The sequence below is a fragment of the Amycolatopsis sp. NPDC051106 genome, from assembly GCF_040682775.1.
GTDB lineage: Bacteria > Actinomycetota > Actinomycetes > Mycobacteriales > Pseudonocardiaceae > Amycolatopsis.
The window spans coordinates 1-340,972 of record NZ_JBFBBQ010000001.1 but is presented as its reverse complement, the minus strand read 5'-3'; the positions used below and the strand labels follow the sequence as shown (position 1 = coordinate 340,972).

General features: G+C 70.7%; 324 protein-coding genes, 1 tRNA gene and 2 pseudogenes. 158 read left to right on the top strand and 169 right to left on the bottom strand.

Annotation, left to right across the window (positions count from 1 at the left end; all coding sequences use genetic code 11):
• From AB0M83_RS01635 to AB0M83_RS01620, 4 genes are all read left to right on the top strand, one after another.
• Positions 1–206: hypothetical protein (locus AB0M83_RS01635; RefSeq protein ID WP_364510788.1), on the top strand; the 206-nt coding region annotated here is incomplete at its 5' end.
• 135 nt (positions 207–341) lie between these two features.
• Complete coding sequence (locus AB0M83_RS01630) at positions 342–1,976, top strand: ABC transporter ATP-binding protein (RefSeq protein WP_364510786.1); 1,635 nt, start codon at positions 342–344, stop codon at positions 1,974–1,976.
• Complete coding sequence (locus tag AB0M83_RS01625; protein WP_364510783.1) at positions 1,973–3,718, top strand: ABC transporter ATP-binding protein; 1,746 nt, start codon at positions 1,973–1,975, stop codon at positions 3,716–3,718. The genes AB0M83_RS01630 and AB0M83_RS01625 overlap by 4 nt, the downstream gene beginning before the upstream one ends.
• Positions 3,719–3,784: 66 nt before the next feature.
• Positions 3,785–4,213, top strand: a complete 429-nt coding sequence (locus tag AB0M83_RS01620; protein ID WP_364510781.1) for a pyridoxamine 5'-phosphate oxidase family protein — start codon at positions 3,785–3,787, stop codon at positions 4,211–4,213.
• Between the two features lie 94 nt (positions 4,214–4,307).
• On the opposite strand, the gene AB0M83_RS01615 is transcribed toward AB0M83_RS01620, so the two are convergent.
• Positions 4,308–5,879, bottom strand: coding sequence for a GMC family oxidoreductase N-terminal domain-containing protein (locus tag AB0M83_RS01615; protein ID WP_364510779.1), 1,572 nt, complete (start codon positions 5,877–5,879; stop codon positions 4,308–4,310).
• A 160-nt stretch (positions 5,880–6,039) separates the two neighbouring features.
• Between AB0M83_RS01615 and purS the strand changes: the two genes are divergently transcribed.
• Positions 6,040–6,279, top strand: coding sequence for a phosphoribosylformylglycinamidine synthase subunit PurS (gene purS, locus AB0M83_RS01610; RefSeq protein WP_086675945.1), 240 nt, complete (start codon positions 6,040–6,042; stop codon positions 6,277–6,279).
• Positions 6,276–6,953, top strand: coding sequence for a phosphoribosylformylglycinamidine synthase subunit PurQ (purQ, locus tag AB0M83_RS01605; RefSeq protein WP_364510777.1), 678 nt, complete (start codon positions 6,276–6,278; stop codon positions 6,951–6,953). Before purS ends, purQ begins: the two co-directional genes overlap by 4 nt.
• A gap of 86 nt (positions 6,954–7,039) precedes the next feature.
• Here the strand turns inward: purQ and AB0M83_RS01600 are convergent, their stop codons facing one another.
• Positions 7,040–8,536 (bottom strand): aldehyde dehydrogenase family protein, encoded by a 1,497-nt coding sequence (locus tag AB0M83_RS01600; protein WP_364510774.1) that lies wholly within the window; start codon positions 8,534–8,536, stop codon positions 7,040–7,042.
• Positions 8,537–8,570: 34 nt separating this feature from the next.
• The gene (locus AB0M83_RS01595; RefSeq protein ID WP_364510771.1) at positions 8,571–9,716 is read right to left on the bottom strand and encodes an MFS transporter; all 1,146 of its coding nucleotides are present in this window, start codon (positions 9,714–9,716) and stop codon (positions 8,571–8,573) included.
• A 61-nt stretch (positions 9,717–9,777) separates the two neighbouring features.
• Between AB0M83_RS01595 and AB0M83_RS01590 the strand changes: the two genes are divergently transcribed.
• The 3 genes from AB0M83_RS01590 to AB0M83_RS01580 are packed head-to-tail and all read left to right on the top strand — an operon-like array spanning position 9,778 to position 12,153.
• Positions 9,778–10,710, top strand: coding sequence for a DUF5937 family protein (locus AB0M83_RS01590; RefSeq protein WP_364510768.1), 933 nt, complete (start codon positions 9,778–9,780; stop codon positions 10,708–10,710).
• A 3-nt stretch (positions 10,711–10,713) separates the two neighbouring features.
• Positions 10,714–11,484 (top strand): tyrosine-protein phosphatase, encoded by a 771-nt coding sequence (locus AB0M83_RS01585; RefSeq protein WP_364510765.1) that lies wholly within the window; start codon positions 10,714–10,716, stop codon positions 11,482–11,484.
• 33 nt (positions 11,485–11,517) lie between these two features.
• Positions 11,518–12,153, top strand: coding sequence for an MBL fold metallo-hydrolase (locus AB0M83_RS01580; protein WP_364510762.1), 636 nt, complete (start codon positions 11,518–11,520; stop codon positions 12,151–12,153).
• Between the two features lie 17 nt (positions 12,154–12,170).
• Here AB0M83_RS01580 and AB0M83_RS01575 read toward each other — a convergent pair whose 3' ends face one another.
• Positions 12,171–13,115 carry an SDR family NAD(P)-dependent oxidoreductase gene (locus tag AB0M83_RS01575; protein WP_364510760.1) on the bottom strand — a complete coding sequence of 315 codons (945 nt, stop codon included), beginning with the start codon at positions 13,113–13,115 and terminating at the stop codon, positions 12,171–12,173.
• Positions 13,116–13,206: 91 nt separating this feature from the next.
• On the opposite strand from AB0M83_RS01575, the gene AB0M83_RS01570 reads away from it, so the two are divergent.
• Positions 13,207–13,812 (top strand): TetR family transcriptional regulator, encoded by a 606-nt coding sequence (locus tag AB0M83_RS01570; protein ID WP_364510757.1) that lies wholly within the window; start codon positions 13,207–13,209, stop codon positions 13,810–13,812.
• Positions 13,813–14,129: 317 nt separating this feature from the next.
• On the opposite strand, the gene AB0M83_RS01565 is transcribed toward AB0M83_RS01570, so the two are convergent.
• The 3 genes from AB0M83_RS01565 to AB0M83_RS01555 all read right to left on the bottom strand — a co-directional run bounded on the left by AB0M83_RS01565 (position 14,130) and on the right by AB0M83_RS01555 (position 16,286).
• Positions 14,130–14,825 (bottom strand): DUF2334 domain-containing protein, encoded by a 696-nt coding sequence (locus AB0M83_RS01565; protein WP_364510755.1) that lies wholly within the window; start codon positions 14,823–14,825, stop codon positions 14,130–14,132.
• A 74-nt stretch (positions 14,826–14,899) separates the two neighbouring features.
• Positions 14,900–15,364: an NADPH-dependent FMN reductase gene (locus AB0M83_RS01560; RefSeq protein WP_364510753.1), complete on the bottom strand. Its 465-nt coding sequence runs from the start codon at positions 15,362–15,364 to the stop codon at positions 14,900–14,902.
• The gene (locus AB0M83_RS01555) at positions 15,285–16,286 is read right to left on the bottom strand and encodes a phosphoribosylaminoimidazolesuccinocarboxamide synthase (RefSeq protein ID WP_364510750.1); all 1,002 of its coding nucleotides are present in this window, start codon (positions 16,284–16,286) and stop codon (positions 15,285–15,287) included. The genes AB0M83_RS01560 and AB0M83_RS01555 overlap by 80 nt, the downstream gene beginning before the upstream one ends.
• Positions 16,287–16,333: 47 nt before the next feature.
• On the opposite strand from AB0M83_RS01555, the gene AB0M83_RS01550 reads away from it, so the two are divergent.
• Positions 16,334–17,140, top strand: a complete 807-nt coding sequence (locus AB0M83_RS01550; protein WP_364510747.1) for an SAM-dependent chlorinase/fluorinase — start codon at positions 16,334–16,336, stop codon at positions 17,138–17,140.
• On the opposite strand, the gene AB0M83_RS01545 is transcribed toward AB0M83_RS01550, so the two are convergent.
• The 11 genes from AB0M83_RS01545 to AB0M83_RS01495 form a co-directional block, all read right to left on the bottom strand.
• Positions 17,023–17,904, bottom strand: coding sequence for an MOSC N-terminal beta barrel domain-containing protein (locus tag AB0M83_RS01545; RefSeq protein WP_364510744.1), 882 nt, complete (start codon positions 17,902–17,904; stop codon positions 17,023–17,025). The genes AB0M83_RS01550 and AB0M83_RS01545 overlap by 118 nt on opposite strands.
• A gap of 41 nt (positions 17,905–17,945) precedes the next feature.
• Positions 17,946–18,686 carry an amino acid ABC transporter ATP-binding protein gene (locus tag AB0M83_RS01540; RefSeq protein WP_364510842.1) on the bottom strand — a complete coding sequence of 247 codons (741 nt, stop codon included), beginning with the start codon at positions 18,684–18,686 and terminating at the stop codon, positions 17,946–17,948.
• Positions 18,683–19,450, bottom strand: a complete 768-nt coding sequence (locus AB0M83_RS01535) for an amino acid ABC transporter permease (RefSeq protein ID WP_364510741.1) — start codon at positions 19,448–19,450, stop codon at positions 18,683–18,685. Before AB0M83_RS01535 ends, AB0M83_RS01540 begins: the two co-directional genes overlap by 4 nt.
• Positions 19,451–19,456: 6 nt before the next feature.
• Positions 19,457–20,236 carry an ABC transporter substrate-binding protein gene (locus tag AB0M83_RS01530; protein ID WP_364510738.1) on the bottom strand — a complete coding sequence of 260 codons (780 nt, stop codon included), beginning with the start codon at positions 20,234–20,236 and terminating at the stop codon, positions 19,457–19,459.
• A 7-nt stretch (positions 20,237–20,243) separates the two neighbouring features.
• Positions 20,244–21,008, bottom strand: a complete 765-nt coding sequence (locus tag AB0M83_RS01525; RefSeq protein WP_364510735.1) for an ABC transporter substrate-binding protein — start codon at positions 21,006–21,008, stop codon at positions 20,244–20,246.
• 1 nt (position 21,009) lies between these two features.
• Positions 21,010–21,831 carry an ABC transporter substrate-binding protein gene (locus AB0M83_RS01520; protein WP_364510732.1) on the bottom strand — a complete coding sequence of 274 codons (822 nt, stop codon included), beginning with the start codon at positions 21,829–21,831 and terminating at the stop codon, positions 21,010–21,012.
• Between the two features lie 149 nt (positions 21,832–21,980).
• Entirely contained in the window at positions 21,981–23,408 is a 1,428-nt protein-coding gene (purB, locus tag AB0M83_RS01515) for an adenylosuccinate lyase (RefSeq protein ID WP_364510730.1), read from the bottom strand.
• A 22-nt stretch (positions 23,409–23,430) separates the two neighbouring features.
• Entirely contained in the window at positions 23,431–24,282 is an 852-nt protein-coding gene (locus AB0M83_RS01510) for a DUF4380 domain-containing protein (protein ID WP_364510728.1), read from the bottom strand.
• Positions 24,276–25,421, bottom strand: coding sequence for a galactonate dehydratase (gene dgoD / locus AB0M83_RS01505; protein ID WP_364510726.1), 1,146 nt, complete (start codon positions 25,419–25,421; stop codon positions 24,276–24,278). Before dgoD ends, AB0M83_RS01510 begins: the two co-directional genes overlap by 7 nt.
• A gap of 13 nt (positions 25,422–25,434) precedes the next feature.
• Complete coding sequence (locus AB0M83_RS01500) at positions 25,435–26,118, bottom strand: SDR family oxidoreductase (RefSeq protein ID WP_364510723.1); 684 nt, start codon at positions 26,116–26,118, stop codon at positions 25,435–25,437.
• 15 nt (positions 26,119–26,133) lie between these two features.
• A complete protein-coding gene (locus tag AB0M83_RS01495; RefSeq protein ID WP_364510720.1) occupies positions 26,134–28,095 on the bottom strand; it encodes a hypothetical protein in 1,962 nt (653 codons plus the stop codon).
• Between the two features lie 272 nt (positions 28,096–28,367).
• Between AB0M83_RS01495 and AB0M83_RS01490 the strand changes: the two genes are divergently transcribed.
• From AB0M83_RS01490 to AB0M83_RS01480, 3 genes are read left to right on the top strand one after another with little or no spacing between them, the layout of a single operon-like run.
• Positions 28,368–29,282 carry a sugar kinase gene (locus AB0M83_RS01490; protein WP_364510717.1) on the top strand — a complete coding sequence of 305 codons (915 nt, stop codon included), beginning with the start codon at positions 28,368–28,370 and terminating at the stop codon, positions 29,280–29,282.
• On the top strand, positions 29,279–29,896 hold the full coding sequence (locus tag AB0M83_RS01485; protein ID WP_364510714.1) for a bifunctional 4-hydroxy-2-oxoglutarate aldolase/2-dehydro-3-deoxy-phosphogluconate aldolase: 618 nt from the start codon (positions 29,279–29,281) through the stop codon (positions 29,894–29,896). Before AB0M83_RS01490 ends, AB0M83_RS01485 begins: the two co-directional genes overlap by 4 nt.
• Positions 29,889–30,887, top strand: a complete 999-nt coding sequence (locus AB0M83_RS01480) for a beta-propeller fold lactonase family protein (RefSeq protein ID WP_364510712.1) — start codon at positions 29,889–29,891, stop codon at positions 30,885–30,887. Before AB0M83_RS01485 ends, AB0M83_RS01480 begins: the two co-directional genes overlap by 8 nt.
• On the opposite strand, the gene AB0M83_RS01475 is transcribed toward AB0M83_RS01480, so the two are convergent.
• From AB0M83_RS01475 to AB0M83_RS01460, 4 genes are read right to left on the bottom strand one after another with little or no spacing between them, the layout of a single operon-like run.
• Positions 30,839–32,887: an alpha-galactosidase gene (locus tag AB0M83_RS01475; protein ID WP_364510710.1), complete on the bottom strand. Its 2,049-nt coding sequence runs from the start codon at positions 32,885–32,887 to the stop codon at positions 30,839–30,841. The two genes, AB0M83_RS01480 and AB0M83_RS01475, sit on opposite strands and share 49 nt — an antisense overlap.
• Before the next feature lie 14 nt (positions 32,888–32,901).
• Entirely contained in the window at positions 32,902–33,723 is an 822-nt protein-coding gene (locus AB0M83_RS01470) for a carbohydrate ABC transporter permease (RefSeq protein ID WP_364510707.1), read from the bottom strand.
• Positions 33,720–34,640: a sugar ABC transporter permease gene (locus AB0M83_RS01465; RefSeq protein ID WP_364510704.1), complete on the bottom strand. Its 921-nt coding sequence runs from the start codon at positions 34,638–34,640 to the stop codon at positions 33,720–33,722. The genes AB0M83_RS01470 and AB0M83_RS01465 overlap by 4 nt, the downstream gene beginning before the upstream one ends.
• 1 nt (position 34,641) lies before the next feature.
• Positions 34,642–35,940 (bottom strand): extracellular solute-binding protein, encoded by a 1,299-nt coding sequence (locus tag AB0M83_RS01460; RefSeq protein ID WP_364510701.1) that lies wholly within the window; start codon positions 35,938–35,940, stop codon positions 34,642–34,644.
• A gap of 159 nt (positions 35,941–36,099) precedes the next feature.
• On the opposite strand from AB0M83_RS01460, the gene AB0M83_RS01455 reads away from it, so the two are divergent.
• Genes AB0M83_RS01455 through AB0M83_RS01445 form a run of 3 tightly spaced genes read left to right on the top strand, consistent with a single transcriptional unit; the run spans position 36,100 to position 38,256 of the window.
• A complete protein-coding gene (locus tag AB0M83_RS01455) occupies positions 36,100–36,816 on the top strand; it encodes an FCD domain-containing protein (protein ID WP_364510698.1) in 717 nt (238 codons plus the stop codon).
• A gap of 58 nt (positions 36,817–36,874) precedes the next feature.
• On the top strand, positions 36,875–37,651 hold the full coding sequence (locus tag AB0M83_RS01450) for an inositol monophosphatase family protein (protein ID WP_364510696.1): 777 nt from the start codon (positions 36,875–36,877) through the stop codon (positions 37,649–37,651).
• The gene (locus AB0M83_RS01445; protein WP_364510693.1) at positions 37,648–38,256 is read left to right on the top strand and encodes an NAD(P)H-binding protein; all 609 of its coding nucleotides are present in this window, start codon (positions 37,648–37,650) and stop codon (positions 38,254–38,256) included. Before AB0M83_RS01450 ends, AB0M83_RS01445 begins: the two co-directional genes overlap by 4 nt.
• 58 nt (positions 38,257–38,314) lie before the next feature.
• Here AB0M83_RS01445 and AB0M83_RS01440 read toward each other — a convergent pair whose 3' ends face one another.
• From AB0M83_RS01440 to AB0M83_RS01425, 4 genes are read right to left on the bottom strand one after another with little or no spacing between them, the layout of a single operon-like run.
• Entirely contained in the window at positions 38,315–39,223 is a 909-nt protein-coding gene (locus AB0M83_RS01440) for a LysR family transcriptional regulator (protein WP_364510691.1), read from the bottom strand.
• Between the two features lie 18 nt (positions 39,224–39,241).
• Entirely contained in the window at positions 39,242–39,838 is a 597-nt protein-coding gene (locus AB0M83_RS01435; RefSeq protein ID WP_364510688.1) for a TetR family transcriptional regulator, read from the bottom strand.
• A 34-nt stretch (positions 39,839–39,872) separates the two neighbouring features.
• Positions 39,873–40,589, bottom strand: coding sequence for a hypothetical protein (locus tag AB0M83_RS01430; RefSeq protein WP_364510686.1), 717 nt, complete (start codon positions 40,587–40,589; stop codon positions 39,873–39,875).
• Entirely contained in the window at positions 40,582–41,091 is a 510-nt protein-coding gene (locus AB0M83_RS01425) for a SigE family RNA polymerase sigma factor (RefSeq protein WP_364510683.1), read from the bottom strand. Before AB0M83_RS01425 ends, AB0M83_RS01430 begins: the two co-directional genes overlap by 8 nt.
• A gap of 135 nt (positions 41,092–41,226) precedes the next feature.
• On the opposite strand from AB0M83_RS01425, the gene AB0M83_RS01420 reads away from it, so the two are divergent.
• Positions 41,227–42,252: a GntG family PLP-dependent aldolase gene (locus AB0M83_RS01420; protein WP_364510680.1), complete on the top strand. Its 1,026-nt coding sequence runs from the start codon at positions 41,227–41,229 to the stop codon at positions 42,250–42,252.
• Between the two features lie 14 nt (positions 42,253–42,266).
• Positions 42,267–42,845, top strand: coding sequence for an HAD family phosphatase (locus AB0M83_RS01415; protein WP_364510839.1), 579 nt, complete (start codon positions 42,267–42,269; stop codon positions 42,843–42,845).
• Positions 42,846–42,869: 24 nt separating this feature from the next.
• Here the strand turns inward: AB0M83_RS01415 and AB0M83_RS01410 are convergent, their stop codons facing one another.
• From AB0M83_RS01410 to purD, 9 genes are all read right to left on the bottom strand, one after another.
• Positions 42,870–43,061 (bottom strand): hypothetical protein, encoded by a 192-nt coding sequence (locus AB0M83_RS01410; protein ID WP_364510677.1) that lies wholly within the window; start codon positions 43,059–43,061, stop codon positions 42,870–42,872.
• 101 nt (positions 43,062–43,162) lie between these two features.
• Positions 43,163–44,341, bottom strand: a complete 1,179-nt coding sequence (locus AB0M83_RS01405) for a pyridoxal phosphate-dependent aminotransferase (RefSeq protein WP_364510674.1) — start codon at positions 44,339–44,341, stop codon at positions 43,163–43,165.
• Positions 44,342–44,402: 61 nt separating this feature from the next.
• A complete protein-coding gene (locus tag AB0M83_RS01400) occupies positions 44,403–45,482 on the bottom strand; it encodes a transglycosylase SLT domain-containing protein (RefSeq protein ID WP_364510672.1) in 1,080 nt (359 codons plus the stop codon).
• A gap of 71 nt (positions 45,483–45,553) precedes the next feature.
• A complete protein-coding gene (locus tag AB0M83_RS01395) occupies positions 45,554–45,865 on the bottom strand; it encodes a hypothetical protein (protein WP_364510669.1) in 312 nt (103 codons plus the stop codon).
• A gap of 132 nt (positions 45,866–45,997) precedes the next feature.
• Positions 45,998–46,756, bottom strand: a complete 759-nt coding sequence (locus AB0M83_RS01390; RefSeq protein WP_364510667.1) for an ESX secretion-associated protein EspG — start codon at positions 46,754–46,756, stop codon at positions 45,998–46,000.
• 2 nt (positions 46,757–46,758) lie between these two features.
• The gene (locus AB0M83_RS01385; protein ID WP_364510664.1) at positions 46,759–48,354 is read right to left on the bottom strand and encodes a hypothetical protein; all 1,596 of its coding nucleotides are present in this window, start codon (positions 48,352–48,354) and stop codon (positions 46,759–46,761) included.
• A gap of 9 nt (positions 48,355–48,363) precedes the next feature.
• A complete protein-coding gene (locus tag AB0M83_RS01380) occupies positions 48,364–48,930 on the bottom strand; it encodes a DUF3558 domain-containing protein (protein ID WP_364510837.1) in 567 nt (188 codons plus the stop codon).
• A gap of 28 nt (positions 48,931–48,958) precedes the next feature.
• Positions 48,959–49,339, bottom strand: coding sequence for a hypothetical protein (locus tag AB0M83_RS01375; protein ID WP_364510661.1), 381 nt, complete (start codon positions 49,337–49,339; stop codon positions 48,959–48,961).
• Between the two features lie 123 nt (positions 49,340–49,462).
• The gene (purD, locus tag AB0M83_RS01370) at positions 49,463–50,737 is read right to left on the bottom strand and encodes a phosphoribosylamine--glycine ligase (protein ID WP_364510659.1); all 1,275 of its coding nucleotides are present in this window, start codon (positions 50,735–50,737) and stop codon (positions 49,463–49,465) included.
• Positions 50,738–51,047: 310 nt separating this feature from the next.
• On the opposite strand from purD, the gene AB0M83_RS01365 reads away from it, so the two are divergent.
• The 3 genes from AB0M83_RS01365 to AB0M83_RS01355 all read left to right on the top strand — a co-directional run bounded on the left by AB0M83_RS01365 (position 51,048) and on the right by AB0M83_RS01355 (position 54,790).
• On the top strand, positions 51,048–52,199 hold the full coding sequence (locus tag AB0M83_RS01365; protein ID WP_364510656.1) for a glycerophosphodiester phosphodiesterase: 1,152 nt from the start codon (positions 51,048–51,050) through the stop codon (positions 52,197–52,199).
• A 40-nt stretch (positions 52,200–52,239) separates the two neighbouring features.
• Positions 52,240–53,178: a serine hydrolase domain-containing protein gene (locus tag AB0M83_RS01360; RefSeq protein ID WP_364510653.1), complete on the top strand. Its 939-nt coding sequence runs from the start codon at positions 52,240–52,242 to the stop codon at positions 53,176–53,178.
• 70 nt (positions 53,179–53,248) lie between these two features.
• The gene (locus AB0M83_RS01355) at positions 53,249–54,790 is read left to right on the top strand and encodes an amino acid permease (protein WP_364510651.1); all 1,542 of its coding nucleotides are present in this window, start codon (positions 53,249–53,251) and stop codon (positions 54,788–54,790) included.
• Between the two features lie 86 nt (positions 54,791–54,876).
• On the opposite strand, the gene AB0M83_RS01350 is transcribed toward AB0M83_RS01355, so the two are convergent.
• Positions 54,877–56,115 carry an aromatic acid/H+ symport family MFS transporter gene (locus AB0M83_RS01350; RefSeq protein ID WP_364510649.1) on the bottom strand — a complete coding sequence of 413 codons (1,239 nt, stop codon included), beginning with the start codon at positions 56,113–56,115 and terminating at the stop codon, positions 54,877–54,879.
• Between the two features lie 148 nt (positions 56,116–56,263).
• On the opposite strand from AB0M83_RS01350, the gene AB0M83_RS01345 reads away from it, so the two are divergent.
• Positions 56,264–57,898 (top strand): Na+/H+ antiporter, encoded by a 1,635-nt coding sequence (locus AB0M83_RS01345; RefSeq protein ID WP_364510646.1) that lies wholly within the window; start codon positions 56,264–56,266, stop codon positions 57,896–57,898.
• Here the strand turns inward: AB0M83_RS01345 and AB0M83_RS01340 are convergent.
• Positions 57,879–58,778 (bottom strand): TIGR03564 family F420-dependent LLM class oxidoreductase, encoded by a 900-nt coding sequence (locus AB0M83_RS01340; protein WP_364510643.1) that lies wholly within the window; start codon positions 58,776–58,778, stop codon positions 57,879–57,881. The genes AB0M83_RS01345 and AB0M83_RS01340 overlap by 20 nt on opposite strands.
• A gap of 208 nt (positions 58,779–58,986) precedes the next feature.
• On the opposite strand from AB0M83_RS01340, the gene AB0M83_RS01335 reads away from it, so the two are divergent.
• Both AB0M83_RS01335 and AB0M83_RS01330 read left to right on the top strand, forming a co-directional pair.
• Complete coding sequence (locus AB0M83_RS01335; RefSeq protein ID WP_364510640.1) at positions 58,987–61,935, top strand: BTAD domain-containing putative transcriptional regulator; 2,949 nt, start codon at positions 58,987–58,989, stop codon at positions 61,933–61,935.
• A 135-nt stretch (positions 61,936–62,070) separates the two neighbouring features.
• The gene (locus tag AB0M83_RS01330) at positions 62,071–62,568 is read left to right on the top strand and encodes an OsmC family protein (RefSeq protein WP_364510637.1); all 498 of its coding nucleotides are present in this window, start codon (positions 62,071–62,073) and stop codon (positions 62,566–62,568) included.
• Here the strand turns inward: AB0M83_RS01330 and AB0M83_RS01325 are convergent.
• Entirely contained in the window at positions 62,565–63,851 is a 1,287-nt protein-coding gene (locus tag AB0M83_RS01325) for an adenylosuccinate synthase (RefSeq protein ID WP_364510634.1), read from the bottom strand. The genes AB0M83_RS01330 and AB0M83_RS01325 overlap by 4 nt on opposite strands.
• Positions 63,852–63,965: 114 nt before the next feature.
• On the opposite strand from AB0M83_RS01325, the gene AB0M83_RS01320 reads away from it, so the two are divergent.
• The 6 genes from AB0M83_RS01320 (at position 63,966) to AB0M83_RS01295 (ending at position 70,460) form a co-directional block, all read left to right on the top strand.
• Entirely contained in the window at positions 63,966–64,610 is a 645-nt protein-coding gene (locus AB0M83_RS01320) for a hypothetical protein (protein ID WP_364510835.1), read from the top strand.
• A 141-nt stretch (positions 64,611–64,751) separates the two neighbouring features.
• Positions 64,752–65,390 carry an HNH endonuclease family protein gene (locus tag AB0M83_RS01315; protein WP_364510631.1) on the top strand — a complete coding sequence of 213 codons (639 nt, stop codon included), beginning with the start codon at positions 64,752–64,754 and terminating at the stop codon, positions 65,388–65,390.
• A 127-nt stretch (positions 65,391–65,517) separates the two neighbouring features.
• Complete coding sequence (locus AB0M83_RS01310) at positions 65,518–67,128, top strand: ABC transporter substrate-binding protein (RefSeq protein ID WP_364510628.1); 1,611 nt, start codon at positions 65,518–65,520, stop codon at positions 67,126–67,128.
• Positions 67,125–68,078, top strand: a complete 954-nt coding sequence (locus tag AB0M83_RS01305; protein WP_364510832.1) for an ABC transporter permease — start codon at positions 67,125–67,127, stop codon at positions 68,076–68,078. Before AB0M83_RS01310 ends, AB0M83_RS01305 begins: the two co-directional genes overlap by 4 nt.
• A gap of 34 nt (positions 68,079–68,112) precedes the next feature.
• Positions 68,113–68,901 (top strand): ABC transporter permease, encoded by a 789-nt coding sequence (locus AB0M83_RS01300; protein WP_364510829.1) that lies wholly within the window; start codon positions 68,113–68,115, stop codon positions 68,899–68,901.
• Entirely contained in the window at positions 68,898–70,460 is a 1,563-nt protein-coding gene (locus AB0M83_RS01295) for an ABC transporter ATP-binding protein (RefSeq protein ID WP_364510625.1), read from the top strand. The genes AB0M83_RS01300 and AB0M83_RS01295 overlap by 4 nt, the downstream gene beginning before the upstream one ends.
• A gap of 3 nt (positions 70,461–70,463) precedes the next feature.
• Here the strand turns inward: AB0M83_RS01295 and AB0M83_RS01290 are convergent, their stop codons facing one another.
• A complete protein-coding gene (locus AB0M83_RS01290; RefSeq protein ID WP_364510623.1) occupies positions 70,464–71,087 on the bottom strand; it encodes a hypothetical protein in 624 nt (207 codons plus the stop codon).
• 328 nt (positions 71,088–71,415) lie between these two features.
• Here AB0M83_RS01290 and AB0M83_RS01285 point away from each other — a divergent pair, with 328 nt between their 5' ends.
• Positions 71,416–72,309, top strand: a complete 894-nt coding sequence (locus AB0M83_RS01285) for a glycosyl hydrolase family 18 protein (RefSeq protein ID WP_364510621.1) — start codon at positions 71,416–71,418, stop codon at positions 72,307–72,309.
• 17 nt (positions 72,310–72,326) lie between these two features.
• Complete coding sequence (locus tag AB0M83_RS01280) at positions 72,327–73,433, top strand: glycosyltransferase (protein WP_364510618.1); 1,107 nt, start codon at positions 72,327–72,329, stop codon at positions 73,431–73,433.
• Here the strand turns inward: AB0M83_RS01280 and AB0M83_RS01275 are convergent.
• Entirely contained in the window at positions 73,417–75,294 is a 1,878-nt protein-coding gene (locus AB0M83_RS01275; RefSeq protein ID WP_364510615.1) for an FAD/NAD(P)-binding protein, read from the bottom strand. The genes AB0M83_RS01280 and AB0M83_RS01275 overlap by 17 nt on opposite strands.
• A gap of 185 nt (positions 75,295–75,479) precedes the next feature.
• Here AB0M83_RS01275 and AB0M83_RS01270 point away from each other — a divergent pair, with 185 nt between their 5' ends.
• The 4 genes from AB0M83_RS01270 to AB0M83_RS01255 all read left to right on the top strand — a co-directional run bounded on the left by AB0M83_RS01270 (position 75,480) and on the right by AB0M83_RS01255 (position 80,057).
• Positions 75,480–75,770: a hypothetical protein gene (locus AB0M83_RS01270; protein WP_364510612.1), complete on the top strand. Its 291-nt coding sequence runs from the start codon at positions 75,480–75,482 to the stop codon at positions 75,768–75,770.
• Positions 75,771–75,849: 79 nt separating this feature from the next.
• Complete coding sequence (locus AB0M83_RS01265; RefSeq protein WP_364510609.1) at positions 75,850–76,995, top strand: LLM class flavin-dependent oxidoreductase; 1,146 nt, start codon at positions 75,850–75,852, stop codon at positions 76,993–76,995.
• 317 nt (positions 76,996–77,312) lie between these two features.
• Positions 77,313–78,572, top strand: coding sequence for an MFS transporter (locus tag AB0M83_RS01260; protein WP_364510606.1), 1,260 nt, complete (start codon positions 77,313–77,315; stop codon positions 78,570–78,572).
• A 318-nt stretch (positions 78,573–78,890) separates the two neighbouring features.
• Positions 78,891–80,057: a GGDEF domain-containing protein gene (locus AB0M83_RS01255; RefSeq protein ID WP_364510603.1), complete on the top strand. Its 1,167-nt coding sequence runs from the start codon at positions 78,891–78,893 to the stop codon at positions 80,055–80,057.
• Between the two features lie 5 nt (positions 80,058–80,062).
• Here AB0M83_RS01255 and AB0M83_RS01250 read toward each other — a convergent pair whose 3' ends face one another.
• A complete protein-coding gene (locus AB0M83_RS01250) occupies positions 80,063–80,707 on the bottom strand; it encodes a TetR/AcrR family transcriptional regulator (protein ID WP_364510601.1) in 645 nt (214 codons plus the stop codon).
• Between the two features lie 89 nt (positions 80,708–80,796).
• On the opposite strand from AB0M83_RS01250, the gene AB0M83_RS01245 reads away from it, so the two are divergent.
• The gene (locus tag AB0M83_RS01245; protein WP_364510600.1) at positions 80,797–82,020 is read left to right on the top strand and encodes an alpha/beta fold hydrolase; all 1,224 of its coding nucleotides are present in this window, start codon (positions 80,797–80,799) and stop codon (positions 82,018–82,020) included.
• 71 nt (positions 82,021–82,091) lie between these two features.
• Here AB0M83_RS01245 and AB0M83_RS01240 read toward each other — a convergent pair whose 3' ends face one another.
• Positions 82,092–82,502, bottom strand: coding sequence for a DUF3151 domain-containing protein (locus AB0M83_RS01240; RefSeq protein WP_364510597.1), 411 nt, complete (start codon positions 82,500–82,502; stop codon positions 82,092–82,094).
• A gap of 286 nt (positions 82,503–82,788) precedes the next feature.
• Here AB0M83_RS01240 and AB0M83_RS01235 point away from each other — a divergent pair, with 286 nt between their 5' ends.
• The gene (locus tag AB0M83_RS01235; protein WP_364510594.1) at positions 82,789–83,976 is read left to right on the top strand and encodes a hypothetical protein; all 1,188 of its coding nucleotides are present in this window, start codon (positions 82,789–82,791) and stop codon (positions 83,974–83,976) included.
• A 75-nt stretch (positions 83,977–84,051) separates the two neighbouring features.
• Here AB0M83_RS01235 and fbaA read toward each other — a convergent pair whose 3' ends face one another.
• Entirely contained in the window at positions 84,052–85,083 is a 1,032-nt protein-coding gene (fbaA, locus tag AB0M83_RS01230) for a class II fructose-bisphosphate aldolase (protein ID WP_364510592.1), read from the bottom strand.
• 154 nt (positions 85,084–85,237) lie between these two features.
• Entirely contained in the window at positions 85,238–86,062 is an 825-nt protein-coding gene (locus AB0M83_RS01225; protein WP_364510589.1) for an LLM class F420-dependent oxidoreductase, read from the bottom strand.
• 63 nt (positions 86,063–86,125) lie between these two features.
• On the opposite strand from AB0M83_RS01225, the gene AB0M83_RS01220 reads away from it, so the two are divergent.
• From AB0M83_RS01220 to AB0M83_RS01195, 6 genes and pseudogenes are all read left to right on the top strand, one after another.
• On the top strand, positions 86,126–87,031 hold the full coding sequence (locus tag AB0M83_RS01220) for an aldo/keto reductase (RefSeq protein WP_364510587.1): 906 nt from the start codon (positions 86,126–86,128) through the stop codon (positions 87,029–87,031).
• A gap of 131 nt (positions 87,032–87,162) precedes the next feature.
• The gene (locus tag AB0M83_RS01215; protein WP_364510584.1) at positions 87,163–88,074 is read left to right on the top strand and encodes an SDR family oxidoreductase; all 912 of its coding nucleotides are present in this window, start codon (positions 87,163–87,165) and stop codon (positions 88,072–88,074) included.
• A 2-nt stretch (positions 88,075–88,076) separates the two neighbouring features.
• Positions 88,077–88,550, top strand: a complete 474-nt coding sequence (locus AB0M83_RS01210) for a pyridoxamine 5'-phosphate oxidase family protein (protein ID WP_364510581.1) — start codon at positions 88,077–88,079, stop codon at positions 88,548–88,550.
• 81 nt (positions 88,551–88,631) lie between these two features.
• The gene (locus tag AB0M83_RS01205) at positions 88,632–90,104 is read left to right on the top strand and encodes an NAD(P)/FAD-dependent oxidoreductase (RefSeq protein WP_364510579.1); all 1,473 of its coding nucleotides are present in this window, start codon (positions 88,632–88,634) and stop codon (positions 90,102–90,104) included.
• A pseudogene (locus AB0M83_RS01200) lies at positions 90,101–90,957 on the top strand (metal-dependent hydrolase). The gene AB0M83_RS01205 and the pseudogene AB0M83_RS01200 overlap by 4 nt, the downstream one beginning before the upstream one ends.
• 88 nt (positions 90,958–91,045) lie before the next feature.
• Positions 91,046–91,768 carry a ferredoxin reductase gene (locus AB0M83_RS01195; RefSeq protein WP_364510576.1) on the top strand — a complete coding sequence of 241 codons (723 nt, stop codon included), beginning with the start codon at positions 91,046–91,048 and terminating at the stop codon, positions 91,766–91,768.
• Here the strand turns inward: AB0M83_RS01195 and AB0M83_RS01190 are convergent.
• Entirely contained in the window at positions 91,737–92,021 is a 285-nt protein-coding gene (locus AB0M83_RS01190; protein WP_364510826.1) for a YciI family protein, read from the bottom strand. The two genes, AB0M83_RS01195 and AB0M83_RS01190, sit on opposite strands and share 32 nt — an antisense overlap.
• Positions 92,022–92,230: 209 nt before the next feature.
• Here AB0M83_RS01190 and AB0M83_RS01185 point away from each other — a divergent pair, with 209 nt between their 5' ends.
• From AB0M83_RS01185 to AB0M83_RS01170, 4 genes are all read left to right on the top strand, one after another.
• Complete coding sequence (locus AB0M83_RS01185) at positions 92,231–92,806, top strand: SigE family RNA polymerase sigma factor (RefSeq protein ID WP_364510823.1); 576 nt, start codon at positions 92,231–92,233, stop codon at positions 92,804–92,806.
• Between the two features lie 91 nt (positions 92,807–92,897).
• Positions 92,898–94,049 carry an N-acetylglucosamine-6-phosphate deacetylase gene (gene nagA, locus AB0M83_RS01180; RefSeq protein WP_364510821.1) on the top strand — a complete coding sequence of 384 codons (1,152 nt, stop codon included), beginning with the start codon at positions 92,898–92,900 and terminating at the stop codon, positions 94,047–94,049.
• 25 nt (positions 94,050–94,074) lie between these two features.
• Positions 94,075–94,473, top strand: a complete 399-nt coding sequence (locus AB0M83_RS01175) for a hypothetical protein (RefSeq protein WP_364510573.1) — start codon at positions 94,075–94,077, stop codon at positions 94,471–94,473.
• Positions 94,474–94,518: 45 nt separating this feature from the next.
• Positions 94,519–95,226, top strand: coding sequence for a VTT domain-containing protein (locus AB0M83_RS01170; protein WP_364510570.1), 708 nt, complete (start codon positions 94,519–94,521; stop codon positions 95,224–95,226).
• A gap of 264 nt (positions 95,227–95,490) precedes the next feature.
• On the opposite strand, the gene AB0M83_RS01165 is transcribed toward AB0M83_RS01170, so the two are convergent.
• Together AB0M83_RS01165 and AB0M83_RS01160 are read right to left on the bottom strand one after the other, a co-directional pair.
• On the bottom strand, positions 95,491–96,882 hold the full coding sequence (locus AB0M83_RS01165; RefSeq protein WP_364510567.1) for an FAD-linked oxidase C-terminal domain-containing protein: 1,392 nt from the start codon (positions 96,880–96,882) through the stop codon (positions 95,491–95,493).
• Between the two features lie 88 nt (positions 96,883–96,970).
• A complete protein-coding gene (locus AB0M83_RS01160; RefSeq protein WP_364510564.1) occupies positions 96,971–97,396 on the bottom strand; it encodes a PPOX class F420-dependent oxidoreductase in 426 nt (141 codons plus the stop codon).
• Between the two features lie 188 nt (positions 97,397–97,584).
• Between AB0M83_RS01160 and AB0M83_RS01155 the strand changes: the two genes are divergently transcribed.
• From AB0M83_RS01155 to AB0M83_RS01140, 4 genes are all read left to right on the top strand, one after another.
• Positions 97,585–98,115, top strand: coding sequence for a MarR family transcriptional regulator (locus tag AB0M83_RS01155; protein ID WP_364510561.1), 531 nt, complete (start codon positions 97,585–97,587; stop codon positions 98,113–98,115).
• The gene (locus tag AB0M83_RS01150; RefSeq protein ID WP_364510558.1) at positions 98,112–100,724 is read left to right on the top strand and encodes an MFS transporter; all 2,613 of its coding nucleotides are present in this window, start codon (positions 98,112–98,114) and stop codon (positions 100,722–100,724) included. The genes AB0M83_RS01155 and AB0M83_RS01150 overlap by 4 nt, the downstream gene beginning before the upstream one ends.
• Positions 100,721–101,542 carry a YceI family protein gene (locus AB0M83_RS01145; protein WP_284749868.1) on the top strand — a complete coding sequence of 274 codons (822 nt, stop codon included), beginning with the start codon at positions 100,721–100,723 and terminating at the stop codon, positions 101,540–101,542. Before AB0M83_RS01150 ends, AB0M83_RS01145 begins: the two co-directional genes overlap by 4 nt.
• Before the next feature lie 171 nt (positions 101,543–101,713).
• Positions 101,714–102,382, top strand: coding sequence for a DedA family protein (locus tag AB0M83_RS01140; protein ID WP_364510554.1), 669 nt, complete (start codon positions 101,714–101,716; stop codon positions 102,380–102,382).
• Position 102,383: 1 nt separating this feature from the next.
• On the opposite strand, the gene AB0M83_RS01135 is transcribed toward AB0M83_RS01140, so the two are convergent.
• From AB0M83_RS01135 to AB0M83_RS01105, 7 genes are all read right to left on the bottom strand, one after another.
• Complete coding sequence (locus AB0M83_RS01135; RefSeq protein ID WP_364510551.1) at positions 102,384–102,797, bottom strand: VOC family protein; 414 nt, start codon at positions 102,795–102,797, stop codon at positions 102,384–102,386.
• Between the two features lie 176 nt (positions 102,798–102,973).
• The gene (locus AB0M83_RS01130) at positions 102,974–103,714 is read right to left on the bottom strand and encodes an SDR family oxidoreductase (RefSeq protein WP_364510548.1); all 741 of its coding nucleotides are present in this window, start codon (positions 103,712–103,714) and stop codon (positions 102,974–102,976) included.
• Between the two features lie 2 nt (positions 103,715–103,716).
• Positions 103,717–104,352, bottom strand: coding sequence for a nucleoside/nucleotide kinase family protein (locus tag AB0M83_RS01125; RefSeq protein ID WP_086671773.1), 636 nt, complete (start codon positions 104,350–104,352; stop codon positions 103,717–103,719).
• Positions 104,349–105,209, bottom strand: a complete 861-nt coding sequence (locus tag AB0M83_RS01120; RefSeq protein WP_364510545.1) for a PfkB family carbohydrate kinase — start codon at positions 105,207–105,209, stop codon at positions 104,349–104,351. Before AB0M83_RS01120 ends, AB0M83_RS01125 begins: the two co-directional genes overlap by 4 nt.
• Entirely contained in the window at positions 105,209–106,015 is an 807-nt protein-coding gene (locus AB0M83_RS01115; protein WP_364510542.1) for an ATP-binding cassette domain-containing protein, read from the bottom strand. Before AB0M83_RS01115 ends, AB0M83_RS01120 begins: the two co-directional genes overlap by 1 nt.
• Positions 106,012–107,013, bottom strand: a complete 1,002-nt coding sequence (locus AB0M83_RS01110) for an ABC transporter permease (RefSeq protein WP_364510539.1) — start codon at positions 107,011–107,013, stop codon at positions 106,012–106,014. The genes AB0M83_RS01115 and AB0M83_RS01110 overlap by 4 nt, the downstream gene beginning before the upstream one ends.
• Positions 107,010–108,026 carry a substrate-binding domain-containing protein gene (locus AB0M83_RS01105; RefSeq protein WP_364510537.1) on the bottom strand — a complete coding sequence of 339 codons (1,017 nt, stop codon included), beginning with the start codon at positions 108,024–108,026 and terminating at the stop codon, positions 107,010–107,012. Before AB0M83_RS01105 ends, AB0M83_RS01110 begins: the two co-directional genes overlap by 4 nt.
• A 120-nt stretch (positions 108,027–108,146) precedes the next feature.
• Here AB0M83_RS01105 and AB0M83_RS01100 point away from each other — a divergent pair, with 120 nt between their 5' ends.
• The 3 genes from AB0M83_RS01100 (at position 108,147) to AB0M83_RS01090 (ending at position 110,675) form a co-directional block, all read left to right on the top strand.
• Positions 108,147–109,184, top strand: coding sequence for a LacI family DNA-binding transcriptional regulator (locus tag AB0M83_RS01100; protein ID WP_364510534.1), 1,038 nt, complete (start codon positions 108,147–108,149; stop codon positions 109,182–109,184).
• Positions 109,185–109,253: 69 nt separating this feature from the next.
• Positions 109,254–110,120: a substrate-binding domain-containing protein gene (locus AB0M83_RS01095; protein WP_364510532.1), complete on the top strand. Its 867-nt coding sequence runs from the start codon at positions 109,254–109,256 to the stop codon at positions 110,118–110,120.
• A 33-nt stretch (positions 110,121–110,153) separates the two neighbouring features.
• On the top strand, positions 110,154–110,675 hold the full coding sequence (locus tag AB0M83_RS01090; protein WP_364510529.1) for a GNAT family N-acetyltransferase: 522 nt from the start codon (positions 110,154–110,156) through the stop codon (positions 110,673–110,675).
• Here AB0M83_RS01090 and AB0M83_RS01085 read toward each other — a convergent pair.
• Positions 110,640–111,668 carry a glycoside hydrolase family 76 protein gene (locus tag AB0M83_RS01085; protein WP_364510526.1) on the bottom strand — a complete coding sequence of 343 codons (1,029 nt, stop codon included), beginning with the start codon at positions 111,666–111,668 and terminating at the stop codon, positions 110,640–110,642. The two genes, AB0M83_RS01090 and AB0M83_RS01085, sit on opposite strands and share 36 nt — an antisense overlap.
• Before the next feature lie 71 nt (positions 111,669–111,739).
• Here AB0M83_RS01085 and AB0M83_RS01080 point away from each other — a divergent pair, with 71 nt between their 5' ends.
• Both AB0M83_RS01080 and AB0M83_RS01075 read left to right on the top strand, forming a co-directional pair.
• On the top strand, positions 111,740–113,875 hold the full coding sequence (locus AB0M83_RS01080; protein WP_364510523.1) for a molybdopterin-dependent oxidoreductase: 2,136 nt from the start codon (positions 111,740–111,742) through the stop codon (positions 113,873–113,875).
• Positions 113,876–113,957: 82 nt separating this feature from the next.
• Complete coding sequence (locus AB0M83_RS01075) at positions 113,958–114,938, top strand: cellulase family glycosylhydrolase (protein WP_364510520.1); 981 nt, start codon at positions 113,958–113,960, stop codon at positions 114,936–114,938.
• Here the strand turns inward: AB0M83_RS01075 and AB0M83_RS01070 are convergent, their stop codons facing one another.
• From AB0M83_RS01070 to AB0M83_RS01015, 12 genes are all read right to left on the bottom strand, one after another.
• On the bottom strand, positions 114,939–115,595 hold the full coding sequence (locus AB0M83_RS01070; RefSeq protein ID WP_364510517.1) for an RNA methyltransferase: 657 nt from the start codon (positions 115,593–115,595) through the stop codon (positions 114,939–114,941).
• A gap of 14 nt (positions 115,596–115,609) precedes the next feature.
• Positions 115,610–116,002, bottom strand: coding sequence for a DUF2784 domain-containing protein (locus AB0M83_RS01065; protein WP_364510515.1), 393 nt, complete (start codon positions 116,000–116,002; stop codon positions 115,610–115,612).
• A gap of 111 nt (positions 116,003–116,113) precedes the next feature.
• Positions 116,114–116,278 carry a hypothetical protein gene (locus tag AB0M83_RS01060; protein WP_364510512.1) on the bottom strand — a complete coding sequence of 55 codons (165 nt, stop codon included), beginning with the start codon at positions 116,276–116,278 and terminating at the stop codon, positions 116,114–116,116.
• 25 nt (positions 116,279–116,303) lie between these two features.
• Positions 116,304–116,741, bottom strand: coding sequence for an Asp23/Gls24 family envelope stress response protein (locus tag AB0M83_RS01055; RefSeq protein ID WP_364510510.1), 438 nt, complete (start codon positions 116,739–116,741; stop codon positions 116,304–116,306).
• A gap of 69 nt (positions 116,742–116,810) precedes the next feature.
• On the bottom strand, positions 116,811–117,122 hold the full coding sequence (locus tag AB0M83_RS01050; RefSeq protein WP_364510507.1) for a hypothetical protein: 312 nt from the start codon (positions 117,120–117,122) through the stop codon (positions 116,811–116,813).
• Positions 117,119–117,475 (bottom strand): Asp23/Gls24 family envelope stress response protein, encoded by a 357-nt coding sequence (locus AB0M83_RS01045; RefSeq protein ID WP_364510504.1) that lies wholly within the window; start codon positions 117,473–117,475, stop codon positions 117,119–117,121. The genes AB0M83_RS01050 and AB0M83_RS01045 overlap by 4 nt, the downstream gene beginning before the upstream one ends.
• Positions 117,472–118,041 (bottom strand): Asp23/Gls24 family envelope stress response protein, encoded by a 570-nt coding sequence (locus AB0M83_RS01040; protein ID WP_364510501.1) that lies wholly within the window; start codon positions 118,039–118,041, stop codon positions 117,472–117,474. The genes AB0M83_RS01045 and AB0M83_RS01040 overlap by 4 nt, the downstream gene beginning before the upstream one ends.
• Positions 118,032–118,595 carry a sigma-70 family RNA polymerase sigma factor gene (locus AB0M83_RS01035; protein WP_364510499.1) on the bottom strand — a complete coding sequence of 188 codons (564 nt, stop codon included), beginning with the start codon at positions 118,593–118,595 and terminating at the stop codon, positions 118,032–118,034. The genes AB0M83_RS01040 and AB0M83_RS01035 overlap by 10 nt, the downstream gene beginning before the upstream one ends.
• A gap of 112 nt (positions 118,596–118,707) precedes the next feature.
• Positions 118,708–119,271 carry an orotate phosphoribosyltransferase gene (pyrE, locus tag AB0M83_RS01030; protein ID WP_086671745.1) on the bottom strand — a complete coding sequence of 188 codons (564 nt, stop codon included), beginning with the start codon at positions 119,269–119,271 and terminating at the stop codon, positions 118,708–118,710.
• A gap of 27 nt (positions 119,272–119,298) precedes the next feature.
• Positions 119,299–121,746 carry an ABC transporter permease gene (locus tag AB0M83_RS01025; protein ID WP_364510496.1) on the bottom strand — a complete coding sequence of 816 codons (2,448 nt, stop codon included), beginning with the start codon at positions 121,744–121,746 and terminating at the stop codon, positions 119,299–119,301.
• A complete protein-coding gene (locus AB0M83_RS01020; RefSeq protein ID WP_364510494.1) occupies positions 121,746–122,507 on the bottom strand; it encodes an ABC transporter ATP-binding protein in 762 nt (253 codons plus the stop codon). Before AB0M83_RS01020 ends, AB0M83_RS01025 begins: the two co-directional genes overlap by 1 nt.
• A 127-nt stretch (positions 122,508–122,634) precedes the next feature.
• Entirely contained in the window at positions 122,635–123,402 is a 768-nt protein-coding gene (locus AB0M83_RS01015; RefSeq protein ID WP_364510493.1) for an SDR family oxidoreductase, read from the bottom strand.
• Positions 123,403–123,473: 71 nt separating this feature from the next.
• On the opposite strand from AB0M83_RS01015, the gene AB0M83_RS01010 reads away from it, so the two are divergent.
• Positions 123,474–124,160 (top strand): hypothetical protein, encoded by a 687-nt coding sequence (locus AB0M83_RS01010; RefSeq protein WP_364510490.1) that lies wholly within the window; start codon positions 123,474–123,476, stop codon positions 124,158–124,160.
• Here the strand turns inward: AB0M83_RS01010 and AB0M83_RS01005 are convergent.
• From AB0M83_RS01005 to AB0M83_RS00990, 4 genes are all read right to left on the bottom strand, one after another.
• Positions 124,157–124,918, bottom strand: a complete 762-nt coding sequence (locus AB0M83_RS01005; RefSeq protein ID WP_364510487.1) for a hypothetical protein — start codon at positions 124,916–124,918, stop codon at positions 124,157–124,159. The two genes, AB0M83_RS01010 and AB0M83_RS01005, sit on opposite strands and share 4 nt — an antisense overlap.
• Before the next feature lie 195 nt (positions 124,919–125,113).
• Positions 125,114–127,708: an ATP-dependent chaperone ClpB gene (gene clpB, locus AB0M83_RS01000; RefSeq protein ID WP_364510484.1), complete on the bottom strand. Its 2,595-nt coding sequence runs from the start codon at positions 127,706–127,708 to the stop codon at positions 125,114–125,116.
• Positions 127,709–127,801: 93 nt separating this feature from the next.
• Positions 127,802–128,989, bottom strand: coding sequence for an MFS transporter (locus AB0M83_RS00995; protein ID WP_364510481.1), 1,188 nt, complete (start codon positions 128,987–128,989; stop codon positions 127,802–127,804).
• A 101-nt stretch (positions 128,990–129,090) separates the two neighbouring features.
• A complete protein-coding gene (locus AB0M83_RS00990) occupies positions 129,091–129,576 on the bottom strand; it encodes a MarR family winged helix-turn-helix transcriptional regulator (RefSeq protein ID WP_364510479.1) in 486 nt (161 codons plus the stop codon).
• A gap of 358 nt (positions 129,577–129,934) precedes the next feature.
• On the opposite strand from AB0M83_RS00990, the gene AB0M83_RS00985 reads away from it, so the two are divergent.
• The 6 genes from AB0M83_RS00985 (at position 129,935) to AB0M83_RS00960 (ending at position 136,607) form a co-directional block, all read left to right on the top strand.
• Positions 129,935–131,110: a globin domain-containing protein gene (locus tag AB0M83_RS00985; protein WP_364510477.1), complete on the top strand. Its 1,176-nt coding sequence runs from the start codon at positions 129,935–129,937 to the stop codon at positions 131,108–131,110.
• Between the two features lie 275 nt (positions 131,111–131,385).
• Entirely contained in the window at positions 131,386–132,561 is a 1,176-nt protein-coding gene (locus AB0M83_RS00980; protein WP_364510474.1) for a globin domain-containing protein, read from the top strand.
• A 44-nt stretch (positions 132,562–132,605) separates the two neighbouring features.
• Positions 132,606–133,322 carry a dienelactone hydrolase family protein gene (locus AB0M83_RS00975; protein ID WP_364510471.1) on the top strand — a complete coding sequence of 239 codons (717 nt, stop codon included), beginning with the start codon at positions 132,606–132,608 and terminating at the stop codon, positions 133,320–133,322.
• Positions 133,323–133,467: 145 nt separating this feature from the next.
• Positions 133,468–134,214, top strand: coding sequence for a lytic polysaccharide monooxygenase (locus AB0M83_RS00970; RefSeq protein ID WP_364510468.1), 747 nt, complete (start codon positions 133,468–133,470; stop codon positions 134,212–134,214).
• Positions 134,211–134,744, top strand: a complete 534-nt coding sequence (locus tag AB0M83_RS00965; protein ID WP_364510466.1) for a DUF305 domain-containing protein — start codon at positions 134,211–134,213, stop codon at positions 134,742–134,744. The genes AB0M83_RS00970 and AB0M83_RS00965 overlap by 4 nt, the downstream gene beginning before the upstream one ends.
• 312 nt (positions 134,745–135,056) lie before the next feature.
• Positions 135,057–136,607 (top strand): ABC-F family ATP-binding cassette domain-containing protein, encoded by a 1,551-nt coding sequence (locus AB0M83_RS00960; protein WP_364510463.1) that lies wholly within the window; start codon positions 135,057–135,059, stop codon positions 136,605–136,607.
• 51 nt (positions 136,608–136,658) lie between these two features.
• Here the strand turns inward: AB0M83_RS00960 and AB0M83_RS00955 are convergent, their stop codons facing one another.
• The 7 genes from AB0M83_RS00955 to AB0M83_RS00925 all read right to left on the bottom strand — a co-directional run bounded on the left by AB0M83_RS00955 (position 136,659) and on the right by AB0M83_RS00925 (position 143,601).
• On the bottom strand, positions 136,659–137,084 hold the full coding sequence (locus AB0M83_RS00955; protein WP_364510460.1) for a helix-turn-helix transcriptional regulator: 426 nt from the start codon (positions 137,082–137,084) through the stop codon (positions 136,659–136,661).
• 5 nt (positions 137,085–137,089) lie between these two features.
• Positions 137,090–138,259 carry a molecular chaperone DnaJ gene (gene dnaJ, locus AB0M83_RS00950; protein ID WP_364510458.1) on the bottom strand — a complete coding sequence of 390 codons (1,170 nt, stop codon included), beginning with the start codon at positions 138,257–138,259 and terminating at the stop codon, positions 137,090–137,092.
• A gap of 36 nt (positions 138,260–138,295) precedes the next feature.
• A complete protein-coding gene (gene grpE / locus AB0M83_RS00945; RefSeq protein ID WP_364510455.1) occupies positions 138,296–139,003 on the bottom strand; it encodes a nucleotide exchange factor GrpE in 708 nt (235 codons plus the stop codon).
• Entirely contained in the window at positions 139,000–140,877 is a 1,878-nt protein-coding gene (dnaK, locus tag AB0M83_RS00940; protein ID WP_364510452.1) for a molecular chaperone DnaK, read from the bottom strand. Before dnaK ends, grpE (AB0M83_RS00945) begins: the two co-directional genes overlap by 4 nt.
• A 180-nt stretch (positions 140,878–141,057) precedes the next feature.
• Positions 141,058–142,500, bottom strand: a complete 1,443-nt coding sequence (locus AB0M83_RS00935; protein ID WP_364510450.1) for an alpha/beta hydrolase — start codon at positions 142,498–142,500, stop codon at positions 141,058–141,060.
• Between the two features lie 67 nt (positions 142,501–142,567).
• Positions 142,568–142,801 carry a hypothetical protein gene (locus tag AB0M83_RS00930; RefSeq protein WP_364510448.1) on the bottom strand — a complete coding sequence of 78 codons (234 nt, stop codon included), beginning with the start codon at positions 142,799–142,801 and terminating at the stop codon, positions 142,568–142,570.
• 29 nt (positions 142,802–142,830) lie between these two features.
• Positions 142,831–143,601, bottom strand: coding sequence for a DUF4097 family beta strand repeat-containing protein (locus AB0M83_RS00925; protein ID WP_364510445.1), 771 nt, complete (start codon positions 143,599–143,601; stop codon positions 142,831–142,833).
• 173 nt (positions 143,602–143,774) lie between these two features.
• Between AB0M83_RS00925 and AB0M83_RS00920 the strand changes: the two genes are divergently transcribed.
• The 3 genes from AB0M83_RS00920 to AB0M83_RS00910 all read left to right on the top strand — a co-directional run bounded on the left by AB0M83_RS00920 (position 143,775) and on the right by AB0M83_RS00910 (position 145,412).
• Positions 143,775–144,308 (top strand): YbhB/YbcL family Raf kinase inhibitor-like protein, encoded by a 534-nt coding sequence (locus AB0M83_RS00920; protein WP_364510442.1) that lies wholly within the window; start codon positions 143,775–143,777, stop codon positions 144,306–144,308.
• An 83-nt stretch (positions 144,309–144,391) separates the two neighbouring features.
• Positions 144,392–145,228, top strand: a complete 837-nt coding sequence (locus AB0M83_RS00915) for a helix-turn-helix transcriptional regulator (protein ID WP_364510439.1) — start codon at positions 144,392–144,394, stop codon at positions 145,226–145,228.
• A gap of 1 nt (position 145,229) precedes the next feature.
• The gene (locus AB0M83_RS00910; protein ID WP_364510436.1) at positions 145,230–145,412 is read left to right on the top strand and encodes a DUF397 domain-containing protein; all 183 of its coding nucleotides are present in this window, start codon (positions 145,230–145,232) and stop codon (positions 145,410–145,412) included.
• On the opposite strand, the gene AB0M83_RS00905 is transcribed toward AB0M83_RS00910, so the two are convergent.
• From AB0M83_RS00905 to AB0M83_RS00895, 3 genes are read right to left on the bottom strand one after another with little or no spacing between them, the layout of a single operon-like run.
• Entirely contained in the window at positions 145,370–145,804 is a 435-nt protein-coding gene (locus tag AB0M83_RS00905; RefSeq protein ID WP_364510433.1) for a GNAT family N-acetyltransferase, read from the bottom strand. The genes AB0M83_RS00910 and AB0M83_RS00905 overlap by 43 nt on opposite strands.
• 21 nt (positions 145,805–145,825) lie before the next feature.
• Positions 145,826–146,386: a TetR family transcriptional regulator gene (locus tag AB0M83_RS00900; protein ID WP_364510431.1), complete on the bottom strand. Its 561-nt coding sequence runs from the start codon at positions 146,384–146,386 to the stop codon at positions 145,826–145,828.
• Positions 146,383–146,712: an SMR family transporter gene (locus tag AB0M83_RS00895; protein WP_364510428.1), complete on the bottom strand. Its 330-nt coding sequence runs from the start codon at positions 146,710–146,712 to the stop codon at positions 146,383–146,385. The genes AB0M83_RS00900 and AB0M83_RS00895 overlap by 4 nt, the downstream gene beginning before the upstream one ends.
• Before the next feature lie 153 nt (positions 146,713–146,865).
• On the opposite strand from AB0M83_RS00895, the gene AB0M83_RS00890 reads away from it, so the two are divergent.
• The 3 genes from AB0M83_RS00890 (at position 146,866) to AB0M83_RS00880 (ending at position 150,797) form a co-directional block, all read left to right on the top strand.
• Positions 146,866–149,079 (top strand): (Fe-S)-binding protein, encoded by a 2,214-nt coding sequence (locus tag AB0M83_RS00890; protein WP_364510425.1) that lies wholly within the window; start codon positions 146,866–146,868, stop codon positions 149,077–149,079.
• Positions 149,080–149,316: 237 nt separating this feature from the next.
• A complete protein-coding gene (locus AB0M83_RS00885; protein WP_364510422.1) occupies positions 149,317–149,775 on the top strand; it encodes a DUF742 domain-containing protein in 459 nt (152 codons plus the stop codon).
• 17 nt (positions 149,776–149,792) lie between these two features.
• Complete coding sequence (locus AB0M83_RS00880; protein WP_364510419.1) at positions 149,793–150,797, top strand: cation diffusion facilitator family transporter; 1,005 nt, start codon at positions 149,793–149,795, stop codon at positions 150,795–150,797.
• A gap of 7 nt (positions 150,798–150,804) precedes the next feature.
• On the opposite strand, the gene AB0M83_RS00875 is transcribed toward AB0M83_RS00880, so the two are convergent.
• The 3 genes from AB0M83_RS00875 to AB0M83_RS00865 form a co-directional block, all read right to left on the bottom strand.
• The gene (locus tag AB0M83_RS00875) at positions 150,805–151,494 is read right to left on the bottom strand and encodes a CAP domain-containing protein (RefSeq protein WP_364510417.1); all 690 of its coding nucleotides are present in this window, start codon (positions 151,492–151,494) and stop codon (positions 150,805–150,807) included.
• A 155-nt stretch (positions 151,495–151,649) separates the two neighbouring features.
• A complete protein-coding gene (locus AB0M83_RS00870) occupies positions 151,650–156,320 on the bottom strand; it encodes a hypothetical protein (RefSeq protein WP_364510414.1) in 4,671 nt (1,556 codons plus the stop codon).
• Between the two features lie 112 nt (positions 156,321–156,432).
• Positions 156,433–156,903, bottom strand: a complete 471-nt coding sequence (locus AB0M83_RS00865) for a MarR family transcriptional regulator (RefSeq protein WP_364510411.1) — start codon at positions 156,901–156,903, stop codon at positions 156,433–156,435.
• Positions 156,904–156,976: 73 nt separating this feature from the next.
• On the opposite strand from AB0M83_RS00865, the gene AB0M83_RS00860 reads away from it, so the two are divergent.
• Positions 156,977–158,173, top strand: a complete 1,197-nt coding sequence (locus tag AB0M83_RS00860; protein ID WP_364510409.1) for an NAD(P)/FAD-dependent oxidoreductase — start codon at positions 156,977–156,979, stop codon at positions 158,171–158,173.
• Here the strand turns inward: AB0M83_RS00860 and dcd are convergent.
• Together dcd and AB0M83_RS00850 are read right to left on the bottom strand one after the other, a co-directional pair.
• Positions 158,170–158,751, bottom strand: coding sequence for a dCTP deaminase (gene dcd / locus AB0M83_RS00855; RefSeq protein WP_286000938.1), 582 nt, complete (start codon positions 158,749–158,751; stop codon positions 158,170–158,172). The two genes, AB0M83_RS00860 and dcd, sit on opposite strands and share 4 nt — an antisense overlap.
• A gap of 85 nt (positions 158,752–158,836) precedes the next feature.
• Entirely contained in the window at positions 158,837–160,030 is a 1,194-nt protein-coding gene (locus AB0M83_RS00850) for an oxygenase MpaB family protein (RefSeq protein ID WP_364510406.1), read from the bottom strand.
• A gap of 110 nt (positions 160,031–160,140) precedes the next feature.
• Here AB0M83_RS00850 and AB0M83_RS00845 point away from each other — a divergent pair.
• A tRNA-Gly gene (locus AB0M83_RS00845) sits at positions 160,141–160,211 on the top strand.
• A gap of 20 nt (positions 160,212–160,231) precedes the next feature.
• Here AB0M83_RS00845 and AB0M83_RS00840 read toward each other — a convergent pair.
• From AB0M83_RS00840 to AB0M83_RS00830, 3 genes are all read right to left on the bottom strand, one after another.
• On the bottom strand, positions 160,232–161,428 hold the full coding sequence (locus AB0M83_RS00840; RefSeq protein ID WP_364510403.1) for a sigma-70 family RNA polymerase sigma factor: 1,197 nt from the start codon (positions 161,426–161,428) through the stop codon (positions 160,232–160,234).
• Positions 161,425–161,775 (bottom strand): YciI family protein, encoded by a 351-nt coding sequence (locus tag AB0M83_RS00835; RefSeq protein ID WP_364510400.1) that lies wholly within the window; start codon positions 161,773–161,775, stop codon positions 161,425–161,427. Before AB0M83_RS00835 ends, AB0M83_RS00840 begins: the two co-directional genes overlap by 4 nt.
• A 100-nt stretch (positions 161,776–161,875) precedes the next feature.
• Positions 161,876–162,526, bottom strand: coding sequence for a hypothetical protein (locus AB0M83_RS00830; RefSeq protein WP_364510398.1), 651 nt, complete (start codon positions 162,524–162,526; stop codon positions 161,876–161,878).
• A gap of 88 nt (positions 162,527–162,614) precedes the next feature.
• On the opposite strand from AB0M83_RS00830, the gene AB0M83_RS00825 reads away from it, so the two are divergent.
• Positions 162,615–162,992: a nitroreductase family deazaflavin-dependent oxidoreductase gene (locus AB0M83_RS00825; protein WP_364510396.1), complete on the top strand. Its 378-nt coding sequence runs from the start codon at positions 162,615–162,617 to the stop codon at positions 162,990–162,992.
• Positions 162,993–163,000: 8 nt separating this feature from the next.
• Complete coding sequence (locus AB0M83_RS00820) at positions 163,001–163,528, top strand: GNAT family protein (protein ID WP_364510393.1); 528 nt, start codon at positions 163,001–163,003, stop codon at positions 163,526–163,528.
• On the opposite strand, the gene AB0M83_RS00815 is transcribed toward AB0M83_RS00820, so the two are convergent.
• The 5 genes from AB0M83_RS00815 to AB0M83_RS00795 form a co-directional block, all read right to left on the bottom strand.
• Positions 163,518–163,844: an MmcQ/YjbR family DNA-binding protein gene (locus AB0M83_RS00815; protein ID WP_364510390.1), complete on the bottom strand. Its 327-nt coding sequence runs from the start codon at positions 163,842–163,844 to the stop codon at positions 163,518–163,520. The two genes, AB0M83_RS00820 and AB0M83_RS00815, sit on opposite strands and share 11 nt — an antisense overlap.
• A gap of 37 nt (positions 163,845–163,881) precedes the next feature.
• Positions 163,882–165,573 (bottom strand): bifunctional metallophosphatase/5'-nucleotidase, encoded by a 1,692-nt coding sequence (locus tag AB0M83_RS00810; RefSeq protein WP_364510387.1) that lies wholly within the window; start codon positions 165,571–165,573, stop codon positions 163,882–163,884.
• Positions 165,574–165,686: 113 nt separating this feature from the next.
• Positions 165,687–166,466 carry an alpha/beta fold hydrolase gene (locus tag AB0M83_RS00805; RefSeq protein WP_364510384.1) on the bottom strand — a complete coding sequence of 260 codons (780 nt, stop codon included), beginning with the start codon at positions 166,464–166,466 and terminating at the stop codon, positions 165,687–165,689.
• Between the two features lie 51 nt (positions 166,467–166,517).
• Complete coding sequence (locus AB0M83_RS00800) at positions 166,518–167,597, bottom strand: Gfo/Idh/MocA family oxidoreductase (RefSeq protein WP_364510381.1); 1,080 nt, start codon at positions 167,595–167,597, stop codon at positions 166,518–166,520.
• A 52-nt stretch (positions 167,598–167,649) separates the two neighbouring features.
• Complete coding sequence (locus AB0M83_RS00795; protein ID WP_364510379.1) at positions 167,650–168,123, bottom strand: GNAT family N-acetyltransferase; 474 nt, start codon at positions 168,121–168,123, stop codon at positions 167,650–167,652.
• Between the two features lie 290 nt (positions 168,124–168,413).
• On the opposite strand from AB0M83_RS00795, the gene AB0M83_RS00790 reads away from it, so the two are divergent.
• Positions 168,414–169,049: a VanZ family protein gene (locus AB0M83_RS00790; protein ID WP_364510376.1), complete on the top strand. Its 636-nt coding sequence runs from the start codon at positions 168,414–168,416 to the stop codon at positions 169,047–169,049.
• On the opposite strand, the gene AB0M83_RS00785 is transcribed toward AB0M83_RS00790, so the two are convergent.
• Entirely contained in the window at positions 168,990–169,166 is a 177-nt protein-coding gene (locus AB0M83_RS00785; protein ID WP_196425799.1) for a hypothetical protein, read from the bottom strand. The two genes, AB0M83_RS00790 and AB0M83_RS00785, sit on opposite strands and share 60 nt — an antisense overlap.
• A 117-nt stretch (positions 169,167–169,283) precedes the next feature.
• Between AB0M83_RS00785 and mug the strand changes: the two genes are divergently transcribed.
• The 5 genes from mug to AB0M83_RS00760 all read left to right on the top strand — a co-directional run bounded on the left by mug (position 169,284) and on the right by AB0M83_RS00760 (position 173,743).
• Positions 169,284–169,844, top strand: coding sequence for a G/U mismatch-specific DNA glycosylase (mug, locus tag AB0M83_RS00780; protein ID WP_364510373.1), 561 nt, complete (start codon positions 169,284–169,286; stop codon positions 169,842–169,844).
• 286 nt (positions 169,845–170,130) lie between these two features.
• A complete protein-coding gene (locus AB0M83_RS00775) occupies positions 170,131–170,916 on the top strand; it encodes a response regulator transcription factor (protein ID WP_364510370.1) in 786 nt (261 codons plus the stop codon).
• A gap of 139 nt (positions 170,917–171,055) precedes the next feature.
• On the top strand, positions 171,056–172,891 hold the full coding sequence (locus AB0M83_RS00770) for an acyl-CoA dehydrogenase (protein WP_364510367.1): 1,836 nt from the start codon (positions 171,056–171,058) through the stop codon (positions 172,889–172,891).
• 134 nt (positions 172,892–173,025) lie between these two features.
• Positions 173,026–173,301 carry a GlsB/YeaQ/YmgE family stress response membrane protein gene (locus AB0M83_RS00765; protein WP_364510364.1) on the top strand — a complete coding sequence of 92 codons (276 nt, stop codon included), beginning with the start codon at positions 173,026–173,028 and terminating at the stop codon, positions 173,299–173,301.
• 148 nt (positions 173,302–173,449) lie between these two features.
• Positions 173,450–173,743 carry a GlsB/YeaQ/YmgE family stress response membrane protein gene (locus AB0M83_RS00760; protein ID WP_364510361.1) on the top strand — a complete coding sequence of 98 codons (294 nt, stop codon included), beginning with the start codon at positions 173,450–173,452 and terminating at the stop codon, positions 173,741–173,743.
• On the opposite strand, the gene AB0M83_RS00755 is transcribed toward AB0M83_RS00760, so the two are convergent.
• Positions 173,733–175,112, bottom strand: a complete 1,380-nt coding sequence (locus AB0M83_RS00755; protein ID WP_364510358.1) for an MFS transporter — start codon at positions 175,110–175,112, stop codon at positions 173,733–173,735. The two genes, AB0M83_RS00760 and AB0M83_RS00755, sit on opposite strands and share 11 nt — an antisense overlap.
• Before the next feature lie 122 nt (positions 175,113–175,234).
• Here AB0M83_RS00755 and AB0M83_RS00750 point away from each other — a divergent pair, with 122 nt between their 5' ends.
• Positions 175,235–176,074: a helix-turn-helix transcriptional regulator gene (locus AB0M83_RS00750; protein WP_364510355.1), complete on the top strand. Its 840-nt coding sequence runs from the start codon at positions 175,235–175,237 to the stop codon at positions 176,072–176,074.
• Positions 176,071–176,778 carry a leucine-rich repeat domain-containing protein gene (locus tag AB0M83_RS00745; protein ID WP_364510352.1) on the top strand — a complete coding sequence of 236 codons (708 nt, stop codon included), beginning with the start codon at positions 176,071–176,073 and terminating at the stop codon, positions 176,776–176,778. Before AB0M83_RS00750 ends, AB0M83_RS00745 begins: the two co-directional genes overlap by 4 nt.
• A 4-nt stretch (positions 176,779–176,782) precedes the next feature.
• Here AB0M83_RS00745 and AB0M83_RS00740 read toward each other — a convergent pair whose 3' ends face one another.
• The 3 genes from AB0M83_RS00740 to AB0M83_RS00730 form a co-directional block, all read right to left on the bottom strand.
• Positions 176,783–178,747 (bottom strand): VanW family protein, encoded by a 1,965-nt coding sequence (locus AB0M83_RS00740; protein ID WP_364510818.1) that lies wholly within the window; start codon positions 178,745–178,747, stop codon positions 176,783–176,785.
• Between the two features lie 465 nt (positions 178,748–179,212).
• Positions 179,213–179,545 (bottom strand): co-chaperone GroES, encoded by a 333-nt coding sequence (locus tag AB0M83_RS00735; RefSeq protein ID WP_364510349.1) that lies wholly within the window; start codon positions 179,543–179,545, stop codon positions 179,213–179,215.
• Position 179,546: 1 nt separating this feature from the next.
• The gene (locus AB0M83_RS00730; RefSeq protein ID WP_364510346.1) at positions 179,547–181,385 is read right to left on the bottom strand and encodes an NHL domain-containing thioredoxin family protein; all 1,839 of its coding nucleotides are present in this window, start codon (positions 181,383–181,385) and stop codon (positions 179,547–179,549) included.
• Positions 181,386–181,523: 138 nt separating this feature from the next.
• On the opposite strand from AB0M83_RS00730, the gene AB0M83_RS00725 reads away from it, so the two are divergent.
• Positions 181,524–182,099, top strand: coding sequence for a hypothetical protein (locus AB0M83_RS00725; RefSeq protein ID WP_364510344.1), 576 nt, complete (start codon positions 181,524–181,526; stop codon positions 182,097–182,099).
• 55 nt (positions 182,100–182,154) lie between these two features.
• Here AB0M83_RS00725 and AB0M83_RS00720 read toward each other — a convergent pair whose 3' ends face one another.
• The 4 genes from AB0M83_RS00720 to AB0M83_RS00705 all read right to left on the bottom strand — a co-directional run bounded on the left by AB0M83_RS00720 (position 182,155) and on the right by AB0M83_RS00705 (position 187,199).
• Positions 182,155–184,467 (bottom strand): oxidoreductase, encoded by a 2,313-nt coding sequence (locus AB0M83_RS00720; RefSeq protein ID WP_364510341.1) that lies wholly within the window; start codon positions 184,465–184,467, stop codon positions 182,155–182,157.
• Positions 184,468–184,553: 86 nt separating this feature from the next.
• Positions 184,554–185,327, bottom strand: a complete 774-nt coding sequence (locus tag AB0M83_RS00715) for an amino acid ABC transporter ATP-binding protein (RefSeq protein WP_364510338.1) — start codon at positions 185,325–185,327, stop codon at positions 184,554–184,556.
• A complete protein-coding gene (locus AB0M83_RS00710; RefSeq protein ID WP_364510335.1) occupies positions 185,327–186,280 on the bottom strand; it encodes an amino acid ABC transporter permease in 954 nt (317 codons plus the stop codon). Before AB0M83_RS00710 ends, AB0M83_RS00715 begins: the two co-directional genes overlap by 1 nt.
• Positions 186,281–186,296: 16 nt before the next feature.
• Complete coding sequence (locus AB0M83_RS00705) at positions 186,297–187,199, bottom strand: ABC transporter substrate-binding protein (protein WP_364510815.1); 903 nt, start codon at positions 187,197–187,199, stop codon at positions 186,297–186,299.
• A gap of 181 nt (positions 187,200–187,380) precedes the next feature.
• Here AB0M83_RS00705 and AB0M83_RS00700 point away from each other — a divergent pair, with 181 nt between their 5' ends.
• Genes AB0M83_RS00700 through AB0M83_RS00690 form a run of 3 tightly spaced genes read left to right on the top strand, consistent with a single transcriptional unit; the run spans position 187,381 to position 190,832 of the window.
• Entirely contained in the window at positions 187,381–189,036 is a 1,656-nt protein-coding gene (locus AB0M83_RS00700; protein ID WP_364510332.1) for a circularly permuted type 2 ATP-grasp protein, read from the top strand.
• Positions 189,037–189,045: 9 nt separating this feature from the next.
• Positions 189,046–189,993, top strand: coding sequence for an alpha-E domain-containing protein (locus tag AB0M83_RS00695; RefSeq protein ID WP_364510330.1), 948 nt, complete (start codon positions 189,046–189,048; stop codon positions 189,991–189,993).
• A complete protein-coding gene (locus tag AB0M83_RS00690) occupies positions 189,990–190,832 on the top strand; it encodes a transglutaminase family protein (protein WP_364510327.1) in 843 nt (280 codons plus the stop codon). The genes AB0M83_RS00695 and AB0M83_RS00690 overlap by 4 nt, the downstream gene beginning before the upstream one ends.
• Positions 190,833–190,835: 3 nt before the next feature.
• Here AB0M83_RS00690 and AB0M83_RS00685 read toward each other — a convergent pair whose 3' ends face one another.
• Positions 190,836–191,873 carry a hypothetical protein gene (locus AB0M83_RS00685; protein WP_364510325.1) on the bottom strand — a complete coding sequence of 346 codons (1,038 nt, stop codon included), beginning with the start codon at positions 191,871–191,873 and terminating at the stop codon, positions 190,836–190,838.
• An 84-nt stretch (positions 191,874–191,957) separates the two neighbouring features.
• On the opposite strand from AB0M83_RS00685, the gene AB0M83_RS00680 reads away from it, so the two are divergent.
• The gene (locus tag AB0M83_RS00680; protein ID WP_364510322.1) at positions 191,958–192,518 is read left to right on the top strand and encodes a helix-turn-helix domain-containing protein; all 561 of its coding nucleotides are present in this window, start codon (positions 191,958–191,960) and stop codon (positions 192,516–192,518) included.
• Between the two features lie 73 nt (positions 192,519–192,591).
• On the opposite strand, the gene AB0M83_RS00675 is transcribed toward AB0M83_RS00680, so the two are convergent.
• A complete protein-coding gene (locus AB0M83_RS00675) occupies positions 192,592–194,013 on the bottom strand; it encodes a M20/M25/M40 family metallo-hydrolase (protein WP_364510320.1) in 1,422 nt (473 codons plus the stop codon).
• Positions 194,014–194,385: 372 nt separating this feature from the next.
• Between AB0M83_RS00675 and pdhA the strand changes: the two genes are divergently transcribed.
• The 3 genes from pdhA to AB0M83_RS00660 are packed head-to-tail and all read left to right on the top strand — an operon-like array spanning position 194,386 to position 197,910.
• Positions 194,386–195,591 (top strand): pyruvate dehydrogenase (acetyl-transferring) E1 component subunit alpha, encoded by a 1,206-nt coding sequence (gene pdhA / locus AB0M83_RS00670; protein ID WP_364510317.1) that lies wholly within the window; start codon positions 194,386–194,388, stop codon positions 195,589–195,591.
• On the top strand, positions 195,591–196,583 hold the full coding sequence (locus tag AB0M83_RS00665; RefSeq protein ID WP_364510314.1) for an alpha-ketoacid dehydrogenase subunit beta: 993 nt from the start codon (positions 195,591–195,593) through the stop codon (positions 196,581–196,583). The genes pdhA and AB0M83_RS00665 overlap by 1 nt, the downstream gene beginning before the upstream one ends.
• 16 nt (positions 196,584–196,599) lie before the next feature.
• Positions 196,600–197,910, top strand: a complete 1,311-nt coding sequence (locus tag AB0M83_RS00660) for a dihydrolipoamide acetyltransferase family protein (RefSeq protein WP_364510311.1) — start codon at positions 196,600–196,602, stop codon at positions 197,908–197,910.
• Positions 197,911–197,944: 34 nt separating this feature from the next.
• Here the strand turns inward: AB0M83_RS00660 and AB0M83_RS00655 are convergent, their stop codons facing one another.
• On the bottom strand, positions 197,945–198,238 hold the full coding sequence (locus AB0M83_RS00655) for a DUF6191 domain-containing protein (protein ID WP_364510308.1): 294 nt from the start codon (positions 198,236–198,238) through the stop codon (positions 197,945–197,947).
• 94 nt (positions 198,239–198,332) lie between these two features.
• On the opposite strand from AB0M83_RS00655, the gene AB0M83_RS00650 reads away from it, so the two are divergent.
• Together AB0M83_RS00650 and AB0M83_RS00645 are read left to right on the top strand one after the other, a co-directional pair.
• Positions 198,333–198,923, top strand: a complete 591-nt coding sequence (locus AB0M83_RS00650; protein ID WP_364510812.1) for a TetR family transcriptional regulator — start codon at positions 198,333–198,335, stop codon at positions 198,921–198,923.
• A gap of 20 nt (positions 198,924–198,943) precedes the next feature.
• Positions 198,944–200,890 (top strand): ABC transporter ATP-binding protein, encoded by a 1,947-nt coding sequence (locus AB0M83_RS00645; RefSeq protein ID WP_364510810.1) that lies wholly within the window; start codon positions 198,944–198,946, stop codon positions 200,888–200,890.
• On the opposite strand, the gene AB0M83_RS00640 is transcribed toward AB0M83_RS00645, so the two are convergent.
• Positions 200,887–201,804, bottom strand: a complete 918-nt coding sequence (locus AB0M83_RS00640) for a zinc-binding dehydrogenase (protein WP_364510305.1) — start codon at positions 201,802–201,804, stop codon at positions 200,887–200,889. The genes AB0M83_RS00645 and AB0M83_RS00640 overlap by 4 nt on opposite strands.
• An 80-nt stretch (positions 201,805–201,884) precedes the next feature.
• Here AB0M83_RS00640 and AB0M83_RS00635 point away from each other — a divergent pair, with 80 nt between their 5' ends.
• A complete protein-coding gene (locus tag AB0M83_RS00635) occupies positions 201,885–202,436 on the top strand; it encodes a helix-turn-helix domain-containing protein (protein WP_364510302.1) in 552 nt (183 codons plus the stop codon).
• Between the two features lie 69 nt (positions 202,437–202,505).
• A complete protein-coding gene (locus tag AB0M83_RS00630; protein ID WP_364510299.1) occupies positions 202,506–202,973 on the top strand; it encodes an FxsA family protein in 468 nt (155 codons plus the stop codon).
• Here the strand turns inward: AB0M83_RS00630 and AB0M83_RS00625 are convergent, their stop codons facing one another.
• The 3 genes from AB0M83_RS00625 to AB0M83_RS00615 are packed head-to-tail and all read right to left on the bottom strand — an operon-like array spanning position 202,974 to position 205,240.
• Positions 202,974–203,903 carry a YDG/SRA domain-containing protein gene (locus tag AB0M83_RS00625; RefSeq protein ID WP_364510297.1) on the bottom strand — a complete coding sequence of 310 codons (930 nt, stop codon included), beginning with the start codon at positions 203,901–203,903 and terminating at the stop codon, positions 202,974–202,976.
• Between the two features lie 53 nt (positions 203,904–203,956).
• Complete coding sequence (locus tag AB0M83_RS00620) at positions 203,957–204,526, bottom strand: SCP2 sterol-binding domain-containing protein (RefSeq protein WP_364510807.1); 570 nt, start codon at positions 204,524–204,526, stop codon at positions 203,957–203,959.
• Between the two features lie 51 nt (positions 204,527–204,577).
• Positions 204,578–205,240 (bottom strand): SCP2 sterol-binding domain-containing protein, encoded by a 663-nt coding sequence (locus AB0M83_RS00615; protein WP_364510294.1) that lies wholly within the window; start codon positions 205,238–205,240, stop codon positions 204,578–204,580.
• A 126-nt stretch (positions 205,241–205,366) separates the two neighbouring features.
• Here AB0M83_RS00615 and AB0M83_RS00610 point away from each other — a divergent pair, with 126 nt between their 5' ends.
• Positions 205,367–206,023: a TetR/AcrR family transcriptional regulator gene (locus AB0M83_RS00610; protein ID WP_364510291.1), complete on the top strand. Its 657-nt coding sequence runs from the start codon at positions 205,367–205,369 to the stop codon at positions 206,021–206,023.
• On the opposite strand, the gene AB0M83_RS00605 is transcribed toward AB0M83_RS00610, so the two are convergent.
• Together AB0M83_RS00605 and AB0M83_RS00600 are read right to left on the bottom strand one after the other, a co-directional pair.
• On the bottom strand, positions 206,015–206,857 hold the full coding sequence (locus tag AB0M83_RS00605) for a MaoC/PaaZ C-terminal domain-containing protein (RefSeq protein ID WP_364510288.1): 843 nt from the start codon (positions 206,855–206,857) through the stop codon (positions 206,015–206,017). The genes AB0M83_RS00610 and AB0M83_RS00605 overlap by 9 nt on opposite strands.
• A 1-nt stretch (position 206,858) precedes the next feature.
• The gene (locus tag AB0M83_RS00600) at positions 206,859–208,193 is read right to left on the bottom strand and encodes a 3-oxoacyl-ACP reductase (protein WP_364510286.1); all 1,335 of its coding nucleotides are present in this window, start codon (positions 208,191–208,193) and stop codon (positions 206,859–206,861) included.
• Between the two features lie 93 nt (positions 208,194–208,286).
• On the opposite strand from AB0M83_RS00600, the gene AB0M83_RS00595 reads away from it, so the two are divergent.
• A complete protein-coding gene (locus tag AB0M83_RS00595) occupies positions 208,287–209,576 on the top strand; it encodes an acetyl-CoA C-acetyltransferase (RefSeq protein ID WP_364510283.1) in 1,290 nt (429 codons plus the stop codon).
• A gap of 51 nt (positions 209,577–209,627) precedes the next feature.
• On the opposite strand, the gene AB0M83_RS00590 is transcribed toward AB0M83_RS00595, so the two are convergent.
• Positions 209,628–210,167, bottom strand: coding sequence for a DoxX family membrane protein (locus tag AB0M83_RS00590; RefSeq protein ID WP_364510280.1), 540 nt, complete (start codon positions 210,165–210,167; stop codon positions 209,628–209,630).
• Positions 210,168–210,345: 178 nt separating this feature from the next.
• Here AB0M83_RS00590 and AB0M83_RS00585 point away from each other — a divergent pair, with 178 nt between their 5' ends.
• The 4 genes from AB0M83_RS00585 (at position 210,346) to AB0M83_RS00570 (ending at position 213,979) form a co-directional block, all read left to right on the top strand.
• Complete coding sequence (locus AB0M83_RS00585; RefSeq protein WP_364510278.1) at positions 210,346–211,080, top strand: MerR family transcriptional regulator; 735 nt, start codon at positions 210,346–210,348, stop codon at positions 211,078–211,080.
• A 153-nt stretch (positions 211,081–211,233) separates the two neighbouring features.
• A complete protein-coding gene (locus AB0M83_RS00580; protein ID WP_285477582.1) occupies positions 211,234–212,424 on the top strand; it encodes an ATP-binding protein in 1,191 nt (396 codons plus the stop codon).
• Between the two features lie 260 nt (positions 212,425–212,684).
• Positions 212,685–212,834, top strand: a complete 150-nt coding sequence (locus AB0M83_RS00575; RefSeq protein ID WP_284750174.1) for a hypothetical protein — start codon at positions 212,685–212,687, stop codon at positions 212,832–212,834.
• Positions 212,835–213,064: 230 nt separating this feature from the next.
• The gene (locus AB0M83_RS00570; RefSeq protein WP_364510273.1) at positions 213,065–213,979 is read left to right on the top strand and encodes a bifunctional helix-turn-helix transcriptional regulator/GNAT family N-acetyltransferase; all 915 of its coding nucleotides are present in this window, start codon (positions 213,065–213,067) and stop codon (positions 213,977–213,979) included.
• On the opposite strand, the gene AB0M83_RS00565 is transcribed toward AB0M83_RS00570, so the two are convergent.
• Positions 213,976–214,551, bottom strand: coding sequence for a peroxidase-related enzyme (locus tag AB0M83_RS00565; RefSeq protein ID WP_364510270.1), 576 nt, complete (start codon positions 214,549–214,551; stop codon positions 213,976–213,978). The genes AB0M83_RS00570 and AB0M83_RS00565 overlap by 4 nt on opposite strands.
• A 20-nt stretch (positions 214,552–214,571) precedes the next feature.
• Here AB0M83_RS00565 and AB0M83_RS00560 point away from each other — a divergent pair, with 20 nt between their 5' ends.
• Positions 214,572–215,177: a hypothetical protein gene (locus tag AB0M83_RS00560; RefSeq protein WP_364510268.1), complete on the top strand. Its 606-nt coding sequence runs from the start codon at positions 214,572–214,574 to the stop codon at positions 215,175–215,177.
• Here AB0M83_RS00560 and mctP read toward each other — a convergent pair.
• Both mctP and AB0M83_RS00550 read right to left on the bottom strand, forming a co-directional pair.
• The gene (gene mctP / locus AB0M83_RS00555; RefSeq protein ID WP_364510266.1) at positions 215,174–216,829 is read right to left on the bottom strand and encodes a monocarboxylate uptake permease MctP; all 1,656 of its coding nucleotides are present in this window, start codon (positions 216,827–216,829) and stop codon (positions 215,174–215,176) included. The two genes, AB0M83_RS00560 and mctP, sit on opposite strands and share 4 nt — an antisense overlap.
• On the bottom strand, positions 216,826–217,104 hold the full coding sequence (locus AB0M83_RS00550; protein ID WP_364510263.1) for a DUF3311 domain-containing protein: 279 nt from the start codon (positions 217,102–217,104) through the stop codon (positions 216,826–216,828). Before AB0M83_RS00550 ends, mctP begins: the two co-directional genes overlap by 4 nt.
• A 188-nt stretch (positions 217,105–217,292) precedes the next feature.
• Between AB0M83_RS00550 and AB0M83_RS00545 the strand changes: the two genes are divergently transcribed.
• Complete coding sequence (locus AB0M83_RS00545; protein ID WP_364510261.1) at positions 217,293–218,912, top strand: alpha/beta hydrolase; 1,620 nt, start codon at positions 217,293–217,295, stop codon at positions 218,910–218,912.
• A gap of 116 nt (positions 218,913–219,028) precedes the next feature.
• Positions 219,029–219,301, top strand: coding sequence for a helix-turn-helix transcriptional regulator (locus tag AB0M83_RS00540; protein ID WP_364510258.1), 273 nt, complete (start codon positions 219,029–219,031; stop codon positions 219,299–219,301).
• On the opposite strand, the gene AB0M83_RS00535 is transcribed toward AB0M83_RS00540, so the two are convergent.
• The 13 genes from AB0M83_RS00535 to AB0M83_RS00475 all read right to left on the bottom strand — a co-directional run bounded on the left by AB0M83_RS00535 (position 219,298) and on the right by AB0M83_RS00475 (position 232,102).
• Positions 219,298–219,876 carry a hypothetical protein gene (locus AB0M83_RS00535; protein ID WP_364510255.1) on the bottom strand — a complete coding sequence of 193 codons (579 nt, stop codon included), beginning with the start codon at positions 219,874–219,876 and terminating at the stop codon, positions 219,298–219,300. The two genes, AB0M83_RS00540 and AB0M83_RS00535, sit on opposite strands and share 4 nt — an antisense overlap.
• 30 nt (positions 219,877–219,906) lie before the next feature.
• Positions 219,907–221,184 carry a hypothetical protein gene (locus tag AB0M83_RS00530; RefSeq protein ID WP_364510252.1) on the bottom strand — a complete coding sequence of 426 codons (1,278 nt, stop codon included), beginning with the start codon at positions 221,182–221,184 and terminating at the stop codon, positions 219,907–219,909.
• The gene (locus AB0M83_RS00525; RefSeq protein WP_364510249.1) at positions 221,178–221,783 is read right to left on the bottom strand and encodes an ABC transporter ATP-binding protein; all 606 of its coding nucleotides are present in this window, start codon (positions 221,781–221,783) and stop codon (positions 221,178–221,180) included. Before AB0M83_RS00525 ends, AB0M83_RS00530 begins: the two co-directional genes overlap by 7 nt.
• Complete coding sequence (locus AB0M83_RS00520; RefSeq protein WP_364510246.1) at positions 221,780–222,655, bottom strand: LLM class F420-dependent oxidoreductase; 876 nt, start codon at positions 222,653–222,655, stop codon at positions 221,780–221,782. Before AB0M83_RS00520 ends, AB0M83_RS00525 begins: the two co-directional genes overlap by 4 nt.
• A gap of 13 nt (positions 222,656–222,668) precedes the next feature.
• Positions 222,669–223,517, bottom strand: a complete 849-nt coding sequence (locus AB0M83_RS00515) for a TIGR03621 family F420-dependent LLM class oxidoreductase (RefSeq protein WP_364510244.1) — start codon at positions 223,515–223,517, stop codon at positions 222,669–222,671.
• Between the two features lie 61 nt (positions 223,518–223,578).
• Positions 223,579–225,399 carry a phosphoenolpyruvate carboxykinase (GTP) gene (locus AB0M83_RS00510; protein ID WP_364510241.1) on the bottom strand — a complete coding sequence of 607 codons (1,821 nt, stop codon included), beginning with the start codon at positions 225,397–225,399 and terminating at the stop codon, positions 223,579–223,581.
• Positions 225,400–225,692: 293 nt separating this feature from the next.
• A complete protein-coding gene (locus AB0M83_RS00505; RefSeq protein WP_364510238.1) occupies positions 225,693–226,403 on the bottom strand; it encodes a hypothetical protein in 711 nt (236 codons plus the stop codon).
• A gap of 104 nt (positions 226,404–226,507) precedes the next feature.
• Positions 226,508–228,346 carry a dynamin family protein gene (locus AB0M83_RS00500; protein WP_364510235.1) on the bottom strand — a complete coding sequence of 613 codons (1,839 nt, stop codon included), beginning with the start codon at positions 228,344–228,346 and terminating at the stop codon, positions 226,508–226,510.
• Positions 228,343–228,732 (bottom strand): nucleotide exchange factor GrpE, encoded by a 390-nt coding sequence (gene grpE / locus AB0M83_RS00495; protein WP_364510232.1) that lies wholly within the window; start codon positions 228,730–228,732, stop codon positions 228,343–228,345. Before grpE (AB0M83_RS00495) ends, AB0M83_RS00500 begins: the two co-directional genes overlap by 4 nt.
• An 18-nt stretch (positions 228,733–228,750) precedes the next feature.
• The gene (locus AB0M83_RS00490; RefSeq protein ID WP_364510229.1) at positions 228,751–229,365 is read right to left on the bottom strand and encodes a TetR/AcrR family transcriptional regulator; all 615 of its coding nucleotides are present in this window, start codon (positions 229,363–229,365) and stop codon (positions 228,751–228,753) included.
• Positions 229,362–229,841, bottom strand: coding sequence for a hypothetical protein (locus AB0M83_RS00485; protein WP_364510227.1), 480 nt, complete (start codon positions 229,839–229,841; stop codon positions 229,362–229,364). Before AB0M83_RS00485 ends, AB0M83_RS00490 begins: the two co-directional genes overlap by 4 nt.
• Positions 229,842–229,886: 45 nt before the next feature.
• Positions 229,887–230,534: a hypothetical protein gene (locus AB0M83_RS00480; protein ID WP_364510225.1), complete on the bottom strand. Its 648-nt coding sequence runs from the start codon at positions 230,532–230,534 to the stop codon at positions 229,887–229,889.
• Between the two features lie 59 nt (positions 230,535–230,593).
• Positions 230,594–232,102 carry a dynamin family protein gene (locus AB0M83_RS00475; protein WP_364510804.1) on the bottom strand — a complete coding sequence of 503 codons (1,509 nt, stop codon included), beginning with the start codon at positions 232,100–232,102 and terminating at the stop codon, positions 230,594–230,596.
• Positions 232,103–232,306: 204 nt separating this feature from the next.
• Between AB0M83_RS00475 and AB0M83_RS00470 the strand changes: the two genes are divergently transcribed.
• Together AB0M83_RS00470 and AB0M83_RS00465 are read left to right on the top strand one after the other, a co-directional pair.
• Positions 232,307–233,458, top strand: coding sequence for a sensor histidine kinase (locus AB0M83_RS00470; protein WP_364510801.1), 1,152 nt, complete (start codon positions 232,307–232,309; stop codon positions 233,456–233,458).
• Positions 233,455–234,111, top strand: a complete 657-nt coding sequence (locus AB0M83_RS00465) for a response regulator transcription factor (RefSeq protein ID WP_364510222.1) — start codon at positions 233,455–233,457, stop codon at positions 234,109–234,111. Before AB0M83_RS00470 ends, AB0M83_RS00465 begins: the two co-directional genes overlap by 4 nt.
• 35 nt (positions 234,112–234,146) lie before the next feature.
• Here AB0M83_RS00465 and AB0M83_RS00460 read toward each other — a convergent pair whose 3' ends face one another.
• The 3 genes from AB0M83_RS00460 to AB0M83_RS00450 form a co-directional block, all read right to left on the bottom strand.
• The gene (locus tag AB0M83_RS00460) at positions 234,147–234,995 is read right to left on the bottom strand and encodes a hypothetical protein (protein ID WP_364510220.1); all 849 of its coding nucleotides are present in this window, start codon (positions 234,993–234,995) and stop codon (positions 234,147–234,149) included.
• 230 nt (positions 234,996–235,225) lie between these two features.
• Entirely contained in the window at positions 235,226–236,137 is a 912-nt protein-coding gene (locus AB0M83_RS00455) for an SDR family NAD(P)-dependent oxidoreductase (protein WP_364510217.1), read from the bottom strand.
• Complete coding sequence (locus AB0M83_RS00450; protein ID WP_364510214.1) at positions 236,134–236,721, bottom strand: TetR/AcrR family transcriptional regulator; 588 nt, start codon at positions 236,719–236,721, stop codon at positions 236,134–236,136. The genes AB0M83_RS00455 and AB0M83_RS00450 overlap by 4 nt, the downstream gene beginning before the upstream one ends.
• 197 nt (positions 236,722–236,918) lie before the next feature.
• On the opposite strand from AB0M83_RS00450, the gene AB0M83_RS00445 reads away from it, so the two are divergent.
• From AB0M83_RS00445 to trmB, 6 genes are all read left to right on the top strand, one after another.
• Positions 236,919–237,857 carry an ABC transporter ATP-binding protein gene (locus tag AB0M83_RS00445; protein WP_364510211.1) on the top strand — a complete coding sequence of 313 codons (939 nt, stop codon included), beginning with the start codon at positions 236,919–236,921 and terminating at the stop codon, positions 237,855–237,857.
• A 17-nt stretch (positions 237,858–237,874) separates the two neighbouring features.
• The gene (locus tag AB0M83_RS00440; RefSeq protein WP_364510209.1) at positions 237,875–238,624 is read left to right on the top strand and encodes an ABC transporter permease; all 750 of its coding nucleotides are present in this window, start codon (positions 237,875–237,877) and stop codon (positions 238,622–238,624) included.
• 83 nt (positions 238,625–238,707) lie between these two features.
• Complete coding sequence (locus AB0M83_RS00435; RefSeq protein ID WP_364510206.1) at positions 238,708–239,625, top strand: ATP-binding cassette domain-containing protein; 918 nt, start codon at positions 238,708–238,710, stop codon at positions 239,623–239,625.
• Positions 239,622–240,377, top strand: a complete 756-nt coding sequence (locus tag AB0M83_RS00430) for a hypothetical protein (protein WP_364510203.1) — start codon at positions 239,622–239,624, stop codon at positions 240,375–240,377. Before AB0M83_RS00435 ends, AB0M83_RS00430 begins: the two co-directional genes overlap by 4 nt.
• A 178-nt stretch (positions 240,378–240,555) precedes the next feature.
• A complete protein-coding gene (locus AB0M83_RS00425) occupies positions 240,556–241,107 on the top strand; it encodes a hypothetical protein (RefSeq protein ID WP_364510799.1) in 552 nt (183 codons plus the stop codon).
• Between the two features lie 10 nt (positions 241,108–241,117).
• Positions 241,118–241,813, top strand: coding sequence for a tRNA (guanosine(46)-N7)-methyltransferase TrmB (trmB, locus tag AB0M83_RS00420; RefSeq protein ID WP_364510200.1), 696 nt, complete (start codon positions 241,118–241,120; stop codon positions 241,811–241,813).
• 99 nt (positions 241,814–241,912) lie between these two features.
• On the opposite strand, the gene AB0M83_RS00415 is transcribed toward trmB, so the two are convergent.
• A complete protein-coding gene (locus tag AB0M83_RS00415) occupies positions 241,913–244,156 on the bottom strand; it encodes an FtsX-like permease family protein (RefSeq protein ID WP_364510197.1) in 2,244 nt (747 codons plus the stop codon).
• Positions 244,153–244,854 carry an ABC transporter ATP-binding protein gene (locus AB0M83_RS00410; RefSeq protein ID WP_155548218.1) on the bottom strand — a complete coding sequence of 234 codons (702 nt, stop codon included), beginning with the start codon at positions 244,852–244,854 and terminating at the stop codon, positions 244,153–244,155. The genes AB0M83_RS00415 and AB0M83_RS00410 overlap by 4 nt, the downstream gene beginning before the upstream one ends.
• Before the next feature lie 172 nt (positions 244,855–245,026).
• Here AB0M83_RS00410 and AB0M83_RS00405 point away from each other — a divergent pair, with 172 nt between their 5' ends.
• Genes AB0M83_RS00405 through AB0M83_RS00395 form a run of 3 tightly spaced genes read left to right on the top strand, consistent with a single transcriptional unit; the run spans position 245,027 to position 248,792 of the window.
• Positions 245,027–246,814: a histidine kinase gene (locus AB0M83_RS00405; protein ID WP_364510194.1), complete on the top strand. Its 1,788-nt coding sequence runs from the start codon at positions 245,027–245,029 to the stop codon at positions 246,812–246,814.
• Complete coding sequence (locus tag AB0M83_RS00400; protein WP_364510191.1) at positions 246,811–247,461, top strand: response regulator transcription factor; 651 nt, start codon at positions 246,811–246,813, stop codon at positions 247,459–247,461. The genes AB0M83_RS00405 and AB0M83_RS00400 overlap by 4 nt, the downstream gene beginning before the upstream one ends.
• 23 nt (positions 247,462–247,484) lie before the next feature.
• Positions 247,485–248,792 (top strand): amidohydrolase, encoded by a 1,308-nt coding sequence (locus tag AB0M83_RS00395; RefSeq protein WP_364510188.1) that lies wholly within the window; start codon positions 247,485–247,487, stop codon positions 248,790–248,792.
• On the opposite strand, the gene AB0M83_RS00390 is transcribed toward AB0M83_RS00395, so the two are convergent.
• The 5 genes from AB0M83_RS00390 to AB0M83_RS00370 all read right to left on the bottom strand — a co-directional run bounded on the left by AB0M83_RS00390 (position 248,789) and on the right by AB0M83_RS00370 (position 255,055).
• Complete coding sequence (locus AB0M83_RS00390) at positions 248,789–249,466, bottom strand: SDR family oxidoreductase (protein WP_364510185.1); 678 nt, start codon at positions 249,464–249,466, stop codon at positions 248,789–248,791. The two genes, AB0M83_RS00395 and AB0M83_RS00390, sit on opposite strands and share 4 nt — an antisense overlap.
• A 56-nt stretch (positions 249,467–249,522) precedes the next feature.
• Positions 249,523–251,124, bottom strand: coding sequence for an SdrD B-like domain-containing protein (locus AB0M83_RS00385; protein ID WP_364510182.1), 1,602 nt, complete (start codon positions 251,122–251,124; stop codon positions 249,523–249,525).
• A gap of 87 nt (positions 251,125–251,211) precedes the next feature.
• The gene (locus AB0M83_RS00380; RefSeq protein ID WP_364510179.1) at positions 251,212–253,281 is read right to left on the bottom strand and encodes a PhoX family phosphatase; all 2,070 of its coding nucleotides are present in this window, start codon (positions 253,279–253,281) and stop codon (positions 251,212–251,214) included.
• Positions 253,282–253,389: 108 nt separating this feature from the next.
• Positions 253,390–254,607, bottom strand: a complete 1,218-nt coding sequence (locus tag AB0M83_RS00375) for an MFS transporter (protein ID WP_364510177.1) — start codon at positions 254,605–254,607, stop codon at positions 253,390–253,392.
• Positions 254,597–255,055 (bottom strand): MarR family transcriptional regulator, encoded by a 459-nt coding sequence (locus tag AB0M83_RS00370; protein ID WP_364510174.1) that lies wholly within the window; start codon positions 255,053–255,055, stop codon positions 254,597–254,599. Before AB0M83_RS00370 ends, AB0M83_RS00375 begins: the two co-directional genes overlap by 11 nt.
• A 65-nt stretch (positions 255,056–255,120) precedes the next feature.
• On the opposite strand from AB0M83_RS00370, the gene AB0M83_RS00365 reads away from it, so the two are divergent.
• Positions 255,121–255,762, top strand: a complete 642-nt coding sequence (locus AB0M83_RS00365; protein WP_364510172.1) for an HAD family phosphatase — start codon at positions 255,121–255,123, stop codon at positions 255,760–255,762.
• On the opposite strand, the gene AB0M83_RS00360 is transcribed toward AB0M83_RS00365, so the two are convergent.
• From AB0M83_RS00360 to AB0M83_RS00345, 4 genes are all read right to left on the bottom strand, one after another.
• The gene (locus AB0M83_RS00360) at positions 255,725–256,447 is read right to left on the bottom strand and encodes a hypothetical protein (protein ID WP_364510169.1); all 723 of its coding nucleotides are present in this window, start codon (positions 256,445–256,447) and stop codon (positions 255,725–255,727) included. The genes AB0M83_RS00365 and AB0M83_RS00360 overlap by 38 nt on opposite strands.
• Positions 256,444–256,974 (bottom strand): SigE family RNA polymerase sigma factor, encoded by a 531-nt coding sequence (locus tag AB0M83_RS00355; protein WP_364510166.1) that lies wholly within the window; start codon positions 256,972–256,974, stop codon positions 256,444–256,446. The genes AB0M83_RS00360 and AB0M83_RS00355 overlap by 4 nt, the downstream gene beginning before the upstream one ends.
• 100 nt (positions 256,975–257,074) lie before the next feature.
• Positions 257,075–258,163 (bottom strand): inositol-3-phosphate synthase, encoded by a 1,089-nt coding sequence (locus AB0M83_RS00350; RefSeq protein ID WP_364510164.1) that lies wholly within the window; start codon positions 258,161–258,163, stop codon positions 257,075–257,077.
• Positions 258,164–258,235: 72 nt separating this feature from the next.
• Positions 258,236–258,781 (bottom strand): PadR family transcriptional regulator, encoded by a 546-nt coding sequence (locus tag AB0M83_RS00345; RefSeq protein ID WP_364510161.1) that lies wholly within the window; start codon positions 258,779–258,781, stop codon positions 258,236–258,238.
• Between the two features lie 245 nt (positions 258,782–259,026).
• Here AB0M83_RS00345 and AB0M83_RS00340 point away from each other — a divergent pair, with 245 nt between their 5' ends.
• The 4 genes from AB0M83_RS00340 to AB0M83_RS00325 all read left to right on the top strand — a co-directional run bounded on the left by AB0M83_RS00340 (position 259,027) and on the right by AB0M83_RS00325 (position 267,346).
• On the top strand, positions 259,027–259,425 hold the full coding sequence (locus tag AB0M83_RS00340; protein ID WP_364510158.1) for a DUF5318 domain-containing protein: 399 nt from the start codon (positions 259,027–259,029) through the stop codon (positions 259,423–259,425).
• 67 nt (positions 259,426–259,492) lie between these two features.
• On the top strand, positions 259,493–262,219 hold the full coding sequence (locus AB0M83_RS00335) for a transglycosylase domain-containing protein (RefSeq protein ID WP_364510156.1): 2,727 nt from the start codon (positions 259,493–259,495) through the stop codon (positions 262,217–262,219).
• A 320-nt stretch (positions 262,220–262,539) separates the two neighbouring features.
• Complete coding sequence (locus tag AB0M83_RS00330; RefSeq protein WP_364510796.1) at positions 262,540–264,807, top strand: transglycosylase domain-containing protein; 2,268 nt, start codon at positions 262,540–262,542, stop codon at positions 264,805–264,807.
• Positions 264,808–264,985: 178 nt separating this feature from the next.
• A complete protein-coding gene (locus tag AB0M83_RS00325) occupies positions 264,986–267,346 on the top strand; it encodes a transglycosylase domain-containing protein (RefSeq protein WP_364510153.1) in 2,361 nt (786 codons plus the stop codon).
• Positions 267,347–267,388: 42 nt separating this feature from the next.
• Here AB0M83_RS00325 and AB0M83_RS00320 read toward each other — a convergent pair whose 3' ends face one another.
• A complete protein-coding gene (locus AB0M83_RS00320; protein WP_364510150.1) occupies positions 267,389–268,432 on the bottom strand; it encodes a Gfo/Idh/MocA family oxidoreductase in 1,044 nt (347 codons plus the stop codon).
• Between the two features lie 56 nt (positions 268,433–268,488).
• On the opposite strand from AB0M83_RS00320, the gene AB0M83_RS00315 reads away from it, so the two are divergent.
• Both AB0M83_RS00315 and AB0M83_RS00310 read left to right on the top strand, forming a co-directional pair.
• The gene (locus AB0M83_RS00315) at positions 268,489–269,547 is read left to right on the top strand and encodes an ROK family transcriptional regulator (protein WP_364510147.1); all 1,059 of its coding nucleotides are present in this window, start codon (positions 268,489–268,491) and stop codon (positions 269,545–269,547) included.
• A 49-nt stretch (positions 269,548–269,596) separates the two neighbouring features.
• Positions 269,597–271,147, top strand: a complete 1,551-nt coding sequence (locus tag AB0M83_RS00310) for a glycosyltransferase 87 family protein (protein WP_364510145.1) — start codon at positions 269,597–269,599, stop codon at positions 271,145–271,147.
• Here the strand turns inward: AB0M83_RS00310 and AB0M83_RS00305 are convergent.
• Complete coding sequence (locus tag AB0M83_RS00305) at positions 271,144–271,917, bottom strand: deoxyribonuclease IV (protein ID WP_364510142.1); 774 nt, start codon at positions 271,915–271,917, stop codon at positions 271,144–271,146. The two genes, AB0M83_RS00310 and AB0M83_RS00305, sit on opposite strands and share 4 nt — an antisense overlap.
• A gap of 113 nt (positions 271,918–272,030) precedes the next feature.
• Here AB0M83_RS00305 and AB0M83_RS00300 point away from each other — a divergent pair, with 113 nt between their 5' ends.
• The 12 genes from AB0M83_RS00300 (at position 272,031) to dnaB (ending at position 281,849) form a co-directional block, all read left to right on the top strand.
• Positions 272,031–272,840 carry a hypothetical protein gene (locus tag AB0M83_RS00300; protein WP_364510140.1) on the top strand — a complete coding sequence of 270 codons (810 nt, stop codon included), beginning with the start codon at positions 272,031–272,033 and terminating at the stop codon, positions 272,838–272,840.
• A gap of 121 nt (positions 272,841–272,961) precedes the next feature.
• A complete protein-coding gene (locus AB0M83_RS00295) occupies positions 272,962–273,867 on the top strand; it encodes a hypothetical protein (protein ID WP_364510138.1) in 906 nt (301 codons plus the stop codon).
• Between the two features lie 109 nt (positions 273,868–273,976).
• Positions 273,977–274,831, top strand: a complete 855-nt coding sequence (locus tag AB0M83_RS00290) for a hypothetical protein (protein WP_364510135.1) — start codon at positions 273,977–273,979, stop codon at positions 274,829–274,831.
• A 101-nt stretch (positions 274,832–274,932) separates the two neighbouring features.
• Entirely contained in the window at positions 274,933–275,259 is a 327-nt protein-coding gene (rpsF, locus tag AB0M83_RS00285; RefSeq protein ID WP_176742059.1) for a 30S ribosomal protein S6, read from the top strand.
• Between the two features lie 17 nt (positions 275,260–275,276).
• Entirely contained in the window at positions 275,277–275,795 is a 519-nt protein-coding gene (locus tag AB0M83_RS00280; protein WP_364510132.1) for a single-stranded DNA-binding protein, read from the top strand.
• 43 nt (positions 275,796–275,838) lie between these two features.
• Complete coding sequence (gene rpsR, locus AB0M83_RS00275; RefSeq protein WP_003098744.1) at positions 275,839–276,087, top strand: 30S ribosomal protein S18; 249 nt, start codon at positions 275,839–275,841, stop codon at positions 276,085–276,087.
• A 14-nt stretch (positions 276,088–276,101) separates the two neighbouring features.
• Complete coding sequence (gene rplI / locus AB0M83_RS00270; protein WP_364510130.1) at positions 276,102–276,563, top strand: 50S ribosomal protein L9; 462 nt, start codon at positions 276,102–276,104, stop codon at positions 276,561–276,563.
• Positions 276,564–276,698: 135 nt separating this feature from the next.
• Positions 276,699–277,049 (top strand): hypothetical protein, encoded by a 351-nt coding sequence (locus AB0M83_RS00265; protein ID WP_364510127.1) that lies wholly within the window; start codon positions 276,699–276,701, stop codon positions 277,047–277,049.
• The gene (locus AB0M83_RS00260) at positions 277,046–277,681 is read left to right on the top strand and encodes a DUF3558 domain-containing protein (protein ID WP_364510124.1); all 636 of its coding nucleotides are present in this window, start codon (positions 277,046–277,048) and stop codon (positions 277,679–277,681) included. The genes AB0M83_RS00265 and AB0M83_RS00260 overlap by 4 nt, the downstream gene beginning before the upstream one ends.
• A 1-nt stretch (position 277,682) precedes the next feature.
• Positions 277,683–279,056 carry a hypothetical protein gene (locus tag AB0M83_RS00255; protein WP_364510122.1) on the top strand — a complete coding sequence of 458 codons (1,374 nt, stop codon included), beginning with the start codon at positions 277,683–277,685 and terminating at the stop codon, positions 279,054–279,056.
• Between the two features lie 96 nt (positions 279,057–279,152).
• Positions 279,153–279,941 carry an ESX secretion-associated protein EspG gene (locus tag AB0M83_RS00250; RefSeq protein WP_364510120.1) on the top strand — a complete coding sequence of 263 codons (789 nt, stop codon included), beginning with the start codon at positions 279,153–279,155 and terminating at the stop codon, positions 279,939–279,941.
• 501 nt (positions 279,942–280,442) lie between these two features.
• Positions 280,443–281,849, top strand: coding sequence for a replicative DNA helicase (gene dnaB / locus AB0M83_RS00245; RefSeq protein ID WP_364510793.1), 1,407 nt, complete (start codon positions 280,443–280,445; stop codon positions 281,847–281,849).
• On the opposite strand, the gene AB0M83_RS00240 is transcribed toward dnaB, so the two are convergent.
• Entirely contained in the window at positions 281,846–282,298 is a 453-nt protein-coding gene (locus AB0M83_RS00240) for a MarR family winged helix-turn-helix transcriptional regulator (RefSeq protein WP_364510117.1), read from the bottom strand. The two genes, dnaB and AB0M83_RS00240, sit on opposite strands and share 4 nt — an antisense overlap.
• A gap of 68 nt (positions 282,299–282,366) precedes the next feature.
• On the opposite strand from AB0M83_RS00240, the gene AB0M83_RS00235 reads away from it, so the two are divergent.
• On the top strand, positions 282,367–282,765 hold the full coding sequence (locus AB0M83_RS00235) for a MarR family transcriptional regulator (protein WP_364510114.1): 399 nt from the start codon (positions 282,367–282,369) through the stop codon (positions 282,763–282,765).
• A 68-nt stretch (positions 282,766–282,833) separates the two neighbouring features.
• Positions 282,834–283,604: a class III extradiol ring-cleavage dioxygenase gene (locus tag AB0M83_RS00230; RefSeq protein ID WP_364510111.1), complete on the top strand. Its 771-nt coding sequence runs from the start codon at positions 282,834–282,836 to the stop codon at positions 283,602–283,604.
• A 183-nt stretch (positions 283,605–283,787) separates the two neighbouring features.
• Here AB0M83_RS00230 and AB0M83_RS00225 read toward each other — a convergent pair whose 3' ends face one another.
• Together AB0M83_RS00225 and AB0M83_RS00220 are read right to left on the bottom strand one after the other, a co-directional pair.
• Positions 283,788–287,099: a PE-PGRS family protein gene (locus AB0M83_RS00225; RefSeq protein ID WP_364510108.1), complete on the bottom strand. Its 3,312-nt coding sequence runs from the start codon at positions 287,097–287,099 to the stop codon at positions 283,788–283,790.
• 207 nt (positions 287,100–287,306) lie between these two features.
• A complete protein-coding gene (locus AB0M83_RS00220) occupies positions 287,307–288,221 on the bottom strand; it encodes a hypothetical protein (protein WP_364510105.1) in 915 nt (304 codons plus the stop codon).
• 234 nt (positions 288,222–288,455) lie between these two features.
• Between AB0M83_RS00220 and AB0M83_RS00215 the strand changes: the two genes are divergently transcribed.
• The 3 genes from AB0M83_RS00215 to AB0M83_RS00205 are packed head-to-tail and all read left to right on the top strand — an operon-like array spanning position 288,456 to position 291,483.
• Complete coding sequence (locus tag AB0M83_RS00215; protein WP_364510103.1) at positions 288,456–289,697, top strand: AI-2E family transporter; 1,242 nt, start codon at positions 288,456–288,458, stop codon at positions 289,695–289,697.
• Positions 289,694–290,830 (top strand): DUF5931 domain-containing protein, encoded by a 1,137-nt coding sequence (locus AB0M83_RS00210; RefSeq protein WP_364510100.1) that lies wholly within the window; start codon positions 289,694–289,696, stop codon positions 290,828–290,830. The genes AB0M83_RS00215 and AB0M83_RS00210 overlap by 4 nt, the downstream gene beginning before the upstream one ends.
• Before the next feature lie 20 nt (positions 290,831–290,850).
• Positions 290,851–291,483: a response regulator transcription factor gene (locus AB0M83_RS00205; protein WP_364510791.1), complete on the top strand. Its 633-nt coding sequence runs from the start codon at positions 290,851–290,853 to the stop codon at positions 291,481–291,483.
• A 3-nt stretch (positions 291,484–291,486) separates the two neighbouring features.
• On the opposite strand, the gene AB0M83_RS00200 is transcribed toward AB0M83_RS00205, so the two are convergent.
• Positions 291,487–292,437, bottom strand: a complete 951-nt coding sequence (locus tag AB0M83_RS00200) for a hypothetical protein (RefSeq protein ID WP_364510097.1) — start codon at positions 292,435–292,437, stop codon at positions 291,487–291,489.
• A gap of 171 nt (positions 292,438–292,608) precedes the next feature.
• Between AB0M83_RS00200 and AB0M83_RS00195 the strand changes: the two genes are divergently transcribed.
• The gene (locus tag AB0M83_RS00195; protein ID WP_364510094.1) at positions 292,609–293,271 is read left to right on the top strand and encodes a DUF1707 domain-containing protein; all 663 of its coding nucleotides are present in this window, start codon (positions 292,609–292,611) and stop codon (positions 293,269–293,271) included.
• A gap of 73 nt (positions 293,272–293,344) precedes the next feature.
• Here the strand turns inward: AB0M83_RS00195 and AB0M83_RS00190 are convergent, their stop codons facing one another.
• From AB0M83_RS00190 to AB0M83_RS00145, 10 genes are all read right to left on the bottom strand, one after another.
• Positions 293,345–294,745: an MFS transporter gene (locus tag AB0M83_RS00190; RefSeq protein WP_364510092.1), complete on the bottom strand. Its 1,401-nt coding sequence runs from the start codon at positions 294,743–294,745 to the stop codon at positions 293,345–293,347.
• A 430-nt stretch (positions 294,746–295,175) separates the two neighbouring features.
• Positions 295,176–296,804, bottom strand: a complete 1,629-nt coding sequence (gene ptsP, locus AB0M83_RS00185; protein ID WP_364510089.1) for a phosphoenolpyruvate--protein phosphotransferase — start codon at positions 296,802–296,804, stop codon at positions 295,176–295,178.
• Positions 296,797–297,534: a hypothetical protein gene (locus AB0M83_RS00180; protein ID WP_364510086.1), complete on the bottom strand. Its 738-nt coding sequence runs from the start codon at positions 297,532–297,534 to the stop codon at positions 296,797–296,799. Before AB0M83_RS00180 ends, ptsP begins: the two co-directional genes overlap by 8 nt.
• 28 nt (positions 297,535–297,562) lie before the next feature.
• On the bottom strand, positions 297,563–298,432 hold the full coding sequence (locus tag AB0M83_RS00175) for a ribokinase (RefSeq protein WP_364510083.1): 870 nt from the start codon (positions 298,430–298,432) through the stop codon (positions 297,563–297,565).
• 258 nt (positions 298,433–298,690) lie between these two features.
• On the bottom strand, positions 298,691–299,848 hold the full coding sequence (locus AB0M83_RS00170; RefSeq protein ID WP_364510080.1) for a DUF6346 domain-containing protein: 1,158 nt from the start codon (positions 299,846–299,848) through the stop codon (positions 298,691–298,693).
• Positions 299,845–300,915 carry a hypothetical protein gene (locus AB0M83_RS00165; protein WP_364510077.1) on the bottom strand — a complete coding sequence of 357 codons (1,071 nt, stop codon included), beginning with the start codon at positions 300,913–300,915 and terminating at the stop codon, positions 299,845–299,847. Before AB0M83_RS00165 ends, AB0M83_RS00170 begins: the two co-directional genes overlap by 4 nt.
• A complete protein-coding gene (locus AB0M83_RS00160) occupies positions 300,912–301,970 on the bottom strand; it encodes a hypothetical protein (RefSeq protein WP_364510074.1) in 1,059 nt (352 codons plus the stop codon). The genes AB0M83_RS00165 and AB0M83_RS00160 overlap by 4 nt, the downstream gene beginning before the upstream one ends.
• A gap of 5 nt (positions 301,971–301,975) precedes the next feature.
• A complete protein-coding gene (locus AB0M83_RS00155; protein WP_364510071.1) occupies positions 301,976–302,959 on the bottom strand; it encodes a hypothetical protein in 984 nt (327 codons plus the stop codon).
• Positions 302,952–303,275 carry a hypothetical protein gene (locus AB0M83_RS00150; protein WP_284743468.1) on the bottom strand — a complete coding sequence of 108 codons (324 nt, stop codon included), beginning with the start codon at positions 303,273–303,275 and terminating at the stop codon, positions 302,952–302,954. The genes AB0M83_RS00155 and AB0M83_RS00150 overlap by 8 nt, the downstream gene beginning before the upstream one ends.
• Positions 303,276–303,301: 26 nt before the next feature.
• Positions 303,302–303,826, bottom strand: a complete 525-nt coding sequence (locus AB0M83_RS00145) for a YbaB/EbfC family nucleoid-associated protein (RefSeq protein ID WP_364510069.1) — start codon at positions 303,824–303,826, stop codon at positions 303,302–303,304.
• A gap of 169 nt (positions 303,827–303,995) precedes the next feature.
• Between AB0M83_RS00145 and AB0M83_RS00140 the strand changes: the two genes are divergently transcribed.
• From AB0M83_RS00140 to AB0M83_RS00115, 6 genes are all read left to right on the top strand, one after another.
• Positions 303,996–304,364 carry a hypothetical protein gene (locus AB0M83_RS00140; RefSeq protein ID WP_364510066.1) on the top strand — a complete coding sequence of 123 codons (369 nt, stop codon included), beginning with the start codon at positions 303,996–303,998 and terminating at the stop codon, positions 304,362–304,364.
• A 60-nt stretch (positions 304,365–304,424) separates the two neighbouring features.
• A complete protein-coding gene (locus tag AB0M83_RS00135) occupies positions 304,425–305,795 on the top strand; it encodes a hypothetical protein (protein ID WP_364510063.1) in 1,371 nt (456 codons plus the stop codon).
• The gene (locus AB0M83_RS00130; protein ID WP_364510061.1) at positions 305,792–306,529 is read left to right on the top strand and encodes an ESX secretion-associated protein EspG; all 738 of its coding nucleotides are present in this window, start codon (positions 305,792–305,794) and stop codon (positions 306,527–306,529) included. Before AB0M83_RS00135 ends, AB0M83_RS00130 begins: the two co-directional genes overlap by 4 nt.
• An 86-nt stretch (positions 306,530–306,615) precedes the next feature.
• Positions 306,616–306,927: a hypothetical protein gene (locus AB0M83_RS00125; protein ID WP_364510059.1), complete on the top strand. Its 312-nt coding sequence runs from the start codon at positions 306,616–306,618 to the stop codon at positions 306,925–306,927.
• Positions 306,924–307,535 carry a DUF3558 domain-containing protein gene (locus AB0M83_RS00120; RefSeq protein ID WP_364510056.1) on the top strand — a complete coding sequence of 204 codons (612 nt, stop codon included), beginning with the start codon at positions 306,924–306,926 and terminating at the stop codon, positions 307,533–307,535. Before AB0M83_RS00125 ends, AB0M83_RS00120 begins: the two co-directional genes overlap by 4 nt.
• Before the next feature lie 72 nt (positions 307,536–307,607).
• Positions 307,608–308,345 (top strand): TetR/AcrR family transcriptional regulator, encoded by a 738-nt coding sequence (locus tag AB0M83_RS00115; RefSeq protein ID WP_364510053.1) that lies wholly within the window; start codon positions 307,608–307,610, stop codon positions 308,343–308,345.
• Here the strand turns inward: AB0M83_RS00115 and AB0M83_RS00110 are convergent.
• The 3 genes from AB0M83_RS00110 to AB0M83_RS00100 all read right to left on the bottom strand — a co-directional run bounded on the left by AB0M83_RS00110 (position 308,342) and on the right by AB0M83_RS00100 (position 313,325).
• Entirely contained in the window at positions 308,342–309,079 is a 738-nt protein-coding gene (locus AB0M83_RS00110; RefSeq protein WP_364510050.1) for an SDR family oxidoreductase, read from the bottom strand. The two genes, AB0M83_RS00115 and AB0M83_RS00110, sit on opposite strands and share 4 nt — an antisense overlap.
• Positions 309,080–309,169: 90 nt before the next feature.
• On the bottom strand, positions 309,170–312,010 hold the full coding sequence (leuS, locus tag AB0M83_RS00105; protein ID WP_364510048.1) for a leucine--tRNA ligase: 2,841 nt from the start codon (positions 312,008–312,010) through the stop codon (positions 309,170–309,172).
• A 154-nt stretch (positions 312,011–312,164) separates the two neighbouring features.
• A complete protein-coding gene (locus tag AB0M83_RS00100; protein WP_364510045.1) occupies positions 312,165–313,325 on the bottom strand; it encodes an esterase-like activity of phytase family protein in 1,161 nt (386 codons plus the stop codon).
• 66 nt (positions 313,326–313,391) lie between these two features.
• On the opposite strand from AB0M83_RS00100, the gene AB0M83_RS00095 reads away from it, so the two are divergent.
• The gene (locus AB0M83_RS00095) at positions 313,392–313,811 is read left to right on the top strand and encodes an SdpI family protein (RefSeq protein WP_364510042.1); all 420 of its coding nucleotides are present in this window, start codon (positions 313,392–313,394) and stop codon (positions 313,809–313,811) included.
• On the opposite strand, the gene AB0M83_RS00090 is transcribed toward AB0M83_RS00095, so the two are convergent.
• Positions 313,808–314,389 carry a YqgE/AlgH family protein gene (locus AB0M83_RS00090; RefSeq protein WP_167379639.1) on the bottom strand — a complete coding sequence of 194 codons (582 nt, stop codon included), beginning with the start codon at positions 314,387–314,389 and terminating at the stop codon, positions 313,808–313,810. The two genes, AB0M83_RS00095 and AB0M83_RS00090, sit on opposite strands and share 4 nt — an antisense overlap.
• A 202-nt stretch (positions 314,390–314,591) precedes the next feature.
• Between AB0M83_RS00090 and AB0M83_RS00085 the strand changes: the two genes are divergently transcribed.
• The 3 genes from AB0M83_RS00085 (at position 314,592) to AB0M83_RS00075 (ending at position 316,886) form a co-directional block, all read left to right on the top strand.
• A complete protein-coding gene (locus AB0M83_RS00085) occupies positions 314,592–315,884 on the top strand; it encodes an MFS transporter (RefSeq protein WP_364510039.1) in 1,293 nt (430 codons plus the stop codon).
• A 91-nt stretch (positions 315,885–315,975) separates the two neighbouring features.
• Entirely contained in the window at positions 315,976–316,563 is a 588-nt protein-coding gene (locus AB0M83_RS00080) for a YbaB/EbfC family nucleoid-associated protein (RefSeq protein WP_364510036.1), read from the top strand.
• Positions 316,563–316,886 (top strand): WXG100 family type VII secretion target, encoded by a 324-nt coding sequence (locus tag AB0M83_RS00075; RefSeq protein WP_364510034.1) that lies wholly within the window; start codon positions 316,563–316,565, stop codon positions 316,884–316,886. Before AB0M83_RS00080 ends, AB0M83_RS00075 begins: the two co-directional genes overlap by 1 nt.
• A 1,995-nt stretch (positions 316,887–318,881) precedes the next feature.
• Here the strand turns inward: AB0M83_RS00075 and AB0M83_RS00070 are convergent.
• Positions 318,882–319,481, bottom strand: coding sequence for a hypothetical protein (locus AB0M83_RS00070; RefSeq protein ID WP_364510031.1), 600 nt, complete (start codon positions 319,479–319,481; stop codon positions 318,882–318,884).
• Positions 319,482–319,907: 426 nt separating this feature from the next.
• Positions 319,908–321,008, bottom strand: a complete 1,101-nt coding sequence (locus tag AB0M83_RS00065; RefSeq protein WP_364510028.1) for a hypothetical protein — start codon at positions 321,006–321,008, stop codon at positions 319,908–319,910.
• On the opposite strand from AB0M83_RS00065, the gene AB0M83_RS00060 reads away from it, so the two are divergent.
• From AB0M83_RS00060 to AB0M83_RS00035, 6 genes are read left to right on the top strand one after another with little or no spacing between them, the layout of a single operon-like run.
• Positions 320,979–324,770 (top strand): toxin glutamine deamidase domain-containing protein, encoded by a 3,792-nt coding sequence (locus tag AB0M83_RS00060; protein WP_364510026.1) that lies wholly within the window; start codon positions 320,979–320,981, stop codon positions 324,768–324,770. The genes AB0M83_RS00065 and AB0M83_RS00060 overlap by 30 nt on opposite strands.
• Positions 324,771–325,205: a hypothetical protein gene (locus tag AB0M83_RS00055; RefSeq protein ID WP_364510023.1), complete on the top strand. Its 435-nt coding sequence runs from the start codon at positions 324,771–324,773 to the stop codon at positions 325,203–325,205.
• Between the two features lie 5 nt (positions 325,206–325,210).
• Positions 325,211–326,617: a TNT domain-containing protein gene (locus AB0M83_RS00050; RefSeq protein ID WP_364510021.1), complete on the top strand. Its 1,407-nt coding sequence runs from the start codon at positions 325,211–325,213 to the stop codon at positions 326,615–326,617.
• Positions 326,618–328,861: an ADP-ribosylglycohydrolase family protein gene (locus AB0M83_RS00045; protein WP_364510018.1), complete on the top strand. Its 2,244-nt coding sequence runs from the start codon at positions 326,618–326,620 to the stop codon at positions 328,859–328,861.
• Positions 328,862–328,877: 16 nt separating this feature from the next.
• On the top strand, positions 328,878–331,742 hold the full coding sequence (locus AB0M83_RS00040; protein WP_364510016.1) for an ADP-ribosylglycohydrolase family protein: 2,865 nt from the start codon (positions 328,878–328,880) through the stop codon (positions 331,740–331,742).
• 35 nt (positions 331,743–331,777) lie between these two features.
• Positions 331,778–333,685, top strand: coding sequence for a TNT domain-containing protein (locus AB0M83_RS00035; RefSeq protein WP_364510013.1), 1,908 nt, complete (start codon positions 331,778–331,780; stop codon positions 333,683–333,685).
• On the opposite strand, the gene AB0M83_RS00030 is transcribed toward AB0M83_RS00035, so the two are convergent.
• The 3 genes from AB0M83_RS00030 to AB0M83_RS00020 all read right to left on the bottom strand — a co-directional run bounded on the left by AB0M83_RS00030 (position 333,672) and on the right by AB0M83_RS00020 (position 337,418).
• Entirely contained in the window at positions 333,672–334,523 is an 852-nt protein-coding gene (locus AB0M83_RS00030) for a class I SAM-dependent methyltransferase (protein WP_364510011.1), read from the bottom strand. The two genes, AB0M83_RS00035 and AB0M83_RS00030, sit on opposite strands and share 14 nt — an antisense overlap.
• A gap of 12 nt (positions 334,524–334,535) precedes the next feature.
• Positions 334,536–335,873 (bottom strand): ATP-binding protein, encoded by a 1,338-nt coding sequence (locus AB0M83_RS00025; protein ID WP_364510008.1) that lies wholly within the window; start codon positions 335,871–335,873, stop codon positions 334,536–334,538.
• 102 nt (positions 335,874–335,975) lie between these two features.
• Positions 335,976–337,418 (bottom strand): CCA tRNA nucleotidyltransferase, encoded by a 1,443-nt coding sequence (locus AB0M83_RS00020; RefSeq protein WP_364510005.1) that lies wholly within the window; start codon positions 337,416–337,418, stop codon positions 335,976–335,978.
• A gap of 99 nt (positions 337,419–337,517) precedes the next feature.
• Here AB0M83_RS00020 and AB0M83_RS00015 point away from each other — a divergent pair, with 99 nt between their 5' ends.
• Both AB0M83_RS00015 and AB0M83_RS00010 read left to right on the top strand, forming a co-directional pair.
• Complete coding sequence (locus AB0M83_RS00015; RefSeq protein ID WP_364510002.1) at positions 337,518–338,072, top strand: NUDIX hydrolase; 555 nt, start codon at positions 337,518–337,520, stop codon at positions 338,070–338,072.
• On the top strand, positions 338,069–340,225 hold the full coding sequence (locus tag AB0M83_RS00010) for a DUF6049 family protein (RefSeq protein ID WP_364510000.1): 2,157 nt from the start codon (positions 338,069–338,071) through the stop codon (positions 340,223–340,225). Before AB0M83_RS00015 ends, AB0M83_RS00010 begins: the two co-directional genes overlap by 4 nt.
• Positions 340,226–340,349: 124 nt before the next feature.
• Here the strand turns inward: AB0M83_RS00010 and AB0M83_RS00005 are convergent.
• Positions 340,350–340,972 (bottom strand): annotated as a pseudogene (locus tag AB0M83_RS00005) (hypothetical protein); the annotation flags it as partial.

Sequence of the window (340,972 nt, the reverse complement as noted above, 5' to 3'; positions counted from 1 at the left end):
ATCGAGTTCACCCGTACCGTCGCGACCTTCAGGTAACGCGACTGGCAGTTAGCGCACCCAAGGCGGCCTTCGGTGCGCTCAACGCAACCAAGGCCACCTTGGGGCGCTTGGGTGCCGCGGGACAACTCGATTGGGTGAACACGCCTTGTGGACAACTCGGCGGTGGCTCGGGCGCGCGAGCCGGAATTGTCGGCGGCTACGAGTAACGTTGAAACCGGGGGTCCCCCCACGGGCCGCGGTGCCCCGAAGTGCTTCCCGAAAGCGCCCCGGCCGCCGCCGCGCGGGCGGGGCCGTCGTAAATCGGTCGCCTTTGCCCGGGTGTCGGCTTACCGTCGGGAATCGTGCTTTCCGCCACGTATCCCTTTCCGCCGCTGCGGCTGCCCGCGCGGCCGAGCGCGAGCCGCTTCCTGCTCGCCGTGTTCCGGGCCCGGCTCGGCACGGTGCTGGGCGCCGCCGGGCTCGGTGTCGTCTGGGCGCTGCCGGGTGCGCTGGTGCCGCTGGTCATCGGCCAGGGCATCGGCGCCGTCAGCGCGCACGACGGTGCCGCCGTCTGGCGCTGGGCGGTGGCCGCCGCCCTGCTCGGCGTGGTGCAGGCGCTCACCGGGACCTGGCTGCACTTCCTCAACTACGGCCTCTGGCTGCACGGCGCGGGCTCCACGCAGCGCGCTGTGTCGGCGCACACCACGCGTGTCGGCGCCGGCCTGCGCGAGAAGACGACCACCGGCGAGCTCGTCGCGATCTCCACGACCGACATCAACCACATCGGCAACACCGTCGAGATGACCGGCCGGGCGTTCGGCTCGCTGCTCGCGTTCGTCGTGGTCGCCGTGTGGCTGATCTCGACGTCGCCGCTGCTCGGCGTGGTCGCGCTGGTCGGCGTGCCGGTCGCGGTGCTGGGCATCGGGCCGCTGCTGGCGCCGCTGCAGAAGCGCAAGGCCAAGCAGCGCGAGAAGCGCGGCGAGGTCAACGCGCTCGGCGCGGACATCGTGTCGGGCCTGCGAATCCTGCGCGGCATCGGCGGCGAGCGGCGGTTCTTCACCCGCTTCCGCGAGACGAGCCAGCGGGTGCGGCGGGCCGGCATCGAGGTCGGCAGGGCCGAGGCGTGGCTGGCCGGCGCGGAGATCGCGCTGCCCGGCCTGGTCACCGTGGTGATCACCTGGCTGGGCGCGCGGCTGGCCGTGGCCGGGGAGATCGGCGTCGGGCAGCTGGTGGCGTTCTACGGCGTTTCGGCGTTCCTCGTCTGGCCGGTCACCGCGGCGACGGAGGCCGTCGGCTCGATCACATCGGGCCTGGTCGCGTCGCGGAAAGTGGTGACGCTGCTGGCGATCCCCCCGAAGCTGGCGGACCCGGGGACGCCGGTCCGGCTGCCCGCGGGGCCGCTGGAGCTGGTCGACACCGAGTCCGGCGTGCGGGTCGCCGCCGGACGGCTGACGGTCGTCGACTTCGGCGCCGACGGCGAAGCGGTGGCCGACCGGCTGGCGCGCTTCGCCGACCCGGCCGAGGGCGAAGAGGTGCTGGTCGGCGGCGTCCGGGCGGACCACGTCGCGCTCGCGGAGCTGCGGCGGCGGGTCGTCTACGCGCACAACCAGGACATCTGGTTCTCGGGCGTGCTGCGCGAGCAGCTGGCGCCGGCGCGGCCGAGCGGCGTGAGCCTCACCGAAGCGCTGTACGCGGCCGACGCCGACGACATCGTCGCGGCGCTGCCCCAGGGCGTCGACGAGGTCATCGGCGAGCGCGGGCGCGAGGTGTCCGGTGGCCAGCGGCAGCGGTTGAACCTGGCCCGCGCGCTGGCGACCGACGCCGACGTGCTGGTGCTGGACGAGCCGACGTCGGCGGTCGACGCGCACACGGAGGCACGCATCACCGAGCGCGTCGCGGCCCTGCGCCGCGGCAAGACGACGGTGGTGTTCAGCCAGAGTCCCTTGTGGACACATGTGGCCGACGAGGTTTTCACGGCGAAGGTAGTGACGGTATGAAACGGCTCCCCACGGCGTCCCGGCGGGACGTCCGGCGCTGGGCGCTGAAGACGGCGGCGGTGCACAAACGCGAGTTCGGGCTGCTGCTCGGCGCGTTGTGCGTGGCGACGTTGATCGGGCTGGCCGGGCCGCAGCTGCTCGGCTCGCTGGTCGACGACGTCGCGGGTGGCACGACGACGGGTCACGTCGACGTGCTGGCGGTGGCGTTCCTCGCGATCCTGGTGCTGCAGGCGGTGGCGCGGAAGATCGCGCGGATGCGCGGCGCGATCTTCGGCGAGCTGGTGCTGGCCAAGACGCGTGAGGAGTTCGTCGGGACGGCGCTGCAGCTGCCGCTCGGCACGGTCGAAGCGGCCGGCACCGGCGACCTGCTCAGCCGCGCCACGACCGACCTCGGCCGGATCGACCACGCGGCGCGGTTCGCGGCCCCGGAGATCCTGATCGCGGCCGTGACCGTGGTGTTCACGGTCGTCGCGATGGTGCTGACGTCGCCGCTGCTCTCGCTGGGCCTGCTGGTCGCGGTGCCGCTGCTGGTGACCGTCAACGTCTGGTACCAGCGGCGGATCCCGTCGATCATGCAGTGGATGCTCGACCGCTGGGCGGACCTGACGACCAGCGTCCACGAGACGGCGGAGGGCGCGCGCACGGTCGAGGCGCTCGGGCTCACCGAGCGCCGCGTCGACGCGGCGTACGACGCGTTGGACCAGAGCATCCTCGGCGAGCGGCGAATGCGGGCGCTGCAGCTGCGGTGGCTGCCGTCGCTGGAGATCAGCTACGTGCTGCCGCTGGCGGTCATGCTGCCGCTCGGGCTGCTCGCGTACACGCGCGGCTGGGCCGGGCTCGGCGAGATCACGACGATGCTGCTGTACGTCCAGGCGATGTCGTCGCCGCTGAACGAGGCGCTGTTCTGGTTGGAGGACCTGCAGGTCGCGGCGGCCGCGGCGCGCCGGATCCTGGGCATCCACGCGGTGTCCCTCGAGGAGTCGCCGAAGGTGGCGGAGGTCCCGCGCGGGCGCGACATCGACGTGCACGGCGTCCGGTTCGCCTACACCGCCGATCGCGAAGTGCTGCACGGCATCGACCTGCGGGTACCGCGCGGCGAGCGGCTGGCGATCGTCGGCCCGTCCGGCGCGGGCAAGTCGACGCTCGGGCGGCTGCTGGCGGGCATCGCGGCACCGTCGTCGGGTTCGGTCCGGATCGGCGGCCAGGACGTCTCGTCGCTGGCCGACGACGTCCTGCGCGGCGAGGTTCTGCTGCTGACCCAGGAACACCACGTGTTCTCCGGGACGCTCCGGCAGAACCTGGCGCTGCCGGCCCGCCGGGCGGGCGGTGACTGGACGGACGACGAGCTGCTGGCGGCGCTGGCCTCGGCGGGCGCGTCGGACTGGGTCGCGACCCTGCCGTCCGGGCTCGACACGAAGCTGGGCTCGGGCGAGCACCCGGTACCGGCGTCGATCGCGCAGCAGCTGGCGCTGGCCCGGGTCGTGTTGGCGGACCCGCACACGCTGGTGCTCGACGAGGCGACGTCGCTGCTGGACACGGGTTCGGCGCGGGATCTGGAACGGTCGCTGAACAGCGTGCTGGCCGGGCGGACGGTGATCGCGATCGCCCACCGCCTGCACACGGCCGCGGCGGCGGACCGGGTCGCGGTGGTCGAGGGCGGCCGGATCACGGAGCTGGGGCCGCACGCGTCCCTGCTGGCGGCCGGCGGTTCCTACGCGCGGCTGGTGGCGGCGGCTTCGTAGTCCGGAATGTCCGGAGTCGGTGGCGTGTTGCTCCCCGGGTAGGCGATCTTCTACCCGGGGAGTGACATGTCGTCGTTCGTGATGACCGCGGAAGAGCGCGAAGCGTTCTTGAGCGGGGTGCACGTCGGGGTGCTGGCGGTGGAGCGCGCCGGCCGGGCACCGCTGGCGGTCCCGGTTTGGTACGACTACTCGCCGGGTGGCGAGCTGCTGATCTGGATGGAACGCGACACGGTCAAGGACCGCGCGATCACGGCGGCGGGCCGGCTGAGCCTGGCCGTCCAGGACGAGAACCCGCCGTACAAGTACGTGACGGTGGAGGGTCCGGTGGTGGCCAACGACCAGCCGCCGACGCGCGAGCAGGCGCTGCGGATCGCGGGGCGGTATTGGCCCGAGGCCGAGGCGAAGGCGTACGTCGACTCGGCGCTCGGGGAGCGGTCGGTGCTGGTGCGGGTCCGGCCGGAGAAGTGGCTTTCGAACGACCAGGGCAAGAGCTGACCGGACCGGGGTTGTGGACAAGTCGCTTCTACAGCCCCGGAACTGTCGGTAGCCCCCGGTAAACTGGATACCGGGGGCCGCGGCCCCCGGCCCGTCAACGCCCCCGGATCAGATCCGCCGCCTTCTCCGCCACCATGATCGTCGGCGCATTGGTGTTCCCGCGCGGCACCACGGGCATCACCGAGGCATCCACCACCCGCAGTCCCTCGACCCCGCGTACCCGCAGCTGCGGGTCGACCACCGCTTGCTCCCCGGTTCCCATCGAGCACGTCCCGACCGGGTGGTACAGCGTCTGCGTGTTCTCGCGGATGTGCTCGGCCAGCTCGGCGTCGCTGAGATCGTGCCGCGCCGGCAGGAACGGCTTGTCCAAGAACCGCTTCAAGGGGCCGGTGCGGCCGATCTCGATCAGCGCGCGCAGCCCGGCGATCATCGTGTCCAGATCACGCGACTCCGCGTAGTACGCCGGGTCGATTTCGGGCTTCCACGCGGGGTTCGCCGACTTCAGCCGCAGCCGGCCGCGGCTCGCGACGTCCACCAGCGTCGCCGCCGACGTGAAGCCCGGGACCGTGGGCTCGCGCATCCCGTTGTCGTAGAACAGCGTCGGCGCGACGTGGATCTGCATGTCCGGCGCCGGAAGCCCGCCGGTGGTCGGGAAGAACGCGCCCGCCTCGCCGATGTTCGACGTCAGCGGCCCGCGCTTGGTCAGCTGGTAGCGGACGAGCCCGCGCGGCGTGGCCGCGTCGACCAGGTCGGTCGTGCCGCGCGTGGACCAGATGATCCCGCACGCGGGGTGGTCGTGCAGGTTCTCGCCGACGCCGGGCAGCGCCGCGACGACGTCGATGCCGTGCTCGCGCAGGTGTTCGGCCGGGCCGACGCCGGAGACCATCAGCAGCTGCGGTGAGTTCACCGCACCGCCGCTCAGGATCACCTCGGCCGACGCGCGTGCCGTGGTCTCGACTCCGTTGTCCAAATAGGACACGCCGACCGCGCGCGTGCCCTCGAAGACGACGCGACTGGCGGGTGCGCAGGTCTTCACGGTGAGGTTCGGCCGCTCCAAAGCGGGCCGCAGGTACGCGTCGGCGGTGGACCAGCGGCGGCCCTTCTTGCAGGTGACCTGATAGACGCCGGCGCCTTCCTGGCTCTCGCCGTTGAAGTCGTCGGTGCGCTTGAGACCCCACGAGACGGCCGAGTCGACCCACGCGCTCGAAAGTTCGTGGGTGAACCGGCGGTCCTCGACGTTCAGCGGGCCGTCGGTGCCGTGCAGCGGCCCATCGAGCCGCTGGTTGCCCTCGGCGCGCTTGAAGTACGGGAGGACGTCGTCCCAGCCCCAGCCCTCGGCGCCGTGGGAATCGCGCCAGCCGTCGTAGTCGGCGCGGTTGCCGCGGATGTAGATCATCGCGTTGATCGACGAGCAGCCGCCGAGCACCTTGCCGCGCGGCCAGTACGCGGGCTTGCCGGTGTGCTTCTGCTCGACGGTCTCGTAGTTCCAGTCCCACCGGGTCTTGAACAGCGAGGGGAACGCCGCGGGGATGTGGATCTCGTCAGCGGTGTCCTCCGCACCCGCTTCGAGCAGCAAGACCTGGGCCGACGGATCTTCGGTGAGCCGGTTCGCCAGCACGCACCCGGCGCTCCCGGCGCCGACGATCACGTAGTCGTAGGAGTCCACGGTGCCTCCACAGCTGTTGGCGCGATGTCAACGACTCATCATGGCGCAGCGGCGCGCCGTGGGCCAGTCTAGGTTTCCCGGCGGCCCCCGTGGCCTGCGGAACTGGGTGAACTATGCTCGCGGGGTACCCACGACCTGCGTGAATAAGGAGCAGCCTGCCGTGGCCCGAGTCGTCGTCGACGTCATGCCGAAGCCCGAAATCCTCGACCCGCAGGGACAGGCCGCGCTCGGCGCCGCCGGCCGTCTCGGCTTCACCGGGATCAAGGAGATCCGCCAGGGCAAGCACTTCGAGATCGAGGTCGACGACACGGTCGACGACGCGACGCTCGAGAAGATCGCCGAGGGCTTCCTCGCGAACCCGGTCATCGAGCAGTGGACGATCACGCGGGTGGACGCGTGAGCGCGCGCATCGGCGTCATCACCTTCCCGGGCACGCTCGACGACGGTGACGCGGCCCGCGCGGTCCGCTACGCCGACGCGGAAGCGGTGCCGCTGTGGCACGCGGACGAGAACCTCCACGACGTCGACGCGGTGGTCGTCCCCGGCGGCTTCTCGTACGGCGACTACCTGCGCGCGGGCGTGATCGCCCGGTTCGCGCCGGTGATGACGCCGGTGATCGAGGCGGCGCGCGCGGGCATGCCGGTGCTCGGCATCTGCAACGGGTTCCAGATCCTGTGCGAGGCGGGGCTGCTGCCCGGCGCGATGATCCGCAACCAGGGCCTGCACTTCATCTGCCGCGACCAGTGGCTGCGGGTGGAGAACACCGGCACCGCGTGGACGTCGCGGTACGAGCAAGGCGCCGAGATCCTCATCCCGATGAAGAACATCGACGGGTGCTACGTGGCCGAGCAGTCCACTTTGGACGAGCTGGAGGCCGAAGGGCGCGTCGTGTTCCGGTACGTCGGCGGCAATCCCAACGGGTCGCGCAACGACATCGCGGGGATCCGCAGCGAGAACGGCCGGGTCGTGGGGCTGATGCCGCACCCGGAGCACGCGATCGACGCGCTGACCGGGCCGTCGGACGACGGGCTCGGCATGTTCTACAGCGCGGTGGACGCGCTGATCAAGGCTTAGGCCTCCGCCCCCCGGTTTCCAGTTTACCGGGGGTCACCGACAGTTCCGGGGCTGTGGACGCGAGTTGTCCACAGCCCCGGACCGTCTCACCGCTTGCCGTGCAGGATGGTCACCAGCTTGGCCACCAGCGCGTCCGTGGAGTCCTTGCGGCTGAACGACGTCAGCGTCAACGGCGCCGTGAAGCGCTGGCGGGCGATCGCCTTCGTGCGGGCGAACTCGCGCAGGCCTTCCGGCCCGTGGATGCGACCGAAGCCCGAGTCGCCCACGCCGCCGAACGGCAGCGACGCGATGCCCGCGAACGACAGCGGCGCGTTGATCGCCGTCATGCCCGTGCGCAGCTTCTCGGCCAGCTCGACTCCGCGGGACTTCGAGAAGACCGTCGAGCCGAGGCCGTACTTCGTGCTGTTCGCCTTCTCGACCGCTTCGTCCATGGTGCGGACCTTCGCGATCGTCACCGTCGGGCCGAACGTCTCCTCGGTGACCGCCTCCGAGTCCTCCGGGACGTCGATCAGCACCGTCGGCTGCGCGTAGCGGTCGCCGACCGCTTCCTCGCCGCCGAGGACGGCCTTGCCGCCGCGGGCCAGCGCGTCCTGGATGTGCCGCTTGATCACGCCGAGCTGCGAGGGCATCGTCACCGGGCCGTACTGCGCGGCCTCGTCCGAGCCCGCGCGCACGTCCTTCGACTTCTCGACGACCTTCGCGACGAACTCGTCGTGCACCTTCTCGTGGACGTACACCCGCTCGACGCCGATGCAGGTCTGACCCGAGTTGGAGAACGCGCCCCAGACCGTCGCGTCGGCCGCCGCGTCGAGGTCCGCGTCCGCGTCGACCAGCACCGGGTCCTTACCGCCCGCCTCGATGACCACCGGCGTCAGGGTCTCGGCCGCCGCGGCCATGATGCGCTTGCCCGTCGCCGTCGAGCCGGTGAACGCGATCTTGTCGACACCAGCTCGCACCAGCTCCGCGCCCGTCTCGCCGAAGCCCGTGATCAGCTGCAGGACCGGCTGCTCCGGCACGACCTCGGCGAACGCGTCGACCAGCCACTTCCCGACGCCCGGCGTGTACTCGCTCGGCTTGAACACCACGGCGTTGCCCGCCGCGAGCGCATACGCGACGGAGCCGAGCGGCGTGAACACCGGGTAGTTCCACGGGCCGATCACGCCGACCACGCCCAGCGGCTGGTACTCGACGGTCGCCGCCTGGTTCGACATCAGCAGCCCGGCCGAGCGCTTCTGCTTGCCGAGGATCTTCTTCGCGTGCTTGCCGGCCCAGGCGATGTGCTCGATGGCCAGGACGCTCTCGAGCTGCGCGTCCGCGATCGGCTTGCCGGTCTCGTCGCGGACCACCTGGCACAGCTGCGGGAGCCGGCGCGTCAGCACGCCCTTCCAGGCGCGGAGCCGCTCGGCGCGCCCGGCGAAGCCCAGGCCCTCCCACCATTTCGCCGCGACACGCGCCCGCGCGACGGCCGCCTGGACGTCCTCGGCGGAGTGCACGGGGTAGGTTCCGACCACCTCGTCGGTCGCCGGGCTGAGCGAGTCAAAAGTCTCGCCGACCGACGTCGGCTTCGGCTGGACGGCAGTCATCGGCGTCTCCCTGGAGGTAGCGGGTCAGCCCAGGCTACGACGTTACTGACATCGTGCCAATAGCTCTCGCGGGCTTCGCTACCAGCATTGCACCCGCGATCGCCGCGGCAAAGACACCGACCAACGGTGCGAGCCACAACGGCAGCACGCCGACGGCCAGCGAACCGATCCCGAAGCCGGCCGATTGGACCGTGAAGGACAGCGAGAACCCCGCTGACCTGCGGTTCTTCGGCAGCACGCGCTGCAGGTTGACCGAGGTCGCGGCCACCAGCGGCCCGCCGCACGCGCCGATCACGGCCACGGACCCGAGCAAGCCCGCCCAGCCCAGGTCGGCGGCGAGCACGATCCCGCCGACGATGAACCCGCCGAGGAACAGCCGCGGGTCGCCGATCTTGCCCCGCCACACGTAGAGCAAGCTGCCCGCGATGCTCGCCCCGGTCAGTACGGCGATCACCACCGGCGCGGCCGTGTCGGGCGCGCCGAGGCGCTGGACCAGCGGCAACGGCGCGACCTCGATCGTCGACGTCAGCAGCCCGATGGTGAAGGCGCAGCAGAGCCAGGGCAGGTAGGTGACGAGCCGGGCGGGCGCGATGTCGGCGGCGGATTCCACCCGTTCGCGCTCACCCGCGCGCCGGGGGACGAGCGCGGCGGCAACCACGCAGGCGACCGCCATCGCGGCCAGCGGCACGAGCGAACCGGCCATGTCGAGCAGCGCCACCAGCGCCGGACCGCCGACGAGCACGCCGTCGAGGATCATCGCGTCGACGGAGATCGCCCGCGGCAGCAGCTCGTCGTCGATCGTGTCCGCGAGCAGCGTCCGGAACCCACCCGACAACGCCCCGCCCGTGATGCCGGGCAGCAGGACGATCGCCAGCAAGACGGCGCCGGGTGCGGCCGCCGCGGCGGCCAGCGCCAGCACGACGAACCCCGCCGCGGTCAGGAGCAGCAGCGCCGGCAGGCCGCGGGCCGGGCCGACGCGGTCGAGCAGCCGCCCGACCGGCACCGCGCAGACCATTTCGGCGGCGACGTAGACCGACATCAGCACGCCGCCGAGCCGGTAGGAACCGGTCGTCGCGGTGGTCAGCAGGGTGAACGCGAGCGGTGCCATGGTCGCCGGCAACCGGGCGAACTGGACGCCCGCCGACCAGCGCCAGTAGGCGCGATGGGTGAACAACGACATGCTCACACGCTCGTCCGTGCTTCCCGCAAGGCACACTGATTCGGGTGAGGACGAATCACCGATGATCGAGCTGGTGCTGACGGCGGCCGGCGCGCAACGCGTCCGCTTCGCCATCTCGCCGCTGGAGGAGGTGCTGGGTGCCGTCCGGACGCTACTGGGCGTCCGGCGGCACCCGGCGCACCTGCCGTGGCTCACCGACCTTTCCGACGTGCCCGAGCTGACCGCCGTCTTGAGCGCGCGGCACTACATCACCGAGTTCCTGAGCCCGCCGCCCGACGGCCCGGAGACGACGGCCGAGGCGCAGCTGCGCGCGGTCCGGGCGACGCCACCACACCAGGTCGCGTTGGAGCTCGGGATGGTCGACGCCGACCTTTCGCGGCTGCCGGATGACCCGGCGGCCGCGCGCGACCTGCTGGCCGACCAGCTCGAGACCGTGTGGGACGCGCTGCTCGCACCGGAGTGGCCCCGCCTGCGCGAGCTGCTGGCGGCGGACATCGCGCACCGGACGCGGCAGCTGGGTTCCGGCGGGATCGCGTCGATGCTGGCCGGGCTGCACCCGCGCGTGCGGCTGTCGGACACGTCGGTGCTGGTCGACCTCCCGGCACGCGAGCGCCTGGAAATCGATTCGCGCGGACTGCTGCTGATCCCGGCGGTGTTCGCGTGGCCGAACGTCGGCGTCGTGACGGTGCCGCCGTGGCAGATCTCCCTTCTCTATCCCGCTCGCGGGGTCGCCTCGCTGTGGACGTCTGCCGCGGCGCCGCCGGAGCCGCTGGTCGAGGTGCTCGGCCGGACGCGGGCGCTGCTGCTCACGACGCTCGACCGCCCCGCGGCGACGACCGAGCTGGCCCGGCGCCACGACTTGGCGCCCGCGACGGTTTCCGCACACCTCACGGCGTTGCGAGGAGCGGGGCTGCTCACGTCGGAGCGTCGCGGCCACCGGGTGCTGTACCGGCGGACAGAGCTCGGCGACGCGCTGCTCACGGGCAAACTGTGACGCATGAGCAGAGCGGTGACTTGGGAAGGCTTCCACAACACCAGAGATCTCGGCGGTCTGCCGACCGGAGCGGGTCGCACGACTCGCCGCGGTGCCTTCTTCAGAGCGGCGGACCTCCGGTTCGTGACCGAGGCGGGCTGGGCGCAGGCGCGAGAGTCCGGCGTCCGGACCGTCATCGACCTGCGCAACGCCGACGAGATCCGGCCGACGACGGACAGCCCGACGGCGCTGGCGGGTTCGGCGCAGTTCGCCGTCGCGGCCGACGTGACGACGCCGGCGGGTATCGACCGCGTCGAAGTTCCCCTCGACGACATCGGCGACGTCGGGTTCTGGCGCTACGTCAACGGCGAACGGCTGAACGGCACCCCGCTCTACTACCCCGTCTTCCTCGAACGGAAGGCCGAGCGCTGCGCGGCTGTCTTCGAGGCGATCGCGCGATCCGCCCCCGGTGGCGTCGTGTTCCACTGCGGTTCGGGGCGGGACCGGACCGGGCTGGTCGCGCTCCTGCTGCTGGCGCTCGCCGACGTCGAAGCCGACGCGATCGCCGCGGACTACGGATTGTCCGCAGAGGCCCTCAAACCGCTGCTCGCCGAGCTGGGCGCCCAAGACCAAAGGCCGGTCATCGAGGCCCTCCTCGCGGAGCGGGGCACGACGGCCGCGGCCGTCATCCGGGAGATCCTCGAGGGGTTCGACGCCGAGCGGTACCTCCTCGATGCGGGGGTGCACCGCGGCGACCTCGACGACATCCGGCACCGGCTGACGAACCGGGACTAGGCTGGAATCGACCACCTGCGAAGGAGAACATCGATGCGTATCGTCCATTTCGGACACGCCTGCCTGTTGCTGGAAACCGGCTCCGAGCGAATCCTGATCGACCCCGGCGCGTTCTCCACCGGGTTCGAGGGTGAGCGGGAACTGTCCGCTGTGCTGGTCACGCACCAGCACTTCGACCACCTGGACGTCGACCGGCTGCCGAAGATCCTCGAAGCCAACCCGGACGCGAAGCTGATCGTCGACCCCGGTTCGGCACCCGAGGTCGAGAAACTGGGCATCCCGTTCGACATCGCCAACGTGGGTGACGCGTTCGCCGTCGGGGACACCTCGATCAAGGCAGTCGGCGGGGAGCACGCCGTCATCCACTCCGACATCCCGGTGATCCCGAACATCGGCTACGTCTTCGACGACGGCGCGTTCTTCCACCCGGGCGACTCGTTCTTCGTCCCCGAGCAGAAGATCGACATCCTGGGCCTGCCGACGGGCGCGCCGTGGCTCAAGGCCGGCGAGGCGGTCGACTACCTGCGGGCCGTGGCGCCGCGGGTGGCCGTGCCGATCCACGAAGCCGTGCTGGCCAACCCGGCCATGCATTACGGCCTGTTCGGCAACCTCGCGCCGGAGGGGACCGAGGTCAAGGTGCTGGACCGGGCCGAGCCCGCGAAGTTCTAGGCCGCGCGGCGTGCGGGTCACGACGGACCGACCGGCACGCCGCACAACTCGGCCGCACCACGCCACAGCTCCTCCTCCCGCTCCTCGTCGTACGACTCCGCCGACGACGGCACGACCCGGCCGCGGTCGAGGTAAGCCCCGGACTCGGCCGGCCGGGGTGTGGTCATGGCCGCGGCCAGCTTGACCCCGGCGGTCTGCGGGCTCGACGCGATGGGAGTCACCCAGAGCAGCGGAAGCAGCCACCGGAAGCCGAAGCGCTGGATCGCGCCGGCGTCCCGGGCGAGGCCCGTGCCGGGGACCAGTCCGGGGGTGTAGGCGTAGACGTCGACCTCGGGAAGCCGCCTCGCGAGGGCGTGCACCAGGTACTGCACGCCGAGCTTGCTGGTCGAGTAGGCCCGGCGCCCCGCGGCCACGGTTTCGGCCGCCGGACCGGCACCCGGCCGGGCGAGGCTTCGCGGGTCGGCCCACCGGGGCGCCGGGACGAGGCCCAGGTTGTGCCGGAAGTCACCGAAGTGCGACTCGCTTCCGGTCACCACCACGCGCGCGCCCGGCTCGAACCGGTCGGCGAGCAGGTGGAGCAGCAGGTAGTTCGCCAGGACGTTGATCCCGAACGTGGCTTCGACCCCGTCCGCCGTCGTCTTCGTGGCCGACGCCATCTGCACCCCCGCGTTGGCCAGAAGCCCGGTCAACGGCGGGATCTCCCGCTCGTCGAGCATCTTCCGCACGGTTTCCGCCGCCGCGCGCACCTCCGCGAGCGAGCCGAGGTCGCACGACACCGCGCGGACGTTCGGGTTCCCCGTGCGGCCGGCCAGTTCTCGCGTCAGCCGGCGCCCGGCCTCCTCCCCTCTCACGACGACCAGCACCAGCTGGTCCTTTTCGTCCCGGAGCAGCCGTTCCGCCGCGACGCGGCCGATACCCCGGCTCGCCCCGGTCATGAGCAGTGTCTTGGTCGGTTGGGTCATGGCGCTGGTCCCTTCATCCGATCAGGTACTCGATTCGAACTGGTACTCAGTACCGTAGCGGACTCGATACCGGTTCCGCTACTGTGGAGCCATGAAACAACGCCCCTCGCTGCGGGAGCGAAAGCAGAAACAAGCTCGTGAACAGATCGTGGAGGCGGCCTTCGAACTGTTCGCGGAGCGCGGGTTCACCGATGTCACCGTCACGGACATCGCCGAGCGCGCGGAGGTGGGGCGCACGACGTTCTTCCGGTACTTCGGCGACAAGCAGGAGGTGGTGTTTTCGGACGAGCAGCAACTGTTGGACCACTTGGCGGAGCGGCAGCGCGCTACGCCGGGGGAGGCACCCCGGAACCTTCCGGCGGCGCTGGAGCAGGTCCGCGCTCTGGTGCTGGACGTGTGCGCGGAAGCCACGGCGGACGCCGCGCACTACGAAATGCACCAGCGGCTGCTGGAGGAGAACCCGGAGCTCAAGGACCGCAGCGCGCGGAAGCTGCAACGGTTCGCCGAGTTGGGTGAAGCGATCCTGCTGGAACGCGGCACACCCCGGGAGGTCGCGGTGCTGGCGGCGCAGGTCGCGGTCGCCTGTTACCAGGCGGGCAGCCGGCTCGCCGGAGCCGACGCACCCGCGCTCGCCCCGGCGGTCGACATGGCCTTCGGACGGCTCGACGTGCTCCTCGACCCGAACCCGGCGCACTGAGGTGAGGAGCGAGCCCAATCCCCGTCAGGGGCGATCATTGACAACTCCAGAGTGAACCGACGGCGGCTGGCCGCCGGGCTCCGAGCGTGCCTGCACTGGCGCCCTACCGCGTCGCCAGCCCGGTCGGCACGGACGCGCCGGAGCTCACCCGCCGCGCGGTGCGGCTGATCACCGCTCAGGCGACCACCGTCCGGAGTGACCCGAGCGACTGGCCGCCGGGTTCGAGGCGTGCCCGCGCTGCGGCCCCACCGCGTCGTCAGCCCGTTCGGCCCGGACCCGCCAGAACTCGCCTGCCGCACGGTCCAGCTGACCATCGCTCAGGCCGCCACCGTCCGGAGCGAGCCGTAGGTGGCGCCGAACGCGCGGTTCTCCAGGGCGACGTCGACGGCGTCGAGCAGGGCCTGGCGGAGACCGGGGCGGGTGAGGTCCGTGGCGTCGACCCCCAGCCGGACCAGGCCGCCCCGGCGGGCCGCGCGGGCCGCCGCCAGCACCAGCGCGAAACAGCGCACCGTTTCCGTGCGGTGCGACTGGCTCGTGAACTCACTCACGCGCGCCCGGCGCACCTCGCCCGTGACGAGGTCGCGCACCGCGCCGAGATCCGCGCACAGGCGGAAGCCGTGCTCCGCCAGCGCCTGCAGTGTGCCCGTGGAGGCGATCCAGCGCGGCGGTGCGAAGCCGTCGACCGTCAGGCCGGTGTTGTCCAAGGCGGCCTTCGCGGCGATCAGCCGGAGCCGTGCCTCGTGCGCCGGCAGCGTCGCGAACTCCGCCTTCTTGCCCAGGTACACCGTGCGGTGCGTGGGCGTGACGGTGTGGTCGTACCCGTGCAGCAGCACGGAATCGCCGGCTCGGGCGCGCGTGCGCACCCACTCCGTCACCGGGCCGCCGCCGGTGCGGGCGGCGTACAGCACCGAGAGCGGCACCTTGCGGCGGTCGAGCTCGGCCGCGAGGTCGGCGCACCGGTGCAGCGTGCGCGGGGTGATTCCCGACAGCGAAACCAGCAAGCGAGCGTCCACGCCACCATTGGGCCGCACGCGTCTAAAGGGCCCATGAACTGCGCAGAACGGGCGCGCGTCCGTTGCCGGAAGGGTCAGACGCCTTCGCGCAGCCGCTTCACGGCCACCGCGATCCGGCCCCGCAGGTCGGGGTCGGCGACCTGACCGTCGGCGACGTCCGCGCGCGAGACCGGAATCCGTGCGCACGCCTCGTCGACGATCTTCGCGCCGGCGTACGTGAGGACCTTGCGCAGTGAGTCGTGCGCGTCGCGGCCACCCGTCGGGGCCGCCACCGAGGACGCGTTGATCCACGACACCGGCTTGCCGTAGATCTCGCCGCCGCCGACCGTCCAGTCCAGGAGGTTCTTGAACGAGCCCGGCAGGCCGCCCGCGTACTCCGGCGTGCAGATCAAGACGGCGTCCGCTTCCTTGATGGCCGCCCGCAGCGCCGCGACCTCCGGGTGCAGCGGGTCGCGATCGTCATCCGGGTTGAAGTGCGGCAGGTCGCCGAGGCCGGTGTACGTCTTGCTCGCGGTGAGCGTCGCCACGGTCCCCAGCACCGCCGCATTGCCGGAGCCTGCTCGCAGGCTGCCGCAGATCAGCAGGATCACGCAGCCAGTCTGCCAGGGAACGCCCGGTGATGCGGCGGCATGCCTCGAGGTACCGGTCGCGCGTGGCGGTCACCACCTCGGGCGGCAACGGCGGCAGCGCGGACACGCAGTCCCAGCCGGAAACCGGGTCGACCAGCCAGTCGCGCACGTGCTGCTTGTCGAACGACGGCCGCGGGCGGCCGGGACTGTGGCCGTCGGGCAGCCAGTAGCGCGCGGAATCGGGCGTCAGCAGCTCGTCCGCGAGCACCAGGCCGCCGTTCTTGCCGATGCCGAACTCGAACTTCGTGTCGGCCAGCAGCAAGCCCTGCTCGGCGGCCAGCGCGGCGCCCCGGCGGTACAGCTCGAGCGACGCCTCGCGGACCTCTTCGGCGAGCGTGCGGCCGAGGACCGACGTGAAGGTGTCGAAGTCGATGTTCTCGTCGGGTTCGCCGGGTCGCGCCTTGGTGGACGGCGTGAAGATCGGCTCCGGGAGGCGGGCGGACTCGGCCAGCCCCGGCGGCAGCGTGAGGCCGCACACCGCTCCGGACCGGCGGTAGTCCGCGTACCCGCGGCCGGTGAGGTGGCCGCGGACGACCGCCTCCACCGGCAGCATGTCGAGCCGCTCGACCAGCAGGGCCCGGCCGCGGAAGGCGTCCGGGATGCCGGGGCCGTCGGAGGCCACCAGGTGGTTCGGGAGCACGTCGGCCAGCTCGCGGAACCAGAACACGCTCATCGCGGTGAGCACCCGGCCCTTGTCCGGGACGTCGGTGGGGAACACGCGCTCGAAGGCGGAGATGCGGTCGGAAGCGACGATGAGCAGGTGGTCGTCCATGGCGTACAGGTCACGGACCTTGCCGGAGGTGAGTCGCTCGGGGGTGGGGAGGGGTGTCACGCGCTGAACCCTAACGCGCACCCTCCGCCACCATGGATGATGCTGGCATGGCGTACGACTGGATCTCGGTGACCACCGACTACGGCCTGCGCGACGGCTTCGTGGCGGCCTGCCACGGCGTGATCGCGCGGCTGGCGCCCGCCGTGCGGGTGCTCGACGTCACGCACGAGGTGCCGCCCCAGGACGTCCGGCACGGGGCGATGGCGCTGGCCCAGACGGTCCCGTTCCTGCCGGAGGCGGTGCACGTCGCCGTCGTCGACCCGGGCGTCGGCACGGACCGGCTCGGCGTGGTCGTCGTCGCCGGGAGCGGGCTGCTGGTCGGGCCGGACAACGGCCTCCTGCTGCCGGCCGCGCACGCGCTGGGCGGGGTGCGAGCCGCGTACGAGCTGGCCGAGCCGTCACTGCGGCTGCCGGTGACGTCGGCGACGTTCCACGGCCGGGACGTCTTCGCACCCGCGGCGGCGCACCTGGCGCTGGGAGTCGCACCGGCCGACTTCGGCGACCCGGTGTCCGGCCTGGTCGAACTGCCGGAGCCGTTCGTGGCCGCGTTCCCCGGGAAGCTGGTGTCGGAAGTGCTGACGGTCGGCCACTTCGGCAACGTCCAGCTCGCCGCGACCCCGGCGGACCTGGAGCTGTCGGGGCTGTCCGGCGCGGTTTCCGTGCACAGCGAGCGGGTCGCGGTGGTCACCGAGATTGGGCGCACCTTCGCCGACGTGCCCGCCGGAGCGAGCGTGCTCTACACCGACTCCGCGGGACGGCTCGCCGTCGCCGTCAACGGCGGTTCCGCCGCGGCCGTGCTGGGGTTGGGGCCGGCCCAGGAGTGCACGATCACCTCGTCGCCGACCGTCACCTGACCGGGTCGCAGGCCGGCGGCCTTCATCCCGAAGACCACGCCGCCGTCCGGGTGCCGGCGGTAGCTCGCGAGCGTGCGGATCGGCTCCGGGCCGGCTTTCTCACCCGTCTCCTGGTCGACCATGGGCACCGTGCAGCGCACGCATTGCTTGGCGTAGCCGAATTCAGCCGTGCCCGCGGTCATCGCGCGGACTTCGTCCTCGGTGTGCGGCTCGACCCAGCCGGAAATGACGATGTTGGGGCGGAAGCGGTCCATCGGCACGGGTTCGCCGCCTCGGGACGCGATCCGCTCGTTCAGCCCGTCCAAAGAGGACTCGGACGCGACGAGCAGCGCGTGCCCGTCGGCGAACGCGGCGGTGCCGGGCGTCTCGCCACCTGTGACGCGCTCGTGGTCCGGCGCGACGCCGATCAGGACGGACGGCAGGCCGAGCAGCTCCGAGAACCACTGCGCGGCTTCCTCGCCTTGGTGGACGCCGGTGCCGTGCCAGGAGAACGTCGAGCCCGGGTGCCGCGGGCCGTCGCGCCGGACGTCGAGGACGAGGTCTTCGATGCCCGGTGCGGTGAGTTCGAGCCTGTCGCCGTCGACTCGCGGCCGGACGGCGGCCAGCACCGGGTAGCGGCGCTGGCTGCGGAAGTCGCCGTCCGGCGCCACGACCTGGAAGACCCGGTCGTGCGCCAGTCCGGCCGGTCCGACGTCGGCGGCCGGCACCGAAGTGCCGGCACAGCCCTTGACCGGGTAGTACGTCAGCCGCGCGATCCTCGCCATGCCCGCAGGCTACCCGCGGGCACGGCGGCGAAGCGTCCGGTTCAGAGCACCTGAGACAGGAATCGCTGCAGGCGGGGGCTCTGCGGCTCGTCGAAGATCTGCGCCGGCGGTCCTTGCTCCACGATGCGGCCCGCGTCCATGAACGCGACCTCGTCGGCGACGCTGCGCGCGAAGCCCATCTCGTGCGTGACGACGATCAGGGTCAACCCGCGCGAGGCCAGGCCCGCCATGAGGTTGAGCACGCCCTTGACCAGCTCGGGGTCGAGTGCGCTGGTGGCCTCGTCGAAGAGCATCACCTCGGGGTCCATCGCCAGGGCCCGGGCGATCGCGACACGCTGCTGCTGACCGCCCGAGAGCGCGCTCGGCCGGTACGGCGCCTTGTCCGCGAGGCCGACGTCCGCCAGGCGCGCGCGGGCGATCGCCGCCGCTTCCTCCTTGCTCAGCTTCTTCACGCTGCGCAGCGGCAGCACGATGTTGTCCAGCACCGTCCGGTGACCGAACAGGTTGAAGTGCTGGAACACCATGCCGACGCGCTGGCGCAGGGCGTCCGGGTCGGACCTGATCACGGACTCGCCGTCGAGGAGGAGGTCGCCGGAGTCGGGTTCCTGCAGCCGGTTCACGCACCGCAGGAGCGTCGACTTGCCGGAGCCGGACGGCCCGATCACGCAGGTCGTCCGGCCGCTCTCAACCTTGAGGTCGACGCCGCGCAGGACTTCGAGTGTGCCGAAGCTGACGTGGATGTCGCGCAGCTCCACGCTGGACGAGCGCACCGCCGTCGTCACCACGTGCTCACCCTCCCTCCGGGACCGATCTCCACCGGGTCGCTGTCGTCCGGGTCGTCGGCGCGCACTTTGCGGCCGGTCCGGAGCTTCTTGTCTATGTAGTTCACCAGGTGCGTCAGCGGCACCGTGATCACCAGGAAGAACACGCCGGCGGCGACCAGCGGCGACAGGTTGCCGGTGTTGGCCGCGAGGTCCTGGCCGATCCGGAACAGCTCACGCTGCCCGGACAGCAGGCCGAGCACGTAGACGAGGCTGGAGTCCTTCACCAGCGCGATGAACTGGTTCACCAGCGCCGGCAGCACCCGCCGGACGCCCTGCGGGATGATCACCAGCAGCATCGACTTCGTGTAGCTCATGCCGAGCGCGCGGCTGGCCTCCATCTGTCCTTTGTCGACGCTCTGGATGCCGGAGCGGAAGATCTCGCCGATGTAGGCCGCCGCGATCAGGGACAGCGCCAGGATGCCCATCGGGTACGGGTTCGTGCCGACGACGTCCCGCGCGAGCGTGCCGAGCCCCTGGCCGATCAGGAGGATCGTCAGGATGGCCGGCAGCCCGCGGAAGATGTCGGTGTAGACCCGCGCGGGCCAGCGCAGCCACCACTTGGTGGACAGGCCCATCACCGCCAGCAGCATGCCGAGCACGGTGCCGATCAGCGCCGAGGACACCGACAGGATGAGCGTGTTCAGCAGGCCGGTCTTCAGCAGGTCCGGCAGGACCTGGGAGATGTAGTCCCAGTTCAGGAACGTGTTGACGAAATCGTCCATTGTGGACTACTGCCCCGCTTTGAACTCGGCGGGCACGGGCGCGGTCGGCTCGAACTGGTCGTGCACCTTGACCCACGTGCCGTCCGCGATGACCTTCTTCAGGCCGTCGTTGATCTTGTTGATGAGGTCGGTGTTGCCCTTCTTGAACGCGAACCCGTGCGGGATGGTCGTGGTGATCGCCTTGGTCACCTTGAGCTTCGCGTCGGCGTTGTTCTTCGCGTAGTCCTCGGCCGTGGCCTGGTCGAACACCGCGCCGTCGATCGCGCCGGTCTTGAGGGCGTTGAGGGCCGCGGCGTCGTTGGGGAAGCGGACGGCCTGCGCGGTCGGCGCGTTCGTGCCGAGCCAGGTGTCCGAGACCGTGCCCTGGACGACGCCGACCCGCTTGCCCGCCAGGGAGTTCTCGTCGGTGATGCCCGCGGTCTCCTTGGCCTCGATGCCGAGGGCCTGGTAGTTGTACGGCGCGGAGAAGTCGACGGTCTTCTTGCGGGCGTCGGTCTGGGAGATCGCCGAGCTGCCGATGTCGAACGTGCCGTTGGCGACCTGGCCGAGCAGGGCCGAGAACTCCGTCGCGGCGAACTCGAGCTTCAGGCCCTCCTTGGCCGCGATGGCCTTCAGCAGCTCGTTGTCGAAGCCGGTGTAGTTGCCGTTCTCCTGGTAGGCGTTCGGCTTCGAGTCGCTCAGCGTGCCGACGCGCAAGGTCTTGTCGCCGCCGCTGTCCGAGCCGCCGCACGCCGTGAGCGCGGCGAGCAAGGTCGCGGTGAGCGCCGTGACCAGTGTCTTCTTCATGCTTCTCCTAACCCTGGAACCCGGCCGGCACCGGAGCGGTCGGCAGGAACTGCTGGTGCAGCTTAAGCCAGGTCCCGTCGGAGATCACCTGCTTGAGCCCGTCGTTGATCTTGCCCAGCAGCTCGGCGTTGCCCTTCTTCACCGCGAAGCCGTGCGGCACGTCGGTGACGAAGCTCTTCACGACGACGAGCTTGGCGTCCGGGTTGTCGGTGACGTTCTTCTCGGCGATGCTCTGGTCGAGGATGTACGCGTCGACGGCGCCGCTCTTCAACGCGGTCAGCGCGGCGGCGTAGTCCGGGAACCGCACGGCCTGCGCGGCCGGCACGGTGCTGCCCAGCCAGTGGTCGCCGACGGTCGCCTGGATGACGGCGACGCGCTTGCCCGCCAGGCCCTGCTCGTCGGTGACCGGCGTGCCCTGCTTGGCCTGGATGCTCATGGTTTCGAAGTCGTAGGCCGACGAGAAGTCGACCGTCTTCTTGCGCTCGTCGGTCTGCGCGATCGCCGAGCTGGCGATGTCGTAGCGGCCCGACGCGACCTGCCCGAGCAGCGCGGAGAAGTCGGTCGCGGCGAACTCCAGCTTGAGGTCCTGCTTGGCCGCGATGGCCTTGAGCAGCTCGTTGTCGAAGCCGGTGTAGTTGCCGTCCTTCAGGTAGATGTTCGGCGGCGCGTCGCTCAGCGTGCCCACGCGCAGCGTCGAGGACGCGTTGTCCGAACCACCGCACGCGGTGAGCGTCAGAGCGGCGGCCAGTACGGTGACGATCAGCTTCTTCATGTCACGCACCCAGGTTCTTGACGGGCAGGCCGGGGCCGCCCTGCTGAAGTTCCTTCGACAGCGGCGTCGTCTTGTAGAACTGGCCGTAGATGCGGGCGACGGAGCCGTCCGCGATCGCCTTGGCGAGTCCGTCGTTGAGCTTCTTGAGCAGGTCGGGGTTGTTCTTGGCGACGGCGAAGGCCGACGGAGTGTCCTTGTCCTCGACCGTGTAGCCGAGCTCAAGCGGGACCGTGGGGTTCTGGTCCAGGTACTTCTGGCCGATGTCCTGCGGCACGACCCAGCCGTCGAGCGTGCCGTTCTTCAGCTGCGCGAAACCCGCGTTGTAGTCCGGGAAGCGGACGACCTGGGCGCCGGCGGTCTTGCCGGCGAACTCGTCCTGCACCGAACCCTGGACGACGCCGAGCCGCTTGCCCGCGAACGCCGCCGGGTCCTTGAGGTTCGCGCCCTTGGCGGTGACGATCGTGGTGAAGCCGGTGTTGTAGCCGTTGGAGAAGGCGACCGTCTTCTTGCGCGCCTCGGTGCTGGAGATCGTCGAGCTGCCGATGTCGAACTTGCCGGTCGCGACGCCGGCCAGCAGGCTGGAGAACTCGGTGCCGACGAACTCGACCTCGAAGCCCTCGCGCTGGGCGATGTCACGCAGCAGCTCGTTGTCGTAGCCGGTGAACCGGCCGTTCTCCAGGTAGATCGACGGCGGGGCGTCGCTCAGGGTCCCGACGCGCAGGGTCTGGCCCGCGGCGGGGTTGTCCGAGCCGCAGGCGGCCAGGGTCAGCGTCAACGCGCCCGCGGTGACGGCCGCGGCGATTTTCGACAGCGTGGATCTCATCGCTTCTTCCAGAGGTCGGCGCGCTTGGGCGCGAGGAAAGCACGTCAGGTCACGGGGTAGGGGTCCTGACGCTCCGGGTTCAGCGATCGAGATTAGGGATTTCGCCCGTTCGTGTGGATTCGTTCCACTGGGTGGACAGGTGCGTCAGCTCACAGGATCGGTTGCGGCGCATAGCCCGCGGCCGCGGGGAACCGCTCGAGCACCCGCGCCACGCGCTCGGCCACCTGCTCGACCTGACGGCCGGCCGTACCGGTGAACGAGATGCGGTCGGCGAGGAGCTTGTCCAGCTCACCGCGGTCGAGCGGGATGCGCTCGTCGGCGGCGAAGCGGTCGAGGAGGTCGTTCTCGGCGCGGCCTTCCCGCATCTCCAGCGCGACGGCGACGGAGTGCTCCTTGATCGCCTCGTGGGCCGTCTCACGTCCGACGCCCGCGCGGACCGACGCCATGAGCACCTTCGTGGTGGTGAGGAACGGCAGGTAGCGATCAAGCTCACGCTCGATCACCGCCGGGAACGCGCCGAACTCGGAAAGAACCGTGAGGAAGGTCTCGAGCAGGCCGTCGAGGGCGAAGAACGCGTCCGGCAGCGCGACGCGGCGGACGACCGAGTCGGAGACGTCGCCTTCGTTCCACTGGTCGCCGGCCAGCTCGCCGATCATGGAGAGGTAGCCGCGCAGCACGACCGCGAGACCGTTCACGCGCTCGCACGAGCGGGTGTTCATCTTGTGCGGCATGGCGGACGAGCCGACCTGGCCGGGCTTGAAGCCCTCGGTGACCAGCTCGTGCCCGGCCATCAGCCGGATCGTCTTGGCCAGGCTGGACGGCGCCGCGGCGAGCTGGACCACAGTGGACAGCACGTCGAAGTCGAGTGAGCGCGGGTACACCTGGCCGACGCTGACGAACCGCCGGCCGAACCCGAGGTGCTGCATGACGCGGTCTTCGAGCTGATCCAAAGTGGACTCGTCGCCGAGCAGGTCGAGCATGTCCTGCGCGGTGCCGACCGGGCCCTTGATGCCGCGCAGCGGGTAGCGCTCGATGAGGTTGTCGAGCCGTTCGAAGGCGACGAGCAGCTCGTCGGCCGCGGTGGCGAACCGCTTGCCGAGGGTGGTGGCCTGCGCGGCGACGTTGTGCGAGCGGCCGGCCATGACCGTGTCGGCGTGCTCGACGGCGAGGGCCGCCAGCCGCGCCAGCACGGCGGCGACGCGGGTGCGCACGAGCTCCAGCGAGCGGAGCAGCTGCAGCTGCTCGACGTTCTCGGTGAGGTCGCGCGAGGTCATGCCCTTGTGGATGTGCTCCTGGCCGGCGAGGTCGCTGAACTCCTCGATGCGCGCCTTGACGTCGTGGCGGGTGACGCGCTCGCGGGCGGCGATCGACTCGAGGTCGACCTGGTCGATGACGCGCTCGTAGTCCTCGACGACGCCGTCGGGCACCTCGACGCCGAGGTCCTGCTGAGCCTTGAGGACGGCCAGCCAGAGCTGCCGCTCCAGGACGACCTTCTGCTCCGGCGACCAGAGCGAGACCAGCTCCGCCGAGGCGTAGCGGGCGGCGAGCACGTTCGGAATGCGGGGCTTGTCCGTCACGCCCTCACGATACCTGCGCAGGTCAGGCCACCGTGGCGCGGATGGTCAGGCCGGTCGAGGTGCCCGGCGCCAGGGTCGTCAGCGGGCCGAGGACCTCCAGCTCCACGATGCGCGCGGGCGGGTCGAGGTCGCCCAGTGCGGCCAGCGGGGCCGGCTGCGGGTGCTCGAGCCAGATCTCCAGCGGCGAGCCTTCGTCCGGGTACTCGCCGGCGGGGTCGACGTCGAAGGACAGGGTCAGCGGGCCGTAGGAAACCCAGCCCGCGGTGCCCGGTACACCCAGCTTGCCGACGACGTCCTGGGGCGGGACCACCAGCCGGTCACCGTCCACTGTGTACTCCGGGGTGCCGGTCCCGGCGACCAGCGCGACGACGTCGGGCCGGGTGAGCCCGGCCGTCACCGGGCCGCCGCCGGGGAGCTGCGTGACGTTCCACAGGGCCCACCGCACCCGTCGCGAGCTGGTGTTCTTCGCGGTCAGCCGCAGCTCGTAACCGTCGCCGGTGAGGGCCACCGTGCGGCTGAGCTGCAGGCCGGTGCGCGGGTCCGCGCGGCTGACCATGGTGACCAGGTCGTCGCTCACGTAGGCCAGGTACGGGCCCGAATCCAGCACCGGGTCGGGCGGGCCGGGCCACTGGTCCGGACCGTCCCAGCCCTGCGGCGCCGGCCACGTCTTGTCCCCGCCGTAGTTGACCCAGTCGCCCATGCGCCCGGAGTTCGGCCGGAACACACCGCCGTCGCACGGGTTCAGCGAGTCGTCGAGCAGTTCGGCGTTGCGCCACAACAACTCGACGCCGCGGTGCCGCACCGACAGCAGCCGGCCGCCCAGCTCCGGCACCAGGCCGAGCCGCAGGTCGCCGCGTTCGAGCCAGGTCACCATTCGGCGAGACCGCCGTCGTCGTGGCGCCACACCGGCGAACGCCACGTGTGGCCGACCTCGTCGGCGCGGCGGACGGCCGCTTCGTCGACCTCGATGCCGAGCCCGGGCCCGAGCGGGCGGGCCGCGTAGCCGTCCTGGAAGGCGAAGATCGACGGGTCCGCGAGGTACGCGTGCTCGCGGCCCTCGTGGTAGTGCATGCCGATGCTCTGTTCCTGGATCAGGAAGTTCGGCGTCGCGAACGCGACCTGCAGGGACGCGGCCAGGGAGATCGGCCCGAGCGGGCAGTGCGGTGCCAGCGACGCGCCGTAGATCTCGGCGAGCGCGCCGATCCGCCGCAGCTCGGAGATGCCGCCGGCGTGCGACGGGTCGGGCTGCAGCACCGCGACGCCCGCGTCGAGCGCCGGCTTGAACTCCCAGCGCGAGTAGAGCCGCTCGCCGAGCGCGATCGGCACGGTCGAGGCTTCGACGATCGAGCGCAGCGCGTCGCCCTGCGTCTCCGGCAGCACCGGTTCCTCGACGAACATCGGCTGGACGTCTTCGAGCAGCTTGACCAGCCGCCGCGCCATCGCGGGCGAGACGCGGCCGTGGAAGTCGATCGCGAGGTCGCGGTGCGGGCCGAGCACCTCCCGCGCCTCCCACGCGCGCGCCACGGCGGCGTCGGCCTCCGCGGGTGACGCGATGGCGGTCAGCGGGCCGGCGACGTTCATCTTCACCGCCGTGAACCCGGCCTCGACCTGCGCGGACACGGCTTCGCGGATGCCGGACGGCCGGTCGCCGCCGACCCAGCTGTAAACCCGGACGCGGTCGCGGACCGGACCGCCGAGCAGCTCGTGCACCGGGGCGTTGCGGACCTTGCCGGCGATGTCCCACAGCGCGTGGTCGAACCCGGCCAGCGCGCTGGAGAGCACCGGGCCACCGCGGTAGAACCCGCCGCGGCGCAGCACCTGCCAGTGGTCCTCGATGCGCAGCGGGTCCTGGCCGATCAGCAGCTCGGACAGCTCGTGCACGGCCGCGCGCACGGTCTCCGCGCGGCCCTCGACCACGGGCTCGCCCCAGCCGCTGATGCCTTCGTCCGTGCTGACCTTGAGGAACAGCCAGCGCGGCGCGACCAGAAACGTTTCAACCCCGGTGATCTTCACCCGTGTCCCCCATCTACGCGGAATCCTTGGCGGCGGACCAGCCGCCGTCGACGGTCAGCTCGGCCCCGGTGACGAACGACGCCGCGTCCGAGAGCAGGAAAGCGATCACGTTCGCCACCTCCGCCGGGTCACCGAGCCGGCCCGCCGGGGTCGCCTGGGCGCTGCGTCGGCGGTCCTCCGGCGGGATGCGGTCCCAGGCCGGGGTGAGCACCGGCCCCGGCAGGACGGAGTTGACCCGCACGTCCGGGGCGTATTCGACGGCCAGCTGCCGGGCCAGCGCGACCAGCGCGCCCTTGCTCGCGGCGTACGCGGGGTGGCCCGGCAGGCCGAAGTGCGCGTGCACCGACGAGACGAGGACGACCGCGCCGCCCCGCGCCCGCAGCGAGGGCAGGCAGGCTTTCAGGGCGAGGTACGTGCCGGTCAGGTTGACGTCGAGCTGGCGCTGCCACTCCGCGCGGTCGATCTCGTGCAACGGCCCGGTGCTCGGCACGTAGGCGTTGCTGACCAGGGCGTCCACCTCACCGATGGCCGTCCACGTCGCTTCGTCGCTCACCGAGCCCCGGATCGGCGTGACGCCGTCGGGGAGTTCGGCGATGTCCACGCCCAGCACGCGGTAGCCGGCTTCCAGGAGCTTCAGGGCCGTTGCCGCCCCGATCCCGGATGCCGCTCCGGTCACCACCGCGGTACGCGTGGACATCGCCTTCTCCCGTTCCTAGAACTTGGCTACGTGCACATGGTCGTCCGGCCCGCGGGCGGCGAACCACAGCGACGCGCCGTCGGACGCGGCGCCGAGGGTTCCCACGATGCTCCCGCTCGGGTACTCCGGCCGCTTGAACCAGCCCGCCCACGAGCCGGACCAGTCGTTGGCCCACAGCGTGTAGTCACTCGCGGACGCGGTGAGCGCGACCTTCGCGCCGACCGCGACGAGCGTCGGGCTGCTGCTGACCGTGCCGCCGACGGACGTCCAGTCCGACCAGGTGTCCCCGGTCTTCGTGCGGGCCCAGACGCTGTCGTCGGCGGTGCGGACCGCGACGACCGTGCCGCTCGTGGCCGTCGCCGCGCCGGGCCGGCCGTAGATCGGCTTGCCGCCGGGCGCGCCGAGCCCGGACCACTGGCCGGCGCTGGTCCGCTGCCAGACCTGGCCGTCGGCGCCGCGTGCGAAGAGCGTGCCGTCGCCGGTGACGGACGGCGAATCGGTCAGCGTCCCGCCCAGCCGCTTCCAGTCGCCCCAGTGGCCGTACCGGTAAGTGCGCTGGTAGGCGGCGTTGTCGAGCCCTCGGACGTAGACGTCGATGCCGTCCGGGCCGGCCACCGCGGCGGGCTGGCCGAGAAACTTGCCGCCGACCTGACGCGGTCCGTCGAGGCCGTTGACCTGCAGGGAGCCGCTCTGGTCGCGGAAGAACGTCACGGTCTTTCCGCCGGTGCGGACGATCGCCGGGCTCGCGGACGCCGTGCCGCCGAGGTCGTCACCCGGGACGAGGTCGGTGCCGTGCAGGCGCAGGAACGCGGTGCCGTGCGCGGGGACCGTGACCGTGTACGAGCCGGTCGCGCTGCCGCGGTCGGCGCGGGCGCGGAGGTCGCGAACGGACACCCGGCCCTTGAGCCCGGCGTCGGCGAAGTTCAGCGTCATCTGCGTCGGCGTCTCACCGCGGTTGAGCAGCACGACCGCGCGGTCGCCGGCTCGGGAAAGGACCTTGCTGTAGGTGTCGGTGCTGCCGCTGCTCGCGACGCGGACGCCCTGGATGCCGAGGCGGTCCTGGTTGACACCCACGATCTCCGGGTTCTTCAGCGTCGTGAGCATCGACGCGGGGAGCGTGCGCGGGTCCGAGCCGAGGATCAGCGGGGAGGCCATCTCCGCCCACATGACGAACTGGGTGGTCGACTCCTCCTCGTTCAGCTCGTAGGTGCCCTGCTCGGTCTTGCGCATCGGGATGAGGTAGTCGGGGTCGTTGTAATGGCCCGGCCCGTTCGCCTCGGGGTGCGCGGCGTTGGCGTCCATGTTGCGCAGGACGTCTTTCCAGATGCCCTCGTACGGCGTGCCGAACGCGATGTCCGTGCTGGTGCGCCACGAGTCGGCGACGAGCGGGCCGTAGCTGTAGGCGATGCCGGCGACCTGGTCGGGCCCGTGCGGGGTGCCCCACTCGTCGGTGACCGGGTTGCAGACGTTGAGCACCATCGGACGGCCCGCCTTGGCGAGGGCCTGGCTGAACTGCGTGAACGCCTCGGCGGGCTTGAGGTTCTGGGCGATGCCGCAGAGGAAGTCGACCTTGACGGCGTCGAACTTCCAGTTCGCGAAGCGCTGGGTGTCCTGCTCGTAGTGGCCGCCGGAGCCGGCCGCGCAGTTCTTGCCGTCGGAGGCGCCCGCGTCGGTGTAGATGCCGGCCTTGAGCCCACGGGCGTGCAGGTAGTTGACCAAAGTGGACAGTCCACTGGGGAACTTCGCGCTGTCCGCGAGGAGGTTGCCTTGCGCGTCGCGCGGGTCCGGGGCGGTCCAGCCGCCGTCGATCCAGACGTAGCGGTAGCCGGCGTCGCGCAGGCCGCTGGAGACGAGGAAGTCCGCGACGGACTTGACCGACGTCTCGCTGGGCGCGCCGAGGCCGTAGTAGGTGTTCCAGCCCATGTACGGGGTCTTCGCGACCCCGCTGTCGTAGTAGTCGGGAGCGCCTTGGTCCACGGCCGGTGTTGCCTGTGCGGGGATCGCGATGGCGGTGAGCGCGGCGGCTGCCGCTGCTACGACCGCTAAGGATCTCTTCAAAAGCATGTTGCCGGACACCCTTCTCCGATGAACAGGTGTTTTGCGGGGGTTCCGGGTGGCGGAGCCCCCGGCCCGGGGCGGAGCCCCGGAGGGTGGAGCGTCGAGCTAGCCGGTGAGCAGCATGCCGGGGCGTCTCGGCTTCCGTCAAGAATAAATCCTAAATTAAGATTTCACGCGCTATGCTGTCCGCGATGAAGACCGAAGTCGTCACTCTCGGCGAGGCGATGCGGCTGCTGCTCGCCGAGCCCGGCGTCGCCCTGCGGCGCGCCCGCACCTTCACGTCGTCCGTTGCCGGCGCCGAGACCAACGTCGCCGTCGGCCTGGCCCGGCTCGGCCACCGCGTCCGCTGGCTGAGCCGCGTCGGCGACGACCCGTCCGGCGCCCACGTGCTCGCGAGCCTGCGCGCGGACGACGTCGACGTATCGCAGGTCGAGGTCGATCCCGAGGCGTACACCGGGTTCCTGGTCCGGGACACCGAGACGGTCGAGTACCACCGAAGCGGCTCCGCTGCTTCGCGCCTGTCAGCTGCGTACGTGCGCGACGCAGGTCTCGACGGCGCTCGGCTCGTCCACGTCTCCGGGATCACGGCGATGCTGTCGTCCGGCGCCCGCGAAGCCGTCGAGGCCCTCTTCGCGCTGGCCCGCGCTTCGGGCGCTTGGGTGTCCTTCGACCCGAACGTCCGGCTGAAGCTCGCGAAGCCGGACCGCTGGCGCTCGGTCGTCGGACCGCTGCTGACCAGGGCGGATCTCGTCTTCGCCGGAGAAGACGAGCTCGAGCTGCTCGGGCAGACGCCGGACACGCTGCTCGCCGGCCGGGCGCAGACGGTGGTCGTCAAACAGCGGAACAAGATCGCGCGGGCGGTGACCGCGGACGGTTCCTGGTGGCAGCCGAGCCTGGTCACGCGGGTCGTCGACCCGGTCGGGGCGGGTGACGCGCTGACGTCGGGGTACCTCTCGGCCTGGCTGCGGGGTGCGCCGCCGGACGAAGCGCTGCGGGCGGGCGCGGCCTGCGCGGCGCTGGTCGTCGGCACCCGGACCGACCTCGAAGGCCTGCCCGACCGGGGCGAACTCACGAAAGCACTGCTCGGCACGGAGGTGGACCGATGACTTATCGCTGGGAGATCACCGCGAACGCACTGCGCCAAGGCGTCGTCGGGATCGTGCGCACACACGACGCGGAGTCGGCCGTTTCGGCGGCGCGCGCGGCCTTGGAGGCCGGGTTGCGCTCGATCGAGCTGCCGCTGACGAACCCGGGCGCGCTGGACGCGATCTCGGGGCTGTCCGCGGCCTACCCGGACGCGACGATCGGCGCCGGCACGGTGCTCGACGAAGCGTCGGCGGTGCTGGCGATCCGCGCGGGCGCGCGGTTCCTGGTGTCGCCGTCGGTGGACGCGGCGGTGATCCGTACCGCTCACCGGTACGGCGCAGCGGCGTTTCCCGGCGCGGGTTCGGTGACCGAAATCGTGCGGGCGCTGGAAGAAGGCGCCGACGCGGTGAAGGTGTTCCCCGCCTCGGCGCTGAGCCCGTCCTGGGTGAAGGACGTCCGGGCGGCGCTCCCGCAGGCGCCGCTGGTGCCCACCGGCGGCATCGGACCGGCCGACGTGCCAGGCTGGCTGGCGGCGGGCGCGGTGGCGTGCGGGGTCGGCTCGGCGCTGACCCGCGGCACCACCGCGGAGATCTCCGCCCTGGTCGAGACGCTGTTGAGGAGCGCGCATGGCTGAGCTGGTTTTCGTCGGGTGCTACACCGGCGACGCGGGGAACGGCACGGGGATCACGACGTTCTCGCGGTCCGCCACCGGCGACCTGACGGAAGTCGCCTCCCTGCCGATGGAGTCGCCGTCGTGGCTGACGAAGCACCCGTCGTTGCCGGTTCTGTACGCGGCGAACGAGACCGCCACCGGTGGTGTGACGGCGTTGGCGCTTTCGGACTCCGGGTCGTTGTCGGTGCTGGGCACGGCCGAGACGGGCGGCGCGCACCCGTGCCACCTGGCGGTGACCCCGGACGGCCGGTTCCTGCTGTGCGCCAACTACACCGGCGGCAGCCTGGCGGTGTTTTCGCTGTCTTCTTCCGGCGCTTTGGAGTCCCGGACCGCTCTGGTGCAGCACAGCGGGAGCGGGCCGGACGCGGACCGCCAAGAGGCGGCGCACGTCCACATGGCGGTCCCCGGCGACGGCATCGTGAGCGCGGTCGACCTCGGCACGGACGAGATCCGCAGCTACACGCTGTCTTCCGACGGTTCGTTGTCGCCCCTCGCGGTCTCTTCGCTGCCGCCGGGCACCGGGCCTCGCCAGCTGGTCCGGCGGCCGGGTACCGACCTCGCCTACGTGGTGGGCGAACTGGCGGGAACGGTGGTGACGGTCCGCGAGACTTCGCCGGGCGCGTTCTCGGTCGTGTCGGTCACCGCGTCGACGCTGTCATCGGTGAAGCCCAACCTGGTGGCCCACCTGGAGCTGGCGGACGCGCGCATGTACGTGTCGAACCGCGGCCCGGACTGCGTGACGGAGTTCGCCTTGGACGACGCCCTGGCGGTCGCGGACCAGCCGTGCGGCGCGAACCCGCGCCACTTCGCCTTGGTGGACGGTACTTGTTACGTAGCGGCGCAGTCGGAGGACGCGATCACGGCGTTCACGCTGACCGCATCCGGCGAAGCGGAACTGAAGCACTACCCGACGGGCTCACCGACGTTCGTGCTGCCGGTGTCGCTGCCCTGACGCCGGAGGATCACGACGTCCGCGTCGTGGTCCTCGGTCCAGTCGAACGGGAGGCCCGCGTACTTCAGGTGTGCGCCTGCATAGCGGGTTCCCAGCGAATCCACATAGGACGCTTCCGTAGACACCGACAGGCGCACTCGCGACGATCGGCCGGGCACCAGCGGTGCCCCGGTCAGCTGACCGGTGCTCCACGCCAGGACGACGACCGTGTCGCCGTCCTCGGACGTGTACTGCGTGGCAGCCGTCGGAAAGGAGGGGCCGGCCAGCACTCGGGCGGCTCCGTGGTGGATGACCGAGCGGATCGACTTGTAGAGAGAAATCAGCGAGCCCGCCTCGGCGTGCTGAGACGACGTCCACCGTGACAGGTCCGCGCCGATACCCAGCACCCCCGCCATCGCCGTCACGAAACGGAACCGCAGCGACCGGGGCCGCGGGTCGAACACGCCTGGGGAGTCCGTCACCCACGAACTCATCAGGTGCGGCGCGTGCATCAGCAGGAACCCGTCCTGGATCGCCAGCCGATCGAGGGGCCCGGTGTTGTCGCTCGGCCAGACGACGTCGGTGCGCGCGACCGTCGCCAGGTCCGTGCGGCCGCCCCCGCCCGCGCACGCTTCGATCGTCACGTGCGGGTGCGCCGACCGCAGGTGATCCAGCACCGACAGGTAGCCCGCGACGTGCCCGGCGTCCAGGTCCGCGAACGGCGCGCCCGGGCGGCCGCGCTCGGTCGGCGGGCGGTTCATGTCCCACTTCAGGTACGAGATCGGGTAAGCCGACAGCAACGAGTCCAGAGTGGACTTCACGAACGCGACGACCTCAGGCAGCCCCAGGTCCAGCAGGAGCTGGTTGCGGATCAACGTGAGCGGGCGCCCGTCGATCCGGTACACCCAATCCGGATGCGACGCGTACAGCCGCGACTTCGGGCTGACCGCCTCCGGCTCCACCCACAGGCCGAACTCCAGGCCCAGCTCGCGCACCGAGTCGACGAAGGCGCCGAACGACTCCTCCGCCGGGGTCCAGTCACCGAGGCCGCCGGTGTCGTCGTCCCGGCCGGTGAACCAGCCGTCGTCCACCACGAACAGCTCGACGCCGAGGTCGGCCGCGCGCTTCGCCAGCTCCAGCTGATGCGCGCTCCGGACGTCGAACCCCGTGGCCTCCCAGGAGTTGTAGAGCACCGGACGCGGGCGCCGCCGGCGGGTACCGGCCAGCACCCGGTCGTAGTCGTGCCACACGGACGCCAGCCCGGCCAGTCCGTCCACACTGGACGCCAGCGCGACGGCCGGGGTCGCCAGCGCGGCTCCGGGCTCGAGCACCGGTCCCGGCGAAGGCAGCCGTCCGGCCCGGACGCGGGTCAGCCCGGAGGGCTCCACATCGGCGGAAATCTCCCACGATCCCGGCCACTCCAAGGAAACGCCGAAAGCGGGGCCGCCCGATGAGTCCTGCACCGCCAACCACGGCACGTGCGCGTGGCCGGGAACGCCGAAGCGGCTCTCCATCCGGAACCCGCCCGCGGGCAGCGAAACGGACCGGCGCGTGAACTCCTGCGACCACTGCCCGGTCAAGTACGTCAGCTGCGCACCGGACACCGTGGGCACACACACGCCGGCCGAGCCGAGCCGGTCGAACTCCAGCGTCGACGAGCCCGTGTTCGTGAATTCGACCCACCGGGTCAGGACGTCGGTCCCGGGCACCGGCCGGTAGCACAGCACCGCGCGCATCCCGGAAACGTCGTCCGCGAAGGCCAACCGCAGGTCGTCGTCGGAAACCTCGCCGTCGAAGCGCCACCAAGAACCTCCGCGCACCGCGACGTCCGCGCCGGAGAACGGGCGCAGGCCCAGCGGCGCGTATTCCACCGGCGCCGCGTCGGCCTCGGTGATGAAGTGCACCGAGCCCGCGTTCGTGAACACCGACGGCCCGTCCTCGATCCCGTGCGGCCCCCAGGCGACGAGCTCGGCCCAGCGAGCGGAAGGATCCAGCGCCACGGTGTACGAAGTGGATTTCATGGACAGGGTCCACGTCACTTGATCGCCCCGATCGCCAGACCCGAGATGAAGTGCTTCTGGAACCGCAGGAACACCGCGACCGTCGGCACGGCCGCGATCACCGAGCCCGCCGCGATCACGTTCCAGTTGGACACGTACTGCCCCTGCAGGCCGAGCAGCGCCGGCGTCACCGGCATCACCGTCCCGGTGCGCAGCACGGTGATCGACCACAGCAGGTCGTTGAACGTCCAGGTGAACGCCAGCGCGCCGAGCGCGGCCAGCGCCGGGCGGGTCATCGGCAGGATGATCCGCCAGAAGATCTGCGCGACGCCGGCGCCGTCGATCAGCGCCGCCTGCTGGATCTCGTCCGGGATCGACCGCATGAACCCCTGCAGCACGAACGTGTAGAAGCCGAGGCCGAACCCGACCTGCACGACGATCAGCGCCGTCAGCGTGTCGTAGATGCCCAGCAGTTCGGCCAGCTTCGCGACCGGCACGAGCAGGATCTGAGGCGGGAGCAGGTTTCCCGCCAGCATCACCAGGATGATCGTGCGGCGGAAGGGGATCCGGTAGCGGCTCAGCGCGAACGCCGCCGCCGAGCTCAGCACCAGGGCGAGCAGCACCGTCGGGATCGTCACGAGCAGGCTGTTGAGCATCGCGTGCCCGCCGCCGCCCTCGCCCCACGCCTGCCCGAAACCGTCGAGCGAGAACGACGCCGGCAGTGCGCCGAGGCCGTTCGACGCGATGTCCGAGAACGTCCGCACGCTCGTCGTCAGCACCAGCACGATCGGCAGCAGCCACAGCACCGAGAGCCCGCCGGCGAGCAGGTGGAACCCGAAAGTCCGCGTCCTCCTCACGAGTCCTCCCGGAAGGCGCGCACGAGGTAGGTCACGATCACGCCGAACGCCAGCACGAAGATCACCACGGCCAGCGCGGACGCGTAGCCGAGCCGCAGCGACTGGAACGCCGTCGCGTACATGTACGTGCTGAGCACCTCGGACGAGTGGTACGGCCCGCCCTTCGTCATCGACCAGATGACGTCGAACGACCGCAGGGAGTCGATGATGATCACCGACAACACCACGGAGTTGACGCTGCGCAGCTGCGGCCACGTCACGTTGCGGAACTGCTGCCACGCCGTGGCACCGTCCAGTTTGGCCGCTTCGTACAGCGCCGGGTCGATGCCCTTGAGCCCGGCCAGGTACAGCACCATGACGTAGCCGAGCTGCCGCCAGAGAGCCGGGACGAGCACCGCGTACAGCGCCGTCTTCGGGTCGGCGAGCCACGCGTGCTGCCAGCTGCCGAGCCCGATCGCGCCGAGCAGCTTGTTGACGACGCCGTCCGGCTGGTAGATCACCTGCCAGATCAGCGACGTCGCGACCAGCGAAAACACCACCGGCGTGAAGAGCGCAGCCCGGTAGAACCCGACGCCACGGCGTTCCTTCTGCAGCAACGTCGCCAGCGCGAGCCCGCCGACGGCCGAGAGGCCGCCGAAGAGCACGAGCCAGATCACCGTGTCGAGCGCGGCGGTCTTGAAGATGTCGTCGGAGAACATCTCGGCGAAGTTCCCCAGGCCGACGAACGTGGGCGCCGAGACGCCGTCCCAGTTCGTCAGTGCCAGGTAGAACCCCTGCAGCGCCGGCCAGAACACCCAGAACCCCTCGACGACGAGGGGCACCAGCACGAACGCCAGCAGCACGGGCGAGATCCGGCGACGACGGCGTTTCGCGGCCGGGAACGCCGTGTCGGGCCGTTTCGCGGTCAGCACCGCCATCTCAGGACTGCCAGACCTTCTGCGCGGCGGTCTGCCAGTCGCTCAGGATCGAGTCGAGCTCGTTGGGCTTCTGGATGAACCGGATCAGCGCGGCGTCGGCGGTCGGCTGCAGCGCGTCGGAGGAGTCGCGGTTGAAGAACTGCGTGATCTCCTTGGCCTCGGTGAGCAGCTTCCGTCCCTTTTGGACGAGCGGCGTGCCGTTGTCCTTGGCGGACGGGTTGGTCGGCAGGACCGTGCCGGAGGAGTTCTTGATGTAGAGCTCCTGCGCCTCGGCCGTCGCGACGTACTTGAACCACTCCTTGACCTCGGCGACGTGCGGCGTGCGCGCGCTGGCGAAGAAGCCGTCGGTCGGGCCCTCCTCGGCGACCGGCACCGCCGGGTCGAGGATCGGGAACTGGAAGAAGTCGAGGTCGTCGAGCGCGTCCTTGGGGGCGGCGTCGGCGAAGAACGTGCCGGTGAGCACCATGCCGGTGCGGCCCTGCAGCAGCACGGTCGTGGCGTCCTGGAACGCGATCGCGGTGCCGTTCGGGTCGAAGTACGGCAGGGCCTGGCGCCACGGGTCGAAGATCTTCTTGACGCGCGGGTCGTCGAAGCGCTGCTTGCCGGCGAGCAGCTCGCGGTGGAAGGGCGCGCCGTTGATCCGGATGTTCAGGTAGTCGAACCAGGCGGACGCGGTCCACGGCGTGTTGCCGCCCGCGCCGAGGCCGATCGGCGCGATTCCCTTGCTCTTCAGGGTTTCGCACAGCGCGAGGAACTCGCTCCAGTTCGTCGGCGGCCGCACGCCCCACTTCGCGAAGTTGGACTTCCGGTAGAAGAAGCCCCACCAGTAGTAGGAAGTGGGGATGAAGACCTGGTGCCCGGCGCCGTCGCCGGAGAGCGCGCGGAACGCGGCGCTGTAGTCGCCCATCGTCTGCCAGACGTCGCCGACGTCGAGCAGCAGGCCCTTGCGCGCGTAGCCGGACAGCAGCGAACCCGGGTACCACGTGTAGGTGTCCGGCGGCGTGGCCGCGGTGAGGTAGCTGGGCAGCTGGGTGCGGAAGGTTTCCGACGCGACGGTGTTGACCGTCGCCGTCGCGCCGCCCTTCGCGCCGAACGCCTGGGCCAGCGCTTCGATCGCCTTCTTCGCCTCGGGCGAGGACAGGTTCGACTGGACGGTGACCGCGCCGGCGGCCTGCTTGACCGGGCCGGAGTTCGCGGAGGTGGCGCAGGCGGCGAGGAAGCTGCTCGACCCGATGGCGCCCAGCCCGGCCAGGCTCGCGTTGCGCAGGAAACGACGGCGGGACAGGCCTGCACTCGTCATGTCGTGACCCCTTTGTCGGTGGCGCCCTCGCGGGCGTGACTGCTGCCAAAGAGTGCAACCGGGCGACGCCGGTGTCAAGATGTATTCATAATTTATGACGACTTAGTGGGCGGCGTAGGATGGCTCCGATCACGACCTGCCAGCTGAGAGGGCCCTCCATTGACCGAACACCGGCCACGCGGGTTGCACGGCCAGACCGTGGAGGCACTGGCCAGCCGGATCCTCTCCGACGAGTGGGGCGAGGGCACCGTCCTGGACCTGCCGGCCCTGCGCGAAGAGCTCGACATCAGCCTGACCGCGCTGCGCGAGGCACTGAAGGTGCTGGCCGCCAAGGGGATGATCGACGCCCGGCAGAAGCGCGGCACGTTCGTCCAGCCGCGCGAGAAGTGGAACCTGCTCGACGCCGACGTCATGCGCTGGCAGACCGCGGCCGCCGACGACCCGGGCCTGCTCGACGAGCTCACCGAGGTCCGCACGGTCGTCGAGCCCGCGGCAGCGCGGATCGCGGCCGAGCGCGCGTCGGAGGAAGACCTCGAGTCACTGCGGGAGGCGCTGGCCGACATGGCCGCGGCCGACGACGCGGAGGCGAGCGTCCAGGCCGACCTCGCGTTCCACCGGCGGCTGATGACCGCCACGCACAACAACTTCCTGATGCGGATGGAGCGGGTCATCGCGATCGGGCTGGCCGAGCGCGACAAGCTGGTGCACGGGGCGTCGGCAGCGGAGGATCCGGTGCCGAGCCACCGGAAGGTGTTCGACGCGATCGTGGCCGGCGATCCGGTGGCGGCCGAGCAGGCGATGCTGGCCCTGGTCACGAAGTCCCGCGACGACCTGGCCAAGGCGCGGCGCAAGGCCGAGACAAGTGCACGGCGGTAACTCGTCGAGTAAGTAGATTGCACTGGATTCAGGTTGTTGGTCGTGCCGTAATGAACACATGACCAACGACAACGTTCTTGCGGCAATGGTTCAGGCGGCCGACGAGGCCGGATCAGCCTTGCTGGCTTCGTTCGACCCGGCGAGCCGGCCGGCGGACCGGGCGGCGATGTACGAGCTCGGGACCCGTCTCGAGGCGGCCTCGACGGCGATCGTCCGCGAGGCGCTCGACGGCGTCGCGCCCGGGGTTGGCTGGTGGGACGAAGACGAAGCCGGCCGGGTCGTGCCGCCCGGCCGGTGGTGGGTCGTCGACGGCACCGAGGGCGCGGTCAACCACGTGCACGGCCTGCCGGAGTGGGGTGTGACGATCACGCTGGTCACGGACGGGCAGCCGGAGCTCACGGTGTTCCGCCGGCCGATCGGCGACCTGACCTACACGGCGGCGCGCGGGCAGGGCGCCTTCCTCAACGGGCAGCGGCTGCGCGTCTCGGCCAAGACGGACCTCTCGGCCGCGGCGGTCACGGCGAGCCAGGGCGGCAACGACTCCGTTGTCTACGAACGGTTCGCGGGCGCGTTCGCGGCGATGGCTTCGCGGGCGTTGCTGGTGCGCAACACGATCCCGACGGTGTTCCCCTTGCTGGGCCTCGCCGCCGGGCAGTACGACGTGTTCTGGCAGTACGAACCCGACCTGCCGGGCACGGCGTCCGGCGCGCTCCTGGCCGGGGAGGCGGGGGCGTTCGTCACGGACCTCGCGGGTGGCGCCTGGGACGTCAACTCGGCCGACATTCTCGTCGCCGCACCGGGTTTGCACGCCGCGGCGCTGGAGGTGCTGAAGTGAGCCGGGTGGCGGTGCTCGGCGCGTCGGGCGCGGTGGGCAGTGAGCTGGTGCGGCAGGCGCTTTCGCGCGGGCACGACGTGGTGGCCATCAGCCGGCACGCGTCGGCTACCGGTGACCGGCTGGTTTCGGTCGCGGCCGACGTCCACGACGCCGCCGGGATCGCGGATGCGTTGCGGGACAGCGAAATCGTGCTCGACGCCCTGGGTCTGCGGAAGGGCGATCCGCCCGGCGTGCTGACCGCCGGCGCCCGTGCGGTGGTGGCCGCGGGGCCGTCGCGGGCGGTGTCGGTGGGAGCTTTCGGGACCGGGCCGTCGGCCCCGGCGGCCGGGTGGCTGACGCGGACGCTGGTGGAGCGGTTCATGAAGGCCGAACTGCCGGACAAGGTGGGCGCGGACGCGGCGATCCTCGGCATGGGCGGCACGGTGGTCCAGGTGGGCCCGATGAAGAGCGGCCCGCTCAGCCCGACGCGGCGGGTGGTGCGTCTGGACTCCGTGCCACGCCGGTGGTTCCCGGCGATGGTCACCCACGCGACGGTCGCGGCGGCGATGCTCGACGCGGCCGAGAATGGCCCGCGCGGCGAGATTCTGGTGGCTCTGCCGAAGTGACCCGGCCGGCCGAAACGTCCTGAATGAGTCATTCAAGACGCCGGAAGACCTGAATGACTCATTCAAGACCTTCGGGCGCCGGGGTAGCAGGCTCCAGCACGTCGGCCAGTGCCGTGCGGCAGTGGGCGCGCAGCCATTCGTGCGCCGGATCCGTGTCGTAGCGGCTGTGCCAGCTCAGCACCACCGGCGACGAGGGCAGGTCCAGCGGCAGCTCCGTCGCCACCAGACCCAGGTCCGCCCGCGCCGGCGCCGTGGCCCGGACCGGCATCACCCCGACCACGTCGCTGTGCGCGATCGCCTGCAGCGCCAGCGCCGCCGTCGGGAGCGCCGCCACCACCCGGCGGCGCACTCCCAGCTCGGCCAGCGCCTTGTCGACGCGATCGCGCAACCGGCCGCGCCGGGACACGATCACGTGCTCGGCCGCCGCGAACTCGTCGAGGTCCAGCGCGACACCGGCGCGGCTCACCAGCGCCAGGCGGTCCTCGCCGACGACGTCGTGGCTGATCTCCGGCGATCCCGGCACCGTCGCCCCGACCTCCAGGTCGACGTGCCCGCGCGCCAGGTCGGGCGTGTCCACCGAGGCCTCCGCCAGCAACCGCAGCCCCATCGCGGGCGCCTCGGCCGATGCCGTGCGCAGCAACGCCGGGAACAGCGCCGCGAGCAGCGCGTCGTGGCCCTGGATGGTGAACGTGCGCCGCAACGTCGCCGGGTCCACCGTGCGGGCCGGGGCCAGCACCCGGTTCGCCCGGGCCACCAGGGTCCGGACCTCGTCGCGCATCGCCAGCGCGCGGGGCGTCGGAGTCATCGTCCGGCCGGTGCGCACCAGGATGTCGTCGCCGGTCGTCGCCCGGATCCGCGCCAGCGTGCGGCTCATCGCGGGTGGCGTGAGGTGCAGCCGGTCGGCGGCCGCCTGCACGGAGTTCTCCTCCAGCAACGCGTCCAAGGCGGTCAGCAGGTTCAGATCCACCTGCACGACAGTAACGAGTCAGGGGCCGTCGAGTGCGTTCTGGAGCATCCGCGACGCCGCCGCGCGCGGGGCCGGGTCGATCGCGATCAGGGCGTTGACGACGGCGCCGTCGACCAGCGCCACCAGCCGTTCCAGGTCGGCCGCGCTCACCGGGGTGCCCGACCGCGCGAAGATCTCCGTGAGCAGCTCGTCGAGCTGGGCCGACAGCGTCCGCATCAGCGGCCGCAGGTAGGGGCGCCGACCGGTCGCGACCAGGCGTTCGTAGCGCAGGAGCACCGCTTCCGCGTCGGCCTCCGGGTCGTCGGTCTCCGGCCCGAGCAGCATCTCCAGCACCAGGTCGACGGTCGCCTGCACGCCGCGGTTGCGGGTCGCCAGCTCCTCGAGCCGGCGGCGGCCCGCCGCCAGCTCGGCGTTCGAGTGGTGCTCGACGGCCGCCGTGACCAGGTCTTCCAGCGAGTCGAAGTAGTACGTCGTCGACGCGAGCGGCAGCCCCGCCCGCTCGGCCACGGCCCGGTGCCGGACGGCGTCGAACCCGCCCTCGGCGAGCAGCTTCGCGGCGGCCTCGACGAGCGCGGCGCGCCGTCGTTCCCCTTTCGGGGTGGTCGCAGCGGTCATGACCGGTCATTCTGCCAACCGGGCGGCCCCGGGCTCAGAAGCGGGGCGCGAGAGCGTGCGCGAACGCCTGCACCTGGCCCGCGTACGGCGCCGTCGCCCCGGAGGAAGGCACGCTGACCAGTACCAGCCACCCGCCGGACGCGGTGGCCACCTGGGCCGTGACCGTGCCGGCCGGCTGGGACTTGAAGACGACGGGAATGCCCTTCGGGTACACCGCCGCGGACACCTCGCCGCCCGGAACCGGGAACCCGGCGGAGCGCGAGGCCGTCGAACAGGCGCCGCCCGGGACAGCCGGGGTACCGGTGACGTGGCCGGGGAGCTCGCCAGCGAGGGCGATGGCGAGCTCCCCGTCCACCTGTTCGCACCCGGAGGCGCCTTCGGCCAGCTGGCCGGTCTTCCCGCCCTGGTCACCTCCCTGCCGAGGTGGTTCGGACGAGAAGTTCGGTGACTCCCCACCGACTTCAGGACGTGCCGGGCTCAGCCCGGGTTGCCCCGATCCCGGCCCGGATTGCGACGACATGACCCCGTTGTCCGCGGACGTCAGTGCCTCGGGGGTACCCCCGGACAGCACGCCGTATGCGCCGAAGCCGACGACCACGAGCGCCGCGGCGCTCACCCCGGTGGTGATCCGGTTGCGGCGCCGCACGGTCTGGCGGCGGGATTCGCGGACGACGTCGTCCTGGGAGAACGTCGGCGAAGGCGCTTCGCCGGGCGCGGCGGAGAACAACGAGCGCAGCTCCTGCTCATCCATTGGTCTCCACCTCCCGTTCCAGCACCTGCTTGAGGTTCGCCAGCCCGCGTGCGGTCTGGCTCTTCACGTTGCCTTCGCTGCAGCCCAGCGCCGTCGCCGCGCTGGTCACGTCGAGTCCTTCGAAGAACCGCATGACCAGCACCGCCCGCTGCTTGGGCGGCACTTCCTTCAGCGCCGCGAGCAGGTCTTCCCTGGTCGCGACGAGGTCGTCGAGCCCAGGCGAGTCGTCGGCCGGCTCCGGCAGCACCTCGGTCTGCCATTCGCGCCGCCACGGACGCCGCGATTCGTCGATCGACGCCCGGACGAGCGTCTTGCGGACGTACGCGTCGGTCGCCGCGCGATCCCTGATCTTCTTCCACCTCCGGTGCAGCGCGACGAACGCCGTCTGCGCGAGGTCGTCCGCCCGGTGCCAGTCTCCGCAGAGCATGTACGCGGTCCGGCGCACGGCGTCCCGCCTGGCGGCGAAGTACTCCGCGAACTCCTCCTCGTCGCGCTGGTCCACGCGCAGTCGTGCTCCGCTCTGTTGTCGTCGGTGGGTAGGACGGAATCAGGGGCGTCCACGGTTGCACGGACCCCGTGGGTTCGACCACCCGAGGGCTGATTGATCCCGGTCGGGTGCGTGTGATGTGATCACTCTGTGACCTTCACGCTGCCGCCGCTGGACTTCCGTTCCGACACCGTCACCCGGCCGGATGACACGATGCGCGCGGCGATGGCGTCCGCGGAGGTCGGCGACAACGTCCTCGAGCGCGACCCGACGGTCCAGGCGCTGGAGGAGCGCGCCGCGCACGTCCTGGGCATGCCGGCCGCCCTGTGGGTGCCGACCGGCACCATGGCGAACCTCATCGCGCTGAGCCTCCACCTGCAGCGCGGCGACCGGTTCCTCGCCACGCGGGGCGCGCACGTGCTGATCAACGAGCTCGGCTCGGCGGCGTGGCTGGCCGGCGGGATGCCGGACATCCTGGAGCACGACGGCGGCCCGGGCCGCCCATCGCCCGACGCCCTCGCAGCCGCGATCGGACAACCCGGGCCGTACTTCACATTACGGACATCGCTGCTCTGTCTCGAGAACACCCACAACGCGGCCGGCGGCGCAGTGACCCCGCCGGACGAGCACGCCCAGCTGCTGTCCGTCGCGAAGGAAGCCGGCCTGACCGTGCACCTCGACGGCGCCCGGCTGTGGCAGGCCGCGGTCGCGCTGGAGGTGCCGCCCGCCGCGCTGACCGTCGGCGTCGACACCGTGTCGGCCTGCTTCAGCAAGGGCCTCGGCGCGCCGGTCGGCTCGGTCGTCGCGGGCAGCACCGCGTTCGTCGAGCGGGCCCGCCGGATGCGGCAGATGCTCGGCGGCGGCGTCCGGCAGGGCGGCATCCTGGCCGCGGCCTGCCTGGTCGCGCTGGACCGCGTCCCGGACCTGGCGGAGTCGCACGAAAACGCCCGGCGCCTGGCCGAGGGCCTGACCGAGCACGGCTGGGCGACGAACGTGCCGGACACCAACATCGTGCTCGCCCAGGTACCCGACATCCCGACCGCGCTGGCCTGGCTGGACTCGCTCGGGATCCGGGCGGTGCCGATGGCGGGCCGGGTCCGGTTCGTCACGCACCGGGACCTGAGCGCGGCCGACGTCGAAGAAGCCCTGCGCCGGATCAAGACCGGCGCCCGATGAGTACTGGGGACACTGTGAACTGGATCGTGTTCGACTACGGCGACGTGCTGAGCAAGCCGAGCCCGGCCCGCCCGGAGATGGCCGCGCTGATGGGCGCACCGCTGCCGGAATTCGAGAAGGCGTACTGGGACTACCGGATTCCCTACGACGCCGGGAGCACTCCGCTCGAGTACTGGCAGACGATCGGCCAGGCGGTGGGCGTGCCCGTCGACGAAGCGCTGTCGGCCGAGCTGACGCGCGTCGACATCGAGGGCTGGGCGCACCTCGAACCGTCATCGCTGGCGTTGCTCGAGGCGCTTTCCGAAGCCGGCGCGTCGCTGGCGCTGCTGTCGAACGCCCCGGTGGTGTTCGGCGAATGGGTCCGCGCGCAGGACTGGGCGCGCCACTTCCGCGTGACACTGTTCTCGGGTGACGTCCGGTGCGTCAAGCCGGACGCGAAGATCTTCCGCCTCCTGCTCGACGAGCTCGGCGCGGAGCCGGCCGACTGCCTGTTCTTCGACGACCGTCCGTCCAATGTGGAAGGTGCACGGGCGGCCGGGCTCAAGGCCCAGGTGTGGAACGGCGCCGACGCGGCACGGGCGTGGCTCGAGTGAGCCACGCCCGGCCTGCGGGTTCGCTCAGTAGCGGTTGATGCGCCTCGGGTCCTTCTTGCCACCGCTGATGGCGCGGTAGCCGGCAGCGCCGAGGAAGACGATGCCGCCGATGATGGCGATCCACAGGACGGCCTTGAACACGAAGCCGAGCACGGCGCCGAGCACCATGAACGCCACCCAAGCGACGATCAGGCCGCCGACGATCTTCCAGAACATGGCTTCCTCCGATTGCTCCCGTGGCCCCTCCGGCCTGGTGACTCCACTGTGACACCTCGGCCGGGGAAACTCCCCTCGCAGAGCCAACGTTCAGGGATGAATCAGGGTTCCCCCTGGGCGAGCCAGGCCCCCAGCCGGCGGACGCCTTCGTCGATGTCGGCCGCGCTGCCGGCGAAGGAGAACCGGACGTACTTGCCGCCGTCGACCGGATCGAAGTCGACGCCGGGGGTGATGGCGAGGCCCGTGTCGGCGAGCAGCCGCTGGCACCAGCTCAGGCTGTCCTGGGTGTAGGCGCTCACGTCGGCGTACACGTAGAAGGCGCCGTCGGCGGGGGCGAGCCGGTCGAGGCCGATGCCCTTGAGGCCGGTGAACAGGCGATCGCGGTTGGCGCGGTAGTGCTCGACGTGCGCGTCGGCCTCCGCGTACGCCTCGGGCGTGAAGGCGGCCAGCCCCGCGTACTGCGAAACCGCGGGCGGGCAGATGGTGAAGTTGCCGGTCAGAACGTCGACGGCGCGGTGCAGACGCTGCGGCACGAGCATCCAGCCGAGCCGCCAGCCGGTCATCGCGAAGTACTTCGAGAAGCTGCCGAGCACGAGCGGCTCACGGCCGAACTGCCACGCGCAGTCGAGCTCGGCGCCGTAGGAAATGCCGTGGTAGATCTCGTCGCTGATCAACTGCACCCCGTGCGACGCGCACCAGCCGGTGATGGCGGCGAGCTCCCCGGGCGGCAGGACGGTCCCGGTCGGGTTGCTGGGGCTCGCGACGATCAGGCCGTCGATCGGGCCGAGCTCGTCGAGCAGCGCGACGGTGGGCTGGAAGTTCGTCTCGGCGGTGGTGGCGAACTCGACGACTTCGCAGCCGAGGACGGAGAGCAGGTTGCGGTAGGCGGGGTAGCCGGGCCGCGCCATCGCGACCTTGGCACCGGGGTCGAAGGCGCTGAGGAAGGCGAGCAGGAAGCCCCCGGAGGACCCGGTGGTCACGACGACGTCCTGCGCACTGACGTCCAGACGGTATTTCCGCTGGTAGTGCCCGGCAACGGCCTCGCGCAGCTCGGGGATGCCGAGCTGTTCGGTGTAGCCGAGCGGGCCGCTCCGGAGGGCCTTTTCCGCGGCTTCGAGAACGGGCTTCGGCGCGGGCGCGGACGGCTGCCCGGCGGCGAGCGACACGAGATCGCCGTGGCTGCGCTGCCGGGCACCGGCCGCGGAGAGGACGTCCATGACGTGAAAGGGCGGCACGCCGGCCCGCAGTGCGGGCCCGGCGAAGGCTCCGAGGTCGACCATGCGGCCAGGCTAACGCGGGGAGACCGCGCTCACCGAGAAGCCGTCAAGGCCCCGTTTCGGATCAGTAACCCTGGTAGGCACCGCCGTGGGCCATGGCCTTGATGCCCGGCACGTTCCCGAGGCCGCCGTAGCGGTCGTAGGAGTACCGGACACCGGCGATGATGTTGTCGACCGGGTTGTAGATGTTGTCGTGCCCGGGCAGCTTGTGGGCGTTGAACGTCGAGTCGATGCACTGCATGAGCCCCTTGGACGGGTGCCCGGCGGCGGCATTCGAATCCCAGTTGTTGATGGCGTTGGGATTCCCGCCCGACTCGTGCTGGATGATCGCCCAGATGTTGGGGATGTCGGCGTCGGTGACCGGGACGCCGGCGGCCTGGAGCGCCTTGATGGCTTCCTGGATCCACTGCTGGACGTTGCCCGGGGGCGGCGAGGACGGGGGGCCGCCGCTGGGGCCAAGGCCCCCGCCGCCACCACCACCGCCTCCTCCTCCACCGCCACCGCCGTGGGAGGAGCCGTTGCTGTGGATGCCGCCGGTGCTCTTCGGCGCCGCGGGGGTGCTGCTCGGCAGGGGGACCTGGTCGTAGCCGCCCTCGATCTGCTGGGACATCAGCTTCTGGGACGCCTTGATCTGCGTGTCGGCCTCGGCCTGCAAGGCGGCCACGTCGCCATCGAACCCGGCGGTGATGGTTTGTATGTCCTTTTTGGCCTGATCGAAGATCTCCGCGGCGCTCGGACTCGGCGCCGGCGTGCCGTTCTTCTGGGCCTCACTCGCGTTGTGGAGCGCCGTTTGCATGGCCGACTCGGCCGTGGTGTTGCGCTGGTTGACCGCGGTCTCGGCGGAGTTCTGCTTGTCCTGGACCTTGCGCTTGATCTCCGCGAGGTTCGCCTGCAAGGTGTCCAGGTCCTTGGCGACGTCCTCGAGGTGGGTCTGCACCTTGGTGCCGGCGTCGCGGACCTGGCGGACGTACTTGAAGAACTCGTCCGCCGCCGGCCCGGCCCACACGCCGGAATTGAGAGCATCGGTCGAGTTCTTCAACGACGCGGTGTGGTCGCCCGCGTTCTTGCCCGCCTCGCGGAACTGGGCGGCCGCCGCCGAAATCTTGTTCAGGTCGACCTTTTCGACCTGGTTCACCTTCTTCATGAAGGCGTCCCAATTGTCCGGCGTTCCGGCGCCGACCCCGTTCAAGCCCACTTTGGTGCCCCCTGCTCAGTTCACTTGTCGACGTGCAGCTTGAGATCGCTCGCCCCGACCTGGTCGGTTTCGGCGATCAGGCCGGCGGCCTTGCGCATGGCGAACCCCAGCGCCTCCATGTGCTTGCCCGCGGCGTCGAACTGGCTGTGCACGCCGTCCTTGAACTTGCCGACCGCGCTGTGCGCGTCGCCTTTGTCGTCCATCCCGCCGAAGGGGCTTTCGTGCTCGTGGTCCAGGCCGGTGACCTTCTGCTTGGACTTTTCGAACTCGTCCTTCAGCTTCTCCACCTGGCCGGCCGCGATGGCCATCGAGTCGGTGTCGTAGACAGGCACGGTTCGTCATCCCCTTCGCAAACTTGCGTCCGCCCGATCAGACGTCGTCATGACCAGGACGGTTCCCGCGCTTACTTTATGACTTCCGCGCGGTCGCGGGTACGGATCCACGCCAACTTCCCCCGGCGGGGATCAGGCCTCCGCCATCAGTTCGCGGATCCTCGTCGCCAGCAGGGCGTTGTCCGCCGGGGTCACGGTCGCCCACTCGCGGCCGTCGCGGTCCGAGACCACCTGGAACAGGTACCGTCCCGCGTCCGTGTCGAAGAACGCCACCACCCGGCCCGCCCGGTGGACCATCCCGTCGCGGCCGACCCGCTCCGCGCCGAACTGACCCCGGGCCTCCTGGCCCAGCAGCATCCCCGACAGCTCCTGGGCCTGGAACAGTTCCACGCCCCGATCTTCCAACGCCGTGACCAGCGCCTTCGCCTCGCCGCGCGCGGCCGCGTCGGCCTCGCGCAGCACCGAGTACGGGATGCTCACCGTCTGGCCGATGCCCGGCCCCAGATCGCCCGCGACCGAGACCGCCGCCTCGGGGAGGCCGTCCTCCGTGGCCGGGATCAGCCAGACCTCGCCGTGGTCCACCACCGCCAGCACCGCCTGGCCGCGGACGCTCACCGCGCGGCCGCGGATCTCGCGTTCGGCCCACACCCACACGTCGAGGCCGAACTGGGGGCGGGCCAGCAGGTGCAGCTGGTCCGCCACCTCGCCCGACACCCGGCCGTTGCGGGCCAGGCGCCGCTCACTCAGCGACGCCCACGCCGCTTCCACCACTTCCCGCCGCTCGGTGCGGGTGGTTCCTTCGCTCGGCACGTCCAGGGCGACGTGCCGGCGCGGCAGGTCCAACGACTCCCAGAGCACGTCGAACTCACGCGCGGACAGCACCAGCGACACGGTCAGCGCCCGTCCCCGCCGTGGTCGCCGAGCACGTCGGGGGAAACCATCCGCTGGTCGGCGAACAGATCCTGGTCGTCGACGCCGTAGCGGCGGACGTGTTCGGCGTCGTCCTCCTGCGGGGCCGCCTCGGACAGGAACCTCGCTTCGCCGGGCTGCTGCTTCGGCCTGATCTGCTCCGACTTCCGCAGCGCGACGGCCTCTTCCTCGGGCAGCTCGCCGACCGGCAGCGGCCGCACTGGCCCCTTCGCCTCGCCCTTCTCCCGCCGCAGGCGCTCCTTGTCGCCGCTCAGCGCGCCGCCGGCCGCACCCGCGCCGATCGCCGCCGCGCCCGCGCCGATCTCGCCCGGGGTCGCGCCGGGCCTCGCCACGAACCCGCGTTCGGCCGTGAACTGACCGGGCGGGAGCGGGGCCTGCGGCATCGCGCCGACCGTGCGGCCCTTGGCCAGCAGGCCGTCGGGGCCGCGGTTGGTACCGCCGAGCGAACCTTCGACGCCGGTCGAGCCGGCACCGGACGCGCCACCGCCGCCGAGCGACTTGATCGGCGCCGTCGCCGGCGACGAGCCGGGCGGCAGCGAACCGGGTGGCACCGAGCCGGGCGCACCCGGCGGCACGAACTGCTCGCCACCGCCGCCGGTGGCCAGGCCCGGCGAGAAGTGGGCGGGGTCGCCGGAGGACGTGCCGCGGCCCGGCGCGTTGACCCAGCCGGGGCCGGGCGCCGACGTCGGCGGCCTCACCCCCGCCGGGGTCGTCGACGAGCTGGGTGTCGTGTGCTGCGCGGGCGGGGCGCCCGCGCCGGTCTGGCGCGGCGCCTGCGCGGCGGGCCGGGACGGCTGCTGCGCCGCGACACCGTAGACCGGGGTCGGCGTGTCGGCGTGCACCGTGTGCGACACGGGCTGCACCACCGGCGGCTCGACGTGCACCGACCGGACCTTGTCCGAAGCAGGCTTCACGCCGCCGTCCGGCGTCACCGCGACGGCGGCACCCGCGACGTCCAGCACGCCCGGCGTGACGCCCGGGGCGGCCAGCTTCAACGACTCGGGGTCGGACAGCGACTGCGTCGAGAGCAGGTTGGTGCCGCTTTCCTGCGCGTACTCGTTCAGCGCCTGCTTCGCCTGCTCCTTGGCGTCGTTCGCGGCCTCGACCTGCCGGGCGTGGTCGGTCTCGAAGCCGATCAGGCTCAGCAGCAGGCCGTCGGTGAGCGTGTAGCCGCCCGCGCCCTTCCGGACGGTCTCGGCGTCCGGGAGCTTGTACTTGGTGCGGTTGAACGACTCGCCCTGCTCGAACACCATCTCCGCGGCGTGCGCGACCTTCGTCGTCGCGTCCTGGGAGAACCCGGCCTGCTCGGTGAGCACCTGGCTGGCCGCACCACCGGCCTGGCTCTGCCATTCGACGCCGAGCTTGAGCAGCTGCGCGCGCAGCGTCTGGTCGGTGTGGGCGAGGGCGGTCGCGACGGCTTTCAGCGCATCGACGGCCGTGCCGATGCTGCCGGTGCCGTCACCGTTGACCATCCGCGTGATCTGGTCGGCGATCGCGGTGTTGGTCCAGCCGTCGAACCGGTGGTTCTGGATCCCGGCCGCGAGCTCGGAGAATTCCACGCGCCCTCCCTAGTTGCGTGACTTCAAGGACTGCAGCGCGACGTCGGCGGCTTGCACCGACAGGTCGCACAGCTGCGGCTGCGTGAACTTGCCGCGGGTGATGGCGAAGGTCTGGACGGCCAGCGTCTGGCCCCGCGCGACGCCGACGAGCGCCTCGCAGTCGGCCGGGTCGCCGGCCGCGCGGTAGTTCGTCAGCGCCGGGTAGCCGCCGATGGTCTTCGGCTCGGTGGTCATGCTGTTCTTCTTGCGGGCCCCGGTGATCCACTCGTCGAGGTCCGCGGACACCGCGCGCACGTGGTAGGCGTGCACGGGCTCGGCGCCGTCCGCGTCGAACACGCACGTCGGCCCGTCCTCCGGCGGAGCTTCCCGAGGGGTGCTGGTGATCTTCATGGCGTCGAGCTGCACCTGCGGGAACACCTCGCACAGGTTGACGCCCTGCAGGGTCAGCTCGGCCGGCCGCTGCGGCAGCTGGGCCGCCTTGGCGCTCTGCGACGCCGCGGTCGCGGCCGTCTCGACCGGGTAGGGCGTGCCTTCGGTGCCCGCCGAGCAGCCGGCGAGCGCCGCCGTCGCGAGCATGCCCCCGGTGACGATGCGCACCTTCCGGCTACGCACCGTGCTTGGCGCGGTCACCGAACACCGCCGCCTTTTCCTCGTCGCTGACCTTGTAGTCCTTGGCGGCGTCGCGCAGCTGCGAAACCAGGCGCTTCAGGCCGGCGACGTACTCGCGGACCTGGCCCGCGTAGGAACGGTCGCCGTCGGCGATCAGGGTGTTCCAGGCGTCGATCGACTGCGTGCTGATGACGTCGGCCGACGGCGCGTCGATCCGCAGCTGCCCGAGCTTGGTCAGCAGCTGGTCTTCGAGGGCGTTGGCCTGCTCTTCGACGATCCGGGCGACGTCCAGCAGCTTGTCCGGGTGGACCAGGACGTCCGCGGCCGCCGGCGCCACGGGCACGGCCGAACTGAGGTCGTACGAGGGTCCTGACATGCTCTCCCCTGACGTCATACGGACAGTGACCGGCCGACTCCCGTCGAGGCTACCAACCCGGGTGTGACAGCAGGCTGAGTTTGGACGAACATCATCCCCCGCCGGTTCCCGCTCCGTCGGAAATCAGGCGCGCTGCTTGACCGTCGGAGCGCCGACCTCGCCGTTCGCCGCCTTGAGCGCGATGTCCGTGCGGTGGTGCGAGCCCGCGAGGTGGACCTTCTCGACGATCTCGTACGCGTGCTTGCGGGCCGACTTGAGCGTCTTGCCGGTGCCGACCACCGACAGCACGCGGCCGCCGGCGGAGACCACGGCGCCGTCGTCGCGGCGGCGGGTGCCCGCGTGCAGCACGCCTTCCAGCTCGGCACCGGCGATGACGTCGCCGGTGCGCGGCTTGCCGGGGTAGCCGTCGGCGGCGATCACCACGGTGACCGCCGCGCCGCCGGCCCACTCCAGCGGCGGGTGCTCGGCGAGCTTGCCGGTGGCGGTGGCGTGCATCAGCCCGGCGATCGGGGTGCGAAGCAGGGCCAGCACGACCTGCGTCTCGGGGTCGCCGAAGCGGCAGTTGAACTCGATGACCTGCGGGCCTTCCGACGTCAGCGCGAGCCCGGCGTAGAGCAGGCCGGAGAACGGCGCCCCGCGCTTGACGAGCTCGTCGGCGACCGGCTGGACGACTCGCTCGACCAGGTCGTCGACCAGGTTTTCGGGCGCCCACGGCAGCGGGGCGTACGCGCCCATGCCGCCGGTGTTCGGGCCGGCGTCGTCGTCGCCGACGCGCTTGAAGTCCTGTGCGGGCAGCAGCGGCACGACGGTGTGGCCGTCGACGAAGCAGAACAGCGACGCCTCCGGACCGTCCAAAAAGGACTCCAGCAGGACCGGGTGGCCGCCGTCGAGCAGCATGATCGCGTGCTTGCGCGCGACGTCGTAGTCGGTCGTGACGACGACACCCTTGCCGGCGGCGAGGCCGTCGTCCTTGACCACCCAGGTCGGGCCGAAGCGGGCGAGCGCGGCGTCGAGGCGGGCCGGGTTGTCGACCACCTCGCTGCGCGCGGTCGGCACGTTCGCCGCGGCCATGACGTCCTTCGCGAAGGCCTTCGAGCCTTCGATGCGGGCCGCCGCGGCCGAGGGGCCGAAGCAGGCGATGCCCGCCTTGCGGACGGCGTCGGCGACACCGGCGACGAGCGGGACCTCGGGCCCGACCACCACCAGGTCGGCCTGCCAGTTCTTCGCGAGCGTGGCGACCGCTTCCGGGTCGGCCGCCTCGACGCCGAGCTGCTCGGCCATGGCGGCTGTCCCGGCGTTGCCGGGCGCGCAGGCCAGGGCGGTGACCGTGGGGTCGCCGGACGCCGCGAGGACGAGTGCATGCTCACGGGCGCCGGAGCCGATTACCAGTACGCGCACGCCGCACAGCGTATCCGGCGAGGTTGGCGACGGACATTTCGCCGTCCCCGGCCGTCCCCGGGCCCGGCCGGGGTCGGTCGCCGGTGCCGCGCTCGGGCCGCCTCCGGACGCCGTGAATGACTCATTCACCGCGCCGGACGCCAGGAATGAGTCATTCACTGCGTCCGGGCCCGCCGCCGGAGCTCCGGGGAGAAGAGGAGTCCACGCGCCGTTTACCGAGGTGTTCGCCTGGATACGTCCGTCGGATGCTTGCGGCGGTGAGGGTTGCGCGAGTAGTCAGGTCACACCCTGTGTGAGAAGAGGTCACGAGATGAAGCGCAAACGTGTCGGCGTGCTGGCACTCGCCGGACTGGCGTTGCTGAGCGTCACCGGACTGGCCGTCGGGTCGGCGAGCGCGTCCACAGTGCCGTCCGAAAGCGCGGGGTCCGCCGATGCGGCCGCGCACGGCCGGGGCCACGATGACCCCGTGATCATCGGACACCGCGGTGCGCCCGGGTACCGGCCGGAGCACACCCTCGCCTCGTACGAGCTCGCCTACCGGATGGGCGTGAGCTGGGTCGACGTCGACCTCGTGCCGACGAAGGACGGCCAGCTCGTCGCGCGGCACGAGCCGGAGATCGGCGGGGCCACCGACGTCGCGAAGCACCCCGAGTTCGCGGACCGCAAGAAGACCGTCGTGCTCGACGGCGTCAGCACGACCGGCTGGTTCACCCAGGACTTCACGCTGGCCGAGCTGAAGACGCTGCGCGCGGTCGAGCGGATCCCGGCGAACCGGCCGCACAACACGCTGTACAACGGCCGCTACCAGATCGCCACCTTCCAGGAGGTGCTCGACCTGACCAAGCGGCTCGGCAAGGAGCTGCACCGGACGCTCGGCACCTACCCCGAGGTCAAGCACTCGACGTTCTTCTCCTCGATCGGCAACCCGACCGAGCCGAAGCTGGTGTCGATCCTCAAGCGCAACGGCCTCGACCGGCCGGACGCGCCGGCGATCATCCAGTCGTTCGAGGTGTCGAACCTGATCGCGCTGCACAAGCAGGTCCGGACGCCGCTGCTGCAGCTGACGTCGGCGACCGGCGCTCCGGCGGACTTCGTCGCGAACGGCGACAAGCGGACGTACGCGGACATCGTCTCGGCCAAGGGGCTCAAGGACGTCGCGAAGTACGCGAAGTACCTCGGGCCGGACAAGGCGCAGATCATCCCGCTGGACCCGGCCGGAAACCTGACCAAGCCGACCGCGCTCGTCGCCGACGCGCACCAGGCCGGCCTGAAGGTGCAGCCGTACACGTTCCGGAACGAGAACCCGTTCCTGCCGGCGAACCTGCGCTCCTCGGCCGAGCCGGACGCCTACGGTGACGTCTTCACCGAGGAAGCCGCGTTCCTCAAAGCAGGTGTCGACGGCTTCTTCGCCGACCAGCCGGACACCGCCCTCGAGTCGCTGCACGCGTTCCTGGGCCGGTAATCCCTTTGCCGTGAAGGGCACCTTCGCGGACGCTGTGTCCATGAAGGTGCCCTTCACGGCATTCGACGGGTTCTCCGGCGTGGTCCTGGTGACCCGCGGCGAGGAGACGCTCGTCGCCGAGGCGCACGGCTACGCCCACATCGGCTACGACGTCGCGAACACCGTCGACACGCGGTTCGCGATCGCCAGCGGCACCAAGGGCCTGACCGCGCTCGTCATCATCGGCCTGGTCGCCGAGGGGCGCATCGCACTGTCGACGAGAGCGCGTGACGTCCTCGGCGGCGACCTGCCGCTGATCGACGACCGCGTGACCGTCGAGCACCTGCTGACGCACACGTCCGGCATCGGCGACTACTGCGACGACGACAACCCGCCCGAGAACCCGCCGTGGCTCGTCACTTCGGCCGACTACCTCGCCGCGCTCGACGGCTTTCCGCAGCAGTTCCCGCCCGGCGAGCGGTTCCACTACCACAACGGCGCGTTCGCGGTCCTCGGCCTGATTGCCGAACGGATCGCGGGCATACCTTTCGCCGAGCTCGTCCGGACCCGCGTGACGGAGCCCGCGGGCATGACCGACACGGCGTTCCTCCGCTCGGACGCCCTGCCCGCCTGCACCGCCACCGGCTACCTGGAAGACGGCCGCACCAACGTGTTCAGCCTGCCGGTCGTCGGCTTCGGCGACGGCGGGATCTACAGCACCGCACCGGACTTCCGGAAGTTCTGGCCCGCCCTGCTCGACGGCCGGTTGGTGCCGCGCGAGTGGGTGGACCGGATGCTGCGCCCGCACGCGGACGGCTACGGGCTCGGCTTCTGGCTGCCCCGGCCCGGCTTGGTGCGCCTGGTAGGTGGCGACCACGGCGTCACGTTCTGGAGCACGCACGAGCCGTCGACCGGGCTCACCGCGACCCTGATCTCCAACAACCACCGAGGTGGCGGGCCCCTGCTGCGGCAGCTGGACGAGTTCTTGACGAAGGCTTGACACCCCTCGGGACCAGGGCTACCTTCGGCGAATTCAATGGTCTGGCCGCATACCTTTCAAGAGGTGCCCGATGGACGTTTCCGACCAGCAGACCACTCCCGAGCACGCCGACGAAGACAGCGCGCGCCTCCATCAGCTCGGCTACGCGCAGGAACTCAAACGCACGATGTCGGCGTTCTCCAACTTCGCCGTCTCGTTCACGATCATCTCGATCCTCTCCGGCTGCCTGACGCTCTACGGCTTCGGCATGAAGACCGGCGGGCCCGCCGCGATGATCTGGGGCTGGCCGCTCGTCGGGGTGTTCGTCATCCTGGTCGGCCTGGGCATGGCCGAGGTCTGTTCCAGCTACCCGACCGCAGGCGGGCTGTACTACTGGGCGGCGCGGCTGGCGCGGAAGAACGGCCCCGCGTGGTCGTGGTTCACCGGCTGGTTCAACCTCATCGGGCAGATCGCCGTCACCGCGGGCATCGACTTCGGCGCGGCGCTGTTCCTCAACGCGTTCCTCGACCTGCAGTGGGGCTTCACCGCCACACCCGGGCACACGATCCTGCTGCTCGCGATCATCCTCGTGGTGCACGGCCTGCTGAACACCTTCGGCGTCCGGATCGTGGCGATCCTCAACAACGTCAGCGTGTGGTGGCACCTCATCGGCGTGCTCGTGATCGTCGGCGTACTGGTGTTCGCGCCGGCCAAGCACCAGGACGCGTCGTTCGTCTTCGGCGGCTTCGTCAACCAAACGGGCTGGGGATCGGCGTTCTACGTCTTCCTGCTCGGGTTGCTCCTCGCTCAGTACACGCTGACCGGTTACGACGCTTCGGCGCACATGACCGAGGAGACGAAGAGCGCGGCGACGGCGGGTCCGCGCGGCATCGTCATGTCGATCGTCGTCTCGCTCGTCGCGGGCTGGATCCTGCTGATCGGCCTGACGTTCGCGATCCAGGACTACGACGGCGCGGTCGGTTCCACCACCGGCGTCCCGCCCGCGCAGATCTTCATCGACGCCACCGGCGCGGTCACCGGCAAGTTCCTGCTGCTGATCTGCATCGGCGCCCAGCTGTTCTGCGGCATGGCTTCGGTGACGGCGAACTCGCGGATGATCTACGCGTTCGCCCGCGACGGCGCGATCCCGGGGTCGAAGTTCTGGCACAAGATCAACAAGCGGACCCAGACCCCGACCAACGCCGTCTGGCTGGGCGCGGGCGGCGCGTTGATCCTGGCGCTGCCGTACCTGTGGAGCGCGACGGCCTACGCGGCGGTGACGTCGATCGCCGTCGTCGGGCTGTACGTGGCGTACGTGATCCCGGTGTTCCTGCGCGTCCGCCTCGGCGACAAGTTCGAACGCGGGCCGTGGCACCTCGGCCGCTGGGGCAAGCCGGTGGGCATCATCGCGACCGTGTGGGTCGTGCTGATCTTCTTCCTGTTCATGCTGCCGCAGGTTTCGCCGGTGACGGCGGATTCGTTCAACTACACGCCGATCGCGTTCCTGGTCGTGCTCGGCGGCGCGGGGCTGTGGTGGGTGGTCTCGGCCCGGAAGTGGTTCAAGGGCCCGAAGGTCCAGGGTTCGGAGGCGGAGCTCGCCGCGGTGGAAAAGGAACTGAAGGAACTCGGCTGACGCTCGACGCCGTAAGCCTCTGAAGGCCACCATGAGGGAACTAGATGCCCCTCATGGTGGCCTTCAGAGCATTTGGCGGCCACGAGTCAGGCGGTGGCTTCCCGAGCGGGCGCGGTGGCCGGGGTTTCGGCCGGCGGGGAGTCGCGGCCCGGGCGGACGACCGTGACCGCCGCCGCGCCCAAGGCACCGACGCCCGCGAACGCGTAGAAGCCCCACGGGTACGCGATTCCGGCCGTCAGCAGGGCGCCGCCGAGGAGCGGGCCGGAGATCGCGCCGATCCGGCCGATGCCGGCGGACCAGCCGAGGCCGGTCGCGCGGATCGCGCCCGGGTAGATCCGGCCGATGTAGGCGTACACCAGCACCTGCGCGCTGAACACGAAGCAGCCGGTCAGGAACACCGCCGCGTACAGCCCGACGGCGGGCAGCTTCACGCTCAGCAGCGCGAGGAACACCGCGCCCGCGCAGAACCAGGCGATGGCCGACGGGCGGATGCCGACGCGGTCGGCGACCCGCCCCGCGACGAGCAACCCGGCGATGCCGCCGACGTTCAGCGTCAGCAGCAGGCTCAGCGCCGCGCCGAGCGGGTAGCCGGCCTGGCGCATGATCTCCGGCAGCCACGTGTTCAGGCCGTACACCAGCAGCAAGCCCATGAACGACGTCACCCAGAACGCGATCGTCGCGCGCAGCAGCCCGCCGCGGAACAGGCCGGCGACCGCGTGCCCGGCCGAGCGCTCGGTCTCGCGGACCTGCTGGAACGTCTCGGACTCCGGCAGGAACTTCAGCATCAGCGGGATCAGCACGACGGCCGGGACCGCCCCGGCGACGAACATCGCGCGCCAGCCCAGGGGCGAGATCAGCACGATGCCCAGCAGCGCCGTCAGCACCGCGCCGACGTGGTAGCCGGTCATGACGGTCGTGGTCGCGCTGCCCGACTTGCCGTGGCGCGCGTACTCCGTGACCAGCGTGATGGCCGTCGGCAGGCAGCCGCCGAGGCCGAGCCCGGCGACGAACCGCAGCAGGCCGAAGACGAACGTGGACGGCGCGAAGGCGCACAACAGCGTGCACAGCGAGAACAACGTCACGGAGATGATCAGCGACTTCCGGCGGCCGATGACGTCGGTGATGGTGCCGATCGCCAGCCCGCCCAGCATCATCCCGGCCAGGCCCACGGTCGAGACGACCGACGCGGTGCCGGGCGTCAGGCCCCAGACGTGGTCACGCAGCAGCACGGGCAGTACGGAGCCGAGCACGACCAAGTCGAACCCGTCGAGCAGGACGGCGGTCCAGGCCAGGGGCACGACCCAGGAGCGAGCGCCAGGGGACATCGGGAACCTCCGTTGTGCGTCGGTGCACATGATCCGCACAGGTGTGCGTAGTGCGCACACCTAAGCACGACGAACCGGACGTAATCCAGCTCACTTCCATTGAGCGGAAGCCGAGCGTAAGGCCTCTACCTGCGGGAAGATCTCGCTGGTGGAGATCCTGACGCTGATGGGCGTGCTCGCGGGTTCGCTGGCCCTGACCGCGCTCGCCCGGCGCTACAACCTGTCCGCGCCGCTGCTGGTCGTGGTCGTCGCGCTCGGGGTCGCGCTGATCCCCGGCGTGCCGCGGTTCGAACTGGAGCCGGAGCTGGTGCTCACGGTCGTGCTGCCGCCGTTGCTCTACTCGACGTCGCTCGAAAGCTCGTTGACGCACTTCAAGAACAGCCTGCGGCCGATCGTCGCGCTGGGCGTGGTGCTGGTCGCGGTCACGGCCGTGGTCGTCGCGCTGGTGGTGCACCTGCTGCTGCCGGACGTGCCGTTCGCCTCCGCGCTGGTGCTCGGCGCGGTCGTGGCGCCGCCGGACGCCGTCACGGCGGTGGCGATCGGGCGCAAGCTCGGCCTGCCGCGGCGGGTGATGACCGTGCTGACCGGGGAAAGCCTGGTCAACGACGCCGCCGCGCTGACGCTCTACAAGGTCGCGCTCGCCGCCGTCGCGGGCACTGCCGGCTCGGCCGGGCACGGGTTCGCCGTGTTCGGCGTCGCGACGGTGCTGGGCATCGCGGTCGGCCTGGCGATCGGCGCGCTCGTCGTGCTGATCCGGCGCCAGCTCGACGATCCGCTGATGGAGTCGGCGTTCGGGATCATCGTGCCGTTCGCCGCGTACGTCACCGCCGAGCACCTGCACCCCTTCAGCGAGGACTTCAGCGGCTCCGGCGTGCTCGCCGTCGTCGCGGCGGGCCTGCTGCTCGGGCATCGCGCGCTGTACGCGTCCCCCGCGACGCGCATGCAGGACAGATCGGTCTGGGCGTCGATCGACGTCCTGCTTGAAGCGCTGGTGTTCGCGTTGATGGGGCTGCAGCTGCCGTTCGTGCTCGAAGGCGCGCAGCACGCGGCCCGCGACAACGGGACGCTCGCGCTGGTCGCGGTGGCCGTGCTCGCGGTGACGATGTTCGTGCGCGTCCCGGCGGTGTTCCTCTCCGCGTACCTGCCGCAGACGGTGCGGCTGTTCGGCCGCGACCGCGCGACGCCGTCGTGGCGGACGCTGGCGGTGGTGTCGTGGACCGGCATGCGCGGCGTGGTGACGCTCGCCGCCGCGGCCGGCGTCCCGGCGGAAACCCCGGGGCGCGAGGAGATCCAGCTGTTCGCGTTCACCGTGGCGATCGGGACGGTGCTCATCCAGGGGCTGACGCTGCCGCCGCTGATCCGCGCGCTGAAGGTGGAGGACCCGGCGGAGGCGTCGCGGGACGAAGCCGAGGAGCTCGCCGCCCGCGAGGTCGCGAGGAAGGCGGCGCAGGAACGGCTGCGCGAGATCGGCCGCGAGCGGCTGGCTTCGCTGGACCTGCCGCAGGAGAAGGTCGACCGGCTCAAGGAGCGGCTGCAGCGGTTGATCGACACGCGTTACCGCTTCGCCAAGGCCGCGATCACGTTGTCCGGCGAAGACCGGTCCGGCAGCCCGCAAGCCCAGTTCGCGAAGGCCCGGCGCGAACTCCTGATCACCCAGCGCAAGGCGATGATCGAGGAGAACCGCGCGGGCCGGCTCGACGACGAGGTCCTGCGGCGGGTGCTGCGGGAGCTGGACCTGGAGGAGATGTCGGTGACGGCGACCCTCACGAACCGAATGAGCTGACGACCTCCCAGGTCCGCCGCCGTTCTTCGCTCGACCGGATGCCGGTCTGCGAGACGAGGACGTCGGTGGCGCCGGCGTCGTAGTAACGCTGGAGCCCGTCGAGGACGGTCTTCTCGTCGCCGATGATCGCGAGGTCGGCGGCGTGGCCGACGCCCTCCGCGTCGAGGATCCTGCGGTACGACGGAATTTGGCCGTAGAAGGACATCTGCTCGACGGCTTTCTTCCGCACTTCATCGGGCTCGTCGGTGACGACGGCCGGGACGGCGGCGATGATCCGCTTCCCGGCCATGACCGGCACGATCAGCTCGGAAAGCGCTCTCGGCCCGGCGAGGAACGGCAGGGTGCCGTCGGCGAGCTCGGCGGTGACTTTGAGCGCCTGCGGCCCCATGGCGGCGACGATGATCGGCACGTCTCCGCCCACAGTGGACGGACCGGGTGCTTTCGCGGTCACGGTCTCGCCCTCGAAGTCGACGGTTTCGCCTGCGAAAGCGCTTCGGAGGATGGTCAGGTACTCGCGCAGGTGCCGGATCGGCGGCGGGTAGTCGACGCCGTAGACGGGACCGAGGAAGCCCTTGGAGCCCAGCCCGATCCCGAGCGTGAACCGCCCGCCGGTGGCGGCTTGCGCGGTCTGCGCGGCGCTCGCGACGAGCAGCGGATGGCGCGGATAGGTCGGCACGACGGAGGTCCCGACCTCGATTCCCGGCACTTCCCGCCCGGCGAGCGCGGCGACGGTGACGGCGTCCTGACTGAGCGGAAGCTGCGAGAACCAGACGGACTTCAGGCCGGCAGCGGCGGCTTGACGAGTCTGGTCGATCAGCTCGTCGACGAGGTTCGGCGAGGAATCGGTGTCGCCGGCGGGGAGCGTGACTCCGATGGTCATGAACTCAAGCTAGCGAGCGGCGCCACCGATTTCCGGCTTCCCAGGACTTGAGAACGACAACCGAGCCGGTGCGCACGGTGGACCCCCTCGCCCCTCCGTGCGCACCGGCTCGGACCCCCAGTGGGTCCACGGTGGCAAGGTGGCTGTACAGGATCGGCACATCCGGGGAACATCGACTGGTCACCCCACGATCACCGGGAGGGATGCCGTGGAGTTCCTGCTCCTCGGCCCGGTCGAGGTCCGGTCGGGAACCGCGCACCTGCGGTTGTCCTCGCAGCGGCAACGGGCTCTTCTCGCCGCGCTCCTGCTGACGCCCAACGTGGTGGTCTCGCCGGCCCGGCTGGTGGAGGTGATCTGGGGTGAGGCGGCGCCGCCCTCGGCGATGGCGAACCTGCGAACCCACGTCGCCCAGCTGCGCCGGCAGCTTGCCGAGCTGGAGGACGGCGTGGGGCGGATCCATGCCCGGGCCGGGGGCTATCTGATCGAAGTCCGGCCGGACGAGATCGATCTCGAGCGATTCGAACGCCTCGCCGCGGCAGGTCGGCGGGCGCTCCTCGCCGGAGACGGCAAGGTCGCCGCGGAGACGCTGGGCCGCGCCTTGGCGTTGTGGCGAGGACGGCCGCTGGCCAACCTTCCGGCGACCGCGGCGACCGACGGCGAGGCCCATCGGCTGACCGAAGCCCGGCTCACCGTCGTCGAACACCACTGTCGCGCGCGTCTCGACCTGGGTGCGTGCTCGGACGTGGCCTGCGAGCTACACCGGCTGGTCGCCGACTACCCGCTCCGCGAACGGCTGTGGGCACTGCTGATGCTCGCACTGGCCGGCGGGGGACAACAGGCGGCAGCCCTCGGCGCCTACGACACGATCCGCAGCCGGCTGGCCGCCGAGCTGGGTGCCGAACCAGGCTCCGACTTGCGTGCGGCCCAGCTGGCCGTGCTGCGGCAAGCCGTTCCCGTCACCTCGTCCGTGAGTCCCGCGCAGCTTCCCCGCGCCGCGGCCGGGTTCCACGGACGCCACGCCGAACTGCTGGCTCTCGACCGCCTTCTGCCCGCGGGCGATGGTTCCCGGCTCGCCGTCATCGTCGGGACGGCGGGGGTCGGCAAGTCGGATCTGGCGATCCAGTGGGCGCACCGCGTCCGCGACCGTTTTCCCGACGGGCAGCTCTACGCCGACCTCCACCGCTCCGCCCGCCCCAGCCTGGTCCTCGGGCGGTTCCTGCGGGCCCTGGGTGTCCCGGCGCGGGAGATCCCGGACGACCTCGACGAAGCCGCCGCACTGTTCCGGTCCGTGCTGGCGGCCAAGGCCGTGCTCTGCGTTCTCGACGACGCCGTCGATGCCGAGCACGTCCGCCCGTTGCTGCCCGCCGCGCCGCGGTGCATGGTCGTGACGACCAGTCGCAACCGGCTCGACGGGCTGGTCGCCCTCGACGGCGCACACCGCCTCACGCTGGATGTCCTCGGCCCGGGCGACGCGGTGACCGTCCTCGGGGCCGCGATCGGCCCCGAGCGCGCGGCCCGGGAACCGGCCGCCACCGCCGAGCTGGCCGAAACGTGTGCGCGGCTGCCCCTCGCCCTGCGCATCACCGGCGCCCAGATCCGGCACCGGATCGGCCGCGGGGTTCTCGATCACCTCACCGACCTGCGCGACCACGGTGTGCTGGACAGTCTGACGACAGACGGCGAAACCAGCGTTCTCCGCGCCGCTTACGACCTCTCGTATGAAGCGCTCGACGCCGCGACCCGCCGCACCTTCCGGTTGCTCGGCCTGGTGCCCGGCCGCGACACGACCGTACCCGCGGCCGCCGCCCTGATCGACGCCCCGGCTTCGACGGCGGCCCGGCACCTCGAGCGGCTGGCCTTGGCGCACCTCGTCCAGGAGCACGCTCCGGGGCGCTACCGGCTCCACGACCTGCTTCGCCGCTACGCCACCGAACGCGCGCACATCGACTGCCTCGAGGACGAACGCGACACGGCGACACACGCGCTGCTCGACCACTACCTGGCCCGCACCGCCGCGGCCGCCGACATCCTTTACCCCTTCGTCCTGCGCCTGCCGGGGACCGAGCCGCAGCGGAGCGCGTTCGCCAGCGCGGAAGAGGCCCTGGCTTGGCTGACCGACGAAGTCCCCAACCTCGTGGCCGCGATCCGCCACGCTCACGCCTGCCGGCACCACCAGCTGACCTGGCAGCTCGTCGACGCCCTGCGCGGGCACTGCATGACCAACTGGCTCGCGGAGGCACCGGAACTCGCACAGATCGGCCTCGACTCCGCCGAAGCCCTCGCTCTGCCGGACGTGCGGGCGGCCGCGCACAACAACCTCGCGGCCACTCACGCACTCCGCTACGAATTCCCATCCGCCATCGCGCATTTCCAAGCCGCGCTGGCGCTCTACCGCACGGTGCAGGTCCGGCGCGGAGTGACCGGCGTGCTGGGAAACCTGGCCACCGTCCACCTGGACACCGGTGATCTCGACCGGGCCGACGCTCTCTTCGCGGAGGCGGCCGCTCTCGATCCGCTGGGTAGCGGGCTCCGCCGGCAAAGTCTCGGCGTCCTCCACGAATATCGCGGCCGGCTGGCCGAGGCGGCGACTGCCCACGCCGAGCGGGCCGCTGAATCGCACAGTCCGCACGATCTCGTCCTACTCGCCCGCGTTCACGCGAGAGGAGGCGACTACGACGCCGCGCTGCCCGTCGCGGAAGAGGCCGCGAAGCAAGCGCGAAGATCCGGCGATCGGTGCACCGAGGCGTACGCACTCGCGGTGCTCAGCATCATCCACGCGGGTACCGGCGATCCCGCGCGAGCCGTTCGCCTCGCCGGAACAGCGCTCGAGTTCGCGCGCGGCACCGGCGTGCCCGGCGCCGAAATCGCGGGGCACGCCGCACTCGCGGTGAGCCTCCTGGCCGGCGGTCACCACCAGCGCGCGCTGGTCAGCGGTCACCACGCGCTCCACCTCACCCGCCGGACCGGCACCCGGTTCGACGAATGCGAAGCACTGATCAGGGTCGGCCGCATCCACCGCGCCGCCGGATCGCGGACGCAGGGTGACCACTACCTCGATTCAGCCCTGCACCTCGCGAAGACCCACGGTTACCACGGGCTGGCCGAAGCCGCCGCCGAGCCTTTCGCCGAATCGATGAGCGGACCTCGGCGGCCATGATCCCCGGATCGCCCGGTGTCGCAAGCGCTTCCGCATCTCGGGACGCCCCCACTCCCAGGACTTGAGAACCCGAGCGAGCGCTTTCGGAATCGCCCACCCTGGGCGAGATCCCGATCACGATCTCCAGGAGTTCCCATGTCGCTGACCGACGTCATCGAAGGCACCCGCAAGGCCGTCGACGCGGACCCGCACAACGCCGCCGTCTCCTTCAGCGTTGCCCACACTCTCAAGCCCGGCACCAGGACCGAAGTCGAAGTCAAGGTCCGGGACCACAGCTTCACCGTCGACGAACCGCCCGCGCTCGGCGGGACCGACCAGGCTGCCAACCCCGTCGAGTTCGCGCTCGCCGCCCTCGGGTCCTGCCAGGTCATCACCTACCAGTTCTGGGCGGCGAAGCGCGGGATTCCGCTCGACTCCGTCAAGGTCACCGTCGACGGCGACCTCGACCTGCACGGCTTCTTCGGCTTCTCCTTCAACACCCGCCCCGGCTTCGGGGACGTGCGCGTGTCCGTCGAACTGGAAGGGCCGGCGAGCCGGGAGCGCTACGAAGACCTCAAGCGCGAGGTCGACGAACACTGCCCGGTGCTCGACCTCTTCCGCAACGAGACGCCGGTCAGCACCAAGCTGACTTAGACGAACTCGTGGCGGACGATCGTCTGCTCACGGCCCGGGCCAACGCCGATCGCGGAAATCCGGGCACCCGACAGCTCTTCCAGGCGCTCGACGTACGCGCGCGCGTTCGCCGGAAGCTCCTCGAACGTGCGGCACGCCGAGATGTCCTCGAACCAGCCCGGGTGCTCTTCGTAGATCGGGATCGCGTGGTGGACGTCGGTCTGCGTCATCGGCATGTCCTGCGTGCGGAAGCCGTCGACCTCGTAGCCCACGCACACCGGCACCTTCTCCAGCCCGGACAGCACGTCCAGCTTGGTGAGGAAGTAGTCGGTGATGCCGTTGACGCGGACCGCGTAGCGCGCGATCACCGCGTCGAACCAGCCCGTGCGCCGCGATCGGCCCGTCGTCACGCCGAACTCGCCGCCCTGCTTGCGCAGGTACTCGCCGGACTCGTCGTGCAGCTCGGTCGGGAACGGGCCTGAGCCGACGCGGGTCGTGTACGCCTTGAGGATGCCGAGCACCGTGGTGATCCGGCCCGGGCCGATGCCCGAACCCGCGCTCGCGCCGCCGGACGTCGGGTTCGACGACGTCACGAACGGGTAGGTGCCGTGGTCGACGTCGAGCAGCGTGCCCTGCGAGCCCTCGAGCAGCACGATCTCGCCGCGCTCGAGCGCCTGGTTGAGCTGCAGCCGCGTGTCGGCGATGCGGTGCGCGAACTTCTCGCCCGCGGCCAGCACCTCGTCGGCGACCTGGTCCGCGTCGAGGGCCTTGCGGTTGTAGACCTTCACCAGCACCTGGTTCTTGAACTCCAGCGCGGCTTCGACCTTCTGGCGGAAGATCTTCTCGTCGAGCAGGTCCTGCACGCGGACGCCGACGCGGGCGATCTTGTCCTGGTAGCACGGGCCGATGCCGCGGCCGGTGGTGCCGATCTTGCGGCTGCCGAGGTAGCGCTCGGTGACTTTGTCGATCGCCACGTGGTACGGCATGATCAGGTGAGCGTCGGCGGAGATCAGCAGCTTGGACGTGTCGACGTCCCGCGCTTCCAGTCCGGACAGCTCTTCCAGCAGCACACCCGGGTCGACGACCACGCCGTTGCCGATGACGTTCGTCACGCCGGGGGTGAGGATGCCGGACGGGATGAGGTGCAGGGCGAAGTTCTCGCCGTTCGGCAGGACGACCGTGTGACCGGCGTTGTTGCCACCCTGGTAACGGACGACCCACTGGACACGGTCACCCATCAGGTCGGTGGCCTTGCCCTTGCCTTCGTCTCCCCATTGGGCACCGATGAGCACGATGGCCGGCATGTGACACTCCAAGGTGTTCGAGGACGTGAGGTTTAGTGTCCCGGACGGACACCGGTGGCGCTGACGAAATGCCGGTGCATGACTGTAACGGAGGTCCTGCGGGTGCGCGGACTAGTGGTGGCCTGTGGCGACGGCGCGGCGGGCTTCGAAGAGGTCGACGACGTCGAGTCGATCCGCGTGCCCAGCCGTCCCGGCAAGGCGGAAATCGACCCCTTGCTGGGCGAACACGATCACCTGGTGGTGTCGGGCACCGACGCGGACCTGGCGGCTGTGGTCTTGCGGCTGCTCCGCAAGGAGGCGCTCTCCGGCGTGTCGGTCGGGTTCGTGCCGTCTTCGCCGGACTCGTCCGTCGCCGCGCTCTGGAACCTCCCGAAGACACAGCTGCAGGCCCTCGCGCTCGCCCTGCGCGGGGAGGTCGACCCGGTGCCGCTGATCCGCGACGACGTCGGCGGCGTGCTCGTCGGCCGCGGGGTGCTGCGGCTCGTCCGCGGCGTGGCCTACGCCGACGAACAGGTGGCGTTGCGCGGGCCGGCGTCGTCGATCGAGGTGACGCCGGACCCGGGCGGCCCGGGCCTGGCCGTCCGCGTCGTGAAGGGGACGATCTTCAAGCGGCCGACGACGCTCTACGCGCGCGCGTTCCAGATCGGCTGCATCCCGACGCGGCCCGTCAGCGACGACGTCGTCCACGAGCGCGCGGTGAACAAGTGGACCTGGTACCGGCACACCCAGGACCTTCGCCTGGTGCGCAGCCCGGCCTGACCTGCGGCTTTCAACCCTTAAGTGCACGCGCGGCAACGCAGCGTTCACCAACGGGCAGCAACATGTCACCTATACGTGTTGCACTCGTCACGCGGGTGTATCAGGGTTAGCTGTCCCCACACCTGACATGGAGGCAGCAATATGCCAACCAGGCGTGCTGTTCGTCATTCCTTGACTGTCCTCGCCGCCACCGCGGTGCTCTCCGGCACGCTGGTCAGCGTCGCCGACGCCACCCCGCCGGGCATCCCGTCGACCACGACGGCCAAGTCCGAGCTGGCCGCGCTGACCGTCAAGGCCGACGGGTCCCAGACCGGCTACAGCCGCGACAAGTTCCCGCACTGGATCGACCAGGGCAACAGCTGCAACACCCGCGAGCTGGTGCTCAAGCGCGACGGCACGAACGTCGTCACCGGGTCGGACTGCGCGGCGACGTCCGGCAGCTGGAAGAGCCCGTACGACGGCGAGACCTGGACCGCCGCGTCCGATGTGGACATCGACCACGTCGTCCCGCTGGCCGACGCGTGGCGCACCGGCGCTTCGTCGTGGACGACCGCGCAGCGGCAGGCGTACGCGAACGACCTCACCGACCCGCAGCTGATCGCCGTGACGGACAACGTCAACCAGGAGAAGGGCGACAAGTCGCCCGACCAGTGGAAGCCGCCGCTCACCAGCTACTGGTGCACCTACGCGAAGATGTGGGTCGCGGTGAAGTACAAGTTCAAGCTGACGATCAACTCCGCCGAAAAGTCGGCGTTGACGGACATGCTCGGCCGCTGCTGATCCGTGTCAAGGGCGAATCCTTGCGGTGCCAGGGAATGGGACCACGGTTCGCTCTGTGGGACGGCCTTCAGCGCGTGGCTAGCGTCGCTGGTCGAAGACGCAACCGCTCCCCGCTGGAGGCCGTCCGGTGTCCCCACTCTTCCGCGCCCGCAACGCCGCGGCCCTGCTCGCCCTGCCCATCCTGCTGTCCGCCTGCTCCGCCGCCGGCACCGAACCAGCCGCCGACGCGGGCCCGCCGAAGGCCGGCGGCACGCTGCGCCTCGGCATCTCGTCGGCGCCCGACTGCATCGACCCGCAGCAGACCGCGACGAACGCGTCCATCAACGTCGCGCGCCAGCTGGTCGACTCGCTCACCGACCAGGACTCGAAGACCGGCGAGATCAAGCCGTGGCTGGCCGAGAAGTGGGAGGTCAGCGCCGATTCGACGGCGTTCACCTTCCACCTGCGCGCCGGCGCGACGTTCTCCGATGGCAGCCCGGTCGACGCCGCCGCGGTCAAGACGAGCTTCGACGGCATCAAGGCCCTCGGCACGAAAGCCCAGCTCGGTTACGGCTACCTCGCTGCCTACAAGGCGTCGACGGTGGTCGACCCGCGGACCGTGCGGATCGAGTTCTCCGCACCCAGCGCCCAGTTCCTCCAGGCCAGCTCGACGATGTCGCTCGGCGTCCTCGCGCCCGCGGCGTTCAAGAAGACGCCGGAGCAGCGCTGCCAGGGCAACGGCCTGATCGGCTCCGGGCCGTTCGTCTTCGAAAGCCTGAAGCAGAACCAGGAAATCGTCCTGGCCAAGCGCAAGGGCTACGCGTGGGGCTCGTCGCTGTTCAAGCACCCGGGCGAGGCCTACCTCGACAAGATCGACTACAAGATCGTGCCGGAGCCCGGCGTCCGCACCGGCAGCCTCGCCTCCGGCCAGCTCGACGCGGCCACCGACATCCAGCCGGTCGACGAGCCGCAGTTCAAGGGCAACGGCTTCAGCGAGAACATCCGGTCCAACCCCGGCGTCGTGTTCAACCTGCACGCCAACACCACCCGCGGCGTGCTCACCGACGAGAAGGTGCGCCAGGCCGTGCTGAAGGGCGTCGACCGCACCGAGGTCGTGAACACCGTCCTGACGGCGTCCTACAAGCCCGCCACCAGCATCCTCGGCTCGGCGACACCGCTCTACGAAGACCTTTCGCAGCAACTGGCTTACGACCAGAAGGGCGCGGCCGCGCTGCTCGACGGCGCCGGCTGGGTGCCCGGCCCCGACGGAATCCGCGTCAAGGACGGGCAGAAGCTGAGCGCGTCCGTCGTGTTCTCGCCGGTGTTCAACCAGAACCGCAGCGTGCTGGAACTGGTCCAGCAGCAGCTCCGCAAGATCGGCTTCGACCTGCGGATCGAGCAGCACACTACGGCCGAGACCACGCAGATCCAGCTCAGCGGCAACTACGACTTCCTCTGGTACAACGTCACCCGCGCCGACCCGGACATCCTGCGCGGCCAGTTCTCCACCAAGGCCGGCAACCGCAGCAAGCTGACGCCGGGCAACCCCCTCGACGTCGCGCTCGACGCCCAGTCGTCCACTGTGGACAAGGCCAAGCGCAAGCCGTCGGCCGACGAGGTGCAGAAGCTCATCATCGACCACGCCTACGCGATCCCGGTGTTCGAGCTGACCCAGGTCGTCGCGCTGAGCTCGCAGGCACACGCCGTCGACTTCGAAGCGTCGTCACGGCTGCAGCTCTTCGACGCGTGGCTGTCGTGAGGAACTACCTGCTGCGCCGCGCCGGGCAGGCGGTGTTCGTGCTGTGGGCGGCGTTCACGCTGTCGTTCCTGATCCTCTACCTCCTGCCAGGCGACGCCGTCTCGGCGAAGCTCGCCAGCGGGGAGGCCGGTTCGTCGGCGACGCCCGAGCAGCTCGCCGCCGCCCGCGCGGAGTACGGTCTCGACTCAGCCCTGCCGGTCCAGTACCTGAAACGACTGGTCTCGGCCCTGCACGGCGACTTCGGCCGCAGCGTCGCGACCGGCGACGACGCGACGCACATGGTCGTCACGGCGTTGCCGCCGACGCTCGCGGTGACCGGGCTGGCCCTGGTGTTCGCGGTGGTCTTCGGCGGCGGCTCGGCGTTCCTGGGCACGTTCACGCGGTTCCGCTGGCTGCGGCAGGCGCTGCTCTCCCTGCCGTCGCTGGCGATCTCGCTGCCGCCGTTCTGGGTCGGGCTGCTGCTGATCCAGTTCTTCTCGTTCCGGCTGCGGCTGCTGCCGGCGTTGGGCACGCAGGGCTTCGAGACGATCATCCTGCCCGCGATCACCCTCGCGCTGCCGACCGGCGCGATCATCGGGCAGGTGCTGGCCAAGAGCCTGGCGACCCAGCAGGAAGAGCCATACGCCGAGATCGCCGCGGCGAAGGGCGCGAGCCGCTGGCGCGTCCACTTCGGACACCTCCTGCGCAACGCCGCCGTGCCGACGCTCACCGTCGCCGGCGTGGTGGCGGGCAACCTCGTCGCGGGTTCGGTGATCACCGAGACGGTGTTCTCCCGCGACGGCGTCGGCCGGATCACCGCGGCCGCCGTCACCGCGCAGGACGTCCCGGTGGTGCAGGCGGTGATCGTGCTGGCCGCGCTGGTGTTCGTGGTGCTCAACCTGATCGTCGACCTGCTGTACCCGCTGCTCGACCCGCGCATCGCCCGCACGCCGGAGGTGGCCCGTGGTTGACTTGGCTCTTCCGAAGCGGCACTTTCCCGTGAAAGTGCCGCCCGGTCTCTTGCTCGCGGTGGCCGTGCTGGCGTTCGTGCTGCTCGCCGCCTTCGTGCCGGGCCTGCTGACCGGGTACGACCCGATCACCGGCGTCCCCGCCGAGCGGCTGCAGGGGCCGTCGCTGCACCACCTGTTCGGCACCGACGAAACCGGCCGGGACGTCTACGCCCGCGTGATCCACGGCGCGTCGCTCTCGCTGCGGGCGACTGCGATCGCGGTGCTCGTGGCGCTGGTCGCGGGCTCGGCGCTCGGCCTGCTGGCCGGGTTCCGCGGCGGCTGGGCGGACACCGTGATCATGCGGGTCGTCGACGTCTTCCTCGCCATCCCGCCGATCCTGCTGTCGCTGGCCCTGGTCACGGCGCTGGGCTTCGGCACGACGAACGTCGCGATCGCCGTCGGCATCGCGAACCTCGCGTCCTTCGCGCGGGTCATGCGCGCGGAGGTGCTTCGCGTGCGAAACGGCGTGTTCGTCGAAGCGGCGCGCGCGAGCGGAGTGCGCTGGTCCGGCGTGCTGCTGCGGCACGTCCTGCCGAACGCGGCGGGCCCGGTGCTCGCACTGGCGACGCTCACCCTCGGCACGGCCGTGCTCGAGGTGTCGGCACTGAGCTTCCTCGGCTTCGGCGCGACGCCGCCGACGCCGGAGTGGGGTTCGCTCGTCGCGGGCGGGCGCAGCTTCCTGGCCACCGCGTGGTGGATGACGACGTTCCCGGGACTGACGGTCGCGGCGGTGGTCCTCGCCGCGAACCGGCTGTCCCGCGCCCTGGACGGAGGAGACCGATGAGCCTGCTGCGGATCGAGGACCTGGCCGTGTCGTACCGGACGCGGGGCGGCGTGGTGCCCGCCGTGCGCGACGTCGGGTTCGACGTCGGCGCCGGCGAGGTGGTCGCCGTCGTCGGCGAGTCCGGTTCGGGCAAGTCGACGACCGCGCACGCGGCGATCGGGCTGCTGCCGCGCGGCGGCCGGATCGACGGCGGTGCGATCACCTTCGACGGCCGGAACCTCCTTTCCCTGTCGTCCCGGCAGTGGCGCTCGGTGCGGGGCCGCGAGATCGCGCTGGTGCCGCAGGACCCGGCGGTGTCGCTGAACCCGGTGCACCGGATCGGCGAGCAGGTCGCCGAGGTGCTGCGGATCCACGGTCTCGCGGACCGTCGATCGGCTGGAGCCCAAGCGATCGAACTCCTCGAACGCGCGGGCGTCCCCGACCCGGCGCGAAGGGCGCGGCAGTACCCGCACCAGCTGTCGGGCGGGCTCCGGCAGCGCGTGCTGATCGCGGCGGCACTGGCCGGGCGGCCGAAGCTGATCATCGCGGACGAGCCGACGTCGGCGCTGGACGTCACCGTGCAGCGCCGGATCCTCGACCACCTGACGTCGCTGGCCGCGGACTCCGGCACGGCGATCCTGCTGATCACGCACGACCTCGGCGTCGCGGCCGACCGCGCGTCGCGGATCGTGGTGCTCTCGCAGGGCTCGGTGGTCGAAGAGGGTTCGTCGGTCGTCAGCGCGCCGACGCATCCCTACACCCAGCAGCTGCTCGCGGCGGCGCCGAGCATGACGAGCACCGTACGGCCGCCCGCCCCGGCCGCCGAGCCGCTGGTGTCGGTGCGGGACCTCGCGAAGACGTTCGACGGCGGGATCCGCGCGGTCGACGGCGTCTCGTTCGACGTCCCGCGCGGCCAGACCCTGGCGCTGGTCGGCGAGTCCGGCTCCGGCAAGTCGACGACGGCGCGGATGGTGCTGCGGCTGGAGACGCCGTCCGCCGGTTCGGTGGAGTTCGACGGCCAGGACATCACCGCGCTGGGCGGCGATGAACTGCGCCGGCTGCGGCGGCGGATGCAGATCGTCTACCAGAACCCGTACGCGTCGCTGAACCCGAAGTTCTCCATCGAGGACGTCGTCGCGGAGCCGCTGCGGGCGTTCAAGCTGCCCCGCACGCGGGTCCCGGAGCTGCTCGACCAGGTGGCGCTGCCGGCATCGGTGGCGCGCCGGAAGCCGTCGGAGCTGTCGGGCGGCCAGCGGCAGCGGGTGGCGATCGCGCGGGCGCTGGCGTTGCGGCCGGACCTGGTGGTGTGCGACGAACCCGTGTCGGCGCTGGACGTCTCGGTGCAGGCCCAGATCCTGCGGCTGCTGGCGGACCTGCAGTCGGAGCTGGGGCTGTCGTACCTGTTCATCTCCCACGACCTCGCGGTCGTGCGACAGCTGGCGGACCAGGTGGGCGTGCTGCGGGACGGCGCGCTGGTCGAACTGGGCCCCGCCGCTCAGGTGCTGCACGAGCCGCGCTCCGAGTACACGAAGGAGCTCCTCGACGCGATCCCCGGACGTTCGGTGCAGGAAGTCGGCTGAGGCTCAATGAATGCCGCAGCCACCGAGCTGCTGACATTCCTTCAGGTAGCGGTTCGCATTGTGGTAGCCGAGTTGCAGAGACATGGCGTGCGCCTTTCGCGGATCCAACTTCCGCAGCCAATTCGGTTCGATCTCGATCTTCCGGACCGGCTCAGGGTAGTCGCAGATCACCGGCCAGATCTCGGCCGGTCGACAGCTTTTGGACGGCCACCCGTTTTGCCGACGGAACCCGTCGAGGTAGCGCACAGTCACCCACGATGGTTTGGCCTCTTGCACCTCGGCCTTCCGCCACCCGCACTCCCAAGCCCACACGGGATCGCCGGGATCGTACGATGTCGCCGACTGGTACGCCCCGACATGCGAAGCTCCAGGCATTCCGGCCATCTGGAACTGCGGCGCACCACCCATGACCCGATAGTCGTCCGGCACCATGAACGGCTCCACGCTGAACGATTCCCACCGGGAGTCACGCCGAACGAGATGAACTTCAGCGAACCCCACGGAGTAGTAGATCGGCGTGCCCGGCGGGACTAGACGCGCACCCTCCAGGTATCCGCGCGACGACAAACTGGTCGCGACTTTGACCCTGACGCCACGGTGGCCGGGATGGGAATCGAACTCTTCCACTCGAACCACTCGTCCAGGCACCCAGTCACAATGGCCGAGCTGCCGGAGCAGAACTTTATCGCCGAACCGAAAATGAGCAGAACGAGACCTATTCACCGCTGCACCCCCTGAAGTAACGAGGAAGCAACACTAACCCAGCAAAAACGTACCACAAAGTGCGGGTTTCTTGGCCTGACCCTAAAAGTCCTGGTCGCAACACTCCTGGCCCTCCAGCGAAGTGCCATCTGACGCTCACTAGGGACAGATGTCGACAAAGCGAGACAGGAAACCGGACAGGTTCGACGGTGGGTGTTTCCCCAACCACCCACCGCGACGTATGGTCTGGACCATGCGGAGGATCGGCGTGGCCTTCGTGGCCTTGGTGCTGATGATTTCGGGTGCGGTGCCGGCTTCGGCCGCCGCCGGGCGCAGGATCGTCGTCTACTACCAGACCATCTACAACGGCTCCACCTACGTCTCGCCGCTCCCGCTGCGCGACGCCGGGGCCACGGACGTCGTCGTCGGAGCCATCCACCTCGACACCGGCAGCGTCGTGCACCTCAACGACGATCCGCCGAACGCGAGCAAGTTCACGCGGATGTGGCAGGACCTCGCGACCCTGCGCAGCCAGGGCGTGCACCTGCTCGCGTTCGTCGGCGGGGCCGCGGCGGGCAGCTTCCAGCGGCTCGAAACGCAGTTCGACACGTATTACCCGCTGCTGCGGAACCTGATCCGCACGTACTCGCTCTCCGGCATCGACCTCGACATCGAAGAGCACATGTCCAACGGCGCGCTGAACAAGCTCATCGACGCGCTGCGGGCGGACTTCGGCAGCTCGTTCCTCGTGACGCTGGCTCCGGTGGCCACCGAACTCAGTGGCGGCGGCGGACTCTCCGGGCTCAACTACGACACGCTCTACCGCGACCGCGGCAGCCAGATCTCCTGGTTCAACACGCAGTTCTACTGCGGCTGGGGCTCGCTGAGCAGCACGTCCGGCTACGACAACATCATCCGCCGCGGGGTCGTGCCCGCGAGCAAGGTCGTGGCCGGGACCGTGACCAATCCCGCGAACTGCAGCGGATACGTCGCCATGTCGACACTGCAGTCGACCGTGCGGAGCCTCATCGGAAAGTACGCGGACTTCGGCGGGATCGACGGCTGGGAGTACTTCAACTCCCTGCCCGGCGGGACGTCGGCGCCGCAGCAGTGGGCGCAGCAAATCGCCCCGGTCGTGAAGGGCTGACGAGTACGCTCGGGGCGGTGCGGATCCTCTTCACGTGCCGCCCCGCGTACGGCCACCTGTTTCCCTTGCTGCCGCTGGCGAACGCGGCGGCCGAAGCCGGCCACGACGTCGTCTTCGGCACCGGCGAGGCCTTCGTGCCCAAGGTGCGCGACCTCGGCTTCGAGGTCCACCGCGCCGGGATCGGCATCGGTGAGGCGGAGGCCGAAGCGAAGAAGCGGCACGGCGAGGACGCCGGCTTCCTGGACGTCGGCATCACGATGTTCGCCGAGCTGCTGCCGCGGTCCTTGCTCGACGACCTGACGCCGCTGCTCCCCGAACTGCGTCCGGACCTGGTCGTCTACGAGATGAGCGACGTCGGCGCCGGGGTGGCGGCGCGCCGCGCGGGCATCCCGGCCGTGTCGGTCGTCATCGGGCGGTCGATGCCGCCGGAGCTCCTGGCTGTCGCGGCCGAACGGCTGCGTCCGCTGTGGGGCACGCTCCCCTCGGACGCGCTCTTCGGCGACGCCTGCGTCGACGTCTGGCCGGACAGCCTGCGCGACCCGGGCACCGCGTCCGTGCCGACGGTGTTCCGGATGCGCCCGACGCCGTTCGACCCGGACGTCCCGCTGCCGCCCCTGCCCGCCAACGGCTTCGCGTACCTGACGCTGGGCACGGTGGTCTACGGCGCGACGGACGTCCTGCGGGGGGCGATCCGCGCCTTGTCCCGCCTGGACGTGGACGTGCTGGTGGCGCTCGGTCCCGGCGATCCCGCGCTGCTCGGTCCGCTGCCGGCCCGGGTCCGGGCCGCGGGGTTCGTGCCCCAGGCCGAGGTGCTGAAGCACGCGGGCCTGGTGGTGCACCACGGCGGCACGGGCACGGTGCTCGCGTCGCTCGCGGCCGGGCTGCCCCAGCTGATCCTGCCGCAGGGCGCCGACCAGTTCGCGAACGCGGACACGCTCTCGACGCTGGGCGTGGCGAAGTCCCTGGTGGGGGACGCGATCCGGATCCCCGCGATCGAGACGTCGGCGCGCGAGCTGCTCACCGATCCGAAACCCCGCGAGATCGCGCGGGGCATCGCGGCCGAGATCGCGGAGATGCCGCCGCCAGAACAGGTCCTGGCGGAAATCGTCAGCTGGGCGGGCTGACCAGCGCCAGGATCTCGCGGGCGACGGCGTCGTTCTGGCGGAAGCTCGCCGCGTTCGTCCGGGGCCGGGTGAACGCCGCCGCCGAGCGGGCGCTCGTGTGCGGGCCCACGGCGAAGCGGTGCGGGTGCGGGCGGCCGGTGCCGTCGAGCAGGCGGGAGTCCGACACGCGCGTGTGGATCCGGCCCGAGGGCAGCAACGCGCCGGTCACCGGGTCCGCGACCGTCTCCTCGGCCAGCTCGCCCGTGTCGCGCAGCTGCCGGAGCAGGCCGTCCGCCGCCCGCGTGACGCTCGGGCCCGGCAGCCTTGCTTCGACGAGGGTCCGCGCCGAAACCGTTCCCGGGTAGCTGGTGCTGGTCGCGACGAACTCGCCGCGGTCGGCCGTCACCTGCATTTCCGCGCCGGCGAAGGAAACCACGCCGGCTTCGTGCAGGGCCAGCAGTTCCTCCAGCCGGCGCGGCGGCGGTCCGCTGGCGTAGTACGAGAAGAACCCGTGGAACCAGCCGTCCATATCGGACACTTGCGATGATGCGTCCAGCCGTCCTTTTTGGACGAGCACGGGCAGCTGACCGTACACCGAGAGCAGCGCCGTGAACGCGCCGAGGTCGGCGCTGAACTCCTGGTCGGCCCGGCGCGCGAGGTCCGCTTCGATGTACTCCCGCAGTTCCTTGCCGAACTCCTCCGCCGAGCCGAACTCGCGGCCGTGCAGGGGCCGGTCGAGGCGGTCGAGGTCGAGCCGGTCGGCCTCGGCGGGCACCGCTCGCGTGACGAGGTCCCGCATTCCCGGTGAATCCCAGGGCAGGTCGGCGAAAGCGTCGGCGAACACGGCGAAGTCCATGCGCACGCGGTCGGGGTGGCCGGTGAACAGCTCGTGGTAATAGCCCCAGGCCAGTTCCTTGGCGATCAGCGGCCAGACGTCCACGCGGAAGTCGAGTGCTTCCCCGGGAAGGCCGTCCATGGCGTAGGCATCGAAGAACCTGGGCAGCCGCAACGGTTTTCCGCGCGGCCGGTAGCCGATCTTCGCGTGGTAGGGCACTCCGCGCCGTGAGCCGACGTGCAGCACCGGCTCGGCGCCGCTGGGGTGGTAGCGCAGGCCACCGCACGGCAGCTCCTCGAAGCGGCCGCCGCGGCCCTCGGTCAGCAGCAGCATCAGGTCGACGAACGCCAGCCCGAACCCGCGGACCAGCACGGTTTCGCCCGGTGCGATGCCGGAGTAGTCGACGTCGGCGGTGTAGCCGGCCGGGTAGTAGGCGAGACCGTGGCGCGCGGCGAAGGTGACGAGCTCGCGCTCCCGGTCGTCCGGTTCCGCGTCGAGGTGCCCGACGGTGAACACGACGGCGTCCGCGCGCACAGTCGTCCCGTCCGACAGGCTGACGGCAGGCCCGTCGACGCCGACGGCCCGCGCGGCGTGCTCGACGACGTCGATGCCTTCGGGGAGATCGCCGACGATCTTGCGGTAGACCCAGGTCAGGTAGGCGCTCTGCAGCCGCCGGGTCGGGAAGTCGAAGCTGTCGAGCGCGGTCAGCTCGGCGACGACGTCGGCGGGCACTTCGGCGTCGAGCGCGCCGTCACGCACCTTCCGCGCCCACTCCAGCAGCGTCGGCCCCGGCCGCACCGGGCCCGCCATCTTCACCGAGTCGTCGGTGAACATCGTGACGTCCTCGGGCATGGAGTTCATCCGCAGCAGCGGCGACTGGTCGTAGCGCCACACCCGGCCGGGTCCCGGCGGGAACGGGTCGATCAGGTGCACCTCGAGCCGGCGGTCGCGCAGCAGCCCGGAATTCGCGCCGAGCCGTTCGAGGACGCCGACCCCCCGGGGTCCGGCGCCCACGACGGCGAGGGTGAACGGCGCACGATCGGCCACGCACCCGAAGCTACGCCGGGGCTCCCGACCAGGGCGTCCTTCCCATACTCCGGAATTCCGGGAATAAAACCAAACACTCCGGCGACCGGCGCCGAATCCCCGGGGCACACCGGTGAGAGGAGCGGATTTGTCCTTCGTCCACCCAGGCGCCCGGGCCTTCGCGAGCAGACCGCACCTGCGAAGACGTGACTGACGAGATCAGTCCGCCGCACCGCGTCCACACCGCGCAGGACGTGGTCGGCACCCTGCTCAGGGGCAACTGGGCGATCTTCGCGCACGAGTGGGCCGATCCGGAGGGGATCGACCCGAAGCACTGGCGAGACGTCGTCGAGGCCGCTTCGGAGGCGGCCGGGATCGACGTCGAGTTCGTGGTGGTCCCGCGCCGGTCCCTGACCGTCGTGTTCAACCGGGCGGCCCCGCCCACCTTCGAGCAGGTCCGCGCGTCGATCGAGGTGATCGAACGGAACCGGGCCTGAGTTCCACCCTGCGGACTTCGTTGCCGCGCACCGCGCGCCAGGCGTAGCTCTGGCGGTAGCGACGAAAGAAGGTGACGGAATGCCGGTGGAGTTCCTGGGCATCGGAGGCACGCACGACGGGTCGGAGACGCACGCCCGCTCGGGCGGGGTGTTCGACAAGGAGTACACGCTGCGCCTAGCCCGCGCGCACGAGGACTTCGGCTGGGACCGGGTGCTGTTCGCGTACGGGTCCGGCTCGCCGGACCCCGCGCAGGCGGCCGCGTACGTCGCCACGAAGCTCGAGAAGCTGCAGATCCTGCTCGCGCACCGCCCGAACGTCTCGTACCCGACGTTCGCGGCGAAGACGTTCGCGACGCTCGACCAGATCTCCGACGGCCGCCTGACCGTGCACTTCATCACCGGCGGCAACGACCACGAACAGCAGCGCGAAGGCGACTACCTCACGAAGGACCAGCGCTACGGGCGCACGCGCGAAGCGATCCAGATCATCAAGAAGGCCTGGACGTCGGACGAGCCCTTCGACTTCGAGGGCGAGTACTACCGCTTCAAGGACTACGTCAGTGACGTCAAGCCCGTGCAGAAGCCGCGGCCGGGCGTCTCCTTCGGCGGCTCGTCGCCCGCCGCGTACGCCGCCGGAGGGGCCGAAGCGGACATCTACTGCCTCTGGGGCGAGCCGCTGGCCCAGACCGCGGAGCAGATCGAGTCCGTCAAAGCCGCCGCGAAAGCGGCCGGCCGCACGGACGTGCCGCGGATCCAGGTCGCGTTCCGGCCGATCATCGCGCCGACCGAGGAGCTGGCCTGGGAGAAGGCCCACGCGACGGTGGGCGCGATCAAGGACCGCACGAAGGGCGGCCAGCCGCTGACCCGCCGGCACAAGCTCACCGAGCCGGAGAACACGGGCTCCCAGCGGCTGCTGTCGGTCGCGGCGCAGGGCGAACGCTTCGACCGCGCGCTGTGGACCCCGACGGCGGCCGCAACGGGTGGCGCGGGCAACTCGAACGCGCTGGTCGGCACACCGGAGACGGTCGCCCAGGCGCTGCTGGACTACTACGACCTCGGCGTCGAGATCCTGTCGGCGCGGGGCTACGACATGCTCGGCGACACGATCGACTTCGGCCGGTACGTCATCCCGATCGTCCGGGAAGAGGTGGCCAAGCGGGACGCCGAGCGCGCGTCCGGAACGACGCGGACCCCCGCGGAGGACGCCCTGGCCGTCGACGGCTGAGTCTCCTTCCCCCCAAGTAGCCACCTCGCGAACGCGAGGTGGCTACTTTTGCCTCTGGCCCTCCGGCCATCGGGTACGGAATGATCCATTGGTGACTCCTGGGCGACCGGCCAGACACTGCGGGCTATCGTCTGACCCGTTCAGGAAAGCTCCGTGACACCTTGGATACCGGCGAAAGAACCTAGAGATTTACCAACAGTCACGAGACACTGGCTGAGGTAACTCACGTACCGTGACTACCTCATGACCGATAGCCGTCTTCGTCACCAGAGGTCATGCGAAGGGCACGGTCTGCACAAGAGGTCGGGAGAAAGCGCATGGCAGCTCCGCGGGATCGCGTCACGTTCCGCGAGGTGTTCGGAATCGCCGAGTTCCGCGCGCTGTGGTTCGGGGAACTGCTGTCGATCGCCGGCGACCAGCTGGCCAGAGTCGCCCTGTCCATCCTGGTCTTCACCGGGACCAACTCGGCCACGCTGACCGGCCTCACGTACGCGCTGACCTACGCCCCCTCGCTGCTGGGCGGCGTCTTCCTGACCGGCTTCGCCGACCGGTTCCCCCGCCGCACCGTGATGGTGCTCGTCGATCTTCTGCGCGCCGCGCTGATCCTGCTCGTCGCCCTGCCCGGCGTGCCGTTCTGGCTGATGTGCGTGCTGGTCGGCGGGGTGTCCCTGGTCAACCCGCCGTTCAAGGCCTCCCAGCTGGCCCTCCTGCCGCAGGTGCTCGAAGGCGACCGGTTCGTCGTCGGGATGGGTATCCGGAGCATGACCGTGCAGAGTGCGCAGCTGCTCGGGTTCGCCGGCGGCGGCGCGCTGCTGATCGCCCTCGACCCGCACGTGGCCCTGGCCATCGACGCCGCCACCTTCGTGCTCTCGGCCCTGTTCATCCGCCTCGGCGTGCGGGCCCGGCCGGCCGCGGCGAGTGGCGAGGAGCGCAAGTCCTTCTTCGCGACGCTCGGCGGCGGCAGCCGGACGGCGTTCGCGAGCTCGCCGCTGCGCACCCTCGTGCTGTTCACCTGGCTGATGGGACTCCTGCCGGTCTACGAAGGCATCGCCGCGCCGTATGTGTCCGCGGCCGGCGGCGGCCCCGAAGCGATCGGCCTACTGCTCGCGGCCGACCCGATCGGCAGTGTCATCGCGACGTTCGTCTACACGCGCTGGGTGCCCGCCGGGGTGCGGCCGAAGCTGATCGGCCCGCTCTCGGGGTTCTGCGCCGTCCCGCTGGTGTTCTGCTTCCTCAACCCCGGGCCGGTCGCGTCGATCGTGCTGTTCATCGTGTCCGGCGGCCTCGGCACGGTGTGCCTGCTGCAGGCGACCGCGTCACTGACGCTGGCTGTGCCCGACGCGCAGCGCGCGCAGGTGATGGGCCTGTCCAACACCGGGCTGACCACGATGATGGGCATCAGCCCGCTGATCGGGGGCGTGCTCGCGGATCAGCTGAGCCCGCACGGCACCGTCGGGATCTTCGGCATCGCCGGGATCGTGCTCACCCTGCCGCTGGCGGCACTGTGGGCACGATCGTTATCGCTGGAGCCCGGAAGAGGGCACGGCAAAGAAGCCGCACGCGCCGAACATGCTTGACATGCCCCGCGCGTGGGCCTGACCTGCGCGACCTTGCGGTGCGCTGTGCGGTCACTGATCTTTGCCGCGCATCGCTGGCCACCTCTCGTTCCGGTGTCAAAGAAAAAGTACACACCGAAAGCCCTTGTGGACAGCTGGCAAACGGTCTGAAACTGTCCGTGAGTAGATTGTCACTGATCACCTGCGCAAGGGGCTGGGGGAAAAATGGTCACATCGGGGGAACGGTCTGGACAAGCCTCGGGTCGTGGTGTTGCGGCCTGGGCGCTGTGGTCGAGGCCACGCGCCTGGGTCGCGGTCACACTCACCGCGATCGCCGTCATGCTCGCCTGGACCACGGCCGCCACGTTGTCGATTCCGGTCACGCTCGCGCACGTGGGGACGTTCGCGCTGCTCACCGGCCTCGCGGTGGCCCAGACCGAAGTCAGCAGGCGCATCGAGCGCCAGCGCCGGATCCTGAGCAACGGGCCGCACGTCAACATGACGTCGGTCTGGCTGCTGCCCGCCGGGCTGCTCGTGCCGCCCCAGCTGGTCGCCGTGCTCGGCACCGTGCTCTACATCTACCTCGCGTTCCGCAGCTGGTCCGGCTTCCGGCCGGGTGAGTTCCACCGCGTCGCGGCCAACGCGACGACGATGATCCTCTCGGGCTTCGCCGCCGGCCTCGTCGCGGAACTGCTCCACGGGCACGGCATGACCGCCGTGGCGCTCGCGGCCATCGCCTTCTTCACCACGAACACCGCGCTCACCGGGCTCGGCCTGTACCTGGCCGCACCGGAGAAGGCGACCGTCGAGGGTTGCCTGGGGAACATGGACGACAACCTGCTGGAGCTGGCCACCCTGTGCGTCGGCGGCCTGCTCGTGATGGTCCTGACGACCGAGCCGCTGCTGTCCGTGCTGGTCATCCTGCCGCTGTACGTGCTGCAGCGGTCCGTGCTGATCAAGCGGCTCGAGGAGCTCGCCACCACCGACCAGAAGACGCAGCTGCTCAACGCCACCACGTGGCAGGACGGCGCACAGCGGGAGATCTCCCGCGCCGAACGGGACAACGGCAGCTTCGGCGCCATGATGATCGACCTCGACCACTTCAAGCGGATCAACGACACCTACGGGCACCTCGCGGGGGACGACGTGCTCAAGGCGGTGGCCGCCGTGGTCAAGCAGGAAACCCGGGCGCACGACCTGGTCGGCCGGTTCGGCGGCGAGGAGTTCGTCGCGCTGCTGCCCTCGACGTCCAAGGCAGACGCGATCGTCACGGCGGAACGGATCCGGCAACGGGTCAGCGAGCTGATCATCAGCACGAAGACCAACGAAGGCGCCGCCGTCGCCATCGAACGGCAGACGGCGTCCATCGGCGTCGCCGCCTACCCGCTCGACGGGTCGTCGATCGAGGAAGTGATGGCGTGCGCCGACGCGGCCGTTTACGCGGCCAAGCACGGCGGCCGGAACCGGGTGGTGGGGTCGCCCGAAGTGGCCTTGACCGCGGCTTAGCGCCCTTACCGCAGCCGGTCGATGACGTCGCTCGCCTTCGTCTGGAGGCGGGCGACGCCACCCACCGTGAATTCGGTGAGCAGGTCGATCAGGGCCTCCTGGTCCGGCGGCTCGCCGTCCCAGGTCGCCTGCACCAGTGATTCGGTCATCGCGAAGAAGAGCGTGACGAGCGCGCGGTCCGCACGGCCGGAGTCGATGCCGTGCGCGGCCCACCGCTTGCGGCTCGCATCGGCGTAGACGACGGCCAGTCTCTCCCTCAACCGGGTGAGAGCGGGATCGCCCGCGCGCTCGGCCGCGCGGAGCACGCCGTAGGCCTCGGGGCTGTCGGCGACGAAGGTGACCATGTTGGCGTAGTTGGCCCGCGCCCAGGCCCGCAGGCCGGGCTGCGGATCGGTCACCGTCGGGCCCGCGATGGCCGCGAACGCGCGCTCCTCGGTTGCGGCCACGACCTCGGCGAACAGCGTCTCGCGCTGGCCGAACTGCTCGTAGACGGACTGGCGCGAGACGCCGGCCTCGCGCGCGATCTGCTCGATCGTCGCGCCCTGCATCCCGTGCTGCGCCACGACCTTCGCCGTGGCGTTCAGCACGCGGGCGCGCTGCTCCCCGACCGGGAGCTTGCGCGGCCGTCCGCGCGGCGCCGGGCTTGACATGGTGGTCCACCTCACGTGATTCTTTTTCCGACACCTCTGTCTAAAAAGGTGTCTCCCCGCGCACTAGTCCTGCTCAATGAGGAGCAAGCATGCGTATCTTCCCTCGCCGCGCCCTCTCCGCGGTGGTCGCCACGGTTTCCGTCCTGGCGCTGGTGGCGCTCGGCCCGCCGCAGGCCTCCGCCACGTCGTTCTACGACCCGCCTTCGCCGCTGCCGGCCGGCCGCGACGGCGACGTCATCCGGCACGAGGCGTCGACGTTCTACATCGACCCGGTCAAGCTGATCAAGGCCGACGCCGGCGTCCAGCGGATCATGTACCGCAGCACCGACACGCACGGTTCGCCGATCGCGGTCACCGGGACCGTGCTGACGCCCAGGTCGGCCTGGCCCGGATCGGGCGTGCGCCCGATCGTCTCCTACGCCGTCGGCACGCAGGGCGAGGGCGACGACTGCGCGCCGTCGAAAGCGCTTGCCGCCGGCTTCGAGTACGAGGGGCCGTTCATCGCCGGGCTGCTGGCGCGGGGCTACGGCGTCGTCGTGACCGACTACGAGGGACTCGGGACGCCGGGCGACCACACCTACGTCAACCGCGCTTCGGAAGGGCACGCGGTGCTCGACGCGATCCGCGCGGCGCAGCGGCTGCCGGAGGCCGGGCTGCCGGACGACGGCCCGGTCGCGATCGCGGGCTACTCCCAGGGCGGCGGCGCGTCGGCCGCGGCGGCGGAATTGCAGCCGGGCTACGCGCCGGAGCTGAAACTGAAGGGCGCGTACGCGGGCGCGGTGCCGGCGGACCTCGGCGAGGTGGCCAAGAACCTCGACGGCCACTACGCGGTCGGCTTCCTCGGCTTCGCGCTGGTGAGCATGAACTACGCGTACCCGGAGCTGAACATCCCGGCACTGCTCAACGCGCGCGGCAAGCAGCTGTTCGAGCAGGTCCGGACCGAGTGCACGGTGGAGGCGATCGCCGCGCACGCGTTCACGCAGTCGTCGACGCTGACCAACGACGGCCGCTCGCTCACCGCGTACCTCGGCGAGGAGCCGTACGCGTCCAGGGTGGCGGAGCAGAAGATCGGGACGTTGAAACCGACGGCGCCGGTGCTGATCGTCCACAGCGCCCTCGATGACATCGTGCCCTACGCGCAGGACCGTGACCTGGGCCGGACGTGGTGCGGCAAGGGTGTGAAGGTGCGGTTCAGCACGTCGCTGGTGCCGACGCACGTGCTCGGCGCGGTGCGGGCGTACCCGGAGGCGTTCGCGTGGCTCGAGGCTCGCTTCGCCGGCCTCCCGGCGTCCTCCAACTGCGGCCTGTTCTGAGGGTCACCGAAAGCCGTGAAGGCCCCTTACCGGCTTCTTGAGCCGGTAAGGAGGCCTTCACGGACTTGGGGTCACTTCAGGCCGGTGGCCTCGGACGCGGCGGGGTCGGAGTCGGCGAGGAACGTGCGGCAGCGGTCGTACTCCTCGGTCTCGCCGATCTTGCCGGCGGCCTTGCCCAGCACGGCGAGGGCGCGCAGGAACCCCTGGTTGGGGCGGTGGGACCACGGCACCGGGCCGAAGCCCTTCCAGCCCGCGCGGCGCAGCTGGTCGAGGCCCCGGTGGTAGCCGGTGCGGGCGTACGCGTACGCGGCGACGGTCTCGCCCGCCTCGAAGGCCTTCTCGGCCAGCGAAGCCCACGCCTCGCTGTAGTCGGGGTGTTCGGCGGCGACGGCGGCCGGGTCAGTTCCGGCGTCGAGCGCGGCCTGGGCGGCGGTGTGCTCGGGAAGCAGCGTCGGCTCGGGGCCGAGCAGGTTGTGCGTCATGCCGCCCATTCTGCCCACGCCCGCCGGTCAGAAGAACAGGCCCGCGAGAACCCCGCCGCCGGCCAGGATCAGAGCGCCGACCAGGACGGCGGCCACAACTCGTTTCGGCATCATGGCGGCACACCCTGCCAAGCCACGCACACCGAAAGCAAGTCGTCCACCCCTAAGGGTGACGCGCCTCCGTTGCGGGTGGTGGCGGGGAGGAAGGTCGGGGGAATCCCCGATTTTGGCGTCTTTCGCCACGGTCTTGGCCCGCTCGTGACCATGACCGGCCATGATGTCCGACATGGCCAAGGCAGTCGACGTCCCCGTGGACGTGATCCCGCGCAGCCCCGTCGGCAAGACGAAGCTGTTCTTCACGCGGCACTGGCACCGCGGCGCCCCCGGGCAGCCGACGCCGGACTGGGTGCTCCGGTTCTGCTACGGGATGTGGCTGGCGGCGTTCGCGTTCAAGCTGGTCGGCTCGTCGTGGGACATGTCGTGGCACTTCATGTGGCTGCGCGACGACCTGGCGCCGCCGCACCTGATCAACACGGTCGGCACGGTGATCATCGTCGTGCTGGTGGCGATCCACAGCTACACGGGCCTCGGCGCCGACAAGACGTCTCTGCGGTTGATGCAGGTCGGGCTGCTGACGTTCTTGATCGCGGCGCCGCTGGACGTCATCAACCACCGCGTCAACGGCCTCGACCTGACCGCGTGGAGCCCGTCCCACATGATGCTCTACCTGGGCACGGGCATCATGCAGGCGGGCGTGCTCCTGGGCTGGCTGCGGCTCTCGCCGCCGGGCCGGTTCCGGACGGGCGTGCTGCTCGCGCTGTGGGCGTTCTTCCTGGAGAACACGTTCTTCCCGAACGGCCAGCAGGAGTACGGGATCCTGGGGCTGCGCGCGTGGGAGCGCGGCGCGCCGGAGGCCGAGCCGTCGCTGCTGGACTTCGCGGCCAACCAGATCGGGCACCCGGTCGACCGGACCGCGGTCATGCACTTCACGATGCCGATCCCGGAGTGGGTGTACCCGCTGTGGGGCATCGGCGTGATGGCACTGATCCTGGTCCTGGCCCGGCGCACGCTGGGTTTCCGCTGGGCGGCATCGGCGGTGGCGCTCGCGTACATCGCCTACCGCGGCGTGATGTGGCCGCTGCTGGTCGGGATGGGTTTCCCGGCGTCGACGATCCCGTTCTACCTGCTTTTCGTGGGGCTGGCAGTGGACCTGGCGTTCGCGATCGGACGTGATCACGGGCTGTTGACGGCCGGTGCGGGAGCGTTGCTGGTGACGGCGTTCGGGTACGGGGCGCTGTGGGTGCAGTCCCAGTTCCGGCCGTGGGTGCTGGGTGACGCGCACACGGAGTCGGCCCCGCCGGTGGCTTACTGGACGGCGGCGGTGGTGCTGGGCGGGGTCTTCGTCCTCTGGGCCGCGGCGGGCCCGCTGACCCGGCGACTCGCCGCACGCCGAAGCGTCACCCCGGTTTCCTGACCCCAGACGCGCTGAAGGCCACCATGAGGGCATCTAGTTCCCTCATGGTGGCCTTCAGAGGCTTTGGTCCGAGGCTTACTTGACCTTCGTGCCGGCCGAGCCGAGCGCCTGGCAGGCCTCGACCACTCGCTGAGCCATCCCGGCTTCAGCGGCCTTCAGGTACGACCGCGGGTCGTAGACCTTCTTGTTGCCGACCTCGCCGTCGATCTTCAGGACGCCGTCGTAGTTCTTGAAGAAGTGGTCCACGATCGGGCGCGTGAACGCGTACTGCGTGTCCGTGTCGACGTTCATCTTCACCACGCCGTACGACACCGCCTCGCGGATCTCCTCCGGGAGCGAGCCCGAGCCGCCGTGGAAGACCAGCTCGAACGGCTTCGCGCCCGCGTCCAGGCCGAGCTTCTTCGCCGCCGCCTCCTGGCCGCCCTTCAGGACGTCCGGGCGCAGCTTCACGTTGCCCGGCTTGTACACGCCGTGGACGTTGCCGAACGTCGCCGCCAGCAGGTAGCGGCCCTTCTCGCCCGCGCCCAGCGCGTCGATCGTCTTCAGGAAGTCGCCCTCGGCGGTGTACAGCTTCTCGTTGATCTCCGCCTCGACGCCGTCCTCTTCGCCGCCGACGACGCCGATCTCGACCTCGAGGATGATCTTCGCGGCCGCCGTCTTGGCGAGCAGCTCCGCGGCGATCTCGAGGTTCTCGTCGAGGTCGATCGCCGAGCCGTCCCACATGTGGGACTGGAACAGCGGGTTCTGGCCGTTCTTGACGCGCTCCGCCGAGATCTCGATCAGCGGGCGGACGAAGCCGTCCAGCTTGTCCTTCGGGCAGTGGTCGGTGTGCAGCGCGACGTTGACGTCGTACTTCGCCGCCACGACCTGCGCGAACTCCGCGAGCGCGGCCGCGCCGGTCACCATGTCCTTGACCTTCTGGCCCGACGCGAACTCGGCACCGCCGGTGGAGAACTGGATGATCCCGTCGCTCTCCGCCTCGGCGAACCCGCGGATGGCGGCGTTCACGGTCTCGGACGAGGTCACGTTGATGGCCGGGTAGGCGAACTCGTTCGCCTTGGCCCGGTCGAGCATCTCCGCGTAGACCTCGGGGGTGGCGATGGGCATCGGTATTCCTCCTTGGCAGGGATGGGTCCCGACCGCATCGTACGAGGTGTACCGCCGGCGCACACCGGTCCCCGCACAGAAACTTCTCCGCACGTCGAATCGGTTCAGAAGGCGGTACGCCCGGCCGCCGGGCGAACCGGCGGCCGGACGGGGATCACAGCAGTTCGGAAGCCAGCGCGCGGTAGGCCGGCCACGGGTCCTCGTTGAGCACCTGGACGATCACCTGGTCCGCCCCCGCCTCCCAGTGGGCCGACAGCCCGCGCGCCACCGTCGCCGCGTCGCCGTGCAAAGCCAGCTCGTCGATCAGGCGGTCGCTGCCCTCACCTTCCAGATCGGCGTCGATGAAGCCGAGTTTGCGCAGGTTGGCGACGTAGTTCGACAGCCCGAGGTAGTACTTGACCGTGTTACGGCCGATCGCGCGGGCCTCGGCGGGATCGGTCGAGAGGACCACCTTGTGCTCCGGGGCCAGCAGCTTGCCCGCGCCGAGGATCTCGCGCGTGCTGCGGGTGTGCTCCGGCGTCGTCAGGTACGGGTGCGCGCCGGCCGTGCGCTCGCCCGACAACGCCACCACCTTCGGACCCAGCGCCGCCAGTGCGCGCCCGCCGGCCGGGACGCCCGCCGCGTCCAGGCCGTCCAGGTACTCGACCAGCGCCGCGTACGGCTTCTTGTACTCCTTCGTCGCTTCGCGGTGACCCGCGCCGACACCCAGCAGGAAGCGGTCCGGGTACTTCGCCGCGATGCGCTCGTACACCTTCGCGATCGACGCCGGCTCGTCCTGCCAGATGTTCACGATGCCGGTCGCGATGACCAGCGAGTCCGTCGCTTCCAGCATGCCGTCCACCGACGCGAGGTCGTCGCCGCTGGGGGAACCGCCCAGCCAGATCGCCCCGTAGCCGAGCTTCTCCGCTTCAGCCGCGAACTTCGCGTCGACGTTCGCGTGGTACCGCCAGATTCCGAGCTTGCCCAGTTCGATAGCCATGGAACACTCCAACGCGTGGGACGGCGATTTTCCTCCCGGGATCCGCGAACTAACGTCGAAGGTATGACCAAGCTGGGCAACACCGACCTCGACGTGTACGGGCTCAACCTCGGCGGCAACGTCTTCGGCTGGACGGCGGACGAGCCACAGTCCTTCGCCGTGCTGGACGCCTACACCGCGGCCGGGGGCAACTTCGTGGACTCCGCGGACCTCTACGGCGGGGGTGGCGGCTCCGAGGAGATCCTCGGCAACTGGCTCGCCGCGCGTGGCAACCGGGACGACGTCGTCGTCGCGACCAAGGTCGGCATGTGGGACGGCCGGCCCGGGCTCTCGGCGAAGAACATCCAGGCGGCGGCCGAAGACTCGCTGCGCCGTCTCAAGACCGACCACATCGACCTCTACTACGCACACCGGGACGACCCGGACACCCCGCTCGAAGAGACGCTGACGGCCTTCGACGCGCTGGTCCGCGCGGGCAAAGTCCGCCACCTCGGCGCGTCCAACTACAGCGCCGAGCGCCTCGCCGAAGCACTGTCCATTTCGGACAAGAACGGCCTGGCCCGGTACGCCGTGCTGCAGCCGCACTACAACCTGGTCGAGCGGGACTACGAGCGCGACCTCGCCCCGCTCGTCGAGCGCGAAGGCCTCGCCACGCTGCCGTACTTCGCCCTCGCCAAGGGTTTCCTCACCGGCAAGTACCGCACGAAGGACGCCACGGTCGACAGCCCGCGCGCCGCCCGCGCTTCGTCCTATTTGGACGCCGGCGGCGAGCGCGTCCTCGCCGCGCTGGACAAGGTCGCCGAGGCACACGGCGTCTCCGTCGCCACGGTCTCGCTCGCGTGGCTGCGGCAGCAGCCGACGGTCGCCGCGCCGATCGCCAGCGCCCGGACGCCCGAGCAGCTCACCGACCTGATCGCCTCGGTGACCCTCGAGCTGACTCCAGAAGAAGTAGCGTCACTTTCGCTATGAAAGATGCGTCCCGAGGCCCTGACGACGCAACTTTCCCGGCGAAAGTGACGCCTACTCTCGGGTAGCTTACTGCGGGTAAGTTGGGGTACGGTGCCCTCCAGATAGCGACGTGCGACGTCCAGGAGGGCACCGTGGCCAACCCGTTTTCGCTGCTGAGCGGCACCAAGAAGGTCGACGGCAAGGTCGTCCTGATCACCGGCGCCGCCCGCGGCATCGGGGCCGGGCTGACCGAGCGCCTCGCCGCGCGCGGCGCGAAGGTGGCCCTCGTCGGCCTCGAAGCCGAGGAGCAGCAGAAGGTCGCCGACCGGATCGGGCCGAACGCACACGCCTGGGAAGCCGACGTCACCAGCTGGGACGCGCTCGAGCAGGCGACGAAGGGCGTCGTCGAGCACTTCGGCGGCATCGACATCGTCATCGCGAACGCCGGCATCGCGACCGCGGGCTTCGTCCGCTCGGTCGACCGGGCCGCGTTCGAGAAGGTCATCGAGGTCGACCTGCTCGGCGTCTGGCGCACGTTCCGCGTCACGCTCCCGCACGTCATCGAGCGCAAGGGCTACCTGCTGGCCATCTCGAGTCTCGCCGCGATCACGCACGCGCCGGGCATGGCGAACTACTCCGCGGCGAAGGCCGGCGTCGAGGCGTTCTCCAACAGCCTCCGCGCCGAGGTCGCGCACCTGGGCGTCAAGGTCGGTGTCGCGCACCCGACGTGGATCCGCACCGACCTGGTCGAAAGCGCCGACGCGCACCCGGTGTTCGGCAAGCTCCGCGCGTCGATGCCCGGCCTGATCGGCAAGACCTACCCGCTCGACACGGCGCTGGACGACCTCGAAGCGGGCATCCTCAAGCGCGCCCGCACGATCCACGTACCGCGCTGGGTCGGCGGCCTCAAGCTGCTCCGCGCGTTCCTCCCGCCGATCATCGAAATCGGCTCCCGCAGCCGGGTACCTTCGGCGGACAAGGCCGCGCTGGCCGACATCGAGGCCCGCGGCGCGTTCGAGTCGGCGGTCACCGGCCACGGCGGCCGGGCCGCCACCAAGGGGTGACCATGTCGCGTCGGGACCAGATCCGGATGACCGAGGACGAAGTGCGCGCGTACTTCGCCGAGCAGAAGGTCATCAACGTCGCCAGCGTCGGCCCGAACGGCCGCCCGCACCTCGCGCCGCTCTGGTACTACCCGCACGAGGACGGCGTCGCGACCTGGACGTACGGGACCTCGCAGAAGGCGAAGAACCTCCGGCGCCTGCCCGAGGCGACCGTCCTCATCGAGGACGGCGACAGCTACGAGAAGCTGCGCGGCATCTCGCTCGAGGCCGACGTCGAGATCATCGAGGACACCGCCGAAGTCACCCGGATGGGGATCACGCTCATGCAGCGGTACGCCGGCGCCAAGCCGGGCGACCCCGTACCGGACGAACTCAAGGCCTTCATCGCAGGTCAGGCGCCCAAGCGTGTCGGGCTGGTCTTCCGCCCGACGAAGATCGTCAGCTGGGACCACACCAAGCTCGGCGGGACGTACTAACCAGTAGGGAGTACTTCCGAGTAACTGTTACTTGAGGTAACGTCATCTCGGCAGCATCCTCGAAGCAGCGGAGGCCGACAGATGACCGAGCGGTTCAAGGTCGTGATCGTGGGCACCGGGTTCTCCGGGCTCGGCCAGGCGATCCAGCTCGAAAAGGCCGGCATCCGGGACTACGTGATCCTGGAGAAAGCCGACGAGGTGGGTGGCACCTGGCGCGACAACTCCTACCCCGGGTGCGCGTGCGACGTGCAGTCGCACATGTACTCGTTCTCGTACGAGCAGAACCCGGACTGGTCGCGGTCGTTCTCGGCGCAGCCGGAGATCTTCGAGTATCTCAAGGGCGTCGCGGACAAGTACCGGCTGCGCGAGAAGATCCGGTTCGGCGTCGAGCTCACGGGCGCCCACTGGGACGAGCGCGAGCGCCGCTGGACCGCGACGACCGAGGACGGCCGCGAGTTCGTCACGCAGTTCCTCGTCTCCGGCGTCGGCGGCCTGCACATCCCGCAGGTCCCCGAGCTGCCCGGGATCACCGAGTTCATGGGCCAGACCTGGCACTCCGCGCAGTGGAACCACGAATACGACCTGCGCGGCAAGAAGGTCGCCGTCGTCGGCACCGGCGCCAGCGCGGTCCAGTTCGTCCCGAAGATCGCCCCCGACGTCGCCGAGCTGACGCTGTTCCAGCGGACGCCGCCGTGGATCATGCCGAAGCCCGACCACGCGATGCCGTCGTGGGCGCGGACGCTGTTCAAGCGCGTTCCCGGCACCCAGCGCCTCTACCGCAACGCACTGTACTGGCTGCTCGAAGCGCGGGCCATCGGCTTCAACGGCCACCCGGCGATCATGAAGGCCGGCGAACTGATCGCGAAGCGCAACATCGCGAAGGGCATCAAGGACCCCGCGCTGCGCAAGAAGGTCACGCCGGACTACACCATGGGCTGCAAGCGCGTCCTGATCTCCAACGACTACTACCCGGCGCTGAGCCGGCCGAACGTCGAGGTGAACACGGCCGGGATCAAGGAGGTCAAGGCGCACTCGATCGTCGATTCCGCCGGGGTCGAGCACGAGGTCGACGCGATCGTCTACGGCACCGGCTTCAAGGTGACCGACGCGCTGGAGTACCTCGACATCACCGGCGTCGACGGCCGCGACCTCGCCAAGGAGTGGGCGGTCGAAGGGATGCGGACGCACAAGGGCATCACCGTCTCCGGCTTCCCGAACCTCTTCTTCCTGCTCGGCCCGAACACCGCGCTCGGCCACAACTCCGTGGTGTTCATGATCGAGTCGCAGTCGCGGTACGTCGTCGACGCCATCAAGCTCGCCGACTCCCGCGACGCCGCCGCGCTCGACGTCCGGCCGGGCGTGCAGGACAAGTTCCAGCAGGACATCCAGGACAAGCTGGTCAAGGGCGTCTGGACGCAGGGCGGCTGCAAGAGCTGGTACCTCGACGCCAAGGGCGTGAACCGGACGATTTGGCCCGGCTTCACCTGGCGCTACTGGCTGGAGACGCGGAAGGTCGACCCGGCCGACTACGAGCTGTCCGGCCGCGCGTCGTGACTTCGCAGGACGAGCAGCTCGTCCTGCACGCCCGGGACGTCCGGTTCGACTGGGCGGCGCTGCCGATGCACTGGATCCCCGGCGAGCCGCAGGCCACGCACACCGTCAACGTCCTGCACCTGGCGCTCCCCGAAGGCGAACGCTGGTTCGTCGAGGTGTTCAAGCAGGCGGTGCCGCTGATCCGCGACGAGCGGCTCAAGACCGACGTCCTCGGCTTCATCGGCCAAGAGGCGGTGCACGCCGAGGCCCACGACGGCGCGGCGGCGCACCTGGAGGCCGCGGGCCTGCGCGTGCGGCCGTTCGTCGCGCAGATGGAGTGGCTGTTCCGCAAGCTGCTCGGCGACCGCGCCTGACCGGCCGGGCCGCCGAGGAGTGGCTGGTCGAACGGCTCGGGATCGTCGCCGCGATCGAGCACTACACGGCGTTCCTCGGCCAGTGGGTGCTCGACGCGCCACTGGAGCGCGCGGGCGCCGACCCGGTGATGCTCGACCTGCTGCGCTGGCACGGCGCCGAAGAGGTCGAGCACCGGTCCGTCGCCTTCGACCTGTTCATGCACCTGGACGGGCGGTACACGCGTCGCGTGCGCAGCATGGCGGCGGTGACGCCGGTGCTGGCGTAGGTGTTCTTCCGCGGCACGCGATATCTGATGCACAACGATCCGACCCGCCCGGGCAGGGCGTCGCTGCGGGGATACCGCCGGGCCGCGAAGCGGGGGTTGCTGCCGACCGGGCGTCAGCTGCTGCGGGAAATCCGGCCGTACTTCCGGAAGTCGTACCACCCGACGGAGACCGGGAGCACCGACCAGGCGGTGGCGTACCTGGCGAGTTCCCCGGCCGCCCGGGCGGCTGAGTGACGCTCGGCCGGCCCACCCGGCTCGACGGCAGCGACCGGACCGACCACCTGATGTCCGCTTTGGTCGGTGTCGTGGGTGTTTACGCCGGTTGTCGCAGTTCAGCGGGAAACGGCGGCCGCCCGTGCGCGCGGTGGACCGGAACCTGCCGTTGGTGGTCGAAGGCGTCGAACACGAGGCCGAGGACGTCGTCAGCCTGCGTCTGGCGAACGGCGGGCCGCTGCCGCGCTGGCGGCCGGGCGCGCACATCGACCTGGTGTTGCCGAGTGGGCTCGTGCGGCAGTACTCGCTGCGCGGCGATCCGTCCGAAAAGGACCATTACCGCATTGCCGTGCGGAAGGTCGGCGTCGCGTCGGCCGAGGTCCACGCCCTCACGCCGGGCACGCGGGTCACCGTGCGCGGTCCGCGGACGGCGTTCCCGTTCGTCGGCGACGGGCCGTTCCTGTTCGTCGCGGGCGGCGTCGGGATCACGCCGATCCTGCCGATGGTCCACCGCGCGGCTGCTGCCCAAGCGGACTGGCGGCTGGTCTACACCGGCCGCAGCCGCGCGTCGATGCCGTTCCTGGACGAACTGCCGGACGACGACCGTGTCCGGATCCGCCCGGACGCGGAGTACGGCATCCCCGCGTCCGGCGCCGAGCTCCTCGAGGGCCTGCCGGACGGCGCTTCGGTGTACTGCGTTCCAGCTGATTCTCCGCAGGTCAGGGCAGGTCCTGGACGTCCCGGCGGCCGGCGGCGGGTCGATGCGGATCTGCGTCGACCGCGCCACCACTGTCCTCGACCTATGACTCCTGGGGAACCCAGGCGCCGATGACCGGCTTGAACTCCCGGATCGTCCGCTCCGCGATGACGCCTTCCAGGAAGTACGGGTCCTGGTCGATCGTCGCCTTCAGGTGCGCTTCGTCGTCGGCCTGGTACAGCGTGATCCCGCCGGAACCGTCGCCGAGCGGCCCGGCGACCGCGACGCGCCCCTCAGCGGCCAGCTTGCCCAGGAACTCGCGGTGCCGGGGCCGGACCTCCGGCATCTTCTCCTGGACGTAGGTGATTTCGACGAGGTACCAGGCCATGTGGATCTCCGGGGTCGGGCGGGGGCGGGTCGGGACCGACGCTACCCGGGTCGTCACCGTGTCCCGGCATCCGATCTGTGGCTGTGTGGCACCGGGAACCCGACCCGATAGGCTGGGCGTGCGTCAGTACCTGTGTGAGCGCTGTGAATACCGTGAACCTGCTGACGCGACACACCGTGCAAACCGGGGTCGAGGACAGGCAGGGGTTCATGCTCGAGGGCAATGCTGAACGCAGCGTCGAGGCAACCCTCGGCCACCTGCGGGTCATGGATGGTCCGGCGGCCCCGGCGCAGGCGCCGACGCCGCTGACCCTCGAAGACCTCTACCGCCAGCACCGCATGCGGCTGGTCCGGCTGGCGATTCTGCTGGTGGACGAGCCCGCGACGGCGGAAGACGTCGTCCAGGAGGCCTTCACCGGCCTGCACCGCAACTGGAGCCGGCTCCGGGACGCCGCGGCCGCCGTCGGCTACCTGCGCACCGCCGTGGTCAACGGGTCGCGCAGCGTGCTGCGCCGGCGCAAGACCGCCCGCGAGTACGTGCCGCCGCACGCGGTCAACGCGCGGTCCGCCGAGAGCCTCGCGATGCTCTCCAGCGAGCACCAGGCCGTGGTCAGCGCGCTGTCCAAGCTGCCGCCCCGCCAGCGCGAAGTGCTGGTGCTGCGTTACTACGGTGGGCTGAGCGAGGCCGAAATCTCTGAGGCCGCAGGCATTTCCAAGGGTACCGTTAAGTCGACCGCCAGCCGGGCGCTCGAGGCACTCCAGAAGGCCATGCAGGCCCCACAGTGACCCGGGTGGACCATTCCGATCACTGAGTCGTATCACCATGCTTGGTCCAGACCAATATATGCTGGGGTGCGTGAGAGGCGCCGGAGATTTCGTGATCATGGGCGGCCGGGTCGCTGCCCCGGACCGTGTACTCGATGACGGCTGGGTAGCCGTCTCCGACGGGCGGATCGCCGGCGTGGGTTCCGGGACCCCGCCGTCGGGCGAGCACGTCGACGTCGGCGGGGCACTGGTCGTGCCCGGGTTCGTCGACACCCACTGCCACGGCGGGGGAGGTGCTTCGTTCACCTCCCTCGATCCCGAGGAACTCCTGACGGCGGTGCGCGCGCACCGCCGTCACGGCACCACGACCATGCTCGCCAGCCTGGTGTCCGACCCGGTGGACATCCTGCGTGAGCAGGTCGCCGCGCTGCGTGAGATCGTCCAGGACGGCGAGGTCGCGGGCATCCACCTGGAGGGGCCGTTCATTTCGAAGGCCCGCTGCGGGGCGCACGACCCGGAGACGCTGCTCGAGCCGGACACCGGCACGGTGGACAAGCTCCTGCGCGCCGGCCAGGGCGCGATCCGGATGGTCACCATCGCCCCCGAGCTCCACGGCGGCGTCAAGGCCGTCCGGCAGCTGGCCGAATCGGGCGTCATCGCCGCCATCGGGCACACCGACGGCGTCGAGGAGCAGCTGCTGCCGGCCATCGACGCGGGCGCGACCGTCGCGACCCACCTGTTCAACGGCATGCGCCCGCTCCACCACCGCGAACCGGGTCCGGTCGGGGCACTGCTCGATGACGAGCGCATCACGATCGAGCTCATCTGCGACCTGGTGCACCTGCACCCGACCGTGGTGCGCCTGGCGGCGAAGCACGCGGGCCGCAACCGGACGGTGCTGATCACCGACGCGATGTCGGCCACCGACGCCGCCGACGGCCGCTACACGCTGGGCCGCCTCGAGGTCGACGTCCACGACGGCGTCGCCACCCTGGCCGACAACGGCTCGCTCGCCGGCAGCACCCTGACGATGGACACCGCCTTCCGCAATCTCGTCCAGGGTGCGAAACTCGGCATCCTCGACGCGGTGCACGCGACGTCGCAACGGCCCGCCGAGCTGCTCGGCATCGCCGACCGCACCGGGATGCTGTGCACGGGGTACGTGGCCGACATCGTCGTCCTCGACCAGGACCTGCGGCCCGCGAAGGTGCTGCGCCGGGGTGAATGGGTCGCCGAGGTGGGTACGGCTACCTTGAGTACCTGAGATCCTGCGAGCGAGACGGGCGGAGATGAGCGAGCCGAAGGACCCCGAGCAGCTGCTGGCGGACGCCCTTCGCGCGCAAGCCGTCTTCGCCCCGCAGGCCTCACCGCAGCCCCCTGCGGCACCGTCGACGTCGTCGTCCGCGACGCCGTCTTCGCCGCCGGAACCGGGGACGGACGCGGTCCCGACCAGCGCGATCAACGAGCTGCCGTCGGCGTACGGGCTGCTGTCCGGCGCGAGCGCGGACTCGCTGGAGCGCGAGCGGGCGGCGCTCGACCCGGTGGCCGAGGCACCCACGGCGTACACCCCGCGTCCCCCGGAACCGCCTCGGCAGGGCGCGCAGCTCCCCGCGTACTGGATCTTGCTGCTGGCGGTGCTGCTGGGCCTCGCCGCAGGGTCCGTGGTGGGCCTGCTCACGCTGGTCTGACCGGGTCTCAGTAACGACTCAGGGTGACCCTGTACCGTTTTTGGGGTGATTCTCGCCCAGAGCACGGTCAACACGATGTCCCTGCTGCCGTCATGGCTCGACCCGCAGCACCTGCTGAGCGGCCTGACCACGCCGGTCATCGCGGTGCTCTGCCTCATCATCTTCATCGAGAGCAGCGTCTTCCCGGTGCTGCCCGGTGACTCCCTGCTGTTCACGGCCGGCCTGTTCATCGCGAACGGCACCCTCGACGCGCCGTTGTGGCTGGTCTGCGTGCTGGTCACGGTCGCGGCCCTGCTCGGCAACGTGGTCGGTTACTACATCGGCTACTTCGCCGGGCCCAAGCTGTTCAACCGGCCGGACTCGAAGATCTTCAAACAGGAGTACGTCCACAAGACGCACGAGTTCCTGGAGAAGCACGGCCCCAAGGCGGTCGTGCTGGCCCGGTTCGTGCCGTTCGTCCGGACGTTCATCACGTGGATCGCGGGCATCGGCCGCATGGACCCGAAGCGCTACTTCACGTACACGGTGATCGGCGGCATCCTGTGGGCCGCGGGCATCACGGTGCTGGGGTCGCTGCTCGGCGGCGTGTCGTTCATCGCGAACAACGTCGACGCGATCTTCGTGCTGATCGTGCTGGTGTCGGTGGTGCCGATCCTGCTCGAGTACCTGAAGGCCCGTCGCGAGAAGAAGGCCGGGCCGGTCGCCGAGACCGACCCCGAGGTCACGCAGCGGATCCCGCGGGTGCGGGACTGATCCTTTCCGGACGAGAGGGCCCCACCGGTCGGCGGTGGGGCCCTTTTCGTTCCGGGCGGGGCGGCCGCGATGCCTTGAATGACTCATTCAGGTCGCCAGACGCCTTGAATGAGTCATTCACGGCGTTTGGCGAGCCGCTGACCAGCGGTCACGGGCACGGATCGAAGGCCTTGCCCGGCCGAAACTGTCGTACCCCCGCGGTAACGTGAAAACAGGGGTCCCCCGGGAGGGGACCCCTGTCGGCGCAGGTCAGGTCAGGTCAGGTCAGGTCATCGAGAACATCGAGCCCGGGTTGAACAGGTTCTCCGGGTCCAGCGCCGCCTTGATCTGCCGGTGCACCCGGATCCCCACCGGCCCGATCTCCCGCGCCAGCCACTCGCGCTTGATCTTCCCGATCCCGTGCTCACCGGTCACCGTGCCACCGAGCGACAACCCGACCTCGAGGATCGCGTCGAACGCGCGCTGGGCTCGGGCGAACTCGTCCGCGTCGTCGGGCTGGTAGACGATCGTCGGGTGCATGTTGCCGTCGCCCGCGTGGCCGACCACGGCGATCCGCAGCCCCACCTCGGAGCTGATCTTCTCGCAGCCCTGGATCAGCTCGGCGATGCGCGTGCGCGGGACGCACACGTCGTCCGTCAGCCACTGCCCGTACGTCTCCAGGGCCGTCAGCACTACCCGGCGGGCCTGCAGCAGCATCCAACCCTCTTCGAGGTCTTCGGTTGTGTACGCGAGGTCCGCGCCGCAGTCCGTGCAGATCTGCTCGATCGCCGCCAGCTCGCGGCGGGCCACCTCGCCGCCCGCGTCCGACTGGCCCAGCAGCAGCGCCTGGCAGTCCGAGCCCGCGCCGAGGTCGGTCTTCAAGTACGTCTCGGACGCCTTGATCGACGACGCGTCCATGATCTCCAGCAGGGACGGCACGAGCCCTTCGCGCACGATCCGGGCGACCGCCTCCCCGGCGGCTTCGGTCGTCGGGAAGCCCGCAACGAGCGTCGCCGGGGCCTGGGGCAGCGGCTTGAGCTGGACCGTCGCCTGCGTGATGACGCCGAGCGTGCCTTCGCTGCCGACGAACAGGCGGGCCAGGTCGTACCCGGCGACGCCCTTGACCGTCCGCCGTCCGGTCTTGAGCAGGGACCCGTCGGCCAGGACGACCTCCAGGCCCAGCACCGAGTCCGTCGTCACGCCGTACTTCACGCAGCAGAGGCCGCCGGCGTTGGTCGAGAGGTTGCCGCCGATCGTGCACCAGTCGTAGCTCGACGGGTCCGGCGGGTAGAACAGCCCGTGCTTCTCGACGGCGTTGCGGAAGTCCAGGTTGACCACGCCCGGCTGCACGACGGCGAGCCGGTTGCCCGGGTCGATCTCGACGATCTGGTCCAGCTTGGTCAGCGCCAGCATGACGCAGCCGTCGATGGCGTTCGCGGCGCCGGACAGGCCGCTGCCCGCCCCGCGCGGCACGATCGGCACCTTCGCTTCGGCGCACGCCTTGACGACGGCCTGCACCTCCTCGACGTTCGCGGGCAGCACGACGGCGAGCGGCCGGCCGGACGGCGCCAGCGGCATCATGTCGCGCGCGTAGGACGCGGTGACGTCGGAGTCGGTGAGCACGGCGCTCTTGCCGAGCAGGTCGCGGAGCCGGGTGACCAAAGCTTCGTCGCTCATGGCCTCATCGTAAGCCCGCTCAGTCCGCACTGCGGAACTTCTATTTCAAAACCGCCGGTTCAGCGCAGCGCAGTGCGGACCGCCGGCCTCAGCGCACCACGCCCAGCAGCTTGTCGACGTGCACCCGCAGCAGGACCCGCTGGTCGCTGACCATCGCGGCGCGGTACTCGTCCCAGTCGGGGTGCTCGCCCGCCGCGCGGCGGTAGTAGTCGACGAGCGCCTCGACGGTCTCGTCGTCCCGGGAAGCGGCCGGCGGCGTGAGCGAAGCGCGTCCCTCGGCGACGACGTAGCTCCAGCCGTCCTCGCTGCCCACGTGGTAGGTCACCCGCGGGTCGCGGCGCATGTTCTTCGTCTTGGCCCGGGTTTCGGTGATCGACGCGGTTATCGTCGCCGTTCCGGGGTCATACAGGTGCGTGATCGTGGACAGCTGGGGCCGTCCGTCGCGGCGGATCGTGGCCAGGACGCCGTGGCGGTGCGCGCCGAGGAAGTCCTTCAACGCTGTGTCGTCGGTCATACCTCTTCCAACCGGTACCCGCCTCCGTTGTTCCGGGAGCAGCCCGGAGGAAATCTGCTTGCATACGGCAACTAAAGTGTGTTCCGACACATCGGCCACCGCTCCGCTTGCATAACCGCTAGTGAAGGCACATCCTTGCCTGAGGCAACTAGTTGCAGCCGCCAACCAACGCCGTTGAAGGATCCCTCATGGCACCGAACAGCTCCGCCATCCGGCCCAAGGCCGAACTGGACCTCGCCGACCAGCTCGGGCACGAGCTCGTCCGCCTGGTCCGCCTGATCAACAAGGCGAAGTCCCAGGTGTCCAAGCAGGGACCGGACGGCATCGAGCGGGCGGCCTACGCGATCCTCTTCACCCTCATCCACGAGGGCCCGCAGCGCACCAGCCGGCTGGCCGAGTCGCTCCACTCCGAGATCTCCACGATCAGCAGGCAGTCGAGCTCCCTCGTCCAGCACGGCCTGGTCGAGCGCCAGGCGGACCCCGAAGACGGCCGGGCCTGCCTGCTCGCGCCGACCAGCGAGGGCATGCGGGTGTTCGAAGAGAACCGCAAGCAGCGCAACCAATGGCTGGCCGACGTACTCGGGGACTGGACCGAAGGGGAGATCCAGACCCTGAACAAGCTGTTCGGCCGACTCAACACAGGTATCGAGAACCACTCTCCACAACTGGCCGACGCGAACGCGTCCGCCGGTGCACCGGCCAAGGGGGCCAACGCATGAGTTCCACCACCGAAACGCCGGCCCTGCCCGAGGTGGGTCAACCACCCCGGCTGAGCCACCGCCAGATCGTCACGATCCTGAGCGGCCTGATGTGCGGCATGTTCCTCGCCGCGCTCGACCAGACGATCGTCGGCACGTCGATCGTCAAGATCGCCAACGACCTGCACGGCTTCGACCTGCAGGCCTGGGCGACCACGGCGTACCTGATCACCTCGACGATCGTCACGCCGATCTACGGCAAGCTGTCCGACATCTACGGCCGCAAGCCGTTCTACCTGGCCGCGATCACGATCTTCGTGATCGGCTCGCTGGCCTCGGCCTTCTCCCAGTCCATGTACGAACTGGCCGCGTTCCGCGCGGTGCAGGGCCTCGGCGCCGGTGGCCTGATGTCGCTGGCCATGACGATCCTCGGCGACATCGTGCCGCCACGGGAACGGGCGAAGTACCAGGGCTACATCCTCGCCGTGTTCGGCCTGTCCACCGTGCTGGGCCCGGTGCTGGGCGGCTTCTTCGCCGGCATCGAGCACGCCGGCAGCATCTTCGGCTACGACATCCACGGGTGGCGCTGGGTCTTCCTGATCAACGTCCCGATCGGCATCCTCGCGCTGTTCGTCGTCGCCCGGGTGCTGAACGTCCCGCACGAACGCCACGAGCACAAGATCGACTGGTGGGGCGCGCTCGCACTCGTCGTCGCGGTGGTGCCGTTCCTGGTCGTCGCCGAGCAGGGCCAGAAGTGGGGCTGGGGAGACGGCAAGGCAATCCTCTGCTACGTCGTCGGTGGTGTCGGCGTGATCGCGTTCATCGCGATCGAACGGTGGATGAAGGACGCCGCGCTGATCCCGCTGCGGCTGTTCAAGAACTCGACGTTCACCGTGGCGATCATCGGCGGTGTCATCGTCGGTGTCGCGATGTTCGGCGCGATCACGATGATCCCGCAGTTCATGCAGGTCGTGCAGGGCTACACGCCGACCGAGTCCGGGCTGCTGATGCTGCCGCTGATGGCGGGCATCATGACCAGCTCGATCGTCTCGGGCCGGCTCACCGGGAAGACCGGGCGCTACAAGATCTTCCCGATCATCGGCACCATCCTGATCGCCGGTGGCGCGTTCTTCTTCGCACAGGTCGAGTACGACTCGCCGCTGTGGCACCCGCTGGTCGCGGCCGCCATCATCGGCCTCGGCCTCGGCCAGTGCATGCAGACGCTGATCATCGCGGTGCAGAACGCGGGCCCGCGCAGCGACATGGGCGTCTCGACCGCGTCGGCGACGTTCTTCCGCCAGATCGGTGGTACCGCGGGTGTCGCGATCTTCCTGACGGTCCTGTTCAACACCCTGATGCCGAACATCACGAAGGCGTTCGGCGGTCAGCTGCCGGCCGGCGCCGGCGCGGGCATCGGCAACCTGTCCGAGAACACGAGCGTGATCCAGACGCTGCCGGACGCGATCAAGACGCCGATCCTGGTCGGCTTCACCGAGTCGATCACCACGGTGTTCTACATCGCGGGCGCGGTGGCGCTGCTGGCCACGGTGGTGCTGCTGTTCATGAAGGAGATCCCGCTGACCAACGCGGCCCCGGCCGCGGCGGCCATGGAGGGCGGCGAGGCGCTGCTCGAGGCGGACGAGCACGAGCACGACTTCACCGACGAGCCCACCGAGATCGTCGAGCCGGTCAAGCCGCTCGACCGTGAGCCGGCCCTGGTCGGCGGCGGGAAGCACGCGTTGAGCACCAACGGGCACGGCGACTACCAGGCCGTGTCGGGCGCGCTGCCGATGCCGATCACGAACTCGATCGCCGACTCGGAGCTGGACGCTCCGGTCGGCACGGGTGGCGTGCCGGTCGTCGGGCACGTGCGCCGTCAGGACGGCAGCCACGTCTCGGGCGCGGCGCTGACCCTGATCGACCAGCGCGGCCGCCAGGTCGCGCGGGCCACCGGCGCCCCAGACGGCAGCTACTCGGTCCCGAGCCAGGGTCCGGGCGCGTACGTCCTCATCGTGTCGGCCCACGGCCACCAGCCGCAGGCCTCCAGCGTCGTGATCGGCAACGGGCCGGCGACGGTCGACGTCACGCTCACCGGGTCCGGCGAGCTGACCGGCACTGTACGGGCGGCCGCCACCGGCTCCCCGCTGGCGAACGTCACGGTGACGCTGACCGACAGCCGCGGCGAGGTCAACGGCGCGTTCATCACGACCACGGACGGCACCTACGCCTTCGTCGGGGTCGGCGCCGGGGCCTACACCCTGGTCGCCAGCGGCGCGGGCCACCGGCCCGTCGCGGTGACGCTGACCGTGCCGGACAGCGGCGTGCTGCGCCACGACGTCGAGCTGTCCAGCTCGGTGCAGCTGAGCGGGGTCGCGCGGACCGAGGGCGACCGGGTCGTCCCGGACGCGCGGATCACCGTGCTCGACGCCGAAGGCAACGTCGCGGCCGTGGCCCGGACCGACGGCGAAGGCCGGTACCTGGTGAGCGACCTGCCCGCGGGCGCGTACACCGTGGTCGCGAGCGGCTACCCGCCGGCGACCAGCCAGGTGGAGCTGACCGGCGGCGAAGCCGGCCACGACGTCCGGCTGAGCTACGACCAGGCCCTCGACGAGCTGGTCGACCGGTCATGACCGGCTTGCGCGCCACCTTCCGCACGGCCGAGGGCTGGGCGGTGGAGCACGCGGTGCTCACCGTGACCGACCCGGCCGGGCGGCAGGTGGCCCGGCAGGCGGCCGACGTCCGCGGCGACGTGGTCACCGACGCGCTCGCGCCCGGGACCTACACCGCGGTCGTCACGGCGGCCGGGTACACGCCGGTCGCCCGGATGGCGCAGGTCGCTTCGGACGGCTCGGGCTCGCTCGGCGACGTCGTGCTGGCCCCGGTCGCCGAGGCGATCGACCTGCCGCCCGCCGGGCCGTGGGTGATCGACCCGATGCACTCGTCGGTGGTCGCGACCGCCCGGCACCTGGGCATCGCGAGCATCAAGGCGCGGTTCCCGGACGTGTCCGGCCGGATCGAGATCGGCCGCCCGGCCGAGCGGTCGTCCGTGCACGCCGAGATCAAGGCGGCGAGCATCGACACGAACATCCGGATGCGCGACGACCACCTGCGGTCGCCGGACTTCCTCGACGTCGACGTCCACCCGGTGATCACGTTCGCGAGCACCGGGATGCGCCAGCGCGGCGTGGACTCGTGGACGCTGCTGGGTGACCTGACGCTGCACGGCGAGCGTCGTGAGATCGAGCTGGAGCTGACCTACGGCGGCTGGGGCCCGGACCCGTGGGGCGGCGTGCGCGTGGCGTTCCACGCCGAGACGACGCTGCACCGGAACGACTTCGCGATCAACTACAGCGCGATGGTCCGGGCCGGCGTCGCCGCGGTCGGCACGACGGTGAAGATCGAGCTGGACGTCGAAGCGGTCCAGGGCGAGTCACTTCCGCAGTTCTGAGAAGCAAATCCGTGAAGGCCTCCTTCCCGGCCCAAGAAGCCGGGAAGGAGGCCTTCACGGTTCCTACAGCCGGTAAGGGGGCCTTCACGGCATGTCGAACCCGCACCTTTCGGACAGCTCGATTCGGCTGTTAGCCGCGGGGAGTTCACTCGGGCCACGTAGGCTCCGGGTGTGAACGTCGTGAGCACCGAAGCCGCGGGCGTCGGCGTGAGCTGGCTGGACACCGCCGGCCCGCTGCTCGTCTGGGTCATCGTGCTGAGCTTCGTGCTGGTCGAATGCGCGCTGATCATCGGGCTGTTCCTGCCCGGCGACTCGCTGCTGTTCGGGGCCGGCGTGGTGCTGGCCCAGCACGGTTCGGACGCGAACGCGTGGTTCCTCTCGGGGGCCGCGCTGATCGTCGCCGTGCTCGGCAACCAGATCGGCTACTACATCGGCCGGACCGGCGGTACCAAGTTCATCGCGCGCCGCGACGGCAAGGTGCTGAACCGCCAGGCCCTCGACCGCGCGCAGCGGTTCCTGGACAAACGGGGTTTCTTCGCGATCGTGGCGGCCCGGTGGATCCCGTGGATCCGCACGCTGGCCCCGCTCATCGCGGGAGCCGCCCGGATGGACCCGCGCCGCTTCATGGCGGCAACGGCCCTGGGCGGCCTGCTGTGGGTGCCGACGCTGGTCCTGCTCGGCTACTACGGCGCCGGCCTGCTGGACGCGCTGCCGTGGCTGAAGACGGCTGCGCTGTGGATCAGCATCGCGTTCTTCGTCGTCGGGACCGGGTACGGCGTGCTTCGCTACCGCCAGGAGATGCGGCGCCCCGTCGAAGAGACGGACGACGCCCGCGCCTAACTCACAGCTCCGGGTCGGCCCAGATTTCGAGCTGGATGCCGTCCGGGTCGCGGAACACCACGACCTTCGAGCCTTCGAACGTCCGCGAAGGCGCGGCCGGCAGGTACGAGACACCGAACTCGGCGAGCCGGCCCTCCCATTCGGTCAGTTCGGCGGTCGAGCGCACGCGGAACGCGACGTGGTCGAGCCCGGTTCTGCGTTCGTCGAACCCGCGTCTTCCGGTGTCCGCGTGCTGGACCAGCACCACGGAGAACTCGTCCCCGGCGGACCGGAGCACGACCTTGCGCAGTCCCGTGTCCGGCTCTTCGCGCCGGGTGACCTCCTCGAGGTCGAGGACGCGCACGTACCAGGGCACGCTGCGGTCCACATCGGTCACGGTGAGCGCGAGGTGGTGCACGGACATGAGTTTTGCCATGGCTTGGGAAGCCGTCCTTTCGCGTGGCGGCTCCCCAGAGTTGCACAGCGTTCGCCGGCCGAAACGAGGGTGACCAAGTTCCCCGTCCGATCGTGATCTCGCCGTCTCCGGGCGTCTCAGCAGGCGGACGCCGGTGACTGAAAGTCATTCAGGTATATCGGAAGGTGCTCGGACGGTCACCGGCCGCCACCGACGTCGAGCACCGCACCGGTGGTGAACGACGACGCCGGCGACAGCAAGAACAGCACCGCCTCGGCGATTTCGGCCGGCTGCCCGGCGCGGCCCATCGGGATCTGCGGCGCGTACTTCGCCATCCGGTCCGGCAGGCCGGCGGCTTCGTGCAGACCGGTGTGGATCATCCCGGGCGCGACCGCGTTGACCCGCACGCCTTCGCCCGCGACCTCCTGGGCGAGCCCGAACGTCAGCGTGTCGACGGCGGCCTTCGACGCCGCGTAGTGCACCCACTCCCCGGCCGAGCCCGTACGCGCGGCTGTCGAGGAGATGTTGACGATCGCGCCACCGTCGCCGCCGTACCGCGTCGACATCCGGCGGACCGCCTCGCGGCAGCACAGGAACACCCCGGTGACGTTGACGTCGAGCGTGCGCCGGACGACCTCGACGGCGTAGGAGTCGAGCCGCCCCGGCGTGTTGCCGACGATCGCGGCGTTGTTGACCAGCGCTTTCACCGGCCCCAGCTCGGCGGCCGCGTCGAACAGCGCGCGGACGTCGTCCTCGCTCGCGACGTCCGCGCGGACCGCCAGGGCGGCACGGCCGTGCGAACGAACCAGCGAGGCGACCTCCTCGGCCGGACCGGGATCGCCCGAGAAGTTGACCACGACGTCGTGCCCGCGCCGAGCCGCCAGCGCGCAGATCGCCGCGCCGATCCCCCGGCTGCCGCCGGTGACGATGAGCGTCATCGTCAGATCGCGAAGTTGGCCAGCGGCAGGTTTTCGAGCACCAGGTCCGCGCGGTCGCGCGTCTGCGAGATGAGGTCGGCGTTGCGCTGGTCCGAGCCGAGCGCGCGCCGCCGGGCCTCGACCAGCGAACGGCCGTAGCGGCGGTGGCGCGACACCAGCCGTTCGATCCGCTCGGGCTCGTCCGGCGCGAGGAACCAGGCCTCCGTGAGCAGCGGCCGGATGGCGCTCCACGGGTCGTCCGGCAGCAGGAGGTAGTTACCCTCAGTGATCACCAGCTGGACCTCCGGCGGCACCGCGACGGCCCCGGCGATCGGCTCCTCGATCTCGCGGCGGAACTCCGGCGCGTACACCGTCTCGCGGCCTTCGGCGAGCCGCTTGATCATGTGGAAGTAGCCGGCCGCGTCGAACGTGTCCGGCGCGCCCTTGCGCTCGGTGCGCTCCAGCCGGCGCAGCTCGACCTGCGCGAGGTGGAAGCCGTCCATGCCGACCACCGCGGCCCGCGAACCGAGCGCGTTGGCCAGCGCCCAGGCCAGCGTGGTCTTGCCGGACGCGGGCGCGCCGATGATGCCCAGCACGTTGCGCTGCCCGCGCACGGTCAGGCCCTCGGCCCGGGCCAGCAGGTCGTCGAACGCCGTCATGTCCTGTTCCTTCCTGCGATCGCGGTCGTCCACGACCGCGGTCCCACCTGCCGCACCCGTTCGGCGGCCACCTCGTTGGCGAAACGGATCCGGTCCGTCACCGTCCGTTCGCGCGTCATGGCCACGGCGAGCGCGCCGTGCCAGACGTCTCCCGCACCTAGTGTGTCTCGCGCTTCCACGTCCGCGACAGGCACCTCACCCGAGCCGCCGTCCGCAGTGGACCACCGCACCGGGGCGGGCCCCGCGGTGGTGATGACGGTCGGGACGCCGCGCTCGTGCAGGCCCGGCTCCGGCGCCCGGAAGTGGGCGGAGCAGGCGGCGACGTCGACCAGCGGGAGGAGTTCGTCGAGCACGGGCTTCCAGCTCCCGGCGTCGAGCACGACCGGCACCCCCGCGGCCCTGGCAGCCTTCGCAACAGCGAGCGCAAGTTCCGGGTGATGCCCATCAAGCAACACCACATCAGCCCCTCCAGCCTCCTCCGCCCCAAAAAACGGAGCTTTCTCTAGGAAAGTGCGGTCTTGGGCGTTGCGGGAGACGACGGTGCGCTCGCCGTCGCGGTCGCGGACCGCCACCGCGCTCACGGGAGGCGGGTCGGTGCGTTCGGGGGCCAGGTCGACCACCTGGACGCCGCACGTTTCGAGGTCGGCGCGGGCGAGGGCCGCCAGCGGGTGTGCACCGAGGACGGTCAGCAGGGTCGCCTCGGCACCGAGCGCGGCGGCCGTCACCGCGGCGTTCGTCGCGGGCCCCCCGGCCGCGACGTCCACCCGCAATGACTGCACCTTCTCGCCCGGCGCCGGAAGCTCGGCGACCCGCTGGACGACGTCCACGGTGCACAAGCCCGCCAGCAGCACCTTCATTACAAGCCGGCCACGTGGGTCGCGGCTGCCGCCTCTTCGATCTCGCCGTTCTCGTTGAGCCGCAACGCCCCCGTGAGCAGGCCGACGACCTGGTTCATCGAGTGCGTCTTCGGCGAGACGACCGCGACGCGCTTGCCGAGGCGGTGCACGTGGATGCGATCGGCGATGTCGAACACGTGCGGCATGTTGTGGCTGATCAGCACCACCGGCAGGCCACGGTCGCGGATCCGGCCGATCAGGTCGAGCACCTTGCCGGACTCGGCGACGCCGAGCGCGGCGGTGGGCTCGTCCATGATCACGGCCTTGGTGCCGAACGCGGCCGCGCGGGCCACGGCGACGCCTTGGCGCTGACCACCGGAGAGCGTCTCGACGGGCTGGGAGATCGACTTGATGTTGATGCCCAGCTCGTCGAGGATCCGCTGCGCCTCCGACCGCATGGTCGCGGTGTCGAGCTTGCGGAACAGCCCGAAGGGTCCCTTGAGCCGCTTTTCCCGGCCCAGGAACATGTTCGACGCGATGTCGAGCGCGGGCGCGACGGCGAGGTCCTGGTACACCGTCTCGATCCCGTAGTGGCGAGCGTCCAAAGGGGACTTGAAGTGGACGGTCTGACCGTCCACTTTGATCTCGCCCGCGTCCGGGATCACCGCTCCGGACAGGGTTTTGATGAGCGACGACTTCCCGGCGCCGTTGTCCCCGACGACGGCGAGCACCTCGCCGGGCAGCAGGTCGAAGTCGGCGCCGTCGATGGCGGTGACGCGGCCGTAGCGTTTCACCAGGCCACGGGCCTGCAGGATCGGTTCGGTCATGACTGCTGCTGCCTCCTCGCGATCCGGTCCACCACGACGGCGGCGATCAGCAGGGCCCCGGTGGCGAGGTCCTGGTAGTTGCCGTCGACGTTCATCTGCGTGAGGCCCGACCGCAGCACCGCCACGACCAGCGCGCCCATCAGCGTCCCGAGCACCGAGCCGCGGCCGCCGAAGAGGCTCGTCCCGCCGAGGACGACGGCGGTGATCGAGTCGAGGTTGCCGAGCTGGAACTGGTTCGGGTCGGCGTTCGGCGTCCGGCCGAGCGCCTGCCAGGCCGCGATGCCGAAGGTCAGCCCGGCCACGATGTACACCGACAGCACCGTGCGGTTGACCTTGATGCCGGACAGCCGCGCGGACTCCGGCGCGTTGCCGACCGCGTAGACGTGCTTGCCCCACGCGGTTTTCGTCAGCGCGTACCAGACGCCGAGGTACATCAGCAGCGCCAGCGTCATGCCGTAGGTGATCGGGATGCCGCCGAAGAGGTACCGCTTGGTGCCGAGCCACTGCAGCAGCCCGTCGGTCACCGGCACGGCCTGGCCGCCGGCGATCAGCTTCGACACCGCGGTCAGCATGGTGAACGTGCCGAGCGTGATGATGAACGCCGGCAGCTTGATCCGCGTGGCGAGGCCGCCGATGAAGATGCCGACGATGATCGTCAGCACGACTCCGGCGAGCAGCGCGACGAAGCCGTTGGTGCCGGCCGCGGCGAGCTTCGCCATGATCAGCGTCGCGACGACCATGGACGCCGCGTTGGACAGGTCGATGCCCGCGATGAGGATGACGAGCGTCTGGCCCAGCGCGAGCGTGCCCACGACCAGCGACTGCTGGACCACCGTGGACAGGTTGTCGAGGTCGAAGAACGTGTCCGTGGCCAGCGAAAACACCACGATCGCGACGATCAGCGCGAGAGCCGGGCCGACCGCGGGGGCGCGGAGGAAGAACTCGCCGAGCGACTCACGTTCCTTCGTGGACGGACGAGCGACGGTGGCTGTGGTCATTTCGAGCCTCCCCAGCAGTTCTGCAGGCCCCACGCGGTGTCGTGGCTTTCGATGCCGGGCAGCGGCTTGTCGGTGATCACGGCGGACCCGGTGTTGACGAACCCGGTCGGCTTCTTGCCGGTCTTCGCGTACTCGACGGCCGCGAGCACGCCCTGTTCGGCCATCTTCTTGGGGAACTGCATGACGGTCGCGGCGTACTGGCCGTCCTTGACGTTCTGGACGCCTTCGCAACCGCCGTCGATCGAGCCCATCACGATCTGGCCGGTGAGCCCGCGGGCCTTCAGCGCCGCGTACGCGCCGCGGCCCATCGGCTCGTTCATCGAGTAGACGGCGTTGATGTCGGTGCTGCGCTGCAGCAGGTTCTCCATGCCCTGCTGGGCGAGGCTCTGGTCGCCGTTGGCCGCGGTGTGGCCCTTGATCTCCGGCGAGCCGTCGGTCAGCCCGATGCCCTTGAGGAAGCCGCCGTGGCGCTGGGTGTCGACGGAGCTGCCGGCGGTGCCGTCGACCATGAGCAGCTTGGGCGGCACCCCCTTGAGCGCGGCCTTGACGTAGGCGCCCTGCTGCTCGCCGGCCGCGAAGTTGTCGGTGGCGAAGGTGGCGTCGACGGCGTCGGGCGGTTCGGTGGCGGTGTCGAGCGCGATGACCAGGACGCCGGCGTCGCGCGCGTCCTTGATCGCCTTGAGCACGCCGGTGGAGGAGCTGGGCGTGATGAGGATGGTGTTGACGCCCTGCTGCATGAGGTTCTCGATGGCCCGGACCTGGCCGTCGTTGTCGCCGTCGAACTGGCCGGCGAGGGCGTTGAAGTCGGCGCCGTTGGCCTGCGCGGCCGCTCTGGCGGAGTTGCGCAGTTCGACGAAGTAGGGGTTCGTGTCGGTCTTGGTGACCAGGCCGACCTTCGCTTTGCCACTGCCGCCGGTGTTGGTGCTGCCGCCCCAGTGGCGTTCGACGGTGCATCCGGTCGTCGCGACGAGGACGGCGGCCAGCGTGAGTGCGGTGAGACTTCGCTGTCTCATGGGTTCCCACCCCTTTATGGAAGACACGGTGTGAGCGAGTGCTTGCCGATGGTCGGGAAGGTAGACAGACTGCACCGTGGACGCAAGCGTTTGCGCAAACGCTTGCCGGAAAGGATTGGCATGCCCCAGCCGAGATCATCCCGGCCGACCCAGCGGGACATCGCCGAGCTCGCCGGCGTCTCGATCACGACCGTCTCGCACGTCGTCAACGGGACGCGGGCGGTCGCCGAGGACACCAAGGCGGCGGTGCTGCGGGCGATCGAGACGACCGGCTACACCGGCGACGCGATCGCCCGCTCGCTGGTCACCGGCGGGACGCGGTCGATCGGGATGGCCATCTCGCTGGTGGCCAACCCGTACTTCGCGACGCTGATGCAGGCGATCGAGCGGGAGGCTTCCGCGCACGGCTACACCGTGCTGCTGGCGGACACGCACGACACCGCGGGCACGGAGCGTGACACCGTGCGGGCGCTGCGTTCGCGGCGCGTCGACGGCCTGCTCATCACCCCGGCCCCGGGCGACGGCCCGGTGATCGGCGAGCTGGTGTCGCTGGACGTGCCTACCGTGCTGATCGACCGGCTGACCACCCGGACCGACGTCGACCAGGTGGGCACGGAGAACATCCAGGCGACCTCGGCGCTGACCGCGCACCTCGGGACGCTCGGGCACCGGCGGATCGGGATGATCAGCGGCACGCCCGGGCTGTCGACGAGCGAGGAGCGCGTGCTGGGCTACCGCCTGGGCCTCGGCCGGTCCGGGCTGACGTGGTCGGCCGACCTCGTGGCCTGCGGAAACTCGTCGCACGAGGGTGGCTCGCTGGCGTTGAGCACACTGATGGCGCTGCCCGAGCCACCGACGGCGCTGGTCGTCGGAAACGACAGCATGATGGTCGGGGTGCTGCACGAGGCGCGGCGGCGCGGGCTGAAGATCGGGCGCGACCTGCCGGTGGTGGTCTACGACGACGTCGAGTGGGCGGACCTGGTCGACCCGCCGCTGACGACGATGGCGCAGCCGATCGAGGAGATCGGCCGGCAGGCGGTACGGCTGCTGCTGGCCCGGATCAACGACCCCGCGCGCAAGGCCGAGACGGTCCGGCTGGCACCCACTCTGCGTCACCGCGAGTCGTGCGGCTGCCCACCGGTTCACTCACATCAGTGATTCTGAGGTCCTGACGCCTCGGCGTGCGCGCTCAGCGGATACCTTTCGGCTGAGCGTCTGCGAGGGCCAATGACCGCACTTTCGCCAGAGCTCCGGTTGTGGGACCCCCCGGTCACCCACCGGATCGGCGTCGCGATGGGTACGCACGCGAACCCTTACTCGGGTGAGCTGCTGCGCTCGATCAGGGCGGCCGCGGCGCAGGCGGGGTGCGACGTCACGCTGGCCGACACGGGCGACACGGTGAGCGAAGAAGCGTCGCTGGTCCGCGCGCTGCGGGCGGATCTCGTGGACGGCGTGCTGCTGGTGCCCGCGGCCGGCGACGAAGCGGTGATCAACGGCCTGGTCCGGATGGGCGTGCCGACGGTGCTGGTCGACCGCGTCGCCGCCCGCAACGACGTCGACCAGGTGGGCACGGAGAACGTGCACGCGGTGGCATCGCTGGTCAAACACCTGACGTCGGGCCGGCACCGCAAGATCGGCCTGGTTTCGGGCGACGAGAGCTTGGACATCAGCCGCGAGCGCGTCCGCGGGTACCGGCTGGGGCTGGAGCAGGCGGGGCTGCGGTACAACCGCGAGCTGGTGGAGTGCGGGTTGTCGACCTCGGGCGGAGCGGCCCGCGCGACGGCCAAGCTCCTGGACGGCTGGCCTTCCCCGACGGCCCTGGTGGTGGCGGACGAGTCGATGCTGGTGGGCGTCCAGTACGAGGCCCACCGCCGCGGCATCCACATCGGCTCGGAGCTGGCGGTGGTCGGCTACGGCGACATGGAGTGGGCTCGCCGGGTGAGCCCGGCGATGACGACGCTGGCCCAGCCGGTGGCGGACATCGGGCAGCGGGCGGTGCAGCTGCTGCTGTCCCGCATGGCGGACCCGGACCGGCCGCCGGAGTCGGTGTCGTTGACGCCCCGGTTCCTGCACGGCGCCTCCTGCGGTTGCTGACCACTCCAGGCGCAAGCGCGGAAGAATGAGCACGTGATCCGACTCGCGCACACCGCCCAGCTGCCGGAATCCGAACTCCTCGCCGTCCGAACCCTGCTCGAAGGCGCGTACGCGGACTTCGACCTCCCCGGCTGGGAGAACACCCTGGGCGGCATGCACGCCCTCACCTTCGACGGTGACGAGCTGATCGGCCACGCCTCGCTCGTGCAACGCCGGCTGCTGCACGGCGACCGCGTGCTGAACACCGGGTACGTCGAGGGCGTGGCCGTGCACCCGGACCACCGGCGGCGCGGGGTCGCGAGTGCGTTGATGGCGGCGATGGAAGAACTGCTGCCCGGGTACGAAGTCGGTGCGCTGAGCGCGACCACGGCCGGGGCGCCGCTGTACGCCGGCCGGGGCTGGCAGCTTTGGCGCGGGCCGACCTTCGCCCTGACACCGGATGGCATCCAGCGCACCGAGGAGGACGACGGCGGTGTCTACGTCTTCCCCGGCCGGGCGCCGCTCGAACTGGACGGGCCGCTAACCGCCGACTGGCGGGCCGGCGACGTCTGGTGACAGCGTCGCCGCCGCCTCCAGCAGCATCCAGCCGCCCACCTGCACCGACATGTCGCGCTCCGGGGCGTCTTCCGGTAGCGGCCAAGGTGCCGGGCGATCCCAGTACGCGCTGAACAACGGGCCCTCCGGCGCGTCCGCAGCGCCGGACCAGCACGCCGCCGCCGAGTCGAGCACCATCGACCGCGCCAGCGAAGCCTCCGGCTCCGGCAGAACTCGCGCCGCCGATGCCAGGTAACGCGCCAAGATCGCGCCGAACAACCCGCCGTCGCCGCCGCCTTGGCCACGGATCACGCCAGCTGGGGCGCAAAACTCAGCCACCGCGCGGACAGTACGCGCCGCTTCATCCACTAAGGACAGTTCCAGGCATGCACCGAGGTAAACACCTTGGCAGTACGTGTAAATGTGCTTGACCAGCTCGCCCGTTTCGGCGCGAATCCCGTCCCAGACCAAGCCCGACGAAGGATCGACCAAAGTGGACGTCAGCCAGTCCGTCATCGCGCGCGCCCGGGTCAGGTTCCCCGACCGCGCGTGGAAGATCGCCGCCGGGCCGTTGGCCGGGGCGTTCTTGAAGTCGTCGCCGCGGCGCCACCAGATGCCGCCGCCCGCCGCGGACGTCCAGCCCGACAGCAGCTGCGTGTCGATCGCCGCCACCGCCGGGCCGACGTCGACACCCAGCGACGAAACCCGTTGCAGGGCAAGGCCGAGCCACGCGATGTCGTCGTAGTAGTCGTTGGTCCAGCGGCCGAAGTTGCGCAGCCGCACCGAACGCACGAAGGACCGGATCACGGCCAGGCGCGCGGAAGTGGGCGACCGCAGCTGAGCGTCGACCAGCGTGTCCAGCAGGTGGGCCTGCCACCAGTAGTTCCAGTGCCAGTGCACCCGCTGATCGAGCGAAGCCGGCCAGCGGCTGCGGCCCAGCACCGTCCCGGGCAGCCCCCACACCCGCCGCAGGTGCCTGGCCGTCACCGCGCGTTCGGCTGCCGAGACGTCCATGGCGCAATCCTGCCTTGCCCATCGACATACCGCTCGGTATGTTGAAGGACCCGAAGGCCTGCGAGGTACTCATGACCACGGCACACGTCACCTGCCCCCTGTGCGAGGCGACCTGCGGGCTGGAGGTCACGCTCGACGCGAACCAGCAGGTCACGCGCGTGCAGGGCGACGAGAACGACGTCTTCTCGAAGGGCTACATCTGCCCGAAGGGCGCCTCGCTCGGTGCGCTGCACCACGACCCCGACCGGCTGACCGCGCCGCTGCTCAAGCGCGACGGCGAGTTCGTCGAGGTCAGCTGGCAGGAGGCCTACGACGAGATCGACCGCCGCCTCCCGCCGATCCTCGAGCAGCACGGCCGGGACGCCGTCGCGGTGTACGCGGGCAACCCCGGCGTGCACAACATCGCGCTCACCCTCTACGGCCGCGTGCTCTACAAAGCCTTGGGCACCAAGAACTTCTACAGCGCGACGTCGGTCGACCAGATGCCGAAGCACTACTCCGCCGGCACCATGTTCGGCGATCCGCTCGCCATCCCCGTGCCCGACCTCGACCGCACGCGGCACCTGCTGATCCTCGGCGCCAACCCGCTCGTCTCGAACGGCAGCCTGATGACCGCGCCGGACATCCGCGGGCGGCTGCGCGGGATCCGCGAGCGCGGCGGCAAGATCGTCGTCGTCGACCCGCGCCGCACGCGCACCGCGCAGTTCGCCGACGAGCACCACGCCATCCGGCCCGGCACCGACGCGCTGCTGCTGTTCGCCCTGGTCAACGTCCTGTTCGAGGAAAACCGCGGCCAGCCCAAACGACTCGAAGCCCACCTCAACGGTCTCGACGAAGTCCGCGAGCTGGCCCGGCCGTTCACGCCCGAAGCCGTCGCCCCGCGGACCGGGATCGACGCCGCCGAGATCCGCCGCATGGCGCTCGAGCTGGCGACGGAGAAATCCGTCGTCTACGGCCGGATCGGCACGACCACGCAGACGTTCGGCACGGTCGCGAGCTGGCTGGTCGACGTCCTCAACGTGCTCACCGGCAACCTCGACGAGCCGGGTGGCGCGATGTTCCCGCTGGCCGCGTGCCAGCCGACCGGGAACCGGCGGCCGTTCGCCGTCGGACGCTGGCACAGCCGCGTGCGCGGCTACCCCGAGGTCGTCGGCGAGCTGCCGGTCGCGACGCTGGCCGACGAGATCGAAACCCCGGGCGACGGCCAGGTCCGCGCGCTGATCACCGTCAGCGGCAACCCGTGCCTCAGCACGCCGAACGCCGGGCGCCTGAGTGAAGCCCTGAAGAAGCTCGACTTCATGATCTCCGTCGACGTCTACCTGAACGAGACGTCGCGCCAGGCCGACGTCATCCTGCCCGGCCCGTCACCGCTCGAACGGCCGCACTTCGACCTGGCCTTCTACCAGCTCTCGGTGCGCAACGTCGCCAACTGGACACCGGCGACGCTGCCGTCGAAGCTGCCGCAGGAATGGGAGACAATACTGCGGCTCACCGGCATCGTCACCGGTCAGGGCCCCGAAGCGGACGTCGCGGCGCTCGACGACTTCGTCGCCGCCGATGTCGCACGCCGCGCCAAGCTCGAGGTCACCCACGATCGCACCGGCCCCGCGCGACTCGTCGACCTGCTGTTGCGCGCCGGCCCTTACGACGTCACGCTGGCCGACCTCGAAGCCGCGCCGCACGGAATGGACTTCGGACCGCTGAAGCCGCGGATCCCCGAGGTGCTGTGCACCGCGTCCGGGCGGATCGAGCTCGCTCCGGAGCCGGTCGTCGCCGACGTCCCGCGGCTGCGGGCCGAGCTGGACCGCCCGCTCGAGGAGGGCCTCGTGCTGATCGGCCGGCGCCACCTGAGCTCGAACAACTCGTGGATGCACAACCTCGCACCGCTGGTCCGCGGCGGAAACCGCTGCACGATCCTGGTCCACCCGGCCGACGCGACGCGCCTCGGCCTCACCGACGGCTCACTGGCGTCGGTGACCTCGCGCGCCGGCAAGCTGGAGGTGCCGGTCGAGGTGTCCGACGAGATCCGGCCGGGCGTGGTCAGCATCCCGCACGGCTGGGGCCACGACGTCGATGGCTCGCGAACCCGCGTGGCGCACGCGCACCCCGGCGTCAACTCGAACCTGGTCGCCGACGAGACGCTGCTCGACGTGCCGTCCGGGACTTCGGTGCTGAACGGCATCCCGGTCGAGGTCGCGCCGGCCTGACGCTTGACATCCGGCGCGGACCGAGAGGATTCTCGGGCGGGCATGTTGACGTAAACATCGATCATCGGACATCGGAGTTCGCATGACCCGCTTCCGTCGCTGTCTGCGTGCCACCTTGATCGCGGTCCTCACCGCACCCCTGCTCACGATTCCCCAGCCCGCTTCCGCCGCCACCAACGCCTTCCGCGGCGTCAACTGGGCTGACGCGCGCGACAACTACGTGGACGGCTGGGTCATCCCGACCGGGCTCACCGCCGGGGACAGCTACGACGCCGTCCGCACCAAGGCCGACGGCATCATCGCCGGCTTCCAGCAGCAGCTGGGCGCGAACACCGTGCGGCTCCCGGTCAACCCGCAGAGCGTCAACTCGGACTGGTGGGCGCGGTACAAGGGCGCCGCCGACTCGGCGCTGGCCCACGGCATGAAGGTCATCTTCGGGTACTGGGAAGCGAACAAGGACGGCCTCGTCGACGACGTGACCGCGTGGAACACCATGTGGGACAAGGTCACGAGCGACTACGGCGGCAACGCCAACGTCTACTTCGAGCCGATGAACGAGCCGTTCGGCTACAGCCTGAACAGCTGGGTTTCGCTCTGCTCGGCCTGGCTGTCCCGCCATTCCGGCATCCCGCGCGGCCGGGTGCTGATCAGCGGCACCGGCTACAACGACAACGTCACCGGTGTCGGGGCGGCGAGCGCGTTGACCGGGACGCTGCTGTCGCTGCACTTCTACGGCTTCTGGGCCTCGGACACGACCCGTTCGGCGTGGACGGCCAACCTGAGCAACCGGCTCGGCTCGTACTCCTCGCGCACCATCATCGACGAGGCCGGCGCTCCGATGACGACGGGACTCGACTACTCCGCCGGGCACCAGGACGGCAACAACTTCACGGCGTACTTCGCCGCCACCACCGATTTGGCGCGGTCACGGCAGATGGGCGTCGTCTACTGGCCCGGCCTGCGCTCGGGCGACACCTACTCGATCACGCGGCAGAGCGGCAGCGGCTTGGCGACCAACAACGCGTCGGGCGTGGTGCAGCTGCGCTGGGGATGGGGGCTGTAGTCACCAGGCCGTCGACAGGTCGGCGTGCTGCCGGACCCAGGCGTGCATGACGATCCCCGCCGCGACGCCCGCGTTGATCGACCGCGTCGTCCCGAACTGGGCGATCGACACCACCAGCGACGCCGCTTCCTGCGTGCCCGCGGACAACCCCGGCCCCTCTTGACCGAACACGAGCACGCACGAACGCGGCAGCGAAGCCGTTTCCACCGGCTCGGACCCCGGCGTGTTGTCGACCGCGACGACCGCCAGCCCCTGCTCGGCAGCGAACGAAACCAGTCCGGAGACGTCGTCGTGGTGCCGGAGGTGCTGGTAGCGGTCGGTCACCATCGCGCCGCGGCGGTTCCAGCGGCGGCGGCCGACGATGTGGACCTCCGCCGCCGCGAAGGCGTTCGCCGTGCGGACCACCGTGCCGATGTTGTGGTCGTGCTGGAAGTTCTCGATCGCGACGTGGAACGGGTGCCGCCGGCGGTCCACATCGGACACGATCGCCTCGCGGCGCCAGTAGCGGTAGGCGTCGACGACGTTGCGGCGGTCGCCGTCGCGCAGCAGGTCGGGGTCGTACCGCTCGTCCGTCGGCCAGTCACCCGGCCACGGGCCGACGCCGACCTCTTCGCGGCTCACCCACTCGGTGGGTCCGGCGTCGGGGGAAGTGCTCACCGCCCGATTGTCGCCTAGCCCAGGCGGACGCGGTGCGCCCGGGCGTCCTCGGTGTGGTCGCGGTGGCGCCAGCGGTGGTAGACGCCGACGTAGGAGTAGCCGACCACCGCGATCGCGATGACTCCGATCGCCGGCAGCCACGACTGCGGGAACACCGTGCCGTACAGGTAGTAGGCGTTGAACCCGCCGGGCAGGTCACCGAGGCCCTGCTGGTGGCGGAAGTAGTTCTCCAGCGCCGTGAACGGGCACGGCACCGGCGCCACGTTGACCAGGACGCCCCAGGCCACGGCGAACATGTGGATGAAGATGAGTTTCGGCCGGCGCCACGCGATGAAGCCCCCGAAACCGATGAGCAACAGGGCCAGCATGTGTACCGCGACAGTCACTTCCGCCAGGAACTTCGCCACCACACGCCCCCTTCGCCGAACCCCCTACCAGCGACTTTACTCCGCTGATCGAGTTCGGCCGCCCCTAAGAGTGCCCAGTCGTGTGATGTTTAACCCACCGGAGCAACCCGTTCACCCCGGCGGTGACGGAGGCGTCACACCCGGTGGGAATTCCGGGGGGCGTTTCGCCGGGTACTTCGTCGGCTCCTCGTGCGGGTACTGCTCGGGCGGCTTCTTCCACGGCGGCTGGTGCCCGGGCCGCTCCGGCGGCTCGCCGGGCTTCGACGGCTCGTCCATGCCTTCGACGGTACGCCCGGTGAGGTCAGCGCACCCGGTCGCTCGGCGCGGGCTCCTCGTCGCCGGGCAGGTGGACGTCGCTGACGGTGATGTTCACCTCGACGACCTGCAGCCCGGTCATCTGCTCGATCGACGTGACGACGTTGCGGCGCACCGACCGCGCGAGGTCGGCGATGGCGACGCCGTACTCGACGAGGATCTGCAGGTCGACGGCCGCCTGCTTCTCCCCGACCTCGACCGAGACGCCCTGGCCGGTGCTGGCCGACGCACCCGGGATGCGGTCGCGCAGGGCGCCGAACGCCCGCGCCGCGCCACCCCCGAGGTCGTGCACGCCGCTGACCTCGCGCGCGGCGAGCCCGGCGATCTTCTGCACCACGGTGTCGGCGATCGTAGTCGTGCCCTGCTTCGTGACGAGAGTGGCGGTCTCGGACTTCACGGCGGTCTTCTCGGCGGTCGCGGTCATGGAGATCCTCCCTGAATGTCCTCAGCCCCCAGGCTTTTCGTAGGTAAGGACCCCCAGGACGGGGGAGGATCACTGTGACGTGGGTCTCGCGAACGCCGCCCCGTCGAGGTCCGTGACGACCAGCCGCAGCCGCGCGTGCTCCCACTCCGTCCCCTCCAGCACCGGCCGCACCACCGCCGCGGCCTGTTCCAGCAGGGGCGGGATCGGCAGCCGCGTCGCGATCAGGCGGACCTCGACCACCTCGGCCGACAAGTCGACCGCCAGGCCGGCCCAGTCCACCGGCAGCCACGTCGTCCCGGGCGACACCGGGGTCGCCGGGCGGAGGCCGTCCACCGCGGTGAGGGCGCCGACGATCTTCTCGACGGCTTCGGCCGCGCTCACCGGACCTCGATGTCCATGATGGACACCGAAACCTCGTCGACGACCAAGCCGGTCTGCTCGGTCACGAACCGCCGGACCGCGCGCTGCACGGCCCGGCCCACCGCCGCGGCCTGGTCGGCCGCCGCCGTGACCAGGTCGATCTCGACGGTCACCCGGCCGTCCGCCATGCGGACCCGGACGCCGTCCGCGGGCGCCGGGTCGAGGCCCTTCCACCGTTGGCGGGCAGCTCGCGTCCACGCCGTCACCAGGCCGCGCAGGCCCGGTTCGAGCCGCACCACGCCCGGCGTCCCGATCGCCGCCCGCGCCGCCACCGAGGCGATCACCGGATCGGCGATGACGTAGTCCACGCTCATTCCCCTGGCTCCCCGGCAGTGTCTTCCTCGAAGATGTCGTCCACCAGCAGGTCGAGCTTCGCCAGCGTCAGCCCCACCCGGGCGGCGGCCGCCGCGGTCACCCGCTCCCGCACCAGCGCCAGCGCTTCGCCGCCGGTGACGTTCCGCAGGCTCACCGCGAGGGTGAGTTCGACTTCTACGACGCCGTCGGCGCCCGTCCGCACCCGGCAGCGTCGCGCCCGGACCCCGTCGACCGTGTCCGCCGCGTACCGCAGCACCGCGGCCACGGCCTGCTCGCTGATCTCGACGAACCCCGGTTCCGGGGTCGGCAGCGCCACCATCGAACCGCGCCGCACCTCGGCCCGCACCGCCGACATGATCCGGCCGAACAGGGCCGGCGGCACGTCGTCCTCGGCCACCAGCTCCGCGGTGGCCTCGCGCAGCGCCAGCAGGCTTTCGCGCGCGGCCCGGCAGTGCGGGCAGGTCAGCTCGTGCTCGTCCGCCAGCCCGGCGCCGACCGCGTCGAGCCGCTCCCACACCTGCTCGACACCGCGTTCGCAGGGCAGCTCGTAGTCCGTCATCGCCATGGCTTCATCACCTCCGCCAGCTGGGCCCGGGCCCGCGCGATCCGGCCGCGGACCGCGGTCGTGTTCGCGCCGACGACTTCGCCGATCTCCTCGTAGGAGCGGCCGTGCGCCTCGCGCAGCAGCCAGCACGCTCTCTGTTCCGGCGTCAGCTGCGCCAGCGCCGCGTTCAACGCCGAGAGCTGGCCGCTGACCTGCGCGGCCCGCTCCGGCTGGAGGTCCGCCCGCGGCGACTCGGCGGTGTCGAGGTCGACGTCCGCCTGGGGCTTGCGCGCGCGGATCGTGTTGAGACAGCGGTTCGTGGTGGCCCGGTAGAGCCAGCCGACGAACGCCGCGTCTTCGCCGAGCTGGCCGAGCTTGCGCCAGGCGTTGAGGAAGACCTCCTGCACGACGTCCTCGGCGTCGCCGCGGTGCGCGAGCATCTTCACGGCGAGCCGGAACATCGGCCCCTGGTAGCGCAGCACGAGCTGCTCGTACGCCCGGACATCGCCGTCCTTCGCACGCCCGACGAGGGTCGCGTCGTCGAGCGGCGTACCGGGCTCCGCGCTGGTCGTCACGGCACCTCCTCGGGAGGAGGACACGCAAGCGCGGGAAACGTCACGGGGTGATTGTCGGTGACCTGGGTCACCGGGGCGAATCAGCGCGATCCGCCCCGGCCGTCTCCGCCGCTCAGTCCAGGCCGAGGTCGTCCTTGCCGAGGACGTAGCGGTACTCCAGGCCTTCCTTCTCGATGGCCTCGCGCGCCCCCGTGTCGCGGTCGACCACCGTCACCACGCCGATCACGTTCGCGCCCGCTTCACGCAGGGCCGCGACCGCCTCGAGCACGCTGCCGCCCGTCGTCGACGTGTCCTCGACCGCCAGCACGCGCTGCCCGCGGACCTCCATGCCCTCGATGCGCCGCTGCATGCCGTGTTCCTTGACGGACTTCCGGACGACGAACGCGTCGAGCACGACCCCGTCGGTCGCCGCGGAGTGCAGCATCGCCAGCGCGACCGGGTCGGCGCCGAGCGTCAGCCCGCCCGCGGCGACGTAGTCCCAGTCCGCGGTGAGCTGGCGCAGCAGCTTGCCGATCAGCGGCGCGGCCGCGTGGTGCAGGGTCGCCCGCCGGAGGTCGATGTAGTAGTCGGCTTCCTTGCCGGACGCCAGGGTCACTTTTCCGTGCACCACGGAAAGATCGGTGACCAGCCTGGCCAGTTCGAGTTTCGCCGCTTGATCCAACCCGGGGTTCGCCACGGCCGAGAGTCTTACACACGGCCGTTCTCACTCACCGATGGATGTGGCGTCGACCGCACGCCCGCGCGTCGCCGCCCAGGCCGGGATGAGGATCGCGACGAGCGAGAGCACCACGGCGATCGCGAGCACCACCAGGTAGATCGCGATCGGCCCGGACGGCAGCAGCGAATCGGTCACCACCAGGCAGAACGGCACGATCGCGCCCGCCGAGACCAGTGTCCCGAGCAGCACCGCGATGGCCGCGATCAGCCCGCCTTCGACACCGGCCATCCGCAGCACCTGCCCGCGGGTGAACCCGCTCAGCCGTTGCAGCCCGAACTCCCGGCGCCGCTTGGCCGTGGCCATCACCAGCGTGTTGACGACCGAGATCACCGTGTACGCCAGGATCATCCCGACGAGCAGGTAGTTGACCCACGCGCCGATCTCGTTGCCCTTCGCGTGCGCCGCGATCAGCGCGTCACGATCACCGACCGCCACCGGCAACCCGGCTGTCGCCTCGCGAAGGCGCGAAGTCAGCGTCGCCGTGTCGATGCCTTCGGCCGCCCGCACCAGCAGTTGCGGAGCGAGCCCGAGTGTCGTGTGCGGAGCCAGCAGGGACGCGGGCAGCACGAGCCGTTCGAACCCGGCTCGCTGGCTCACGACGGCGGCTACCCGCACGTCCACCGGCGTGCCGTCGCCGAGCCGCAGCGACAGCGTGTCGCCGACCTGGCGGCCGAGCTTCGCCGGCACCTCGACGGCGTTCCCGGTCAGCTCGCTGACGCCGAGCGCGGGCCAGCCGTCGTCGTTCTGGTTCGAGTCGTACGGCCGGTCGACGAACACCGTGCTCGTGACGTACTCCGACGCACTCGCGACCCCCGGCACCGCGGCGACCCGGCCGAGCACCGACGGGTCCAGCCCGCCCGGCCCGGCGACGACCGCGTCCGCGCGCAGGTCCTCGGTGTACGCCTGGTTCGAGACGGCTTCCTGGGTGGTCTGCAGGTAGATGTTGGCGGTCGCGATGCCGACCGCGAGCATGATCGGGGTGACCGCGCCGGCCGTCCGGACCGCGCCGACGCGGGTGTTGAGCAGCGCGACCCGGCCGGTGACCCCGCTGACGGCCCGGACCGGCCAGCTCAGCAGCATCGCCGTCACCTTGGTGACTCCCGGGCTGATCGCCGCGAGCCCGAACGCCCACAGCATCACCGCGGGGCCGGCCGTGCTGGCCGCGACCGGGCCGGTCATCACGGCGACCGTGACGATGGCCAGCGCCGTCCCGCCCGCGAAGCACAGGATCGCGGTGATCAGCCGGATCGGCGTCAGCCAGCGACGTTCGACGGCGGCTTCCGCCAGCGCCTCGGTCGGGCGGACCTTCGAGGCACGGCGTCCGGCGACGAAGGACGCGGCCACGACGGCCAGCAGCGACGCGCCGGCAGCGACGGTCGCCGGGAGCCAGCCCTGCTCGAACTCCAGCACGTCCGGCACGACGTGGTGGGCCGCGAGCTCGCCGAACAGCCAGTTCCCGAGCACCGGGCCGAGCACGACCGCGACGGCGACCGCGAGCACGCCGACGACCAGCGCCTCGCCGAGGACCATCCGGCGCAGCTGGCGCGGGGTCGTGCCAATCGCGCGCAGCAGCGCGAGTTCGCGCTGGCGCTGCTGGGTCGACAGCGTGAGCGTGCCCGCGACGACGAACACCATGACCATCGCCGACAGTCCGCCGGAGACGGCGGCCAGGACGATGAGGTTCTCGCCGCTCGTGGCGACCTCGGGGAACTCGATGGCGCCGCGGTCGGTCCCGGTCGTCACGATCCCGGCGTCGCCGACGGCCGCCGTCACCGCGGCGACGTCACCCCCGAAGACGCCGATGGCGTCGTACCGGCCCGGGTGCCCGGAGAGCTTGTCCGCGTCGGAAGCCGAGAAGAACAACGCGGAATCCCGCATGGCCTGCGGCGCCTCGGCGATGCCGGAGACCCGGTACTCGCCGACGCTGCCGTGCGCGGCGACCGGCAGCGTGTCCCCGACGGCGAGCCCGAGCCCGGCGTCGACCACGACTTCGCCCGGCTTCGGCGCTTCGCCCTTCAGCGCGTACGGCGTCAACGCGGCGGAGTTCCAGGCGTGCCCGAGAGCGCTCGCGGCGCCGGCCTGCGCCGCGAAGCTCACCTCGCCGACGACGTTCGTGACGCCGGGGACCGCGCGCAGGCGGGCGGCCAGCGCGGCGTCGAGGCGCACGCGCTCGGGCAGGGTCACGTTCTTGAACTTGTGCTTGTCGTCGGGGTCGAGGGTCGCCGGGTCCTCTTCGGGCAGCTCGAACGTTTGCTGCCCGCCGACGACGATCGGCGCCGCGGCCAGCCGCTGCACCGGCGTCTCCGACCGGATGCCCGTCTCCATCAGGCCACCGCACGCCGAGATGATCAGCGCGCCGAAGAACACGGCGACGAACGTCGCCAGGAAGCCGCCCTTGCGCACGCGCAGCGTCCGCATCGCGAGGGTGAACATCAGGCCTGCACCGCCAGCCGGTCCCAGGCACCCAGGTGGGTCATCCGCTCGGCGACGGCTTCCGCGGTCGGCCGCGAGAGGCGGCCGGCGATGCGGCCGTCGGCGAGGAACACGACCTCGTCGGCGTAGGACGCGGCGACCGGGTCGTGCGTCACCATGATCACCGTCTGGCCCGACGCCCGGACGGACTCGCGCAGCAGGCCGAGCACGTCGGCGGCGGTGCGGGTGTCGAGCGCGCCGGTCGGCTCGTCGGCGAACAGCACGGCCGGGTCGGTGACCAGGGCGCGCGCGATCGCGACGCGCTGCTGCTGCCCGCCGGACAGCTGCCCGGGCAGGTGCTTGCGGCGCCCGTCGAGCCCGACGTGCGTGAGGATCCGCGCCACGAGCCGCTTGTCCGGGCGCTTGCCGGCCAGCTGCAGCGGCAGCACGACGTTCTGCTCGACCGTCAGCGCCGAGAGCAGGTTGAACGCCTGGAAGACGAAGCCGACGCGGTCGCGGCGCAGCTTCGTCAGGTAGGTCTCGCTCTTGCCGTCGAGGTCCTGGCCGTCGAGGACGACGCGGCCCGACGTCGGCCGGTCGAGCCCGGCCGCGCAGTGCAGGAACGTGCTCTTGCCCGACCCCGACGGGCCCATCACCGCGGTGAACCCGCCGCGCGGGAACGCGATCGAGACCCCGTCGAGTGCGACCACGCCTTCGCCGTACTCCTTGCGCACGGCTTCCAGCCGGACCGCGTCGGCTGTCTCGTTCCACCCAGTTGTCATGGGGAAAACGCTAGGGAGGCAGCCCGGCTTTCACCCTGGTGCGCACGCGCGTCTTCGGGGTAGGGGCAGCCCTACCCCGCACTTTCACGTGAAAGTGCGGGGTAGGGATTCCCGTGAAAGCGGCGCCTCAGGTGCGGCCCTTGCCGCCGAAGCCGCCGCTGATCCGGCGCAGCACCGCGCGCGGCAGCAGCCCGCCGATCGCGACGACGGCCTTGTACTGCAGGCTCGGCACGGAGATCACCTTGCCGCGGCGCAGGTCCGCGAGCGCCTCGCCGACCACCTGTTCGACACCCAGCCAGGCGATTTTCGGGCCCGGTTTGCCGATGCCGGCCCGCTGGTGGAACTCGGTCGCCGTGAAACCCGGGCAGAGCGCCATCATCCGGACACCCTTCGGCAGTGACGCGGCGATGCCTTCGGTGAACGACGTGACCCAGTTCTTGCTGGCCGTGTACGTCGAACCGCGGCCACTGAAGAACCCCGCGACGCTGCTGACCTGGATGATTTCACCGTGGCCGCGCTGGATCATGCCGGGCAGCACGGCCCGCGTCAGCCGCAGGACGGCGGTGACGTTGACGTCGAGCTGGCGCTGCAGCGCGTCCGGCGGGATCGTCCAGAAGTCGCCGTTCAGCCCGAACCCGGCGTTGTTCACGAGCAGGTCGGCCGGACCGGCGGCGAGCCGCTCCTCGACCGCCGCCCGTCCGTCCACTTCGGACAGATCGGCGGGCAGCACCTCGACGCCGACCCCGTACTTTTCGCGCAGCTCTCCGGCGTAGGCCTCCAGCCGAGCGGTGTCGCGGGCGACGAGGACCAGGTCGTACTTCTCGGCGGCGAGCGTGCGCGCGAACTGCGCACCGATGCCCGCGGTGGCACCGGTTATGAGAGCGGTGGTGGTCATGTGAGTGAACGATACCCACAGGTCAGGGGCTCCGGGTGCAGCCGTTTCGGGCCCGGGTTATCGTCCCGATCATGGGTAAGCACAACAGGCGCAAGAGCGGCTACCTGCCCAAGATCGCCGCCGGCGCGGCGCCCGTGGCCCTCCTGTTCGCGGCTCCCGCGGCGGCGCTCGCGTCCCCGGCCGAACTCACCCTGCCCCTCGACCACCGGCACACGACCACGCTCGACAACGACGGTGACACGCTCTCCGCCAGCCGCCGCGACGTCGTGGTCAAGCAGCTCGGCGACACCCGGCTGGCGTCCGATCTCACGGAGGCGGTCGCCACGCGCGGCGACCGCGCGGGTGTCCTCCAGCGGTCTCACCAGGGCGTCTGGCTGGCCGACGGCGTCGACGTCCTGAGCGAAAACGCCGAGCAGCTCGACGCGGGGCTGTTCGCCGGCGACCTCACGGGCGGGCTCGCGGCCCGCCACTCGTCCGGCCAGGCCGTCGACGCCGGACAGCTGGGCGCGGTCGGCACGACGTCCGACCTGCACGCGATCGGCAACTTCTCCGGCGACCTCGACGTGGGCCAAGAGCACGAGCTCGGCGGCCAGCTGGGGCCGGCGTCGGGCCTGGTCAAGACGTCCGTGAGCCAGTCATCGGGCTCGTTCAGCGGCGACCTCGGGGTCGATCGCGTCGTCCACGTCCAGGGCGGCACGACGTCACTGCGCGGCACGCTGGCGGTCAGCGTGCTCGACCAGCCGGTGCTCGGCTTCTAGTCCTGCGCCGGCGGGTCCACCGGCTGGTGCTGCTGGACCGGCGTCCCGGCGGCCGGGGTCGGCGGGGTGCCGCCGATGGTCGGGATGGGCGCGCTCGCCTGGTGGCGGCCCGCGTCGTAGTCCTCGTCGAACGGGTCGACGATGTCCGCGATCTCGCCGAGATCACGCAGCAGCCGCTCGAGCCGGGACGGACCCGCGGTCGGGGCCACGCTGGCGAGCACCCACTCGGCCTCGAGCCACGCCACGCCGACGTCGCCGCCGAGCTGGTCCGCCGCGTCGACGAGCTCCTGGGTGATCACCGCGCGGGCGCCGTCGGCGTCGTCGGCGAAGGCGTAGCGGGAGCCGATCGGGCCGAGCATCTCGGGCATGTCGGCGCGCTGGAACGGCACGCTGGACAGCCACATCTCGATCGGGATCCGGTGCTTCTTGTTGCAGCGCACAGCGACGACGACCGCCGGGATCTGCCCCTCGGACTCGATGTCGAAGATGAACACGGGACGGCGGCCGTCGGAGGTGAAGGTCGAGCCCGCGACGACGTTCACCGCGGCGTCCGCGCCGAAGTAGCCGATCGCGCCGTTGGACCACTGCTGCGGCAGCCGCTCGTCCTCCTCGACGAACTGCCAGCCGCGCAGCTGAGCCCAGCGCATGCGCTCGCGGTTGCGCGAGCCCTCCTTCGCCCGGTCGGCAGCGAGCAGCCCGAGGCCCGCCACCAGGGCGACGGCCGCGATGACGAACCAGATCCACGCCGGAATACCCACGACGTGCAGGGTATCGCCTGCTACGCCGAAGAGATGATCGCCGGTACCCGTGTCGCCGGGCCCGTTCGGACCAATTCCCGGCCGCCAGGTCGACAAATCGCCACAAGAAGCCACTTTGGACGCTGCCGGAATGCTCTGAAGGCCACCATCAGAGCACTAGGTGCCCTGATGGTGGCCTTCAGAGGCTTGGGGACCTCAGACCCGCTCGACCGTCAGCGAGTCGCCGGCTTCCAGCTCCGGGATGTCGACACGCACGGTGTCGCCGTCCCGGACCTCACCCGACAGCAGCTCCTTCGCCAGCTTGTCGCCGATCGCCGACTGGACCAGCCGCCGGAGCGGGCGGGCGCCGTAGATCGGGTCGAAGCCGTTGAGCGCGAGCCACTCACGGGCGCCGGCGGTGACCTCCAGGTTGAGCCGGCGCTGCGCGAGCCGCGAAGCCAGCCGCGCCACCTGGATGTCCACAATGGACGTCAGCTGCTCGGTGCCGAGCGAGTGGAACACGACGATGTCGTCGAGCCGGTTGAGGAACTCCGGCTTGAACTGCCGCTGCACCACCGAGAGCACCGCGTCCCGCCGCTGCCGTTCGTCCAGCGACGGGTCGGCGATGGCCTGCGAACCGAGGTTCGAGGTCAGGATCAGGATCGTGTTGCGGAAGTCCACCGTCCGGCCCTGGCCGTCGGTCAGCCGCCCGTCGTCGAGGACCTGCAGCAGCACGTCGAAGACGTCCGGGTGGGCCTTCTCGACCTCGTCGAGCAGCACCACCGAGTACGGCCGGCGCCGGACGGCCTCGGTCAGCTGCCCGCCCTGGTCGTACCCGACGTACCCCGGCGGAGCACCGACCAGGCGCGCCACCGAGTGCTTCTCGGCGTACTCGCTCATGTCGATGCGCTGCATCGCGCGCTCGTCGTCGAACAGGAACTCGGCCAGCGCCTTCGCCAGCTCGGTCTTGCCGACGCCGGTCGGGCCGAGGAACAGGAACGAGCCGGTCGGGCGGTCGGGGTCGGCGACGCCGGCCCGGCTGCGGCGCACCGCGTCCGAGACGACCTGCACGGCTTCCTGCTGCCCGATGACGCGGCGGCCCAGCTCCTCCTCCATCCGGAGCAGCTTGCCGGTCTCGCCTTCGAGCAGCCGGCCCGCCGGGATGCCGGTCCACGCGCTGACCACGTCCGCGACGTCGTCCGCGCCGACCTCTTCCTTGAGCATCACGTTCTGCTGGCTGGCCTCGCTCGCCGCGGTGGCCGCTTCGAACTCCTTCTCCAGCGCCGGGATCCGGCCGTAGCGCAGCTCGGCGGCCTTGCCGAGGTCACCGTCGCGCTCGGCGCGCTCCGACTCGCCGCGCAGCTGCTCCAGCTGTTCCTTGAGCTCACGGACCTTCTCGATGGAGCCCTTCTCGTTCTGCCAGCGCGCGGTCAACGCGGTCAGCGTCTCGCGCTTCTCGGCCAGCTCGGCCCGCAACGCGGTGAGCCGGTCCTTCGAAGCCGCGTCGCTCTCCTTGGCGAGCGCCATCTCCTCGATCTCGAGACGCCGCACGGCGCGTTCGACCTCGTCGATCTCCACCGGCCGCGAGTCGATCTCCATGCGCAGCTTGGACGCGGCCTCGTCGACCAGGTCGATGGCCTTGTCCGGCAGGAAGCGCGCGGTGATGTAGCGGTCGGACAACGTCGAGGCGGCGACCAGCGCGGCGTCCGTGATCCGGACACCGTGGTGCACCTCGTAGCGCTCCTTGAGCCCGCGCAGGATCGCGATGGTGTCCTCCGGCGACGGCTCGCCGACGAGCACCTGCTGGAAGCGCCGCTCCAGGGCGGCGTCCTTCTCGATGTGCTGGCGGTACTCGTCGAGGGTGGTCGCGCCGACCATCCGCAGCTCGCCGCGGGCGAGCATCGGCTTGATCATGTTGCCCGCGTCCATCGCGCCCTCACCGGTCGCGCCGGCGCCGACGATCGTGTGCAGCTCGTCGATGAAGGTGACGACCTCGCCCGCGGAGTCGGTGATCTCCTTGAGCACGGCCTTCAGCCGCTCCTCGAACTCGCCGCGGAACTTCGCGCCGGCCACCATCGACCCGAGGTCGAGGGCGACGACGCGCTTGCCTCGCAGCGACTCCGGCACGTCCCCGGCGACGATGCGCTGGGCCAGCCCTTCGACGATGGCCGTCTTGCCGACGCCCGGCTCGCCGATCAGGACCGGGTTGTTCTTGGTGCGCCGCGACAGCACCTGCACGACGCGGCGGATCTCGGTGTCGCGCCCGATGACCGGGTCGAGCTCGCCGTTCCGGGCGCGCTCGGTCAGGTCGACGCCGTACTTCTCCAGCGCCTTGAACGTGCTCTCCGGGTCTTCGCTGGTGATCCGGGCGGAGCCGCGGACCTTGACGAACGCCTCCTGCAGCGCGTCCGGCGTCGCGCCGTGGCGCTTGAGCAGGTCGGCCACCTGGCCGCCTTCGGTGGCGAGCCCGACGAGCAGGTGCTCGGTCGAGACGTACTCGTCGCCCAGCTCGGTGGCCAGCTTCTGCGCGCGCGTCAGCGACTTGACGGCGAAGGTGTCGAACTGCGGGCTCGACACCGTCGCGCCGGTCGCCGACGGCAGCGCCGCGATGAGCGGCTCGAGCTCCTTGTGCACCACCCCCGGGTCGGCCCCGACCGCGGTCAGCAGCGGTGCGGTCAGCCCCTCACCCTGCGCCAGCAGGGCGCCCAGCAGGTGGGCGGCCGACACGTGCGGGTTGCCGGCCATGGTGGCCGCCTGCGCCGCGGACGAGATCGCCTGCTGGGTCTTCGTGGTCGGGTTGAAAGCGTCCATCCCTCACCTCATGCTCGGTACAAAAGTCGTGGTGACAGGCCTGACCGAGACCTGACACTATCCTTAACGCACGAAAACTTGAGTCTGTTCCGCTCAACTCTGACCGGGTGCCACGGCGCCCGCCGGCAACCGCGATCCGAGCATGCCGAGCCCGGCCACGGCGAGGCCGGCACACGTCCCGACCAGCACCCAGGGTAACCAGTCGGCGACCGAGAACAACGCCACCACAGCGGGCGCGAGCACCTGGGCCACGGTGAACGCGTACTGGTACGCAGCGAGATAACGGCCGCGGGCCACCGGAGGTGCCGCGGCTTCGGCGAGTGCACCCGAACGCGGGCCGAAGACCAGGTCGCCGGCCGCGAAGATCAGCGTCGACGCCAGCAGGTAGGCCACGCGCCAGCCGTCGGGCACCAGCAGCACCCCGAGGCTGACCAGGCACCAGACGGCGAACAGCGCCGAGCCCGCGCGCATCGCCGTGATCCGGCTCAGGTGGGCGGTCAGCCGCAGCGCGAGCGTGCCGCCGACGCTGGTCAGGACGGTCAGCAGGGCGAGGATCGCGCCGGGCAGCCAGACCGGGCCGTGCATCCGGTCGAGCACGAACACCGGCGTGCCGATCAGGAAGAACTCGAGGGAGAGGCCGAACAGGCCGCTGAAGAGGATCAAGGCGAGGTACGGCCGGTCGCGCAGTACCTTGACCGACCGTTCTCGGTGCTGCTCGTGCGGCCGCGCGAGCCGGACGAACAGGGCGAGGATCGACGCGGCCACGAAGAACGTCGCAACGTCGAGGAGGAGCGCGATCCGGTACCCGCCGGCGCCGAGGCAGGTCAGCAGCGCCCCCGCCACGAGACCGCCGAGGCCGAAGCAGCCGGCCCGCACCATCCCCACCTCGGCGAACGGCCGATCCTTCGGGACGTCGCCCGCGACGTCGGCGATGAGCACGAACAGGGAGCTGTAGAACAGCTGCTGGCCGGTGGAGAGCAGGACCGCGGCGGCCACCACCGGGCCCGCGCCGTCGGCGAGCAGGTACGCGCCCGCGCCGGCGGCCTGCAGCAGCTGGGCCCCGATGACCACGGCCCGCGGCCCGACGCGGTCCACGAGGCGACCGGCCAGCGGCGGCACGACGAGCCCGCCGACGGTACCGAGCGTGACGGCCGTGCCCGCCACCGCGAGCGGCACGCCGACCACCTGCGTCACGTACACCAGCGCCAATGGGAGGAAGAGACCCGAGCCGAAGTTGTCGGTCCCCAGCGCGCAGAGCAGCGCCACCCGGCTACGCGTCACCTTTCGACGTTAACTCCCTGGCCCGCCGCCAAGTCAGGACCGAACGGAGACACTTCCGCCGGGCCGAAGGCCACTGCCGGTGGCACTCCGGCGGCATCGCGTCACTTGGTCGTGTCGGCGAGGCAAGCGGCGCTGCCGAGCGCGCGGCGCAGGTCGGCGTTCATCTCGGCGAGCCGGCCGATGAGGTCGGTGACGCGCTCGTCGTCCCAGCCGCCGAGCGCCGTCTCCATGAACTCCAGGTAGTTGGCCCGCCAGCGGGCGAGCTCTGCCCGGCCCTTCTCGGACACGCTCACCAAGGACGCGCGGCCGTCTTCGGGCGCCGGACGGCGGTCGACCAGCCCGGCCGCGGACAGCTGCGTGATCTGCCTGCTGACCACCGACAGGTCGACGAACCGGCGCTTGGCCAGCTCGGACGGCCTGGCCTCGCCGTTCTTCGCGAGGTCCGACAGGAGCATCGCGGCGGCCGGGTGCAGCCCCGGCTCGCTCTGCCAGGCCTGCATGATCCAGGCGTGCTGGAGCTGCGACGCGGTCTTCAGCTCGCGCATGAGCTCGACCCGGACGTCGTCGTCGGTGTCGTCGAAGCCCATCGGGACCCTCCTGCCACTGCCGCACCGGGGCTCCGCCACCCGGAGCCCCCGATGAAGCTATTACTTGTGCAATACAAGTTTATTGCCGATCGCTTGCGCGAGCAAGGATCAGCCCGGTGAGGTCGCCCACGCCATGCCCGGTGCGATACACCCGGTCGGAGCAACAATGCGGGCAAAAGGGCGGTCGGCGGCTACCCTGCGGACGGGCCCGCGCGCGGCCCCGGCGAGTGACGAGGTGGACGTAGTGGCGAAGGAAGCAGGAGGCGGCTGTGTGCGAAACTGCCGTCACCGCGCCCGGTCCGGCGGTGGATGATCGGGTGCCGTCGTCCCTCCGTCCCCAGCGAGCGAACACCGCCCCATGACCGCCGACTCCGTCAGCCCGCTCCCCAGGTCTTCGTCGCCGCGTGAAGCCCCCGCGGCCGTCGTCGCGATGGTCCGGCTCATCCGCGAGAGCTGGGCGAAGTCCGAGCCGTACATCGCGGACATCTCCCAGTTCTTCTACGGGATGCTGTTCACCCTCGCCCCGACCACGCGCGACTTCTTCCCGATCAACATGGAGATCCAGCGCGGCCGGCTGGTGCGCGCGCTGGTGCACATCGTGCAGATGGTGGACCGGCCCGACGACCTCGCGCCCTTCCTGCGCCAGCTGGGCCGCGACCACCGCAAGTTCGGCGTGGTGCCCCGGCACTACGAAGCCGTCGGCACCGCGCTGCTGGCGGCGCTGAAGAACCACCTCGGCCGGGAGTGGACGCCCGAGGTCGAACGGGCCTGGGCGGAGGCGTTCACCATCGCCGCGCGGGCCATGCAGGACGCCGCCGCGTCCGACACGAACCCGCCGTCGTGGCAGGCCACCGTGGTCGAGCACCGGCGGCTGACCTGGGACCTCGCGCTGGTGCGGCTGATGCCCGACCAGCCCGTGCCCTACCACCCGGGCCAGTACGTGAGCGTCGAAGTCCCGCAGCGGCCGCGGCTGTGGCGCTACCTCTCGCCGGCGAACGCGCCGCGCGAGGACGGCGGCATCGAGTTCCACGTCCGCGCGATCGACGGTGGCTGGGTGTCCAGGGCGATAGTCAGCCACACCCAGCCCGGTGACGTCTGGCGGCTCGGCCCGCCGCTCGGCCGCTTGAACGTCGACCGCGAATCGTCGCGCGGCGTGCTGATGGTCGCGGGCGGCACGGGCATCGCGCCACTGCGGTCGATTCTCGACCACCTCGCACTGTGGGGCGAAAACCCGAAGACACGCCTGTTCTACGGCGGGCCGTCCCGGGAGGACCTCTACGACCTCGAGGAACTGCGCGCGCTCGCGTCGACCAACCCCTGGCTGAACGTGACGCCGGTGGTGGAGCGCGGCGGCGACGTCCCCGGGTTCGAGCAGGGCACGCTGGCCGAGGCCGTCACGCGGTACGGCTCGTGGCCGGACCACGACATCCTCGTGTCCGGCTCGCCGGCGATGATCCGCGCGACGGTGTCGCGCATGCTGGTCGCGGGCAGCGCGCTGGACCAGATCCAGTACGACCCGTTCACGATCGACTAGCCAATTGCGGACCCGCTGGTCCGATGCATGAATCGAACGAACCGCGAGAATTGTTACGCGCGCCGGGTAAACCGTCCGGGTGATCGTTTTTACGCTGTGCCAGACGGGGTTTACCCCGTGTCGCTGAATTGCTCCGTTCGAGCGGACCGCGCGGAATCACGCGCATCTGCACGGGAATTCGCCTACAGTCGGAAACCCTCGGGGGCGGCACCGCACGGCGACGCCGCACGCACGGCGACAGAAAGCCTTTGCAGGACTGGAGAATACCGTTCCCGATGACTGCTGAATCCGTGAAGGTCTCCGCACCACCCAAGACCGTTCCCGTTTCGACCGTGGAAGGTCGCGAACTCGCCCGGTTGATTCGTGAAAGTTTTGCGGAGATCGAACCGAAAGCCGACGAAGTCGCCCAGTACTTCTACGGCGCGTTGTTCGTGGTCGCGCCGGATTGCCGTGATCTGTTCCCGGTCACGATGGCGAGCCAGCGCAGCCGGTTGCTGCGCGCGCTCGTGTACGTGGTGCAGATGGTCGACCGGCCCGACGAGCTGACCACCTTCCTCGGGCAGCTGGGCCGTGACCACCGCAAGTTCGCCGTCGTCGCCCGCCACTACGACGCCGTCGGCATCGCGCTGCTGTCCGCGATGAAACGGTTCCTCAAGCAGAAGTGGACGCCCGAGGTGGAGTCCGCGTGGACGACGGCGTACGGGCTCATCGCGAAGACCATGCGCGAGGCCGCGCAGGCCGAGACCGGGCCCGCGTCCTGGGCGGCGCGGGTGCTCGACCACCGCAAGCTGTCCCGCGACGTCGCGATGGTGCGGGTGCAGACCGAAGGACTGCTGCCGTTCCGGGCCGGCAGCTACGTGAGCGTGGAGGTGCCGCAGCGGCCGCGGATGTGGCGCTACCTCTCCCCGGCGACCGCGCCGCGCGGCGACGGCCAGATGACGTTCCACGTGCGCGCGGTGCCCGGCGGCTGGGTCAGCGGGGCCATCGTCAACCACACCAAGCTGGGGGACGTCTGGCGGCTCGGGCCGGCGATGGGCACGCTCAACGTGCGCCCGACCGCCACCCGGAAGCCGCTGCTGATGATCGCCGGCGGGACCGGGGTCACCCCGTTCGTCTCGATCCTCGACGACCTCGCGCACTGGAAGCGCAACCCGCCGGTGCACCTGTTCTTCGGCGGCAAAAGACCCGAGGACCTGTACGCGCTCGACGACCTCCGGCGGCTGACCGCGGTGTCGAAGTGGCTGACGGTCACCCCGGTGACCGAGGAGGGCGCGATCCCCGGCGGCGACCGCGGCACGCTCGCGCACGCCGTGTCCCAGCGCGGTGTCTGGGAGGACCACGACATCCTCGTCTCCGGCTCGCCCCCGATGATCCGGGCGACGATCGCGAAGCTGCTGACCGCCGGCGTCGAGCTCGAACGCATCCGCTTCGACCCGTTCACCCTGGACTGAGGACCTCACGGCGGGTCGCGCGGATTCTCGCTATGTTCGCCGATATGGAGATGACGATTCCGGTTTCGGACGAGACCATCGGCGGCTACCTGGCGGAGCCCGCGGGCGAAGGGCCGCACCCGGGTGTGGTGCTCATCCACGACGCGTTCGGGCTGAGCCAGGACACGAAGAACATCACCGACCGCTTCGCCGCCGAGGGCTACCTCGCGCTCAGCCCGGACCTGTACTCGCGGGGCGGGATGCGCCGCTGCGTGCGTCGCGTGTTCTCGGACATGTTCGCGAACCAGGGCCGGACGTTCGACGACATCGAGGCATCGCGCGCGCTCCTGGCCGGCCGTCCGGACTGCTCGGGCCGGGTCGGCATCGCCGGGTTCTGCATGGGTGGCGGCTTCGCGCTCGTCGCGGCGTCACGCGGCTTCGAGGCGTCGGCGCCGTACTACGGGCAGCTGCCGAAGAACCTGTCGGTGCTCGACGACGCGTGCCCGATCGTCGCGAGCTTCGGCAAGAAGGACTTCTCGCTGCGCGGCGCGGCGGCGAAGCTCGAGACGGCGCTCACCGAGCGTGAAATCCCGCACGACGTCAAGGAGTACGCCGGCGCGAGTCACGGGTTCGCCAACAAGATCGAGGTCGCGGCACCGCTCAACCTGCTACTCAAGGTCGTCGGGTTCACTTACCACCACGAAGCCTCCGAAGACGCGTGGCGCCGAGTGACGTCTTTCTTCGGCGAACACCTGCAGCAACCGGCCCGACCTTCGCACTGAGCCGAGCGGGCTAGCGTTTCTGCTGAACGGCTGTAGTTGATTGACCGTTGTGCCCGAATCGCTTTATGGTCTAGACCACGTCTTCCCCGGACGTGCTCGTTCGTCCTCCCTCCGGAACAACGCTGTTCCCCCTCGAGGAGCCGAAATGACCCTGAAGCGAAAGCTTTTCGCGGCCGCAGCCGGTGCTCTCCTCGCCCCGGTGCTGGTCGTCGTCCTCCCCGCCACCTCCGCGAGTGCCCACGGATACATCTCCGACCCGCCCAGCCGGCAGGCCAACTGCGCGGCCGGGAAGGTCCCGAACTGCGGTCAGATCGTCTACGAACCCCAGAGCGTCGAAGGTCCCAAGGGCCTGCGCAGCTGCAACGCCGGGTTGGGGCAGTTCGCCGAGCTGGCCGACGAGTCGAAGCCCTGGCCGGCCAAGTCGGTCGGCACGACGGTGACGTTCAACTGGGTGTTCACCGCCCGGCACGCCACCTCGAACTACGAGTACTACATCGGCGGCACGCGCGTCGCGAACATCCCCGGCAACAACCAGCAGCCACCGGCGACCGTGCAGCACACGGTGAACCTGGCCGGCTATTCGGGCCGGGTCAAGGTGCTGGCGATCTGGAACATCTCCGACACGGCCAACGCGTTCTACAGCTGCGTCGACCTCCAGATCGGCGGCGGAACTCCGCCACCGACCACCACGACCCCGCCCCCGACGACGACCCGGCCGCCGACCACGACCCCGACCACACCGCCCTCGAGCGGCACGTGGGCGGCGGGAACGGCGTACAAGGCCGGCGACGTGGTGACCTACGGCGGCGCGAGCTACCGCTGCCTGCAGCCGCACACGGCGATCGCGGGCTGGGAGCCGCCGAACACCCCGGCGCTCTGGCAGCGCCAGTGAGAGTGGTGCTGGCCGTCGTCGCGCTGCTGCTGACCGGCTGCGGCGCGACGGCGGCCCCACCTGCGTACAACGCGGCGGACGTGATGTTCCTGCAGATGCTGATCCCCCAGAACCAGCAGGGCATCGAGATCGTCCGCCTGGCCGCGAACCACCCGTTGCCGCCGGCGTTGAAGGAACTGGCGGCGGCGATCGAATCGACGCAGCGCACCGAAGTGGACGACATGCGGAACTGGCTTCGCGCCTGGTCCCAGCCCGAGACGATGGACATGAACCCCCAGGCCCACGCGGGCCACGGCGGTATGAAGATGACTTCACCGGACCTGGTGGGCACGCTCCGGTCGGCGCCCGACGCGGAGTTTTCCCGCAAGTTCCTCGACGTGCTGACCGGCCAGCAGCAGGGAGCGATCGAGCTGGCCCAGACGGAGAACTCGGCGAACGGCGGGGTCAACGCCCAGGCCCGTGATCTGGCCCGGCGGGTCATCGAGTCGCGGTCCGCCGAGGTGAAGCAGCTGTTGAACTTCAAGGTTTGACGACCCCCGCGTTCTGGGGTGCCGGCCGCGAGCAGCCTCCTGCCGGGCCGCTCGCGGCCGCTGGGCCCGAACCAGCGCGTTCGTCGGGCGCACCCAGCCATCCCGGGCGTTCTGCCGCGCCGAAATTCGGTTGGCCGTGCCTCAGCGTCGCGTTAGCCTCGCGATCATGATGTTCTCCCGCGCCGTCTTCGCGAGGTTGCGCACCCGCCGCTGACGGCGGCGCACCGATCTCCTTCCCTGCCCGTCGTTCCGGCCTTCGCCGGGCGGCCGCTTTCGTGCTGCCCGGCTCCCTCCAGAGCTGCGGAGCATCCCTTGACTTCCCACCTGCCCGAATCCGCCCACCTGCGCGCGGAGCGCGTCGGCGTCACGCTCGGCTCGCGCCGCGTCCTGCACGACGTGAGCGTCACCGTTTCGGCCCGGTCCCGGCTGGCGATCGTCGGCGAGAACGGGCGCGGCAAGACCACCCTGCTGCACGTCCTCGCCGGGTTGCGCGCGCCCGACCACGGCACCGTCCACCGGACGGGCACCGTCGGCGTCGCCCGGCAGGCGCTGCCCTTCCGGTCCGGCGAAACCGTCGGCACGCTGACCACCGAGGCGTTGCGCGAAACCCACGACGCTTTGCGAGCGCTCGATGCGGCGACCGAAAATTTCTCCGAAGACCGCTACGCCGCCGCACTCGACGCGGCCTCGCGCCTCGACGCGTGGGACGCCGAACGCCGCGTCGACGTCGCCCTCGAAGCCCTCGGCGCCTGCACCGACCGGACCCGCGAGCTCGGCACGCTTTCGGTCGGGCAGCGCTACCGCGTGCGCCTGGCCTGCCTGCTCGGTGCGCGGCACGACTTCCTGCTGCTCGACGAGCCCGGCAACCACCTCGACGCCGGTGGCCTCGCGTTCTTGACCGACCGCCTGCGCGGCCACGACGGCGGCGTCACGCTGGTCAGCCACGACCGCGCGCTGCTCAGCGACGTCGCGACCGAGTTCCTCGACCTCGACCCCAGCCAGGACGGCCGCCCGCGCAGCTACGCCGGCGGCTATTCGGCCTGGCAGGACGGCCGCCGCCGCGACCGCGAACGCTGGGTGCAGGAGTTCGAGGAGCAGCAGGACACGCACCGGCAGCTCACACTCGCGGTGACGCAGGCGCGTGACCGGCTCAGCACCGGCTGGCGGCCGGACAAGGGCACCGGGCGGCACCAGCGCCAGTCCCGCGCACCCGGCGTCGTCCAGGCGCTCAACCGGGAGCGGGCGGCGCTGGAGGCGCACCGCGTGACCGTGCCCGAGCCGCCATTGTCGTTGCGGTGGCCCGATCTCGGCTCCGGTGCGCGAGCACTGGTCCGCCTGCACGACGTCGGCGTCGCCGGTCGCCTCACCGGCCCGGTGACGCTGTCCCTCGACCGCGGCGACCGCCTCCTCGTCACCGGCGAGAACGGCGCGGGCAAGTCGACGCTGCTGTCGGCGCTCGCCGGCGAACTCACGCCGACGACGGGTTCGGTCCGGCACCTGCCCGGCGCGAAAGTGGCCCTGATCGGCCAGGAAGTCCCGGCGTGGCCGGAAGAACTCACCGCCCGCCGGCTGTTCGAGCGTGCGGGCGTCCCGTTTTCGGCCATGGGCCTGCTCGACGCCGAAGCCCTGCGCACCCCGGTCGGCCGCATGTCCCAAGGCCAGCAGCGGCGGCTCGACCTGGCGCTGCGGCTGGCCGGACGCCCGGACCTGCTGGTGTTCGACGAGCCGACCAACCACCTGTCGGCGGTGCTCGTCGAGGAGCTGACCGAGGCCCTCCTCGAAACCCCGGCCGCGGTGGTCGTCGCGACGCACGACCGCCGGATGCTGCGCGACCTCGCGGCCTGGCCGCGCCTGGAACTCTGACGCACGAAGGCCTCCCCGGGTGACCGGGGAGGCCTTCGGTGCATCAGAACGTCAGCGGCGCTTGGGACGCCAGACCACCATCGCCGTCTGCTGGTTGAGCGGCACCAGGTCCCGGCGGTACGACGCGTGCGCCGCCGCCGCGGCCTGCTCGCCCGCGGCGTACGCCGCGGCCAGCTCTTCGGTCAGCTCCGCGAGCCGGGCCCGCAGCGCGTCGACCTGGTTCTCCAGCTCGATGATGCGCTTGATGCCGGCCAGGTTGACGCCGTCCTCTTGCGACAGACGCTGGACTTCACGCAGCAGCGCGATGTCCCGCATCGAGTAGCGCCGCCCGCCACCGGACGTGCGGCCCGGCGACACCAGGCCCTGCCGGTCGTAGGTGCGCAACGTCTGCGCGTGCATCCCCGCGAGCTGGGCCGCCACCGAGATGACGAACACGGGGGTCTCTTCGTCCCCTTCCTGGGGAATCCCGCCGAACATCCCACTCACCTGCCTTCGAGCAGCTCAGTGATCTCGGGCCGGGGGTCGTGCCCGGCCATCGCCTCGGCGTACGCCTGCAGTGCTTCGCGCGCCTTGTCGTCCAGTTTGGCGGGAATCGCCGCGGTGAGGGTGACGAGCAGATCACCTTGTGAGCCGTCGCGCTTGGCGATGCCCTTGCCGCGCACGCGCAGCACTCGTCCGCTCGCGGTGCCCGACGGCACCTTGAGCGAGACCTTGCCTTCGAGCGTCGGCACCGTGATCGTGGTGCCGAGCGTGAGCTCGGTGAAGTCCACCGGCACGGAGATCGTCAGGTCGAGGCCCTTGCGCCCGAACAGCGGGTGCGGAGCGACGTGCACCCGGACGTAAAGGTCACCCGCCTGCGCGCCACCCCGGCCCGGCTCGCCCTGGCCGGCCAGCCGGATCCGCTGGTCGTCGTCGACGCCCGACGGAATCCGGACGGTCAGCGTGCGGGTCCGCGTGCTGACGCCTTCGCCGCCGCACTCGGGGCACGGGTCGTCGATGATCTGCCCGCGCCCGCGGCAGTCGCGGCACGGCTCCGAGAACGCGAACGCACCCTGGCTCCGGCTGACCAATCCCGAACCGGAGCAGGTCGGACAGGTCCGCGGCGACGTGCCCGGCTTCGCGCCGTTGCCACCGCACGTCGAACAGGTCGCCGGGCTCGACAGCCGCAGCGGCAGGGTCGCGCCCTTGACCGCCTCGGTGAAGTCGATCCGGACGTCCGTCTCGACGTCGGCCCCGCGCTGCGGCCGGTTCGCCGTCGCGCCCGCCGACGCCCGGCCGCGGCCGAAGAGCCCGCCGAGGATGTCGCCGAGCCCGCCGAAACCCTGCTGCTGACCCGCGCCGGCCTGGCCGAAGATGTCGCCCACGTCGAAGCTGCCGCCACCGCCGCCACCGGGGAAGTTGAACCCGCCCCCGCCGCCGAACAGCCGCCGCGCCTCGTCGTACTCCTTGCGCTTGCTCGCGTCGGAGAGCACGCCGTAGGCCTCGGAGACCGCCTTGAACTTCTGCTCCGCCTGCGCGTTGCCGGAGTTCGCGTCCGGGTGGTTCTCCTTGGCCAGCTTGCGGTAGGCCTTCTTGATCTCGTCCGCCGTGGCGTCGGAGGAGACGCCCAGTTCGCGGTAGAAATCCTTACCGACCCATTCCCGAGCACTCATCGGGCGCCTCCTCCTTCCAGCTCAACCGGATACTGCTTACTGCTGCTGCTCATCGAGTCCGCCGTCGAGTGGCAGCTCGCCACCGACGGGCGGGTGCTCCGCCGGGCCACCGGGCTCGTGGTCGGTGACCCCGACCAGTGCCGCCCGCAGGACCCGGTCGCCGAAGCGGTAGCCGCGGCGCATGACCACGGTCACCGTCGGGCCCGCCACGTCCGGCGAGGTGTTGTGCTGCACGGCCTCGTGCACGCTCGGGTCGAAGGCCTCGCCCTCGCTGCCGAACGACTCGAGCCCCGCGCGCTGCAGGCCGCTGATCAGCTTGTCGCCGACGGCCTTGAACGCCCCGGTGAGGTCACCGTGCTGCTCGGCCCGCTCGAGGTCGTCGAGCAGCGGCAGCAGGTCGTTCACCACGGTCGCCTTGGCACCGAGCACGACCGCCTCGCGGTCACGCTCGACGCGCTTGCGGTAGTTGGCGTACTCGGCCTGCAGGCGCTGGAGGTCGGCGGTGCGCTCGGCCAGCTCCTTCTCGATGTCGGAAACGACCGACACCGAATCGTCCATAATAGACTCGCCAAGCGAGGGGCCCGCGTGCTCCACGGGGGCCTCCTCCGGCTCCGGCGCGGCGTGGGCCGGACCGGGCGGGCGAACCTGCCCGGTCTGGGGGTCCACCCGCCGCCGATCCCGCACGACCACCGGCTCCTCGGGGCCGCGGCCCTGGTTCTCGGATTCGTCGTAGCTGTGGGTCACTTCTTCTCGTCCTCTTCGACGATCTCGGCGTCCACCACGTCATCGGCCTTGGCCTGGCCGCCGGCCGCACCGGCGTCGCCACCGGCCGCCCCCGCGGCACCGGCACCGGCCGCACCGGCCGCCGCGTCGGCGTTCGCGTTGGCGTACAGAGCGGTGCCCAGCTCCTGCGAAGCGGTGTTCAGCTTCTCGATCGACTCGCGGATCTTGGCCGAGTCGGTGCCCTTGAGCGCCTCGTTCGACTCGTCGATCGCGGACTTGACCTTGGCCTTCAGGTCGTCGGGCAGCTTGTCGTCGTTGTCCTTGAGGAACTTCTCGGTCTGGTAGACCAGCGTCTCGGCCTGGTTGCGGGTCTCGGCCTCTTCGCGACGGGTCTTGTCCTCCTCGGCGTGCGCCTCGGCGTCCTTGACCATCCGCTCGATGTCGTCCTTCGGCAGCGCGGAGCCACCGGTGATCGTCATCGACTGCTCCTTGTTCGTGCCCAGGTCCTTCGCCAGGACGTGCACGATGCCGTTCGCGTCGATGTCGAAGGTGACCTCGATCTGCGGCACGCCACGCGGGGCGGGCGGGAGACCGGTCAGCTCGAACATGCCGAGCTTCTTGTTGTGCGCGGCGATCTCGCGCTCACCCTGGAACACCTGGATCTGCACCGACGGCTGGTTGTCGTCCGCGGTGGAGAAGATCTCCGAACGCTTGGTCGGGATCGTGGTGTTGCGCTCGATGAGCTTGGTGAACACGCCACCCTTGGTCTCGATGCCCAGCGACAGCGGGGTCACGTCCAGCAGCAGGACGTCCTTGACCTCACCCTTCAGGACACCGGCCTGCAGCGCCGCGCCGACCGCGACGACCTCGTCCGGGTTCACGCCCTTGTTCGGCTCGCGGCCGCCGGTCAGCTCCTTGACCAGGTCGGACACGGCCGGCATGCGGGTGGAACCACCGACGAGCACGACGTGGTCGATGTCGCCGACGGCGATGCCCGCGTCACGGATGACGTTGTTGAACGGGTTCCGGGTGCGCTCGAGCAGGTCCGAGGTGATCTTCTGGAACTCCGCGCGGGAAAGCTGCTCGTCGAGGAACAGCGGGTTCTTGTCGGCGTCGACCGTGATGTAGGGCAGGTTGATGCCGGCCGAGTTCGAGCTGGACAGCTCGATCTTCGCCTTTTCCGCCGCCTCGCGGATGCGCTGCAGCGCCATCTTGTCCTTGGTCAGGTCGATGCCGTTCGCGGCCTTGAACTTGTCGATCAGCCACTTGACGATGCGCTCGTCCCAGTCGTCACCACCGAGGTGGTTGTCACCGGAGGTCGCGCGAACCTCGACGACGCCCTCGCCGATCTCCAGCAGCGAGACGTCGAAGGTGCCACCACCGAGGTCGAAGACCAGGATGGTCTGCTCCTTCTCGCCCTTGTCCAGGCCGTACGCCAGCGCGGCGGCGGTCGGCTCGTTGACGATGCGGAGCACGTTCAGGCCGGCGATCTGCCCGGCCTCCTTGGTGGCCTGCCGCTGCGCGTCCTCGAAGTACGCCGGGACGGTGATCACCGCGTCGGTGATGGTCTCGCCCAGGTACGCCTCGGCGTCGCGCTTGAGCTTCATCAGCACCCGGGCGCTGATCTCCTGCGACGTGTAGTTCTTGCCGTCGATCTCGGTCTTCCAGTCGGTGCCGATGTGCCGCTTCACGGACCGGATCGTCCGGTCGACGTTAGTCACGGCCTGGTTCTTCGCCGGCTGACCGGTCAGCACTTCGCCGTTCTTGGCGAAGGCGACGATCGAAGGGGTGGTCCGGGAGCCTTCCGAGTTGGCGATGACCGTCGGCTCGCCGCCCTCAAGGACGGCGACGACCGAGTTGGTCGTGCCGAGGTCGATGCCGACCGCTCGCGCCATGGTGCTTTCCTCCTGTGTAAGCCTGCTTTGGTTCGTGACCTGCACGTTCTTCCTCGCCTTGAGCGAGGCTCTGGCAAGTTTAGTCAGGCCTTCGTGCACCCCGTCAAGTCGGACTTGAGTCGACTGCACTCAACCTTCGTATCCAGCCTAACGAGCCGGTCCGGGTTCTTGTTCCCGGGTTCAGCGGCAGATGTGGCCGCGGCCGGGTGTGACACCGCTCACCAGGTAGTCCACCTCGGCCGCGCGGGCGCACGCCGAGTTGAACAGCCCCGTGTGGCCGTCGTCGGTGCGGGTCAGCAACGCCGCGCCGTCGATGCTCGCCGCCAGGCCGCGGGCCCAGGCCAGCGGCGTCGCCGGGTCGTGGGCGCCGCCGACCACCAGGATCGGCGGGGCGCCGTGGACCGGGTGCGGTTGCGGTGGGTTCTTCGCCGGCACCGGCCAGCCCGTGCAGCCACTGGTGAAGTCCCAGTACTCCGAGTACCGCCAGCTGTGCGGCGCCACCGCGCGGAGCAGCCTGGCCATCGCCCCCAGGTCCGCCGGACCGGTGAACGGCGACGGGAAGTCGTGGCAGCCGATCGCCCGGTACGCGCCGTAGATCGGGGACAGGAACTGGTTCCGCTCGGTCAGCCCCTTGGCGTCGGGGAACTCGCCGCCGGCCGCGGCCAGCGCCTTGCCCAGCGCCGGCCACTCTTCCCGGATGTAGAGGTGGTTGTAGACGCCGGCCGAGATCTCGTCGGCCGTCGCCGGCCGGCCCAGGTCGCTCGCCCACACCGCGCCCCGCGCCGCTCGGGCCACGACGTCGTCGTAGAAGCGCAGGACGTCCCGGCCACGCAGGGCGCAGCCGGCCGAGCCACGGCACCAGTCCGCGAACCGGACCAGCGCGTCTTCGGTCGCCGCGGCCTCTTCGAGGATCGCCTGGCGCAGTGGCCGGGCGTGGTCGATCGCGCCGTCGAGCACCATCGTGCGCACCCGGCCGGGGTGCTTCGACGCGTAGACCGCGCCCAGCTCGGTGCCGTACGACAGGCCCAGCCACGAGATCTTCGGCTCGCTGAGCGCCACGCGGATCGTCTCGATGTCCTCGGCCGCGCTCTGCGTGTCCGCGTTCGCCAGCAACGGCCCGGTGCGGGCCAGGCAGTCCTCGCCCGCCGCGCGGTTGTGCGCCACCAGCGCGTCGAACCCCGGCCGGGACGACGGGAACCGGTCGAGCGCCGGATCGAACAACGTCGCCGGGTCACACGTGATGCGGGGCGTGCTGAACCAGTCGCCGCGCGGGTCGAAGCCGACGACGTCGAACCGCTGCCGCAGCCGCGCGAGGTCCGGCGACGCCAGCCCGCCGAACTGCACGAACCCGACGCCGGAGCCGCCCGGCCCGCCCGGGTTCACCAGCAGGGAGCCGATCCGCCCGCCCGGATCGAGCGCGGGCAACCGGGCCAGCGCGAGCCGCGCCGACCCGAGCTCCGGTCTGGCGCGGTCGATCGGCACGTCGACCGTGGCACATTCGGCTGTCGGTTCCTGCTGTGTCGCGCACGGCTGCCACCTCAGCGGAGACGCTGAAGCGACGGCCGGTACCGCCGCCATGAGCACGACCGCCGCGATGACCGCGACGACCCGGCGCACGTCCATGATCTTGGTCCTCCCCCTGCACGCCGTCCTTCGGCGTGCTCCCTTCCTAACAGCGACCACCGACGATTCAGGAGCGGTGGCCGGTCCAGGACGAGAGGAAGAAATCGGGGTTTCCTTGCTGCACAACGACTTCTGCCGGGGTGCCAACCCAGGAAGTCACTCGATAGTGGGAATCCACGGCGACCGGCACCCCCTGCGCCGGCGCCGTGGACCCCTCCCCCCGCGTGAACCCCACGACGCCGAACATCGCGACGGCCCCCAGCAGCGCGGCCGCCAGCACGCGCCGTTCGATCTTGCCCATGGTGAAAAGCCCCCGTAGTAAGGAAAAGGTCAGGCCGCGCGGACCGTGACGCTGCCGCTGTCGGTCGTGAGGTCGAGCGTGTTCGGCGCGGAGCCGTCGGTCGGGACGTCGATGTTCCGGCGCCCGCTGTCGCTGTCGCCGACGACCCGGTACGGCCCGCCCGGCACCTCGACGTCGACACTGCCGCTGTCGGCCTTGATCTTGACGTTGTTCGCCTGCGCCAACGTGAAGTCGACGCTCCCGCTCGACGCCGTCACGTCGACCGGGCCCCGCACCCCGGTGCCCTTGATGCTGCCCGAGTCCGCGTGCACCTGGACTTCACCGACGTCCGACAGGTCGATCCCGCCGCTCTCCAGCCGCAGCTTCACCAGGCCGGGCACGTCTTCGACGCGCGCGTGGCCGGAGTCCGACTGGACGTCCACGCTCGCCACCCCGGCGACGTCCAAGCCACCCGAGTCCAGCCGGCCGGTCACCGGCACGCCCGCGGGCACGACCACCTCGAAGTCGACCGAGCAGTTGTTCCCGCAGTCGGTGAGCACGAGCTGGTCGCCGTCGACGCGGAAGAACGTCTCACCCGGCTTGCCGCGCCAGTGGTAACTGACCTTTTCGTGCACCGTCGGCGATCCCGTGCCGGTGCGGATCTTCACCGACCCCGAGTCGCCTTCCAGCTTCACGCTGCGAATGGTCTCCGAAAGGGTTTTGGTGTTCTGGAAGTCCGATCCCCAGCCCCAGCCGAACGCGGTCGCCAGGCCGACGCCGATCAGGACGATGCCACCCAGAGCCAGAAGCGGGCGCGCCATGGTCGTTGGTCCCCTCAGTGTTGTTTCCTCTGCGTGAGAAACGTTATGGCCGGGTGAGGGGTGAGCACATGGGGGTAACCCCCCGAAAGACCCTGAGATCCGTCCCTGACACGCGGGGGCGGGTCGAGGGGCCTAACCTGGCGCCAGGCTCAGTTCCGTGATCAGGAGGATCCATGCCGCAAGCACCCGGCCCGTACGAATCCCTGCCCGACGTGCCGTCCTTCACCCTCCGCAGCAACGACGTCGCCGACGGCGAAACCCTCGCCACGCCCCACCTCTCCGGCATCTTCGGCGCCGGCGGCGAGGACCGTTCGCCGCAGCTGGCCTGGGAAGGCTTCCCGGCGGAGACGAAGAGCTTCGCGGTGACGTGCTACGACCCGGACGCCCCGACCGGCAGCGGTTTCTGGCACTGGGCCGTGTTCAACATCCCGGCTTCGGTGACGGAGCTGGCCTCCGGCGCGGGCGACGGTTCCGGCTTGCCGGAAGGCGCGGTGACGCTGAAGGGCGACGGCGGGGTCAAGCAGTTCCTCGGCGCGGCGCCCCCGCCCGGGCACGGCCCGCACCGTTATTACTTCGCGGTGCACGCGCTGGACGTCGACAAGCTGGACGTACCGGAGGACGCGACCCCGGCGTTCCTGGGCTTCAACATGTTCGGACACACGCTGGCTCGCGCCGTGATCACGCCGGTGTACGAAAACAAGGGCTGAGGCCGGAGCCGGGCCCGGCGCTGTTGCGGATCGGCAACGGTGCCGGGCCCGTTTTCGTCGGTGGCCGATGACACACTGCGGTCATGTCACCACCGATAGCGACACCCCGGTCGAGAGCGCTGGGGTTCGGGTTGAGGAAGGCACGCATGGCGCGCGGGTACGGCTTACGCGAGCTGGCGCGGGCCACGGACATGTATCCGGCGGAACTGTCCAACTGGGAACTCGGCCTCCGGGTGCCGAAAGTGGAGGAGGTCGCGCTCCTGCTCGGGCAGCTGCGCGTAGGGGCGGAAGAGCGAAAACGGTTGCTTGAACTGGCGGAGCACGCCCGCGAGCCCAACTGGCTCGAGGCCACAGTGGCGCCCGATGTCGCCGCCCATGCCGAATTCGAGCGCGCGGCCACCGCCGTGTTCACCTGGCAGCCGATCCTGATGCCCGGGCTGCTGCAGACCGAGGACTACATCCGCGCGCTCGTTGCGCTTCCCCGGCGCACCAGGGAGGAGATCGAGCGACTGACCGCGGTCAAGCTGACCCGGCAGGAGCGGCTTCGCGGCGCCGACCGGCTCGGCTATTCGGTCCTGCTCGGCGAGTCCGCGTTGCGGCGAGGCTTCGGCGGCCCGGCGGTCATGGCGGAGCAGCTTCGCCGGCTCCTCGCGGCGATGAACCGGGAGAACATCGGGCTGCGGATCCTCCCGGCTACCGAACACGGTCACCCCGGGATGTGGGGCTCGTTCTCGATCCTGGAGTTCGCGGCGCTGCCGCCCATCGTCTTTCTCGAGCAGTACCAGGGCAGCGTCTACCTCTACGATGACGATCAGGTGGCGGCCTACCGCGCCGCCGCCGGATCCATGACCTCCCTCGCGCTGAGCGAGCCCGACTCCGCGCAGCTCCTCCGGGAGGTGCTCGCCGAACTGGAGGCCTGACATGCACTGGCGGAAATCGAGCCACAGCGCGGATGCGGATTGCGTGGAGGTTGCGCTCGCTCAGGTGGTGCGGATCCGCGACACCAAGGACCGCCCGGGCGGAACGCTCGAAATCCCCACCCGATCGTGGGAGGCCTTCCTTCAGCGCAACGCTTCCTTGTTGACGCCTTCGCGCTCCAGGTAACGCCCCTTGGTGTGCTCGCCGAAGCCGAACTGCCGGTACAGCCCGTGCGCGTCGGCGGTGTGCAGCATCCAGCGGAAACCCGAACCGGGCCCGTTGTCGATCATCTCGCGCACGATCTCCTTGCCGAGTCCGGTTCCCCGCGCGGAGTCGACGACGAAGACGTCGGCCAGGTACGCCGAAGACACGCCGTCGGAGAAGGCGCGCGCGAAGCCGACCAGTTCGTCACCGCGGTAGGCGCCGACGACCCGCCAGGACCCGTCGATCGCGGCCTCGACCTGCTCGCGGGTGCGCCAGCGGCCCCAGTAGGCCTCGGTCGAGAGGAACTTCCACACCACGTCGAGGTCGAGCCGCGTCCGGTCGTCGTCGAGCTCGTAGTCACCGAAGGTCCGCATGATCCGAAAATAAGCCCGGCGTCAACGCGGTTTCAGCAGGTAGTCCACCACCGGGCGCAGCTCTTCCGCGGACGGCGGCTCGTCGTCGATCAGGCCCTGGATCAGCAGCCCGTCGATACCCGCGAGGAAGACCCGGAACGCCACTTCGTCGTCGTGGCGGACCATCGACGTCAGGACGTCCAGCCAGCGACGCGCGGCCGGCCGCAGCTCCGGCTTCCGCGCCGCCAGGAGGTACAGCTCGTACTCGGCCATCGTCCGCCCGCGGCGCGGGCCCAAGGCCTCCGCGAGCAGGCCCGCGACCTCCTCGGCGCCGCGCGAACCGCGTGAGCGGGCCCGGTCGATCATCCAGTAGACCTCGGTCGCCATGTCGCGGGCGCACGAGATGAGCGTCGCGATGAGCAGGTCGTCCAGCGACGAGAAGTGATAGGTCGTGGACGTCGTCGGCACGCCGGCCTCGGCCGCCACCGTCCGGTGCGTCACGCCCGCGACGCCGTCTCGCTCGATGATCCGCAGCGTGGCCGCGATGATCTCCGCGCGCCGCTTGTCACCCCGCGCCTTGCGGCCGTCGACCTGCAGTTTCACGCCGACGCGCTCCCCAGTTCGATCAGCACGACCCCGCCGACCACCAGCGCCAGCCCGCCGATCATCGCCGCGTTGATCGGCTCTTTGAGGAACACGACGCCGATGATCGCCACCAGGGCGACCCCGGCCGCGGCCCAGATCGCGTACACGACCCCGACCGCCAGCCCCATCTTCAGCACCCGCGCGAGCAGGACGAACGCGATGGCGTAACCGGCCACCACGATGATCGACGGCCCGAGCTTGGAGAAGCCCTCAGAGAGCTTCAGCGAGACCGTCGCGGAGACCTCGGCGGCGATCGCCAACGCGAGAAGAAGGTAGGCACCCATAGGGTGAAAACTACCTGAACGATCGTCCCAAAACAAAGAGCGACGTACACCACATCGGTGGGACTTAGGGCCACTCAACGGGTTACTCATCAGTAAGGAAGGTTAGTCTCCCGGCACCACCACAGTTCTTTCCGGACGAAAGGCACCCGAACGATGGGCGCTCTCCAACTGACGCTCGGCGGGATCTCCGTCGTGCTCGGCCTCGTCGCCTGGGGCATGTTCGCCGCGACGATCGCCCGTTTCGTGCGGGTGATCCGGCTCGGGCAGCCCGACTCGACGCGCAACGGGCCGTTCATGCCGCGCATGAAGACGCTGATCAAGGAGTTCGCCGCGCACACGCGGATGAACCGCAAACGCAGCGTCGGGCCGGCTCACTGGCTCGTCATGTGGGGCTTCCTGCTCGGCTCGCTCGCCCTGTTCGAGGCGTACGGCGAGGTCTTCGTCCCGACGTGGGGCTGGCCGATCCTCGACGACTTCCCGCCGTTCCAGCTGCTCATGGAGCTGCTCGGGCTCGGGACGATCGTCGGCATCCTGGTGCTGATGGCGATCCGCCAGCGCAACCACCCGCGCCGCGCCGACCGCCAGTCGCGCTTCGCCGGCTCGAGCTTCAAGTGGGCGTACTTCGTCGAGGCCGTCGTCCTGATCGAGGGCATCGGCATCATCGGCGTCCGCGCCGCGAAGTCCGCGCTGAACACGCACGAGGGGCCGCTGTGGGCGTCCTTCGTCTCGAACCCGATCGGCCAGCTGCTGCCGGCCAGCCCGAACCTGGTCACGGTGTTCGCGTTCGTCAAGCTGATGAGCGCCACGGTCTGGCTGATCGTCGTCGCGCGCACGATGACCATGGGCATCGCCTGGCACCGCTTCAGCGCGTTCTTCAACATCTACTTCAAGCGCGAGGCCGACGGCGGCGTCGCGCTCGGCGCGCTCAAGCCGATGATGAGCGGCGGCAAGGTCCTCGACCTCGAGGAAGCCGACCCGGACGAGGACACCTTCGGCGTCGGCAAGATCGAGGACTTCAGCTGGAAGGGCTGGCTGGACTTCTCGACGTGCACCGAATGCGGCCGCTGCCAGGAGCAGTGCCCCGCGTGGAACACGGGCAAGCCGCTGTCGCCGAAGCTGGTCATCACGCAGCTGCGTGACCACGCTTACGCGAAGGCGCCGTACCTGATGGCCGGCGGCAAGCGCGACATGGCCGGGGACGAGGTCGGCCTGTCCGGCGACAACATGTACGCCGGGATCGACGTCCTCGCGATCGCCGAGTCGCAGAAGGCCCTGATCGGCGATGACGGCGGCGTCATCGACCCCGACGTCCTCTGGTCCTGCACCAGCTGCGGCGCCTGCGTCGAGCAGTGCCCGGTCGACATCGAGCACGTCGACCACATCGTCGACATGCGCCGCTACCAGGTGATGATCGAGTCGTCGTTCCCCAGCGAGCTGAACGGCATGTTCAAGAACCTGGAGAACAAGGGCAACCCGTGGGGCCAGAACGCCAAGGACCGGCTGGCCTGGACCGAGGACCTGGACTTCGAGGTCCCGGTGTTCGACGGCGACATGGGCGACGCCGAGTATCTCTTCTGGGTCGGCTGCGCCGGCGCGTTCGAGGACCGCGCGAAGAAGACGACGCGAGCGGTCGCCGAGCTGCTGCACATGGCCGGCGTCAAGTACAAGGTGCTCGGCTCGGAGGAGTCCTGCACCGGTGACCCGGCGCGCCGCGCGGGCAACGAGTTCCTGTTCCAGATGCTGGCGCAGCAGAACGTCGAGGTCCTGAACTCGGTGTTCGAGGGCCGGGAGCGCAAGACGCGCAAGGTCGTCGTGACCTGCGCGCACTGCTTCAACACCCTCGCCAACGAGTACCCGGAGCTGGGTGGCCAGTTCGACGTCGTGCACCACACGCAGCTGCTGAACCGGCTGGTTCGCGAGAAGCAGCTGGTGCCGGTGGCGCCGGTCGCCGAGGACGTCACCTACCACGACCCGTGCTACCTCGGCCGCCACAACAAGGTGTACGAGGCGCCGCGCGAGCTCGTCGGCGCGACCGGCGCGCAGCTGCGTGAGATGCCGCGGCACGGCGACAAGTCGATGTGCTGCGGCGCCGGCGGCGCGCGGATGTGGATGGAAGAGAAGATCGGCAAGCGGATCAACGTCGAGCGCGTCGACGAGGCGCTCGGCACCGCGCCGTCGAAGATCGCGACCGGCTGCCCGTTCTGCAAGGTGATGCTGAACGACGGCCTCACGGCCCGCCAGGCCGACGGCAGCGCGAGCGAGAAGGTCGAGATCGTCGACGTCGCCCAGATGCTGCTCGAATCGGTCAAGCGCAAGCCGGAGCCGAAACCGATCGCCCTCGGGGCGCCGTCGCTCGCGGAGGAGTGACAAACAGCCCAAAAACGCACGGCCCCGGTCAGACACCTGACCGGGGCCGTTTCTCATTACGTGAAACTCGGAAATCGATTACACGAATAACGTTCACAATATTCACCGCAATGGCCCATCAGGGCGGAAACAAACCTTGGCCAAAAGCCCCTCCACCGGGCGTATCCTGGGCTTTCCTCGCCGCCACCGCTGCCAGCGAGGCCACTTCGACGATCACGGAATCAGGGGGCAGCGCGGATGGGCGAGGACCTGCGGACCACGGGAACCGGGTTCGGGGAAACCACCGGCCGGCACGCCCTCCGCGATATCCCGCCCGTCGGCGAGTACCCCATGGAGCCGGCCGGCCAGCTCCCCACGCAGCGGACGCTCGTGCGCCCTTACGTCCTCACGCGCGGCCGGACGCAGTCGCGGCGGCACCTGGCGATCGAGGCCATGGTTTCGACGCGCGCCGGCTCGCACTGGAACGGCGCCCGGCTCAGCGGCGAGTTCCGCTCGGTGCGCACGCTGTGCCACCACCCGCGCTCGGTCGCCGAGGTCGCCGCCAGGCTCAGCGTGCCGCTCGGCGTCGCCCGGGTGCTGCTCGACGACATGGCGGAACAGGGCCTGGTCACCATCCACGACAACCGCGTGAACACCGACGGCCGCCCGGCCGTGGCGCTGATGGAACGCGTGCTGCACGGCCTGCGCCGCCTCTGACCATTACGCTCTTCAAGGTGAGCGAGGAACCCGAAAAGCCCGGTGGCGAAAGCACCCTGACCGTCCTGCTCGCCGGCGGGGTGAACCTGGCGATCGCGGTCATGAAACTGATCGCGGGCATCATCACCGGCTCCGGCGCGATGCTTTCCGAAGCGGCCCACTCGGTGGCCGACACCTTCACCGAGGTCCTGCTGCTGACCGCGTTGAAACGTTCCGACCGCCCGGCCGACCGCGTGCACCCCTTCGGCTACGGCAAGGAGCGCTACTTCTGGTCGCTGCTCGCCGCCGTGTCGATCTTCGCGTCGGGCTCGATGTTCGCGCTCTACGAGGGCGTCTCGACGCTGTTCGGCCACGGCGAGGCGCAGAGCACGTCGATCCTCAGTTACATCGTGCTGGCGGTGGCTTTCCTGCTCGAAGGCACGTCGTGGGTGCAGGCGGTGCGCCAGACCGTCCGGGACTCCCGGGCCGAGAACCGGTCATTCTGGGCATATCTCCGCCTGATCGACGATCCCACCCCGAAGACCGTGCTGTTCGAGGACTCCGCCGCGCTGGTCGGCCTGCTGGTCGCGTTCGCCGGCATCGGCCTGCACCAGATCACCGGCTCGGAGGTCTGGGACGGCGTCGCGTCGATCGTGATCGGCGTGCTGCTCGCCTTCGTCGCCTACCTGCTCGGGCGGACCAACCGCGGCCTGCTCATCGGCCGCCAGGCCAACCCGGAGATCGTCCGCGGCGTCCGCGACCACCTCGCCGCCGCGCCGGAGATCGAGGCCGTCGTGGACCTGCAGACGATGCTGATGGGCACCGACCAGGTCCTCGTCTGCACCCGCGTCGACTTCGACGACTCCCTGAGCGCCGCCGACCTCGAACGCGCGTGCGTCCGGCTCGCGGGCGAGCTGACCGAGTCGTTCAACGACGTCACCGAGGTGTTCATCGAGCCGGTGCCGCGGACGGATCCCGAGCTGCGCGCGACCGTGCTCGCCCGCTACGGCGACATCGCGGAGCGCTGGAACAACCCGGCCTAGCCGGCCCTCAGTACCCGAAGTCCTGGACCCAGTAGTTGCCCGCCTTGGTGAAACCGACGCCGATCTTCGCCAGCGAGCAGTTCAGGATGTTCGCGCGGTGGCCCTCGGAGTTCATCCAGGCGTCCATGACCTGCGCGGCGGACGTCTGTCCCTTCGCGATGTTCTCCGCGCCCGGCTTCGAGTAGCCGGCAGTCTTGATGCGCTGGTCGAACGTGACGCCCTCGGGGTTGGTGTGGGCGAAGAAATTCCGGGCGGACATGTCGTCGCTGTAGTCCTGCGCGGCCTTGGTCAGGTGCGATTCCTCGGTCAACGGCTTGCAGCCGGCCTGCGCGCGCTCGTCGTTGACCAGGGAGATGACCTGCTCGGTGGTCGAGGACGCGACGCGGGCCGCGGCCTTGGTGCTCGGCGGCGGAGCCGCTTCCGAAGTCGTCGGCTTCGGGGCTTCGGACGTCTCGGTCGGGGTCGGAGCCGCACTGGAGGTCGTCGGCACGGGAGCGTCGGTCGTGACCGGCTTCGTGGCCGGAGCCTGCCCGCCCGCCAGTTCGGTGCCGCTGCCGCCCCCGGAGGCACCCGGCGCGTCGGGCAGCACCAAGGCCGCGGCGCCGAGTTCGGCCGTGTTGCCTTCCGCGGTGGCCATCCAGGTGCCTGTCGCGGCGGAGAAAACGCCGAGCAGCACACTGAGTGACACCATCACCACGCGACCACGTTCACCAATGGGGGACACGGCGCGAGAACGTATCACGGAACGATTACAGCGAGAACCCTACGAACGCACTGGTCACATTTCCCGGGCCCGGCATTCGACGACCGACATGGATTCAGCGGCAATCGGACGCTTCGGCGTTACTCCGTTCAGCCGCTTCGAACTTCGAAGGTGGCGTCGCCGGACGCCGTCACCGGGCGGGCAGTCGGGTCCTGGGCGGTGACGGTCGCCTTGCCCGTGAAGCCGTTTTTCCCCGCGATCGCCGTGCAGGTGTAGGTGATTTCGGCGTCCGCGGCCAGGGCGGGTGCGGTATGCGCGCACGACGCCGTGTGGTCGTCCACGACGGAGACGGCGGTGAGCGGCACGTCGCCGGTGTTCTTGACCAGAATCGAGAACGTGACGATGTCGCCCGGGCGGACTTCGTACGGCGTCGCGTCCTTCATCAAGGCGATCTGCGGGTGGATGACGTCGACTTTCACTTCGGCTTTCGATTGCACGGAGCGATTGCCCGGGTCCATTCCGGTTACTTCGGTGGTGGTGCCGAAGTCGTCGTCCGGCGCTTTTCTCGCGCAGGTGTAGATCCGCTTTTCTCCGGCTGCCAGAGTGGCGAGCTTCTTCGCGCACGGTTCGTCGTCCACAACGGACACGCTGGTCAGCGGGACGTCACCGGTGTTGGTGACGCTGATCGTGAACGTGACTTCGTCGCCGGCACGGACTGTGCTCGGCCTGGCTTCTTTGGTGATCTTCACGGCCGGATGGATGACGTCGATCTCGTCGGCGTCCTCGGCGGTGACCGGCGGGCCGATCGGGGCCTTGGCCGTGGCTTTCGCTGTGCTCACGACGTCGTCCTGCGGCGCGGTCGTGGTGCAGTCGAACTTCTGGCTCGCACCGGGTTCGAGCCTGTCGAAGGCCTTTACGCAGGGCTCGCTGACCTTCACGTCGGTCAGGGGGACGTCGCCGGTGTTCACGACGGTGATCGTGAGGGGCACGGCGTCGCCTGGGCGGAAGGGGCCCTTCGTGTCCTTCCTGTCTTGCATGTCCTGCGTGATCGCGAGTGCCGGGTGCTGGACGGTGTAGGCGGCATCGTCGGTGGCGCTGACCTGGCGGTTCGTCGGATCGGTGCCGATTGCGGTGGCGGAGCTCACGAAACTGTCGGTGCCGGCGTTTACCGTGCAGGAGTGGTGCTGGGAAGCGCCGGGAGGGAGGGTGCCGATGGACTGAGCGCACGCCGGAGTTCGACTGTCCACAAGGGACACGCCGGTCAGCGGGACATCGCCGGTGTTCGCGACGACGAGGGTGAACGTGACGGTATCGCCTTGCCGGACCTGCGCGGGCGTCGCGTCGTTCGTGATGGTGACCGCCGGGTGGATGACATCGACCGGTTCCCCGGCGGTGGCGGTCACGGGACGGTTCGTGGCGTCAGTGGCGGTGACGGCCGCAGTGGCGGTGAAGTCGGCTTCAGCGGCGGCTTGAGTGCAGCTGTAGTTCTGCGTGGCTCGCGGTTCGAGTGAACCCAGGAGTTTGGCGCATGCCGGTGCGCCTGGATCGGCCACGGAGACGTCGCGCAGCACGCTGTCGCCGGTGTTGGTGACGGTGATCGTCGAGGTGACGACATCGCCCGGGCGGACGATCCTGAGGTCGACGGTCCTGCTGATCGTGATGGCCGGGTGGATGACGTCGAGGTTCGCTTGGGCGGTCGCGGTGACCGCGGGGCCGGTGGGCGGAGTGCCGGTGAGACGGACGGCGGCGGTGACGTCGTCGGCCGGCGCGGTGAGGGTGCAGCCGAAGTCACGGGTGCCACCGGGTTCGAGGGAGCCCTCGAGAACCTGGGCGCAGCCGGTGGCTCGCGCCTGCGGGCCGGTGGCCCGAGGGCTGGCTGCCGGCGTGACCGCGGTCGGTGTGTCGGCAGCAGTTTGCTGACCACGCGCCTGCGGTCCAGCGACTCCAGGGCCGACCTGCGCAGCCGGTGCCGATGCGTCCACGGCAGCTTGCCGACCAGACGCCTGCGAGCCGGTGGCCATAGGGCCGGCCTCCGGGGCCGGCGTATCGGTGGCAGCGTGCTGACCAGTGGCCTGCGGGCGGCCAACCTGCGTGGCCGGAGTCGGTGCATCTGCGGCAGCCTGCCGACCAGGCACTTGCGAGTCCGTGACCCGCAAGCCGGTCAGTGGCACGTCGCCGGTGTTGCGCACCGTGATCCGCAGCGGCACCGCGTCACCCTCGCGGAACGGTCCGCCCGTGACCGCCGCGGTGATGGCCACGCCCGGGTGCTGCACGGCGAACGCGGCCTCCGCGCCGGCCGTCACCGGACGGGCCGTCGGGTCCGTGCCCGTCACCGTCGGCTTGCTCGTGAAGCCGGTGGCGCTCGCGACCGTCGCGCACGTGTACGTCGAAGCCGCCTGCGGCTGGAGCGTCCCGAGCGGCTTCGCGCACTCCGCGACCTGGTCGTCCGCGACCACCACGCCGGTCAGCGGCACGTCGCCCGTGTTGGTGGCGGTGATCGTCCAGGTCACCGTGTCGCCTTCGCGGACAGCCGCGGGCGAAGCCTGCGCGGCGAGCGCCACCCCCGGGTGGATCACGTCGACCACGGCGTCGTCGGTGACCTTCACCGTGCGGCCGAGCGCGTCCTTCCCCGACGCGGCCGCCGTGTTGGTGAAGTCGTCCGGCGGGGCCGGCGCGGTGCAGGTATAGGTCTGCCTGCCCTGCGGCGGCAGCGCGCCGATCGGCTTGGCGCACGCCGGCGTGCGGTCGTCGGTGACGGCGACCTCCGTCAGGGGGGCGTCGCCGGCGTTGGCGACCGTGATCGTGAACGTGATCGGGTCGCCGGTGCGGACGATGCCGGGCTTGGCGTCCTTTGTGAGCGTCAGGGCCGGCGTGATCACCGTGACGGTCGCCGGCGCGGTGGCGGACACCGGTTGGGCCGCGAGGTCGGTGCCGGTGGCGGTCACGTGCGACGTCGTCGTCGTGGACGGGTTCGCCGTGCACGTGTACGTCTGCGTCGCGCCCGCGGCCAGGCCCTCGAACGTGCGCGAACACGACGTCGTCGTGTCGTCGGTGACCTTCACCGGCGAGAGCGGGCTGTCGCCGGTGTTCTTGACCGCGACGGAGAACGTCACGGCGTCGCCCGCGTGGATCACCGGCGGGTCCGCGGTCTTGGTGACCTCGACGGCGGGCGCGATCGTCGGCGCGGGGGCGTCCGCGGTGGCCGTGACCTCCTTGCCGAGCTCGTCGGTGGCGGCCGCGCTCGCGGTGTTGACGCCGTCGGCGATCGGGGCCTTCGCCGTGCACGTCGTCGTGCGGCTTTCGCCGGGTGCGAGAGCCCCGGCGAGGGCGCACGAAGGCGCCTTCGGGTCGGTGACCCGCAGGCCGGAAAGCCCGATGTCGCCGGTGTTCGTGACCTTGATGGCGAAGGTCGCGGTGTCGCCGGCGCGGTAGGCGGGCTTGTCGGCCGTCTTCGTCATGCCCAAGGACGGGTGCACGACGTCGACGGCGGTCGTCGCGGTGCCGTCGAGCGCGTCACCGAGGGCGCTCGTGCCGGTGGCCTTCACCGTGTTCGTGAAGTCGTCGGCCGGGGCGGGGCCGGCGCAGTCGTAGGTGACCGTCTGGCCCGGGGCGAGCGGGCCGAGTGGCTTGGCGCAGGCCGGAAAGGTCTCGTCGGCGACCTGCACGCCGGACGCCGCGACGCCGCCCGGGTTGGTCACGGCGACGGCGAACGTCACCGGCTCGCCGGCGTGCGTCTTCGGCCGCGTCGCGCGCAGGGCGACCTGGAGTTCGGGCACCGGCACGGAAAACGCCATGTTCTGCGCGAGATAACTGTCCCCGCTCGTGACGAAGCCGAGCTTCGCGCTCGTCGCGCCCGCGGGGATGTTGTCGACGTTGAACGCCTTGGCGTCCACGCTGAAGTTGTTCTTCACCCCCGGCGCGGCCGCGTTGTCGGCGTTGGAGACGAAGAAGTTCGACGTCCCGCCGGTCGCGGGCTCGGCGGCCGGGGTGCCGTCGACCAGGAACTGGTCGCCGGAGCCACCCCAGTCGCCGTCGTAGGCGGTGACGCCGAGGTGCGCGTCGGCGGCCGCCGCGCGGAAGCCGGTGATCGTCGTTTCCGTGGGGACGTCGGAGGCCTGGCGGACGTGTCCGTCGTAGACGACGACCTTGCGCTTGTTCGGCGCGAAGTCGGGGTTGCGGGACGGATACGCGTAGACGAGGGCGACCGACCAGCCGCCGGCGCAGTCGAAACCCTGGGGCGCCCAGACGTTGCCGACCGTCACGTCGAGCGCGGCGCCGGTCGGCACGCCCGCGAACTCGCTGGTCACGTCGGCGTGGGCGGAATAGTACGGGCCATCTTCCGCGAAGGCCGACGGATAAACGTCGACGGACTTCGCACTGCCCACCGAAAGCCGGACGTCCTGCGTGGCGGGGTTCCCCGGCGGCGCAACGGCCGGGACACCCTCGCGAAATCCGCACGTCTTCCCCGTCGTGTTGCCCGCCCAGTTCAGGCGGGCGAAGACGATCCGCGCACCGGGCGGGATGCGCACGGACGCGCTCGCGGAGTCGAAGGTGGCCGGGTCGGCGTCGACGTCGGCCCAGTGCATGAAGAAGTCGTCGTTGACCAGGGTTTCCTTGCGGTCCGCGGTGTTCGCGCACGCCGCGGGCGTGTCCGCCGCACCCGCTACCGGCGCGTGGTCGGCGGCGACCGGGCAGCGCAGGACGCCGTTGCCCGCGTACAGGAAGTCGCCGTAGACGACGTCGTCATAGCCGACCGCGAAGGGCGGGGCGCCGGCCGCACCGGCCGCCGGCGTCAGCGCCGCGGCCAGAAAGATCGACACCAGAACGAAAACCGAGCGAAGCGGTCTCTCGGTCAACCGCATTCCTCGCTACCTCCGGGGCCGGGACGACCTTCCGGAGCTTGGCACGAACGAGGGGTTTACGCCCCCATTCTCACCCGTCCGTGGAGCCGGTCAGCTTCACCGTCGACTCGTGGGTGAGGGCGGTGGCTGCTTCGACGAACCCGATCACCGTGCGGAGCTCGTCGTCGGTGTAGCGGTCGCACAGCTCGTACATGCGCTTGACGAGGTTGTCCCACAGGTGCACGCCGCTCGCGATGGCCTGCTCGTCCAGCGCGATGAGGACGCGGCGGCGGTCGTCGGGGTGCGGCCGGCGGTCGACGATGCCCTTGCGCTCCAGCCGGTCGATCATCGCGGTCACCGACGCGGGCGCCAGGCCGGAGAGCCGCGCGAGGTCCTTCGGCGTCTGCGGCCCGAAGCGCGCGAGGTAGTCCAGGACCTTGGCGTCGACCGCCGACAGCCCCCGCGTCTCGGAGATCGCGGTGTGGAACATGACCGTCTCCGTCGACAGCTCCCGGGACCTGAGCAGGACTTCTTCGACCAGGTGCGCTCGCTCGCTTGACACGGGCTCCAGCCTAGCCCACTCTTTAGTTCGACAGAACGAATTAGTTTCTAAGAGATTCGAGGGGACGAACGAGATGACACGAGCACTGATCATCGGGGGCGGCATCGCGGGCACGATCACGGCCATCGCCCTGCACGAAGCCGGGCATGAACCGGTGTTGTTCGAGGCGTACGACCGGGGCGCCGAGGGCGTCGGCGCGTTCCTCACGCTGGCCGTCAACGGCCTGGACGCGCTGCGGCCGCTGGGACTCACGGACGTCGTCAAGAGCACGGGCTTCGACTCGCCCAGCATGTCGATCGGGCTCGGCAACGGCACCCGCCTGACCGAATTCATCCTCGGCGGCACACTGCCGGACGGCACCGTGACCCAGACCGTGCTGCGCTCCGACCTCTACGTCGCCCTGCGCGACGAGGCCGCCCGCCGCGGGATCCGAGCCGAGTACGGCAAACGCCTGATCGGCGCGAGCCAGACGTCCGGCCAGGTCAGAGCCGACTTCTCGGATGGCTCACACGTCGAAGGCGATCTGCTGGTCGGCGCCGACGGGCTCCGTTCGCGCGTCCGCACGATCATCGACCCGGACGCGCCGGCGCCGCGGTACGTGCCGCTGCTCAACACCGGCGGGTTCGCCGAAGGCCTGACCCTGCCGGACGAACCGGGCGTGCTGAACATGGTCTTCGGCAAGCGCGTGTTCTTCTGCCACGTCGTGAGCCCGAAGGACGGCCGCGTCTGGTGGTTCGCCAACCCGGCCCGCAAGACCGAGCCGACCGCGTCCGAGCTGGCGACGCTGGCCGGCGAGAAACTGCGCGCCGAGCTGCTGGACCTGGTGGCCCGCGACCGCACGCCGGCGACGGAGATCATCCGCGCGACCCGCGACGTCTACCCGGCGTGGCCGACGTTCGACTTCCCGACGGTCCCGGTCTGGCACCGCGGCCGCATGGTGATCATCGGCGACGCGGCGCACGCCACGTCACCGGCGGCGGGCCAGGGCGCGTCGATGGCCATCGAAGACGCCGTCACGCTGGGCAAGTGCCTTCGCGACGTGCCGGACATCGAGCGCGCGCTGAGCACGTACGAGAGCCTGCGGCGGGAGCGCGTCGAAGCCGTCGTCGCGGCGGGAAAGCGCAACGGCGACAACAAGGTGATCGGCCCGGTCGGGCGCGTCGTCCGCGATCTCTTCCTCAAGCGGATCTTCTCGAAGCCGTTCGACGAGGACCCGAACGCCTTCATGTGGCAGCACCGCATCGACTGGGACGAGAAGATCTCCGCCTAGCGCCAGGTGTCGACGCGGTGGAAGTTCTTGTACGCCCGGCTCGGGGTCGGACCGCGCTGTCCCTGGTAGCGGGACCCGGCCTCGCTCGAGCCGTACGGGAACTCGGCCGCGCTGGAGAGCCGGAAGATGCACAGCTGGCCGATCTTCATACCCGGCCAGAGCGTGATCGGCAGGTTCGCGACGTTCGACAGCTCGAGCGTGATGTGCCCGGAGAAGCCCGGGTCGATGAACCCGGCGGTCGAGTGCGTGAGCAGCCCGAGGCGGCCGAGCGACGACTTGCCTTCGAGCCGCCCGGCGAGGTCGTCGGCCAGGGTGACGAGCTCGAACGTCGAGCCGAGCACGAACTCACCCGGGTGCAGGACGAAGGGTTCTTCGCCCTCCTTCTCGACGAGCGAGGTCAGCTCGTCCTGCTGCAGCTGCGGGTCGATGTGGGTGTACTTGCTGTTGTCGAAGACCCGGAAGAACCGGTCGAGCCGGACGTCGATGCTGGACGGCTGGACCATGGCGGGATCGAAGGGGTCGATGCCGAGCCGGCCGGCGTCGAGCTCTTTGCGGAGGTCACGGTCACTGAGCAGCACGGGCCGAAGCCTAACGGGTGTGCTGTGACATCCGGGGCTCCGCCCCGAGCCGGGGGCTCCGCCACCCGGACCCCCGAAAAGCAGGTCAGGCCACCCGCATGTGCTGCGCGTAGGAGGTGTCGGGCGCGAAGATCTTCTCGAGCCGCTTCACGTACCCGCGGCGCCCGGCCTCGCCGATCCGTTCCTGCAGCGCGGTGGCCCCGGGGATGAACCGCCGCACGGTCTCGGCGGCGAAGTTGACGCCCGCCACGGCGACGATCGCGGCCTGCGCGACGGGGTCGTTCGGCAGCCCGAGGAAGTCGGCGTTGGTCTTCCCGAGCACGAGCCGGCTGATCGAAGAGTGCACGGCGACGGAGACGTGCGAGAGCACCTTCCCGACGGCGCCGCGCCCCTCGCCGACGGCGGCGTTGGCCTCGATCAGCGCTTTGGCGAGGCGTTTCGAGTCGTCGTCCGGGATGAACTCGGTGGCGGCGAGCAGCCAGAGCAGGCGCCAGGCGTCTTCTTCGGAGGTGGGCAGCAGCTCGTCGTCGACGCCCATGAGCCAGCCGATGTACCGCCAGAGGTGCAGGATGTCGCCGCGCTCGCGGGCGGAGTAGCGCAGGCCGAGCAGCTGCGTGCCGAAGACGTAGACGAGGGAGAAGAGCAGGAGGGTGCCGGCGGTCTGCACCTGGTTGACGGGCCGGTCCCAGGCGTCATAGTCCCAGTCCTCCCGCCGGTTCATGGCGGCGCGCACGTGGGCGTGCACGAGCCGGATCCGCAGCGCCGAGGCGTAGCCCCGCTCGCCGTGCTTGAGGGCGCCGGGCGTGGTGACGTCGATCCACCAGGTGGCGGTCTCGACGAGCCGCCGCGTGGCCTGGTATTCGATCTCCCCGGTCCCGACCAGGGATTTCGTGGCGCGGGACGCGAGGTAGCCGCCCATGAGCGACATGTCGCCGAGCGGGAAGAGGCCGAGCAGCCCGGCCCGCGTGATGGCTTTGGCGCCACGCTCGAGCCGCTCGTCGTCGACCCAGTAAGGCTTGGCGTCGACCTCGTCGAAGAAGGCCTTCAGCGGGCCGGGAGTCGTGACGCCGTTCTCGAGGGCGTCTTCGAAGAGCTTCCGGCCCTGCCCCTTGGGCTGCCGCGCCATCCAGGCGACGACGTCGTCGGCGCGCTGGTCCTCGACCTGGGCGAACTCCCGCAGCCGGGCGACCTGCCGTTCGTCACCCCGGATGTCCCCTCCGACGAACAGCCGCTGGGCCAGCCGGAACCCGCCTTGCCGGAACAGCTCGGGCTCATCCATGGCGCTCACCTCCGAGGTCGACAACAAGTGTTGTCACTTGAGCCGGAGGAGTCAAGGAGGGAGGGGTCTGGACACGGGGATCACGCCGCCGTGTATGCTGGCGACGCACTGCGGATGTAGTTCAATGGTAGAACATCAGCTTCCCAAGCTGAATACGCGGGTTCGATTCCCGTCATCCGCTCTCAACGAAACCCCGGACATTCATTCCGGGGTTTCTTTTTGTATCCGGGCCCGCAAATGAGCCGCGTGCGCGTCCGGCAAACCGGTTTCCACTGCCCGCTCCAGAGCGTCGGAGGCCGACGGCGATCCCAAGCGGTGCAACAACTCCGCCCGCGACGCGTGCCACCACGGATAATCGGCCAAGTCCGCCAACGCATCCACCAGTGCCAACCCCGCCGCGGGTCCGTCGCGCTCCGCTATGGCGGCCGCGCGGTTCAAGTGGACCACCGGGGTGTCCTGGACCGACAACAGCACGTCGTACCAGGAGATCACCGCGTCCCAGTTCGTCTCCGAATACGACGGGGCCAGGTCGTGGCAGGCCGCGATCGCCGCTTGGACGACGTACGGGTTCGGGGCCGACGGCGTCCGGCGCAGCCCCACGCCCACCAGTTCGACGCCCTCCTTGATCAGCGAACCGTCCCATGCCGAACGGTCCTGGTCGGCCAGCAGCACCGGCATCCCCGCGGAGAACCGGGCCGCGCGGCGGGCGTCCTGGAGCAGGACCAGCGCCAGCAACCCCAAGGCTGTCGGCTCGTCCGGCATCAGAGAAGCCAGCAGGCGCGCCAGGCGGACGGCCTCCGTGCGCAGCGCATCCCGGCCCGTGTAGCCCTCGTTGAAGATCAAGTACACCGTCGACGCCACTCCGGACAGGCGTGCAGGCAACTCCGCAGCGGACGGCACCCGATAAGGAATGCGGGCCTGAGCGATCTTCTGCTTCGCGCGCGTCAGGCGCTTCGCCATCGTCGCTTCGGGGACCAGCAGGCCGCGGGCCACCTCCGCCGTCGACAAACCGCCCAACGTCCGAAGCGCCAGGGCAACCTGGGCGTCCACCGACAACGCCGGGTGGCAGCACGTGAACACCAGCCGCAGCAGGTCGTCGCGGACCGCGACCGGGTCCGGGAACGGGTCGACGGCCGGCATCGCGTCCGCCTCCTTCCCGAGCCGCTTCGCTTCGCGGCGGACGACGTCCACCGCGCGGCGGCGGGCCGCCACCAGGAGCCAGCCGCGCGGGTTGTCCGGGACGCCGTCGCGCGGCCACGTCTCCAGCGCGCGCACGACGGCGTCCTGAACGGCGTCTTCGGCCAGGTCGACGCTGCCGGTGACGCGGACCAGCGTGGCCAGTACCCGGGTGCCCTCGTCCCGGACCAGCCGCGCGACCGCGTCCCCGGCGTGCGTCACTTGCCGAAGTCGACGACCGGCCGGACCTCGATCGCGCCGTCCCAGGCGCCGGGGATCTGCGCCGCGACCTTGACGGCTTCGTCGAGGTCGGCGCACTCGATCAGGTAGAAGCCGGTGAGGGCTTCCTTCGTCTCCGCGTACGGGCCGTCGCTGGTGACGATGTCGCCGCCCTTGCCGCCGGTGACGCGGACCGTCGTCGCGGTGGCCGTCGGGTACAGCGCCGCGCCGCCGCGGATGACGGCCTGCGCCGCCGCGCCGAACTCGTCGTAGTCCTTCATCATGTCCGTGGCCTCGGGCGTGGTCGGGTCGACGTCGGAGGCGTAGATGATCGCGGCGTACTTGGGCATGGCTGCTCCTCACAGGATCCTGACCGGCGCCGATCGCCGGCTTTCACTGTAAGGACGAACGGCGCGGACGTCCCCGGGACAACCGCGCCGGACTTTTTTCTCAGCCCTCGACGAGCTCCCACTCGGAGTCCGGGGTCGCGCGGTCGTAGACCTGGCCCGGCGCCGCCTTGAGCACGGTCCGGACGTCCGGGTACAGGTTCGCGACGTGCTCCAGCTCCAGGCCCTCGACCTCGAAGTCCTCCGCCTCGGGCACCTCGAAGCCGACGAACAGCCAGGTGCCGTCCTGCTCGCGCACGACCTGGCGGACCGCGCGCACCGGCTGCTGCCAGCCGGCCGGGATCTCGGTGAGGCCGGTGCTGATCTGGGCTTCGTCGTCCGGCGAGCCTTCGAACTCCCAGGCCGCGCGGCGCTGGGAAAGCAGCCGGACGTCCTCGTCTTCGTCGTCCGAGCCGGCCACCGACGACAGCAGCCACGTGCGGCGCTCGGGGTCCCAGTCGGCGGCCATCCCCGTCGGCAGCCCGGCCAGCGCGGCCAGCTGCGGGAGCAGCTCGAGCGCCTCGCGCACCGACAGCTTGCCGAAGCTCTCGCGGTTGACGAGCACGTCGTCGGACAGCTCGGTGCCGTCGCTGATGAACCAGTCGTCCTCGTCGTCGAGCACGACGAAGCCCAGCGCGTCCGGGTCGTTCACCAGGGCCAGGGCGATGATCACCGGTGCTTCCGGGTCCTGGCGCAGCGGCCATTCGGTCGACATGCGCCATATCCCACCATCGGGCGACCTCCGGCCGGGAAGCGGGGGTCGGCCCCTCGATCAATTCATCAAGCGTTGATATTATCCCGGCATGGTACTGCCCAAGGGACTCGCCCGCTTCAACCGCGTGGTGACCAACCGGATCAACAAGTACGTCGTGAACTGGGCGCCGGGCTTCGGCCTGCTGGTCCACAAAGGACGCAAGTCCGGCAAGGAGTACCGCACGCCGCTGAACGTCTTCCGCACGGACGACGGCTTCGTCGTCGCGCTCACCTATGGCCCCGACACCGACTGGGTCAAGAACGTGCTGGCCGCGGAGAGTTGCACCGTGGTCACCCGGCGGCGTAATTACCGCGTGCATTCGCCCGAGCTCGTGCATGATGAGTCGCGCCGAGCGATGCCCACGCCCGTGCGGCAGTTCCTCGGCCTGCTGAACGTCCACGACTTCCTGCTGCTGAAGCGGGACTAGGGGGAGCCATGCTCGAGGGGAAGCTCGTCCGGCTGCGTGCGCTCGAACCGGAGGACGCCGAAAAGATCCACGCGTGGATCCACGATCCCGAGGTCGGCCGCTGGATGACCAACAGCCACCCGCGGTCGCTCGCGCAGATCCGCAAACGCGCCGAGGAACGCCCGGTCAACAGCTACGAACTGGTCGTGCTGGGCATCGAGGCCGACGGCAAGCTCATCGGCATCGTCGACCTGCGGGACGCCGAACCCGAGGTCGGCAACGCCGAGCTGGACATCTACATCGGCGACCCCGAGTACCGCAACGGCGGCGGCTACGGCACCGAGGCGCTGCGCCTGATGTGCCGCTACGGCTTCAACTCCATGCGGCTGCACATGATCACGCTCTGGGTGGTCGCCGAGAACGAGCGCGCGCGGCACGTCTACCGCAAGGTGGGGTTCTCCGAAGACGGCCGCCACCGCGAGGCGTTCGTCGCGGCCGACGGCGAGCGCCACGACATGATCCTGATGAGCATGCTCAAGGGCGAGCTCAAGTGGTGAGCCGGCGGGGCGCCCGCAGCCGCCACGCCTCTTCGAGCAGCTCGCGCAGCTGATCGACGGCCACGCGCTCCAGGTCGACGATGACCATGCCGTGCCCGTCGTAGTGCGGTGTCGTGAAGAAGGCCGCGTCGCCGGAGTCCAGCAACGCGGCCTTCTCGTCGAGCCCGCACAGCACGACCAAGCCGCCTTCGGCCTCGGTCCGCAGCCGCGCGAACCCCTTGCCCGCCACCTTGAGCGCGGGCGTGCGGTACCAGGTCGACGCCTCGACCTCGGGTAGATCCGAGGCCAGGCGTACGACGTCTTCCCAAGTCGTCATGGGTCCATTGTCGACCCGCTGTCTTGGAAAAAGCGGACTACGGCAGCCGCGTGATCCGGTCCGCCGCGGGCGGCGCCAGGTTCGGGTGGGCGCCCAGGTACGCGATGAACGCGTCCAGGTCGACCGGCCCGCCGGCCAGGTTCGTGCCCTTGGTGAACTCGGTGAAGCCGTCCCCGCCGGCGGCGAGGAAGTTGTTCACCGACACGCGGAACGTCGCCGCCGGGTCGACCGGCGTGCCGTTCACCGTGATGTTCGAGACCCGCGAGCCCTGCGGCGCGGACGCCGAGTAGCTGTAGTGCAGCGAGCTCGAGATCTGCAGGATGCGCGTGGTCGTGCCCTGCCACTGCTGTTCCAGCACGTTCTTCAGGTTCGCGCCGGTCAGCGTGATCGTCTGCATGATGTTCGCGAACGGCTGGACGGTGAAGGCCTCGCCGTAGGTCACGACGCCGTCGCCTTCGCCGTTCGCGGACGACTTGTACGTCAGGTCGGCGCGGATGCCGCCCGGGTTGGTGATCGCGATGACCGCGTTGTTCGCCTGCGTGCCGGCGAGCTGCGCGTCGGCGATGACGTCACCGAGCGAGGACTCACCGGCCGCGTTGCCCGCCGCCGGCAGGTCCGCGGTGATGGTGCCGACCTGCTTGTTCGCGATCGGCGCCGCCTTGGTCTTGGCGTCGGCGACGAGCGCCGCCACGGCCGGGTCCGGCGTGACCGTGCGGGTGACGATCTCGTTGTGCGCCTGGGTCTGCGACCGGACGACGTCCCGCGTCTTGAGGTTGATCTTCAGGTCCACCACGGAAAGCAGGCGGCCGAACGACGAACCCTGGATGACCGTGCGCGGCTGGCCGGCCGGGTCGTTGATGACGCAGTTGTACTGCTGGTGGCTGTGGCCGGTGAAGATCGCGTCGACCTTCGGCGTCACGGCCTTCGCGATCGCGGTGGCCGGGCCGGGCAGGGTCTTGCAGTCGTTCGGGCCGGTCGCCTCGGTGTTGTCGCCCTGGTGCAGCAGCACGACCTGGGACTTGACGCCGAGGAAGTCGAGCAGGTTCGCGGTGCGGTTGATCGCCTCGACCTCGTCGCCGAACTTGAGACCCTTGATGGCTTCCGGCGTGACGACGGTCGGCAGGTCCTTCAGCGTCGCGCCGATGACACCGATCGGGACGCCGCCTTCGAACTTGACGGTGAACGGCAACAGCGCGGGCAGCCCGTTGGTGAAGTACACATTGGACCCGAGGAAGGGGAAGTCCGCACCCTTGAACTTCTTGTCGAACTGGCAACCGTCGGTCGGGTGGCAGCCGCCGAACTGCATGCGCTGCAGTTCCTTGTAGCCCTCGTCGAACTCGTGGTTGCCGACGACGGACGCGCCGACGCCGAGCTGGTTCAGGAAGTCGATGGTCGGCTCGTCGTGGAACAGCGCGGAGATCACCGGCGACGCGCCGACGTTGTCCCCGGCCGACAGCACGAGCGAGTTGCGCACCTGCGAGCGCAGCTGCTTCACGTGCGTCGCCAGGTAAGCGGCACCGCCGGCGTCCACAGTGGTCCCGTCGGACTGCGTGACCCGGCCGCTGGAGCCGGACGGCGGCTCCAGGTTCCCGTGGAAGTCGTTGAACGTGATGATCCGGACGTCGGTGGTGGGGTCCGGGCGCTGGCCCGCGGACGCGGGTGCGGTGGTCACCGCCGTCGTCGCCAGCGCGGCCGCGGCGAGCACCACGAGCCGGGTTGAAAGCCTCATGCGTGTTTCCTCCGATTCGCGCCCAAGTCCCCTAACGGGCGCACGGCGGAGGATTCTGCCTCGCTGGGCAGTCGGCTACCAGGGTCAAAAGACGGACGTAAAGCGAATGTCACCTAACGGCTTCCCTGGAGCAGCACGCGCGCGACGAGCGCCGGGTCGTCGTTCATCGGCACGTGCCCGCAGCCGGGCAGCAGCCGGAACGTCCCTTCGGGCGCGACCTTCCGCAGGTCGGCGACGCGCGGCCGGGCGAGGATGCGGTCGTGCTCGGCCCAGGCGATGGTCACCGGGACGCCGGTGACCGGCCCGGTGAAGCGGAAGTCCCCGCGCGACTGGGCGGCGGTCGGCTCGAAGCCCGGGGCGGTCGCGAGCGCGTGGGCGTCCCCGACGACGTCGTCCGGCGTCAGCAGCCCCGGCTTCCCGACGATCATCCCGGTCAGCGCCTTGCGTCCGGCCGCCGTCGCGGCGATGCGACGCACGACGTGCGGTGGCGTGCGCTGCGCGAGCGCGCGGTGGGCCTTGAGCGTGGCGATCGCGTACATCTTCTGCGTCCGGTTCCACAGCCCGGCCGGCGACAACGCCGTGACGCTGCGGACCAGCCCGGCCTGGCCGAGCGCCAGCGACAGCAGCCCGCCGAGCGAGTTCCCCGCGACGTGCGGGCGGTTGAGACCCAGCTCGGTGAAGAGCTCCTTGAACATCACCAGCGCGGGCTCGACGCCGTACCCGCCGGCCGGCTCGGGCGACTCACCGAAGCCCGGCAGGTCCACGGCGATGACGTCGCGATGCGGCGTGAGCAGCGGAAACACCGGCGCCCACGCCTGACGGCGGTGGCCGATGCCGTGGATCAGCACCAGTGGCGCGCCCTGGCCCTCACGGTCGTAGACAACGTCGTCCATTACCCGAGAGTAAGTCCGGGCCGAGAGAAAAGCTACTACCGTCGGTAACAGTTACTCGGCGTCCAGGTGAACCCGCTTCCCGGCGTCGGCCGACCACTGGACGGCGTCCAGAACCCGGTGCACGCGCAGCGCGTGCGCGAAGTCCGGCAGGTCGCCCTTGAGGTGGCGCGCGTAGGCGTGCGCGACGTTGTACGACGGCTCGGCGGCCCGCCCGGCCAGCTGCGGCAGTTCGTACCGAGCGGGGACGGTGAGCTTCTCCAGCGTGCCGGTCCGGCTGCCGCGCAAGGTCACCTTCGCGATCCAGAACAGCGGGTCCGCGGCGTCGACGACGAGCGTGCCCTCGGTGCCGTTGATCTCCCAGTGGAAGTCCGTGGCGGGCGAGGACCCGCCGCGCAGGTGCAGCGACGCGACGGCGCCGCTGTTCAGCACGCCACCGACGGCGATCTGGTCCGGCGCGGTCATCGGGACCGAGTCGCCGGTGACCTCGTCGCGCACCCGCGGCCGGACGGTCGCCACCGTCGCCGACAGTTCGGAGAACCGGCCGAGCACCATGTCGAACGCGTCGACGGTGTGCGCGAACGGGATCGTCAGCATGGTCGCCCCGCCTTCGGGGTGCAGCTGGTAGCCGCGCCCGGCCCGGACCGCCGGACCCCAGTTGCCCCCCGAGCCGATCAACGACGTCGAGAGCACGCGGCCGACGTACCCGTCCTTGATGAGGTCACGCAGGTAGCGCAACGCGGGCGCGGACCGCCCCTGCAGGCCGACCGCCGTCTTGGCGTCCTTCGCCGCTTCGGCCAGCGCCTCGGTTTCGGCCAGGCTCACGCCGAGCGGCCACTCGCTCAGCACCTGCTTGCCCGCGGCCAGCGCGGGCTCGATCAGCGCCCGGTGCTCACTCACCTTCACCGCGACGACGACCAGGTCGACCTCCGGGTGCCGCGCGAGCTCCCCGGCGTCGCCGAAGGTCAGCGGCACGCCGTACTTCTCCCCGGCCACCCGCGCCGACTCGGCGCTGCTCCCGCTCAGGGCGCGGAGCTCGTAGCCGTCCACCGCGGCCAGCGCGGGCACGTGCGCGGTGGCGGCCCAGCCGCCGTTCGCGCTGAGCCCGACGATGCCGACCCGGACCGGTGCCATGAGCGTTCCCTTTCGTCGCCCCCACAAGACTTCGACGTGCCGAGCGTCGTGGTCATTCCCGGTTCAGCGCAAGCCGCATCCGGTTACGTCTCCCTTTTCCGGCTATGACTTCGGACTCGCCGGTGAGGACGAAGCCGAGCCGCTCGTAGACGCGTCGCGCGCGGTCGTTTCCTTCGAAGACGTGCAGACCGATGGCTTCCGCGCCCGCTTCCTCGGCCGCTCGGCGGACGGCGTGGATGAGGTCGGCGGCCAGCCCGCGGCCCCGCGCCTGTGGCGCAACCCACATCGAGAAGACCAGCCACTCCGGTTCTTCCGGCCAGCCGCAGACGAGCGCGACGGCGGTGTCTCCGTCGAACGCGGCGAACCAGGCGCGGTCGCGGAGCCACGCCCGCCAGTCGTCGTCGGGCTTGGCGCGTTCGGCCGCGACGAGCGAGCCGAAGTTCTCGGGCGTGTCCGCGAGCGCGCGGAGCCGGATTTCGCGCAGCACGGGGACGTCGTCGGGAACCAGCCGTCGCACGTGGACCATCCGGGCAGGTTCGCACGCACCGAAGGTTCGGTAACACCCATTAACCCGGGCGCGATGAGCCGAGCGTTCCGGCAACGGGGGGGAAGCATGGGCATCGAGGTCGTCCTCGTGGTGCTGGCCGTCGTCGTGCTGATGATCGGGGGCACGGTGTTCAGCGCGTGGCGGGCCGAGCGCTCCGAGGACCGCGAGGACGACTGACCGATCGGCTCGAGGCGGTCAGCCGAGTGGCCGATGGGGTCCGGCCCTTCGACCGAAGCGGCTCCCGGGTCATGATCCATAACGTCGGTGGCATGACGAACGCACAGGTCACCGCCCTGCAGTACGGACTCATCGGCTTCCTGGCGCTGTGGACCGTCGTGCTGGTTCCGCAGCTGATCACGCAGCTGGCCCGGCACGGCGGCCTGCGCCTGCGCGGCATCGTGACGACCGGCGCGGTGCTGCTGTACGGCTGCATGACCCTGGCGGTCGTCTTCCTGCCGCTGCCCGGCCCCGGCGCGCGCCGGCTGAGCCAGACGGTGCAGCTGCACCCGTTCCAGTGGATCACCGACATCCACACGGAGCTGCTGAAGCACGGCGAGCCGCTGTCGCAGTGGTTCATGACGCAGACGTTCCAGCAGGCCTGCATGAACGTGCTGCTGTTCGTCCCGCTGGGGGTGTTCGCCAGGATCCTGTGGCACCGCGGCCTGACCGGCACGGTCCTGATCGGCTTCGCGGTGTCCCTGCTCATCGAGTTCACGCAGGTCACGGCGAACTTCGGGACGGCGCCGTACGTCTACCGCATCTTCGACGTGGACGACCTCATGAACAACACGTTCGGCGCGGGAGTCGGCTGGGTGTTCGGCGCGCTGCTGCTGGCGGTCCTGCGTTCACCGGTCGGCGTGCAGCCGGCCCGGCGCGAGCGGGTCCACCTCGCCGAGACGCGCTAACCGCGCCTTCCGCTGCAGGGCGGCCCGCTTGGCGGCCCGCCGGTCCTCGAGAACGACAACGAGGGCGGCGACGGCCAAGACCAGCGCGACCAGCCCGAGGACGATCGGAAGCTGCACGAAATCCTCCTCGGTACGGCGCTGTGCGGGAGATCACAACAGGTTACGCAGGTCCGTGGTGAATTCGCTACCCCCAGCGACGGGTCACGCTCGGGTCGTGTGCCGGAGACTGGACGGGTGAGCACCCGACCCACGAAGGACCAGCTGGCCGCCGCGCACAACACGACCATCCCGGACGTCATCGCACCCGGCCTCGACGTCCTGTTCTGCGGCATCAACCCCGGCCTTTACTCGGGCGCGCTGAAGCAGCACTTCGCCCGCCCCGGCAACCGCTTCTGGCCCGCCCTCCACGCCGGCGGGTTCACGCCGAGGCGATACCAGCCCGACGAACAGGACCAGCTGCTCGACCTCAAGCTCGGCATCACGAACGTCGTCGCCCGGACCACCGCCCGCGCTGACGAGCTCACCGACGACGAGTTCCGCGAGGGCGGGAAGCTGCTGGAAGCCAAGGTGCTCGAGTACCGGCCGCGGTGGCTGGCCGTCGTCGGGATCACCGCCTACCGGACCGCGTTCGGCTTCCCGAAGGCGCGCGTCGGGCAGCAGGAGCACCGGATCGGCGACACCCGCGTGTGGGTGCTGCCGAACCCGAGCGGCCTCAACGCGCACTGGACGCCGGCCGGGCTCGCGGCGGAGTTCGCGGAGCTGCGGGCCGCATCCCGAGATCGTCGAAATCGTTGAACAAGGGGCGAGCCACCCTCAGTAGCGCCAACCGCCCCATCAGGTCCTTTCCGGCCCGGTCGAGCCCCCTTCCCCGGAAGGTTTTCTACCCAGAGTTTGCTGTGACCGGGCGATTAGGCCATGAGGGGGAGATGGCGTCATGAGCTGCGCAATCGCGACTCGTACCAAGCAGGAGGAGTCACTTTTGGCCGGTCCCGGCAGGGGAGACCGGACGGTGCCGGACGCGTGAACCGAGGGGGCGCGTCCGGCGTCCCAGGAGCGACGGCGCAGGAGACGGAGGCCCACGATGCACGGCATCGAGCCCACCCGAAGGCCGATCGGGCCGACCGGACCCGGCGGGCGAAGTCTCGGCGTGGCGGTGGTCGACCCGGTCCCGATCTTCCGCGACGGCCTCGGCGCGCTCGTCCACCGCAGCCAGGGGCTGCACTGGGCGGGCCAGGCGGCCAGCCACCACGCCGCGCTGCAGCTGTGCGAGCAGGTCAAGCCGGACGTCGTCGTGCTCGACTCGGCGCTCGACCCGAACTGCCACCTGACGAAGCTGCTCAACGCCGGCGACCCGGCGCTGATCATCGTCACGCTCATCCGGGACACGAACCGCACGCAGCAGTACCTCGCGGCCGCGATCGCCGCGGGCGCGCACGCGATCGTGCCGCGATCGATCGACTCGCGACGGCTAGCCGAAGCGATCCGGCGGGCGCACACCGAGCGCCGGTACATCGACCCCGGACTGGCCGCGCTCACCGTCCGGCCGAAGCGGTCCACGGTGCCGAAGGGCGATCTCGCCTCCGAGAGCCCGCCGGGGCCGCGCGGCGGGATGCCGCTGTCCCGCCGCGAGTACCAGGTGCTCCAGCTCGTCGCCGAAGGGCTCGAGAACTCGGCGATCGCGAAACTGCTGTTCCTGTCCGTCGAGACGGTCCGGACCCACGTCAAGAGCATCCTGCGCAAGCTGTCCGCGCGGGACCGGACGCACGCCGTGACGATCGCGTTCCGCGGCGGGATACTGGTCGCGCGGGCGGAGGACGGCCACGTGCCGGTGACTGCCGACACAACAGCGCTTCCCGGGCAGCGCTGACCCCTCAAAAGGCCCGGATTTCCGCACCCGGAAGTGCGGATCTGCTTGCTCCAGTTACCCGCAGGTAATATCCTGAAGTTACCGGCGAGTAAGGCGAACATGTGCCCGGCCGGGGAGCCGAACACATTGGAGTGACGACATGGGCCACTACAAGAGCAACGTCCGAGACCTGGAGTTCAACCTCTTCGAGGTGCTCGGCGTCCAGGAACGCCTGGGCAAGGGTGTGCTCGCCGAGTCCGACGAGGAGACCGCCCGCGGGGTGCTGTCCGAGCTGAACAAGCTCGCGACCGGGCCGCTCGCCGAGTCCTTCGCCGACGCCGACCGCAACCCGCCCGTGTACGACCCGAAGACCTTCAGTGTGAAGATCCCCGAGTCGTTCAAGAAGAGCTACAAGCAGCTCCTCGACGGCGAATGGTGGCGGCTCGGCCTCACCAACGACCTCGGCGGCTTCGGCCTGCCCCCGACCGTGCAGTGGGCCGCGTCCGAGCTCATCCTCGGCGCGAACGCCCCGCTGTTCATGTACCTGGCGGGCCCGAACTTCGCCATGATCGTGAACAAGAACGGCACCGAAGAGCAGAAGCACTGGGCCCAGCTCATGATCGACCGGGCCTGGGGCGCCACGATGGTGCTGACCGAGCCGGACGCCGGCTCCGACGTCGGCGCGGGCCGCACCAAGGCCACCAAGCAGGAGGACGGCTCCTGGCACATCGACGGCGTGAAGCGGTTCATCACCTCGGCCGAGCACGACATGAGCGAAAACATCATGCACCTCGTGCTGGCGCGCCCCGAGGGTCCCGGCATCGAGACCAAGCCGGGCACCAAGGGCCTGTCGCTGTTCCTCGTGCCGAAGTTCCACTTCGACTCGAAGACCGGTGAGCTGGGCGAGCGCAACGGCGCCTTCGTCACGAACGTCGAGCACAAAATGGGCATCAAGGCCTCGACGACGTGCGAGCTGACCTTCGGCCAGCACGGCACCCCGGCCAAGGGCTGGCTGCTCGGCGAGGTCCACGACGGCATCGCGCAGATGTTCCAGGTCATCGAGTACGCCCGGATGATGGTCGGCACCAAGGCCATCGCGACGCTGTCGACCGGTTACCTCAACGCGCTCGAGTACGCCAAGGAGCGCGTCCAGGGTGCCGACCTGCCGAACATGCTGAACAAGGCCGCCCCGCGCGTCACCATCACGCACCACCCCGACGTCCGCCGCTCGCTGATGCTCCAGAAGGCGTACGCCGAGGGCCTCCGTGCGGTCTACCTGTACACGGCGTCGTTCCAGGACCAGCTGTGGACCGGCGAGGGTGACCAGAAGGTCGCGCACGGCGTCAACGACCTGCTGCTGCCGATCGTCAAGGGTGTCGGCTCCGAGCGCGCCACCGAGCAGCTCGTGCAGTCGCTGCAGACGCTGGGCGGGTCCGGCTTCCTGCAGGACTACCCGATCGAGCAGTACATCCGCGACGCCAAGATCGACTCGCTCTACGAGGGCACCACGGCCATCCAGTCGCTGGACTTCTTCTTCCGGAAGATCGTCCGCGACAAGGGTCAGTCGCTGGCCTTCGTCGCCGGTGAGATCACCAAGTTCATCGAGTCCGAGGCGGGCAACGGCCGGCTCAAGAACGAGCGCGGGCTGCTCAAGCAGGCCCTCGAGGACACCCAGGGCATGCTGGGCTCGCTGATCGGCTACCTGACCGCGTCGCAGGAAGACCCGCAGAACATCAACAAGGTCGGCCAGCACACGGTCCGCCTGCTGATGTCGGTCGGCGACCTGCTCATCGGCTGGCAGCTGCTCAAGCACGCCGAGGTCGCCATCGCGAAGCTCGACGCGGGCGCGTCCGCCAAGGACGTCCCGTTCTACGAGGGCAAGATCGCCGTGGCCTCGTTCTTCTCGAAGCAGGTGCTGCCGGAGCTGACCGCCCGCCGCGCCATCGTCGAGGCCGCCGACAACGCGCTGATGGAGCTCGACGAAGCCGCCTTCTGATTGGTCACGAAAGGGCCCTCCTCGCGTGAGGAGGGCCCTTTTCGTGTTTCAGGGCCGGACGGCGCGGGCACTCCGCTCACCGAGTCCGACGGACCCGAGTGGCCGGGTCCGCGGATCCTTGAGAGGAGAAAGTGATGACTGTCGCCGGCATCGTCAGCGCCATCATCGTCGGGCTGATCATCGGTGTTCTGGGCCGGCTGGTCGCGCCCGGCAAGCAGGGCATCCCGATCTGGCTGACCATCCTGATCGGTATCATCGCCGCCTTCATCGGCACGGCGATCGCCCGCGGGCTCGGCTACGCCGACACGAACGGCATCGACTGGCTGGAAATCCTGACGCAGGTCGTCCTGGCCGCGATCGGGGTGAGCATCGCCGCCGCCGCCTACGGACGCCGAGGCGTGACGAGGTAGCCCCTTCCCAGGCCGATCCGGCCCGGTTCGCCCTCGCGGGCGAGCCGGGCCGGATCTTTTTCGTGGTCACTCCATCGGGGGTCTGCGCGGGCGATGCGCCGGGATCGGTGCCACCGTGGCGCTTATCGCGCTATCCGAGGAGGCAGCCGTGCTCGGCGGACTTTGGGGCATCATCTCGACGATCATCGTGGGCCTGATCCTGGGCGTGCTCGGCCGGCTGTTCGCGCCGGGCGACCAGAAGATCCCGATCTGGCTGACCATCGTCGTCGGCATCGTGGCCGCGTTCATCGGCAACTGGCTCGCCGGCGTGTTCGGCGTCAAGGACACCGCCGGCATCGACTGGATCCGGCACATCTTCCAGATCGTCGCCGCCGTCGTCGGGGTCATCGCGGCCTCGGCGATCTACGCCAAGGTCAAGGGCGGCAGCCGCACTACCGCCTGACGGCCAGGCCTGCGCCGGCGAGCAGCAGCGCGGCGGCGCAGGCCATCGTCGTGGTGAGGGCGTGCGCGGACGACGTCGCGGCGAGGGTCAGGAACAGGCTGCCGAACGTGGCCACGCCGATGACCTGGCCCAGCTGCAACGTGGTGGTCAGCAGGCCGCTGACGTCCGCCGCGCGCTCGAGCGGGACGTGCGTCAGCGCGTTCACCATCAGGGAGCCGAACGCGGGTCCCATCGACACGCCGAAGAGCAGCAGGGCCACGAAGAAGAGCGTGCCGCCGTCCCGGCCCAGCCCGAGCAGCACGTAGGCGATCGCGGATCCGATGTAACCGCACGGGGTCAGCCAAGCGTGCACCCGCCGCGGCAGCCTGTTCCAGAAGAACCCGCACAGGCCGAAGACGACCCCGCCCGGCGCCATCGCCAAGCCGGCGGCCAGCGCCGTCTTGCCGAGGCCCGACTGCAGGTGCAGTGCCACGCAGAAGAGGAATCCGCCGTAGGACGCGACTCCGGCCCCGAGCGTGGCCAGGCCTGGCGCGACCCCACGGATCTTGAGCACGGCGAGGTCGACGAGCGGATCGCGCACGCGGCGTTCCACGACGACGAAGAGCGCGGCCAGCAGCGCGCCGAGGGCGATCGAGCCGAACGCCCACCCGGGCCAGCCGGTTTCGTGCCCGAGGACCAGCGGCAGCACGACGAGCACCACCGCCGGCACGGCGATCGCGAGTCCGGCGAGGTCGAGCCGCCGGCCCGCCTTCGCGGCACCGCCGCGCACCAGCTTGACGGCGAGCACGGCCACGAGGACGCCGATCGGGACGTTCACCAGGAAGACCGGCCGCCAGCCCGCCCCGAACAGGTCCGCGCCGACGAGGACGCCGCCGAGCACCTGACCCGCCACGAACGCGACGGAGATGACCGCGGTGTACGCGCTGAGCGCTTTCGCCCGCGCGGCCCCGGTGAACTGCGCCTGGATGACGCTGATGACCTGCGGCATCATCAACGCGGCCCCGGCGCCCTGGGCGATCCGCGCGACGACGAGGACGGGTGCGTCCGGCGCCAGGCCGCAGAGCGCCGAGCACACGGTGAAGGTGATGACGCCGGTGACGAACAGCCGGCGCCGGCCGAACAGCTCACCCAGCCGGGCGCCGGTGATCAGCAGCATCGCGTAGCCCACGGTGTAGCCGGAAACGACCAGCTGCAGTGCGGCGCCGGACGCGTTCAGGTCGGTGCGGATGTCGGTCATGGCGACGTTCACGACGGTGACGTCGAGCAGCGCCATGAACTGGCCGAGCAGCAGGACGGCCAGCATGAACCACGGCCGCCGGTCCGGCCGGGCGGCCCGGTCCGAGGCCGGGGCAGGAGTGGTCAGTGTCATGCCGCTGACCTTGGGCCTCGTGGCTCGCCCGCGGAGAGAGCCTGGGGATGCTGGTACTCCCAGCACCTGCTTCGCCTGCTGAACCTTCTGAAACTGTCGTACCCCTCCGGCACCATGTCCGCATGACCCGGACACAGGTTCGAGCGGGCCGCCGAGAGGAACTCGGCGGGTTCCTCAAGGCGTGCCGGGCGCGGATCGGCCCGGAGGAGGTCGGGCTCGCGCCCGGCCCGCGCCGTCGGCTCAGCGGGTTGCGCCGCGAGGAGGTGGCGCTGCTCGCCGGCGTCGGCGTCACCTGGTACACGTGGCTGGAGCAGGGGCGGCCGATCAACGCGAGCGCGCAGGTGCTCGACGCGGTGGCGCGCACGCTGCGGATGGACCACCCGGAGCGGGAGCACCTGTACCGGCTGGCGGAGCTGACCCCGTCGCGGCTGCCGCCGTCGGCCGAAGTGGTGCCGGAGGCGGTGCGCGAGGTGCTGCGCGCGCTGGATCCGGTGCCCGCCACGGTGGTCAACGGCCGGTTCGACGTGCTGGCGTCGAACGCGGCGCAGGAGGAGCTGTTCTGGGAGTGGCACAGCATGCCGTGCCTGCACAAGAACCTGCTGTGGTGCTGCGTGACCGAGCCGAACGCGCGGGCGTTCCTGCTCAACTACGACGAGGAGGTGCCGCACATGGTCGCGCGGATGCGGGCCGAGTACGGCAGGCACGTCGGGGATCCGGGCTGGGAAGAGGACATCCGGCGGCTGTCGGCACTGAGTCCCGAGTTCGTCGAGCTGTGGGAGCGGCACGAGGTGGCCGAACCGCGGGCGCGGCTGCGGCGGCTGCACCACCCGCGGGCGGGGCGGATGACCTTCCGGCTGACCGAGCTGGCGGTGTCGGAGGTGCCGGGCCTGCGCGTCCAGGTGTCCACTCCGGACGATGCCGCCACTTGGGCGTTGCTGCCCGCGACGCGGAGGTCGTCATGACGTCACTCGACCTGAGCAGCCGGGGGCTGACCGAGTTCCCGGTGTTGCCGCCCGGTCTCACCCGGCTGGACCTCTACGCGAACGAGCTCTCGTCGGTGCCCGCTTCGCTGTGGGAGCAGACCGAGCTGGAGGTGCTCAACCTCGCGGTGAACCGGCTTTCCTCGCTGCCACCGGGCATCTCGGCGCTGAAGTCGGTGCACACGCTCGATCTGGCGCACAACCGGTTCGGCTCGCTGCCGGACGAGCTGGGTGAGCTGGCCGGGCTCACCGAGTACCTGTACGTCAGCGACAACCGGCTGACGGCGTTCCCGTCGGCGTGGTGCCGCCTGGGTGCGCTGAAGTACCTGGGGTGCACGGACAACCGGCTCACCGCGTTGCCGGCTGATCTGTCCGGGTTCTCTTCGCTGCGGGAACTCCGGTTGTACCGCAACGCGTTGACCGCGCTGCCGGAGTCGATCGGCACGCTCGGTGCGTTGCGGGAGCTGCACCTGCGGGGCAACCGGTTGACGGCGCTGCCGGAGTCGATCGGGTCGCTGAGCGAGCTGCGTCAGCTCGACCTGCGGGAGAACCTGCTGGTCTCCCTTCCTCCCTCGCTCGCCCGGCTGTCCAAACTGGACAAGCTGGATCTGCGGTGGAACAAGCACTTCCGGGAGCCGGCGTGGCTGCGCGACTTCGAGGAGGCGGGGTGCATGGTCCTTCGCTGACAACTCAACAGAGGATGGTCGGGCGCGGGCCGTAGGTCGCGGTGTGCGACGTCCGGCGGACTTCGGCACCGCTCGCGACGTCGTAGAGCACGCGGGTGTCGGTGACGCTGAAGCCGGGCGTGCCGATCGACGGCTGGCAAGGGCTGCCGGTGCTGCCGCCGCCGAACTGGACCGGTGGCGGGTCGCCGGGCGTCTGGGCGCCGGTCTGGCCCTCGACGCGGTAGTGGCGGGTGCCCCAGATGCGGACCGTCACGGAGTCGCCGGAAACCGTGGCCTGAATGGCGATCCCGGTCGGCGAGTCGTTGGTCAGCTTGAGCTCGACGGGGCTGCCGTCGGCGTTGACGGCCTTGGCGTCGCGGCCGGCGGGATAGCGGTCGAGGTAGTGGTCGTGCTCGAGGTGGCCACCGTCGGTCAGGCCGGCGAGGTAGCCCGCGTTGTACAAAGTGGACGCGAGCTGCGAGACGCCACCGGCGACGACGATCGCGCCGGTGCCGTCTTCATCGGCCGGGGCGGGCACGTAGCCGTTGTCGGCGGTGCGCGGGCCGGAGCGGGCGCCGAGGCTGAACGTCTCGCCGGGCTTGACGATCGTGCCGGACACGCGGGCGGCGAGCGTGCGGTTGTTCGTCGCGGCCGGGCCGGCCAGGCCGCCGGTGGTGAACTCGCCGACGACCTCCTTGATGCCGAGCGCGCCGGCGGCATCGGTGGTCACGCCGGGCTTCGACGCGCTGTAGACGACGGGCAGGTCCCGGCCGCCGGTCTTCTTGAGCACGTCGATGAGCGGCAGGAAGGTCTTCTCCCAGTTGATCTTCCGGGCGTCCTCGGACGGGTCGACGGCCGGTTGGTCGCCGGTGAAGACGATCTGGGCGTCCTTGCCGTCGGTCTCGGTGCTCGCGAGCCCGTCCTTCAGGGCGGCCTGCAGCTTGCCCTGGTCGATGCGGACCTCGACGGCCCCGCCCTCGACCGCCGCGAACTGGAACGAGGACGCGATCGTGGCGGGCGTGAGCGGAACGTCCTTGCCCTGGCCGTGCACCACGACCGGCTTCGCGACGGCGGGCACGACGATCTGCTGGTAGGCGGCCTGCACTCCGGCCGCGGTCGCCTTCACGGGCGTGATCGCCATGCCGAGCTTGACGCCGCCGGGGTCGAGCCAGTGGTCGGTGACGGCGTGCACGGCGCCGGCGAGGTCGGTCAGCTGCTGGCCCTGCCGCGGCAGGATCGGATAGGGGGTGACACTGCCGTCGCTGCCCTGGACCGCCATGAACCCGACCGAGCCTTCGGTGGCCGGGTGGTCGAGCCTGCGCTCGGCGAGTTCGCGCACGGCCTGGCCGATCTGGTTCGGATCGGTCTGGGTCGCGACGCCGACCTCGCGGCTGCTGAAGAAGGACATGACCCGCGTGATCGGGCTCAGCGGCTGGTGCCCGGCGAGCCCGAGGGTGTTCGGCCAGTCGAGCCCGAGCCCGGACCGCGAAGGCACGAGCTCGGCCTGGACATCACCCCCGTGGATGACGACGGGCCGGATCAGCCGCGGCTCGAGTTCCTGGCGCAGCTTGGCTTCCGCTTCGGCATGGGTCAGGCCGCCGACATCGATCCCGGCGACGGTCACGCCCCGCGGCACATCGCCGGCGCTGGAGATGAGGTCGATGGCGTAGAGGATGACGAAGAGCCCGAGCGCGATCCCGATGGACATCATGGTGCGGGCCAGGCCGGTCCGGAGCTTCCGCGCGGGAGTGTCCGGGACCGGGGGCGGAGCGGGGGTTTCGAGGAGTTCGCCGAGCAGGTCGTCGGCGAAGAGGTCGGTGGTGCCGGCGGGCGCAGCGGCAGGGTCGATCGCCGCGGGCGGACCGGCCACCGCGAGTTCGGGTTCGCCCACGGCGGATGGCTCTGCGGGCTCAGGCTCGACGGGCACCGCAGCGGACTCCGCCGCGACTGGCGACTCGGCGAGCGCAAGCTCGGCCGGCTCCGGCGCCACAGCGGGTTCAGCCGCAACAGGCCACTCCGCGGTCGCAAGCTCGGCAGGCTCCACAGTGGTAGACGACTCGGCGGGCGCGGCCTCGTCGGCGGGCTCGGCGGCTACACGCGACTCGGGTGGACCGGCCGCGACTGGCGACTCGGCGAGCGCAAGCTCGGCCGGCTCCGGCGCCACAGCGGGTTCAGCCGCGGCAGGCCACTCCGCGGTCGCAAACTCGGCGGGCTCGGCGGCCGCACGCGACTCGAGTGGATCGGCCGCGGGAGACGACTCGGCGAGCGCAAGCTCGGCCGGCTCCGGCTCCGGCTCCACAGCGGGTTCGATCGCAGCAGGCCACTCCGCGGCCGCGAACTCGGCGGGCGCGGCCACACCGGCGGGCTCGTCTTCCGCAGGCCACTCCGGGGTCACGGGCTCGAGCTCCCGCACCTCGGCACGCTCGCGCGCCTCGTCGTCTGCCACGCCCCCGCCCTAGAGGTAGAGCCCCGTCCCGTGCTCGGTGCGCTCGGTCGCCACCGCGTGGATGTCGCGTTCGCGCATCACCAGGTGCCCCTCGCCGCGGATCTCGACCTCGAGCTGGTCCTCCGGGTTGAAGAGCACGCGGTCGCCCGTCTTGACGTTCCGCACACTGTTGCCGACGCCCAGTACATCACCCCAGGCGAGCCGGCGCGCGACCTGCGCCGTCGCCGGGATCACGATGCCGCCGCTGCTGCGGCGCTCGCCCTCGTCCGGGGAAAGCCGCACGAGTACGCGGTCGTGCAGCATCTGGATCTCGAGTTTCGCCCCGTCAGACACGGTTCGCATGCTACTCGGCGGGTTCCCCCGCCATGACCAGGCTCAGCTCGCGCGCCCCGTCCGCCCGCAGCCGCACCGGCACGCCCCAGTCCTGCCGGGTGATCCGGCACGCGGGGTGCTCACCTCCGTCGTCGCAGCTCGCGGCCTGCGCGACCACCTGCAGCACACCCTCGGTGACCCCCTCGGCGAGCCGGATCTTGCGCGTCAGATCGGTGCCGGTGCCGACACCGTCGGCCAGCAACGAGGGCGGCGACGCGCTGATCTCCAGGCGCGTCGACGGGCCGAAGCGGTCGTCGAGCTTCTCGCCCGGCGGCGCCGTGAAGACCACCGAAAAGTCGATCTCGCCCGGGGCGAGCACGGTCGGCGGCCGGCGGACCGCGTGGGCGTCCCCCGCGACGAGCGTCGGCTCGCTCGCGGGCAGCGGGCCGATCCGGTTGCCCGCCGACTCGACGACCAGCAGCTCGCCTTCGTGCAGCAGCAGGCCCTGCGGCTCCGAAAGCCCGGTGGCGATCGTGGTCACTTGGCGCGTGAAGACGTCGAAGCGGCGCACGGCGCCGTTGTAGGTGTCGGCGATCGCGATCTTGTCGCCGGGCAACACGGCGAGGCCGAGCGGGTGCTGCAGCAGCGCCTGGTCGGCCGGGCCGTCGGTGTGGCCGAAGGAGAAGAGGTCGACGCCGATCGCCGTGTGCACGGTGAACGACTCGCCGTCGGGCTCGATCCAGCGCAGCGCCGACGTCTCCGCGTCGGCGAGCCACAGCTTGTCGCCGTCCGCGGCGAGGCCCGACGTCTGCGCGAAGAACGCTTCGCTCACGTCGCCGTCTCGGAGGCCTTCGACGGTCGTGCCCGCGAAGCGGCGGATGGTGCCGGAAATCGGGTCGAACACGCTCAGCGTGTGGTTGCCCGCCATCGCGACGACGATCCCGCCGGCCGGGCCGTACCAGGCGACGTCCCACGGGCTCGTGAGGTCGACCTCGACGCCCTTGCCGGAGTCCGGTCCGGTGCGCCACTGCGCGCCGGTGCCGGCGACCGTGGTCACCTCGCCGGTGATCAGGTCGAGGCCGCGCAGCCGGTGACCGGCCGTGTCGGCGACGACGGCGTGGTACCCGGCACGCTCGGCGACGTCGTAGGGCAGCAGCGCGATGCCCGACGGTTCGGTGAAGGTCGCGATGTCGAACGGCCCGTCCTGGCCACCGCGCTCTCCGCTGCCGAAGCGCCGGATGACCGTCTCGCCGTCCGACGCGAACTCGACGACGGAGTGGTGCCCGGTGTCCGCGACGAGGACGCGCCCTTCGGCCGTGGCGACGGCCTTGCTCGGGAACCGCAGCTCGCCGGCCTGCTCCTCGACCGGGACGTACGGGCTGCCGCCGCGGCGAAGCGTCCCCTTCGCTTCGTGCTTCGCGACGAGGTCCGCGATGACGCGGCGAAGCGCCTCCGCGTGCCCTTCGCCCGCTGCGACGTGCACGACGTACCCCTCGGGGTCGACGACCGCCAGCGTCGGCCACGCGCGGACCGCGTACTGCGACCACAGCTCCATCTTCGGGTCGTTGACCACCGGGTGGTGCACCTCGTAGCGCCGGACCGCGGCTTCGATCGACGCGCGCTCGCCCTCGTGCAGAAACTTGGGCGAGTGGACGCCGATCGTGACGAGCACGTCCGCGAACTGGGCTTCGAGCGGACGCAGTTCGTCGAGCACGTGGAGGCAGTTGATGCAGCCGCTGGTCCAGAAGTCCAGCAGGACGATGCGTCCGCGCAGCTCGGCGAGGGTCAGCGGGCGGCCGCCGGTGTTCAGCCAGACGTCGCCGCGCACCTCGGGGGCGCGGACGCGGGCCTGCGGTCGGGGTGAAGTCACGGCAAGAGTGAACTACAACTGTTCACGCTCTGTTCCGGAGTTCAGCCGATGAGAGAACAAACTCACCCCATGGGGGGTCCCCGCCAAAACGGCGGAAAAGGACGCGCGGCGGGGTGAGCCGCCGCTTAGGCTCGGGACATGACCCCCGTCCAGCCGGCCGGCGCCCTCACCTTCGAGGAGGCACGGCACCTGCAGGAGAACCTCCGGGAACCGGTGCGTCCCGGGCTGACCGGACCCGAGCTCGACGACGTCGAGCGCCGGTTCGGTTTTCGCTTCGCCGCGGACCACCGCACGTTCCTGTCCGCCGGCGTCCCGATCGGCGACCGCTGGCCGGACTGGCGCTGCGGCAACGCCGAGCAGCTGCGCAAACGGCTGGCCTGGCCGGTCGACGGCGTGCTGTACGACGTCGAGCACAACGGCTTCTGGCTGCCGGAGTGGGGCACGCGCCCGGTCGGCCCGGAGGACGCGGTCCGCGAAGCCCGCCGGCGCCTGGCCGGCGTCCCGCAGCTGGTGCCGGTGTGCGGGCACCGGTACCTACCGGGCTTCGCGGACGCGACGGGCTACCCGGTGCTGTCGGTGTACCAGACGGACATCATCGTGTACGGCTGTGACCTGCGGGATTACCTGAACCGCGAGTTCTCGACCGGCGGCATCAGCACCGCCCCGCCGGACGGCCCGAGGTACATCGACTTCTGGTCCCGCTTCATCGACTAACCGTCTCTGCACCTTTATCGGGTTTTCGCTAGAAAGCCGGATAAGCCGCGAGACGTCAGTTCTCCCGCCGCAGCATCCGGCTGACTCCCGCCGCGACCGTGGTCGCCAGGATCCACCCCGAAGCCGTGAAGCCCGCCGCCACCCAGTTGTCCGTGCCGTGCATGTACCAGCGCGACTTGTTGCCGAAGTCCACGATCGGGACCAGCAGGTCCGCCGTGTAGATCACCGGGTTCCACTGCAGGCCCGTGTCCTGCTGGTTCACCACGCACCGCGGGCCGTTGGCGATGATCTGGTGCGTCTCGTCCGTCTTCCAGGTGATGCAGTCGTCCGTGCCCAAGCCGAACCACAGGCTGCCCAGCACGAGCAGCGTCAGCAGCCAGCCCAGCGCGCGCACCGGGCGGTAGCCGTAGCCGACCATCGACCGCTGCAGCCAGCTCCACAGCCGCACCCCCGGCCCGAAGAACTTGAAGCCGCCGGCCAGCGCCTCGTAGCGGAACTGCTGCTTGCGCAGCGCCACCGTCGACGCGTGCTCTTCGTTCCCCGCCGCGCGGAGCATGTGCGCGAGCTGGTCGTACGGGCCCGGCCGGTAGCCGCGCATGGCCTTGCTCAGCAGCTCGATGCGGTGGTCCAGCGCCTGGTCGTCGGCGAGCGGGATGCTCTTGCCCAGGGCGTCGTAGCGGAAGTCCTCCAGCTCGATGCCGCCGGACGCGGCCCAGAACGCCTCGTTGTCGGTCAGCGTCCCGCAGTGCGCGCGGCGCAGCACCACCCGGCCGGTCGGGGGGAGGTTCGGCGTCAGCGTGAACTCGTCCGCCGCGACGTCGCCCGCGTCGAGCGCCACCAGGAACGGGGACAGCGAACCCAGCTCGGACCCGCGCAGATCCACCCGGCGGGCGACCTGGGCGCCGTCGAGGTTGACGCCGCCCTCCGCGACGAACGGGCGGCCGTTGTTGTCCCGCAGCGTCAGGTCGCGGCCGATCCGGCCGGTGCGGACGTCGAGCGAGAAACTGCTGGTCGAGCGCAGGCCCGGCTCCGTCAACCGCGTGCCGGCCAGGTTGATCGAGCCGCCGACCTCGACGCCCTGCAGCCGCAGCGTGCCGTGGATCGTCGCGTCCGTGAGCTGGAAGTTGCCCGCGATCTTCGCCCGGCGCGCGGAGAACACGTCCCGGCCCGGGTGGCGGAACATCGAGTTCCAGGCCAGGAAGTTGCCGCCGACGGTGACGTCGGCCAGTCGCAGCTGCCCGGTCGGCACGCGCAGGCTCGTGGCCTCGATGTCGCCGCCGATCTCGGTGCCGTCCAGGTGCAGCGCGCGGTCGTAGTACGGCTGCGACTTGCCGCGCTCGACCCGGATCTCGGCGCCGGCCAGCCGCAGCGAGCCGCCGATCCGGGCGTTGACCATGCGCAGCGTGCCCAGCGCCTGCAAGCCGTCCGACAGCTCGACGTTCCCGTCGACGCGCATCCGGTCGGCGACCAGCGCCGGCCGCGGGTCGATGTACGGGTCGTTGGACTTCCACGCGTCGATGGCGATCGGCCCCTGCTGGGACACCGTCAGCTTGGCCTCGCGCAGCACGATGTCGCTGTCCACGGTGGCGCTCGGCAGGTACATGATCCCGGTGGCGGAGAAGCGTTTCCGCTGGCTGGCGGGCCCGTAGTTGTCGACCTCGCAGAGCAGGCTGCCGCCGATGTGCAGGCCGTTGCCGTTGAGCGCGAAGCCGTCCGGGTTGTTCAGCGTGGCGCCGGAGAAGTTGACGTTACCGCCGGTCCGCAGGCCCGGGAGCCGGACTTCGCCGTTCGCGACCATCCGGTAGGCCAGCAGCGCGCCGTTCAGCACGAGCCGGTCGGCGTGGATCGCCTTGCCGTGCGGGTGGGCGATCACCGTGCGGGTCAGCACGAGCGACCCCTCGATCACGGCGTCGGTCAGGTTGACCGCGGCGTTCGGCATCCCGCGTTCGCGGTCGTCCCCGCGCTGGACGGTGGTCTCCTCGATCTCGCGGTCGGCGCCGTCGACCTGCACGACGCTGCGGATCAGCCGGACGTCGTTGCGGCTGCGCAGGTTGCGGGCCTTGAGCCCGGGCAGCCAGCACTTGCGGAAGACCAGGCCGAGCAGGTGCGCCTCGCGCACGTCCGGCGGCTGCTCGAAGCGGCAGCGCTCGAACCGGAAGAGGTACTTGAGGTCCGCGGCGCGCAGGTCGAGCGTGCCGGTGATGTAGGCGTCCTCGACGTAGACGATCGGCGCGTTGGTGGCCTGCCGCCGCCAGCGCAGCAGCCCGCCGTTGCCGGGTTTGAGCAGGTCGGAGGCCTTGACCTCGTAGCGGCGGTCGGGGACGCCCGCGAACGGGTCGAGAGGAGGCAGCGTGTTTTCGGTCGTCACGAGCCGCCCCCTCCCTCACCCTCCTTCAAAGTAACGAAAGCGAACGATATTCGCAGGCGTTTCGCAGGCCCACGGCCTAATTCACCTCAGTCGTTCGGGTTCAGGACCCGGGCCAGGAAGGACTTCGTCCGTTCCTCGCGCGGGCTCCCGATGACCTGGTCGGGCGGGCCCTCTTCGACGACGACGCCGCCGTCCATGAACAGGACCTTGTCCGCCACCTCACGCGCGAACTGCATCTCGTGGGTGACGACGACCATGGTCATGCCGTCCTTGGCGAGCTGCTTCATCACGCCCAGCACGTCCCCGACGAGCTCCGGGTCCAGCGCGGACGTCGGCTCGTCGAACAGCATCAGCTTCGGCTTCATCGCCAACGCCCGCGCGATCGCGACACGCTGCTGCTGCCCACCCGACAGCTGCGCCGGGTAGTTCTTCGCCTTGTCCCCGAGGCCGACGCGGTCCAGCAGCTCCAGCGCGCGTTCCCGCACCTGGGCCTTCGGCTCGCGGCGGACCTGGATCGGGGCCTCCATGACGTTTTCCAGCGCGGTCATGTGCGGGAAGAGGTTGAAGCGCTGGAACACCATGCCGATGTCCTTGCGCTGGAACGCGACCTCTTTCTCGGGCAGCTCGTGCAGCTTGTCGCCGCGCTGCTTGTAGCCGACGAGCACGCCGTCGACGTAGAGCCGGCCGGCGTCGATCTTTTCGAGGTGGTTGATGCAGCGCAGGAGCGTCGACTTGCCCGAGCCGGACGGCCCGATCAGGCAGAGCACCTCCCGCTCGTGCACCTCGAGGTCGATGCCCTTGAGGACGTCGACGCTGCCGAAGCTCTTGCAGATCTTCTGCGCGGAAACGACCGGAGTCATCAGGCCTTCCCCCCTCCGCCACTGGCCCCGGAGCCGAACCGGAAGCCCAGCATCCGGCCCGCCCACTTGGTCTTGTTCGCCTCGCCACGCGACGTGCCGCGGGAGAACCGCTTCTCAATCTGCATCTGGATCAACGTCAGCACCGAGGTCATGAACAGGTACCAGGCCGCCGCGGTGATGAGCAGCGGCACGGTCTTGTAGTTCTGCGAGTAGATGGTCTGCGCCGCCACCATCAGCTCGAAGTACCCGATGACCACGACCAGTGACGTGGTCTTCAGCATGGAGATCGTCTCGTTGCCGGTCGGGGGGATGATCACCCGCATGGCCTGCGGGAGGATGATCCGCCGCAGCGTCTTCGTGCGGCTCATGCCGAGCGCGCTGGAGGCTTCCAGCTGGCCGTCGTCGACCGACTGGATGCCACCGCGGACGATTTCGGCCATGTAGGCGGCTTCGTTGAGGCCGAGGCCGAGCAGCGACGCGGTGAACTGCGTGATCAGCTGGTTGGTGTCCCAGCTGACGAACTCCGGCCCGAACGGGATCCCCAGGCCCAGGCGCGGGTAGGCCAGCGCGAGGAAGTTCCAGATGATCAGCTGCGTGATCAGCGGGGTGCCGCGGAACAGCCAGATGTAGATACCGGCCGCGCCCGAGGTCAGCGGGTTGGGCGACAGGCGCATCACAGCCAGCAGGATCCCGCCGAGGATCCCGATGAGCATCGAGATCACGGTGAGGATCAGGGTGTTCTGCAGGCCGCGCAGGATCCGGTCGTCGAAGAGGTAGTCCCCGACGACCGGCCACTGCAGGGCGTCGTTCGTGATCACGCTGCGCACCACGATGAACGCCACGAACAGGATGATCACGCCGGCCACCCAGCGCCCGTAGTGGCGCACCGGGATGGCCTTGATGGGCTCGGCGTCGATCGGCGCCTCGGCGGGAGGCGCTTCGGAGGAACTCACGAACTCAATCCTTAGTTCAGGAAGCCGGGTTGATCTCCGACTTGGTGACCGCGCCGGTCGCGTTCAGGCCCCACTTGTCCAGGATCTTCTTGTACGCGCCGCTGTCGATCAGCTTCTGGATCGCGCCCTGCACGGCCTTGCCGTAGTCGCCGCTGTTCTTCGGCAGCACGATGCCGTAGGGCACCGTGTCGTAGGGCGCGCCGACCGACTCGAGCTGGCCGTTGGTCTGCTTGACCGCGTAGTCGATGACCGGGGAGTCGGCCAGCTCGCCCTGCACGCGCTTGGCGGTGAGGGCGAGGTTGACGTCGGTCTGGGCTTGCAGCTGCGTGACCTCGATGGCGGGCTTGCCCGCGCCGGTGCAGGCGGCGGTCTTCTTGTCGAGGTCCTCGACCTGGGTGGTGCCCTTTTGCACGGCGATCTTCTTGCCGCAGAGGTCGTCGACCTTCAGGCCGTCGGGGTTGCCCTTCAGCACGGCCAGCGACGTGCCCGCGCTGTAGTAGGAGATCATGTCGACCGACTGCAGCCGCTCGGCGTTGATGCTGAACGACGACATGCCCAGCTCGTACTTCTTGGCGGCGATGCCGGGGATGATGCCGTCGAACGAGGAGTTCTGGAACTCCATCTGCACGCCGAGCACCTGGCCGATCGCGGTGCCGAGGTCGACGTCGAAGCCGGTCGCCTTGCCACCGTCGACGAACTCGTTCGGCGGGTAGCTCTGGTCCTGGCCGACCACGATCTTGCCGTCGGTCTTGACGTCGGCGGGCACCAGCGCGGCGAGCGCGTCGTCCTTCGCGACCGTGCCCGCGTCACCCGATCCAGTCCCCGCCGGAGCGGAACTGCTCAAGCCGACGTCTCCGGCACCGCTGCCTCCTGCGCCACAGGCCACGGTCAATCCGACCAGGGCGAATGCCGGCAACAGGGCGAGCGCCTTGAGTTGGGGTCCTCGGGCCACGTCGTCACTCCTCGTAGTTCTCAGTTCGTGAGAGCACGCATATTGCCACTCATCCATACCAAAGCACAGCACTGTCGAGTTACAGCGACGTTTCGCACCCAGCCCACCAGCGTCAGAGTGTCGCGCGCGGGTGCGCACGTGGGTGAGGATGTCGTTCATGAACGCGACCCCGCCTCGGCTGCCCCCGTCCGGTCGGCGCGCGAGGAAGGCGACGACCCGGCGGATCACCCGGCCGGGGGCCCGGTTCGACGGCTACCTCTCCCCGGACCGGCCGCACGCCGGCGCCTACGACGAGATGTTCGCCGCCGACGGCACGGTCCGCGGTCCGTACCGCGCGCTGTACGAGTCGATCGCGGCGCTCGACGCCCACGACCTCAACTCGCGGTCGCTCGCGCTGGACCGGGCGATGGTCGACCAGGGCATCACGTTCTCCCTGTCCGGACAGGAGCGGCCGTTCCCGCTGGACCTGGTGCCGCGGGTGATCCAGGCGGCCGAGTGGGCGAAGATCGAGCGGGGCGTCGCCCAGCGCGTCCGCGCGCTCGAGGCGTTCCTCGCCGACATCTACGGCGACCGCCAGATCCTGCGCGAGGGCGTCCTGCCGCGGCGGCTGATCACCTCGTGCGAGCACTTCCAGCGGGAGGCGTTCGGCATCAACCCGCCGAACGGCGTGCGCATCCACGTGTCCGGAGTGGACCTGGTGCGCGACGAGGAGGGCACGTTCCGGGTACTGGAGGACAACCTCCGCAACCCGTCCGGGGTGTCGTACGTGATGGAGAACCGGCGGACGATGGCGCGGGTCTTCCCGGACCTGTTCGCCCAGCACCGCGTCCGGCCGGTCGGGGACTACGCGTCCCACCTGCTCCGGGCGCTGCGCGCGGCGTCCGCGGCGAACGTCGCCGACCCGATGGTCGTCGTGCTCACGCCCGGTGTCCACAACTCGGCGTACTTCGAGCACTCGCTGCTGGCCCGGCTGATGGGCGTCGAGCTGGTCGAAGGCCGCGACATGTTCTGCCGCGACAACGTCGTCTACCTGCGGACGACCGAGGGCGAGCGCCAGGTCGACGTCATCTACCGGCGCATCGACGACGAGTTCCTCGATCCGGTGCACTACCGGCCGGACTCGGTGCTCGGCATCGCCGGCGTCCTCAACGCGGCGCGCGCGGGCAACGTCGTCGTCGCGAACGCGGTCGGCAACGGCGTCGGCGACGACAAGCTCGTCTACACCTACGTGCCCGAGATGGTGAAGTACTACCTCAACGAGAAGCCGCTGCTGCCCAACGTGGACACGTTCCGGTGCTGGCTGCCGGACGAGTTCGACCACGTCATGGCGCACCTCGACGAGCTGGTCGTCAAGCCGGTCGAAGGCTCCGGCGGCTACGGGATCGTCTTCGGGCCCGAGGCGACCGCGGCGGAGCTGGCGACCCTGCGGCGGAAGGTGCGCGCGAACCGGCGCGGCTGGATCGCGCAGCCGGTGGTCCAGCTCTCGACCGTGCCGGCCAAGGTCGAGGACCGGCTGGCGCCGCGGCACGTCGACCTGCGGCCGTTCGCCGTCAACGACGGCAAGGACATCTTCGTCCTGCCCGGCGGGTTGACGCGGGTGGCGCTGCCGGAGGGCAGCCTGGTCGTCAACTCGTCGCAGGGCGGTGGCTCGAAGGACACGTGGGTGCTGACATCCCGGGCGTCGACCGCCGAGCGCGAGCTCGAACAGCCCGCCCTCGGCGCGATGTCCACTGTGGACGGGCTGGTCGCCGAGCAGGGACCCGAGCTGACCTCGTCCCAGCAGCAGCAACAGCAACAGAGCTAGGGGGTCCGGATGCTGGCACGCAACGCGGAGTCGCTCTACTGGATCGGCCGGTACGTCGAACGCGCCGACGACACCTCCCGGATCCTCAACGTCTCGGTCCACCAGCTGCTGGAGGACGCGACGGTCGACCCGGACCACGCGAGCCGTCAGCTGCTGGCCGTCCTGGGCATCGACACCCCCGACGGGGACGCCCTCGACGTCTGGAAGCTGACCGAGCTGGTGGCGTACGCGAAGGACAACCCGGCGTCGATCGTCGGCTCGATCAACTCGGCGCGCGAGAACACGCGGGGCGCGCGCGAAGTCGTCCCCACCGAGCTGTGGGAATGCCTGAACGCGACGTGGAACGCGGTGCCGGACCGCCAGCGCTACGCCCGGCGCGCCGGGCCGCACGCGTTCCTGTCGTTCATCGAGGAACGCGCGGCGATGTTCGCCGGCCTCGCCGACTCGACGATGAGCCGGGACGACGGCTGGCTGTTCATGGTTCTCGGCCGCTCGATCGAACGCGCCGACATGGTGGTCCGGCTGCTGCTGTCGCGGGTCGCGGACCGCGCGTCCTCGCCGGGGTGGATCACGGTGCTGCGCTCGGCCGGCGCGCAGGACACGTACCTGCGGACGTACCGCGGCGCGCTGGATGCCGGACGCGTCGTGCAGTTCCTGTTGCGGGACACGCTGTTCCCGCGCTCGGTGTTCCACGCGCTGCGCCAGGCGGAGGACTGCCTGCAGCGGCTCGACCCGGGCGGCGGCGCGCGCACGAACGAGAAGTCCGACGCGCTGCGGGAGCTCGGCCGGGCCCGCAGCGAGCTCGAGTTCCTGCGCCCGGCGGACCTGCTGACCGACCTGCCGCGCCGGCTCGGCGCGCTGCAGACCTCGATCAAGGAGATCGGGGAAGCGGTTTCGTTGCAGTACTTCAGCACGTCGCCGTGGGTGGCGTGGAGCGGCGCGGAGGTTTCGCTGTGACGTGGCAGCTGCGGGTGGCGCACCGGACGGGGTACCGGTACGCGACGCCGGCGACCCAGTCGTACAACGAGGCGCGGCTCACCCCGCGTTCGGACCGCCGCCAGACGACGGTCGCGACGCGCATCGAAACGACGCCGGCGACCCGCGCCTACCGGTACACGGACTACTGGGGCACGGTCGTCACCTCGTTCGACCTGCACGCGCCGCACACGGAGTTCACCGTGCTGGCGACGTCGGTGGTGGAGACGGCGGACGAAGCCGAGCCGATCCGCACGGCGTCGTGGAAGGACCTCCGCAGCGACACGGTCGTCGACCACCGCACGGAGTACCTGACCCCGACCGACTACACCCCGCGCGACGCCACCTTGGCGCGCGAGGCCCGTGCGCTGCGGACCGGCCTCGACCCGGCCGAGTCGGTGCTGGCGGTCTGCGAGTGGGTGAACAAGCAGCTGAAGTACCAGCCCGGCACGACCGGCGTCCACTCGACGGCGACGGACGCGTGGCAGGCGCGCGAAGGCGTCTGCCAGGACTTCGCGCACGTGACACTGGTGATGCTGCGCGCGATCGGCGTCCCGGCCCGGTACGTGTCGGGGTACCTGCACACGAAGCCGGACGGGAAGCTCGGCGAGGTCGTGGAGGGCGAGTCGCACGCCTGGGTCGACGTCTGGACCGGCGGGTGGTGGGCGTACGACCCGACGAACGCGATCCCGGTCGGGCCCCGGCACGTGTGGGTGGCGATGGGCCGGGACTACGCCGACGTGGCGCCGTTGAAGGGGATCTTCACGGGTGGCGGGCAGTCCACTTTGGACGTCTCGGTCCACCTGACCCGGCTGGCTTAGCTCTCACAGCAAGAAGGTGCCGCCCGCCGCTTCGGCGACGTCCGCGCCGAGGGCCGACGCCGGAGTGTGCGCGCCGGGCTTGCCCTCGCCGTGGGCCAGCCGGGCCGCGACCTCGGCCACGACCGCCGTCGTGAAGTCCATGCCCTCGCCGGCGCGGAGCCAGCCTTCGCGCGTCGTGCCGTCGGGCCACGTGACGACGGCGTGGCCCCAGGAGTGCGCGCGGGGTCGCGGGGTCGCCTTCCCCTGAACCCCGGCCAGCTGCCGGACCGCGAACCGGCGCATCGCCGGGAGGGACAGCACCCGGCCGAGCAGGGGCAGCACCACCCGGACCACGGGCGAAGCGGGCGCGAGACCGGACGTCAGCGTGACCGACGGCGCGCCGCTCGCCCGCTGAGCCGCCACCAGCTCACCCGAGGGCACGCTCGCCGACTTCGCCGTCTCGCCGTCCGGGAACGTGAGAGTCTGCGCGTTCGCGCCGAGCCGCGAGGGGACCAAGCGGCCGTCCCGGTACTCGCGGCCGCCGGTGGTCAGGGCGTCGACGATGCTGGCGGCCAGCGCGCCCCCCAAGGCACCCGCTTCCATGGCCACCGACGCGACCGCGTCGACGTGTACCGAACTCGGCGTCGGGCGTCCTTCGCAGAGCTTCGCGACGACGGCTTCCGTGGCCAGGACGCCGAACCCGGCGCCGGTGACGAAGGTGCTGCCACCCGCCAAGGCCTCTTCGTGCAGGTCGAGCAGCTGCGGGACGGCGACCAGGTCCGCGGCCAGGTCGACGTAGTGGCCGCCGGGCAGGCAGGCCCGCGCGATCGTCCCGGCCGTGGCGGCGTACTCGCCGATGGTGTTGACGACGACGGCCGGGCGCTGCCGCCGGATCTCCGCGGCGATGGCTTCGGCCCCGTCGGCGACGACGAACTTCGAGCCGCTCGCCGCCAGCCGCTCGCGATTGCGTCCGACCAGCACGACCGGCAGTCCGCGCGCGGCCAGTTCGGCGGTGATGCCCCGGCCGGTCCGGCCCAGCGCCCCGAGTACCCAGATCTCCATGTCGACCTCCAGTGACGTCTCAGTGTGTCATCACTGAGGCTAGCACGTGACGACACAGTGAGACATCGCTTGTAGGCTGGGACGGTGGCCAGATGGGATCCCGGGACCGCGGACCGGCTGCGGAAAGCCGCGCTGGAGCTGTTCGCCGAGCACGGGTACGACGCCGTCACCGTGACGCAGATCGCCGAGCGCGCCGGGATCACCCGCCGCTCGTACTTCCGCTACTTCCCCGACAAGCGCGAAGTCCTCTTCGCCGGCTCGGAGCAAATGCCGCCCGCGGTCGCCGAAGCCGTCCTGGCCGCCGAAGAGGCGGAGTCGCCGCTTCGCACGGCCCTCGGCGGGCTCGTCGAGGTCGGCACGCAGGTCACGCGGCTCATCGACCCGTCGCCGGAACGAAGGGCCGTGATCGCGTCGAGCGCCGAACTCCGCGAACGCGAGCGGAGCAAGGGCGCGGCGATCACGGCCGCGATCCGGGACTCCCTCGAGCGCCGGGGAACCCCGCCCGAGCTGGCGAAACCGGCGGCGCAGGCCGCGGCGATCATCCTCGGCGACGCCTTCGACCGCTGGATCGACTCGGACGGCGACCAGGAGTTCGCGGCGTACCTCGACGCGGCCGCCTCAGCGTTCCGGGAGGCCTGCCGCTAGCCGCACTTTCCCTACGAAAGTGACGTGGAGGAGTGGCCTCCGGATCACTTTCGTAGGGAAAGTGGCGCTTTGGTCAGCCGCGGGCGTGGGCGTCCAGGATGTGGGCGACCGCTTCGGTGACCCGCTGCGCGTAGTCCAGGTGCAGCCACTCGTCCGGCACGTGGATGTTCGAGTCGGCCCCGCACGCGCCGGTGACCAGGAACTGCGCCTCCGGGTACTTGCGCGAGAGCAGGCCCATGAACGGGATCGACCCGCCCATGCCGGTCGCGCGGTGCGGCTGGCCGAAGACCTCGTCGCTGACCGTGCGCAGGGCGTTCGTCAGCCACGGCGACTCGGTCGGCGCGTTCCAGCCGTCCTCCGCCTGCGGGTTGTGGCCGAAGGTGACCTTCGCGCCGTACGGGACGTCGGTGGTCAGAGCCTGCTTCACGGCTTCGAGCCCCTTCGCGGCGTCGGCCGTCGGCGGGAGGCGGAAGCTCAGCGTCAACGTCGTGCTCTCGCGCAGCACGTTGCCGGCGTCGGCGGGCTTCGGGAAGCCGTCGGCGCCGATCACCGACAGCGTCGGGCGCCACGCGTTGTTGAGCATCAGCTCCAGCGCGTCTTCGGTGACCACGCGACCGCCCTCGACCAGCGGGAACGCCGTCTTCAACGCCTCGGGGAAGTCTTGCGAGACGGCCTTGAGCTCGGCCAGCCGGTTCGCCGGGACGTCGACCTTCAGCTCGTCGAGCAGCAGCTCGCCGGTCGCGCTGTCCTCGAGCCGCTCGAGCAGCCGCCGCAGCACGCGGAACGAGCTGGCGACGACACCGCTCGCGATGCCCGAGTGCTGCGCCGAGTCCAGCAGCTGCACCGTGACGTCGAGGTGCAGCATCCCGCGCAGGCTGGTGACCAGCCACAACCGCTCGTAGTCGCTGCCGCCGGCGTCGAGGCAGACCACCAGCGAGACCTCGCCGATCCGGTCGGCCAGGTGCTCGACGTACGCGGGCAGGTCGGGGCTGCCGGACTCCTCGCCGGTCTCCAGGAGCACCACGATCCGGGCGTGCTCGCCGCCGGCCGCGTGGACGGCTTCGATCGCCGTCGTCGCCGCGTAGCCGGAGTAGCCGTCGTCGACGGACCCGCGCCCGTACAGGCGGCCGTCGCGGATCACCGGGGTCCACGGGCCGAGACCCTCGGACCAGCCGCCGACCGGGGGCTGCTTGTCGAGGTGGCCGTACATCAGCACGGTGCCCTTGCCCGCCGCGCCCGGGGTCGCCGGGACGTCGACGAGCAGCAGGGGGGTGCGGCCTTCGAGCCGCACGACGTCCAGGGTCGCCCCGGGCAGGTCGCGCGCGGCGATCCACTCGCGGACGTGGTCGACGGCGGCGGCCAAATGGCCGGTCGTCTCCCACTCGGCGTCGAAGGCCGGGGACAAGGCGGGGATGGCCACCAGCCCGGACAGGCTCGGGATGACGTCGTCGGTCCACGACGTCACGACGGATTCACGAACGGATTTCTGCTCCACGCCGCCATCGTGCCACGCACGTCCCACCGTGCGGCACGTCACAACGACGTCCCCCGAGCAGGTAATCACACGGGCGCACGACCGCGTGCTCGTGCGGCCACTCCAGGTGAGCGCGCGGACCGGCGCCCTACTCTCGTAGGTCCGATGCTCGGGCTTCCAAGCGTTTTCCCTGTTCAGAACCCCTTTCTCAGCAACAAATCAGCAACCGCGCCTGACCAAAGCCCGGGCCTTCGTGCCAGGATGTCGGCGTGAACCGTCAACGCCGACGGTGACCGAGCGCTTCGGAGACCCGACGCGCTGGTCCCCGCCGGTGCAGTCGCTGTGGTCGCCACAAGCGGCCGCCAGAGGCACCGACACCGAGGAGCAACGCCCATGCCGTCCGAACAGTGGACGCACCCGGAGCCTGGAGACGGGCCGGCCGCCGTAGCGGCTCAGCCTTCCCCCGAGCAGGTGATCGCCGGATTGCGAGCGACCAGCGAAGGTGGCGCTGAGCTGACTCAGCTGCTCACCCCCGAAGGCGAACGGGTCCCGTCGCCCCAGTTCGACAAGTACGTCGACGACATCGACGACGAAGCCCTGCGCCAGCTCTACCGCGACATGGTGCTCGTCCGCCGCGCGGACCGCGAGGCCAACGCGATGCAGCGCCAGGGCCAGCTCGGCATCTGGGTCCCGCTGCTCGGCCAGGAGGCCGCGCAGATCGGCTCCGGCCGCGCGCTCAAGAAGAACGACATGGCGTTCCCCAGCTACCGCGAGCACGGCGTCGCGTACGCGCGCGGGGTCGACATGAAGGACCTGCTGGGCATCTTCCGGTGCACCGACCACAGTGGCTGGGACTACCAGGGCACGGGTTTCCACCCGTACACCATCGTGATCGGCAACCAGGTGCTCAACGCCGCCGGTTACGCGATGGGCCAGAAGTTCGAGGGCAAGGTCGGCGACGACGACGGCGAAGCCACGATCTGCTACTTCGGTGACGGCGCGACCTCGCAGGGCGACGTCCACGAAGGATTCGTCTGGGCCGCCGTCTACGACGCGCCGCTCGTGTTCTTCTGCCAGAACAACCAGTGGGCGATCTCCGAGCCGACCGAGCGCCAGTCGCGCCTGCCGCTCTACCAGCGCGCCCGCGGGTACGGCTTCCCCGGCATCCGCGTCGACGGCAACGACGTCCTGGCCTGCCTCGCGGTGTCCCGCTGGGCGCTCGACGAGTGCCGCCATGGCAACGGCCCGGTGCTGATCGAGGCGTTCACCTACCGGATGGACGCGCACACGACGACCGACGACCCGTCGCGCTACCGGCTCTCCGACGAGCTCGAAGAGTGGAAGCTCAAGGACCCGATCGAGCGCGTCCGGGCGTTCCTGGCCCGCAAGGGCGGCGCCGACCACACGTTCTTCGACAAGGTCCAGGAGGAGGCCGACGCCTTCGCAGCCGACCTGCGCGAGTACACGTTCAACATGCCGGAGCCGCCGCCGGACCGGATCTTCAGCAACGTCTACGCCGAGGGCAACCCGGTGCTGGACGCGCAGCGCGAAGAGTTCCTCTCCTACCTCGACGGCTTCGCATCGGCGGGTGAGCACTGATGACCGACCTCCAGAAACTCACCATCGGCAAGGCGATCAACCTCGGCCTGCGCCGCGCGATGGAGGAGGACCCCAAGGTCCTGATCATGGGTGAGGACGTCGGCAAGCTCGGCGGCGTCTTCCGGATCACCGACGGCCTGCAGAAGGACTTCGGCGAGCAGCGGGTGCTGGACACGCCGCTGGCGGAGTCCGGGATCATCGGCACCGCGGTCGGCCTGGCCGTGCGCGGCTTCCGGCCGGTCTGCGAGATCCAGTTCGAGGGCTTCATCTTCCCGGGCTTCGACCAGATCTCCTCGCAGCTGGCGAAGCTGCACTACCGGACGCAGGGCAAGGTCAAGATGCCCGTCGTGATCCGGGTGCCCTTCGGCGGCGGGATCGGCGCGGTCGAGCACCACTCGGAGTCGCCGGAGTCGCTGTTCGCGCACATCCCGGGCCTCAAGGTCGTGTCCATTTCGAACGCCGTCGACGCCTACTGGGGCATCCAGCAGGCGATCAAGTCGGACGACCCGATCCTGTTCTTCGAGCCGAAGCGGCTGTACCACTCGGGTGCGCTGCGGGCGGAGATCGACACCGACGGCACGCCGGCCCGGGTGTTCTCGTCGCAGGTCGTCCGCGAAGGCACGACGGCGACGGTCGTCGCGTACGGGCCTTCGGTGAAGGTCGCCCTCGACGCGGCCGCCGCGGCGGCCGACGAAGGCAAGTCGCTCGAGGTCATCGACCTGCGCACGCTCTCGCCGCTGGACCTCGGCCCGGTGTTCGAGTCGGTGCGCAAGACCGGCCGGCTGATCGCGCTGTCGGAGGCGCCGTCCGAGTCGTCGCTGACGTCGGAGATCGCCGCGCGCGTCCAGCAGGAGTGCTTCTACTCGCTGGAAGCGCCCGTCCTCCGGGTGACCGGGTTCGACACGCCGTACCCGCCGGCCAAGCTCGAGGAGCACTACCTCCCCGACCTGGACCGGGTGCTGCACGCCGTCGACCGCTCACTCGCCTGGTAAGGGGGATCTCCGCGCAATGCCTACGTACAAACAGTTCCCCCTGGCCGACACGGCCGAGGGGCTGACCGAAGCCGACATCCTGTCCTGGCACGTGAAGCCGGGCGACACGGTGACGGTCAACCAGATCGTGGTCGAGATCGAGACCGCGAAGGCCGCCGTCGAGCTGCCGATCCCGTGGGCCGGCGTGGTCACGGAGCTGCACGTCGAGCCGGGGCAGACGGTGGAGGTCGGCACGCCGATCCTCACCATCGACGTCGACCCCGGCGGGGCGGCGGCGACTCCGGCACCGGTCGAAGAGCCGGCCGAGGAGGAGATGAAGCCGCTGGTCGGCTACGGCTCCAAGACGGTGGTCACGCAGCGGCGAGCGCGCAAGGGCTCGGAACCCGCTCCGGTTGCCGTTGTCGCCGCCCCTCCGGCTCCCGCTCCGGTGGCGCCTCGCGGCGGGTACGTCCCGTTGGCGAAGCCGCCGGTGCGCAAGCTCGCCAAGGATCTCGGCGTCGACCTGCACTCGCTGACCGGCACGGCGGACGGCGGCGTGATCACGCGCGACGACGTCGAGCGGGCCGCGAACGGTGCTGGTGCCGCGACGGCGCCTGCGTCCCCTGTGGACAGTGGGTACGACCCGGCGACCCGCGAGCGGCGCGTGCCGATCAAGGGCGTCCGCAAGATGACCGCGGCGGCGATGGTGCAGAGCGCGTACACGGCTCCGCACGTCACGGAGTTCCTGACCATCGACGTCACGCCGATGATGGAGTTCCGCGAGAAGCTGAAGAAGTCGCGGGAGTTCGCTGGGGTCAAGGTCACGCCGCTGACGTTCGCGGCGAAGGCCGTGTGCCTGGCGGCGAAGCGCACCCCGGACATCAACGCGGTCTGGGACGAAGCGGCGCAGGAGATCGTCTACAAAGACTACGTGCACCTCGGGATCGCGGCGGCGACGCCGCGCGGCCTGATCGTGCCGAAGGTCCGCGACGCCGACTCGCTGTCGCTGAAGGAGCTCGCGCAGGCGCTCACGACGTTGACCGACGTCGCTCGTGAGGGCAAGACGTCCCCGGCGGACATGGCGAACGGCACGATCACGATCACGAACGTGGGCGTGTTCGGCGTCGACACGGGCACGCCGATCATCAACCCGGGCGAGTCCGCGATCCTGTGCCTCGGCGCGATCAAGGACCAGCCGTGGGTGGTGGACGGCGAGATCAAGGTCCGCAAGGTGCTCCAGCTGTCGCTGAGCTTCGACCACCGCGTGGTCGACGGCCAGCAGGGTTCGGAGTTCCTGGCCGACGTCGGCGCCCTGCTGGCCGACCCGGCCATGGCCATGACGTACTGAGTTTTCGCAGGTGAGGGCCGTCTTCGGGCGGCCCTCACCGCTCTCGGAAGACGATCTTCCCGGCGTCGAGGTCGACGTGGGTGCGCGGCGGGGCGCCGTCGGCTTCGTCGTCGACGAGCATCAGCTGGACCTGGCGTTGCTCAAGCTCGTGCTGCTTCGTGCCGCCGAGGATCGCTTCGACCTCTTCGGTCGCCGCGACGCTCGCCACCCGCTGGCCGTCACCGCGGCGGTGCCAGGGCAGGAACCGGCGGCCCCAGACCTCGAACACGGCCAGCAGGAACAGCAGCACGACCAGGATCGGGAACGCCATCGCCCAGAGCACACCCATGGCGCCAACCTATACTCACTTGACGGAGTGAGCACTCACTCCGCACACTGGTCGCATGACACCAGCACCCGAAACCCGGCGGCGAGCGCCGGGCATGAGCGTCGAAGCCCGGCGCGCCATGATCGTGCACGCGGTGCTGCCGCTCCTGATCGAGCACGGCGCCGGCGTGACGACCAGCCAGATCGCCCGCGCCGCCGGCATCGGCGAGGGCACCATCTTCCGCGCGTTCAAGGACAAGGACGAGCTGTTCGACGCGTGCACCGCCGAGGCGCTGCGCCCCGACCACGTGCTCGACGCCATCGCCGAAATCCCGATCGACCAGCCCCTCGAAGACCGGCTGGTCGAGGCCGCCGACGCGCTCGGCGCGCACCTCGAGCGGATGGGCGCGCTGATGGGCGCGCTGCACGCGTCCGGCCGGCACAAGCAGCGCGACCCCGAGCAGCGGCTCAAGGACCGGCGCGGCACGTGGAAGGGCGGCCGCAGCGAGTCGATGGCCGCGATGCGCGGCGCGATCACCGAACTGTTCGAGCCCGACAAGGACCGCCTGCGGCTGACGCCCGAGCAGCTGGCCGCGCTGTTCCTGACCCTGCTGTTCGGCGGCCGCCGGATGGCGCCCCTCGACGACCCCGCCACCACGCGCCAGGTGGTCGACGTCTTCCTGCACGGCGCCGTGGAGGCTCGATGATCCCGGGCGGTGGGGGCGGCATCGAGTTCATGCTGGCTCGGCGAGGAAGACGGCGGCACGCCTCGACGGTCCCGGAAAGCGGGCTCACCGGACCGGTCGAAATCCCCGATCCCAAGCCGGAAGACCAGCCGAAGGACCTTCGCTCGCGGTTGAAGCGCGCGAAGACGTCCGTAGCGGGCACGGTCCGCGGCCTGCCGAAGGTCGTGAAGCTGACGTGGCAGGCCAGCCCGGTCCTGACGATCCTGCTGGCGCTGATCACGTTGCTGTCGGGCCTCCTGCCGACCGCGACCGCGTACATCGCGAAGCTGCTGCTCGACGCCGTCGTCGCGGCGATCCAGGGCAAGGGCACCACCGGCGACATCGTGAACGTCGCGCTGTTCCAGTTCGGCGTGCTCGCCGCGACCGCGATCAGCAGCGCGCTGACGTCGATCGCGCAGTCGCTGCTGCAGGAACGCATGACGCTGACCATCCGCCACCAGGTGATGGCGCACGCCAGCGAGCTGCACCTCGCCTACTTCGAGGGCTCGACGTCGTACGACATGCTGCGCCAAGCCGCGCAGGAAGCGCCGACGCGGCCGCTGTCGATGATGAACTCCGCGCTCGGGCTCGTCCGGACGCTCATCACGTTCGGCAGCATGATCGCGCTGCTCGTCGCGATCAGCCCGCTGCTCGCGCTGGTCGCGTTGGTGGCGCCGATCCCGGCGTTCATCTCGCAGTCGAAGTACGGCTCGCGCGCGTTCTGGCTGACGTTCCTGATGTCGCCGATCAAGCGGCGGATGGACTACCTGTCCTCGCTGGTCACGACGGACACGTACGCCAAGGAGACGAAGCTGTTCGGCCTCGGCCCGTACTTCGTCGACCGGTTCCGCCGGCTCGGCCTGGTGTCGTACGAGCGGCAGCGGAAGCTGACGATCAACCGCAACGTCAGCTCGACGTCGTGGGGGCTGCTGAGCACGCTCGCGGGCTCGGCGATCGCGCTGTACATCGCACTGGAGGCCGTCGGCGGACGGCTGACACTCGGCGACCTGGCGCTGTACACGGCCGCCGCGACGTCCGTGCAGACGTCGGTGTCCGGGCTGTTCACGGCGTTTTCGGGGATGTACGAGAACAATCTCTACCTCGACACGCTGTACCGCTTCCTGGACACGAAGCCGGAGATCACGGCGCCCGCGTCACCACGGCCGTTCCCGTCCGAAGTGGACGGTCACATCACGTTCGACTCGGTGACGTTCGCCTACCCGGGATCGGACGAGCCGGCGCTGGAGGACGTCAGCTTCGAGATTCGCCCGGGCGAGACGGTGGCGGTGGTCGGCCGCAACGGCGCGGGCAAATCGACGTTGTTCAAGCTGCTGTGCCGGCTGTACGACCCGACCGCCGGCCGGATCCTCCTGGACGACGTCGACATCCGCGAGTACGACCCGGACGAGCTGCGCAAGCGGATCAGCGCGATGTTCCAGGACTACGTGACGTACCAGGGAACGGCGGCGGAGAACATCGGCCTCGGCGACCTGACGCGGCTCGAGGATCGTCCGCACATCGAGGACTCGGCCCGCCGAGCGGGCGCGGACGAGCGCATCGAGCGGCTGCCCAGCGGCTACGACAGCCCGTTGGGGAGGTGGTTCGACCAGGGCGTTTCGTTGTCCGGCGGCGAGTGGCAGAAGATCGCGCTGGCACGGGCGTTCCAGCGCGAGGCGCCGTTATTGATCCTCGACGAGCCGACGTCGGCGCTGGACGCGCAGGCGGAGCACGACCTGTTCTCGCGGTTGCGCGAGCTGTCCGAGGGCCGGACGACGCTGTACATCTCGCACCGGTTCTCGACGGTGCGGCAGGCGGAGCGGATCCTGCTGCTGGACCACGGGAAGGTGGCGGAGTACGGAACGCACGAGGAGCTGATGGCGGCGAAGGCCGGATACGCGGAGCTGTTCACCCTGCAGGCGCAGGCGTACTTGGACGAGATCCCGAGCTAGGGAACGAGCACGACCTTGCCGACACCTTCGCGGCTCTCGACGCGCGCGTGTGCCGCGGCGGCTTCGGCGAGAGGGTAGATCCGGTCGATCACCGGCGTCAGCGTGCCGTCCGCGACGAGGTCGAGTGCCTCTTCGCGGGCGGCCGCGACGTCTCGGCCATAGGCGTCGGGACCGCCGAAGCCGACCAAGGTGAGTCCGCGCGCCACGAGGGAGGCGACGGGGAAGGCGGGGAACTCGCCGCTGAGCAGGCCGTAGGCGAGGATCCGCCCGCGCGGGACGAGTTTGGTGGTCAGCTCAGCGGCACGTGACCCGCCGATCGACTCGAAAACGACGTGAATGCCCTCGGGGACGTTCGTCCGCCATTCCGGGTCGTGGTGGTCGAGCACGACGTCCGCGTCCGGGACGAGCTTCCCACCGCCGGCCGTGGCGACCACCCGCGCGCCGCGAGCCTTCGCCAGCCGCGTCAGATATCCGCCGATCGCGCCGGAAGCGGCCTCGACCAGCACAGTTTCTCCCTCGACGACGTTCGCCGTGCGAAACAGCGCGAGCGCCACCGCAGCGGGGACAGCGGCGGCAACGGCTTGTTCGGCGGCAACCCCGTCGGGCACCACCGTGTACTGGCTCGCCGCGACGAACTCGGCGTAGGCGCCGCCGCTGAAGGACATGGTGACGACCTGGCGCCCGACGAGGGTTTCGTCATCGGCCTCGACGACGACCCCCGCGGCTTCGTGCCCGAAGACCGTCGCTTCGCTGCCGGCGGAGAGAAGGCCGGCCCGCAGCTGGGTCTCGTAAAAGGGGACCGCGATCGCCTCGACGCGGACCAGCACTTCGCCGTCCCGCCGGTGGGGTTCGGGCCGATCCTCGACCTTCAGCACTTCCGGGCCACCCGTGCCGTACAGCACCACTACGCGCATCGCCGCTCCCTAAATGGACCACCAGTCAACTTACGGTCGCCTACTATATGGACCGTCAGTCAACTTGTCGAGGAGCTTCCATGGAACGCGCCGATGCGGCCCGGAACCGCCGGGCGATCCTGCGCGCGACCGAGGAGCTCCTGGAGACGAACGACCTCGCGCAGGTGTCGATGGATCGCGTCGCGGCCGCGGCCGGCGTCGGCAAGGGGACGGTGTTCCACCGCTTCGGCAACCGCGAAGGCCTGATGCGCGCCCTGGTGGAGGAGCGGGTCCGGGCCCTTTCGGACGCGGTGGCGTCAGGCCCGCCACCCCTGGGCCCGGGCGCACCGGCGGCCTCGCGACTGGCGGCGTTCTTCGACGCGGTGGTCGAGCTGGCGACGCGCAACGTGAAGGTGATGGCGGCATTCGAGCAGGCATCGACGGACCGGCTGAACAACCCGATCTACCTGTCGTGGCACGCCCACGTCACGAGCTTGATCACGTCGGCGGCGCCCACGCTGGACGCGGACCTCATCGCGCACCTGCTGCTGGGATCGCTGCACAGCGATTTGATGCTGCACCTGCTGCGCACGGGCGAAACCCACCGGCTGACCACCGGACTCCGCTCGATGATCGAAACGCTGCTGCGCTGATCAGACCGGGGTCGAGCCCCGGTGTCGGGGTGCCGGGAGCAAATCGGACAGGTCATTCGTTGACCCGGTATGGCTGTCGCGTTCCTGCTTTACGTCTTCGCCGAGATCGCCGCGATCTGGGCGGTGGGCTCGGCCGTCGGCGTGCTCGGCACGCTGGGCCTCCTGCTGGCCGGCGCGTTCATCGGCTCCTGGCTGGCCCGCCGCGAAGGCGCCAAGGCGATGAGGGCGTTCACGTCCGCGGCCCGAGCGGGGCAGCCGGCGGAGAAGGAACTCACCGACGGGATGCTGGTGGGCCTCGGCGGCGTGTTGATCCTGGTCCCGGGGTTCGTTTCCGACGTGCTGGGGCTGTTGCTGATGCTGCCGCCGTCGCGGGCGGTGGCTCGGCGGTTGTGGTTGAAGCGGATGGAGAAGCGGGCGGTGCGGTTCGCCAACCAGCGGCGTGGGCCGGTGATGGTGGTGGACAGCGAGGTCGTCCCTCCGAAGGAGCCTCGCCGCGACCAGCCGACGGTCATCGAAGGCCGGATCGTGGAGAACTGATCACGAGTGCGCTGCTCGGTGCAGTGCAAGGTACTTCGTGTCGACGTAGTGCTCTTCCGCCACTCTAAGAACCCCAGTCGCCTTACCGTTGCAAGTCACCGACAGATCGTCGTTCACCAAAATGGCGCCTAGGTCGAAGAGAGCATGGCAGTTCGGACACAGACAGAGCATGTTCTCCGGAATGTCTGGTCCTTTGTGCGCTCCGCCCACCGCTTGGATGTGCGCGCCCTGCGCGTAGCCCCGCCCGGCAATAGCCAGCCTGGTGCCGCACATCTGGCACGTGTAGTCATGAGCTTCTTTGACGAAGCGGGCCACTTCGATCGAACGGACGATCGCTTCGCCAGATGTGGGTCGGCGAGTGGGCTCAAGGGTGCCCACCGGGACCTTCGGGTGCGCGGGCTCAGCGGATAATTCATATTCGCCACCGGGCAGGCCAACGTCGACAGTGCCTGCCTTGACCATCAGGAATCGACACACCTTGTACCCGTGTGACTCCCTTTCGTACCAAGAGTCCTTGACCAGGAAGAGGCCGTCGTACCGGTAACCGCTAGCCGGGCCGTGCTCGGCTTTCCTGCCACGGATAACCCGCACAGGCGTACCATTGATCTTGCTTGTCACGAGTGCAGCGTTCCCGCGGTCTTCGAAGGTCTGATCGCGGACATGCCGGCGACCTTCCAGACCACCGTGGCCCGTGTAGTAGAGGACGTCTCCTTCGTCACGATCCGCGTAGCCGCCAGATACGACGATCGATTCCGCACCACGCTTCCGCGTGCCGGCGATGCCGGCCTGAGTCTCCCGGTGTACACCGCGGTCAAATGCTTCACGCCGGCTGGCGAAGCGCGTACCCACAGGAACTCCCGCGATCTCGCCCCAGGGGTGATCAGGGTCGCGCGGGGTGGCAGCGATGGCAAAGCTGTCCGCTGTACTCATGGATCCACCCTAAAGGTGGACACCGACAGTTTGGTGTCACCGACGCGGTACAGCTAGTCCACTGTCGGCTTCGGGATGTCGAAGTAGCTGGAGAACCGCACCGCCGGGGCGTACTCGCCCTTCACCTTCACCCGGCCCGTCACGAACATCGCCGCAACCGCCGCGTTGCCCGTCGCCATCTTGATGAAGTCGTCCACCGACAGCGTGATCGTGGTGTCCGGGGTTCGGGACAGGTCCGTTGAAGAAACGCACAACCCGTCCTCGATCACCGTCTGGAAACGGTCGTAGCCGTCCTCTCTGGAACCGTCCGTAAAGCGCCACGAAACCACGAAATCCACGTGACGTGCGCGCTCCGGGAGGAAATGCTCGGACATTCGGCGGAATATCTCGTCCAGGAACACCGCGCGCAGCTCCGGGTGGTCCGCGATCGCCTTCAGCTGGTCTCGCGAAGCGCGCTTGACCACGTCCACCAGGACGTCCGTCGACAGGGAGCTCAGCTCGATGCCCGCGCCCGACTCGCCCAGCATGTGCAGTGTCTCCAGGACCTGGATGAACTGCGAAGGCGTCAAGTTGGCGATGACGAGCTTGTCCGCGAACGCGTTGACCGCATGGCCGGCGCGCATACCGCGGGGCCGGGAAAGGCGCCACTTCGCTTTTCGGGGCACGGGGACGGACTATACGGGGTGCGGGAGGTCGAAGAATCCGATCAGGCCCGCCGCGAAGGCCAAATCGCCCTTGACCTTGATTCTTCCCGTGACGAACAACACCGCCGGCGTCGCCTGGTGGGTGATGAGCCGGAAGAAGTCCGCCGGGGCGATCGTGATCGTGACTCGGGGGGCCGAGCGCATGTCACGGCTCACCGTGCACGAGCCGTGCGAAATCACCGTCTCGTAGCGGTCGTAGCCGCCTTCGCCGATGCCGTCCGACAAGCGCCAGTGGACGACCGCGTGCAGGTCACGGGCCCGGTCAGACCGGATGTGCGCGCCCATGCGGGCGAAGATCTCGTCCAACACCCGCTCTCGCAGGGGCCGCTCCGCGACAACGCTCTCGAGCTGCGCGCGAGACGCCGACGACACCAGGGACGCGAAACGCGCCGGGTCGACCTTGCTCAAATCGAACGCCGGGGCGCGCGAAGCCAGCGCGAGGAGCGCCTTCAGGAAACGGCGGAAGTCGTCCTTGCCGAGGTCGCGCGGGTCGATCGCCTCAGCCAGGGTGTCGGCGTCGAGAGCGTGCGCCTCGGGGCTGAGCGGGTCGAGCCGCTCCAGCGCGTTCAGCAGCGCCGCCCCACGGAGCTCCGCGACCTGATCTGCGCTGGTCATCCCGGCGTTGTCGGCCATGGTCACTCCCTCTCAAGCTACTCACCCGTAGGCTACCCGCCAGTAGGTAGGCGGGCAAGCGTGCCGAAATCACCCTCCCGGGGCAACGCCCGGTACCGTCTCCGGGCAGCAACAGGGAGGTCCAGCGTGTCAGAGGATGATCAGCGTCCGCCCGAACGGGCCCGGCGGCTGCCGCGCGCCGTGCGCGAGCGGCAGATCCTGGACGCCGCCGTCCAGGTTTTCTCGCGCCACGGCTACCACGCGGCCTCGATGGACGAGATCTCCGACGTCGCCGGTGTCTCGAAGCCGATGATCTACACCTACCTCGGGTCCAAGGAGGACCTGTTCGGCGCGTGCATCCGCCGCGAGGCGACCCGCCTGCTCGAGGCCATCCAGGCCGGGGTGAAGCCCGATTTGCCGCCGGACATGCAGCTCTGGCACGGCCTGCGGTCGTTCTACCGCTTCGTCGCCGAGTACCGCGAGTCGTGGACGGTCCTGCACCGCCAGGCGCTGACCGTCGGCGGGGCGTTCGCCGCGGAGGTCACCGACATGCGGGTGCGCGCGATCCAGCTGGTCGCCGCGCTCGTCGTGTCCGCGGGTACCCGCAAGGGCGTCGGCGAGCAGGCCGAGTTCTCCGGCGAAGGCCTGTCGGCGGCGCTGGTCGGGGCGGCCGAGTCGCTGGCCGACTGGGCCCTCGACCACCCCGACATCTCCGACGGCGTCCTCGCGTCGTGGCTGATGAACCTCGTCTGGCTCGGCTTCAACGACCTCATCGAGGGCGAGGTCTGGAAGCCGTCAGAGTGAGGTGATCGTCCCCTCCAGGTGGGGCTTCGCCTTGCTCCACAGCTCGAACGCCCAGCCCTCCGGAGTGGCCCACGACGTGAAGCCCGCCTTCGCCGGCAGCAGCACCGGCTGCTTGAAGCGGACGTCCACCGTGAACGCCTCCGGTAGCCGGCCTTCGAACGCGGCCAGGGCGTGGGCCTTCGTCCACATCCCGTGGGCGATCGCCTTCGGGAAGCCGAACAAGCGAGCCGTCAGCGGGTGCAGGTGGATCGGGTTGCGGTCGCCCGAGACCTCCGCGTAGCGCCGGCCGATGTCACCCGGGACGCGCCAGATCGCGTCCGGCGTCGGCGGCGCCAGCTGCTCACGGCGCCCGGACGGACCCGAAGACGAGCCGCGACGCAGGTACGTGCTGACATCGGTCCACACCAGGTCGTCGCCGGCCCAGGCTTCGCTGACGACGTCGAACTGACGGCCCTTCTCGTGCGGGCGCAGGTTCTCCGCGCGCACCCGGATCGTCAGCGGCTCGCTCAGGCGCAGCGCGCGGTGCTGGGTGATCCGGTTCGCCACGTGCACCATGCCGAGCAGCGGGAACGGGAACCCCGGCTCGGTCATCAGCGCCATCTGCAGCGGGAACGCCAGCATGTGCGGGTACGTCGCCGGCAGCTCGTCGCTCAGCCGGAAGCCGCACACCGCGTTGTACGCCGCCAGGTGCGCCGGGTCGACGACGACGCCGGTGCGGACCAGTTCGGTGTCCGGCAACGTCGAGCCGGATGCCTTCCGGAGCACGCCGCCGAGCAGCGCCTTCGGGTACAGCGTCGCCAGGCTCGGCGTGCTGTCGAGTTCGCGGATCGCCACGTCACGCCCCCAGCAGGGCCTGGCCGCAGACGCGGACCACGTTGCCGTTCACCGCGGCCGACGCCGGGTTCGCGTACCAGGCAATCGTCTCGGCGACGTCGACCGGCAGGCCGCCCTGGCCGAGGCTGGACAGCCGCCGCCCGGCTTCGCGGATGAACAGCGGGACCGCCGCCGTCATCTTCGTCTCGATGAACCCGGGCGCGACCGCGTTGATCGTGCCGCCGTACGCCGCGAGCTGCGGCGCGCCGACGTTCACCATGCCGATCACGCCCGCCTTCGACGTCGCGTAGTTCGCCTGGCCGACGTTGCCGGCGATGCCCGCGATCGACGAGACGCCGATGATCCGGCCGTTTTCGTTCAGCACGCGATCGCCGAGCAGCTTGTCGTTCACCGCGAGCTGCGACGCGAGGTTCACCGCGATCACGGAGTCCCACGCGCTTTCGCTCATGTTGCCCAGCGTCTTGTCGCGCGTGATGCCCGCGTTGTGCACGACGATGTCGACGCCGCCGTGACGCTCCTTCAGGTACTCCGCGAGCTTCGCGGGCGCGCTGGGCGAAGTGATGTCGAGCTGCAGCGACGACCCGCCGATCTTGTTCGCCACCTTCGACAAGTCGCCGCCCTGGGCGGGGATGTCGAGCGCGACGACGTGCGCGCCGTCGCGGGCCAGCACCTCGGCGATCGCCGCGCCGATGCCGCGCGACGCGCCGGTGACCAGCGCGACCTTGCCGTCGAGGGGCTTCTCCCAGCTCGCGGGCGCCGACGCCGTCTTGCCTTCGGCGCCGATCCGGATGACCTGCGCGTCGACGAACGCGGACTTCGCGGAGAGCAGGAAACGCAGCGTCGACTCCGTCGCCTCTTCGGCACCTTCGGCGACGTACACGAGCTGAGCCGTCGCGCCGCGCTTCAGCTCCTTGCCCACGGAGCGCACGAAGCCCTCGAGAGCGCGCTGAGCGATTCGCTCGCGGCCCTCGACCTGCTCCGGCGGCGTGCCCAGGACGACCACCCGGCCGGACGGCCCGACGCTGCGGATCACCGGGTGGAAGAAGTCGTAGACCTCGCGCAGGCGCGAAGGGTCGGTGACGCCGGTGGCGTCGAAGACGAGCGCCGCGTGCCGGTCGGCCGCGGAGGTGATGACCTCGATGCCCGCGTCGGCGATCTGGTCGCGAAGGGTCTTCTCGAGCCGGCCGCCGGGCGCGGCGCCCAGAAGTGCGGGACCCTCGAGAGCGGGTTGCCCGGGCTGGTAGCGGCGCAGCGTGGCGGGGTTGGGCAGGCCGAGCTTCGGCACCACGAACTTCCCCACCGGGGTTTTCGTGAACTGCTGGTACCTGTCAGCCATCGCTTGCCTCCCGTGCAGTCTGCGTCACGTCGCAGTCTAACCTACTGTCGAGTAGGTTACAGTGTGAGAGAGCCGACGAGAGAGGTGGAGTTCATGCCGCCGAAGAAAGCCCCCGCCCTGCGCAAGGTCGCGATCATCGGGGGCAACCGGATCCCCTTCGCGCGCTCCAACGGCCCATACGCGAAGGCGTCGAACCAGGACATGTTCACCGCCGCACTCGACGGCCTGGTCAGCCGTTTCTCGCTGCAGGGCGAGGTGATCGGTGAGGTCGCCGCCGGCGCCGTGCTCAAGCACTCGAAGGACTTCAACCTGGCCCGCGAGAGCGTGCTCGGCAGCAAGCTCTCGCCCGCGACGCCCGCGTCCGACGTCCAGATGGCGTGCGGCACCGGCCTGCAGGCCATCATCAACGTCGCGAACAAGATCGCGCTCGGCCAGATCGACTCGGCCATCGCCGGCGGCGTCGACACCACGAGCGACGCGCCGCTGGCCGTCAACGAGGACCTGCGCCAGATCCTCATCCAGCTCAACTCCGCCAAGACGCTGGGCGACCGCCTCAAGCTCGTCGCGAAGATCCGGCCCGGGCACATCGTCCCGGCGATCCCGCGCAACGAGGAGCCGCGCACCGGTCTGTCGATGGGTGAGCACGCGGCGCTGACCGCGAAGATCTGGGAGATCACCCGCGAGGCGCAGGACGAGCTGGCGGCAGCCAGCCACCAGCACCTCGCCGCCGCGTACGACCGCGGGTTCTTCGACGACCTCGTGACGCCGTTCCTCAAGCTCACGCGCGACCAGAACCTGCGCGCGGACTCGACGGCGGAGAAGCTCGCCAAGCTCAAGCCGGCCTTCGGCGGCCCGGACGGCACGATGACCGCGGGCAACTCGACGCCGCTGACCGACGGCGCGTCGACCGTCCTGCTCGCCACCGACGAGTGGGCGAAGGCGCACAAGCTGCCGGTGCTGGCGTACCTGACGTTCTCGCAGACCGCCGCCGTCGACTACGTCCACGGCGAAGAGGGCCTGCTGATGGCGCCCGCGTACGCCGTACCGCGGATGCTCGCGCGCGCCGGGCTTTCGCTGCAGGACTTCGACTTCTACGAGATCCACGAGGCGTTCGCGTCGCAGGTGCTGGCCACGCTCAAGGCGTGGGAGGACCCGGCGTTCGCCAAGGAGAAGCTGGAGCTGGACGAGCCGCTCGGCGCGATCGACCGGGCGAAGCTCAACGTCAACGGCTCGTCGCTGGCGGCCGGGCACCCGTTCGCCGCGACCGGCGGCCGGATCGTCGCGACGCTGGCGAAGCTGCTGCACGAGAAGGGATCCGGCCGGGGCCTGATCTCGATCTGCGCGGCCGGCGGCCAGGGCGTCACCGCGATCCTGGAGAAGTAAGCTCGCAGGAAAGGGCCGCCCCTCGCTCGCGGGGGGCGGCCCTTTCGCGTACTAGTTGGGGAGCGCCTTCTGGGCCCGCTTCGCGAGCTTGTTGGCGCGCTTCTGGCCCTTGCGGCTCAGTTTCCCGGCGGCAGCCGAAACGTCCTTCGCGGCGTGACGCGCGCGCCAAGCCGCCGACGGCTTCCCGTGCGTGTCGCTGACCGCGAGCAGCAGGCCGCCGGCCAGGCTCGCGTTCTTGAAGAACTGGATCTGCTGCTGCTGCTTCTCGCCGGGGTCCTTGATGGTCCAGAAGCTGTGCGTCGCGAGCGTCGTCGGCACGAGGCTGCCGAGCAGCAGCCCGGCCGCCAGCCGCGGCGCCTTGCCGGCCGCGAGCGCGAGACCGGCACCGATCTTCACGGCGGCGTCGATGCGGACGAGCGTCACCGGGTCGCGCGGAACCTGCTCCGGCACGACATCGCCGACCTTCTCGAACGCGCTGTTGAGGAAGGGTTCCGCCGCCTTCGCGTGCCCTTCGGCCTGCCTCAGCGCATTGATTCCGCCCGTCACGAAGATCGTGGCGAGCAGGGGACGTGCCACTCGACGGAGTATCACGGTCGTTTGCCTTCCTCGTACGGGCCGCTGCCTGGTCGAACCTATCGCCTGGGTGCCCGCTCCGCTGCCGCTCGAACCCTCATCGGTGTTTCTGCGCGAATATCGCTCAAACGCTAGAGAAGACTAGAGAGCGTTAGCGGTTGACTTTGACGCTGCGTCAACTTCTATCGTCGAAGGCATGGAGTGGTCGATCCAGGACCTCGCCCGCTCGGCCGGGACCACGAGCCGGACGCTGCGCCACTACGGCGCGGTCGGCCTGCTGGAGCCCAGCCGCGTCGGCCGCAACGGCTACCGCTACTACGACGAGCAGGCGCTCGTCCGGCTGCAGCGGATCCTGCTGCTGCGCGAACTCGGCCTCGGACTGCCGGCCATCGCGGAGGTCCTGGACGGGCAACGCGACCGCGTCGCGGCGCTCGAGACCCACCTGGCGCTGCTCGAACAGGAGCGGCGGCGGATCGGACGGCAGATCGATTCGGTCCGGACCACGCTACGGAAACTGAAGGGAGGTGAACGACTGATGGCAGAGGAAGTCTTCGACGGCTTCGACCACACGCGGTACGAGGAAGAGGTCACGCGCCGCTGGGGCGCCGACGCGTACCGGCGCGGTGACCAGTGGTGGAGTTCGTTGTCCGCCGACGAGAAGAAGGCCCACCAGCAGGAGCAGGTGGACATCGCCGCGGCATTCGGCGCGGCCCTCGCTTCGGGTTCGACGCCGGATGCCGACGACGTCCAGGCGATCGCGCGGCGGCTGCACGAGTGGCTTCGGCCGGCGGTGTCGTCCGTGTCCGCGGGGTACTTCGCGGGGCTCGGGCAGCTGTACGTGGACGACCCGCGCTACGGGCTCGAAGGCCCGGCCGCGGAATTCGTCCGGGACGCGATGAAGATCTACGCGGAGCGGAACCTGACCGCCTAGCGCCACGTCGTAGTGCGCGCTGGGGGTAGGGACGAGCAGGGCTGCAGACCTGTTCGTCTCTATGTACGGCCATCCGGTCGAACCTCGGCGACACGCCTAGGCGTCTATGGCGGAATATCGGGCTCGCGCTAGATACGTCGATAACTTGGCAGAGTGGACCCCATCCGCAACCCCTTCGCGCCGGGCGCCGGGCAACGGCCGCCCGAGCTGGCCGGGCGCGAGCGTGAGCTCAAGGCCTTCGAGGTCGTGCTCGAACGGGTTGCGCGGGGGAGACCCGAACGCAGTCTCGTGCTGACCGGGCTGCGCGGGGTCGGCAAGACCGTGCTGCTCGGGGAGCTGCGCGCGATGGCCGTCCGACACAAGTGGGGCGCCGGGAAGATCGAGGCGCGGCCGGACGCCGAGCTGCGGCGGCCGCTGTCCGCCGCGCTGCACCGGGCCATCCGGGACCTCGCCGTGCGGCACCGCGCGCCGGACCGGGTCGAAGAGGTGCTCGGCGTGCTCAAGGCGTTCGCGCTGCGGGCCAACAAAGCCGACGCCAAGCTGCGCGACCGCTGGCAGCCCGGCATCGACGTGCCCGCCGCGCAGGGCCGCGCGGACTCCGGGGACATCGAGATCGACCTCGTCGAGCTGTTCACCGACGTCGCCGAGCTGGCCGCGGACGTCGGGACCGGCGTCGCGCTGCTCATCGACGAGATCCAGGACCTGCAGCCCGACGACGTCTCCGCGTTGTGCGCCGCCTGTCACGAGCTCTCGCAGTCCGGGGCGCCGCTCGTCGTCGTCGGGGCCGGGTTGCCGCACGTGCCCGCGGTGCTCTCGGCGTCGAAGTCCTACTCCGAGCGGCTCTTCCGGTACGCGCGGATCGACCGGCTCGACCGCGCGGACGCCGACTACGCGGTGATGGCGCCGATCGAGCGCGAGGACGCCGGCATCGAGCCGGAAGCCCTCGACGCCCTTTTCGACGCGTCCGGCGGCTACCCGTACTTCATCCAGGCCTACGGCAAGGCGGCCTGGGACGCGGCGCCGTCCGACCCGATCACGGTCAAGGACGTCCAGGTCGCCGCCCCCGAAGCGGAGTCGGAGCTGGCCGTCGGCTTCTTCGGCTCGCGGTACGACCGGGCGACGCCGGCCGAGCGGGAGTACCTGCAGGCGATGGCCGAGCTGACCCAGGGGCGCGACGAGCCCGCCGGCACCGCCGACGTCGCCGTGTTCCTCGGGCGGAAGCCGTCTTCGCTGTCGCCGGCCCGCGACAGCCTGATGAAGAAGGGCCTCGTGTTCTCCGCCGAGCGAGGCCAGATCGCCTTCACCGTGCCGCACTTCGGCCACTACCTGCTCGGACGCGACTGACCTGGGCTTTTCCGGACGTCTCGCGCTCTATGAGCGTCCCTAAGTTCTTCTTGGGAAATCCCTATAGACCGATAGAGAGCCGTAGCGGGTTGCCTTGCCGTGACCGCGGCCACCCTCGATCTCTCCGGCCCATACCCAGGTTTTCCGATGATTCATCGGCGGGTGTGCCAAGTCACCGGATATTCGTTGGAATCCTTGTGAAAAAAGGTGCATACTAGAGGCACAAGCCACCAAGACCCTTGAAGGGGATGCAGAAACCGATGAACAACATCGCCGCCAAGCTCCGTGCCCGTCGCGCCGAGGTTCGCACTCGCCGGGCGCTGAACCGGGCGATCGACACCGCCGCGACCGCGACGGTCCGTCAGGAACTCATCGCGATCGCGCAGGCTCGCACGGGCTACATGCGCTGACCCGCCCCACCCTGTGGCGGTCGCCCATTCGAGTGACCTATGCCACAAAGTGCTGAGGCTGTAACGCCACCCAAAGTGGCGTCGATACCCCCTACGACCCCGTGATGCTGGCGGACCCCCGACCTGGCAGCATCGCGGGGTTTCCCATGTCCGGGGTCCGAAAATCTTCTTGCCCTCGCCGGCTTGCGCAGTATTCTTTGACTTCGTCAACGAGTTGTTTGAGGTGGTCAATGAACGACACACGGGTGGCCGCGGTCCGTGCTTTCAACCGGCTCTACACCGGCGTCATCGGCGTGCTCGACGAAGGACCGGCGGACGCCGAGTACTCGCTGCCGGAAGCCCGCGTGCTCTTCGAGCTCGCCCACCAGGACCCGCTGCCGGTGACCGACCTGCGCAAACGCCTCGACCTGGACGCCGGGTACGCCAGCAGGCTGCTCGCCCGGCTCGAGTCGCGCGGGCTGATCTCCCGCGAACGGTCCGACGAAGACGCCCGGCGCCAGCTCGTGCGGCCGACGCCGGCCGGCCGGGACGCGTACGCCCTCCTCAACCGCCGTTCGACCGAGCAGATCAGCGGGCTGCTACGCCGCTTCGCCGACGAAGACCAGGAGCGTCTGCTGGCCGCCATGCGCACGATCGGCGACCTGGTCGGCGACCGTCGTCGTGACCCGGCGCTCGTGCTGCGTCCACCACGACCGGGTGACCTCGGATGGGTGGTCGAACGGCATGGCGCGCTCTACGGCCGCGAGTACGGCTTCGACGTCCGGTTCGAAGGGCTCGTCGCCGGCATCGTCGCGGATTTTGCCGCTCGTGACGACTCGGGTCAGGCGTTCTGGATCGCCGAACTCGACGGAGAGCGCGTCGGCAGCATCGCGTGCGCCCGCGGGCACGACGCGGACACCGCGAAGCTGCGGCTGTTGCTGCTGGAGCCGTCGGCCCGCGGCCACGGCGTGGGCAAGCGGCTGGTCACCGAATGCGTCGAGTTCGCCCGAGCGCACGGCTACCGGACGATGGAGCTGTCGACGGTGTCCATCCTCGCCGCCGCCCGCGCCCTCTACCGCGCGGCCGGGTTCGAGCTCGTCGGCGAAAAGGACTTCGACGACTGGGGGCCGAAGCTGACCGAGGAGACCTGGCGCCTGGAGTTCTAACGCGGCACGCGGCCGAGCAGGTGGAACTCCGGGTTCGGGCGCAGCGCGGTCAGGTGCGCGAGCCGGTTCGACATCGCGAACAACGCCGTGATCGCGCCGATGTCCCAGATTTCGTCGTCGGTCAGGCCGGCGTTGCGCGCGGCTTCGAGATCGCCTTCGCCGAACAACGCGGAGTCCTGGGCGAGAGCGAGCGCGAGGTCGACGATGGCGCGGCCGCGTTCGTCCAGCTCGACCTGCCACGGGTTGCTCGCCACGCGGTCGGCGAGCTCGGGATCCTTGGCGCGGATGCGCAGGATGGCCCCGTGCGCGACGACGCAGTAGGTGCAGTGGTTGGCCCCGGACGTCGCGACGACGACGAGTTCGCGTTCGGCTTTGGTCAAGCCGTCGGAGCGCTCCATGAGGGCGTCGTGGTAGTCGAGGAAGGCGCGCAACTCGGCGGGGCGGTGCCCGAGGGCGCGGAAGATGTTCGGCGTGAAGCCGGACTTCTCCGCGATCACGCCGACGCGCTCGCGCAGGTCTTCGGGCAGGTCTTCGAGTTCCGTGATCGGGAACCGGCTCACCGCGTCGCTCATGTCCTTCACGCTAGCCGTGGTTGGCTGTCACCGTGACGGACTGGTACTGCGAACGCCTCGGGCCCGGGCTCTGGGGTGAGCCGCTCAACAGTCTCAGCAATCTTGCCTTCCTCGTCGCCGCCGTGGTGGTTTGGCGGCTGGCCGCGGGGGATCGCGTCGGGCGGGTGCTGGCCGGGCTGATCGGGCTCGTCTTCTTGGCCAGCAGCGTCTTTCACCTCGTCGCGACGCGGTGGGCCGCCGTCGCGGATTCGGTGAGCATTCTTGCTTTCGCGCTCGTGTACGCCGTGTTGTTCGCGCGGGTCTTTTACCGCTGGCGGTTCGCCTGGCTCGCCGCGCCCGCGTTTCTCGCGCTCACCGTGGGCACCGCGCTGCTCGGCGGTGGGCTCTACCTGTCCGCGCTGATCGGGCTCGGGATCTTCGCCGCGCTACTGGCTTTCGAGCGCGACGCGTACTGGACGCACTTCGCCGTCGCGGGTGCGGTGTTCGCGCTTTCCCTGTCCCTGCGCACGCTCGACCGGGACGTGTGTGACTACGTCCCGGTCGGCACGCACTTCCTCTGGCACCTGCTCAACGGGCTGGTGCTCTACCTCGTCTCGCGGACACTCGTCCTCAGAAACAGTCCTTAGTGGACACCGATCGGCCGCAGGTCCTTGTCGTTCTCGTCGGCGTGGTAGTCCTCGGCGTTGGTGTCGTCGGTGCCGTTGAAGATCTTCATCCGGCGCGCGATCACCGTGACGATCGCCGCGACCACCAGGTTGGCGATCAGGGCGACGAAGCCGACGTAGATCTGGACCTGCGAACCCGAGAACGGGTGCCAGCCGAAGATCGACATGTTGCCCAGGGCCAGCGCCGAACCGCCGAAGTGCTGCTTGCCGTTGGCCGGGTTGGGGATGCCGTACAGCATGATCAGGCCCCAGCCGATGCCGACGACCCAGCCCGCGATCAGGCCCCAGCGGTGGAACCAGCGCGTGTACAGCGCGAGCGCCACGGCCGGCAGCGTCTGCAGGATCAGGACGCCGCCGATGAGCTGGAGGTCGATCGAGAACTGCGGGTCGATCAGGATGATCACGGCCACCGCGCCGAGCTTCACGACCAGCGAAGCCAGCTTCGCCTGCTTCGCTTCTTCCTGTGGTGTCGCGTTCTTGCGGATGTACTCCTTGTAGATGTTGCGGGTCCACAGGTTGGCCGCGGCGATCGACATGATCGCGGCCGGCACCAGCGCGCCGATGCCGATCGCGGCGAACGCGATGCCGGCGAACCACGACGAGAACTGGCTGTCGAACAAGACCGGGACGATCGTGTTGCCGTCCGCCTTGCCGGTGGCCGCGTTCGTCAGCGGCTTGACGCCCGCCGTGATCGCCACGTACCCCAGCAGCGCCAGCAGGCCCAGCACCAGCGAGTACGCCGGCAGCGCGACCATGTTCCGCTTGATGACGCTGCGCCCGCGCGAAGCCAGCACGCTGGTCAGCGAGTGCGGGTAGAGGAACAGCGCCAGCGCCGAACCCAGCGCCAGCGTCGCGTACTGCAGCTGGTTGTTGGCGGTCAGCAGGATCGACCCGGCCGGCTTGCCGGTGGCCGGGCTCGGCGTGCCGAGCTTCTTCGCCGCCGTGTCGAAGATGTGCGACCAGCCGCCCAGCTTCGAGGGCAGGTAGATGATCGCCACGAGGATGACGATGTAGATCAGGATGTCCTTGACGAACGCGATCAGCGCGGGCGCCCGCAGGCCGGACTGGTAGGTGTAGAAGGCCAGGATCACGAAGGCGACCAGCAGCGGCAGGTGCCCGACGATGCCGGAGCCGTTGATGCCCATCGTCCGCAGGACGGCTTCGAGGCCGACCAGCTGCAGCGCGATGTACGGCATCGTCGCGACGATGCCGGTGATCGCCACCAGCAGCGCGAGGATCGGGGAGCCGAAGCGGCCGCGCACGAAGTCGGCCGGCGTGACGTAACCGCGCACGCGCGAGACCGACCACATCCGCAGCGCCGGGAGCAGGACGATCGGGTAGACGACGATCGTGTACGGCAGCGCGTACAGGCCGAGCGCGCCGGCGCTGAACACCAGCGCGGGCACCGCGACGAACGTGTACGCCGTGTAGAGGTCACCGCCGAGCAGGAACCACGTGATCCACGAGCCGAACTTGCGGCCGCCGAGGCCCCATTCGTCCAGGTGGTCCAGCGTGCTGCCGCGCTGCCAGCGCGACGCCATGAACCCGAGGACGGTGACCAGCGCGAACAGGATCGTGAAGATGATCAGCTCGGGCCACTGCAGGTTGCTCATCGAGCGTCCCCCTCGTCCAGGTCCTCGACGCTCAGCTTGTCCGGAGCGTCCACCGTGGGCTTGTCCCGCGTCATCATGTAGACGATCCAGGTGCTGAGCACCCCGATCGCGACGAAGAGGAACTGAAACCAGTAGAAGAACGGCATCCCGAACAGCCGTGGACCGTCCATGTTGAACAGTGGCGTGACCAGGACCAGCAGCGGGACGATCAGGAGCAGGTTCCACGGGCTGAACTGCAGCCCGCGCACCTTCCCGTCGTGCTTCTCAGTCGACATCGGACCTCACCTAACACTCCCGTAACCGACCGCCTGACCTTAGAACCTGGGTGACGGCGCGTCACGTCTGTCCGATATCGATTTGATCGCCACGGACCGCGTTGCCGACCAACGTCGGTTGCCCCGCCCCCACCCGGCCTATATCAATAGCCGACTCCGCACGCGAAAACCCGATAAGGGGCAACCGTATGACACGACTCCGCTACGCGGTGGTGATCCCGGCCATCGCCGGCACCCTGCTGGCCGGGTTCACGCCGGCCTTCGCAGGCCAGGAGGCCGCAGCCGGCAAGCAGCCGCTGAACTCCACGAACATCCCGGCGCAGTACGCGAACCAGAAGCTGGACTGGCACAAGTGCGCCGTCCCCTCCGAGCTGCCCACGGCCCCGCCCGCGGGCGCCGAAGACATGGAGTGCGCGACCTACAAGACGCCGCGCAACTGGTACCAGGCGAACGCCCAGATCGACCTGACCATCGCGGTCAGCCGCCTGAAGGCGACCAAGGACGCGACCGCCAGCGTCGTCACCAACCCCGGCGGCCCGGGCGCGCCCGGCCGCAACTTCCCGGCGCGGCTGCGCAACCAGCCGAAGCTGCGGGAGCACCAGGAGATCGTCGGGTTCGACCCGCGGGGTACCGGCAAGAGCACCAACATCACGTGCGGCGGTGCCATCGGCACCGGCTCGGACCTGGACCCGCGTGACCGCGACCGCCAGAACCTGAACCTGATCGTCCAGGCGACGAAGTACGCGGCGCTGTCCTGCCAGCAGAAGTCCGGCGAGCTGGGCCCGCTGATCAACACCGACCAGACGGTCAAGGACATCGACCTGCTGCGCGTGCTGCTCGGCCGCGACAAGATCAACTGGGTCGGCTACTCGGCGGGCACCTGGATGGGCGCGCACTACGCGCAGGCCTACCCCACCCGCACCGGCCGGTTCGTGCTCGACTCCTCGACGGAGTTCACCACGACCTGGCAGAAGTCGTTCGACTGGCAGCCGCTCGGCTTCGAGCGCCGCTGGCGGCAGGACTTCCTCCCGTGGATGGCGAAGTACGACAAGCTCTACCACTTCGGCACCACCGGCGAGGCGGCCCGCCAGACCTACGAGCAGGTCCGCTACGCCCTGACCCAGGGCGCGGTCACCCTGCCCGACGGTTCGAGCGTGTCGGCCAACGGCCTGGACGCCTTCATCGCGTCTTCGATCTATTCGAAGCGGTCCTTCCCGGGCCTGGCCGACTACCTGGTCAGCGTCCGCACCCTGACCCAGGGCACGGCGTCGGCGCAGGCCAAGACGTCGGCCGCGCAGAAGGTCAAGGCCGCCGACAAGAGCACCGACACCTCCGGCGCGCAGCCGCTGATGGTGCCGACCGACGGTGACGCCTACGACGCGTCGTTCTGGACGATCCCGTGCAACGAGGGTCCGTGGACCGGCACCGTCAACAGCGCGATCAAGGACTCGCAGCGGCTGATCGACAAGCAGCAGCCGCTGCTGGGCGCCGGCTGGTTCATCCAGCCGTGCCTGTTCTGGAAGAAGACCCCGGCGCCGCTGCCCGTGCTGGACGGCAAGGGTGTCCCGCCGGTGCTGATCGTCGAGTCGGAGCACGACCCGGCGACCCCGATCGAGGGCGCGCGGCGCGCGCACAAGGCGTTCGCGAACTCGCGGATGCTGACGATCACGAACGAGGGTGACCACGGGATCTACGCCGGCGGCAACGCGGGTGTGGACAAGGTCGTGGAGGCCTACCTGGTCGACGGCGTCGTGCCGAACGACCAGAGCCTGCCCGGGGTGGCACTTCCGGTGCCTCCCGGCGCCTGACACCACAAGGGCTAGTGGGGCCCCGTCGGACTTCGGTCCGGCGGGGCCTTTTCCACACCTGTGCACAGAGTTGTCCACAGGCGGTGGACAACTCGGGTGGTATTAGAATCAGCGCCATGGTGCGGGTACCGCTGACGAGCGAAGAGCGCGAACGGGGCGAACGCCTCGGCCAGGCGTTGCGGGCGGCCCGCGCCGGGCGGAGCATGGTCGACGTCGCCGGCGAGGCCGGGATCTCGGTCGAGACGCTGCGGAAGATCGAGACCGGGCGGATCCCGACGCCGGCCTTCTTCACGGTCACGGCCATCGCGGACGCCGTGGGGCTGCCGTTGGAGGAGCTGCGGGCGGCCGTCGCGCCGGCGGGGTCGCCACCCCTTTCCCAGGCGAGCTAGAGCGGGCGAAGCTGGTTCAGGATGTGCTCGCGGTCGTTGAGGAACGCGCATCCCGCGACCGGCAGTTCGTAGCTGTTCAGCAGCTTCTCGAAGTCGGAGAACTCGTCCGCGGAGAACCCGAACCCCCGCTTGACCGCGTGCGCTGACAGGACGTCGGCCAGTTCCTCCCACTCGCCGGACCACAGGAGCGTCCGGTAGTGCGTGTACTCCTCCGGCGACAGCCGGCCCGCGAGGCTCGTCAGCACGCTGTCGGCGAAGAAGCTGATCCGGTTCTCCTTGAGGTCCGCCACCGTCGGGTTCGCCGGGTCGCGGGCCGCGTCGGGGTTGCGGACCACGCCGGGGCCCGCCACCGGGTACGCCGTGTGGACGTGGCCGTTCTCCTCGACCAGCACGATCAGGTGCACGTTGAACCGCTCGCCCGCGCAGCGCCAGCGGCCGTTCTGCTGCTGCCACCGGGCTTCGCTCGGATCGTTCGCGACGTCCTTGACGACCGAGATGATGTGCTCGTTGCTCCAGCCGGGCGGGAACTCGCTGGTCGCCCGCCGCCCGACGCCCGGCGCGTGTCCGCCTCCCACGGGTGCTCCCTTCGTCGCAACGAGCGTAGGTCAAACGGCGGCGGACAGCACCACGATGCCGACGAGGAGGAGGTCGGGACCCCGGAAGAGCTGCCGGGTCAGGTTGGCCGGCATCGGCCCCATCGGGGTGTCGACAAAGCCCGGATTGGCGTAGTCGACGGCCGTTCGCGTGACCGTGCGCAGGATCGACAGCACCGCCAGCGGCACGGCGAGCCAGGAGCCCAGGCCGAACGACGTCCCACCCGCGAGGGTGACCACGGCGAGCACGCCCGCCCAGAGCAGGCCGGCGACGGCGAGCACCACGCCGTGCGCCAGCACCAGCTCCCGGTTCGCCGATCCCAGCCAGCGGCGGCGGCCCGGGTTGCGCCACAGCTCGCCGAGCCCGGCGCCGAACGGCGTCAGCGCCACGTACGCGCCGAGGCCGGCCAGGACCGCGCCCGGCAGGGTCGGCAGCGCGATGTGCGCCACGACCACCGCGAAGCCGACCAGCACCGCCGCTCCGGCGTAGCGCGACCGGCCGAGCGTGCCTGCCACGGCCAGCCGCAGCGGAGTCGGCGGCCGGAGGGAAAGCCCGATCGGCGCGGACGGCGGGAGCAGCATCATCGGGTCGAGGAAGGTGACGGCGACCGACCGCAGCACCCGGCCGTCCCATCCGGCGAGCAGCGCGGCCCGGCCCGCGCGCGGCACCGGCTCGCCGCCGAACGCCAGCGGCAGCGCCGCGACCAGCACGCCGGCCGCGACGAACTGCACGGTCACCGGGCCGAGGCCGAGCGCGGCGATCGCCAGCCCGAGCACCGCGAGCGCCAGCGGGCCGATCGCGTCGAACCGCAACGACGTCCGCCTCGCCGAAGCGAACGCGACCACCGCGGTCGCGGCGACGACGGCGATGCCCGCGCGCCATTGGTCGAGGCCGGCCCCGCCGACGGCGAGCATCAGCGCGGCCAGGTACCCCGTCACCGCCACCACGCCGGTCCAGGCACCGAGCAGCCGCAGCGTGACGACGCGGCCGCGGTCCACCGGCGCGAAGTCGAGCCAAGTCAGCTCGGCCGGCTCGACCCACACGAACCCGCGGCGCAGCAGGCCGCGCCAGCCGACCGCGCAGCAGAGCGTGAGCAGCCCGAGCACGGCCGGGAAGTCCACAACGGACGAGCCGTAGACGGCCTGGCGCCACGCGTCGACGTGGAAGAACGCGGTGAAGAGGAACCCGAAGCCGAAGAGGAAGACGAACGAAGCCGTGTCGCCGCTGAAGATCCCGCCGAACCGCTTCCGGCCCGGGATCCGCATCCGGCGCGGGGCAAAGGTCACCACAGTTCTAGGACGCTGTCCGCGGCTTCGAGGAGCGGCGGGTGGTGCGTGGCCACCACGACCGCCGCGCCGGCCGCCGTCGACCGGGCGATGACCTCGACCAGCCACTCCTTGCCCGCGGTGTCGAGCGCGCGCTCCGGCTCGTCGAGCAGCAGCACCCGGTGCGGGCGCGCGGTGACGCCGAGCAGCAGCAGCCGGCGACGCTGGCCCGCGGAGAAGTGCCCGGACGTGACGCGCATGCGTTCCCCCAGGCCCGCGTCCCGCAGCAGCTCCTCGTGGTCACCGAGGTCGGCGCCGAACGTGCCGGACAGGAGCTCGAGGTGCTGCACCGGTGTCAGCTCGGCGAAGAAGTCGGAGTCGTCGAACAGCACGGACACCTTGCGGCGGAACTCGACGTCCCGCTCGTCCGGCGCCTGGCCGTCCACGAGCACGCGGCCCCGCTGCGGCTTCTGCATGCCGTAGAAGCAGCGCATCAAAGTCGACTTGCCGACACCGTTCGGCCCGACGATCGCGGCGCACTCGCCGGGGTCGACGGAGAAGTCCAGGTCGTCGAACAGCCACAGTTCGCCGGCCCGGACGCCGATGCCCTTCGCGTCGATCATCGGAGCGCTTCGAGCACCGGGGCGAACTGCTCCATGTTCTGCTCCAGGACGGTGTAGTAGGTCAGGCCGAACCGCTCGCGGTGCGCGTGGAGCTGCTCGGCGACCTCGGCGGGCGAGCCGATCAGCGCGGTCGGCACCTCGGCGAGCTGGTCGGCGCTCAGCACGCCCTTCGTCAGCTTCGCCAGCTCTTCGAGGGCCGCCGCGCGGTCGTCGGTGATGTGGACGAAGTGGCAGAGCAGGTTGAACTCGGCGCCGCGGCCACCGAGCTTCGACCGGACGAACCCGACGCGTTCCTCGATGTCCTCCGCGCTCGCCGGGACCAGCGCCCCGCCGTCCGGGGTCTTGGCCGTACCGGTGAAGCCAATGATGTCGGCGTGCTCGGCGGCGAGGGTCAGGATGCGGTCGCCGCGGCCGGCGAGCAGCAGCGGCGGCCCTCCGGGACGCACCGGTGCCGGCTTGTGCTCCGGATCGGCGTACCGCCGCTTGAGCTCGGCGATCGTCCGCTCGAGGTGGTCGACGCGTTCGCGCGCGGACGGGAACGGCATCCCGGCGGCCTCGAACTCTTCCTTGACGTACCCCGCGCCGAGCCCCAGCTCCAGGCGGCCTTCGGTGAACTGGTCCGTGCCCGTGACGTCCCGCGCGAGCAGCGTGGGATTGTAGAAGGGCGCGTTGAGCACGAAGGTGTTCAGCTTGACGCGCGAAGTGACCTCGCCGGCGAGCACGAGCGCCGGGAACGGCGGCGCCATGCCGAGGTGGTCGGCCGCGGACAGCACGTCGTAGCCGAGGTCCTCGACCTTGCGGCACTTTTCGACCCATGCGGCACGGCTGTCCGGTACGACCATGTTGACGCCGAAGCGGAATTCCCCAGTCATACGACCAACGTACTCAACGGCCGCGGAGGCGCTCGATCACCGGGGCGAGCCTGGTCAGGTCGTCTTCGAGCACCGTGAAGTAGCTGGCGCCGAGGGTTTCGCGGGTGCGCAGCAGCTGCTCGGTCACCGCCTCCGCCGAGCCGGCGAGGACCGTGGCCAGTGCGCCGAGCTCCTCGATGGCGAGGTGCGGCACGAGCCGGTGTGCCGTCTCCAGGGCCGCCCGCCGGTCATCGGTGATCCGGACGAAGTGGACCATCAGGTTCAGCTCGGCGTCCCGGCCGCCGAGCACCCGCTTCACGAAGCCGGCGCGCTCGGCCAGCGCGGCGGATCCGGCCAGCGCCAGCCGCCCCTCGGCCGCGCCGGGCGCCGTGCCGGTGAGGGCGATGGTGTCGGCGTGCGCGGCGGCGAAGGTCAGCATCCGGTCGCCGCGGCCGCCGAGCAGCAGCGGCGGCCGCGGGCGGCCGGTGAACGCGCGCTCGAGCTCGGTGACCACGTCGACGAGCCGGCCGAACCGGCGGCCGGGTGTGCCCCAGTCGATCCCGGCGGCTTCGAACTCCGCGCGGACGTACCCGGCGTCGATCCCGATCTCCACCCGGCCGCCGGTGAACTCGTCGAGCGCGGCGAGGTCGCGGGTCAAGACCACCGGGTTGTGGAAGCTCGCGTTGAGGACGTAGGTGTTCAGCCGGATCCGCTCGGTGGCCTCGGCGGCGAGGAGCAGTGCGGGCACCGGCGCGACCCGGCCGAGGTGGTCGACCACTCCGACGACGTCGTAGCCGAGGTCCTCGGCCTGGCGGCATTTCGCCACCCACTCGGCCCGTGAGCCGGGCACGTACAACGCCACCCCGAAGCGGAACGGTCTCATGAAGCCGAAAGTACAGGGAAGGGGACGTCCCGCAGGACGTCCCCTTCTCCGGTCACCAAGCTCAGCTCAGGCGCTGGGCCAGCGCGTCGAGCTCGTCACGCAGCGAGGTCGGCACCTCGCCGATCTTCTGGAACCACTCCTCGATCAGCGGCAGCTCCTCGCGCCACTCCTCGGGCTTGACGTCCAGGGCGGCCTGGATGTCCTCGATCGGCTCGGTCAGGCCCTCAGTGTCGAGGTCCTCGGCCCGCGGCACGAAGCCGATCGGCGTCTCGACCGCGTTGCCGCGACCCTCGACGCGCTCGACGACCCACTTGAGGATCCGCGAGTTCTCGCCGAAGCCCGGCCACAGGAACCGGCCGTCGTCGCCGCGGCGGAACCAGTTGACGTAGAAGATCTTCGGCAGCTTGTTCGCGTCGGCGTTCTTGCCCAGGGTCAGCCAGTGCTTGAAGTAGTCACCGGCGTGGTAGCCGAGGAACGGCAGCATCGCCATCGGGTCGCGGCGCACGTTGCCCACGGCACCCGCGGCCGCGGCCGTCGTCTCCGACGACATGGTGGCGCCCATGAACACGCCGTGCTGCCAGTCGCGGGCCTCGTTCACCAGCGGCACCGTCGTCTTGCGACGGCCACCGAAGAGGATCGCCGAGATCGGCACGCCCTTCGGGTCGTCCCACTCCGGCGCGAGGATCGGGCACTGCGACATCGGCGTGCAGTAGCGCGAGTTCGGGTGGGCGGCCTTCTCGTCGGAGTCCGGCGTCCAGTCCTGGTTCTTCCACGACGTGGCGTGGGCCGGCTTGTTCTCCATGCCCTCCCACCAGATGTCGCCGTCGTCGGTCAGGGCGACGTTCGTGAAGACCGTGTTGCCCTTCTCGATGGTGCGCATCGCGTTCGGGTTGGTGTGCCAGTCGGTCCCCGGCGCGACACCGAAGAAGCCGAACTCGGGGTTGACCGCGTACAGGCGGCCGTCCTCGCCGAAGCGCATCCAGGCGATGTCGTCGCCGAGCGTTTCGGCGCGCCAGCCCGGGATGGTCGGCTGCAGCATGGCCAGGTTGGTCTTGCCGCAGGCGCTCGGGAACGCCGCCGCGACGTAGTGGACCTTGTCCTCGGGCGAGATCAGCTTGAGGATCAGCATGTGCTCGGCGAGCCAGCCCTCGTCGCGCGCCATCACCGAAGCGATGCGCAGCGAGTAGCACTTCTTGCCCAGCAGGGAGTTGCCGCCGTAGCCCGAGCCGTAGCTCCAGATCGCGCGCTCTTCGGGGAAGTGCGAAATGTACTTCGTCGTGTTGCAGGGCCAGGAAACGTCCTTCTGGCCCGGTTCGAGCGGCGCGCCGACGGAGTGCAGCGCCGGCACGAATTCACGCTCGCTGCCATCCGGAGCGACGAACTTGTCGAGGGCCGCCTTGCCCGCGCGGGTCATCACGCGCATCGACGCGACAACGTAGGCGAAATCGGTGATTTCGATACCCAGCTTGGGATTCTCGTCGGCGAGGGGACCCATGCAGAAGGGGATGACGTACATCGTGCGGCCGCGCATCGAGCCCCGGAAGAGCTCGGTCATGGTGGCCTTCATCTCGGCCGGGTCCATCCAGTTGTTGGTGGGACCGGCGTCCTCGGGACGCTCCGAACAGATGAAGGTGCGGTCTTCGACGCGGGCGACGTCGGTGGGGTCGGAAGTGGCCCAGAAGGAGTTGGGCTTGGACTTGAGCTGCACGAACGTCCCGGCCTCGACCAGCTCCTGGTTGATCCGGGCGGCTTCTTCGTCGGACCCGTCGACCCACACCACGCGGTCCGGGGTGGTCAGTTCGGCGACCTCCCGGACGAAGGACAGCACGCCGGTGTGCGTCGTCGGCGCGGTGTCCAGTCCGGGGATGGCGACTGCGGTCATCTCTACTCCTGACTTCCGACGACAAACAAGCCCGCACCGGAACGACGCTGTCCCGGTGCGGGCCTCATTGCCGGCGACCGAATGGCTTCGCGCACCGGCTGGCGAACCGGTGTGCGGATTTTGGGATTCTTCGAGAGTAACCGCATGACCGGCAGGTAACAGAGAGCTGACGTGTACGTTCTCTCACAGGACCGATAAGGGGATCGATTCAGAAGGTCGCTTTCTTTTCATTGACGACATGAAGAAAGCCCGAGACCGGAATCTCGGGCTTTCAAACTGTGACCTGGGTTACTTCAGTTGGGGGAGATCCACTGCCCGGTGCCGGAGTCGATGCGCGCGACGCCTTCGAGGGTCTGCGTGCCGGCCGCGCCCCACGCCGCGTCGTCGGCCGGGTCGCCGAGCTGCTCGCCGCTGCCCGGGTCCAGGAGTCCACTGTTGACCTCGGTCCACTGGCCGGGTCCACTGTGCTCGAACGTCGTGGTCGTGCCGTCCGCGTCGGTCTGCACCGCGATGTCGGCTTCGCCGTCGCCGTCCTTGTCGGTGAAGGCGATCGTGCCGCCGCTCTTCGTCTCGACGATGGCGGTGTCGTTGTGGCCGTCGTGGTCGGTGTCGATCGTCGCGGCGCCCGCGTCGACCTCGCCGTCCGGCATGTCCGCGTGGATGTGACCGCCGGAGCCGTCGTCGCGGCCGCCGGTGTCCGAGTCGTCGTGGCCGCCCCCGGAGGCCTCGACCCATTCGCCGCTGGCCTCGTCGTAGACGGCCTGCTCGACGACGTGCCCGGTGTCGTCCAGCACGGCGTACTGGTCGGCTTCACCATCGTGGTTCGTGTCGATGAAGGCTTGCGAGGTGCCGTCGTCGTGTTCGACGATCGCGGTGTCGTTGACGCCGTCCTCGTTCACGTCGTAGTTGACCTCGGCCTGGTACTCCTGGCCGTCGACGTGGACGGTCATCGCCTCGGTGCCGCCGGCATCGGTGTCGCTGCCGCCGCTCTCGTCGACCCACATGGGAACTGCCCCCTTTGAACCGGGTAACGCCGTCTCTGACCTGCTGTCGGAGGGTATGACTCACCGTAGGCCCGTTCGGTTCCGCTCCACAACCGGGCGGCCGGTCAGGCGGTCTTGTCCCGCAGCGCCCGGATCCGGTTCAGGAAGGCTTCGGCCCGCTCGCGTCCGTCACTGACCTCTTTGAGCCGCTTCGACACGACCGCGATCTTCTTGGCGCGCTCCTGAGCGCCCATCTTGATCGTCTTGTCGACTTCCTTCAGCTCGGCTTCGATCGCGTCGATGCGTCGGCCGAGCGCCTCGTCCAGCGCCATCGACAGCTGCTGTTCGGCCTCGATGAGCTGCTCGGCGACGAGCTGGTCGAGCGTCGAGCGGGCGTCCGCGATGGCTTCGACGAGCCACTGCTTCATGTGCTGCTTGTCGGCCGCGTGCTTGCGCGTGCGCGCCATCCACCAGCCGGCGCCGAGGCCGATGATGATCGTCGCGGGCAGCACGACGGGGTTGAGGATCGCGACGCCGGCCAGCGGCAGCGCGGCCACCTTGCCGGCGCCGACCCCGCCCGAGATGCCCATGAAGACGAGCAGCTTGTCCTCGGCCGTCGGCGGCTTCTTGTCCGGCGGCCGCAGCACGACCGGCGGGCCGCCGGCCCGGGCGAACTGCGCGCGGATGACGTCGAGCTCCTCGGCGGAGAACAGCTCCGACAGCGAGACGTTGGTGACGTGGTTCAGGCGCTGGGAAAGCAGCATCGAGATCCGCTGCGACGTCGTCTGCAGCGCGATGTCGACCTGCTGCGGCAACGCGGTGAGCTCGTCGCGCTTCGCCGCGTCGATCAGCTGGCGGAAGTGGGTCTGCGCGTCCCGCATCTGCCGGCTGCTTTCGTGCAGGACCTCGACGCGCGTGCGCTGCACCTCGCCGCGCAGCTTCAGCTGCCAGCCGCGGGTCGACGTCCGGCGTTCGGCCTGCAGCTGGTCACGGCGTTCGCGCAGCTGCTCGGCTTCGGCCTCACCCGCGGACAGCGCACGGCTCTCGGCCTGCAGCTTCGCCTTCAACTCGCCCAGCGCGCTGGAGAGCGCGCGCAGCGTGTTCGCCTCGCCGAGCATCGCGGAACGGCCGACGAGCAGCTCCTGCAGCGCCGTCTGCACCGCGGCGACGCCGGACTTCTCCCGCAGCATCGCGGCCATCTGCTCGTTGGGCGCCTTCGCCGCCGTCTCGAACATCCGCGCCGACACCGGGTGGAACACCGAATCGGCGAAGCGCGGCGCGTGGTCGCGCAGCAGCTGCCGGTCGGCTTCCATGACCTCGCGCCAGCCGCGGAACATGTCCACCTTGGTCAACGCGAACACGACGGTCTCGACGCGCTCGCCGACGTCGCGCAGGAACTGCAGCTCGGTCGAGGTGAACGGCGCCGACGCGTCGACGACGAACAGCAGCGCGGTCGCGCCCGCGGCGGCTTCCTTCGCGAGCTCGCCGTGCATCGAGTCGAGCCCGCCGACACCGGGGGTGTCGACCAGCGAAAGCCGCTCGAGCAGCGGCACCGGCCCGGTGACCTCGACGTAGCGCGGCGGGATCTGGCCGGGTGGTAGTTCGTGCGCGGCGGAGACCCAGTTGATCAGCTGGCCGAGGTCGATCGGCACCGGCGCCAGCTGACCGGGGTAGCAGGCCTGCGCGCCCCACGCGTCGGCGTGGTCGAAGACGAGGTAGGTCGCGGTGGCGACGTCGGCGTCCACAGGAGACAGTCCCGGCGTCGCGAGCAGCGCGTTGACCAGGGAGCTCTTCCCGCGGTTCGTCTCACCGACGACCACGACGGCCGGCTTCTTCGGCCGGGCCGCGCGGACCTGCTCGACCCACTTGGCGGCGGCCGGATCGGCGTCGCGGACGACGGTCAGCAACTGGTCTCGCGCCGCCGCGACCTGCGCGGGCAGGCTCGGCGCGGTGGGGGCGCTCACGAGGTCTTCTTCGCGTAGACGGTGACGATCGGGGCGCGCAGCAGCCGGTCGTGGTCGGCGAAGCCGGTGACTTCGGTTTCGGCCACGATGCCCTCGAGCGCCGGGTCTTCGGTGGGGATCGCGCCGCCGGCCTCGTGCCGGGCCGGGTCGAACCGCTGGCCGTCCGGCCGCAGGGCCTGGACGCCGATGGCGGCGAGGCCTTCTTCGAGCCGTTGGACGACGCCGCCGCTGCGGGCGCGGTCCAGCGCGTACAGGCACATCTGGATCAGCGCCTGGCGATCGGCGAGAGCGCGCTCCAAGTCGGTGACCTGCTGCTGCAAGGGGTGCACATCGGTGTCCGACGCGGCGGCCCCGCGGTCGGTTCCGTCCTTGCGAAACCACGCCATGCGGACAGTGAACCTCATTCAGCCGCCGGCCGGGGGTGGAACCGGACGAAGGAACCGGATCAGGATCGTCCGGAGGATCGCCTGTTCGGCGGCCAGATCGAGGTCCGGGTCGAGGCTCGCCCGCGAGATGATCGCGTCGAGCAGCCCGGCGACCCAGCCGGCGGCCGCGCGCGACGGGAGACCCGGGTCGATCAGCCCGGCGTCGGCGGCCCGCTCGACCAGCACGGCCAGGCCGTCGCGGAGGGCACTGTCGTTGCGGTGGATCAGCTCCGCGAACTCGTCGTCGCGGGCGGCCTGCGCGGTGGCCTCCAGCACCAGCCGGCCGACGGCGGGGTGCGCGAGCTGGCCGGCCAGCTCGGCGACGACGTCGAGCAGCGCGGCCCACGGGTCGTCGGCCTTCGCCGCGGTTTCGAGGCGGCCGGCCGTCTCGACGGCGTCGTCGGTGAAGATCGCCGTGAACATCGCGCGCTTGTTCGGGAAGTAGTGGAAGAGGCTGCCGGAGCTGATGCCCGCGGCCCGGCAGATGTCCGCCGTCGTCGTCCGCTCGAAGCCCTTCTCGGCGAAACAGCCCGCGGCGGCGTCGACGATCGAGGCGCGCTTGGCCGCGTGCTTGGCCGGGTCGACCGTCCTCATCGCTCGACCGGCGGTTCGTCGCGCCAGGGATAGCCGTGCTCGGCGAAGGCGGGCGCCAGCTCGTGGTTGCGCAGGTCGGTCTTCTCGCGGGCGATCTCCCGGCCGTCCGTGGTGCGCAGGACGAGCTCCTTGCCGTCGAGGTAGACGGCTTCGAGGTCGGCCTCGATGCGCCGGGTCTTGTCGCCGCGGACCAGCGTGACCCGGGTCGGGGACACCGTGACGACCAGGCGCTCGGCTGCCCAGATGACCGCGAACACCAGGCCGAGCACGAGCCCGCCGGCGACCGCGGCGAGCGTCGCCCACGGCTGCGGCAGTTTCGTGAGGACCTTGAACACGCCCTGGAACGGGAAGGCGTCGAGGCCGCTGACCCACGCGGCGACGGCCCACACGCCCACGCCGAGCACGCCGCCGGCCAGCGGGCAGCCGATCCAAGACGCGGTACGCAGCCACGACGGCTCATCGACGGTCGTCTCCATGCCGCCTATTATTAGACCGCGTACTCGGTTTATGAAAGCCGGGGCTCAGACCAGCTCGTCGATCACCCCGCGGAGCACGGCTTCGAGTCCGGGGCCGTCTTCGGCGAGGCGAGACGAGACGAGCAGCTGGTCGTCGGCCGTGCGCAGCCAGATCGACCCCGCGACGGAGATCTCGATGACGTTCAGCCGGAACGGGTAGGCGCGCCGCCCCAGCCGGACCTCGGCCTCGCGCACCAGCTGGCCGAGCCGTTCGCCGGCCACGATCTGGCGCCGGTAGAAACCGGGCGCCCACGGCGTGCCACCCGACGGCTCGCCGGCACCGCGCAGGGCCGGCCCGCGCGCGTTGGCGAAGTGGCGGGCCGCGGCCGGGCCGAAGACGTCGAGCGCCTGCCGCATCGCCGACCCCTGCGCGAGCGCGGGCCTGCCGTAGCGGGTGCGCGGGCTGCGGGGGTCCGGGTCTTCGCGGTTGCGGAGGAAGGCCAGGAGGTCGACCCACCAGTCGGCCCACTGCGCCTGGACGGCCGCGCGATCGATCCCGGGCGGGACGTGCACCGGGACCTGCGGCTCCACGGGCGGCAGCACCTGTCCTTCGGAAACGGACAGCGCCAGGGCGTCACGGATGTACAGCGCGACGTCGATCTCGTTCTCGCTGCTCCACCCGGCTCGCCACGATGTCGTGTTTTCTAGGCGCACGAGTCAACAGTACGCGGAAAAGCCTGCCTACCAGCACAAGTCGGCAAGGTGAAACAAGCTCACCCTTCGCGCACCTGTTGCCAGATCAAGAAGTACGCCCGGTGCACGACGTGCGCGACGCGGCTCTGCGCGGGCGTCGCGCCGAAGGACGCGAAGGACCGCCACCAGCCCGCGCGTTCGAGCGCGTGCGCGGCCAGCTCCGCTCGCGGCGCGCCGGGCTTGCCGAGCTGAGCGCCGATGTCGGCGTTGCTGCCCACCCGCAGCACCTCTTCCGACAGGTCCTCCGGCATGTCGACCGCGCCGGAGGCAACCAGCGTCAGGGCTTCGAGCAGCCGCAGCTGGTGGGCCTCGGGCTTGGCGAGCAGGACCTCGATGGCGTCGTGGACGCGCTGGCGCTCGGCCGGGTCGGCCGAGGCGTGCGCGAGCGCGGTGACCGACGCGAGGGCGGCGGCCGCCTTGATGCCGTCGGCGCGCGCGGCGAACACGATCGACAACCGCTGCCGCACGGCTTCCAGGCCCGACGCGTCGAGCAGCGAGCGCCGCAGTGAGCCCGCCGTGATCTCCGGTTCCTTGCGGATGGCCTCGACGGCGTGCGAGACGCCGAACAGGTCGAGCTTCTCCAGCAGCCGCAGCCGCGTGCCCGACGGGACGTCGCACTCCCAGCTGGTGAAGATGTCGGCCGAGATCAGCATGGTCTGCAGGACGTCGTCGTCGAGGTCGGCGAGCTGCCGCAGCGCCTCGGCGTCGGCGGAGGTGAACCCGCCGGACTCGGCGGATTCGGCGATCAGGCCGATCACCGGGAGCACGTCGGCGACACGCGGCTTGAGCGTCGACGCCTGCTTCTCCGAGAGGATCGTCGCGGCCTTCCAGATGTCGCCGCCGGAGCCTTCGACCGACTCCGGCGCGATGGTGTCGGCCTTGTTCAGCACGGCGATGGCGTTGACCGGGCCGGCCTCGCGGCTCGCGGTGGCCGCGGTGAAGGCGGCGAGGGCTTGCTGGTCGTCGGCGCGGACGCCCTGGGTGACGACGTAGAGGACGGCCTCGGCGCCGGCGACGGCGTTGCGTGAGGTGTCGTCGAGCTCGTCGGAGCCTTCGTCTTCTTTGCGGTGCTTCGCGGCGCCCAGGAGCTGCTCCGTGCGAGACACCGAAGCGGCGTCGAGCGAGCCGAGGCCGGGAGTGTCGATCACCGTCATGCCCTGAAGGACCGCGTTGGTCAGGTACGCCTCGATGTGCGACACCGTCGTGATGTCGACACCCAGCTCGGCCGGGATCATGCCGTCGGAGGCGAAGGGGAGCACCTGCTTGCGGCCGTCGGTGAAGACGATCTCGACGCGGTCGACCGTGCCGTACTGGAACCGGGTCACCAGCCGCGTGCACTCCCCGATGTCGGTCGGCGCGACCCGGCGGCCGATCAGCGCGTTGACCAGCGTGGACTTGCCCGACTTGATCCGCCCGGCGACGGCCACCTGCAGCGGCGCGCCGAGCCGGCGCAGCACCTCCGCGAAGCCGGCCGCGGTGCGCGCGGAGACCTGCGACTGCAGGCGGTGACACAGGTTGGCCACCGACATCGACAGCGGACCCGCGAGCCGGCCCTGCTCCGGTGACGTCACGGCCCCCAGCCCTCCCGTCGTACGGACAACCCCGTGAATCGTGCCATGTCCCTCATCCGCAGGTCGCACCGAAGGTGGTACCGGCGACCGACGCGCGTCCTCCACCCCGCGACCTAGTGTTGTGTGGTGCGACGGCTGAGCCTCTGGATGCGTGCCCACCCCATGGCGGGCGACACGGTGCTGGCCGTCCTGCTGGGCTTCGTCGACCTGCTGGTGTTCGTCGCCGACCAGTTCACCGAACTGCCGGAGCTGCCGCCCTGGTACGTCGCCGTGCCGATCGACATCGCGATGGTCGCGCCGCTGGTGTTCCGCCGGAAGTCGCCGCTGTGGTCGGCCTACGCCGTGCTGGTGGTCAGCGTCGTGCACGCGACGCTGATGCTCGGCACCGCCAGTGCCGCCGGGCTGGCGATGAGCATCTACTCGGTCGTCGTCTACGCCGGGCGGCGGCAGGGGCTGCTCTTCGTCGGGGCGGTCATCGTCTCGTCGGCCGTGCAGCTGGCGCTGGAGCCGCCGGACGACGAGCTCGTCATCGCGGTCGTGCTGCTCGCGTTCGGCATCGCCCTGTGCTGGACCCTCGGTGAGTTCGTCGGCGCGCGGCGCGCCTACGACGTGGAAGTGGAGGCCAGGTTGCACCTGCTCGAAACCGAACGGGACCAGGCCACCCGGATCGCGGTGGCCGAGGAGCGCGGGCGGATCGCGCGCGAGCTGCACGACGTCGTCGCGCACGCGGTGAGCGTCATGGTGGTGCAGGCCGACGGCGCGTCGTACGCGATCCAGAGCGATCCCGAGCTCGCGCAACGGGCCGTGCAAACGATTTCCGAGACCGGCCGCGGCGCCCTCGGCGAGCTGCGGCGCCTGCTCGACGTGCTCCGCAGCGACGACGCCGACGGCGAGCCCCGCGTCCCGCAGCCGGACGCGCACGCGCTCGCCGAGCTGGCCGACCGGATGCGCACGTCCGGGGTGCCGGTGGAGCTGGAGACCGACGACCTCGGCGACCTGCCCGCCGGCGTCTCGCTGGGGATCTACCGGATCGTCCAGGAGTCGCTGACCAACACGCTCAAGCACGCCGGCCGCGGCGCGACCGCGGCGGTGCGGGTGCACCGCACCGGCGACCTGGTGGAAGTACTGGTGTCCGACGACGGCGCGGGTCGCGTCCCGCAGCTGGCCGGTTCTTCGCACCGCCTCCCGGGCGGCAACGGTTTGATCGGCATGCGCGAGCGCGCGCACGTGTACGGCGGGACCCTGGACGTGGGTCCGGCTCCGGGTGGTGGGTGGCAGGTCCGCGCGGCGCTGCCGGTTAGGTTGGACAAGTGATCCGTGTCGTGGTCGTCGACGACCAGGAACTGATGCGCGTCGGGTTCCGGATGGTGCTGGGCGCGCAGGCCGACATCGACGTCGTCGGCGAGGCCGGCGACGGTGCGCAGGCGATCGAACTGGCTTCGCGACTGCGGCCGGACGTCGTCCTGATGGACGTCCGGATGCCGGTGCTCGACGGCGTCGAGGCGACCAAGCGGATCGTCGCCGCCGGCACCGCGCGCGTGCTCGTGATGACGACGTTCGACCTCGACGAGTACGTCTATTCGGCGTTGCAGGGCGGGGCGAGCGGGTTCCTGCTCAAGGACACCCAGCCCGGCCACCTGGTGTCGGCGCTGCGGGCGGTGGCTTCGGGCGACGCGGTGGTCTCGCCGTCGGTGACACGCCGGCTGCTCGACCGCTTCGTCGGCACCGGCGGTGCGCCGATGCGGGACACCGCGGAGCTGGACGTGCTCACCGACCGCGAACGCGAGGTGCTCGTGCTGATCGCGAAGGGCATGTCGAACCTGGAGATCGCGGAGTCGCTGTTCCTCTCCGAAGCGACGGTGAAGACGCACGTCGGGCGGATCCTGGCGAAGCTGGAGCTGCGGGACCGGGTGCAGGCCGTGGTGCTGGCCTACGAAACCGGCCTCGCCCGCCCCGGCCTCGCCTGAGTTCTCAAGCCGCACTTTCTCTAGGAAAGATGCGCTCAGAGGCCGCCCGGACGCATCTTTCCTAGAGAAAGTCCCGCCTGAACGGCCGCGACCACTCGCTTCGGATCGCCGTACAAGTCAGCCTTGGTGACGATCACGAAGCGCCATCCTTCGGCCTCGATCGCAGCGCGGCGCTGCGCGTCGAGGCGCGGCTGGATCCCGTCGAGATGCCACTCGCCGTCATACTCGACAGCCAGCTTCTGCGCGGGAAACGCCAGGTCGAGACGGCCGAGAAAGCCACCTGACGCCGTGACGACGTCGACTTGGACCTCGGGCTTGAGCCCGGCGACGGTGAGCCACACCCGCAGCTCGGACTCGGGCACGCTCTCCGCGCGCGCATTCGCCAGCGCGACCGCTTTCCTGGCTCGCACCATTCCGTTGTCGCGGCGCGGTCTGAGATAACGATGCAGCTCGGCCAGGTCCACCAGCCCGCTGCTGAGAAAGGCGTCGAGGTAGCCGACGGTCCGGGGAAGCGAACGATGAAGCCTGGTGTTCGTGGCGACGTCCAACGCGAGCCGCAGAGGCGTGGCGAGCTGGATGTCCCCCCACGGCTCGCTGTCGATCACCCGGCTGGTCCGCCGGATGTGCAGTCCGGCCTGCCGGTCGAACTGCAGGTTCTCGGGCACGACGAACTCGACCAGGTCCTGCGGACCGACCAGCTCAAGGCCCCAGATGGCCGCAGCCGAGCACCCGGTCAGAACGGCGTAACTCGGTGCGAGCAGAGCAGCAGCCCTGCACCGCACCGAGTGCGTGACTTCAGTCGTCGAGGCGATGTAGACGTTCCGGAACAAGCGGGTGAACGACGGAGACCGCAAGTCGCGCAACGTCAACACGTCTTCGGCCACGGCCCGGCTCCCGACGAAGGGATCGGCGAAGTCGACCAGGTCTCTACTGCGAAGGCGAACCACCCGTCAAATCTGCGGCGCACCACCGACGAACAGCGCCATCGAAGATCAACTACAGCTGAGTTGTCCACATCCCCCGAAATCCCTCCACAACCCCGCATCTTTCCTAGAGAAAGTGCCGTCTTGAGGCCCCGACCCGGCACTTTCATAGAGAAAGTGGCGGTTTGGGGCTAGCGGAAGTTGGTTGGTGGGGTGGTTGCCGGGTCCTTGCCCGCGTGGCGGACTTCGGTCAGCCAGCGGCCGAAGTCCGGGCGGTCGCCGTCGATGTCCGTGTAGTCGTACTCCTTCATCAAGGTCCAGGACGCCAGTGTCCGGCCGGCGAAGCGGGACACCTCGGCGTCTTGGGCCAGGGCCGCCACGCCGCGGGCCAGCAGGTACGGCGTCTCGGAGATCTTGAAGTCGACCGGGGCCAGCTTGCCCACCGCGTCGCGCCAGTTTTCCTCGGTGACCTCGAAGTGGTCCAGCATCGACTCCGACCGCAGGAAGCCCGGCGTCACCGCGAGCCCGACGCAGTCGTTCTTCTTCAGCTCCACGCCCAGCGCCCGGCCGAGCGCGCGGATGCCGCACTTCGCCAGGTAGTAGGGGAGACCCGCGCCGACGTAGTCGTCGTTGTCGCCGTCGGTCACCTCGATGACCAGGCCGCGGCGGGCCACCACCAGCGGCAGCAGCTTGTGCAACGCGATCAGGTGCGTGTCCAGCGCGTTGTGCGTCAGGTTGAGCGCGTCTTCCAGTGGCGTCTCCCAGAACGGCGCGTCGAAGTGGAAGTACATGTCACCGCCCCAGACGTCGTCGACCAGGATGTCGATTCCGTCCACTTCGGACTCGATGCGCGCCTTCAAGGCGTCCACATCGGACACCGACGTGAAGTCGCAGCGGACTACGACCGCGCGGCCGCCCGCCGCCTCCACCAGTTCGCCCGTCTCTTCGATCGTCTCCGGGCGCTTCAGCGGTGACGCCGATTCGCGCGTCGTGCGGCCGGTGACGTACACCGTCGCGCCCGCGCGGCCCAGCTCCACCGCGATCGCCCGTCCGCAGCCCCGGGTCGCCCCCGTGACGACCGCGACCTTTCCCTTCAAGCTCATGAATCCTCCCGTCCCCGCCACGCGGACAGCACCGCGTCGACGTCCTCCGCCAGCCGGTCGGCCAGCCGCCCGTGCGGCCGGATCGACCAGTCGATCGACACCCCGTTGATGACCCCGAGCACCGCACGGGCCGCCCTCGGCACGCTCGGCGCGTGCGGCAACGACGACGCCGCCTCACGCACCAGCCGCCGCAGTTCTTCTTCGACCGCCGTGAAGTGCTCGCCCAGCAGCGACCGCAGCACCGGGTCGCCGATGTCCACGCCGAGCTGGCCCAGGTGGTTCGCCGCCTCTTCGGCGTCGCCCAGCACCGCGTAGACCGACACCGCCGCGTCGCGCAGGCCGTCGACCGGGTCGTCCGCCCGCTCGGCGCACTCCCGCATCTGCTCGACCGCCCGCCGTGTGGCCCGCCGGCTCATCTCCTGCAGCAGGCCGCTCTTCGAGCCGAACCGCTGCGCGACCGTGCCGACCGAGACGCCCGCCTCCGAAGCCACCTGCGCGAGCGTGAAACCGGGGCCGCAGCGGCCGATCACGGTCTCCGCCGCACTCAGCAGCCGCTCGTCGGTGATGCTCCTCGGCCGGGCCACGCCATTATTGAACCACAGTTCATTAATGGCCGCGAATCAGGGTCGGGTCAGGGTCATCACCCATCGCGCATCGGCCGAAGAGCCAGCAAGGTACTACTCAGGTAGGGGGGCCGGTTAGGCCTGCAGGGTGACGCGCGAACCGCCCCCGACCCGCGACGATGAACGCGTCGTAAGCGAGGGGCGGAAGAGGAGCAGTCATGATCGAGGCAACCGGCCTCACCAAGCGGTACGGAAAGACACTGGCGGTGAACAACCTGTCGTTCTCCGTGGCCGCGGGTCAGGTCACCGGCTTCCTCGGCCCGAACGGGGCGGGCAAGTCCACCACCATGCGCATGATCCTGGGCCTGGACAACCCCACGGGCGGTCAGGTCACCATCGGGGGCAAGAAGTACCACCAGCTCAAGGAACCGCTGCGCACGGTCGGCGCGCTGCTCGACGCGAAGTGGGTCCACCCCAACCGCTCGGCGCGCGCCCACCTGCAGTGGATGGCGAAGTCCAACCGCATCCCGGTGAGCCGCGTCGACGAGGTGCTCGACACGGTCGGCCTCACCAACGTCGCGGGCAAGCGCGCCGGCGGGTTCTCGCTCGGCATGTCGCAGCGGCTCGGCATCGCGGCCGCCCTGCTCGGCGACCCCGAGGTGCTCCTGTTCGACGAGCCGGTCAACGGCCTGGACCCCGAGGGCATCCTCTGGATCCGGAAGTTCATGCACCGGCTGGCCGAGGAAGGCCGCACCGTCTTCGTGTCGAGCCACCTGCTTTCGGAGATGGCGCTGACCGCGAGCAACCTCGTGGTGATCGGCCGCGGGGAGCTGATCTCGCAGTCCTCCACCGAGGACTTCGTCTCCCGCGCCGCGGAGAACACCGTCAAGGTGCGCTCGCCGCAGCTGGCCGAGCTGCGCGACGCCTTGCAGCGCGCCAGCGCCGGGGTCGTCGAGGAGGCGAACGCGCTCGTGGTGTCCGGGATGGACAGCGACAAGATCGGCGAGATCGCCGCGTCCAACCGGATCGTGCTGCACGAGCTGAGCCCGCAGACCGGCTCGCTCGAGCAGGCCTTCATGCAGATCACCGGCGACTCCGTCGAGTACCACACCGGTCTCGACGCCGAGGCGCAGCACGTGCTCGAGTCCGCCAAGTAACCGGGGAACCCAAGATCATGAACTTACTCGCGGTAGAACGCATCAAGCTGTTCAGCACCCGCTCGCCGTGGTGGTGCGCGCTCATCACCCTGGCCCTGACCATCGGCTTCGCCGCCATCATCGCCGGCGCGACGCCGGCCGACGCGCAGCTCACGCTGCCGGCCACCCAGTTCGGCGGCTCCCAGTTCGGCATCGCCGTCGTCATGGTGCTCGCCGCGCTCGCGGTGACCACCGAATACCGCTTCAACACCATCCGCACCACGTTCCAGGCCGTGCCGCACCGCTCGCCGGCGCTGGTCGCCAAGGCGATCGTCGTCGCGCTCGTGGCGCTGGTCATCGGCGAGATCGCCGCGTTCGGCGCGCTGGGCCTCGGCATGCTCATGCGGCCGAACGACGACCTCGGCCTGCACACCGCGCAGGACTGGATGAACGTCGCGGGCCTCGGCCCGGTGTTCGCCCTCAGCGCCGTGCTCGCCGTCGCGCTCGGGATCCTCATCCGGCACAGCGCCGGTGCCATCGCCCTGCTGCTCATCTACTACTTGGCCGTGGAGGAGCTGGTGCAGCTGATCCCGAAGGTCGGTGCCCACATCCACGAGTGGCTGCCGTTCAACGTGGCGAACAAGTTCCTGCGCGGCTCAGCGGTCGTCGACGGCCCGCCGCCGTCGGACTCGCCGCTGAGCCCGGGCTGGGCGCTGGCGTACTTCGCCGGCATCGCGATCGTGTTCCTGCTCGTCGCACTCGGGGTTGCGAAGAAGCGGGACGCATAAGGGGGATAAGGGGAGAGAAACGGGAATCCGGGTCGCGCTGTCGGGGGGCGACCCGGATTCCCGTTTCTCGGTAGTCTCCTCAGGTGATCGAAGCGAACGCACTGACCAAGCGGTACGGGGCCACCACCGCGGTCAACGAGCTGACGTTCACCGCGCGGTCGGGGCGCGTCACCGGCTTCCTCGGCCCCAACGGCGCCGGCAAGTCCACGACCATGCGCCTCGTCCTCGGCCTTGACAAGCCCGACGCGGGCACGGTCCTCGTCGACGGCGTCCCGTACCGGCAGCTGAAAGATCCACTCCGGACGGTCGGCGCGATGCTGGACGCCACCTGGCGCCACCCCGGCCGCAGCGGTCGCGACCACCTGCGCTGGCTGGCCGCGACCAACGGCCTGCCCGAGAAGCGCGTCGACGAGGTGCTCGCCCTGGTCGGGCTGACCAGCGCCGAGGGACGCCGCGCCGGGCAGTACTCGCTCGGCATGCTCCAGCGGCTCGGCATCGCCTGCACCCTGCTCGGCGACCCCCGCGTGCTCCTGTTCGACGAGCCGGTGAACGGCCTCGACCCCGAGGGCATGGCCTGGATCCGCCGGCTGCTGCACGCGCTGGCCGCCGAGGGCCGGACCGTCTTCGTCTCCAGCCACCTGCTGCCCGAGATGGCGCAGACCGCCCAGGACCTGGTCGTGATCGGCCGCGGCAGGCTCATCTACCAGGGCACGATGGACGACTTCGTCGCGCAGACGAGCCAGCACGGCGTGCGCGTGCGCACCCCGCACGCCGACGAGCTGCGTGCCGCGCTGACCGGGCAGGCGGAGTTCACCGAAGACGGCGGCGCGTTCGTGGTGTCCGGAATGGACAGTGACCGGATCGGGCAGCTCGCGTTCGACGCGGGAGCGACGCTGCACGAGCTGAGCCCGCTCACCGGCTCCCTGGAGCAGGCCTACCTCGACCTCACCCGCGAGGCCGTCGAATTCCCCACTGTGTCCTCGTCGGAAGGCGCCCGATGATCACCAACCTGCTGCGCGCCGAGCGCATCAAGCTCTTCAGCACCCGGGCGCCGTGGTGGTGCCTGGCCCTCGCCTTCGCCGCGCCGCTCGGCTTCACCGCGCTGTTCTTCGCGCTGGCCGGGCCGGAGATCCCGCCGACGGTCGGCAACACGCAGCTCGCCAGCGGCAACGGCCGGACCGTGCTGGTGGTCCTCGCGATCCTCGCGACGGCGTCGGAGTTCAACTGGGGCACGATGCGGCTGACGTTCCAGGCCGTGCCGAGCCGGGTGCCCGCGCTGCTGGCGAAGGTCGCCGTCGTCGGCGCGGTCGGCGCCGGGCTCGGGCTGCTCGTCGGCTTCGGCTCGTGGGGCCTGGCGACGCTGGTGGCGCCGGACGCCGACCTCGCGCTGCATTCGGGCGCGGAGTGGCGCTCGGTGGTCGGGCAGAGCCTGGTCTTCCTGCTCGCCGCGGTGGCCGGCGTCGGCGTCGCCCTGCTGCTGCGCAGCATCGCCTTCGCGCTGACGGTGGTGCTCGTGTGGACGCAGGTGCTCGAAGGCGTGGTGATCTTCATCCCCGGCGCCGGCAAGCACATCTACCAGTGGATGCCGTTCCACGCGGCCGACCAGTTCGTCGGCGCCGGCGGGTTCGGCACGGGTCCGCTGCAGCTGCCGCCGGCCCCGCTCGGCCCGTGGGGCTACCTCGGTTACTTCGCGGCGATCTGCGTTGCCCTGTTCGTGGCCGGGGTGCTCGTCACGGCCCGGCGCGACGCCTGAGCGTGATCGCGCTCTCATTACCGCACGGTTTCGTGTTAACAAAAGATGAAGAGGCTGTGGCTTCTCTCACAGGCACCGGACATAATGCTATGACCAGGCAATATTCGTAAGAGAGCGCACCGGAACCGTCTGAACTCCCCCCTGGAGGTGAATCTTGACGGTGGACACCGGGCAAGAATTGGGTGGCACCATTCCCCGAGCTCGCGTCGAAGACGACGTACCCCGGCTCGAACCCATGCTGGACCTCGAGTGGTCGCGGGCGATCGATCTCCCGCAGACCGCCATGGCGGCGACGACGCCGGCCGAACTCCGCCGGGCGTGGGTGCACCGCGCACCCGAAGACAGCGTCCTGGCCCTGTTCCGCGCCTCGGCCGGGATGGCGGGACAGGTGCCCGCGCCGTGGTGGCTGCGGGCGGTGGCCGACGGCACCCTCGATTCCCGGGAACAGGGTTTCCGCGTCGAGGACCGCATCGCGCAACTGCTCGGCAGGCGCCCGGGGTGGGAATTCGTCCCGTGGGCCGCGGACGGCGAATCCGGCTACTGGGAGTTCATCCCGTCCGAACGCGGGAAATCGGGACACGCGATTCCCACGACGGTGCTGAACACCGACCGGCACCCCGGCTGGATCGACGTCCTCCCGGCGCACAGCGGGCCGACGCCGGACCCGATCGCGATCGCCGGGCTCGCCGGGCTGCGGTCTCGTCTCGGGGAGCTCGAAGCAGTTCGTTAACCTCGGGTTCGTGGAAAACGAGGACCAGCCCCGGCTGCGCAGCGTCGTCAGCTACGTGAAGCGCGGCGGCCGGATGACCGTCGGGCAGCAACGCGCGTGGGACGAGCTGTGGCCGAAACTCGGCCGCACCGTCGGTGAGCTGCCCGACGGGAAGCTGGACTTCGCCGCGTGGTTCGGCCGTGAGGCGCCGGTGCTGGTCGAGATCGGTTCCGGCATGGGCGAGACGACGTCGCAGCTGGCCGCCGCGGCACCGGAGCTGAACTACGTCGCGGTCGAGGTCTACGAGCCCGGCCTCGGGCAGCTGATGCTGCGCGCCGAAAAGCTGGGTGTCGAGAACCTGCGGCTGCTGCACGGCGACGCGGTCGTGCTGCTGACCGAGCACGTCGAGCCGGACTCGCTGCACGGCGTCCGGTTGTTCTTCCCGGACCCGTGGCCGAAGAAGAAGCACCACAAGCGGCGGATCGTGTCGCCGTCGTTCGCCGCGCTCGTGGCGTCGCGGCTCGCGCCCGGCGGCACTTTCCACATGGCGACCGACTGGGAGAACTACGCCGAGCAGATGCTGGAGGTCTGTTCCGCGGAACCCGCGCTGAAGAACCGGTACGACGGCTGGGCGCCGCGGCCGGAGTGGCGGCCGGTGACGAAGTTCGAGCAGCGCGCCGACGTCGAAGGCCGCGTCTCGCACGACCTGATCTTCGAGAAGCGTTAGAAACGCTGAAGGAGACCCTCCCCGGATCCCCGCGGAGAAGGTCCCCTTCAGCTCACTACCCCCGGTGCTCGCCCCTCCCCCGACAGAGGGGCGAACGTCCTACTCCTCGGCCAGCGGTTCCGCCTGCACCCGCTTGAGGGCGGGCGTGCAGACCGACGCGCCGAGCAGGGCCACGCCGACCCCGAGCACCACCGGCGCCAGGAGCCACGGACTCAGCACGATGCCGCCTGGGTCGACCATGCTGTACAGCCCAACACCGACCAGTACCCCGACGATTCCCGCGCCGATGGTGGCGACCAGCGCGGGCAGCGCAGCCTCCATCCGCAACGCCCTCGCCAGCACCCGCACCGGCGTGCCGGCGGCCATCAGCGCCCCGAACGTCCGGCGGCGGTCCATCACCGACCCCGCGGTCGCGACCGCGGCACTGCAGCCGGCCAGGATCCCCGCCGCGACCAGCCCGATCACCGTGACGCGGCGCAGGTCGCCGAGCTCGGTCTGCTGGTTGAACAGGTACTGGTCGCGGCTGCCGACCTCCGCGCCGGCGGCCGGGCCGGCCAGCGCCGTCCGGACGACCTCGCGGTTCGCGTCGGTGGTCGGCGCGACCACGGTGACGTACTTCGGCGTGACGCCTTCGGGCAGCGCGGCCGGGTCGATGACGAGCGAGCCCGAGAGGTCGGAGTCCGGGAAGTGGACGGCTTCCGCCCGCGTGCCCGACTTCGGGGTCGCACCCGGCGCGTCGTAGTCGCCGGTGAGCTTGTACTGCGCCAGGTCGAGCGTCGAGTCGCTGTAGATCGCCGGGCCGCCGGCGGCGCACATCTCCGATGTGATGCCGAACCGGGTCAGCTTGACCGCGTCCGCACAGCTCATGACCAGGCCGCGCTGGAGAGAGCGGTTCCGGCCGTCGCCCTTGGCGAGGTAGATCTCGCCGACGGCGACCGCCTTCTCGGACTGGCCGTACTTCTGCAGGGACGCGTTGGCCTGGCCGACGATGCTGCCGGCGTGCTGGGCGTCGGTGTCGACGTAGAGCACGGAGTCCTGGAAGGACCGCCCGCCGCCGGCCATCGACTCGAACGTCGGCAGCAGCGTGAGCGCCATCGACCCGGCGAACACCGCGAGCACGATCCCGGCGGACGCCCGGTAGGCGCTCTTCGGGTCGTCACGCAGGCGGCGCCCGGCGAGCAGAGAGGACGGCCGGCGCCAGATCCGGACGAACGTGCCGCCCACCGCCGACGTCACCCACGGCCCGACGATCGCGGCCGAGCCGACCAGCAGGAACAGCCCCGCCATGACCATCGTGATGCCGCCGGAGTCCTTCGCCGTCGTCACCGCGACGAGGAAGAACAGCCCGGCCGCGGGCAGCGCCAGCAGCCGCCACCAGTGCAACGGCTTCTTCGTGTGGCCGCCGGTCGCGAAGAGCGGGTTCTTGAGCACGCGGCGCAGGCCGAGGATGCCGGCCAGCACCACGAGCACCGGGATGGCCACGACGATGAACACCGTCAGGCCGACCGGCAGCGCGAAGTCGGACGCCAGCCAGGTGCCGCCGGCCCAGGGCACGAACGACGCGAGGCCGCTCAGTGCCGGGCTCAGCAGCAGGCCGAGCAGCGCGCCGATGCCCGCGGACAACGTCGTCTCGGCGGCCACCATGTTCGTGACCTGCCCCGGTGTCGCCCCGGCCAGCCGGATCGCGGCGAGCCGCCGCTCACGCCGGGCCGCGGTCAGCCGCGCCGACGACGCGACCAGCACCAGGCTCGGCACCAGCAGCACGATGATCCCGACCCAGGACAGCAGCATCAGCAGGGCGTCCGGGCTGGCCTTCCCGCCGGGGAAGCCGGCGATCGGGTAGGCGTTCTCCGGCATCGCCTCGGGCGTGTGCCCGACGAGCGCGACGAGCTGCTCCGGGAAGCGGAGGCCGTCCTCGCCGAGCGCGCCGACGGGTTTGCCGAACCGGTCGCCGAGCTGGTCGGCCGGGTGGCTCTGCAGGAGCCGGCCGAGCGCCGGCGAGACGACGGTCTCGCCCGGACCCGGCAGCTGCGGCACCCCCGCCGGCAGCGGGACGGACCCGCCGCCGGTCAGCGCGACGTCGACGCGGACGATCTGCTTCCCGTCGAAGTAGTCCTTCGACGAGTTGAAGAGGATCTTGGCCGGGGCGTCGGAGCCGCGGCTGTAGAACTGCTCGCCCTGCCAGAGAGCGCGCTGCTCGCGGTTCTGCGTGGCGAACGGCAGCGTCGCCAGCAGGAGCACCAGCCCGGTCGCGACGGCCACCCCGATCGCGGTGAGGATCGCCGACGTCCGGGTCCGCCGGTCGACCTTCAGCACCCGCAGGGCGATCTGGAGCGAGTTCACGCCGCCTGCCTCGTCGCGATCAGGCCGTCGCGGATCGCGACGGTCTTCGGCATCGACTCGGCCAGCTCGCGGTCGTGGGTCACCACGAGCACCGCGGCGCCCGTCTCGTGGGCGGCGCCGAGCAGGGCGTCCATCGTGTCGCGGCCGGTGCGCGTGTCGAGCGCGCCGGTCGGCTCGTCGGCGAAGATCACCTTCGGCCGGTGGGTCAGCGCCCGCGCGATCGCGACGCGCTGCGCCTCGCCGCCGGACAGCTCGCCCGGGCGGCGGCGCTCCTTGCCGGCCAGGCCGAGGCGCGAGAGCCACAGGCGGCCGGCGTCGATGGCCTCCTTGCGGCCGAGTCCGGCCAGCAGCGAAGGCAGCGCGACGTTCTCTTCGGCCGACAGCTCGGCGACCAGCATCCCCGACTGGAAGACGAACCCGAACTCGGTGCGGCGAAGCTCGCTGCGCTTCTTCTCACCGAGGTGGTCGATCCGCTGCCCGGCCAGGAGGATCTGCCCGTCGTCGGCGCGGAGGATCCCGGCGAGGACGTGCAGCAGCGACGTCTTGCCGGAGCCGGACGGCCCGACGATGGCGACGGCGTCGCCCGGCTGGATGTCGATGTCGATGCCGGCCAGGGCGTACTGCGCGCCGTAGCGCTTCACCAGCCCGCGGCCGGACAGCACCGGGCCGTTCGTCCACTGTGGAGTGTTCGGGTCCACGAGGTTCTCCCTGTCGGTTCGGATCTTGATGCGATGAGCTTCGCGGAGAGCGGGGGGTGTCCACTTCGGGCAGACGGCCAGTCACGCGCCGCGGCGCATCGGCCGATCGGCCGAGGGAGCGCGGGCCACTCGGCCAAGGTGCGAACGCCGCCGGATCCTCTAACGTCACGTTGTGACCGCCGCGCCCCCGCCGAACAAGCTCTACGCACGCACCGCCGCCCTGGTGCGGCGCATCGGTGTGCCCTCGGCCGTCCTGTTCGCGGCCCTGCTCTTCGACATCGTCTTCACGACGCAGGCGGCCCTCGACGACCACGGCCCGAAGTTCGTCGACTTCGGCCTGCTCCCCGGCCTGTTCGCGATGACGGCGTGCGCGGTGTGGGCCCAGAAGCGGGCCGCGGTCGCCGGCGTGACCGGGGCCGGCGTGCTCGTGTTCTCCACGCTCTTCATCCACGCGTTCCGCGTCCCGCCCTACTCCAGCGTGCTGCCGAAGGTGACCATCACGGAGGTCGTGGCCGGGGTGCTGATGGTCTACTTCGTGGCCCGCCGGGCCCGGGCGGGCGTGGCGTTCTGCGTGGTCGGCGTCCTGGTCGTCGGGTGCCTCGTCGCGGTCTTCGGCCGGTACCGCGGCGTCGGCGACATCGACGGCGGCACGGCCACCCAGGCGCTGGTGTTCGGCCTGCTGCTGCTCGCCGGAGCGGTGGTGCCGGCCATCACCCTCCGGGACCGCAGCCCGAAGGCCGATCCGCGGACGCGGAAGCTGCAGCGGGTGAACGAGCTGGCCATGGGCCAGTGGCCGCTGATCGGCCTGCTCGGGTTCGCGCTGCTGTTCGAGTTCGGCTACACGTATTCGAGCAACGCCCGCGGGTTCCCGATCCTGTTCTGCTCGCTCGTCGCGGCCGTCATCGCCGTGCTGTCGCCGCGGCGGCCGGCGGACGCGCTCCTCGGCATCGGCGGGATCCTGCTGGTGTCCGCGGTCGTCACGCCGTTCCTGCACCTGCGCTACGACTACCCGATGCCGGGCGGGGTGCCGTTCGTGCAGGTCATCGCCGCGATGGGCGTGATCGTCAACCTGACCCGCGCCCGCGGGCTGAGCCAGTCGTGGCCGCGGATCGGCCTGCTGTCAGCGGTCGTCGCGCTCGCCGCGATCCTCAACTCGGACCGGCCTGAGGGCCTGGAGACCGACCCCCAGCAGCTGTCGATCCTGGCCTTCGCCGCGGCACTGCTGCTCGGCATCTCGATCGCCGTCGGCCTGATGCTGCGGTCGCGGGACTCCGAGCGCACCACGGTCGTCCAGTCGGCGGTGGCCGACGCGCAGACCGCCGAGCGGATGGCGCTGGCCCGCGAGCTGCACGACGTCGTCGCCCACCACGTCACCGGCATCGTCGTGCAGGCCCAGGCGGCGCAGATGATGGCCGAGCAGAACCCGCAGATCGCGGTCGAGGCGATGGGGCGGATCGAAAACGCCGGCGTCGAGGCGCTCGCGGCGATGCGGCGGCTGGTCCGTTCGATGCGCGGTGACGCGCCGGCCGGGACCAGCGAGTTCAGCGAGCAGGCCACCACGGACCTCGGCGCCGACCTGCGGAAGCTGGTCGGGACCGCCAACCACGGCGTGCCGACGTCGATGCACCTGGACCTGCCGCCGGACCTGCCGCACGAGGTCGGCCGCTCGGCGCTGCGGCTGGTCCAGGAGTCGCTGACGAACGTCGGCAAGCACGCCTCGGACGCGACCGACGCCTTCGTCCTGGCCGAGGTGAACGGTGACGAGCTGCACCTGCGGGTGACGGACAACGGGCACGAGACCACGCGACGGCCGGCCGGCGGCTCGGGCGGCTACGGTCTGGTCGGGATGCGCGAGCGCGTCGCACTGCTCAAAGGACGGCTGTCGGCCGGGCGCGGCCCGGACGGTGGCTGGCGGGTCGAAGCGTGGCTGCCGCTGGCCGCCGGGGAAGGGGACGAGTGATCCGGGTACTGATCGCCGACGACCAGGAAATGGTGCGGATGGGGTTCCGCATGATCCTGGACGCGCAGGAGGACATCGAGGTCGTCGCCGATGTCGCGGACGGCGTTTCGGCGGTGTCGAAGGCCCGCGAGCTGCGCCCGGACGTCTGCCTGCTCGACATCCGCATGCCCGGCCTCGACGGGCTGGAGGTCACGCGCCAGCTGGCCGGACCGGACGTGAGCGACCCGCTGAAGGTCGTCGTGGTCACCACGTTCGACCTCGACGAGTACGTGCACACGGCGTTGCGCAACGGCGCGCACGGCTTCCTGCTGAAGGACGCGGGCCCGGCGTTGCTGATCGAAGCCGTCCGCGCGGCCGACCGCGGCGACGCGCTGGTCTCGCCGCAGATCACCATCCGGCTGCTCAAGCACTTCGACGGCGGCACGGCCCGGTCGCAGGCGGTGCCGCCGTCCGAGCCGCTGACCGCGCGGGAGATGGACGTCGTCCAGGCGGCGGCGCGCGGGCTGACGAACACCGAGATCGGCGCGGAGCTGTTCCTGTCGCTGTCCACGGTGAAGACGCACCTCGCGTCGGTGCAGGGCAAGATCGGCGCGCGCAACCGCGTGGAAATCGCCGCCTGGGCGTGGCGGAGTGGAGTCGTGTCGTAATCGAGGGTGCGTAGTATCCAGAGATGCAACGCCGTTTCCACGCCCCTGTCGTTCTCCCCGCCGACGCGTCTTGTTCGCTCCTGCGTGACGCGGTCGTCGATGTGGACAGCGATGGGCGCATTTCCCACTGCGGACCGGCGGCCACCGCCCCCGAGTCCGCCGCACCGGTCACCACCCTGACCGGCATCCTGCTGCCCGGCCTGGTCAACACGCACGCGCACAGCCCGATGACGCTGCTGCGCGGCATGGGCGGCGACCTGCCGCTGCTGCCCTGGCTCAACGAGATCATCTGGCCGGCCGAAGCCAAGCTGCGGCCGGAGGACGTCCGCACCGGCATGCTGCTGGGCTCGGTCGAGATGCTGCGCCACGGCGTCACGACCAGCGCCGAGATGTACTTCGAAGGCGAGCAGCTGGTCGACGCGGTCCTCACGACGGGCGGCCGGGTGCTGGTCGCGCCGCCGGTGATGGAGCTGCCGGGGCTCGACTGGCGTGCCCAGCTGACGGCGATCGAGCGCTGGATCGACACGGACGGCCTCCGCTTCGGCCCGGGCGACCGCATCGAGCTGGGGTACGGCCCGCACTCGGCGTACATGCTCTCCGAAGAGGGGCTGCGCGCGACGGCGGAGTCGGCGGCTTCGCGCGGTGCGCTGGTGCAGATCCACATCGCCGAGGCGGCTGCCGAAGACACGGCGGTCCGCGCCGCGCACGGTTCGGTGCCGGCGCTGCTTCGTGAGCTGGGCATGCTCGACGGCCGGGTGCTGGCGGCGCACGCGATCCACCTGTCGGACGCGGATATCGCGCTGTTCGCTCAGTACGGCGTCGGCATGGCGCACTGCCCGGGTTCGAACGCCAAGCTGGCATCGGGCATCGCACGTGTCGCGGACCTGCGGGCGGCGGGGGTCGCGGTCGGCCTCGGCACGGACGGCCCGGCTTCCAACGACGACATCGACCTGTGGGAGGAGCTCCAGCTGTCGGCGATGTTCGCCCGGCTGGCGACCGGCGATTCGACGGTGCTGACGGCTTCGGACGTGTTCCTGCTGGCTACTCGTGGCGGGGCAGCGGCGTTGGGCCGTGACGACATCGGGGCGCTGGAGCCGGGCCGGTGGGCCGACCTGGTCCACATCGACCTGGACGACCCGGCTTTCGCGTGCGGTGTGGACGTTCCGGACGTGCAGCTGCTGTCGAACCTCGTGTGGGCGGCGGGGTCTCGGCGGGTCCGGGACGTGTGGGTCGCGGGCGAGCAGGTCGTGGCCGATGGGGAGTCGCTGCGGGTGGACCGGGCGAAGGTGCAGGCCGGGGTGGCCGAGACGGCCGCCCGCCTGCGCGCCTAGCGGGGGCGGAGGACGACCTCTGTCGGGTGGGCGTCCGGGGTGGCTGACACCGCCGTCACCACCGCGGTCGCCACCGAGTCCGCCTTCAGCAGGTGCGATGTGTCGTAGTCGCGGCCCTCGCCCTTGAAGATCTCCTGCTGCATCTCCGTGTCCGTGCGGCCGGGGTAGACCGACGTCACGCGGATCTCGGGCTCCTCCTCGCGCAGGGCGTCGGCGAACGCGCGGACGGCGAACTTGCTCGCCGCGTACGGGGACCAGCCCGGGCGGGCGTTCAGCCCGGCGCCGGAGTTGATCACGACCACGTGGCCGCGGGCGGCGCGCAGGGCCGGGAGCAGGAGGCGGGTCAGCTCGACCACCGCCAGGGTGTTGACCTCGAAGTTGTCCCGCCACGCCTCGGCGGACGCGTCCGCGACCCGGCCCAGGCGCGCGACGCCGGCCGAGTGGACCAGGACGTCCAGCGAGGCGATGTCCGCCACGGCCTCCGCGAGTGATGCGGGGTTGGTCAGCTCGACCGGCCACGCCTTCGCGCCCGGGAGCTCCTTCGCCAGCGCGGCCAGGGCAGTCGCGTCCCGGCCGCCGAGGAGGAGGCGGTGGGTCGGGGCCAGCTGGTGCGCGACCGCCGCGCCGATGCCGCGCGAGGCACCGGTGACGAGGGCGAGGGGAAGATCCGTCATGCCCCCACCGTAACGGCCGGGCGGCGGCGCGCCCGGCGCCGGTGGAACCGCTTCCGCTAGGCGGGAGCGAAACCCGCGTCCACCGTTTGGTCGTCGCGCTTGCCCGGGCCGAGCTGCCGCGGTTCCGCACAGCCCGTCGCCGGGTCCGGGTCCGAGTCCTTCGCGTCGTCGCCCGCGTCCTTCTTCGCCGGCTTGTGGCCCTCCGCCGTGAAACAGACCTGGTAACTGCCGTCCTCCAGGCCGGTGAAGGCATACGCGCCGTCCGGGCCGGTCACGACGCTCGTGCCGTTCGCCAACGTCGCCTTCACCCTCGCCAGGCCCGGCTCGCCGGGGTCCTGCAGGCCGTTGCCGTCGGTGTCCACCCAGGCGTAGTCGCCGATCCGGTTGGTCGGTGGGGCCAGGCCCAGGTCCACCGTGAAGTCCTCGCGCGCCGAGCCGCCTAGGGTGCGCGGGGCCGTGCAGCCGTCCGGGTCCGCGTCGGAGTCGCGGTCGTCGGCGGCCGCGTCCTCGCGGGTCACCGTGAAGTCCGCCGGGACGGCGAAACACACCTGGTAAGTGCCGTCCTTCAGCTTCTCGAAGCCGTACTTGCCCTTGTCGTCGGTGGTGGCGGTGCCCACCGTGCCGCCCGCGCCGTCCTTCAGCGTCACGTTCACCCCCGCGACGCCCGGCTCGTCCGGGTCCTGGCTCCCGTCGCGGTTGCGGTCGTTCCACACGAAGTCGCCGAGCTTCGCGATCGCCGGCGGCGGCAGGACGGTGATCGTCGCCGACGCCGTCTTGTCGCCCAGCGTGCCGCCCGGGTACCGGACGCCCGTCACCTTCGCCGTGTTGACGTGCCCGCTGTCGGCCACCGTCAGGTCCGGGTGGTCGCAGGTCAGCTGCTTGGCCGCGCCGCCGGCCAGCGCGAACGGCTCGAACTTCCCGCTGCACCACGGGTCCAGCACCGTGATCCCGGTGAGGTCCTCCGTGCCCTCGTTCGTCACGGTGACGCGGTAGTGCGCGGCCTCGCCCGCGGTGACCGTCGCGAACGTGCCCCACGCGCCGTTCGCCGGGTTCTGCACTTCCTTCTTCACCGAGTACGCCGCGAGCTGCAGGCCGACGCAGTCCCAGCGCAGCCGTCCGGCGCTCGTCGTGGCGAAGAACTTCACCGCCGCCGCCTTCGCCGGGGCGGTCGCCGCCGGGAAGTCCTGCTTCGCCAGGTAGCCGTCGCCGGCGTCGTGGTCGGCGACCAGCTTGGTCTCCTGCACCTGGGCGCCGTTCACGTCGAAGAAGCGCAGGCCCGTCGCCGGCCCCGCGGCCGGCACGTACGAACCGGTCGACACGCTGAGCGTGTACACGCCGCCGGGGACGAACTTCTCGGTCGAATAGGCGGTGCTGGCCTTGCCGTCCGGCGTCTGGATCACCGCCGACCGCTGCCCGTCGACGGCGAAGGCCTGCTCGGTGAGCAGCTTCGGCGCCTTGCCGGCCGGGGTGCCGGGCGGGACCGGCGCCGCCGGGGTGAAAACGTAGCTGTCCGGGGCGCCGTTGCGCGCCGTCTCCTCGACGCTCGGGTTCGCCGCGATCCCGCCGCACGCGGGCGCCGGGTCCGCGGTCGCCGAGGGCACCACCGCCCCCGAGAGCGCCAAGACCGTCACTGCCACCACGCGCGCCGAACGGACCATGCCTCGACTATGGCGCGGCGTCCGGGCCCGCACCGGCCGAGAACCGTCCACTTAAGAGTGAACCTCGGCCGGTGAGGGCCCGACGCGTCAGCGTTCGCCGATGCGGCCGGGCCGCCCGAAGCGGCCCTTCTTCCACACCGAAACGAGCGACGGCCGCGGCTGCGAGGTGCCGCCGTCGGGCCAGTGCGACGCCGGGTTCGCCGAACTCGCGGCATTCTCACCCGGGTGCTGCACCGCGACGAGCACCACGTGGTCGGTGACGTTCGGGCCGCACGTCTCGGCGCCGGGCGGCACCGAGAGGAACTGCTTGACGTGGCCGCGTTCCGGCCCGGTCACCGGCACCGAGAAGAGGCCGTCGTTCGCGCCGAGCGCGTTGCCGTCGGTGGAGATCCACAGGTTGCCGTACCGGTCGAAGGTGACGTTGTCCGGGCAGGAGATCGGGCTGACCTGGGTCTTGTCGAAGCCGCCGTAGTAGGTGTCGGCCGCGGCCGGGTCACCGCAGACGAGCAGGAGCCGCCAGGAGAACTTCGTCGACGCCGCGTCGCCGCGGGCCTCCTCCAGCTCCAGGATCTGCCCGTTCTTGTTGGCCACGCGCGGGTTCACCTCGTCGACGCCGGCCTTGCCCGCCGCGCCGCGGTCGGAGTTGTTGGTCAGCGCCGCGTAGATCCGGCCGTTGACCGGGTTCGGCTCGATGTCCTCGGGACGGTCCATCTTCGTGGCGGCGACCTTGTCGGCGGCCTGCCGCGTGAAGACGTAGACCTCCTCCGCGGTCATTCCGTCCACAAAGGACTTGGTGCCGCTGGCCAGGGGGAGCCACTCGCCCGCGCCGTCGAACTCGCCGTCGGCGGGGAGCTTGCCGGTGCCGTCGATCTCGCCCGGGCTGTCGCCGGTGAAGCGGGCGACGTACAACGTGCCCTCGTCGAGCAGCGCCGAGTTGTGCCGCCGCGTGTGCGCGCTCTTGCCCGGCTTGTACTTGCCCTTCGAGACGAACTTGTAGATGTACTCGAACCGCTCGTCGTCTCCGGTGTAAGCGGCGACGCGGCCGTCGGCGGTGATCTTGATGTTCGCGCCCTCGTGCTTGAGGCGGCCGAGCGCGGTGTGCTTGATCGGCGTCGAGTTCGGGTCGTTCGGGTCGATTTCGACGATCCAGCCGAACCGGTTCGGCTCGTTCGGCTCCTGCGCGACGTCCCAGCGCTTGTCGAACCGCTCCCACTTGCGGGTGCTCGTGCCGGTGCCGATGGCGTACCGCTTCAGCCGCGCGGCCTCGACCGGATCGGTCACCTTCTCGGAGTTGGCGAAGTACTGGTGGATGTTCTCTTCGCCGGAAAGCACCGTGCCCCACGGCGTCACGCCGCCGGAGCAGTTGTTCTGCGTGCCGCGGACCTTGCGCCCGGACGGGTCGGCCGACGTCTTCAGGTACTTCGAGCCGGCGGCCGGGCCGCGCACCTCGAAGATCGTGTCGAGCGTGATCCGGCGGCCGTACCGGCTGGGGACGACCTCCAGCCCGCCGTGGACCGGGTCGCGGCGGGTCAGCAGCACCGAGAGGCCGTGCGCGGCCCAGGCGATCTTCACCTGCTCCTCGGTCGGGTTGGCCGGGTCGTACTGGTCGGCCGGGAACAGGTGCACCTCGGCCGTGTACTCGTGGTTGACGACGAGCAGGTTCGTCAGGCCCAGCGGGTCCTGCGGGATCAGGCCGACGAAGTCGTTGTTGTAGCCGAACTGCTTCGCCTGCCCGGCCGCGGTCTGCTGGGTGAAGTCGAACTTCGGGGCGCCCGGGACCACCGGGTCGCCCCAGCGGATGACGACGTTCTGCGCGTAGCCGTCGGGGATGGTGACGGCGTCGAGCTTGTTCGGCGGGACCGGGTCGAAGTCGGTGCCGGGCACCGGCCGCGGGTGCGGGTGCTGCTGTTGCTGCGGCGCGGGCGCGGCGGCCGCCGTCCCCGACAGGGCGGCGAACCCGCCCGCCGCGGCGGCCATCACGGCGCCGGCCTTGAAGGCCCCGCGGCGGGAGATGTCCTTCACGACGTCGCCGAAGTACTCGTTGCCCGACTCGTTCGGCTCGGGGTGGGCACAGGCGTTGCCGCAGCGGTATTCGCAGGTGACCGGGGAGCGGCCGCCGGGGTGGACGGGGAGGAGCGGGAGCAGACGGTCGGGCACGAGGCCTCCATGGTGGGAGTTCGGGAACGAACCGACCGTAAGCCTCCCAAACCAGCCAATCCCGACATACAGGTGAACGGCCGGTGTACTACTGCGCCGAACGGCGGATCAGAACTCTTCGCCGACGAGGGCCGCTTCCTGCGGGACGGCGTGGGTGTCCGCCTTCTTCTCCCGCAGCGAGAGCAGGACGCCGGCGACGACACACAGCACGGCCGAGGCGACGAACGGCGCCTGCGGCGAACCGAACCACTCGGCCACGTGCCCGACGAGCGTCGCGGCGACGGCGCCACCGAGCCAGCGGCAGAAGTTGTAGCCCGCGCTGGCGACCGGGCGCGGCGCGTCGCTGATCGACATCGCGGTGCCGGTGAACAGCGTGTTCAGCAGGCCGGAGACCAGCCCCGAGACGATGATGCCGACGACGAGCACCGGCTTGCTCGGCACGGCCAGCACCAGCATCAGCACGGCGTACCCGAAGACGGCGGCCGCGGCGGCGTGCCGTTCGCCCAGCTTGGCGGCCAGCCGCGGCGCGAGGGCCACCCCGGCGACCGCGACGCACAGGCCCCAGCCGCAGAAGATCAGTCCCACGGCGATGGCGCTCCAGCCGAGCACGAACGGCGACCAGGCCAGCACCGCGAAGAACGCGGCGGTGTACAGCGCGGACGCGACGGACGTGCGCAGCAGACCGGTGTGCTTCAGCGCGCGGAGCGGGTCGAGCAGCTTGATCGGGTCGCGCTTCTCGTGCTTGTCGCTCTTGAGGAACACCGCGCACAGCACGAGCGCGCCGGCCATCAGGACGGCGGTGCCGACGAACGGGCCGCGCCAGGAGATCGAGCCGAGCAGCGCGCCCAGCAGCGGGCCGACCGACAGGCCGACACCGAGGGCGGCTTCGTAGAGCAGGATCGCGCCGGACTGGCCGCCGGTCGCGGCGCCGACGATCACCGAAAGCGCCGTCGCGATGAAGAACGCGTTGCCGAGGCCCCAGACCGCGCGCAGCCCGACGAGCTGCTCGATCGAGCCGGCGGCCGAACACAGCGCGGTGGCGGCGACGATCAGCGTCAGCCCGACGAGCACCGTGCGCTTCGGGCCGAACCTGGCGCTCGCCGCGCCGGTGACCAGCATCGCGATGACCTGGACGCCGAGGTACGACGAGAAGAGCAGCGTGACCTGCGACGGCGTCGCGTCCAGGCCCTTGGCGATGGACAGCAGGATCGGGTCGACCAGACCGATCCCCATGAAGGCGATGACCGCGGCGAACGCGGTGATCCACACCTGCTTGGGCTGGCCCTTGACGGCGTCCAGCAGGCTCGAGTGGTGTTCAGCGCTCATCGCTGATCAGTTCCTCCTTCTTGGTGTCAACGAGCAACTTGGCGAGAGCCGGAAGGGCGGCTTCGATCGCTGCGCGGTCGGCGTCGTCCATCGCGATGAGCCGCTCGCGGAGGAACTCCTCCCGGGCGGCGACCGTCTCGGCGTAGAAGCGACGACCCTCGTCGGTGACGTCCACGAGCACCGCTCGCCCGTCGGCGGGGTCCGGCGTGCGGGTGGCCAGGCCGAGGCGTTCGAGGCGGCTGACTACGTCGGTCATCGACGGCAGCTTGACCCGCTCGAGCTCCGCCAGCGCGCTCATCCGCCGCGGCCCGCCGTTGACGAGCTCGCTCAGCACCGAGCCCTGCGTCAGGGTCAGCGTCAGCTGCGGGGTCTGGCGGCGCACCTGGTGGTACAGCCGGAACACCAGGGGCCGCAGCCGGTGGGCGAGATCGGCGATCGGGGAAGTCACTTAGCTATGCTAACAAATTTGGTAAGGGTAGCTAAGTAACTCGGCTCACAGGCTAGGCTCGGGGCATGGACGCGGTGATCTTCGACCTCGACGGCGTACTGGTGGACTCGGAGCGGATCTGGGACGAGGTCCGCCGGGCGGTCGTCGCCGAGCACGGCGGCACGTGGCTTCCGGAGGCGACGCGGGCCCAGCAGGGGATGAGCACCCCGGAGTGGGCTCGCTACCTGGTGGAGGAGCTGGGCGCGCGGCTCTCACCGCCCGAGATCGCGACGCTCGTGGTCAAGCGCATGGCGGCGCGGTACGCCGAGGAGCCGCCGTTGATCCCGGGTGCCGTGGACGTCGTCCGGCAGGTGTCGGCGCGGTGGCCGGTGGCGATCGCGAGCTCGTCGCCGGTGATCCTGATCAAGGGCTTCCTCGACGTGACGGGGTTGCCGGTGGGCGCGGCGGTGTCGTCCGAGCAGGTCGGGGCGGGCAAGCCGGCGCCGGACGTGTACCTGCGGGCGGCCGAGCTGCTGGGGGTCGCGCCGGGCGATTGCGCGGCGGTCGAGGACACGACGAACGGGCTGCGGTCGGCCTTGGCGGCGGGGATGGCGGTTTACGCGGTGCCGAACCCGCACTTCCCGCCGGACCCCGAGGTGCTGAAGCAGGCCACGGCGGTGGTGGAGAAGATCACCGACTTGCCGGGTGCGCTTCCTGGGAAGCGCTGACGTCGAAGCGCTCGGGCCGAGAGTCCGGCGTCACGTCGGCGAGGTAGACCCGGTCCCGCCCCAGCGTGCCGACCACCCTGGCGTAGCTCAGGTCGCCGGCCGCATCGAACAGCCGCAGCCCCGGCACCGCGGGATCGACGAGCAAGACCGCCTTGCCCGCCGGGAGCGGACCGCCGGTCTTGCCGACGTATCCGGCGCGCACGGTGGCCGGCGAGATCGGGACGCACGACGGCGACTCGATGCCGTACTGCGAACCGCTCGTTCCCCCGGTCACGTCCTTGGGCAACGTTTCGACGCAGAACAACTTCCGGCCCCTGGGATCGGTGGCGGTGACCGCGTAAGAAACCCAATTCTCCGTCTGCCCGACGAAGCTGGTCAGGGTCACCGGCTCACTGCCGCCGCTCAAGGTTGCCGGCGGGATCACTTCCGGCTTCGCGAGCACCAGCTCCTGCCCGGGGCTCGCCGGTGAGATCGGAGCGGGGGCGTGGTTCACCCGCGTCGCCAGGAGCACGCTCGTCAGCACGACCAGCACCGCGGCCAGCGGCGCGACCACCACGGTCAAGCGGCGGCGGGGTCGCCGGTGCAGCCGGCGCTGCTGCTCGACCCAGGCCGCGTCGAGGTTCGGCGTGACCTCCCCGGCCTGTCCGCGCAGTGCTTCGGCCAGTTTGCGTTCGAGGTCGGTCATCGCTCACCTCCCAGGTCGTCCCCCCAGTGTTTACGCAGGTTCTCCATCGCGTGGTGGGTGGTCGCCTTGACCGTGCCCGGCGAGATGCCGAGCGTCTCGGCGATGCCCGCCGTGCTCAAGTCCAGCCAATACCGCAGGACGAGAACCTCGCGTTGTCGCCGGGACAGCTTCCCCAGCACCACGCGCAGCTGTTCGTGCTCCCAGTTGGCCACCGCCCTGACCTCGGCCGACAGCTCGTCCGGTGGCCTTTCCTGCGGGGTTCGCCGGACGACCCGCAGGTGCCGCGTGCGCGACCGCGACATGTTCACCACGGTCGTGCGGAGGTAGCCCGCCACGCGCGTGTGGTCGGACAGGGTGTCCCAGCGCTGGTGGAGCTTGACGAACGCCTCCTGCGCGACGTTTTCCGCGTCGTCCGCGCCGAGCAGGTGCGCCAGCCGGGTCATCTGGGCGAAGTACTCCCGGAAGAGGTCGTGGAACGTCGGCGCGCCCAGGTCCCCCGGCGCGCTCTCGCCCACGCTCGCACTCACACCCCGCCAACGCACACCCCGCCCCACCGGTTTAGTGCACCACGCGAAGAAGGCCGCCACCAGGGCGAACCCGGGTGACGGCCTTCGACGACGACAGTCCTTACCGCTCGACCTCGCCGCGGATGAACTTGTCGACGGCGTCGCGCGCGGTCGAGTCGTCGTACTGCTCCGGGGGCGACTTCATGAAGTACGACGACGCCGAGAGGATCGGGCCGCCGATGCCGCGGTCGAGCGCGATCTTCGCCGCGCGGACGGCGTCGATGATGATGCCCGCCGAGTTCGGCGAGTCCCACACCTCGAGCTTGTACTCCAGGTTCAGCGGCACGTCGCCGAAGGCGCGGCCCTCGAGCCGGACGTAGGCCCACTTGCGGTCGTCGAGCCACTGCACGTAGTCCGACGGTCCGATGTGGACGTTGCCCTTGCCGAGGTCGCGGTCGACCTGCGAGGTGACGGACTGGGTCTTCGAGATCTTCTTCGACTCGAGCCGCTCCAGCTCCTTCATGTTCAGGAAGTCCATGTTCCCGCCCACGTTGAGCTGCATCGTCCGGTCGAGCTGGACGCCGCGGTCCTCGAACAGCTTCGCCAGGACGCGGTGCGTGATGGTGGCGCCGACCTGGGACTTGATGTCGTCGCCGACGATCGGGACGCCGGCGTCGGTGAACTTCTGCGCCCACTCCGGGTCGGAGGCGATGAACACCGGCAGCGCGTTGACGAACGCCACGCCGGCGTCGATCGCGGCCTGGGCGTAGAACTTGTCCGCCACCTCGGAGCCCACGGGCAGGTACGACACGAGCACGTCGGCCTGCGCCTCGCGCAGCGCGGCGACGATGTCGACCGGGGTCTCGTCGGACTCCTCGATCGTCTCGCGGTAGAAGCGGCCGAGCCCGTCGTGGGTGTGGCCGCGCTGGACGGTGACGCCGAGCGGCGGCACGTCGGCGATCTTGATCGTGTTGTTCTCGGAGGCGAAGATCGCCTCGGAGAGGTCGCGGCTGACCTTCTTGGCGTCCACGTCGAACGCGGCGACGAACTCGATGTCGCGGACGTGGTAGCCGCCGAAGTCGACGTGCATCAGACCCGGGACCCGCGTGGCGGGGTCCGCGTCGCGGTAGTACTGGACACCCTGGACCAGCGACGCCGCGCAGTTGCCGACGCCCACGATGGCCACCCGTACGCGGCGGTTGTCGCCCATGGGGGTTTCTCCTTCAATCCGTGTCTGTTCAGTAGGTCTGGTGCCGCGACGCTGCGGCCCGCACCGAGCGGCTCAGGTATCCGGACCCTGCCGTTCGGCTTGTTCGTGCGCGATCAGCTCGTTGAGCCACCGCACCTCCCGCTCGCTGGTCTCCAGCCCCAGCCGGTGCAGCTCGCGGGTGTAGCGATCGATCTTCTCCTCGGCCCTGGCCAGCGCCGCCCGCATACCTTCACGGCGTTCTTCCACGCGGCGCCGCCGGCCCTCGAGGATCCGCAGCCGCACGTCGGCCGGGGTGCGCGAGAAGAAGGCCAGGTGGACCCCGAAACCCTCGTCGTCCCAGGTCTGCGGCCCGGCGTCGCCGAGCAGCTCACCGAAGCGCTCCTTGCCCTCCGCGGTGAGCTTGTAGACCCGCCGCCCGCGCCGCGACCACGCCCGGTCGTCGGCCTCGTCCAGCTCCTCGACCAGGTACCCGGCCCGCAGCAGCTTCCGCAGGGTCGGGTACAGCGAGCCGTACGAGAACGTCCGGAACGTGCCGAGCGTCTCGTGCAGCCGCTTGCGCAGCACGTACCCGTGCATGGGCGCTTCGTGCAGAAGACCGAGGATCGCGAACTCCAGCACACCGCACCCCCTTCCGGGAACAAACCTCGGCGATCGGCGTTGCTCCGAATGATCGCCTCGATCCAACCTACTCAGCCACTATATCGCGCCGATACATCGAAGTGGCGAAGCTAACGAGCCCGCTCACTCTCGAGTGGGCGAAATTCACCGGAGAGTTATCGAACGTCCGGCGTGTCCCCGCCGGGCCGGGCACCGGCCGCGCTAGGGGGCGTGGACGACACAGGAAGAGCCCGTACTCTGTCCTGGTGATTAACCAGCGGCAGGTCGTGGACTACGCGTTGCAGCGCCGTGCGCTGCTCGCCGAAGTCCGCTCCGGGCGCGTCGGCAGCTACGAAGCCTGCGACGCGAGCCCGTACCTGCTGCGGGCGGCCAAGTTCCACGGCCGGGCCGGTGACCTGCCCTGCCCGATCTGCCGCCAGGAACCGCTGACCCTGGTGTCCTGGGTCTACGGTGACGAACTCAAGCACGTCGCGGGCTCGGCGAGGACCCCCGAAGAGCTGGCCAGGATGGCCGGCCGGTTCGCCGAGTTCACCGTGTACGACGTCGAAGTGTGCCGGGCGTGCCACTGGAACCACCTGGTCCGGTCGTACGTCCTCGGCACGGGGGAACCGGCCGACGGTCCGCGAAGGACCGCAGGCCGGTGAGCTGGATCACAACCGCTGAAGAGCGCAGAACGGCGCACTACCGGGCGCCGGTCTGGGAGGCCCATTCGTGAACGACGACCGCAACCGCTCCTGGCCCGGCCAGGAGCCAGATGCACCTCGCCGTGCCCAGTCGGGCCCATGGCCGGGAGAAGACCCCGGCCCCGCCTGGCCCGGCGAAGAAGCCCCCCGCCGGCCTCAACGACCCACACCACCCCGGGGCAACCCGCGCGGCGGCGGGTCGCCCGAGTGGCCGTCCGGCGACGAAGGCGGTCCCCAGTGGCCCGGCGACGAGCCGCCGCGGCGGCCTCAGCGACCCCGCCAGCAGGGCATGCCCGCGCGGCGCCCGGTCCCGCCACCGCCGGGCCAGCGCCCGCCGCAGGGTCCGCCCGCTTCGCCGCCGGAAGGCTTCCGCCAGCCGCGCGGCGGGCGGCCGGTGCCGGCCCCGGGGCGTGAACCGGACCTGATCACCCACCACGCGCACAACGGCACCGACGACATCGGCCGCGACCCGTACGACGACGGCTACGAGGACGACGCCGCGTTCAACGAGTTCGCCGACGACGTCGAGCCCCAAACCGAGCTGGACGAAAACGGCAAGAAGGTCCTCACACCGGCGCAGCGCAAGAAGCGCCGCTGGAAGATCATCCGGCGGGTGGCGTACGCCTTCGTCGGGCTGTTCTTCGTCGTCCCCGCGATCGCGTTCGTCATCACCTACTTCCTGGTCGACGTGCCGACGCCGGAGAGCATCAAGTCGCTGCAGAACCAGCCGATCACCTACTACGACGCCGGTGGCGGCGTGATGGGCCGGGAGCTGCCGCCGGGCGGTGACCGCCAGCTGCTCAAGCCGGGCGAGGTGCCCGACGTCGTCAAGCACGCCGTGTACTCGGCGGAGGACGCGACGTTCGAGACCAACTCGGGCTTCGACGTCACCGGCATCCTGCGCGCGGTCTGGAACCAGGTTTCCGGTGGCCAGGGCGGTGGTTCGACCATCTCCCAGCAGTACATCAAGCAGGCGACGCAGAACGACGCCCCGACGCTGACCCGCAAGTGGACCGAGCTGGCCAAGTCGTTCAAGATGAACAACCAGCAGTCCAAGGAAGAGATCATCACTTCCTACCTGAACATCGTCTACTTCGGACGCGGGGCGAACGGCATCCAGGCGGCCGCCAAGGCCTACTTCAACAAGGACGCCAAGGACCTCAACGCCTCCGAAGCTTCGCTGCTGGCCGGCCTGATCCAGGGCCCCGGCCGCTCGGAGAACGAGGCGTACGCGCAGAAGCGCTGGGCGTACGTGATGGACCAGATGGTCGCCAACAAGTGGCTCCGCGCCGACGAGCGCGCCACCTTCCAGTACCCGACGCCGATCCCGAAGAACGCCAACAAGGAGCAGAACTCGGGCAAGCTCACCTACCAGGTCCAGCAGCGGATCAAGGACGAGCTGGCGGCGAAGGGCTACGACGAGAACAAGCTGTTCTCCAGCGGCGCCAAGATCTACACCACGATCGACCCGGCGGCCCAGGACGCCGCGGAGAAGGCCGCCGCGGACGGCATGAAGGGCCAGACCGACGAGAACCTGCTGAACGCGCTCGTCGCGGTCGACCCGAAGACCGGTGGTGTCCTCGCCTACTACGGCGGGCCCGAGATCGTGAAGGACGCCAACGGCAAGGACCAGATCGCCCAGGACCGCGCCAACCAGGCGAGGAACCCGGGTTCCTCGGTGAAGGCGTTCGACCTCACGGCGTTCCTCAAGATGGGCAAGGGCCTCGGCGAGACGTTCGACGGCTCGAACAACCGGGTGCTCGGCGGCCGCACGGTCCGGAACGCGGGTGACAGCGCCAGCTGCGGCAAGGACTGCACCGTCGCGAAGGCGATGGAGATCTCGGCGAACACCGTGTTCTACGACATGGTCCTGAACGTGACGAAGCCGTCGCGGGTCGCGGAAGCGGCGAAGGAAGCCGGGGTCAAGGTCGCGCCGGAGGGCAAGAGCATCCTCTACACCGACGACAACAACATCTCGCTCGGTGGTGGTGGCACGGCCGTGACGCCGGAGGACATGGCGGCCGCGTACGCGTCGTTCGCCAGCGGGGGGACCTACCACGAGCAGCACTTCGTCTCGAAGCTGACGAACAACCAGGACGAGGTGGAGTTCGACCAGAACAACATCAAGACCAACCCGGCGTTCGACGACGACGCGTCGAAGAGCCAGCAGATCGCGGGCAACGTCACGGAGGCGCTGAAGCCGGTCATCGACCACTCGAAGCTGAAGTGCCCGAGCGGCCACGAGTGCGCGGGCAAGACCGGTACGCAGCAGTACACGGCGAAGGCCGACGACCCGGCGTCGTTCAAGGACCGCAACGCGCAGACGTGGATGGTGGGCTACACCCCGTCCGTGTCGGCGGCGGTCTGGGTCGGCGGCGACGGCAACAAGCCGCTGCACGACCCGAAGAACAAGCCGATCTTCGGTGCCACCATCGCCGGCCCGACGTGGCAGAACTTCATGAACCTCTACCTCAAGGGCAAACCGGCGGAGAAGTTCGACAAGGTCAAGGCGATCGGCAAGGACGTCAACGACGTGACGACGACGCAGCAGAAGCCGCCGGACACGCCGACCACGACGACACCGCCGACCACCACGGAAACCCCGCCCAGCACCGAGTCGTCGGACACCGAGACGACCACGCCCCGGACGAGCCGGACCCGGCCCGGGCCGGGTGAGACGCCGACGTTCCCGCTCGGCAACACCTCGGGCGGTGGTGGCGGAGTCGCCCGGCCACCGGGCTCCGGGCCCGGCTAGGAACGTCCTCCTTCAGGGCCCTTCGCGTACGCGAAGGGCCCTGAAGCGGTTCAGGAAGATCGTTTCGGCAACCCCGGCGCTTCACGCGCGTCCCTTCCTAAAGGGGGTGGCGGCCGTCGCCGCCCGCGCTGACTGGAGGACTGCCCGTGCCCGACGATCGATCCCGCTCCTGGCCCGGCCAGGGACCCGATCCGCGCCGTCGCGCACCCCAGGGTCCGTACGGCCAGGGCCAGGGCCCGCGCCGGCCCGTGCCCCCGCCGGGCGGCCGGCCGCAGCCGCCGCAGACGCCGCCGCGCGGGTACCGGCCCGAGCCGCCGCCGATGAGCGGCGGCCCCGAGCTGATGACGCACCACGCCTACGACGAGCCGGACGGCTACGACGACGTCGAGCCGGCCGCCGACGGCAAGCCGGTCCTCACGCCGGAGCAGCGCAAGAAGAGACGCTGGAAGATCATCCGGCGGGTCGCCTACGCGTTCGTCGGGCTGTTCTTCGTGCTGCCCGCGATCGCGTTCGTCATCACGTACTTCCTGGTCGACGTGCCGTCGCCGACCGAGGTCGCGCAGAACCAGAGCCAGGCGGTGACCTACCTCTACGCCGACGGCTCGCCGATGGGCAAGGACGTCCCGCGCGGCGGCAACCGCGTGCTGCTGACCCCGGAGCAGATCCCCGACGTCATGAAGCACGCGGCGATCGCGACCGAGGACGACTCGTTCGAGACCAACTCCGGCTTCGACGTCGGCGGCCTGCTGCGCGCGGTGTACAACCAGGCCACCGGCGGCACGGGCGGTGGCTCGACGATTTCGCAGCAGTACATCAAGAAGGCCACCGACAACGACGCGCCCACGCTGACGCGCAAGTGGACCGAGCTGGCCAAGTCCTTCAAGATGAACCAGACGTACGAGAAGAAGGACATCATCACCGCGTACCTGAACATCATCTACTTCGGGCGCGGGGCGTACGGGGTCGGTGCGGCGTCGCAGGCCTTCTTCCACAAGGACGCGAAGGACCTCACCTTCTCGGAAGCCGCGCTGCTGGCGGGGCTGATCCAGCAGCCGGGCCGCTCGGAGAACCCCAAGGTCGCGCAGGACCGCTGGAACACCGCGCTCGACCGGATGGTGAAGAACAACTACATCACCGCGGCCGACCGCGCGAAGGCGCAGTTCCCGACGCCGATCCCGCTGGAAGACAGCAAGCAGCAGGCCGGCGCGCCGCCCGCGTTCGTCGTCCAGCAGGTGAAGGACGAGCTGGCCGCGCACGACATCCCGGAGGACCGCTACTACTCCGGCGGTTTCCAGGTGCAGACGACGATCGACCCGAAGGCGCAGCAGGCCGCGGAACAGGCCGCCACCGACGCGATGAAGGGCCAAGTGGACGACAACCTGCTCAACGCGCTCGTCGCCGTCGACCCGGAGACCGGTGGCGTGCTCGCCTACTACGGCGGCAAGCCGATCGTGCAGGTCAACGGGCAGGACCAGGCCGGCCGCGACTGGGCGAACACGCCGCAGAACCCGGGCTCGTCGATGAAGCCGTTCGACCTCACGGCGTTCCTCAAGATGGGCAAGGGCCTCGACGCGACGTTCGACGGCTCCAACAACCGCACCTTCGACGGCCGCGTCGTGCGCAACGCCGGCCCGGGATCCAGCTGTTCGCAGCAGTGCACCGTCGCCGAGGCGATGGAACGCTCGGCGAACACGGTGTTCTACGACATGGTCCTCAACCAGACCCACCAGGGCCCGGTCAAGGACGCGGCGCGGGAAGCCGGTGTGAAGACCAAGAACGACGACGGCGGCCAGTCGATCATTTCGACCAAGGACAACAACATCTCCCTCGGCGGCGGTGAAACCCAGATCACGCCGCTGGACATGGCTGCGGCGTACGCGACGTTCGCGGCCGACGGCCAGCGGCGGGACCGCCACTTCGTGCTGAAGGTGACCAACGGGCAGAGCGAAGTCGCGTACGAAGCCGCGACCGACGCGAAGCCGGCGTTCGACAGTGATGCGGACAAGAGCCGTCAGATCGCCGGGAACGTCACCGAAGCGCTGAAGCCGGTCATCGGGTTCTCGAAGCTGAAGTGCCCGGCCGGCCACGAGTGCGCCGGCAAGACCGGGACGCAGCAGCACACGAAGGTCGCGGGCGAGCCGTCCTGGGCGGCGAACGCGAACTCGCAGACGTGGATGGTCGGGTACACGCCGTCGGTCTCGGTGGCGGCCTGGGTCGGCGGCGACGGCAACAAGCCGCTGCACGGCAAGAACAACTCGCCGATCTACGGCTCGACCATCGCCGGCCCGATGTGGCAGAAGTTCCTGTCGCTGTACCTGACCGGCAAGCCGGGCGAGCGGTTCGACAAGGTCGAGCGCATCGGCGGCGAGGTGCCGCCGCCGTCGTCCGACGTGGCCACGACGACGGACGCGACCCCGACGAACGAGAACCCCGACGGCGGCGACCAGGGCGACCCCGGCAACGGCGACGAGGGCGACCAGGGTGGCAACCACGGCAACCAGTCGTCGTCGCAGGAGAGCACGCCGAAGCACACGAAGACACCGACGTCGAAGGAGACGCCGACGAAGTCCGACGAGCCGGAGCACTAGCCGCCCGGCAAGCCTGCTGAAGGGCACCTTCCGCGCATCTGCCGCGAGGAAGGTGCCCTTCAGTGCGTCTGGTGGAACGAAGGTGCCCTTCAGCCGCCCCGGGGTGAACCAAGGTGGGCCGCGGTCCGTGTCCCCTTCCGAGAGGACTGCGTCCGCAGCCCACCGTGGAGGACGGCCCGTGAACAACGACCGCACGTCACCCGGCCGGCGGCCCGACCCTCGTCGCCGGACCCGGCGACCGGTGCCCCGCGCCGGGCTGCTGGGCACCGAGCCGGAGCTGATCACCCACCACGCGCACAACGGCACCGAACCGGACGACCTGCCGACCGTGCCGATCCGGCGGCCGCGCCCCGGGCAGCCGCCGCGGCGGCCACGGCCGCTCACCGACGGGGACCTGCGGAAACGACGGTGGCGGCGCGTCCGGCGGATCGGCTACGTCGTCGCCGGGCTGTTCTTCGCCGTCCCCGCGGTCGCGTTCCTGGTCACCTACTTCGCCGTCGACGTCCCCTCGCCGGAGACGGTCGCGCAGGCGCAGGGCCAGGCCGTCACCTACCTCTACCGCGACGGCACCGAGATGGGCAAGGACGTGCCCACCGGCGGCAACCGGCAGATCCTGGTGGCGAACCAGATCCCGGACGTCGTCAAGAAGGCCGTGATCGCGACCGAGGACGCGTCGTTCGAGACCAACTCGGGCTTCGACGTCGGCGGCATCCTGCGGGCGGCGTACAACCAGGTCACCGGCGGGTCCGGTGGCGGGTCGACGATTTCCCAGCAGTACATCAAGAACGCCTCCGGTGACGACGACCCGACGCTGGCGCGCAAGTGGGTCGAGCTCGCGAAGTCGTTCAAGATGAACCAGACCTACGAGAAGGCGGACATCATCACCGCCTACCTCAACATCATCTACTTCGGCCGCGGCGCCTACGGGATCCAGGCCGCCGCGCAGGCCTACTTCGGCAAGGACGCCGGGCAGCTCGACTACTCGGAGTCCGCGCTGCTGGCCGGGCTGATCCAGCAGCCGGGCCGCTCGGAGAACACGGGAGTCGCGACGAGCCGGTGGACCACCGCGCTGGACCGGATGGCGAAGAACGGATACCTGACGCCGGCCCAGCGCGCGGCGGCGAAGTTCCCGACGCCGATCCCGCTGCGGGAGAGCCGCGAAGCGGGGGCGCTGAACCCGTTCATCAAGAACAAGGTCAAGGCCGAGCTGGCCGCGCAGGGCATCGACGAGAAGCAGTACTACTCCGGCGGCTTCCAGGTCTTCACGACCATCGACCCGGTGGCCCAGCAGTCGGCCGAGAAAGCCGTGGCCGAGGGGATGGCCGAGCAGACCGACGACCGGATCCTCAACGCGCTCGTCGCGGTCGACCCGAAGACCGGCGGCGTGCTCGCGTACCACGGCGGCGACGCGATCGTGAAGGGCCCGAACGGCGAGGACCAGGCCGGCCGCGACTGGGCCGACGAGCCGCACAACCCGGGTTCGTCGATGAAACCGTTCGACCTGGCCGCGTTCCTCAAGCTCGGCCGGGGCCTCGACGCACGGTTCGACGGCACCTCACCGCGGACGTTCCCCGGCGTCGACCTGCCGATCCGCAACGCCGGCGACAGCAGCAGCTGCTCGCAGCAGTGCACGGTCGCGGAGGCGATGCAGCGGTCCACGAACACGGTGTTCTACGACATGGTCCTCAACATCACGAAGCCGTCCGGGGTAGCGGAAGCGGCGCAGGAGGCCGGGATCCGGACGTCGGACAACGGCGGCCGCAGCAAGCTGTTCACCGGCGACAACAACATCTCCATCGGCGGCGGCGGCACCCAGGTGACGGCGGCGGACATGGCGTCGGGGTACGCGACGTTCGCGGCGAACGGCGTCCAGCGCGAACGGCACTTCGTGCAGAAAGTGACCAACGCGAACGGCGAGACCGCGTACGAAGCCAAGGACCGCTCGACCGACGCGTTCGCGGACAACGACCCGCAGAAGAGCGCCCAGATCGCGGGGAACGTGACGGCGGCGCTGGCGCCGGTCATCCAGTTCTCCCGGCTGAGCTGCCCGGCCGGCCACGAGTGCGCCGGGAAGACCGGCACGCAGCAGCACACCCCGCAGAACGACGAGCCGGCGTCGGCGGCGAACGCCAACTCGCAGACGTGGATGGTGGGCTACACGCCCTCGGTGTCGGCAGCGGTCTGGGTGGGCAGCGACGGCGACAAGGCGCTGCGCGGCCCGAACGGCGCACCGCTGTTCGGCTCGACCCTGGCCGGGCCGATCTGGGACCGGTTCATGCAGCTGTACCTGTCGGGACGGCCGGGCGAGCGCTTCGACCGCGTGGCCGCGATCAGCTCGCCGCAGGACCGCGTGCAGGTGCAGGTCCAGCAGCCGCAGCGGCCGGACCAGCGGAACCAGCAAGACCAGCAGGACCAGCGCGGGCAGCAGCAACAACAACAGCCTGGGAACCGGCAGGACCAGCAGCTGGACCAGTTCCGCCAGTTCCAGCAACGGCTCCAGGAGCTGCAGGACCAGCAACGCGGCCGAAGGAGGCCGTGACGTCGGCGCTGGGGGACACCGGCGTCACGGCCAGACTGGGGGTCAGAGCAAGATGGCCGTTCCTTCGACACCCGAGCGGTGCGCCGCCTCGATCACGCGCAGGGCTTCGATCGACGACTCGGGATCGACCGGAAAGTCGCCTTCACCGCGGAGCGCGTCACGCACCTCGGCGTAGAACTGCTCGTAGCGGCCGGTTTCGGTGGGCACCGTCTTGAGGTCGTTGCCGACGCCGATCTTGCCCGCGTCCGAGGCGGGCTCCACGCCCCAGTTGTCGTCGCCCGGGCGCATGCCCGTCTTGATCTGGGGTTCCTGCACGTCGAGGCCGTACTTGGTGAACGTCGCCTGGTCGCCGAGCACGCGGAAGCGGGGGTTCAGGGTGCCCGCGAGCGCCGAGGCCCACAGGTGCGAGCGGACGCCGTTGGCGTGCTTCAACGCGACGAAGACGTCGTCGTCGACCTGGACGCCGGCGCGGCGGCGGTCGGTCTCCGCGTAGACCTGCGTGACCGGGCCGAACAGCTGCAGCGCCTGGTCGACGATGTGCGCGCCGAGGTCGTAGAGCAGGCCGCCGGCCTCGGCCGGGTCACCGAACTCGCGCCAGTTGTCCTTCGGCTTGGGCACCCAGCGGTCGTAGCGGGACTCGAAGCGGAACACCTCGCCGAGCTTCCCGGACTCGAGGACCTTCCGGACGGTCAGGAAGTCGGAGTCGAGCCGCCGGTTCTGGAAGACCGTCAGGCCGACGCCCGCCGCCTTCGCCGCGGCGACGATCTGCTCGGCCTCCAGCGCGGTCGGCGCGAACGGCTTGTCGACGACCACCGGCAGGCCGGCCTCGATCGCCCGCAGCGCGAGCGGCACGTGCGTGCGGTTGGGGGTGCTGACCACGACGAGGTCGAGGTCGCCGGCCCGCTCGAACAACGCGTCGGCGTCCGGCACGATCTCCGCGCCCGGGTGGTCGGTGCGCGCCTGGGCGGCGCTGCTGGACGTCGTGATCACCGCCGGCATCAGCCCGGGAGTCGCCGCCACCAGCGGTGCGTGGAACACGCGCCCGCCGATGCCGTACCCGAGGATGCCCACGCGCAAGTCACTCATGCGGCCCATTAAACAACACTGTTGCGTAATTGACCAGACGTGGGAAGATCCGGTCCATGGCGGACACCGGGAGGAACCTGCGCAACGTGCGCGAGCACAACCGCGCCCTCCTGCTCACGCACATCCTGCGCGCCGGCGGCCTCAGCCGCGTCGAGCTCGCCGAACGCACCGGGCTCACCCAGCAGGCCGTCTCCAAGATCGTGCCCGAGCTCCTCGACGCCGGCCTGCTGGACGAACAGCGTCAGCCCTCCACCGGCGTCGGGAAGCCGCGCACGCAGCTGACCGTCCGCGCCGGCGCCCGCCACGCGCTCGGCGCCCGCCTCGACCGCGACGAGTACCGCGTGCTGCGCACCAACCTCATCGGCGAGGTCGAGGAGACGGCCGGCGGCCCGCTCCCGGTCGGCTTCACCCCCGACCAGGCCGTCGAGGCCATCGGCGCCACCGCGCTCGAACTCGCCGACGGCTTCGACGTGCTGGGCCTCGGGCTCGGCGCGGTCGGCCCGCTGGACCACCTCGCCGGCCTGGTCCGCGACGCGACGAACATGCCCGGCTGGCACGACGTCCCCCTGCGCGACCTGCTCGAGAAGCGCACCGGCCTGCCGGTGACGCTCGACAAGAACACCAACTCCGCCGCGTTCGCCCGGCTCTGGCCGCACGGCGACCCGACGGCGACCGCGGTGGTGCTCGTCGGCACCGGCATCGGCGTCGGCCTGCTGATCGACGGGCGGCTCTACCGCGGCCCGCGGACCAACGCGGGTGAGTTCGGGCACACCACGATCGCCTACGACGGCCCCGTCTGCGCCTGCGGGCGGCGTGGCTGCGTCGAGATCATGGCCAAGCGGGCCCCCGACACGCGGACCGCCGCGGGCTTCCTCGGTATCGGCCTCGCGGACCTCGTGCAGGTCCTCGACCTGGAGCGGATCGTGCTGGCCGGACGCGCCGTGCGGGACGAACCGGGCACGTACCGTGACGCCGTTTCCGAGCGGCTCGAGGAGCTGCTGCCCCTGCCGCACTGGCAGCGCATCGAGGTCGTCGAGGACGCCGGCGGCGAGGAGCTCGTCACGCGCGGAGCCGCCGCCGAGGTCCTGGCCTCGTACTACGCGAATCCGGCATGATCACCGCCTGCACCTCGGTGGCGGGGGAACACCGCTAACATCCGCAGTCGTGCCAGAGGAGACCACGCGCGAGCCGGACCCCGGCCCCGTGACGCTGAGCCGAGCCGACCGGGTCGTCCCGAGCTGGGACGAGCCACTCGCGGCGGCGGTCACCAGACCCATCGGCGGCCCGCTCGGCGAGCACGCGGCGGTCGGCAGGCACTGGTTCTGGTCGCCCCAGCGCGTCGGCCTGCTACTGGCCACGCTCGCGCTGATGCTCTGCTGGTTCGGCAAGGGCTCCTGCATCCAGCAGTACCAGGATTCCAGCGGCGCCACCCAGCTCGACTGGCGCGCGGGCCGCCCGTTCGTCGCGATGTGCTACTCCGACGTCGTGCCGCTCTACAGCTCCGAGCGGCTCGACCGGCCGGGCACCTTCCCGTACTACACGTCGTGGAAGGAGAGCTCGCAGACGGCGGAGAACAACACCCGGTACATGGAGTACCCGGTGTTCACCGGCCTCTTCCAGTGGGCGAACGCGAAGCTCGCGGCGGGCTGGGAGAACGTCGCCGAGACGGGCTGGCTGCCCGGCGGGCTGCCGGTCGCGGTCTACTTCGACCTCACCGCACTGTTCCTGGCGATGGCCTGGCTGGTCACGGTCTGGGCGACCGGACGGACGATGAAACGCCGGCCGTGGGACATGGTGCTGGTGGCGGTCTCGCCGCTGGTGCTGGTGCACGCGTTCACCAACTTCGACGCGATCGCGACCGCGTTCACCGCGACCGGCCTGCTCGCCTGGGCGCGCAAGCGTCCCCTGCTCGCCGGGCTCCTGCTCGGCCTGGGGGCGACGGCGAAGCTCTACCCGCTGTTCCTGCTCGGCGTGCTGTTCGTGCTGTGCCTGCGCGCGGGGAAGCTGACGCCGTTCTGGAAGACCGCGGCCGCCACCGTCGTGACGTGGCTGGCGGTGAACGCGCCGTTCCTCCTCACCGCGACCCGCGGCTGGTGGGAGTTCTTCCGGATGAGCACGCTGCGGCCGATGGACCCGGACTCGCTGTACAACGTCATCTCCTACACCACGGGCTGGGCCGGCTTCGACGGCGTGCTGCAGAAGAACCAGACGCCGGCGTACCTGAACCTCACGGTGGCCGTGCTGTTCCTGGCCTGCTGCGCGGGCATCGCCTACGTCGCGCTCGCGGCGCCGCGGCGGCCGCGCGTCGGCCAGCTCGCGTTCCTCGTCGTGGCCGCGTTCCTGCTGACGAACAAGGTGTGGAGCCCGCAGTACTCGCTGTGGCTGGTGCCGCTGGCGGTGCTGGCGATCCCGCGCTGGCGGCTGCTGCTCGGCTGGATGCTGATCGACGCGCTGGTCTGGGTGCCGCGGATGTTCTACTACCTCGGCGTCGACCACAAGGGACTGCCGGAAGGCTGGTTCCTCGGCGCGGTCGTGGTCCGCGACCTCGCCGTCGCCGCGCTGTGCGTCCTGGTGGTGCGCGAGATCTACCGCCCGGCCACCGACCTCGTCCGGATCGACGGCGACGACGACCCGGCCGGCGGCTTCCTCGACGGCGCCCGGGACGCGATCGTCCCGAACGCCGTCCGGCGCCGCCGGAAGGCCGTGGCCGTCTAGCTCAGCTTTTCCCGCAGGTAGGCGATGTCGGTGGCCTGGCCGTCGGCCGGGGTCTCGACGACGACCGGCGCGCCCGCCGCCCGCGCGACCTCGACCAGCACGTCCGGGTCGATGGTGCCTTCGCCTTCGACGACGTTGGCGTGCCGGTCGCGGGTGGAGCCGAACTCGTCGCGGGAGTTGTTGAGGTGCACCAGGTCGATCCGGCCGGTGATGGCCTTGACCTTTTCGACGGCGGTCGCGAGGTCCCAGCCGGCGGCGAACGCGTGGCAGGTGTCCAGGCAGAACCCGGCGCCGAACTCGCCGACCTTGTCCCACAGCCGGGCGATGACCTCGAGGTCGCGGGTGATCGCGTTCTCGCCGCCGGCGGTGTTCTCGATCAGGATCGGGACCTTGAAGCCGCCCTTCTCCTGCTCGCGCTCGAAGAGCTTGCGCCAGTTGTCCAGGCCGGCCTCGACGTCGTCATCGGCGCCGACGTGCCCGCCGTGCACGATCAGGCCCTTGGCGCCGATCGCCGCCGCACCGTCCGCGTGCTGCGTGACGTTCTTACGGGATGGGATCCGGATCCGGTTGTTCAGCGAAGCCACGTTGATGAGGTAGGGAGAGTGGATGAACACCTCGACGGGGTCGGCCGCGATGGCCTCGCCGTGGGGGTGCGGCTTCGGGGCCTTCCAGCCCTGCGGGTCCGAAAGGAAGAACTGGACGACGTCGGCTTTGCGCTCGGCGACCGCGGTCAACGGGTCGTCGTCACGGACATGGGCGCCAATCAGCATGCCGAGCAGGCTACTCCGGGTACTTCTTTCCCCTGTGGGACCGGTTGGTGACGCTCGTGGAGTACCGTGAGCGCGTTCCGTGATCCAATTGGGCCGACTGCCGGAGGGCATCGATGGGGAAGCAGTTCACACGGATCACCGCACTGGGGTTCACTCTCGCCGCTTCGGCCGCGCTGGCCGCGCCCGGGATCGCGAGTGCCGACCCCAGCCCGACCCTCGGCGGCGACTGCTCGGCCACCCTGCAGAACGGCCAGGCCCGCGACGCGAAGACCGGCCTCCTCCTGGACGCGGGCGCCCCGCTGAACGCCCCGGACCGGCTGACCGTCGGCCTCGACTCCAGCTCGAAGAACACGAACGGCTCGGCCCCGCTGCTCACGCTCCCGGTGGGGGACGCGGTGCGGGCGCTCGGCATCGGCGACGTGCCGGTGGTCGGTGACGCGGCGGCGAAGGCCGTCTGCCCGACCGCCCAGAGCGTCGTGAACACCGTCGGCGGCGTGACGCAGGGCCTCGACTTGCCGCCGTTGCCACTACCGCCGTCGCCGACCCCGCCCACTCCGCCTGCGCCGCCGACCCCGCCCGGTCAGACGCCGCCCGGTCAGACGCCGCCGGGGCAGACCTCGCCCGGCGACAGCACCGGCCCGGTGCTCACGGGTCCCGGTGGCGCCGGCCTGCCGGGCGACGCGATCTCGGGCGTCTTCAGCAACGCCTCGCTCCTGCCGGGCAGCCTGATCCAGGCGCCGGTGATCGCGCAGGTCATCCCCGGTCAGCAGATCCCGACGGTCGACGAGCAGAAGTCCGGGACGGCCGAGGCGCTGCCCGGCGTCACGCCGCCGGCGAAGCTGCCGGTGCTGCTCGCGGTGCTGGCGCTGGCGATCGTCGCCGCGGCCCTCGTCCGGGCCTGGATCCGCCGCTCACCCGCCTGATCTCACCGAAGGTGACGCCCGCTTCCACTCGAATGCCGGACATTTCTGAGCGAGCGGGCGTCACCGTGCTGCCTTAACGTCGTTGTCCTGGGAAAGGGACGCGAGGCAAGGGGCGGCGAGCATGCAGGATCGGACACGGAGGGCAACGGCGGTCGGCGCGACGGCGTTCGTCCTCGCCGGTTCGGCTGTACTCGGCATGCCCGGCACCGCCTCGGCGGCGGAGACCAAGACCGTCCCCTGCGGCAGCACCGTCACCGCGAAGCCCGGCGACCACATCCAAGGGTCGATCCTCGGCCTTCCCGCGATCGACCTCGGCATCGTCGGGCAGGCGACCACCGTGCTCACGAGCGTGGTCGGCGGCCTGCTCAACACCGTCTGCAAGGTCACGGTCAACGTGGTCAACACCGTGGTCTCACCGGTGCCGGTGGTCGGCGCGCCGCTGGCCAGCGCGGTCAACCAGGGCGCCGACGGCCTGAATTCGGCCGCGACCGGCGGCCTCAACACGCTCAACGGCGGCAGCAAGCAGCAGTCCCCGCAGCCGGGCACCGGCGGCAACCCGCAGCAACCGCCGGCCCAGGGCGGGACCGGGAGCGCGCCGCAGGGTGGGACCCCGGCGGGCACCACGCCGATCCCCGAGGCGAACAGCCCGCTGCTGCCCGGCTTCTCGAGCAGCCCGGTGTTCGGCGGCTTCCCGTTCAGCGTCGGCACGGGCTACGCGCCGATGCGGGACTACAGCGGCATCCCGTTCGCGACGGCCGGGCTCTTCACGCCGTCGCCCGCCATCCGGTACGGCAGCCAGATCCCGGGTTACGCGCCGCAGTACGGCCTCAACGGCCCCGACCAGGACGCGGCGGCCGGCAACCCCGGCATCCAGACGGCGGGTCAGGCGGAAGCGCTACCGTCCGCATCCGACGGGTTCACGGACGGGTCGAACCTGCCGCTGCTGATCGCGGTGCTGGCACTCTCCGGAGTCAGCGCGGGCCTCGTGCGGACGTGGGTGCTCCGCCGAATGGCCGCTGCGAATTGACCCGACTGCCGAGTATCTTTCACGTATCTTCTTCGTTGAGCCTGGTGTTCAGGACGACGACGCCTTGATGACCCCACGGAGGACAGTGCTCGTGCGGAAGTTCTTGACCATGACCGCCCTTGCCGCCTTCGTGACCGGTAGCGCATTCCTTTCCGCAGGCACGGCTTCGGCGAGCCAGCAGGTCGTGAGCACCAGCTGCACCGGCACGGTCACCGGCCAGATGGGCGACCAGATCGCGATCACCGGCGCTTCCGTGAAGACGCTGGTCACCACCGGCGCCAACAACGCCGGCACGCTGGCGATCGGCGCCTGGGCCGGCGACTCGATCGCCGGCGTCCCCACCATCACCGTGGGCCAGGTGCCCAACTCCGCGGGCGGCGAGGCAACCGGCGCGGCGATCGGCAAGGCGGTGCGCACCGCGCTGGCGAACTCCCACTCGCTGGGCCTCGGTCTCGACTGGAACAAGACGTTGAACAGCGTGGAGAGCACGGTCGCGAAGGGCTGCAACCTCACGCTGCTCGCCGGCAACTACGTCGCCCCGAGCACACCGGGTCAGCCGGGCGCGGGCGGCACCGGCACCCCGCAGGGCGGCGGCACCGGCACCGTTCCCGGCGGCACCTCCGGCAACCTCTCCAACCTGAACCCGGGCAACGCGGCCGGCTCCGGCACCGCGCCGATGCGCGACTACGGCGGCATCCCCACCGCGACCGCCGGCACGGCCGTCGCCCCCGGGGTCCGCTACCCGGCCGACGGCTCGCTGCCCGGGGACGCCTCCGCGCCGCAGGGCGACACGGGTGCCCAGAGCGGCCAGGGTGCCGACATCCGCGACGCGGGCAACGCGCAGTCGCTGGCTTCGCCCGGCTCCTCGAACGACGTCCAGCTGCCGATGCTGCTCGCGGTGATCGTGCTCGCCGGCGTCACCGCGGGGCTCGTCCGCACCTGGGTCCTGCGCCGCGCGAGCTGACCCGGCCGACGGCCCCCAGGACACCCCCAGGTACTCTTACCTGGACAAACCCTCCTGTCACGGACAGTCCGTGACCGCGAGCCCATAGGAGGTGAGTGGTTGTGTCACGCCATTACGAGGTAATGGTCATCCTGGACCCCACGCTCGACGAGCGCACGGTCGCTCCGACGCTGGACACCTTCCTCAACGTCATCCGCACTTCGGGCGGAAGCGTCGAGAAGGTCGACGTCTGGGGCCGGCGCCGGCTTTCGTACGAGATCAAGAAGCACGCGGAGGGCATCTACGCCCTGCTGGACCTGAACTCGTCCTCGGACGCGGTGAAGGAGCTGGACCGCCAGCTGTCCCTGCAGGAGACCGTGCTCCGCACCAAGGTCATGCGTCGCGAGGTCAAGCGCGCCGCGGCCAAGCCCGCCGCCGCCAAGGCCTGAGCCGAAGGGGATTCCCGATGGCTGGAGACACCGTCATCACGGTGATCGGCAACCTGACGTCCGACCCGGAACTGCGCTTCACCCCGTCCGGTGCGGCGGTCGCGAACTTCACCGTCGCGTCCACGCCCCGCACGCTCGACAAGCAGTCGGGCGAGTGGAAGGACGGCGAGGCGCTGTTCCTGCGCTGCAACATCTGGCGGCAGGCGGCGGAGAACGTCGCCGAGTCCCTGACCCGCGGCGCCCGCGTCGTCGTGCAGGGCCGCCTGAAGCAGCGGTCGTTCGAGACGAAGGAAGGCGAGAAGCGCACCGTCGTCGAGCTCGAGGTCGACGAAATCGGCCCCTCGCTGCGCTACGCCACGGCCAAGGTCAACAAGGTCAGCCGCGGTGGCGGCGGCGGTGGTGACTTCGGCGGCGGCGGTGGCGGCGGGAACCGCGGTGGCGGCGGCGGCGGAATGCCGGCCGACGACCCGTGGGGTTCCGCCCCGGCCGCGAGCGGCGGCGGTGGCGGCGGCTTCTCGGACGAGCCCCCCTTCTGATCTCGTACACATCCAGAAAGATTTGAACTTCCAGGAGTGACCAGTGGCCAAGCCACCCATCCGCAAGCCCAAGAAGAAGGTCTGCGTGTTCTGCAAGGCCGAGAAGAAGGGCCGCCCGGAACTGATCGACTACAAGGACACCAACCTGCTGCGGAAGTACATCTCCGACCGCGGCAAGATCCGTGCCCGTCGCGTCACCGGCAACTGCAGCCAGCACCAGCGTGACATCGCCATCGCGGTCAAGAACTCCCGCGAGATGGCGCTGCTGCCCTACACCTCGACCGCGCGCTAAGGGAGGGCACCGAAATGGCGAAGATCATCCTCACCACGGACGTGGCCAACCTGGGCGGCCCCGGCGACATCGTCGAGGTCAAGGACGGCTACGCGCGCAACTACCTGCTCCCGCGGGGCTACGCGATCGCGGCCTCCAAGGGCGCGGAGAAGAACGTGCGCACCATCCAGCGCGCGCAGGAGAGCCGTCGCATCCGCGACCTCGACCACGCCAAGGAGATCAAGGCGACGCTGGAGGGCCTCGGCGCCATCCAGCTCACCGGCAAGGCGGCCGAGGGCTCGAAGAAGCTCTTCGGTTCGATCACCGCCGGCGAGATCGTCGACGCGATCAAGGCGGCCGGTGGCCCCCTGCTCGACAAGCGCGTCATCGAGCTGCGCGACCACATCAAGACCGTGGGCAAGCACTCGGTCGGCGCCCGGCTGCACCCGGACGTGAAGGTCGACGTGCGGCTCGAGGTCAAGGCCACGCAGGCGTGAGCCAGTAACTCAGCACGTCGTGGAAGGCGGGTCGCTCCCTGGTGGGCGGCCCGCCTTCACGCGTTTCGGGGGAACCTCGGACACCCGGGCGTCGTCGTAGGAGAATGGAGCGGGACGCGAAGGGAGCGCACTCGGATGGGTAACGAGGTCACCATGTCCGCGCCGTCCGGCGGTGGGGGTTTCACGTTCGACGCCGACAAGATCGACGGCGTCATCAAGAAGTGGCAGGACCTGCAGACGGACCTGCAGAACGACGCCGCCGACGCCAACCTGATGGCCGACGTCAAGGCGCCCGGCAAGGAGTTCGCGAGCGGTGACTGGGAGAAGCTCGCCAACCCCTCCGGCAAGGCGTTCCTCGAGCAGAACCAGAAGATGCAGGAATACGTGAAGAACTACATCCAGGCCCTGCTCGACGCGAAGAAGCGGATCACGGCCGCGGACGCGGACCACACCGGCGACATCTCGAAGGCGGGGACGCAGGCGTGAACCGCCGTCTCGTGCTGCCCGGGCTCGCGCTCGCCGCGCTCGCCCTCGCCGGCTGCAGCACCACGACCGGCGGCACGGCCAACCCGGCCAACCCGGCCGCCACGTCCGGTACGCCGGACTCCGCGAGCAGCAGCGCGGACGGCGGCGGTGGCGACGGCGCGCCCAAGGTGTCGAGCCCGCTCGACCCGGCCAAGCTGAAGTCCGACCCGTGCTCGGTCCTCTCGGCCTCGCAGCGCTCGACGCTCGGCCTCGAAGACGGCACGCCCCGCTCCAGCTCGGCGGGCGCGTCCTGCGCCTGGATCTACACCGGCGACGAGACGCGCAGCAGCCGGATCGACATCGCGGCCGACCCGAACACCGACGGGCTCGCGGGGATCTACGACCTCTACGCCAAGGGCGGCAAGGACCAGTACGAGTACTGGGAGCCGGCCGACGTCTCCGGTTACCCCGCGGTGTACGCCGCGACCAAGGACTTCCGCGCCCAGGGGCAGTGCAAGCTGCTGGTGGGCGTGACGGACACCCAGGCCGTCCAGGTCTTCACGCAGATCGGCAACGGCCCGGGCGCGACCCAGCCGTGCCCGTACGCGGAGAAGGCGGCCGAGGCGATGATCCAGACCTTGAAGGAGGGCTGAGATGCTGGAACTGGTGCTGCTCGGCGGGTTCGCCGCGTACAACATGGCCACCACGCACTCGGACGACCACACCTCGCAGCAGGGCGACCGCAAGATCGACTGCTACGACATCTGGCACCAGATCACCACCGGCCCCGGCACCGGCTCGATCCAGAACGGGCAGTCGGCGGCCAGCCGGCTGAAGGGCGCGTACGCGGACCGGCTCACCACGATCGACACGCTGGCCAAGGAGATGGACGCGGCCTGGACCGGCGGCGGCTCGGAAGCGGCGCAGAACGCGGGCGCGCACCCGCTGCGGGTGTGGATGGAGGACTCGGGCACCAAGCTGACCGCCTCCGACAAGTACCTCGGCGAGCAGAACAACGCGTTCACGACCGTGCACGCGCAGGTCCAGGAAGTCCCGAAGGACCCGCCGAAGAACAACCTGCTCAACGCCGTGACGCCGTGGACGACCGACACCGACCGGGCGATCCGCGACTACAACGCCAAGGGCCAGGCCAACGTCGACGCCTTCAACACCTACTACAAGGCGAGCAACGACAACGGCCAGAACATGCCGACGTACTCCGCGCTCAAGGGGCAGCAGGAGACCATCAACGTCGACGACGGCAAGAAGAAGAAGCCGGACGACGGCAACGGGAATGGCGACGGCAACGGAACCGGGAACGGTACTGGGACCGGGACCGGGACCGGAACGGGCACCGGCGGTGTGAACATGCCGGGGCCGGGCGGCGTCCCGTCCTTCGGCGGCCCGCCGGGCACGCCCGGGGGCAGCTTCGACCCGTCGAAGGTGCCAGGCGGGAACTTCGACCCGTCGAAGGTGCCGGGCTTCGACCCGTCGAAGGTGCCGAGCGGCAGCTACGACCCGTCCAAGATCCCGGGCGCGGGCAACTACACCCCGCCGAACTTCAGTGATGGCACCAGCGCATCCGGTTTTTCGCCTTCGGACGTGCCGGGCATGCCGGGTTTCGGCCCGGGCAGCGCGCCGAACTTCTCCGGCGGCGGAGGCGGCGGCGGGGGGTTCGGGCCCGGCGGCGGCTCGGGCGGCATCGGCGACCCCACGGCGGGCTTCGGCCCGGGCGGCGGCGCGGGCTTCGGGCCCGGCGGCTCGACCGGCGCGTCCCTGCCGGGCGGCGCGGGCGCGTCCGGCGCGGGCCGGGGCGGCATGGGTGCCGGCGGCGCGCTGGGCGCGGGCGGCGCGGCGGCCGGGCGCGGCGGTGCCACCGGCATGGGCGGGATGGGCGGCATGGGCCACGGCGCCAAGGGCCAGGGCGGCGGCGACGAGGAACGCACGTCGAAGTACCTGCTCGGCGAGGACCCGAACGACATCTTCGGCTCCGACGAGCTCACCGCTCCGCCGGTCATCGGCGAGTAGCGCACGCGAGACCGCCGGGCGCGTGCCAAGATGGGCGCGCCCCGGCTTCGCGCGGGTTCACCTTCACTGACTTCGATCTTCACTGGGGGAAGAGCGGTGCTGGACAGGCAGGTCACCATCACGACCGGCACCTTGATCAACCTGATCCGGCGCCGGGGCGGCGAGCCGCACACGGTGCTGTCCGACAAGCCGACCTGGTACAGCGACGAGGCCCAGCGCGCCGAGGACGAGCGGGTCAACGCCGAGCTCGCCAAGGCCGGGCTGTTCGGCTCGCGCGGCATGCACCCGGGGTTCGTCGCGACGGTCGAGGCCATCGCCCGGCCGCAGCTGGAGTACTACGGCTGGATCGACGGCGGGTACCAGGGCAAGCCGGTCAGCTACCGGCTGCTCGGCGGCAGCGCCGGCGGTGAGGCGTTCGTGCTGGCCAAGCACGAGGAGCTGGACGTCGTCGTGCTGGAGTCGATCCAGCCGCACGAGCTGCTCGACGGCTTCCTCGGTCAGATCCCGAAGCTGGCGCCCGGGCGCGGGACGCCGCTCGCCGTGCCGAAGAGCCAGATCGAGGGGACCGCCCGCCGCGACGAAGGCGGGTACGCGGTGCTTCGCAACGACCGCCCGGCCGAAGGCTCGCAGGAGGTCGACGAGCTCCGGCGGATCCTGGCGCTACGCCGGATGGGGAGCGGCAGCCTCTACGTCGCCGCCCGTAACCGCAGCGGGGCCTGGCGCCGCATCGAACGCCCGGTGAACTACATCGATACGTCGGAAGGCCGGTGGCTGACCGAAGAGGTTCCGGGGCGTGGGGAGAACCGGATCGCCTTCACCCCGGCCGACCAGCGCGTTCTCGCTGAGCGGTTACGCAGCGCACAGGGCCGGCTCACCGCGGCCTGATCGCCGGCCGTTCAGCCCATCGAGTTACGGCTCTACCCTCCGTGATATTCATCCACAGGCCGTGTGGGTCAATGGTCTTCGACTGGTCCACGACACGCCGAACAACGGACTTCACGCGACACGCCGGACGAGTTTCAGGGAAGTTCTCCACACCTTGTTCACAGCCTTTGACCTGCGGTTTCCCCAAAGCCGATCAAGCTTGTCCCCAACTTGTCCACAGCTCTCGCGGCACCTGTGACTGGTTACCCCCATTCATCCACAGGTTGTCCACAGAAGGGTCCCCATCCGGAATTGCCATCCGCCTTCCGGGGGATCTAGCGTGCCCGCTCGGGCCTGTACTCACGGTGGCGCCCGGCGTGCCTCCGAGAGCCGGACGACGTTCTCGCCGATCATCGGGGGACACGTCCGGAACGGTCAGGCACGAGCCGGCCGCGTGCTTCGAGAGCGAAGATCCGGCATACTCGAACTAGTGTTCGACACGACGAGGAGGTGTCCGGGGCGGTGGCGCTGACCGACGACCGCAGTCCGATGTATGCGGAGAACGACCCGGGTCCGAGTGACCCCGGCCCCGGTGGCGGGTTCGACCGCCAGCCGCCGCAGGACATCGCGGCCGAGCAGTCCGTGCTCGGCGGCATGCTGCTGTCCAAGGACGCGGTCGCCGACGTCATCGAGGCGCTCGGCCCCGACGACTTCTACAAGCCCGCGCACCAGGCGATCTACGACTGCGTCCTCGACCTCTACGGCCGCGGCGAGCCGGCCGACCCGATCACCATCTCGGCGGAGCTCGAACGCCGCGGCGAGCTGGGCCGCGTCGGCGGCGCGCCCTACCTGCACACGCTGATCGCGACGGTGCCGACGGCGGCGAACGCGGGTTACTACGCGGAGATCGTCGCGGAGAAGGCGGTGCTGCGCCGGCTGGTCGAAGCCGGCACCCGGATCGTGCAGTACGGCTACGGCGCGGCCGCGGCCGACGGCGCGAACATCGACGAGGTCGTCGACCGCGCGCAGGCCGCGATCTACGACGTCACCGAGCGCCGGACCAGCGAGGACTACGTCGCGCTGGAAGAGCTGCTGCAGCCGACGATGGACGAGATCGACGCGATCGCCTCGCGCGGCGGCCAGTCCCAGGGCATCCCGACCGGGTTCACCGACTTCGACGAGCTGACCAACGGCCTGCACCCCGGGCAGATGATCATCGTCGCGGCGCGCCCCGGTGTCGGCAAGTCGACGCTGGGCCTGGACTTCGCGCGGTCGGCGTCGATCCGGCACGGCCTGACCAGCGTCATCTTCTCCCTGGAAATGAGCCGGACCGAGATCGTCATGCGCATGCTCTCGGCCGAGGCGAAGATCCGCCTCGCCGACATGCGCGGTGGCAAGATGTCCGACGACGACTGGACGCGGCTGGCCCGCCGGATGAGCGAGGTGTCCGAGGCACCGCTGTTCGTCGACGACTCGCCGAACATGACGATGATGGAAATCCGGGCGAAGGCGCGCCGGCTGAAGCAGCGCAACGACCTGAAGCTCGTCGTCCTCGACTACCTCCAGCTGATGACGTCCGGCAAGCGCGTCGAGTCGCGGCAGCAGGAAGTCTCGGAGTTCTCGCGGCAGATGAAGCTGCTGGCCAAGGAGATCGAGGTCCCGGTGATCGCGATCAGCCAGCTGAACCGTGGTCCCGAGCAGCGGACGGACAAGCGCCCGATGCTGTCCGACCTCCGTGAGTCCGGCTCCCTGGAGCAGGACGCCGACCTCGTCATCCTGGTCAACCGCCCCGACGCGTGGGAGCGCGACGACCCGCGCGCGGGCGAGGCGGACCTGATCATCGCGAAGCACCGTGCCGGCCCGACGGCGACGATCACCGTCGCCCACCAGCTGCACTACAGCCGCTTCGTGGACCTCTCCCACGACTAACCGAGGGCGCTGTACCCGCGGACGAACGCCGTGAGGAGCCGGCCGAAGTTCTCGCGGTCCTCGTCCGGCCAGTCCGCCATGACCTCGGCGAACACCGAGCGCCGGAAGGCGTGCAGCTCGTCGAGGTGCGCCTGGCCGGCCTCGGTCGGCACGAGCACCGCACGCCGTCCGTCGCGCTGATCGGCTTCGCGGCGAAGCAGTCCCTGCTCGACAGCGCGCGCCACGAGCCGGCTCGCGCGCGGCTGGTCGACACCCATCGCCGCGCTCAAGGCCGTCACCGTGCCGGCTTCGCCGCGTTCGGTGAGCTCTTCGACGACGTCGAGCAGCTCGTGCACCGGGTCGTGCGCGCCCTGGCCGCGGGCCTTCCCGATCCGGCTCAGCGCGCGCCGCTGCTGGCTGCGGCGGATCGCGATCATGGCGCGCTCGACCTCGGCCACGGCGTCCGTCATGGTTGCTCCACCCTCCGAACTACATGTACTTTTACATGTAGTTGTTCCTCGACATATTCGGAGTCTTCATGAAACCCCTCGGCTGGTGGCTTCGCCACGTCCACGAGCTCCTCGAATCCTCCATGGCCCGGGTCCTCGACGCCGAGTCGCTGACCCGCCGGCACTGGCAGGTACTCAACACGATCGCCCTCGGCGCCCGCACGCCGGAGGAGGTCGACGCGGCACTGGCGCCGTTCGGCCCGGCAGCCCACCAGCTCGCCGACCTCCGGGCTCGCGGCTGGGTCACCGCAAACGGCGAACTCACCGAAACGGGCCGCGAAGCCCACGCCCGCGTCGAGCAGCGCGTCGAAGCCTTCCGCGTCGCGGTGACCGACGGGATCAGCGACGACGACTACCGCACGACGATCCGCACCCTCGAGCGTTGCGCGGCGAACCTCGGAGGTCTCGGAGGTCTCGGAGGTCACTGACGGAATATCCCGGGAGGCCGGCGCGTCAGGTACTCTAGTAGTTGAACTTTCAAGCACTGGAGCCGTCGATGACCCGCACCCCGGTCCTCTACCTCAGCCACGGAGCGCCGCCGCTCGCCGACGACACCACGTGGACCCGCCAGCTCGCCGCCTGGTCGGCCGACCTGCCCAAGCCCCGCGCGATCCTGGTCGTGTCAGCGCACTGGGAGGAGGCGCCGCTGACCATCGCGGCCACGACGACCGTGCCCCTCGTGTACGACTTCTGGGGCTTCCCCGAGCGCTACTACCAGGTGAAGTACGCGGCGCCGGGCGCGCCGGAGTTGGCGGAGAAGGTGCGGAAACTGCTCCGCTCGACCGACACTCCGGTGCACGACGCGCCGGAGCGCGGCCTCGACCACGGCGCCTATGTGCCGCTCGTCGAGATGTACCCGGACGCCGACGTCCCGGTGCTGCAGGTGTCGATGCCCTCGCTCGACCCGCAGGAGCTGTTCGACCTCGGCCGCAAGCTCGCGCCGCTGCGCGACGAAGGCGTGCTGATCATCGGCAGCGGCTTCTTCACCCACAACCTGAGCGGCATGGCCCGCGCCACCGACGGAACTCCGCCCGCGTGGTCGGCCGAGTTCGACCACTGGGGTGACGAGGTGGTGCGCGACGGCGACGTCGACGCGCTGCTCGACTTCCGGCACAAGGCGCCGGCAGCGGCGCTCGCGCACCCGCGGATCGAGCACTTCGCGCCGCTGTTCGTCTCCCTCGGCGCGACCGCGGAGGAGAAGTCCGGCCGCACGGTGATCGACGGGTTCTGGCACGGCCTGGCGAAGCGCTCGCTGCAGTTCTCCTGACCTTCCCGGGAACACGAACGAGCCCCAAGAGCCGGGTCGGCTCTTGGGGCTCGTCCTCTCCAGGGAAGGAGAGCTTCTTCGATCGTCAGGCACTCCGTGCGAGGAGACCTCGCGGCGCGGTGGAGTGCCTGCCGGGGTTGAGGGGCCGGGCGGGTCCTGGCTGAACCCGCCCGGCATCAGCAACTACTTGCGCTTGACCAGACCCAGCAGCTTCGCGAGGAAGCCGGTCGAGTCGAGGCCCGACATCGCCGGGACCTGCGCGGCCGGGGCCGCGCTGTCCAGCACCGGCAGCTTCGCGTTCACCGGCAGGGCCGGGGCGGCGGGCAGCGCGGCCGGGGCGGCCGGCAGTGCCGGGGTCACCGGCAGGGCGACCGGCAGCGTCGGGACGCCGCCACCCAGGGCGGGCAGCGCCGGCAGACCGGCGGTCGGCAGCGCGACGGGCAGGCCGGCGGTCGGCAGGTCCGCACGCTCGGTGTGCCCGGGGAGGACACCGCCCAGCCCGTTCACCGCGGGGGTGGGCAGGCCCGCCTTCGGCAGCGCCGGGGCACCGGCGAGGCCGCCCGCGGCCGGCAGCTGCGCCAGCTTGGTCAGCCCGGCCAGCGGGTTGCCCCCACCGGTCGGCAGGTCGGCACGCTCGGTGCCGAGGGGCGCGGCGACCGGCAGCGCGGGCAGGCCCTGGATGGGCAGGCCGGCGGTCGGCAGCTTGCTGGTCAGCCCGTCCACCGAGGGCAGGCCCTGGGTGGGCAGCCCGTCAACCGAGGGCAAGCCCTGGATGGGCAGCCCGTCGACCGGCAGCTCGCCGGTCAGGCCCGCCAGCGAGGGGAGACCCTGCGTCGGCAGCCCGGCGATCGGCAGCTTGCCGGTCAGCCCGTCCAGCGACGGCAGGCCCTGGGTGGGCAGCCCCGCGGTCGGCAGGCCACTGCGCAGCGCGGCCAGCGAGGGCAGCTCGTCGGCGGCCAGCTCGGAGCCCTCGACCGGGAACGCGATGGCGTCCTCGGCCTCGTCGATGCTCGTCATGTCCGTCGCGTCCGCGGTCGCGACCCCGAGCAGCTCGAGGGGCACGCCGAAGATCTGCACCGGCAGCGCGAACGCGTGGTAGAAGTTGTAGCCCGACAGGCTGGAGCCGTCGCCCGCGGTGACAGCTTCGCCACCGTTCTCCGTGGTCAGCGTGTTGTCGCCGATCGCGTGCGCCACGCCGCCCACGGTCACCGCGTCGCCGAAGAGCTGCGCGATCGCCGTGACCGGGAGGTCGAGGATGTTGCCGGAGATGGCGCCCTCGACACCCGAGGTGGTGTCGTCGCCCGCGTTCTCCACGGACGTCGTGTTGATCCCGGTGCCGCTGGCGACACCCAGCGCGCTGACGGCGTCACCGAAGACCTGCGCCACCGGCAGCGCGTCCACGCCGACGATGTTGCCGGCCACGCTGCCGCGGTCACCGTTGGTGGTGGCGTCGCCGCCCGCCTCCGACATCGTGTCGCTCGTGCCCAGGCCGTGGCCGAGGGCCGCACCCGCGACACCGTCGCTGAACAGCTGCGCGGCACCCGCGATCGGGGCCTTCACGATGTTGCCGGCCAGCGCACCGTCCTGCCCGTCGGTGAGGGCGTCGCCGCCCGCCGAGGAGTCGGTGATGTTGTCGTTCTCACCGGTGCCGATGCCCGCGAGGGCGGCACCGCTGCCGGCGGCCAGCACCGGGAGCGAGACCGGGGCCTCGATGATGTTGCCGGCGCCGGCGCCCGCGGGGCCGTTCGCCGTGACGTCGCCGCCCGCGTTGGACGTCGTGTCGGTCGAGCCCTGGCCGTGGCCCTGGCCGACGAACGCGCCACCGATGTTGGCGACCTGCACCGGCAGCGAAGCCGGCACGGTGCCCAGGTTCGAGCTCAGGAAGCCGTTGTCGTCGTGGGTGCTGCCACCGCCGCCGCCGGAGACGACCTTGGTCTCGTCGGCCGAGCCGGAGCCCTGGCCGATGAACGAGCCGCCCACGCCGAAGACCTCGGCCGGGAGACCGACCGGCACCTGGACGACGTTGCCCGAGCCGGACGAGTCGTTGCCCTGCGTGCCGTCGTACGCCCCGGCGGTGACCGTCTTGTCCTCGGTCGCCGAGCCGGACGCGTTGCCGATGTGGCTGCCGCCGATACCGAAGACCTCGGGCGCGCCCGCGGTCTGGGTGTTGACGATGTTGCCGCCGAGGACGGAGCCGTTGCCCTTGGTGTAGCTGCCGTTGCCCGCGTTGGCGTCGGTGGTGTTGTCGTGCGCGGCGTTCGCCTGGCCGATGTAGGTGCCACCGATGCCGAAGGCCTCGACCGGCAGTGCGACCGACGGGTTCAGGACGTTGCCCGACGCGCTCGCGTTGTCACCGGCGGTCTTGACGAAGCCGCCCGAGTCGACCGTGCTGGAGGAGCTGCCGGTGTCGGGGATGCCCGCCGAGGCGTTGCCGATCCACGAGCCCGCGACACCCGCGACGTTCGCGATCGGGGACAGCGAGGCCGCCCCGCCGTTGCCGGACAGGAACGAGTCGTTGCCGCTCGTCTCGAGGTAGGTCGGGATGCCGAGGCTGCCCTCGCGCGTGTCCCCGGCCGTGGCGTCGGCGGAGGTGTCGCAGCCGTCGGAGTTCGACAGCGCGCCCCACACGGCGCCCGAGTTGCAGTTGAACTTGACCGGCAGGGCGATCGGCGCGCCGACCACGTTGCCCGATCCGGCGCTCTGGTCGCCGGAGCTCAGCAGCGAGCCACCGGAGGTGGCGACGGTGTCGGCGGAGTAGCCGTGGCTCTGCCCGTTGCCGAGCAGGTACGAAGCGGCGTTGCCGGTCACCTGCACCGGGGTGGCGAGCTGGCCCGCGACCACGTTGCCGGAGAGGGAGGAGCCGTCGCCGTTGGTGTCGACGTCCCCGGTCTCGGTGGTGCTCTGGCTGGCCGACCCACCGGTCACGCGGCCGGTGCCGCCGGCGACGCCGCCGCCGTTCCCGGCGATCTGCACGGGGAGCGCCCAGTCGAGGGCGACCGCGTTGCCCGCGAGGCTGGAGTCCTGGCCCGTCGTCGCGATGTCCTGGTTGTGGTTCCAGGTCTGCGTGTGGTCGCCGCCCTGGACGTTCGCGTCGCCGATCACGCCGACCGCGTTGTCCACGATCTGGATCGGGACGACGACGTCGCCGGTGACCTTGTTGCCCTTGAGGTTGTTGTGGCTCGGGGTGAACTTGCCCCCGAGGGTGCTCTGGTTGATCGGGCTCGCGTCGTCGAACTGCTTGGCAGCCTCGTTCGCGGCGTTGGTGACCGGCTTGGTGCTCAGCTCCGTCTGCCCGGCGGGCAGGTCCAGCTGGCCGAAGGGGGTGCCGACCGCGTTGTTGGCTTCCTGGATGGGAGCCGTGACGTTCAGGTCGAGCGGGGAGGCCGGGGCGTCGGGGTTGACGTTCTCGTCAGCCGAGGCGATGCCGGTACCCAGCATCAGCAACCCACCCGTGACAAGTGCGGTCTGGAGTCCGCGCTTTGCCCACGTCTGCATGGGGTTTTTCTCCTTTATTTCGGGTTCCCTTGCGGGCTTATGGGGGTGCGCTCGTCGAAGTCGAAACGGGTCCGAGCCGCACCGAGGGGGAAGGAATTTCGTGCGGGCGCGAGAAAGCGCACCGCCATGTCACGGGTATTTCGCGGACGCGGGCGCCGTCAGAGGAAGACGGGCTTGGGCGCGTCAGCGACCCGTGAAGGGAGGTGTTCAGTCAGGAGTGACGCCGGGCTGCTCGCCCGGGGTGCGCATCGCGGTGCGCAGGCCGGCGCGGCTCATGGCCGCGACGGCGGAGTCGACGGCTTCGGTCGTCCAGAACGGGACACCGAAGTTGAGGCCGTCGAGGTGACCACCGGGGGCAGTGCTGCCACCCGGGGCGGTGGGGACGAGCGGTGCGACCGGAAGCTGCACCGGGGCCAGCGGGGACGGCAGGTCACGGTGCCCGTTGCGGAACTTGCCCGCGGCACCGGTGCCGTCTTCGTGCTGGAAACCCTGCGGCGCCGGGAGCGTGGCTCGCGGCGCGGCGGGGAGCTGGACGGCCGAGACGGCGGCCGTGTCCGTGGTCTGGCCGACGCCCGTGGTCACCGACTCCTGCTCGACCGGGGAGAACCCCGGGAGCGGAACCAGGTCGCCGTGGCGGGCCGGGTCGAGCAGCTGCCACACGTCGTGGCCGGGCTCGGGGGTGAAGGTCTGTTCGAGGACCTGGCGGGTGTCCTGCGGTTTGCGGACGATGTGCTCGACCGCGCCGAGGGTGCGGTGCGCCGGGCTCACGACGGCGTCCTCGGCGAGGTCCGACACCGAGTCGCCGACGTGGTCGGAGACCTCGTGCCCGAGAACGCGGGCACACGGCTCGCTCCACGCGGTGGCGTCCTGGTGGCAGCTCGACGCGGAGACGTCGCCGGCCGCGTTCGCCGCGCCGGTGTTCACGTCGCCGAGGCTGCCGCTCGCGGCCTCGGCGATCGGGGCAGTGCCCACCTCGACGGTGTCCGCGGAAGCGGTGGCACCGGAGACGAGCCACGCGGCGGCGGTGCCGGCGACGGCACCACCGAGGACGAGCAGCGCACGCGACACGAGACGGCGGGTGCGCTGAGCGCCCTGCCCCTCGTTCGTCGCGGTGTCCGCCACTCGCCGTCTCCTCGCACTGGGTGGGTGATCGATCGGCAACATTGCGTTGCGAAAGCGACCTAACCAAATGCGCGACGCGGCGCGCACCCCCGACACGACTTGATGCCCCCATCGTGTGAACGACACACTGTGTAGCCCGGCCTGACGGCGGGTGATCACCCCTGGCAGCGATCGGTGCGGACGCGGCCGCGGGGAAAGCGGCCGAATCGGACGCCCAGCCAGTACGGTGGGTCAGTGAGCCACGCGCGACGCGAAGATCCGTTCCTGCCGGAGCACGAGGACATCACCGGGCTGATTCCCCGGGGCCTGCGCATCAGCGCGGCCCTGGCGTGGCGGTTCATCGTGGTGGCCGCCGCGCTGTACGCCGTGGTCTGGGTGATCGGCTACCTGTCCGTCGTCATCATCCCGCTGTCCATCGCCCTGCTGCTGTCCGCGCTGCTCGCGCCGGCGGTGCAGAAGCTGGTCGCGGTGCGGTTCCCGCGCGGGCTGGCGACGGCGATCGTGCTGGTCGCCGGGCTGGCGGTGCTGGGCGGCCTGCTGACGTTCGTCATCACGCAGTTCTCCTCCGGCCTGCCCCAGCTGCAGAAGCAGCTCAACGACAGCCTCAACCAGATCAAGGAGTGGCTGCTCAACGGCCCGCCGCACCTGCGCCAGGAGCAGATCCAGGACTTCATCAACCAGGCGATCGGCTTCATCCAGAACAACCAGGCGTCCATCACGACGACCGCGCTGACGACAGCGAGCACCGTCGGCGAGATCCTCACCGGCTTCCTGCTGACGCTGTTCATCACGATCTTCTTCCTCAGCGGTGGCGAAGGCATCTGGACGTTCCTGGTCCGCGCCGCACCGCGGCGGGTCCGCAACCGCGTCGACGTCGCCGGGCGCCGCGGGTTCGCGTCGCTGGTCAGCTACGTGCGGGCGACGGCCGCGGTCGCCGTGGTCGACGCGGTCGGCATCGGGGTCGGCCTGTGGATCGTGGGCGTGCCGCTGGTGATCCCGCTGGCGACACTGGTCTTCATCGGCGCGTTCATCCCCATCATCGGCGCCGTCATCGCCGGTGGTGTCGCGGTGCTGATCGCCCTGGTGACGAACGGGGTCATCGGCGCCGTGATCGTGCTGGCCATCGTGATCGGCGTGATGCAGCTGGAAAGCCACATCCTGCAGCCGCTGCTGCTCGGGCGGGCGGTGAAGCTGCACCCCCTGGCCGTGGTCCTGGCCATCACCGCCGGCCTGGTCGCGGGCGGGATCGCCGGCGCGCTGCTGGCCGTGCCGCTGCTGGCGGTGCTGAACGCCGGCGTCCGGTCGCTGCTGCACGAGACCAACCCGGACCCCGCCGAGGTCAACGTCCTCAAGGACCAGGCCGCGCAGCCGAACGACGCCGAACCCGGCGGCCCGAAAGCCGAAATCGCGACGGTCGCCGAGGAGGAAGCCGGGTCGTCGACGGACGAGCCGCCGAAGCGCACCGACGAGCCGTGACCACGCGGCGGTCACCGGACCCGATCACGCCGATGTGGCGTGGGGTGCTCGCGTTCCGCGTGCTCACCTGGGCGTTCGCCTTCGGCACCGTGATCGTCCAGAGCGGGAGCTACCAGCGTGAGTGGCTGGCCTGGACGGTTCTCGGCGTGATGGCCGCGTGGACGGTCGCCAGCAGCTTCCTCTACCTGCGCGAGCGGACGCGCCCGCCGGCGCTGGTGGTCTTCGACCTCGTGCTCACGACCGCACTGCTGCTGACCTCGCCGTGGGTGCTCAGCGACGCGCAGTTCACCGCGAACGTCCCTCTCATCACGACGGTGTGGGCGGCCGTGCCCGCGGTCGCCGCCGGCGCGCGCTTCGGGGCGAGCGGCGGGGTGCTGGCCGGGCTGGTCCTCGGCGTGGCGACCGGGCTGGCGCGGGAGAAGTTCGACATCGACATCGCCCGCGACGGCGTCCTGCTCGCCGCCGCCGGGCTGCTGGTCGGCATGGCCGCGACGATGGGACGGCGGTCCGCGGCGCGGCTGGAGCAGGCGCTGCGCAAGGAAGCGGCGACGGCCGAGCGGGAGCGGCTGGCCCGGTCGATCCACGACAGCGTGCTGCAGGTGCTGGCCCGGGTCCGCAAGCGCGGCAACGAGGTCGGCGGGGAAGCGGCCGAGCTGGCGAAGCTGGCCGGCGAGCAGGAGATCGCGCTGCGGTCGCTGGTGACGACCGAGCCGGTGCGGCCGAACCACAGCGGCACGACGAGCCTGCGGGCCGCCCTGCAGCTGCTCGCGACGTCGTCGGTGCAGGTCTCGACCCCGGCCGACGACGTCGAGCTGCCCGCCCACGTCACCGACGAACTGGTCGCCGTGACCCGCGAAGCGCTCTCGAACGTGGAGAAGCACGCGGGCGCCGGCGCCCAGGCGTGGGTGCTCCTGGAAGACCTCGGCACCGAAGTCGTGGTGAGCATCCGCGACGACGGACCGGGCATTCCGGACGGAGTTCTCGCGCGAGCGGCCGCGGACGGGCACCTCGGTGTGGTGGAATCCATCCGGGGGAGGGTGCGCGACCTCGGCGGGAGCGCGACCCTCGACACCGGACCCGGCCGGGGCACCGAGTGGGAAGTCAGGGTGCCGTGCACGAGGAGTGCGAAGTGAGCGAGGAGCGGATCTCGGTGATGGTGGTCGACGACCACCCGATCTGGCGCGACGGAGTGGCCCGCGACCTGACCGAGCACGGCTTCGACGTGCGGGCGACCGCCCCGGACGCGGACGCGGCGCTGCGGATCGCGCGGACCGTCCGGCCGGACGTCGTGCTCATGGACCTCAACCTCGGCACCACGTCCGGGGTGGACGCCACCCGCGAGATCACGTCGGCGCTGCCGTCGACCAAGGTGCTGGTGCTGTCCGCGAGCGGCGAGCACAAGGACGTCCTGGAGGCGGTGAAGGCCGGCGCGTCCGGCTACCTGGTCAAGTCGGCGTCCGCGGCGGAGCTGGTGGACGCGGTGCACCGGACCGCGGCCGGCGACCCGGTGTTCACCGCGGGCCTGGCCGGGCTGGTGCTCGGCGAATACCGGCGGATGGCCGACGCTCCCGCGGAAGGCGCCGAGCCGCCGCGGCTGACCGAGCGCGAGACCGACGTGCTGCGCCTGGTCGCGAAGGGGCTGACCGCCCGGCAAATCGCCGAGCGGCTCGTGCTGTCGCACCGGACCGTGGAGAACCACGTGCAGTCGACGCTGCGGAAGCTGCAGCTGCACAACCGCGTCGAGCTGGCCCGGTACGCGATCGAACACGGCCTCGACGAGGAGTAGCCCTCAGGGCAGCACGGCGAAACCGGACCAGTCGCTCGTCGGCAGGGCCGCCTTGCCCAGCCGCCACGCCGGCTCGCCCGGGTGCCAGGCGGCGAGGACGCCGTCGGCGAGCACGAGGTCACCGGAGGCCGACCAGTCGAAGCCGCCCCCGCGTTTGAGGTGCTCGGTGACGAACGGCATCGCCGCGACGTGCTCCCAGTCCGGCCCGGCCAGGCGCAGCAGCCAGAGGTCGCGGGTCTGGGTGCTCGTGCTCCGGTAGGCCGGGTCGGCGAAGTCGACGGCCCAGATACCGCCGTCGCGGGAGGGCACGACGGTGGGCGTCCGCGCGACCACCGGCCGGCTGAGCTGCCGCCGGCTGTTGTCCCGCAGGTCGACGAGGGTGAACTCGGTGAGGCCGTCGAGGAGCATGTGGTCGCCGGCGACACCGAGGATGCGCGGTGACTGCTGGACCGTGCGGCCGCTCTCCGGATCGATCAGCGCGTCCGTCGACTCGGCGCTGTCGGAGTTGATGGTGATCAGCAGGCCGTGCGCGGTTTCGCCGCGGACCTGGGTTCGGCAGCTCGCGGGCCGGCCCTTGCCGGACTCGCCGCCGGAAAGCGAGACGTGCTGCAGCCGGCAGGTGTCCGGCGCGTCCTGGCGGATGACCCATACGCCTTCGCCACCCTTGTCCGGGGCGACCGACCAGGCGCGGCCCAGGGAGCGCGGCGGGCTCGCGGGGCCGGTGTAGCCGAAGATCTCGAAGGGGTCGTCGTGGCCGCCGCCCACCGGATAGGCCGTGAAGACAGCGTGCGTCCCGACCCGGACGACGCTGTACCCGACGTCGCCGCCCGGGTAGCCCGGCGGCGTCCCGGCGGGGCCACTGTCGGCGTCGAAGACCGTGGGACCGGTGGTGGGGAGCAGCACGGTGATGCCGATCCCGCCGGTCGCGGGGACGCCGAGGAGCCCGTCCGGCATCGTCTGCGTGGTGGGCGGCGGCGCGCTGGAGCTCGGCGCGGGCGGCGGCGGTTCGCTCGTGCACGCGGACAGCAGAACCAGCGCAGCCCCGAGAGCGGCGCCGCGGAATACGGGTCCGTTCAGGGTTTTCCCCCGATCTCCCTGGTGGAATCCGGTTCTACCATCATGAGCATGGGCGAGGAAGAGACTGCGGCGACGGAACCGGTGACCGAAACCAAGCCGTTGGGCGAGCGCGATCTTCGGGTGTCGGACGACGAGCGCGAGCACGTCGTCGGGGTGCTGCAGAAGGCGATCGGCCGCGGGATGATCGACCTCGACGAGTTCACCGAACGCACCGACCGCGCGCTGGCATCGCGGACCCGCGGGGAGCTGAACGCGGTGCTGGCCGACCTCGCCGGGCTCTACCACCCGGCGGCCGCGACCGCGGCGGCTCCGTCGTACGCGCCACCGGCGGGCTACGGCGGCTACCCGTCCGGACGGCGCTTCGAGCTCAACGCGAAGTATTCGTCGCTGGTCCGGAGCGGGCCGTGGGTGGTGCCGCCCGAGATGGTCGTGCGCAACAAGTACGGCTCGACGAAGCTCGACTTCACCGAGGCCCAGGTGCAGTCGCCGGTGGTGCACATCGAGCTGGACGCCAAGTGGGGGTCGGTCGAGGTGATCATCCCGGAGCACGCGGCGGTCGACGTCAACTCGATCACCGACGTCAAGTTCGGCTCGCTGGAGGACAAGACACGCAGCAACGGGCACATGGGGAACCCGCGCTTCGTGCTGAGCGGCCGCGTCCACGGCGGTTCGCTGGTCATCCGGCACCCGCGGCGCGGGTTGTTCGGCTAGCCGGGGTCCCTCTGCCCCCGGCGTCAAGAAGGCCTCCCCACCCAGGCATCGGGTGGGGAGGCCTTCGCGCTGTTCAGGCGGCCCGGAGGTTCCTCGCGACGAAAACGACGAGCACGGCGAACGCGGCGGCGGCGAGCCCGGCGACGACGTGCAGCCCGCTGGGCAGGCCGTGCGCGCGGACGACGGCGTTGCCCAGGGTCCCCACGGTCGCGATGCCGAAGGCGTAGCCGAACTCGTTGACGGTCTGGGCCAGCGACGCGGCGGCGCCCGCCTTGCGCTCCGGCACCGAGCCGACGACGAGATCGGTGCCGAGCGCGACCATCGGGCCGACGCCCAGCGACGTCACGGCGAACCCGAGCGCGGGCCACGCCGGCCCGGCGGCGGGGTCGACGAGGGCGAGGATCGCCATGCCGGCCGCGGCGAGGGCGACCCCGCCGGCGATGAGGACGTTCGGCTGCACCTTGCGCGCGAGGGCGGGCGCGGCGAGGAAGCTGACGGTGGAGGCGGCCATCCCGGGCAGCAGCCCGAGCGCGGCCCCGACCGGCGAAAGGTGCTGCGCGACCTGCAGGAACTGCGCGGTGAACAACATCGTGGTGCCGCCGAGCATGCTGAACAGGAGCATCCCGCCGAGCGTGGTGCGGAAGGCCTTCGCGGCGAAGAGGCTGAAGTCGACGAGGGGGTCCTTCAGGGCGCGTTGCCGCTTGTAGAAGACGTACCCGACGACCAGGCCGGCGCTCAGTGCCGCTGCCGGAACGACGTGGAAGCCATCGCGGGCGAGTTCCTTGACGCCGTAGACGGCGGGCAGGATGGCGCCGAGGGAGAGGACGACGCTGGGGAAGTCGAGCCGGCCGGCCTGCTCGTCGCGGTATTCGGGCAGCAGCTTCGGCCCGATGACCAGCAGCAGGACCATGGCGGGCACGCCGAGCAGGAAGACCGAGCCCCACCAGAAGTGCTCGAGCAGGAGACCGCCGACCATCGGGCCGATGATGGCGCCGACGGTGAAGCAGCCGGCCCAGATCCCGATGGCCTGGGCGCGTTGCTGCGGGTTCTTGAAGAGCGTTCCGATCAGGGAAAGGGTCGACGGAGCGAGCGTCGCCCCGGCGATCCCGAGCACGGCCCGCGCGGCGATGAGCATGCCGGCGCTGGTGGAGAAGGCCGCGGCGACGGAGGCGACCCCGAAGGCGGCGGCGCCGATGAGCAGCAGCTTCCGCCGCCCGATCCGGTCACCGAGGGTCCCCATGGTGACCATGAACCCGGCGACCATGAAGCCGTAGGTGTCCATGATCCAGAGCTGCCCGGTGCCGTCGGCGTGCAGGCTGCTCGCGATCTTCGGCAGCGCGAGGACGAGGACGAAGACGTCGAGCGAGACGAGCAGGGTCGGCAGGGCCAGCACGGCCAGCCCGATCCACTCCCGGCGCCCGGCCCTCGCCGTCCCGGCCGGCGCTCCGACCGGCGCTTCGGCGGTGATGGTCATGGCTGCTTCCTCTCGGCTCGGTGGTGCTTTCACCACTTCGTCGAGCGGGGTGCGCCGGAATCGACAGCTCGGCCGAGGTTGGCCGGAAAAGCCGTGAAGGCCGCCTCGGTGGGGAGACGGCCTTCACGACGGGTTGTCCACACCCCTCGGTCAATGTGGACAACTCCGCGAGATCAGGTTCGCACAGCTCAGCACGGTCGGTGATGACCGATAGACTGAAAGTGGGGGGGCGCCCCTGCGGGAGCGGCTGATTCGAGCGCCCGCGGGGGTTGGCCGGGACCGCCGAGCCGGCGCTGAGCTGGGCAGCGAGGTTCCCCTGCCCAGACCTCATCGCCTGCGGCCCGGCCGCCCCGCCGAGACCCACCGGCTCGGCGGCGAAATCCCTCCCCGGCTCTTGTGCTTGGACGCCGGCGCTCGCGGCCGGCCGTGGTCAGGGGCGAGCTGCCGCCCGTGCCGCTGCCGGGTCCGACGTTGCCGACGCCGCCTCCGCCAGCGCCTCGCACTCCGCGAGCGTCGCGGTCGCCAGGCTCGCGCCCACCGTGCGGATCGCCGGGGCGTTCATCGACAGGCTCGTCAGGCCGAGGCCCGTCAGGACCAGTGCCAGCCTGGGGTCCGCCGCCGCTTCACCGCACACGCCCGCCGGCTTGCCCGTCGCCTTGGCCGCGTCGCCGATCAGCTTCAGCAGGCGCAGGAGCCCCGGCTGCCACGGGTCGTTGAGCTTCGCCACCGCGCCCAGCTGGCGGTCCGCCGCGAACGTGTACTGGGCCAGGTCGTTCGTGCCCACCGACACGAAGTCCACCGCTTCGAGGATTTCGCGGGCGCTCAGCGCCGCCGCCGGGATCTCGATCATCACGCCGGCCCGGGCGATGCCCGCCGCGCGGACGCGCTCGGCGAACCAGGCGGCTTCCTCGACCGTCGCGACCATCGGGGCCATCACCGAGACTTCGGCGCCGGAGTCCTCGGCCGCGCCGGCGATCGCCTCGAGCTGGCGGTCCAGCACCTCGGGGCGGTCGAACGCCACGCGCAGCCCGCGGACGCCGAGGGCCGGGTTCGGCTCGGCTTCCGGCGAGAGGAACGCCAGCGGCTTGTCGGCGCCCGCGTCCAGGGTCCGGACGATCACCGGCTTGCCGCGGAACGGCGACAGCACCGCCGTGTACGCCGCGCGCTGCTCGGCCACCGACGGTTCGTCCGAGGCGTCCAGGTAGCAGAACTCGGTGCGGAACAGGCCGACGCCTTCCGCGCCCGCGTCGGCCGCGGCCTGCGCGTCGGCCGGGGAGCCGACGTTGCCGTAGACCTTCACGCGGTGGCCGTCCGACGTCGCGCCCGTGCCGTTCCAGTCGGCCAGCTGCGCCTTCGTCGCCGTGACGACCGGCGCCGACGGGTCCGCGATCTCGACCGTGCCCGCGTCGCCGTCGACCGCAAGCGCTTGCGCGTCCCAGCTCAGCAGGCCGCGCACGGCGACGACGGCCGGGATGCCCAGCGCCCGCGCCAGGATGGCGGTGTGGCTGGTGGGGCCGCCCTCTTCGGTGACGAGCGCGAGCACCTTCGCCGGGTCGAGGCCCGCGGTGTCGGCCGGGGCGAGGTCGCGCGCGACCAGCACGCTCGGCGACGCCAGCTCCGGCACCCCCGGCGGTGCGATGCCGAGCAGCTCGGCGACCAGCCGGTCGCGCACGTCGCGGACGTCGCGGACGCGCTCGGCCATGTACCCGCCCGCGGCGGCCAGTGCTTCGGCGAAGCCTTCGGCGGCCTGGTGGACGGCTCGTGCGGCGGGCAGCCCCTGCGTCTTGACCAGCTGCTCGGCCTGGGCCGTGAGCGCCGGGTCGGCCGCCATCGCGGCGGTGGTGATGAGGATCGTCGCGGCCTCGCCGGTGGCGGTCTCGGCCTGCTTCTCCAGCCGGCCGGCGACGATCGCCGCCGCGGGCGCGATCCGGGCGGCTTCGGCGGCGGGATCGGCGGGCGCCGGGGTGGCGGCGGGCTCACCCAGCGGCTCGGCGACGCGGACGACGGGACCACTGGCGCGGCCGGGGCTGACGGCGACCCCGGACAGAGAGTCAGACATGGTCTAGACCATAGCTCAGATAGGTCTGGATATCTCGTGGTGGCGGGCACAAGCCTCGCTGACGCACCTGTTCGAGCACCGGCCGGACCTCCTCGTGCCACCAGGCTTCGGCCAGTTCGCCGCGGCTGCGCACCGGCCGTCCGGCCAGCATACGGCGGAAACCCCAGGCCTCGGCCGAGTCGGCGAGCCGGAACCAGTCGGCCGGGTCGTCGAGCCACAGCCCGAGGCGGACGTCGTCCGGCAGCGGGACGCGCTCGAGGAACATCCGCTCGGCGGTCTTCGACGGCAGGTCGGCGAGCGTCAGGCAGCGCAACGCGCAAGCGACCGTGCTGATCCAGCGGACCCGCGCGCGGATGGTGCCGGCGCCGCGGGCGCGCGCGATGGCGACGCGGTGGTGGCCGTCGTCGACGAAGAACATGTCGGACAGCCGCACGAGCCGCACCGGCGGAAGGTCGGCCGACGTCCGTGTCAGCCGCTCCCAGCGATCGCGCAGGGCCCGGTTGCGCGGCCGGAACTCGCGGTCGAAGTCGCCGGCGCGGGCGACCGTGCCGACGATGCCCTCCAGCGGAACGTCGTAGACGCCCTCGTCGACCTCGGTCTGCTTGCCGAGCGCCTTCAGAGTCTCGTCGAGCGGCATGATCGCGAGGTGGTCGGGCCGGCGCGCCTCCGCGATCGCCGTCAGCTGAGCGGCGTAGCCGCGCCACCAGGCCGAGCCGAACGAATCGCCCATGTGAGGTGCAACACGTGCCCCCGGATGATCATTCCCCCAGGTCGGCGGCGGTCGGGTAGGACGGCTGGGCACCGTGCCGCGTCACGCTGAACGCTGCGACGCGCACCGCGCGCTTCGCCGCGGAGACGAGATCGGCGCCATCGGCGAGCGAGGCAGCGAGCGCGCCCGCGAAGGCGTCGCCGGCGCCGGTGGTGTCGACGGCCTCGACCTCCGGCGACCCCACCTCGGTCGTAGCGTCCTTCTCGACGACGACCGCACCGGCCGCACCGAGCGTGACGACGGCGGCCCGCGGCCCGAGTTCAAGCAGCTTCCGGAAGTCCGCGCCGGGCCCGGTCAGCCACGCGGCTTCGTGTTCGTTGACGAGCAGGACGTCGAGCTTGGCCAGCGTCTCCGCCGACAGCTTCGCCGCCGGCGACAGGTTCAGCAGCACCTTGACGCCCTTTTCGGCGGCCCGCGCGACGGCGTGCTCGACGGTCGGCAGCGGCACCTCGAGCGAGGCGACCATGATCTCGACCCCGTCGAAAACGGCCTCGACGTCCCCGGGCTCGAGGCTCGAGTTGGCGCCGGGGGAGACGAGGATGGCGTTCTCGCCGTCCGGGGTGACGGTGATGTAGGCGATGCCGGTCGGCCGGTCGCTGGTCCGCACCAGCCCAGTGTCGACCCCGGCTGCGCGCAGCGAGTCGAGCAGCAGCCGGCCGTAGGGATCGTCACCGACGGCCCCGAGGAGCGCGACGTCCGCCCCGAGCCGGCCCGCCGCGACCGCGGTGTTGGCCCCCTTGCCACCCGGCGAAAGAACGGTGTCACCGCCCAGCACGGTCTCGCCACCGGCCGGCCGCCGGTCCACCGCGACGACGAGGTCCGCATTGGCGGATCCCACAACGAGGACGTCGGAGTTCATCCCCGCACTGTGCCACGAAAGCCGTCCGACCAGGCCGGGAAGGGCTGCGAGAGACGAAAGTGAAGGTTTTTGTAACTTATCCGGCGTTGAGTGCGACAATCATGCGAGCAGCGGATCCCGTCACTCGATCGGGGGATGTCATTCCCCCGGCCGTCACTACGCGGACCGGTCCCGCTCTCCAGGTGCGTCACCACGCGAGACGTGGTGCCGTCGCCCCGACCGGCGAAAGCCGGAGAGGGCTCATGTCGTCGGCGCCGATCACGTAGCCCCCCGAGTGATCGGCGTCGGCGGCGCCTCATTCCCGACGGGCTCGAGTTCGGCAGTGAACTCGCGGTACCGCTCCGGCCGGAAGGCCGCCATCGCCGCTCGCAGGTCTCGCACCGCCGCCTCCGAAAAGGCGTGAGGCAGCCGGACCGCGCCCCGCTCACCCGGCAGCCGGTGCGGGCCGAGGATCGCGCCGACCTCCCAGAACGGCCGCAGCTCCGGACGCTGCCCCAGCACCGATTCGGCGATCGGGAACACGTCGACGACACGCAGGACCAGGCCGTCGCAGGCCACGGTCAGCACGCGCACCTCGGCGATCTCGTCCCAGTTGAGCCCGAAGTGCTCGTCGCGGGGCAGCCGCTCCCAGCCGATTCCCGTGTCCGAGACGAACAGGTGCGCGGCTTTGCTGCTGGTGCGGTACCAGCGCGGCGTGCAGGCGATCAGCCAGAGCGGCGCGGAGAACCCGAACGCCGCCAAGACGAACAAGGCGCGCCGCCCCTCTGGGTCGCTGACCAGCGTCGCCGTTATCGCAGCCAGAACGCCGGCACCGACCAGCGGGCCGGCGATCCGCCAGTACTTCCGCCGGGACCACTCGCCGGGCGAGATCACGCGCCTACCGGACGCGCCCCCGCCACCGGTCGCGGCAGGCAGGACACAGACCGGCGACGACAGCCGGACGTCGGCCGGGTGCCGCACCATCGCCCGCCGCCACCGGCGTTTGCTGCGCTGCCGCCCGGCCACACACAGCAGGACGAGCAGGCCGACCACGACGATCGGCACCCACGACGGCATTTTCAGCCGCTCGGCGGAACGCTGGTACTTCCCCTCCGACCCGACGACGGGAACCGCCTTCCCGGCGTCGTCCGGAGTCAGCTCGTTCAGGTCGAACCGGACCGCCTGGGGCTTTTCGTCACCCGCGGTCACGACGGCCAGGCAAACCCAGTAGTACCCGATGCCGCCGCGGCTGAGCGGCCCGATGCGGTCGCACGACTCGATCCGGGCGACGGCGCTCGGCGTGCCCTGCCGGTCGGGACCGTGGATGGAGTGTATTCGCGCCACCGCCGTCCAAGAGCCGATGGTGAACCACAGGCCGAGGACGGTGAACAGGGCGATCCGGCGCCATCCCGGACGCCGGACAGTGGGAACGGTCATGCGACGGTCAGCCTCACTCCGCCGGGCAGCACGGCGCGGATGTGCGCGTCGAACTCCTTCGATGCGGTCGGACTCAGCGCACGGGGCAGCCGGTACCAGCCGTCGACCTGCCGCAGCCGGTCGAGTTCCGGGCGGTGGAGCGGGAAGTCTTCGCTCGCCGGCCGGAACTCGACGAGCCGCGTCGGTGTCCTCAACTCGGCGATTTCCGGCCAGGAGACCGTGAATCGGTGGTAGTAGGACTCCCAGCGGACACCTGCGGGCGAAAGCTTCAGGGTGACCTGGGACTTCCGGGAACGACTCTCCTGTTCGCTGATCTGCAGCCAGGCTGTGCCGGCGAAAACGGCGACGAACACGCCGATGAACGCGGTGCGGAACCCGTTCCTCGGGCCGAATTCGATCGCGACGCCCAGACCGATTTCGATCATGAGGGCGAAGAGCTGCAGCCAGCGAAGCATCACCCGATCCCAGCCGTTCACGTGGATCGTGACAGCAGCGGATGGTTCGAGGGGCGGTGGCATCCACGCCGGCACCGCATCCCGGGGGCCGGGAAGTGCGGAAACCGGGTCGGTGACGACACGTTCGGCACTGACGTCGACGTACTGCGCGAGAACTTCCCGCACTCGCGGGACCTCGCGCGGGGTCAGCCCGAGCCCAGCCACCAGGAAGTCACCACCGGCGATGCGGACCAGGCTCCGATGGGGACTTTCGAACCGGCCACCGGCCGGGCTGAGCACGATCTGACAGCCGTCCCGCTTCTGTGGCCTCTCGACGACCGACGCGCCACTGAGATCGCTCCAGCGCGCGGCCCAGACGACTCCGCCAATCACTCGCGAGACACCGGCGGAGTCGAAGACCAGCTCGTCGCGGACAGGCTTCTTCAGGGACCGCAGCAGAAGCCTCGAGCCGAGCAAGCCAAAGGCGCCGCCGAAGACCCAGCCGGCCACACGGGGACTCTGCTGGGTGGACTCGAACGCCAGCCACAGGAAGCCTGACGCGACTGCGAGCAGTACCAAGGCGAGAACCCAGGGCCGACCGGCAGTCCGCGAGACGACGAAGCTCTCGCTCACGCCGTCACCAGACCCAGCAGGTGTTTGGCTGCGCCTGGGGAGACCTTCCCGGCCAACGACCGATCATTGCCGCTGCGGAGAATCGCGTGGACGGCGACGTAACGGCGCGTTGCCTTCTTCGCCGAAGGCTCGACGGTCAGCCGGGCGAGGTCCGCCCGCCGCACCACGACCGGGTCGCCTTCCTTGGGGCGCCACGTGATCGCGTCGGCCTTCAGCGCGAATTCGCCGAAGTCGCCCCGATAGCGGGTCAGGTAGAGCGACACCCAGATCGCCACGGCGACCGGCAACGGGATCCCCGGCGGGATGTCGTAGAAGGCCGGCGCCACGAAGTCGGCGACGACGGCCAGCCAAGCCGTCCACAGGAAGAACAACCGGACGGCGGACGCTTGCTCGGCGCGGATGACCGTTCCCGGCTGGTCGGCGCGCCAGCGTTTGACCAGACGCTTCACCGGGTTCGGCACGCCGAAGCCGCCGCGCCGGACGTTCTTGGAGGTCCAGCGGCCGAGCCCCGGCCGATACCGCTCGATCGCCGCCGACGCTTTCTCGGCCTCTTCGCGAGCCATCGCCGACGACAGGATGTAGCCGTCCTCGGACTTGTGCCGGCAGTCGGGGTTCAGGTTCCGAAGCGCGTCGTCGTCCACCAGCGAGACGGCGAGTGCGACCCGGTCGTCCGGCAGTCCTTCCCGGAAGTCGAACCGGCGGACGTCGTCCCAGGGCAGGACGAGCGTCGTCTTGTCTTCGAGCGGCTGCCGGAACCCGTCGGGGCCGAACTCGACCCTCGCCGTCACCATCCCGCCGTTTCGGCGCAGGTAGCGCCGCAGGATCGGCCTGAAGCAGAAGCAAACCAACGCCAGCACCCCGAGCGCGGGCGCGACCAGGTACACGACCGGGTCTTGACTGCGCGCCCACACGAGCAATCCGGCCAGGACGGCGAACACGACGCCGAGGAAGACCATGCACCCCACGGCCGCCCTCAGCTCGGACGGCGGGTTGTGGATCGGCAGCCGGACGCGCACCACGGCCGTTTCCGGCTCGCCCGGAGTCGTCGACACCACGGTGGCTAGATCGACCCGGAGATGCGCTGGGTGCCCTGCTGCTGGAAGACCGGCTCGGCGGCCGCGGGTTTCTTCTCGTTGTAGTGGTTCTCGCGGTACTCCTTGTCAGCCTCGTCGTAGGCGCCCGCGGTCTTCTTGCCCGCTTCCTTCCCGGCCTCTTCACCGAGTGCCTTGGGCAATTCCTTGAGCCCGTCCTTGAAGATGCCCGGCGCCGCGTGAGCCGCGTCCCGCAGTGCCGCGAGCAGCTTCTGGCCGACGGTCTTGAAGAGCCCGCTGAGGTGGTTGAACTGGCTGATGCCCTTCTGGAAGGCCCGCATGAGCTTCTGCAGCCACTCCGACATCCGCGAGCCGCACTGGACGATCTCGGCCGTACCTTCGCCGGCCAGGCCGGCCGGCGCGGCGGGCCCCGGATACCGCGCGAGGATGCTGATCAGCTTGCCGATGCATTCCGTGAGCAGGTCCCGCAGCACGCTGCGCACGACGTTCAGGATGCTTTTGCAGACGTCGATCAGCACGGAGACGGCCTTCGCGCCGCCGGCGACCCCGGAATACATGTCGCCGAGCTCGGCGGTGAACGCGCGGTAGGCGTTCGCGCCTTCGCCCGTCCACTCCGCGCTGTCCGCCTTCACCGTCTCCAGGAGGTCCTTCGCGACCGCGTCGATCTCGTCGCTGATGTTGCCCCAGGTCTCCTGCATGATGTCGAGCTGTTCCTGGTTCCCCGTCACCCAGTCGAGCGGCGCGCGCAGGAACTCGACGTGTTCGATCAGCCAGCCGAGCCCCATGCTGGCCAGGCCCGCGATCGGGTCCCGGAGGAAATCCATCACGCCGGCGGCACCGAAGCCGAGGTTGAGCAGGCCTTCAGTCCAGTCGCCGTCGGCGGCCTTGGTCGCCGCGTCCCAGAAGTCCTGCGCCATCCCGGCACCTTCGAGCGCCGAAGAACCTTCGTCGACCTTCTTCTTGGCGTCCGTCACCAGAGCGTTCTCAGTCAAGGTGGATACCGTCCAAACTGTCCTTGACGTCCTGCTCGCGCCACTCGACGTGCTGGGACCAGGTGCGGACGCGGTCGATCTGCTCCTGGGCCACGTTCTTCGCGTGGCCGATGGAGTCGCTCCCCAAAGTCTGGGCGACGCCGCACAGCGCGCCGAGACCGCAGGCCTGGCCGATAAGCCCGAAGGCCATCGGGTCGACGACCTGGGCCGCCGCGTCCAGCGTCTTCGCGAACCGGTCGACGAACGGTTCGAGCTTCTTCGCGTGCTCCAGCAGCTGTTCCGGCTTGATCCGGATGTCCGCCTGCGGGCTGTTCATCGTCTTCCCCTCCCTCGTTCCCCTGGTCAGCGCAGGTAGTCGCCGTCGCTGAAGTAGTCGTCGTCGGTGCCCGCTCCGGGCTCGCGACGCGCGGGGCGCGGCGGGGCCGGGTTCGGTGTGACCGGTGGGGGTGGCTCTTCCTCCGCGATGAAACGAGACCCGTCGGTGGCGGGGGCCGCGTGGCCGCCGTCCACGAACCCTTGCGGCTCGGGCTCCGGGTACTCACGGTGGAGCTGGCCGACCAGCTCGTTCATGGTCTCGGTGCCGGCGATCGACGGCATCCCGGTCTGGACGGCATCCGCCAGCTTGCTCTGCGCGCGCTGGACGGTCCGCAGGATCTCGTCGGCGAGGTTCGCCTTCTCCCGCACACCGTGCCCGATCTCCAGGCCGACGAGGTTGCCGAGGTGGTTGACCTTGACCGCGATCTGGCCGTCCTGGCTGCGCTCGGACACCGAGACCGTGGCCATCTCGGCCTGCATGCGGTCGCCGCGTTGCTTGGCCTCGGCGATCTTGGCGTCGAAGCCCGCGATCAGTTGCTCAGGGTTCGTCACGCGAACCTCCCCGTTCACGTCAGTAGCCGTACGGCGACCGAGTGTGGCATATGGCACCGACAGTCGCGGCTGGTTCCGCTCTATGTGACGAAGACCCCGGGGATTTCCCCACCCGTCCGGGCGGTCAACCGGATGTCGGCGCTGCTCAGCGGCTCATAGCGTGACTTTCATGAACATCTCCGACTGGAAACGGACGATCTACGCACTCCTCGCCCTGCCCGCCTATCCGGCGGGACCGGCGGCACGGCGGCGGCTGGCGCTGCGCTGGCTCGGCGGCGAGCCACCGCGCGGGGGTTTCCTCGCGAGTGTCGCGGCTTTCCCGATCGCCTTGCTGGTCTGGTACCTCGTCGGCCGGATCGCGACCTTCGGGTTCTTCTGGACCGAGGCGGGCGCGGCCGGGTCGTGGGGCGGGCCGTCGCTCGTCGGGGCCTGGGTCGTGCACTTCTTCTGCGCGCTCGGGATGACCGTCGTGTGCATGGGGGTGCTGCGGCCGCTGACGCGAACGCCTGACCTGGTCAATTCTTCGCACGCCGAGTAACCGGTGCGGTATCGTCCGTGACGCAAGAGGGGAGATCGAACGCGAGGGGAGCGCGGTTCGGTGGGGTTGTTCGGTGACATGCTCGACGCTGCCCAGCACGTCGGGTCGGAGATCGCGCACGCCGTCCAGTCGGGTGGTGAGGGGCTCGGCAAGGTCCTGACCGGTGCGGGCGTCGGCCTGCTCGCGGGCGGGCCGGTCGGCGCGGTCGCGGGTGCTTACGTCGGTTCGCGGACCGGCAGCGGGGCGGACAACCCGCAGGCCGCGGGGTTGTCGCCGGGTCAGCTGGTGAAGGCCGTGTTGAGCGGGCCGGGCACCGGGTCGCTGCAGAAGGTGCACCAGGCGGGCGTCGACCAGTCGACTTATCAACGCCAGCTCGAGCAGGGCACGCGCGAGCTGACTTCCGGCCTCGAGTCCGCGTGGACCGGCGGTGCCTCGGACGCGGCCCGAGAACGTCTTCAGCCCTTGACGGCGTCGGCGGTGTCGGCGTCCACGACCCTGGACCGCAACGCGACGCTGTCCCAGGCTCAGATCGACCAGTTCCACCAGATGAAGAACTCGCTGCACCCGGACGTCACCGACCAGCCGCCGACGCGGAGCGCCTGGGACGTCGCGACGCCCTGGGACACCGACACCGAAGACAAGATCAACCAGTACAACCGGAAGGCCGCGGAGAACGTCGAGCGGTACAGCTCGTACGCGCAGCAATCCAGCTCGAACACCGCGGCCCGGACGATCGACTACGGCCAGCTCCGCGAGTACACCGGCGGCGACTTCACGGTGCGGGACCCGAAGAAGCCCGTCGAGCCGCCGCCCCGGAAGCGGACTCCCGGCGGTGACGACGACCGCGACCGGTCGATCGGCGCGCAGGTGCAGCCGCCGCCGGCGGTCCATCCACCGGTCGTTCCGCCGCCGCCTCCTGGGGAGGTCACGCCGCCAGGGCAGGTCACGCCGCCGGGCTCGCACACGGTCGGCGTGGACGACGGCGTTCGCGCGCAGAGTTACGTGCCCCCGGCGACGCAGTACCCGCCGGGCTACCAACCGCCGGGCACGGGACCAGGCGGCTTCGGTCCTGGCTCGGGTTCCGGAGGCGGGTTCGGCCCCGGCTTTGGGTCCGGTTTCGGTCCTGGCAGTGGCGGCTTTGGGCCGGGCTCGTCGTCCGGCGCGAGCGGCGCGGGTGCCCGCGGTCCGGGCGCGGCGACCGGAGCCGGCGTCCCGGGCGAAGGACGTCCCGGCGCGGCCGGCGGGGTCCGAGGCGGCGCGGCGGGCAAGCCCGGCTCGCCGGGAATGGGCGGCATGGGCCACGGCGCCAAGGGCGGCAAGGGTGAGGAGGACGCGGAGCACCAGCGCGCGTCGTACCTGGTGGAGGCGGATCCGGAGAGCGTCTTCGGCGGCTCCGACGAGCGGACGGTGCCCCCGGTGATCGGGCTGTGATCTTCCTGCCCAAGGCCGCCCTGCTCACCGCGTGGGAGTGGGAACGGCACGGCCCGCCGCCCGCGGTCCTCGGCGCCGACAACCTCTGGCTCGGCGACGAGACCCGCAAGCGGCTCGAAGAGAAGGTCCTCGACGTCCTGACGTCGCTCCGGCTCGCGACGGGCGGCACGTTGACGCGCGAGTTCCGCGACGTCCTGCGCATCCTGGCGAAGGGCGCCCACCAGTTCACGGCGTGGCTGGGTGACGTCGAAGCGGATGAGTCGGGCGCGGTCCTCGTCTCGGCCGACGGCCCGAAGGCACTCCGGCTGATCCGGAAGGACGACACGATCCGGATCGACGACGTGGAGCCGTCGAGGATCGCGGAGTCGCTGGTCGACGTGCTGCCGCCGGTGCCGCCGGCAAGGATTTCGCCGGTGTCGATCCCGGAAGCGCGGTTTTCGGGCCGGGAGGAGTCGTACGACCTCGACGACCCGACTGCCGACCGCGGCCGGGACCCGCTGCCTTGGGCGCGCCGGCTGATGGCGGCGCGGCGGACGGGGCTGCACCAGTGCTACGCCGTGAATCAGGGTTCCCGCAGCGCGCCGATCACCGCGGTGGACGTCGCCGGGACCGGGCGGGTGCTGACGTACGTGTACCCGGGGCGCGAGCGGATGGTCAGTTTCCAGCCGGGGACCCGGGCTGCGCTGACGGAAGTCCTGTACGCGACCCTGAACGGGTTAGGGGGAGGACGATGACGGGCTCGTTTTTCAGCGGGGTCGACTTCTGGGCGACGGACATGCCGAGCGGGGCTTCGAGACCTGCTGGTGGGCAGGGGTTCGCGATGAGCAGCTCGGAAATGCGGGCGATGCTCAAGAAGGCCGAAGACCAACTCAACACCGTCAGCGAGCAGATCCGTGAGGCCGACATCCTCAGCCGGGCGGAGCCACCGGCGGAAGAGCCGGTCAGCCAAGCGGCGGTCAACGGCCGGAACGGCATCAACGAGACTGGCCGCTATTACCAGGGCCATCTGCAGTACCAACTCGATTACTACACGGAGCTGACTCGCCGGATGAGGCAAGCACTCGGCATCACGGAAGCGGCAGACCAGCAGGCTGCGGATTCGACGAAGAAGATCAAGGGGTCGCTCGAATGATCCGACGGATTCTCGCCGCTACGGCCGCCGCGATCACCGGAATGGCAGTACTGGCCTCCTGCACAGGCGACCGCCAGACATCCGGGACGCCCACCCCAGCTCCGTCGAGCAGTGCGGAACTGCCGAACAGCGGAGCACCGAAGGTGGACAACCCGTTGCCGGCGAAGGTTATGGACGGCAGCCCGTGTGATTCGGCCCTGACCGAGCAGGAGCTGACGGACTACCTCGGCCAACCCGGCGCCGCGAAACCGAAGGACTCGGAGCTGGGTCCGATGTGCGACTGGGCCAGCACCTCGGGAAGCGGCGCCGGGATCCTGGTCGCGTATGAGACGAAGACCGGGCAAGGACTCAGCCTCACCTACAAGGTGGAAAAGCCGAAGGCCGGCCGTTGGGTCGACGATCTGGCGCCGGTCCAGGGTTATCCGGCCGTCGGGTACGTCGACGTGGGCGCCAGCGGTCAACGCAGCTGCGTGATCGTTGTCGGTGTCGCGGACGACTTGGCCTATTCGGTCTCTTTGGTCCTGGGCAGTGACTCGGGCAAGGACGCCTGCCAGCTCGGGCGGGGGGTCGCCGACACCGTGCTGACCAACCTCAAGGCGCGGGCCTGAGCTGCACCTTTTCGTTACGGCGCAGTTCGCGTTAATGCAAGACTTGTCGTAGTAAGCACCTAGACTGTTCGGATGAGCCACCCCACCCGCAGGGGTCGCGCGCGTGCGGCTACCGAACAGGACATCCGGCGGACCGCCCGGAAGCTGCTCGTCGAGCAGGGGCCGGAGGCGGTCACCCTGCGCGCCATCGCGCGGGAGCTGGGGATCACCGCGCCTGCGCTCTACCGGTACTACGAGTCGCGGGATGACCTCGTCGAGAACCTGCGGCTGGACGTCTGCGCCGATCTGGCCGACGAGCTTGCGCAGGACATCGCCGAGCTGCCGGACGACGGGATCATGCAGCTGTTCGCCATCTGCAAGGGCTTCCGGCGGTGGGCGCTCACCCACACGAAGGAATTCACGCTGGTCTTCGCGTCGCCGACCGGCGGGGTCGGGTCCGCCGCGGGCTCCGCGCTGAGCCGGGTCGACGAGCCTTTCGGGCGCATCTTCCTGGCCGCCGCCGGGCGGGTGCTCGCGCGGACCGACATCGTGCTGCCGCCCGCCAGTGGGGTGCCCGACGAGCTGCGGGACGACTTCAAGACGTTCCAAGAGTCGCTGGTCACCGTGCTCGCCGAGTCCGACCGGGCGGTGCCGGTGGAGAAGATCGACCTCGGCGTGACGTACCTGATGATCCAGTTCTGGGCCCGGCTCTACGGGCACGTCACGCTCGAGGTCTTCGGCAACTACCCGATCCCGATGTCCAAGCCGGACGTCCTGTTCGAGGCGATGCTCATCGACCTCGCCCGGGAGATCGGGCTCTACTCCGGCTAGGCCGCGTGGCCGCCGTCCACGGACAGCGTCGCCGCCGTCACGTAAGCGCTGGCCGGCGAAGCCAGGTAGGAAACCGCAGCAGCCACTTCGGAAGGCGACCCGTAGCGGTCGAACGCCGTCAGAGCCCGCTGATCCGCCGCGTACGGGCCGTCGGCCGGGTTCATGTCCGTGTCCGTCGGGCCCGGGTGGACCAGGTTCACCGTGATGCCGCGCGGGCCGAGCTCCCGCGCCAGTGCCTTGGTCAGGCCGACCATCGCCGCCTTGCTCGTCGCGTACAGCGCCATGCCCGGGCCCGGCACGCGGTCCGTCACGCAGCTGCCGATCGTGATCACGCGGCCGCCCTCACCCAGGACGCCGGCCGCGGCCTGCGTGGCCGCGAACACGCCGCGGACGTTCACCGCGAGGACGCGGTCGACGTCTTCGAGCGCGGTCTCGGTGAAGGCGCCGACGAAGCCGACGCCCGCGTTGTTCACCAGCACGTCCAGCCGGCCGAACTCCGCGACAGCCGCCGAAACCGCCGCCGACACCGCGGCGGCGTCGGCCGAATCCGCCTGGATCGCCAGCGCGCGACGACCGAGGTTCTTGATCTGCTCGACCACCTCGGCCGCCCGCGCGCCGTTGTGCTGGTACGTCAGCGCGACGTCCGCGCCGTCCTCGGCGAGCCGCAGTGCCGTGGCCGCGCCGATCCCGCGGCTGCCGCCCGTCACCAGTGCCACCTTGCCGTCGAGGGTCATCCCCGGTTCTCCTTCGATCGAACGGATTTTCTTGACCGTTCAATCAAATCGAGAACGCGGGAGAAGCACCGGCGGCTTTCCGACAGCGCGCTACAAGACGATGTTGACCAGCCGACCCGGCACCACGATCACCTTGCGCGGCGAGCCGTCGCCGACCAGCGCCGCGACCTTCTCGTCCGCCAGTGCCGCCGCCTGGACCTGCTCCGACGACGCGGACGCCGCGACCGTCACCCGGGAGCGGACCTTGCCGTTGACCTGGATCGGGTACTCGACGGAGTCCTCCACCAGGTACTTCTCGTCCACGACCGGGAACGGGCCCTGCACCAGCGAGTCCACGTGGCCCAGCCGGTGCCACAGCTCCTCCGCCAGGTGCGGCGCCAGCGGCGCCAGCATCAGCACCAGCGGCTCGGCCAGCTCGCGCGGCGTCGACGCGGCCGCGCCGTACACCTTGGTGACGTGGTTGTTCAGCTCGATCAGCTTCGCGCCGGCCGTGTTGAAGCGCATCTCCGCGTAGTCCTCGCGGACGCCGGCGATGGTCTTGTGCAGCACCTTCCGGTCGGCCTCGGTGGCGTCCTCAGTGGACACTCGCAGCTCGCCGGTCGTCTCGTCGACGACCAGGCGCCACAGCCGCTGCAGGAACCGGTGCGCGCCCACGACGTCCTTGGTCGCCCACGGGCGCGACATGGACAGCGGGCCCATCGCCATCTCGTAGAACCGGAACGTGTCGGCGCCGTAGTTCTCGGCCATTTCGTCCGGCGTGACGACGTTCTTCAGGCTCTTGCCCATCTTGCCGTACTCCCGGGTGACTTCTTCGTCGTTGAAGAAGTACTTCCCGTCGCGCTCCTCGACCTGCTCGGCCGGGACGTAGACGCCGCGCGCGTCCGTGTACGCGTACGCCTCGATGTAGCCCTGGTTGAACAGCTTCCGGTACGGCTCCTTGGACGTCACGTGGCCCAGGTCGAACAGCACCTTGTGCCAGAACCGCGAGTACAGCAGGTGCAGCACCGCGTGCTCGACGCCGCCGATGTACAGGTCGACGCCGCCGGTGTCGTCCGCGCCGTGCTCGCCGGGCCGCGGGCCCATCCAGTACGCCTCGTTCTCCGGCGCGCAGAACGTCTCGCTGTTCGTCGGGTCCAGGTAGCGCAGCTGGTACCAGCACGAACCCGCCCAGTTCGGCATCGTGTTGATGTCGCGGCGGTACTTCTTCGGACCGTCGCCCAGGTCCAGCTCGACCTCGACCCAGTCCGTCGCGCGGGCCAGCGGGGACGACGGCATCGAGTCGCGGTCCTCCGGGTCGAACGTCACCGGCGAGTAGTCGGCGACCTCGGGCAGCTCGATCGGCAGCATCGACTCGGGGACGGCGTGGACTTCGCCGGCCTCGTCGTAAACCACCGGGAACGGCTCGCCCCAGTAGCGCTGGCGCGAGAACAGCCAGTCGCGCAGCTTGTACTGCACGGTCCCGGTGCCGGCGCCCTTCTCGGCCAGCCAGTCGATGATCGTCTTCTTGGCCTCGGCGACGTCCATGCCGTCCAGGAAGCCCGAGTTGATCGCGGGGCCGTCACCCGTGAACGCCTTGCCGTCGAAGCCCTCCGAGGGCTGCACGGTCCGGATGATGTCCAGCCCGAACTTCTCGGCGAACTCCCAGTCGCGGACGTCCTGGCCGGGGACGGCCATGATCGCGCCGGTGCCGTAACCCATCAGCACGTAGTCGGCGACGAAGATCGGGATCTGCTTGTCGTTCACCGGGTTCGTCGCGTACGCGCCGGTGAAGACGCCGGTCTTCTCCTTGTTCTCCTGCCGGTCCAGCTCGGACTTCCGCGACGCTGCGACGCGGTATTCCTTGATGGCCTCGGCGGGCGTCGCCGCGCCGGCGGTCCAGCGCTCGTCGACGCCTTCGGCCCACGCGGCCGCGGTCAGCTTGTCGACCAGCGGGTGTTCCGGCGCCAGCACCATGTACGTGGCGCCGAACAGGGTGTCGGGCCGGGTCGTGAAGACCTCGATCGCGTCGTCACCGGACTTGAAGGTGACGCGGGCGCCGTGCGAGCGGCCGATCCAGTTCCGCTGCATGGACTTGACCTTCTCCGGCCAGTCCAGCAGGTCCAGGTCGTCGACCAGGCGATCGGCGTACGCGGTGATCCGCATCATCCACTGCCGCAGGTTGCGGCGGAAGACGGGGAAGTTGCCGCGCTCGCTGCGGCCGTCGGCGGTGACCTCTTCGTTCGACAGCACGGTGCCCAGGCCCGGGCACCAGTTGACCGGCGCTTCGGAGATGTACACCAGCCGGTGGTCGTCGATCACCTTCTTCCGCTCGGACGCGCTCAGCGCCGCCCAGTCACGGCCGTCCGGGGTGGGCCGCGAGCCGTCGGCGAACGCGGCCTCCAGCTCGGCGATCGGGCGCGCCTTACCCGCGTCGGTGTCGTACCAGGAGTTGAAGATCCGCAGGAAGATCCACTGCGTCCAGCGGTAGTACTCGGGGTCGATCGTGGAGATGCGACGGCGTTCGTCGTGGCCCAGGCCCAGTCGCCGGATCTGGCGCAGGTAGGTCCGGATGTTCTCCTCGGTGGTCTTGCGCGGGTGCTGCCCGGTCTGGACCGCGTACTGCTCGGCCGGCAGGCCGAACGCGTCGAAGCCCATCGTGTGCAGCACGTTGCGCCCGATCATCCGGTGGTACCGGGCGAAGACGTCGGTGCTGATGAAGCCCAGCGGGTGCCCGACGTGCAGGCCGGAGCCCGACGGGTACGGGAACATGTCCTGGACGAACAGCTTGTCGCTGGGGACCGGCTGCCCCTCGACCGAGAGCGGCCCGACGGGGTTGGGCGCGTGGAAGGTGCCCTGGTCGGCCCAGTGGTCCTGCCAGCGCTGCTCGATCTGACCCGCCAGCGCGGCCGTGTAGCGGTGCGCCGGGACGTCGGTCCCTGTCGCCTCAGTCATGACGTCTTCCTTCGTTTCGAGCCGCTCCAGAAACAACTCGACCCCTCAGCCACCAGGGCATGAGGGGTCGCCGCGCCGGCCGGGCCGGGCCCGGTCAGCGCGGCAGGCTAAGGAGCAGCCGAGCCGTGTTCATGGGTTCATCGTAACTTGCTGGTCAAAGCCGTTCCGAGGGGACCGCCAGTGCGACGAACTGGGTGACCTGCGTGGCCGAGAAGTTGTTGTCGCTGACGATGATCAAGCTGCGCTCGGCGTTCGGGAGCTTCGGGCCCCAGGTCATGCCTTCGATGTTGTCCACAGTGGACAGGCCGAGGTCGGCGGCGTCGAAGAGGAACCGCTTCTTGACCGGCTTGACGTGCTTCGCGTCGGCCAGGGACTTGACGTTCAGGACGTTCGTCGCACCCTTCGTGTCGATTTCGTAGACGCGCACCTTGTTGCCGACGCCGGTGCTGAACGAGCGCTCCATCATGAGGAACTTCGTCGGGTCGGCCTGGTCGACGGCCAGCATCGAGGAAACGCCGGTGGTGGCGAACGCCGTCGGCGGCACCGGCGCGGCGAAGAGCGGCTCCTGCGGGTACGCGTACTGCGCCAGGATCGGGCCGAAGCGCGACTGGAGGGTGATCCGCGAGAGCGCGCCGGCGGTCGTCGTCGGCTCGGGGCCGTCCTGCAGCAGCGGGCCCTCGACCTCACTGGCCAGCAGCGAGCCGAACCCGGTGAAGGTGATGCCCTCGAGGACGAGGTTCTGCCGGGGGCCGGCTGTCGGCGTCATCTTCTCGTTCGCGGGGATCGGCAGGTCGCGGACGTATTTTCCGTCGCGGCGGGCTTCGCGGATCGACGGGTCGATCAACGTCGTCGCGGTGCGCTCGCCCTCCTGCGACCAGTAGTAGTCCCCGGTCCACGGGTCGACGCGCAGCTCCTCGGGGTCGATCGTCTGCTCGTTCTGCGGCTTCGCGGGATCGTTCTGCGCGAGCGGCGGGTACGGCGTGCCGTCCGGGCGCAGCAGCGGCTTCGTGCCGGTGAAGGTGACCGGGCCGACGCCGTTCGCCGATACCGGGAAGGTCGCCGTGTAGAAGCGGGCGGGGTTGATCGCCGACCGGTCGTCGCAGATCAGCGCGTAGCCGCCGGTCCGGGGGTCGTAGTCGATGCTGGACAGGCCGCCGACCACCGTGCCCTGGAACAGCAGGGAGTTGGGGACGATCTGCTCGCCGAGCAGCCGGACCGGCCGCTGGTGACTTTCGGTGGCGCTCGCCGGCGTCGCGGCGAGAATTCCCCCGATCAGGGCAGTGGCCAGCACTGTGGGCAGTACGCGTGGTGACATGGCCTGTAGCACAGTCGGTCAGGGTATCCGCCAGGTTGCCGGGACGTCACGCTTATCCTTGAGCTCGTGTTCGCTATCGCGCTGGTTCCGGTCGTGCTGGGTCTGCTCGTCGGCTTTGGTGGGTATCTCGGGTTCCGTGAGCGCTTGACGCGCGAAGGCGGCACCGGCGTGCGCACGCAGGCCGCGTTGCGCAGCGAAGAAGCGTTCAAGCTGGCCAACCGCGTCGCGGCGCTGCCGACCATGGCCGGCGGCGCGATCTCCGTGCTCACCGGGCTGGCCGGGCTCGCGATGCCGACGACCGCCGGCCTGGTCTCCGCCGCGCTCGCCGGCGTGCTCGCGATGCTCGTGCTGGTCATGGGCGGCGGGGTGCTCGGCAACCGGGCCGCGCTGACCGTGCCCGCGCCGGCTCCGGCCGCGCCCGCGGGGTGCAGCGGCTGCGCGTGCGGCGCCGGCGGCTGCGGGGTCTTCAAGAAGGAAGAAGCCTAATTCCGCTGTAGGTCGCCCGGATGGGTGGCCAGCAGGGCCAGCGGGATGCCCTGGCGGCGCAGCACCTGGCTCCACAGGTCGCCGCTCGGTGACGCCAGGATGTCGCTCGGGAGCGCGGGCACGATGACCCAGTCGTCCCGCTCGATCTCGCCGGCCAGTTGCCCGGAGTCCCAGCCCGCGTACCCGGCGAACACGCGCACGCCGCGGACCTTCGGCACCAGCACCTCGGGGTCGGTGTCCAGGTCGACCAGCGCGACCGGGCCGCGGACCGCGATCACGCCCGGCACGCTCGCCGCGGTCTCGCCGGTGCGCAGCGCGGCCAGGCACAGCGCGGTCTTCTTCTCGACCGGCCCGCCGACGAACACCGCCTGCGGCTCGGCGACGTGCCCGCCCCAGTTGGGCAGGACATCGTGCACGGCGACGTCACTCGGCCGGTTCAGGACCACGCCGAGCGTGCCTTCGTCGCGATGATCGATCACGAACACGACGGTCCGCTTGAAGTTCGGGTCGACCATCGTGGGGGCGGCGACCAGGAGCGTTCCCGGCTCAACCTCGGCGTCCGCTGGCACGCGACCCATGATCTCACCTCTGGCCCGGCGAAATACTTCGGCTCGGGAACAATCGCCTCAGCAGCCTCGTTTGAAACAGTGGTCGGCGCACTCCGTGTCCCCCGGGCTCACTGAAGAACCGCCTTTGTGGAATACCGTCCGGCAGGAGCCACACTGCGCATAGCCGCCGAGAGGCGACCTCAGTGCGTCGGCCACCTACTACTCTGGCTTCGTGACGATCAGCGCTCGGACGGCGACACGACGCAGAGGGCCGCGGGAGCTGTTCAAAGATCCCGACTTCCGCCGCCTGCTCTTCACCCGGTTCGCCGCGAGCTGGGGTGACGGCGTCTTCCGCGCCGGCCTGGCTGGTGCCGTGCTGTTCAACCCCGAGCGCGCCGCCGATCCGCTGGCCATCGCCGGCGGGTTCGCCGCGCTGCTGCTGCCGTACTCCGTCGTCGGTCCGTTCGCCGGCGCCCTGCTGGACCGCTGGGACCGCCGGAAAGTCCTGATCTTCGCGAACCTCCTGCGCGGCCTCGCGATCGTCTCGGCGTCCGCCGCCGTCGGCTTCGGGTTCGGCGGGATCGGCCTGTTTTCGCTGGCACTGGCCGCGGAAGGCATCTCGCGCTTCATCGGCTCCGGGCTTTCGGCGTCGCTGCCGCACGTCGTGGAGGAAGAGAGCGTCGTGACGGCGAACGCCTTCGCCACGACTCTCGGTTCCGTGGTCGCCGTCATCGGCGGCGGCTGCGCGATCGGCCTTCGCGCGCTCTTCGGCAGCAACGATCTCGGCTCGGCCGAGACGACGGCGTTCGCCGTCCTCGGCACGCTGGTCTCGGCGTTCATCGCGCGCGGCTTCGCCCGCGGTGTGCTCGGGCCGTCGGTGGTCGACGAGCCGCCGAACCCCCTGCTGGCCGTCGCGCGAGGGCTGGCTGATGGCGCGAAGCACGCCTGGCGCGCGCCGAGCGTCACGGCGGGGTTCCTCGCACTGTTCGCGCACCGGGCGTCGTTCGGGGTGTCACTTCTGGTCACCGTGCTGCTGATGCGGAACTACTTCACCGACCACGGGATCTTCCGCGCCGGTTTGCCCGGGCTCGGGCAGATGGCCGCGCTCGCCGGGGCCGGCATCCTCATCGCCGGGTTGCTGACCGCACGGCTGATCCGGAAGCTCGGCCGCCTGCGCGCGGTGCTCGGTTCGCTGGTTCTCGCGGCGATCGCGCAGTCCGCGCTGGGCCTGCCGATGGTGTTGCCGCTGGCGCTGCTCGCGTCGTTCGTCATCACCGGCGCCGGGCAGGTGCTCAAGCTCTGCGTCGACTCGTCGATCCAGCTCGACGTCGCCGACGAAGCCCGCGGCCGCGTGTTCGCGCTGTACGACACGCTCTTCAACATCACGCAGGTCGCGGCGGTTTCGCTGGCCGCGCTGGTCGTGCCGGACGACGGCCACTCGCCGGGCCTGCTCATCGCCGCGACCGTCTGCTACCTCGTCGGCGGAGCCGGGTACGCACTGGCGCGGCGGCGCGCGATTCGCTGAGGCAAACACCCGAACCGGTCACGGCCACTGCTCCATTGGCATTAGGGTGACGGCAAGTCATTAGTAGGTTCGAGGGACACCGGGGGCACCTGTGACCACCGCGGGCGACGACCGTGCACGGCTCGAAGCACGCAACGCCGCGATGAAGGACCAGATGGACACCCTCCTGGAGAACTTCGAACGGCAGACTGCCCAGCTGCGGGACGCCCAGGCCGCGGCGGCCGAGACCACCGCCCAGGTGAGTTCCCCCGACGGCCTGGTCCGCGCCACGATCGACGCCGGCGGCAACCTCGCGAAGCTCGAGTTCGCGCCAAACGCGTTCGAACGCACGACGCCCGCGCAGCTCGCGAACACCGTCCAGACGGTGGTGCGTCAGGGATCGCTGCAGGTCAAGCAGAAGATCGCGGACCTCATGGCGCCGATCACCGAGGGACTGCCCGACCTCGCGGACCTCGTCGAGGGTGCGCCGTCGCTGGCCGGGCTGGTGCCGCAGATCCCCGAGTTCGTCGAGGAAGAAGCTCCGGCGCCGCAGCCCTCCTACGAGGAGGGTGGCTCGATCCTGCGCAACGAGGCCGTGCCGCCGCCGATGCCCGCGCCCAAGCCCGCTCCGAAGCGCGTCCGCCCGCCGCGTGACGAGGACGAGGAGCCACCGTCGTCCTGGATGACGAGGGGCGACTGATGCCCGGAGGGGGCTCCGGGTTCACCGCGGAACCCGACGCCGTCCTGCGCGCGTCGAACGGCCTGGTCACGGCGGCGGACGGGCTGGACAGCGCGCTGAAGACGTTGCAGGGTGCCCTCGACGCGCAGGGCGCGTGCTGGGGTGACGACGACTCCGGCAAGGAGTTCGCGAAGGACTACGTGCCCGGTTCACAGGGCGCCGTCGAAGGCTTCGCCAACCTCGTGCAGGGGTTGCGCGGGATGCAGCAGAACGTCGCCAAGTCGATGAAGGCACTTTCGGGCGCCGACGAAGACGTGACTTCGCAGCTCGGCAAGGGGCAATGACCCGTGGGTATGGAGATGCCCGACGCGGTCAAGTGGCTGCTGCCGATCGTCGTCGGCGAGAGCTGGCCCGAGGGCGACGAGACCAAGCTGCGCGCCCTGCGCGACGCGTGGCACACGGCGTCTTCGGCGATCGCCCCGGCATCGGAGGCCGGTAACCAGGCGGCGTCCGGCATCCGCGACAACTGGACCGGCGACGGCGCCGACGCGTTCGTGGAGCAGTGGAAGAAGTTCGTCGAGGGCGACGAGGCGTACTTCAAGCAGCTGGCCGACGCGACGAAGGCCCTCGGGGATTCGTGCGACCAGACGGCACTGGACGTCGAGTACACGAAGTACATGATCATCATCTCGCTGATCGTGCTGGCGGCACAGATCGCGGCGATGATCGCGGCGGCGGCGGTGACGTTCGGCGGCTCGACGGCGGGCATCGCGCCGGCCCAGATCGCGACGCGGATGACCGTGCAGATGCTGTTCCGGCAGCTGCTCGAGAAGCTGGCGCAGCAGGGGTTCAAGCAGGTCGCGAAGGAGCTGCTGGAGAAGCTGCTCAAGCAGGGTCTCAAGAAGATCGGCATGGAGGTCCTCAAGAACGAGGCCATCAACCTGGGGATGGACGCGGGCATCCAGGGTCTGCAGATGGCGAAGGGCGATCGCCAGAGCTGGGACTGGTCGAAGACCTCGGACGCGGCGATTTCGGGTGCGGTCGGCGGCGTGGTCGGCGCGGCTTCCGGGTCGATTGGCCGTGGGGCTACGGAGGGGCTTTCGCACTCCGCCGGTGGTCAGGTCGCGGACGCGGCCATGCGGGCCGGGGCTCGGGGGGCGGTCGAGGGGGTCGCGCAGACCGTCGGGCAGGCGGCGGTCACCGGGGATTTGGGGTCGTTGACGCCGGAGCAGTTGCTGACCGGGGCTTCCAGTGGGGCGGTGGGGGGTGCGGTCGGGGGCGCCAAGGAGCAGATGCACTCGGTTCACCAGGCGAACATTCCGGGGGATGCTGGTGGGTCCGGTCATGGGGGCTCCGGTGAGCCTGAGTCGCGGGGTGAGAGTCCTTCGCGGGAGCCATCGTCTGAGCCCGGGTCGCGGAGCGAGCCTGAGTCACAGGGTGAGCGCGAGTCGCGGCGGGAGGCGTCGTCTGAGCCTGAGTCGCGTGGCGAGGAGCCGTCGTCGGGACCCGAGTCGCGTGGGGAAGAGCCGCGGCAAGAGGCGTCGTCCGAGCCGGAGGCCCGCCGTGAGCCAGAGCAACGCGTGGACAGTGCATCGGAACGTCAGACCGTCGAGCCTCGGCACACGGGGAACGAGCCTCAGCAGTCCGATGGGCCGCGTCCGAGTGCTGACCACGCCCAGCAGGCAGAACGTCCGCAGCAGCCCGAGGTAAGGGCGGCGGCCGACAGTTCGGCGCCTCAGCAGCAGGCCGAAGCACGGACCGCGGACGGTCCGGCACCTCAGCAGCAGGCCGCGGCCCCGGCGCCGAGCCAGCCGGTGGGCGGAGCCGCGCCTTCGGCGGGTGGGGTGCCGCCGTCCTCGGGCGGGTCGGCGCCGTCCGTAGGGGGGTCAGCGCCGTCATCGGGCGGATCGGCACCGGCCGCGGGTGGGTCAGCGCCGTCATCGGGCGGGTCAGCGCCGTCACCAGGTGGTTCGGCGCCGGCGCCCGTCTCGTCGCACGGCGGGTCGCCGAGTTCGGCGGGGACACCGTCGAACGGCGGCTACGGCATGGCCCCACCGGGAGCCGGCCCGGAACCGGGGCGTCAGGCCGGCGGCCGCCCCCAGGACAACGTCGGAGCGGCCGGCTTCACCGGCGGCACGAACCAGCCGTTCGCGGCCGACGGGGGGACGGCGCCGTTCCAGCAGGGACCGTCGCCGCAGCAGGTCCCGTCCCAAGGCGGATTCACGCCACCCCCACCGGGCGGAATGCCGGCCGGTGGCGGTCCGGCCCATGCGGGCGGCCCAGGTTCGCGCCCAGGCGGCCCGGCACCACAGGGCCCGCCGCCTCCGCGCGGCGGTCAGCTACCGCACGAGCAGCAGCGACGGATGCCACCGCAGGACCCGCGCAGGGTGCCCCCGGGCCAGCCGATGCGCGGGCAACCGCCGGTGCCGTTGAGTGGGCGGCCGCCACAAGGTGGCCAGCCACAGGGCGGACAACCACGCGACGGCCAAGCACCCCACGGCGGGCAACCCCTGGGCACTCATGCGCCGCACGGCGGACAAACGCAGGGCAGCCAGGCACCGCAGGGCGGCCAGCCGCACGGCGGACACCCTCAAAACGGCCAGGCACCGCACGGCGGGCAACCGCACGGTGGACAACCACACGGCGGCCAGGCACAGGGTGGACAACCGCACGGCGGACAACCCTCGAGCGCTCAGGCGCCGCACGGTGGACAGCCGCTTCCCGGTGGCCAGCGGCCGCCGGGAAGCCAGGCCCCGTTGAGCGGGCAGCCGCCGCAGGGTGGACCGCTGACACCTGGTGGGCAGCAGCCACATGGCGGCCAGCCGACGCGCGGTGGGCCGCCGCACAGCGGTGGGCCACAGGGTGGGCAGCCGCACGGTGGGCCGCCGCAGCGTGGTGGGCAGCCACCGCAGGGTGGGCAGCCGCCGATGTCCTCGCACCGGGGGCAGCCGCAGGGTGGGCCGCCGCCGAACGATCCGCGACGGATGCCGCCGCGGCCACCGGTGGGGCCGCAGGGTGGCCCGCCGCATCCAGGGATGCCTGGCGGGCAGCGTCCCGCGGGGTATCCGAACCAGCCGCGCGGACCGCAGGGCCCCGGGCCGCATCCGGGCGGACGGCCACCGATGCCGCCGAGTGGCCGGCCGCCGATGCCGCCGCACGATCCGCGGCTGGGTCCGCCGCGCCCGATGGGGCCGCCGCAGGTTCCGCCGCCACGGTTCGGTCCGCCGCAGGAGCACCTGCCCCGTGGTCCGCAGGGTCCCTTCGACCAGCCGCGGACTCCCGAGCCGCCTGCCGCGAGGCCGGCGGAGCCGAACGTGCCCGTGGCCGACCACGCCCCGGTCCAGGAGCGGCCGGGCGAACAGCGGCTACCCGCGACCGGGCAGCCGCAGAACCGGCCGGCCGGCGAGCAAGCGCGCCCGGCGGAGCAACCGCCCACAAGCGGGCAGGCTGCCGCGCACGAGCGGCCAGCCGAGCTCGGCGCACCCCCAACCCAACAGCCTCCCACCGCGGAACGGCCGGTCGGGCGGGATGCACCTGGTGCTGAACAGCCTGCTGAGCAGGCAATGCCGCACGAACGGCCGACAGAACCAGCCAGCGAGCAAGCGCGCCCGGCGGAGCAATCGTCCGAGAGCGGGCAAGCTGCCGAGCACGAGAGGCCGAGCGGGCGGGATGCGCCTGTTGCCGAGCAGCCTGCTGAACAGGCAATGCCGCACGAACGGCCGACGGAACCGGCCGGCGAGCAAGAGCGCCCGGCGGAGCAACCGCCCACGGGCGGGCAGGCTGCCGAGCACGAGCGGCCAGCCGAGCACCGGGTGACCGCAGCCGAGTTCGACGCACCCCCAACCCAACAGCCTCCCATCGCGGAACGGCCGGCAGGGCGGGATGCGCCTGGTGCCGAACAACCTGCCGAGCAGGCAATGCCGCACGAACGGCCGACGGAACCGGCCGGCGAGCAAGCGCGCCCGGCGGAGCAACCGCCCACAAGCGGGCAAGCTGCCGAGCACGAGAGGCCGGTCGAGCAGCAAGCGCACGCCGCGGAGCGCCCAAGCGGACAGCACACACCCGCCGAGCAGCAGGCCACCGCGGAACGGCCGGGCGAGCACGAGCCGACCGCGGCCGAACGGTCTGCAGAGCACGCGCAGGGACGGTCGGAACAACAACCCGGTGCCGAGCAAACCCCCGAGCCGCAGCACCCGGCTCCGGAGCAAGCCGACGGCACGCCGCACACCGAGCAGCCGCCGTCCCGCTCCGATGACCATCAGACCGACGAGCCCTACCTCGACGATCCGGCATTCCGCACCCAAGACCCCGCCGGGATCGCGCGGATCGAGGACACCTTCCTGGACTCCGGGCGGCAAAGCCCGTCGACCGGTGAATGGCGGCACGAACAGGTTCACCGCGAGGCCCTCGCGAAGCGGGACCAGTTCCACCCCGGCATGTCCGACGACGGTGCCTTCGCCGTGCACGCCTACACGCGGCAGGAGATGGTCGGGCCGCTCAACCGGGCTCTCCGGTTCGGCGGTCCCGAACTCGTCGACCTCGCCCCGCAAGCCGGGGCGCTCGTCTCCGGGCTCAACGAGCTGCCTCCGCACGTCGGCACCGTCTCCCGGCGGGTCGACTTCCACGGCGATCCCTCGCGGCTCCAGGCCTTCCTCGGACGCTTCCACGAGGGCGCGCACATCACCGAGCCCTCCTTCCTCAGCTCGTCGAAGGTCGACGCGGAGCATCCGCGCAGCACCTTCGCCGGTGAGGTCGAGATGCGAATCGAGTCGAAGACCGGCCGGGACGTCGAGTCCATGGCCAGCATCGGGCGCGAGCGTGAGGTGCTCTTCAAGGCCGGGTCGCAGTTCGAGATCACCGGGGTCGAGATGGGCCCGGGGCACCCTCAGCACCCCGACTTCGAGAACCGTCCCGGCGCCCGGGACCAGCCGCAGTGGATCGTGCACGCCGAAGAAATCGCGCCGGGGGACCCGCGGTACCGCACTGACACGCGGGAGGCGATCGACGAACGTCGGGCCGCCGAGCGTGCCGACGAAGAGCGCTTCGAGCGGGAAGAGGCCGAGAAGGACGCGCAGTTCTACGCCGAGTACCCGCACCTCAAGCCGTCCGGGGACCTGTTCAAGCTGCTCGGTGGAGACGAACCGGCGCCGCCGCCCGCCGAGAAGCGCGTGCCCGCCACGAACGCACCCGAAGGTGGCTGGTCCCGGCTCGCCGAGCCCTTGACGCCGGGTGGCCCGCCCGTACTCCACGCCGGGTCCGTCGAGACGCCGCAGCAGCACGCGCGGCTCGTGCGCGACGCCGTTCCCGAACTCGCCGCCGTCAACACCCGCAACCACTACGGCCCGAGCGAGCACGGCTACCGGACCAACGCCGCCGAGTCGATGACCGCTTTCGACCGGCGGATGAACGGCGAGGACGTCGTTGCCGGGCCCGCCCGGGGCGAAACCCTAAGCGGGCCGTGGAGCGGCCGCGGCAGCTTCGACGACGTCGCGCGCGATCTCGGGGAACGTCCCGTCGGCGCGCGGTCCGCCGTCGCCTTCGAGCACGCCGGCGACGAACGGCTGGTCGCCGCCGTGCACACCGAGCACGGGGTCCTGTTCGCCGACCCCGTCACCGGACGGCTCGCCGAGCTGCCGCACGACGCCACCGGGATCCGCGAACTGCCCCTCGGCCGGCACGAAACCCAGCACGAAACCCCGACCATCGCCGACCGCCTCAGCCCGCCGGCCGAACGGCTCCCGCACGACGAGGGCTACCTCTTCGACGACGACCACCGCGGGACGCCGGCCGACCACGAGAGCATCCGCCGCGCGGTCGGCGACGAGCGCATCTACCAGGAGATCCACGACCGCGCGCTCGCCCGCCGGGACGCCGCCGGGCTGCCCCTGACCGACGACGCCGCCGTCGCGGTCCACGGCTACACCCGCGGCGAGTACGCCTACGACGTCAACGAGGCCCTGCGCCGCGGCCCGGGCCACCCCGGCTTCGACCTCGCCCAGGCGAACGCCCGCGCCATCACCGACGGCCTCAGCCAGGTCCCGCGCACGTCCGGCGAGACCATCCGCGCCTACGACGTCGGCGGTGATCCGCGGCTGGCCGAGCTCGTCGCCGGGCCGTACGAGCCGGGCGCGGTGGTCGTCGAGCCGTCCTTCTCCAGTGCGTCCATCAAGACCAGCGAGTTCTCGACCAGCAAGTTCGGCGACGACGTCGAGCTGCACGTCCGCTCGGACAACCTCCGCGACATCTCGAAGCTCGCCGAAAACCCGTCCGAGCGCGAGTCGCTGTCGCCGCCCGGCACGCAGCTGCTGGTGCACGAGCGACGGCTGGAGATCACGCCCGAGGGCCGCCGGAAGTGGGTCATCGAGGCCGAGGAGATCGGCCCGGGCCACCCGCGCTACCTCGACCCCGAGGCCGCGCAGCAGAAGATGGCCGAGCGCCGCGCCGAGAACGACCACAACGCGGCCGAGTTCGAACGGCGCAAGCAGGCCGCCCTGATGGAACGCCTCGGCGGCTTCGGCGAGCCCGAACAGTTCCACCAGGAGCCGTCGAAGGTCAGCGACGTCCTCGATGGGCCGGCCGAAGCGCCGCACGTCCCCGAATCGCTGGCGGACTACTCGAACCTGGCGCGCGCGACGAACCCGCCGGCCGAGCCGGCCATCCACGCCGGCGCGGCGACGCCGGCGGAGCGCGCGGCCTACGTCCAGGACCGGCACCCGCACCTGCGCGAGGTCAACCCCGGCTTCCACCAGCCGGGTGCGCTGGAGAACGGGTACATGTCCAACTGCACGCGCGCGCCCGAGGCGTACATGGACCGGCTGCGCGGCGGGGACATGACGGCCGAGCCGGTCCTCTTCCACGAGATGGGCACGCGCGGCACGCTCGAGCACCTCGAGGGCCGGTTCGGCGAGACGTTCGCCGAGCGCGGCAGCTACGACGACGTCATCCGCGAGATGCGGGACCAGCCGCTCGACCACCACGCCGTGGTCGCGGTGAAGTACGAAGGCCCGAACGGCGTCGAGTACGGGCACGTCGCGATGGTCGTGCACACCCGCGACGGCGTCGCGTTCATCGACCCGCAGTCCGGCGACCTAATGCACCTGCCGCAGCCGCCGAAGGGCATCAAGCTGATGCACGTCGGCACGCCGGACGAGGCACACGTGCAGACCGGGCACGACGCGCCGCCGGAGCACGGCGGCTACGGCGGCGCCCCGCGGTCCCGGCTCGACGACCTCCTCGCCGAGCCGCGCGTCGCCGAAGCCCTGGCCGGCGCCACCACCGACCTCGTCGTCAAGGACCACGAGGGGAACCCGCAGAACCTCGGGCCGGTCGGCGAGTTCGTCCGGACGCGGCTGGCCGAGCACCCGGAGCTGGTCGAACTCCTCCACGACCCGGCCAACGAGTTCCTGACGCGGTCGCTGCTGCGCAAGCCGGAGACGATCGCGAGCCTGCTGGTGCACGACGAGGCCATCCCGATCCTCGCCGACGCCGTGCACGAGGTGCACCACCCGGACCCGGACGCCGAGCCGGTGCGCCCGGACGCCGACCCGACCCCGCTCACCCCGGACCAGGCCGAGGTGTCGCGAGAGGTGATCGACCAGGCGGCGGAGCACCCGAACGCGCACCGCAAACAGGCGCCGTTCGACCAGAGCAGGCTCGGGGACGAGGCATACACGCGGGAGTACCTGGCCGAGCGCTATCGGGAAGCGGCTCAGGCCGATCTCAAGCTGAAGGAGATCCTGCCGCCGCTGGCCGACGAGACCGGCGGCCACGCCGGGTTCCGTCCCGGGCCGAAGTCCGAAGGCCGCGCGATGGACAAGATCAACACGAACTACAACGGAGACGCGTCACGGCTGGTCGACCTCGCGGGCGCGATGATCCAGTTCGAGCGCGTGCAGGACGCCTACGCCGCGTTGGCGCGGATCGCGGAGCACCCGGACCTGGAGATCGTCGCCTTCGACGACCGCTTCGCGAACCCGGCGCCGGCGGGCTACCGCGACCTGCAGATGAGCGTGCGCATCGACGGGCACGTCGCCGAGCTGCGCCTCCACCTCAAGGCGCTGGACGATGTCTCGGCGTACGAGCACTCGCTGTACGAGGTGCGACGTGACCTCAAAGCGCTCAAGAAGGCCGAAGACCGGCCACACACCGACGAGGAACAGGCCCTGATCGACGGGCTGATCAAGCGCGAGCGGGAGCTGTTCTGGGACGCGCTGCAGGGGAGTCTTTAGATGGTCCAGACGCCGTCCTACTTCGAGTACTACGACCACGCGTTCGTGGTCGACAGCACGCCCGACGGCGGGCTTACCGGCCGGATCCTCAACTGGAAGACCGGCCGGTTCGACGAAGACAACGAGCACGTCGTCGACGTGCTGTTCGACCACGGGCCGGACATCCGGAGCCTGGACCGGGAGCGGTTCGTGCGCCGGACCGAGGAGGAGCGGCACAACTACCTCCGCGGGGACGGGCCGATCTTCGCGCTCTACCAGACGATCGACGCGATCTGGGCCGCGGTGGAAGAGGAGAACCGCAAGATCACCAAGGAGGAACGCGCCTTGATCGCATCGCTGTACCGGCGCACCTTCAAGATGTGGGAGGACGAGTTCGCCCGCCGCGACGCCGGCGAGCCGCCGACCTTCACCTTCACCTCGGTGCTGGCGCGATGATTCACGTGGAACATCGACTTTCGCCCGAAGACCAGCGCACCCTGTTGGTGCAGCTGGGAAAGCTCGTCCGCGAGCTCCGGATCGACCCCGCCGGGCCGGCCGCCGTCGACTTCCGGCAGGTCGGGACGCACTCGGAGGTCCAGGGCCACAACGCGACGACGTCCGACGCCGTCGCCGATCTGTTCGCCGAACTCCGCAAGGGGATGTACACCGAGGACCGCGGCACCTGGCTGCAGGCGCGGTTCACGCTCACCCCGGACGGCACCTTCGACTTCGACTTCGCGCTCGACGACGATCCGGTGTGGACGGACGCGCCGCCGTCGGCCGCCTACCCGGAGGAGCTCGCCGCGTTCCCGCGCGCCGACGAGCACATCCCCGACTGGTGGCGGCTGCGCGCCCAGCTGCCGCTCGGGGTGGTGTTCCGGCACGCCGACGCCGGCGGCCCGGACGTCGAGCGGCCGCCGCTGACCGACACCGAGGTGCCGCTCGTGCTGCAGTACCTCGAGCGCGAAGCCGTCGTCCACGAAGACGGTGACGAGCGCTTCCACACCGACGGCGCCTGGATCTGGCCGTCGTCGGTGGCCGACCGGCTGGCGGAGCAGGGCATCCCGCCCGAACCGGACCTGGTCGCGCACATCCGCCGCCACCACTACCAGCCGCCGTACGTCGAGCCGCTGGTGCGCCGGACCGCCGAGGCCGACCTGCTGGGCGAGCCGCGGCCGAAGCCGAGCCGCGCGGACGTCAAGAAGACGAGCGGTGACGTCGCCGCGGAGCTGGAGACCACGCCCGACCCCCGGCTCGGCGACGAGGAGCTGCTGATCGTGCTGGTCCAGCGCCTCGGCGAGCACGGCGTCTGGCCGGAGGCGTACCGCGTCGGCGGCCGGGCGGACGGCACGTGGTGCCTCAACTTCACTCCCGAAGGCTGGGAAGTCGCGGCTTACGCCGGTGGGGAACCCCGCGAGCCGAAGTACTTCGAACGGCTCGAGGACGCCGCCCAGCAGCTGCTCGGGGCGTTGCTGCTGCACCCCGCCCGGATGACCGCCGGGCACGAAACGCCCTTGGAAACCGCCAAGGAGCTCGACGACTGGCCGGTCCACCCGGCTCCGGGTGAGCCTCCCCTCACCCTGCTCCGCAACAAGCGCATCACCCGGCTGGTGGCGGGTACGGTCGTCCTGCGCTTCGGCGAGGAACCCGGCAATCTCGTTCACCACGGCGAGGTACGGTTCGCCACGACGTCGCTGCCGCTGGAACGTGAGCGGCAACGGCGGAGCTACCGGCTGAGACGCCCTCTGCACGTGATCACCGGCATCACGGTTCTGTGGGCGAACCTGCCGGGTGGCGCGGTGGCCTTCGTGCTGCCGAAGACGATCGCCGAGCACGAGTCCGACGGAAGCCTGGAGAGGATCGAGTAGGTGGAAGCGGCGGAAGCGATTGCCAAGGTCGGCCAGTGGCTGCGCGCGGTGCACGGGCCGGACGTCTCCGGTCCCGCCGGGCTCCGGGTGGACACCGGGAAGGTGCTGCGCATCCCCGAGGGCTGGTCGGTGCCCTACAACACCATCGCGTTCCTCGACGAGGGACGGCCGGAGAAGGAGATCTTCCCGCCGCCGTCGGTCGTGGTCCGCGAACCGGACGGCGAGCTGCGGCAGGCGCACCCGCACCCCGGCGGGCTGTCGGTGCCGGTGGCGTTCCCCGGCCAGGAGAACTGGCGCGAGGTCGTCGACCCCGAGTACGTGAAGGCCGGGCTCGGTGAGCTGGGCGTGCCGCTGCAGGCCGTCGCGGGCTGGGTGAAGGTCGACGCCGACGGCAACCAGACCGGCGAAGAGCGCGAGAACCCCGAGTACAAGGCGGGCCCGATCCGCCGCGGTTACCCGAAGCCGGAGAACACCCTCGAGACGCTGCTGTCGTTCGCCAGCGTCGGCTGGCTGACGCGGGAGCTGCTGCTCATCGGCCTGATCCGGTGCGAGGTGTTCATCCCGCTCGACCTGGAGACCGGCAAGACCGACCGGTTCTACTTCGCCGAGGAGCGCAACGAGCTCAAGGTGTTCAGCTCGACGCGGAACCTGCCCTCGCGCGAGCACGGCTGGTGGAAGGTCGACGTCGCGACGCTGGCCGAGTTCGAGCACCCGCCGAACCTGGTGATCAACGGCGGCCCGACGACCATCGAGGACGTCTCCAGCGGCGAGCTCGCCGGGATCGTCCAGCGCTTCCCGCGCCACGAGCCGCGTATCGACGTGCACGGCCGCTGCCCGGAGGCCGAGGAGGACCTGATCCGCGTCGCCGCCGACACGGCGGCGCGGATGGGCCTGCCGGACCCGGTCAAGCCGCCGCTGGCCGCGGCCGAGAAGGCCCGGCGGCGCGGGTACGAGCTGACCGCCGAGGAGTGCGCGAAGACCGTGCTCGGCGAGTCGTGGCTGAAGCGGCTGCAGATGCCCGAGCCGCCGCGCAGCAAGCCCAACGACCTGCGCGCGAACGGCCTGGCGCCGACGTACGACAACGCCGGCCGCGCGACGCCGCGGCTGGACACGTTCGGCAAGTACTTCGAGCGCGACCTCGACGGCTTCCGCTACGGCTGGCAGCGCGTCACGGGCGCGTACGTCGGCTTCGCGCTCGGCGAGGCCCTCGGCGCGGCCGTCGACCGGATGATGCTCCACGACATCCACGCGAAGTTCGGCATCGAGGGCGTCACCGACCTGGTGCCGGCGTTCGACCAGCCGGGCCGGATCGGCTCGCTGACACAGCGGCTGCTCTTCTACACCGAGGCCGCGATCCGCAGCCCGCACCGCGAGCAGCCGGAGTCCCGCGACGCCGAGCAGCTCTTCCCCGGGGTCGTCCGCGGCGCGCTGCAGCGCTGGCTGCGCACGCAGGGCGCGCCGATGGAGAACGCGGACGGCTGGCTCGTCCAGGTCGCCGACCTGCACGCCCGCCGCGACGCCGACGACGTCGAGCTGAACTCCTACCACCAGCTCGCGACCGAGGCGGGGGGCGCGCCGCCCATGACCGGCCCGGCCGCGCTGATCCCGGCGCTGCCCGCCGCGCTGACCATGGCCGGGCCCGGCAGCGGGTTGAGCGGCGGTGCGCGCCAGGCGGTGCGCGACCTGGCCGGCGTCACGCACCCGACCGAGCCCGACCTGGCCGCCGCGACCTACCTGACCTGGCTGTTCGAGCACGCGCTGACCAAGGACGCGTTCAGCTTCCCGATCTGGAACCTCAGCCGCGAGGTGCTCAACCCGGACAACCAGTACCAGCAGGGTGCGGAGTGGACGGCGATCAAGGACATGGTCGCCGAGTCGGTGCCGTTCTTCGGTGAGCACGGGCTGCCCGACCTGCGGATGCCCGAGCTGATCGGCGACGGCAAGACGACGCTCTCGGTCCTCGGACGCGCCTTCGCCGCGTTGTCCGGCTTCGAGAACTACCCGGAGCAGGCGCTGCTGCGGGCCATCAACCACTCCGGCCGCAGCGCCCTCACCGGCGCGATCGCCGGCGCCCTGCTCGGCGCGCGCACCGGCATCCCCGGCCTGCCGCAGAAGTGGGTCGACCAGCTGGAGCTGCGCTACCTCGTCGAGAACGTCGCTTCGGACGCCTACTGGCACTTCGACCGGCACTCGGCGCTGAGCGCGCTCGGCGACGAGTGGATCGAGCGGTACCCGCGGCATTGACGCGAGGATGGGGAGAATGACAGAAGCGGAAGCCATCGACGACGGCTTCGTCGAATGGCGGCCCGACGTCGATCCGGAGTTCGACGAAAAGGCGTTTCCCGATCTCGGCATCCCGGTGCGCGCCATCCGCGGCTGGGGGCAGTACACGCTGTTCGGGGAGCCGACGGGCCCGCGCCGCGCCAATGAGCAGTACCGTCCGGGCCCGGTCTGGCTCGGCTTTCCGCCGGCGACGACCGACGCCGGGAAACTCTTGAACTACCTCGGCGCGAACTGGATCAGCCGCGCCGAGTTCGTGACGGCGCTGCTCGACTGCGAGGTCCTCGTGCCGACGCCGGACGGCGAACCGCTCGTGCGTCAGGTGCCCGGCAACGGGCAGGAAGTCATCGCCTACAGCTCGTCGGCGAAGGTGCCCGGGCGGTATCCGCGGCGCCGGCGGGTCGTCGTCCGCGACCTGCTGGCCGGCCGGCCGCCGACCGGGCTGACCCTCGACCCCGGCACCGGGCTCGTCCGGAGCCTGATCGCCGCCGAGCTGGCCGGCGCCGGTCCCGGCGAGCCGCGGCCGCAGTTCGACGAGCCCGCGCCCGAAGCCGGGCCCGAGGTCGTCGAGGCGCTGCCCGCGCTGGTCGCGGAGTTCGGCGTCGAGCCGTCCGACCTGCTGGAACGGCACCTGCGGTACGCCGTCGACCACGCCCGCGACCACCACTTCGAGCTGGCCCCCGAGGACTGCGTCCGGTACCTGCGCGGGTTCGCCTGGCAGTACCGCAACGGCGTGCGGCGGCGGGCGGGCCAGGACCCGGAATGGCCCGCCGACCTGCCCGCGAACGGCTTGATCGCGCACGTCGACGAGGACGCGCGCCCGCGGCCGGTGCCGTGGACGTTCGGGAAGTTCTCCGCCTTCGGCACGCCGGCCGCGCGCTTCGCGTGGCACCGGATCGTCGGCGCGTACGTCGGCTTCGCGATCGGAGATGCGCTGGGCGGCGGCGCCACCAGCCCCTTGTCGCTGGGTGGCCTGACGCGCCACCTGCTGTTCCACACCGACAGCGTGCTGCGCGGCCTGCCGCCGGTGCCCACCGGCGAGGTGCCGGCCACGCTGCCCGATCCGGACCCGGTCGGCTGGCTGGCGGTCGCGACTCGGCGCGCGGGTCCCGCACCCGACGATCTCTCGACGTTGCTGGCCACGGCGCTGGCCGCGACGCCGGCGGGCGCGGTCGCCATCGACGGTGTCGACGGTGTCGACGGCGAGCAGTACGCGAAGGACGTCGCGCGCGCGTTGACCGGCGACGTCGGCGCGGAAGTCACCGAAGGCGCCGAACTGCTGATCGCGCTCTTCCAGGCGTTGCTCACCCGCGACACGTTCGCGCTGCCCGTCCACCTGCGCCTGCGGGAAATCGGCGGCGACCTGGCGACTTCGACGCTGGCGTTGCGCGAAGACCGCGACGCCGACGACGTCATGCAACTGGAGAGCATCGGCGACGGCCGGAGCGTCCGGTCGGTGCTCGGCCGGGCGCTGTTCGCCGCGGCCAAGCACGGCCACGACCCGGAAGCGGCGATCACGCTCGCCGCGCGGTCCGGCCCGGTCGCGGGTGCCATCACGGGCGCGCTCGTGGGCGCAAGGGTCGGCGTGCCCGGCCTGCCCGCCGCGTGGGTCGCGGCGCTGCCCGAGCTCGGCCTGCTCGACGACGTCGCCGGCGACGTCTTCTGGTACTTCAACCGCAACGGCCTCCAGACGGAGACCGCGGAACACCCACGCTGGGAGCGCCGCTACCCGAGCGGCCGCTTCACCCCGAAACCGAAGGGACCGGACTTGCGCTCACGACTCCGGGGGAGCCTGCTGGCCGGGGCGATCGGCGACGCGCTGGGCGCGAAGACCGAGTTCGACTCGATCGACCGGATCCGCGAGATCGCCGGGCCGGCCGGCATCACCGACTTCATCCCCGCGTACGGCGGCGTCGGCCGGATCACCGACGACACGCAGATGACGCTCTTCACGCTCGAAGCGCTGATCCGCGCGCACGCCCAGCGGCGGCGGACCGGCTCGGCGGACGTCGTGCACTCCCTGCAGATGGCCTACCAGCGCTGGCTGCACACCCAGGGCGTCACCTGGGACCGCGCGCGTGGCCCGCAGTCCGACGTCGAGGCGCCGGACGGCTGGCTGATCACGCACCAGGAGCTGTTCAGCCGCCGCGCACCGGGCCTGACCTGCTTCGGCGAGCTGGAGGCGTACGGCCGCTCGGGCGTCCGGGGCACCATCGAACGCCCGGTGAACAACTCGAAGGGCTGCGGCGGCGTGATGCGCGTGGCGCCGATCGCGCTGTGGTCCGACGACCTCGCCGAGGTGTTCCGGCTGGGCGCCGAGAGCGCGGCGCTGACTCACGGTCACCCGAGCGGGTATTTGTCCTCGGGCTGCTTCGCGGTGCTCGTCCACGGCTTGCTGCACGGGAAACCACTGCTCGAGGCCCTCGCGGCCGCGCGGGACGAACTCGTGAAGCACTCGGGTCACGAAGAGCAGAGCGCGGCGCTCGACGCGGCTCTGGCGCTGGCGGAACAGGGGCCACCGACGCCGGAGAAGCTGGAATCGCTCGGGCAGGGCAACGTCGGCGAGACCGCGTTGTCGATGTCCGTGTACGTCGCGCTGACCACCACCGACGCCGACACGGCGTTGCTCGCGGCGGTCAACCACAGCGGGGACAGCGACTCGACCGGTTCGGTCTGCGGCAATCTCGTCGGCGCGATGTACGGCGAAGAGGCCCTGCGGCCGAGCTGGCTGGAGCGGCTGGAGCTCCGCGATGTCATCGTCGGCCTGGTGGACGACGCGCTCACCGAGTTCGGCCCGGGTGCGCCGGGTGACGACGGGTGGTTCGCTCGGTACCCGGTCGACTAAGTTTCCGATGTCACTGGGGTCAGGGGAGGACAAACGTGCGTTACCGGGTTGAGGTGGCCGAACGCCCGGACGGCCTGTACGCGGCGTGGGGCGAGGGGACGTTCCGCGCGCAACGGTCGACCACGGACGGCACGGTGCTGCTGTCCGTGCTGCCGGAAGACGAGGCGCCGGAGGGCTTCGACAAGGAGTTCGAGGGCCGGCCGGCGCGGGTCGTGCCGGCGAGTGAGGTGCCGGCGACGTTCACGCTGCGCACCTTCGGCGAGTACGACGGCGAAGTCTTCGAGGTCGCGCCGGGCGCGCGACCGGAGCTGACGCTGCGCTGGGTCCGCGACGACGCCGCCCGCGCGGCGCAGCTGGGCCTGACCGACTTCTCGGTCACAGTGCCGGCGAAGCAGGTGACGGCGCTGTGGCAGACGCGGCTGGACTTCACCGAGACGCCGGAGGCGCGCCCGCAGCCGGGCACCGGCGACCAGAACGCGCTGCTGCGCGCCATCGGCCGGACGCTGCTGCACACGGTGCCCGGCGGCTGGGCCCGCGTCGGCGCGCAGTTCCGGCAGGTCGGCGACTACTCCGAGATCGAGGTCCGCGCGGTCGGCGACGAGGACGGCCCCGTGTCGGTCTCGCTGCCCGCGGTGCCGCGGCTCGGCGGGCTCTTCGCGCGGCTGCGGGCCGCGATGTTCCAGCCCGAGGTGGGCACCTGGTTCCAGGGCACGTTCACGCTCGACGCGGAATCGCAGTTCGACTTCGACTTCGACGCCGACCGCGAGCCGGACTGGCGGGTGCCGCCCAACGAGGGCGGCCGCCCGTCGACCGCCGCCTACGAGCTGGAGCTGGCGAACTTCCCGCGGTCGCCGAAGCACGTGCCGGGGTGGCTGACCGCGAAGGCCGGCCTGCCTCTGGACATCACGTTCCGGCTCGCCCGGGCCGCCGACTCGCACGCTGAAGGCGAACGCCCGGTGGTCAACCGGCCGCCGGTGCCGCCGGACCAGGTCCGCGGCGTGCTCGACTACCTGTTCCGGGCGCCGGTCGCGCTGCACCGGCCGACGCCGCTGCCGGACATCTTCGGCGTGCCGGGCGCGAAGCCGGACGTGCCGAACGCGTTCCACACCGACGGCACCTGGATCTGGCCCGCCGCCGTGCCGCACTACCTGCGCAAGTACGGGGTGCCGCCGGAGCCGGAGCTGGTCGAGCACATCCGGGCGGCCGGGTTCCGCCCGCCGTTCGTCGGCGACCTCGTCCGCGCGACGGCGGAGGCCGAGGTCCTCGGCCGGCCGCGGCCGCCGCAGACGGCCGCGGACCTGCCGGACGAGCGTGCGCTCGTGCGCGTCGCCCGCGGTGAAGAGGTGCGTGACCTGCGAGGCGCGGAGACGCTGGAGCTGCTCCAGCAGCGGCTCGCCGAGCACGGCGTGCCGGCCGCGGCCTACCGGATCGGCGCCAAGGAGATCCCGGCCGAGGGCGTCTGGACGCTGCGGCGGGCCGAGAACGGCTGGGAGGTCTCGCGGCCGCCGTCCGACGAGCCGGTGGCGTTCGGCTCGCTCGGTGACGCGGCCCGGTTCCTCCTCGGTGTGCTGCTGATGCAGCCGCCGCGGCCCGCGGAGGAGTCCGACCTGCCCGCCGACTGGCCGATCCTGCCGATGCGCGGCGAACCGCCGTTGAACTTCTACCGGGGCAAGCGCCTGATCGTGCTCGCGCCGGGCACGACGGTCGTCCGGTTCGGCCCCGAGACCGGCAACCTGGTGCATGCGGAGGGCACGCGCTTCGTCGAGACGTCGCTGGCGTTCGAACGCGAACGCGACAGGCGGCTCTACCGGGTGCAGCGCTCGGTGCGGGTGCTGACCGGCGTGACGGCGCCGTGGAGCGGGATGCCGGGCGGTGCGGTCGCCTACCTGCTCCCGCGGCCGCTCGCCCAGCACCTCGAGACGGGCTCGCTCAGCAGGCAGTGATCAGGACGGCGGGCGACCACCAGTAGTCGGCGAGCGGTTCGACGCCGACGTCGGTGAAGCCCGCCGTCTCCAGCTGCGCGACCCAGTCCGCGGCCGGGTGCTCCCAGTTCGTCCGCTCGTGCCCGTCGACGATCCCGAGCAGGACCGGCAGCAGGAAGCCCTGCGCGACGAGCGAAGCGTCTTCGCCGTACTCGGCGACTCCCTGTTCGTAGCGCTCGACGAGCGAGCGAAGGTGCTCCGGCGATCCTTCGACGTACTCCGGGACGTCGAACTCGGCGAGCACCAGCTTCCCGGTACGCAACTGGAGCGTGCGAAGCACCTCCGCGCGCTGGTCCGGCTCGATCGACTGCAGCGCGAACGTCGACTGGACGAAGTCCCAGCCGAGGTCGTCACGAGCCAGGAACTCCTGGGCGGTCGACTGCCAGCACTGGGCCGACGGCACCCGCTCGTGGACGCCCTCGAGCAGCGCGGCCGACGGTTCGACCAGATCGATCCGGCTGGGCACGTGTGTGGCCTGCTCCAGCGCGGGCACGACGGCCAAGCCGTCGCCGCACCCCAGGTCGAGCAGGGATTCCGGCTTCGCTTCGTCGTAGCGGGCGGCGAGCGCGGTGCTCAGCGCCCGGTACAGCCCGACGTTGCCGCCGCCGCGGATGAACGCCGTGAAGGCGCTCGGCTGGTCGTACACGGAGGCCGAGCCGTCCCCGGCGAGGTAGGTGTGCAGTTCGCCGGCCAGCGAGGACCCGGCGCGGCCGGCCCGGGCGGCGAGGTCGGCGGCCTGGTCGCGGTCACCGGCGCGGTGGGCGGCGAGGGCGTCGGCGAGCAGCTCGATCGAGGTCATCCTCAGGAGATATCAGAACGGGACCCACAACGTCACCCGTGTGCCGCCTCCGGCGAGTCCCGACTCGACCAGGGAGGTTCCGCCGACTTCGGCCAGCCGGGCGGTGATCGACTCGCTGATGCCGAACCCGGCCGGGTGATCGGCCGCGCTGAAGCCGGCGCCGTGGTCGCGGGTGATCACCGCGATCCCGCCTTCGCGCTCCTCGACGCGCACCACGACCCGGTCGGTGCCGGAGTGCTTCATCGTGTTCCGCATGGCCTCGCGCACGGCGTCGCGGATGGCGATCTGCCGGACCTCCGACAGCGTGTCGTCGTCCAGCTCGGCCACCACGAGCTGGGCGCGCAGCCCGTCGCGCGCCATCTCGGCGGCGAGGGCGGCGAGCTTCTCACCGAGCGGCCGGGCGCCGTCCTCGGCCCGCTCGGACGCCGCCGACTCGATCGTCTGCCGGATCTCCATCGCCTGCGCCCGCGCGAGCCGCTGGATCTCGACCAGCCGTTCTTCGGCGTTCGACGTGCCGGACAGCGCCATCGCCTCGAGCGTCTGCAGCACGGTGTCGTGCAGCATCCGGTGCTGCTGGGCGCGCTCGGCCAGCCGGCCGTTGCGGGTGCCGTACGCCAGGGCCAGCCGGGTGCCGAGCCCGGTCAGCACCAGCGCGGCGGCCGCCAGGAACAGCTCGGCGAGCAGCGCCGAGAAGGTCGAGAACGCCGCGCCGACGTGGAACTGACCCGTGTGGAGCCAGTTCGCGAGCATCCGCAGCGGGAAGCTCGCGAGACCGAACACCAGCCCGCTGGGTACGCCGAGCGCGAGCGTCAGCAGCCCGGCCTCGCCCAGGAGGTGGACGCTGCTGACCGCGAGCGCGTCGAAGTAGACCGCGGTGGGGACGGTCAGCGCGAGGACCAGCGGCGAAAGCGTGGTGAAGACGAGATCGACCGCGAGCAGCTTGCCCGCGTCCCGGCCGCGGAACGGCGCCGAGCGGAACATCCAGCGGAAGCCGATCACGTTCAGCGCGACCGAGAGCAAGGTGAACACCCCGACCGGCAGCAGCCCGCTCGCGCCGTTCCGGATGGCGTAGACGCCGAACTGCCCGGGGACGGCGAGCAGCCGGAAGGCCAGCGGGATGAGCACGACGTACCGCGTGGCGCGCAGCAGCAGGCCGTCGCGCCGGCTCGGGTCGATCGAACCGGCGATCTTCGAGATCCGCTTCAGCGCGTGGATCGGCGTCGGGTCGGCGATCTCGTCCGAGAGCTCGCTGGTGGCCGTCGCGATCGCGGGTGCGCCCTGCCGCAGCAGTGCCACGAAGAAGCTGCCGCCGGTCGCCGGCTTCGGCGGGTCGGGCGCTTCGGTGGACATCGCGCGGACAACCCCCTGGTCACGTCGGTGAACCGAGGTTAGGGAGTATCACCGATCCGCGAGGCTCAGGTCCAGGGTTCCACGGAATTCACAGTGAGTTGGTCAGGAATTTCCGATTCCCTGCTCGGCGGCCCACTTTTTCAACTCGGCCACGGCGTCGTCGTGCGCCAGCGGCCCGCGGTCCAGGCGCAGCTCCTTGAGGAACTTCCACGCCTTGCCGACGTCCGGCCCCGGCTTGATGCCCAGCAGCTCCATGATCTCCTCGCCGTTGAGGTCCGGCCGCACGCGGTCGAGGTCCTCCTTGGCCTTGAGCGCGGCGATGCGGGCCTCGAGGTCGTCGTAGGTCGCCTGCAGCGCCGCCGCCTTCCGGCGGTTGCGCGTGGTGCAGTCGGCGCGGACGAGCTTGTGCAGCCGGGTCAGCAGCGGACCGGCGTCGGTGACGTACCGGCGGACCGCCGAGTCCGTCCACTCGCCCTTGCCGTAGCCGTGGAACCGCAGGTGGAGGAACACGAGCTGGGAGACGTCGTCGATGATCTCCTTGGAGAACTTCAGTGCCCGCAAACGTTTGCGGGCCATCCGCGCCCCGACCACTTCGTGGTGGTGGAAGCTCACGCCGCCGCCGGGCTGGAACTCCCGCGTCGCCGGCTTGCCGGCGTCGTGCAGCAGCGCCGCCAGCCGCAGGATCAGGTCCGGCTCCGACGTCGGCTCGTGCGACTTCTCCAGGTCGATCGCCTGGGCCAGCACGGTCAGCGAGTGCTGGTAGACGTCCTTGTGCTGGTGGTGCTCGTCGATCGCCAGCCGCATCCCGGGCACCTCGGGGAGCACGCGGTCGGCGAGGCCGGTGTCGACCAGCAGCTCGATGCCGGGCCGGGGATCCTCGGCGAGCAGCAGCTTCGACAGCTCGGCCTGCACGCGCTCGGCGGTGATCCGGTCGATCTCGTTCGCCATCGACGCCATCGCGTCGACCACGCGCGGCGCGGCGGTGAAGCCGAGCTGCGCGGCGAAGCGGGCGGCGCGCAGCATCCGCAGGGGATCGTCGGCGAACGACTCCTGCGGCGTCGCCGGCGTGTCGAGGACCTTCTCCCGCAGCGCGCTCAGGCCGTCGTGCGGGTCGATGAACGTCTTCGTCGCCAGCTCGACGGCCATCGCGTTGACCGTGAAGTCGCGGCGGAGCAGGTCGCCTTCGATGCTGTCGCCGAAGGTGACCTCGGGGTTGCGGCCGACGCGGTCGTAGCTGTCCGCGCGGAACGTCGTGATCTCGAGCTGCATGCCCTTCTTCGTCACGCCGACCGTGCCGAACGCGATCCCGACGTCCCAGACCGCGTCGCCCCACTCGCTGACGATCTTCAGCACCCGGTCCGGGCGCGCGTCGGTGGTGAAGTCGAGGTCGCCGGAGCGCCGGCCGAGCAGCGCGTCGCGCACGCTCCCGCCGACGAGGTACAGGCGGTGCCCGGCCCGGGCGAACCTCTCGGCCAGCTCGTCCGCCAGGGGGGAGAGCCGCATCAGCTCCACCACCGCGTTCTCCTTGGCGACCACGTCGTTCACGAAAATCCCACTGGGTTCGGGTGCGATTACTACAGGCACCACCGGACAGGACACGGAGAGCCAGCCTACCGGGGCAACCGTTTGCTCTAGCATCGCAGCATGTCTGGATCAGCCGGCCGCCCCGGCGCCTCGAAGCCGCGGAGGCGGCGCAGGCGTCAGCGCGGCAGGCGCCTGACCACGGTCGACGAGACGTCGGCCGGGGGCCTCGTGGTGGACGCCGAGCGTGAACAGGCGGTGCTGATCGGCCGGCTCGACCGGCACGGCAGACTGCTGTGGTCGCTGCCCAAGGGCCACATCGAGGACGGTGAGACGGTGGAACAGACGGCCGTGCGCGAGGTCAAGGAGGAAACCGGCATCTCCGCGCGCGTGCTGCAGCCGCTGGGCACCATCGACTACTGGTTCGTGGCCGAGAAGCGGCGGATCCACAAGACCGTCCACCACTTCCTGCTCGAATCGCTCGGCGGCGAGCTCTCCGACGAAGACGTCGAGGTCACCGAGGTGGCCTGGGTCCCGCTGGCCGAGCTCGAGACCAAGCTCGCCTACTCCGACGAGCGCAAGCTCGTCCGGAAGGCCAGTCAGATGCTCAAGGAACTTTTCGCGCGCCCGGACGTCCACGGACGAGACGAGCACGCCCCTGAGGGAGCCCCCGAGTGAAGCGGTTCGCCGCAGCCTTCCTTTCCGTCCTCTTCCTGGCCGTCCCCGCCCTCACCGGAGCCACGGTGGCCCAGGCGGAGCAGGGCGCCCGCCTGCGGGTCGACCTGGCCGAGCTGAACCCGCGCGTGATCACCGGCTCGACGACGACGCTGACCGTCGCCGGCACGGTGACCAACACCGGCGACCGGAAGGTCGCCCGGCCGCAGGTCCGCCTGCAGGCCGGCGAGCGGGTGACGACCTCGCGGGGGGTCAACGACGTGCTGTCGGGCGCCGTCATCAAGGACGCCCCGCTGACCGACTTCACCTCGGTCGCGGATGTGCTGGAGCCCGGGCAGAGCGCGCCGCTGAACATCACGGTGAACCTGACCGGCTCGAAGGCGGCGCAGTTCGGCCGCCCCGGCGTCTACCCGCTGCTGGTGAACGTCAACGGCACTCCGGAGTTCGGCGGGGCCGCCCGGCTGGGCGCGGTCAGCATGCTGATGCCGGTGCTGGCGGGGCCGGGCAAGTCGGCCGGGCACTCCTCGGCGGGCGCGCCGAGCATGACCCTGCTCTGGCCGCTGACCAGTGGCGTACCGCCGGTCTACGCGGCGCCGTACGGCCAGCCGCTGGTGCTGCGCGACGACCGGCTGGCCGACGAGATCGGCCCCGACGGCCGGCTGAACGCGCTGGTCACGGCCGCGTCCACGGCCGTGCGCGGCGACGCGGACCTCGCGAAGTCGATGTGCTTCGCGCTCGACCCGGATCTGCTGGCCACCGTCGACTCGATGAGCCGCGGCTACCAGGTGCACACCGACAACGGGAATGTCGACGGCAAGGGCGTCCAGACCGCGAAGACGTGGCTGACCTCGCTGCGCTCCCTGCTGACCGGCCGGTGCGCGGTGGCGCTGCCCTTCGCCGACGCCGACCTCAACACCGTCTCCCGGATCCGTCCCGGCGACCCCATCCTGGTCGCCCAGGCGGCCGCGGCCGCCGCCACGATCCAGCAGGTGGCCGGGGTCACGCCGCAGACCGGCGTGCTGTGGCCGGACGGCACCCTCAACGAGGCGGTGCTCACCGCGCTGACCCAGGCCGGCGTCAAGACCGTGCTCACGGACGCGGCGAAGCTCGCCCCCGCCGGCGTGGGCGGCGGCGTCACCGTGCAGGGCAGCGCGGTCCGGGCCCAGCCGACCGACTCGCTCATCTCCGCGGCCATGACCGGCGTGCCGAGCGTGCCCGATTCGGTCACCGTCGCCGCGAACACCGAGCGGGCGATCTCCAGCCAGAACGGGCTCGGCGCGCTCGCCTTCCGGGCCGGGCTCGGCCTGCCGGCCGGTCAGGAGCGCCCGGAGCACCTGCTCGTCGCCCCGCCGCGGCGCTGGGACGCCCCGGCGGCCGAGCTCACGGCGTACCTGCAGCAGGCCGGCAACTTCCTCGACGCCGGGGTGGTCACGGCCGAGTCGCTCCCGTCGCTGCTGTCCGCGGACCCGGCGGGCTCCGGCGCGGTCGGCGACGGCGGCCAGGACCCCGGGGCGGCCATCGACCCGGCCGTCGTCTCGACGCTGTCGAAGCTCGACGACCAGGCCACCGGGGTGTCCTCCGCGATGCAGCTGGACCCCACCAAGCGGGTGAAGCCGGAGGACGTCGTCGCGTCGGTGCGGCTGGCCGAGCTGCGCGGTGCCTCCACCGGCTGGCGGGGCCTGCCCGCCGACGCGGCCACCGCGAACGCGCGGGCCGAGATCGGGGCCATCAGCGACCGGGTGAGCGTCCGGCAGCCGCAGCAGATCATCGCGCTGGCGTCCGGCAACTCCCCGCTGCCGGTGTACGTGGTGAACGACCTGCCGGTCGGGATCAACGCGAGGTTCTCGCTCAACAACAACACCGGCCTCCGCGCGGACGAAGGCAAGGAAGTGTCGTTCCCCGCGGGCGGCGGCCGCCAGTACTTCCTCCCCGTGGAGGCGCTGCGGGCCGGCCGGTTCAGCGTCGATGTGTCGTTGAGCACGCCCACCGGTACCCCGCTCGGGTCATCCGCGCGGTTCGAACTGACGTCGACGGAGTACGGCGCGATCACCATCATCGCGACCGTCGCCGCAGGTGTGGCCCTGCTTCTGCTGGCTTCGCGGCGCATCTACCGGCGGCTGAAGGACGCCCGCGCGGGGCGCGACTTGGTGGACTGATCCTCCGGCCTTCGAGTGTTCCGGGCGGTTCCCGATTACTCTTGGTCCGCACGTACGCGGCACCGGGCCGCGGGCACCGGACCGAGCACCGAGGATTGGGCACGCGTTGGAGAGAGAGCCGGGCTTACCACCCGAGCGTGCGAGTCGTCCTCGGCGCGAAGGCGCTCCGCCCCCGCAACGGGGTGACGGACCGCCGCGCGCGTCGCAGCCGGTCCGCCGCCAGCCACCACCCCAGCAGCCACCGGCCCCGAAGCCGCCTCCTCCGGAGCGCGGCCGCCGCCAGCCGCCCCGCAACGGCCACACGCGCCAGATGCCGGCGCCGGACGACGCGCCTGTCCGCGACCAGCGCCCGCCCCGCGAGGACGGGGGACCTCGCCGGCCCGCCCGGGAGGACGCACCGCCCCGGCGGCCCGCTCGCGACGACGCCCCGCCCCGGCGACCGGCCCGCGAAGACGGCCGTCCCCGCCGTCCGGTCCGCGACGACGGCCCACCCGTGCGCGACGGACGGCCGCCGCGCGAGGACGCACCGCCGGCCCGCGACGGGCGCCCGGTCCGTGACGACGGCTTGATCCGCGAGCAGCGGCCCGTCCGCGACGACGCTCCCGTGCGCGACGGCCGGCCGGTGCGCGACGACGTACCCCCGCCCGACGCCTGGCCCGTCCACGACGAGGCGCCGCCGCGCGAACCGCGTCCGGCCCGGCGCGTCCCGCCGCCGCCGGGCCAGATCGGAAAGAGCGTCGTGTAGGG

What these genes read in the sequence shown, in the direction of transcription:
- AB0M83_RS01625 (WP_364510783.1), top strand. Translation starts at nt 1,973, where the DNA reads ATGAAACGGCTCCCCACGGCGTCCCGGCGGGACGTCCGGCGCTGGGCG.
- AB0M83_RS01620 (WP_364510781.1), top strand. Translation starts at nt 3,785, where the DNA reads ATGTCGTCGTTCGTGATGACCGCGGAAGAGCGCGAAGCGTTCTTGAGC.
- AB0M83_RS01600 (WP_364510774.1), bottom strand. Translation starts at nt 8,536, where the DNA reads ATGACTGCCGTCCAGCCGAAGCCGACGTCGGTCGGCGAGACTTTTGAC.
- AB0M83_RS01595 (WP_364510771.1), bottom strand. Translation starts at nt 9,716, where the DNA reads ATGTCGTTGTTCACCCATCGCGCCTACTGGCGCTGGTCGGCGGGCGTC.
- AB0M83_RS01590 (WP_364510768.1), top strand. Translation starts at nt 9,778, where the DNA reads ATGATCGAGCTGGTGCTGACGGCGGCCGGCGCGCAACGCGTCCGCTTC.
- AB0M83_RS01585 (WP_364510765.1), top strand. Translation starts at nt 10,714, where the DNA reads ATGAGCAGAGCGGTGACTTGGGAAGGCTTCCACAACACCAGAGATCTC.
- AB0M83_RS01580 (WP_364510762.1), top strand. Translation starts at nt 11,518, where the DNA reads ATGCGTATCGTCCATTTCGGACACGCCTGCCTGTTGCTGGAAACCGGC.
- AB0M83_RS01575 (WP_364510760.1), bottom strand. Translation starts at nt 13,115, where the DNA reads ATGACCCAACCGACCAAGACACTGCTCATGACCGGGGCGAGCCGGGGT.
- AB0M83_RS01570 (WP_364510757.1), top strand. Translation starts at nt 13,207, where the DNA reads ATGAAACAACGCCCCTCGCTGCGGGAGCGAAAGCAGAAACAAGCTCGT.
- AB0M83_RS01550 (WP_364510747.1), top strand. Translation starts at nt 16,334, where the DNA reads ATGGCGTACGACTGGATCTCGGTGACCACCGACTACGGCCTGCGCGAC.
- AB0M83_RS01545 (WP_364510744.1), bottom strand. Translation starts at nt 17,904, where the DNA reads ATGGCGAGGATCGCGCGGCTGACGTACTACCCGGTCAAGGGCTGTGCC.
- AB0M83_RS01535 (WP_364510741.1), bottom strand. Translation starts at nt 19,450, where the DNA reads ATGGACGATTTCGTCAACACGTTCCTGAACTGGGACTACATCTCCCAG.
- AB0M83_RS01530 (WP_364510738.1), bottom strand. Translation starts at nt 20,236, where the DNA reads ATGAAGAAGACACTGGTCACGGCGCTCACCGCGACCTTGCTCGCCGCG.
- AB0M83_RS01525 (WP_364510735.1), bottom strand. Translation starts at nt 21,008, where the DNA reads ATGAAGAAGCTGATCGTCACCGTACTGGCCGCCGCTCTGACGCTCACC.
- AB0M83_RS01520 (WP_364510732.1), bottom strand. Translation starts at nt 21,831, where the DNA reads ATGAGATCCACGCTGTCGAAAATCGCCGCGGCCGTCACCGCGGGCGCG.
- AB0M83_RS01510 (WP_364510728.1), bottom strand. Translation starts at nt 24,282, where the DNA reads ATGGTGACCTGGCTCGAACGCGGCGACCTGCGGCTCGGCCTGGTGCCG.
- AB0M83_RS01500 (WP_364510723.1), bottom strand. Translation starts at nt 26,118, where the DNA reads ATGTCCACGCGTACCGCGGTGGTGACCGGAGCGGCATCCGGGATCGGG.
- AB0M83_RS01490 (WP_364510717.1), top strand. Translation starts at nt 28,368, where the DNA reads ATGAAGACCGAAGTCGTCACTCTCGGCGAGGCGATGCGGCTGCTGCTC.
- AB0M83_RS01485 (WP_364510714.1), top strand. Translation starts at nt 29,279, where the DNA reads ATGACTTATCGCTGGGAGATCACCGCGAACGCACTGCGCCAAGGCGTC.
- AB0M83_RS01480 (WP_364510712.1), top strand. Translation starts at nt 29,889, where the DNA reads ATGGCTGAGCTGGTTTTCGTCGGGTGCTACACCGGCGACGCGGGGAAC.
- AB0M83_RS01475 (WP_364510710.1), bottom strand. Translation starts at nt 32,887, where the DNA reads ATGAAATCCACTTCGTACACCGTGGCGCTGGATCCTTCCGCTCGCTGG.
- AB0M83_RS01465 (WP_364510704.1), bottom strand. Translation starts at nt 34,640, where the DNA reads ATGGCGGTGCTGACCGCGAAACGGCCCGACACGGCGTTCCCGGCCGCG.
- AB0M83_RS01460 (WP_364510701.1), bottom strand. Translation starts at nt 35,940, where the DNA reads ATGACGAGTGCAGGCCTGTCCCGCCGTCGTTTCCTGCGCAACGCGAGC.
- AB0M83_RS01450 (WP_364510696.1), top strand. Translation starts at nt 36,875, where the DNA reads ATGACCAACGACAACGTTCTTGCGGCAATGGTTCAGGCGGCCGACGAG.
- AB0M83_RS01435 (WP_364510688.1), bottom strand. Translation starts at nt 39,838, where the DNA reads ATGACCGCTGCGACCACCCCGAAAGGGGAACGACGGCGCGCCGCGCTC.
- AB0M83_RS01430 (WP_364510686.1), bottom strand. Translation starts at nt 40,589, where the DNA reads ATGGATGAGCAGGAGCTGCGCTCGTTGTTCTCCGCCGCGCCCGGCGAA.
- AB0M83_RS01410 (WP_364510677.1), bottom strand. Translation starts at nt 43,061, where the DNA reads ATGTTCTGGAAGATCGTCGGCGGCCTGATCGTCGCTTGGGTGGCGTTC.
- AB0M83_RS01405 (WP_364510674.1), bottom strand. Translation starts at nt 44,341, where the DNA reads ATGGTCGACCTCGGAGCCTTCGCCGGGCCCGCACTGCGGGCCGGCGTG.
- AB0M83_RS01400 (WP_364510672.1), bottom strand. Translation starts at nt 45,482, where the DNA reads ATGAAGAAGGTGAACCAGGTCGAAAAGGTCGACCTGAACAAGATTTCG.
- AB0M83_RS01380 (WP_364510837.1), bottom strand. Translation starts at nt 48,930, where the DNA reads ATGCTCGCGACGGCGGCGCTCGCCGGCTGCTCGGCGGGCACCGAAGGC.
- AB0M83_RS01375 (WP_364510661.1), bottom strand. Translation starts at nt 49,339, where the DNA reads ATGTCAGGACCCTCGTACGACCTCAGTTCGGCCGTGCCCGTGGCGCCG.
- AB0M83_RS01365 (WP_364510656.1), top strand. Translation starts at nt 51,048, where the DNA reads ATGAAGCGCAAACGTGTCGGCGTGCTGGCACTCGCCGGACTGGCGTTG.
- AB0M83_RS01360 (WP_364510653.1), top strand. Translation starts at nt 52,240, where the DNA reads ATGAAGGTGCCCTTCACGGCATTCGACGGGTTCTCCGGCGTGGTCCTG.
- AB0M83_RS01355 (WP_364510651.1), top strand. Translation starts at nt 53,249, where the DNA reads ATGGACGTTTCCGACCAGCAGACCACTCCCGAGCACGCCGACGAAGAC.
- AB0M83_RS01350 (WP_364510649.1), bottom strand. Translation starts at nt 56,115, where the DNA reads ATGTCCCCTGGCGCTCGCTCCTGGGTCGTGCCCCTGGCCTGGACCGCC.
- AB0M83_RS01340 (WP_364510643.1), bottom strand. Translation starts at nt 58,778, where the DNA reads ATGACCATCGGAGTCACGCTCCCCGCCGGCGACACCGATTCCTCGCCG.
- AB0M83_RS01330 (WP_364510637.1), top strand. Translation starts at nt 62,071, where the DNA reads ATGTCGCTGACCGACGTCATCGAAGGCACCCGCAAGGCCGTCGACGCG.
- AB0M83_RS01325 (WP_364510634.1), bottom strand. Translation starts at nt 63,851, where the DNA reads ATGCCGGCCATCGTGCTCATCGGTGCCCAATGGGGAGACGAAGGCAAG.
- AB0M83_RS01315 (WP_364510631.1), top strand. Translation starts at nt 64,752, where the DNA reads ATGCCAACCAGGCGTGCTGTTCGTCATTCCTTGACTGTCCTCGCCGCC.
- AB0M83_RS01295 (WP_364510625.1), top strand. Translation starts at nt 68,898, where the DNA reads ATGAGCCTGCTGCGGATCGAGGACCTGGCCGTGTCGTACCGGACGCGG.
- AB0M83_RS01285 (WP_364510621.1), top strand. Translation starts at nt 71,416, where the DNA reads ATGCGGAGGATCGGCGTGGCCTTCGTGGCCTTGGTGCTGATGATTTCG.
- AB0M83_RS01265 (WP_364510609.1), top strand. Translation starts at nt 75,850, where the DNA reads ATGCCGGTGGAGTTCCTGGGCATCGGAGGCACGCACGACGGGTCGGAG.
- AB0M83_RS01260 (WP_364510606.1), top strand. Translation starts at nt 77,313, where the DNA reads ATGGCAGCTCCGCGGGATCGCGTCACGTTCCGCGAGGTGTTCGGAATC.
- AB0M83_RS01255 (WP_364510603.1), top strand. Translation starts at nt 78,891, where the DNA reads ATGCTCGCCTGGACCACGGCCGCCACGTTGTCGATTCCGGTCACGCTC.
- AB0M83_RS01250 (WP_364510601.1), bottom strand. Translation starts at nt 80,707, where the DNA reads ATGTCAAGCCCGGCGCCGCGCGGACGGCCGCGCAAGCTCCCGGTCGGG.
- AB0M83_RS01245 (WP_364510600.1), top strand. Translation starts at nt 80,797, where the DNA reads ATGCGTATCTTCCCTCGCCGCGCCCTCTCCGCGGTGGTCGCCACGGTT.
- AB0M83_RS01240 (WP_364510597.1), bottom strand. Translation starts at nt 82,502, where the DNA reads ATGACGCACAACCTGCTCGGCCCCGAGCCGACGCTGCTTCCCGAGCAC.
- AB0M83_RS01235 (WP_364510594.1), top strand. Translation starts at nt 82,789, where the DNA reads ATGGCCAAGGCAGTCGACGTCCCCGTGGACGTGATCCCGCGCAGCCCC.
- fbaA (WP_364510592.1), bottom strand. Translation starts at nt 85,083, where the DNA reads ATGCCCATCGCCACCCCCGAGGTCTACGCGGAGATGCTCGACCGGGCC.
- AB0M83_RS01225 (WP_364510589.1), bottom strand. Translation starts at nt 86,062, where the DNA reads ATGGCTATCGAACTGGGCAAGCTCGGAATCTGGCGGTACCACGCGAAC.
- AB0M83_RS01220 (WP_364510587.1), top strand. Translation starts at nt 86,126, where the DNA reads ATGACCAAGCTGGGCAACACCGACCTCGACGTGTACGGGCTCAACCTC.
- AB0M83_RS01210 (WP_364510581.1), top strand. Translation starts at nt 88,077, where the DNA reads ATGTCGCGTCGGGACCAGATCCGGATGACCGAGGACGAAGTGCGCGCG.
- AB0M83_RS01205 (WP_364510579.1), top strand. Translation starts at nt 88,632, where the DNA reads ATGACCGAGCGGTTCAAGGTCGTGATCGTGGGCACCGGGTTCTCCGGG.
- AB0M83_RS01190 (WP_364510826.1), bottom strand. Translation starts at nt 92,021, where the DNA reads ATGGCCTGGTACCTCGTCGAAATCACCTACGTCCAGGAGAAGATGCCG.
- AB0M83_RS01185 (WP_364510823.1), top strand. Translation starts at nt 92,231, where the DNA reads ATGCTCGAGGGCAATGCTGAACGCAGCGTCGAGGCAACCCTCGGCCAC.
- AB0M83_RS01175 (WP_364510573.1), top strand. Translation starts at nt 94,075, where the DNA reads ATGAGCGAGCCGAAGGACCCCGAGCAGCTGCTGGCGGACGCCCTTCGC.
- AB0M83_RS01165 (WP_364510567.1), bottom strand. Translation starts at nt 96,882, where the DNA reads ATGAGCGACGAAGCTTTGGTCACCCGGCTCCGCGACCTGCTCGGCAAG.
- AB0M83_RS01160 (WP_364510564.1), bottom strand. Translation starts at nt 97,396, where the DNA reads ATGACCGACGACACAGCGTTGAAGGACTTCCTCGGCGCGCACCGCCAC.
- AB0M83_RS01155 (WP_364510561.1), top strand. Translation starts at nt 97,585, where the DNA reads ATGGCACCGAACAGCTCCGCCATCCGGCCCAAGGCCGAACTGGACCTC.
- AB0M83_RS01150 (WP_364510558.1), top strand. Translation starts at nt 98,112, where the DNA reads ATGAGTTCCACCACCGAAACGCCGGCCCTGCCCGAGGTGGGTCAACCA.
- AB0M83_RS01145 (WP_284749868.1), top strand. Translation starts at nt 100,721, where the DNA reads ATGACCGGCTTGCGCGCCACCTTCCGCACGGCCGAGGGCTGGGCGGTG.
- AB0M83_RS01135 (WP_364510551.1), bottom strand. Translation starts at nt 102,797, where the DNA reads ATGGCAAAACTCATGTCCGTGCACCACCTCGCGCTCACCGTGACCGAT.
- AB0M83_RS01130 (WP_364510548.1), bottom strand. Translation starts at nt 103,714, where the DNA reads ATGACGCTCATCGTCACCGGCGGCAGCCGGGGGATCGGCGCGGCGATC.
- AB0M83_RS01125 (WP_086671773.1), bottom strand. Translation starts at nt 104,352, where the DNA reads ATGACGGCGTTCGACGACCTGCTGGCCCGGGCCGAGGGCCTGACCGTG.
- AB0M83_RS01120 (WP_364510545.1), bottom strand. Translation starts at nt 105,209, where the DNA reads ATGAAGGTGCTGCTGGCGGGCTTGTGCACCGTGGACGTCGTCCAGCGG.
- AB0M83_RS01115 (WP_364510542.1), bottom strand. Translation starts at nt 106,015, where the DNA reads ATGACCGAACCGATCCTGCAGGCCCGTGGCCTGGTGAAACGCTACGGC.
- AB0M83_RS01110 (WP_364510539.1), bottom strand. Translation starts at nt 107,013, where the DNA reads ATGACCACAGCCACCGTCGCTCGTCCGTCCACGAAGGAACGTGAGTCG.
- AB0M83_RS01105 (WP_364510537.1), bottom strand. Translation starts at nt 108,026, where the DNA reads ATGAGACAGCGAAGTCTCACCGCACTCACGCTGGCCGCCGTCCTCGTC.
- AB0M83_RS01100 (WP_364510534.1), top strand. Translation starts at nt 108,147, where the DNA reads ATGCCCCAGCCGAGATCATCCCGGCCGACCCAGCGGGACATCGCCGAG.
- AB0M83_RS01095 (WP_364510532.1), top strand. Translation starts at nt 109,254, where the DNA reads ATGACCGCACTTTCGCCAGAGCTCCGGTTGTGGGACCCCCCGGTCACC.
- AB0M83_RS01085 (WP_364510526.1), bottom strand. Translation starts at nt 111,668, where the DNA reads ATGGACGTCTCGGCAGCCGAACGCGCGGTGACGGCCAGGCACCTGCGG.
- AB0M83_RS01080 (WP_364510523.1), top strand. Translation starts at nt 111,740, where the DNA reads ATGACCACGGCACACGTCACCTGCCCCCTGTGCGAGGCGACCTGCGGG.
- AB0M83_RS01075 (WP_364510520.1), top strand. Translation starts at nt 113,958, where the DNA reads ATGACCCGCTTCCGTCGCTGTCTGCGTGCCACCTTGATCGCGGTCCTC.
- AB0M83_RS01060 (WP_364510512.1), bottom strand. Translation starts at nt 116,278, where the DNA reads ATGGACGAGCCGTCGAAGCCCGGCGAGCCGCCGGAGCGGCCCGGGCAC.
- AB0M83_RS01055 (WP_364510510.1), bottom strand. Translation starts at nt 116,741, where the DNA reads ATGACCGCGACCGCCGAGAAGACCGCCGTGAAGTCCGAGACCGCCACT.
- AB0M83_RS01045 (WP_364510504.1), bottom strand. Translation starts at nt 117,475, where the DNA reads ATGAGCGTGGACTACGTCATCGCCGATCCGGTGATCGCCTCGGTGGCG.
- AB0M83_RS01040 (WP_364510501.1), bottom strand. Translation starts at nt 118,041, where the DNA reads ATGGCGATGACGGACTACGAGCTGCCCTGCGAACGCGGTGTCGAGCAG.
- AB0M83_RS01025 (WP_364510496.1), bottom strand. Translation starts at nt 121,746, where the DNA reads ATGTTCACCCTCGCGATGCGGACGCTGCGCGTGCGCAAGGGCGGCTTC.
- AB0M83_RS01020 (WP_364510494.1), bottom strand. Translation starts at nt 122,507, where the DNA reads ATGACAACTGGGTGGAACGAGACAGCCGACGCGGTCCGGCTGGAAGCC.
- AB0M83_RS01015 (WP_364510493.1), bottom strand. Translation starts at nt 123,402, where the DNA reads ATGACCACCACCGCTCTCATAACCGGTGCCACCGCGGGCATCGGTGCG.
- AB0M83_RS01010 (WP_364510490.1), top strand. Translation starts at nt 123,474, where the DNA reads ATGGGTAAGCACAACAGGCGCAAGAGCGGCTACCTGCCCAAGATCGCC.
- clpB (WP_364510484.1), bottom strand. Translation starts at nt 127,708, where the DNA reads ATGGACGCTTTCAACCCGACCACGAAGACCCAGCAGGCGATCTCGTCC.
- AB0M83_RS00990 (WP_364510479.1), bottom strand. Translation starts at nt 129,576, where the DNA reads ATGGGCTTCGACGACACCGACGACGACGTCCGGGTCGAGCTCATGCGC.
- AB0M83_RS00985 (WP_364510477.1), top strand. Translation starts at nt 129,935, where the DNA reads ATGACCGCCGACTCCGTCAGCCCGCTCCCCAGGTCTTCGTCGCCGCGT.
- AB0M83_RS00980 (WP_364510474.1), top strand. Translation starts at nt 131,386, where the DNA reads ATGACTGCTGAATCCGTGAAGGTCTCCGCACCACCCAAGACCGTTCCC.
- AB0M83_RS00975 (WP_364510471.1), top strand. Translation starts at nt 132,606, where the DNA reads ATGGAGATGACGATTCCGGTTTCGGACGAGACCATCGGCGGCTACCTG.
- AB0M83_RS00970 (WP_364510468.1), top strand. Translation starts at nt 133,468, where the DNA reads ATGACCCTGAAGCGAAAGCTTTTCGCGGCCGCAGCCGGTGCTCTCCTC.
- AB0M83_RS00955 (WP_364510460.1), bottom strand. Translation starts at nt 137,084, where the DNA reads ATGTTCGGCGGGATTCCCCAGGAAGGGGACGAAGAGACCCCCGTGTTC.
- dnaJ (WP_364510458.1), bottom strand. Translation starts at nt 138,259, where the DNA reads ATGAGTGCTCGGGAATGGGTCGGTAAGGATTTCTACCGCGAACTGGGC.
- dnaK (WP_364510452.1), bottom strand. Translation starts at nt 140,877, where the DNA reads ATGGCGCGAGCGGTCGGCATCGACCTCGGCACGACCAACTCGGTCGTC.
- AB0M83_RS00935 (WP_364510450.1), bottom strand. Translation starts at nt 142,500, where the DNA reads ATGGACGTGCGCCGGGTCGTCGCGGTCATCGCGGCGGTCGTGCTCATG.
- AB0M83_RS00930 (WP_364510448.1), bottom strand. Translation starts at nt 142,801, where the DNA reads ATGGGCAAGATCGAACGGCGCGTGCTGGCGGCCGCGCTGCTGGGGGCC.
- AB0M83_RS00925 (WP_364510445.1), bottom strand. Translation starts at nt 143,601, where the DNA reads ATGGCGCGCCCGCTTCTGGCTCTGGGTGGCATCGTCCTGATCGGCGTC.
- AB0M83_RS00920 (WP_364510442.1), top strand. Translation starts at nt 143,775, where the DNA reads ATGCCGCAAGCACCCGGCCCGTACGAATCCCTGCCCGACGTGCCGTCC.
- AB0M83_RS00915 (WP_364510439.1), top strand. Translation starts at nt 144,392, where the DNA reads ATGTCACCACCGATAGCGACACCCCGGTCGAGAGCGCTGGGGTTCGGG.
- AB0M83_RS00910 (WP_364510436.1), top strand. Translation starts at nt 145,230, where the DNA reads ATGCACTGGCGGAAATCGAGCCACAGCGCGGATGCGGATTGCGTGGAG.
- AB0M83_RS00905 (WP_364510433.1), bottom strand. Translation starts at nt 145,804, where the DNA reads ATGCGGACCTTCGGTGACTACGAGCTCGACGACGACCGGACGCGGCTC.
- AB0M83_RS00895 (WP_364510428.1), bottom strand. Translation starts at nt 146,712, where the DNA reads ATGGGTGCCTACCTTCTTCTCGCGTTGGCGATCGCCGCCGAGGTCTCC.
- AB0M83_RS00890 (WP_364510425.1), top strand. Translation starts at nt 146,866, where the DNA reads ATGGGCGCTCTCCAACTGACGCTCGGCGGGATCTCCGTCGTGCTCGGC.
- AB0M83_RS00885 (WP_364510422.1), top strand. Translation starts at nt 149,317, where the DNA reads ATGGGCGAGGACCTGCGGACCACGGGAACCGGGTTCGGGGAAACCACC.
- AB0M83_RS00860 (WP_364510409.1), top strand. Translation starts at nt 156,977, where the DNA reads ATGACACGAGCACTGATCATCGGGGGCGGCATCGCGGGCACGATCACG.
- AB0M83_RS00850 (WP_364510406.1), bottom strand. Translation starts at nt 160,030, where the DNA reads ATGGATGAGCCCGAGCTGTTCCGGCAAGGCGGGTTCCGGCTGGCCCAG.
- AB0M83_RS00835 (WP_364510400.1), bottom strand. Translation starts at nt 161,775, where the DNA reads ATGCCCAAGTACGCCGCGATCATCTACGCCTCCGACGTCGACCCGACC.
- AB0M83_RS00830 (WP_364510398.1), bottom strand. Translation starts at nt 162,526, where the DNA reads ATGTCGACCGAATGGCCGCTGCGCCAGGACCCGGAAGCACCGGTGATC.
- AB0M83_RS00825 (WP_364510396.1), top strand. Translation starts at nt 162,615, where the DNA reads ATGGTACTGCCCAAGGGACTCGCCCGCTTCAACCGCGTGGTGACCAAC.
- AB0M83_RS00820 (WP_364510393.1), top strand. Translation starts at nt 163,001, where the DNA reads ATGCTCGAGGGGAAGCTCGTCCGGCTGCGTGCGCTCGAACCGGAGGAC.
- AB0M83_RS00815 (WP_364510390.1), bottom strand. Translation starts at nt 163,844, where the DNA reads ATGACGACTTGGGAAGACGTCGTACGCCTGGCCTCGGATCTACCCGAG.
- AB0M83_RS00810 (WP_364510387.1), bottom strand. Translation starts at nt 165,573, where the DNA reads ATGAGGCTTTCAACCCGGCTCGTGGTGCTCGCCGCGGCCGCGCTGGCG.
- AB0M83_RS00805 (WP_364510384.1), bottom strand. Translation starts at nt 166,466, where the DNA reads ATGGACGACGTTGTCTACGACCGTGAGGGCCAGGGCGCGCCACTGGTG.
- AB0M83_RS00800 (WP_364510381.1), bottom strand. Translation starts at nt 167,597, where the DNA reads ATGGCACCGGTCCGGGTCGGCATCGTCGGGCTCAGCGCGAACGGCGGC.
- AB0M83_RS00795 (WP_364510379.1), bottom strand. Translation starts at nt 168,123, where the DNA reads ATGGTCCACGTGCGACGGCTGGTTCCCGACGACGTCCCCGTGCTGCGC.
- AB0M83_RS00790 (WP_364510376.1), top strand. Translation starts at nt 168,414, where the DNA reads ATGACGAACGCACAGGTCACCGCCCTGCAGTACGGACTCATCGGCTTC.
- AB0M83_RS00775 (WP_364510370.1), top strand. Translation starts at nt 170,131, where the DNA reads ATGCACGGCATCGAGCCCACCCGAAGGCCGATCGGGCCGACCGGACCC.
- AB0M83_RS00770 (WP_364510367.1), top strand. Translation starts at nt 171,056, where the DNA reads ATGGGCCACTACAAGAGCAACGTCCGAGACCTGGAGTTCAACCTCTTC.
- AB0M83_RS00765 (WP_364510364.1), top strand. Translation starts at nt 173,026, where the DNA reads ATGACTGTCGCCGGCATCGTCAGCGCCATCATCGTCGGGCTGATCATC.
- AB0M83_RS00755 (WP_364510358.1), bottom strand. Translation starts at nt 175,112, where the DNA reads ATGACACTGACCACTCCTGCCCCGGCCTCGGACCGGGCCGCCCGGCCG.
- AB0M83_RS00750 (WP_364510355.1), top strand. Translation starts at nt 175,235, where the DNA reads ATGACCCGGACACAGGTTCGAGCGGGCCGCCGAGAGGAACTCGGCGGG.
- AB0M83_RS00745 (WP_364510352.1), top strand. Translation starts at nt 176,071, where the DNA reads ATGACGTCACTCGACCTGAGCAGCCGGGGGCTGACCGAGTTCCCGGTG.
- AB0M83_RS00735 (WP_364510349.1), bottom strand. Translation starts at nt 179,545, where the DNA reads ATGCGAACCGTGTCTGACGGGGCGAAACTCGAGATCCAGATGCTGCAC.
- AB0M83_RS00725 (WP_364510344.1), top strand. Translation starts at nt 181,524, where the DNA reads ATGACCCCCGTCCAGCCGGCCGGCGCCCTCACCTTCGAGGAGGCACGG.
- AB0M83_RS00715 (WP_364510338.1), bottom strand. Translation starts at nt 185,327, where the DNA reads ATGACTCCGGTCGTTTCCGCGCAGAAGATCTGCAAGAGCTTCGGCAGC.
- AB0M83_RS00700 (WP_364510332.1), top strand. Translation starts at nt 187,381, where the DNA reads ATGTCGTTCATGAACGCGACCCCGCCTCGGCTGCCCCCGTCCGGTCGG.
- AB0M83_RS00695 (WP_364510330.1), top strand. Translation starts at nt 189,046, where the DNA reads ATGCTGGCACGCAACGCGGAGTCGCTCTACTGGATCGGCCGGTACGTC.
- AB0M83_RS00685 (WP_364510325.1), bottom strand. Translation starts at nt 191,873, where the DNA reads ATGGAGATCTGGGTACTCGGGGCGCTGGGCCGGACCGGCCGGGGCATC.
- pdhA (WP_364510317.1), top strand. Translation starts at nt 194,386, where the DNA reads ATGCCGTCCGAACAGTGGACGCACCCGGAGCCTGGAGACGGGCCGGCC.
- AB0M83_RS00665 (WP_364510314.1), top strand. Translation starts at nt 195,591, where the DNA reads ATGACCGACCTCCAGAAACTCACCATCGGCAAGGCGATCAACCTCGGC.
- AB0M83_RS00660 (WP_364510311.1), top strand. Translation starts at nt 196,600, where the DNA reads ATGCCTACGTACAAACAGTTCCCCCTGGCCGACACGGCCGAGGGGCTG.
- AB0M83_RS00655 (WP_364510308.1), bottom strand. Translation starts at nt 198,238, where the DNA reads ATGGGTGTGCTCTGGGCGATGGCGTTCCCGATCCTGGTCGTGCTGCTG.
- AB0M83_RS00650 (WP_364510812.1), top strand. Translation starts at nt 198,333, where the DNA reads ATGAGCGTCGAAGCCCGGCGCGCCATGATCGTGCACGCGGTGCTGCCG.
- AB0M83_RS00640 (WP_364510305.1), bottom strand. Translation starts at nt 201,804, where the DNA reads ATGCGCGTAGTGGTGCTGTACGGCACGGGTGGCCCGGAAGTGCTGAAG.
- AB0M83_RS00635 (WP_364510302.1), top strand. Translation starts at nt 201,885, where the DNA reads ATGGAACGCGCCGATGCGGCCCGGAACCGCCGGGCGATCCTGCGCGCG.
- AB0M83_RS00630 (WP_364510299.1), top strand. Translation starts at nt 202,506, where the DNA reads ATGGCTGTCGCGTTCCTGCTTTACGTCTTCGCCGAGATCGCCGCGATC.
- AB0M83_RS00625 (WP_364510297.1), bottom strand. Translation starts at nt 203,903, where the DNA reads ATGAGTACAGCGGACAGCTTTGCCATCGCTGCCACCCCGCGCGACCCT.
- AB0M83_RS00620 (WP_364510807.1), bottom strand. Translation starts at nt 204,526, where the DNA reads ATGCGCGCCGGCCATGCGGTCAACGCGTTCGCGGACAAGCTCGTCATC.
- AB0M83_RS00615 (WP_364510294.1), bottom strand. Translation starts at nt 205,240, where the DNA reads ATGGCCGACAACGCCGGGATGACCAGCGCAGATCAGGTCGCGGAGCTC.
- AB0M83_RS00600 (WP_364510286.1), bottom strand. Translation starts at nt 208,193, where the DNA reads ATGGCTGACAGGTACCAGCAGTTCACGAAAACCCCGGTGGGGAAGTTC.
- AB0M83_RS00595 (WP_364510283.1), top strand. Translation starts at nt 208,287, where the DNA reads ATGCCGCCGAAGAAAGCCCCCGCCCTGCGCAAGGTCGCGATCATCGGG.
- AB0M83_RS00585 (WP_364510278.1), top strand. Translation starts at nt 210,346, where the DNA reads ATGGAGTGGTCGATCCAGGACCTCGCCCGCTCGGCCGGGACCACGAGC.
- AB0M83_RS00575 (WP_284750174.1), top strand. Translation starts at nt 212,685, where the DNA reads ATGAACAACATCGCCGCCAAGCTCCGTGCCCGTCGCGCCGAGGTTCGC.
- AB0M83_RS00570 (WP_364510273.1), top strand. Translation starts at nt 213,065, where the DNA reads ATGAACGACACACGGGTGGCCGCGGTCCGTGCTTTCAACCGGCTCTAC.
- AB0M83_RS00565 (WP_364510270.1), bottom strand. Translation starts at nt 214,551, where the DNA reads ATGAGCGACGCGGTGAGCCGGTTCCCGATCACGGAACTCGAAGACCTG.
- mctP (WP_364510266.1), bottom strand. Translation starts at nt 216,829, where the DNA reads ATGAGCAACCTGCAGTGGCCCGAGCTGATCATCTTCACGATCCTGTTC.
- AB0M83_RS00550 (WP_364510263.1), bottom strand. Translation starts at nt 217,104, where the DNA reads ATGTCGACTGAGAAGCACGACGGGAAGGTGCGCGGGCTGCAGTTCAGC.
- AB0M83_RS00545 (WP_364510261.1), top strand. Translation starts at nt 217,293, where the DNA reads ATGACACGACTCCGCTACGCGGTGGTGATCCCGGCCATCGCCGGCACC.
- AB0M83_RS00540 (WP_364510258.1), top strand. Translation starts at nt 219,029, where the DNA reads ATGGTGCGGGTACCGCTGACGAGCGAAGAGCGCGAACGGGGCGAACGC.
- AB0M83_RS00525 (WP_364510249.1), bottom strand. Translation starts at nt 221,783, where the DNA reads ATGATCGACGCGAAGGGCATCGGCGTCCGGGCCGGCGAACTGTGGCTG.
- AB0M83_RS00520 (WP_364510246.1), bottom strand. Translation starts at nt 222,655, where the DNA reads ATGACTGGGGAATTCCGCTTCGGCGTCAACATGGTCGTACCGGACAGC.
- AB0M83_RS00515 (WP_364510244.1), bottom strand. Translation starts at nt 223,517, where the DNA reads ATGAGACCGTTCCGCTTCGGGGTGGCGTTGTACGTGCCCGGCTCACGG.
- AB0M83_RS00510 (WP_364510241.1), bottom strand. Translation starts at nt 225,399, where the DNA reads ATGACCGCAGTCGCCATCCCCGGACTGGACACCGCGCCGACGACGCAC.
- AB0M83_RS00505 (WP_364510238.1), bottom strand. Translation starts at nt 226,403, where the DNA reads ATGTGGGTCGACGAGAGCGGCGGCAGCGACACCGATGCCGGCGGCACC.
- grpE (WP_364510232.1), bottom strand. Translation starts at nt 228,732, where the DNA reads ATGGCGTGGTTTCGCAAGGACGGAACCGACCGCGGGGCCGCCGCGTCG.
- AB0M83_RS00490 (WP_364510229.1), bottom strand. Translation starts at nt 229,365, where the DNA reads ATGAGGACGGTCGACCCGGCCAAGCACGCGGCCAAGCGCGCCTCGATC.
- AB0M83_RS00485 (WP_364510227.1), bottom strand. Translation starts at nt 229,841, where the DNA reads ATGGAGACGACCGTCGATGAGCCGTCGTGGCTGCGTACCGCGTCTTGG.
- AB0M83_RS00475 (WP_364510804.1), bottom strand. Translation starts at nt 232,102, where the DNA reads ATGTCGGTGGCCAACCTGTGTCACCGCCTGCAGTCGCAGGTCTCCGCG.
- AB0M83_RS00470 (WP_364510801.1), top strand. Translation starts at nt 232,307, where the DNA reads ATGGCGGGCGACACGGTGCTGGCCGTCCTGCTGGGCTTCGTCGACCTG.
- AB0M83_RS00455 (WP_364510217.1), bottom strand. Translation starts at nt 236,137, where the DNA reads ATGAGCTTGAAGGGAAAGGTCGCGGTCGTCACGGGGGCGACCCGGGGC.
- AB0M83_RS00445 (WP_364510211.1), top strand. Translation starts at nt 236,919, where the DNA reads ATGATCGAGGCAACCGGCCTCACCAAGCGGTACGGAAAGACACTGGCG.
- AB0M83_RS00440 (WP_364510209.1), top strand. Translation starts at nt 237,875, where the DNA reads ATGAACTTACTCGCGGTAGAACGCATCAAGCTGTTCAGCACCCGCTCG.
- AB0M83_RS00430 (WP_364510203.1), top strand. Translation starts at nt 239,622, where the DNA reads ATGATCACCAACCTGCTGCGCGCCGAGCGCATCAAGCTCTTCAGCACC.
- AB0M83_RS00395 (WP_364510188.1), top strand. Translation starts at nt 247,485, where the DNA reads ATGCAACGCCGTTTCCACGCCCCTGTCGTTCTCCCCGCCGACGCGTCT.
- AB0M83_RS00390 (WP_364510185.1), bottom strand. Translation starts at nt 249,466, where the DNA reads ATGACGGATCTTCCCCTCGCCCTCGTCACCGGTGCCTCGCGCGGCATC.
- AB0M83_RS00385 (WP_364510182.1), bottom strand. Translation starts at nt 251,124, where the DNA reads ATGGTCCGTTCGGCGCGCGTGGTGGCAGTGACGGTCTTGGCGCTCTCG.
- AB0M83_RS00375 (WP_364510177.1), bottom strand. Translation starts at nt 254,607, where the DNA reads ATGAGCGCTGAACACCACTCGAGCCTGCTGGACGCCGTCAAGGGCCAG.
- AB0M83_RS00365 (WP_364510172.1), top strand. Translation starts at nt 255,121, where the DNA reads ATGGACGCGGTGATCTTCGACCTCGACGGCGTACTGGTGGACTCGGAG.
- AB0M83_RS00360 (WP_364510169.1), bottom strand. Translation starts at nt 256,447, where the DNA reads ATGACCGACCTCGAACGCAAACTGGCCGAAGCACTGCGCGGACAGGCC.
- AB0M83_RS00350 (WP_364510164.1), bottom strand. Translation starts at nt 258,163, where the DNA reads ATGGGCGACAACCGCCGCGTACGGGTGGCCATCGTGGGCGTCGGCAAC.
- AB0M83_RS00330 (WP_364510796.1), top strand. Translation starts at nt 262,540, where the DNA reads ATGAGCGGCGGCCCCGAGCTGATGACGCACCACGCCTACGACGAGCCG.
- AB0M83_RS00320 (WP_364510150.1), bottom strand. Translation starts at nt 268,432, where the DNA reads ATGAGTGACTTGCGCGTGGGCATCCTCGGGTACGGCATCGGCGGGCGC.
- AB0M83_RS00315 (WP_364510147.1), top strand. Translation starts at nt 268,489, where the DNA reads ATGGCGGACACCGGGAGGAACCTGCGCAACGTGCGCGAGCACAACCGC.
- AB0M83_RS00305 (WP_364510142.1), bottom strand. Translation starts at nt 271,917, where the DNA reads ATGCTGATTGGCGCCCATGTCCGTGACGACGACCCGTTGACCGCGGTC.
- AB0M83_RS00300 (WP_364510140.1), top strand. Translation starts at nt 272,031, where the DNA reads ATGGGGAAGCAGTTCACACGGATCACCGCACTGGGGTTCACTCTCGCC.
- AB0M83_RS00295 (WP_364510138.1), top strand. Translation starts at nt 272,962, where the DNA reads ATGCAGGATCGGACACGGAGGGCAACGGCGGTCGGCGCGACGGCGTTC.
- AB0M83_RS00290 (WP_364510135.1), top strand. Translation starts at nt 273,977, where the DNA reads ATGACCGCCCTTGCCGCCTTCGTGACCGGTAGCGCATTCCTTTCCGCA.
- AB0M83_RS00280 (WP_364510132.1), top strand. Translation starts at nt 275,277, where the DNA reads ATGGCTGGAGACACCGTCATCACGGTGATCGGCAACCTGACGTCCGAC.
- rplI (WP_364510130.1), top strand. Translation starts at nt 276,102, where the DNA reads ATGGCGAAGATCATCCTCACCACGGACGTGGCCAACCTGGGCGGCCCC.
- AB0M83_RS00265 (WP_364510127.1), top strand. Translation starts at nt 276,699, where the DNA reads ATGGGTAACGAGGTCACCATGTCCGCGCCGTCCGGCGGTGGGGGTTTC.
- AB0M83_RS00255 (WP_364510122.1), top strand. Translation starts at nt 277,683, where the DNA reads ATGCTGGAACTGGTGCTGCTCGGCGGGTTCGCCGCGTACAACATGGCC.
- AB0M83_RS00240 (WP_364510117.1), bottom strand. Translation starts at nt 282,298, where the DNA reads ATGACGGACGCCGTGGCCGAGGTCGAGCGCGCCATGATCGCGATCCGC.
- AB0M83_RS00235 (WP_364510114.1), top strand. Translation starts at nt 282,367, where the DNA reads ATGAAACCCCTCGGCTGGTGGCTTCGCCACGTCCACGAGCTCCTCGAA.
- AB0M83_RS00230 (WP_364510111.1), top strand. Translation starts at nt 282,834, where the DNA reads ATGACCCGCACCCCGGTCCTCTACCTCAGCCACGGAGCGCCGCCGCTC.
- AB0M83_RS00225 (WP_364510108.1), bottom strand. Translation starts at nt 287,099, where the DNA reads ATGCAGACGTGGGCAAAGCGCGGACTCCAGACCGCACTTGTCACGGGT.
- AB0M83_RS00205 (WP_364510791.1), top strand. Translation starts at nt 290,851, where the DNA reads ATGGTGGTCGACGACCACCCGATCTGGCGCGACGGAGTGGCCCGCGAC.
- AB0M83_RS00200 (WP_364510097.1), bottom strand. Translation starts at nt 292,437, where the DNA reads ATGCCGGACGGGCTCCTCGGCGTCCCCGCGACCGGCGGGATCGGCATC.
- AB0M83_RS00195 (WP_364510094.1), top strand. Translation starts at nt 292,609, where the DNA reads ATGGGCGAGGAAGAGACTGCGGCGACGGAACCGGTGACCGAAACCAAG.
- AB0M83_RS00190 (WP_364510092.1), bottom strand. Translation starts at nt 294,745, where the DNA reads ATGACCATCACCGCCGAAGCGCCGGTCGGAGCGCCGGCCGGGACGGCG.
- ptsP (WP_364510089.1), bottom strand. Translation starts at nt 296,804, where the DNA reads ATGTCTGACTCTCTGTCCGGGGTCGCCGTCAGCCCCGGCCGCGCCAGT.
- AB0M83_RS00180 (WP_364510086.1), bottom strand. Translation starts at nt 297,534, where the DNA reads ATGGGCGATTCGTTCGGCTCGGCCTGGTGGCGCGGCTACGCCGCTCAG.
- AB0M83_RS00175 (WP_364510083.1), bottom strand. Translation starts at nt 298,432, where the DNA reads ATGAACTCCGACGTCCTCGTTGTGGGATCCGCCAATGCGGACCTCGTC.
- AB0M83_RS00170 (WP_364510080.1), bottom strand. Translation starts at nt 299,848, where the DNA reads ATGACCGTTCCCACTGTCCGGCGTCCGGGATGGCGCCGGATCGCCCTG.
- AB0M83_RS00150 (WP_284743468.1), bottom strand. Translation starts at nt 303,275, where the DNA reads ATGAACAGCCCGCAGGCGGACATCCGGATCAAGCCGGAACAGCTGCTG.
- AB0M83_RS00140 (WP_364510066.1), top strand. Translation starts at nt 303,996, where the DNA reads ATGAACATCTCCGACTGGAAACGGACGATCTACGCACTCCTCGCCCTG.
- AB0M83_RS00125 (WP_364510059.1), top strand. Translation starts at nt 306,616, where the DNA reads ATGAGCAGCTCGGAAATGCGGGCGATGCTCAAGAAGGCCGAAGACCAA.
- AB0M83_RS00120 (WP_364510056.1), top strand. Translation starts at nt 306,924, where the DNA reads ATGATCCGACGGATTCTCGCCGCTACGGCCGCCGCGATCACCGGAATG.
- AB0M83_RS00115 (WP_364510053.1), top strand. Translation starts at nt 307,608, where the DNA reads ATGAGCCACCCCACCCGCAGGGGTCGCGCGCGTGCGGCTACCGAACAG.
- AB0M83_RS00110 (WP_364510050.1), bottom strand. Translation starts at nt 309,079, where the DNA reads ATGACCCTCGACGGCAAGGTGGCACTGGTGACGGGCGGCAGCCGCGGG.
- leuS (WP_364510048.1), bottom strand. Translation starts at nt 312,010, where the DNA reads ATGACTGAGGCGACAGGGACCGACGTCCCGGCGCACCGCTACACGGCC.
- AB0M83_RS00100 (WP_364510045.1), bottom strand. Translation starts at nt 313,325, where the DNA reads ATGTCACCACGCGTACTGCCCACAGTGCTGGCCACTGCCCTGATCGGG.
- AB0M83_RS00090 (WP_167379639.1), bottom strand. Translation starts at nt 314,389, where the DNA reads ATGGGTCGCGTGCCAGCGGACGCCGAGGTTGAGCCGGGAACGCTCCTG.
- AB0M83_RS00075 (WP_364510034.1), top strand. Translation starts at nt 316,563, where the DNA reads ATGCCCGGAGGGGGCTCCGGGTTCACCGCGGAACCCGACGCCGTCCTG.
- AB0M83_RS00060 (WP_364510026.1), top strand. Translation starts at nt 320,979, where the DNA reads ATGTCCGACGACGGTGCCTTCGCCGTGCACGCCTACACGCGGCAGGAG.
- AB0M83_RS00055 (WP_364510023.1), top strand. Translation starts at nt 324,771, where the DNA reads ATGGTCCAGACGCCGTCCTACTTCGAGTACTACGACCACGCGTTCGTG.
- AB0M83_RS00040 (WP_364510016.1), top strand. Translation starts at nt 328,878, where the DNA reads ATGACAGAAGCGGAAGCCATCGACGACGGCTTCGTCGAATGGCGGCCC.
- AB0M83_RS00030 (WP_364510011.1), bottom strand. Translation starts at nt 334,523, where the DNA reads ATGACCTCGATCGAGCTGCTCGCCGACGCCCTCGCCGCCCACCGCGCC.
- AB0M83_RS00025 (WP_364510008.1), bottom strand. Translation starts at nt 335,873, where the DNA reads ATGTCCACCGAAGCGCCCGACCCGCCGAAGCCGGCGACCGGCGGCAGC.
- AB0M83_RS00015 (WP_364510002.1), top strand. Translation starts at nt 337,518, where the DNA reads ATGTCTGGATCAGCCGGCCGCCCCGGCGCCTCGAAGCCGCGGAGGCGG.